At 59.2% G+C, this 461,373-nt stretch carries 374 protein-coding genes, 4 tRNA genes, 6 rRNA genes, 1 other RNA gene, 7 pseudogenes and 1 riboswitch (2 of these 393 cut by a window edge); of the genes and pseudogenes, 182 read left to right on the forward strand and 210 right to left on the reverse strand.

The window, feature by feature from the left end; all coding sequences use genetic code 11:
- The 4 genes from dapB to grpE form a co-directional block, all read right to left on the reverse strand.
- Window positions 1–360, reverse strand: the start of a protein-coding gene (gene dapB / locus JQ848_RS19275; RefSeq protein WP_010656960.1) for a 4-hydroxy-tetrahydrodipicolinate reductase. The gene continues 447 nt to the left of window position 1, outside the view; 360 of the gene's 807 nt are visible here — the first part of the coding sequence; it begins with the start codon at window positions 358–360; its stop codon lies off the left edge, out of view.
- A gap of 10 nt (window positions 361–370) precedes the next feature.
- Entirely contained in the window at window positions 371–1,495 is a 1,125-nt protein-coding gene (dnaJ, locus tag JQ848_RS19280) for a molecular chaperone DnaJ (protein ID WP_003439584.1), read from the reverse strand.
- A gap of 321 nt (window positions 1,496–1,816) precedes the next feature.
- Complete coding sequence (gene dnaK / locus JQ848_RS19285) at window positions 1,817–3,730, reverse strand: molecular chaperone DnaK (protein WP_003439583.1); 1,914 nt, start codon at window positions 3,728–3,730, stop codon at window positions 1,817–1,819.
- A 100-nt stretch (window positions 3,731–3,830) separates the two neighbouring features.
- Window positions 3,831–4,397, reverse strand: a complete 567-nt coding sequence (gene grpE / locus JQ848_RS19290; RefSeq protein WP_003439582.1) for a nucleotide exchange factor GrpE — start codon at window positions 4,395–4,397, stop codon at window positions 3,831–3,833.
- 253 nt (window positions 4,398–4,650) lie between these two features.
- Between grpE and recN the strand changes: the two genes are divergently transcribed.
- Complete coding sequence (gene recN / locus JQ848_RS19295; protein ID WP_003439581.1) at window positions 4,651–6,333, forward strand: DNA repair protein RecN; 1,683 nt, start codon at window positions 4,651–4,653, stop codon at window positions 6,331–6,333.
- A gap of 96 nt (window positions 6,334–6,429) precedes the next feature.
- Here the strand turns inward: recN and fur are convergent, their stop codons facing one another.
- Window positions 6,430–6,843, reverse strand: a complete 414-nt coding sequence (gene fur / locus JQ848_RS19300) for a ferric iron uptake transcriptional regulator (RefSeq protein ID WP_003439580.1) — start codon at window positions 6,841–6,843, stop codon at window positions 6,430–6,432.
- Between the two features lie 97 nt (window positions 6,844–6,940).
- On the opposite strand from fur, the gene JQ848_RS19305 reads away from it, so the two are divergent.
- A complete protein-coding gene (locus tag JQ848_RS19305; protein WP_010656958.1) occupies window positions 6,941–7,474 on the forward strand; it encodes an outer membrane protein assembly factor BamE in 534 nt (177 codons plus the stop codon).
- 56 nt (window positions 7,475–7,530) lie between these two features.
- On the opposite strand, the gene JQ848_RS19310 is transcribed toward JQ848_RS19305, so the two are convergent.
- The 3 genes from JQ848_RS19310 to JQ848_RS19320 are packed head-to-tail and all read right to left on the reverse strand — an operon-like array spanning window position 7,531 to window position 9,687.
- Window positions 7,531–7,836 (reverse strand): RnfH family protein, encoded by a 306-nt coding sequence (locus JQ848_RS19310; protein ID WP_003439578.1) that lies wholly within the window; start codon window positions 7,834–7,836, stop codon window positions 7,531–7,533.
- Window positions 7,837–7,841: 5 nt separating this feature from the next.
- The gene (locus JQ848_RS19315) at window positions 7,842–8,276 is read right to left on the reverse strand and encodes a type II toxin-antitoxin system RatA family toxin (protein ID WP_003439577.1); all 435 of its coding nucleotides are present in this window, start codon (window positions 8,274–8,276) and stop codon (window positions 7,842–7,844) included.
- A 7-nt stretch (window positions 8,277–8,283) separates the two neighbouring features.
- A complete protein-coding gene (locus JQ848_RS19320; protein ID WP_003439573.1) occupies window positions 8,284–9,687 on the reverse strand; it encodes a sodium-dependent transporter in 1,404 nt (467 codons plus the stop codon).
- 140 nt (window positions 9,688–9,827) lie between these two features.
- On the opposite strand from JQ848_RS19320, the gene smpB reads away from it, so the two are divergent.
- Window positions 9,828–10,310 (forward strand): SsrA-binding protein SmpB, encoded by a 483-nt coding sequence (smpB, locus tag JQ848_RS19325; RefSeq protein WP_003439570.1) that lies wholly within the window; start codon window positions 9,828–9,830, stop codon window positions 10,308–10,310.
- Between the two features lie 60 nt (window positions 10,311–10,370).
- Here the strand turns inward: smpB and JQ848_RS19330 are convergent, their stop codons facing one another.
- Window positions 10,371–11,138, reverse strand: coding sequence for a GntR family transcriptional regulator (locus tag JQ848_RS19330; RefSeq protein ID WP_003439567.1), 768 nt, complete (start codon window positions 11,136–11,138; stop codon window positions 10,371–10,373).
- Window positions 11,139–11,390: 252 nt separating this feature from the next.
- Between JQ848_RS19330 and JQ848_RS19335 the strand changes: the two genes are divergently transcribed.
- The 9 genes and pseudogenes from JQ848_RS19335 to JQ848_RS22800 all read left to right on the forward strand — a co-directional run bounded on the left by JQ848_RS19335 (window position 11,391) and on the right by JQ848_RS22800 (window position 20,796).
- A complete protein-coding gene (locus JQ848_RS19335) occupies window positions 11,391–13,085 on the forward strand; it encodes a lactate permease LctP family transporter (RefSeq protein ID WP_010656956.1) in 1,695 nt (564 codons plus the stop codon).
- 139 nt (window positions 13,086–13,224) lie between these two features.
- Window positions 13,225–14,049, forward strand: a complete 825-nt coding sequence (locus JQ848_RS19340) for a (Fe-S)-binding protein (RefSeq protein WP_127196822.1) — start codon at window positions 13,225–13,227, stop codon at window positions 14,047–14,049.
- A complete protein-coding gene (locus JQ848_RS19345) occupies window positions 14,046–15,506 on the forward strand; it encodes a LutB/LldF family L-lactate oxidation iron-sulfur protein (RefSeq protein ID WP_202211034.1) in 1,461 nt (486 codons plus the stop codon). Before JQ848_RS19340 ends, JQ848_RS19345 begins: the two co-directional genes overlap by 4 nt.
- Complete coding sequence (locus JQ848_RS19350; protein WP_010656955.1) at window positions 15,503–16,174, forward strand: LutC/YkgG family protein; 672 nt, start codon at window positions 15,503–15,505, stop codon at window positions 16,172–16,174. The genes JQ848_RS19345 and JQ848_RS19350 overlap by 4 nt, the downstream gene beginning before the upstream one ends.
- Entirely contained in the window at window positions 16,171–18,975 is a 2,805-nt protein-coding gene (locus JQ848_RS19355) for an FAD-binding and (Fe-S)-binding domain-containing protein (RefSeq protein ID WP_202211035.1), read from the forward strand. Before JQ848_RS19350 ends, JQ848_RS19355 begins: the two co-directional genes overlap by 4 nt.
- Window positions 18,976–19,205: 230 nt before the next feature.
- The gene (locus tag JQ848_RS19360; RefSeq protein ID WP_003439557.1) at window positions 19,206–19,505 is read left to right on the forward strand and encodes a hypothetical protein; all 300 of its coding nucleotides are present in this window, start codon (window positions 19,206–19,208) and stop codon (window positions 19,503–19,505) included.
- Between the two features lie 76 nt (window positions 19,506–19,581).
- Window positions 19,582–19,973, forward strand: a transfer-messenger RNA (tmRNA) gene (gene ssrA / locus JQ848_RS19365).
- A gap of 75 nt (window positions 19,974–20,048) precedes the next feature.
- Window positions 20,049–20,489, forward strand: a pseudogene (locus tag JQ848_RS19370) (integrase domain-containing protein); the annotation flags it as partial.
- A pseudogene (locus JQ848_RS22800) lies at window positions 20,486–20,796 on the forward strand (hypothetical protein). The pseudogenes JQ848_RS19370 and JQ848_RS22800, both read left to right, overlap by 4 nt.
- An 81-nt stretch (window positions 20,797–20,877) precedes the next feature.
- Here JQ848_RS22800 and JQ848_RS19375 read toward each other — a convergent pair.
- Window positions 20,878–21,243 (reverse strand): very short patch repair endonuclease, encoded by a 366-nt coding sequence (locus JQ848_RS19375; RefSeq protein ID WP_408003742.1) that lies wholly within the window; start codon window positions 21,241–21,243, stop codon window positions 20,878–20,880.
- A gap of 61 nt (window positions 21,244–21,304) precedes the next feature.
- On the opposite strand from JQ848_RS19375, the gene JQ848_RS19380 reads away from it, so the two are divergent.
- From JQ848_RS19380 to JQ848_RS19400, 5 genes are all read left to right on the forward strand, one after another.
- Window positions 21,305–22,930 (forward strand): DNA cytosine methyltransferase, encoded by a 1,626-nt coding sequence (locus tag JQ848_RS19380; RefSeq protein WP_127196826.1) that lies wholly within the window; start codon window positions 21,305–21,307, stop codon window positions 22,928–22,930.
- Between the two features lie 218 nt (window positions 22,931–23,148).
- The gene (locus JQ848_RS19385) at window positions 23,149–24,615 is read left to right on the forward strand and encodes an ATP-binding protein (protein WP_127196827.1); all 1,467 of its coding nucleotides are present in this window, start codon (window positions 23,149–23,151) and stop codon (window positions 24,613–24,615) included.
- Between the two features lie 107 nt (window positions 24,616–24,722).
- Entirely contained in the window at window positions 24,723–27,341 is a 2,619-nt protein-coding gene (locus JQ848_RS19390) for a Z1 domain-containing protein (RefSeq protein ID WP_202211036.1), read from the forward strand.
- Complete coding sequence (locus tag JQ848_RS19395) at window positions 27,331–28,263, forward strand: PD-(D/E)XK motif protein (RefSeq protein ID WP_202211037.1); 933 nt, start codon at window positions 27,331–27,333, stop codon at window positions 28,261–28,263. Before JQ848_RS19390 ends, JQ848_RS19395 begins: the two co-directional genes overlap by 11 nt.
- Before the next feature lie 17 nt (window positions 28,264–28,280).
- A complete protein-coding gene (locus tag JQ848_RS19400) occupies window positions 28,281–30,368 on the forward strand; it encodes an AIPR family protein (RefSeq protein ID WP_127196830.1) in 2,088 nt (695 codons plus the stop codon).
- A 549-nt stretch (window positions 30,369–30,917) separates the two neighbouring features.
- Here JQ848_RS19400 and JQ848_RS19405 read toward each other — a convergent pair.
- Window positions 30,918–31,691 (reverse strand): AraC family transcriptional regulator, encoded by a 774-nt coding sequence (locus JQ848_RS19405; RefSeq protein WP_003439496.1) that lies wholly within the window; start codon window positions 31,689–31,691, stop codon window positions 30,918–30,920.
- A gap of 373 nt (window positions 31,692–32,064) precedes the next feature.
- On the opposite strand from JQ848_RS19405, the gene JQ848_RS19410 reads away from it, so the two are divergent.
- The 5 genes from JQ848_RS19410 to JQ848_RS19430 all read left to right on the forward strand — a co-directional run bounded on the left by JQ848_RS19410 (window position 32,065) and on the right by JQ848_RS19430 (window position 38,683).
- A complete protein-coding gene (locus JQ848_RS19410; RefSeq protein ID WP_010656950.1) occupies window positions 32,065–33,702 on the forward strand; it encodes an APC family permease in 1,638 nt (545 codons plus the stop codon).
- Window positions 33,703–33,745: 43 nt separating this feature from the next.
- Window positions 33,746–34,672: a 4-hydroxyproline epimerase gene (locus JQ848_RS19415; RefSeq protein ID WP_010656949.1), complete on the forward strand. Its 927-nt coding sequence runs from the start codon at window positions 33,746–33,748 to the stop codon at window positions 34,670–34,672.
- A 77-nt stretch (window positions 34,673–34,749) separates the two neighbouring features.
- Window positions 34,750–35,697, forward strand: a complete 948-nt coding sequence (locus JQ848_RS19420) for a dihydrodipicolinate synthase family protein (protein WP_003439474.1) — start codon at window positions 34,750–34,752, stop codon at window positions 35,695–35,697.
- 118 nt (window positions 35,698–35,815) lie between these two features.
- Window positions 35,816–37,393, forward strand: coding sequence for an aldehyde dehydrogenase (NADP(+)) (locus JQ848_RS19425; RefSeq protein WP_003439471.1), 1,578 nt, complete (start codon window positions 35,816–35,818; stop codon window positions 37,391–37,393).
- Window positions 37,394–37,396: 3 nt separating this feature from the next.
- Complete coding sequence (locus JQ848_RS19430) at window positions 37,397–38,683, forward strand: NAD(P)/FAD-dependent oxidoreductase (RefSeq protein ID WP_003439468.1); 1,287 nt, start codon at window positions 37,397–37,399, stop codon at window positions 38,681–38,683.
- Window positions 38,684–38,872: 189 nt separating this feature from the next.
- Here JQ848_RS19430 and JQ848_RS19435 read toward each other — a convergent pair whose 3' ends face one another.
- From JQ848_RS19435 to JQ848_RS19445, 3 genes are all read right to left on the reverse strand, one after another.
- A complete protein-coding gene (locus tag JQ848_RS19435) occupies window positions 38,873–40,180 on the reverse strand; it encodes an OprD family porin (protein ID WP_003439465.1) in 1,308 nt (435 codons plus the stop codon).
- Between the two features lie 248 nt (window positions 40,181–40,428).
- A complete protein-coding gene (locus JQ848_RS19440) occupies window positions 40,429–41,835 on the reverse strand; it encodes a YfcC family protein (protein ID WP_010656946.1) in 1,407 nt (468 codons plus the stop codon).
- Window positions 41,836–41,863: 28 nt separating this feature from the next.
- Window positions 41,864–42,988 (reverse strand): M20 family metallopeptidase, encoded by a 1,125-nt coding sequence (locus tag JQ848_RS19445; RefSeq protein WP_202211038.1) that lies wholly within the window; start codon window positions 42,986–42,988, stop codon window positions 41,864–41,866.
- Window positions 42,989–43,111: 123 nt separating this feature from the next.
- Here JQ848_RS19445 and JQ848_RS19450 point away from each other — a divergent pair, with 123 nt between their 5' ends.
- Window positions 43,112–44,035, forward strand: coding sequence for a LysR family transcriptional regulator (locus tag JQ848_RS19450; protein WP_003439457.1), 924 nt, complete (start codon window positions 43,112–43,114; stop codon window positions 44,033–44,035).
- A 179-nt stretch (window positions 44,036–44,214) separates the two neighbouring features.
- On the opposite strand, the gene garD is transcribed toward JQ848_RS19450, so the two are convergent.
- The 11 genes from garD to JQ848_RS19505 all read right to left on the reverse strand — a co-directional run bounded on the left by garD (window position 44,215) and on the right by JQ848_RS19505 (window position 59,324).
- Window positions 44,215–45,768 carry a galactarate dehydratase gene (gene garD / locus JQ848_RS19455; protein ID WP_010656944.1) on the reverse strand — a complete coding sequence of 518 codons (1,554 nt, stop codon included), beginning with the start codon at window positions 45,766–45,768 and terminating at the stop codon, window positions 44,215–44,217.
- 11 nt (window positions 45,769–45,779) lie between these two features.
- Window positions 45,780–47,144 carry an MFS transporter gene (locus JQ848_RS19460; RefSeq protein WP_003439453.1) on the reverse strand — a complete coding sequence of 455 codons (1,365 nt, stop codon included), beginning with the start codon at window positions 47,142–47,144 and terminating at the stop codon, window positions 45,780–45,782.
- A 155-nt stretch (window positions 47,145–47,299) separates the two neighbouring features.
- Complete coding sequence (gene kdgD, locus JQ848_RS19465; protein WP_003439451.1) at window positions 47,300–48,211, reverse strand: 5-dehydro-4-deoxyglucarate dehydratase; 912 nt, start codon at window positions 48,209–48,211, stop codon at window positions 47,300–47,302.
- Between the two features lie 374 nt (window positions 48,212–48,585).
- Window positions 48,586–49,332, reverse strand: coding sequence for a FadR/GntR family transcriptional regulator (locus JQ848_RS19470; RefSeq protein WP_003439449.1), 747 nt, complete (start codon window positions 49,330–49,332; stop codon window positions 48,586–48,588).
- A gap of 112 nt (window positions 49,333–49,444) precedes the next feature.
- Window positions 49,445–50,221, reverse strand: a complete 777-nt coding sequence (locus tag JQ848_RS19475) for a TorF family putative porin (RefSeq protein ID WP_003439448.1) — start codon at window positions 50,219–50,221, stop codon at window positions 49,445–49,447.
- Between the two features lie 94 nt (window positions 50,222–50,315).
- Complete coding sequence (locus JQ848_RS19480; RefSeq protein WP_202211039.1) at window positions 50,316–52,058, reverse strand: amidohydrolase; 1,743 nt, start codon at window positions 52,056–52,058, stop codon at window positions 50,316–50,318.
- A gap of 77 nt (window positions 52,059–52,135) precedes the next feature.
- Window positions 52,136–53,434 (reverse strand): NAD(P)/FAD-dependent oxidoreductase, encoded by a 1,299-nt coding sequence (locus JQ848_RS19485; protein WP_202211040.1) that lies wholly within the window; start codon window positions 53,432–53,434, stop codon window positions 52,136–52,138.
- 51 nt (window positions 53,435–53,485) lie between these two features.
- The gene (locus JQ848_RS19490; protein WP_003439441.1) at window positions 53,486–54,574 is read right to left on the reverse strand and encodes a polyamine ABC transporter substrate-binding protein; all 1,089 of its coding nucleotides are present in this window, start codon (window positions 54,572–54,574) and stop codon (window positions 53,486–53,488) included.
- Between the two features lie 53 nt (window positions 54,575–54,627).
- The gene (locus JQ848_RS19495; protein ID WP_010656940.1) at window positions 54,628–55,986 is read right to left on the reverse strand and encodes a glutamine synthetase family protein; all 1,359 of its coding nucleotides are present in this window, start codon (window positions 55,984–55,986) and stop codon (window positions 54,628–54,630) included.
- Window positions 55,987–56,136: 150 nt separating this feature from the next.
- A complete protein-coding gene (locus JQ848_RS19500; protein WP_127196838.1) occupies window positions 56,137–57,015 on the reverse strand; it encodes a helix-turn-helix domain-containing protein in 879 nt (292 codons plus the stop codon).
- A gap of 1,826 nt (window positions 57,016–58,841) precedes the next feature.
- Window positions 58,842–59,324, reverse strand: coding sequence for an Lrp/AsnC family transcriptional regulator (locus tag JQ848_RS19505; RefSeq protein ID WP_010657261.1), 483 nt, complete (start codon window positions 59,322–59,324; stop codon window positions 58,842–58,844).
- Window positions 59,325–59,460: 136 nt separating this feature from the next.
- Here JQ848_RS19505 and JQ848_RS19510 point away from each other — a divergent pair, with 136 nt between their 5' ends.
- Window positions 59,461–60,087, forward strand: a complete 627-nt coding sequence (locus JQ848_RS19510) for a LysE family translocator (protein ID WP_202211041.1) — start codon at window positions 59,461–59,463, stop codon at window positions 60,085–60,087.
- A gap of 22 nt (window positions 60,088–60,109) precedes the next feature.
- Here the strand turns inward: JQ848_RS19510 and JQ848_RS19515 are convergent, their stop codons facing one another.
- From JQ848_RS19515 to JQ848_RS19575, 13 genes are all read right to left on the reverse strand, one after another.
- Window positions 60,110–64,798: an AAA domain-containing protein gene (locus tag JQ848_RS19515; protein ID WP_202211042.1), complete on the reverse strand. Its 4,689-nt coding sequence runs from the start codon at window positions 64,796–64,798 to the stop codon at window positions 60,110–60,112.
- 242 nt (window positions 64,799–65,040) lie between these two features.
- Entirely contained in the window at window positions 65,041–65,619 is a 579-nt protein-coding gene (locus JQ848_RS19520; protein WP_003439429.1) for a TerD family protein, read from the reverse strand.
- A 37-nt stretch (window positions 65,620–65,656) separates the two neighbouring features.
- Window positions 65,657–66,232, reverse strand: a complete 576-nt coding sequence (locus JQ848_RS19525; RefSeq protein ID WP_003439428.1) for a TerD family protein — start codon at window positions 66,230–66,232, stop codon at window positions 65,657–65,659.
- A gap of 26 nt (window positions 66,233–66,258) precedes the next feature.
- Window positions 66,259–67,302, reverse strand: coding sequence for a TerC/Alx family metal homeostasis membrane protein (locus JQ848_RS19530; protein WP_003439426.1), 1,044 nt, complete (start codon window positions 67,300–67,302; stop codon window positions 66,259–66,261).
- 7 nt (window positions 67,303–67,309) lie between these two features.
- Window positions 67,310–67,759, reverse strand: a complete 450-nt coding sequence (locus JQ848_RS19535) for a tellurite resistance TerB family protein (protein ID WP_003439424.1) — start codon at window positions 67,757–67,759, stop codon at window positions 67,310–67,312.
- Window positions 67,760–67,825: 66 nt separating this feature from the next.
- Window positions 67,826–69,034 carry a TerD family protein gene (locus tag JQ848_RS19540; RefSeq protein WP_127196842.1) on the reverse strand — a complete coding sequence of 403 codons (1,209 nt, stop codon included), beginning with the start codon at window positions 69,032–69,034 and terminating at the stop codon, window positions 67,826–67,828.
- Complete coding sequence (locus JQ848_RS19545) at window positions 69,031–69,621, reverse strand: TerD family protein (protein ID WP_003439420.1); 591 nt, start codon at window positions 69,619–69,621, stop codon at window positions 69,031–69,033. Before JQ848_RS19545 ends, JQ848_RS19540 begins: the two co-directional genes overlap by 4 nt.
- A 73-nt stretch (window positions 69,622–69,694) precedes the next feature.
- A complete protein-coding gene (locus JQ848_RS19550) occupies window positions 69,695–70,369 on the reverse strand; it encodes an HAD-IB family hydrolase (RefSeq protein WP_003439418.1) in 675 nt (224 codons plus the stop codon).
- Window positions 70,366–71,325 (reverse strand): HpcH/HpaI aldolase/citrate lyase family protein, encoded by a 960-nt coding sequence (locus JQ848_RS19555; RefSeq protein WP_202211043.1) that lies wholly within the window; start codon window positions 71,323–71,325, stop codon window positions 70,366–70,368. Before JQ848_RS19555 ends, JQ848_RS19550 begins: the two co-directional genes overlap by 4 nt.
- Window positions 71,325–72,419: a cysteine protease StiP domain-containing protein gene (locus JQ848_RS19560; protein WP_202211044.1), complete on the reverse strand. Its 1,095-nt coding sequence runs from the start codon at window positions 72,417–72,419 to the stop codon at window positions 71,325–71,327. Before JQ848_RS19560 ends, JQ848_RS19555 begins: the two co-directional genes overlap by 1 nt.
- The gene (locus JQ848_RS19565) at window positions 72,412–73,170 is read right to left on the reverse strand and encodes an HAD family hydrolase (RefSeq protein WP_003439414.1); all 759 of its coding nucleotides are present in this window, start codon (window positions 73,168–73,170) and stop codon (window positions 72,412–72,414) included. The genes JQ848_RS19560 and JQ848_RS19565 overlap by 8 nt, the downstream gene beginning before the upstream one ends.
- The gene (locus JQ848_RS19570) at window positions 73,160–74,296 is read right to left on the reverse strand and encodes a phosphoribosyltransferase domain-containing protein (RefSeq protein ID WP_010657268.1); all 1,137 of its coding nucleotides are present in this window, start codon (window positions 74,294–74,296) and stop codon (window positions 73,160–73,162) included. Before JQ848_RS19570 ends, JQ848_RS19565 begins: the two co-directional genes overlap by 11 nt.
- Window positions 74,297–74,393: 97 nt before the next feature.
- Window positions 74,394–75,416: an ATP-grasp domain-containing protein gene (locus JQ848_RS19575; protein ID WP_127196845.1), complete on the reverse strand. Its 1,023-nt coding sequence runs from the start codon at window positions 75,414–75,416 to the stop codon at window positions 74,394–74,396.
- Between the two features lie 244 nt (window positions 75,417–75,660).
- On the opposite strand from JQ848_RS19575, the gene JQ848_RS19580 reads away from it, so the two are divergent.
- A complete protein-coding gene (locus JQ848_RS19580; protein WP_202211045.1) occupies window positions 75,661–77,127 on the forward strand; it encodes an ArnT family glycosyltransferase in 1,467 nt (488 codons plus the stop codon).
- 91 nt (window positions 77,128–77,218) lie between these two features.
- Entirely contained in the window at window positions 77,219–77,725 is a 507-nt protein-coding gene (locus tag JQ848_RS19585) for a hypothetical protein (protein WP_003439405.1), read from the forward strand.
- Between the two features lie 119 nt (window positions 77,726–77,844).
- Here the strand turns inward: JQ848_RS19585 and pmrG are convergent, their stop codons facing one another.
- Complete coding sequence (pmrG, locus tag JQ848_RS19590; protein ID WP_003439403.1) at window positions 77,845–78,522, reverse strand: lipopolysaccharide core heptose(II)-phosphate phosphatase PmrG; 678 nt, start codon at window positions 78,520–78,522, stop codon at window positions 77,845–77,847.
- Window positions 78,523–79,066: 544 nt separating this feature from the next.
- On the opposite strand from pmrG, the pseudogene JQ848_RS23010 reads away from it, so the two are divergent.
- Window positions 79,067–79,999 (forward strand): annotated as a pseudogene (locus JQ848_RS23010) (methyl-accepting chemotaxis protein); the annotation flags it as partial.
- Window positions 80,000–80,140: 141 nt separating this feature from the next.
- Window positions 80,141–80,854, forward strand: a complete 714-nt coding sequence (locus JQ848_RS23015) for a methyl-accepting chemotaxis protein (RefSeq protein WP_369826392.1) — start codon at window positions 80,141–80,143, stop codon at window positions 80,852–80,854.
- A 57-nt stretch (window positions 80,855–80,911) separates the two neighbouring features.
- On the opposite strand, the gene JQ848_RS19600 is transcribed toward JQ848_RS23015, so the two are convergent.
- The 9 genes from JQ848_RS19600 to JQ848_RS19640 all read right to left on the reverse strand — a co-directional run bounded on the left by JQ848_RS19600 (window position 80,912) and on the right by JQ848_RS19640 (window position 91,867).
- Window positions 80,912–82,342: an N-acyl-D-amino-acid deacylase family protein gene (locus JQ848_RS19600; protein WP_202211319.1), complete on the reverse strand. Its 1,431-nt coding sequence runs from the start codon at window positions 82,340–82,342 to the stop codon at window positions 80,912–80,914.
- Window position 82,343: 1 nt separating this feature from the next.
- Window positions 82,344–83,204 carry a MurR/RpiR family transcriptional regulator gene (locus JQ848_RS19605; protein ID WP_003439399.1) on the reverse strand — a complete coding sequence of 287 codons (861 nt, stop codon included), beginning with the start codon at window positions 83,202–83,204 and terminating at the stop codon, window positions 82,344–82,346.
- Window positions 83,205–84,554, reverse strand: coding sequence for a GntT/GntP/DsdX family permease (locus tag JQ848_RS19610; protein WP_202211047.1), 1,350 nt, complete (start codon window positions 84,552–84,554; stop codon window positions 83,205–83,207).
- Window positions 84,555–84,819: 265 nt separating this feature from the next.
- The gene (locus JQ848_RS19615; RefSeq protein ID WP_003439397.1) at window positions 84,820–86,265 is read right to left on the reverse strand and encodes a SulP family inorganic anion transporter; all 1,446 of its coding nucleotides are present in this window, start codon (window positions 86,263–86,265) and stop codon (window positions 84,820–84,822) included.
- Between the two features lie 162 nt (window positions 86,266–86,427).
- On the reverse strand, window positions 86,428–88,095 hold the full coding sequence (gene ggt, locus JQ848_RS19620) for a gamma-glutamyltransferase (protein ID WP_003439396.1): 1,668 nt from the start codon (window positions 88,093–88,095) through the stop codon (window positions 86,428–86,430).
- A gap of 176 nt (window positions 88,096–88,271) precedes the next feature.
- Window positions 88,272–89,165, reverse strand: a complete 894-nt coding sequence (locus tag JQ848_RS19625) for an NAD-dependent epimerase/dehydratase family protein (protein ID WP_003439395.1) — start codon at window positions 89,163–89,165, stop codon at window positions 88,272–88,274.
- A 114-nt stretch (window positions 89,166–89,279) separates the two neighbouring features.
- Window positions 89,280–90,191 carry a LysR family transcriptional regulator gene (locus JQ848_RS19630; protein WP_003439394.1) on the reverse strand — a complete coding sequence of 304 codons (912 nt, stop codon included), beginning with the start codon at window positions 90,189–90,191 and terminating at the stop codon, window positions 89,280–89,282.
- A 159-nt stretch (window positions 90,192–90,350) separates the two neighbouring features.
- On the reverse strand, window positions 90,351–90,935 hold the full coding sequence (locus tag JQ848_RS19635) for an NADPH:quinone oxidoreductase MdaB (protein WP_003439393.1): 585 nt from the start codon (window positions 90,933–90,935) through the stop codon (window positions 90,351–90,353).
- Window positions 90,936–91,102: 167 nt separating this feature from the next.
- On the reverse strand, window positions 91,103–91,867 hold the full coding sequence (locus JQ848_RS19640; protein ID WP_202211048.1) for a sulfite exporter TauE/SafE family protein: 765 nt from the start codon (window positions 91,865–91,867) through the stop codon (window positions 91,103–91,105).
- Between the two features lie 106 nt (window positions 91,868–91,973).
- On the opposite strand from JQ848_RS19640, the gene JQ848_RS19645 reads away from it, so the two are divergent.
- The 3 genes from JQ848_RS19645 (at window position 91,974) to JQ848_RS19655 (ending at window position 94,918) form a co-directional block, all read left to right on the forward strand.
- Window positions 91,974–92,867 carry a LysR substrate-binding domain-containing protein gene (locus JQ848_RS19645; RefSeq protein ID WP_060781833.1) on the forward strand — a complete coding sequence of 298 codons (894 nt, stop codon included), beginning with the start codon at window positions 91,974–91,976 and terminating at the stop codon, window positions 92,865–92,867.
- A gap of 137 nt (window positions 92,868–93,004) precedes the next feature.
- A complete protein-coding gene (locus tag JQ848_RS19650) occupies window positions 93,005–94,408 on the forward strand; it encodes an amino acid permease (RefSeq protein WP_003439390.1) in 1,404 nt (467 codons plus the stop codon).
- 165 nt (window positions 94,409–94,573) lie between these two features.
- A complete protein-coding gene (locus JQ848_RS19655) occupies window positions 94,574–94,918 on the forward strand; it encodes a cupin domain-containing protein (protein WP_003439389.1) in 345 nt (114 codons plus the stop codon).
- A gap of 54 nt (window positions 94,919–94,972) precedes the next feature.
- On the opposite strand, the gene mmsB is transcribed toward JQ848_RS19655, so the two are convergent.
- Window positions 94,973–95,860, reverse strand: coding sequence for a 3-hydroxyisobutyrate dehydrogenase (gene mmsB, locus JQ848_RS19660; protein WP_202211049.1), 888 nt, complete (start codon window positions 95,858–95,860; stop codon window positions 94,973–94,975).
- Window positions 95,861–95,871: 11 nt separating this feature from the next.
- On the reverse strand, window positions 95,872–97,386 hold the full coding sequence (locus JQ848_RS19665; protein ID WP_003439386.1) for a CoA-acylating methylmalonate-semialdehyde dehydrogenase: 1,515 nt from the start codon (window positions 97,384–97,386) through the stop codon (window positions 95,872–95,874).
- A 182-nt stretch (window positions 97,387–97,568) separates the two neighbouring features.
- On the opposite strand from JQ848_RS19665, the gene JQ848_RS19670 reads away from it, so the two are divergent.
- From JQ848_RS19670 to JQ848_RS19680, 3 genes are all read left to right on the forward strand, one after another.
- Window positions 97,569–98,516, forward strand: a complete 948-nt coding sequence (locus JQ848_RS19670) for a LysR family transcriptional regulator (RefSeq protein ID WP_003439384.1) — start codon at window positions 97,569–97,571, stop codon at window positions 98,514–98,516.
- A 210-nt stretch (window positions 98,517–98,726) separates the two neighbouring features.
- Window positions 98,727–99,476, forward strand: a complete 750-nt coding sequence (locus JQ848_RS19675) for a carbonic anhydrase (RefSeq protein WP_003439381.1) — start codon at window positions 98,727–98,729, stop codon at window positions 99,474–99,476.
- Window positions 99,477–99,622: 146 nt separating this feature from the next.
- Window positions 99,623–100,813, forward strand: a complete 1,191-nt coding sequence (locus tag JQ848_RS19680) for a glycoside hydrolase family 5 protein (RefSeq protein ID WP_235972492.1) — start codon at window positions 99,623–99,625, stop codon at window positions 100,811–100,813.
- 77 nt (window positions 100,814–100,890) lie between these two features.
- Here the strand turns inward: JQ848_RS19680 and JQ848_RS19685 are convergent, their stop codons facing one another.
- The 16 genes from JQ848_RS19685 to aptA form a co-directional block, all read right to left on the reverse strand.
- Window positions 100,891–101,394: an outer membrane lipoprotein YfiB gene (locus JQ848_RS19685; RefSeq protein WP_003439378.1), complete on the reverse strand. Its 504-nt coding sequence runs from the start codon at window positions 101,392–101,394 to the stop codon at window positions 100,891–100,893.
- A gap of 21 nt (window positions 101,395–101,415) precedes the next feature.
- A complete protein-coding gene (locus JQ848_RS19690) occupies window positions 101,416–102,672 on the reverse strand; it encodes a diguanylate cyclase DgcN/YfiN (RefSeq protein WP_003439376.1) in 1,257 nt (418 codons plus the stop codon).
- Window positions 102,669–103,244 (reverse strand): regulatory sequestration protein YfiR, encoded by a 576-nt coding sequence (locus JQ848_RS19695; RefSeq protein ID WP_003439374.1) that lies wholly within the window; start codon window positions 103,242–103,244, stop codon window positions 102,669–102,671. The genes JQ848_RS19690 and JQ848_RS19695 overlap by 4 nt, the downstream gene beginning before the upstream one ends.
- Window positions 103,245–103,426: 182 nt before the next feature.
- Entirely contained in the window at window positions 103,427–105,511 is a 2,085-nt protein-coding gene (gene recD, locus JQ848_RS19700) for an exodeoxyribonuclease V subunit alpha (protein ID WP_010657280.1), read from the reverse strand.
- Window positions 105,508–109,197 (reverse strand): exodeoxyribonuclease V subunit beta, encoded by a 3,690-nt coding sequence (recB, locus tag JQ848_RS19705; RefSeq protein WP_202211050.1) that lies wholly within the window; start codon window positions 109,195–109,197, stop codon window positions 105,508–105,510. Before recB ends, recD begins: the two co-directional genes overlap by 4 nt.
- Window positions 109,197–112,646, reverse strand: coding sequence for an exodeoxyribonuclease V subunit gamma (gene recC, locus JQ848_RS19710; protein WP_202211051.1), 3,450 nt, complete (start codon window positions 112,644–112,646; stop codon window positions 109,197–109,199). Before recC ends, recB begins: the two co-directional genes overlap by 1 nt.
- A gap of 279 nt (window positions 112,647–112,925) precedes the next feature.
- Window positions 112,926–113,041 (reverse strand): 5S ribosomal RNA (gene rrf, locus JQ848_RS19715).
- 156 nt (window positions 113,042–113,197) lie between these two features.
- Window positions 113,198–116,091: ribosomal RNA gene (locus JQ848_RS19720) — 23S ribosomal RNA — on the reverse strand.
- 246 nt (window positions 116,092–116,337) lie between these two features.
- Window positions 116,338–116,413 (reverse strand) — tRNA-Ala (locus JQ848_RS19725).
- Window positions 116,414–116,443: 30 nt separating this feature from the next.
- Window positions 116,444–116,520, reverse strand: a tRNA-Ile gene (locus tag JQ848_RS19730).
- Window positions 116,521–116,642: 122 nt separating this feature from the next.
- Window positions 116,643–118,179 (reverse strand): 16S ribosomal RNA (locus JQ848_RS19735).
- A 480-nt stretch (window positions 118,180–118,659) separates the two neighbouring features.
- Window positions 118,660–118,775 (reverse strand): 5S ribosomal RNA (gene rrf, locus JQ848_RS19740).
- 156 nt (window positions 118,776–118,931) lie between these two features.
- Window positions 118,932–121,825 (reverse strand): 23S ribosomal RNA (locus JQ848_RS19745).
- A 324-nt stretch (window positions 121,826–122,149) separates the two neighbouring features.
- Window positions 122,150–123,686: ribosomal RNA gene (locus JQ848_RS19750) — 16S ribosomal RNA — on the reverse strand.
- Together the 16S, 23S and 5S rRNA genes with 2 tRNA genes alongside form the textbook arrangement of a ribosomal RNA operon.
- A 567-nt stretch (window positions 123,687–124,253) precedes the next feature.
- A complete protein-coding gene (locus JQ848_RS19755; protein WP_003439341.1) occupies window positions 124,254–125,747 on the reverse strand; it encodes a CoA-acylating methylmalonate-semialdehyde dehydrogenase in 1,494 nt (497 codons plus the stop codon).
- 85 nt (window positions 125,748–125,832) lie between these two features.
- Window positions 125,833–127,182 (reverse strand): omega-aminotransferase AptA, encoded by a 1,350-nt coding sequence (gene aptA / locus JQ848_RS19760; protein ID WP_003439338.1) that lies wholly within the window; start codon window positions 127,180–127,182, stop codon window positions 125,833–125,835.
- 123 nt (window positions 127,183–127,305) lie between these two features.
- Between aptA and JQ848_RS19765 the strand changes: the two genes are divergently transcribed.
- The 4 genes from JQ848_RS19765 to JQ848_RS19780 all read left to right on the forward strand — a co-directional run bounded on the left by JQ848_RS19765 (window position 127,306) and on the right by JQ848_RS19780 (window position 130,708).
- Entirely contained in the window at window positions 127,306–128,226 is a 921-nt protein-coding gene (locus JQ848_RS19765) for a LysR family transcriptional regulator (protein WP_003439335.1), read from the forward strand.
- Between the two features lie 47 nt (window positions 128,227–128,273).
- Entirely contained in the window at window positions 128,274–128,924 is a 651-nt protein-coding gene (locus tag JQ848_RS19770) for a TetR/AcrR family transcriptional regulator (RefSeq protein ID WP_003439332.1), read from the forward strand.
- Between the two features lie 13 nt (window positions 128,925–128,937).
- Window positions 128,938–129,540 carry an IMPACT family protein gene (locus tag JQ848_RS19775; RefSeq protein WP_003439329.1) on the forward strand — a complete coding sequence of 201 codons (603 nt, stop codon included), beginning with the start codon at window positions 128,938–128,940 and terminating at the stop codon, window positions 129,538–129,540.
- Between the two features lie 481 nt (window positions 129,541–130,021).
- Window positions 130,022–130,708, forward strand: a complete 687-nt coding sequence (locus JQ848_RS19780; protein ID WP_003439327.1) for an SDR family oxidoreductase — start codon at window positions 130,022–130,024, stop codon at window positions 130,706–130,708.
- Window positions 130,709–130,751: 43 nt separating this feature from the next.
- On the opposite strand, the gene JQ848_RS19785 is transcribed toward JQ848_RS19780, so the two are convergent.
- A complete protein-coding gene (locus tag JQ848_RS19785; RefSeq protein WP_003439324.1) occupies window positions 130,752–131,837 on the reverse strand; it encodes a calcium:cation antiporter in 1,086 nt (361 codons plus the stop codon).
- Between the two features lie 221 nt (window positions 131,838–132,058).
- On the opposite strand from JQ848_RS19785, the gene JQ848_RS19790 reads away from it, so the two are divergent.
- Complete coding sequence (locus JQ848_RS19790) at window positions 132,059–133,012, forward strand: adenosine deaminase (RefSeq protein ID WP_003439321.1); 954 nt, start codon at window positions 132,059–132,061, stop codon at window positions 133,010–133,012.
- A 34-nt stretch (window positions 133,013–133,046) separates the two neighbouring features.
- Here JQ848_RS19790 and JQ848_RS19795 read toward each other — a convergent pair whose 3' ends face one another.
- A complete protein-coding gene (locus JQ848_RS19795) occupies window positions 133,047–133,964 on the reverse strand; it encodes a LysR family transcriptional regulator (protein ID WP_202211052.1) in 918 nt (305 codons plus the stop codon).
- A 123-nt stretch (window positions 133,965–134,087) separates the two neighbouring features.
- Between JQ848_RS19795 and JQ848_RS19800 the strand changes: the two genes are divergently transcribed.
- Window positions 134,088–135,101 carry a zinc-binding alcohol dehydrogenase family protein gene (locus JQ848_RS19800; protein ID WP_202211053.1) on the forward strand — a complete coding sequence of 338 codons (1,014 nt, stop codon included), beginning with the start codon at window positions 134,088–134,090 and terminating at the stop codon, window positions 135,099–135,101.
- A 123-nt stretch (window positions 135,102–135,224) separates the two neighbouring features.
- The gene (locus JQ848_RS19805) at window positions 135,225–135,395 is read left to right on the forward strand and encodes a hypothetical protein (RefSeq protein WP_003439315.1); all 171 of its coding nucleotides are present in this window, start codon (window positions 135,225–135,227) and stop codon (window positions 135,393–135,395) included.
- Between the two features lies 1 nt (window position 135,396).
- Here the strand turns inward: JQ848_RS19805 and JQ848_RS19810 are convergent, their stop codons facing one another.
- Entirely contained in the window at window positions 135,397–136,593 is a 1,197-nt protein-coding gene (locus JQ848_RS19810) for a multidrug effflux MFS transporter (RefSeq protein ID WP_010656213.1), read from the reverse strand.
- Between the two features lie 145 nt (window positions 136,594–136,738).
- Complete coding sequence (locus JQ848_RS19815; RefSeq protein ID WP_003439311.1) at window positions 136,739–136,939, reverse strand: heavy-metal-associated domain-containing protein; 201 nt, start codon at window positions 136,937–136,939, stop codon at window positions 136,739–136,741.
- 145 nt (window positions 136,940–137,084) lie between these two features.
- Here JQ848_RS19815 and JQ848_RS19820 point away from each other — a divergent pair, with 145 nt between their 5' ends.
- Both JQ848_RS19820 and cueR read left to right on the forward strand, forming a co-directional pair.
- A complete protein-coding gene (locus JQ848_RS19820; protein WP_003439309.1) occupies window positions 137,085–137,465 on the forward strand; it encodes a hypothetical protein in 381 nt (126 codons plus the stop codon).
- A 43-nt stretch (window positions 137,466–137,508) separates the two neighbouring features.
- Window positions 137,509–137,913: a Cu(I)-responsive transcriptional regulator gene (gene cueR, locus JQ848_RS19825; protein ID WP_202211054.1), complete on the forward strand. Its 405-nt coding sequence runs from the start codon at window positions 137,509–137,511 to the stop codon at window positions 137,911–137,913.
- Window positions 137,914–137,986: 73 nt separating this feature from the next.
- Here cueR and JQ848_RS19830 read toward each other — a convergent pair whose 3' ends face one another.
- The 3 genes from JQ848_RS19830 to JQ848_RS19840 are packed head-to-tail and all read right to left on the reverse strand — an operon-like array spanning window position 137,987 to window position 140,745.
- Window positions 137,987–138,790, reverse strand: coding sequence for a sulfite exporter TauE/SafE family protein (locus JQ848_RS19830; RefSeq protein WP_003439305.1), 804 nt, complete (start codon window positions 138,788–138,790; stop codon window positions 137,987–137,989).
- Between the two features lie 8 nt (window positions 138,791–138,798).
- Window positions 138,799–140,364, reverse strand: coding sequence for a bifunctional protein tyrosine phosphatase family protein/NAD(P)/FAD-dependent oxidoreductase (locus JQ848_RS19835; protein ID WP_010656214.1), 1,566 nt, complete (start codon window positions 140,362–140,364; stop codon window positions 138,799–138,801).
- A 51-nt stretch (window positions 140,365–140,415) separates the two neighbouring features.
- On the reverse strand, window positions 140,416–140,745 hold the full coding sequence (locus JQ848_RS19840) for an ArsR/SmtB family transcription factor (RefSeq protein ID WP_003439303.1): 330 nt from the start codon (window positions 140,743–140,745) through the stop codon (window positions 140,416–140,418).
- A 92-nt stretch (window positions 140,746–140,837) separates the two neighbouring features.
- On the opposite strand from JQ848_RS19840, the gene JQ848_RS19845 reads away from it, so the two are divergent.
- The gene (locus JQ848_RS19845; protein WP_003439302.1) at window positions 140,838–141,701 is read left to right on the forward strand and encodes an MBL fold metallo-hydrolase; all 864 of its coding nucleotides are present in this window, start codon (window positions 140,838–140,840) and stop codon (window positions 141,699–141,701) included.
- Window positions 141,702–141,787: 86 nt separating this feature from the next.
- On the opposite strand, the gene JQ848_RS19850 is transcribed toward JQ848_RS19845, so the two are convergent.
- Entirely contained in the window at window positions 141,788–142,681 is an 894-nt protein-coding gene (locus JQ848_RS19850; protein WP_003439301.1) for a PA4780 family RIO1-like protein kinase, read from the reverse strand.
- Window positions 142,682–142,951: 270 nt separating this feature from the next.
- Window positions 142,952–143,743 (reverse strand): AraC family transcriptional regulator, encoded by a 792-nt coding sequence (locus tag JQ848_RS19855; RefSeq protein ID WP_202211055.1) that lies wholly within the window; start codon window positions 143,741–143,743, stop codon window positions 142,952–142,954.
- 82 nt (window positions 143,744–143,825) lie between these two features.
- On the opposite strand from JQ848_RS19855, the gene JQ848_RS19860 reads away from it, so the two are divergent.
- Window positions 143,826–144,854, forward strand: coding sequence for a bile acid:sodium symporter family protein (locus tag JQ848_RS19860; RefSeq protein WP_202211056.1), 1,029 nt, complete (start codon window positions 143,826–143,828; stop codon window positions 144,852–144,854).
- A gap of 48 nt (window positions 144,855–144,902) precedes the next feature.
- On the opposite strand, the gene JQ848_RS19865 is transcribed toward JQ848_RS19860, so the two are convergent.
- On the reverse strand, window positions 144,903–146,177 hold the full coding sequence (locus tag JQ848_RS19865; protein ID WP_003439295.1) for an acetyl-CoA C-acetyltransferase: 1,275 nt from the start codon (window positions 146,175–146,177) through the stop codon (window positions 144,903–144,905).
- A gap of 122 nt (window positions 146,178–146,299) precedes the next feature.
- Between JQ848_RS19865 and JQ848_RS19870 the strand changes: the two genes are divergently transcribed.
- The 7 genes from JQ848_RS19870 (at window position 146,300) to JQ848_RS19900 (ending at window position 153,138) form a co-directional block, all read left to right on the forward strand.
- Complete coding sequence (locus tag JQ848_RS19870) at window positions 146,300–147,652, forward strand: 3-oxoacyl-ACP reductase (protein ID WP_127195760.1); 1,353 nt, start codon at window positions 146,300–146,302, stop codon at window positions 147,650–147,652.
- A gap of 3 nt (window positions 147,653–147,655) precedes the next feature.
- On the forward strand, window positions 147,656–148,510 hold the full coding sequence (locus JQ848_RS19875; RefSeq protein ID WP_003439291.1) for a MaoC family dehydratase: 855 nt from the start codon (window positions 147,656–147,658) through the stop codon (window positions 148,508–148,510).
- Window positions 148,511–148,606: 96 nt separating this feature from the next.
- The gene (locus JQ848_RS19880) at window positions 148,607–148,912 is read left to right on the forward strand and encodes a MazG-like family protein (RefSeq protein WP_003439290.1); all 306 of its coding nucleotides are present in this window, start codon (window positions 148,607–148,609) and stop codon (window positions 148,910–148,912) included.
- Window positions 148,909–149,658: a methyltransferase gene (locus JQ848_RS19885; RefSeq protein WP_003439288.1), complete on the forward strand. Its 750-nt coding sequence runs from the start codon at window positions 148,909–148,911 to the stop codon at window positions 149,656–149,658. The genes JQ848_RS19880 and JQ848_RS19885 overlap by 4 nt, the downstream gene beginning before the upstream one ends.
- Before the next feature lie 22 nt (window positions 149,659–149,680).
- Entirely contained in the window at window positions 149,681–150,295 is a 615-nt protein-coding gene (locus JQ848_RS19890) for a DUF4136 domain-containing protein (RefSeq protein WP_202211057.1), read from the forward strand.
- 28 nt (window positions 150,296–150,323) lie between these two features.
- Window positions 150,324–150,908 (forward strand): DUF4136 domain-containing protein, encoded by a 585-nt coding sequence (locus tag JQ848_RS19895; RefSeq protein ID WP_003439285.1) that lies wholly within the window; start codon window positions 150,324–150,326, stop codon window positions 150,906–150,908.
- A 241-nt stretch (window positions 150,909–151,149) separates the two neighbouring features.
- Window positions 151,150–153,138: a pilus assembly protein TadG-related protein gene (locus tag JQ848_RS19900; protein WP_202211058.1), complete on the forward strand. Its 1,989-nt coding sequence runs from the start codon at window positions 151,150–151,152 to the stop codon at window positions 153,136–153,138.
- Between the two features lie 95 nt (window positions 153,139–153,233).
- Here the strand turns inward: JQ848_RS19900 and JQ848_RS19905 are convergent, their stop codons facing one another.
- Together JQ848_RS19905 and JQ848_RS19910 are read right to left on the reverse strand one after the other, a co-directional pair.
- A complete protein-coding gene (locus JQ848_RS19905) occupies window positions 153,234–155,990 on the reverse strand; it encodes a PAS domain-containing sensor histidine kinase (protein ID WP_202211059.1) in 2,757 nt (918 codons plus the stop codon).
- Window positions 155,987–156,430, reverse strand: coding sequence for a TadE/TadG family type IV pilus assembly protein (locus JQ848_RS19910; protein WP_010656221.1), 444 nt, complete (start codon window positions 156,428–156,430; stop codon window positions 155,987–155,989). Before JQ848_RS19910 ends, JQ848_RS19905 begins: the two co-directional genes overlap by 4 nt.
- Before the next feature lie 70 nt (window positions 156,431–156,500).
- Between JQ848_RS19910 and JQ848_RS19915 the strand changes: the two genes are divergently transcribed.
- Both JQ848_RS19915 and JQ848_RS19920 read left to right on the forward strand, forming a co-directional pair.
- A complete protein-coding gene (locus JQ848_RS19915; protein ID WP_202211060.1) occupies window positions 156,501–156,983 on the forward strand; it encodes a prepilin peptidase in 483 nt (160 codons plus the stop codon).
- A 108-nt stretch (window positions 156,984–157,091) separates the two neighbouring features.
- Complete coding sequence (locus JQ848_RS19920) at window positions 157,092–157,880, forward strand: response regulator transcription factor (RefSeq protein ID WP_202211323.1); 789 nt, start codon at window positions 157,092–157,094, stop codon at window positions 157,878–157,880.
- Window positions 157,881–157,944: 64 nt separating this feature from the next.
- Here JQ848_RS19920 and JQ848_RS19925 read toward each other — a convergent pair whose 3' ends face one another.
- From JQ848_RS19925 to cpaB, 8 genes are read right to left on the reverse strand one after another with little or no spacing between them, the layout of a single operon-like run.
- On the reverse strand, window positions 157,945–158,211 hold the full coding sequence (locus tag JQ848_RS19925) for a DUF3613 domain-containing protein (RefSeq protein ID WP_003439272.1): 267 nt from the start codon (window positions 158,209–158,211) through the stop codon (window positions 157,945–157,947).
- Window positions 158,212–158,228: 17 nt separating this feature from the next.
- Window positions 158,229–158,921, reverse strand: a complete 693-nt coding sequence (locus tag JQ848_RS19930; protein WP_127195757.1) for a tetratricopeptide repeat protein — start codon at window positions 158,919–158,921, stop codon at window positions 158,229–158,231.
- Window positions 158,922–158,935: 14 nt separating this feature from the next.
- Entirely contained in the window at window positions 158,936–159,820 is an 885-nt protein-coding gene (locus tag JQ848_RS19935; RefSeq protein WP_003439262.1) for a type II secretion system F family protein, read from the reverse strand.
- A gap of 1 nt (window position 159,821) precedes the next feature.
- Complete coding sequence (locus JQ848_RS19940) at window positions 159,822–160,706, reverse strand: type II secretion system F family protein (protein WP_161719762.1); 885 nt, start codon at window positions 160,704–160,706, stop codon at window positions 159,822–159,824.
- Window positions 160,707–160,715: 9 nt separating this feature from the next.
- Window positions 160,716–161,990, reverse strand: a complete 1,275-nt coding sequence (locus JQ848_RS19945) for a CpaF family protein (protein WP_003439258.1) — start codon at window positions 161,988–161,990, stop codon at window positions 160,716–160,718.
- Window positions 161,987–163,186 carry a pilus assembly protein CpaE gene (locus JQ848_RS19950; RefSeq protein WP_003439255.1) on the reverse strand — a complete coding sequence of 400 codons (1,200 nt, stop codon included), beginning with the start codon at window positions 163,184–163,186 and terminating at the stop codon, window positions 161,987–161,989. Before JQ848_RS19950 ends, JQ848_RS19945 begins: the two co-directional genes overlap by 4 nt.
- The gene (locus JQ848_RS19955) at window positions 163,183–164,409 is read right to left on the reverse strand and encodes a type II and III secretion system protein family protein (protein ID WP_003439253.1); all 1,227 of its coding nucleotides are present in this window, start codon (window positions 164,407–164,409) and stop codon (window positions 163,183–163,185) included. Before JQ848_RS19955 ends, JQ848_RS19950 begins: the two co-directional genes overlap by 4 nt.
- A gap of 27 nt (window positions 164,410–164,436) precedes the next feature.
- Window positions 164,437–165,372 (reverse strand): Flp pilus assembly protein CpaB, encoded by a 936-nt coding sequence (cpaB, locus tag JQ848_RS19960; protein WP_010656224.1) that lies wholly within the window; start codon window positions 165,370–165,372, stop codon window positions 164,437–164,439.
- 334 nt (window positions 165,373–165,706) lie between these two features.
- Here cpaB and JQ848_RS19965 point away from each other — a divergent pair, with 334 nt between their 5' ends.
- Entirely contained in the window at window positions 165,707–165,931 is a 225-nt protein-coding gene (locus tag JQ848_RS19965) for a Flp family type IVb pilin (protein WP_003439249.1), read from the forward strand.
- 5 nt (window positions 165,932–165,936) lie between these two features.
- Complete coding sequence (locus JQ848_RS19970; RefSeq protein ID WP_177412923.1) at window positions 165,937–166,326, forward strand: response regulator; 390 nt, start codon at window positions 165,937–165,939, stop codon at window positions 166,324–166,326.
- Between the two features lie 497 nt (window positions 166,327–166,823).
- Here the strand turns inward: JQ848_RS19970 and pbpC are convergent, their stop codons facing one another.
- Entirely contained in the window at window positions 166,824–169,139 is a 2,316-nt protein-coding gene (pbpC, locus tag JQ848_RS19975; protein WP_373683711.1) for a peptidoglycan glycosyltransferase PbpC, read from the reverse strand.
- A gap of 113 nt (window positions 169,140–169,252) precedes the next feature.
- Here pbpC and JQ848_RS19980 point away from each other — a divergent pair, with 113 nt between their 5' ends.
- Complete coding sequence (locus tag JQ848_RS19980; protein WP_003439243.1) at window positions 169,253–169,546, forward strand: hypothetical protein; 294 nt, start codon at window positions 169,253–169,255, stop codon at window positions 169,544–169,546.
- 118 nt (window positions 169,547–169,664) lie between these two features.
- Here the strand turns inward: JQ848_RS19980 and JQ848_RS19985 are convergent, their stop codons facing one another.
- Complete coding sequence (locus JQ848_RS19985; protein ID WP_202211061.1) at window positions 169,665–174,548, reverse strand: alpha-2-macroglobulin family protein; 4,884 nt, start codon at window positions 174,546–174,548, stop codon at window positions 169,665–169,667.
- Between the two features lie 288 nt (window positions 174,549–174,836).
- Here JQ848_RS19985 and JQ848_RS19990 point away from each other — a divergent pair, with 288 nt between their 5' ends.
- Window positions 174,837–176,183: an MATE family efflux transporter gene (locus tag JQ848_RS19990; RefSeq protein WP_010656227.1), complete on the forward strand. Its 1,347-nt coding sequence runs from the start codon at window positions 174,837–174,839 to the stop codon at window positions 176,181–176,183.
- Between the two features lie 6 nt (window positions 176,184–176,189).
- On the opposite strand, the gene JQ848_RS19995 is transcribed toward JQ848_RS19990, so the two are convergent.
- The 5 genes from JQ848_RS19995 to JQ848_RS20015 all read right to left on the reverse strand — a co-directional run bounded on the left by JQ848_RS19995 (window position 176,190) and on the right by JQ848_RS20015 (window position 181,501).
- On the reverse strand, window positions 176,190–177,056 hold the full coding sequence (locus JQ848_RS19995) for an alpha/beta hydrolase (RefSeq protein WP_202211062.1): 867 nt from the start codon (window positions 177,054–177,056) through the stop codon (window positions 176,190–176,192).
- 89 nt (window positions 177,057–177,145) lie between these two features.
- Window positions 177,146–179,062 carry an arginine decarboxylase gene (gene speA / locus JQ848_RS20000; protein WP_003439236.1) on the reverse strand — a complete coding sequence of 639 codons (1,917 nt, stop codon included), beginning with the start codon at window positions 179,060–179,062 and terminating at the stop codon, window positions 177,146–177,148.
- A 195-nt stretch (window positions 179,063–179,257) separates the two neighbouring features.
- Window positions 179,258–179,629 (reverse strand): translation initiation factor Sui1, encoded by a 372-nt coding sequence (locus JQ848_RS20005; RefSeq protein WP_003439233.1) that lies wholly within the window; start codon window positions 179,627–179,629, stop codon window positions 179,258–179,260.
- A gap of 258 nt (window positions 179,630–179,887) precedes the next feature.
- Window positions 179,888–180,427 carry an NUDIX hydrolase gene (locus JQ848_RS20010; RefSeq protein ID WP_003439230.1) on the reverse strand — a complete coding sequence of 180 codons (540 nt, stop codon included), beginning with the start codon at window positions 180,425–180,427 and terminating at the stop codon, window positions 179,888–179,890.
- Between the two features lie 3 nt (window positions 180,428–180,430).
- Window positions 180,431–181,501 carry a DUF2333 family protein gene (locus tag JQ848_RS20015; RefSeq protein ID WP_003439227.1) on the reverse strand — a complete coding sequence of 357 codons (1,071 nt, stop codon included), beginning with the start codon at window positions 181,499–181,501 and terminating at the stop codon, window positions 180,431–180,433.
- A 1,286-nt stretch (window positions 181,502–182,787) separates the two neighbouring features.
- On the opposite strand from JQ848_RS20015, the gene JQ848_RS23020 reads away from it, so the two are divergent.
- From JQ848_RS23020 to JQ848_RS20080, 13 genes are all read left to right on the forward strand, one after another.
- Window positions 182,788–183,831 (forward strand): methyl-accepting chemotaxis protein, encoded by a 1,044-nt coding sequence (locus JQ848_RS23020; RefSeq protein WP_408003743.1) that lies wholly within the window; start codon window positions 182,788–182,790, stop codon window positions 183,829–183,831.
- Window positions 183,832–183,923: 92 nt separating this feature from the next.
- Window positions 183,924–185,702 (forward strand): protein-disulfide reductase DsbD, encoded by a 1,779-nt coding sequence (locus JQ848_RS20025; protein WP_161719768.1) that lies wholly within the window; start codon window positions 183,924–183,926, stop codon window positions 185,700–185,702.
- A 130-nt stretch (window positions 185,703–185,832) separates the two neighbouring features.
- On the forward strand, window positions 185,833–186,288 hold the full coding sequence (aroQ, locus tag JQ848_RS20030) for a type II 3-dehydroquinate dehydratase (protein ID WP_003439222.1): 456 nt from the start codon (window positions 185,833–185,835) through the stop codon (window positions 186,286–186,288).
- A 25-nt stretch (window positions 186,289–186,313) separates the two neighbouring features.
- A complete protein-coding gene (gene accB / locus JQ848_RS20035) occupies window positions 186,314–186,772 on the forward strand; it encodes an acetyl-CoA carboxylase biotin carboxyl carrier protein (protein WP_003439221.1) in 459 nt (152 codons plus the stop codon).
- 17 nt (window positions 186,773–186,789) lie between these two features.
- A complete protein-coding gene (gene accC, locus JQ848_RS20040; RefSeq protein ID WP_003439219.1) occupies window positions 186,790–188,148 on the forward strand; it encodes an acetyl-CoA carboxylase biotin carboxylase subunit in 1,359 nt (452 codons plus the stop codon).
- A gap of 251 nt (window positions 188,149–188,399) precedes the next feature.
- A complete protein-coding gene (prmA, locus tag JQ848_RS20045; RefSeq protein ID WP_003439217.1) occupies window positions 188,400–189,278 on the forward strand; it encodes a 50S ribosomal protein L11 methyltransferase in 879 nt (292 codons plus the stop codon).
- A gap of 92 nt (window positions 189,279–189,370) precedes the next feature.
- Window positions 189,371–190,615, forward strand: coding sequence for a DUF3426 domain-containing protein (locus JQ848_RS20050; RefSeq protein WP_202211063.1), 1,245 nt, complete (start codon window positions 189,371–189,373; stop codon window positions 190,613–190,615).
- Window positions 190,616–190,825: 210 nt separating this feature from the next.
- A complete protein-coding gene (gene dusB, locus JQ848_RS20055; RefSeq protein ID WP_003439212.1) occupies window positions 190,826–191,839 on the forward strand; it encodes a tRNA dihydrouridine synthase DusB in 1,014 nt (337 codons plus the stop codon).
- Window positions 191,836–192,156 (forward strand): DNA-binding transcriptional regulator Fis, encoded by a 321-nt coding sequence (gene fis, locus JQ848_RS20060; protein ID WP_003439210.1) that lies wholly within the window; start codon window positions 191,836–191,838, stop codon window positions 192,154–192,156. The genes dusB and fis overlap by 4 nt, the downstream gene beginning before the upstream one ends.
- Before the next feature lie 81 nt (window positions 192,157–192,237).
- The gene (gene purH / locus JQ848_RS20065; protein WP_003439208.1) at window positions 192,238–193,845 is read left to right on the forward strand and encodes a bifunctional phosphoribosylaminoimidazolecarboxamide formyltransferase/IMP cyclohydrolase; all 1,608 of its coding nucleotides are present in this window, start codon (window positions 192,238–192,240) and stop codon (window positions 193,843–193,845) included.
- A 121-nt stretch (window positions 193,846–193,966) separates the two neighbouring features.
- Window positions 193,967–195,265 carry a phosphoribosylamine--glycine ligase gene (gene purD, locus JQ848_RS20070; RefSeq protein ID WP_003439206.1) on the forward strand — a complete coding sequence of 433 codons (1,299 nt, stop codon included), beginning with the start codon at window positions 193,967–193,969 and terminating at the stop codon, window positions 195,263–195,265.
- A gap of 98 nt (window positions 195,266–195,363) precedes the next feature.
- On the forward strand, window positions 195,364–198,141 hold the full coding sequence (locus JQ848_RS20075; protein ID WP_202211064.1) for a hybrid sensor histidine kinase/response regulator: 2,778 nt from the start codon (window positions 195,364–195,366) through the stop codon (window positions 198,139–198,141).
- A 74-nt stretch (window positions 198,142–198,215) separates the two neighbouring features.
- A complete protein-coding gene (locus JQ848_RS20080) occupies window positions 198,216–198,812 on the forward strand; it encodes a MarC family protein (protein WP_003439201.1) in 597 nt (198 codons plus the stop codon).
- Window positions 198,813–198,871: 59 nt separating this feature from the next.
- Here JQ848_RS20080 and cobJ read toward each other — a convergent pair whose 3' ends face one another.
- From cobJ to cobG, 4 genes are read right to left on the reverse strand one after another with little or no spacing between them, the layout of a single operon-like run.
- A complete protein-coding gene (gene cobJ / locus JQ848_RS20085; protein ID WP_202211065.1) occupies window positions 198,872–200,539 on the reverse strand; it encodes a precorrin-3B C(17)-methyltransferase in 1,668 nt (555 codons plus the stop codon).
- Window positions 200,536–201,270, reverse strand: coding sequence for a precorrin-2 C(20)-methyltransferase (locus JQ848_RS20090; RefSeq protein ID WP_177412922.1), 735 nt, complete (start codon window positions 201,268–201,270; stop codon window positions 200,536–200,538). Before JQ848_RS20090 ends, cobJ begins: the two co-directional genes overlap by 4 nt.
- The gene (locus JQ848_RS20095) at window positions 201,267–201,893 is read right to left on the reverse strand and encodes a precorrin-8X methylmutase (protein ID WP_160626272.1); all 627 of its coding nucleotides are present in this window, start codon (window positions 201,891–201,893) and stop codon (window positions 201,267–201,269) included. The genes JQ848_RS20090 and JQ848_RS20095 overlap by 4 nt, the downstream gene beginning before the upstream one ends.
- The gene (cobG, locus tag JQ848_RS20100) at window positions 201,886–203,190 is read right to left on the reverse strand and encodes a precorrin-3B synthase (protein ID WP_328821706.1); all 1,305 of its coding nucleotides are present in this window, start codon (window positions 203,188–203,190) and stop codon (window positions 201,886–201,888) included. Before cobG ends, JQ848_RS20095 begins: the two co-directional genes overlap by 8 nt.
- A 280-nt stretch (window positions 203,191–203,470) precedes the next feature.
- Here cobG and cbiE point away from each other — a divergent pair, with 280 nt between their 5' ends.
- From cbiE to JQ848_RS20220, 24 genes are all read left to right on the forward strand, one after another.
- Window positions 203,471–204,682: a precorrin-6y C5,15-methyltransferase (decarboxylating) subunit CbiE gene (gene cbiE, locus JQ848_RS20105; protein WP_202211067.1), complete on the forward strand. Its 1,212-nt coding sequence runs from the start codon at window positions 203,471–203,473 to the stop codon at window positions 204,680–204,682.
- Window positions 204,675–205,772, forward strand: a complete 1,098-nt coding sequence (locus tag JQ848_RS20110; RefSeq protein WP_202211068.1) for a cobalt-precorrin-5B (C(1))-methyltransferase — start codon at window positions 204,675–204,677, stop codon at window positions 205,770–205,772. The genes cbiE and JQ848_RS20110 overlap by 8 nt, the downstream gene beginning before the upstream one ends.
- Window positions 205,769–206,497 (forward strand): cobalt-precorrin-6A reductase, encoded by a 729-nt coding sequence (locus JQ848_RS20115; protein WP_202211069.1) that lies wholly within the window; start codon window positions 205,769–205,771, stop codon window positions 206,495–206,497. The genes JQ848_RS20110 and JQ848_RS20115 overlap by 4 nt, the downstream gene beginning before the upstream one ends.
- Before the next feature lie 293 nt (window positions 206,498–206,790).
- The gene (locus tag JQ848_RS20120; protein WP_003439179.1) at window positions 206,791–207,189 is read left to right on the forward strand and encodes a DUF2946 domain-containing protein; all 399 of its coding nucleotides are present in this window, start codon (window positions 206,791–206,793) and stop codon (window positions 207,187–207,189) included.
- Window positions 207,190–207,236: 47 nt separating this feature from the next.
- Window positions 207,237–207,731, forward strand: coding sequence for a copper chaperone PCu(A)C (locus JQ848_RS20125; protein ID WP_003439177.1), 495 nt, complete (start codon window positions 207,237–207,239; stop codon window positions 207,729–207,731).
- A gap of 42 nt (window positions 207,732–207,773) precedes the next feature.
- The gene (locus tag JQ848_RS20130; protein ID WP_202211070.1) at window positions 207,774–208,145 is read left to right on the forward strand and encodes a DUF2946 domain-containing protein; all 372 of its coding nucleotides are present in this window, start codon (window positions 207,774–207,776) and stop codon (window positions 208,143–208,145) included.
- A gap of 98 nt (window positions 208,146–208,243) precedes the next feature.
- Window positions 208,244–210,322 (forward strand): TonB-dependent copper receptor, encoded by a 2,079-nt coding sequence (locus JQ848_RS20135; RefSeq protein ID WP_029612517.1) that lies wholly within the window; start codon window positions 208,244–208,246, stop codon window positions 210,320–210,322.
- An 82-nt stretch (window positions 210,323–210,404) separates the two neighbouring features.
- A complete protein-coding gene (locus tag JQ848_RS20140; protein WP_010656238.1) occupies window positions 210,405–211,781 on the forward strand; it encodes a PepSY-associated TM helix domain-containing protein in 1,377 nt (458 codons plus the stop codon).
- A 166-nt stretch (window positions 211,782–211,947) separates the two neighbouring features.
- The gene (locus JQ848_RS20145; RefSeq protein ID WP_202211071.1) at window positions 211,948–214,065 is read left to right on the forward strand and encodes a TonB-dependent receptor; all 2,118 of its coding nucleotides are present in this window, start codon (window positions 211,948–211,950) and stop codon (window positions 214,063–214,065) included.
- A gap of 96 nt (window positions 214,066–214,161) precedes the next feature.
- Window positions 214,162–214,950 carry an ABC transporter ATP-binding protein gene (locus JQ848_RS20150; RefSeq protein ID WP_003439163.1) on the forward strand — a complete coding sequence of 263 codons (789 nt, stop codon included), beginning with the start codon at window positions 214,162–214,164 and terminating at the stop codon, window positions 214,948–214,950.
- Complete coding sequence (locus tag JQ848_RS20155; RefSeq protein ID WP_202211072.1) at window positions 214,947–215,897, forward strand: ABC transporter substrate-binding protein; 951 nt, start codon at window positions 214,947–214,949, stop codon at window positions 215,895–215,897. The genes JQ848_RS20150 and JQ848_RS20155 overlap by 4 nt, the downstream gene beginning before the upstream one ends.
- Entirely contained in the window at window positions 215,894–216,904 is a 1,011-nt protein-coding gene (locus JQ848_RS20160; RefSeq protein ID WP_202211073.1) for a FecCD family ABC transporter permease, read from the forward strand. Before JQ848_RS20155 ends, JQ848_RS20160 begins: the two co-directional genes overlap by 4 nt.
- A 201-nt stretch (window positions 216,905–217,105) precedes the next feature.
- Window positions 217,106–218,371 (forward strand): urea ABC transporter substrate-binding protein, encoded by a 1,266-nt coding sequence (urtA, locus tag JQ848_RS20165; RefSeq protein ID WP_003439155.1) that lies wholly within the window; start codon window positions 217,106–217,108, stop codon window positions 218,369–218,371.
- Window positions 218,372–218,446: 75 nt separating this feature from the next.
- Window positions 218,447–219,949, forward strand: coding sequence for an urea ABC transporter permease subunit UrtB (gene urtB, locus JQ848_RS20170; RefSeq protein WP_202211074.1), 1,503 nt, complete (start codon window positions 218,447–218,449; stop codon window positions 219,947–219,949).
- Window positions 219,949–221,028, forward strand: coding sequence for an urea ABC transporter permease subunit UrtC (urtC, locus tag JQ848_RS20175; RefSeq protein WP_003439149.1), 1,080 nt, complete (start codon window positions 219,949–219,951; stop codon window positions 221,026–221,028). The genes urtB and urtC overlap by 1 nt, the downstream gene beginning before the upstream one ends.
- The gene (gene urtD / locus JQ848_RS20180) at window positions 221,025–221,885 is read left to right on the forward strand and encodes an urea ABC transporter ATP-binding protein UrtD (RefSeq protein ID WP_010656242.1); all 861 of its coding nucleotides are present in this window, start codon (window positions 221,025–221,027) and stop codon (window positions 221,883–221,885) included. The genes urtC and urtD overlap by 4 nt, the downstream gene beginning before the upstream one ends.
- A gap of 55 nt (window positions 221,886–221,940) precedes the next feature.
- Window positions 221,941–222,639 (forward strand): urea ABC transporter ATP-binding subunit UrtE, encoded by a 699-nt coding sequence (gene urtE / locus JQ848_RS20185; RefSeq protein WP_010656243.1) that lies wholly within the window; start codon window positions 221,941–221,943, stop codon window positions 222,637–222,639.
- Window positions 222,640–222,671: 32 nt separating this feature from the next.
- Window positions 222,672–223,511 (forward strand): urease accessory protein UreD, encoded by an 840-nt coding sequence (locus tag JQ848_RS20190; RefSeq protein ID WP_202211075.1) that lies wholly within the window; start codon window positions 222,672–222,674, stop codon window positions 223,509–223,511.
- Between the two features lie 99 nt (window positions 223,512–223,610).
- Window positions 223,611–223,913, forward strand: coding sequence for an urease subunit gamma (gene ureA, locus JQ848_RS20195; RefSeq protein WP_003439136.1), 303 nt, complete (start codon window positions 223,611–223,613; stop codon window positions 223,911–223,913).
- A gap of 9 nt (window positions 223,914–223,922) precedes the next feature.
- Complete coding sequence (locus tag JQ848_RS20200; RefSeq protein WP_003439134.1) at window positions 223,923–224,456, forward strand: GNAT family N-acetyltransferase; 534 nt, start codon at window positions 223,923–223,925, stop codon at window positions 224,454–224,456.
- Complete coding sequence (locus tag JQ848_RS20205; protein WP_202211076.1) at window positions 224,453–224,986, forward strand: GNAT family N-acetyltransferase; 534 nt, start codon at window positions 224,453–224,455, stop codon at window positions 224,984–224,986. The genes JQ848_RS20200 and JQ848_RS20205 overlap by 4 nt, the downstream gene beginning before the upstream one ends.
- Window positions 224,983–225,291 (forward strand): urease subunit beta, encoded by a 309-nt coding sequence (locus tag JQ848_RS20210; RefSeq protein WP_003439131.1) that lies wholly within the window; start codon window positions 224,983–224,985, stop codon window positions 225,289–225,291. The genes JQ848_RS20205 and JQ848_RS20210 overlap by 4 nt, the downstream gene beginning before the upstream one ends.
- 128 nt (window positions 225,292–225,419) lie before the next feature.
- A complete protein-coding gene (gene ureC, locus JQ848_RS20215) occupies window positions 225,420–227,120 on the forward strand; it encodes an urease subunit alpha (RefSeq protein ID WP_003439130.1) in 1,701 nt (566 codons plus the stop codon).
- Between the two features lie 122 nt (window positions 227,121–227,242).
- On the forward strand, window positions 227,243–228,376 hold the full coding sequence (locus JQ848_RS20220; RefSeq protein WP_003439128.1) for a sensor histidine kinase: 1,134 nt from the start codon (window positions 227,243–227,245) through the stop codon (window positions 228,374–228,376).
- Between the two features lie 121 nt (window positions 228,377–228,497).
- Here JQ848_RS20220 and JQ848_RS20225 read toward each other — a convergent pair whose 3' ends face one another.
- Together JQ848_RS20225 and cbpA are read right to left on the reverse strand one after the other, a co-directional pair.
- On the reverse strand, window positions 228,498–228,806 hold the full coding sequence (locus JQ848_RS20225; protein ID WP_003439125.1) for a chaperone modulator CbpM: 309 nt from the start codon (window positions 228,804–228,806) through the stop codon (window positions 228,498–228,500).
- Between the two features lie 2 nt (window positions 228,807–228,808).
- Window positions 228,809–229,720, reverse strand: a complete 912-nt coding sequence (gene cbpA, locus JQ848_RS20230) for a curved DNA-binding protein (protein ID WP_003439123.1) — start codon at window positions 229,718–229,720, stop codon at window positions 228,809–228,811.
- Between the two features lie 281 nt (window positions 229,721–230,001).
- On the opposite strand from cbpA, the gene JQ848_RS20235 reads away from it, so the two are divergent.
- Entirely contained in the window at window positions 230,002–231,267 is a 1,266-nt protein-coding gene (locus tag JQ848_RS20235) for an Hsp70 family protein (protein WP_003439118.1), read from the forward strand.
- A gap of 52 nt (window positions 231,268–231,319) precedes the next feature.
- On the opposite strand, the gene JQ848_RS20240 is transcribed toward JQ848_RS20235, so the two are convergent.
- The 3 genes from JQ848_RS20240 to JQ848_RS20250 all read right to left on the reverse strand — a co-directional run bounded on the left by JQ848_RS20240 (window position 231,320) and on the right by JQ848_RS20250 (window position 233,634).
- Window positions 231,320–232,330 (reverse strand): AI-2E family transporter, encoded by a 1,011-nt coding sequence (locus JQ848_RS20240; protein ID WP_003439115.1) that lies wholly within the window; start codon window positions 232,328–232,330, stop codon window positions 231,320–231,322.
- A gap of 160 nt (window positions 232,331–232,490) precedes the next feature.
- Window positions 232,491–232,781: a PsiF family protein gene (locus JQ848_RS20245; protein ID WP_003439112.1), complete on the reverse strand. Its 291-nt coding sequence runs from the start codon at window positions 232,779–232,781 to the stop codon at window positions 232,491–232,493.
- A 64-nt stretch (window positions 232,782–232,845) separates the two neighbouring features.
- Window positions 232,846–233,634, reverse strand: coding sequence for an AraC family transcriptional regulator (locus tag JQ848_RS20250; RefSeq protein WP_010656246.1), 789 nt, complete (start codon window positions 233,632–233,634; stop codon window positions 232,846–232,848).
- Between the two features lie 97 nt (window positions 233,635–233,731).
- On the opposite strand from JQ848_RS20250, the gene JQ848_RS20255 reads away from it, so the two are divergent.
- Both JQ848_RS20255 and JQ848_RS20260 read left to right on the forward strand, forming a co-directional pair.
- Window positions 233,732–234,619, forward strand: coding sequence for a DMT family transporter (locus tag JQ848_RS20255; protein ID WP_003439107.1), 888 nt, complete (start codon window positions 233,732–233,734; stop codon window positions 234,617–234,619).
- 86 nt (window positions 234,620–234,705) lie between these two features.
- Window positions 234,706–235,236: a ferritin-like domain-containing protein gene (locus JQ848_RS20260; protein WP_003439105.1), complete on the forward strand. Its 531-nt coding sequence runs from the start codon at window positions 234,706–234,708 to the stop codon at window positions 235,234–235,236.
- Between the two features lie 147 nt (window positions 235,237–235,383).
- On the opposite strand, the gene JQ848_RS20265 is transcribed toward JQ848_RS20260, so the two are convergent.
- On the reverse strand, window positions 235,384–237,450 hold the full coding sequence (locus tag JQ848_RS20265) for an AsmA family protein (RefSeq protein ID WP_202211077.1): 2,067 nt from the start codon (window positions 237,448–237,450) through the stop codon (window positions 235,384–235,386).
- A 275-nt stretch (window positions 237,451–237,725) separates the two neighbouring features.
- On the opposite strand from JQ848_RS20265, the gene JQ848_RS20270 reads away from it, so the two are divergent.
- The 6 genes from JQ848_RS20270 to JQ848_RS20295 all read left to right on the forward strand — a co-directional run bounded on the left by JQ848_RS20270 (window position 237,726) and on the right by JQ848_RS20295 (window position 242,080).
- Entirely contained in the window at window positions 237,726–238,091 is a 366-nt protein-coding gene (locus tag JQ848_RS20270) for a hypothetical protein (protein WP_003439095.1), read from the forward strand.
- A gap of 166 nt (window positions 238,092–238,257) precedes the next feature.
- On the forward strand, window positions 238,258–238,890 hold the full coding sequence (locus JQ848_RS20275; RefSeq protein WP_003439093.1) for a TetR family transcriptional regulator: 633 nt from the start codon (window positions 238,258–238,260) through the stop codon (window positions 238,888–238,890).
- Between the two features lie 160 nt (window positions 238,891–239,050).
- Entirely contained in the window at window positions 239,051–239,551 is a 501-nt protein-coding gene (gene ureE, locus JQ848_RS20280; RefSeq protein ID WP_003439091.1) for an urease accessory protein UreE, read from the forward strand.
- The gene (locus tag JQ848_RS20285; protein WP_003439089.1) at window positions 239,548–240,222 is read left to right on the forward strand and encodes an urease accessory protein UreF; all 675 of its coding nucleotides are present in this window, start codon (window positions 239,548–239,550) and stop codon (window positions 240,220–240,222) included. Before ureE ends, JQ848_RS20285 begins: the two co-directional genes overlap by 4 nt.
- Window positions 240,223–240,231: 9 nt before the next feature.
- Window positions 240,232–240,843 (forward strand): urease accessory protein UreG, encoded by a 612-nt coding sequence (ureG, locus tag JQ848_RS20290; protein ID WP_003439087.1) that lies wholly within the window; start codon window positions 240,232–240,234, stop codon window positions 240,841–240,843.
- 106 nt (window positions 240,844–240,949) lie between these two features.
- Window positions 240,950–242,080, forward strand: a complete 1,131-nt coding sequence (locus tag JQ848_RS20295) for an AGE family epimerase/isomerase (protein WP_202211078.1) — start codon at window positions 240,950–240,952, stop codon at window positions 242,078–242,080.
- Window positions 242,081–242,145: 65 nt separating this feature from the next.
- Here the strand turns inward: JQ848_RS20295 and JQ848_RS20300 are convergent, their stop codons facing one another.
- The 9 genes from JQ848_RS20300 to amaB form a co-directional block, all read right to left on the reverse strand.
- A complete protein-coding gene (locus JQ848_RS20300; RefSeq protein ID WP_202211079.1) occupies window positions 242,146–243,051 on the reverse strand; it encodes a cation diffusion facilitator family transporter in 906 nt (301 codons plus the stop codon).
- A gap of 70 nt (window positions 243,052–243,121) precedes the next feature.
- The gene (locus JQ848_RS20305; protein WP_003439076.1) at window positions 243,122–243,889 is read right to left on the reverse strand and encodes an SDR family oxidoreductase; all 768 of its coding nucleotides are present in this window, start codon (window positions 243,887–243,889) and stop codon (window positions 243,122–243,124) included.
- A 774-nt stretch (window positions 243,890–244,663) separates the two neighbouring features.
- A complete protein-coding gene (locus JQ848_RS20310) occupies window positions 244,664–245,380 on the reverse strand; it encodes an ABC transporter ATP-binding protein (protein ID WP_003439073.1) in 717 nt (238 codons plus the stop codon).
- Window positions 245,377–246,267, reverse strand: coding sequence for an ABC transporter ATP-binding protein (locus JQ848_RS20315; RefSeq protein ID WP_003439071.1), 891 nt, complete (start codon window positions 246,265–246,267; stop codon window positions 245,377–245,379). The genes JQ848_RS20310 and JQ848_RS20315 overlap by 4 nt, the downstream gene beginning before the upstream one ends.
- Window positions 246,264–247,547, reverse strand: a complete 1,284-nt coding sequence (livM, locus tag JQ848_RS20320) for a high-affinity branched-chain amino acid ABC transporter permease LivM (protein ID WP_010656249.1) — start codon at window positions 247,545–247,547, stop codon at window positions 246,264–246,266. Before livM ends, JQ848_RS20315 begins: the two co-directional genes overlap by 4 nt.
- A 2-nt stretch (window positions 247,548–247,549) precedes the next feature.
- Window positions 247,550–248,464 (reverse strand): ABC transporter permease subunit, encoded by a 915-nt coding sequence (locus JQ848_RS20325; protein WP_003439067.1) that lies wholly within the window; start codon window positions 248,462–248,464, stop codon window positions 247,550–247,552.
- Between the two features lie 189 nt (window positions 248,465–248,653).
- Entirely contained in the window at window positions 248,654–249,790 is a 1,137-nt protein-coding gene (locus JQ848_RS20330) for a branched-chain amino acid ABC transporter substrate-binding protein (RefSeq protein ID WP_003439065.1), read from the reverse strand.
- 363 nt (window positions 249,791–250,153) lie between these two features.
- Window positions 250,154–251,437 carry an L-pipecolate oxidase gene (gene amaA / locus JQ848_RS20335; protein WP_003439063.1) on the reverse strand — a complete coding sequence of 428 codons (1,284 nt, stop codon included), beginning with the start codon at window positions 251,435–251,437 and terminating at the stop codon, window positions 250,154–250,156.
- Between the two features lie 113 nt (window positions 251,438–251,550).
- Window positions 251,551–253,041, reverse strand: coding sequence for an L-piperidine-6-carboxylate dehydrogenase (gene amaB / locus JQ848_RS20340; protein ID WP_010656251.1), 1,491 nt, complete (start codon window positions 253,039–253,041; stop codon window positions 251,551–251,553).
- A 165-nt stretch (window positions 253,042–253,206) separates the two neighbouring features.
- Between amaB and JQ848_RS20345 the strand changes: the two genes are divergently transcribed.
- From JQ848_RS20345 to JQ848_RS20360, 4 genes are all read left to right on the forward strand, one after another.
- A complete protein-coding gene (locus JQ848_RS20345; protein ID WP_003439059.1) occupies window positions 253,207–254,103 on the forward strand; it encodes a LysR family transcriptional regulator in 897 nt (298 codons plus the stop codon).
- A 175-nt stretch (window positions 254,104–254,278) separates the two neighbouring features.
- Entirely contained in the window at window positions 254,279–255,493 is a 1,215-nt protein-coding gene (pncB, locus tag JQ848_RS20350) for a nicotinate phosphoribosyltransferase (RefSeq protein WP_003439057.1), read from the forward strand.
- Window positions 255,494–255,496: 3 nt separating this feature from the next.
- On the forward strand, window positions 255,497–256,324 hold the full coding sequence (gene nadE, locus JQ848_RS20355) for an ammonia-dependent NAD(+) synthetase (RefSeq protein WP_003439055.1): 828 nt from the start codon (window positions 255,497–255,499) through the stop codon (window positions 256,322–256,324).
- A gap of 162 nt (window positions 256,325–256,486) precedes the next feature.
- Complete coding sequence (locus JQ848_RS20360) at window positions 256,487–257,509, forward strand: DUF1338 domain-containing protein (protein WP_003439053.1); 1,023 nt, start codon at window positions 256,487–256,489, stop codon at window positions 257,507–257,509.
- Between the two features lie 58 nt (window positions 257,510–257,567).
- Here JQ848_RS20360 and azu read toward each other — a convergent pair whose 3' ends face one another.
- Window positions 257,568–258,014 carry an azurin gene (gene azu / locus JQ848_RS20365; RefSeq protein ID WP_003439051.1) on the reverse strand — a complete coding sequence of 149 codons (447 nt, stop codon included), beginning with the start codon at window positions 258,012–258,014 and terminating at the stop codon, window positions 257,568–257,570.
- 367 nt (window positions 258,015–258,381) lie between these two features.
- Here azu and JQ848_RS20370 point away from each other — a divergent pair, with 367 nt between their 5' ends.
- Window positions 258,382–258,588 carry a hypothetical protein gene (locus JQ848_RS20370; protein ID WP_003439050.1) on the forward strand — a complete coding sequence of 69 codons (207 nt, stop codon included), beginning with the start codon at window positions 258,382–258,384 and terminating at the stop codon, window positions 258,586–258,588.
- A gap of 268 nt (window positions 258,589–258,856) precedes the next feature.
- On the opposite strand, the gene JQ848_RS20375 is transcribed toward JQ848_RS20370, so the two are convergent.
- The 8 genes from JQ848_RS20375 to rnr all read right to left on the reverse strand — a co-directional run bounded on the left by JQ848_RS20375 (window position 258,857) and on the right by rnr (window position 268,705).
- The gene (locus JQ848_RS20375) at window positions 258,857–261,163 is read right to left on the reverse strand and encodes a YgiQ family radical SAM protein (protein ID WP_003439049.1); all 2,307 of its coding nucleotides are present in this window, start codon (window positions 261,161–261,163) and stop codon (window positions 258,857–258,859) included.
- 200 nt (window positions 261,164–261,363) lie between these two features.
- Window positions 261,364–262,758, reverse strand: a complete 1,395-nt coding sequence (dnaB, locus tag JQ848_RS20380; RefSeq protein ID WP_003439048.1) for a replicative DNA helicase — start codon at window positions 262,756–262,758, stop codon at window positions 261,364–261,366.
- Window positions 262,759–262,893: 135 nt separating this feature from the next.
- Complete coding sequence (gene rplI, locus JQ848_RS20385) at window positions 262,894–263,340, reverse strand: 50S ribosomal protein L9 (protein WP_003439047.1); 447 nt, start codon at window positions 263,338–263,340, stop codon at window positions 262,894–262,896.
- Window positions 263,341–263,359: 19 nt separating this feature from the next.
- The gene (locus JQ848_RS20390) at window positions 263,360–264,256 is read right to left on the reverse strand and encodes a YybS family protein (RefSeq protein WP_003439046.1); all 897 of its coding nucleotides are present in this window, start codon (window positions 264,254–264,256) and stop codon (window positions 263,360–263,362) included.
- A gap of 36 nt (window positions 264,257–264,292) precedes the next feature.
- Window positions 264,293–264,523 carry a 30S ribosomal protein S18 gene (gene rpsR, locus JQ848_RS20395; protein ID WP_003171373.1) on the reverse strand — a complete coding sequence of 77 codons (231 nt, stop codon included), beginning with the start codon at window positions 264,521–264,523 and terminating at the stop codon, window positions 264,293–264,295.
- Window positions 264,524–264,551: 28 nt separating this feature from the next.
- Complete coding sequence (gene rpsF, locus JQ848_RS20400; RefSeq protein WP_003439045.1) at window positions 264,552–264,977, reverse strand: 30S ribosomal protein S6; 426 nt, start codon at window positions 264,975–264,977, stop codon at window positions 264,552–264,554.
- 306 nt (window positions 264,978–265,283) lie between these two features.
- Window positions 265,284–266,051, reverse strand: a complete 768-nt coding sequence (rlmB, locus tag JQ848_RS20405; protein ID WP_003439044.1) for a 23S rRNA (guanosine(2251)-2'-O)-methyltransferase RlmB — start codon at window positions 266,049–266,051, stop codon at window positions 265,284–265,286.
- On the reverse strand, window positions 266,048–268,705 hold the full coding sequence (gene rnr, locus JQ848_RS20410; RefSeq protein WP_202211080.1) for a ribonuclease R: 2,658 nt from the start codon (window positions 268,703–268,705) through the stop codon (window positions 266,048–266,050). Before rnr ends, rlmB begins: the two co-directional genes overlap by 4 nt.
- 227 nt (window positions 268,706–268,932) lie before the next feature.
- Here rnr and JQ848_RS20415 point away from each other — a divergent pair.
- From JQ848_RS20415 to JQ848_RS20430, 4 genes are all read left to right on the forward strand, one after another.
- Window positions 268,933–269,019: transfer RNA gene (locus tag JQ848_RS20415), tRNA-Leu, on the forward strand.
- A 169-nt stretch (window positions 269,020–269,188) separates the two neighbouring features.
- Window positions 269,189–269,275: transfer RNA gene (locus JQ848_RS20420), tRNA-Leu, on the forward strand.
- A 212-nt stretch (window positions 269,276–269,487) separates the two neighbouring features.
- Window positions 269,488–270,513, forward strand: a complete 1,026-nt coding sequence (locus JQ848_RS20425; protein ID WP_003439042.1) for an iron ABC transporter substrate-binding protein — start codon at window positions 269,488–269,490, stop codon at window positions 270,511–270,513.
- Complete coding sequence (locus JQ848_RS20430) at window positions 270,513–272,066, forward strand: ABC transporter permease (RefSeq protein WP_202211081.1); 1,554 nt, start codon at window positions 270,513–270,515, stop codon at window positions 272,064–272,066. Before JQ848_RS20425 ends, JQ848_RS20430 begins: the two co-directional genes overlap by 1 nt.
- A gap of 40 nt (window positions 272,067–272,106) precedes the next feature.
- Here the strand turns inward: JQ848_RS20430 and JQ848_RS23025 are convergent.
- The 13 genes and pseudogenes from JQ848_RS23025 to JQ848_RS20490 form a co-directional block, all read right to left on the reverse strand.
- Window positions 272,107–272,601 (reverse strand): annotated as a pseudogene (locus JQ848_RS23025) (methyl-accepting chemotaxis protein); the annotation flags it as partial.
- Between the two features lie 411 nt (window positions 272,602–273,012).
- Window positions 273,013–273,756, reverse strand: a pseudogene (locus JQ848_RS23030) (methyl-accepting chemotaxis protein); the annotation flags it as partial.
- Window positions 273,757–274,174: 418 nt separating this feature from the next.
- Window positions 274,175–275,470 (reverse strand): adenylosuccinate synthase, encoded by a 1,296-nt coding sequence (locus tag JQ848_RS20440; protein WP_003439037.1) that lies wholly within the window; start codon window positions 275,468–275,470, stop codon window positions 274,175–274,177.
- Between the two features lie 53 nt (window positions 275,471–275,523).
- Entirely contained in the window at window positions 275,524–276,711 is a 1,188-nt protein-coding gene (locus tag JQ848_RS20445) for an ATP phosphoribosyltransferase regulatory subunit (protein ID WP_003439034.1), read from the reverse strand.
- A 331-nt stretch (window positions 276,712–277,042) separates the two neighbouring features.
- The gene (hflC, locus tag JQ848_RS20450; RefSeq protein WP_003439032.1) at window positions 277,043–277,921 is read right to left on the reverse strand and encodes a protease modulator HflC; all 879 of its coding nucleotides are present in this window, start codon (window positions 277,919–277,921) and stop codon (window positions 277,043–277,045) included.
- Window positions 277,921–279,096, reverse strand: coding sequence for an FtsH protease activity modulator HflK (gene hflK / locus JQ848_RS20455; protein WP_003439030.1), 1,176 nt, complete (start codon window positions 279,094–279,096; stop codon window positions 277,921–277,923). The genes hflC and hflK overlap by 1 nt, the downstream gene beginning before the upstream one ends.
- Window positions 279,097–279,192: 96 nt before the next feature.
- On the reverse strand, window positions 279,193–280,494 hold the full coding sequence (hflX, locus tag JQ848_RS20460) for a ribosome rescue GTPase HflX (protein ID WP_003439028.1): 1,302 nt from the start codon (window positions 280,492–280,494) through the stop codon (window positions 279,193–279,195).
- A 12-nt stretch (window positions 280,495–280,506) separates the two neighbouring features.
- A complete protein-coding gene (hfq, locus tag JQ848_RS20465) occupies window positions 280,507–280,767 on the reverse strand; it encodes an RNA chaperone Hfq (protein WP_003439025.1) in 261 nt (86 codons plus the stop codon).
- Between the two features lie 90 nt (window positions 280,768–280,857).
- Window positions 280,858–281,838 (reverse strand): tRNA (adenosine(37)-N6)-dimethylallyltransferase MiaA, encoded by a 981-nt coding sequence (miaA, locus tag JQ848_RS20470; RefSeq protein ID WP_003439024.1) that lies wholly within the window; start codon window positions 281,836–281,838, stop codon window positions 280,858–280,860.
- Window positions 281,838–283,751 carry a DNA mismatch repair endonuclease MutL gene (gene mutL / locus JQ848_RS20475; protein ID WP_029612523.1) on the reverse strand — a complete coding sequence of 638 codons (1,914 nt, stop codon included), beginning with the start codon at window positions 283,749–283,751 and terminating at the stop codon, window positions 281,838–281,840. Before mutL ends, miaA begins: the two co-directional genes overlap by 1 nt.
- Window positions 283,748–285,172, reverse strand: coding sequence for an N-acetylmuramoyl-L-alanine amidase (locus JQ848_RS20480; protein ID WP_198285235.1), 1,425 nt, complete (start codon window positions 285,170–285,172; stop codon window positions 283,748–283,750). Before JQ848_RS20480 ends, mutL begins: the two co-directional genes overlap by 4 nt.
- Before the next feature lie 2 nt (window positions 285,173–285,174).
- Window positions 285,175–285,645, reverse strand: coding sequence for a tRNA (adenosine(37)-N6)-threonylcarbamoyltransferase complex ATPase subunit type 1 TsaE (gene tsaE, locus JQ848_RS20485; RefSeq protein WP_003439021.1), 471 nt, complete (start codon window positions 285,643–285,645; stop codon window positions 285,175–285,177).
- Entirely contained in the window at window positions 285,633–286,493 is an 861-nt protein-coding gene (locus tag JQ848_RS20490; protein WP_202211082.1) for an NAD(P)H-hydrate dehydratase, read from the reverse strand. The genes tsaE and JQ848_RS20490 overlap by 13 nt, the downstream gene beginning before the upstream one ends.
- A gap of 62 nt (window positions 286,494–286,555) precedes the next feature.
- Here JQ848_RS20490 and queG point away from each other — a divergent pair, with 62 nt between their 5' ends.
- Window positions 286,556–287,623 (forward strand): tRNA epoxyqueuosine(34) reductase QueG, encoded by a 1,068-nt coding sequence (gene queG / locus JQ848_RS20495; protein ID WP_003439019.1) that lies wholly within the window; start codon window positions 286,556–286,558, stop codon window positions 287,621–287,623.
- Between the two features lie 23 nt (window positions 287,624–287,646).
- Here queG and JQ848_RS20500 read toward each other — a convergent pair whose 3' ends face one another.
- Together JQ848_RS20500 and orn are read right to left on the reverse strand one after the other, a co-directional pair.
- A complete protein-coding gene (locus JQ848_RS20500) occupies window positions 287,647–288,258 on the reverse strand; it encodes a trimeric intracellular cation channel family protein (protein ID WP_003439018.1) in 612 nt (203 codons plus the stop codon).
- An 88-nt stretch (window positions 288,259–288,346) separates the two neighbouring features.
- Window positions 288,347–288,889, reverse strand: a complete 543-nt coding sequence (gene orn / locus JQ848_RS20505; RefSeq protein ID WP_003439017.1) for an oligoribonuclease — start codon at window positions 288,887–288,889, stop codon at window positions 288,347–288,349.
- A gap of 106 nt (window positions 288,890–288,995) precedes the next feature.
- Between orn and rsgA the strand changes: the two genes are divergently transcribed.
- Entirely contained in the window at window positions 288,996–290,027 is a 1,032-nt protein-coding gene (gene rsgA, locus JQ848_RS20510) for a small ribosomal subunit biogenesis GTPase RsgA (protein ID WP_127195735.1), read from the forward strand.
- 45 nt (window positions 290,028–290,072) lie between these two features.
- Here the strand turns inward: rsgA and motB are convergent, their stop codons facing one another.
- Both motB and motA read right to left on the reverse strand, forming a co-directional pair.
- Window positions 290,073–291,068, reverse strand: a complete 996-nt coding sequence (motB, locus tag JQ848_RS20515) for a flagellar motor protein MotB (RefSeq protein ID WP_003439010.1) — start codon at window positions 291,066–291,068, stop codon at window positions 290,073–290,075.
- Window positions 291,069–291,071: 3 nt separating this feature from the next.
- Complete coding sequence (motA, locus tag JQ848_RS20520; RefSeq protein ID WP_003438996.1) at window positions 291,072–291,923, reverse strand: flagellar motor stator protein MotA; 852 nt, start codon at window positions 291,921–291,923, stop codon at window positions 291,072–291,074.
- Between the two features lie 164 nt (window positions 291,924–292,087).
- On the opposite strand from motA, the gene JQ848_RS20525 reads away from it, so the two are divergent.
- The 3 genes from JQ848_RS20525 to asd are packed head-to-tail and all read left to right on the forward strand — an operon-like array spanning window position 292,088 to window position 295,371.
- A complete protein-coding gene (locus JQ848_RS20525) occupies window positions 292,088–293,623 on the forward strand; it encodes an HDOD domain-containing protein (RefSeq protein ID WP_010656255.1) in 1,536 nt (511 codons plus the stop codon).
- 44 nt (window positions 293,624–293,667) lie between these two features.
- Window positions 293,668–294,495: a rhodanese-like domain-containing protein gene (locus JQ848_RS20530; RefSeq protein ID WP_202211083.1), complete on the forward strand. Its 828-nt coding sequence runs from the start codon at window positions 293,668–293,670 to the stop codon at window positions 294,493–294,495.
- Window positions 294,496–294,504: 9 nt separating this feature from the next.
- On the forward strand, window positions 294,505–295,371 hold the full coding sequence (gene asd / locus JQ848_RS20535; RefSeq protein ID WP_003438984.1) for an archaetidylserine decarboxylase: 867 nt from the start codon (window positions 294,505–294,507) through the stop codon (window positions 295,369–295,371).
- 67 nt (window positions 295,372–295,438) lie between these two features.
- Here asd and serB read toward each other — a convergent pair whose 3' ends face one another.
- Window positions 295,439–296,653, reverse strand: a complete 1,215-nt coding sequence (gene serB / locus JQ848_RS20540; protein ID WP_161719321.1) for a phosphoserine phosphatase SerB — start codon at window positions 296,651–296,653, stop codon at window positions 295,439–295,441.
- Between the two features lie 132 nt (window positions 296,654–296,785).
- Between serB and JQ848_RS20545 the strand changes: the two genes are divergently transcribed.
- Entirely contained in the window at window positions 296,786–298,324 is a 1,539-nt protein-coding gene (locus JQ848_RS20545) for an AhpA/YtjB family protein (protein WP_003438981.1), read from the forward strand.
- A 133-nt stretch (window positions 298,325–298,457) separates the two neighbouring features.
- Here the strand turns inward: JQ848_RS20545 and JQ848_RS20550 are convergent, their stop codons facing one another.
- The 9 genes from JQ848_RS20550 to JQ848_RS20590 all read right to left on the reverse strand — a co-directional run bounded on the left by JQ848_RS20550 (window position 298,458) and on the right by JQ848_RS20590 (window position 307,733).
- Window positions 298,458–299,162 carry a PqiC family protein gene (locus tag JQ848_RS20550; protein ID WP_003438979.1) on the reverse strand — a complete coding sequence of 235 codons (705 nt, stop codon included), beginning with the start codon at window positions 299,160–299,162 and terminating at the stop codon, window positions 298,458–298,460.
- Window positions 299,163–299,335: 173 nt separating this feature from the next.
- Window positions 299,336–301,600: a DNA topoisomerase IV subunit A gene (parC, locus tag JQ848_RS20555; protein ID WP_003438977.1), complete on the reverse strand. Its 2,265-nt coding sequence runs from the start codon at window positions 301,598–301,600 to the stop codon at window positions 299,336–299,338.
- Window positions 301,601–301,611: 11 nt separating this feature from the next.
- Window positions 301,612–302,133, reverse strand: a complete 522-nt coding sequence (locus tag JQ848_RS20560; RefSeq protein WP_003438976.1) for a retropepsin-like aspartic protease family protein — start codon at window positions 302,131–302,133, stop codon at window positions 301,612–301,614.
- A complete protein-coding gene (locus tag JQ848_RS20565; protein WP_003438975.1) occupies window positions 302,130–303,110 on the reverse strand; it encodes an esterase-like activity of phytase family protein in 981 nt (326 codons plus the stop codon). The genes JQ848_RS20560 and JQ848_RS20565 overlap by 4 nt, the downstream gene beginning before the upstream one ends.
- On the reverse strand, window positions 303,110–305,014 hold the full coding sequence (parE, locus tag JQ848_RS20570) for a DNA topoisomerase IV subunit B (protein WP_010656257.1): 1,905 nt from the start codon (window positions 305,012–305,014) through the stop codon (window positions 303,110–303,112). The genes JQ848_RS20565 and parE overlap by 1 nt, the downstream gene beginning before the upstream one ends.
- A 52-nt stretch (window positions 305,015–305,066) precedes the next feature.
- Entirely contained in the window at window positions 305,067–305,675 is a 609-nt protein-coding gene (locus JQ848_RS20575) for a YqiA/YcfP family alpha/beta fold hydrolase (protein ID WP_003438973.1), read from the reverse strand.
- A gap of 77 nt (window positions 305,676–305,752) precedes the next feature.
- Complete coding sequence (gene cpdA / locus JQ848_RS20580; protein WP_003438971.1) at window positions 305,753–306,568, reverse strand: 3',5'-cyclic-AMP phosphodiesterase; 816 nt, start codon at window positions 306,566–306,568, stop codon at window positions 305,753–305,755.
- A 104-nt stretch (window positions 306,569–306,672) separates the two neighbouring features.
- On the reverse strand, window positions 306,673–307,125 hold the full coding sequence (locus JQ848_RS20585) for a DUF1249 domain-containing protein (RefSeq protein ID WP_003438969.1): 453 nt from the start codon (window positions 307,123–307,125) through the stop codon (window positions 306,673–306,675).
- Window positions 307,116–307,733, reverse strand: a complete 618-nt coding sequence (locus JQ848_RS20590; RefSeq protein ID WP_003438967.1) for an NUDIX domain-containing protein — start codon at window positions 307,731–307,733, stop codon at window positions 307,116–307,118. The genes JQ848_RS20585 and JQ848_RS20590 overlap by 10 nt, the downstream gene beginning before the upstream one ends.
- Before the next feature lie 220 nt (window positions 307,734–307,953).
- On the opposite strand from JQ848_RS20590, the gene JQ848_RS20595 reads away from it, so the two are divergent.
- The gene (locus JQ848_RS20595) at window positions 307,954–308,700 is read left to right on the forward strand and encodes an RsiV family protein (RefSeq protein WP_003438965.1); all 747 of its coding nucleotides are present in this window, start codon (window positions 307,954–307,956) and stop codon (window positions 308,698–308,700) included.
- 64 nt (window positions 308,701–308,764) lie between these two features.
- Here JQ848_RS20595 and cytX read toward each other — a convergent pair whose 3' ends face one another.
- A complete protein-coding gene (gene cytX, locus JQ848_RS20600) occupies window positions 308,765–310,030 on the reverse strand; it encodes a putative hydroxymethylpyrimidine transporter CytX (RefSeq protein WP_037001306.1) in 1,266 nt (421 codons plus the stop codon).
- 116 nt (window positions 310,031–310,146) lie between these two features.
- Window positions 310,147–312,036 (reverse strand): phosphomethylpyrimidine synthase ThiC, encoded by a 1,890-nt coding sequence (thiC, locus tag JQ848_RS20605; RefSeq protein ID WP_202211084.1) that lies wholly within the window; start codon window positions 312,034–312,036, stop codon window positions 310,147–310,149.
- Window positions 312,037–312,190: 154 nt separating this feature from the next.
- Window positions 312,191–312,296, reverse strand: a riboswitch (TPP riboswitch).
- 180 nt (window positions 312,297–312,476) lie between these two features.
- Between thiC and JQ848_RS20610 the strand changes: the two genes are divergently transcribed.
- Window positions 312,477–313,913, forward strand: a complete 1,437-nt coding sequence (locus JQ848_RS20610; protein ID WP_003438959.1) for a TolC family outer membrane protein — start codon at window positions 312,477–312,479, stop codon at window positions 313,911–313,913.
- Window positions 313,914–313,953: 40 nt separating this feature from the next.
- Here the strand turns inward: JQ848_RS20610 and waaA are convergent, their stop codons facing one another.
- Window positions 313,954–315,231, reverse strand: a complete 1,278-nt coding sequence (waaA, locus tag JQ848_RS20615) for a lipid IV(A) 3-deoxy-D-manno-octulosonic acid transferase (RefSeq protein WP_003438958.1) — start codon at window positions 315,229–315,231, stop codon at window positions 313,954–313,956.
- A gap of 164 nt (window positions 315,232–315,395) precedes the next feature.
- Here waaA and JQ848_RS20620 point away from each other — a divergent pair, with 164 nt between their 5' ends.
- From JQ848_RS20620 to JQ848_RS20635, 4 genes are all read left to right on the forward strand, one after another.
- The gene (locus tag JQ848_RS20620) at window positions 315,396–315,728 is read left to right on the forward strand and encodes a DMT family transporter (RefSeq protein ID WP_003438955.1); all 333 of its coding nucleotides are present in this window, start codon (window positions 315,396–315,398) and stop codon (window positions 315,726–315,728) included.
- 130 nt (window positions 315,729–315,858) lie between these two features.
- Window positions 315,859–317,034 (forward strand): NAD(P)/FAD-dependent oxidoreductase, encoded by a 1,176-nt coding sequence (locus JQ848_RS20625; RefSeq protein ID WP_202211085.1) that lies wholly within the window; start codon window positions 315,859–315,861, stop codon window positions 317,032–317,034.
- Window positions 317,031–317,843, forward strand: a complete 813-nt coding sequence (locus tag JQ848_RS20630) for an aldo/keto reductase (RefSeq protein WP_003438950.1) — start codon at window positions 317,031–317,033, stop codon at window positions 317,841–317,843. The genes JQ848_RS20625 and JQ848_RS20630 overlap by 4 nt, the downstream gene beginning before the upstream one ends.
- A 41-nt stretch (window positions 317,844–317,884) precedes the next feature.
- On the forward strand, window positions 317,885–318,844 hold the full coding sequence (locus tag JQ848_RS20635) for a hypothetical protein (RefSeq protein ID WP_003438949.1): 960 nt from the start codon (window positions 317,885–317,887) through the stop codon (window positions 318,842–318,844).
- A 69-nt stretch (window positions 318,845–318,913) separates the two neighbouring features.
- Here JQ848_RS20635 and hldE read toward each other — a convergent pair whose 3' ends face one another.
- Window positions 318,914–320,335: a bifunctional D-glycero-beta-D-manno-heptose-7-phosphate kinase/D-glycero-beta-D-manno-heptose 1-phosphate adenylyltransferase HldE gene (gene hldE, locus JQ848_RS20640; RefSeq protein WP_003438946.1), complete on the reverse strand. Its 1,422-nt coding sequence runs from the start codon at window positions 320,333–320,335 to the stop codon at window positions 318,914–318,916.
- Between the two features lie 171 nt (window positions 320,336–320,506).
- Window positions 320,507–322,315, reverse strand: coding sequence for a lipid A export permease/ATP-binding protein MsbA (msbA, locus tag JQ848_RS20645; RefSeq protein WP_003438945.1), 1,809 nt, complete (start codon window positions 322,313–322,315; stop codon window positions 320,507–320,509).
- Between the two features lie 157 nt (window positions 322,316–322,472).
- Between msbA and JQ848_RS20650 the strand changes: the two genes are divergently transcribed.
- Both JQ848_RS20650 and JQ848_RS20655 read left to right on the forward strand, forming a co-directional pair.
- A complete protein-coding gene (locus JQ848_RS20650; protein WP_178105528.1) occupies window positions 322,473–324,335 on the forward strand; it encodes a bifunctional O-antigen ligase/aminoglycoside phosphotransferase family protein in 1,863 nt (620 codons plus the stop codon).
- Window positions 324,332–325,537: an acyltransferase family protein gene (locus JQ848_RS20655; RefSeq protein WP_202211086.1), complete on the forward strand. Its 1,206-nt coding sequence runs from the start codon at window positions 324,332–324,334 to the stop codon at window positions 325,535–325,537. Before JQ848_RS20650 ends, JQ848_RS20655 begins: the two co-directional genes overlap by 4 nt.
- A 75-nt stretch (window positions 325,538–325,612) precedes the next feature.
- On the opposite strand, the gene JQ848_RS20660 is transcribed toward JQ848_RS20655, so the two are convergent.
- From JQ848_RS20660 to JQ848_RS20690, 7 genes are all read right to left on the reverse strand, one after another.
- The gene (locus JQ848_RS20660) at window positions 325,613–326,497 is read right to left on the reverse strand and encodes a glycosyltransferase (RefSeq protein WP_127195728.1); all 885 of its coding nucleotides are present in this window, start codon (window positions 326,495–326,497) and stop codon (window positions 325,613–325,615) included.
- On the reverse strand, window positions 326,494–327,645 hold the full coding sequence (locus tag JQ848_RS20665; RefSeq protein ID WP_202211087.1) for a glycosyltransferase: 1,152 nt from the start codon (window positions 327,643–327,645) through the stop codon (window positions 326,494–326,496). Before JQ848_RS20665 ends, JQ848_RS20660 begins: the two co-directional genes overlap by 4 nt.
- Window positions 327,642–328,526 (reverse strand): DUF6625 family protein, encoded by an 885-nt coding sequence (locus JQ848_RS20670; RefSeq protein ID WP_029612535.1) that lies wholly within the window; start codon window positions 328,524–328,526, stop codon window positions 327,642–327,644. The genes JQ848_RS20665 and JQ848_RS20670 overlap by 4 nt, the downstream gene beginning before the upstream one ends.
- A gap of 63 nt (window positions 328,527–328,589) precedes the next feature.
- Window positions 328,590–329,996 (reverse strand): PIG-L deacetylase family protein, encoded by a 1,407-nt coding sequence (locus JQ848_RS20675; RefSeq protein WP_202211088.1) that lies wholly within the window; start codon window positions 329,994–329,996, stop codon window positions 328,590–328,592.
- 103 nt (window positions 329,997–330,099) lie between these two features.
- Window positions 330,100–330,996, reverse strand: a complete 897-nt coding sequence (locus JQ848_RS20680; protein ID WP_202211089.1) for an antimicrobial resistance protein Mig-14 — start codon at window positions 330,994–330,996, stop codon at window positions 330,100–330,102.
- Window positions 330,996–332,126 carry a glycosyltransferase gene (locus JQ848_RS20685; protein WP_003438931.1) on the reverse strand — a complete coding sequence of 377 codons (1,131 nt, stop codon included), beginning with the start codon at window positions 332,124–332,126 and terminating at the stop codon, window positions 330,996–330,998. The genes JQ848_RS20680 and JQ848_RS20685 overlap by 1 nt, the downstream gene beginning before the upstream one ends.
- Window positions 332,110–333,867 carry a carbamoyltransferase family protein gene (locus JQ848_RS20690; protein WP_003438928.1) on the reverse strand — a complete coding sequence of 586 codons (1,758 nt, stop codon included), beginning with the start codon at window positions 333,865–333,867 and terminating at the stop codon, window positions 332,110–332,112. Before JQ848_RS20690 ends, JQ848_RS20685 begins: the two co-directional genes overlap by 17 nt.
- Window positions 333,868–334,150: 283 nt before the next feature.
- Between JQ848_RS20690 and JQ848_RS20695 the strand changes: the two genes are divergently transcribed.
- Window positions 334,151–336,253, forward strand: coding sequence for a TonB-dependent receptor family protein (locus tag JQ848_RS20695; protein ID WP_202211090.1), 2,103 nt, complete (start codon window positions 334,151–334,153; stop codon window positions 336,251–336,253).
- Between the two features lie 778 nt (window positions 336,254–337,031).
- On the opposite strand, the gene JQ848_RS20700 is transcribed toward JQ848_RS20695, so the two are convergent.
- The 9 genes from JQ848_RS20700 to glnE form a co-directional block, all read right to left on the reverse strand.
- The gene (locus JQ848_RS20700) at window positions 337,032–338,471 is read right to left on the reverse strand and encodes a lipopolysaccharide kinase InaA family protein (protein ID WP_202211091.1); all 1,440 of its coding nucleotides are present in this window, start codon (window positions 338,469–338,471) and stop codon (window positions 337,032–337,034) included.
- Window positions 338,471–339,223, reverse strand: a complete 753-nt coding sequence (locus JQ848_RS20705; RefSeq protein ID WP_003438921.1) for a lipopolysaccharide kinase InaA family protein — start codon at window positions 339,221–339,223, stop codon at window positions 338,471–338,473. Before JQ848_RS20705 ends, JQ848_RS20700 begins: the two co-directional genes overlap by 1 nt.
- On the reverse strand, window positions 339,220–339,954 hold the full coding sequence (locus tag JQ848_RS20710; protein WP_127195722.1) for a lipopolysaccharide kinase InaA family protein: 735 nt from the start codon (window positions 339,952–339,954) through the stop codon (window positions 339,220–339,222). Before JQ848_RS20710 ends, JQ848_RS20705 begins: the two co-directional genes overlap by 4 nt.
- Window positions 339,954–340,760, reverse strand: coding sequence for a lipopolysaccharide core heptose(I) kinase RfaP (gene rfaP, locus JQ848_RS20715; protein WP_003438916.1), 807 nt, complete (start codon window positions 340,758–340,760; stop codon window positions 339,954–339,956). Before rfaP ends, JQ848_RS20710 begins: the two co-directional genes overlap by 1 nt.
- Window positions 340,757–341,881 carry a glycosyltransferase family 4 protein gene (locus tag JQ848_RS20720; protein ID WP_202211092.1) on the reverse strand — a complete coding sequence of 375 codons (1,125 nt, stop codon included), beginning with the start codon at window positions 341,879–341,881 and terminating at the stop codon, window positions 340,757–340,759. Before JQ848_RS20720 ends, rfaP begins: the two co-directional genes overlap by 4 nt.
- Window positions 341,881–342,942: a lipopolysaccharide heptosyltransferase I gene (gene waaC / locus JQ848_RS20725; RefSeq protein WP_003438909.1), complete on the reverse strand. Its 1,062-nt coding sequence runs from the start codon at window positions 342,940–342,942 to the stop codon at window positions 341,881–341,883. Before waaC ends, JQ848_RS20720 begins: the two co-directional genes overlap by 1 nt.
- Window positions 342,943–343,977: a lipopolysaccharide heptosyltransferase II gene (gene waaF, locus JQ848_RS20730; protein ID WP_003438906.1), complete on the reverse strand. Its 1,035-nt coding sequence runs from the start codon at window positions 343,975–343,977 to the stop codon at window positions 342,943–342,945.
- A gap of 235 nt (window positions 343,978–344,212) precedes the next feature.
- Window positions 344,213–345,136, reverse strand: coding sequence for a branched-chain amino acid transaminase (locus JQ848_RS20735; protein WP_003438904.1), 924 nt, complete (start codon window positions 345,134–345,136; stop codon window positions 344,213–344,215).
- Between the two features lie 85 nt (window positions 345,137–345,221).
- Window positions 345,222–348,164: a bifunctional [glutamate--ammonia ligase]-adenylyl-L-tyrosine phosphorylase/[glutamate--ammonia-ligase] adenylyltransferase gene (gene glnE / locus JQ848_RS20740; protein WP_160626309.1), complete on the reverse strand. Its 2,943-nt coding sequence runs from the start codon at window positions 348,162–348,164 to the stop codon at window positions 345,222–345,224.
- Between the two features lie 384 nt (window positions 348,165–348,548).
- Here glnE and aceE point away from each other — a divergent pair, with 384 nt between their 5' ends.
- The 4 genes from aceE (at window position 348,549) to msrA (ending at window position 356,648) form a co-directional block, all read left to right on the forward strand.
- Window positions 348,549–351,194 (forward strand): pyruvate dehydrogenase (acetyl-transferring), homodimeric type, encoded by a 2,646-nt coding sequence (gene aceE / locus JQ848_RS20745; RefSeq protein WP_003438900.1) that lies wholly within the window; start codon window positions 348,549–348,551, stop codon window positions 351,192–351,194.
- An 11-nt stretch (window positions 351,195–351,205) separates the two neighbouring features.
- Window positions 351,206–352,849 carry a dihydrolipoyllysine-residue acetyltransferase gene (gene aceF, locus JQ848_RS20750; RefSeq protein WP_003438897.1) on the forward strand — a complete coding sequence of 548 codons (1,644 nt, stop codon included), beginning with the start codon at window positions 351,206–351,208 and terminating at the stop codon, window positions 352,847–352,849.
- Window positions 352,850–353,233: 384 nt separating this feature from the next.
- On the forward strand, window positions 353,234–355,930 hold the full coding sequence (locus JQ848_RS20755) for a sensor domain-containing phosphodiesterase (RefSeq protein ID WP_202211093.1): 2,697 nt from the start codon (window positions 353,234–353,236) through the stop codon (window positions 355,928–355,930).
- A gap of 67 nt (window positions 355,931–355,997) precedes the next feature.
- Window positions 355,998–356,648 carry a peptide-methionine (S)-S-oxide reductase MsrA gene (gene msrA, locus JQ848_RS20760; protein ID WP_003438892.1) on the forward strand — a complete coding sequence of 217 codons (651 nt, stop codon included), beginning with the start codon at window positions 355,998–356,000 and terminating at the stop codon, window positions 356,646–356,648.
- 97 nt (window positions 356,649–356,745) lie between these two features.
- On the opposite strand, the gene JQ848_RS20765 is transcribed toward msrA, so the two are convergent.
- Window positions 356,746–357,582: a 23S rRNA (adenine(2030)-N(6))-methyltransferase RlmJ gene (locus tag JQ848_RS20765; protein ID WP_003438881.1), complete on the reverse strand. Its 837-nt coding sequence runs from the start codon at window positions 357,580–357,582 to the stop codon at window positions 356,746–356,748.
- Between the two features lie 188 nt (window positions 357,583–357,770).
- Window positions 357,771–359,258 (reverse strand): sodium/proline symporter PutP, encoded by a 1,488-nt coding sequence (gene putP / locus JQ848_RS20770; RefSeq protein ID WP_003438880.1) that lies wholly within the window; start codon window positions 359,256–359,258, stop codon window positions 357,771–357,773.
- Window positions 359,259–359,768: 510 nt separating this feature from the next.
- Between putP and putA the strand changes: the two genes are divergently transcribed.
- Window positions 359,769–363,722 (forward strand): trifunctional transcriptional regulator/proline dehydrogenase/L-glutamate gamma-semialdehyde dehydrogenase, encoded by a 3,954-nt coding sequence (putA, locus tag JQ848_RS20775; protein WP_160626313.1) that lies wholly within the window; start codon window positions 359,769–359,771, stop codon window positions 363,720–363,722.
- A gap of 80 nt (window positions 363,723–363,802) precedes the next feature.
- On the opposite strand, the gene JQ848_RS20780 is transcribed toward putA, so the two are convergent.
- A complete protein-coding gene (locus JQ848_RS20780) occupies window positions 363,803–364,384 on the reverse strand; it encodes a hypothetical protein (protein ID WP_010656271.1) in 582 nt (193 codons plus the stop codon).
- 266 nt (window positions 364,385–364,650) lie between these two features.
- Between JQ848_RS20780 and JQ848_RS20785 the strand changes: the two genes are divergently transcribed.
- The 4 genes from JQ848_RS20785 to trxC all read left to right on the forward strand — a co-directional run bounded on the left by JQ848_RS20785 (window position 364,651) and on the right by trxC (window position 371,943).
- Window positions 364,651–366,393, forward strand: a complete 1,743-nt coding sequence (locus tag JQ848_RS20785; RefSeq protein WP_003438877.1) for a potassium/proton antiporter — start codon at window positions 364,651–364,653, stop codon at window positions 366,391–366,393.
- A gap of 35 nt (window positions 366,394–366,428) precedes the next feature.
- On the forward strand, window positions 366,429–369,770 hold the full coding sequence (gene mscK, locus JQ848_RS20790; RefSeq protein WP_029612537.1) for a mechanosensitive channel MscK: 3,342 nt from the start codon (window positions 366,429–366,431) through the stop codon (window positions 369,768–369,770).
- 94 nt (window positions 369,771–369,864) lie between these two features.
- Entirely contained in the window at window positions 369,865–371,328 is a 1,464-nt protein-coding gene (gene selO, locus JQ848_RS20795) for a protein adenylyltransferase SelO (protein ID WP_202211094.1), read from the forward strand.
- 174 nt (window positions 371,329–371,502) lie between these two features.
- Window positions 371,503–371,943, forward strand: coding sequence for a thioredoxin TrxC (trxC, locus tag JQ848_RS20800; protein ID WP_003438874.1), 441 nt, complete (start codon window positions 371,503–371,505; stop codon window positions 371,941–371,943).
- On the opposite strand, the gene JQ848_RS20805 is transcribed toward trxC, so the two are convergent.
- On the reverse strand, window positions 371,940–372,713 hold the full coding sequence (locus JQ848_RS20805; RefSeq protein WP_003438872.1) for a ParA family protein: 774 nt from the start codon (window positions 372,711–372,713) through the stop codon (window positions 371,940–371,942). The genes trxC and JQ848_RS20805 overlap by 4 nt on opposite strands.
- 314 nt (window positions 372,714–373,027) lie before the next feature.
- On the opposite strand from JQ848_RS20805, the gene JQ848_RS20810 reads away from it, so the two are divergent.
- The 21 genes from JQ848_RS20810 to JQ848_RS20910 are packed head-to-tail and all read left to right on the forward strand — an operon-like array spanning window position 373,028 to window position 391,535.
- A complete protein-coding gene (locus JQ848_RS20810; protein WP_202211095.1) occupies window positions 373,028–373,747 on the forward strand; it encodes a beta-ketoacyl synthase chain length factor in 720 nt (239 codons plus the stop codon).
- Entirely contained in the window at window positions 373,723–374,529 is an 807-nt protein-coding gene (locus tag JQ848_RS20815; RefSeq protein ID WP_202211325.1) for a lysophospholipid acyltransferase family protein, read from the forward strand. Before JQ848_RS20810 ends, JQ848_RS20815 begins: the two co-directional genes overlap by 25 nt.
- Window positions 374,510–374,770: a phosphopantetheine-binding protein gene (locus JQ848_RS20820; protein WP_003438866.1), complete on the forward strand. Its 261-nt coding sequence runs from the start codon at window positions 374,510–374,512 to the stop codon at window positions 374,768–374,770. Before JQ848_RS20815 ends, JQ848_RS20820 begins: the two co-directional genes overlap by 20 nt.
- Window positions 374,771–374,779: 9 nt before the next feature.
- Window positions 374,780–375,034 (forward strand): acyl carrier protein, encoded by a 255-nt coding sequence (locus tag JQ848_RS20825; protein ID WP_161719299.1) that lies wholly within the window; start codon window positions 374,780–374,782, stop codon window positions 375,032–375,034.
- Window positions 375,031–375,576: a COG4648 family protein gene (locus tag JQ848_RS20830; protein ID WP_202211097.1), complete on the forward strand. Its 546-nt coding sequence runs from the start codon at window positions 375,031–375,033 to the stop codon at window positions 375,574–375,576. Before JQ848_RS20825 ends, JQ848_RS20830 begins: the two co-directional genes overlap by 4 nt.
- The gene (locus JQ848_RS20835; RefSeq protein WP_202211098.1) at window positions 375,573–377,282 is read left to right on the forward strand and encodes an AMP-binding protein; all 1,710 of its coding nucleotides are present in this window, start codon (window positions 375,573–375,575) and stop codon (window positions 377,280–377,282) included. The genes JQ848_RS20830 and JQ848_RS20835 overlap by 4 nt, the downstream gene beginning before the upstream one ends.
- Window positions 377,275–378,009, forward strand: coding sequence for a glycosyltransferase family 2 protein (locus tag JQ848_RS20840; protein WP_202211100.1), 735 nt, complete (start codon window positions 377,275–377,277; stop codon window positions 378,007–378,009). The genes JQ848_RS20835 and JQ848_RS20840 overlap by 8 nt, the downstream gene beginning before the upstream one ends.
- Window positions 378,006–378,944, forward strand: a complete 939-nt coding sequence (locus tag JQ848_RS20845) for an LpxL/LpxP family acyltransferase (RefSeq protein ID WP_161719295.1) — start codon at window positions 378,006–378,008, stop codon at window positions 378,942–378,944. Before JQ848_RS20840 ends, JQ848_RS20845 begins: the two co-directional genes overlap by 4 nt.
- Window positions 378,925–380,469: an HAL/PAL/TAL family ammonia-lyase gene (locus tag JQ848_RS20850; protein WP_003438851.1), complete on the forward strand. Its 1,545-nt coding sequence runs from the start codon at window positions 378,925–378,927 to the stop codon at window positions 380,467–380,469. Before JQ848_RS20845 ends, JQ848_RS20850 begins: the two co-directional genes overlap by 20 nt.
- Window positions 380,462–380,887, forward strand: coding sequence for an acyl-CoA thioesterase (locus tag JQ848_RS20855; RefSeq protein WP_003438849.1), 426 nt, complete (start codon window positions 380,462–380,464; stop codon window positions 380,885–380,887). The genes JQ848_RS20850 and JQ848_RS20855 overlap by 8 nt, the downstream gene beginning before the upstream one ends.
- Window positions 380,884–381,531: an outer membrane lipoprotein carrier protein LolA gene (locus JQ848_RS20860; protein WP_202211102.1), complete on the forward strand. Its 648-nt coding sequence runs from the start codon at window positions 380,884–380,886 to the stop codon at window positions 381,529–381,531. Before JQ848_RS20855 ends, JQ848_RS20860 begins: the two co-directional genes overlap by 4 nt.
- Complete coding sequence (locus tag JQ848_RS20865) at window positions 381,521–383,836, forward strand: MMPL family transporter (RefSeq protein WP_202211103.1); 2,316 nt, start codon at window positions 381,521–381,523, stop codon at window positions 383,834–383,836. The genes JQ848_RS20860 and JQ848_RS20865 overlap by 11 nt, the downstream gene beginning before the upstream one ends.
- Window positions 383,830–384,990 carry a hypothetical protein gene (locus JQ848_RS20870; protein ID WP_003438843.1) on the forward strand — a complete coding sequence of 387 codons (1,161 nt, stop codon included), beginning with the start codon at window positions 383,830–383,832 and terminating at the stop codon, window positions 384,988–384,990. Before JQ848_RS20865 ends, JQ848_RS20870 begins: the two co-directional genes overlap by 7 nt.
- Window positions 384,991–384,995: 5 nt before the next feature.
- A complete protein-coding gene (locus tag JQ848_RS20875) occupies window positions 384,996–386,228 on the forward strand; it encodes an NAD(P)/FAD-dependent oxidoreductase (protein WP_165439537.1) in 1,233 nt (410 codons plus the stop codon).
- Entirely contained in the window at window positions 386,225–386,950 is a 726-nt protein-coding gene (locus tag JQ848_RS20880) for a class I SAM-dependent methyltransferase (protein ID WP_003438837.1), read from the forward strand. The genes JQ848_RS20875 and JQ848_RS20880 overlap by 4 nt, the downstream gene beginning before the upstream one ends.
- Window positions 386,947–387,489, forward strand: coding sequence for a DUF3261 domain-containing protein (locus tag JQ848_RS20885; RefSeq protein ID WP_127195714.1), 543 nt, complete (start codon window positions 386,947–386,949; stop codon window positions 387,487–387,489). Before JQ848_RS20880 ends, JQ848_RS20885 begins: the two co-directional genes overlap by 4 nt.
- Window positions 387,486–388,673, forward strand: coding sequence for a beta-ketoacyl-[acyl-carrier-protein] synthase family protein (locus JQ848_RS20890; protein WP_202211105.1), 1,188 nt, complete (start codon window positions 387,486–387,488; stop codon window positions 388,671–388,673). The genes JQ848_RS20885 and JQ848_RS20890 overlap by 4 nt, the downstream gene beginning before the upstream one ends.
- Window positions 388,670–389,137, forward strand: a complete 468-nt coding sequence (locus JQ848_RS20895) for a hotdog family protein (RefSeq protein ID WP_003438831.1) — start codon at window positions 388,670–388,672, stop codon at window positions 389,135–389,137. Before JQ848_RS20890 ends, JQ848_RS20895 begins: the two co-directional genes overlap by 4 nt.
- Window positions 389,130–389,858 carry a 3-oxoacyl-ACP reductase FabG gene (fabG, locus tag JQ848_RS20900; RefSeq protein WP_003438827.1) on the forward strand — a complete coding sequence of 243 codons (729 nt, stop codon included), beginning with the start codon at window positions 389,130–389,132 and terminating at the stop codon, window positions 389,856–389,858. Before JQ848_RS20895 ends, fabG begins: the two co-directional genes overlap by 8 nt.
- Window positions 389,858–391,084 carry a beta-ketoacyl-ACP synthase gene (locus JQ848_RS20905; RefSeq protein ID WP_010656284.1) on the forward strand — a complete coding sequence of 409 codons (1,227 nt, stop codon included), beginning with the start codon at window positions 389,858–389,860 and terminating at the stop codon, window positions 391,082–391,084. The genes fabG and JQ848_RS20905 overlap by 1 nt, the downstream gene beginning before the upstream one ends.
- 19 nt (window positions 391,085–391,103) lie before the next feature.
- Complete coding sequence (locus JQ848_RS20910) at window positions 391,104–391,535, forward strand: hypothetical protein (protein ID WP_202211107.1); 432 nt, start codon at window positions 391,104–391,106, stop codon at window positions 391,533–391,535.
- A 27-nt stretch (window positions 391,536–391,562) separates the two neighbouring features.
- Here the strand turns inward: JQ848_RS20910 and JQ848_RS20915 are convergent, their stop codons facing one another.
- Window positions 391,563–392,465, reverse strand: coding sequence for a LysR family transcriptional regulator (locus JQ848_RS20915; RefSeq protein ID WP_202211109.1), 903 nt, complete (start codon window positions 392,463–392,465; stop codon window positions 391,563–391,565).
- Between the two features lie 176 nt (window positions 392,466–392,641).
- Between JQ848_RS20915 and JQ848_RS20920 the strand changes: the two genes are divergently transcribed.
- Entirely contained in the window at window positions 392,642–393,865 is a 1,224-nt protein-coding gene (locus JQ848_RS20920; RefSeq protein ID WP_003438820.1) for an MFS transporter, read from the forward strand.
- 64 nt (window positions 393,866–393,929) lie between these two features.
- Here JQ848_RS20920 and hemE read toward each other — a convergent pair whose 3' ends face one another.
- From hemE to pilM, 11 genes and pseudogenes are all read right to left on the reverse strand, one after another.
- Window positions 393,930–394,997: a uroporphyrinogen decarboxylase gene (gene hemE, locus JQ848_RS20925; protein ID WP_060695964.1), complete on the reverse strand. Its 1,068-nt coding sequence runs from the start codon at window positions 394,995–394,997 to the stop codon at window positions 393,930–393,932.
- 266 nt (window positions 394,998–395,263) lie between these two features.
- Window positions 395,264–396,682 carry an FAD-dependent oxidoreductase gene (locus JQ848_RS20930; protein ID WP_003438817.1) on the reverse strand — a complete coding sequence of 473 codons (1,419 nt, stop codon included), beginning with the start codon at window positions 396,680–396,682 and terminating at the stop codon, window positions 395,264–395,266.
- Window positions 396,683–396,803: 121 nt separating this feature from the next.
- A complete protein-coding gene (gltB, locus tag JQ848_RS20935) occupies window positions 396,804–401,252 on the reverse strand; it encodes a glutamate synthase large subunit (RefSeq protein ID WP_010656285.1) in 4,449 nt (1,482 codons plus the stop codon).
- 330 nt (window positions 401,253–401,582) lie between these two features.
- The gene (locus JQ848_RS20940) at window positions 401,583–403,154 is read right to left on the reverse strand and encodes an AAA family ATPase (protein WP_010656286.1); all 1,572 of its coding nucleotides are present in this window, start codon (window positions 403,152–403,154) and stop codon (window positions 401,583–401,585) included.
- Between the two features lie 10 nt (window positions 403,155–403,164).
- On the reverse strand, window positions 403,165–404,265 hold the full coding sequence (aroB, locus tag JQ848_RS20945) for a 3-dehydroquinate synthase (protein ID WP_202211111.1): 1,101 nt from the start codon (window positions 404,263–404,265) through the stop codon (window positions 403,165–403,167).
- Window positions 404,266–404,606: 341 nt separating this feature from the next.
- Window positions 404,607–405,125 carry a shikimate kinase AroK gene (gene aroK, locus JQ848_RS20950; protein ID WP_003438807.1) on the reverse strand — a complete coding sequence of 173 codons (519 nt, stop codon included), beginning with the start codon at window positions 405,123–405,125 and terminating at the stop codon, window positions 404,607–404,609.
- Window positions 405,126–405,129: 4 nt separating this feature from the next.
- A pseudogene (locus JQ848_RS20955) lies at window positions 405,130–406,368 on the reverse strand (type IV pilus secretin PilQ); the annotation flags it as partial.
- A 135-nt stretch (window positions 406,369–406,503) separates the two neighbouring features.
- Window positions 406,504–407,034 (reverse strand): pilus assembly protein PilP, encoded by a 531-nt coding sequence (locus JQ848_RS20960; RefSeq protein ID WP_127195708.1) that lies wholly within the window; start codon window positions 407,032–407,034, stop codon window positions 406,504–406,506.
- Window positions 407,031–407,651, reverse strand: coding sequence for a type IV pilus inner membrane component PilO (locus JQ848_RS20965; RefSeq protein ID WP_202211114.1), 621 nt, complete (start codon window positions 407,649–407,651; stop codon window positions 407,031–407,033). Before JQ848_RS20965 ends, JQ848_RS20960 begins: the two co-directional genes overlap by 4 nt.
- Entirely contained in the window at window positions 407,651–408,214 is a 564-nt protein-coding gene (locus JQ848_RS20970) for a PilN domain-containing protein (protein ID WP_003438796.1), read from the reverse strand. The genes JQ848_RS20965 and JQ848_RS20970 overlap by 1 nt, the downstream gene beginning before the upstream one ends.
- Window positions 408,214–409,185 carry a type IV pilus biogenesis protein PilM gene (gene pilM / locus JQ848_RS20975; RefSeq protein ID WP_202211116.1) on the reverse strand — a complete coding sequence of 324 codons (972 nt, stop codon included), beginning with the start codon at window positions 409,183–409,185 and terminating at the stop codon, window positions 408,214–408,216. The genes JQ848_RS20970 and pilM overlap by 1 nt, the downstream gene beginning before the upstream one ends.
- A gap of 207 nt (window positions 409,186–409,392) precedes the next feature.
- Between pilM and JQ848_RS20980 the strand changes: the two genes are divergently transcribed.
- Window positions 409,393–411,816 (forward strand): penicillin-binding protein 1A, encoded by a 2,424-nt coding sequence (locus JQ848_RS20980; RefSeq protein WP_369826397.1) that lies wholly within the window; start codon window positions 409,393–409,395, stop codon window positions 411,814–411,816.
- A gap of 279 nt (window positions 411,817–412,095) precedes the next feature.
- Here the strand turns inward: JQ848_RS20980 and JQ848_RS20985 are convergent, their stop codons facing one another.
- From JQ848_RS20985 to rpmE, 3 genes are all read right to left on the reverse strand, one after another.
- Entirely contained in the window at window positions 412,096–413,364 is a 1,269-nt protein-coding gene (locus tag JQ848_RS20985) for a malic enzyme-like NAD(P)-binding protein (RefSeq protein ID WP_003438767.1), read from the reverse strand.
- Window positions 413,365–413,545: 181 nt separating this feature from the next.
- Window positions 413,546–414,373 (reverse strand): thermonuclease family protein, encoded by an 828-nt coding sequence (locus JQ848_RS20990; protein ID WP_160626345.1) that lies wholly within the window; start codon window positions 414,371–414,373, stop codon window positions 413,546–413,548.
- A 5-nt stretch (window positions 414,374–414,378) separates the two neighbouring features.
- A complete protein-coding gene (gene rpmE, locus JQ848_RS20995; RefSeq protein ID WP_003438761.1) occupies window positions 414,379–414,627 on the reverse strand; it encodes a 50S ribosomal protein L31 in 249 nt (82 codons plus the stop codon).
- Between the two features lie 219 nt (window positions 414,628–414,846).
- On the opposite strand from rpmE, the gene JQ848_RS21000 reads away from it, so the two are divergent.
- The 6 genes from JQ848_RS21000 to JQ848_RS21025 all read left to right on the forward strand — a co-directional run bounded on the left by JQ848_RS21000 (window position 414,847) and on the right by JQ848_RS21025 (window position 422,285).
- Entirely contained in the window at window positions 414,847–417,066 is a 2,220-nt protein-coding gene (locus tag JQ848_RS21000) for a primosomal protein N' (protein ID WP_003438759.1), read from the forward strand.
- Window positions 417,067–417,200: 134 nt separating this feature from the next.
- Window positions 417,201–418,937 carry an arginine--tRNA ligase gene (gene argS / locus JQ848_RS21005; protein ID WP_202211118.1) on the forward strand — a complete coding sequence of 579 codons (1,737 nt, stop codon included), beginning with the start codon at window positions 417,201–417,203 and terminating at the stop codon, window positions 418,935–418,937.
- 1 nt (window position 418,938) lies between these two features.
- The gene (locus JQ848_RS21010) at window positions 418,939–419,631 is read left to right on the forward strand and encodes an SPOR domain-containing protein (protein WP_010656292.1); all 693 of its coding nucleotides are present in this window, start codon (window positions 418,939–418,941) and stop codon (window positions 419,629–419,631) included.
- 224 nt (window positions 419,632–419,855) lie between these two features.
- Window positions 419,856–420,386 (forward strand): ATP-dependent protease subunit HslV, encoded by a 531-nt coding sequence (hslV, locus tag JQ848_RS21015; RefSeq protein WP_003438754.1) that lies wholly within the window; start codon window positions 419,856–419,858, stop codon window positions 420,384–420,386.
- 63 nt (window positions 420,387–420,449) lie between these two features.
- On the forward strand, window positions 420,450–421,784 hold the full coding sequence (gene hslU, locus JQ848_RS21020; protein ID WP_003438752.1) for an ATP-dependent protease ATPase subunit HslU: 1,335 nt from the start codon (window positions 420,450–420,452) through the stop codon (window positions 421,782–421,784).
- Between the two features lie 111 nt (window positions 421,785–421,895).
- Window positions 421,896–422,285 carry a gamma-butyrobetaine hydroxylase family protein gene (locus tag JQ848_RS21025; RefSeq protein WP_127195703.1) on the forward strand — a complete coding sequence of 130 codons (390 nt, stop codon included), beginning with the start codon at window positions 421,896–421,898 and terminating at the stop codon, window positions 422,283–422,285.
- Window positions 422,286–422,361: 76 nt separating this feature from the next.
- Here JQ848_RS21025 and JQ848_RS21030 read toward each other — a convergent pair whose 3' ends face one another.
- Together JQ848_RS21030 and JQ848_RS21035 are read right to left on the reverse strand one after the other, a co-directional pair.
- Window positions 422,362–423,093, reverse strand: coding sequence for a phasin family protein (locus JQ848_RS21030; protein WP_202211120.1), 732 nt, complete (start codon window positions 423,091–423,093; stop codon window positions 422,362–422,364).
- A gap of 149 nt (window positions 423,094–423,242) precedes the next feature.
- The gene (locus JQ848_RS21035; protein WP_003438745.1) at window positions 423,243–423,518 is read right to left on the reverse strand and encodes a polyhydroxyalkanoic acid system family protein; all 276 of its coding nucleotides are present in this window, start codon (window positions 423,516–423,518) and stop codon (window positions 423,243–423,245) included.
- A 110-nt stretch (window positions 423,519–423,628) separates the two neighbouring features.
- On the opposite strand from JQ848_RS21035, the gene ubiE reads away from it, so the two are divergent.
- From ubiE to JQ848_RS23040, 11 genes and pseudogenes are all read left to right on the forward strand, one after another.
- Entirely contained in the window at window positions 423,629–424,399 is a 771-nt protein-coding gene (gene ubiE, locus JQ848_RS21040) for a bifunctional demethylmenaquinone methyltransferase/2-methoxy-6-polyprenyl-1,4-benzoquinol methylase UbiE (RefSeq protein WP_003438744.1), read from the forward strand.
- Window positions 424,399–425,022 (forward strand): ubiquinone biosynthesis accessory factor UbiJ, encoded by a 624-nt coding sequence (locus JQ848_RS21045; protein WP_202211122.1) that lies wholly within the window; start codon window positions 424,399–424,401, stop codon window positions 425,020–425,022. Before ubiE ends, JQ848_RS21045 begins: the two co-directional genes overlap by 1 nt.
- Window positions 425,019–426,623, forward strand: a complete 1,605-nt coding sequence (ubiB, locus tag JQ848_RS21050; RefSeq protein ID WP_003438740.1) for a ubiquinone biosynthesis regulatory protein kinase UbiB — start codon at window positions 425,019–425,021, stop codon at window positions 426,621–426,623. Before JQ848_RS21045 ends, ubiB begins: the two co-directional genes overlap by 4 nt.
- Window positions 426,624–426,712: 89 nt before the next feature.
- Window positions 426,713–427,114 (forward strand): phosphoribosyl-AMP cyclohydrolase, encoded by a 402-nt coding sequence (gene hisI, locus JQ848_RS21055; RefSeq protein WP_003438738.1) that lies wholly within the window; start codon window positions 426,713–426,715, stop codon window positions 427,112–427,114.
- Entirely contained in the window at window positions 427,107–427,439 is a 333-nt protein-coding gene (locus tag JQ848_RS21060) for a phosphoribosyl-ATP diphosphatase (RefSeq protein WP_003438737.1), read from the forward strand. The genes hisI and JQ848_RS21060 overlap by 8 nt, the downstream gene beginning before the upstream one ends.
- A 22-nt stretch (window positions 427,440–427,461) precedes the next feature.
- Window positions 427,462–427,740, forward strand: a complete 279-nt coding sequence (locus tag JQ848_RS21065) for a twin-arginine translocase TatA/TatE family subunit (RefSeq protein WP_202211124.1) — start codon at window positions 427,462–427,464, stop codon at window positions 427,738–427,740.
- Window positions 427,741–427,750: 10 nt separating this feature from the next.
- On the forward strand, window positions 427,751–428,167 hold the full coding sequence (tatB, locus tag JQ848_RS21070; RefSeq protein WP_202211126.1) for a Sec-independent protein translocase protein TatB: 417 nt from the start codon (window positions 427,751–427,753) through the stop codon (window positions 428,165–428,167).
- A 4-nt stretch (window positions 428,168–428,171) separates the two neighbouring features.
- Complete coding sequence (gene tatC, locus JQ848_RS21075) at window positions 428,172–428,972, forward strand: twin-arginine translocase subunit TatC (RefSeq protein ID WP_161719275.1); 801 nt, start codon at window positions 428,172–428,174, stop codon at window positions 428,970–428,972.
- On the forward strand, window positions 428,969–429,679 hold the full coding sequence (locus JQ848_RS21080; RefSeq protein ID WP_003438729.1) for a 16S rRNA (uracil(1498)-N(3))-methyltransferase: 711 nt from the start codon (window positions 428,969–428,971) through the stop codon (window positions 429,677–429,679). The genes tatC and JQ848_RS21080 overlap by 4 nt, the downstream gene beginning before the upstream one ends.
- Before the next feature lie 242 nt (window positions 429,680–429,921).
- A pseudogene (locus tag JQ848_RS23035) lies at window positions 429,922–430,983 on the forward strand (methyl-accepting chemotaxis protein); the annotation flags it as partial.
- 141 nt (window positions 430,984–431,124) lie between these two features.
- Window positions 431,125–431,838, forward strand: a complete 714-nt coding sequence (locus tag JQ848_RS23040) for a methyl-accepting chemotaxis protein (protein ID WP_408003744.1) — start codon at window positions 431,125–431,127, stop codon at window positions 431,836–431,838.
- Between the two features lie 44 nt (window positions 431,839–431,882).
- On the opposite strand, the gene JQ848_RS21090 is transcribed toward JQ848_RS23040, so the two are convergent.
- The 15 genes from JQ848_RS21090 to hutC form a co-directional block, all read right to left on the reverse strand.
- Window positions 431,883–432,617, reverse strand: coding sequence for an amino acid ABC transporter ATP-binding protein (locus JQ848_RS21090; protein WP_003438721.1), 735 nt, complete (start codon window positions 432,615–432,617; stop codon window positions 431,883–431,885).
- Window positions 432,610–433,569: an amino acid ABC transporter permease gene (locus JQ848_RS21095; RefSeq protein WP_369826398.1), complete on the reverse strand. Its 960-nt coding sequence runs from the start codon at window positions 433,567–433,569 to the stop codon at window positions 432,610–432,612. The genes JQ848_RS21090 and JQ848_RS21095 overlap by 8 nt, the downstream gene beginning before the upstream one ends.
- Window positions 433,570–433,672: 103 nt before the next feature.
- Window positions 433,673–434,470, reverse strand: a complete 798-nt coding sequence (locus tag JQ848_RS21100) for a transporter substrate-binding domain-containing protein (RefSeq protein ID WP_003438717.1) — start codon at window positions 434,468–434,470, stop codon at window positions 433,673–433,675.
- A gap of 273 nt (window positions 434,471–434,743) precedes the next feature.
- On the reverse strand, window positions 434,744–437,296 hold the full coding sequence (gene mdoH / locus JQ848_RS21105; RefSeq protein ID WP_003438715.1) for a glucans biosynthesis glucosyltransferase MdoH: 2,553 nt from the start codon (window positions 437,294–437,296) through the stop codon (window positions 434,744–434,746).
- Complete coding sequence (locus JQ848_RS21110) at window positions 437,289–439,010, reverse strand: glucan biosynthesis protein G (protein ID WP_010656299.1); 1,722 nt, start codon at window positions 439,008–439,010, stop codon at window positions 437,289–437,291. The genes mdoH and JQ848_RS21110 overlap by 8 nt, the downstream gene beginning before the upstream one ends.
- Before the next feature lie 231 nt (window positions 439,011–439,241).
- Entirely contained in the window at window positions 439,242–439,679 is a 438-nt protein-coding gene (dtd, locus tag JQ848_RS21115; protein ID WP_202211128.1) for a D-aminoacyl-tRNA deacylase, read from the reverse strand.
- Window positions 439,676–440,647, reverse strand: coding sequence for a prolyl aminopeptidase (gene pip, locus JQ848_RS21120; protein WP_003438707.1), 972 nt, complete (start codon window positions 440,645–440,647; stop codon window positions 439,676–439,678). The genes dtd and pip overlap by 4 nt, the downstream gene beginning before the upstream one ends.
- A gap of 148 nt (window positions 440,648–440,795) precedes the next feature.
- On the reverse strand, window positions 440,796–441,596 hold the full coding sequence (gene hutG / locus JQ848_RS21125) for an N-formylglutamate deformylase (protein ID WP_003438705.1): 801 nt from the start codon (window positions 441,594–441,596) through the stop codon (window positions 440,796–440,798).
- An 11-nt stretch (window positions 441,597–441,607) separates the two neighbouring features.
- Window positions 441,608–442,813, reverse strand: coding sequence for an imidazolonepropionase (gene hutI, locus JQ848_RS21130; RefSeq protein ID WP_003438703.1), 1,206 nt, complete (start codon window positions 442,811–442,813; stop codon window positions 441,608–441,610).
- A gap of 27 nt (window positions 442,814–442,840) precedes the next feature.
- Window positions 442,841–444,241, reverse strand: a complete 1,401-nt coding sequence (locus JQ848_RS21135; protein ID WP_010656302.1) for an amino acid permease — start codon at window positions 444,239–444,241, stop codon at window positions 442,841–442,843.
- A gap of 74 nt (window positions 444,242–444,315) precedes the next feature.
- Window positions 444,316–445,848: a histidine ammonia-lyase gene (hutH, locus tag JQ848_RS21140; RefSeq protein WP_003438698.1), complete on the reverse strand. Its 1,533-nt coding sequence runs from the start codon at window positions 445,846–445,848 to the stop codon at window positions 444,316–444,318.
- 69 nt (window positions 445,849–445,917) lie between these two features.
- Window positions 445,918–447,387, reverse strand: coding sequence for a purine-cytosine permease family protein (locus tag JQ848_RS21145; RefSeq protein WP_202211129.1), 1,470 nt, complete (start codon window positions 447,385–447,387; stop codon window positions 445,918–445,920).
- Between the two features lie 140 nt (window positions 447,388–447,527).
- On the reverse strand, window positions 447,528–449,225 hold the full coding sequence (gene hutU, locus JQ848_RS21150; RefSeq protein ID WP_060781838.1) for a urocanate hydratase: 1,698 nt from the start codon (window positions 449,223–449,225) through the stop codon (window positions 447,528–447,530).
- Between the two features lie 357 nt (window positions 449,226–449,582).
- Entirely contained in the window at window positions 449,583–450,161 is a 579-nt protein-coding gene (locus JQ848_RS21155; protein ID WP_003438691.1) for a HutD/Ves family protein, read from the reverse strand.
- Window positions 450,158–450,868, reverse strand: coding sequence for a histidine utilization repressor (hutC, locus tag JQ848_RS21160; protein WP_165439545.1), 711 nt, complete (start codon window positions 450,866–450,868; stop codon window positions 450,158–450,160). The genes JQ848_RS21155 and hutC overlap by 4 nt, the downstream gene beginning before the upstream one ends.
- 145 nt (window positions 450,869–451,013) lie before the next feature.
- Between hutC and JQ848_RS21165 the strand changes: the two genes are divergently transcribed.
- Window positions 451,014–452,378 carry a formimidoylglutamate deiminase gene (locus JQ848_RS21165; RefSeq protein WP_127195693.1) on the forward strand — a complete coding sequence of 455 codons (1,365 nt, stop codon included), beginning with the start codon at window positions 451,014–451,016 and terminating at the stop codon, window positions 452,376–452,378.
- Window positions 452,379–452,443: 65 nt separating this feature from the next.
- Here the strand turns inward: JQ848_RS21165 and JQ848_RS21170 are convergent, their stop codons facing one another.
- Window positions 452,444–454,387 (reverse strand): RecQ family ATP-dependent DNA helicase, encoded by a 1,944-nt coding sequence (locus JQ848_RS21170; RefSeq protein ID WP_202211131.1) that lies wholly within the window; start codon window positions 454,385–454,387, stop codon window positions 452,444–452,446.
- A 260-nt stretch (window positions 454,388–454,647) separates the two neighbouring features.
- Between JQ848_RS21170 and JQ848_RS21175 the strand changes: the two genes are divergently transcribed.
- Window positions 454,648–455,685 (forward strand): S8 family peptidase, encoded by a 1,038-nt coding sequence (locus JQ848_RS21175; RefSeq protein ID WP_127195766.1) that lies wholly within the window; start codon window positions 454,648–454,650, stop codon window positions 455,683–455,685.
- 114 nt (window positions 455,686–455,799) lie between these two features.
- Window positions 455,800–456,150: a DUF1493 family protein gene (locus tag JQ848_RS21180; protein WP_003438683.1), complete on the forward strand. Its 351-nt coding sequence runs from the start codon at window positions 455,800–455,802 to the stop codon at window positions 456,148–456,150.
- A gap of 66 nt (window positions 456,151–456,216) precedes the next feature.
- Here the strand turns inward: JQ848_RS21180 and JQ848_RS21185 are convergent, their stop codons facing one another.
- From JQ848_RS21185 to JQ848_RS21195, 3 genes are all read right to left on the reverse strand, one after another.
- A complete protein-coding gene (locus JQ848_RS21185) occupies window positions 456,217–457,758 on the reverse strand; it encodes a phosphoenolpyruvate carboxykinase (RefSeq protein WP_003438681.1) in 1,542 nt (513 codons plus the stop codon).
- A gap of 179 nt (window positions 457,759–457,937) precedes the next feature.
- Complete coding sequence (gene hslO / locus JQ848_RS21190) at window positions 457,938–458,840, reverse strand: Hsp33 family molecular chaperone HslO (RefSeq protein ID WP_003438680.1); 903 nt, start codon at window positions 458,838–458,840, stop codon at window positions 457,938–457,940.
- Window positions 458,841–459,048: 208 nt separating this feature from the next.
- The gene (locus tag JQ848_RS21195) at window positions 459,049–459,456 is read right to left on the reverse strand and encodes an RNA-binding S4 domain-containing protein (RefSeq protein WP_003438678.1); all 408 of its coding nucleotides are present in this window, start codon (window positions 459,454–459,456) and stop codon (window positions 459,049–459,051) included.
- Window positions 459,457–459,712: 256 nt separating this feature from the next.
- Here JQ848_RS21195 and rimB point away from each other — a divergent pair, with 256 nt between their 5' ends.
- Together rimB and rimK are read left to right on the forward strand one after the other, a co-directional pair.
- A complete protein-coding gene (rimB, locus tag JQ848_RS21200) occupies window positions 459,713–460,195 on the forward strand; it encodes a retropepsin-like aspartic endopeptidase RimB (RefSeq protein WP_003438674.1) in 483 nt (160 codons plus the stop codon).
- Complete coding sequence (rimK, locus tag JQ848_RS21205) at window positions 460,192–461,097, forward strand: 30S ribosomal protein S6--L-glutamate ligase (RefSeq protein ID WP_003438671.1); 906 nt, start codon at window positions 460,192–460,194, stop codon at window positions 461,095–461,097. The genes rimB and rimK overlap by 4 nt, the downstream gene beginning before the upstream one ends.
- Window positions 461,098–461,192: 95 nt before the next feature.
- Here rimK and JQ848_RS21210 read toward each other — a convergent pair whose 3' ends face one another.
- A protein-coding gene (locus JQ848_RS21210) for an ATP-binding protein (protein WP_003438670.1) crosses the window boundary here: on the reverse strand, window positions 461,193–461,373 show its 3' portion. 1,133 nt of this gene lie beyond the right edge of the window; the window shows 181 of its 1,314 coding nt (coding positions 1,134–1,314); the start codon falls outside the window, past its right edge — the gene reads right to left on this strand; the stop codon is at window positions 461,193–461,195.

Genomic DNA, 461,373 nt, shown 5'->3' on the forward strand with positions numbered 1-461,373 from the left:
AATCGCAATATCCTGGCCAGCTTCAACCAGCAACTGCTTTTGTTCGGCATTCAACCCCGTAGTACCGATCACCATGGCCTTGCCCAACTGGCGACACACGGCCAGGTTGGCCAGCATTACCTCAGGCAGGGTGAAATCGATCAGTACGTCGAAATCAGCCGCGACCGCTTGCAGGTTTTCCGACAACGGCACACCGATACGCCCGATAGAGGCCAGCTCACCGGCATCCACCCCCACCAGGGAGCTGCCCGGGCGCACGATGGCCGCCGTCAGCCCGCACACTGGTGAGCGCTGCTGCACCGCATCGACCAAGGTCTTACCCATGCGCCCAGCAGCGCCCATCACAGCCATACGTCGCATGTCCCGCTCCTTACAAATCGCCGAAGAAGCGCTTCACGCCTTCGAACCAGCCGGTTGCGTTCGGCGAATGACTACTATCGCCTTCGAGTGTCGAACGGAACTCTTCCATCAGCTCACGCTGACGACGGCTCAGTTTCACCGGCGTCTCGATCACCACACGGCACATCAAGTCACCAGCGCCGCCGCCACGTACCGGAGCAACACCCTTGCCACGCAGACGGAACTGCTTGCCGGTTTGCGTGCCTTCCGGAATCTTCAGCTTGACCCGGCCATCCAGGGTCGGCACTTCAATCTCGGCACCCAGCGAAGCATCGGCAAAGTTGATCGGCACTTCACAGAACAGATGCTTGCCGTCGCGCTGGAAGATCGCGTGCTCACGCACCTCGATCACCACGTACAGATCGCCGGTCGGCCCGCCCTGCACACCCGCCTCGCCTTCGCCCGAAAGACGAATCCGGTCGCCCGTATCTACGCCCGCAGGCACTTTTACGGAAAGGGTTTTGTATTCTTCTACGCGGCCTTCGCCACGGCAGCTGTCGCACGGATCAGAAATGATCTTGCCCTGACCGTGGCAACGCGGACAGGTCTGCTGCACAGCAAAAAAGCCCTGCTGCATGCGCACCTGGCCAATACCGCCACAGGTCGTACAGGTAACCGGCGAAGAACCTTTCTTGGCACCCGAACCATCGCATGGTTTGCAGTTGACCAGCGTCGGCACACGAATATTGACCGTGGTACCGCGTACGGCCTCTTCCAGATCCAGCTCCAGCGTGTAGCGCAAATCGCTGCCCCGCTGAGCGCCGCCCCGGGAGCCACCGCGACCACCGCCGAAGAAATCACTGAACACATCGCCGAAAATATCGGAGAAGTTCTGCCCGCCAAAACCGGCACCGCCGCCACCCATTTGCGGATCAACACCGGCATGGCCGTATTGATCATAGGCGGCACGCTTACTGGAGTCCGACAGAACTTCGTAAGCCTCGTTGGCTTCCTTGAACAACTCTTCGGAAGCCTTGTCATCCGGATTGCGATCCGGGTGATGCTTCATTGCGAGGCGACGATATGCCTTCTTCAACTCCACTTCAGTGGTAGTACGTTCAACACCCAATATTTCGTAATAATCGCGCTTTGCCATAATTCTTTGCACTCTCAAGGACGTTCGGCAAAACCCTCCCGAGCCTCACCAAACCCGCCGGACCCCAGTAAAGACCAAGCCCGACTCACGTCTTTTTCAACGATATTGGTTTCTGATTAACAGCCAATGCATCGGCCAACAGGAGCGGTTACAGCCAAGCGGAAACAAAAAAGATCCGGACCCAACCGCAAGCATTCGACCATGTCGCATGCTGTAAAAATTCCTCTACTCCAGACACGCCAACGCGGGAGCAAGCTCCCGCGCGGCGACATCCTACCAGTCACCGCTAATGCACGGTCAACCGGCCGACCAACAAGCTAATTACTTGTTGTCTTTTACTTCTTCGAACTCGGCGTCGACAACGTCGTCAGCCTTGGCTTCTTCAGCAGGCTTGGCCGCTGCGTCTGCCGGGTTCGCTTGCTCGGCGTACATTTTCTGTGCGACCGGAGCAGACACCTTGGACAGCTCTTCAACCTTGGCTTCGATAGCAGCCTTGTCATCGCCTTTAACAGCGGCTTCAAGTGCAACTACTGCAGCTTCGATTGCAACTTTCTCTTCTGCGGTCACTTTATCGCCAGCATCAGCGATCATTTTACGAGTCGAGTGAACCAGTGCGTCGCCCTGGTTACGTGCAGCTGCCAGCTCTTCGAACTTGCGGTCTTCTTCAGCATTGACTTCAGCGTCACGAACCATCTGAGCAATTTCTTCCTCGGACAGACCCGAGTTAGCCTTGATCACGATGGACTGAGACTTGCCAGTCGCCTTGTCTTTTGCACTTACGTGCAGGATGCCGTTGGCATCGATGTCGAAGGTTACTTCGATCTGAGGCACGCCACGTGGAGCTGGTGGAATGTCAGCCAGGTCGAACTTGCCCAACGACTTGTTCTGAGCGGCTTGCTTGCGCTCGCCTTGCAGCACGTGAATGGTCACTGCGCCCTGGTTATCGTCAGCAGTCGAGAACACTTGCGATTTCTTGGTAGGAATCGTGGTGTTTTTCTCGATCAGGGCAGTCATTACGCCACCCATGGTTTCGATACCCAAAGTCAGCGGGCTCACGTCCAGCAACAGAACGTCTTTCACATCACCGGCCAATACTGCGCCCTGGATAGCAGCACCCATTGCAACAGCTTCGTCCGGGTTCACGTCTTTACGTGCTTCCTTGCCGAAGAACTCGGTTACCAGCTTCTGTACCAGCGGCATGCGAGTCTGACCACCGACCAGGATCACGTCGTTGATCGCGCCAACGTCGATACCGGCGTCTTTCAGTGCAGTGCGGCAAGGCTCGATGGTGCGCTGAACCAGGTCTTCAACCAGCGATTCCAGCTTGGCGCGGGAAATCTTCACGTTCAAGTGCTTAGGACCGGTGGCATCTGCAGTGATGTACGGCAGATTCACGTCAGTCGACTGGCTCGAAGACAGTTCGATCTTGGCTTTTTCAGCAGCTTCTTTCAGACGCTGCATCGCCAGCGGGTCACCTTTGAGGTTCATGCCGCTTTCTTTCTTGAACTCGTCAACCAGGTAGTCGATCAGACGGATGTCAAAGTCTTCACCACCCAGGAACGTGTCACCGTTGGTCGCCAGCACTTCAAACTGGTGCTCGCCATCCACTTCGGCAATTTCAATTACCGACACGTCGAAAGTACCGCCACCCAGGTCATAAACGATGACAGTGTGGTCGCCTTTCGCTTTGTCCATACCGTAAGCCAGAGCAGCAGCGGTTGGTTCGTTGATGATGCGTTTTACGTCCAGACCCGCGATACGGCCGGCGTCTTTGGTCGCCTGACGCTGGCTGTCGTTGAAGTAGGCCGGAACGGTGATAACCGCTTCAGTCACTGGCTCGCCGAGGTAGTCTTCGGCGGTCTTCTTCATTTTCTTCAGAATTTCAGCCGAGATTTGTGGCGGAGCCATTTTCTGGCCGTTCACTTCAACCCAAGCGTCGCCGTTGTCAGCCTTGGCGATCTTGTACGGAACCATCTGAATGTCTTTCTGCACAACTTCTTCGTCAAAACGACGACCGATCAGACGCTTCACCGCGTACAGGGTGTTATGCGGATTGGTCACTGCCTGACGCTTGGCCGACTGGCCAACCAGAATTTCGCCATCGTTGGCATACGCAACGATCGACGGCGTGGTACGCGCGCCTTCAGCGTTTTCGATAACTTTTGCTTTACCGTTTTCCAGAACCGAAACACACGAGTTGGTGGTCCCGAGGTCAATACCGATAATTCTGCCCATGTTAACTCTCCCTAAATTTGAATTTTTTTGCCGCAGCAGTAATGACCAACTGCGGCATTACTTAACGCTTGACTTCTAAATGGGGGCCTTGCGGCCGATTTCAAGCCTGCTCGTCAATCGATGGCGAAACCGGCGCTGGAGCCTTGCTGACTACGACCATAGCCGGGCGCAGCAAGCGACCATTGAGCTGATAACCTTTTTGAAACACCTTGAGCACACTGTTTGGCTCCAGGTCAGCGCTTTCCTGCATTGCCATCGCCTGGTGATGCTCGGCATTGAAGGGCTCGCCGTGTGGATCGATAGCTTCCAGGTGATAACGCTTCAGGGTGTCCTGGAACATTTTCAGGGTCAGCTCGATCCCTTCACGCATTGGACGAATGCTTTCGTCGTCCGGGTTCGACAGCTCAAGGCCGCGTTCCAGACTGTCGATTACCGGCAACAGGTCGCCAGCAAATTTTTCCAGTGCAAATTTGTGTGCTTTTTCAACGTCCTGTTCTGCACGGCGGCGAACGTTCTGTAGATCGGCAGCTACGCGCAAAGCCTGATCATTAGCGGCCGCCAGCTGCTCTTCAAGCACTTGCACGCGGGATACCAGATCTTCGCTTCCTGCATCAGCGGCCTGATTAGCGTCTTGATTCTGCGTATCCATAGTCTGTTCGTCTGCCATAGATTTCTCCTTTCAAACTTTGTCCGCGAGCTCGACTCGCGCTTCTGCCAAGGTATATGGGGTCGCAATTTTCAGGTTCAAGAGCCAAAAAGCAGTAAGTGTGGTCTTTCCCCTCGAGCAAAAGCCCCGGCTGGACAATCGAAACGACCTAAAAAAGCAAAATGACCAAGCAAATCGAACTAAACGAAGGCATTGTCAGCACGAAACAAAACACTGTATAAATAACCAGACATTACGTTTTGGAGCAGCTCCTATGCTGGTGCACCTGTCCGTACATAACTACGCCATCGTTGAACATCTCGATCTTGAACTGGATCGCGGGATGAGTGTAATCACTGGCGAGACCGGTGCCGGTAAATCGATCATGCTCGATGCGCTCGGCCTTACCCTGGGTGACCGCGCCGACAGTGGCGTAGTTCGCCCCGGGGCCGAAAAGGCCGACATCCTGGCCACCTTCGACCTGCAGGATATCCCCGAAGCCCGGGCATGGCTTGCCGCACGCGATCTCGAGGCTGAAGGCCCGTGCATCCTGCGCCGAGTGATCACCGCCGAAGGACGCTCACGCGGCTACATCAATGGCACACCCTGCCCTCAAGGCGACCTGAAAGCCCTGGGCGAGTTGTTGATCGATATCCACAGCCAGCACGAACACCAGTCGCTGCTCAAACCCGACACCCATCGCCGCTTGCTGGACGAGTATGCGGGAGCCACCGATCTGGCCCGCCAGGTCCATCTGGCAGCACAACGCTGGCGCCAGACCCGCCAGGAACTCGAGCACCTGTCCAACTCGGGTGACGAGCAGCGCGCACGCCACCAACTGCTGAGCTACCAGCTCGAAGAACTCGAAACCCTCTCGCTGGGCGAAAACGAACTGGAAGAGCTGGAGCAGGAACACAAGAACCTGACCAACGCCGAAACCCTGCTGACTATCTGCCGCCAGGTGGTTGAACAGTGCAGCGAAAACGATTCCGGCAACGTACTCAACGCGCTGACCGTGAGCCTGAATCGCCTGTCGAGCATCAACAACAACTCCGGCTCGCTGAGCGAAGCAACCGACCTGCTGGCCAGCGCACAAATTCAAGTCGAAGAGGCCGTGGGCGAACTTAACCGTTTCCTCGATCATTTTGATGCTGACCCGGGCCGCCTGCAGTACCTCGAAGAGCGACTGGACACCATCTACACCCTGGCACGCAAACACCGCGTCCAGCCAAATGACGTTGCCGCCCTGCAGCAACGGCTACTGGAAGAGATCGAAACCCTCAACGCCAACGATGAGTCCATTGAGCGCCTGAACAATGAACTGACCGCGTACACCCGTCACTATCAGGAGTGCGCACGCGAACTCAGCGGTTTGCGTGCCCATGCGGCAACACAGCTGAGCAGTGCAGTAGAAGAAGAAATCCAGCGCCTGGGCATGCCTGGTGGCCGCTTCGTCATCGAGTTGCGCCCACAAAACAGCACCGACCCGATGCCCCACGGTCTGGAGCAAGTTGAACTGCTGGTCAGCGCCAACCCCGGCCAGCCTCTTAAAGCCCTGGCCAAGGTGGCCTCTGGCGGCGAACTGTCACGCATCAGCCTGGCCATCCAGGTCATCACCGCACAAACCTCACGCGTACCCACCCTGGTATTCGACGAAGTCGACGTGGGCATCGGCGGTCCAACTGCTGAAATCGTTGGCCAGTTGCTGCGCAGGCTTGGCGAGCGCGGCCAGGTGCTGACGGTCACCCACCTGCCGCAAGTGGCAGCGCAATGCCACCAGCACCTTTTCGTACACAAGGTTCGCGAGAGCGAAACCACACGCACCGCCGTGTCGAAACTCAGTCAAAAAGAGCGAGTAGAAGAAGTCGCGCGCATGCTCGGCGGTATCGATCTGACCAAAGAATCATTGGCTCATGCCAAGAAAATGGTGGTCACAGCAAAAAACCTGGCAGCTTAACGACGAACGGTCAACAAACACCAAGATTCAGACAGCACGAAGGCGACCCTGGGGTCGCCTTCGTTGGTTTCGCGAACCGGGGTTCGCGCGACATGCTTATTTAGTTTTCTTGCGTACGTACAGCACCAGATTGTGATCTACCAGCTCGACGCCATGTTTGGCGGCGATGGCATGTTGCAGTTTTTCGATGTCTTCGTCGAAAAACTCGATCACTTCACCACTGTCCACGTTGACCATGTGGTCGTGGTGTCCGCCGTCGGCATCGGCCAATTCAAAGACTGCATGACCGCCATCAAAATTATGGCGAATCACCAGCCCTGCGGACTCAAACTGCGTCAGTACACGGTAGACCGTGGCCAGACCGACGTCTTCGCCAGCTTGCATCAATGCCTTGTAAACATCCTCGGCACTCATGTGACGCTGCTCGGCAGAGTCAAGCATTTGTAGAATCTTGACTCGTGGCAGAGTCACCTTAAGTCCGGCCTTACGTAGTTCGCTATTTTCAACCATGGTTAGCTTTCTCGCGGAAGCGCTTCGCAGCTTCTCTTAATACGGGTATGATCGGCGTTTACGTTGTCCCAGCCAAGATAGTGGAAGTCGCCCACCGATGCAAAACACCAAGCTCTTGCTAACCAGTTTCACCTTTGTGGGACTGCTCGCACTCGCCGGTTGTTCATTCCCCGGGGTTTACAAAATCGACATCCAGCAGGGCAATGTCGTCACGCAGGACATGATAAACCAGTTACGCCCGGGAATGACCCGCCGGCAAGTGCGGTTTATCATGGGCAACGCCCTGCTGACCGATACATTCCACCCGGATCGTTGGGATTATTTGTATAGCCTGCAACCCGGTGGCGGTGAACGCCAACAAGAACGCGTGAGCGTGTTCTTCAACGAAAACGACCAGCTCATCAGCTTGTCAGGCGATTTCAAGCCTGGCGTGAGCCGCGACGAGGCAATTCTCGGCAAAGACACTGCCCCGGGTGAAACCACCCCGCCAGTGCCTGAGACTGCACCGAGCGAGAATAGCGATGAGCCACCTAAACCTGGCTCGCTGCTCGATCAGATCCAGAAAGACGTCGATGGAGTCAAAGCGGTACCTGTACCGACTCCAGCGCCTTTGGATACAACCGAACAATAAAGGTTCGGCACAAAAAAGCCCGGCATGCCGGGCTTTTTGTTGTCTGTCTAAAGTGCTTACAGCTGGCTCAGGCGCTTGGCTTCAGCCGCTTTGGCTGCACGCTGGCGCCGGATTTCTTTAGGGTCGGCCAGCAAAGGACGATAAATTTCAACCCTATCACCGGCCTGCAATACATGGCTGTCTGGCGCTGCGACCTGCTTGCCGAAAATCCCCACAGGGCAATTCAGCAGATCCAGCTCCGCAAACTCGCTATCCATACCCGACGCCAGCACCGCCGCCCGTACAGTAGTGCCTTGCGGTACCGCCAAAACCAGCAAGCGCTGACGATCGACAGCCGCGTAGACAACCTCAACATCAATCATCAGAATCAGCCATACAACTGCTTGGCGCGCTGGCAAAACGCATCTACCAGCGTATTGGCGGCCTGATTGAACAACGGCCCCAAGGTCGCCTTCACAATCGCCCCGGCGTAATCAAACGTCATATCCAGACTGATCTTGCAGGCTTTCTCGCCCAATGGCTTGAACACCCAGAGGCCGTGCAACTTGGTGAATGGCCCCTCTTCCAGATTCATCTCAATGGATTGCCCCGGCACCAGCGTGTTACGCGTCACAAAGTGCTGGCTCAAACCGCCCTTGGCCACACCCAGGCTGGCGCGCATCAGCACCTCGGTGCTTTCAAGAATTTCGGCCGATGAACACCACGGCAAGAACTCCGGATAACTCGCAACATCGTTAACCAGGTCATAAAGAGCCTGCGCCGGATAAGGCAGCAAGGCAGAGCGTTGGATATGGGTAGTCATGTCAGCGTTACTTCCACAGCTGGGCGGCAAACACAATCAGAATGCCGAGTGGCGCCACATAGCGCATCAAGAAAAGAGTCAGGGTGAACATCGCCGGGCTGCGCATCGACAACTCGTCGCGTACTGCGCCACGCCCCATGATCCAGCCTGCAAAGACCACAAAGCACAGCCCGCCTAAAGGCAGCATGATACGCGAGGTGAAGAAATCAACGACACCAAAGAAGTCCAGACCGCTGGCAGCCCCCCATTGGTACAGGTGAAAACCTGATTCTTCGCTCACGAAAAACTTGGCCTGCTTCCAGATATTGAACGAAAACACCGTACCCAGACCGACGAACCAGCAGGTAAAGGCCAGCCAGAACGTGACCCAAAGGCGCCTGACCCGGGTCCGCTCAACAAGGTAAGCCACCATCGGCTCAAGCAGTGAGATAGCCGAACTCCAGGCTGCCACGGCCACCAGAACAAAGAACACCACCCCCATCAACTGACCGAACGCTACGTTGCCAAAGGCAAACGGCAAGGTCACAAACATCAGCCCTGGGCCTTCGCTCGGGTTCAAACCCGAAGCGAATACAATTGGAAACAATGCCAGTCCGGCCAGCAATGAGACAAAGGTATCGATCAGCGCCACACCGACAACCGTCCCGGAAATCGATGCGTTTTTCGGCATATATGCACCGTAGATCATGATAGAACCCACGCCCACACTGAGCGAAAAGAACGCATGTCCCATTGCCGCCAGCAAGCCGTCGAGCACCCGGTCGGGGTTGAAGTCGAACATGAAATGCACGCCCTCCATGAAGTGCCCCGTGGTCATGCTGTAACCCAGCAGCACCAGCAACAGTACAAACAGAATAGGCATCATGATCCGCAAACTGCGCTCAAGACCCGCTACCACACCCCTGGCGATCACAAACGCTGACAGAAGCATGAACGCTGTATGCCAGAACGTAAGGCGCCATGGGTCGGCAATCACGCCACCGAAGTAAGCACCCACCTGATCAGCCGTCGCGCCCTGAAAATCGCCCTTGCCCATATTGATGATGTAATCCAGCGACCAGCCGCCGACCACACTATAAAAAGACAGGATCAGCAGTGCCGTGATCATCCCGGCAAAAGCACCCCAGGACCAACGCCCGGAATGCCCGGCCTCCACCGCTAATACCTTCAAGGCATTTGCCGGACTCAGTCGCGCCCGCCGACCGATCAGGGTTTCAGCCAGCATCACCGGCACACCAATCAGCGCGATACAGGCCAGAAACACCAATACAAAAGCACCGCCACCGTAGACGCCCACCATGTAAGGGAATTTCCAGATACTGCCCAGACCCACGGCAGAACCGGTCGCAGCGAAAATAAAGACCCAACGGCTTGCCCAACTGCCGTGGACAGAAACCTTGTCTGTCGACATCGTTACTACGCCCAACCACTAAAAAAAGAGGGCGCATTGTCCGGGAATCACCCTACGCGCTCAAGCACGCAGTCCTGCACGCACAAACTCGCAGGTTGGCCGTAGCCGACACGCTAGCAACTGCCTATAATGCCGGCCCTATGGCTAAACAGAAGAAACACCCCACAGGGACCATCGCGCAGAATAAAAAAGCGCGACACGATTACTTCATCGAACATCGGTTCGAGGCTGGTCTGGTCCTGGCCGGCTGGGAAGTAAAAAGTCTGCGTGCAGGCAAGGCACAGCTGGTCGACAGCTATGTGCTACTCAAGGACGGTGAAGCCTGGCTGCTTGGCAGCCATATTGCCCCCCTGACGACAGCCAGCACCCACGTTATTGCCGACCCGACGCGCAGCCGCAAACTGCTGCTTAACCAGCGCGAGCTGGAAAAGCTGTTTGCCGCGGTGCAGCAGAAGGGTTACGCCTGCGTCTGCCTCTCGCTTTACTGGAGCAAGCACTTGATCAAATGCGAAATTGCCCTGGGTAAAGGCAAGAAGGAATACGACAAGCGTCATACCGAGCGTGAGCGCGACTCCGATCGCGAGCTGCAGCGTGCAGTGCGCAACAAGGGCAAGGAAGACTAAACCTCCCTGCCCCTATCATCTGCAGGAGCGAGCTTGCCTCACTCCTGCAGGTTTGGCCCCTTACAACCCGTTACGCCGCTCAGCCCGCGCCATGCGCTGAACTTCCTGACGCACTTCTTCCAGAACTTCCTGCACGTATACCAGGTGCCGGCTCGCCACTTCCCGGGCATCCTCTGCACGCCCCTCGATAATCGCCAGATACAACTCGCGATGCTGACTGATCAGCATGTCGCGCGTTTCACTGCGCTGCTTGTACATACCCCCGATGTTGGTCACCACGTTGCGCTTGAGCAGGTCGAACAAGCCCCGAATGGTGTGCAGCAACACTGCGTTATGACTGGCTTCGGCGATAGCCAGATGGAAGTTGGCATCCGCCTCGCCCTCCTCGGCGCGGCTCACCTCATCGACCCGTGCATAACAATCCTGCAACTGCTCAAAGGCCAGGCGCAGACGCTCGCGATCCATCTCGGTGGCGCGCGATGCCGCGTAAAAGGCACATGAGGCCTCAAGGGTATGGCGAAACTCCAGTAAATCGCGCTGCGCTTCGGGATTGCTCTCCAGCAATTGCAACAACGGATCACTAAACGTCGAACCCAGCGCAGTCGCCACATAATTGCCGCCGCCCTGGCGACTGACCAGCAAACCTTTGGCCGACAGCTTTTGAATGGCCTCGCGCAACGACGGGCGCGACACACCAAACTGCTCCGCCAGCGCACGCTCAGCCGGCAAGCGCTCGCCTGACTTCAACGTTCCCTCAAGGATCATGCCCTCAAGCTGCTCGACAATATCGTCCGACAAACGGCGCTGACGAATTTGATCAAACCCCATAACTGCTCTCCACCCTCCCGACCGAGCGCCGGGGGCCGCTATTCTCGCCGATTGGCGCAATCCGCACACCCATCAGAAGCGCCGCTCCGGCCCCCATCAGATGCACTGAACACGAACATCCCGACAAAAGATTTAAGAGCGGCAAATTGACACATACCGCATAAGGCTTTTACCCTAGCCGGTAGCGGTTGTAAATTGGTAATACCAATTATCCAAGCACGCTCGACCAATAACAATTAGGGGCCACCCCATATGCAAACCTGGCAACAGCTCTATAGCCCGCTCGGCAGCCTCGGCCTGTCCGCTCTCGCGGCTGTCATTCCGATCGTGTTTTTCTTCCTGGCTCTGGCCGTGTTCCGTCTCAAAGGACACGTCGCCGGGAGCATTACCCTTGCCCTGTCCATTGTGGTGGCCATCTTTGCCTTCCAGATGCCTGTCGACATGGCCTTCGCAGCTGCCGGCTATGGATTTGCCTATGGCCTCTGGCCAATTGCCTGGATCATCGTTGCCGCGGTGTTCCTCTACAAACTGACTGTTAAAAGTGGTCAGTTCGAAATCATCCGCAGTTCGGTACTGTCGATCACCGATGACCAGCGCCTGCAAGTGCTGCTGATTGGCTTCTGCTTCGGTGCCTTCCTCGAAGGTGCAGCCGGTTTCGGCGCGCCGGTAGCCATTACTGCCGCACTGCTCGTAGGCCTGGGCTTCAACCCGCTGTACGCGGCGGGCCTGTGCCTGATTGCCAACACCGCCCCCGTAGCGTTCGGCGCACTGGGCATTCCGATCATCGTGGCGGGCCAAGTGACGGGCATCGACTCGTTCAAGATCGGCGCCATGGCTGGCCGTCAGTTGCCATTGCTGTCGCTGTTCGTACCCTTCTGGCTGGTATTCATGATGGACGGCCTGCGCGGCGTGCGTGAAACCTGGCCGGCAGCCCTGGTGGCCGGCTTGAGCTTTGCCGTCACCCAGTACTTCACCTCGAACTTCATTGGCCCTGAGCTGCCGGACATTACCTCTGCCCTCGCCAGCCTGGTCAGCCTGACCTTGTTCCTGAAAGTCTGGCAGCCAAAACGGACTGCAGGCGCACAGATCGCAGGCGTTTCCTCTGACGTAATCGTGACAGCCAGCGCAGGAGGTTTCGGCAAACCGAGCAACCTCATGGCTTCGCCTTACAGCCTGATGCAGATTCTCAAAGCCTGGTCGCCGTTCCTGATCCTCACCGTTCTGGTCACCATCTGGACCCTCAAACCGTTCAAGGCCCTGTTCTCCCCGGGCGGCGAGATGTATGGCTGGGTGTTCAACTTCGCCATTCCGCACCTTGATCAACTAGTGATCAAAACCGCACCCATCGTAAACGCACCGACCGCCATTGCTGCCGTGTTCAAACTGGACCCGATTTCAGCAACCGGCACAGCGATTTTCTTCTCTGCATTGATCTCGATGCTGATCCTGAAAATTGACATCAAGACTGGTCTTACCACTTTCAAAGAGACCCTCTACGAACTGCGCTGGCCGATCCTGTCCATCGGCATGGTGCTGGCCTTTGCCTTCGTCACCAACTACTCGGGCATGTCTTCCACCATGGCTCTGGTGCTGGCGGGGACTGGCGCGGCGTTCCCGTTCTTCTCGCCGTTCCTCGGCTGGCTGGGCGTATTCCTGACCGGTTCCGACACCTCCTCGAACGCGCTGTTCAGCTCGCTGCAAGCCACCACCGCGCACCAGATCGGCGTCAGCGACGTGTTGATGGTTGCGGCCAATACCAGCGGCGGCGTGACCGGCAAAATGATTTCCCCGCAATCAATCGCCGTAGCCTGTGCGGCCACCGGCCTGGTGGGCAAAGAGTCCGACCTGTTCCGCTTCACCCTCAAGCACAGCCTGTTCTTCGCCACCATCGTTGGCCTGATCACACTGGCACAGGCCTACTGGTTCACCGGCATGCTGGTGCACTAATAAGACTATGGTTACTGCACGATAAAAGGCGCCGGCCTGCACGCCGGCGTCATTCATTCCAAACCCGGTCTGCCTGGCGGCTGAAGACGGTTTCAGCTGCTGACGCGGACACATAACCGGGACCACCCGGAGACGCCTGATGAGCGAGCTTTTTTACAACGCCGTGCCGAATGCGACCCGCGTCGCCCCGCCCCTCCCGACACCTCGTCAATACCCCTCGCACAAGCCACGCAAGGTCTATCTGTTTGGCACCTGCGTAGTGGACCTGTTCTTCCCCGAAGCCGGAATGGACGCCATTCACCTGATCGAACGCGAAGGTATCGCAGTCGACTACCCCCAGGGCCAAAGCTGCTGCGGACAACCGGCCTATACCTCCGGCTACACCGATCAGGCCCGCGAAGTCGCACGGTCGCAGTTGGCATTGTTCGCCGAAGACTATCCCGTGGTCGTGCCGTCCGGCTCTTGCGCCGGGATGCTGCGCGAGCACTACGAAGACCTGTTCAAGGACGAGCCCGAAACCCTGCTCAAGGTCCACGCCCTGGCCGATCGCACCTTCGAACTCACCGAATTCCTGCTGTTTGTGTGCAAGGTGCAATTCAAGGACAGCGGTGCTCCGGTCAAAGTAGCGCTGCACACCTCATGCTCCGCACGGCGCGAAATGAACACCCACCTGCATGGCCGCGAAATGCTCGCGCAACTGAGTAATGTCGAACGTATCGACCACAGCCACGAAAGTGAATGCTGCGGTTTTGGTGGGACATTCAGCGTACGCATGCCGGATATTTCCGGGGCCATGGTCGCCGACAAGACCCGCTCCTTGATTGAAACCGGCGCCCATCAGGTACTGACTGCCGACTGCGGCTGCCTGATGAATATCAATGGCTCGCTGGAAAAACAGAAGCAGGCCCTGCGCGGCCAGCATCTTGCCAGCTTCTTGTGGCAGCGCACCGGAGGCCAGCAATGAGCGCCAGCACACTGATCCCCACCGTCGCGATTGAAGAAGACTTTCGCGAGCGCGCCCACGAAGCCTTGGCTGATACGCAACTGCGAAACAACTTTCGCAGTGCCATGGACTCTTTGATGACCAAACGTGCGGCGTCCTTCAGCGACGCCCATGAACGCGAACACTTGCGAGCCCTGGGCAATGCAGTGCGCGCACGCGCCTTGTCCAAACTGCCCGACCTGCTGCAACAACTGGAAGCCAACCTGACTCGCAACGGCGTGCAGGTGCATTGGGCCGAAACCGTCGACCAGGCCAATGAAATCGTGATGTCCATTGCTCGCCGGCGCTCAGCCAGGCAAGTGATCAAAGGCAAGTCCATGGTCAGCGAAGAGATGGAGATGAACCACGTGCTCGGCGCCCAGGGCATTGAATGCCTTGAGTCCGACATGGGCGAGTACATCGTTCAACTCGACAACGAGAAGCCGTCCCACATCATCATGCCGGCGATCCACAAGAATGCCGGGCAAGTGGCTGACTTGTTCCACGAAAAACTCGGTGTGGACTACACCAAAGACGTCGACCATCTGATCCAGATCGGCCGACGCGTGCTGCGCCAGAAATTCTTTGAGGCTGACATCGGCGTGTCCGGCGTCAACTTCGCAGTCGCCGAAACCGGCACCCTGTTACTGGTGGAAAACGAAGGCAATGGCCGCATGTCCACCACAGTGCCGCCGGTGCATATCGCCGTCACCGGTATCGAAAAAGTCGTCGAAAACCTGCGTGATGTGGTGCCACTGCTGTCACTGCTGACCCGCTCGGCCCTCGGCCAGCCGATCACCACCTACGTCAATATGATCTCCGGCCCGCGCAAACCCGGCGAACTGGACGGCCCCGAAGAAGTGCATCTGGTACTGCTCGACAATGGCCGCAGCCAGGCATTTGCCGACAGCGAGTTACGCCAGACTCTTAACTGCATCCGCTGTGGTGCCTGCATGAACCACTGCCCGGTATACACGCGCATCGGCGGCCATGCCTACGGCGAGGTTTACCCGGGGCCGATTGGTGCAATCATCACGCCGCACATGGTGGGCCTGGCCAAAGTTCCGGATCACCCCAGCGCGTCGTCGCTGTGCGGTGCCTGCGGCGAAGTGTGCCCGGTAAAAATTCCGATCCCGGCCCTGCTGCGCCGCCTGCGCGAAGAGAACGTCAAAGCGCCGGATGCTTCGCCCCGAATCATGCGCGGCCAAGGCAGCAAGTACTCGCGCAAAGAGCGCCTGGTCTGGAACATGTGGGCCAGACTCAATAGCTCTCCCACCCTCTACCGCGTGTTCCTCAAGGCTGCCACCCGCCTGCGCGGGCTCACGCCGAGCAATGTCGGGCCGTGGACGCAAAACCACAGTGCCCCCAAACCCGCAGCCCGCTCCCTGCACGATATGGCCCGCGAGCACCTGGCGAAAAAATCGGGAGACCCGCGATGAGCGCTAGACAAAACATCCTCAACAAACTGCGTAACAGTCTGACAGGGACCACACCGGTGCCTGACAACTTCGACGAAGTGCTGGTGACACAACCCTGGACTTATACCCCGGAACAACGCATCCCTCAGCTGCGCAAACTGATGGAAGCGGTGCACACCGAAATCCACCTCAGCACCGAACAGGACTGGCCCGCACTGTTGGCGCAATTGGTCACCGACCGTCAACTGCCGAGCCTGCTGATTGCCCCGACCACGGCCCACGGGCAAAAAGTGACGGCGCACTGGGAGCGAAATCCCGGGTTGGCGCCGCTCAAGGCCTACAACCGTCCGGTGGAAGAATGGAAAGCCGAACTGTTCAATGACACCCCGGCCAGCCTGACCACGACCCTGGGCGCGATTGCCGCCACCGGCAGCCTGATCATGTGGCCAACCCCTGAAGAACCGCGCCTGATGAGCCTGGTACCGCCGGTGCATTTCGCCCTGCTCAAGGCCAGCGAAATCCGCGACAACTTCTATCAGGTGCAGCAAGAGATGAACTGGGCCGCCGGGATGCCAACCAACGCATTACTGGTATCCGGCCCGTCGAAAACCGCCGATATCGAGCAAGTGCTGGCCTACGGCGCCCACGGCCCGAAAGACCTGGTGGTGTTGATCCTGGAGGATGCATGAGCCTGCCCGTTGCCTTTGTGCGTGATGTCGAACAACTGATCGCGCAGGACCGCCGTTTCAGCGACCCGCTGTCCACCCTGGCCTTTGGCACTGACGCCAGCTTCTATCGGCTGATCCCCAAGCTGGTGATCCGCGTCGAGTCCGAAGACGAAGTGGTCGAACTGCTGCGCCTCGCCCGTCGCGATCAGGTGCCGGTGACTTTTCGCGCCGCCGGCACCAGCCTGTCGGGGCAGGCCATCAGCGACTCGGTGCTGATCGTGCCTGGGGATAACTGGAACGCCAAGGAAATACGCGGCCAGGGCACACAAATCCGCCTGCAACCCGGGGTTATCGGCGCCCAGGCCAACGCCTGGCTGGCACCGTTCGGGCGCAAGATCGGCCCCGACCCGGCCTCGATCAACGCCTGCAAAATCGGCGGCATCGTCGCCAACAATGCCAGCGGCATGTGTTGCGGCACCGCGCAAAACACCTACCACACCCTGGCTGGCCTGCGCGTGGTGCTGGCCGACGGTACCCGGGTCGATACCGAAGACGCGAACAACGTCGCCGCCTTCCGCCAAAGCCATGCTCCATTGCTCGAACAGCTGGCGACTTTGGCCCGCGAGACCCGCGCCAATCCCGAACTGGCTGCCAAAATTCGCCATAAATACCGTCTGAAAAATACCACTGGCCTGTCGCTCAACGCCCTGGTGGATTTCGATGACCCGCTGGATATCCTCAGCCACTTGCTGGTGGGCAGCGAAGGCACGCTGGGCTTCATCAGCTCGGTGACCTACGACACGGTAATCGACCATCCGAACAAAGCCTCGGCGCTGATCGTGTTCCCCGACGTTGAAACCTGTTGCAACGCAGTCACCGTACTGAAAAGCCAACCTGTGTCCGCCGTGGAGCTACTGGATCGTCGCAGCCTGCGCTCGGTACAGGACAAGCCCGGCATGCCGGCTTTCGTACAACAGCTGTCGGCCAATGCCTGCGCCCTGTTGATCGAGTCCCGTGCCGCAACCTCGGCCTTACTGCACGAACAACTTGCGCAAATCATGGCGTCGATGGCGGCGTTCCCGGTCGAGAAACAAGTCGACTTCACCGAGGACCCGGTGGAAAACGCAAAACTGTGGGCGATCCGCAAAGACACCTTCCCTGCAGTCGGCGCCGTGCGCAAAACCGGGACCACGGTCATCATCGAAGACGTGACCTTCCCGGTCGAACAACTGGCCATCGGCGTCAATCGCCTGATCGAGCTGTTCGACAAACACCACTACGACGAAGCGATCCTGTTTGGCCATGCCCTGGAGGGCAACCTGCACTTCGTCTTCACCCAGGGTTTCAACAACCCCGAAGAAGTGGCGCGTTACCAGGCATTTATGGATGACGTGGCGCAACTGGTGGCCGTGGAATTTGGCGGCTCGCTCAAAGCCGAGCACGGCACCGGGCGCAACATGGCGCCTTTCGTAGAACTGGAATGGGGCAGCGATGCCTACCAGTTGATGTGGCAGCTCAAGCGTTTGCTGGACCCCCAGGGCATTCTCAACCCGGACGTGGTCCTCAGCGAAGACCAGCACATCCATCTAAAGCATCTGAAACCGATGCCCGCCGCTGACGAGATTGTGGATAAGTGCATCGAGTGCGGCTTCTGCGAGCCGGTATGCCCATCAAAAGGCCTGACCCTCAGCCCGCGCCAGCGGATTGTGATCTGGCGCGACATTCAGGCCAAAAAGCGCGCAGGTATCGACACCCTAGAACTGGAAAAAGCCTACGCCTACCAGGGCATCGACACCTGCGCCGCTACCGGTTTATGCGCACAGCGTTGCCCGGTGGGCATCAACACCGGCGAGCTGGTGAAAAAACTCCGGGCCCGCAGCGCCCACAACGTGAAAACCGCCGACTGGCTGGGAAATCACTTTACAACCACGCTGCAAGGCGCCCGCTTCATGCTGCACGCCGCCAATGGCGCACGCATGCTGCTGGGTGCGCCGCGGCTGGGCAAAATCTCGGCCGCGCTGACCCGGGCAAGCAAAGGCCGGGTACCCTTGTGGACCAACGCCATGCCGCAACCCGAACGGCCGATTCGTTTCAGCCCGCCGGACAATGATGCACGGCCGCGCGTGGTGTATCTGGCCGCGTGCGTTTCACGGGTGATGGGGCCGGCGGCAGGCGACAGCGAGCAAATGTCGCTTCTGGATAAAACCCGCGGCCTGCTGGAAAAAGCCGGTTACCAGGTAGTGTTCCCCGACAACATGGACAGCCTGTGTTGCGGCCAGCCGTTTGCCTCCAAAGGCTATGCCGAACAGGCCGAACACAAACGCCAGGAACTCATCGGCGCCCTGCTGCATGCCAGCCGTGGCGGGCTTGATCCGATCTACTGCGACACCAGCCCTTGTACCTTGCGCCTGGTGCAGGACCTGAACCAGTCGCGCCTGGACCTGTACGACCCGGTGCGTTTTATCCGCACCCACCTTGTGCACAAGTTGAACTTCACCCCGCAGACCGCGCCGATTGCCGTGCATGTCACTTGCAGCACCCAGCACCTTGGCGAAAGCCAGGCGCTGATCGACATTGCACGGCTGTGCAGCACCCAGGTAGTGATTCCCGAAGGGATTCATTGCTGCGGATTTGCCGGCGACAAAGGCTTCACCACACCGGAGTTGAACGCCCACTCGCTGCGCACCCTGAAAGACGCCGTGCAGCATTGCAGTGAAGGGATATCCACCAGTCGCACCTGCGAAATCGGCCTGAGCCAACATGGCGGAATCGATTACCACGGGCTGGTGTATCTGGTGGACCGGGTGACCACCACCCTGTAGGAGCGAGCTTTTTACGTCGACGGCATGCAAGCTGGCTCGCCCCGGACGCCCTGCCGAACACTCAAAAAAACGCCCCACTTTTGGGCATAAAAAAACTCATTCCATGGCGGCCAAATACAGGCAGAACTCCTGAGCACAGCTATAGTCAATTGGCTTAAGGCCCCAATGTTTGGGGCATATAACCGAGTCCGGAGACACCGGGCCTACCCTGTACACAAGGAGTTTTCCCCATGAAGCGTACCGCTCTTGCTGGTCTGTTTATTTCCGCTGTGATGTTGGCCTCTCCGGTGTTTGCGGCTGAAACCGTTCCTGCAAAGGATGATTTGTGCGCCATCAACCTGCAAAGCATTGAAAACGCCATGGCTACTTCTGGCCAGACAAGTGAAAACACCGCCGACGACATCAAGGCTGGTTACGAAAAGGCCAAGAAAGAACAGGCCAGCGGCGATGACAAAGCCTGCATTTCAACCACCACTCAATTGCTCCAGCGCATCCAGGATAACAACAAAGGTGGTGATGACGGCAAGTAAGCCCTTGATGGGGTTGGCCTTCTGCGCCGCAAAGGCGTACACTCCGCTAGCTTGCTGGTAATACACAGCAAGCATCGGGGCCGTTTAGGATTCGACGCCGGTTGCGAAACTCTAGGTGCATGCCGAGTTGGTAACAGAACTCGTAAATCCACTGTTGCAACTACTTATAGTTGCCAATGACGAAACCTACGAGGGTCAAGCTCTCGCAGCGTAAGCTGCCTTAGCCATCCTCCTGGTACCTTCGGGTCCAGCAATCACTAGGGGATGCCTGTAAACCTGAAGTGATTGTCATATAGAACAGGATCGCCGTGCAGTACGTTGTGGACGAATCGGCTAAAACTTACACAACTCGCCCAAAGCACCCTGCCCTTCGGGTCGCTGAGGGTTAACTTAATAGATACGGCTAAGCATGTAGTACCGACAGCGGAGTACTGGCGGACGGGGGTTCAAATCCCCCCGGCTCCACCAACTCAACAAAAAAAGACGTCCTCGGACGTCTTTTTTTGTGCCTGAAATCGAGTGAATACGGGGGTTTCATGGCTGTTGCGCAACGAGGCCAAGCATTTGGGTCGCATCAATATCCAAGACGGCACCAAAGGCGGTCGCTCTGGGGCATCAGAGCCGCGATGGATTACTGCTAACAATGAGGTAAACGAGGCAATCCTCTTCGCAAGAAATGCATCACCGAGGGGCAGCCGTAACCTGCTGGCCCCAGAAGAAATCTACGCCGCGTTCCTGCAATTGACTGTGCGCCCCGCCCGCAAGATTCAGCATAGGCACAAGCTAAAGGGATTTCATGAACTGGGCGCCGCCTACGCTTGCAAACGCTACGAGCATTTCACAGGCTATGCAGCCCCAATCAATGGCGGCCACTGCTATCGCATCGACCCCGACCTAGATAAACAGGCACGCCTACAAATCAGTCTTGAGCTCGGACATAACCGGCTCGATGTGGTTTCGACCTACATCGGTGGCCGCTCATGAGCAAATCCTTTAATATGACGCTGTACCTGATCGGCGTTCAGTGCGGCTCGAAGAGCACGCAGCAAAGACACCTCCGACAAACTCAAATCATGCAAGCGGCGATCCAGCACCGCTGGTAACGAAACCCCCTTGGACCTGGCAGCAAAAGCATATGCGCTGGTTTTTGACTCACTTTCTAAAGGACCACTCAAGCGCAAGCCAGTACTACTACAAACTCATCGCTTTACTAATCAGTAAACGGCTAGGGACTACGTGGTTGCTGACAAATCGATCAATTGACAAGCACCCCTGCCGCAGACGGCCGTAGAAGCCACGATCACCATGTCCAGTCGGCACCAACATTACCTAAAGCGAGGCCTCGCTGAGGCAGCGGACAATTCCCTCACCTTTAGGGCCTCATGTAAATCAGACAAGCGCCCCCCGCCTTGCTTGATCTCGCACTCCCACACAACCATGACCGTCCAGCTTTGGCCTGCAGCGTCTGTACATTTTCGAGGTCTCTTTCAACGTTGCTTGAAAATTTTGCCGCCCAGAATTCGCTCCGAGTCTTAGGTGTAGTAGCGTATGGACAGCCCGCATGTCGATGCCAAAAACATCCGTGTACAAATATACAGGTCAGGAGCTTGGGCATTACAATGTCGGGCTTGCCAGGGAGGTCCTTGCGGTGCAGGCGAAAACGATAACCCAAAGCATAAAGGAAACGGCGCAATGTGAGCTCGGGCTGTGTATTTTTGCCGGTTATCGCAGCCATCATCCGAGATCTGGTCGCTTTATCTACAACATCCACTTTCGTTTACCTTTGGCAGATGTAGCTCATGAATTGTAACAACCCTTTACAGGTCGTGGATCTCTTCGCTGGCCCTGGCGGCCTTGGTGAAGGTTTCTCTTCACTCAATGAGGGCAGAAGCTTTGATGTATTAGTCTCAGCAGAAATGGACCCGTTCGCTCGATCTACGCTAAGACTCCGTGCATTTTATCGCGCGCTTAAAAAAAATAATCCAGCAGCCCTTGACGACTACTATTACTACTGCGAGACGGGTAGGGCATCACAACCTTGGACTTCGAACAGCGCCAAAGAATGGCAGCATGCAGATAAAGAGGCCCGCCAAATTAAACTAGGGAGTGCGGAGGGAAATGCCGAGCTAGACCGCATTCTAGAAACTAGACTAGATACCAGTAAACCTTGGGTATTGATTGGTGGCCCCCCTTGCCAAGCTTATTCAATAGTTGGGCGAGCACGCAACAAGGGAAATGCAGAATACAAAGCGGAAGATGACCAACGCCACTTCCTCTACCGGGAATATCTTCGGATAATTCAGAGCAAGCGCCCTGCAGTATTTGTCATGGAAAATGTCAAAGGGATTCTTTCCTCTAAGGTTAGCGGAACTCAAATATTCCCACAAATACTCCAAGACCTAGCTGACCCTGATGCCGCATTAGGTATCAAAAACGGATGTGGTACAAAATATAAAATCTGCTCCTTGGTCTCTAATGAAATATATGAATCAGGAATGCCGCCAGATTCAATTGACTTTAGTAACTTTGTAATACGCGCTGAAGACTATGGCATCCCACAAGGTCGCCATCGGGTCATTTTGATCGGTGTTTCACAAGATTACATTGGTGAGGTTAACGAGCACAAGCTTGAAACTGCCGAACCAGTTACAGTTGGAGACGTAATCGGAAACCTTCCGCCCCTACGAAGTACGCTATCGAGGGGAAATGACACTCCAGACAAGTGGTGCAGTGAAGTTTTAAATCACTTGGACACCTTATATGCAGACCTGATTTCCTCTGGGAAGCAGGACCCAAACTTAGAGATGAACCTTAAAATCTTCCGAGATTCATTTTCGGGAGGCAGGTTGGATAATGGCGGGCTGAGAGTAAGAAAGACAAGCTCTTGGAGTGGAAGAACAAGATCGGAGGATTTGAACTCGTGGTTTACAGACGACAGGTTAAACGTTTGGCTCAACCATGAAGCTCGAAGTCACATGAGTGCAGATCTCAAGCGATATGTATATGCCTCCGTCTTCGCACAGGCTCATCATATCTCTCCAAAGGGCCATAAAGAATTCAATCTTCCCGGATTGGCACCTGACCATAAAAACTGGGAAAGTGGTAAATTTAGCGATCGCTTTAGAGTACAACTTAACAACCAGTACTCCTCAACGATTACAAGCCATATATCGAAAGATGGCCATTATTTTATTCATTATGACCCCAATCAATGTCGCAGCCTGACTGTTAGGGAAGCAGCCAGATTGCAAACTTTCCCAGATAATTATTTTTTCCTAGGCAATCGCACACAGCAATACCACCAAGTTGGGAATGCAGTCCCACCGCTTCTTGCAAGTAAAATTGCCAAACTAGTAGAGCGTATAATTAAGGGCGGAGCTTCAAGTCCGGAGCATGCAGGAGTAGTGGATTCGATGATCATCTAAATGATGACTAGGCAGGTCCAAAGCAGCGGAGGCTGAAAATGAGGCTTGCATCATAACCATTTTCATGCGAGGAATAGTGGCCAATGGATGTCACACCCTGCCGTGTGCGACTTATGCCCCACGGTAGAGGGACTGTAGGAAATCAACGCGAACCCTTGGGGGATAGAAATGTTGTTGGAGAGAGTCTTGGTTACCTTTTGTACTAGGAGACTGGTGCGATGATAGAGGTTCAGCACCCTCCCCACGCAGCGTCACTGCTCGAATCAATGCGGTCAATTGGCTACACCTTGGATTCGGCGTTGGCGGACTTAATTGATAATAGTATTTCCGCCCACGCCAAAGAGATCCACATCGAGTTCCGTCCTACTGACAACCCGTACATCGCGATAATAGATGACGGAAAAGGAATGTCGCATGAGGTATTGCAGAGCGCAATGCGACACGGTAGCAAAAACCCTCTTTTAGAGAGGGGGGAAGACGATATGGGTCGGTATGGCTTAGGGCTCAAGACAGCATCCATATCACAATGCCGCCGGATGACTGTCATTTCCAAACAAGATGCTGATATCAACGCATTTTGCTGGGATCTCGATGTCGTTATCGAAAAAGGCGCTTGGGTCATGCTTCAGCTTGAAATTTCAGACTACCAAGCCTTACCGCACTTTAGTCAGCTAGAAAGTAAAAAATCAGGAACGATGGTACTGTGGCAAGAACTCGACAAATTGCTTGTTGGGGAAGCCGATCCAGAAAACGCATTGGGAACGAAAATGCTTGCGGCCCGCGAGCATCTATCACTTGTTTTCCATCGTTTCCTAACAAAAGAAGGGAGCAAGCCAAAAATATCAATGGCTCTCAACGGTTCTGCGATTGTTCCATTTGACCCTTTCTTGGCCAATCATAAAGCTACTCAGCCTCTGGATGAGGAGAAGTTTTCCGTCGAAGGCAAAAGGGTAATAGTCAAACCTTTTATTTTGCCACACATGAGCAAACTTAGTAGCAATGATGTACAGCTGATCGGCGGTAACGAAGGCTTTCGAAGCCAGCAAGGATTCTATATATATAGAAATAGAAGACTGATAATTTGGGGAACTTGGTTTCGCCTAGCAAGAAAAGACGAGCTAAGCAAGCTTGCACGAGTACGGGTGGATATCCCCAACACACTTGATCACCTTTGGACTCTAGATATAAAGAAATCTGCCGCTCACCCGCCTGAGTTGGTTCGGCAAAACTTAAAACGCACTGTAGACAGAATCAGATCCGTCAGCGGCAGAACGATCGCTTTTAAGGGTCGCAAAATCTCTGACTCTGATGTCGCCCTTGGCTGGAACGAAGTTCTCGATAGATCAGGCGTTAGATTCGATGTAAATCGGAACCACCCACTAATTTCAGAGTTCTCAAAATCTCTTGACAAAGAAGGAAGAGCACGACTAAACCTGGTTTTAGGGGTTATTGAGAGTTCATTCCCTGCGGACGCCTTGTACAACCGTATGGCAAGCGACGTCCGACCTGATTTCGCAAGTGACAGTGCGGTAGAAAACATCAACGATATGATTTCGACAATTATAGTAAATATGCCCGTAGATTCGCCGACCAGAAGGCAACTGCTAATGTCGCTTCATTTAATAGAACCATTTAATCTATATCCAGAACTGACAAAGAAAATTGTTGAGGAATATAACTTGTGAGTGAGACGTCAAGGATGGTGCTGTCAGCTAATGCTCGTCGCTTGGAATTGGGCGTTATCACAGCCCTAACAGTTGATGGGGTTCCAACCGAAGGAGCCATCTTTGACATGGCGTCCACTCTAAGGAGTATACCGCCCTACACTGTCACGGACGACGAGTTCGAAGTAGTTATTAAGCGACTTCATGAAGCTCTTACAGTTGATATGGGATTGGGAGACTGTGTTTATGATGAGCACAATCCTTGGCTGAGAGCTAAAAAAGCTGCAATCGAACCATTTTATTGGAGTCGCTATCAAACCGATCTTTTGAAGCAGGGTTGGGGTCCAAAGGTTGTCAACTCGCTAGATAAGGTAACGGATGAAATCCTAGATTTGATGGGCGACCCATCAGGTCGTACAGGATGGCCGCGCCGAGGTTTAGTAATGGGCGACGTGCAGTCGGGGAAAACCTCTAACTATACAGGTTTGATTTGCAAGGCGGCAGATGCCGGGTACAAATTAGTAATTCTGTTAACAGGAACGCTGGAAAGTTTGAGAAGACAAACTCAGGAACGTTTAGACTCTGGGTTTGTAGGACTGGATAGCTCGGGCGTCGTAAACAATCGAAAGCGCCACCGCAAAGAAATTGGCGTTGGATTAATCAATGGTGCACGCTCAGCAGGTGTCTTTACGTCTACAGTAGTAGATTTCCGGGCGGCAATGGTAAACCAACTTGGATTTAGGTTAAACGACTACAGAGAGCCTGTTCTTCTTGTAGTTAAGAAAAACAAGCGAATCCTCGAAAACCTTGCCGAGTGGCTGGTTAATTATAATGCTGGCTCCAGCGGAAACATTGACATCCCCCTTCTACTTATTGATGACGAGGCGGACAATGCGTCCATCAATACAAACCCCAAAAAGGCAACTGCTATAAATTCGGGAATACGTGGATTGCTGAAAGTTTTCCCGAGATCGAGTTATGTAGGGTTTACCGCGACTCCGTTTGCCAACGTATTCATCAACCCTGAAACAACGAATAATGTCGAGGGGGACGATCTATTCCCTCGCGATTTTATTTACACATTAGACGCGCCTACAAATTATGTTGGGGCAAGCCGGATTTTCGGCGAAAACTCCGACCTAGAGTGCTTAAACGTTATTGATGATGCCGAAGATTACTTTCCGCGTGGACAGGCCTCTGACAGCGTGGTGGAGGGCGTCCCGTCATCGCTTAAAGATGCGATCACATGCTTCTTCTTAGTTAACACGCTAATGGACATTCGTGTTGGGATGCCAAAGCATAGATCCATGCTAGTAAATGTTAGTCACTTCACCTTGATACAAAATCAAGTCCGAGACATCATCGACCATGAAGTCCGGCTGATGCAGGGAGACATTCGAAATTACGCTTCCTTACCTTTCGATGAAGCTATACGTAACAGCTCCATTAAATCTCTATACAACGTATTTCAGAGAAACTTCTCCAACCTAGAAGTAACGTGGCAGCAGGTTCAAACCCAACTTTCAGCTTCTACGATGCCGATTCAGACTACTGCAGTAAACCAAAAAAGCGGGCCGGCCAGTTTAGATTATACCGCCTACAAGGAGCACGGCTTGAGGGTAGTAGCAGTTGGTGGCAATAGCCTAGCGCGTGGTTTGACGCTTGAAGGGTTGTGTATTAGTTACTTCTACAGAACAACTCAAATGTATGATGCTTTACTTCAAATGGGACGGTGGTTCGGCTATCGATCCGGTTACGAAGATCTATGTAAAATCTGGATGACTGAAGAGACAGCAGATTGGTATGCACATATATCAGAGGCAACTGACGAGCTTCGTAACGAAGTGCGTAGAATGCAGAACTCTCGTCTCAAGCCAATCGATTTCGGGCTTCGCGTAAGATCTCACCCTGAGTCTTTACTCATTACCGCCAGAAACAAAATGAGGGACTCGGATGAAATAGTCCAGATAATATCTATTACTGAAGAGAGCTTGGAGTCGCCCCGTTTACTAAAAGACCCCTCTATAGTTTCCTCAAACTACAAGGAGGCGCAGAATTTTATACGATCAGTAACAAGCAGTCCAGATTCTAAAAAGATAGAAGATGGCGCCTTCCCCGTATGGCGGTCCGTGCCGAAGCAACTGGTCGTAAAATTCCTGAAGGCATTCATCAATCATCCTCTTAGCGTAAAGTTGCAAACATCTAGCTTGGCTGATTTTATTGAAAAATCAACAGACCACAAGCTTGATTTATGGGATGTAGCTTTACCCACGGGTAGCGGCAGCTCGATAAAATTTGCAGAAGAGTTAGAGCTAAAAAGAAGAGTTCGCAAGATATCTATTGATGACAATATAAAAGCCTTGCTTGTTAACGGGACTAAACTGCGGGTGGGATCAGCAGCCGACGAGAAGGCAGGATTGTCAAAGTCTGAAATCGAGGCAGCAGAGATTAGGTATAGAAGCGAAGCCAAAAAGACTATCCAAACAATTCCGGGTAAAGCATACACTGCCGTTAGACAGGCACCGCTATTGCTAATCCATTTGATTGAGCCCAGAAAAGAAAGTAAGTTTCAACTGCCGCCCGATTGCGACGCGCTTGTTGCCATAGGCCTAAGCTTTCCATCCCTTGATATCAGCAGTCATCGTGTAGCTTATCGTATTAACCTTGTCGAACTCCGAAATATGTTGTCGGGGGATAGCTCCTCAATTGATGACAACGATGATGAGGAAGACGATGATGACGAATAAAGTCAAACTTATTTGGGACACAGTGAAAGCAGAAGCGGTCGGATCAGGATTTCGCAGAGTTGATGTAGAGCACATCCTTGATTTCTACGCAGGCGTGGATTCATTGGGTCGACTCACTCTTTTGTTGATTACGCAAGAAAATCCCGGCGTCGACTTGGAACTTCAATCAGTAAAAATACACACTCTGCTCCGGGAGGATGGCCGATGGTCGCTACTATTCATATTGGAAAAGCCAGATCTTTTTGAGCTATTTCGATTGTTCTGTGAAGATTTAATTACATCTTCACGCCAATGCTCGGATAAATCTAATGGCCTTCCGTTCGTTTTAGCGCGTCTTGTTAGCTGGCGCCTACTGTTCGAACGAGGCAACCTAGAAACCTTGAACGAATCTCAAGTCCGGGGGTTGAGCGGCGAACTTCTTCACCTCAAATCACTCATTGAGATGATTAGCGCGCCTGCAGCTATTCAGAGCTGGAAGGGGCCTGATCGGGCTGATCAAGATTTCCAATTCGAGAAGCTGGCTTGGGAAGTAAAAACTGTCTGGCCATCAGTAAACGAGGTGACAATTGCATCTGAAAGACAGCTCGATTATACCCACCGCGAATTGCAGCTTGTTGTTATTCAGCTGGGAAGCGGAGCAGAGAGCACAGCTAATGGATTTACGCTGAATCAGCTGGTTGACGATATCCGAAAATCACTTAAGTCAGACTTCGAAACCTACTCAGCCTTTGAAAACTGCCTATTGAGATGTGGGTACTCCACACATCCGGAATATGACAACCAGGTGATGATATTGTATAGCACCTCCCTTTACAAAGTAGTCACTGGCTTCCCTTGCATCCGACCGCAAGATTTGCCGCCAGGTCTTAGCAATGTAACATACAAGTTAAACCTTAATAATTGCACAGTCTTTCAAATCTAGCGCACGGGTCAATTCATATGAATCTTGATACTTTCCATAAAGATTTTATAGAGGCCGTTCGCTCAAAAGCGGAGTCTTCACGCGACTTTATCCGCACTGCTTTTGTGGAGGACTGCGGAGATAGACTCATAGAGGCTGAAGAGCTTCTATCCTTTGAAGTTTGTAGATTTGAAGGTGTTAACGGAAAACGCAAAAAGCTGCGCATCGACGGCTATGCATTTGATGATGCAGACAATTCGATGGCGCTTCTAGTCGCTGAGTTCTTCAATGAAGATGAAGTTACCTCATTCGTAACTTCCGATGTCAAGGCTGCAATTGGTGACTTACGCGCCTTCCTAGAGGAAGCATTGGACGGGAATTTGACTGACGGTAGCGTGGACGAAAGCCAACCAGGGCATGGCTTTGCATGTGACCTAATGGATTGGCATTCAAAGATAACTAAATATCGCTTCTATTTCGTCAGCGACGCGATGCTTAAAACTCGCCAAAAAGGGTGGCCTGAAGAGCAAGTGAGAGGAACCCCAGTCGAGTTTCATATCTGGGATATTGGAAGATTCCATTCAGCTTATGTATCAGCTACAGGACGGGATGATCTTGTGGTTGATTTTTCCTCAACTGTAAGCAGTGGATTGAAATGTCTTGCGGCAGCCGAGTCCCAAGGGGACTATAGCGCCTATCTCTGCATGATTCCTGGGGACACCTTGGCAGACATATACGACATGTATGGCAGCAGATTGCTTGAAGGGAACGTTCGAACCTTTCTCAGCACTAAAGGAAAAGTTAACGCAGCCATTCAAAACACTATACGCAATCAGCCTGAGATGTTCTTCGCTTTCAATAATGGAATTGCAGCTACTGCTGAAAATGTCGAACTTGAAGAAGATGCAGGCGGGGTGCGTATTCGAAGCGCCGTTAACCTGCAAATCGTGAATGGTGGACAAACCACTGCATCACTAGCGTTTGCGAAGAGAGGCGGTGCAGCCCGCAAAGAATGCTTGGACCTCTCGAAAGTTATGGTTCAAATGAAGCTTTCGGTTTTGCCTCCAGAAAAAGCAGGTGAGTTAACGCCAGAAATTGCACGTTACGCGAATAGCCAAAACAAGGTAAGCGACGCAGACTTTTTCTCCAACCATCCGTTCCACATTCGACTTCAAGAGTTCTCCCGTAGGTTGTTTACCTCACCAAGCGGCGGGGCTCAGTATGGTACACACTGGTTCTATGAGAGAGCTCGTGGCCAATATCTAAATGAGCAAGCAAAACTATCGGCCGCCCAAAAAAATCATTTCTTAACGCAAAGCCCAAAAAGTCAGCTTTTCACAAAGACTGATGTTGCAAAATATGAGAACAGCTGGCGCGAGCAGCCTCACAGAGTAAGCATGGGCGCTCAGAAAAACTTCATATTCTTCGCCGACACTATCTCCAAGTCATGGACATCGGATGGCAAGATCTATAACGAAGAATATTTCCGCAAGGTAGTTGCTTTAGCTATCATCTTCAGAAAAACAGAAGCCTTGGTCAGTCAGCAGCCGTGGTATCAAGGAGGGTACCGAGCGAACATTGTCACGTACTCAATCGCTAAGCTGCACAACTTAATATCTGAAGATGCACTTGGCAAACAGCTTAACTTTAGGGCCATCTGGGACTCACAAGCTGTCCCACAATCGCTATGCGAGCAATTGTCCATAATTTCAGAAAAAGTCTTCCATGTGCTAACCGATCCTGACAGACCTAAAGACAACGTTACTGAATGGGCAAAAATGCAGGCATGTTGGGAGCAGGTAAAAAATACAAAAATAAGCTTAGTTTCAAACGCCGAAGAATTTTTCCAAGAGGTACGCCAATCTGTCGAAGAAGTTAAAAAATCCAAATCTACACAAAAGACTGATGACAGTATTCAAATTCAGATCATGGTAGTTGATCTACCTGGTGCTGAATGGACTCGACTATTGAACTGGGGAGTTAAAAAAGAAAAGCTTTCTCCTCGACAGATAAATCTATTAAAAATCGCCGCGCAAATACCACACAAGCTCCCTACAGAACGCCAATGCATCGAACTTTGGAAACTACGTGGAGAATTAGTCAAAGATGGCTATCTTGCCCTTTAAATAAAGCATAAAGGTAAAAGTGGAGAGCTACTGCTTTTACCTTTTTATCTAAACGCGCTTAAATCCACATTTATCTGAAAATATGTGCTGCTACTTTTTTGATTACCACGTGGCTTCGGCCCTCTAAGAGGGCCGAAGCCACACTGGAGAGCACCGTTCATGTACAGGAGCATAGGGTCGCGCAGTCGCATCATGCATGCAGCAGGTAAATCCGACCAAGCAATTCACTAGCATTCAAGATTAATTTGCGTGCTGCACACCATTTCATACAGCTGGAATAAATTAGACTCAGCGGTTAATCGAGTGGGAAAGCTATACCCTCGGCATTCCAATCAGTATTCCAACAAAATTCGATTACTAAAATCACTATTATTAGTCAATACCTTGCCTGCTCCGTTCAACTTCCCCCGGCCCCACCAATTCAACAAAAAAAGACGTCCTCGGACGTCTTTTTTGTGCCTGGAATTCAGGGCTTTCAGCGCCGCTGACGGGGTGTGTCCATGACATGGCGCAGGAAAACGCCTCAGGTACTGCCTGTCACCTCGGCCCTCAATGCCCGGTAGCCTGCCGATACTGACGCGGGGTAAAGCCGGTCAATGCCTTGAACTGTCGGGTGAAAGCGCTGTGGTCGGTATAGCCGCACTGCAGTGCCACTTCGGTGATGGGCATGTCGGTATGCAGCAGGCGATGGGCGTGCTCCAGGCGAACCTTCTGGATCATCTGCCGCGGCGTCAGGTGGAACACTCGCTTGCAGTATCTTTCCAGCTGCGCCACGGAAATGCCGGCGATTCGCGTCAGTTCGCCCAAGGTGACGCGGCGATTGAAATGCGCGCGTATGTATTCGTCGACCGCGGCCAGGCGCTGGTAGGCCGGGTGCGTGTCGGCGGCCGATTGCAGGTCAACCGAAATCCCCGCCAGGCCGATGATTTCTCCGTTGCGGTTATATAGCGGCCGTTTGTGGGTCAGGCACCAGCCGGGCTCCCGGCTGCCGTATAAATGCAGCTCCAGTTGGTCTTCCAGGACCAGGCCCTGTTCCAGAACCCGGCGGTCCTGTTCGGTGTAACCGGGGCCCAGTTGCGCGGGGAATACTTCGGCACTGGTTTTGCCAAGCAAAGGTTGCAACTGTTTCAACCCGCAGCGCTGAACCAGGGTGCGGTTGGCCATCACGTAGCGCGCGTGGATATCTTTGATAAAGATCGCGGCATTCGGAATCACATCCAGCAGCGGCAACAGCAACGCCACCCCCGCCAGTAGTTCATCGAGGCTGTCAGGGCGACTCCGGTCGCTGCCCTGCCCCAGGATCGCAAACGCGCTTAGCGGCATGACTCTCACTCTCTCAGGGTTCGGACAGGCAAAAGTCTACCCGTGCCGCACCTCGTCGGCAATTTGGAATTGTGCTGATTTCGTCATCGACCCAAGTGAAAAACATCAATCGAGCAACCGCTGAAAAGTCCACTCTAGAGCCATTGCATGCCCCTTGAAAAACTCTGACGGATTGGCAAGCAAGCGTCAGCCCGCATCCAGGAAGGTATAGGCGATTACACGGCACGACCTATGGAAGTGAAGGATTCCTGAACCCGGTTTTTATAAGTGCGCGGTTGTTAGCAGCCGCAACGTTATCTACGGCGATCCCGAGCATAACGTTTTCAAATGACATCACTCCTGCCTATCCAATAACTCACAAGAAGGCACCGCCATGTCAGGCAAAGGTAAGTTCAAAAAGCAACTTTCATTGATAGACCTTACGTTTATCGGGCTGGGAGCCATCTTCGGTTCTGGCTGGCTGTTTGCCGCCAGCCACGTTTCCGCCATTGCGGGCCCCGCAGGCATCTTTTCCTGGCTGCTGGGCGGGTTTGCCGTGCTGCTGCTGGGCATCGTTTACTGTGAACTGGGGGCAGCACTGCCGCGGGCCGGCGGTGTAGTTCGCTACCCGGTGTACTCCCACGGCCCGTTGCTCGGCTACTTGATGGGCTTTATCACCCTGATCGCCTTCTCCAGCCTGGTGGCAATCGAGGTGGTTGCCTCTCGCCAGTATGCTGCCGCCTGGTTCCCCGGGCTGACCCAGGCCGGCTCCAACTCCCCTACGGTGATTGGCTGGCTGATGCAGTTCGGTCTGCTCTGCCTGTTCTTCATGCTCAACTATCGCAGTGTGAAGACTTTCGCCAAGTTCAATAACCTGGTCAGCGTATTCAAGTTCATCGTTCCGCTGCTGGTGATCGGGGTGCTGTTCACCTTCTTCAAACCGGCAAACTTCGAGGTCCATGGCTTCGCGCCATTCGGCATGGCGGGCATCGAGATGGCCGTTTCCGCTGGCGGTGTGATCTTCGCTTTCCTGGGGCTGACCCCCATCATCTCGGTGGCCAGCGAAGTACAGAACCCGCAACGCACCATCCCGATTGCACTGATCCTGTCGGTGCTGCTGTCCACCGCCATTTATGTGCTGTTGCAGACGGCCTTTCTCGGCGGTGTGCCCACCGAGATGCTGGTCAACGGCTGGACCAGTGTGTCCAAGGAACTGGCGCTACCTTATCGCGACATCGCCCTGGCCCTGGGTGTGGGCTGGCTGGCCTACCTGGTGGTGGCTGATGCGGTGATCTCGCCCAGCGGTTGCGGCAACATCTATATGAACGCTACCCCTCGGGTGGTCTACGGCTGGGCAAAGACCGGTACCTTCTTCAAGATCTTCACCCGCATTGACGAAAAGTCCGGCATCCCGCGCCCTGCGCTGTGGCTGACCTTCGCTCTGTCGGTGTTCTGGACCATGCCCTTCCCTTCCTGGGAAGCCCTGATCAACGTCGTCTCCGCAGCACTGGTGCTCAGCTACGCCGTGGCTCCGGTGTCCGTGGCCGCACTGCGCCGCAACGCCCCTGACATGCCGCGCCCGTTCCGGGTCAAGTGGATGGCGGTACTGGGCCCGCTGTCGTTCGTCATCGCGGCACTGATTGTCTACTGGTCAGGCTGGAACACCGTGTCCTGGTTGCTTGGCCTGCAGATCGCGATGTTCGTGGTGTACCTGATGTGTGGTCGCTTTGTACCCACCTGGCACCTGAATCTGGCCCAGCAAGTTCGCTCTTCCATGTGGTTGATCGGCTTCTACGCCGTGACCATCGTGCTCTCCAAGCTCGGCAGTTTCGGTGGCATGGGCGTGCTCACTCACCCCTTCGACAACCTGGTGGTGGCGACCTGCGCTCTGGGCATCTACTACTGGGGCGCGGCCACCGGTGTACCGGCGCATCTGGTGCGCCTGGAAGATGAGGACGAAGACGATGAACAGGTAGTCCATCAGGCAGCAGCCCACTCTGCGCATCCCGCCGGGGCATACGCCGGGGCTTGATCCCGGGATTCCAGGCCTCTTTGCGCGTCTAAAGGACAGGTATATGAAACAAGTACATATCATTGATTCCCACACCGGCGGCGAACCCACGCGCCTGGTCATGAAAGGCTTTCCGCAACTGGCCGGCAACACCATGGCTGAGAAGCTCAATGCCCTGCGCGACCAGCATGACCAATGGCGTCGTGCCTGCCTGCTGGAGCCCCGCGGCAACGATGTGCTGGTAGGCGCCCTGTACTGTGAGCCGGTCTCGCCGGATGCCACCTGTGGCGTGATCTTCTTCAACAATGCCGGTTACCTCGGCATGTGTGGTCACGGCACCATCGGCCTGGTGGCCTCCTTGCATCATCTGGGGCACATCAGCCCGGGCGTGCACAAAATCGATACGCCAGTGGGCCCGGTCAGCGCCACGCTGCATGAAGATGGCGCTGTGACCCTGCGCAACGTACCCGCCTACCGCTACCGCAAACAGGTGCCGGTGGACGTCCCCGGCCACGGCCTTGTGTACGGCGATATCGCCTGGGGTGGCAACTGGTTCTTCCTGGTTTCCGATCACGGCAAAGCATTGCAACTCGACAACGTCGAAGCCCTCACCGAGTACACCTGGGCGATGCTCAAAGCTCTGGAAGCCCAAGGCATCCACGGCGAAGACGGCGCCCTGATCGACCATGTCGAGCTGTTTGCCGAGGACCACCAGGCCAACAGCCGCAACTTCGTCATGTGCCCGGGCAAAGCCTACGACCGCTCACCCTGCGGCACCGGCACCTGCGCCAAGCTGGCTTGCCTGGCAGCCGATGAAAAACTGGCCGCAGGCGAGCGCTGGGTCCAGGCCAGCATCACTGGCAGCCAGTTCATCGGCAGCTACGAATGGGAAGGCGAGCGTATCCGCCCTTCCATTACTGGCCGCGCCTACATGACCGCCGACAGCACGCTGCTGATCGACGAACAGGATCCCTTCGCGTGGGGCATTTGAGCCACCCCGCCGGATGCCGTTCAGACGGCCCCTTATAGCTTCAATAGACAACAATAAATTTTCCAGGAGTTACAGCAATGACCGATAACATTTTCACTGGCTGCATGCCGGCCCTGATGACCCCTTGCACCGCTGACCGCCAGCCGGATTTTGACGCGCTGGTAGCCAAGGGCCAGGAACTGATCGATATCGGCATGAGCGCCGTGGTGTACTGCGGCTCCATGGGCGACTGGCCACTGCTGACCGAAGCCCAGCGCCAGGAAGGCGTCGCGCGCCTGGTGGCCGCAGGCATTCCGACCATCGTCGGTACCGGTGCGGTCAACAGCCGTGAAGCGGTTTCCCACGCAGCCCATGCAGCCAAAGTTGGCGCCCAGGGCCTGATGGTTATCCCGCGCGTGATGTCCCGTGGCGCCTCTGCCGCCGCGCAAAAAGCTCACTTCGCCGCGATCCTGGAAGCCGCTCCGGGTTTGCCGGCAGTCATCTACAACAGCCCTTACTACGGCTTTGCCACCCGCGCCGACCTGTTCTTCGAACTGCGTCGCGAGTACCCGAACCTGATCGGCTTCAAGGAGTTCGGTGGTGCTGCAGACATGCGCTACGCCGCCGAGAACATCACCTCCAAGGACGATGACGTTACCCTGATGGTCGGTGTCGACACCCAGGTGGTGCATGGCTTCGTCAACTGCAACGCCACCGGCGCCATCACCGGCATCGGCAACGCCCTGCCGCGCGAAGTGCTGCAACTGGTAGCCCTGAGCAAAAAAGCCGCCAAAGGCGACGCCAAGGCTCGCCGCCTGGCCCGCGAACTGGAAGCTGCTCTGGCCGTGCTCTCGTCCTTCGACGAAGGCTGCGACCTGGTGCTGTACTACAAGCACCTGATGGTGCTCAACGGTGACAAGGAATACACCCTGCACTTCAACGAGACTGATGTGCTCAGCGATGCCCAGCGCAATTACGCCGAGAACCAGTACACGTTGTTCCGCCAGTGGTACGCCAACTGGTCGGCAGAGCAGAACGTCGCCTGACGTTTCGCCCACCACCTGCCTGCACGGCGGCGCCCCGATGCGCGCCGCCCTCTATTTATGCCCGGCTGCCAAGCCCCGTGTTTGGCAACCGGACTCCCCTACTGCTCCAGGAACCGCCATGACTCTGACAGGCCAAATGCTGATCGGCACCCACGCCATTACCGGCAGCCGCGAAGCGATCCGGGCGATCAATCCCGCCACCGACCAACCGCTCGAACCGGCCTATCCCGGCGGTACCGCTGAGCATGTAGAACAGGCCTGCGCCCTGGCATGGGCAGCCCTGGACCGCTATCGCGAGACATCACTGGCGGCACGCGCCGAATTCCTCGAAACCATTGCCGATGAAATCGAAGCCCTTGGCGATGAACTGATCGACCGCGCCACGGCCGAGAGCGGCCTGCCACGCCCGCGTATCCAGGGTGAACGTGGCCGCACCTGCCACCAGCTGCGCACCTTTGCCCGCACTGTACGTGCCGGCGAATGGCTGGATGTACGGGTCGACCCGGCACTACCGGAACGTCAACCTCTGCCCCGCTCTGACCTGCGCCAGCGTCAGGTGCCGCTGGGTCCGGTGGCCGTGTTCGGCGCCAGCAATTTCCCCCTGGCCTTCTCCGTTGCCGGCGGCGATACCGCCTCGGCCCTGGCTGCCGGTTGCCCGGTCGTCGTCAAGGCCCACAGCGCGCACCCGGGCACCAGCGAACTGGTAGGCCGCGCAATTGGCCGCGCCGTGGAAAAATGCGCTCTGCCTGAAGGCGTGTTCTCGCTGTTGTTCGGCTCGGGTCGCGAAGTGGGGATCGCCCTGGTCAGCGACTGGCGGATCAAGGCCGTCGGCTTCACCGGCTCGCGCAGTGGCGGCATGGCCTTGTGCAAGGCGGCCCAGGCACGCCCGGAGCCGATCCCGGTGTATGCGGAAATGAGCTCGATCAACCCGGTACTGCTTTTCCCGGCGGCCCTGCACAATCGTGGCGAAGCGCTGGCACAAGGCTTTGTCGCTTCCCTGACCCAGGGCGCCGGCCAGTTTTGCACCAACCCGGGCCTGGTAATTGCCCGTCAAGGCCCGGCCCTGGACAGTTTCATCCGCGTGGCAGCGGACTTCGTGCAGCGCAGCCCTGCGCAGACCATGCTCACCCCCGGCATCTTCAGCGCCTATCAAGCCGGTGTCGGCGCTCTGGCCGAAAACCCCCACGCCCGGGCAGCGGCTGCCGGCCTGCAGGGCGAAACTCCTAACCAGTGCCAGGCCCGACTGTTCGTCACCCGGGCAGAAGATTTCCTCGCCGACCCGTCCCTGCAAGGCGAAGTGTTCGGTGCCGCGTCGCTGATCGTGCAATGTGCCAATGACGACGAAATCCGCCAGGTCACCGAGCATCTGGAAGGCCAGCTAACCATCACCCTGCACCTGGATGACGCCGACCTGGAAAGCGCCAGGGCGCTGCTGCCGATCCTGGAGCGCAAGGCCGGTCGCCTGCTGGTCAACGGCTGGCCAACCGGTGTTGAAGTGTGCGATGCCATGGTCCATGGCGGTCCTTTCCCGGCCACCTCCGACACGCGCACAACCTCGGTCGGCACCGCCGCCATCCTGCGTTTCCTGCGGCCGGTCTGCTACCAGGACTTCCCCGATACCTTGTTGCCAGCCGCGCTCAAGCACAGCAACCCGCTGCTGCTGCGCCGCCTGTTCGACGGCCAGAGAGAAGCCTAGGAAATGTCGAACCCCTTCAATTCCAGCAACCCTGACGACAGCGTTGACATTGCCGTGGTCGGCGCCGGGATCATCGGCGTTGCCTGTGCCCTGCAACTGGCACGCCAGGGCCAGCGCGTAGTGGTTATCGACCAGCAGGACCCCGGCCACGGCGCCTCATTCGGCAACGCCGGGCATCTGGCGACCGAGCAGGTGTTTCCCATCGCCGATGTGTCGATCCTCAAGCGCTTGCCCGCCATGCTCATGGACCCCATGGGCCCGCTGCGCCTGGACTGGAAATACCTGCCCCGTGCCATGCCCTGGTTCACGCGCTTGTTGTTGAACCTGCGACCGGCGCCTTACCAGCGCACCGTGGCCGGCATACGTGCGCTCAACGAAAGCAGCCTGGGTGCCTGGCACCGGCTGCTGGAGTCGATCGAACGGCCGAACCTGATGAAGGAAGACGGCTCGTTGCTGGTGTTCGAACGCGCCGAGTCGCGCCAGGCGATCGAAGCGCTACAGGCACGCATGCGTCAACAAGCAGTACCGGTCGATATGTGGCAGGCCCAGGCCATCCGCGACGTCGCCCCGCAATTGAGCGAGCAGATCCAGGGCGGGTTGTTCTTCCCCAGCACAGGGCATTTTCTGGACCCCTACCAGGTGGTCTGTGAACTGGTCGAGGCCGCCAAGGCCTGCGGTGTGCGCTTCATCAAGCAACGGGTGCAGGACGGACACCTGCATCAGAACGGCGTCTCGCTGCACACCGACCAGGGCAGTTTGACTGCCCGCCAGGTACTGATCGCCTGTGGCGCCCACTCAGCCAGGCTCACCGCAAAGCTGACGGGCAAGAAGGTCCCCCTGGATACCGAGCGCGGCTATCACCTGATGCTGCCCCATGAACACGAGCGGCTGCCTTTCGCGGTCACCTCGCTGGAACGCAAGTTCATCATGACCCCCATGACCGATGGGCTACGGTTGGCCGGCACTGTCGAGTTCGCCGGCCTTGAGCGCCCCCCGACCATGGAGCGCGCCTGGCAGTTGCACCGGTTGAGCAAAGGTCTGTTCCGCCAGGACTTGAGCGCCGAGGGTGCCACGCCCTGGATGGGTTTCCGCCCGTCCTTGCCGGACTCTCTGCCGATCATCGACCGGGTATGCAACGGCAAGGTACTGCTTGCCTTCGGCCACCAGCACCTGGGCCTGACACAGGCCGCAGTCACTGCCGAGCTGATTGCGCGGATGGTTGCACCGGCGACCGCGACCCCGTCTCATCCGTTGCCGGGGCTCGAACCGTACCGGCTGGATCGCTTCTGAGGCAATCGCGGGAAATGGCTGGCTGCGGGCCCGACGCCGGCAGGCCATGCCCCTGCGGGAGCAACGATTCACAATAGAAGCTTCAGGCAAAAAAACGGGCTGCCAGGTATCACCTGGCAGCCCGCCGGCCTTGGGAGAAAAGGCTCGATGCGCCTGTTCAGCGCACTTGAGGACTAGTACCCAGCGGCCTTAGAAAAGCGCAATGCTGTAGCTCAGAAACACCCGATTCTGATCTTGATTGCGGGCAGCCTGGCTATGGGACTTACCATTGCGCCAACCCAGCCCCACACCTTTAAGCGCGCCGGATTGCACGACGTAATCCAGGCTGAAATCCCGCTCCCATTCCTTCAGCCTGTCGCCGCTGACAGTCTTGATATTGTCCCCCCGCAGGTACATCACCGAGGCTTTCAGGCCCGGCACGCCGAGGGCAGTAAAGTCATAGGCATATTGGCCAAATGCTGTGCGCTCCCCGGCCCGGGTAAAACTTTGGGTCAGGCGGTCGGTGTACAGGTACAAGCTCGCGCCGCCAGCACCTTTGCCTTCCAGCCCGCCCTGATTGAGCTGAGTGAAATTACTGCCGTCGGAAACACTTTGATAGCCGGCGGTGACCCCATGGCTGCCAATGCTGTAAATAAATGCAGCACTCCAGGTACGGTTGTCGATCTCGCCATCGCCCTCCTTGGTGTAACCACTGATGCGGTAGCCCGCAGCTCCCGAACTGTTTTTACCCGAAGATTCAGTTCGAAAATAACGCAGGTCGGTTTTTAAAGACTGGTCATTCGAAAACTCAAGGGTGTGAACCAATCCAAAAAACTGCTGGCTGTAATAGTCTTCAAGGTGACCGTAGTAATACTGTGCGAGCAGGTCCCTGGAAACTCTCCAGTCAGCCCCGGCAAAATTGAACTGGTTGCTTTCGCGCTGCCCCCCCACAGCGGCCAGACCAGTCCGGTCCGTTGATCCACGGCCAGTTGCATGCTCAATCCGCCCGCCATTGAAGGTCACATTAGCCAACTCCCGTGAGACTACCTGGCCCCCCTCGAAGGTTTGGGGAAGCAGCCGTCCATCGTTGGCAACCAGCACCGGAAGTCTGGGCAGAAGTGTTCCGTAGCGAAGTTCGGTCCTGGAAACTTTGACTTTCCCCGTCAGCCCCAAGCGCCCCCACTGACTGACGGGCCTGTCATCACTGCCGACTGGAATCATGGTGCTACCCACAGACCGCCCCTTGCCGCCATCCAGGGTCACACCCAGCAACCCCAAGGCATCGACCCCAAAGCCGAAAACGCCGTCGGTATAGCCCGACTTGTAATCCAGCATAAAGCCCTGCGCCCACTCTTCGGTTTTTGAAGGCTTCGCGGCGCCCTCACGACTGTCATTGTTGAAGTAGAAGTTCTTCAACCCCAGCGTGGCTTTACCGTCACGCAGAAAATCAGCCTGTGCCTGAGTACTCAGGGCAATACCGCCCAGAAGAAAAGTTGCAGCTATATTGTTTACGGTCACTTACAGCGCTCCGATTTATTATTTTAATTTGCTCAATCCACAGGCAAACCCGCCCGCTGCCCCAAGGCTGTTTACTTGAACCATTGCTATCGCAACTGCAGGCACGAGCTTGTCTCGCGATGACTTAGAGAGCGCCGTGTTTAAACTGTAATCACGGGTTATCGCTAACAAACATCCCAAGACAAGTTCGCGCCTGCTACATCAGGGTTTAATGACTTGATCACTACAGCCAGGGCGGGATGAGAACTTCAAAACGGGCCCCACTTCATTTCTACGCCAACAATCAGTACAACCACACAAATCACCATCCATACGGCAATCAGCGGCGCTACAAACTTCACCCACTTGCCGAAAGGAATACCGGCCACGGCAAGAACGCCCATCAAGACACCGGAGGTCGGGTTAATACAGTTAACGATACCTTCGCCAAACAATACGGCATGCACCACTACTTGCCGTGTCAGCCCGATCATGTCGCCGATAGGCACATAGATGGGTATCAGCAATGCCGATTCACCGGAACCGGAAGAAATAGCAAAGTGCATCAGCGCTGCACTCACGTACATACCGATGGCGGCCATGGCGGGATGCAGCGGCGCCAGCAAGTCAGCCAGATGCCCGACAATCGGATCAAGGATATGACCGTTATCCAGAACGATTGATATTGCCCGGGCCATGCCGACAATCAGTGCCCCGGAGACAATCCGGGAACAACCACCCAGAAAACTGTTGGCAATTTCAGACGCCGACAGTTTGCCAATCATGCCTGCGACTATCGCCATGAACACAAACATGGCGGTCATCTCGAGCTCTCCCCACTTCATGGTCATGGCGCCATAAATGAAGGTCACCAGAGTGCCGGAAGCGAACGCCAGAATCAGCCAGTGGCGGGTTGTTGCCTTTTCGTCTGCCGCGATGGAATCAGTCAGTTCAGGACGTTTTTCACCATTTTTGCGGCATTTGCGCATGTAAATCATCAAAAAAGCGATACAGGCCAATATGAACAGTGCTGAGGTAATGCCGCGCAACCCGAAGCCGGAAAATAATGGCAGTTGGGCCAGTCTCTGAGTAAGCCCGGTAGTCACCGGGTTAGTGAGCGCCACATTGAAACCGGACGCGCACGTCAAATACACCAGCGAGACCCCGAAGAAAGGGTTCAACCCCAGAGACCTGGCAACCAGCAAACCAATCGGAACGAAAGCAACAACCGCATTGACCACAACGCCCGTGGTTCCAAGCACTCCAAAGATCAGACCAAAGATTGCCACGACCACGTAATCATTAAGCTTTGTACTGCGTGCAATGCCATTGAGTGCCTGGTGAATGGCTCCGGTACTTTCCAGTACCGCTAAAGCGCCGCCGGTAAAGAGGATCAGAAAGATGATAGGTGCAGAACTCTGCAACCCGGAAGCAATCGCCGTAAAAACCCCTAGCGGATGCACGCCATTTTGCGGAACGGCATGAAGACTGCCATTCACGACAAATGAGATGCCATCGCGCATTTCACGATCAAACACACCCGCGGGAATAATCCATGTAGCGGCCGCCGCAATCAGCAAGATAATAAAAAGAAAAACATAGGGACTTTTGATTTCTTGCTTTGAAGATTTAGAGGCCGTACTTACGCCCTCAGAAGCCGATTTTATATTTATCATAGCTTTTACCTCAGGTTTCTCAGCCGGTTTAAAGTCTCTGGATCAGTTCAGCCAGAAGTGCGGCCCGTACTGGTAAATCCGAGATAATGATGTGTTCATGGGTAGAGTGCGGCCCTACCCCCGTAGCCCCAAGTCCGTCCAGGGTCGGGATACCGATGGCAGAGGTGAAGTTGCCGTCACTTCCTCCTCCCACCGAGGCACCTTTGATTTGAATGCCCAGTGCCTCTGCAGCCTCTTGGGCTACGGCAAAAAGTTTCTGGTTTAACGGGGTGTATTCAAGGGGAGGACGCACCAGACCACCGCTGACAGCGATCTGCGCGCCAGCCAGGCATGGTTTCATGTCTTTGACGATGGATTCAATCCGCCGGGCCTCTGCCAAACTGCTGACACGCAGGTCAACACTCAACTCTGCACTGTCGGCGATCACATTGGTACGCTGCCCGCCGTTGGCAATCCCGACATTAATGGTTGTGCCCAATTCAGGCGCATTCAGTCCATGGAGGAAAAGAATCTGCTCAGCCATTTCATGTACTGCGCTGATTCCGTCTTCGGGGTTGTTACCTGCGTGAGCTGCCCGACCTTTGATCTTGATATCGAAACGGCCTGTGCCTTTGCGCTCGACCTTCAGTTCATTGCTATGCGAGGTGGCCGGCTCAACCACCAGCACTTGTTCGCACAGACGCGCTTCACTTTCAATCCACTCACGAGAACTCGGGCTACCGATTTCTTCATCACTGGAACATAAAAAGCGGATTTGTCGATCCCCCAGCAAGCCAAGGTCAATCAGGGCCTTGGTAGCCCAAATGGCCTGAATGAGCCCACCCTTCATATCCAGAATGCCCGGGCCGTAAAGTTTGCCTTCTTCGACCCGCAGTGAAAGACGGCCGATGTCCCAAACGGTATCAAAATGCCCGAGCACAGCCGTGCGCTTTGGCCCTTTACCCACCGTGAACATCAGATGATTTCCGTACTCCTCGCGCGCGACAACCTCCACGGTAGCGCCGATGCGCTGCGCCATGATGTCTTGCAGCACTTCACCACAGGCATCAACAGCCCGCTTGTCTGTAGAGGGGGACTCGGCAAGTACCAGTCGCTTTAAATCGGCGAGCAGAACATCGGAGTGCAGGCGAAGGTATTCTTGTACGGCGCTCATATTTTGGGCCTGTCCTGGAGGAGTAGGCCCCGAGTATGGAATGCTCTTGTGGGTTGAAAAATACGAGGGTGAACACTAGATTGTTGCCCACAGAGCAACAGTTGACGACCAGAAGGCTAAGAGATGGAGAACAGTTTCCAGGAAAAGCGCCTTGGCTACCTGCACGAAGTCGGGTTTCAAGGTGGCATTCGCAAAGCAGCCGACGTACTTGACGTAAACCCCTCCGTCATCAGCCGACAGATCGCCCTCCTCGAGCGCAGCCTGCATTTACCCTTGCTTGAACGTCGCGGACGCAATGTAGTGCTGACTGAAGCAGGCAAACTCCTGTCTGATCATTTCAGTGAAACGCAAAAACGTCGGGAAGTCCTGAGCAAACAATTGAATGACCTGCGATATATGCGCGGCGGAACCGTCTCCCTGAGAATCGGGCCGGGGATGGTTGCCGACTTTGTCGCCAACGAATTGCGTGAATTTTCCAAAGTCTATCCCGACGTTTTTGTGGACATCAGTTCCGGGGATATGAGCGCCACACTGATGATGCTGGTACGCGGAGAGGTCGATATGGCGCTGTCATTCGGCCCCATCGACAACGTATCGCTGCAGCGTCGCAGTTTCACCAGAGGCCCTATTTGCGCAATTGTTCCTGAAGATCATCCCTTAAAAGAATTCACTGTCATTGCTGTCAGTGAACTGGCCAACCACAGGTTGATTGGCCTGTCTAACGCCTATGGCGTACAGCGCTATATCAATAAAATATTCGAGTCTGAAAATCAGGTATTCACCCCCGCCTATCGCTGCAACCAACAGTCTGTGGCGATCACCCTGTGCCAGGCAGGTCTTGGCGTAGCGTTCATGACCGCTCAGTCTCTGGGGCAACAGGGCAAAGATTCAAAACTGCTGGCCATCCCCCTGGATCACCCCATAGCAAGGGCCTCGCAGTGTCATATTCTGCGCAGCTCCGATCGACGACTACACCCGGCGTCAGAGCATTTATGGTGGCTGCTGGTGAATTACCTGGAAAGGACCCAGACCGAAGAAACCCTGTAAAGCCCGGGCAGCGCAGGACAATTTATTGATTCAGCACATCTGCGGCGCACTGCCCCTAGATGTGCATGCAGGGATCAGCAAACTGTCACTGCTGACCGCGAACCGGCCGATGCCGGCCTTCGGCGGGCTGCCCAATGGACTTAACTCTTGAGACATGCGCCTGGATTGAACAGGGAACCTCAGGTAATGGGCGCCGGGTTGAACAAGGTAATGTCGTTGTGCAATTTGTGCTGTTCGGCCCAGGTGTGTTTTTTGCCGCTGGCCACATCCAGGTAGTAGTGGAACAGCTCCCAGCCCAGCTCTTCTATGGTCGCGCGGCCGGTGGCAATGCGCCCGGCGTCGATATCGATCAGGTCCGGCCAGCGCTGCGCCAGCTCGGTACGGGTCGAGACCTTGACCACCGGTGCCATGGCCAGACCATAAGGGGTGCCGCGCCCCGTGGTGAACACGTGCAGGTTCATCCCCGCGGCCAGTTGCAAGGTGCCGCAGACAAAATCGCTGGCCGGCGTTGCACAGAAAATCAGCCCTTTGCCCGTGAAACGCTCACCAGGGCCGAGCACAGCATTGATCGCGCTGCTGCCGGACTTGACGATGGAACCCAGGGATTTTTCGACGATGTTCGACAGCCCGCCTTTCTTGTTGCCCGGTGTGGTATTGGCGCTGCGATCAGCTTCGCCTTTGGCCAGATAGCGGTCGTACCAGTCCATTTCCCGCACCAGTTCCTGGGCGACGCTGCGGCTTTCGGCACGGGAGGTCAGCAGGTAGATGGCATCGCGCACTTCAGTGACTTCAGAAAACATCACCGTCGCTCCGGCCCTGAGCAGCAAGTCCGAGGCATAGCCCAGCGCCGGGTTGGCGGTGATCCCGGAAAACGCATCGCTGCCGCCGCACTGCATGCCCAGAATCAGCTCGGACGCGGGTACGGTTTCACGGCGGCGCAGATCGAGTTTCTTCAGACGGGTCTCTGCCAGCGCCATGATCTGTTCGACCATTTCGCCGAAGCCGTGGCTGGAATCCTGCAAGCGGTACAACCACGGTTCGCTGAGGTCCACCGAACTGTCGTTGTCGTGCATCACCTGGCCGGCCTGAAGTTTTTCACAGCCCAGGCTGATGACCAGCGCTTCGCCGCCCAGGTTGGGGTTGCGTGCCAGATTACGCACCGTGCGGATCGGGATGTAGGCATCGGTGGCGCTGATGGCCACGCCGCAGCCGTAGCTGTGGGTTAACGCGACCACATCATCGACATGGGGGTATCGGGGCAACAGTTCATCACGGATACGCTTGACCGCGTGGTTCAACACCCCGGTCACGCACTGCACAGTGGTGGTAATCCCCAGAATGTTACGCGTGCCGACGGTGCCGTCGGCATTGCGATACCCCTCGAAGGTGAAGCCTTCAAGAGGCGCCTGGGCCACCGGCACCTCGGTGGCCAGCGGCAGGCTGTCCAGGGGTGGCGCAGTGGGCATGCGCAGTTGGTCTTCATTGACCCAGCTGCCGCGGGCGATGGCCTGCAAGGCGTAGCCGATGGTCTGGCCGTATCGAATGACTGCGCCGCCCCGGGCAATGTCCACCAGCGTGACCTTGTGGCTCTGCGGCACAAAATCCAGGGTCACCAGGCCATCGGCAAGCTCGGTCCCGGCCGGTACGCCCTGGTCGTTGACCACCACCGCGACGTTGTCCAGTGCATGCAGACGGATAGTGCGCGGCGAGTCGGAGTGTTCAATCAAAGTCATGGCGCCGCCCTTCAAGGATGTGCTGAAACAAGTTTGGTCAGTTGTGGCCCGCTTACCGGTGGCTCTTTGAGCACCACCCGTTTGATCGGGCCAACGATAACCAGATAGCTGAACACCGCCACCAGCGCATTGCAGCCGACAAACACCAGTGCCCACTTGAACGAGCCAGTGGTGCTGATGATGTAGCCGATGACGATCGGCGTGGTGATCGAGGCAATGTTGCCGAACATGTTGAACAGACCGCCACTCAGACCGGCGATTTGTTTCGGCGAGGTGTCAGACACCACCGCCCAACCCAGAGCGCCAACGCCTTTGCCGAAGAAGGCCAGGGCCATGAAGCCCACCACCATCCATTCAATATCGACATAGTTGCAGGCCACGATGCTGGTGGACAGCAACAGGCCGCCAATGATCGGGGCCTTGCGGGCGAAGGTCAGGGAGTGGCCTTTGCGCAGCAGGTAATCGGAAATCACACCGCCCAGCACACCCCCGATAAAGCCGCAGATCGCCGGAAGCGAGGCAATGAAGCCGGCTTTGAGAATGGTCATGCCGCGCTCCTGGACCAGATACACCGGGAACCAGGTCAGGAAGAAATAGGTAATGCCGTTGATGCAGTACTGGCCCAGGTACACGCCGAGCATCATGCGGTTGGTCAGCAACTGGCGGATGTAATCCCACTTCGGACCGTCGACTTTTTTACCTGTGCCCTTGTCCTGATCCATGTCCACCAGCCCGCCGTTGTCGGCGATATGCCTGAACTCGGCCTCGTTGATCATTGGATGCTGGCGCGGGCTGTGGATAACTTTGAGCCAGATCAGCGAGAACACAATGCCGATGCCGCCCATCACGATAAACACGTGCTGCCAGCCGAAGGTGTAAACGATCCAGCCCATCAGCGGAGCAAAAATCACCGTGGCGAAGTACTGCGCCGAATTGAAGATCGCAGACGCGGTGCCGCGTTCGGCGGTGGGAAACCACGCGGCGACAATACGGGCATTACCGGGAAAGGAAGGCGCTTCCGCCAGGCCCACCAGAAAACGCAGCATAAACAGCGCCACCACGGCGGTGGAGATGCCGAATTCCCCGACATAGCCTTGCAGCACGGTGAACAGTGACCAGGTGAAGATGCTCAGGGCATAGACTTTTTTCGAGCCGAAACGGTCGAGCAGCCAGCCGCCAGGGATTTGTCCGGCCACGTAGGCCCAGCCAAAGGCAGAAAAAATGAAACCCAGGGTAACGGCGTCGATACCGAGGTCTTTTTGCAGGCTTGAACCTGCGATAGCGATGGTGGCGCGGTCGGCATAATTGATCGTGGTCACCACAAACAGCATGAGCAGAATCAAATAACGGACATGCGTCGGCTTGGTCGCTGGCATGTAGATGTACTCCCACTGATTATTTTTATGCGCGGGTAACTATTTTTCATCCTGCAGGCGCGGGCTTTTAAACCCGGACAGCTCGCTCCTACAGGGTGGATCGGTGTGTCTACAACGCAAAAGGCCGCTGATTTCTCAGCGGCCTTGATTATGGGTTACTGCGGACCTTGCTTGTCGATCAAGGCGGCCAGTGCTTCGTATTCTTCCGGCAGCAAATCGGTCAGTGGCGTACGCACCGGACCTGCGGTGTAACCGGAAATGGTGGCGCCGGCCTTGACGATGCTCACTGCGTAACCGGCCTTGCGGTTACGGATATCCAGGTACGGCAAGAAGAAGTCATCAATGATCTTGCCCACGGTGGTGTGATCTTCACGGGCGATGGCGTGGTAGAAATCCATCGCGGTCTTGGGAATGAAGTTGAACACTGCCGAGGAGTAAACCGGCACGCCCAGCGCCTTGTAGGCGGCGGCATAGACTTCTGCGGTTGGCAGGCCACCGAGGTAGCTGAAGCGATCGCCCAGACGGCGGCGGATCGAAACCATCAACTCGATATCACCCAGGCCATCTTTGTAACCGATCAGGTTCGGGCAGCGCTCGGCCAGACGCTCCAGCAGCGGCGCGGTCAGGCGGCAGACGTTACGGTTATAAACGATCACCCCGATCTTGACCGACTTGCACACGGCTTCAACGTGGGCGGCAACCCCGTCCTGGCTGGCTTCAGTCAGGTAGTGCGGCAGCAGCAGCAAACCTTTGGCCCCCAGACGCTCGGCTTCTTGTGCGTATTCGATGGCCTGACGGGTCGAGCCGCCGACACCGGCGAGAATCGGCACGCTGTTGGCACAGGTATCGACTGCGGTTTTGATCACTTGCGAATATTCGCTGGCCGCCAGGGAGAAGAACTCACCGGTGCCGCCTGCGGCGAACAAAGCAGAAGCACCATACGGGGCCAGCCATTCCAGACGCTTGATGTAGCCCTCACGGTGGAAATCACCCTGGGCATTGAAATCGGTAATCGGGAAAGACAGCAGACCGGAAGAGAGGATGGACTTCAGTTCTTGTGGATTCATTATTCGAACACCCTGGGAGCTTGTAGTAATGATAAAAACGGCAGCGCTTTCGCCGTGTCGTACGTCATCGTACAACTATAAATATAATCGTCAATCCAAATTCTTCAAATTGCCTGCACAGGGGTTCCGTTGCCGAGCCACAAACCAGAGCAAAGGGCCGTGGCACAAGGGTTTCTGAAGGTTGGCGGATGGATGAAAATTAATTCAAGGACGGATGCAAGTTGTACGAGAAGACGCCACAACCGCAACCGTAGTGCTGACTAGGCACCAGGCTGCGAGCTTTTCGAGGGAAGCCCTGCTTCCAGGCTACGACTGCTTCGCAGCCGATCGCAGCCCCGTGCCTCGTCAGCGACTAGGGGTTCGCGGGGGTTCGATCAACCCCTTGCTTCGGCTTCTTCGTGGGCATGGCGCAGTCGTTCGCGACTGTTGGTCAGGTGCAGGCGCATGGCGGCCCGGGCGGCGTCCGAGTCCTGGCGGGCAATGGCGGTGTAGATTTCTTCGTGCTCCCGGCTCAGGCGATGCATGTACTGCTGCTGGTCATCATGGGCCAGGTGCGCAGAGTTGAGCCGGGTACGGGGAATGATGCTGGTACCCAGGTGGGTCATGATATCGGTGAAGTAGCGGTTGCCCGTCGACAACGCAATCTGTAGATGAAACTGGAAATCCGAAGCCACCGCATCACCGTCACGGGCGGTATTTTCGTTCAACGCATCCAGTGCCGCCCGCATCGCGGCCAGTTGCTCGTCGCTGCGCCGCTGGGCGGCCAGCCCGGCAGACTCGACTTCGAGGCTGATACGCAGTTCCAGAATCGCCAACACATCACGCAAAGTGACCACGGTGGCCGGGTCGATGCGAAAACCGCTCGGGCTCGGTGTGTCCAGCACAAAAGTGCCGATGCCATGCCGGGTCTCGACCTGGCCTGCTGCCTGCAAACGAGAAATCGCCTCACGTACCACCGTGCGGCTGACCCCGTGCGCTTCCATGATCGCGGACTCGGTGGGTAGTTTGTCACCTCGTTTGAGCAAGCCGTCACGAATCTGTTCGGACAGCACCGTCACCAACTCCTGCGCGAGGCTGCGGCGTTTGCGCGGAAGGCGGGGGACGTCGTTTGGGTTTTCCATGGTGAAAATCTTTCTCGGATTCAAGGGCATCGGGGCAAAACATCCACGCATGATAGCTCAAGCGGGTTGTACGATCACATGCTGAGCTTGCCGACACCCTTGCAACCCCGGTTTAGAAGGTTTTGCTGGCGCTGGCCAGCAGGGTCGCACCACACACATCGTCATAACCGGTGTAGCTCTGGCACTCGGCTTTCGACAGGCTGGTGTCGATGTAACTCAAGCCCCAGCTGACGCCGACAAAGTCGCGAGTAAGCTTGATTTCCCAATCGGTGTAGTCCGCCCGCCCCTTGCCGCTGTCGCTGAAAAAAACCTTGTCCTTGTAGTCCACATATTCATAACGCAGCTCTAAACCGAACTCTGCAGGCAACAGCGTGCGGTAGCCGACAAAAAACGTCGACAAGTCCTCGTCTTTTTTACCTTCATGAAATTCGCCGTTTTCGTCCTCGTATTCCGGACCCTGCATGTTGGTGACATATTTGCCCCCCAGTAATACACCGTACACATCCAGCACGGTCTGCACGTCGCTCTGGTTGTAGCCGCTTTCACGGGGATATTCATAACGGGTGTAGAAAGTATCCAGGCTGATGTTGTCGCTGATTTGCCAGGCATAGCCGGCGTAGTACTCGATTTCCTGGCGCGCTTTTGAGCCATAGCCGAAATTGACATTGGAGGTCCAGATACCGGCGTACAAACCACTGGCGTGGCTGAGTGTGACGGCCAGTTGCGCGGCAGGATCGCCCTTGGTTTGTGAAAGCCCGTTGGCCCGGTAATCACTGACCAGCGTGGGGGTGATCAGCAGGGAAAACTGGTCATTGAGTTCCACCGCCTGGGCGCTGAGCAATGGCGACAGGGCGAGACCGGCAAGCATGAAGACTGAGGCTGCGTTCATAGGGTTTCTCTTGTTTTTATAGAGCTGCATGGAAACTCACCCACGGCTGCGCCGGACGCCACGGGGTCGTGGCGCCAGAGGCAGGGTTTTTCAATCAGGCTTCGGGGGCGTTTACCGGCTTACCGGCGAAGTAGGTTTTCAGCACTCTGGTATCGTACAACTCGTGGTCGCCGACGTTGAACACATCACGATCGAGGATGATCAGGTCAGCCTGCTTGCCCGGTGCCAGGGAACCGATCTGTTCAGCCAGCCCCAGGGTTTTGGCAGCGTTGATGGTGTAGGCGTAAAACATGGTCTGGCGATCGACTCGTTCTTTGGCATTGAGCACGCCCATGGGGCCATCGCGAGTAACGGCCTGGCCGATGGCGTTCCACGGGTTAGGGCTCGATACCGGCCAGTCACTGGCACCCGAAATCATCGCACCCGCGTCCTGCAGGGATTTGGCCGGGTACTGATAGCCATAAGCGAAGGCACTGATATAAGGCTTGACCAGGTCAATGGTGTAGCTCTCCTCGATGGCCCACAGCAGTTGCATCGAGGCAATCACACCGAGCTGGGCAAAGCGTGGAAACTCTTTGGGATTGACCAGTTGCAGGTGGCTGATGCTATGGGCCACCGGGGTCGGATTGAGCTTGCGCGCATACTCAAAACCGTTGAGTGACTCACGTACCGCGCGGTCACCGACTGCGTGCATGTGCACGATCCAGCCGCGCTTTTCTGCCGCGACCACCAGCTCACCGAAGTGCGCCGGGTCGATCAACAGCTCGCCATTTTTGTTGCTGTTTTTATACGGCACGATCACCGCTGCGGTTTGCCCCGGGTACTCCAGAATGCCGTCGGCAAACACCTTGATCCCGGGGAATGTGAGGTTGGGCACGCCTTCGAACTGCTTCATGACCCGGGCCAGCACTTCAAGATCGGCAGGCTTGCTTTGGGAGTTGGTGAGCATCAGCGCCGCGACGTGGGCGGTGAGCTCGCCATTTTCTGCAAGCTGGCGATAAAGCGGCAGCACCCCCAGGGTTTGCTCGGTAGCCGTGAAATCAAACAGCGCGTCACCGGGGCCAGCGTTGGAGGCCGCGTCCATCCAGGCCGTCACCCCGTATTGATTATTGACCTTTACCGCTTCGCGGGCAGCTTTGAGCATGACCTCAGGACTTGCCGGAGGAATCTGGCCCCGGACCTGGTCCCAGCGCGACTCGGCAAAAAAACCGGTTGGAGTGAAGTCTGCTTCGTGGCCCACATAGCCCTGCTCGTTGGCTGGCAGGCTTTTGACCAGGGCGGCATCAATTTTCGCACGCTTGAGCATCGCGTTATTGGCCCAGCCGGTGTGCCCGTCGATGCCGCTCAATACCAGCGGCTGATCGGCCCAGCGGCCCTGATTGAAAATTTTCCCCAGCTCCCGCGCCTGCTCCCAATAAGCAGAACTGACCCCGGCAATATTGATCACGTCGCCCGACCGCGCGGTGCCCGACTTGTCCTGCTCGATGATCCATTGCTCAAGTTCGGGCAGCGGTTTTTCTTCGTCGAGCAAATTCGCCCCCAGACTGTTCAGACCGGCGCTCACCGGATGACTGTGGGTATCAATCATCCCGGGCATCAGCACCTTGCCTGCCAGGTCGACACGCTGGGTGCCGCTGTCGGCCAGTGCCTGGATTTCGGCATCACTGCCCACCTTGCTGATTTTGCCGTTTTCCACCGCCACGGCGCTGACCAAGGGCTGACCCGGCACGCCGGTGAATACCTTGCCATTGATGAACACCAGGTCGGCAGCGGCCAGAGCTGGCAAAGACGGCAACGCGAACAGCGCGGCCAGCACACAGGGGGTAAATCGCTTCATGTGAAGGTCCTTTGAGGATTTTCTTGTTGTTGTCAGACACACCCTTCGGGAGCTGGCAACCAGCTCCCGAAGGGTGATTAATGCCCTGCTATTTCCTTGAGCCGGTACCACAACATGCCCAGCGCCAGCAGCGGTGAACGCAGGTGCTTGCCCCCCGGGAATGTCATGTGTGGCACGCGACTGAACAGTTCGAAACCATTGCTCTGTTCAAGGCTGATCGCTTGCGCGACCAGGCGCGCCGCCATATGCGTGGTGTTGATCCCGTGCCCGGCATACGCCTGGGCATAAAACACGTTGGGATGGGCCTGCAACCGGCCGATCTGCGGCAGCCGGTTGGCACCGATGCCGATCATGCCGCTCCACTGGAAGTCGATGCGCTTGCCCGCCAGCTGCGGGAAGACCTCCAGCATTTTCGGGCGCATGTAACCGGCGATGTCCTGCAAGGTGCGCCCCGAGTAATGGCACGCGCCCCCGAACAACAGTCGTCGGTCAGCCGACAACCGATAGTAATCAAGCCCTACCCGCTGATCGCACAAAGCGCGATTGTCCGGAATCAGCGCACTGGCCAGCTCCTCGCTCAAGGGTTCGGTGGCGATGACATAGCTGGCGGCGGCCAGCACCTTGCCACTGAGTGCCGGCTCCAGCTCGCCCAGATGGGCATTGCCGGCGAGTACCAGGGTTTTGGCCCTGACCACGCCGCTGGCGGTATGGACCCGGATCTGCGGGCCATATTCGATACGGGTGGCGGCACTGTTCTGGTACAACCTGACGCCCAGTTGCTGAGCTACCCGGGCTTCGCCCAGTGCCAGATTGAGCGGATGCAAGTGCCCCGAGCCTTCATCAGTCAGCCCGCCGAGGTAGCGATCGGAACCCACCACCCGGTGCATGTCAGCGCGCCCGATCAGCTCGACCTTGTGCCTGTAGCCCAGCCTGTGCAGCGACTCTTGCTCGGCGATCAGGTTTTCAACATGGCGCGGGGTATTGGCCAGCTCGCAGAACCCCCAGCGCAAGTCGCAGTCGATGGCATGTTTTTCGATGCGCTGACGCACCAGATCCACTGCGTCCAGGCCCAGATGTTCCAGCACTCTGACGCCTTCACGGCCGATGGTTTTTTCGTGCGCATCCAGATCGTGACCCACCCCGCGAATCAACTGCCCGCCGTTACGGCCACTGGCACCCCAGGCGATTTGATGCGCCTCGAGCACGATCACCGAATGGCCGCGCTCCGCCAGTTCAATCGCGGTATTCAACCCGGTAAAACCCGCGCCGATGATGCACACGTCCGCCTCGGCCTGCCCCTCAAGTACCGGGCAAGTGAGCTGCTGATTGCGGGTGGCGCTGTAATAGGTATGCGGTAAAGACAGCATGGACGTCATAAAGAATTTGCCTGCTCAGTGACCGGGCACCCCTGGGTGCCCGGCACAGGATTAACGACCGGACTTGAACTTGTTCCACGAGCGCGTCATCCAGCGCATAAGGTCAGGTGGCAGCTCCGATGACACATAGAGCTTGGCCTGCACCGACTCGGGCGGGTAGATCGACGGGTTGTGGGTAATTTCATCACTCATCAGGGCCGTGGCCTGGGTGTTGGCATTGGCATACCCCACGTACTCGCTGATTTTGGCAATCACCTCGGGTTGCAGCAGGTAATTGATAAACGCGTGGGCCTGCTTGGGGTTCTTGGCATCGGCCGGGATGGTCAGCATGTCGAACCACAGGTTGCCCCCCTCTTTGGGCACCACGTAGGCAATGTTCACCCCGTTGCCCGCCTCTTGCGCACGATGGATGGCCTGGTACACGTCTCCGGAATAACCGAAGGCGATACAAATGTCGCCGTTGGCCAGGTCGGTCACGTATTTGGAGGAATGGAAGTAGCTGATGTAAGGCCGCAGTGGCTGCAGTTTTTTCTCGGCGACCTTGTAGTCCTCAGGCTTCAGGCTGCGGGCGTCGAGCCCCAGATAGTTGAGCATCGACGGCATCACTTCGTCGGCGGAGTCCATAAAGGCAACACCGCAGCTTTTGAGTTTCTTCAGGTTTTCAGGCTCGAACAGCACGCTCCAGGAGTCTATTTTGTCGATGCCAAGCACCTGCTTGACCTTGTCGACGTTGTAGCCAATGCCATTGGTGCCCCACAGATAAGGCACCGCGTACTCATTGCCCGGATCGTTGGCTTCCAGGCGCGCCAGCAACACCGGGTCAAGATTCTTCCAGTTGGGAATCTGGGACTTGTCGAGTTTCTGGAACACCCCGGCCTTGATCTGACGCCCCAGGAAGTGGTTGCTCGGCACGACCACGTCGTAGCCGGTGCGCCCGGCCAGCAACTTGCCTTCCAGGGTTTCGTTGGAGTCAAACACGTCATAAACCGGCTTGATCCCGGTCTGATGCTCAAAGTTCACCAACGTGTCTTCGGCAATGTAGTCCGTCCAGTTATAGATATTGACCACGTCTTGCGCCGACGCCTGGCCAGCAAGGCCGCAAAGTGCCGCGAGCGTCAGTTTCAGGGCGATACGTTTCATCCACATGTCCTTTCTCTGAGTACATTTTGCAATGCTTTGGCCGCAGGTACGGCCTACACGCTGAACAGCAGGAACTCGCGTTCCCAGGAACTGATGACCTGTTTGTAGTTCTCGTGCTCGACGCGCTTGACCGCGACAAAGCCCTTGGTGAAACGCTCACCCAGATATTTTTTCGCCATGTCCGACTGCTCCATGCATTCCAGCGCAGCTTCCAGGGTCAGCGGCAGGCGCAGGTTGCGCCGTTCATAGCCGCGGCCGACCACCGGCGCGCTCGGTTCGATACCCTCGACCATACCGGCATAACCGCAGAGCAGACTGGCGGCCAGGGCCAGATAGGGGTTGGCATCGGCACCGGCCAGGCGGTTTTCCACGCGGCGGTTCTGCGGATCGGAGTCCGGCACGCGCAGGCCGACGGTACGGTTTTCTTCGCCCCATTCCACGTTCACCGGGGCCGAGGTATCGGGCAGGAAGCGGCGGAACGAGTTCACGTTGGGAGCGAACAGCGGCAGGGTTTCAGGGATGTATTTTTGCAGGCCGCCAATGTGATGCATGAACAGCTCGCTCATGCTGCCATCGGGATTGGAGAACACCGAAACTCCGGTCTCCAGATCGACCACGCTCTGGTGGACATGCATGGCGCTGCCCGGTTCACCGGTCATCGGCTTGGCCATGAAGGTGGCGCTGACGTCATGTTTGAGCGCCGCTTCACGCATGGTTCTTTTGAAAATAATGATCTGGTCGGCCAGGGACAGCGCGCCACCGTGACGGAAGTTGATTTCCATCTGAGCAGTGCCTTCCTCGTGAATCAGGGTGTCCAGATCCAGCCCCTGGGCTTCGCTCCAGTCATACATGTCTTCAAACAGCGGATCGAATTCGTTGGTAGCCTCGATTGAATATGACTGGCGCCCGGTCTCCTGGCGGCCCGAACGGCCGACCGGGGGTTTCAACGGATAGTCCGGGTCAGGGCTGCGCTGGGTCAGGTAGAACTCCATTTCCGGCGCCACGATCGGCTTCCAGCCACGGGCGGTATAGAGGCTCAGGACTTTTTTCAGCAGGTTGCGCGGCGACAGCTCGATGGCGTTGCCCTGCTTGTCATAGGTGTCGTGAATCACCTGGGCGGTGGGCTCGGAGGCCCAGGGCACAATAAACACGGCGTCCTGATCCGGACGGCAATGCATGTCGATATCTGCGGCATCCAGCAACTCGTAGTAAATATCGTCTTCGACGTAATCCCCGGTAACGGTCTGCAACAGAACGCTCTCCGGCAGGCGCATGCCCTGCTCGTTGAGGAACTTGTTGGTCGGCGATATTTTGCCCCGTGCGATGCCGCTTAAATCAGAGATGAGGCACTCAACTTCGGTGATTTTGTTTTCTTTTAGCCAATGGCTGAGTCGATCCAGATTGCCTTTCATAACGCCTCTTACAGGAATTTGACTGGGCGCCACATGACGACCCGGTTCCATGCTGCAAGGCGATAGTGCAATCGTGGGCAGGAGGGCTTCTATCCGATTTGCGCTTTTATTAACGCCCCATTTTGGGGCGCTAGATGGACTCAGGCGGCATCAGCGAGGGCGCAGCAAGGTCTGGCTGGGCAGTTCGCCAAACAGGCTGCGGTAGGTCTGGGAGAAACGCCCCAGGTGCCAGAATGACCAGCGCATGGCGATTTCCGCCACCCGGGTATCGCCAGGGGTGCAGCGCAGCAAATCCCGGCGGGCGAAATTCAACCGCCGCAAGCGCTGCCACTGGCTCGGCGAAACCCCGGCGAAAGAAGTGAAGCTGTGCTGCAACTGGCGAACGGAAACGCCGACCCCCTTGGCCAGGTGCAATACATCCAGGTGTTCCTGGGGGCTGGCCATGACCAGATCAAATACTCGCTGTATCAGCCGCCGATCATGGGCAAGGTGTTTCTGGCTGGTGCGGTCCGGCGCCTGGCTGGGGCAGTCGAGGATATACAGGCAATCGTCGACCAGTTGCTGCGCCAGGCTTTCCTCGATCAGGGGCGAGTGCTGGGTGGCCAGCTGCTGCAATGTACGGCTCAACCAGCGGCCAAAAACCTGGCTTTGCTGAGACACCAGCTGCGTCAGGAACAGGCCGTCCATGTGGCTCAGGTTATCGAGCTGGCTTAAATAGCGGGGGCCGATCACGACTCCGACTTCCTGATAGTTCTCGGGGGTGATCCAGGTGTTTTGCGTGTCTTCATTGAGCAGATACAGGGAGCCGTTACGCGTATCGAAACTGAAGACCAGTGAGTCTGCCGGCGCTTGAAAATGCTGCTCGATGCGCGTGTTCATGCGTTCTTCATAGGCTTCAATGCCATTGAGCTGCATGTGCACCACTGCACCGTGGAAACAGCCCGCGGACATTTGCTGGTAATGCTCATGCCAGCCCGCGATGACTAATTGCTGATCCACATCCGCCGTGTCATGGGATTGAATCTGCATACGGCTGCCCTTCCTTGTGCCCGGGTCCAAGCCAACGGGACACTGCCAGTAATAATTATTATTGGCGCACCTTAGCCTAATGCCCACCAGTAAAGAAACACCCAAAAGGGTCATGGGCGGGTCTGGCTTGCCCGGGATTGCCTGTGCGGGGCCAAGAGTAAAACCGCGTCGCCTGCATCGCTGGCAAGCCAGCTCCCACAGAGGGACTTGTGAAACTGAAAGCTTCTTGTGGGAGCTGGCTTGCCAGGGATTGGCTGTGTGAGCAAGCCTTCTCCCACAGGGACTTGTGAAACTGAAAGCTTCTTGTGGGAGCTGGCTTGCCAGCGATTGGCTGTGTGGGCATGCCTTCTCCCACAGGGGGCTTGTGAAGCTGAAAGCTTTTTGTAGGAGCTGGCTTGCCAGCGATTGGCTGTGTGGGCATGCCTTCTCCCACAGGGAGACTTGTGAAGCTGAAAGCTTTTTGTGGGAGCTGGCTTGCCAGCGATTGGCTGTGCGGGCATGCCTTCTCCCACAGGGGGCTTGTGAGGCTGAGAGCTTCTTGTGGGAGCTGGCTTGCCAGCGATTGGCTGTGCGGGCAAGCCTTCTCCCACAGGGGGCTTGTGGGGCTGAAAGCTTTTTGTAGGAGCTGGCTTGCCAGCGATTGGCTGTGCGGCATGCCTTCTCCCACAGGGACTTGTGAAACTGAAAGCTTCTTGTGGGAGCTGGCTTGCCAGCGATTGGCTGTGTGGGCATGCCTTATCCCACAGAGGGCTTGTGGAGCTGAAAGCTTTTTGTAGGAGCTGGCTTGCCAGCGATTGGCTGTGCGGGCATGCCTTCTCCCACAGGGGGCTTGTGAAGCTGAAAGCTTTTTGTAGGAGCTGGCTTGCCAGCGATTGGCTGTGTGGGCATGCCTTCTCCCACAGGGGGCTTGTGAAGCTGAAAGCTTTTTGTAGGAGCTGGCTTGCCAGCGATTGGCTGTGTGGGCATGCCTTCTCCCACAGGGAGACTTGTGAAGCTGAGAGCTTTTTGTGGGAGCTGGCTTGCCAGCGATTGGCTGTGTGGGCATGCCTTCTCCCACAGGGGACTTATGAAGCTGAAAGCTTTTTGTGGGAGCTGGCTTGCCAGCGATTGGCTGTGTGAGCAAGCCTTCTCCCACAGTGACTTGTGAAACTGAAAGCTTCTTGTGGGAGCTGGCTTGCCAGGGATTGGCTGTGTGGGCAAGCCTTCTCCCACAGGGGGCTTGTGAGGCTGAGAGCTTCTTGTGGGAGCTGGCTTGCCAGCGATTGGCTGTGCGGGCATGCCTTATCCCACAGGGGGACTTGTGAAGCTGAAAGCTTCTTGTGGGAGCTGGCTTGCCAGCGATTGGCTGTGTGGGCATGCCTTATCCCACAGAGGGCTTGTGGAGCTGAAAGCTTTTTGTAGGAGCTGGCTTGCCAGCGATTGGCTGTGCGGGCATGCCTTCTCCCACAGGGGGCTTGTGGGGCTGAAAGCTTTTTGTGGGAGCTGGCTTGCCAGCGATTGGCTGTGTGGGCATGCCTTCTCCCACAGGGGCTTGTGAGGCTGAGAGCTTCTTGTGGGAGCTGGCTTGCCAGCGATTGGCTGTGCGGCATGCCTTCTCCCACAGGGACTTGTGAAACTGAAAGCTTCTTGTGGGAGCTGGCTTGCCAGCGATTGGCTGTGTGGGCATGCCTTATCCCACAGAGGGCTTGTGGAGCTGAAAGCTTTTTGTAGGAGCTGGCTTGCCAGGGATTGGCTGTGCGGGCATGCCTTCTCCCACAGGGGGCTTGTGGGGCTGAAAGCTTTTTGTGGGAGCTGGCTTGCCAGCGATTGGCTCGCCGGCATTGCGGTCACGCTTTTGGGCCTTTGACCGGCCAGGCCACGAACGGCTTGATTTCCTTGAGTACAAACATGCTCTGCATCTCTTTGATCCCTGTCAGGCGCCGGATCACCGACATGGCAAAGTCGGCAAAGGTGTCCAGGTCCCGCGAGACCACTTGCAACAGAAAGTCCGCGTCGCCACCAATGCTGTAGCAAGCCACCACGTCTTCGAGGGCCATGACTTCCTGCTCGAACTTGCGGGCTTCGACTTCGCTGTGGCGATCAATGGTGACCCGCACAAACACCAGCACCCCCAGCCCGATCTTGCGGCGGTCCAGTACCGCGCGATAACCCTGAATCACTTTGTGCTCTTCAAGCTGACGCACCCGGCGCCAGCAAGGCGAGGCCGACATGCCGATGCCATCGGCCAGGGTCTGGTTGGTCGTGCGCCCATCCTGCTGCAAGGCCGCGAGAATTCTGGCGTCGATTGCGCTTAAAGCCTGCTCGGTCATAAATACCTTCCCATGGTTTGTTCAGGGTAAATCTGACCCAAAATCCAGCAGCCGACAACTTGAATAGACCAATTTATCCTGGGTCCGGGAGATATGCTTATTTGCACAAACTCTCTCCCAAGGATGCCTTCGAATCATGCTGGAATTTTCTCAGGTACTCACGTACACCGCCGCCCTCGCTGTTGCCGCGGCTATCCCCGGGCCCGGCATGGCGGCACTGGTGGCCCGCAGCGTGAGCGGCGGTGCCTTGCCCGGCTTCAGTTTGCTGCTTGGCTTGATTCTGGGGGATTTGATTTATTTATCGTTCGCAGTATTTGGCCTGAGCCTGGTCGCCCAACACTTCGATACCTTGTTTGTACTGGTACGAATATGTGCTGCGCTGTATCTGGCTTATCTGGCCTGGCAGTTCTTGAGGGCGCAACCCCAGCCCGTCAACGTGGGCAAGCCGCTGAACAGACAAGAGCTGTTCAGCGCCTGGCTCTCAGGCCTGACCATCACCCTGGGCAACCCGAAAACCATTGCCTTCTATCTGGCGCTACTGCCGCTGGTGATCAACCTGGAGTCGGTGTCCCTGCAAGTCTGGGGCGTCATGCTGGTGCCGCTGACCATTGCTGTTTTATTTATGGTCGGCGGCCTGTTTGTGCTGGGCGCGGTGCGCATCCGCCATGTGCTTGCCAGCCCCCGGGCCCAACGGGGGCTGTTCAGGGGGGCGGCGATCATCATGCTCGGCGCCGCAGCGGCCATGCTGGTTCAGGCCGCCTGACGCCGGGCGCGCACCGCTTCGCTCAGGCCATCTGCGGGGCAGACAAGTCCGGTTGGGGATCACTGGTTGCCGGGCCATCCGGCACCCAGAACAGGAACGGATCTTTGGCCGGACGATGGTCGTAAGGGCGCACTGCACCCTCCCCGCCGGCGCGCTTGAATCCATACACCTGACGCCGCTCGACATGAATGCTCGGGGCCGCGCCTTCACCACTGCACGGTTCGATATTCATGGCCTTCAAGGTGCTTAGCAGGTCGTCAATAATCAGCTGCCGATTGAGGGTGAAGGCCGATGCAAAACAGCGCCAGAAACGCCACCCGGCACGTTCCAGAATGCGCTGGCGGCGCATGTCGCTGTCCCAGCGGTCGGGGCCGTGGAAGCGGTCGCCGTCACACTCGATTGCCAGGCGACTGTCGTTGTCGCCTTCGACCACCATGTCTATGCGGTAAGCGCCCACGCCGACCTGCGGAATCACCCGGTAGCCGCGCCGGGTCAGTTCATCGTACATGTCACGTTCAAAACCGGACTCGCACAACTCGCGCAAATCGCTGACCTGTTCGGCATCCTGAGTAAAGGGGGTTTCGAAGTGCTCAATCAGACCACGGCGCAAAGTATCGACTGCGCTGAGGTCGGTGAGCTCGACACTGCGCACCAGGTACATGCGGTCCCGCGCCCGGGACGCCGCCACGTTGAAGCGCTGGGCAATCGAGTCGCGGCTGTTGGCAAAGCAGTCGCCGGGGGAAGCGACCAGCGAAAGGAACATCACGTCGCGCTCCTTGCCCTGGAAAGTACGTGCATCGCCACAGCTGATCTGGAACCGGGTGATGACTTCTTCGCCCAGTTCCCGGGTCAGGATTTGCATGATGGTTTGCGCTTGCTCGGCCCCCAGTAGCGAGACCACGCCGATGCTGCGCCCGGCGATCTGCGGCAGTGCGATCAAACGGCGGATCTCCTCGACAATCACATTGGCTTCACCGAGGTTCAACTTGCCCTTTTTCACCCCGTCCATGACCAGCAGATCAATGAGCGGCGGGTCCAGACGCTCGGTCATCAGCGGCAGGCGCAGAGGTTTGAGTTCGTGGTTATAGAACTCGCGCTTGGAGTACTCGATGATCGGCGCCACGCAGCGAAAGTGCTCGCGCAACATGGTGCCGCTCTTGGCAAACACCACTTTGAACAGGTCGTACAATGAGCGCTCGGGTGACATCAACGGTCGGTAGAGCCCGACTTGATTGCCCAGAAAGCGCGTCATCATGTTCTGCACCCGCTCCTCTTCCATGCCGATACCGTCGGGGGAAACCTGCTTGTCGTCGCCCACCACCAGCACTTTCCTGGCCCGCAACAAGGCCGGTAGCGCGCTCAGGTCGGATTGCGAAGCTTCGTCGATAATCACCAGGTCGAACGCGCCATACTGCGCTGGCAGGCTCTCGCAGATCCGGTAGTGCGGCATGATCCAGCAAGGAATCGCCGAAATGGCCACATCGGCAGCCAGTCGCGCATCCTGTCGATAACGTCCGGCCCGGACGCCGGTGCCCTTGCCAATTTTGCGAATTGCCGTGCGGTACAGTTCCAGCGCGGCCCGGACACTCGGGGTAGCGTTTTCTGACAGTCGCAGCCAGGTCCGCTTGACCACCGCATCCTGATACAGGCGCGACAGGCTCAGCTCCAGCTCTGCGCGCAATTTAAACAGCCGCTTGAGATCTTCGCGCCCGTCGATGCTGTCCAGGTAACTGGCCAGCCGGCTCAGGCGCCATATCTCCAGGCAGTTGTCCGGGAGCAAGGCATCCACCGGCCCGGTGCACGGCTCTTCTCGTAACCGGGCCGCCCAGATCAGGCCACCGCTTTGGGCAATAACCGTGGTCACCTGCTGCACCGTATCGAGGGCGTCCGTGAGCGCCAGGACGCCGCGCAACTGATCCATCAATTCCGACCACTGCACCTGTATCTCAGCCACCTGTACGTCCGGCTGGCCGAGGCTCAGGTCCAGGAACCCTTGCAAGCGTTCGCTCACGGCACCGCCACAACCGGCCAGTGCCTTGTTAAAGGTTTCCTTGATTACCCAGGTGGCTGCCAGCCGCTGGCGCATCAGGTGATGACGCAAAATGCTTTCACCCTGACCCAGTACCGCCTCGTCAGTGCGCAGGTTGTTCACCTGTGGCCACTCCGGGAGCAGCTGGCGCAGTTCGGTCTGAGCACGGGTCTCCCAACGTTCGGCGCGCACAATATCGTCAAACTGCTCAATCGCCCGGGCAGCCGCCGGCAGTTGCTCGGCATCGGCCTCGAACAGCGGAAGCGGCATTTCGGCGGCCAGCGCATTCCAGCGCAGCAGCAAGGTGCGACTGTGCTGCTGAAAGTGCACGAACCCTTGCACATGGGCCCAGTCCTGATCGCTTTGCGGCTTGCTGCCGAGCACCACAATGGTGTCCAGCAACTGCTTTTGGCTGCCCTTGCCGATCAGGCCGGACAACCCGAACGGACGGCGCCCCTGGGCCAGGTTATCGATGGCGGCCAGTACCTCAGGCTGCGTGTGCAGCTCGAACGGCAGGCTCACCGGCCGCGCCACAAATGCTTTGCGCCCCGCGAGGGTGTCCTCGATTTCGACCTTCAGGCTGTCGAAAAGCGCCAGCACATCATTGTTGCCGTTGCGCATCAACCAGGCCTGCATGGTTGGCACCCAGCCCTGTTGCGCAGCCGTGATAGTGGTGCGCAAGGCCTGCAAGTGGCCGATGTGTTCGAGCAAGGCCTGCGCCTGCTCCAGGGTCGGCCCACTGCTGTCCAGCAGTCGCGGCACTTCGCCGATGCTTTCCTTGTGTTGCAGCTGGCTTTCCTGCGCCAGATCCTGATGGACCTGAATCAATGTCTGCGCATCCGGGAAATCGGCCAGTTGCGGCACCTTGTGCCCCAGATAAGACAACCCGTCCTTGAGCTCAAGCCGCGCCTCGCGCACGGCGATGATGTCTTGCAGGGTGAACAGCGCACGATGTTCTGCGCCAATGCCGAGCCGGTCAGCAAAGCTGTTTATTTGGTCCTGGGCAGCGGCCACCTGTAACGCGGCGTGGGTGGGGCTCAGCCGTTCACCGTCGATTTCCAGCTCTGAAAGATTACGCTCGGCCCACTGGGTGATCTCACGATCAACGGCGGATATCTGACCGTGGAGCGTGTTGATTTCATCATCAATCTGGCCGATTTCGCGCTTGTACAGCGCGCGGTCAATTCGTTGCACCTCAGCCGAAATCTTCTGGATCGCGAACTCGAACTGCTTCATGCCGTCCGCTTCGCTGCTCAGCAAGCTGATCGCCAGCGGACGAATGTCTTCGGGGAGTTTCTCCTGCAACACGGCCAGCGCCGGATCCTTCATGGACGTCACCAGTACCCGCTTGCCATTGGCCAGGTAATGACTGATGACGTTGGCGATGGTGTGGGTCTTGCCGGTGCCGGGCGGCCCTTGCACCACAACCCCGTCGTGCACCTCCAGCAACTGGATGATTTGCACTTGCTCGTCGTTGTAAGGCTTGGGGAAGTACAGCTCGTGCACTTTTGACGCGCCAGCGTCCGCACCCTGGGTGCCGCTGACATAGGACAAGCCGCGAAACGGCGGCAGAACCACATCCTCAAGCACGTTTGAAGGCTCGGTCAAAATCGCCTGCAATGCCGGCGGCAAATGCTCCAGGTCCTCGATCCCGGCGTCAAAGCGGCCCAGGTCCTCAATAAACATATTGCTGTCGCGGGCGCGGGCAAACAGGGTCCAGGTATCAGTGACGCACAAGTGCTCGGCAGCCTTGGGCACGGAGCGGTCCCCGTCGGCAATCGTCACCGGCAGGAACTGCCCCTGGGCATCGAGCAATGACGATGCCGAACGGATCACCGGGTCGTAGCTGGAAGAATTGAACGGGCTGATTCCCGCCTGATCCTGCTTGAAGAAATCCTTGGCCAGCTTGTCCAGGGCACCGACACCGGCGATATCCGCGGCCACATAGGCGTCCACTTCAAGACGCGGCTCGGCGACCCGCGGGCGCACTTCGAGGGCCATGCTGTCCGGGTTGATATCGATCTCGACCAGTTGACTGATCAGCGGGTAGTGGATGACGCCGATCTCGGGATGCTCCCACGTCGAAACGCCCATACCCCACACCAGTTCCAGCTGTGCGTCTCCCAGGTTGCCCTGCATCTGCTGCACCAGCAAAAACAGCTCGGCGTAGAGCTCGATACTTTTGCGCCGCTGCTTTTCCTCTTGCGCCCACAGTCGCCAGGCAGTCTGGCTGTAGGACTTGAGCTGAGCCTTGATTTCACCGGCATCCAGGCAGTCTTCCAGATTGACCCATTCATCCTCGGCGGACTCCTCACTGCCGGGGGTGGCGGTGAGCGATGCCGGTTCTGTCAGGACGCCACTGGCGCGCAACGCCTCGCGTGCTACCCGCTGCTTGAGCCCGGGCTCGATTTGCGGCGTGCCCTTGAGCTCGATCCACAGCCCCAGCAACGGGCTGAGCGGCACAGGTGGCCGGGTCTCGTGCAAACGCTCGAGCCGAAGCCAGATTTCATCTTCATCGCCCACGTGAACATCCAGGCTGACACCCGGTAGTGAGCGCAGTTTTTCTTCGCTGGCACTGAATGTGTTGTGCTGGCTGACGGTTAACGCGGGGCGCTTTTGCATGAGCGCGGTCTGTTTGACGAACTCAATCAGACTGGCGAGACGTGCACGTACTGTATCCATGTCGGGGCTGAACCACTTCGATAAGAGGGCGCGGTAGTGACTGAAAAAACCTGAAGGCGCCGAAAAAGGTGAAAAACTTACAAGTGCCGACACGATACAGAGGTTCAGGTTGTATTCAGATACATCATTTTGTAAAAACCGGCAGGAGCGAGCTTTGTTAACCAGCTCGCTCCTGCAGGATCAGGCAGGCATAAAAAAGGCCCTCCCCGTTACCGGGGAGGGCCTTTTGTGTAACGCCGGGCTTAGCCCAGGTTAACCCCAAAGTTCGATGCCAACGGTGCCAGACCGCCTGCAAAGCCCTGGCCGATTGCCTTGAACTTCCACTCTTCGCCGTTGCGATACAGCTCGCCGAAGACCATGGCGGTCTCGGTGGATGCGTCTTCGCTCAGGTCAAAACGTGCCAGCTCTTTGTTATCCGCTTTGTTCAGTACGCGGATGTAAGCGTTCGACACCTGGCCGAAGTTCTGCTTGCGGCCATCAGCGTCGTGGATGGTCACGGCGAAAGCCAGTTTCTTGGCTTCTTGTGCCAGACCAGCCAGGTTGACGTTGATTTGCTCATCGTCGCCTTCGCCAGCGCCCGAACGGTTGTCGCCCTGGTGCACGACGTTGCCGTCCGGTGAGGTTTTATTGTTGTAGAACACAAAGCTGCCGTCGTTCAGCACTTTGCCGCTCTCGCCAACAATAAATACCGAGGCGTCCAGGTCGAACTCGGTGCCGTCGGTGACACGTGGATCCCAACCCAGGCCAACAATTACTTCTGTCAGGCCAGGTGCTTCTTTGGTCAGGGAGACGTTGCCGCCCTTGCTCAGACTTACTGCCATGTTCGTGAACCCTTATATAGAAAGATGGATGGGTCGATTAAAACTTCAGACCGAAGCTTTCAGCCAATGGCTTGAGGCCACCGTTGAAGCCCTGGCCTACAGCGCGGAATTTCCATTCGGCGCCATTGCGATACAGCTCGGCAAAGATCATTGCGGTTTCGGTGCTGGCATCTTCCGCGAGGTCATAGCGAACAACTTCGTTGTTGTTGTCCTGGTTGACCAGACGGATGAAAGCATTGCGCACCTGACCGAAGTTCTGCTTGCGGGCGTCAGCTTCGTGGATGGTCACAGTGATCGCGATCTTGTCGATCTCGGCAGGGACTTTGGACAGGTCGATCTTGATCGCCTCGTCGTCGCCGTCGCCTTCACCGGTACGGTTATCGCCGGTGTGCTCAACCGAGCCGTCGGTGCTTTTGAGCTGGTTGTAAAAAATGAAATCGGAGTCAGCGCGTACTTTGCCGTCAGCCTTGAGCAAGAAAGCGCTCGCATCCAGGTCGAAGTCTTGACCATCGGTGGAACGAGCGTCCCAGCCCAGGCCCACGAGGACTTTAGTCATCCCCGGAGCTTCTTTGGACAGGGACAGGTTGCCGCCTTTGGAAAGGGAAAGTGCCATGTGTAATTCTCCTTAGTAATGTGCGATCAAGCGTTCGTATCGTTTTTAACGTCGGACTGCTCTTCTTTACCGGGAAACATGATGCTGGCCACAACACCGATGGCCAGTACCACCAACACCACGATCAGGCTGGTGTTTGGATCAATTTCATAACCATGGCCAAACAGGTGATCGGTTGCGTTCAAGGCCAGCTTGCCGGCGATAAAGAACAACAGCGCGATAACCGATTTCTCCAGGTGAACCAGGTAGCGCTTCAGCGCTTCGAGGACAAAGTACATGGTCCGCAGGCCAAGAATGGCGAACATCATGGCCGAGTACACGATCAACGGTTCACGGCTCACTGCGATCACTGCAGGTACGGAGTCGAAGGCGAACAAAATGTCCGAAACCTCGACCACTACCACACACAGAAACAGCGGTGTCGCGAACAAGGTGCCTTTGGCAGCCAAGGTCATTCCCTTGTTCTGCGGCTTCGTGATCTCTTTTTCAAGTTCTTTGCGCGAAACAAAGAAATTATGTCCGTGCAGCTTCGGCCAGACCGGGAACAGTTTTTGCGCAAAGCGGTAGGCCATGTGCTTGGAGTAATCCTCCTCCTCATCCTCTTCCTTGCTGCGCAGCATCATGATTGCGGTCCAGGCCACAACCACCGCGAACAGCACTTCGACCCAGGGACCGAACGCCAGCAGGCCGGTACCGATTGCCACAAAGATCAGGCGGAAGACGATGGCACCGATGATGCCCCAGTACAGAACGCGGTGACGCAGCGCGTCAGGCACCTTGAACCAGGCAAAGATGGCCATGAACACGAACAGGTTGTCGACGCTGAGCACTTTTTCCAGCGCATAACCGGTAACGAACAGGCTGGCCACGCTCGGACCGTGGGCGTAGTACAGGTAGCCCGCGAACGCGAGCGAGATCAGCACCCAGAACACCGACCAGACGGCGGCGTTGGTCAGCGTGACCGGTTTATCGCTTTTGTGGGTAAACAGGTCGACTGCCAGAGCAATGACCGCTAGCGCCACAAATACAGCGATGGTAGTTGGCGGAAAGCCAATTGCCGTGTTTTCCATGATGTCCTCAGAGATCAAAATCGCCAGGGTTCAACCCCAGCTCATTGCAGATAGTGCGGCAAGCAGCCCGCTCACTTTCATCGAAGTTGCCGTCGGCGCTACCGATTGCGCAGCAAACACGCACCAGCAGACGGGCAGCATCTTCTTTTTTTCGTAACTGACCGATCGACTTCAGGGCTTCTGCGCGACCGATCTGCTGATCGAATTCAAACTTGTCGCAGACCTCGTTGAAGGACTTGATCACGTCTTTAACGTCAAAGGCCTTCAATTCGTTTGAGTTCTGGATGAACCCGACCATCTTCTGCTTTTCGTCGCTGCTGATGTTGCCATCAGCTGCCGCCACCAGTGCGCATCCGGAAACCACGGCTTCCATGAACTCACGGTTTTTAAATTTGCTGACTTCCGCCGAAAGCTTGTCACGGGCGGCGGTTGCGTTGGTTTTCAGCCATTCAAGCATTGGGGTCACCTTGTCAGAAATTGAGTGAATGCCGCCAGCCTCGGCTGGCGGCCAATTACATAACGCTCATTTGGAGCCGGCAGCCCAGCGCATGCCCCAGCCAAATGCTTTGTCCATGTCCGAGTGCCCTTTGAAGAACTCGACCCTGCGGTTGACCTTGACGCTGCCACCGACGTTTTCGAGCAAGGCAATGGCGCACATGCCTTTGGTGCCGCCCTCTTCACTCAGACGCACTTCAATTGGGGGCTCGCCCGGAATATACAAGGTAATCACGCCATCGGTGGCCTGCCAGTTCGGGGCGCCTTCGTAGATGAATGCGTACACCAGTACGCGACGCATCTTGCGCCACTCCTTGCCGTTGATGCGCAGCCACTCGCCGTCGCTCACGGAGCCGGTGCGGTCGTCACCCATCAATTGAATGAACGGCTCGTCACGGAAATCGCCAAACGCGTTGCCCAGGGCCTGAACGGCACCCTTGCGGCCGTTTTCCATTTCGTACAGGCAGCCGACATCAAGGTCGATACCGCCCGACTTGCCGCGCAGCGAGGCAAAGAAACCACCGCCGCCGCTCGGCGTGGCGCGGTTCCAGTTGAGGTTGATTTTGATCTCGCCAAAATCACCGTCCTTTTTGTCCAGGCTGATCGAGGGACGCTGCTTGTCGAGGGTGATTTTCGACAGGTTGACCTTCGATGCCGGGGCTGGTGCAGCCGCCGGAGCAACAACTGGCGCAGGCGCTGCTGGCGGGGCTGCCGGGGTCGGTGCAGGTGCAGGTGCCGCAATATCAACCCCGAAGTGCTGGGCCAAAGGCGCCAGACCACCGGCAAAACCCTGGGCCACGCAACGGAACTTCCACGCGCCCTGGCGGCGGTAAAACTCGCCGAGGATCAATGCGGTTTCCTGCATGCCCACGGTCGGAATCGGCGCTTCAATACCGCCGCTCACAGACACATTGAGCTGCGGGAACGCGTCGAATCTGGCCTTGTTCTCATATATGGTCGCGGTCAGTGCGACTTTATCGATAGCCGCGTCTATGGCGTCCAGATTGAGGCTGAACACGCTGCGACCGGGCGCAGATTCCGCCAGCTTTACCGCGCCATTGTTGACGCTTTGCTGGCCGAAGAAACACATGTCGTTGTCACCGCGAACCTTGCCCGACTCATTGAGCAGGAAGGCCGACACGTCCAGATCAGCCCCCGGCACAGGGCTGTAGCTGATGGTGACACTGAGGGTGCCGGTGGTCACCGCAGTGTTGGCGCCGGGAGTCAGAGTACTCATGGGCGCACCGCCTTGGCGGCCTCGCTGCTCAGGTCCTGTGCCGTACGGCCATTGGCAACGGTACCCACTGCGGTCAGGTCCCAACCCGCCGCAGTACGGCTCAGGTAGGCCATTACTACACCAGTGTGGCGGCCCTTGTCGGACAGGTTGAAGCGCGCCAGTTCCTTACCGCTCAGTTCATCGACGATACGGCAGTAGGCATTCTCTACCGCTTCAAAGTTTTGCCCGGTGAACGAGTTAACGGTAAACACCAGGTGTTTCACGCTGGCGGGCAGTTGCTCAAGATTGACCTGTATCGACTCATCGTCTCCATCGCCTTCACCCGTACGGTTGTCGCCGGAGTGAACGATGGAACCGTCAGTGGATTTGAGCTGGCGGAACCACACCAGATCCTGGGGTTGGCCGGCACTGTCGAGCAGGATGCATGAAGCGTCCAGATCGATGGCGGTATCACTGTTGAGCAATTTGGCAAAAAAACCGCTCGGCTTGACCGGGTCCCATCCCAGGCCCATGCGAATTTTCTTAAGACCGGTTCCGGCTTCTTTCTCGAGAGAAATGGTTTGGTTCTTGGATAGCGAAATGGCCATGAAGCGTCTCCTTGTCTGCACTGAAGCACGATAGGTTGGTGCTGATTATTGACGTGCTTTGCTTACGCCTTGCTTACAACTCTTCGCGCAAGCACACATCAAGTGGCCGCTTGCGGCGCCACAGCGCGTGAAATTCGCGCCAATGTGGCTCCTCGGCGGCTCCGAGCATTTGTTCATCACCCCGGGTGTCACCCCAGGCGCGCAATGTGTAGCGGTCCAGAGGCCCATACTTGGCCTCTAACCGGATGACTTTTTGTTCACAGCGACAGTTGGTACCGTCGATCTCTCCCGTCAGTACGCCGTCGACTGATGCCAGCCGGGTACCGATCAGGCCGATACCAAGCTTTTTGGCGAAAGGCGTGAGCACCAGTTCGGGGGACGCCGAGCAAATGGTGACCGTGGCGCCCTGCTCCAGCTGGTTGGCGACAGATGTTAAGCCCAAAGGGCGCATTAGGCGCTGCCACGAAACGTCACAAAATGCTTCTGCACGTTCCTTGACCCAGGCTTCTTTGGCACCTGTCAGATAGACCGTGATCAGCTTTTCCTTCAAATCATTACGCGATATCTGACCCAGCAGGTAACAAACTGTTGATGGAATCATCCGCATCAAGCGCATGGCGAACAGCCGGTTGCCAAAAGCAAAGCGCAAAAACGGCACAAAGGTATCGTGATAGGTCAGCGTGCCATCGAAATCAAACGCTGACAGAACCTGCTTGCCTTTAACTGGTGTATTCAAAACGTCGTTCAACCCACTAATTCAGCCAATCGCAGGCTGCCTCCAAAAGTGTCCGACGAGCCGCCGGTTTCAGGGCGAACCCCCTGCCAGTGCGCTCGCTCAATAATTGTTTGCGCCCATTTGTAATGGGTCGCAGGCTCGCACATGGCGTCGTTGAACTTGAACACCGCAGGCGCCGCCTCACTCAGTATGTGGCGTGCGCTATTGAGATCTTCAAGGCTGACTTGCAACGCCCTGTGGATAACTGCAATTTGCGACGGATGGATAGCGGTTTTACCCACCAGCCCGTGGGCCATGTCCAGCGCCAGTTCCTGCTCCAGCAACTGCGGGCTATTGAGCTGTTCAAACACCGGGGCCGTAAGGGCGAAACCGGCAGAGCCCATCACGCCGCACAGCATCGGAATAACATAGCTCATGGGCGTGCTGTACAGGGTCATCGCCGGGCTGCGACGCAAGCCCAGGCAACCCATCAAATCGTTGCCGCCGATGCGCAAGGCGATAATCCGCCCCGGCAGTTGCTCGAGCATCGCACTGCGCAATTCAACCATGGCCCCCGGGTCATACACCTCGGGAGTTTCCAGGGTCGGCATCAGCATCAATTCGTTGCGGGTTACCGCCTGCTGCCACTCGCGGATATTGGCAAGACGCAGTTTGGGCACCACAAAACCGTCGACGTGACGCATCAACGACCACTCATTAAGCACCGCTGCCATTGCCGCATCCCGGGGCCGAACAAACAGGATCGGCCCGCCGGACGGTCGACCGCCGCGCGCCTCGATGCCCAGCAACAGATTTTTCAGGTTGCTGAGCCCCTGCTGCACGTCCGTCTCGGCCACTGCGTCTTCAAGGCACACCACCAGCGAACGCAGGCCCTGGATTTTCTCGCCCATGACCACGTCCATAATGTCGGGACGGGTGGCCGGCATATAAAGAGTGGCGCCCAAGGCAAAGGCGGAATGCTTGATCATCAGCGAACACTCCTGATTACAGTCACGGCGCGATACGGCCCCAACTCTTCACCGACTTCTTCGACCTCGATATTCGCCTGCCGGGTAAGGTGCAGCAGCAATTGAACATCCTGATCGTCGCGGTTGCGCACCAGCACGTGGTCCGGCACCCGGCGCATGACTGCGCGCGTGGCCTCGGCGATGCCCGGTTTGACGCGGTTCGGGTTGCTCACTGCAAACCGTGTCGAGATACGTTCGACCGCAGCCACGGCTGAGCGTTGCAATATTTGCGCCTGCTCCGCAGTCCAGGGTTGGGCGGCTGCCTGGGGCGCCAATTGCGCACGCTCGGCTTCGATACTGCGGATAAAGTCTTGTGTCACGTCGTGCCCGGCCAGATGCGAATACACCACGCAACCATGCAGGCCGGGCTCTTGCGGCCAGATCGAACGGGAAACAAGGCCCGACACTGTCGCCCCCAGGATGCCCGAAGGAATCAGCCAGTCTTCTGCCGAAGCCGCCAGCCAGGCCCTTCCGCAGGGGTCGGCCAGCACCACCAGGCGCGGGTCGGCCGGGAAGCGCGAATCGCCGGCCAGGCTGTCGCGGATCTGCCCGCTGATTGCACCTTTGCCGGTCCAGCCATCCACAAACACGATGTTCTCGGCGCCGTGGGTCTTGATGATAGCTTCGAGTGCGACGTTGTCGATTCCACGATCACGAATAATGCTGATCCCGTAATGCCGGGCGTCACGGCCCGATTCGACCAGCGCACGACGCAACAACACACCCAGCGGCAAGCCGGCACGCACGAACGACACCAGCGCAATGGTCGGGCCGTTGTAACGCTGGTCCAGGGCCCGGGCCAGCGCCTGTACATCTGCGGCCATGCGCGCGCCGTTCTGCGCCAGCGCCAGGCGGTACAGGCTTTTATGGGTGTCGGACGGCGGATGCTCCTGGCTGATCATCTCCGAGTAGTGACGCTGACGGGTCTGGATCAGGCGCTCTTTTTCCTGCACATCGGTGACTTCTATCTGCATGGTGCGCAGCAAAAAATGCACATCATCGGTGGCATAACTGCCACTGCCGACGGTTTGCAGGCCTTCGAAAGCATTACTCATGGCTGACGCTCGCCAGCACATGACTGGCCAGCTGACCACGCTTGGGCGTCCCCCACCAATCGCACTCGGTCATGAAGCCCATGTCCGAGACACTGTCGCCAAAGCCCAGCAACGGTCGTTTACCGTTGATCGCCTGATCGCGACGTACCCATTCGCGCACTGCGGCGCGCTTTTGCAGGGCCACCGGCAGGAACGCCAGGTTGTTGCCGTTGCCGTGCACGTACAACCCGTCCAGCAAACCGCGCGCCTTGACCACGGCCAGCACGGTGAGCAGTGCATCGTCAGTTTCGTTGTTGTGCTTGGTGACCACGTAATTGGCCAGGCCTTGCTCTTCAACCACCCAGCCACGCAGGGAGAAACCCAGCTCGGCGCCAATGGCCAGGGTTTGCTCACTCAACTGATGCAGGCGGGTTTGCTCCAGCGCCAGCTCAGTACCCATGTGCGCATGCCAGACCGGGTCCAGCGAACCGTCAGGATTGAGGATCACCCCGCCATGGGCGCACACCGCGCCATGCACGAAAGGCAGTTGCACCCGTTGATAGGCCTCGATGCTGCGGGCGGTCACCGGGACCACATCGGCAGTGGCCAGCAGCCATTCGACGAAGCTTTTCTGCGTCGCGCTCATAAAGCCGTTGGGCTGACCGTCCACATCCAGGGTCGCCGGGAAGCGTGGCTCATCCCCCATTTTGCGGGCGGTCTGAAACAGGGTGTCGTCCAGATCAACGAACACCAGTGGACGATTAACGCTCATCAACGATCACCTGTGCATTCAATGCGCTGACCAGCGCCGGATCCACCGCCGCTGCCGGGGTTTCAGTACAGATCAGCACCCGGTCGAACTGGCCGGGAGCAACGTTGTACAAGAAGTTGGGAATACCCAGACCGTAGTTGTCGCAGAACGACAGCGCATGATCGATGGCATGCCCCAGCGCAATCGGCGAACGGCTGGTGGAGCTGAAGTGCACATCGGCACCGGCTCGCTCCAGGCGCTCGGCCAGCAGGAACGGGCGCCATACATACTCGCTGGTACCAATGACCAACACCCGCTCCCCTGGCAAAACCTGCAAGCCGGGCGCCAGGGTATCGAGGTGTTCACGCACCCCCATACGGGCCCAGTCGCGATTCGGGTCCAGGGGCCAGTCGCCCCGGGCCACACTGCCGACTTCAGGCATGTCGGGCAGTTCTGCGGCGGGGTCTTCGGTGAAGGTGTAGCGACCGTCGAGCAACGACACGCTGCTGACGTGATCGCCCATGGCCTTGCGCACCGCGTCCCCGGACCAGTCGGTCAGGGTTGCCGTGACTATCCGTTGAATGGAATCCAGCCCGGCTTCGGCAAGCGCCTTGCTCAGGTTGATGAAGGTATTGCCGGTCGAGGCTTCGTCGTCCACCAGAACCAGCGAACGGGCAGTCAGCATCATCTCCCGGGTCCTGGCATCTTGCGGCAGGTGCAGCAAATGCGAGCTGGCGTGGCTGTGTTCTTCTTCAAAACGGGTGAACAGTTCGCCGCCGGTGGGGTGGCGACTGCTGCACAGGTACAGGCTGTCATCACGGGTCCGGCTCAGGGCGCGATGCACACCTGCACCCAGGCCCACGGCGGTTTCTGCCATGCCGATCACCAGCACCGGGCCAGGCAGGTCGGCAGGGATTTTCGCCGCCAGCGCGTTAAAGCTTGCGGCCATCAGCGACGGACGAGCCGGGATATGCCGGCCGAGCACACGGGAAACAAACAAAAAAGCGCGCTTGGGATTGCGGCGCTCGGCAAAACTGAAAAGTGCCTGGGGATCAAAGGTCGATGCATTGACCTCAACATCCAGTCGACCGCGCTTAAGGTTTGCGTGCAAAGCCTTGGATCCGGTCATGGGGTTACCGCTGTTCATCAATGTTTTACTACCTGGAAAGACTTAAAAAGTGAGGGACGATCTGGGAGCCCGGGTTTTAGGACAAGTTAAAAATGGTTACCAAAGATGGCCAAAATCAATTCTGCCGATCCAAAAGCGCTTCGCCGCAAACCGGAACCACGACAGTGATCGCCTTTACCTGAACATTCTCGCGCCAGACACTGGCCGGCGCGGGCATTCCCAGGCGACGGGCGGCGAAAATACCGGGCAGGTTAACCCCCGCTTCCCGGGTATAGCCGATACCACCGGAGTAACGCAGATTGATCTCCAGCAGATGCGGATTGCCTTCGGCATCATCGCGGGTTTGCACGTTGACGATGCCGTCGCAGCAAAAATGCCGCGCGGCTCTGAGTGCCAGTTCGACGGCGGCACCGTCGCATTCGAATGACTGCATCAGCCCCTGTTTGCGCCGCCCGACATATGCCACCGCGTTGCCCGCTTCGCACACCATGTCCACCGACACCTCGCTACCGGGCATGTACGGCATGACCAGCAACGGTTTGGGCTCAATGGACTGGCCGTAGGCCCGGGCAAATACCTCGGCATTCACCTCATGGGCATCGGCATTGGCAAAGCTGCGAAACGGATCGACATCATCCCCCAGGCGCCAGAAGCCCTGACCATAAATGCCGCGGGTCGGTTTCACACACACCTGCCCTTCACGGGACAGCCGCGCGTAGGCCTCTTGCAGCTCGGCCTGGTTGTGCACGGTCACCGCCGGAATGCAGGCAAGCCCTGCGGCCAGCGCCTGACGGGTGAATACCGACTTGTCGTCGACCCGTTCAAAGGTGTCCAGGTCCAGGGCGCCCGTGACCAGTTGCAAGCCTGCGGCCTCGAATTGGCCACGATGGGCTTCATAGACCTGCCCCACACGCCCGGCCAGCACCAGCTTGATCTGATGGCTCAAGGCCTGCTCAATGACCCAGGCAATACGCTCTTGATTGTCCAGCGGCTCGCGCCAGGCGACATCCGCCAGTCCGGTTATTTCAGGGCGATTTTGACGGTGCGAGGCGAAAATCCGAACTGCATCGGGCAGCGCCGCGCGCGCGCCGGCAATCACATCGCGCTGGCTGGATTGCCCTTCAAGAAACCAGATCATGAACATCCTTTGCTGCAGAGGGAGGAGACACACGTTGAGCGCGGGAGTCTAGCGGATGGGGCCGGCAGATGCCCCAGTGATTGACCGGTGTGCCTGCCGGAGCTGGCAGGCCGGCGCCCGGATGAGTACCTCCCGCAGCCAGCACACCCTTTGCAGCCCGGAGGTCTCAGGTTTCACATTTAGTTAAGAATTGCCCTCCTATACTCCAGCGCACCATTACTTCCGACTCTGCCCTGGTAGCCAAATGCGCCTGACCCGCCCTGCTCTGCTGTTATTGCTGCTCGGTTGTCTGCTGTTCTTTTTTGCCCTGGGCAACCACCAACTGCAAGGCTCGACCGAGTCCCGGGTGGCGGGCATCGCCATGCAGATGCACCTGAGCAACGATTGGGTGACGCCGTCCCTGCTCAACCAGCCCTTCCTCGAAAAACCGCCGCTAAGCCTGTGGCTGGATACGGGCGCCATTCGCCTGTTCGGGGGTGAACTGTTCGCCGTGCGCTTGGCATCAGCCTTCGCCGGATTATTTTGCGTCATGTTGCTATACGCCATGCTGCGCAAACTTGGACGCCCCACGGCACTGGCCTGGACGGCTGCCGCCATGCTGGCGACCATGGGCAGTTTTTGGGGCAATACCCGTCAAGTGGGGGAAGATGCCCTGCTGACATTGGGCGTGAGCATGGCGCTGCTGGCGTTTTTTCACGCCAGCCGCCAGCCGGGCTTTGCACGGGGCAGCTGGCTGCTGTTTGCTGCCGGGATCGCCATTGCAACCCTGAGCAAAGGAGTATTGGGGCTGGCGCTGCCAGGGGTGGTGATCTTTACATTTCTGCTGTGCGAAAGCCTGATAGAGAAGCGCTTTGTCCTGCGAGACTGGCTACGACCGGCACTGTTGACCCTGCTGGGACTGATTCCGCTGATGATCTGGTTGTGGGTGCTGTATCAGCGCGGCGGGCTTCAGGCTGTGGGCGAAGTACTGTGGACCAACAGCGTCGGACGTTTCAGCGGCTCCTTTGTTGATGCCGGGCATTACGAACCGTTTTACTACTACCTGAGGAAGCTGCCCGAAGCCTTCCTGCCGTGGAACCTGCTGACCTATCTGGGGCTCTGGCACTTTCGCCGGCAACTGCGAAGCAACCCGTATCTGCTGTTCTTTTGTGTCTGGCTACTGGCGCAGTTTCTGCTGCTGAACCTGGCCTCAAGCAAACGTGCGGTGTACCTCATGTCACTGACCCCGGCCGCTGCTGTCATTGCCGCCGAATATGCCCGGGTGGTGCTGGAGTGGCTGTACAAGAAAAGCCGGACCTCGACCCTGGCCAGATTCCTGAGCGAGCATCATCGTGCCCTGGCGGGAGTGGTTTTAGCCTGCATCGTGGCCAGCTACCTGCTGGCGGCGCTGTGGGCGCCACGGGCCGACAAGGAGGAGTCATTCCAACCGGTAGCGGCCCATGCACTCAACCTGCAAGCCGCCGGCAAACACATCGCGTTGATGCAACCGGACGAGCGCCTGGGCGCCCTGGTGTTCTACAGCCAGCGACTGCAGCAGACGCTGGACTCCACAGCCGAACTGCAGGCCTTTCTCCGCGCCTCGCCCGATAACGTCGCCATCGTCGAACAACCGGTTATACCCGGGTTAGCCTTGAACATAGTGGACAAGGTCAGCGTCGGACGTCACCACTATTACTTCATCAGCCTGGCAATGCCCGGGCCCCGGACTTGATCCCGGGCAATACAAAGCCGGTTAGCGTGGCCGATTACCCTGCATTGACTACGCTCCCTGTGCTGGACGATTCCCAGCCAAGGAGCCTGTCATGACCATCAACATCACCAGCAAGACCCTGAGCGACTATGACGCTCATCTGGCGTTCAATACGGCCACCGCGTTTCTGCGCAAGTCCGATCTTGCCAACTATTTGATTGATCAGCTTGAACAGCAAGACGTAAAACTCAGCATTGACGTCAGCAGCGACCCGGCGCTGGCGCAAAAGGATGCTTCAAACAACGGGGTGATTTTATGGAACCTGCACACCGCGACCTCGCCAAGCCCGCAACTGGCCGACGTGGCGGCCCTGCTCAGTCGTATCCCGGCCGGGCAGAAGCAATACATCACCAGCCAGTGGGTGCTGATGCATTTACTCGCACTTGCCTGCCATCAATTAAACGATCAGCTGAATTTTCGCGATGCGGATGCGACGTGGCCATGGCTGGACGAAAAAGTCCTGAGCGCCGGCGATATCGAAAATGTTGTGGCCCGTGAACTCAGCGACCTGCCGTTGCCCGAAGAGCAAAACTGGAACCGCCTGCTTAATCGGGCGTGAGCTGCACACAGGCCCGGAGAGGTTGTCAGTCAGGGCAAACCCTGTGCAAGCATGGCTTGCCCGCGTTAGCACCGGCTTGTCTGCACTGCAGACAAGCCGGCACCTGCAGTGGGATTGGCTCAGAATTGCGAGGCTTCGAACACGTGATGCTCTGGTGCTGCCTCCGGCAGGATGGCCGACCAGTCGTTGGTCTCGACATACCCCAGCATCTGCGGGTCATGGGTGCCATCGTCCTGGATGAACAATGAAGCCCCGTAGCCGAACGTTGTATCCGTTGGCACATGCATGTCCGCTTCCAGCGCGTCCATGCATTCGCTGTGGGTCACCAGCACCAGGTTGCGCCCCGGCACCTTGTGCTTGAGGGCATCACGCAACATCGTGCCGCGGCAGTTGAATAACCAGTCCTGCGCCGGCACCGGGCGAATGAACATGGCATCGGCGGTTTGCCGCGCACGGGTCAACTCACTGCTGTAAATATCGACGTTCTTCAGCCCCAACTGCCTGAAATTGGCGCCCAGCCCCTGAACCACCTCTTCGCCATGCACCGTGATCCCGTCAGGCAGGCCCAGGCATGGGGTCGACGAGCGATCGCAGCGCTCGCCATGGCGCACCAGTGCAATCACATCACCTCTGGCCCAGCTCTGGGTCAGGGTCAGTACCTGTCCGGCATGTTTTGACTGCGCCAGATTGGGCGCCGGCACTGGCGCCAGAAGGTTCCACGTGACCGCACCGGTGAGCAGGCTTGCGGCGACTATCACCAATGCATTTCTGTAACGCGCCAGCACACCGCGCAGCATGGCACGTGTGGCTCCAGCCAGACGAAGACTCAAAATCACGGAAGAAATACCCTCTATGGCAGTCAGTGGACGACACTGGCCGTTACCCTAAAACGCGAATATGACAATGGGTCGATGCGCGCCTCTTTTTGTAAGAGCAAAGATTGCACACGACGGATATCGGTTAGCTGAACCAGATTCTAAAAACCCCCACGTCAGGGACAGGTGAAACGAATGTGAAAAAAAACGTAAAGCCGCCCCTTGCCCACATGCTTGCAAGGGCTTTTCGCCGAATACTCATTGTTATCAAGAAAACATTTCAGCTCTGAGAACTGCCGCCGATACACCCCAACACAAGCATTCTGCTGGGCCAATAACTAAAACCCTCCAGCGAAATTCGATCCTGCGTGCACCGTTCCTGGAGAACTTTATGAACAGCTGGCTGAGCAACATCAGCGTCAACCTGAAACTGACCCTTGGCTTTGGCCTGGTACTGCTCCTCACTTGCGTAATGGCGATCTTTGACTGGCTCAGCCTGGACAAAATGGTTGATCGCAGTAACTGGATGAGCGATATCACCCGGCTCAATACCGCGTTTACCAACCTGCGGGTGACACGCTTGCAGTACATGCTGACTGACGGCGACGAGACCGCCGCGCAAGCAGTGCAAGGCAGTATTGACGCCTTTCAGGAACAGCAGAAAAAGCTGATCGACACCTTCAAGAGCCAGGAAAACCTCGTACTGCTCAAGGAGCAGCAAGCCATCATCGGCGACTACGAGCGCGCACTGGTGACCATGCGCAAGGCATATGTCGAGTCTGCCGAAGCGCGGGCCGCCATGGACCGCAATGCAAAACTGGCCCAGGACGCCATCGCTACGCTGCTGACCAGCACCCTGCAACTGCCTGCCGCTGAAGAGTCCCGTTTCGCGATGTACCAGACCGTGTCTGAAGTCCGCGAACAATTCCTGCTCTCGCGTTATCAGGTCCGTGCCTATATTGCTGCGCCAACGCCGGCGACCGAAAAGGCCGCCAGCCAGCAACTGGAAAAGACCGTCGACAGTCTTGAAAAGCTCAACCCCTATTTCGCGACGAGCGCCGCAGAGACCCTGCGTACCCTGACCCGGACCATGGAGCAGTACCAACAGGCGCTGCAGGTGTACAGCAGCACCGACAACACCATCATCGACGTGCGCAAGAAGATGACCGAGTACGGCGCCAGCGTTCTGAGCCGCAGCGATGAGCTGTACAAACTCCAGTTGCAGCGCCGCGACATCGAAAGTGCCACCGCCAACAGCATGCAAGCGATCACCACCCTGCTGGTGCTGCTGTTCGGTATCGCTGCTGCGGTGATCATCACCCGCCAGATTACCCGCCCGTTGCGTGAAACCCTGGACGTGGTCGAGCGCATTGCCAGTGGCGACCTGAGCCACAACCTGCAGGTGACCCGTCGCGATGAACTGGGTGTGTTGCAGCAAGGTATTGCGCGAATGGGCACCACCCTGCGCGACCTGATCGGCGGTATTCGCGACGGGGTTACGCAAATCGCCAGCGCCGCCGAAGAGCTGTCAGCGGTCACCGAGCAAACCAGTGCCGGGGTCAACAGCCAGAAGATCGAGACCGATCAGGTGGCCACTGCCATGCATGAAATGACGGCGACCGTGCAGGAAGTTGCACGCAATGCCGAGCAGGCTTCGCAAGCCGCCGCAGCCGCCGACGGCGAAGCCCGTGAGGGCGACAAGGTGGTCAATGAAGCCATTGACCAGATCGAGCGTCTGGCAGTTGAAGTCGGTCGCTCGACCGAAGCCATGGCCGTGTTGCAACAGGAAAGCGACAAGATCGGCAGCGTCATGGACGTGATCAAGGCCGTCGCCGAGCAAACCAATTTGCTGGCCCTTAACGCCGCCATCGAAGCCGCCCGTGCCGGTGACGCCGGACGCGGTTTTGCCGTGGTGGCCGACGAAGTGCGTGGCCTGGCCCAGCGTACGCAAAAATCCACCGAAGAGATCCAGACCCTGGTTGCAGCCTTGCAAAGCGGTACCCAGCACGTGGCCAACGTGATGAACAACAGTCGCTCCCTGACTGACAGCAGCGTGACCCTGACCCGCCAGGCGGGCACCTCGCTGCAGGGCATTACCCGTACCGTGTCGAACATTCAGTCAATGAACCAGCAGATTGCCGCCGCCGCCGAACAGCAAAGTGCAGTGGCTGAAGAGATCAGCCGCAGCATCGTCAATGTGCGCGACGTTTCCGAGCAAACCGCAGCCGCCAGCGACGAGACGGCCAAGTCCAGCGTTGAACTGGCGCGTCTGGGCAATCAGCTACAAGAGATGGTGAGCCACTTTAAAGTCTGACCCTCACTGCAGGAGCGAGCCTGCTCGCTCCTGCACCGGGACCATTGAGCCTCCTCTCTATCGGGGCAGAAACACACCGGCGCGGTTACCGTTGGCCACGCCGTTTTCATAACTCAACACCCCGTTGACCCACACCCCGTCAATCCCTTGTGCCGCTTGTTGCGGGGAGTTGAAGTCGGCGACATCACGTACTTTCGCGGCATCGAACAGCACCAGATCCGCCCAGTTGCCTTCGCGTATTTCTCCCCGCCCCCCAAGACCAAAACGAGCCGCCGACAACCCGCTCATTTTGTGCACCGCCGTGTGCAGCGGGAACAACCCCAGGTCACGACTGAAATGCCCCAGCACCCGTGGAAAAGCCCCCCACAAGCGTGGATGCGGAAACGGATCGTCAGGCAGGCCGTCGGAGCCGATCATTGACAGCGGGTGCGCCAGAATCCTGCGAACGTCGCTTTCATCCATCCCGTAATACACCGCGCCCGCCGGTTGCAGGCGCTGCGCTGCATCCATCAGCGATACGCCCCAAAGCCCTGCAATGTCCTGCAAGTCACGCCCGCCCATTTCAGGATGCGGGGTCGACCAGGTAATGGTGATCCGGAACGCGTCAGTCACTTGCTTGAGGTCCAGAGTCGAAGAACTGGCGGCGTAGGGATAACAGTCGCACCCCACAGGATGGGTTTTGGCTGCCTGCTCCAGAGCTGCCAGCAAGTGCGGACTGCGCCCCCAGTTACCCGCCCCGGCACATTTGAGATGGGAAATAATCACCGGCACCCGGGCCTGGCGACCGATCAAAAACGCTTCATCCATGGCCTCCAGCACCGGCTCGAATTCGCTGCGCAAATGCGTGGTGTAGAGCGCGCCGAACGCGGCCAGTTCTGCGGCCAGTTGCAGCACCTCGTCGGTCTCGGCATTAAACGCACTGGCATACGCCAGCCCTGTGGATAACCCCAGCGCCCCCGCTTCCAGGCTTTCCCGCAGCTGCTGACGCATGCCGCGAATTTCGCCGGGGGTGGCGGTGCGCTGCAGATCGTCCATGTGATTGCTGCGCAACGCCGTATGACCGATCAGCGCACCAACGTTCAACGCGGGACCGGCCGCCGCAACGGCGGCGCGGTAGTCGCTGAAACGCGGGTAGGCAAACGCGGCCTTGTTGCCCAGCAGGTTCATCGGGTCCGGTGGCTCATCGCGCAAGGTCACCGGCGACGCGCTGATCCCGCAGTTGCCGACAATCACCGTGGTCACGCCCTGACTGAGTTTGGGCAGCATCTGCGGCTGGCGGATCACCACCGTGTCGTCGTGGGTGTGCACATCAATAAAACCCGGCGCCAGCACCCGGCCCACCGCGTCTATTTCCCAGGTGCCGCGCACATCACCGAGGTTGCCAATACGCTCGATACGCCCTGCGCGTACCGCCACGTCAGCGCTATAGGCCGGCGCGTTGCTGCCATCTATAACCCGGGCATTGCGGATCACTGTGTCGTAGTTCATTTCAATCCCCCAATGGCAGGCAATCATCACCGCCGCGATAGTCATCCAGTGCCAGTTTGATCCGGCGCAAGCGCTCCTGGTTGGCTTCAGGCATCGACAGCGCCAGCTCGGTGGCAAGCACGTCAATGGCCAGCAGCATCCCGTAGCGGGCCGCCGTTGGTTTGTAGATAAAGCTGGTTTCCACCCCTTGCAGCGCCAGTACCACATCGGCCAGTTGCGCCAGCGGCGTAGCGGGCCGGGTGATGGCAATCACTTTGGCGCCATAGTTATGCGCCAGCTTTACCACCTCGATCAGCTCGGGGGTCAGCCCGGTCAGCGAGCACACAATAACGGCATGCTCCGGTCCCAGGGTCGCCGCCGTGACCCGCATCATCACGACGTCGCGACAGGCCGCGACCGGGTACCCCAGGCGCACCAGACGCACCTGCAATTCATCGCTGTAGACACTGGAACAGCCGCCCATCCCGAACGCATGAATCATCTTCGCTTCGCCCAGCAGCTTGACCGCATCGGCGAAATGCACGCCATTGAAGCCGGCCAGATGCTCGTGCAGCGTCGATTCAATATCACTCACAATCTGACGGAAAAAAGCCGACTGCTCAGGCATGCTGCCGGTATCGAGAAAACGACTGCCCACCCCGCTGGCCTGGGCCAGTTGCAGGCGCAAGTCACGCAAGTCACGGCAGCCGACACTGCGCGCAAAGCGCGACAGCGTGGCGCTGCTGACCTCGGCCCGCAGCGCCAGCTCATCGAGGCTGGCACTGGCGGCAAAACCGGTATCGCTGAGTATCAACCGGGCAATGCGGGCCTCGGCAGCGCTGAAGGTGTCCTGGCGAACCCGGATTTGATACAGGATGTCCATTTAAATCAGCTCTGAAAGGATCAGGGTAAAACCGAACGCCACGACTGAAATCAAGGTTTCCAGCACGGTCCAGGTTTTGAAGGTTTGGGCGACAGTCATATTGAAGTATTCCTTCACCAGCCAGAAGCCGCCGTCGTTGACGTGGGAAAAAATCACCGAGCCCGCGCCCGTGGCCAGCACCAGTAATTCCGGGTGCGGATACCCCAGGCCCAGCGCCACTGGCGCCACAATCCCCGAAGCCGTGGTCATGGCGACGGTGGCCGAGCCCGTGGCGATGCGCATCAAGGCCGCAAATACCCAGCCCATGAGCAGCGGTGACAGCTGAAAGTCCTGGGCCAGACCGACAATTTCGGTGGTCACCCCCGAGTCGATCAGAATCCGGTTCAGGCCGCCCCCGGCCCCCACCAGCAGTGTGATGCTGGCCGTAGGCGCGAGACATTCGTTGGTGAATTTGAGGATAGATTCACGGTTGAAGCCCTGAGCCAGCCCCAGGGTCCAGAAGCTGACAACCGTCGCAATCAGCAAAGCCATTACCGAGTTGCCGATAAATTGCAGAAACTGATTAAACCCGCTGCCGGGGGTAGAGATCAGGTCGGCCCAGCCGCCGATCAGCATCAGCACGACCGGCAACAGAATCGTCGCCAGAGTGATGCTGCAACTGGGTAACCGGGCCCGCGGTTCACGGTTGATGAACTGCTGTTCCAGCGGGTTGATGTCGGGCAACTGAATACGCGGCACGATGAATTTGGCAAAAACCGGACCGGCGATGATCGCAGTGGGGATGCCGATCAGAATCGCGTACATCAGGGTTTGCCCGACCGACGCCTGGTAGGCCTGTACTGCCAGCATCGCTGCCGGGTGCGGTGGCACCAGTGCATGCACCACCGACAGCCCGGCCACCATCGGCAAGCCCACCATCAGTACCGACACCCCGACCCGCCGGGCAACGGTAAAGGCGATCGGCACCAGCAGTACAAAACCGACCTCGAAAAACAGCGGCAAGCCCACCAGGAAGGCGATACAGACCATGGCCCAATGCGCGTTGCGCTCACCGAAGCGATCGATCATCGTCCGTGCTACCTGCTCCGCGCCCCCCGACTCGGCCATCATCTTGCCAAGCATGGTGCCCAATGCCACCACCAGCGCAATATGCCCCAGGGTTTTACCGACACCGCCCTCGTACGCCCCGATCACACTGCCCGCAGGCATGCCCGCCATCAGGCCCAGACCGATGGCCACCAGGGTAATGACGATAAACGGATTGATCTTGTAGCGCGCAATCAAAACGATCAGCGCAATGATGGCAATGGCCGCATACAACAGCAGCCCATAGCCCGAAGATGGCGTCATGCGATGTTCCCCCGGCAATATTTTTTGAGTTCTTCTGAAACTTAAAAAGCATTACCGGGGTGAATTAACAATCTTTATGAAAGTAATTTTCGCGCAACGATATGTGTTGTCGCGATCAGGCATGGACGACAGGCCGAAATGAAAATCACGGGGGTGTATTTTCATCGATCGGGGCTGGGGCTGGGGCTGGGTCTGTAGGAGCGGCTTGCTCGCGAGCTGTCTGAAAAGCTCGCGAGCAAGCTCGCTCCTACAAATAGGCGGGAGGTTACTCGTGGTGGACGCGGGCGCGCTTGAGCAGTTTTTTGCTGCGCTCGGACAAATGCAGGACCCGCAGGTGTTTGCCCGCTTTTGTGTAACGCTCGCGCAGGGTGTCCAGCGCGGCAATGGCCGAGTAGTCGACAAAGCTCAGATGGCTGCAATCCAGGGTCACTCTGGCCGGGTCGCCAGCAGGATCGAACTGTTTGAGAAAGGCCGCCGTCGAGGCAAAAAACAAGGTGCCATGGACCCGGTAAAGCTTGCTGCCATCAGTTTCCAGATAGGTGTCGGCGTACAGCTGGCGCGCCTGCTGCCAGGCAAAATTGAGGGCCGCGATGATGACCCCGCACAACACCGCAACGGCCAGATCGGTGAACACGGTGATCACCGTTACCGCGACAATCACCAGAACATCGTTCAACGGCACCTTGTTCAGCACCCGCAATGAGGCCCAGGCAAAGGTTTGTTGCGCGACCACAAACATCACGCCCACCAGCGCCGCCAATGGAATGCGCTCGATAAACGGCGACAGAAACAATACGAACAGCAAGATCATGATCCCGGCCGTTACCCCGGACAGGCGACCGCGTCCGCCAGAGCTGAGGTTGACCACGGTCTGGCCGATCATGGCGCAGCCACCCATGCCGCCAAACACGCCCGATACCATGTTCGCGGCGCCCAGCGCCACGCACTCGCGGTCCGGATAACCACGGCTTTCGGTGATTTCATCGGTCAGGTTCAGGGTCAGCAGGGTTTCCAGCAGGCCCACCAGCGCCATGACGATGGCGTAGGGCGCAATGATGCCCAGGCTTTCCAGGTTCCACGGGATATCGGGCAGGCTGAACGTCGGCAAGCCGCCGGCAATATGCGCCATGTCACCCAGGGTGCGGGTCGGCAAACCCAGCAGATAAACCGCCAGCCCGACCCCGAGGATTGCCACCAGGGCCGGCGGCGCGGCCCGGGTCACCCGGGGCAGCAAATAAACGATGGCCATGGTCAGCGCCACCAGCCCGATCATCAGGTACAACGGCGCGCCGCTCAGCCAGGTTGCACCATCCTTGAAATGATCCAGCTGGGCCATGGCAATGATGATCGCCAGGCCGTTGACGAAGCCCAGCATCACCGGGTGCGGCACCATGCGCACCAGCTTGCCGAGCCTGAGCAGCCCGAACGCCAGCATGATCAGACCGCCCAGCAGCACAGTGGCCAGCAGGTATTGCACGCCGTGTTGCACCACCAGCGCGACAATCACCACGGCCATGGAGCCGGCAGCACCGGAGACCATGCCCGGCCGGCCGCCGAAGAGCGCGGTAAGGGTGCAAATGATGAACGCGCCATACAGCCCCATCAACGGATTGAGGTGGGCTACCAGCGCGAAAGCGATGCACTCGGGCAGCAGGGCAAACGACGTCGTGAGTCCGGCCAGGGCATCAGCGCGCAGACGTGTGAGTTTCATGGCGTACCTAAAATTCGGGGCGGGAAAAGCGGAGGGGGTATCGAAAAAAGAATGGTAACAAATTGCGAAGATGCGGGATAACCGTAGGAGCGAGCTTGCTCGCGAGCTTTTCAGCGCAGAGCTCGCGAGCAAGCTCGCTCCTACAGGTTTTTCAGGGTGTTCTTACTTCACAACCTTGCCAACCCCGCGACCACGGGGGTCAGAGGCGGTTTCCAGCTGGGTGCCGTTAACCCGGATCGCCTGTATATCACCCATGTTCCAGCCCTGATCCTCCAGGGTGTAGCCCATGGCTTTGAGCTCATCGGCAACTTTGCCGGTGAGCGGCGCGTAGGCGTCGTAGTAGATCGTGTCTTTAGGCAGCAACTGGTGATGTACCCGCTGGGCGGCCACGGCTTTTTCCAGCGGCAGGTTGTAGTCGTAGATATTGTTCAGCACCTGGAAGATCGAGGTGAAGATCCGCGAACCGCCCGGCGTACCTAGCACCAGGGTGACCTGACCATCACGGGTCACCAGGCTCGGGCTCATCGACGACAACATGCGCTTGCCCGGCTCGATGGCGTTGGCATTGCCCCCCACCACACCAAAGGCGTTGGCCACGCCCGGCTTGGAGCTGAAGTCGTCCATTTCATCGTTGAGCAGGAAGCCCGCGCCTTTGACCACGACGCCACTGCCGTAATCCCAATTCAGGGTGTAGGTGTTGCTGACGGCGTTGCCGTCTTTATCGACAATGGAGAAGTGCGTGGTCTGATGCGGCTCAAGTCCGGGCTTGATATTGGCCGTCGGCGAAATCGCTTTCGGGTTCACTTCTTTTGCCCGCTTGGCGATGTAGGCCGGGTCGGTCAACTCGGCCACCGGCATCTTGCCGAAGTCCGGATCACCTAGGTAATCGGCACGGTCGGCAAACACGCGCTTTTCAATTTCGGACAACAGGTGGATGTAAGGTGCCGAGTTCAGTTCGACACCTTTGAAGTCCGCGGCGCGGTCTTCCTTGATGCCGATCAGTTGCGCCAGTGCGATACCGCCAGAACTTGGCAGCGGTGCGGTGTACAAGCTGTTGCCGCGGAAATCGACCCGCATCGGCTCACGCCAGTTGACCTTGTAGTCATTCAGATCTTCTTTGGTGATCAGGCCCTTGTCCTGCTGCATCTGGGCAATCAGCAGGTCGGCGGTCTGGCCGTGGTAGAACTCTTTGGCGCCCTGGTCGGCAATACGTTCCAGGGTGGCGGCCAGTTCAGGCTGCTTGAAGGTTTCGCCAGGTTTCATGCTGCCGAAATAGTCGCTGAAATTGGTGGTGCCCTTGAACAGCGCCAACGCATCTTCGCGGTACTGGTATTGCTGATCGGCCACCTTGAAGCCGTTTTTCGCGTAGCCCACGGCGGGGGTCAACAACTCGCTCCATGGCAATTTGCCAAAGCGCTGATGGACTTCCCACAGGCCCATCACCGTACCCGGCACGCCAGCGGCGCGCGAGCCGACCAGGCTCAGGTTCTCGATGATTTCGCCTTTGTCATTGAGGTACATATCGCGGCTGGCAGCCTTGGGCGCCGTTTCGCGATAGTCGAGGAAGTAGGGTTTGCCATCGATAAACAGGGTCATGAAACCACCGCCACCAATGTTACCGGCTTCGGGGTAAGTCACGGCCAGGGTGAAGGCGGTTGCGACTGCGGCATCGACTGCGTTGCCGCCTTTTTTAAGAATTTGCGCCGCGACTTCAGCGCCGTACTGATCCGGGGCGGCGACTGCCCCGCCTTCCAGCGTAACGGCATAGGCTGAACAGCTGGCTGCGATGGCAGCCGTCAAGGCCAGGGTTTTGAACCATACAACACGCATTGGAACTTCCTTTTATTTTTGTATAACGATGCCGAACATTGTCTGATTTCAGAAACGTTTACAAACAACAAAAGTAAAAATGCGGGCCTGTGCACAAACCGAAAAGCTATCCAAGAACAGCAGGAGCGAGCTTGGGCGCAAAAGAGCTCGCTCCTGCGGGGGGCAGAGATCAGGGGTTACAGCATTTGGTTTTTGATCCACTCCACCACGCTGCTGCGTTGCGGCGTCCAGCCCAGCAGTTCGCGGGCGTTTTTGCCGCGTACCCGGCTGTTGGAACCCAGGCCGTAGTTGGCCATTTCATAGCCCCATTCAGCTTCAGCATCGGCCAGCGGCCAGTCGTGGGCTTCACCCAGCCCCAGCACCCGGGCGATGGCGTTGCTCATGTCGGCAAACGCCGCTTCGCCACTTTCAACAAAGTAGAAAGTCCCGGCCGGGGTGTTTTCCAGTGCCAGCAGGTACAGGGCCACGACGTCGTCGATATGCACGTTGGACCAGATGTTTTGCCCGCTGCCGACATGACGCACGACTCCGCTCTTGCGGGCCTGTTTGAGCAGGCGCGGCAGTTGCACGCTGTCGCGTTTTACCCCAAGGCTGTGGCCGTAAATCAGGGTGTTGCAGATGACCGCTGAACGTACATTGTCGTTGGCCGCCGCCAGTACCAGATTGTCGATGGCAACCCGCGCCGCCTTGTCGACGCTCGGCTCGGGCAACTGACCTTCGTAGTAGACAACGTCGCTGGCCTTGCCACCCGAGGCGTCGCCAACAATGCTCGAACCGCTGGTGTGCAAAAACACTTTGCCGCTGCCGCGCAGGGCCTTGAGCAAGGCTTCGACGGCGCCCCGATGGTCGCTGCTGGCCGCGTTGATCACCGCATCCGCCTGGCTGGCCTGCTTGGCGAGCAAGTCGCTGTCATCCAGGGCGCCCAGCACCGGCGTGATGCCAAGGGCGAGCATTTCCTGTTGCTGATCCGTGTTGCGCACCAGACCCGTGACCTGATGCCCGGCCTTGACCAAAGCGCTGGCAATTGAACCGCCGATAAATCCTGCTGCGCCGGTAACGAAAACCTTCATGGAGTGACTCCCGCGTGAAATAAGTGATGCCGCCAGTATCGAAGAGTGAGGGCAGTGGAAAAACCCGCCGCGGACCAATTCAGTCTTGCGTACAGATCACTAATGCGCGGGGATTTACCCTTTGAAGTACGGCACCGCATAGCTGGCGAGCTTGTCCTGGATGAAGTCCAGAAAGCACTGAATGCGTAGCGCCAGCTGCGAGTTGCGGTAGTACACCGCGTGGATCGGCTGGCGGTAGCCGCTGTTGAATTCGCCCAGCAGCACTTGCAGGCGCCCGGTCTTGACGTCTTCATGGGTCATGAAATGCGACAGGCAGGCGATGCCCTGCCCTTGCAGCGCCAGATGGCGGACCGTCTCGCCACTGGAAGCACTGATGTGCGGCTCGATGGCCCAGCGATCGCCTTGTGCATAACGCAACGGCCATTGGTTCAAACCGTCATTTTGGGTAAAACCGATCAGGGTGTGACTGGCCAGATCGGCGACGCTGCCGGGGGCGCCGTGGCGGGCGATGTAGTCGGGGCTGGCGAGAATGCTCAAGGGGCTGCAGCCCAATGAGCGGGCGTGCAAGGTTGAATCGGCCAGGGTACCGATGCGGATCGCGATGTCAGTGCTTTGCTCCAGCAAGTCGATGATCAGATCATTACTGTTGAGCTCCAGCTGGATCTCGGGGTAGAGCTCACGGAACTCGCTGATATACGGCACGATGGCATGCAGCATGAACGGCGAGGCGGCATTGATCCGCAGACGCCCGGAAGGCGTGCGCTGGTGGGAAATCAAACGGTCTTCAAGCTCATCCATTTGCTCCAGGATCAGCTTGGCCCGCTCGAAGAAAAACTTGCCCTCCTCGGTCAGGTCCATGCGCCGCGTGGTGCGGTTGATCAAGGTGGTTTCGAGCTTGGCCTCCAGCCGTGACAAGGTACGGCTGACCGCCGAAGGGGTTTGTCCGGCCTGTTCGGCAGCCGCGGAAATGGAGCCGCACTCAATCACTGAAACAAAGATTTGCAGCTCATCGGATCTGGCTTTCACACGTGCCCCTCATTGGTAACTGCCTGCAGCGTAGTCGCTGACTCGCGAAGCGAGGCTGCGATCAGGGTAGCAATTTCACACTGATAGCAGTCCCGCGGTGCGCAATCAAACGGCTCGCAGCCGCGCTCCGCGAGTCAGCGACTACCGCAATTGCAGGCGTTAGATGGCGAACACTTGTTTCAGGTGTTGCTCGTAACGGGCGGCATCGTCCTGGGGTTGTGGACGTTTCATCACGTCGACACACAGGAAGGTCGGCAAGGCGCTCATGCCAAGGAACTCATTGGCCTTGTGGAACGGGAAGTACACCGCGTCCACGCCTTTGCCTTCGAAGAAGTCGGCCGGATCATCAAAGGCTTGCTGCGGTGCGTTCCAGGTCAGCGACAGCATGTACTTTTTGCCGTGAATCAAACCACCGCTGCCATAGCGCTGCGAAGCGTCGGAACGGGTACGGCCGTCACTGGCGTAGAGTTTTCCGTGACCTTCGGTGAAGACTTCGTCGATGTACTTTTTAACGATCCAGGGGGCGCCCATCCACCAGCCCGGCATTTGATAAATGATCACGTCGGCCCACAGGAATTTCTCGACTTCCTCGGCCACGTCATAGCCTTCATCGATGTGGGTGACTTTGACTTCGAAGCCCTGGCGATCGAAAAAAGCCAGCGCAGTGTCGTGCATGGTCAGGTTGTAGCGACCATCGGAGTGGGCAAATTTTTTGGCACCGTTAAGCAAGAGTATTTTTTTCATCATCAGCCTCATTCGGGATTAACCCTCAGCGCTGTTGAGCGGCCTTCGGGTGTTAAAGATTTAATACCTGGCAGGGTATCGATCACTGCCCTTGGGAAAAACCCGCATCGGAGCAAATCACCTTTGCTTATCAAGCACGAATAGCTTCCATATTGTTGCCAAAACCTTTAACCAGCAATTAGCAGATGCATACCCAATAGCGCCATACCGATAAAAAATACGGATTTGAATAATGCGCCGCTGATGCGCTGACGCAGCCATTGACCCAGCCACATGCCGAGCATGGCGGGCAGCAGCGCCAGCAATGACCCATTGAGCTCGCCGCCACCCAGACTACCGCGCCAGTAAAGCCCGGCAGCCAGGGCCAAGGTGGAGACGCTGAAGGACAATCCCAATGCCTGTACCAGCTGATTTTTGCTTAAGCCCAGGGCCTGCAGATACGGCACGGCAGGGATTACAAACACACCGGTGGCCGAGGTAATGATCCCGGTGATCAACCCGCAGGTTGGCCCCAGCCAGTTCTCCATCCGTGGCGCGACCCGCAGCACGGGCAGAAACAGCCCGCTCAAGGCATACAGCAACAAGGCCATGCCCAAAGCCCGTACCACCCAGCTGCCGCCATCACTGCTGAGCCACAGCATGCCAAGGCCGGTGCCCAGCAAAATCCCCAGTTGCATCGGCCACAGCCGCTTTATCAGCCCGCGTAGCCGGCCGCCCGCAGCCAGTTGCCAGGTATTGGTGACGATGGACGGGATGATCAGCAATGCCGCTGCCTGTGCCGGGGCAATAGCCAGACCCAGCAAGCCCATGGCTACCGTCGGCAAGCCGAGGCCAATCACCCCCTTGACCGTTCCGGCCACCAGAAAAGTCAGCAGCACCAGCAGTGACAGGGACCAGCCAAGGTTTTGGTAGAACTCGAAGAGTGTTTTCATGGCCCTATGCTGGGCCACGGTGCCGGGGTTGGAAATGCGTCATATACTGAGCCAGCCTCTTGCATGACAAGAGGCTTATTTACCAAGGCAGGTGGCATGGAGGCTTATGCACTTCGATCTGGTGGATTTACGGCTGTATCTCAATTGCCTGCAGACCGGCAGCATCACCGCGGGCGCCGGTCTCAGCCATTTGTCCCTGGCCGCCGCCAGTGCGCGCATCAGGGCGATGGAAGCGGCGCTGGGGGTGGCATTCTTGCAACGCAGCCGGCGGGGCATCAGCCCGACACCTGCGGGCCAGGCGCTGGCGCAACATGCCCGGCTGCTGCTGCGACAGGTGGAACGCATGAATCACGATCTGGCCGAATACGCCCAGGGCTTTAAAGGCCAGGTACGGTTGCTGTGCAATACCGCAGCCCTTACCGAATATCTGCCCGAGTTGCTGGCCGATTTTGTACGCCAGCATCCCCATATCAGCGTCGACCAGCACGAATTGACCAGCCTGCGTATCACCCATGCCCTGCGCCAGGACGCCGCCGATATCGGGATAGTTTCCAATGCAGTCGATACCCGGGATCTGCAAACCCGGCCCTTTCGCGATGATCCGCTGGTGCTGGTGCTACCCCAGGAGCATCCGCTCTCCAGTCTGCCGCAGCTCAGGTTCAGCGACACCTTGAGCCATGACTATGTTGGACTGTCAGCCAGCAGTGCACTGGCCGTGTATCTGGAAGAGCAGGCGCTGCACAGCGGTTGCCGCATGCAGGTGCGCATCCGGGCCGAGGGCTTTGATGGGGTCTTGCGCATGGTCGCCCGGGGCGCCGGGCTGGGCATAGTGCCCAAGGCCACCATCGAACGCTGGCAGGCACCGCGCACCTTCAAGGCAGTGCCCCTGAATGAGCCCTGGGCAGACCGCAAACTGCTGCTGTGCGCCCGCTCCTTCGAACAATTACCGGCCTGTGCGCAAACCCTGCTTGGGGCGCTATCGACCCCGGATAACCGATAAGAAACTTCCTAGAGTACTGTTCGCCTGTATGCCTGAATTTTTACCAAGAGTAATATCCGGGGCTTGCTGACCCAACGCGGCGCCTGTCGTCCCGTTGATTTCATCATCATTGAGAATAACCACCCACAAGGCACCCGATGGCTGACGCTAACTCCCCCCCGGTCACACTCAAACGCGGTTTGAAAAATCGTCATATCCAGCTGATTGCCCTGGGCGGCGCTATCGGTACCGGGCTGTTTCTGGGCTCGGCGGGCGTGCTCAAGTCCGCAGGGCCGTCGATGATTCTCGGTTATGCGATTGCCGGCTTTATCGCGTTTCTGATCATGCGCCAGCTCGGCGAGATGATCGTCGAAGAACCCGTGGCCGGCTCGTTCAGCCACTTTGCCCATAAGTACTGGGGCGGCTATGCGGGCTTTCTGTCGGGCTGGAACTATTGGGTGCTGTACGTGCTGGTGGGCATGGCCGAACTGACTGCGGTCGGCAAATACATCCAGTTCTGGTGGCCCGAGGTTCCGACCTGGGTCAGTGCCGTGGTGTTCTTTGTGCTGGTCAACCTGATCAATACCCTGAACGTGAAGGTCTTCGGCGAGATGGAGTTCTGGTTCGCGATCATCAAGGTGGTGGCGATTGTCGGCATGATAGTGCTGGGTTGCTATCTGCTGATCAGCGGCACCGGCGGCTCCCAAGCCTCATTCAGCAACCTGTGGAGCCACGGCGGATTCTTCCCCAATGGCGGCACCGGTTTGCTGATGGCCATGGCCTTTATCATGTTCTCCTTCGGTGGCCTGGAGCTGGTGGGTATCACCGCCGCCGAAGCCAGCGAACCGAAAAAAGTGATCCCAAAAGCCATCAACCAGGTGGTGTACCGGATTCTGATTTTCTACGTCGGCGCCCTGACTGTTCTGTTGGCGCTGTACCCCTGGGACCAGTTGTTGGTGACCCTTGGCGCCGGTGGGGATGCATACGGCAGCAGCCCGTTCGTGCAGATTTTTGCCTTGATCGGCAGCAATACCGCCGCCCAGATCCTCAACTTTGTGGTGCTGACGGCCGCCCTGTCGGTCTATAACAGTGGCGTTTACTGCAACAGCCGCATGCTCTTCGGTCTGGCCGAACAGGGCGATGCGCCCAAGGCGCTGATGAAGCTGACCAAAAATGGTGTGCCATTGCGGGCACTGGGGGTGTCGGCGCTGGTGACCTTGCTGTGTGTAGTGGTCAACTACCTGGCGCCGCACAAGGCACTGGAGTTGCTGTTCGCGCTGGTGGTGGCTTCGTTGATGATCAACTGGGCGCTGATCAGCCTGACCCATATCAAGTTCCGCAAGGCCATGGCGGTACAGGGCGTGAAGCCTTCGTTCAAAGCGTTCTGGTTCCCGTTCAGCAACATCCTGTGCCTGGTGTTCATGGCCACCATCGTCTCGGTGATCTGGATGATCCCCGATGTACGTGCGTCGGTGTATGCGATCCCGGTGTGGCTGCTGATCCTTTACGGGTTCTATCAAGTACGCCTGCGTACGGGCAAAGCATTGGCAAACCCGCGCTGATCCTTGCCTGACACAACAAAGCCCCGGTCCTTGCATCAAGGATCGGGGCTTTTTCGTATCCGCAGGCTGCGTATTCGGGTCACTGGGGGTCGGAACCAGACATCTGCCGGACACCGCCGCCGGTTAGGCTGAAATCCGTGTCTTGATCCATCTACCGGAGTCCTTATGTCTGCGCCAATTACCGTACTTCGCGACACCCACCCCCTGCCCGTGCTTGATGCCTGCAAATGGGAAAAGCTCGAAGGCGATCCGCACACCGTGAACCTCAATGCCTACACCAGCGATGATGGCAGCAAAATCATGGGCACCTGGATTTGCACGCCCGGCAAGTGGTACGTGGAATACGTGAAGTGGGAGTACTGCGATTTCCGCGAGGGCTACTGCATCATCACCCCCGAGGGCAAACAACCGATTCATCTGCGGGCCGGGGATATCTTTATCGTGGAGCCGGGGATGAAAGGCACATGGGAAGTGGTTGAAACAGTGCGCAAGTATTTTGTCTTTGCCTGATTGGCACCACGCAAAAAACCGGGAGTCCGCCCGACGCGGACTCCCGTAAATGCCCTATTCGGGCTTGCGATAGCTATTGATGATGGCCGAGAAGTCTTTACCGCCCTCTCCGCGCAAACTCATTGCCTGGTACAACTGTTGCGCCACTGCGCCCATGACCACGGGCTGATGCGCCTGACGTGCAGCTTCGGTGGCCAGCCCCAGATCCTTGAGCATCAGCTCGGCACCAAAACCGCCGGTGTAGCCGCGCGAAGCGGGTGCCGTTGGCACAATGCCCGGCCACGGGTTGTAGATTTCGGAACTCCAGCAGCGTCCGGTGGAACTGTTGATCACCCCGGCCAGCACTTCGCTGTCGATACCCAATGCCGCCCCCAGAGCCATGGCTTCACTGACCCCGACCATGGAGATACCCAGCAGCAGGTTGTTGCAGATTTTAGCCACCTGGCCGGTGCCCACATCCCCACAATGGACTATGTTGCGGCCCATTTGCGAAAGGACCGGGTGCAGCGTATCGAACAGGGCCTGGCTGGCACCGACCATAAAGGTCAGGGTGCCTGCCTGCGCCCCGCCGGTGCCGCCGGACACCGGGGCATCGGCCACTTGCACGCCTTGTTTGGCCGCCGCGCCCGCTACATCGCGAGCGGTCTGCGGGTCAATGGTGCTGCAATCCACCGCCGGGACACCTTCGCCGATGCCGGCCAGCACCCCGTCTTCACCCAGCCATACGCTGCGCACATGGGCGGCAGCCGGCAGCATGGTGATCACCAGTTCAGTACCTTTGGCCGCCTCACGGGGCGAAGCGCTGACATGGCCGCCCAGGGCCGCCAGTTCAGCCAGAATGTCCTTGTTCAGATCAAAAAGGTTCAACGAGTGCCCGGCCTTGAGCAGGTTGCGCGCCATCGGTGCGCCCATGTTGCCCAAGCCGATAAATGCAATATTCATGGTCTGTGCCCTCAACGAAGATTGATGGTGGTGTTGACGCCATCATTCACGCTGTCATCGTCGAACCAGCGACTGGTGACGGTCTTGGTCTGAGTATAGAACTGCACCACTTGCTTGCCGTACGGCCCCAGATCGCCCAGCTTGGAACCACGGGAACCGGTGAAGCTGAAGAACGGGACCGGCACCGGAATCGGGATGTTGATGCCGACCTGGCCCACGTCGATTTCGTTCTGGAATTTACGCGCCGCCGCACCGCTTTGGGTGAACAGGCCGGTGCCATTGCCGAACGGGTTGGCGTTGACCAGCGCAATGGCCTGGTCAAGGGTATCGACTTCAATCACCACCAGGACCGGGCCGAAGATTTCCTGGGTGTAGATCTGCATGTCGGTGGTGACACCCGAGAACAGGGTTGGCCCCACAAAGTTGCCGTGCTCGAAGCCCGGGACCTTGATATCGCGGCCATCCAGCTCCAGTACCGCGCCTTCCTTGATCCCGCTTTCAATCAGCCCCAGCACGCGCTCTTTCGCACGCTTGGAAATCACCGGGCCGACATCGGTACCCGCCTCGCTGCCGGCATTGACCTTGAGCTTTTGTGCCAGCGCCTTGAGGTCCGGCAACCATTGTTTGGCCGCGCCCACCAGCACCACCACCGAGGTGGCCATGCAGCGTTGCCCGGCAGCACCGAAACCGGCGCCGACCAGAGCATTCAGGGTTTGCTGGCGATTGGCATCGGGCAGTACCACGGCGTGGTTTTTGGCGCCCATCATCGATTGCACGCGCTTGCCGTGGCGGCCTGCCAGGTCATACACGTGGGTGCCCACGGCGGTTGAACCGACGAACGATACAGCCTTGATATCGGCGTGGGTGCACAGAGCATCCACCACGTCCTTGCCGCCATGGACCACGTTAAGCACGCCTGGTGGAACCCCGGCTTCAAGAGCCAGTTCCACCAGCATCAGGGTCGACAGCGGGTCTTGTTCTGACGGTTTGAGGACGAAGGTGTTGCCGCAGGCGATGGCCATCGGGAACATCCACAGCGGAATCATTGCCGGGAAGTTGAAAGGCGTGATGCCTGCACAAACGCCGATAGGTTGACGCAAGGTGTAGGTATCCACCCCGCTCGCAACGTTTTCTGCGAACTCACCCATCTGCAGGGTACCGATAGAGCACGCGTGCTCCACGACTTCCAGGCCGCGAAAAATATCGCCCTCGGCGTCGGCAATGGTTTTGCCCTGCTCGGCACTGAGCACCGTGGCGATACGCTTGGAGTGTTCACGAATCAGCGCCTGCAACTTGAGCATGATGCGCATCCGCGCGCCGATCGGCGTCAGCTTCCAGGTCTGGAAGGCGCGTTGCGCTGCGGCGATAGCGGCGTTGACTTCATCGGGGGTAGCGAAAGGGACTTTGGCCAGTACTTGCTGAGTCGCCGGGTTGACGATGTCGTGCCACTCGGTGGTCTGGGACTCGACCCACTCGCCATCGATCAGCAGTCGGGCATTTTGGTACGGGGTAGTAGAAACGTTCATGGAAGTCTCCGAAATTATTGTTATGTCCGGTCACGCCAATCTGTAGGAGCGAGCTTGCTCGCAAGCAAGCTCGCTTCTACAGATTAAGTCGTGCACCGGTGCGCCCGGATTGGTCGCAGGACTGTTTTTGGAGTATAGGTGTGCGTTCTTCTAATAAGAACGCACATAAAAGCCGGTCTAACATGCAAAAAAACATCACATCGTTAAGCGCACTGAACTGGGACGACCTGAAGTTTTTTCTCGAGGTGGCCCGCACCCGCAAGGCCAGCAGCGCCGCCAAGCGCCTGGCGGTGGACTACACCACCGTGTCACGGCGTATCAGTTCGCTGGAAGCCGCGCTGGGTACCTTGCTATTCGAAAAATCCCGTACCAATGGCTTCACCCTGACCCCTGAAGGCCAGCGTCTGCTGGGCTATGCCGAGTCAATCGAGAGCACGCTGCACATGGCCTGCGAGCAGGTTTCGGGCTCGGGCGTGGCGCTGTCGGGGCATGTGCGAATGGGCTGCACTGAGGGCTTCGGAAGTTTTTTTATCACCCCGCAGCTGAGCCACTTCGTGGATGCCTACCCAGCCATTTCCGTGGACATCTTGCCGTTACCGCACTTCATCAGCCTGTCCAAGCGCGAAGCCGACATCGTGATTGCCCTGGAGCGTCCGGAACACGGGCCGTATGTGTGCTGCAAGCTGTGTGACTACCAGTTGCAGTTATTTGCTACCCAGGAATACCTGGACCAGCACCCGCCGATTCGCCGGGCGGCCGACCTGGTGGATCACCCGTTTATCAGTTATGTCGACGATCTGGCGTTCAGTTCCGAGTTGCTGTACCTGGCCAATGTGCTGCCCGGCGCCAGCGCCAACCTGCGCAGCACCAGCGTGATCGCGCAGTTCGTGGCGGCGCAGCAGGGCCGCTCGTTGGCAATCCTGCCGTGCTTTCTGGCGGCACAGGACCCGCGTTTGCTGCCGGTACTGCCGGACGAGATCAACCTCACACGCCAGTTCTGGATGTACTGCCGGGAGGATTTGAGGAAGCTCAAGCGGATTACCCTGTTGTGGGATTACATCCGCGAAGTGACGGAGCTGAATGCACCGTTGTTGCTGGGGGAAAGTCGCGAGATGCGCTTCGCCGATTAACAGTCCTTAACGCGCAGCCGACACAGGAGAGCCGCACCTGCGTACTGCGCTGCGCGCCGCCGGCCTTAAGAAATTTAGGACAAATCCCATAGGCGCCAATTTTCACCACTCTTACTCTGCGGCTCCGGGCTCCGACTGTCAGCCCCCGACCTCCGATTAGCCGAGGTGCCATGGCTTCCATGCCCTCATCCATCAAGAGTGTTCCCTCCCATGTGCATTTCCTGCGAACCGTCACCTGCACCCACCATCAATCATCGCCGTAATTTCCTCCGCCTCGCGGGGGGCGCTGCCGGCGCTTTGATGCTGGCCGGCGCGCTGCCCGCGCAACTGGCCCAAGCCGCCAGCGACGGCCCGGTCCCCAAACCGCAAAACCGGCTTGACCCGCAACAGGCTTTGACGCGGTTGATGGCAGGCAATGCCCGTTACGCCCAGGGCGTGACCCGGCGCCATGACTTCCTGACCGAGCGTGAGGCCCTGGTCAACGGGCAAAACCCCTATGCCGCCGTGCTGGGTTGCGCCGACTCGAGAATCGCCCCGGAGTATGCATTCGATACCGCGCGCGGCGACCTGTTTGCGGTGCGGGTGGCGGGTAATTTCGTGACGTCCGACGGCCTGGCAAGCCTGGAATATGCCGTGGCCGTACTGGAAACACCTTTGATCATGGTGCTCGGCCACGACAGTTGTGGTGCGGTCTCGGCCGGGGTCAAGGCGCAGAAAGACGGCGCGAAGTTTCCCGGGCAGATTCAGGGGCTGGCGGATGCGATCAAGCCCTCGGTGGCCAAGGTGTTAACCCGGCCCGGAAACCTGCTGGACAACGCCATCGCGCAAAACGTCAAAGACACAGTGGCCCGCCTCAAAAGTGAATCAAGCCTGTTGTCGGATGCGCTGGCCAAGGGAAAGCTGAACATCGTGGGTGGCATCTATAAACTCGACAGTGGCAAAGTCGAGTTGATCGCCTAGAACCCTGAACATGTCCCCGGGCTGCAGCCTTTGCGTGCTTTATGCAGGGGACTGGCGCCCGGGACATGCACCCCGCTGTTAAAAGCCCTGCTTGCTGCTGATGAACAATCCGCTTCCCGTCCCTCAGCATCCGAGGAAAAACCGCCATGAAACTCAGGACGATGCCCGCCCTTTGGTTACTGGGTGTACTGTCTGGCGCAGCTGGTGCCGCAGACATGATTGCCTTCTGGGACAAGCCTGAGCGTGGAGGAAACAGTTTCAATCGACTGCCTCCCGATCAAGCCTATTTCGATGCTCTGCAGGACTATGGCGCGAGCTGGGTGCGCCTGTCCTATGACAAGTGGCAGCCGGCAGAACGGGACTACCTGATTGGCAATGCAGACCAGTACCAGGGACTGGTTGCCAAGGATCTGCAACAGCTGAAAACCACCCTGGACCGGGCACATGCCGCAGGGCTCAAAGTAGTGATCACGCCCCTTTCGCTGCCGGGTATGCGCTGGGCGCAAAACAATGGCGACCGCTTCGATGACCGCTTGTGGCAAGACAAGCAATTCTGGACCCAAAGTGCTGCCTTTTGGCGTGATCTCGCCGCAGTGCTCAAAGAGCACCCCGCGGTTGCCGCTTACAACTTGATCAACGAGCCGGCACCGGAAAAACAGGCGGGGCTGGCCGAGCACGCCGATGCTGCAAAGATGCGGGACTGGTACGAAAAACAGGTCGGCAGCGCACGGGATTTACCCGGGTTTTACCAAACCCTCATCAGCGCCATCCGCGAAGTTGATCCACTCACACCGATCATGGTGGACGCCGGCTGGTACGGTGCGGCCGATGCATTCTCATACTGGCCAGCCCCGTTGGCCGACAGCCGCGTGCTGTACAGCTTTCACATGTACGAGCCCTATGCGGCAACCAGCGCTCCCAATTTGCAACGGGCCAGACCCTATACCTACCCGGGCCTGGTGCCATTTGCTGCGGGCATGCAGAAGTGGGACCCGAACCGGGTTCGCAGCTATCTTCAGCTGCCCCTCGACTGGGCCGCACAGCACGCCATACCGGCCAACCGGATGGTCGCGGGTGAGTTCGGATGCATGCGTAAACTGCCCGGTTGTCAGCAGTATCTGGAGGATGTGCTCAGCGCACTGGAAGCAGCCAGGGTGCACTGGGCGTTTTACAGCTTTCGCGAGGACAGCTGGGACGGTATGGATTACGAGCAGGGAAGCGCCAACGTTCCCTGGGCTTACTGGAAAGCGGCTGAGGACGGGCAGCCGGACCCGGTCAAACGATCTGCCACAGCTGAATTCGAACCCATCAGCAAGCGGCTGAAGAAGAGTGAATAACAGCCCCGGCCCCTCCTGATACTCGCACACTGATTTGATAGCGATGCCAGCAGAGGCCGTAGCCATAACGCGGGCCTTTATTCGGCAATTACCACAATCGCCACCCGCCGATTTTCAGTACGTCCGGAGCGGGTGCTGTTGGACGCTACCGGCACCCGGCTACCCAGCCCGCGGACCTCAACATTTTCAGGCTGCATGCCGACTTTGGTCAGCACTTTGACCACGCTGTTGGCACGCCGCACGGACAGCTGCTCGTTGTAAGCGTTGCTACCGGACGAGTCGGTATGGCCGTCAACCCGTACGCGCTGGATGTCGGCGGCGAGCAATGCTTTACCGATGCGTTCCACGATTTCCTGGCTCTGGGGGTTGAGCACTTCCAGGTCGCTGCCGAACAGCACTTTGCCTGACAAGCCAAATGCCCAGCCTTCATCGGTCAGTTCAAACCCCTGTTGCTTGAGCACGGCAATCTGCGCCGGCGTCAGCCCTTTGGGCGGGGCGGTCTGACAGCCGGTCAATGACAACATGGCCAACAACAAGACAGCACTAAAAAATTGCAGGTAACGCTGGGTCAATACACGCATGGGGGGACAAGCTCCTGATTATCACTGGGCTGCGGGGTACTCCAACTCCGCAACCTGTTGCCCGCCTCGGGCGAGGCGTTTGGCCTGGTACATCGCCGAATCCGCGGCACAGAGCAGCGTATCCGGGGTTGCACCATGTTCGGGGTAAACGGCGATTCCAATACTGAGCGACGTCACGACATGGCTGTCATCCGGTAACCGGATCGGCTCAAGCATGCTGGCGATGATTTTGTCTGCAATACGCTGGGCATCTTCGATGCGGTGCAGCGGGGTCAGGGATATGGCGAATTCGTCGCCGCCCAGACGCGCCACCACATCGTTTTCGCGCAACTGGGCGCGGATCCGCGTTGCCACTGCGACCAGCACCGCGTCTCCTGCGGCATGGCCATGGGTATCGTTGATGTCTTTAAAGCGGTCGCTGTCGAGAAACAGCACGGCAACCTTATCTCCGGGCTTGTTCAGCGTGCGCAAGGTCAGCGCCAGCCGCGCGGCAAAATAGGCACGGTTGGGCAGATTGGTCAGCGAGTCGTGGCTGGCCTGGTGCGCCAGACTCTGATTTTCATTTTGCAAGTGGCTTTGCCATGACTCCAGCTCATCAAGCAAGGCATTGAAGTCGTTGCCCAGGCTGTCCAGCTCGGCGATATGGGCAGGCGGCACGCGACGGTCAAACGCCCGATCGATGCGCGCGGCGTGGGCAACTTCGGCCAACTGCTGCAAGGGGCCGGTGATGCCGCCAAGCAGACGCCGCGACAGGTACAACGCGCTCCAGGCACTGAGCGCCGTACACAGAAGCACGCCAAGCAAGCCGCTGAGTAAAAAGCGCAACATGTTGGCGCCGTGCCCGCTGACCACCACCACCCCGACTTCCCGCCCCTGATGCTCAATCGGGACCTTGATCGGCTGTTGCAGCAAACTGTCGGCCAGCAGCATTTCGACCTTCGACAGCAAGCCGGTTTCCGGGCGCCGCCAATGGGCGAGCAATTCACCATTGGCGGTGTAGACCTCAGCCTCGGCGACGGCTTCGGTGGAAGCGATCATGTCCAGCGCTTCGGTTGCCGCCACCTGATCATCAAACACCACGGCAGCTTCCACGGTGTAGTTGATGGAGCGGGCAATCAAGTGCAGGTTGTGGTCCGCATAAACCTTGAGCGCCAGCACGCCCAGCAGGGTCATGGACGCGCTGGCCAGGATCACTGCTACCAGCGCTACTCCCAGATGCCCGCGCCGCAGCACAGAGCGCAGGCTGCGCCGCTGTTCAGGAGCTTTGAACAGGCTCATGGTTGAACCGCCCGACGCCGTGACAGTTGCAACACGCTGGGGTGAATACGCACACCGCTGCGGGCAACAGAGTCGAGGTTGACCTCAAATGTCACTTGCTCATCGGTCACCCGCAGGCAGAACAGACTGCCGACGGTGCATTGATCACCGTATTCGCTGATGCTCAGGACGGCTTGTCCGCTCAGGGAACTGAACAGGCTGCTGCGCTCTGCGGTGCTTAGCTTGCCCAGATACACCGCGTTGCACTCGCGGGCTATGGCCGGGTTACTCACCAGCATGCGCCGCACTTGCACCTGCCGACCACTGGACTGGGTAGCACCTTGAAGCAAGTCATCGGTGTATTCAGTGGGGCCCACCACGCACAACTGCATTTGAGCCGGCTCGATGGGCCAGCGTGCATAGCTGAGGATGCCCAGGACCACTTGGGTCACAGCCTTCGCTCGCTGATCTGCCAGGTTGCTGGACGCTTCAGGCTGGGCCAGGCAGGGAGTGCTCAACAGTAACAGGCAAAGTGATAGCCGCCGTAGCCGCCATCCAGCCCCTTGTCCTGTCGGTGGGACAGCCACGTCCATGCCTGAAATCTCTGTGTTCATTAGGTGAGTGATGTCGCAACGATAGCACGGCGCGCATCAAAACGTGATGCGCGTCACATTATGCCCGGCCCGCAACGGTTTGCGCAGGACTCATGCCCCGAGGTTCTGCCGCAAGTTGCGGCCAGGGCCATAAGCAGGGGGCAAATCCTCTTTGACCATGGCTACTTCAGCCCCAGCATCAAGCCGCTCAAGCGCTTAACCTTGCGCTGTACCGCTTCTTCGAAGACACCGGCACGCGGTTCGACCAGGCTGAACCAGTGTTTGGCCCGGGTGATACCGGTGTAAATCAGCTCCTTGGTCAATACCGGGTTCAGCGCTTCCGGCAGCACCAGCGCGGTGTGGGAGAACTCCGAGCCCTGGGATTTGTGCACGGTCATGGCGTACACCGTTTCCACATCATTGAGGCGGCTTGGCAGCACAAACCGAATGCCGCCCTGCCCGTCGTTGCGAGCGAAAGCCACGCGCAACACGTACTTTGGTGTCAGTCCGTCACGCTCAGGGAGTTTGAGAGCAATGCCGATATCGCCGTTCATCAACCCCAGGCCGTAATCATTGCGGGTCATCAGCACCGGGCGACCTTCGTACCAGTGCTGGTCGCTGTCAATCAGCTTGTGGCCGAACAGGGCACGGGTGATGCGTTCATTCAGACCTTCGACACCCCAGGGGCCTTTGCGCACCGCACACAGTACTTGAAACGCTTCGAACGCCTCCAGCACCTTGCCGGCCCACGCGCCCCAGCAGGGGTCTTCAAGCCCCGCCTCGGCTGCCGGGCGCTGCTCGCGCAACACCTCGAGATAGTGTCGATAGCCTTTGGCCTGCGCCCCTCGCCCTTCCAGCGCCAGGCGCTCAAAGGCACGGTCCTGTTCACCCTTGAGGGACAGGGCAAAAAGGTCGGCATGGCTGCCGGCCGCCAATAGCGCCCGCGCAGCATCGGATTGCTGACGATTGACCAGGCGCGAGAGCTGGCCGATGCCGCTGCCTTCGCCAAAGCGCCGCGAATGGCGGAGCATGACCACTTGTTGGGCTAACGGATGAGAACCGTCGAGGTCTTGCTGCAATTCACTGGCGGCCAGGCTTTCGCCGCTGACGTGCTCCAGCCACTCCCGGGTTTGCGGGGTGTACCAACCCGCTTCGGCATCGCGACACAAATCCCCCAGCACGGCACCGGCTTCAACCGACGCCAGCTGGTCCTTGTCCCCCAGCAGCACCAGCCGGGCATGGGCGGGCAGTGCATCGAGCAGGTTGGCCATCATTTCCAGGTCGATCATCGAGGCCTCGTCAACCACCAGCACGTCCAGCGGCAAACGGTTGCCCGCGTGATGGCGGAAGTGCCGGGTGCCGGGGCGACTGCCAAGCAGGCGGTGAACGGTGGTCACATCACTGGGGATTTTTTGCCGGACCTTGTCGTCCACTTCCAGTGACTTGACTTGCAGACTGATGGACTCGGTCAAGCGTGCCGCTGCCTTGCCGGTCGGCGCGGCAAGACGGATCCGCAACGGGGTCCCCGCTTCAACGGCCGGGGCTTGAAGCAGTGCCAGCAAACGTACCACCGTGGTGGTTTTACCCGTACCGGGACCGCCGGTGACAATGCTGAACGCGCCCCGGGTGGCCAGGGCGCAGGCCAGCTTCTGCCAGTCAATCGGCGCATTCGCGGCGGGGCTGCCGAACAGGCTGTCGAGGCGCGCAGGCAAATCCGCAGAGGTCACTTGAGTGGCTGCCAGCCGTTGGCGCAATGCGCTGTCGATGCGCCGCTCATACGCCCAGTAACGACGCAGATACAGACGCCGGTCACTCAGCACCAATGGCCGGCTGGCGGCATCGGCCAGCGACTGGCCGGCATGCTCTACCAGCGGGCTGGCTTGCAAAGCCTTGCACCAGGCGTCGCCATCCAGCGCTTCGAGTAATTGTGAGGGCAGCAACATGGCACCGGTCTGCACATCACCCTCAGGCGGCAGGGACAGCGCGAAATCGGGCTCTTTCAGGGTTTCAAACAAGTCCAGGCAGACGTGCCCGTGCCCCAGCTGGTGGCTGGTCAACGCCGCCGCCAGCAGCACCAATGGATCGCCATGGGGGTCGCGCTCATGCAGAAATGCGACAAAGGCTTTATCCAGAGCGCGCAGCCAGCCGCGCTCCACCCAGCGCTCCAGCAATAGCAGCAAATCCTCGGCCCGGTGCAAGGGTTGCAGCCGGGCCAGGCTCTCGGCCGTCAGCGGGGTAGGCAACAGCTCGGCAAATGAACGACTCATAACAACACTCCCTGTTCCCACGCCGGCTCAGCCTGTTGTGCCGCAGGTTTGCCCTGGAACATCAGGTCCAGGCTTTCGATCAATAGTCTGGGCGGACGGGTGAAGAACACGCCCTGCCCCTGGGACCGGGTACCGCGCAAGAACAGGTAGAGCGCGCCGCCCATATGCCGGTCATAGTCGTAATCGGCCAACCTGGCCTTTAGCTGGCGATGCAGGGCCAGCAGGTACAACACGTATTGCAGGTCGTAGCGGTTATCCAGTATGGAGGCCGTCATCGCTTGCTCGGTGTAGGCCGAGTCGTCGGCACCCAGCCAGTTGGATTTGTAGTCTGCCACGTAGTAACGCCCCTGGTGTTCAAACGTCAGGTCAATAAAGCCTTTGAACATGCCATTGAGCAGGCTCGGTTCCGCTGCCGCACGTGCGGCACCGCCATGGGTGTGCTGGCGTACCAGCCTGTCCAGTTGCAGGACATCAACCTTGTGGCTGGCAAACCAGAATTCCATTTCGATCTGATACTGGCTCAGCTCGCTGAGGACCACTGCCGGCTGACCGTTATTGAGGCGCAGCGGCTCATCTTGCAGATGCTGCAACCAGTCGCTCAGGGTCTCGATCCAGCCTTGCCAGCCGCGACGGTTGCAACGCCGGGCCACGGCATCCTGGATGGCCTGCGGGTCCGCCTTGAAGCCTTCGCCGCCCGCCCATTCGAGCAGACCATGGAGGAAGGTTCCGGGATTGGGCCCGCGGGGAAACCGGTGAATGTCGCCGCCACTGAGCAGCACTTCACGCGGCGCATCCGGATCAAGTCGCTCATCGTCCGAGAGTTTTTGCGCCAGGGCGCTTTCAGGGGCTTCGGCGGGGCTGAGGCTGTCACCAATGCGCAAGGCACTGTAGGACGCGATCCACCAGTTTTCCGCTGCCCGACGTGCCGGTAGCAGCGGCTTGAGCAGGGTCGCCTGATTGAGCGGTGGATAAAATTTCGCCTCGCTGGCCGTCGGCACGGGCAAGTAGCGGATCGCCGCGCAGTCTTGTTGCAAGTCAGTCAGCCAACCCTGCAATCCTGCGGACTCGGCCAGCAGCGCACCACCTCCGAGCAAATAGCCCAGTGCTGAAAGATGCAGCACCGAACGATTGTTGTTACCGCGCTTGAGGTCGGCCACCCCCAGCCAGCAAGCATGCTGGGCCCGGGTCAGAGCCACATAGAGCAGGCGCAGGTCTTCGGCCAGACGCTCGTCATCGGCCTGGGTTATCAGCTCTGGCGTGGCCTTTAAACTCACCCGCGGGTTGCCCGCATCATCGTGATAATGCAGCGGCAAACGGCTGCCATCCACAGGTTTGGTGGAGCAAATAAACGGCAGGAATACCAAGGGGTATTCCAGGCCTTTGGACTTGTGAATGGTCACCACTTTGACCAGTTGCTCGTCACTTTCAAGGCGCAGGATTTGCTCTTCTCCGGCCTGCCCGGATAGCGCCAGGTGCTCGGCCAGATGCCGGATCAGCGCCTGTTCGCCATCCAGTTCGGTGGCGGCCTGCTGCAGCAGTTCGGACAGGTGCAGGACGTTGGTCAATATCCGTTCGCCATCGACACGGGCAATCAGCGCCTGAGGCAATTGGAAGTCATGCAGCAGTCGGCGCAACATGGCCAGCACACCCTGCTTGCGCCAGATCTCGCGGTAGCCCCGGAATTGCATGACCCGGGATTCCCAGGCCAATTCGTCCTGATTCAGACGTTCGAGTTCAATCAGCGGCAGGTCGAGGGTGATGCAGGCCAGGGCGGCCCGCAGCGGGCGTTCAACGTCCGGCTCGGCACAGGCTTTGAGCCAGGCCAGTACATCGTGGGCTTCCTGGGCGGCGTAGACCGAATCCTTATCAGACAGGTAAACGCTGCGTACGCCCCGTGTCGACAATTCACGCCTGACCGCCTGAGCTTCCTTACCGTCACGCACCAGAATGGCAATGTCTGCCGGCAATACACCGCGCAGGGCTTTGCCCGGCTGGGCAAAACCGCACCGACCTTGCTGACCGCCATTGAGCAACTCAACAATTTGGCTGGCACAGGCCGCTGCCAGTTGCTGACGATAAATGACACCTGACAGCGGCTGCTCGGAGGGCAGTTGCCAAAGGGTCAATGCAGTGGCGGGCTGGCCATCCAGTTGCAGGACTTCTTTACGGCCCTGGGATTTGACCGACACAAAGGGCACCGGATTCTCCGGACCTTCGCGGAACAAAAATGCCCCCCGCCCGCTGTCCCGCTGCTCGGCCCGGGCAAATACGTGGTTCACCGCTTCGACCATTACATGGCTGGAGCGGAAGTTGGTATCAAGGGTATGCAGTCGGCCACTGGTGGCGTGACGGGCACGCAAATAGGTGTAGATGTCGGCGCCGCGAAAGGCATAGATCGCCTGTTTCGGGTCGCCGATCAGGAACAGGCCGGTATCGGGACTGTTGTCTTCGATACGGTAGATGGTCTCGAAGATGCGGTACTGCACCGGGTCGGTGTCCTGGAATTCGTCAATCAGGGCCACCGGAAACTGCTCGCGAATCAGGGTCGCCAGACGCTCGCCGCCGTCGGCCTGCAACGCCGCGTCGAGCCGCAGCAGCATGTCGTCAAAGCCCATCTCGGCACGCCGACGCTTTTCTTCTTCAAAGCGTTTGCTCACCCAATAAGCGGCGTGCTCAAGAACTGCGGCATCCGGCGTCGGCAAGGCATCAAGCGCGGCTTTCAGGCCGTGCATGGCGTCCAGCGCCGGATGCTGCGGGGGCTCGCCTTTCCAGGCTTCTGCGAAGCCATCGGGGGTCAGGCGGGTGAAACCTGTGCCCAGATCCAGCTGCTCCAGAGATTCGTCAGCCGCCCAGGCACTGAGTTTTTCAAACCAGGGTTCAAAATAACGGGCCTGCATTTTCCTGCCGTCCACCGCTTTGGCGGCCACGGCCTGCAGGCAGATTTCACGCAGCTGCTGGGCCCATTGCAACCAGGGGGTTTTCAGCTGTGCAAGGGCCTGGCGACGTTCCAGCAAACAGGCTTCGATCATCGAGGCCGGTGTTTGCTCCACATTTTCAGGCGCCCTTGAGCTGCCGAACAAGGCTCGAACCCGCGGTAACAAGGCGGCCGGGCCACTCCAGTTGGTGCGCACCCAGTTCAAGGCATCGCCATGCATGGGGTAACAAAACAGTCGCCAGTAATCGCGCAGTACTTCGCCGAGCAAATCGCTGTGGTCGGTTTCCAGGGTCTGGGTAAACAGGCTGCCACTGTCGAAGGCATGTTCACGCAGCATCCGCTGGCACCAACTGTGGATGGTCGAAACGGCAGCTTCGTCCATCCACTGTGCTGCGATATCGAGGCGCCCGGCACAGGCGGCCCATTGCCCGGGCGCGAACTGGTCCCGCAGTTGTGCAACCAGGGCGTCCGGGGCTTCGATCTCGTCACGGAAGAACCGCGCGGCTTCAGCGAGTCGGGTGCGGATACGGTCACGCAGCTCTTTGGTCGCGGCATCGGTGAAGGTCACCACCAGGATTTGCGGGGGTAGCAACTCGCGGCCGAAGCCCGACTCCCCGGCGCCATGCCCCAGAATCAAACGCAAATAGAGTGCCGAGATGGTGAAGGTTTTGCCGGTGCCCGCGCTGGCCTCGATCAGTTGACTGCCGCGCAGGGGAAAGGCCAGGGCCAGAGGTGTTTTTTGCTCGTTCATTAGCGGGACGCCTCGCTGTTCAATGAACGCCATGGCGCATCAAAGAGTGGTCGATAGAGGGCATCGCACCACTCTGCAAATTCTTCACTGGCCATCAGGGCCGGGTAATCAGGGAACTGGCGTGCGAGTGCGGCACTTTCGCGACGCTCGCCATCGCTGGTCTGGCCGTCGCCTTCGTAGGCTTTTTGCGCCGCGGCATCGGCTTTGGCCGGATCGGTCTGGGCCAGCCAGGCGAAGGCTGTTTTGACGGCAATGGGTAACGGGCGGCCCATGCCGACTTTCCAGGCCATCAGCAAGTTGCCAAGAATTTCACTGGCGTGCTTGGCCTCCAGAGGTGCGAGCAGCAAGGTGTCATCGCTGGCTACCAACGCAGTGGACATGTCCAGGCCACTGGCGCAAGCGACCAGGTGGTTGACCCAGGGCCGGGTCAAGCGATGCCATTTACGGGTTTTGATCGCGCCAATACTGTTAGGAATAGTCGTGACGGACAGTAGGCCCTTGTCACTGCGTTGATGCAGATTGCTCAGCCAGCCTTCCAGAATCAGGCCGTTTGACTCAAAGCTGACGGGAAGCGCGCTATTGAGCGGCGTAGGCCAAAGGGCAAGTAATTGCTGATAGCGCTGTAGTACATCTGGAAGTGGCTCTATCAGTTCTTGCTGCAGACTCTCGCCAAAACCGGCCATGGGCAGCAGACCGCTGCCCTGTAAACGCAGGGCCCGGGTATGCAAGGCCTGTTCAGGCTGGTCTGGCTGCGCCAATGCGGCCTCGAGCAAGCTGTCGCTCAGGGTGTAGCGCTGTAACGCGTCGAGTACGAAGGGTTCCTCATCTGCCAGAGGCACTTCGGCCGCCTCAAAGAACACTTTCAAACGTTGGCTAAAGAAGTGCCGTACAGGATTACGCAAGAAGTCCTGCAGTTGGGTCAGGTTCAAAGGTTCTTCTTGTTCGTGTGCGGTCAGGATGCCCGGCGCAACAGGTGCCGGTTGGGGCTCGTGCAAACGCTGCCATTCCCGGGCATAGCTGAACAGGTTGGAATTACCTTCATGGAAGTAGCGGGTACTGAAGGGTTGGAGCGGATGTTCCTGGGTCATGGCTTGCAGCAAGTCGCCCCCGCCCGCCAGTTGCCAGCCGCTGGCCAGGTGGTCGCGCAGTTGCCCGATCAATACGCAGGCAGGACGCTCGCTGTTGTCGCGAATACTGCGCCCGACCCAGCTGATATAGAGCTGATCCCGTGCAGAAAGCAGCGCTTCGAGCAGCAGGTAGCGGTCATCTTCCCGGCGGGATCTGTCACCCGGGCGGTAGTCACTGCCCATCAGGTCGAAATCAAGCAGTGGTTGCGCACGCGGGTAGTCGCCATCGTTCATGCCCAACAGGCATACCAGCTTGAACGGAATGGCCCGCATCGGCATCAGGGTGCAAAAATTCACCGCCCCGGCCAAAAAGCGCTGCGACAGCTTGCCTTGATCAAGCCCGGCCAACCAGGCTTCACGTACTACGGTTAGCGGTAACTCGTCTTGCAGACCGACCAGCTCACAGGTTTCGAGCCAGGTTTCGCGAAGCTCTTCGAGCTGGGCCAGCAGGTAATCGTCATGTTCGGTTTCTGCCTGGAAAAACAGTTGCACCAATGCCTGCAGGCGCTCGCCCCATTGCCCCGGCAAAGCCGGTCGGGACAGCTCCTGGTGGGCAATTTCCAGTGCGTCCAGCAATGCCACGAGGGGACCGATCAGTACCGCATCGAGACCGCCAATTTCATCATAAGGCTCAATTCCATCGCAGGCTTCGGCGCTACCGACGGCATAACCGAGCAACATGCGGCGCAGGCCAAAGCGCCAACTGTTTTGTTCCAGATGAGCCGGCAAACCGAGGCCGGCCCGTTGCTCTGCATTCAGTCCCCAACGAATCCCCGCACCTTCAATCCAGCGATGCAGGGTCGGCAAGTCGCGCTCTTGTACGTTGAAGCGGGCGCGCAGGGCCGGAACATCCAGCAAGTCGAGAATTTCACTGACGGGAAAACGGCTGTCCGGCAGCTTGAGCAGATGCTCGATGGCGATCAGCAGTGGATCACGGCCACGCTGGCCCTGGTCTGCCAGGGTGTAGGGGATGAACCGGCGGTCGTCTCGCTCGATCTGGCCAAATACCGCACGGATATGGGGCGCGTAGCTGTCGATATCCGGCACCATCACGATCACATCCCGCGGCTGCAACTGAGGATATTTTGCGAATCGGGCGAGCAACTGGTCGTGAAGGATCTCGACTTCGCGCTGCGCACTGTGGGCAACCTGGAAGCGGATTGATTGATCCTGATCCAAATCGACGGCGGGCCATAACTCGCGGGTTTCGCTGAGGGGGCGCAGTTCGAGGATGTCATCCTGCAACTGGTTCAGCTGGTTCAGCGGTTGCACCTCACTGAACAGGTCGATACGACCATCACGAAAAGCAGCGCGATAACTATTGGGGTCATCGTAGCTGTCGAGCAAATTGATGTAGTCACGCCCTTGTTTGCCCCAGGCAGCAAGCAACGGGTGGGCGTGTTGATGCAGGATATCCAGGTCCAGGGCTGCAGGCATTCCCGCTTTGCGCGCCTGACGTTTGTACTGGTGACGCAGCAGGTCTTTATCCGCAACGATGTCTGACCAGTGATGGCGACAAGGGTTGTGTACGCACAGCAGCACCTGGCTGAAACGGGAAAGTCCGGCCAGGGCTTCGAGCGCCTGGGCGGGCAGTGAAGATATCCCGAATACAATCACCCTGGCCGGTAAACCGGGCGGCGCTTGCTCAAGGCTGTTGATCTTATCCATGAAGCGCTGGTGAACACCGGCCCGACTCTGGGACATGCCCTCCTCACCCACATCGAGCAATAACGCACGCCAGAGTTCGGCCTGCCAGCAGTTAGCCGGGCTCAGGGCCGGACTTTCACCCCGGGCGTTGCGCAATTGATGGCGGCCTGCGGCCCAATCTTCCAGCCAGTCGGCCCGGTAAACCTGATATTGGTCGAACAGGTCAGCCAGCCGCTCTGACAGCTGATAGCGTTTGCGCAGATCGCTGTCATGGGTAAGGAAGCGCTGCAAGGGTTCGAAGTGCGGCTGATCGATAAGCGCCGGGAGCAAGCGCATCAGGCGCCAGGTCAGCGGGGCCTTATCGAGCAGGGACGTTGCAGGAATTTGTTCACTGCCCAGGACGACTCTATAAAGTTGCCACATGAAACTGCCGGGCAACTGCACGTCTACCGCGGCGGCAATACCACAGCCGCCAAGGTCATCGTCCCGGGCATCTTCCGCCAGAGCCAGCTTCAGCCATTGGGCGATACCGTTGCTCTGCACCAAAGCAATTTCGTTCTCCAAAGGAGCCAGAGGGTAGCGGCGCATCCAGCTCACAACCAGGCTGCGCAACTCATCAAGGCGGTTACCGTGAACCACCATAAAACCCGCATTGAGGGACGTAGCAACCGGCATGACGGCATCCTTAGGAGAGAGCAAATCCAAAGGCGAACCTTATCATTGCCCGGGAGAATTGGTGGAGTATTGCAAGACCGGTCCGGCCCTGCAGTCGCTACCGAAGGCTGCGATAGACAGTAAGTCTTGCGCAAGAGAAGCCCTGTGCCACCTGTTGCCTTGCGCATTCGGCGACTGCAGCAGCGGAAGAGTTGTTGCAGCGTATCGCGGGCTGCAACTTTTCTCGGCACAAAAACAAACCCCCTGTCTGCGTGAGCAGACAGGGGGTTTGGAATTTAATCTTGACGATGACCTACTCTCACATGGGGAAACCCCACACTACCATCGGCGATGCATCGTTTCACTTCTGAGTTCGGGATGGGATCAGGTGGTTCCAATGCTCTATGGTCGTCAAGAAATTCGGTAGCCAGCGCGTTTACCTTACGGTCAACGTTCCAGCGAATGGGTATGTAATAGATTTGTGTGTTGTGCAAACTTTCGGTTTGTATCGTCTTCACACACCGCAACTTGTCTGTTCTTGTCACCAAGAACGCAAATTGCTTGGGTGTTATATGGTCAAGCCTCACGGGCAATTAGTATTGGTTAGCTCAACGCCTCACAGCGCTTACACACCCAACCTATCAACGTCGTAGTCTTCGACGGCCCTTTAGGGAACTCAAGGTTCCAGTGAGATCTCATCTTGAGGCAAGTTTCCCGCTTAGATGCTTTCAGCGGTTATCTTTCCCGAACATAGCTACCCGGCAATGCCACTGGCGTGACAACCGGAACACCAGAGGTTCGTCCACTCCGGTCCTCTCGTACTAGGAGCAGCCCCTCTCAAATCTCAAACGTCCACGGCAGATAGGGACCGAACTGTCTCACGACGTTCTAAACCCAGCTCGCGTACCACTTTAAATGGCGAACAGCCATACCCTTGGGACCGGCTTCAGCCCCAGGATGTGATGAGCCGACATCGAGGTGCCAAACACCGCCGTCGATATGAACTCTTGGGCGGTATCAGCCTGTTATCCCCGGAGTACCTTTTATCCGTTGAGCGATGGCCCTTCCATACAGAACCACCGGATCACTAAGACCTACTTTCGTACCTGCTCGACGTGTCTGTCTCGCAGTCAAGCGCGCTTTTGCCTTTATACTCTACGACCGATTTCCGACCGGTCTGAGCGCACCTTCGTACTCCTCCGTTACTCTTTAGGAGGAGACCGCCCCAGTCAAACTACCCACCATACACTGTCCTCGATCCGGATAACGGACCTGAGTTAGAACCTCAAAGTTGCCAGGGTGGTATTTCAAGGTTGGCTCCATGCAGACTGGCGTCCACACTTCAAAGCCTCCCACCTATCCTACACAAGCAAATTCAAAGTCCAGTGCAAAGCTATAGTAAAGGTTCACGGGGTCTTTCCGTCTAGCCGCGGATACACTGCATCTTCACAGCGATTTCAATTTCACTGAGTCTCGGGTGGAGACAGCGCCGCCATCGTTACGCCATTCGTGCAGGTCGGAACTTACCCGACAAGGAATTTCGCTACCTTAGGACCGTTATAGTTACGGCCGCCGTTTACCGGGGCTTCGATCAAGAGCTTCGCGTTAGCTAACCCCATCAATTAACCTTCCGGCACCGGGCAGGCGTCACACCCTATACGTCCACTTTCGTGTTTGCAGAGTGCTGTGTTTTTAATAAACAGTCGCAGCGGCCTGGTATCTTCGACCGGCGTGGGCTTACGCAGTAAATGCTTCACCCTCACCGGCGCACCTTCTCCCGAAGTTACGGTGCCATTTTGCCTAGTTCCTTCACCCGAGTTCTCTCAAGCGCCTTGGTATTCTCTACCCAACCACCTGTGTCGGTTTGGGGTACGGTTCCTGGTTACCTGAAGCTTAGAAGCTTTTCTTGGAAGCATGGCATCAACCACTTCGTTAACTAAAAGTTAACTCGTCATCAGCTCTCGGCCTTAGAATCCCGGATTTACCTAAGATTCCAGCCTACCACCTTAAACTTGGACAACCAACGCCAAGCTGGCCTAGCCTTCTCCGTCCCTCCATCGCAATAACCAGAAGTACAGGAATATTAACCTGTTTTCCATCGACTACGCTTTTCAGCCTCGCCTTAGGGACCGACTAACCCTGCGTCGATTAACGTTGCGCAGGAAACCTTGGTCTTTCGGCGTGGGTGTTTTTCACACCCATTATCGTTACTCATGTCAGCATTCGCACTTCTGATACCTCCAGCAAGCTTCTCAACTCACCTTCACAGGCTTACAGAACGCTCCTCTACCGCATCATCCTAAGATGATACCCGTAGCTTCGGTGTATGGTTTGAGCCCCGTTAAATCTTCCGCGCAGGCCGACTCGACTAGTGAGCTATTACGCTTTCTTTAAAGGGTGGCTGCTTCTAAGCCAACCTCCTAGCTGTCTAAGCCTTCCCACATCGTTTCCCACTTAACCATAACTTTGGGACCTTAGCTGACGGTCTGGGTTGTTTCCCTTTTCACGACGGACGTTAGCACCCGCCGTGTGTCTCCCATGCTCGGCACTTGTAGGTATTCGGAGTTTGCATCGGTTTGGTAAGTCGGGATGACCCCCTAGCCGAAACAGTGCTCTACCCCCTACAGTGATACATGAGGCGCTACCTAAATAGCTTTCGAGGAGAACCAGCTATCTCCGAGCTTGATTAGCCTTTCACTCCGATCCACAGGTCATCCGCTAACTTTTCAACGGTAGTCGGTTCGGTCCTCCAGTTAGTGTTACCCAACCTTCAACCTGCCCATGGATAGATCGCCCGGTTTCGGGTCTATTCCCAGCGACTAGACGCCCTATTAAGACTCGCTTTCGCTACGCCTCCCCTATTCGGTTAAGCTTGCCACTGAAAATAAGTCGCTGACCCATTATACAAAAGGTACGCAGTCACCCAACAAAGTGGGCTCCCACTGCTTGTACGCATACGGTTTCAGGATCTATTTCACTCCCCTCTCCGGGGTTCTTTTCGCCTTTCCCTCACGGTACTAGTTCACTATCGGTCAGTCAGTAGTATTTAGCCTTGGAGGATGGTCCCCCCATATTCAGACAAAGTTTCTCGTGCTCCGTCCTACTCGATTTCACTGCAAAGATGTTTTCGCGTACAGGGCTATCACCCACTATGGCCGCACTTTCCAGAGCGTTCCGCTAACATCAATACAGCTTAAGGGCTGGTCCCCGTTCGCTCGCCACTACTAAGGGAATCTCGGTTGATTTCTTTTCCTCAGGGTACTTAGATGTTTCAGTTCCCCTGGTTCGCTTCTTAAGCCTATGTATTCAGCTTAAGATACCTAACTTATGTTAGGTGGGTTCCCCCATTCAGACATCTCCGGATCAAAGTCTGTTTGCCGACTCCCCGAAGCTTTTCGCAGGCTACCACGTCTTTCATCGCCTCTGACTGCCAAGGCATCCACCGTATGCGCTTCTTCACTTGACCATATAACCCCAAGCAATCTGGTTATACTATGAAGACGACATTCGCCGAAAATTCGCATGTTCAATTAAGAACGTTCACAAATTTTACCTTAGCCTGAATAAACACCAGTGAAAGTGCTATCCAGTCTAACTTTCTATTACATACCCAAATTTTTAAAGAACGATCTAATCAAAAGATCAGAAATCAACATTCACCATCATTTGATGGAATGCTCATTTCTAAGCTTTACGATACAGAAGCAAGTAATGGTGGAGCCAAACGGGATCGAACCGTTGACCTCCTGCGTGCAAGGCAGGCGCTCTCCCAGCTGAGCTATGGCCCCATATTTCTACAGGCACTTTCCACACAAAATTGGTGGGTCTGGGCAGATTCGAACTGCCGACCTCACCCTTATCAGGGGTGCGCTCTAACCAACTGAGCTACAGACCCAATTTCGAGCTTGTAACTGTTAGCGTGCGCTATCAGCCTGGAGCTTAAATTTGCTTCTATCGTCTTCTTCAATGAATCAAGCAATTCGTGTGGGAACTTATGGAGCAGCTGATGTCGTCGATTAAGGAGGTGATCCAGCCGCAGGTTCCCCTACGGCTACCTTGTTACGACTTCACCCCAGTCATGAATCACACCGTGGTAACCGTCCTCCCGAAGGTTAGACTAGCTACTTCTGGTGCAACCCACTCCCATGGTGTGACGGGCGGTGTGTACAAGGCCCGGGAACGTATTCACCGTGACATTCTGATTCACGATTACTAGCGATTCCGACTTCACGCAGTCGAGTTGCAGACTGCGATCCGGACTACGATCGGTTTTATGGGATTAGCTCCACCTCGCGGCTTGGCAACCCTTTGTACCGACCATTGTAGCACGTGTGTAGCCCAGGCCGTAAGGGCCATGATGACTTGACGTCATCCCCACCTTCCTCCGGTTTGTCACCGGCAGTCTCCTTAGAGTGCCCACCATTACGTGCTGGTAACTAAGGACAAGGGTTGCGCTCGTTACGGGACTTAACCCAACATCTCACGACACGAGCTGACGACAGCCATGCAGCACCTGTCTCAATGTTCCCGAAGGCACCAATCTATCTCTAGAAAGTTCATTGGATGTCAAGGCCTGGTAAGGTTCTTCGCGTTGCTTCGAATTAAACCACATGCTCCACCGCTTGTGCGGGCCCCCGTCAATTCATTTGAGTTTTAACCTTGCGGCCGTACTCCCCAGGCGGTCAACTTAATGCGTTAGCTGCGCCACTAAGAGTTCAAGACTCCCAACGGCTAGTTGACATCGTTTACGGCGTGGACTACCAGGGTATCTAATCCTGTTTGCTCCCCACGCTTTCGCACCTCAGTGTCAGTATCAGTCCAGGTAGTCGCCTTCGCCACTGGTGTTCCTTCCTATATCTACGCATTTCACCGCTACACAGGAAATTCCACTACCCTCTACCATACTCTAGCTTGCCAGTTTTGGATGCAGTTCCCAGGTTGAGCCCGGGGATTTCACATTCAACTTAACAAACCACCTACGCGCGCTTTACGCCCAGTAATTCCGATTAACGCTTGCACCCTCTGTATTACCGCGGCTGCTGGCACAGAGTTAGCCGGTGCTTATTCTGTCGGTAACGTCAAAACACTAACGTATTAGGTTAATGCCCTTCCTCCCAACTTAAAGTGCTTTACAATCCGAAGACCTTCTTCACACACGCGGCATGGCTGGATCAGGCTTTCGCCCATTGTCCAATATTCCCCACTGCTGCCTCCCGTAGGAGTCTGGACCGTGTCTCAGTTCCAGTGTGACTGATCATCCTCTCAGACCAGTTACGGATCGTAGCCTTGGTGAGCCATTACCTCACCAACTAGCTAATCCGACCTAGGCTCATCTGATAGCGCAAGGCCCGAAGGTCCCCTGCTTTCTCCCGTAGGACGTATGCGGTATTAGCGTCCGTTTCCGAACGTTATCCCCCACTACCAGGCAGATTCCTAGGTATTACTCACCCGTCCGCCGCTCTCAAGAGGTGCAAGCACCTCTCTACCGCTCGACTTGCATGTGTTAGGCCTGCCGCCAGCGTTCAATCTGAGCCATGATCAAACTCTTCAGTTCAAACATCTTTGGGTTTTTAAGAAACCCTAAACTTGGCTCAGCAATCGTTGGTTACATCTTTGATTTCTCGCGGAGTAACTTGTGATGCTGATAATCTTGTTGACTATCAGTCTGACTCCACAAGCACCCACACGAATTGCTTGATTCAGTTGTTAAAGAGCGGTTGGTTAAGCTTTCGCTCAACCGAGGCGCGCATTCTACAGCAGCCTCTGTTGCTGTCAAGTGGTTATTTTCAGATGTTTTCAAAGTTTCCTTTGTAACATCAACCACTTGCGCTTTCGATCTCTCGTTAGCGGGAGGCGAATTCTACAGCGTTACACGCTGCTGTCAACACCTTAATTCCTGCTTCTTTCGATTGAGATAACCGAAGTGCTAACCAGGTAAACGACTTGATTAGCAGTACAGGCTTTATACAAAGCTTGTACTTATACAAAAACAAAATCCCCGTCTGCGTGAGCAGACAGGGATTTTGGAATTTAATCTTGACGATGACCTACTCTCACATGGGGAAACCCCACACTACCATCGGCGATGCATCGTTTCACTTCTGAGTTCGGGATGGGATCAGGTGGTTCCAATGCTCTATGGTCGTCAAGAAATTCGGTAGCCAGCGCGTTTACCTTACGGTCAACGTTCCAGCGAATGGGTATGTAATAGATTTGTGTGTTGTGCAAACTTTCGGTTTGTATCGTCTTCACACACCGCAACTTGTCTGTTCTTGTCACCAAGAACGCAAATTGCTTGGGTGTTATATGGTCAAGCCTCACGGGCAATTAGTATTGGTTAGCTCAACGCCTCACAGCGCTTACACACCCAACCTATCAACGTCGTAGTCTTCGACGGCCCTTTAGGGAACTCAAGGTTCCAGTGAGATCTCATCTTGAGGCAAGTTTCCCGCTTAGATGCTTTCAGCGGTTATCTTTCCCGAACATAGCTACCCGGCAATGCCACTGGCGTGACAACCGGAACACCAGAGGTTCGTCCACTCCGGTCCTCTCGTACTAGGAGCAGCCCCTCTCAAATCTCAAACGTCCACGGCAGATAGGGACCGAACTGTCTCACGACGTTCTAAACCCAGCTCGCGTACCACTTTAAATGGCGAACAGCCATACCCTTGGGACCGGCTTCAGCCCCAGGATGTGATGAGCCGACATCGAGGTGCCAAACACCGCCGTCGATATGAACTCTTGGGCGGTATCAGCCTGTTATCCCCGGAGTACCTTTTATCCGTTGAGCGATGGCCCTTCCATACAGAACCACCGGATCACTAAGACCTACTTTCGTACCTGCTCGACGTGTCTGTCTCGCAGTCAAGCGCGCTTTTGCCTTTATACTCTACGACCGATTTCCGACCGGTCTGAGCGCACCTTCGTACTCCTCCGTTACTCTTTAGGAGGAGACCGCCCCAGTCAAACTACCCACCATACACTGTCCTCGATCCGGATAACGGACCTGAGTTAGAACCTCAAAGTTGCCAGGGTGGTATTTCAAGGTTGGCTCCATGCAGACTGGCGTCCACACTTCAAAGCCTCCCACCTATCCTACACAAGCAAATTCAAAGTCCAGTGCAAAGCTATAGTAAAGGTTCACGGGGTCTTTCCGTCTAGCCGCGGATACACTGCATCTTCACAGCGATTTCAATTTCACTGAGTCTCGGGTGGAGACAGCGCCGCCATCGTTACGCCATTCGTGCAGGTCGGAACTTACCCGACAAGGAATTTCGCTACCTTAGGACCGTTATAGTTACGGCCGCCGTTTACCGGGGCTTCGATCAAGAGCTTCGCGTTAGCTAACCCCATCAATTAACCTTCCGGCACCGGGCAGGCGTCACACCCTATACGTCCACTTTCGTGTTTGCAGAGTGCTGTGTTTTTAATAAACAGTCGCAGCGGCCTGGTATCTTCGACCGGCGTGGGCTTACGCAGTAAATGCTTCACCCTCACCGGCGCACCTTCTCCCGAAGTTACGGTGCCATTTTGCCTAGTTCCTTCACCCGAGTTCTCTCAAGCGCCTTGGTATTCTCTACCCAACCACCTGTGTCGGTTTGGGGTACGGTTCCTGGTTACCTGAAGCTTAGAAGCTTTTCTTGGAAGCATGGCATCAACCACTTCGTTAACTAAAAGTTAACTCGTCATCAGCTCTCGGCCTTAGAATCCCGGATTTACCTAAGATTCCAGCCTACCACCTTAAACTTGGACAACCAACGCCAAGCTGGCCTAGCCTTCTCCGTCCCTCCATCGCAATAACCAGAAGTACAGGAATATTAACCTGTTTTCCATCGACTACGCTTTTCAGCCTCGCCTTAGGGACCGACTAACCCTGCGTCGATTAACGTTGCGCAGGAAACCTTGGTCTTTCGGCGTGGGTGTTTTTCACACCCATTATCGTTACTCATGTCAGCATTCGCACTTCTGATACCTCCAGCAAGCTTCTCAACTCACCTTCACAGGCTTACAGAACGCTCCTCTACCGCATCATCCTAAGATGATACCCGTAGCTTCGGTGTATGGTTTGAGCCCCGTTAAATCTTCCGCGCAGGCCGACTCGACTAGTGAGCTATTACGCTTTCTTTAAAGGGTGGCTGCTTCTAAGCCAACCTCCTAGCTGTCTAAGCCTTCCCACATCGTTTCCCACTTAACCATAACTTTGGGACCTTAGCTGACGGTCTGGGTTGTTTCCCTTTTCACGACGGACGTTAGCACCCGCCGTGTGTCTCCCATGCTCGGCACTTGTAGGTATTCGGAGTTTGCATCGGTTTGGTAAGTCGGGATGACCCCCTAGCCGAAACAGTGCTCTACCCCCTACAGTGATACATGAGGCGCTACCTAAATAGCTTTCGAGGAGAACCAGCTATCTCCGAGCTTGATTAGCCTTTCACTCCGATCCACAGGTCATCCGCTAACTTTTCAACGGTAGTCGGTTCGGTCCTCCAGTTAGTGTTACCCAACCTTCAACCTGCCCATGGATAGATCGCCCGGTTTCGGGTCTATTCCCAGCGACTAGACGCCCTATTAAGACTCGCTTTCGCTACGCCTCCCCTATTCGGTTAAGCTTGCCACTGAAAATAAGTCGCTGACCCATTATACAAAAGGTACGCAGTCACCCAACAAAGTGGGCTCCCACTGCTTGTACGCATACGGTTTCAGGATCTATTTCACTCCCCTCTCCGGGGTTCTTTTCGCCTTTCCCTCACGGTACTAGTTCACTATCGGTCAGTCAGTAGTATTTAGCCTTGGAGGATGGTCCCCCCATATTCAGACAAAGTTTCTCGTGCTCCGTCCTACTCGATTTCACTGCAAAGATGTTTTCGCGTACAGGGCTATCACCCACTATGGCCGCACTTTCCAGAGCGTTCCGCTAACATCAATACAGCTTAAGGGCTGGTCCCCGTTCGCTCGCCACTACTAAGGGAATCTCGGTTGATTTCTTTTCCTCAGGGTACTTAGATGTTTCAGTTCCCCTGGTTCGCTTCTTAAGCCTATGTATTCAGCTTAAGATACCTAACTTATGTTAGGTGGGTTCCCCCATTCAGACATCTCCGGATCAAAGTCTGTTTGCCGACTCCCCGAAGCTTTTCGCAGGCTACCACGTCTTTCATCGCCTCTGACTGCCAAGGCATCCACCGTATGCGCTTCTTCACTTGACCATATAACCCCAAGCAATCTGGTTATACTATGAAGACGACATTCGCCGAAAATTCGCATGTTCAATTAAGAACGTTCACAAATTTTACCTTAGCCTGAATAAACACCAGTGAAAGTGCTATCCAGTCTAACTTTCTATTACATACCCAAATTTTTAAAGAACGATCTAATCAAAAGATCAGAAATCAACATTCACCACCATCTGATGGAATGTTCATTTCTAAGCTTTACGATAGAGAAGCCACGATTTAACGTTGCTTCTACCGTCTTCTTCAATGAATCAAGCAATTCGTGTGGGAACTTATGGAGCAGCTGATGTCGTCGATTAAGGAGGTGATCCAGCCGCAGGTTCCCCTACGGCTACCTTGTTACGACTTCACCCCAGTCATGAATCACACCGTGGTAACCGTCCTCCCGAAGGTTAGACTAGCTACTTCTGGTGCAACCCACTCCCATGGTGTGACGGGCGGTGTGTACAAGGCCCGGGAACGTATTCACCGTGACATTCTGATTCACGATTACTAGCGATTCCGACTTCACGCAGTCGAGTTGCAGACTGCGATCCGGACTACGATCGGTTTTATGGGATTAGCTCCACCTCGCGGCTTGGCAACCCTTTGTACCGACCATTGTAGCACGTGTGTAGCCCAGGCCGTAAGGGCCATGATGACTTGACGTCATCCCCACCTTCCTCCGGTTTGTCACCGGCAGTCTCCTTAGAGTGCCCACCATTACGTGCTGGTAACTAAGGACAAGGGTTGCGCTCGTTACGGGACTTAACCCAACATCTCACGACACGAGCTGACGACAGCCATGCAGCACCTGTCTCAATGTTCCCGAAGGCACCAATCTATCTCTAGAAAGTTCATTGGATGTCAAGGCCTGGTAAGGTTCTTCGCGTTGCTTCGAATTAAACCACATGCTCCACCGCTTGTGCGGGCCCCCGTCAATTCATTTGAGTTTTAACCTTGCGGCCGTACTCCCCAGGCGGTCAACTTAATGCGTTAGCTGCGCCACTAAGAGTTCAAGACTCCCAACGGCTAGTTGACATCGTTTACGGCGTGGACTACCAGGGTATCTAATCCTGTTTGCTCCCCACGCTTTCGCACCTCAGTGTCAGTATCAGTCCAGGTAGTCGCCTTCGCCACTGGTGTTCCTTCCTATATCTACGCATTTCACCGCTACACAGGAAATTCCACTACCCTCTACCATACTCTAGCTTGCCAGTTTTGGATGCAGTTCCCAGGTTGAGCCCGGGGATTTCACATTCAACTTAACAAACCACCTACGCGCGCTTTACGCCCAGTAATTCCGATTAACGCTTGCACCCTCTGTATTACCGCGGCTGCTGGCACAGAGTTAGCCGGTGCTTATTCTGTCGGTAACGTCAAAACACTAACGTATTAGGTTAATGCCCTTCCTCCCAACTTAAAGTGCTTTACAATCCGAAGACCTTCTTCACACACGCGGCATGGCTGGATCAGGCTTTCGCCCATTGTCCAATATTCCCCACTGCTGCCTCCCGTAGGAGTCTGGACCGTGTCTCAGTTCCAGTGTGACTGATCATCCTCTCAGACCAGTTACGGATCGTAGCCTTGGTGAGCCATTACCTCACCAACTAGCTAATCCGACCTAGGCTCATCTGATAGCGCAAGGCCCGAAGGTCCCCTGCTTTCTCCCGTAGGACGTATGCGGTATTAGCGTCCGTTTCCGAACGTTATCCCCCACTACCAGGCAGATTCCTAGGTATTACTCACCCGTCCGCCGCTCTCAAGAGGTGCAAGCACCTCTCTACCGCTCGACTTGCATGTGTTAGGCCTGCCGCCAGCGTTCAATCTGAGCCATGATCAAACTCTTCAGTTCAAACATCTTTGGGTTTTTAAGAAACCCTAAACTTGGCTCAGCAATCGTTGGTTACATCTTTGATTTCTCGCGGAGTAACTTGTGATGCTGATAATCTTGTTGACTATCAGTCTGACTCCACAAGCACCCACACGAATTGCTTGATTCAGTTGTTAAAGAGCGGTTGGTTAAGCTTTCGCTCAACCGAGGCGCGCATTCTACAGCAGCCTCTGTTGCTGTCAAGCGGTTATTTTCAGATGTTTTCAAAGTTTCCCTTGTAACATCAACCACTTGCGCTTTCGATCTCTCGTTAGCGGGAGGCGAATTCTACAGCGTTACACGCTGCTGTCAACACCTCATTTCCTGCTTCGATGACTTGAAGCTGACACTGCCGAAGAACCATCCAACTCATTGAAACTCAAGGAGTTTTCCGTTTCGACTGCGCCGGAAGTGGGCGAATTATAGGCCGTTGGAATTCTGGGTCAAGGACTAATTTCACATTAGTGTCATATTGCCTTTAATGCCCCCAAAAGCAGAGGCCAGCCTGGCGGCTGGCCTCTCTTCATCTATATAGGGCTTTCGCGAGTCTTACAGACTCGGAAATGCAAACTGCGATGCCTCATGGCTAGCGCGTTGCGGCCAGCGCTGGGTGATTGCCTTGCGGCGCGTGTAAAAGCGCACACCATCCGGCCCGTACGCATGCAGGTCGCCAAACAGCGAACGTTTCCAGCCGCCAAAGCTGTGGTAAGCCACCGGCACCGGCAGCGGAACGTTAACGCCCACCATCCCCACTTCAATCTCGTCGCAAAACAGACGCGCCGCTTCACCATCACGGGTGAAGATACACGTACCGTTGCCATATTCATGATCGTTGATCAGTTGCATTGCCGCTTCCAGGCTATTAACCCGCACGATGCAAAGTACCGGACCAAAAATCTCTTCTTTATAGATGCGCATCTCGGGGGTCACGCGGTCAAACAGGCAACCACCCAGGAAGAAGCCATCTTCGTGATCCTTGACGCTTAACCCGCGCCCATCAACCACCAGCTCAGCACCTGCCGTCACACCGTCCTGGACATAGCCGCTGACCTTGTCACGGGCCTGACCGGAAACCAGTGGGCCCATATCCAGACCGCACGAAGTACCTGCGCCAATTTTCAACGCCTTGATTTGCGGAACCAACTTGGCCACCAGTGCATCGGCCACCTGATCGCCTACACACACTGCAACCGAAATCGCCATGCAACGCTCGCCGCACGAACCATAGGCAGCGCCCATCAAAGCATTGACCGCGTTATCCAGATCGGCATCCGGCATCAATACCGCATGGTTCTTGGCACCGCCCAAAGCCTGAACACGCTTGCCGCGCTTAGTGCCTTCGGCATAGATGTATTCGGCAATCGGCGTCGACCCGACAAAGCTCAAGGCCTTCACTTCTGGAGCCTCGATCAATGCATCCACAGCGGTCTTGTCACCGTGGACCACGTTCATTACGCCTTTAGGCAAACCGGCTTCCTGCAACAACTGGGCAATCAACAGCGTCGAGCTCGGGTCACGTTCCGACGGCTTCAGAATGAAACAGTTACCGCACACAATGGCCAGCGGATACATCCACAGCGGCACCATGGCCGGGAAGTTGAAAGGCGTAATCCCCGCCACCACACCCAATGGCTGGAAGTCCGACCAGGCATCAATGTTCGGTCCTACGTTACGGCTGTATTCGCCCTTCAGGATTTCAGGAGCAGAACAGGCGTACTCGACGTTCTCGATTCCACGCTTCAACTCACCGGCTGCGTCTTCCAGCGTCTTGCCATGCTCTTCACTGATCAACTGCGAGATGCGTGCTTCGTTCTGTTCCAGAAGTTGCTTGAAACGGAACATCACTTGAGCGCGTTTGGCCGCAGGCGTATTACGCCACACCGGGAATGCTGCTTTGGCGGCATCGATAGCTTGTTGAATAGTCTCGCGACTGGCCAGTGGCACCTGATGAATCACTTTACCGGTCGACGGGTTGTACACATCGGCAGTGCGGCCAGAATCACTTACCATCTCGCCATTGATCAAATGTTGAATCGTGCTCATTGGAGCTCCAAAAAGTTGTCCACAGGCGCGAACAGTGCGCGCCTGTCAAAATTCAAAAAAGTCCCTTCTATATAGATAGAAGAAATCAGTCGATCTGATTCAGCGCTTCGCCGACCGCATCGAACAGGCGATCCAGTTCCTGCGGCTTGCTATTGAAAGTCGGCCCGAATTGCAGAGTGTCACCGCCGTAACGCACGTAGAAGCCAGCCTTCCACAGCTTCATCGCGGCATCGAACGGGCGCACAATCGCATCGCCATCGCGCGGAGCAATCTGAATCGCACCGGCCAGGCCGTAGTTGCGAATATCGATGACGTTCTTCACGCCCTTCAGACCATGCAACGCATTCTCGAAATGCGGTGCAACTTGCGCCACGCTCTGCACTAGGTTTTCTTTTTGCAAAAGATCCAGGGCCGCCAGACCCGCAGCACACGCCACCGGATGAGCCGAATAGGTATACCCGTGCGGGAATTCAACCGCGTACTCAGGCGTCGGTTGATTCATGAAGGTGTGATAGATCTCGCTGGTAGCAATCACTGCGCCCATAGGGATCGCACCGTTAGTGACCTGCTTGGCAATACACATCAAGTCTGGCGTCACACCGAAGCTGTCGGCACCGAACATCGAGCCTGTGCGACCAAACCCGGTAATCACCTCATCAAAGACCAGCAGGATGTTGTGCTGATCACAGATTTCACGCAGACGTTTCAGATAACCCTGTGGCGGCACCAGCACACCGGCAGAGCCTGCCATCGGTTCCACAAACACGGCCGCGATGTTCGAAGCGTCATGCAGTTCGATCAACTTGAGCAGTTCATCGGCCAATGCAATCCCGCCCAACTCGGGCATACCGCGAGAGAACGCGTTGCTGGCCAGCAGTGTGTGCGGCAGATGATCAACATCCATCATCGCCTGACCAAACATCTTACGGTTGCCGTTCACACCGCCCAGACTGGTACCCGCGATGTTCACCCCGTGATAACCACGAGCACGACCAATCATCTTGGTTTTGCTCGACTGGCCTTTCAAGCGCCAGTAAGCGCGGACCATTTTCACTGCGGTATCCGCGCACTCCGAACCCGAGTCAGTGAAGAACACGTGATTCAGGTTGCCCGGCGTCAGCTCAGTGATCTTCTCGGCCAGCTGGAACGACAGTGGATGCCCGTACTGGAACGCCGGCGAGTAATCGAGGGTGCCCAACTGCTTTGAAACAGCTTCCTGAATTTCTTTGCGGGTATGCCCTGCGCCACAGGTCCATAGACCTGACAGTGAATCGTAAATTTGCCGACCCTTATCGTCCGTCAAATAGCTCCCTTTGGCCCCCACGATAAAACGCGGGTCACGATGGAAGTTACGGTTAGCGGTGTAAGGCATCCAGTGGGCATCCAGCTTGAGCTGGCTAGTCACTGTTATTTCGGCGTTTTCAGGCATGTTCATGGGCAAAACCTCGCAGAGCAGAAAGCGGCGTGGGATTGAAAGCGTTGTTGCAGCTAAATTGCCATGGCTATAAAGTCGGTGAAATCCAACTCTTCTAACCTTTAGTCAGGCCTCCACTAAACTATGAGCAGCCGTCGTCCCGATGCACTGGCCCAAGTCAGCGATTTTGATATTCGATTGCTGCGTATTTTCCGCAGCGTGGTGGAATGCGGCGGGTTCTCGGCGGCAGAAACGGTGCTCGGCATTGGCCGCTCGGCCATCAGTCAGCAGATGAGTGACCTGGAACAACGACTGGGTTTACGCCTGTGTCAGCGTGGGCGGGCGGGATTTTCTCTGACAGAAGAAGGCCGCGAGGTTTATCAGTCATCACTCCAGTTGCTGGGGGCACTCGAAAGTTTTCGTACCGAGGTCAACGGCCTGCATCACCACCTGCGCGGTGAACTGACGATTGGGCTAACCGACAACCTGGTCACCCTGCCCCACATGCGTATCACCCATGCCCTGTCCCAACTCAAAGAGCGCGGGCCCGATGTACAAATTCACATTCGAATGATCGCCCCCAATGAAGTAGAGCAAGGGGTTCTCGACGGCCGCTTGCATGTAGGCGTCGTACCCCAGGCCAGTGCGCTGTCCGGTCTTGAGTACCAACCGTTGTACAGCGAGCGCTCACTGCTCTATTGCGCTGTGGGCCACCCGTTGTTTTATGTCGATGATCGGCAACTGGCCGACCAGCGTCTCAACGAACAGGATGCCATTGCCCCGACTTTCCGCCTGCCTTCCGAGATCCAGGCGCACTACCAGGCACTTAATTGCACCGCCAGCGCGTCAGATCGCGAAGGCATGGCCTTTCTGATTCTGACCGGGCGCTACATCGGCTACCTGCCCGATCATTACGCCAGCCTGTGGGTGCAACAAGGCCGCCTGCGGGCCTTGAAAGCCAAAACCCGCTTTTATGACTTGAGTCTGGCCTCGGTCACACGTAAAGGTCGACGTCCGCATCTGGTGCTGGAAAGTTTCCTTGAGAGCCTGGAAGCGACGCGCTAACGTGAAACTGCAGCGAAAGCTCCCACAAAGATTGCTCTGGAAAACCTATGACCTTTGAAATCCCCGCCCACGATGGCAAGCCGGCTGGCCGTATTCGTCAAAAGAACGAAGAGGTCATTCTCAAGGCCGCAGAGGATGAATTTGCCCGTCATGGGTTCAAAGGCACCAGCATGAACACCATCGCGCTCAAGGCCGGCCTGCCAAAAGCCAACCTGCACTACTACTTCACCAACAAGCTGGGGCTCTATATTGCGGTATTGAGCAATATCATCGAATTGTGGGACCGCACCTTCAATACCCTGACCGCCGCAGACGATCCGGCCCAGGCACTCAGCCGTTACATCCGCGCCAAGATGGAGTTCTCACGCCAACAGCCACAGGCCTCCCGTGTATTTGCAATGGAAATCATCAGCGGTGGCGCCTGTCTGACCGAATACTTCACCCAGGACTACCGCATTTGGTTCCAGGGTCGTGCGGCCGTGTTTCAAGCCTGGATAGATGCCGGAAAAATGGACCCGGTCGACCCGGTACACCTGATTTTCCTGTTATGGGGCAGCACCCAGCATTACGCTGACTTCGCGACCCAAATCTGCCGCGTATCGGGGCGCTCGCGTTTGACCAGGCAAGACATGCAAGACGCCAGCGACAACCTGATCCGTATCATCCTCAAAGGCTGCGGCCTGACGCCTACCGTCTAAGTCTGGAACCGACATGCCTTCGACCCTCCTGGGTCTTTGCGAATACCGCGAAGAAATCCGAAAAAGCCGCTTTATCACCCTCGCCGCGCCGATCACCAATGCTCAACAGGCACAGGACTTTATCGAGCAACATAGCGACCTGAATGCCTCGCACAATTGCTGGGCCTGGAAACACGGTGATCAATATCGCAGCAGTGACGACGGCGAACCCGGCGGCACCGCTGGCCGGCCGATACTGTCAGCTATCGAGGCCCAGGACTGCGATCAGGTCGTGGTACTGGTCATTCGCTGGTATGGCGGCATCCAGCTGGGAACCGGCGGGCTGGCACGGGCTTACGGCGGCGGCGCCAACAAATGCCTGCAGGGCGCAGAAAAGCTGAGGTTGATTAGCCGTGTTGCGCTGGACTGCTCGTGCAACTTCAGCGAACTGGCACTGATTAAACTGCGGGTGGCCGAATCAGGAGGTTTGCTGATCAATGAAACCTTCACCGCCAATGGCGTTGACCTGCAACTGGCACTGGCCGAAGAACAGATCGCCCCTCTACAGCAACAACTGGCCAGTATCAGTCGCGGCAGGATTTTGCTGCACCGGCGCGAGCCCGGCACAGAGGAGTAAATACGCCATATCCTTCCCCCGGACTTGCCCACAGTCACTGTGCACCCAACTGTGGATAACCTGAGTACACAAGGCTGCAGCCCTTGTGTCACGGGCATTGCACAGGTTTGTACGTTTTTTGACCTGCTTTCTTCAAAACAAAGAAAATCTATTTAAAAACAGTCATTTAGACAAGGTTATCGCGGTTAGAACAAAGCAGCCCGGTGCTTATACCCCTCAACCGAAGTTGCACACAGTTACTGTGGAACAACCTGTGGATAACCCGTGCAAATACCCCGCGAATTCAATCTGCGTAACGCCTGCTTATCTTTGTACGTTTTTTAACCAAATCGATATTTAAACAACCATAGCCTGACGCGCCCTGAAACTCTCTCCTACCTGAACAAAGGAACAGGCCCACACCTCAAAGCTGGGCACTCGCACAGCGATGGAGTAAAAACCTTTACGGTGAATTCCCTTTAGCTCTAGAAGGACGCTACTCATGACAGCAAAACATGCACTGATTATCGGAGCTTCACGCGGATTGGGACTGGGCCTGGTCAAAGAGTTACTCAAGGACGGCTGGCAAGTCACCGCGACTGTCCGCGATCCCAATAAAGCCGACGCCTTGAAATCACTGGGCCAAGTGAGCATTGAGCAACTGGACATCGACAACCACCAGGCCATCAAGGCATTGAGCAACAGGTTGAACAACCAGGTCTTCGACCTGCTGTTCATCAATGCCGGCATCAAAGGCCCGGATGATCAATGGTCGGGCAACGCAACCCTGGCTGAGGTTGGCCAGTTGTTTTATACCAACAGCGTGGCGCCAATTAATCTGGCGAAAGCGTTTGTCAGTAAAGTCCGAAAAGACAGCGGCGTACTGGCCTTCATGAGTTCGGTGCTGGGCAGCATCACTGTGCCGGACGCGCCTGAAATGGCGCTCTATAAAGCCAGCAAGGCTGCACTCAACTCCATGACCACGACCTTTGTGCATCAGGAACTGGGGGACAACAATCCCACCGTGCTCTCCATGCATCCGGGCTGGGTAAAAACCGACATGGGCGGCGAAGGTGCCGAGATCGATGTCGAAACCAGCACCCGGGGCCTCGTTGAACAAGTCAAAGCCTACGCAGGTAAAGGCGGCCATCACTTTATCGACTACAAAGGCCAGACAATTCCCTGGTAAGCAACCGCTGAGCCCGCTCCCGACGGACCGGGCTCAGCTGTGGTTAAAGCCCCAGCAACGACAACATGATAAAAGTCGCAAACAACACGAAATGGGTCATGCCCTCGATGGCATTGGTTTCGCCGTCATTGAGGTTGATGGCACAGACCACCAGGGTAATCAGCACCATCACTGTCTGCACCGGGGTCATGGCCATCTGAAACGGCTGCCCGGTATACAGTGCCATTGCCTCCATCACCGGCACCGTCAGAATCACCGTGGACAATGAAGCGCCCAACGCCACGTTAACCACCGACTGCATGCGATTGGCCAATGCGGCACGCAGGGCCGTGAGGATTTCCGGCGCGGCCGAAATTGCGGCCACCACAATGGCCGTGATCACCGGCGGTGCGCCCGTGCCCTCAAGACCAAGGTCCAGGGTTTTGGACATCACCTCTGCCAGCGCACCAATCACGATAACCCCCAGTGCCAGCACGGTTACCGACAGTTTGAGGTTCGCCGGCTCTTCTTTGTGCTCACCCTTGCGGCGTTTCTTGTCCGGGTAGCTGTAACTGAAGAAGTAACTGTGCGGCCCGACCTGCATCCGCAAAAACAGGGTGTAGAGCAATACCATCGCGCCGATGGTGAAGGCCGAGTAAATTTTCCAGTCAGCCTCGGGGATAAACTCCGGCACCACCATGGACACCCCCATGGCAGTAAGAATCATCACCGTGTAGGTGCGGGCGGAATCATCGTTGTAGGACTGCTCGCCATGTTTGATCCCGCCCATCAGTGCCGCCAGGCCGAGAATGCCATTGATGTCGAGCATGACCGCAGAGTAAATCGTGTCCCGTACCAGGGTCGGTGATGCTTCGTTGCTCATCATGATGGCCAGGATCACTACCTCGACCAAAACGGCGGACAAGGTAAGGATCATCGTGCCATAGGGATCGCCGACTTTTTCTGCCAGTACCTCGGCGTGATGGGCCACGCGCATCGAGGCACACACAATCGCCGCCACAAGCACAACCCCTGCTGCCAGGGCGGTAATCTGGCCGTTGCTCAGTAGCCAATGCTCCAGCGGGTAAGCCAGCGCCACCATCACGATCGCCAGCAACAGCAGTTTTTCGTCTTTCAATAGAGTCAGCATTGCGGGCCTTTTGCCAGTAAACAAACACAGGTTGATGGGTTACAGACTTCCACAACTTGCTAACGTTTCGTTACATGTTAGTTCACAGGCCCGCCCGTCCAGGCCTCTGTCACCCCTGGCAACCGTAGGCTGCGACAAATAGCTTGGTCGGGTTTTACCAAATGTGTAGCAGCACGCCTGTAGAATGCTGGGATCTGCACCTGATTTAATGAGAATTTTTTATGTACGACTGGCTCAACGCCCTGCCAAAAGCTGAACTGCACATGCATCTTGAGGGATCCCTGGAACCCGAACTGCTGTTCGCTCTGGCTGAGCGCAACAAGATTGCCCTGCCCTGGAACGACGTTGAAACCTTGCGCAAAGCGTATGCCTTCAACAACCTGCAAGAGTTCCTCGACCTGTATTACAAGGGTGCAGACGTATTGCGTACGTCCCAGGATTTCTACGACCTGACCTGGGCCTACCTGCTGCGTTGCAAGGCGCAGAATGTGATTCACACTGAACCCTTCTTCGACCCGCAAACCCACACTGACCGCGGGATTCCCTTCGAAGTGGTGCTCAACGGCATCGCCAGCGCACTCAAGGACGGCGAGCAGCAACTGGGTATCACCAGCGGTCTGATCCTGAGTTTTCTGCGTCACTTGAGTGAAGAAGAAGCGGAAAAAACCCTCGACCAGGCACTGCCATTTCGCGAAGCATTTGTCGCCGTTGGCCTCGACAGCTCAGAAATGGGCCACCCGCCGAGCAAGTTCCAGCGCGTCTTCGATCGCGCCCGTCACGAAGGCTTTCTCACCGTCGCCCACGCCGGCGAAGAGGGCCCGCCGGAGTACATCTGGGAGGCGCTCGATCTGCTCAAAATCCAGCGCATCGACCACGGTGTACGGGCGATTGAAGACGAGCGTCTGATGCAGCGCATTATCGACGAGCAAATCCCGCTGACCGTGTGCCCGCTCTCGAATACCAAACTCTGCGTGTTTGATCACATGTCGCAGCACAACATTCTCGACATGCTCGAGCGCGGCGTGAAGGTGACCGTCAATTCCGATGACCCGGCCTATTTCGGTGGTTACATGACCGAAAACTTCCACGCCCTGTACACCGACCTGGGCATGACCCAGGATCAGGCCAAGCGTCTGGCGCAAAACAGCCTGGATGCACGCTTGATCAAGCCGTAAACCTGTTGTGGGAGCTGGCTGCCGGCTCCCACAGTCAGCCTTGACGGCCTCGGTCGCGGGCCAACCCCGCGCACCGCTCAACCAGCATGTCGTGTAATAACCTCACCGGCTTGCTCAGTTGCGCACGATGGCCGCACAGCAGGTTCAACGGCGCCCGCTCACAGGTCAGCTCGGGCAACAGCACCTTGAGCCGGCCCGAAGTCACATCCCCCACTACATCCAGCCAGGACTTGTAGGCAATCCCGGCCCCGGCCAACGCCCACAAGCGCACCACATCGGCATCGTCACTGAACCGGTCGCCACTGACCGTCAGCCGAAGCTCACGCTTGCCATCATTGAATTGCCAATAGTCGTGGACTCGCGTGCCGAGCATGTACAGCAGGCAATTGTGTTGCAACAGCTGTTCGAGCTGACGCGGCTCGCCCTTGCGCACCAGGTAGTCAGGGGACGCACACAGCACCCGGCGATTGTCTGCCGCCACCGGCAAGGCCACCAGGCTGGAGTCTTCAGGCTCACCGTAGCGCAAGGCGATATCTACCGGCTGACGGAACAGGTCGGCAATTCGGTCCCCCAGCAACAAACGCACCGTGAGCTTCGGGTGCTCACGCTGAAACTGATCCAGCCAGGGCAGCAGTAAATTACGCCCGAAGTCCGAGGGGGCCGACAGCTGCAGCACCCCACTGACCTGATCTTGCCCACGAGCCAGCAAGCGCCGTCCTTCATCCAGACTGCTTAATGCCGTACGCGCATATTCGAGAAAACCTTCACCTTCTGCAGTCAACCGCAAACTCCGGGTGGAGCGGGCCAGCAGCCGGGTATTCAGCTGCGCCTCGATGCGCTTGAGCGCCGCACTGGCCACCGCCGGCGACATGTCCATTACCCGTGCTGCTGCCGACAAACTGCCCAGGTCTGCGGCGCGAACAAACAGTTGCAGGTCATCGAAACGCAGCATTGAAAACACACCCGGGAATTATCAATAAAATATTGAAAGAGACTGCTGTTTTAGCCGGTTTTATCATTCCACGAAATAGCTAATCATGGTTCTACTTTCTTAATCTCCTTCAGGACTTGTCCCATGAAAGCTATCGCCTATTACCAGTCGCTACCGATTCAAGACCCCCAAGCCCTGCAAGACATCGAACTGCCAGAGCCGATTGCCGGCCCCCGCGACCTGCTGGTTGAAGTAAAAGCCATTTCCGTGAACCCGGTGGACACCAAAGTCCGGCAGAACGTACAACCGCAAGACGGCGAAGCCAAAGTGCTGGGATGGGACGTCGCCGGTGTGGTCAAGGCGGTTGGCAGTGAGGCGAGCCTGTTCAAGGTTGGCGACAAGGTGTTCTATGCAGGCTCCATCGCCCGCGCCGGCGCCAACAGCGAACGTCATGTGGTGGATGAGCGGATCGTCGGTCACATGCCCAAGAGCCTCGGTTTCGCCGAAGCCGCGGCGCTGCCACTGACCGCAATCACCGCCTGGGAACTGTTGTTTGAACGGCTTGGCATTAATGAGGGCAAGGTCGACCAGCAACAGAGCCTGTTGATTGTCGGCGCGGCCGGAGGCGTCGGCTCGATCCTGACTCAACTGGCCAGCCAGCTCACGGCACTCAAGGTAATTGGCAGCGCATCGCGCCCCGAGACCCAAGCCTGGGTACGGGAGTTGGGCGCGGACCTCATTGTCGATCATCGTCAGCCCCTGAGCGAAGCGCTCAAACACCAGGGCATCAACAGCGTTACCCACGTCGCCAGCCTGACCCAGACCGATGAGCACCTGGATCAACTGGTCGAAGCACTGGCTCCCCAGGGCAAACTGGCCCTGATCGACGACCCCAAGGCCCTCGACATTACCAAGCTCAAGCGCAAGAGCCTGTCGCTGCACTGGGAGTTCATGTACACCCGTTCGCTGTTCGAAACGCCGGACATGATCGAGCAACATCATCTGCTCAACCGGGTGGCCGAACTGATCGATGCCGGCACTTTGCGCACCACCGTTGGCGAGCACTTCGGCACCATCAACGCGGCCAACCTGCGCCGCGCCCATACGTTGCTGGAAAGCGGCAAGTCCAAAGGCAAGATTGTGCTCGAAGGGTTCTGATCTGGCATGACGCGAGGCTGAAAGCGCCAGTTTCAACCGTCAGTCAGAGACTTGATCCCTGACATATTTCACCGGGGATTCGGTAATACACTGGCCTCCTTTGCGAACCAAGGGAGGCCAGTAATGAAAATCCTGATAAAAGCGTTAGCAAGATCCCGTGACTGCCAATGGCAGGTTCAACTCGACCAGCAAGCCGTCAATTTTCGCAGCGAGGCCGAGGCTCGCGCCTTTGTGGACAAGCTGCAGTCCCGCCTGCAAGCCCCGCATGTACTGCCCGCACCTTTGGCGGGCTGATTCAGACCGGCTCTTGAGCGGCGATCCGGGCGCTATAGACACGCCGGGTCGCCATCCCGATAGCCACCGCCAAGACCCCGCACAAGGTGATCACCATCGCCATTGGCAGCGCCGTGCCATCGTGCAACACGCCGACCAATGAAGCTGCGGCTGCGGCCACACTGAACTGCAAACAGCCGAGCATGGCCGAAGCACTGCCGGCCCGCGCGCCCTGCCCGCTCATGGCGCAGGCAGAAGCGTTGGGGATGATGCAGCCCAGGCTGGCAATACAGATAAACAACGGGATCAGCAACGGCCACAGCTGCTCTGTGTGCAAGGCACTAATGCCCAGCAACACCAGACCGGCCGCCAGATAAACCCACACCGTACGCGCCAGCAAAAAGGCCGGCCCGCGTCTGGCCAGCAACCGGGCATTGACCTGCGCCACCAAAATAAAGCCTGCGGCATTGCTGCCAAACAGCCAGCCGTAATGCTCTGCCGGTACGCCGTAGAGTTTGATAAATACGAAAGGTGAACCCGCAATGTAGGCAAACATCCCGGCCATCGCGATCCCGCCGGTGAGTGCATGCCCCAGGAATTCACGGTCCTTGAGCAGGCGGCCATATTGACGCAAGGCCCCCGACAAAGGCTGGCGCGGCACATTGGCGGGCAGGCTTTCCGGCAGACCCAGCGCCACGGCCAGGGCCGCCAGAGCACTGAACACCGTCAACACGATAAAGATCGACTGCCAGCCATGCAGATTGACCAGCAGACCACCGAGCATCGGCGCCAGAATCGGTGCCAGCCCCATTACCAGCATCAGTTGCGAAAACACCTTGGCCGAACCTACCGCGTCGCATTTATCACTGACAATCGCCCGCGATAGCACCATGCCCGCGCAACCGCCCAGTGCCTGAACGAATCGGGCACCAATCAACCATTCCAGGGTGGGGGCAAATGCACAGGCCAGGGAGGCCGCAGTGAACAGGCCGACACCCACCAGCAGCGGAATGCGTCGACCAAAACGGTCTGCGATCGGCCCATAGGCCAGCTGGCCGATGGACAAGCCCAGGAAGTAAACCGCCAGCGTTAGCTGGATATGTTGTTCATCTGTTGCAAAAGCCTGTGCCATCGCCGGGAAACCCGGCAGATAGAAGTCGATTGCCAAAGGACCGAAGGCGCTCAGGGCGCCTAAAATCAGGATTGTTCTAAAGTTCATCAGGTATCCAAATCGAGCTGCGGTTGGCGCAGCCCGATAGTCTAGCTGTGGTTACAGAACTTGAACATAACGATAGCCAGCTAGCTAATAAACCAGACTGACCCAAGCACTGCAGGCGCCACTGCGCGCCAGCAGAGGGCCTGCATTAATGGGCGGTACGCGCCTCGAATCCGGCATTGGTAATGGCGTCGATGATTTCCAGTGACGGCAGCACGCTCTCGACTTTTACGGTCTTGGTCTCCAGATCGACCTCAACTTTCGAATTCGGATCGATCCGCTGAATGGCGTTGGTTACCCCACGCACACAGCCACCACAGGTCATTCCGTCTACTTTGAATGTTTGCAAGATAATTGCTCCTTGGTTTGAGAGGCCTGCAGCTTTCACCTTCCCACCATGGCAAGGTCAAGCCCCGTGTTGCTATCGCGCGCTGGCAATCTGTCCCCCGCTCGGCCAAGCTGCAGCCATGGGATTTAACACAGGATACTTAGCCATGCGCTGGTCCGCTTTGAGCCTAGTCAGCCTTTTGGGTCTTGTCAGTGTGCCGCTATGGGCACATGCCGATCAGGACTACGGGGTTTTGATCATCTCCCGTGAGCGCCTTGAAGTACCGACCAGCTGCGAAGTCGGGGTGTATATAGATGACCAGTTGGCAGGGCGTTTGTTTCAGGAACAAACCCTGGCGTTCAATCTGCCGCCAGCCACTGTGGGTATCCGCCTCAAGCTTTTACCGGGCCAGGCGCCGGGCTGCTTGCCGGGCATGCTGGTACCGCCGGCCCAGCAATTCTCTTTAAAAGCCGGGGATGTGCGCAAATACCGCATCGCCCTAGGCAAGGACGGCATGTACCTCAAGCCCGCCAGGCTGGAATACTGATTGCGGTGCACACCCGGGAATCTTGAGTAATGAGGCGAGCGTCATGAATATCGGCCAGGCCGCAAGGCACAGTGGCTTGAGTGCCAAGATGATTCGTTATTACGAGTCCATCGGGCTGCTCAAACCCGCGAACCGCAGCGATAGCGGATACCGTCTTTACAGCGACGATGAGCTGCACACACTGGCGTTTATCAAACGCTCCCGTGATCTGGGCTTTTCACTGGATGAGGTCGGCAAACTGCTGGCCCTCTGGCAAGACCGCCAGCGCGCCAGTGGCGATGTTAAAGCCCTGGCCCGTCAGCACATTGATGAGTTGAATCAAAAAATCCGCGAGCTGACCAGCCTGCGCGACACCTTGCATGAGCTGGTCGAAAGCTGCCAGGGTGACCACCGCCCAGACTGCCCGATCCTCAAGGATCTGGAGTCGGGCGCCTGTTGTACTCACTGAAAACAGCCAGCCCCGGTGGGAGACGCCGCTGTTGCTCCCGTCGCCAGTAATCCGGGCACCGAGATAGTACGGCTCAAAACACTGTCATCAGCACTTTGCCGATCATCATGACGCTGACCAGCGCGCAGAGCACTGCAAACCCTTGCTGCATCAGGCGCTCGGAGACCTTCGGCGCAATCATCCGTCCGGCGATCATCCCGCCAAGGGTCGCACCGATAAACAGCGCCGCATCCCCCGAAAGACTGAAGCCCTGATACAACAGATGCCCCACAGTGCCCAGCGACACCAGCGCCACGACCATCAGCGACGTAGCAACAATGCCGTGCATAGGGACATCACTGAATTTCCGGAAGGCCGGGACAATCAAAAAACCGCCGCCCACCCCCAGCAATCCGGTGAGCCAGCCCGACACCGCACCAATGGCGGCCAGGGTGGTGGAGCACTTTACATCCCACTCCAGTCGCCCGGTGGAAGGGTTCACCCGACAGTTCTTGTGAGGCGCAGCCTCAGCCACGTGGGCGCAATCCGTTCTGGCCTGCATGAACATGCGCCCACTGACGAATACCATTACACAACCAAACATCGCCATCAGCGCGGTGCCCGGCAACAGCTTGGCCAGGTGCAGTCCGAACGGGGACGCCAGCCAGCCGGCACTTGCCATCAGCCCGGCCGCCTTGTAACGCACCAGCCCCTTGCGCAGACCGTCCAGCGCGCCCACTGCCGCCGCAATACCCACGGCCAGCAGCGCCACCGGAGTCGCCTCGAGCAGAGACCAGCCCAGGCCCAGCGTCAGCGCCGGGATGGCCAGAATCCCCCCGCCTGCTCCCGTCAGCCCGAGCAACAAGCCCACCAGCACACCCAACACGATGATCAACATAATCTGGCTCAGTCCGCCTTGCAGTCAGTGAACCACTCGCGCCCCTTGAGCATGCCGTTCCAGTAGAACCAGGGGAGCAAGGTTGCCTTCAGCAACCAGGCCGACTTGCGGGCCACCGTCGGGTCCAGCGGGAACGTCGGCAGCAGTTTGCCACCATAACCGAACTCGGCCAGAATCACTTTGCCTTTCTCCACCGTCAGCGGGCAGGAACCGTAGCCATCGTAGCGCTTGGGCAAGACGGCCCCATTGCGCAAGGCGATCAGGTTGTCAGCCACTACCACCACCTGTTTGCGGGCTGCTGCGGCAGTCTTGGCATTGGATGTGCCGCACACATCGCCCAGGGCGAATATGTCTGGATAACGCGGATGCTGCAGGGTCGCCGGGTCGGTCTCAAACCAGCCGGCTTTATCCGCCAGCTCACTGCGCCGGATAACATCGGGGGCCTGTTGCGGTGGCACCACATGCAGCATGTCGAACTTCTTCTCGACCCGCGTCACGTTGCCGTCTGCGCCCGTCACATCAAACCAGGCGGTCCTGTTCGGGCCATCGACCTTGACCAGATTGGACTGAAAGGCCAATTGGGCGTTGTAGGCTTCAACGTATTTCATCAGCGCCGGGACAAACGCCGGGACGCCGAACAGCGCTGCTCCCGCCAGATTGAATTGCACCTCGATCGAATCCAGCACCCCCTGTTTACGCCAATGATCACAGGACAGGTACATGGCTTTTTGCGGAGCACCGGCACACTTGATCGGCATGCCCGGCTGGGTAAACAGCGCTTTGCCGCCACGCAGGGTGCGCACCAGTTCCCAGGTGTAAGGCGCCAGATCGTGGCGATAATTGGAGGTGACCGCGTTTTTGCCCAAAGTCTCTTCCAGGCCCTCGATGTTCTCCCAGGCCAACTGCAACCCGGGGCACACGATCAATTGCTGATAGCCAAGCTCGGAGCCATCACTGAGCAACACCACCTTGCGTTGCGGGGCAAAAGCGCTCAGTGACGCTTTAATCCATACAACCTGTTTGGGCATCACTGTCGCGGTGGGGCGAACCGTGTCCTTGACCTCGTAGGCACCACCGCCGACCAGTGTCCACGCTGGCTGATAATAGTGTTCGGTATTGGGCTCGATCACCGCGATGCGCAGGGACGAGTCGCGCTTCAACAGGCTTGCCGACACCGAGATGCCCGCCGAGCCACCGCCGACCACAACCACGTCGTACTGCTTGATTTCCGGGGTACCCAGAGTGGCCGCTTGATAGAGCTTCGAAGAGCGGTTACCGGTGCGACAGTAGGCCAGAACAGGGGTTGCCAGTTCGCCAAGCAGATGCTGCAACTGCTGCGCTTGCTCCGGTGTTGCGCCAGTGGTCTGTACCGGCAGGTAAACAAAACTCAGGCCCAGGGCTTCGGCGGCTTGCTGCATCGAAGTGTGCCCGGGTTGTTCTGGCCCGCCTTCATGATCCGGCCGGTTGCAGATCACACTGCGAAACCCCAGCGCGGCTAAAGTATGGAGATCAGACTGCTCGATCTGACCCGTCACAGAAAATGACTCGTCGATTCGCTTGATGCTTTGCTCCATTGAGCACTCCAGGCACAACAAAAATGAATGGAATAGGCAGGTGAGTAACCGTCACTTTTTAAGCGCTTGCCCACAGTACAAGCCTGACAGGGTTTGCATCACCGAGACCACTTCGAAGCTGGCGAGCGAGTAGAAAATATACTTCCCCATGCGACGGGTATTGACCATGCCTTCATCACGCAACACCCCGAGTTGTTGCGACAGCGTTGGCTGCCTGATGCCCGTCAGCGCCTCAAGCTCGCCGACATTGCGTTCGCCCTGGGTCAATTGGCAAAGCAGCAGCAGCCGGTCTTCGTTGGCCAGGGCTTTGAGTAGCGTGCAGGCTTTGGACGCAGAGTCGCGCAGAAGTCCGATTTCTTCGCTGGTTAGCTGAGCAGACATGGAAAGCTCCGGGACGTGATGATCGACAGTCTACGACCCGATAATATATGTTTCAATATATTGAGTATTTACTGATCCATGGGAGGACCTTCATGCACACCGAAATTCAAGGTTTCTTCGACGCCGTAACGTCGACCGTGAGCTACGTGGTCTATGAGGCTGACGGTGGCGAGTGCGCAATCATTGACCCGGTACTCGACTACGATGCCGCTGCCGGGCGTATCAGCACGACAGGCGCCGACACGATCGCCGCCTTCGTCCAGGCCCATGACCTGAAGGTGCAGTGGTTGCTGGAGACTCACGCCCATGCCGATCATCTGTCTGCCAGCGCCTACCTCAAGCGTACCCTGGGAGGCCGGATCGGCATCGGCGCGCCGATCACCCAGGTCCAGAGTGTGTTCCGTGACATCTACAACCTTGAGCCGGCATTCAAACTGGACGGTTCGCAGTTCGACCATTTGTTCCAGCCCGATGAGGAGTTCCGCATTGGCCGCCTGCACGTACGGGCACTGCACGTGCCGGGGCACACCCCGGCCGACATGGCCTATCAGGTAGAACACAGCAACCTGTTTGTGGGCGACACCCTGTTCATGCCCGATGTCGGCACCGCCCGCTGCGACTTCCCCGGGGGCGATGCGCAACAGTTGTATCAATCGATCAGGAGGTTGCTGGCCCTGGCGCCAGAGACCCGACTATTCATGTGCCATGACTACCCGCCGGCAGGACGCGAAGCCACATGGTCAACCACCGTCGGCGAACAGCGCGCCAGCAATATCCATGTCAACGACAGCGTTGATCTGGCGGGTTTCGTCGACATGCGTACCGCCCGCGACGCCACGCTCGGGGTTCCGGCACTCTTGATTCCGGCCATTCAGATCAACATTCGGGCCGGTAACCTGCCGCCCGCCGATGACAGCGGTTTGTGCAGTCTGAAGATTCCCCTGAACCGGTTTTAAACCAGCCCGCCCCCTCATCCGCTCCTGCGGGGTTTGGGCCGCGCCCATAAAAAATCCGGCCTGGGCCGGATTTTTTATTCATCGAATTACTGCATCCAGGGGGGAGGCGGCTCTTCGGCTTTGCTCGGTGGCGCATCGTCCGCAGCACGTACGGCCTGACGGAACGCTTCGTCCAGACGCGCAGCTTCAATCTCGCGCATCACACCGCCAACATCGGCCAGCTCGTCCGGTTCGTCAAACTCACCGGTCAGCACGCTGCCCGGGTGCAACGTAGCCGCTTCGTAAAGCGCCCACATTTCCTTGGCGTACTTGGTGGTCTTGAGCTCCGGGGCAAAACGTCCGAAGTAGGAAGCCATGTTGCCCACGTCACGCTCCAGCATGCTGAACGCGTGGTTGTTGCCCGCAGCATCGACCGCTTGCGGCAGGTCGATGATCACCGGCCCGGTAGGCGTCAGCAATACGTTGAATTCCGACAAGTCACCGTGGACCAGACCGGTGCACAACATCAGCACTATCTGTTGAATCAGAAACCCGTGGAACTCGCGGGCCTGATCCGGCTCCAGCACCACGTCATTCAGACGCGGCGCAGCATCACCGTACTCATCGGCCACCAGCTCCATCAACAGCACGCCTTCCAGGAAGTCGTACGGCTTGGGAACCCGGACTCCGGCACCCGCCAAACGGAACAGTGCTGCCACTTCGGCATTCTGCCAGGCATCTTCGGTTTCTTTACGACCGAACTTCGAGCCCTTGGCCATCGCTCGGGCCTGACGGCTGTTGCGAACCTTGCGACCCTCCTGATATTCGGCGGCCTGGCGAAAACTACGTTTGTTAGCCTCCTTATAAACCTTGGCGCATCGCAGCTCATTGCCGCAGCGGACTACGTACACAGCTGCTTCTTTGCCACTCATGAGTGGGCGCAGCACCTCGTCGATCAGACCGTCTTCGATCAGGGGTTCTAAGCGTTTTGGAGTCTTCATCAGCTTTTATTGTGGGTCCTTTATTACCAAACACGCGAATGTCACTCGTTATACGGCAATCCACTCACCACGGGGAGAGGGGGGCCGTGTTAAGAGTCGCTTGTGTGCACTCCATGTGCCAACAAATCCGGAAAGTCGCTTCCTGCGCCAGCCGTCCCGAATGATAGACGAGCGCAAACTTTAGAGCATCGTCTAATCCAACCAGCGGTCATGCCGCCCCCGCCGGGAGCGCTTTTGTCCTTTGCAGGAGCATCCCGCATAACGGGCGAATCAATGCCTGAACAACTCCCCCGGAGTAAAGCCGAACATTTTTTTGAATGCAGCAATAAAGGCCGACGTCGAGTCATAGCCACAGGACAACGCGGCGCCCGTCACACTGCCACCCTCCTCCAGCAGCCTGAGCGAGGACAGCAAACGCATGCGCTGACGCCAACGGCGAAAACTCATCCCGGTTTCACGGGCAAACAAACGCATCAGGGTTTTCTGTGAAGTTCCCAGGCGCTCAGCCCACAGGCTCAGGCTGACCTCGGCATCCGGGCATGCGATCAGCTCATTGCACAGGCCCAGCAACCGCACATGCCGGGGCAATGGCAGCGAGAAGCCGACCTGATTCAAGGCCGCCAGTTGATCAAGCAACACCTGCACCAGGCGCTGCTCGGGGCTGCCGCCTTCGGGGTACTCCACCGGCAATTCGCAGAAGTGCTTGATCAACTCCCGCGCCAGCGGCGTTACCTCCAGGACCCGGCAATGCTCGGGCGCCCACAGGCAATCCTGCCGGCGTATATACAGACTGCGCATTTCAGCCCGGGTCGAGGTGACTACCTCATGCTCCAGCCCTGCCGGTATCCAGATCCCCCACTGCGGCGGGGCAAAGAAACTGCCTTCATCCGTGTGCACCCCCAGCACGCCACTGATCGCGTACGAAAACTGCACCCAGTCATGCCGGTGACGCGGCGTCCACGAACCTGCCCCCAGACTTTCGGCACGGGCATACAGCGGCCGCGGCAAAACATCGAGCACCGGAATGGCACGCTGGGCGCTAGCTTGTCCGTTTGGCGGCATTGGTTGGCCTTATATCGCAAGACGTCAGATAAATCCGACGTTAGGCTAAGTCATCATTTCTTACAATATCGCGGTGCCCGGAATGCCTGTGCTCAAACATCTCAAACGAATGTTCACCGACTGGTTTCTGTGCGGGATGCTGCTAGCGACATTTCTGGCCTATGTATTCCCCCATTTCGGCAGCACCGGCGGCGCCATGCATGCCGAGTGGGTGATCAATATCGGCGTGTTCCTGGTGTTTTTCCTGCACGGGGTCAATCTGTCCAGTGAACAGATCAGCCACGGCCTGAAAAACATTCGCCTGCACTTCATGGTGCAAGGCTTCACCTTTATTGCCTTTCCGCTGATCTGGGTGGTGGCCAACAAACTGTTGGGCGCCCATATCCCGCCCTTGCTGATGCTGGGGTTCTTCTACCTGTGCGCGTTGCCCTCGACCATTTCATCCTCCGTGGCACTCACCGGGAGCGCGGGCGGCAACGTGCCGGCAGCGATTCTCAATGCCAGCCTGTCCAGCGTTCTGGGGATATTCCTGACCCCGTTACTGGTCAGCTTTGTGGTCGGCAGCGGCGCCGGCGGGATCGATCTGGGCTCAACCTTGCTCGATCTGTGCGCCATGCTGTTATTGCCACTGGTATTGGGCCAACTACTGCGCCCGCTGATTGGACGCTTCTTCGCCCGCCACAAGCGCTATACCAACATCGCCGACAAAGTGGTGATTCTGCTGCTGGTGTACGCCGCGTTCTGCAACTCGATGGTCTCCGGCATGTGGCAACAACAGGGTACTTCGGTGATATTCAGCGCCCTGGCCGGCAGTGCGGTATTGCTCGCAGTAATCCTGTGGCTGACCACCCGCACCGCTCGGGCCCTGAAATTCAGCACTGCAGATGAAATTGCCGCCGTGTTCTGCGCCAGCAAAAAATCCCTGGCCGCCGGCGCCCCCATGGCAGCACTGATCTTTGGAGCCAACCCGGGGCTGGGCCTGATTCTGCTGCCAATCATGATCTACCACCCGCTGCAACTGATCGTCTGCTCGGTGATGGCTGAAAGCTACGCCACCCGTAACCGAGAACAAGCCGCCGCTCAAAACCAGGCCATCGCGCCCGCCCGCTAACCTGCACAATGCTCCGGGAGCTGGCTTGCCAGCTCCACTGGGTTCGGCTCAGCGCTCAATAATTGCCGTCACCCCCTGGCCGCCTGCGGCGCAAATCGAGATCAGACCCCGGCCTTTGCCGGCGGTGGCGAGCAGCTTGGACATGTTGGTGAGGATCCGTCCGCCCGTCGCGGCAAACGGATGCCCCGCTGCCAGTGAACTGCCCTTGACGTTGAGCTTGCTGCGATCAATAGAACCCAGCGGGGCATCAAGGCCAAGCCGGGTTTTGCAATAGTCTGCGTCTTCCCAGGCCTTCAGGGTACAGAGCACCTGTGCCGCAAAGGCCTCATGAATTTCGTAGTAGTCAAAGTCCTGCAATGTCAGACCATTGCGCGCCAGCAGTCGTGGGACGGCATACACCGGGGCCATCAGCAAACCCTCCGCGCCATGCACAAAATCCACCGCTGCCGTTTCGCCGTCGCGAAAATACGCCAGAATCGGCAGACCACGTGCCCGGGCCCACTCTTCACTGGCCAATAACACCACAGAAGCGCCGTCGGTCAGCGGTGTTGAGTTGCCGGCCGTCAGCGTGCCCTTGGCGCTTCGCTCGAATACCGGTTTAAGGGCCGCCAGCTTCTCCAGGGTCAGGTCCGGACGCAGATTGTTATCGCGGCTCAAGCCCAGAAACGGCGTAATCAAATCGTCTTCCCAGCCCGCGTGATAGGCCGCCGTCAATGCCTGGTGACTGTGCAGGGCCAGCTCATCCTGCTCGATGCGGGGGATGTTCCAGGTTTGCGCCATCAGCTCGCAGTGCTGGCCCATTGACAGCCCGGTACGCGGTTCACCGTTACGCGGAAACTCGGGCTTCAAAAAGTGCGGCCGTAATTGCAGCAAGGTTTTGAACTTGTCCACAGGTGCCTTGGTGCGATTGAACTGCAGCAGCCATTTACGCAGCCCGTCATTCAGGCCGATCGGCGCGTCAGATGTGGTGTCGACGCCACCGGCAATCGCGCATTCGATCTGCCCCAAGGCAATTTTATTGGCCACCAGCAATGCAGCTTCAAGGCCCGTGCCGCAGGCCTGCTGCACGTCATAGGCCGGGGTTTGCGGCGACAGCCGGGAGCCCAGCACGCACTCGCGGGTCAGGCTGAAGTCGCGGGAATCCTTGAGCACCGCCCCGGCCACCACCTCCCCCATCCGTAGCCCGTGCAAGCTGTACCGCTCGATCAGACCTTCCAGAGCGGCGGTCAGCATGTCCTGATTACTGGCATTCGCATAAGGCCCATTGGAACGGGCAAACGGGATTCGGTTACCGCCAATAATGGCTACACGACGCAGACTCATACGATTCACCCTATTCTCTTACGGTCAATGTTCGTAACAAGCGTAGGTCTTATCGCTGATAACGAACGACCCACCCGTGTTTGTGGTCAACCCTTTGAACCCAATCTGTCGGAGAGTGTTCCATGTCAGACCGTTATATCGACTTCGTCAACTCATCCCTCGGCCAGCGTCTGGTCGGCGCGTTGGGGCTGCCGTCACCGGTGCGACTGGAACGCTGGCAGGCTGGACGGCTACGCCCCATCGAGGGGCCGCTCTTGATTGGCGGCGGTAGCCTGGCCGCAGAGGTCAACAGCTTTGCTTCCAAGCTGACCGACGCTGTATTCAGTTACGGGCCTGACCCCCTGGTCGCCACACCCTGGATTCCAGGTACCGGCCCCAAACTCAAGGCGGTGGTGTTCGACGCCAGCGAGCTCTTGCACACCGACCAACTCAAACAGTTGCGCGAGTTCTTTCAGCCCTTGCTGCGCAGCCTTGAGCACAGTGCCCATCTGCTTATTTTGGGCCGGGCGCCTGAAACATTGAGCGATCCATTCGCTGCCAGTGCCCAGCGCGCCCTTGAAGGCTTCAGTCGCTCACTGGCCAAGGAGTTGCGCAACGGCGGCACCTTGCAGCTGCTGTATGTCGGCCAGGGTGCCGAAGACCAGCTTGAAGGCGCCCTGCGGTTCTTCCTGTCACCCAAAAGTGCTTATGTCAGCGGTCAGGTCATACGCCTTGGCACCTGCGCCACCCGGGTTCAGGACTGGACCCGGCCGCTGGCAGGACGCAAGGCACTGGTCACCGGCGCCGCCCGTGGCATTGGCGCGTCCATTGCCGAAACCCTGGCCAGGGACGGCGCCGAAGTGATCCTGCTGGATGTACCACCGGCCAAGACTGACCTCGACGCCTTGGCTGCACGCCTGGACGGACGCAGTATCACCCTGGATATATGTGCCGCTGACGCCGCCGCCCAACTTATCCAGCAGTTGCCGGACGGCATCGACATCGTGGTGCATAACGCCGGCATCACCCGTGACAAAACCCTGGCCAACATGACCCCCGAATTCTGGGACGCAGTGCTCGCGGTCAACCTCAACGCACCGCAAGTGCTGACCAAAGCCCTGCTCGACAGCGGCACCCTGCGCGATAACGGCCGGGTCATTTTGCTCGCCTCCATCAGCGGCATTGCCGGCAATCGCGGCCAGACCAACTACGCCGCCAGCAAAGCCGGGCTGATTGGCCTGGCGCAGGCCTGGGCGCCGCTGCTGAGTGAGCGCGGCATCAGCATCAATGCCGTGGCGCCGGGGTTTATCGAAACCCAAATGACCGCCCACATTCCGTTTGCCCTGCGCGAAGCAGGCCGGCGCATGAGCTCGCTGGGCCAGGGTGGCCTGCCCCAGGACGTTGCCGAAGCCGTAGCCTGGCTCAGCCAGCCGGGTTCGGGGGCCGTCAGCGGGCAAGCGCTGCGGGTATGCGGTCAAAGTATTCTGGGGGCATAAACCATGAGCGTGAATTGGCTGGATCTCGGTAACCCGCCGCATTTACCCGCGCTGTACGCCCATGCGGCGGCCAAACGTAAAATCACCGGCAACACCCTGCCAGAACAGGGTTTGCGCTGCTGGGTAGAGGTCCAGGCCAAACCGCTGGCCGCGTTCCGTGACATCTGCGCACTGGCGCCAGGGCCGCTGCTGCCGCCGACCTACCCCCATGTTCTGGCGTTCGGTCTGCAAATGCAGTTGCTGACCGACAAGAGCTTTCCCTTCCCCCTGCTGGGCTTGATTCACCTGACCAATCGCATTCGCGTGTTGCGCCCGATGGGCGGGGTAACGCAATTGCGCATCGGGGTATTTGTCCACAACCTGCAAAAACACGCCAAGGGCGCCACCTTCGATGTGGTCACCCAGGTTGACGACTTGATCGGGCCATTGTGGGAGGCCGACAGCACCTTGCTGTGCAAAGGCGTCGAGCTGCCGGGCGACGTAGCTCAACCCGGTGCACAGCAGCCGGTGGCGATGAACGAACTGACCCGCTGGTTCGCCCCGGCCAATATCGGCCGCCGCTATGCCAGGGTCTCGGGCGACTACAACCCCATTCACCTGAGTGCCGCCAGCGCCAGACTGTTCGGCCTTCCCAGCGCCATCGCCCATGGTTTGTGGCTCGAGGCCCGGGCCCTGGCGGCCCTCGACTCGCACCTGCCCAAGGCCAACGTCGAGATCAGCGTGGCCTTCAAAAAACCGGTACGTCTGCCCAGTGAGGTGATCCTGCTCAGTAGCGCGGCGGGCTCCAGCGGCGACTTCCAGCTCAACGGCCACGGCGATCTGCTGCACATGTCCGGCAACTGGCGGCCGATCAGCTAGCGCCCACAGGGTATAGCCACCGGCTAGTAGCGCCTTTCACTTGCGCCAACTTCTGTTCGGCCGCAAGCTTTGCGCCTTCTGGAGAGCACACCCTCGATGAACCTCGACGAACTGACCAAACGCCTGCACCGCATCCGCGATAACAATCACTGGAAACAGTTCCACAGCCCGAAAAACCTGGCCATGGCGGCCAGTGTTGAAATGGCCGAGCTGGTGGAAATTTTTCAGTGGCTGAGCGAAGACCAATCGCGCCAGCTCCCCGCCGACCAATTGGCCCACGCCGGGCAGGAGGTGGGGGACATCGTGCTGTACTTGCTGTTGCTGTGCAGCGAACTCGGACTGGACATGAACGAAGTGGTGCGCAACAAACTGGCCGACAGCGAAAGGCGTTTCAGCAAATGAGTGACCGTCACTTCGATCAACTGGCGACCCGCTTCGCCGAAAAAATCTACGGTGGCGCCAAGGGTGCCATTCGTCTGGCCGTACTTCAGGCCGACCTTACAGAGTCACTGCCCGCCCGCCCCCTGCGCGTGCTGGATATCGGCGCCGGGCTGGGCCATATGTCGCTATGGCTGGCCCAGCAGGGGCACGACGTAACCCTGGCCGAGCCGGCAGCGCCCATGCTCGAAGGTGCGCGCCAGCGCTTTGCCGACGCGGGCCAGAACGGCACGTTCATTCAGGCGCCGTGGCAAGAGCTGCTGGGCCAGCTGACCGAGCCTTACGACCTGGTGTTGTGTCATGCGGTGCTGGAATGGCTGGCCGAACCCCACGCCATTCTGCCCGTACTGCACCAGCTCACGGCCAGGGACGGCTGGCTGTCGCTGGCGTTCTACAACCGCGACGCGCTGATCTATCGCAACCTGCTCAAAGGCCACTTCCGCAAAATGCGCAAGAACGATATGGCCGGCGAAAAACAAAGCCTCACCCCGCAACAACCCCTGGACCCACGGGAACTGGCCACTGCGCTCGAAGGCTTGTGGCAGGTCGAAACCCAAAGCGGTGTGCGGGTATTTCACGACTACATGCCCGTGGAGTTCCAGGCCCGCGCCGAGCTGCAAGCGCTGGTAGAAATGGAGCTGGCCCACCGTCGCCACCCAGCCTTTGCCGGGTTGGGACGTTATCTGCATTGGGTGTGCCGCCCGGTTTGAACCGCCCGTTCGGGAGAACAACATGTATCGCCGTTTCGCCTTAGTTGTCTTGAGCCTCGGGCTGGTGGCTTGCCAGAGCCCGAACCCTTATACCCCGAGCGCACTGCCGATGCCGCCCGCTCCGGCCCAGACAGCCAACACCCTGGACTTGAGCGCCTACCCTGCGCCGCCACGGGATTACGGGCGCTATCAAAGCTGGGCCTGGCTCAATGGCCACCTGCCGGCCGGCACGGCCTGGGCTGACCCGGCACAAATCGCCGAGGCGGTAAATAACGCCCTCGACCAGCGCGGCTTGCGCCCTGCCCAGCCGGGTCGCCCGGCAGACTTGTGGGTGAGCGCTGATTTACATACAGAAAAACGTCTGCGTCAGGTGCAGGACGACTATGGTTATGGAGCCGGTTACGGCAACAGTTATGGCCGTTACGGCAATCAGTACGGGATGTACAACTCGTTCCCCGTGGTACGCACCTACGAAGTTGAAGTCATGGTGGTGCGACTCAATTTCTACGACGGCAAAACCGGTCAACCCGTATGGAGTTCAAGTGCAGAAACCAGCAGCAAAGGCAGCCTGAGCGAACGTAGTGACGCCCTGCGCGAATCACTGAAAAAGGCAGTGCAGGCTTACCCACCTCAGTAAGTTTGAATGTTGAAGCGGAGATATCATCATGCTACGTCGCATTGCACTATTGGGCCTGGCCCTGCTGCTCAGCGCCTGCGAGTCCATGCAGGTCACCAGCGACTACAACCCTTCTGTCGATTTTGCCAGGTTTCAGACCTGGGCCTGGAAAGACCCGGCGCTGCAATACCAGCCCAATAGCCTGATGCTAAAAAGCGACCTGACCGAGCAACGGATCATGCAGGCCGTGAGCAGTGGCCTCGACCAGCGTGGCCTGCGCCCTGTGACGGCGGGCAACAAGCCGGACCTGCTGGTGCAAACCTATCTGATCGTGGCCAACCGCCAGGAACAAATTGTCACCAACTACGGCTATGGCGGCCCATGGGGCGGACCTTGGGGCTATGCTGGTGGCCCGTGGGAAGGTTACTGGGGCGCACCGATGTACAACGAAACCCGTAATGTGGTTTATCAGGTGGGCACCCTGCAAATCGACTTGATCGATGCCAAAGACGGCAGACTGGTATGGCGTGGCAGCGCAGAAAAAATCGTCGACAACAGCCCGACCCCTGCCGAGCGCAGCGCTGCCATCCATGAAGCGGTGAATAAAATTCTCGGCAACTATCCGCCCAAGTAAGGTTTGAGGCGTATCATTAATAACTTGCTCGCGATGTATACAAGTAAGAATGGATTAATACTTTCGCGAGCAAGTTAGCTGCTACACGTTTTATCTCTTCAGATATCAATGACTTTTGCACAGTTGTTCACATCACTCATATAAAACTGGCAACTGGCCAGCGCTTCGTCGACTTTTTGGCTACACTCGGTAAACTTTGGAGAGTTAGCGCTGGACCATGTTCCAGTATCAGGAGTGCTCGATGTCTCCCCGTCTAAGTGGTATCCGTTTTTCTGGCCCCCGACAGCAGCGCGGCGCAATCGGCTTGATGGCCGTAGTCGTCCTCGGCATGGTGCTGATTTTCATGTTGTTGGTGGTCGACAGCGGACGGCTTTACCTGGAGCAACGCAAATTGCAACGGGTGGCGGACATGGCGGTGCTGGAGACAATCAGCCGGGGAGGCTCGTGCGTGACCGGTACCGCACTGACCTACGCCAAGGACAGTGCAACCCGCAACAGCTTCATACCCGGGGCTGTTCAGCAAGTAAGCACCACCTGCGGCACCCTGGTGACGGGAAGCGACAACCTGCGCACTTTCAAGGCAGACAACAGCCAAACCGAGGCCATACGCGTTATCGCCACCACCACCGTCCCCACCAGTGTCGCCGGCGGGTTGTGGAGCATGTTTTCCACGGGCAAGTTTAATTTCGATACCCATTTAACTGCGAGTGCAGTGGGGGCTGCACCAAAGGGGTTACTGGCTCAACTTACGATTCGCAGCACGGCCGTAAACATCGACTCTGCAAAGTCCCAGTTACTTAACGCGCTATGGGGCGGGCTGCTGGGAGGCTCGCTCAATCTAAGCGCTGCGGGCTGGCAAGGTCTGGTCGACAGCAAGATCAACTTGCTGAGTTACCTGGATCAGTTAGCCATTGATTTAAACATCAATGCCGGCAGTTATACCGATGTCTTGAACACTAAAATACAACTCACAAAACTTATCGACACGGCCATTAAAGTGCTGACACTTAATGGCAATACTACCAGCGTGGCCGTTGACGGGCTCCTCGGACTTAAAGCTGCGGTGGGCAGTATTCAGGTCAAACTGGCCGATATATTGAAACTGCAAACGGGTACAAGTGGCGCGGGGCTGGACACCAACTTGAATGTCTTCCAGTTAGTGGAGGCTTTTGTCCAGCTCGCCAACATCAATAATGGCGTAGTGGCTACCGTCCCGCTGAACGTTCCGGGCGTGATCAATGGCGTGGTGAAATTAAAAGTCATAGAGCCACCTCAGCTTTCAGCCATTGGTGATCCGGCAAAGGCCAAGGCCAACCCTACCGATCCTGCGTCCCGGATCTACGTGCGTACTGCACAACTGCGGGCGGGGGTAAGCATCAGCCTGCCAGTGCTCGATACCCCGGCAGTCTCGTTCGTTCTCAATAACCTGGTCGGCCCCCTGACCAATACGCTGAACAGTTTACTAAGCCTCAATCTGGCTGCCACCCTTGAGTCGGTCCTGTGTCTGGTGATACTTCCTTGCAAGCAAACCGATCTCAAAGTACTCCCTGCCCCCAGGATCGACATTATCCTTGAGCTCGCCAGCGCCAACTCCTATGTCACTGATTACTCATGCCCCAGTACGACCACAAAAAGCCTGACTGTCGCGAACAATGCAGCCCTGGTAAAGGTCAAGTTCGGAAGTATTGACAACATGACCAATGCCTTGTCTTCAACCGGCGATGTCACCATCAAGCCATTGCCCATCGTTGATATTGGTTCCGTCACCTGCTCGGGGCTGGTTCTATTCAAAGTATGCGACCCTAAAACCCGGATACCTTTTTATGGTGGCGGGATTGGTCTAATGGTAGACACCAGTATTGGCAGCCTTACCGCTCCCTACCAGACCCATACTTACAATCAACCACCCGAAGTAAAACAGGAGCCGCTTTTTTTCACCGTAGAAGCAAAAGATCTGGTGGGCACGCTTAAAACCACGCTGCAAGGTATAAAGCTGGCGGTCTATAGACCCACAGGCACCAGCGCCCTGGGCAATCTGCTCGAGGGTATCGGCAATATATTGAACGGTTTAATTACGGCCATCAGTAATATCATCGGTACTTTGCTTAGCCCGATTGTCGACCCGCTTTTAAACAACATCCTTAATTTGCTGGGGATAACCATCGACAAGGTCGACATTGGCGCCAACCTCTCCTGCGGCCAGGGCGGACGCGCCCAACTGGTGCTCTGACCCGCAACACCTGTAGCCGCTACGGGAAACAAAGCTGCGATGGGCAACCAAGTCCATCACATCTTCTGTCGCACCTCGTCAGCGGCGGCTGGCCTCTAGCCTTCTGACACCGGCAACTCTACGCAAAACCGGGCCCCGGTTGCGCTGTTGCTCACGCTCAACCGCCCGCCCATGTTGTCGATAATGCCGTAGCTCACCGACAAGCCCAGGCCAGTGCCAATGCCGACGGGCTTGGTGGTAAAGAACGGTTCGAAGATGCGCTCCAGCAAACGCGGGTCGATACCGTCGCCGTTATCCTGGACCCAAAGGCGTACATGGCTGCTGTCTGCTTCGGCGCTCAGGGTTATCAGGGGCTGGAAGTCGTGGTCCGTCTCGCGTTTGCTCAACAAGGCGTCACGCCCATTGACCAGCAGGTTGATCAGCACTTGCTCCAGCTGATCAGCGTGGCCGCGCACCTGCACGCTACACACCAGCTCTTCAGTGCGAACTTCGACCCCTTTGCTACGCAGGCCTTCGCCCAGCAAGGCCAAAGTGCCTTCCAGTGCCTGCACCGGGTTGAATACTTGCTGCTCGATTTCGGAGCGCCGGCCGAACACCCGCATATGGTCCACCACCCGCGCAGCACGCTGGATTTGCGAATCGATACGGGTGAGTTTTTCCGTCAGGTAATCAATCTGCACATCGCCGTTACCCAGGCGCTTGAGCACGTTGACGATCGCCATGCGCATCACATTCAGCGGCTGGTTGATCTCATGGGCCAGGCCGGTGGCCATTTCGCCGAGGGTGGCCATCTTCGCGCCATGGGTCAGTTGCTGTTGCGAGCGCCGTACTTCGGTGTTGTCGCGACCTACCGCCTGGATTTCGAGCAACTGGCCCTGGGCATCGAACACCCCGCGATCCGACCAGACCCACCACGCGTGTTCACGCCCGGGCAGTTGCAGGCTGATTTCAGCCGTGCTGACCGGAAACTCCGGGCTCAAGCTGGCAATCCGCCGGGCAAACAACTGACGCTGCTCCGATGAGAGCCAATCCCCCAGGCTGATCCCCGGCAATTGCTCCGGGGTGCATTCCAGATAAGTGGCCAGTGGCCGGTTGCCGAAAGTCAGGGTCAGGTCCGGCAAGTAGCGGCAAATCATCGCCGGGGAATCTTCGACCAGTATCCGGTAACGCTCCTCGCTGTGCTTGACCCGATCGGCCGCTTCGGTGGTCTCGGTGATATCCAGCCATAAACCCACCGCCTCGACGGGCAGCCCCAGGTCATCGCGTAATAGTTTGGCCTCATCCAGCAACCAGTGATACTCGCCACTGCGGTCGCGCAGGCGATAGCGGCTGCGGCTGCTGCCTTGGCGCAGCAGCTGGCGGGTACGTTCAAAATACTGCTCGCGGTCGTCGGGGTGAATCTTCTCGATCAAGGCGCCGCCTGCGCAGTCGTCCAGACTCCAGCCCAGCAAAGGCTGCAAGCTGTCGCTGAAGAAAGCGGGGAGCAAGGCGCCTTCGTCGTAGCGCTGTACGTAAATCACCGCGGGCGAACTGGCAATCAGGTTGTCCAGTCGCGCATGGGCGGCAGCGGCTTGCAGTTGCTGGTTTTTAATGTCGCTGATATCGAGCATGTAACCCACTATGCGCCGACCTGCGCCAGCCCCCAGCACCTGGCCCTGTATCCGGTACCACCGCGCAGGCTGCCCGCCCTGGGGTTGATGCACCCGCGCGCACAACAGCAATGCTTTGCCGTGCTCCAGCAGCGCATTGAAACCGCTGCTGATTTCATCCCGGTCCGCTGGGTGAAACAGCGCCAGCCACGCCTCGCGGGTCAATGCCGCAGGCTCCAGCTCGGGCAACAGACTGGCGCTCAATTGTGCTGCCAGCTGAATCTGCCGGGAAGGCTGCAACCACTCCCACCAGCCCGTACCCAGCAGTTCTTGCAACGCGACCATGCGCTCCTGTTGCGCAGTGTGCTGCTGATCGCGCAGACGGTCCTGCAAAGGCCCGGCCATCGCCGCACACACCAGCAACCAGTCGCTGTCGCTCATCAACCGGCGCTGCTGCGCCTCCGGGTAAAAACCCAGCAGCAACCAAACAGACTGCCCGCGTTGATCACGGTATGGCACCAACAAACCGTCGGCATTGCCAAACAGGCTGTTGAGCAAAGGGGTACGGCTCCTCTCAAGATCCGCATTTATGTGCCGGGGCGCTGTTGCGTCAAGATCATCGAGAACCTCGCCAACGGTCTGCCCGGACGTCCACAACAGCGGCGCATCAAAAGCGTGATAAGCACTGTAAAGACGCCAGCCGAGGGCGGTATCACTGCGCACGGCCAGCGCCACGCAGGGCACACGCCACTGCTGGGCCACACACCGCAGGGCTTCATGGATCACTTCAGGCAGGCGGGCAGCGCTGCACTGGCGCAGCTGCTGAGTGATGCTGAGGGCCAGTTGCATGCATTGTTCGCGGCTGCCGGCTTGCTGACTGTGGCGCCGTAAATCGCTGATATCCAGCAACTGCAACAGCCAGTGATCGCCCTGGGGCTGCACCCAGCCCCGGGTGTTCAGCACGTTCAGGCCCGGCCCTTGAAAGTCCAGATCAAGGCTGTGCCCGGTCCAGTCTGCCGGCACACCTTCAAGGGCCTGGGTGCTGCCCGGCACCAGATAGTCCAGCAACAGACGCGGCGTTCCTTCACCTGTAGCCAGCCCCAGGCCAAAGCGCTGCAGACCATGGGCGTCAATCACCCGCCCCTGCGGATCGAGCACCAGCTGTATGCCCGCATCGGTTCGCCACTGCAGGCCTGGGGATTCGGGCGCCTGCTCGCCGAAGCCGCCGAGCAGGCGTCCGAAGAATCGTTCACCGTGAATCAAAATTTCATACTCGATGTCACCGTCAAGGAGCTCGGCAGATCAGGTACGGTAATAGTTCCAAATTTAAGTACCGGCATGATGCTGCGCAACGCAACGGACGGCAGACTGACAGTCGCAGTCAGTACCCCTTTGGTGGCGTCATAAGTTGCAGTTTTGACCAGGCTTGTAGCCACGGTTTTAGGGACCCAGCTCAGTTTGTCGTTCAGCACGCTGGTGGCCAATGCCTCAACCGTGGATTTATAAGTCGCCGCCGTCAGCGAAGGATCGACCGCCACACTGCGGCGCACCGCCTCGGCGGTGGCGTTATTGAATGACTGCATCAGCAACAACGGCAAGCTGTAACTTAGTACGCCATAAAGCACCGCAAAAAAAACAACAAATACCAGCGCGAACTCAATGGCAGCGGCGCCTTTTTGTTTTTTAGGAAGGCCTGTTTTCATGACTGCGTCCACCCTGTCAATCTAAAGTAATATCATCATAGAATCATTGGTAAAAAGGGATGTTAATTACGTGATCCATTTATCCGTTGTGTTTGTTTGGTTCTTCGCCTGCGCCACCCAAGACCTTATCCAGCGCCAGATTGCCAATATCCTGACCTTTGGGGGTGCGGCGCTGGCGTTGTTGTATCTGCTCTGGACGGGTAGCACCTGGCTTGGCGCCAGCGCCGGTGAAGGCGGCTGGGCGCTATTGATCGCTTTGTTACTGACACTTCCCGGCTATGCCCTGAACAAGCTGGGCGCCGGTGATGTAAAGCTGCTGATTGCCCTGGCACTGGCAACCGACCGTCTGACAATTTTAGGTACCGTGATCGGCGCCAGTTTATGTACTGCCCTGTGGTGGCTGCTAGCGTCAAAAATTCTGCCTGTTGTGAATCAACGATTTAAGTCAGACGCCAATAACGACCAAACCGCACTGTCAAAAAAACTTCCGTACGCACCCTTCTTGTTAGGTGGTTTCACCCTGACAGTGATGTTACTGCCATCGTCAGTTTGAGGGATTAACACCTTGTACATAGTCGTAAAGTAGGTCTACGTTTAAACCAGACACCTCAAGCGGGTGCCCAAGATGTCGATGCAAGATGTCCATGATTGGTTTACCAGGATGGAGAACCGTGTGAAAACACCAACGTTCAAAATAAAAATACTCGTCGTCGATGATGAACCATTCATTGTCGAAGAGCTATGCGAGTTCCTGGAAAGCAGCGGCTATGGTTGCGTACCTTGCCAATCCAGTCGTGATGCCATAAGTGCTTTCACCGCCGACTCGAATATCAACCTGGTGCTGTGCGACTTGCACATGCCCGACATGGATGGAATCGAACTCACTCAACACTTGCAAAAAGTTGCCGGAAAACAGCGCGCCTTTGAAAGCATTTTATTGACTGGTCGTTCAGATAAAAAAGACGTGATCAAAGCGCTGCGTATTGGCATCGCCGATTACTATCAAAAGCCCGTCGATCTAAGTGAGTTACTTGAAGGTATTCAGCGTCAGGAAGAAATTCTTCGCGAACAGCACAAGAGTTACCAGTTGGGGCATCTGAACCAGAAGTTGCAATATCTGGCCGAGTCCATCGACGACCTCTATCAAGATATGGCAGCAGCTCGCCGCCCCTCCCAAATAACCTCTTCATCTTCGGGCGACAGTTCCGGGCTTCAGATCCCCTCCATTTTCAAACAACTGTCGCCACGCCAACTGGACGTTGCCAAGCTGGTGAGCAAAGGCCAGACCAACTACCAGATCGCCTGTGATCTGGGCATTACCGAAAACACCGTAAAACTCTACGTGTCGCAAGTGCTGCGCCTGACCCACATGAACAACCGCACCCAACTGGCCCTTGCCCTGTCCCCCAACTCCTCCGGCCAACACCATCGGCAGATGGTTGACGGCTGATCAGTTATCCAGGCTATGCCCCCCTGTCCCGCACTGGATGGAACAGGGGCCTGAACCACATTGATCAATCCGACTTGCCGCTACCGCCTTCATCCTGTTTGTAATACTCAGGAATAGGGTGGGTGTAGCTGTCCAGCCAGCGTTGCAGGCTGAGCTCGCGCTCTTGCGGGGTGGCTGTCTGGGGGATCGGTGACTGGGCACGGCCACTGACCTGAAGCTGCAGCCAGTTTTCGGTGTCCTGCTGGGCTCTGGACACAGGTCCCGGCCCGATGGCAAAGGCGCCAAGCGGCAGCACGGCCAACAACACACCGACTCGAATATAAAGACTCATGGCACACCTCCAACGCATTATTTGATCGCAGCCACTTGATTGCTGGCTGTCTTGGCTTGGGTTTTCAGGGCTTGCGCCCTGGCCTGGGCATCACCCACTTGCGCAGGGGTCAATTCGGCACGGTTCGCAAGTTCTGCGGCCTGGTTCCACTGATCCTGATAAATCAGCAAGGTCACCAGGTTCAGCGCCGCCAGCGAATCCGTCTGCTTGAGCTCCAGAGCGGTCAAAAACTCAAAGCGCGCTTCGTCTAGGCGCAGTTGATTGAGATACACCACCCCCAGATCGTTACGCACCTTGTCATCGGTCGGTGCCATGCGTGCCGCACGCTCCAGATAAGTGGTCGCCAGCGCGTTATCACCCCGCCCTGCTGCCAGCTGACCCAGGCCATGCTCACCTTCGGCCGCCAGACAGGAGCCCAGCAACCCGCGATACAAAGGCTCGGCTTCACTGCGACCCAGTTGCCGGTAGATTCTGGCCTTGCGCAGTTGCACCTGGGCGTAACGCTCCGGCAGACCTTGCAGGTTGGCCAGGCTGGCGTGCAGCTTGCCCTCCTTGGCCATGTCGTCGGCCAGGCTCATCGACAGTTCCTGATCATCACTCAACTTGGCGCAACTGCTGCCGGTCAGACTCGACCACGGCGAATTACCCTGCCCCCCTGTCGCACAACCGCCCAACATCAGCAGCGCACACGCGGCAATGACAGCTTTCATACTCATACTCCTGATCAAGAGGTAAAGGCCCTTGCGATAGCCATCAAACTCGGCCCGGCCAATACAATCATCAGCGCCGGAAACAGAAACACCATCATGACCACCGACATCTTGGCCGACATTTTCGAGATGTATTCCTCCAGACTCGTCATGCGCCGGTCATCGAGCAGCTCTTTAAGCGCCTGCAACGATTTCATCGCCCCGCCGCCCTGTTGAATCAATTGCTGCAGGATCACGCAGGTGTCGTTGAATTCGTCCACATCCAGCAAGGCTGCGGTTTTGTTGAGCTCCTGGCTCAACTCCAGGCCCGAGTCCACCCTGGCCAGCATCACCCGCAACTCTGCAGTAAGCACCGGCAGCAATTGCCGCCCCTCCAGGCTCAACACCCGCAGCGCCTGCTCGACTGCCATGCCGGATTCAAACAGGATGCGCAGTAACGGAATGAAGGTTGAAACCTCCACCGCCACTTCTTGCTGCCGCTTTTTCGCCACGTAGGCCAACATTCGCTTGGGAATCAGATACCCCAGGGCAAGCGCAAACAGCAGTACAAGCATCAGATTTCCCGAACCGGGAAAGAACAATTCATGCCCCAGAAAGATCAGCCCGGCAAAGGCAACCGGAGTACCGATCTGGAACGCGGCAAACAATGACCGCTGGCTGGCGGTGCGCCAGCCCACGCGGTTGAGCAGGACCTGGGTTTCGCTGTCCATCGAAACCGAGCGCTGGCCAAATTTGCTGCTGCCCACTGCCCGCATCCACAGGCTGAGTTTGCCGGGACCGGTCCTGTCACCCTCCAGACGCTGCATCACCCGCTGCTGGCTCAGCCGCTCCTGGATCACATGGTTAATTACCAGCCCCAGAGCGCCGATCAATAAAATCAAACAAATCAGCAAGGCCATGTCATACGCTCCGCACCATGCGCCACAGTCCCAGGCTACCGATAGCCTGCATTGCAAAGGCGGTGAGCAGCATGTGCTGACCGCTCGGATCCTGCCACACCTTGGTCAGGTAACTGGGGTTGGTGATCATGAAGTAGCCCCCCACCAACAGTGGCAACACCGCCAGAACCACTGCCGTGATGCGGGTTTCCCCGGTCAGGGCCTTGAGTTTACGGGCACCTTGTTCACGCTCACGAATCAGCACAATCAGGTTTTCCAGCAACTCACTGGCGCTGCCGCCGTAGCGATGGTTGACCTTCAATCCGAGGGCAAACATGCGAAATTCATTGCGTTCATACAGCTCGGCAAAATCCTCCACCGCATCGGGCAGACTCACCCCCAGGTGCACGTTGCGCGCCACCCGGCTGATGGCGCTTTTAAGCGGATCATTCGACGCCTCAATCGCGTGCAGCACCGCATCGGACAAGGTGCGGCCCGCCTTCAGGCTGCGCACACAGTGATCAAGTAACTGCGGCAATTGTTCGACCATGCGCCGCACCCGACGGTGGTATCGCCAGCTGACATAGAGTTTTAAAAGCAACGGCGGCAGCAGCAGCAACAGGAGGAAAAAACCCCAGCCGCCCATCAGCCCGGCCAACACTGCGACAGCGCCCCATATCGCCAACCACAACCCCAGACGTTCCGAAGGACGGCCCATACCGGCCTGCAAAAAGGCCCGGTCCAGCCATGCCACACTCAGAGGTGTTTCCAGCGGTCGCGGCTGACCCTCACCCAAGCGGTCCAGCACCCTGTTGGTTGCCGGGTCTCGCAATGCGCGGTAGACCAGCGCCAATGACATCACGAACATCAAAAAGCTGATCAGAAAAAGTATCAAGGCCGGGATCATGGGCGCGCCTCAGCCGTTTGCATTCAAAATGGGGTCACGACGCAACTTGTCACCTGCCGGGTTCAAGGCTTCGCGCATAAAGCCAAAACCGGTGCGTTTATCCAGCCGGAACAGGGTGTTGGTGACATAAACATCGTCACGTACCCCGACCACTTCCAGTACCTCACTGACGCAGCGCCGGCCATCCGGCATGCGGGTCAGTTGAATGATCACGTCCAGCGCGGCACAGATCATCTGACGCAAGGTTTTTTCCGCCACCGTACGCCCTGTGAGACCCACCAGGGTTTCCAGGCGCAGCAACGCATCTTGTGCAGTGTTGGCGTGCACAGTACTCATGGAACCGTCGTGGCCGGTGTTCATCGCGGTCAGTACGTCGAGCACTTCAACACCCCGGATTTCGCCAAGGATGATGCGGTCCGGGCGCATCCGCAGGGCGTTGCGGATCAGGTCGCTGGATTTGACCTCACCGTGGCCTTCAGCATTTGGCGGCCGGGTTTCAAGACGCACCACATGGGGATGGCCGAGCTGCAATTCCGCCACGTCTTCGATGGTGACCAGACGTTCGTGGGGGTTGATCAACTGGCTCAGAATATTGAGCAGCGTGGTTTTACCGGTGCCGGTACCGCCGCTGATCAAGATGTTGCAGCGCTTGCCTACTGCTTCCTGGAAAAACTCGTAGATCGGCTGATCAATGGTCTGCATCGCCACCAGGTCGCTGCTTTTGAGCATGTCCTTGCGAAATTTCCGGATCGACAGGCAAGGGCCGTCCAAAGCAATGGGCGGAATGATGGCGTTGACCCGGCTGCCGTCAGGCATGCGCGCATCGACCATCGGCGAGGACTCGTCAAGGCGCCGGCCCAGCGGCGCCAGAATGCGCTGCATCACCCGCTCGACGTGATGATCGTCGATAAAGCGCAGATCACTTTGACTGAGCAACCCCTCGCGTTCGACAAACACCCGGTGCGGTCCGTTGACCAGAATCTCGGTCACCGCCGGGTCGCGCAGCAGCACTTCCAGGGGACCGAAACCGGTCAGTTCGTCGACGATTTCTTCAGCCAGGCGTTCCATCTCGTAACGGGAAATGGCCAGATGCAGGCGCAACACGTATTCAGCGACCCGCTCGGTGACAAACTGCGACAGGACCTGGCGTGAATCTTCCAGCAGGTTCTTCCCGGTCTCCTCGATGGCATCAATGATATAGCGATGCAGTACCAGCTTCAGACCGTCATGGTCCGCACGCCCGTCCTTGTACAGGCCCGAGCCGAACAACTGTTCCCCGGTCATTTCGGCCCCCACAGGCGGTTGAGCCAACTAGCGGATTTGGCCGGTGACTTGCCCGGCAGTTGCGAACGCCTGGCCAGCCGCTCACCGAGTTTTTGCAGACCCTGGCTCAGGGCTTCCCGCGGGCCCAGCTCAAACAGAGTGATGCCCTGGTTTTTCGCATTGATCCGTAATTCGGGACTCGCCGGTAATGTGGCCAGTACTGGCAAGCCAAAGCTTTTGGCCAGTGCATCGGCATCGGGAGCCACGCCACGCATATAGCGGTCGACCAGTAACCCCGCGTGTTCGAGCTTCATGCCCTTGGTGCGCCAGACACCCAGTACCTCCAGGTTACGCCGGCAATCGAGTACGTTTTGATCGGTGTAAAACAGCAACTTGTCGCAATGGCTGACAAAGGTGCGCAGTGCTTCGCTATCAGGCTGGCCCGTCAGATTGACCACGATATGCTGGAAGTGCTGCCGCAAGGCGCTGAGCAACATATACAACTCGGCGGCGCTGGTCTGCTCCAGAGGCTCGTCGTTGTCGCTGTGTACCAGGATTCGCAAGCCTTCCGGGGTTTTGGTAAATGCACTGTCGATCAAGGTGCTGTCCAGGCGGCGTAGATGACGCAGGGCATCCCCAAAGAAAAACGAGCTCTCAAGGCTCAGCTGCGTCAGGCCATCGCCACGGGGCACCCCCAGATCGAGGAACAGGGTTTTTTGATCATGCTTTTGCACCACCAGCCCCAGGTGGCAGGCGAGCAATGCACCGTCGGCATTGCATTGGGCACTGAACAGTACGGTCAGCCCCCCAAGCTCCGTGTTCGGAGTGACTGGCGGCAAGCGCTTGCTCAAGCGCCGTACCAGCCCGGCCACTTCACTGGAGCGCGAACCGTAGGCAACAAAGTCCCGCGCCCCGGCACGCATGGCATTGAGCACCAGCTGGTTATCCATGCCATCGCCCAGGGCAACCACGGCCAGCATCGGCTTGGCTTCCAGCAGGCCCTCGATCAAGGCGCACTGAGACACGACTTTCTCGCGGTCCAGTCCTACAAAAACCAGGCCGGCGAAAGTGACATCAATCAATGCCAGCAACTCATCGAGACTGCTGGTGCCTGCGCCCACGACCTGGCCAAGTGGCGCCAGGGCGCCCTGCAGCCATTCAAGATCGGTATTGCTGCGCGTCAGCGCGAGAAAGGTCTGGCTCAGGCTTTGGCTCATTGTGACAACCCGCTACGGGTATTGAATTTACCGTTCTCAAGGAAATACAGGCGGTACCAGTTAGGGTCGTAGTTACGCAGTTTTTCGCCGGGCATGGCTGGCAATTGCGCATTCACGGCAAGCGGCTGGACCAGATGCGGGGTCACAATCATCAACAGTTCCTTTTCTTCACTGCTGGTGTTGGAGTCGCGGAAAAATGCACCCAGGATGGGGATATCCCCCAGCCCCGGGAATTTGTTCACTTGGGCACTGTTACGCGAACTGATCAGGCCGCTGATCACAAAGCTCTCGCCATCGGCCAGGGAAATACTGGTGTCGGTGCGGCGAACGTTAAGACCCGGTACTAATGTGCCGGCGATATTCACCGCATTGGTGTAGTCCAGCTCACTCACTTCGGGGGCGACTTTGAGCATGATGCGGTCACGTCCGACCACGGTCGGGGTCAGCGTCAGGCGAATACCGAATTCCTTGTACTCAATCGACACGTTGTCGCTGCCGCTGCTCGGGACCGGGATAGGCACTTCGCCACCCGCGAGGAAGGTTGCACTCTGACCGCTTAACGCCACCAGGCTCGGACGCGCCAGGGTGTAGGCAAAACCGCTGCCCTCCAGCGCGTTAATCATCGCCTTGACCCGGCCACCGCCGAAGCCGATGTTGAAATACTTGCCGTTAGCCACCGGGCCGCCGGTAATGATGTTTTCCGCACTGGAGATAAACGAACCGGGCGAGCCAAACAAAAAGTCTTTACCCATGCCAAAGATCTGGGTGCTGGCTTCCTGCATTTTGGTGCGATTGACTTCGACAAAGCGAATATCGGTCTGTACCTGGCTGGGCAGGGTCGGATCTGCCGAAGGCGGCAACGAAGCGCTGGTATAGCCGGTGGCGGCTTTGCCCTTGACGAACACCATGCTCTGACGCGGCGCCTTGGAGCAGGCGGTCCAGACCATCAGGCTGGTGGTTCCCGGCGCAACACCGGTGAGCAAAAAGGCGTTGCTGCCATTGGCGAGCACATCAGCCACGGCCGGGTCACCTACCGCAATACGGGTAATACTGACCGGCGAGTCCAGCGCTTGCTGGGCCCCCTGGGCCACTTCCAGTACCGAGGGTAACTGGCCGAGTGCAGCGCAATTATTTGAAGCAGCCAGTGCCATTTCAAATGGCAGGCTGCTTAAGATCAGTGTCCAGAAAGCTCGTTTGTACAGCGGAACGCAACGGTATCTCATGCTGGGCTTCCCTTGCAGATCATATTTTTATTGAGCGGGCCGTTGGGTGTTCTGACTGCCGCGAATGATTTCAATACCGCGCTCGCGCTGGGCCACGGGGTTACCTGCAACAGGTGCTCGCACCGGGCTGGCCATGGCTAACTGGTTAAACCGGTACAGGCTGCGCTTGGCGTTCTCAATATTGCTGGGCGACTCCTGCTGCCCTGCCCAGTACTTGCTCAAGCGCTTTTCCTCGGCGCTGCGTACGGCCAGACGCAAGGTACCTGCCTGAGTGGCAAGCATCAGTTGATTGATCAAGGGTTCTGGAACCGCCAGCACCGCGGTGCGCGCAGTGGCACGGCGTTGCGCTTGCTTGAGGGCTTCTTCGGCATTCAGCGGTGGACTGGCCAGTTGGCCATCGTTGGTCAGGCCCAACTCATCGCCCACGCTCAACACCCGTACGGCTGGCAGGACGATTTGCGCGGACTGTTGCGGATTGGCGGTGTCCTCACGCAAAAAAAGCAGGATATCGACGTAATCACCCGGGGTTAACTGCCCTCCCGCGCCGGTCACTTCATCAATGGCCACGGCCAGTGCACGCTCATCAGGGCGAATCATGCGAGCCAGGGGCCCGCCCACTTCAAAACTCTGCTTGCTCAACCAGGTGCCCGCAGCAAGCGCTCGCCACGGGGTAAGGCCCACAGCCTGATCGATAGACGTCAGGCTGCCAACGGGCGCAGTCTGAAGTTTTTCCAGGGTCAGATCTTCGGCCGTCAAGGCCACATGGGGGGGAACATCACGGGCTAACACCACCACTGGCTGGCGGGTTGTATCCTCAACTGCGGCAACCTTCTGCTCGACCAGCTGGGTCACCGGCACTTCGGCAACCGGCTGCTGACGAGTCAATACCAGCCCCCAATAACCGGCCGCGATGGCACCGATAAACAAAATGGCCGCCAATACCAGACTGCGTCGATTGTTCATTAATAAACTCCCTTTACAACTGCACACCGCAGGTCAAAAATAAATCATTCGCAATCAGGCAGCCGAACCCAATAACGCTGTTTGAACCATTTCGCTATTTGAACGTAGCGCAGGCAAAGCAAAATGCCATTACCGGCTTTAAAAATCTCTATTTAATTGCGAATAGTTTGATTTACCACACATTTTCAGCGTTCTCATTTGGATTAATACTTTATGATTAGTGCTTTTTTACAGTTGCTTGAAAGTTATTTATTGCCAATGCTGTACTGGCAGATGGAAATCACGCAACTTTGAAGTTAAGCGGTGCCCGACCGGTGCACTAAGGAGATATCAGATGTTTTTAAATACTGTTCTGAAAGTGTACGTGCCGACCCAACTTTTCGTGGCGCGCCAGGTCAAATTATTTGCCCAACGCACCGAGGGCGCTTCAGGTATTGAATACGCACTTATCGCGGGCATGGTCGCCGTGGCAATCATCACCTTCGTCACGCCTATCAAAACGGCAGTGACATCGATCTTCCAGGCTATCTCTACTGAACTGACTTCTGTCGCCGGCTAAAGAGTGTGAGTCTTTCTTCTTCCCGCCAACAGCTTCTCCTAGTGGATGACGAAGAAGATGCACTGCTGGAGTTGACCGAACTGCTAGAGGGCGAGGGCTTTTGTTGCTATACCGCAACATCAGTCAAACTCGCCCTTTTGCAGTTGACCCGACATCCGGACATTGCGCTGGTCATCACCGACCTGCGCATGCCGGAAGAGAGCGGTATTGAACTGATCAAACGTCTGCGTGAACACACTTCGCGCCAGCACTTACCGGTGATTGTCATTTCCGGACATGCCGACATGGACGACGTAAGCGACCTGTTACGTTTGCAGGTACTGGATCTGTTCCGTAAACCCATCTACCACGTGCGCCTGCTCGACACCCTCGACAACCTCTTCCCGAAGCTCTAGCCGGCTGCGGCCTGCTGTGGCTCCTTGCCCAAAAATCTGTGGTTGTCTGATTGGCCACGGTTTGTGTATGTCACTCATACCCTTTGCAGCACAGACAATGCAGCTCACTCTAGTGAGCTGCATTGCCCACTGGTCAGCGGGCATTTAATGTCCATGCACCTGGAACGCCTGGATTCGAAAGCGCTCTGCTCTGATGTCAGAGATACATTTCATTGATCCAGACATCACAACCCCACAGGATTTCATAAACAGTCTGTCACTTGGTATTAACGCCTTATATAACAAACTCCACAAAACCAAACACAGGCATGAAAACAAACAAGATATATAAAATAAAAAGCCCCGCGAACAGGGTTTCTCACTAAAGTTATTACACTATTTAATATACTTTAGCTTCTTCCAGGCATTCTCCCGAATCTTGTAACCTCGGGCGTTTTGCATAAACAGCCCCGCCGCCCCTCGTATTTCCCCCATAGCCGCAGCCCTTGTTGCTCGCATCACTGCACCACGCTGAACTCAACGCGCGCGGTTTGTCCGCTTTGGTCAAGCACGCTCAGCTCATAACGGCCCACGTGTTCAAGTGTGGTGTTGAGCGCCGCCTGATGCTCGCTGTCCCCCAAGGGTGCGCCATTGAGGAACCACCAGCGCCGACCGTCGCCACCCAGAGCAGAAACGCTGAGCCGCAGCGCAGCCTGACTTGCTGCTGGACGTCGCAGCCGGTCGCCATCGCGAACCCCTGCAATCGACAGCTCTGTCACCGAGCTCAAGGGCGGCGGCGGGCATTGCGTCGAGGCCATCGGCAGCCGTGCTTCACGCCGCTCAATGCGGGGCAACCAAGGCTCAAGCGGTGCTGGCCAGAGCGCCACTTCGCGCATCTGCGCGGTGCTGCATTGCGGGCCGACCCGCAAGCCCCGGGCATCGACCCAGATTTTCTCCCGCAACCCCACGCCCAACGGCTGATCGGCGGCGAGCAACGTCGGCGGCGTGGTGTGATCCAGGGTCCAGGCAAAGCGCTGACGCCGGCAATCGGGGTCCCTTTTGCTCAATGGCTGGCCCAGCGGCCAGCAAATAGCGGCCACTGCGACTGTATCCGGCACCGGCTCCACGGGGGTAACAATGCCGCGCTGGCTGTCGCGATTGCTCAGCACATCGTGGACTTGCAACATCAACGGCGCCGCCGACGCCAGACCAAACTGTCCGGGCACCGGCGTGCCATCCGGACGCCCGACCCATACCCCGATCAAGTAACGCGGCCCGACCCCAATGGCCAGCGCATCACGAAAGCCATAGCTGGTGCCGGTCTTCCAGGCCAGCGACGGACGCTGTACCAGTTCGGCATGGGGGTCGCGATCCGGTCGCGCTTGCCCGCTGAGAATGCGCCGGATGATCCACGCCGAGCCGGGGGACAGCATGCGCCGCTCGCGCAGTTCATCCTGGGGTTGCAACCGCAGACGGGCGCTTTTGCCGCCACGGGCCAGTGCGCTATAGCCGCTCACCAGGTCCTCCAGGCGGCTCCCGGCGCCACCCAGAATCAGCGCCAGACTGGGCTCGGCCAACGCCGGCAGGCTCAGCGGCACGCCGCCGTTGCGCATGTCTGCGGCAAAGCGTTTGGGCCCATAGGCCTCAAGCAACTGCACCGCCGGCAGGTTCAGCGACAGGGCTAACGCCGAGCTGGCCGATACCGGGCCACTGAACCCCATGGAAAAGTTGCCCGGCCGGTAATCGCCATAACGCCGGGGTACATCCTGCAACAGAGACTCGGAGTGAATCAGCCCGGCGTCCATCGCCATGCCGTACAGGAACGGCTTGAGCGTGGAGCCTGGCGAGCGCATGGCGCTGATCATGTCGACATGGCCAAAGCGTCGCGCATCGTTGATATCGACCGAGCCCAGATAGGCCCGCACGGCCATGTTGCCGGTTTCGACAACCACAATGGCGGCCGAGGTGTGCTCGGGCAAACGGGCGCGCCAGCCCAGGAGCAAGTCTTCAAGGCGACGCTGCAAACTGGCGTCAATGGTGGTACGAATCAGCGGCGGGCTATGGGGCCGGTTTAGCCGTCGCGCCAGCAGCGGGGCCAGACTCGGTTCCAGCCGCGGGGCCAACAACAGAGGTTCTTCAAGCGCCTCGTTGACCGCCGACTGTGGCCACACCTGATACTCGGCCAGACGCCGCAGTACCTTGTCCCGCGCCACTTGCGCCCGCCCCGGGTGACGGTCGGGGCGCAGCCGGCTGGGCGCCTGGGGCAGCACCGCCAGCAGCGCCGCCTCGGAGCGCGTGAGCTGCTGCGGCGATTTGCCAAGGTAAGCCCAACTGGCCGCGGCCACCCCTTGCAGCGTGCCGCCGAAGGGCGCGCGGTTGAGGTACAGATTGAGGATCTGATCCTTGGACAGATGCCATTCCAGCTGTGCCGTGCGCCACAACTGCCGAGACTTGCCAAGCAAGGTGCGCTCATGGGGATCGAGCAGGCGTGCCACTTGCATCGACAGCGTGCTGCCGCCCGACAACACCCGGCCACCGCTGAGGTTCTGCCAGACGGCGCGGCCCAGGGCCAGCGGATTGACCCCAGGATGCTGATAAAACCAGCGGTCTTCGTAGGTCAGCAACGCCTCGAGGTAATACGCCGACACCTCCCCCGTCTGCACCGGGTAACGCCACACCCCATCGGCGTCGGCAAAACGCCACAGGGGCGTGCCGTCTTCGGCCAGCACCACACGGGCCAGGCCATCTTCAGGCAAGGGCAACGGCCAGATCCGGTCTGCCAGCCACAGCAACGCGCACACCAGCACCACACTGGCGATGCTCCAGCCCAGTATTTTTCCAGTTCTAGAACCCACTAACATTCACTCGCTACGCAACTTTGCATCATGACTGGTTGCCCAATGGGTATCTCTGGCACAGTTGCCATCTTATTGATCGGGACATACCCATGCACGTCGAAAGCTTTGTTGGAAACCTGGGCCTGTGGCTAGGTACTTTTGTCCGTTTTATCGTAGAGAGCCTGAACGGCCTGTTCACTGCCATCACCCAGGCTGGCAGTAACTTCATCGACGGCATGGCCCGCGCGCTGGGCATGGACACATCGATCGTGAGCATTGCCGTGCTGGTGATCGGCCTGCTGTTTTTGTACAGCGCCGTGCGCGCGTTCATGCGTGCCTCGATCATTGCCGGGGTGATCTGGTTACTGCTGGGGTTGTGGGTGCTGAGCTGGATTATCAGCTAAGTACCCAACCCTTGCAGGAGCAGCCGGTCGACGCTCGATGGCCTCGCGATCTTTTGATCTTGAAAAGCTCGCGAGGCAATCGAGCGTCGACCGGCTGCTCCTACAGTTCAGGTCAGGGTCAGCGGCCCTTGATCACCATCTCCCCCGGGGTCTCGCCCACGGCTTGCCAGTTGGGGCGATACATCGACTCCACTTGCGGCGGCGGTACCCGGTAGGTGCCCGGGGTCACGGCGCGGGCCAGGTACAACAGGTGCGTGGTGCCGGAACCTTCCAGCTTCAGCGCAGCCACGTAGCGATCATCCCGATACTCCTGATGTTGCACATTGGCGTTCTGCATCGACTCGCGCCATTGCTTGACCTGGGTACTGGCATTTTCAAGACTCGCGGCACTTTGCCCAAGGTTCTGGTTTTCCAGCTCCAGACCCGCAGGCAGCAAATCCACCACCAGCGCGTCCGGTACCTGCTGCCTGGCCGTCACCGCCAGATGCACCAACATCAGATCGCCACTTGCCAGGCTGTCGATATTCAACGGCTCGCCATTCATGCCCAGGTAGTCGCGACGAATGCTCATGTTCTCGCCACCCGCCAGCGGCGCCTGCTGTGGATAACCGGAAATCGTCAGCTGTTGATAAACCGCTTCGCTACCTTCATTGCGCAGGGTCAGCGGCGTGTCCAGCAACGCCCCGTCCAGCTTGAGCCCCGGCTGGCTGTTGTTCAGCTCTCGGGTCTGGCTACCGCTAGCCAGCGTGGCCGTCCAGCTGGCTTCAGGTTTGCCCAGCAAATTACGTCCCGCCAGGAACAGGGAATTACTCTCCTGAGTCGACAACCATTGGCTGGCCGCCAGTTGATCTGACAAATCAAACAAGCGCTGTTCACGCTGGCCGCCGAGCAGATTGTTCTCTTCCAGCAGCGCCAGTATCAGCGCCTGATCACGCAGCGGACTGCCATAATCCCCCAGCCACTGATCGCCCTTACGGGTGGCCGCCAGACCGGCCAGCAACGCCTGATCGGCCCGCGGCTGATCGCCCATCTTCTGCAGGGCAATGGACAGTTGCACCAGCGGCAACCCGGATCGGGCATCGCTGCGCCGTTCAAAGATGCCGCGTAACGCCCCCAATGGCGCCTGTTGGCTGCGGGCCAGAACCAGCGCGGCATAGGCTTGCACCGCAAAGCGGGTGTGATCGAGGTTGTCGCTGTAATCCGCCTCGATCAGGTTGCGCTCCTGCACGTAACGCAGCAGGCGCTCGCTGGCTTTTTTCAAGGCTTCAGCCGGCACCGCGTAGCCCTGGTCCCGGGCACGCAGCAGGAAGTCGGTGACGTAAGCGCTCAGCCAGTACTCTTCTTCACCGTCAGCCCCCCACAAACCAAAGCTGCCGTTAAAACGCTGCATCCCCAGCAGGCGCTCGATACCGAGTTCGATCTTGCGCTTGCGATCGGCATCCGGTTCGCCTTCAAGGCCCAGCCGCTTGAGCAACGCCGCATCTGCATACAGCGCCGGGTACAGGCCGCTGGTGGTTTGCTCCGAGCAGCCATACGGGTACGCCTTGAGTGCGCGGATTTGCTCACCCAGGTTCAGCGGCGGCCGGCTCGACAAACTCAGCAAGGCTTCACGCCCCGCCGGTTCAAAGGCTTGCAGCGCATCTTCCGGCAGGCTCCAGGGCTGATCCTTGAGTACCGCGCGGTAATGCTTGAGCATCGCCGGGTACGCCGGGCGAATACCCAGGGTCCATTCGCGGGTGAACGGCGCCAGTGTTTCCCCTGGCAGTTCGAGGCCATTGACCGTGACCTTGACCGCTCCGGTGCCGAAACCGCCCAGGGCCTTGACCGGGATCTGCAAGGTGCTGCGCTGGCCGGGGCTCAAGGTGACAGGTTGCGCGGCAGTGCCCGACAGGCTCAATTGGCCCCGGGTCTCGAGTTTGACCTCAAGTGTCTGCGGCTTGTCGGTGAGGTTGGACAGGTCCAGCGCTAACCGGGTCTCATCCCCCGGGGCCAGAAAGCGTGGCGCCGCCAGCTCTGCCACCAGGGGTGCGGCGACCACGGTTTTACCTTCGGCCATGCCGTAGCTGTCATCGCTCCAGACTTGCGCCATCAGGCGCAGTTCGCCGTTAAAGTCGGGAATATTGACGCTGACTTCACCTTCACCCTGCTCATTCAAGGTCACGGGTACGCTTTGCAACGCCACGATGTTCACGCTGGTGGCTGGCCGCTTGCCGCCTTTGGCCAGCGCCGCATCACCGCCGAACGCCAGGCTGGCCAGACGGCCCTGCCCGGCCTCGATCAGCTGCCCGTAAATATCCAGCTGATCCGCGCCGTAGGCCTTGCGCCCGAACAGGCTGGTGTAGGGATCAGGGGTCGGGTAGCCGGTGATATTCAGCACCCCCACGTCCACCGCTGCCAGCAGTACATGGGCCCGTTCGGGAATGCTGCCATCGGCGTTTCTGGCGGTAAATTTCACGCTCAACGGCTGCTTGGGACGCATTTTTTCGGGCGCATCAAGGGTCAGCGCCAACTTGCGCGCCGTGCGGTCGAGCGGCAGATGCAGCACGCCCACGGCCCGCTTGGGAGTGATATTGGTCTTGCGCTCGCCCGGGCGGATAACCAGCGCGCTCACGTACAGATCGTGACGGGCCCACTTCGGATCGAGTTTGATATCGAAGGTTTTGCCTTCGGCCGGCACCTCGATTTCTTCCCACCACAACGGGCCATCACTGCCTTCAAGCAGCAGGTAACCCTTACCGGCTGCGGGCGGCGTAACCGTTACCCTGGCGGTGTCACCATCGGCATAGGCGGCCTTGTCCAGCGCCAGCTTGACCTGATCGGGGCGCACGGCGCCGCCTTCGGCATTGTCCTGGGCGCGATAACCGGCCCAGAAACGCAAGCTGCTGATCAGCCCGGTTTGCGGGTCTTCAACTTCAACCCGGTATGGGCCCCACTCCACCGGGAAACTGACCTTAGCCGTTTCTCCGGCTTTAACGCTGACGGTTTCCTCGTTGAGATTGAGAAATTTCTCGTTGTAGTGATAGCTCCAGCCGTCGTTGTCCGAGTAGTTCCAGTAGTAATCGCGGCGCTCACGCACCAGCCTTACCTTGAGGTTTTCAGCGGCCAGTTTGTGCCCTTCGCTGTCAGCCACCAGTAACTCGAACTCCGCCGGGCCATCGCCATCGGTTTCAGTGCCGGCAAACAGACCGCGCACCCCCGGCAAGCGCTCGGCGGGCCACACGGGTTGCACCAGACGCCGGGTAATCGGGCGCCCGCCCGACTCCTGCAAACTGGCTTGCACTATCAACTGCAGCGGCGATTTGGCATCGCTCCACTGGCTTTCCAGGCTGATGGTTTCCTGGCCTTCAGCGTTCAGCACGCTTTCGTCCAGCTCCAGATCCTGGGTCAGTTCCGGCTCTGTCACTGAGCCGAACTGATAACCCGGCAAGGCACTGACCGCATCACGCAATGGACGCACATAAACCTGGCCGCTGAGGCGATTGCCTGACGCCGGGGCGCCGTACAAATAACGACCGCTGACTTGAATTTCTGCGGTCTGATCAGGGCGCAGCGGTGCGTCACTGCCCTTGAGTTCCAGCGCCAGGCGCTCGGGCAGGAAGTCTTCAACCTGAAAGTCATACCACAGCGGCTGGCCGTCCCCCAGATCAAAGATCAGTAGCCAGCGCCCGGTCGGCGCCTCCTCGGCCAGTTGCAACGGATACTGATATAAACCGGAAGCATCGGGCGACCAGACAAACTTGCGGCTGACCTCATTACCCGGACGACGCACCTCGACACTCACCGGCTGCGGCTTGACCGGTCTGCCGTCGCGGTCGCGCAACAAGGCATTGAGCAGCACGGTTTCGCCGGGGCGATACAGATCACGCGGGCCAAACACAAAAAATTGCAGCGGGTGAGCCTGCGGACCGCCAATGTCGAATTCGGCCAGATCCAGCGCCGCGCTGTTCAAACGCAGCAAACTGGTCTGGTCGCCCTGACGCGCCACCAGCACTTCAGCGTCGGACGGCAACGCCAGTTCCGCGTGCCCTTGTTTATCTGTCTTGCCCTGGGCCAGCATCTTGCCCTTGCGGTCAAGCAACTCCAGATCCACATTGGCCAGTGCGCTGCCACCTTCCAGCGCCTGGGTGAACACATCCAGACGCTTCTGATAACGATGTACGGAAAGGCCGATATCGCTGAGGGTGAACAACGTTGCAGGTGTCGAATAGTTGTAACTGCCGGACGCCTTCATCACCGCCAGGTAAACCCCCGGCTGCTGCAAAGGCTTGACCCCGGAAATCGGCAGGATCAACGTCTCACGGGTATTGCGTGCCGGGTTCAGGTCAAAGCGAGCGCTGTAAACCAGATCGGCCATGCTCAGCAGATCCTTGGCGTCGTAGCTTTGCAGGCTGCTGTTGCCGCCCCAGCGGCTAAGAAAGTTCGGTAACGATTCGGGTTTGACCCGGAAGAACTCGACATCCACCTTGTCGACGTTCAACGCGATCACCGGCAAGCCTTCAGCCAGGCGGGTGGGTAACAGGTTGCCACGGCTGGCGAAGCCGACAGTGGGCTGCAAGTCACGGGTTTCCAGGCGGCTGACGTATTCGGCGGCGAGCCTGGTGTCGTTGACACCGCGCAGGCCGGGATCGACGGTAAGGATCAACTTGCGCTGCGGCTCCAGGTGCCGCAAACGCAGTTCCATCAGGTTGTCCGAGAGCTCCCAGGCGCCATCGACCTTGCCGGATTTAGCGTCAACCAGATGCAATTTTTCGGCGAAGTTCTGCTCCGGGTCCAGAGGCACCGAAAAACTCACGGACAAGGTGCTGGCGCCGTCCAGTTGTACTTCGGAAACATCCACCACACTCAACTCGCGTCCGGCATAGCGCTCGGCCAGTACCTTGACGTCCGGTTTGGCCGCCTGGACGCTGACAGCCGGTGGCGCCCCGGGCTTGTCGGTTGACGATGAATCACAGGCGCTCAGCAGTGCCAGCGCACAAGCCAGGAACAGTCCTTTGTTAAGCATGGTGTACTCGTTGACTAGGCATTGAAGGGAATGACTATATATCAGCGCGCCATGAACAACTGACGCACCGGTCAGATTGACCGGTAAACGGGCGATTGGTTGCGCTGCCCCATGAGCAACACAAAAACGCTGGGAGCTGGCTCGCCAGCGATGCAGGCGCCCCGGTTTGCCGGGTGTTGATGCCATCGCCGGCAAGCCGGCTCCCACGGTGGAACTGCCCTGAACTGAAACCCGGCGCCCACACAAATTCTACGGCCCCGCTACAATGCACTCCCCCAAGGAGCCTGCATGTCTTCCCTATTAGCTGACTGGCGTGACCGTCCTACCCATCGCCGGGTGTGGGCGCTGGCAGCACCGATGATTTTGTCGAACATCTCGGTGCCGCTGGTTGCGCTGGTCGACAGCACTGTAATCGGCCATTTGCCCCACGCCCATCAACTGGGTGCCGTGGCCGTAGGCGCCAGCCTGTATATCTTTCTGGCCTGGATGATGGGCTTTTTGCGCATGGGCACCACCGGCTTCGCCGCGCAGGCCGCCGGGCGTGACGATGGCACCGCCCTGCGGCAAATCCTGGTGCAAGGCTTGCTGCTCAGTGTGCTGTTGTCGATGCTGCTGGGGGCGATAGCTGTCCCCTTCAGCGGCCTGGCCTTGAGCGTGATGCAACCGTCCGCCGAGTTGCATGCCCTGACCCTGGATTTCTTCCATACCCGCCTGTTTGGCCTGCCCGCAGCTTTGGCAAGCTATGCGCTGGTGGGCTGGTTTCTGGGCACGCAAAACGCACGGGCGCCGCTGGCCATTCTGCTGACCACCAACCTGGTCAACATAGCCCTTAACCTGTGGTTTGTCCTCGGTCTGGACTGGGGCGTAGTCGGGTCGGCCCGGGCCTCGGTGATCGCCGAGTGGAGCGGCGCGCTGCTCGGCCTGTGGCTGACCCGCGGCGCCCTGGGCAAATTCCCGGGCACGGTCATGTGGGCCGCCTTGCGGGTATGGCACAACTGGAAGCCGCTGCTGGGGGTCAACCGCGACATTTTCATTCGCAGCCTGATGCTTCAACTGGTGTTTTTTTCCATCACCTTGCAGGGCGCCCGGCTGGGGGATGCCACCGTGGCGGCCAATGCGCTGTTGCTCAATGGCTTGCTGCTGGCCGCCCATGCGCTGGATGGCCTGGCCCATGCCGTGGAGGCACTGTGCGGGCATGCCATCGGCGCCCGTGATCGCCTTGCGTTGCGCCGTTCGATGGTGGTTGCATGCGGCTGGTCATTGATGGCCAGTACCGCGTTTGCGCTGCTGTTCCTGTTTGGCGGGCATCTGTTTGTCGAGATGCAAACCGACATTGCCAGCGTGCGGGAAACCGCCTTCCAGTACTTGCCGTATCTGGCGTTGTTGCCGCTGATTGCGGTGTGGAGCTACTTGCTCGACGGGCTGTTTATCGGTGCCACCCGCGCCCGGGAAATGCGCAATGCGATGCTGATCAGCGTCGTTATCGCCTTCCCCGCAGCCTGGGCGCTGCACGGTTATGGCAACCATGGCCTGTGGATAAGTTTTCTGCTGTTTATGGTGCTGCGCAGCCTGACCCTGGGGGTGTATGCGTGGAAGATGCAGCGCAAGGATGAGTGGTTTACTCCAAGAGCGTGATCCGGATCAGTGATCACTGACGAACTCGCCAATGTTATCCAGCACCGGGGCCAACCAACGTAACGGACGTGAAAGCGCCGCCACCAGGGTTACGTGGCTGGTGCGCGTGAAATAGAGTTCCTGGACCGGCACCCCGGCGCCCCGCAACGCAGTCGCCAGCCCCCCGGTATTGCGCGTCGGGTTGACCAGCGTGTCCGTCCTGGCGGCCATCAACAAGGTCGGCGGCGCCTGGCGGCTCACGTGCCGCACAGGCTGCGACTCGGGTGGGGAGTCCGGGTAGAAAAATACTGGTCGCACCGCTTCGTCCTTGATCGGCAAAAAGTCATAGGGCCCGGCCAGGCCAATCCATCCGCGCAAACTGGCAGGACTCATGCCTACAGCCCGTAACCATTGCGGATCAAGGGCAAGCATTGCTGCGTTGTACGCCCCGGCGCTGTGGCCCATCAAAAACAGACGCTGCGGGTTGCCGCCATATTGTGCGATGTGTTGATAAGTCCAGCCTGTGGCCTGAGCGCTATCTTGCAGAAACTGCGGATAACGCACCTGTGGATAAAGTCGGTAATCGGCGATAACCGTGGTTATCCCCCGCGAAGCCAATGCTTCACCGACAAACAGGTAATCGCTGCGCGAGCCGCTGTTCCAGCTGCCGCCATAGAAAAAAATCACCACGGGGGCTCCGGGGGCGGGCTGCCTGGGGCGATAGATATCGAGGGCCTGCCGCGGGTCTGCGCCGTAGGCAATATCACGGGTCATGTCGAAGTTGGAGGTGGGGGTCAGGCCGTTGATGATGCGTACCGGCGAGCAGGCGCTGAGCACCCAGCCCATCAGCCCGGCGCAAGCCAGTCCTGCTGCACCCTTGAAGCTGATCGACATGGGGTACGACCTCCGGGCAAAAAAAAACGCTGACCTGCACACATGGCACAGATCAGCGTAGTTCAGTCACCGGAGACCTGGTCGGGCTATCAGTGGCTCGACAGGTACGACGAACGGGTCAGGCCAAGACGCAGTGCATCGAGGTACTGGGTACGCTCTTTGGCACTGATGTTGGCGCTGGCCACTTTGTCGCGGTAGTGGTTCATCAACTCTTCCGGCGACAAGTGCACGTAGCGCAGCATGTCCTCGATAGTGTCGTGGGTCTCGATCCCGGCGTGGTACACGCTGCCGTCGTCGTTCTGGTAGATGTTCACCGAGTCGGTATCACCGAACAGGTTGTGCATGTCACCCAGGATTTCCTGGTAAGCGCCCACCAGGAAGATACCCAGCAAGTAATCCTCGCCTTCATTCAGCCCGTGAACCGGCAGGCTGGTTTCGATGCTCTGCTCGTCCACGTACTGCTTGATCTTGCCGTCGGAGTCGCAGGTCAGGTCTTGCAGTACGGCGCGGCGCAGCGGTTCTTCATCAAGACGGTGCAACGGCAGAATCGGCAGTACCTGGCCAATCGCCCAGGTGTCCGGCAGGCTCTGGAAAACCGAGAAGTTGCAGATGTACTTGTCGGCCAGCTTGTCGTTGAGTTCGTCGAGCACCTGGCGATGGGAACGCTGACGCGCTTTCAACGAGTTGTGCAAACGACGGCACACGGCGAAGTAGCACTGCTCGGCCAGGGCTTTTTCAGCCAGGGTGATTTTGCCGTCGGCGTACTGGGCAGCGATGTCGCTCATGTAGTGCGTGGCGCGCCAGTAGGTTTCGGTGACCATTTCAATATCGGTCGGGCCCAGCAGGTCCACCAGCCATTGCACGGTCTCGGGCAGGATGTCCTTGTTCTCGATTACCGGTACGTCGTCGTTGTGCTTCTCGACGTCGGTCACCTGCACCACCAGCATGGCGTGGTGCGCGGTCAGGGAACGGCCGCTTTCCGAGAAAATGTTCGGGTGCGGCAGGTTTTGCGCATCGCAGAACTCTTTGAGCATGCCTACGACAACGCCGGCATAGTCGTCCATGTCGTAGTTGATCGAGCTGGCGTTGCGCGAGTGCGTGCCGTCGTAATCCACCCCCAGACCGCCGCCCACGTCGATGTGGTCAACCGGCAGGCCGAGGTTGCGCAGTTCGCCGTAGTAGCGGATCGCTTCCTTGAAACCATGCTGGTAGTCCGCCAGGTTGGCGATCTGCGAGCCCATATGGAAGTGCAACAGACGGATGCCCTGATCCAGACCGGCCACCCGGAAGCGCTCAACCACCGACAGCAACTGCGCGGCAGACAAACCGAACTTGGATTTCTCACCGCCGGTGTCAGCCCACTTGCTCGATGCCAGGGACGACAAGCGCACGCGCAGGCCAACCTGTGGCTTGACCTTGAGCGAGGCCGCTTCTTCGATCACCAGGTCTACTTCGGATTCCTTCTCGATCACGATAAACACGTTGTGACCGAGCTTCTGCCCCATAAGCGCCAGACGAATGAACTCGCGGTCCTTGTAACCGTTGCAAACGATGGTGCCACCCTTGGGGGCCAGCGCCAGCACGGCCAGCAGCTCAGGCTTGGAACCTGCTTCAAGGCCGATCGACACGTCTTTGGTGGCGATGATGTTTTCGATCACGGCTTCTTGCTGGTTAACCTTGATCGGGTACAGCGCGGTGTACTTGCTCTGGTATTCCAGACGCTCGATGTTGGCATCGAAAGCGCCGGTCAGCTGACGTACACGGTCTTGCAAAATATCGGGAAAACGCACCAGCAATGGCAAGGACAAGCCACTTTTGCGCAGTTCGTCGACTTGCTCGTACAGATCGATGGGCGAGCTGTTCGGGCCGTTCGGACGTACTTCTACGCGACCGGCTTCATTGATCGCGAAATACCCGGCCCCCCAATGGCGAATCCCGTAAACACTGCGGCTGTCCGCAACTGTCCATTGGCTGCCATCGTCTTTGCGTGTGCGTCGTACGGACATCGAAGTCCCCTATAAAGAAGTCAAATAGCCCAACCTGAAGGCAGGCTGGCGCAGTCTAAAGAGTAAATATGAAGATTAGTCTGCGCAGGGGTAGACCCTGACAACAGCGCGGAGTTTAGAAACCGGTCAGAACAGGCTCTGTGAAAACCATGGCGAGCGACAAAAAGCACTTGGCGGTGGTCTTCACAGAAGCTGCTAGCCGCCGGACTTCTTGGCTTTGAACCCGTGCTTGAGCAGTTCGGCCAACAGCAATTCGACGTGATCGCCCTGGATCTCGATGATGCCGTCTTTCAACGCACCACCGGTGCCACAGCGTTTTTTCAACGTCGTCGCCAAATCCTTGAGCGCGTCTTCCGCCAGCGGCACTCCGGTCACAGTGGTGACTGTCTTGCCGCCACGGCCCTTGCTTTCGCGACGTACGCGAGCAATGCCATCGCCATCGGGGATACGGGTTTGTTTGCAGGTACAGGCGTCCACCGGCTGACGACAGTCCGGACAGTGACGACCTGCGTCGGTGGAAAATACCAGGCCACCAAGGGCGGCGAAGGATGCGGCTTTTTTGGCCACCGGCAATCCTCATATGGAGGACAAAAAATTGGCCGGTGCCTGACACTGTTGCGCCAAGGAGTACCGACCGCGAAGCCCCACTCTGGCAGGGGCAGCGCAACTCAGGCGGGAAAACCGCTTGAGTCTGAAAAAGGTCGCGCAGTGTAACGACAAATGCGCTGCTGCCCAATAGCCAATCGGCGGCAATTTATAAACCAGTCAACCGTAACTTTGCAGGAGCAAGCTTGCTCGCAAGCTTTTAACCTCAACCGCTCGCCCCTACGGCTTGATCTGCGCCAGATAGCGCTTGAGGGCTGCCAGCGAATCCGGGCAAAAAGGCTGTTGCTGACTCAGGCGCAATGCCTCGGCCACCGACATGAAGCAGGCCTGCTGCACCTCTTCAGGCTGCACCTGCAACGGGCCATCCCACACGGCGGAAAAAACGGCGCACCACAGGTGATTTTGTTCGCCTTCGAAGTAAAAGCGTTCATGGGCCGTCAGCGATACGCCGCTCACCCCCAGCTCTTCTGCAAGTTCACGGGCTGCCGACTCGGCGTAGCTCTCATCAACCCCTACCATGCCACCCGCCGCCACATCCCAGAACCCGGGATACAGCGCTTTGCTCAGGGTGCGCTGATGCACGCACAATTCACCGGCAGAGTTGAACAGCAAAATGAAAGTGCCGCGCCCGATCAAGCCCTGCTCACGCAACTGTTGTCGGGGCAAGCCGCCCAGCAGCCGGTCTTGAGGATCAACCCAGGCCACCATTTCGAGATCAGAGGCCGCACGGTGTGCGGCCTCCAGCGCAGAAATCGGCATCACTCAGCCCTGGGACAGCAATTGTCGAAGGTCCATGACCGCCGCGTTGGCGCGGGAAATATAGTTGGCCATGACCAGCGAGTGGTTGGCCAGAACGCCGTAGCCGCTGCCATTGAGGATCATCGGGCTCCAGACCGGCTCCTGGGCCGCCTCCAGTTCACGAATGATCTGACGCACACTGACCGTGGCATTCTTTTTCGCCAGCACGTCAGCGAAGTCGACTTCAATGGCCCGCAGCAGGTGCGACAGGGCCCATGCCTGGCCACGCGCCTCGTAGAACACGTTGTCGATTTGCATCCATGGGGTTTCTTCTATTTCTTCATCAACCACGGGTACCTGGCCGGGCTTCAGGCTTTCGGTCTTCAGTGCGCCATTGAGCTTGACCCGGCCGACGCTGGCCGACAAACGCTGCGACAGCGATCCCAGACGAGTACCCACATCGCCCAGCCAGTTGTTCAGGTTATCGGCGCGCGCATAGAACAGGGCGTTCTTCTGGTTGGGATCAGACAAGCGCGCCTGGTAGCGGCTCAGGGAATTGATCCCTTCCTGGTACTCCGACTCGCTGGACGGCAGCATCCAGCTCTTGTTGTCGAAGTTGAAACGCGGTTCGGCCTTGGCCAGATCGGCGTCTTCGGCCGACTGCGATTGCGAACGGGCAAAGTCTTTACGCAAGCCGCGGGTCAGGTCACGCACCTGTACCAGCACGCCATATTCCCAGCTCGGGATATTGTCCAGAAACACGCCCGGCGGAAAACGGTCATTGGACAGATAGCCGCCCGGTTTATTGAGCAGGGTGCCGGCCACGGTTTTAAGGGTTTCAACAGTGGTGAACCCCGGAACCATTTGCTTGCCATCCCTCTCGGCAGCCAGCTGGGCGTTTTGCTGCACCGGGAACAAGTCCGGTTCCTGGCTCCAGTACCAGCCCAGACCCAGGCACACCACGACGAAGATCCCCACCAGCACGGCGATTGAGCGGCTAAACAGAATGCTTGTGAAATAGCCACGCGACGGGGCACGGGTCTCCCTGACCGACTCACGGGCACTGCTGCCCTCACGTTTTTTCCAGTCCAGCATGGCTATATCCTTTCAAATTCCAGGTTCAATCGTTCGACCACAACCCTACCTCATAGTGCCTAGGGTCTGTTGGCGTTTCATTGGCTACAGGCTTTTTAATCACGTCCGGGCCGTGCAGCTAGCAGGCCGGGCCAGTCCGCCCGGCACTATAGAACAAGCACGGACGAGCCATGGTAAATATGGCTGCGCGGCTGTCAATTTCAAGCGGGACAGCCTGATTGGAAACCGGGAGACCGCCTCGGGCCGAGAATCCAGCAATCAAGGCAAATAGCCACTATTTATGCGGAATACCCCCGCCCCGTCACATCGATGTCATACAAACGCCATAACTTCAGGCGCTTCTTACTGCGTAGTAGGCAAAACCCCGCATGCGCCTGAAGCTGCTAACCAACTTGAACACCCTGTTACTGGTCGCCGTATGCCTGGCGCTGGGCGCCACTTTATGGTGGTCGCAGCGGGCGCTGGAGCGTCCGTTCCTGTTGATGGAGCGCTACCTGAGCCTGTCGCAGCTGTTTCAGAATCAAGTTTCGCGCAACATTGAAGACTACCTGGCCAGTGGCGATGCCGTGCGCCTGAGCGAGGCCAACAGCGCGCTGGACAGGCTCCAGACAGCGCTCGACTCACTGCCCCCTGCCCTGGCCCAGGCCTGGCGCCCCAGCCTTGAAGAGCTGAGCCACTTCAGCAACAACCAATTGCTGGCTGCCGGCAAACTGGCCGCAGACCCACAAGCCCTGCTGCTGCAGGCTGAACGCGAGCTGGCCGGCAACCTGGAACAGCTCAGCCAGTATGCCCGGCAGGCCAGCACCCCCGAAGCCCGCCTTTATTCTGCGCCGTTGCTGACTGGCGCCCTGCATCTGGCCAGACTGTCCCTGAGCCGGGACAAACTGGTGAGCAGCGCCCGCAGCGAGCTGGCAGGCGAGGTGGAACGCGAACTCGCCAGCATCCGGGCCCAGGCACAGCAGATCGACGCCATGCCCTTACTGGGAGTAAGCGCGCAAAATACTTCCGGCAACGACGATTTCGCCGCGCTGATGGGGCTGCAAACCGAACGCACGACACAGGCCGAAGATGCGGGGATCGGCCTCAAGCGAGAGCTGAACAACCTGCTGAACCGCTACCCCGCCGAACTCAAGCGCACCCAGACCCAAATAGAACAACGGGCCCTGCTCGGCAACAGCACCCACCTGAAACTCAACGCCGTGCAACAGGCAATTGCCGCGCTGGAACCGCAAGTGCGCGCCGAGCACGGGCAGATCCAGAGCGAGGTGAGGCTGATCCAGGGCCTGATGATTGGCCTGATTCTGCTGATCGCACTGCTGATCGACACTCTGCAACGCAGACTGGCCAAGGTCCTGACCCATTTGACCGGGTCGCTGTCGACCTGGGCCGACGGCGACTTCAGCCGCGACATCCAGCTGGGCAAGACCAATCGCGAGCTGCATGACATTGAGGCTTCGCTCAATCGCCTGCGCCAGTACCTGGTGAATCTGGTGGGCACCCTGCGCCTGAATGCCCAACAGGTCGCCGGCAGCAGCCAGACCCTGGCCGAACTCAGCAACGGCCTGCACGGCGGCGCCGAACGCCAGGCTGTTGATACGGCCCAGATCCGTGACGCACTGGGCGAACTGGAGGCCACCATCACCCAGGTCGCAGGGGATGCCAGCCATGCTGCCGATGCCAGTCGCAGCGCCGGCCTGGCCGTTGCCCAGGGGCAGCGCGTAATAGACCAGAGCCTGACCGGGTTGCGCGCGCTGGTCGGGGAAGTACAAGGCAATGCACAGAGCATCGAACGCCTGGCAGAAGAGTCGGCGACCATTGGCGGGGTCTTGACCGTGATCCGCTCCATCGCCGACCAGACCAACCTGCTGGCACTCAATGCGGCCATTGAGGCCGCCCGTGCTGGAGAAATGGGCCGCGGCTTTGCCGTGGTTGCCGAAGAAGTCCGCTCCCTTGCGCAACGGACCGCAGGCGCCACCAGCGAGATCCAGACCCTCATTGGCGGGCTGCAACTGGCCGCCCGGCAATCGGTTGAGGGCATGCGCGCACAAGTGGAACATGCCCGGGCCACCGCCGAAAAAGCCCAGGACGCTGAAGGCGCGCTGGATGAGATTGTCGGTGCGATTACCACCATCTCCGGCACCGCAATGCGCATCGCCGACGTCACCGCACAACAAGGCACGGCTGTGGGGGAGATTCGCAACCACAGTGAGCGCATTCACCAATTGGGCGACGACAACCTGCAACGCATCGCTGTTGCTCGGGACCAGAGCCAGCAATTGCTGGAGCTGGGCGGCAAATTGAACTCAGCCGTGCACAGCTTTCGCCTGTAAAAGCGAGCTTGCTCGCGAGCAAGCTCGCTGCTGCAGGGCATCTCAGCATTCACTCCGCTATCATGCGCCCACGTTTGATTTGCGAGATTCCTATGCGCCGCCTGTTCCTTGTTCTGTGTTTGCTGCTCGCCGTACCGGCCATGGCCGCCGGCCTGCTGGATAACCGGCCCAGCTCTACCCTGGGTGCAATCAATAACAGCAACGACTTTTTACCGGTGCGTGACGCGTTCAGGCTCAACCTGATCGACAGCACGCCCGAGACCATCAAGCTGCGTTTTGTCCCCACCGAAGGCTATTACCTGTATCGCCACAAGTTCGCCTTTAGCACCGAACCCGCCGATATCGCCCTGGCCACGCCACAGTTACCGCCCGGCGAGCAAAAGCACGATGAGTATTTCGGCGACGTCGAGGTCTATCACGGCATTCTTGATGTCGACATCCCGCGCCCGACCGATGATCAGCGTCCGTTCACCCTGGTGGTCACTTACCAGGGCTGCGCCGACAAGGGTTTGTGTTATCCACCGGAAACCGAACGCCTGAGCATCGGCGGCACCCCGGTTTCGACCGCGACCGGCGACAGTGCCGCACCAGCCATCAATAGCTGGACCTGGCGCGAGCTGGCGCTGTTCTTCCTCGCCGGCCTGGGCCTGACCTTTACCCCCTGCGTGCTGCCGATGCTGCCGATTTTGTCGGGCGTGGTATTGCGTGGCCAGGTGGGCGGGCTGCGCGGCTTTAGCCTGTCACTGGCCTACGTGCTGCCAATGGCCGCCTGCTTTGCACTGCTCGGCGCGCTGATGGGGATGTTCGGCGCACAGCTCAACCTTCAGGCACGCCTGCAATCGGTGTGGGTACTGGCGCCCTTTGCCCTGTTCTTCGCGATTTTTGCCCTGGCCATGTTCGGGGTGTTCGAACTGAAGTTGCCGCAAGCCATCAGCAACCGCCTTGATCGCGTCGCCAACCGCACCCAGGGTGGCTCGCTGTGGGGCGCTGCCGTGCTCGGCGTGGTGTCCAGCCTGCTGGTATCGCCCTGCGTCTCGGCCCCGCTGGCGGGAGCATTGCTCTATATCAGTGCCAGTGGTGATGCCCTGGGCGGCGGTTTGAAACTCTTTGCCCTGGGGCTGGGCATGGGCGCGCCCCTGCTGCTGGTCGCAACCGGCGGTGCGGCCTGGTTACCAAAAAGCGGGCCATGGCTGGTCAGCGTCAAAAACGCCATTGGCGTGCTGTTGCTCGGTTTGGCCATCGCCCTGCTCAGCCGCGTGCTGCCGGGCCCCGTTACCCTGCTGTTGATTGGTCTGCTGGCGGCCGGGGTGAGTCTGTTTCTCGGCACTCTGGAGTTCGGCTACAAAACCCCGCGCCAACGTCTGGCGCAGTTGCTTGGGCTATTTCTGCTGGTTTACGCCCTGGCCTGCTGGTACGGCGCCCTCAGCGGTCAAAGCGACCCGTTCAGGCCGCTTGGACACTGGCAGCCTGCGGCATCAGCCGCCGGCCCGGCCCAAAGCAGCAGTGAATGGCAAACCGTCAGCACCGCAGAGGAGCTGGACAAGGTGTTGGCACAAGCCAGTGCCGCCGGCCAGCCGCTGTTGCTGGACTGGTACGCCGACTGGTGTATCAGCTGCAAGGTGATCGAGCACGAGGTCCTGAACAACCCGCAGGTGCTGGACCGGCTCAAAGGCTACCGGCTGGTACGGTTTGACATGACTGCCAGCAATGCCGGGCAGCGCGCCCTGCTCGACCGCTACCAATTGTTCGGCCCTCCGGCACTGATGTTCTTTGGCAAAAACGGCAGTGAAAAAAGTGACTTGCGGGTCATCGGCGAGATCAATGCAGCAGACTTCGCCGAACGTGTCGACAACGCAAATGACCGGATCTAGAGAGCTGGTCACAAACTTTTCGCGAACATCGGTCATCGTGCTGGCTATTGCAGTTAACTGGACAGCGAATCCGCTTTTCGGCATAGTCGCCCGGCATTGATAACTGCACACACATAACAAGGAACAGCAGATGGCGACTTTTCTGGTTCTGCACGGCCCCAACCTGAATTTGCTCGGCACCCGCGAGCCGGGCGTCTACGGCGCTACTACCCTGGCGCAAATCAATCAGGACCTGGAGCAGCGGGCCCGCGATGCCGGTCACCATTTGCTCTATCTGCAAAGTAATGCCGAGTATGAGTTGATCGACCGGATCCACGCTGCCCGCGATGAAGGCGTGGACTTTATCCTGATCAACCCGGCTGCTTTTACCCACACCAGCGTGGCATTACGTGACGCGCTGCTGGCGGTGAGCATCCCATTCATCGAAGTGCATTTATCAAACGTGCACAAACGCGAACCTTTCCGCCATCACTCCTACTTCTCCGACGTTGCGGTAGGTGTGATCTGCGGCCTTGGCGCCAGCGGTTATCGACTGGCCTTGGAGGCCGCCCTGGAACAGCTTGAACTACAAGCTAAACGCCCCTGACCGACCCATTGGGAGTTGACGATTCATGGATATCCGTAAAGTTAAGAAACTGATCGAACTGCTGGAAGAGTCCGGCATCGACGAGCTGGAAATCAAAGAAGGCGAAGAGTCCGTACGCATCAGCCGTCACAGCAAGACTCCTGCTCAACAGTTCTACGCACCAGCGCCAATGCAAGCTCCGGCTGCTGCTCCGGTTGCTGTTGCTCCGGTTGCCACCGTGACCGAAGCACCTGCTGCACCAAAACTGAACGGTTTTGTGGTCAAGTCGCCAATGGTCGGTACTTTCTACCGTACCCCGGCACCTACCTCGCCAGCCTTCGTTGAAGTCGGCCAGACCGTTAAGGTCGGCGACACCATTTGCATCGTTGAAGCGATGAAAATGATGAACCACATCACGGCCGAAAAAGCCGGTGTTATCGAATCCATCCTGGTAGAAAACGGTCAACCGGTTGAGTTCGATCAACCGCTGTTCACCATCGTTTGAACCACGGGGAGCCAACGATGTTGAAGCCTCAGAAGCTGGAAAAAGTCCTGATCGCCAACCGCGGTGAGATCGCCTTGCGCATCCTGCGGGCCTGTAAGGAACTGGGCATCAAGACCGTTGCGGTGTACTCCACCGCCGACAAGGAGCTGATGCACCTGGGCCTGGCAGACGAAACCGTCTGCATCGGTCCGGCACCCGCCAACCTGTCCTACCTGCACATCCCGGCCATCATCGCGGCAGCCGAAGTCACTGGCGCCACGGCGATCCACCCGGGCTACGGCTTTCTGGCTGAAAACGCCGATTTCGCCGAGCAAGTCGAGAAATCCGGCTTCGCCTTTATCGGCCCGAAAGCCGACACCATTCGCCTCATGGGCGACAAGGTATCGGCCAAGCACGCCATGATCGCTGCCGGCGTTCCGACTGTTCCGGGTTCTGACGGCCCGTTGCCGGAAGACGAAGCAACAGCCCTGCGCATCGGCCGCGAAGTCGGCTACCCGGTGATCATCAAAGCCGCTGGCGGCGGTGGTGGTCGCGGCATGCGTGTGGTGCACCGCGAAGAAGACCTGATCGAAGCAGCCAAGCAGACCCGCGAAGAAGCAGGCGCCTGGTTCAGCAACCCGATGGTCTACCTCGAAAAATACCTGACCAACCCGCGTCACGTGGAAGTTCAGGTCCTTTCCGATGGCCAGGGTCACGCGATCCACCTGGGCGACCGCGATTGCTCGCTGCAACGCCGTCACCAGAAAGTTCTGGAAGAAGCACCGGCACCGGGTATCGATGAAACTGCTCGTGCAGAGGTTCTGGCGCGCTGCGTCAAGGCCTGCATCGATATCAACTACCGTGGCGCAGGCACCTTCGAGTTCCTGTACGAGAATGGTCGCTTCTACTTCATCGAGATGAACACTCGTGTGCAAGTGGAGCACCCGGTTTCCGAAATGGTCACCGGCATCGACATCCTGAAAGAGATGTTGAGCATCGCGGCAGGCAACAAGCTGTCCTTCACCCAGGATGACGTGAAAATTCACGGTCACTCCCTGGAGTGCCGGATCAACGCTGAGGACCCGGCGACATTCATGCCGAGCCCTGGTCTGGTCAAGCATTTCCACGCACCGGGCGGCAATGGCGTTCGCGTCGATTCGCACCTGTACAGCGGCTACAAGGTTCCGTCCAACTACGACTCCCTGATCGGCAAACTGATCACCTGGGGCTCGACCCGTGACGAAGCCATGGCCCGCATGCGCAATGCGCTGGACGAAATCGTGGTCGACGGGATTAAAACCAACATCCCGCTGCACCGCGACCTGGTGAATGACGAAGGCTTCTGCAAAGGCGGCGTCAACATTCACTACCTGGAACACAAACTGGCCAAGCAGTAAGTTTGATTCCAGATCAACCAGGCCGCCTTCGGGCGGCCTGGTCGTTTCTGCAACCTACCCACGCTTTGCGGGAGCTGGCTTGCCAGCGATTGTCCCGTCGCCAGCATCGCCGGCAAGCCAGCTCCCAGTGGCGATGTACGACGAGGGCTTTTCATCGTTTTTTGATTACCCGCACCGCCCTCGCTCGCGTAAACTGGCGCGCTTCTCGCAGCCCACCGGTTGCACACTCCTATTTTTCAAAGGTGCCCGCCATGCCTTGGCTGCAAGTACGCCTCGCCATCAGCCCGGAACAAGCCGAAACCTACGAAGACGCGTTCCTCGAAGTCGGCGCCGTATCGGTAACGTTCATGGATGCCGAAGATCAGCCGATCTTCGAACCTGAACTCAACACCACCCCGTTGTGGTCCCACACCCATTTGCTGGCACTGTTCGAAGGCGGCACCGAAGCCGACCTCGTTCTGTCCCATCTGGAACTGCTGACCGGCTCGCCCCTGCCCGAGCACCATGCCGAAGTCATCGAAGACCAGGACTGGGAACGCAGCTGGATGGACAACTTCCATCCGATGCGCTTCGGTCAGCGCCTGTGGATCGTCCCGAGCTGGCACGCCGCGCCGGAACCGGACGCCGTGAACCTGCTGCTGGATCCGGGCCTGGCCTTTGGTACCGGCACCCACCCGACTACCGCACTGTGCCTGGAATGGCTCGACGGTCAGGACCTGAAGGACTGCAGCGTGCTGGACTTCGGTTGCGGCTCGGGGATTCTGGCAATCGCCGCCCTGTTGCTGGGGGCCAGACAGGCCATCGGCACCGACATCGACGTACAGGCGCTGGAAGCCTCGCGCGATAACGCCGGGCGCAACAATGTCGCCGCAGAGCTGTTCCCGCTGTACCTGCCCGAAGACCTGCCACAGGTTCAGGCCGACGTGGTGGTTGCCAACATCCTGGCCGGCCCCCTGGTCTCCCTGGCCCCGCAGCTGTCGAGCCTGGTCAAACCGGGCGGTCGCCTGGCGCTGTCGGGCATCCTCGCCGAACAGGGCGAAGAAGTCGCCGCAGCCTACGCCGCAGACTTTGATCTTGACCCGATCGCCAATCGCGATGGCTGGGTGCGCATCAGTGGCCGTCGCCGCTAGAGCCTGTTGACCTTTGGTTGCGGCCGCGACGCGGCTCGCAATCAAACGGGTACAGCCCCTACAATGCACGCCTGCCCAATCCGGATGGCCACATGAGCGATAGCTTCGTTACCCAGTGTCCACACTGCCAGACCAATTTTCGCGTCAACCACGCCCAACTGAGCGCGGCTCGCGGCGTTGTGCGCTGTGGCGCCTGCCTGCAAGTGTTCAATGCTGCACAGCAACTGCTGAACAAACGCACTGAAAATGAACAACTGCCGACAGTAACGACCCCTGATGTTGCAGAACCCGAGGTCATCGAGCCGCCTGCCGGGCCCAAGCCCGTCAGCCCGGAACACTGGCAAGCAGCCGAACTCGATCTCGACCATCTGGATCTGGATGAAGAACTGGCCCGGCTCGAAGAGCGTGAGATCCAGCCCAGCAAAAGCTTTGGCCAGCCCCACAAGGCAAAAGACAGCTCACTGAGTGCCCGGCGCGACAGCCCGGACGCCGAAGAAAGCCAATGGGCAGACAGTCTGTTCAGCGATTCGGCGGCCGAACGCGCCGAAACCTCAGCGCTCGCCAGCAAAGCCGCAGAGAAGCTCAGCGAACCCGCCTCAACGGGGCGCACCGAGCCGTCATTATCACTGGACCTCGACGAGCCGGATGAAACGCCGCCGCTCAAGCTTTCACTGGACGATGAGCTGGAGCCGGGACTGACCGGCGAACACCTGAGCGCGAGCGATGATGAGGACGACGAGCCCCCTGAGCCGTTGCCCCTGAGCAAGCGCAGGCGCAACGAACCAAGAGTGCGTGAAGACGCACTGCTGGATCTGGTCGACGACCCGCTGCAGCTGGACTGGCAAAAACGCCGTACACCATGGGGCAAACGCCTGCTTTGGGTCTTGCTGATACTGCTGGCCGGCGCGGCACTGGCCGGACAATATATTGCCAATCATTTCGATGAACTGGCCCGACAGGATCAATACCGCCCGATCTTCCAGCAACTGTGCCCGCATCTCGGCTGCACAGTGCCGTCCAGGGTCGATATAGACCGAATCAAAAGCAGCAATCTGGTGGTACGCAGCCATCCCGAGTTCGCCGGAGCGCTGGTGGTAGACGCCATCCTCTACAACCGCGCGCCGTTCTCCCAGCCTTTCCCGCTGCTGGAGCTGCGGTTCGCCGACCTGCACGGCAAAATGATCGCCAGTCGCCGTTTCAAGCCCGGCGAATACCTGATCGGTGATCTGGCCAAGGCCGAAATGCCGCCACAGACACCTATCCACATTGCCCTGGACATTCTCGATCCAGGCCCGAAAGCCGTGAACTACAGCCTGAGCTTTCATTCCCCGGAATGAGCGCGTGGCGCTTTTAGCTGCAAGAGGCAAGTTAGAAGTGAAATGCTGATTTGCTGTGTATTGCAGCTTGTCGCTTGAGGCTTGTGGCCAGCCTTCGGCTCCAATTGTTCAAAATTCATCCAATTGCGTCTTTATCCGGTCATCGAGAGCGGGTATCATGCCAACCCTTTTTCGAACTCCCAAGATCCGGCCCCACAACAGGGAAGTCCTATGTCGGCGGTACGCATCGGCCCATATACATTGCACAACGGTTTGATCCTCGCCCCTATGGCGGGCGTCACCGATCAACCTTTTCGTCAGCTTTGCCGACGGATGGGCGCGGGACTGGTTGTCTCGGAAATGGTCACCAGCGACATGAGTCTCTGGAATAGCCGCAAGTCACGCTTGCGCATGATTCACGACGGTGATCCCGAGCCCCGCTCGGTACAGATTGCCGGCGGTGACGCGCAAATGCTGGCAGATGCCGCCAGGGCCAATGTGGAACTGGGCGCGCAGATTATTGATATCAACATGGGATGCCCGGCAAAAAAGGTCTGCAACAAGGCCGCGGGCTCCGCGCTACTGAAAGACGAAGCATTGGTGACCGAGATCCTGCAGGCCGTCGTGGCTGCGGTTGATGTGCCGGTCACCCTGAAGATCCGCACCGGCTGGGACCGGGACAACAAAAACGGCCTGACCGTGGCGAAAATTGCCGAACAGGCCGGAATTGCTGCTCTGGCGGTGCACGGCAGAACCCGCGCCGACCTGTACACCGGTGAAGCCGAATACGACACCATCGCCGCGATCAAGCAGGCGGTGTCGATACCGGTATTTGCCAACGGCGACATAGATTCACCCCACAAGGCCCGGCACGTGCTGCAAGCGACCGGCGCTGACGGACTATTGATTGGCAGGGCGGCCCAAGGGCGGCCCTGGATTTTCCGCGAAGTTGATCACTTTCTGCGTACCGGGCAACTCCTGCCGGCACCACAGATGAGCGAAGTGGAACGTATTCTGCTAGAGCATTTGGCTGCACTGCACACCTTCTATGGGGAGGTATTGGGGGTACGTATTGCCCGCAAGCATGTCGGCTGGTATCTCGCAACCTTGCCGGGCGCCAAGGAGTTTCGCGCCCACTTCAATCGTTTAGAAGATACGGAAGCACAATGCGCCAACGTTCAGGCGTTTTTCGCCGAACGACACAAGAGCCTGGGGACAGGGGACGAAGGATGGGTGGCCGCATGACGATGATGACCGAGACATTAGTGAGTGGAACAACGCCCGTGAGCGACAACGTCAACCTGAAACAGCACCTCAATACACCGAGCGAAGAAGGTCAGACCCTTCGTGGCAGTGTCGAAAAGGCGCTGCACAATTACTTCGCCCACCTGGAGGGCGCTGAAGTCACGGACGTGTACAACCTGGTACTTTCCGAAGTCGAGGCCCCGCTGCTCGAGTGCGTCATGAACTACGTCAAGGGCAACCAGACCAAGGCCTCAGAGCTGCTGGGACTTAATCGCGGCACCTTGCGCAAAAAACTCAAGCAGTACGATCTGCTGTAAGCATTCAATCAAACCTGAAAGGCGTCCCGGTAAAACGGGTCGCCTTTTTTGCTGACTCCTTTGCTTTTGATGGAAATCGAGATGACCGATCAGACTACCCGCCTGCCGATCCGCCGCGCTTTAATCAGCGTTTCCGATAAAACCGGAATCCTTGATTTCGCCCGTGAACTGGAAGCCCTCGGCGTCGAGATCCTCTCCACCGGCGGTACGTTCAAGCTGCTCCAAGACAACGGCGTAGCCGCTGTCGAAGTTGCGGACTACACCGGCTTTGCGGAAATGATGGACGGGCGGGTGAAAACCCTGCACCCGAAAATCCACGGCGGCATCCTGGGCCGTCGCGGCATCGATGACGACATCATGAACGAGCACGGCATCAAGCCGATCGATCTGGTAGCCGTAAACCTCTACCCCTTCGAAGCAACCATCAACAAGCCGGGCTGCGACCTGCCGACCGCCATCGAGAACATCGATATCGGCGGCCCGACCATGGTCCGTTCGGCAGCAAAAAACCACAAAGACGTAGCGATCGTGGTCAATGCCAGCGATTACGCCAACGTGCTGGAAAACCTCAAGGCCGGTGGCCTGACCTACGCCCAGCGTTTCGACCTGATGCTCAAGGCGTTCGAACACACCGCCGCCTACGACGGCATGATCGCCAACTACCTGGGCACCGTTAACCAGACAGCCGAAACCCTGAGCACCGAAGGCCGCAGCCTGTTCCCGCGCACCTTCAACAGCCAGTTCATCAAGGCCCAGGAAATGCGCTACGGCGAGAACCCGCATCAAAGCGCGGCGTTCTACGTAGAAGCCAAGCCGGCCGAAGTCAGCATCGCAACCGCCACCCAGCTGCAAGGCAAAGAGCTGTCGTTCAACAACGTGGCCGACACCGATGCCGCGCTGGAATGCGTAAAAAGCTTTGTCAAACCGGCCTGCGTGATCGTCAAGCACGCCAACCCGTGCGGCGTCGCAGTCAGCCCGGACGCCGAAGGCGGCATCCGTCAGGCCTATGAGCTGGCTTACGCCACTGATACCGAGTCGGCATTCGGCGGCATCATCGCCTTCAACCGCGAGCTGGACGCCGAAACGGCCAAAGCCATCGTCGAGCGTCAGTTCGTTGAAGTGATCATCGCCCCGTCCGTGAGCGAAGAAGCCCGCGCCATCGTGGCCGCCAAAGCCAACGTACGCCTGCTGGCCTGCGGCGAGTGGAGCGCAGACCGCGCACCGGCCTGGGACTTCAAGCGGGTGAATGGCGGTTTGCTGGTACAAAGCCGCGACATCCAGATGATCGGCAGCGAAGACCTGAAAGTCGTCACCAAGCGCGCACCGACCGAACAAGAGATCCACGACCTGATCTTTGCCTGGAAAGTCGCCAAGTACGTCAAATCCAACGCCATCGTCTACGCCAAGAACCGTCAGACCATCGGTGTCGGCGCTGGCCAGATGAGCCGCGTAAACTCGGCCCGCATTGCTGCGATCAAGGCCGAGCACGCCGGTTTGCAAGTGCAGGGTTCGGTCATGGCATCCGACGCGTTCTTCCCGTTCCGTGACGGTCTGGACAATGCAGCCAAGGCCGGTATCACTGCGGTGATCCAGCCGGGCGGCTCGATGCGTGACAACGAAGTGATTGCTGCAGCCGACGAAGCCGGGATTGCCATGGTGTTCACCGGTATGCGCCACTTCCGTCACTAACTAGACGTCCCTTTCTGTAGGAGCGAGCTTGCTCGCGATCTTTTGACTGCTCGCGAGCAAGCTCGCTCCTACAGAGAAACAAAGCGTTTCCCAGAATTCAGCGTCATCCGAGGTTTTTGAAATGAATGTTTTGATCATTGGCAGCGGTGGCCGCGAACACGCACTGGCCTGGAAAGTAGCTCAGGACCCGCGTGTCGCCAAAGTATTCGTTGCCCCGGGCAACGCCGGCACCGCCATTGAAGCCAAGTGCGAGAACGTTGCTATCGACGTGCTGGCCCTTGAGCAACTTGCAGATTTCGCCGAGAAAAATGTCTCGCTGACCATCGTTGGCCCTGAAGTTCCACTGGTAGCCGGTGTGGTCGATCTGTTCCGCGCCCGCGGCCTGGATTGCTTCGGCCCGACTGCCGGCGCTGCCCAGCTCGAAGGCTCCAAGGCTTTCACCAAGGATTTCCTGGCACGCCACAAGATCCCGACCGCCGACTATCAGAACTTCACTGAAATCGAGCCGGCGCTGGCGTACCTGCAAAAAGTCGGCGCCCCTATCGTGATCAAGGCTGACGGCCTGGCAGCAGGCAAAGGCGTAATCGTCGCCATGACCCTGACTGAAGCCGAAGATGCCGTGCGCGACATGCTCGCGGGCAACGCATTCGGCGAAGCCGGTTCGCGCGTCGTTATCGAGGAGTTCCTCGATGGCGAAGAAGCCAGCTTCATCGTGATGGTCGACGGCAAGAACGTGTTGCCGATGGCCACCAGCCAGGACCACAAACGCGTCGGCGATGCCGATACCGGCCCCAACACCGGCGGTATGGGCGCTTACTCCCCGGCGCCAGTGGTCACTGCGCAAGTGCACCAGCGCGTGATGGATCTGGTTATCTGGCCAACCGTGCGCGGCATGGCCGAAGAAGGCAACGTCTACACCGGGTTCCTGTACGCAGGCCTGATGATCGACAAAGCCGGCAACCCTAAAGTCATCGAGTTCAACTGCCGTTTCGGCGATCCGGAAACCCAACCGGTGATGCTGCGCCTGCAGTCGAGCCTGGTGCTGCTGGTAGAGGCTGCTCTGGCCCAGGCGCTGGACAAGGTAGAAGCACAATGGGACCCGCGCCCGAGCCTGGGCATCGTCCTGGCTGCAGGCGGCTACCCTGGCGACTACGCCAAGGGTGCAGTGATCCATGGTCTGGATGCTGCAGCCAAACTGGAAGGCAAGGTGTTCCACGCCGGCACCGCCCTCAATGCCGCTGGCGAAGTGGTGACGGCCGGTGGCCGTGTACTGTGCGCGACCGCCATGGGTGACACCGTTGCAGCAGCTCAAGAACAGGCTTATGCACTGGCCAAAACCATCGAATGGGATGGTTGCTTCTACCGCAACGACATTGGCTACCGGGCCATTGCACGCGAGCGCGGCGAAACCCAGGAATAGGTAACCCATATGGACAGGCAAGGGATCAAACCCTTGCCTAACTATTCCAGCGCCGCGCATAGTTACCATCAGGCTTCAATATACGAAGGGATTTCAGCGTGCGCTGGCTTAGGATCGCCATAGGTATTACCGTCAGTCTACTGACTGCTTTGCTCTATTTAACGCCGGTGCAGGCGGCCCAAGGCAACCTTTGGTCTGTCCTTCTGGACCATAGTGGCGACCTGCAACTGAGCGATGTCAGTTCCCCCCGCTTAAGCAATCAATTCAGCCCAATCGAGCTCGAAGAGCTGACCGCAGCCAACCCCGATGAGGCGTTATGGTTGCGATTCCGGCTGCAGCCCAACAAGCATGAACAGATTTTGCGAGTCTTCGCCCCGGATCTTGCACGTCTTGACCTGTACGTTCTCGACGGCAAAAAACTGATCAGCGAAACCAGCGCCGGCAGTACATTGCCGACGTCCGACAAACCGCTGTCCAGCAGCGACTACCTGCTGCCCTTGCCCCAAAGCTCTCAAGAGCTGGATGTGTATCTGCGCCTGGTTTCGGAGCATCAACTGCGCCCGCACATTACCCTCGATTCCGCCGTCATACTCGCCGCCAACCAGGGCATGACCCTGCTCTACGGGCTGTTGCTCGGCTGCCTGGCAATGCTGGTGCTGCACAACCTGATCCGCTTTGCTTTCACCCGCTCAGTCAGCAGCCTGTGGCTCGCTGCCTGCGAAGCCTTGCTCCTGATCAGCTCGGCGCTGTTCTTGAATCTGCTGGGGCCCTGGTTTCCCGAGTGGCACAGCGCCCACCCACCCGGGGCCTATCTGGCGCTGATACTGACGGCGCCTTGCGGGTTGATGTTCACCTACAGTTTCTTCGGCGCCCGCAGCGCCCACAGGTTGCAGAAACTGTTGCTGCTCAACACCCTGATTATCTGTATCGGCGGCCTGCTGGTGCTGTTCTTCGACACCCTGCCGTTAAACGTGATGACCTATGGCCTGGTCGGGCTTGCAAGCATGAGCATCCTGCTGGTCTCGGTTCACCACTTGCAGCAAGGCTACCGCCCTGCCCGCCTGTTCGTGGTGGCCATGATTGTGTTCAACATCGGCACCCTGGTCATTCTCCCGACGCTCCTGGGCCTGACCCTGATCGCGCCCCAGGAACTGATCCTGGCCTTGATGGCGGTGGTCTGTATCTGCGGCCTGCTGATGAGCATCGCCCTGAGCGAACGCGCTCGCAGCATCGCCGAGGACCAATTCAGCATCAGCCGTGACCTGGCCGCCAGTAACGCCGAAGTGAATGCCAAAGCCGAATTCCTGGCCAAGATCAGCCATGAAATTCGCACCCCGATGAACGGGGTACTGGGCATGACTGAACTGCTGCTGGGGACACCACTGTCGGTCAAACAACGTGACTACGTACAGACCATCCACAGCGCCGGCAATGAACTGCTGACGCTCATTAATGAAATTCTCGATATTTCCAGGCTCGAGTCGGGCCAGATCGAACTGGACGATGTGCAGTTCGACCTCAATGCCCTGATCGAAGACTGCCTGAATATCTTCCGCACCAAAGCCGAACAGCAAAACGTCGAACTCATCAGTTTCATTCAGCCACAGGTCCCGAGGGTCATCAGCGGTGACCCCACCCGCCTGCGCCAGACCCTGCTGAGCCTGCTCGAAAGCGCGCTGAAGAAAACCGTCGAAGGCGAGATATTGATTGTCGTGGCACTGGAAGAGCGCACTCAGCCGCCACGGTTGCGCATCGCCATCCAGGACTCCGGCCAGCCGATGGATGAACAGGAGCGCGAAGCCCTGCTCAGTGCCGAACTGCACAGCAAGAACTTCCTCGCCGCTACCCGCCTGGGCGGTCACCTGGGGCTGGTCATCGCCCGCCAGCTGATCAGCTTGATGGGCGGTGAGTTCGGCATAAAGCCGGGGCAAACCAGGGGCAGCAATCTATGGCTGACCCTGCCCCTGGACCCGCAACACCTCGAGCACCCGACCTCCGACCTGGACAGCCCGCTCAAGGGTGCACGGGTACTGGTGGTCGATGACAACGACACCTGCCGCAAAGTGCTGGTACAGCAATGCTCGGCCTGGGGTTTGAGTGTCAGCGCGGCGGCCTCGGGCAAAGAAGCCCTGGCCCTGTTACGCACCAAGGCGCATCTGCGCGACTACTTCGACATTGTGCTGCTGGACCAGAACATGCCGGGCATGACGGGCATGCAACTGGCGGCCAAGATCAAAGAAGACCCGAGCCTGAACCACGACATCCTGCTGGTGATGCTGACCGGCATCAGCAACGCCCCGAGCAAGATCATTGCCCGCAACTGCGGGATCAAGCGCATTCTGGCCAAACCGGTGGCGGGCTATACCCTGAAAACCACCCTGGCCGATGAACTGACCCAGCGCAACAAAGGCCAGGTCTCTGCGCAGCTCCCGGCCAATGGCCCGCCAACAGCGGTGACGGTGCCTGGCGACTTCCGCATCCTGGTTGCCGAAGACAACAGTATTTCCACCAAGGTCATTCGCGGCATGCTGGGCAAGCTCAATTTGCAGCCCGACACGGCCTGTAACGGCGAAGAGGCCTTGAAGGCCATGAAAGCGCAGCGTTATGACCTGGTATTGATGGATTGCGAAATGCCGGTAATGGACGGCTTCTCGGCCACTGAGCAATTACGCGCCTGGGAAGTCAGCCATCAACGTATCCGCACCCCGGTGGTGGCGTTGACCGCACACATCCTGGAGGAGCACAAAGAACGGGCGCGCCAGGCCGGCATGGACGGACACATGGCCAAGCCGGTCGAGTTGTCGCAACTGCGCGAGCTGGTGGAATATTGGGTGGCGCAACGGGAGTTGCGTGAATCCCAGGCGCAGCATTCCTAGGGCCCTACGCTGGCCGACAGACTGCCGGCGGCCTGATAGACTTTCGTCGCCTTTCTTCGGTGTGAGCTCAGACCATGCTCCATGTATTGTTCAGTGTGTATTTGAAGATGCTGGTGCTCTACAGCCCGTTCTTCGTGCTCTCATGCTTTATCAGCCTGACCCGTGGCTACTCCAACAAAGAGCGCCGTCGTCTCGCCTGGAAAGTGGCGCTGGCCACCTTGATATCCAGCGTCTTGCTCTACCTGTTCGGGCGGGCGATCTTCAGTGTTTTCGGGATTACCGTCGACGCCTTCCGCATCGGCGCCGGCAGCGTGCTGTTCATCTCGGCACTGGGCATGGCCCAGGGCAAATCGGCCGTGCAAACCGACAACGTGCAGCAGGATGTCACCATAGTGCCGCTGACCATTCCGTTGACGGTCGGACCGGGCACCATCGGTGCCCTGCTGGTCATGGGGGTCAGCCAGCCGCACTGGGATGACAAGCTGATGGCGATAGTCAGCATTACCCTGGCCAGCCTGACCGTCGGCGTAGTGTTGTACCTGTCCAACAGGATCGAGCGGATTCTGGGTGACCAGGGCCTGCAGATCGTCAGCCGCCTGATGGGCCTGTTCGTTTGTGCGCTAGCGGCGCAGATCATCTTCACCGGAATCCGCGGGTATCTAGTGCCCTGACCTCCCGCGCCCCGTCAGCGATTACAGAGCATGGCCCCATTGCGGGGCCATGCTGCCCGTCAGGGCTTTTCGCCGTACCAGCGTGGCGTGTACACCCACTCTGTGCCGTCGGCACGCGGGAAGGTGCAGGTGGTAGACGAGCCAATCAGCACCATGGTGCGCATATCCACCTGATCCGCAGTCAACGCGCCCAAAGTGATAGTCCGCAATGTCTGGCCCGGGCGGCCAATGTCGCGCCCCAGCACCACCGGCGTCTGTGGGCTGCGGTGCCGGGCCACGATTTCCAGCGCAACCCCCAGCTGCCAGGGCCGTGAGCGGGAAATCGGGTTGTAGAACGCCAGCGCCAGATCCGCCTCGCAAGCAAGGTCCAGACGCTTTTCGATGATGCTCCACGGCTTGAGGTTGTCCGACAGCGACATCACGCAGAAGTCATGCCCCAATGGCGCACCGGCCTGCGCGGCGGTAGCCAGCGATGCCGAAACCCCGGGCAGGATTTCCAGGTCGACGTTGTGCCACTGCGCATCACCAGACTCATGCAAGGCTTCAAGCACGGCGGCGGCCATGGCAAAAACCCCCGGATCACCCGAAGACACCACCACCACCGAGCGACCACTGGCCGCCAGTTCAAAGGCATGCCGCGCGCGCTGCATTTCTTCACGATTATCGGTGCAGTGCAGCACTTGATCGTCGCGAAACGGTCCGGCCATCCGCACATAGGTTTCGTAACCCAGCACGTCATTGGCCCGCGCCAGTTCGGCCTTGACCGCAGGCACCATCAATTCTGCAGCGCCGGGGCCAAGGCCGATGACTGCCAACCGCCCCCGGGCCCTGCCGATCTGTTGCGGGTCCAGAGGAACCGAAGCGACCCCCAGGGCCAAACCACTGCCCGACTCGTGCCAGGCCAAAGGTAGCGCCTGCTCCTCGGCACTCACGAAGCGTAGCGGCACAGCCAGCTCAGCCGCCGCCTCACGCAGTTGCGGGCTCGCCATCAAGGTGTCGTCGGCAACGATGCAGGCCAGCGATTGCCAGGCCAGCTTCACTGCATGCAACGCCTCACGGATCCCCTGCGCTGCAACAACGGAGCTGACCCGGGCTACAACATTGCGCGGGTAGATCAGCAGTTCATTGGCCGCGGGTTCACGCTCGGCACTGCTGACGCAGATCGCCAGCCGCGCCTGCGGGTTTTCAGGCAGTTGTGCACCGGCCAGCCAGGGCGCATCGCCTTCGATACGCACTGACTCGCCCGCGAGCAAATCCGAGACAAAGCGTTTGCCCACCTCCAGGTCGCCCAGGGCATAGCCCCTCGGCGGGTTCAGCAGGCAGGTGCCAAAACGCAATTCGCCGCTGGTGGTGATGGCCGGGGCAACCTGCAGACCGGCAGCGATTTCCCGCGCCATGTCATTCACCCCCCCCAGACCTCCCAGCAGCGGAACCACCGCGCTGGCGTCTTCGGCCACGGCCAGCACCGGCGGCTCGGCGCCTTTCTCCAGCAGCAGCGGAGCCAGGGTGCGAATCACAATCCCGGCGGCGCACAGCGCAATAATCGGCGTGTCTTGCTGATACAGCTGGCGCAGGGTCGCGCCAAAATCGCTGTAGCTGCGGTCTGGCGCGTCAACCCGCCCGGCCAGGCCGTAAATCAACGCCTGAGGGTAAAGCTGCTGGATGCGCCGGGCCGTTGCCAGGCTGCCATTGCCCAGAATCACAATGGCCGGGGCCGGGCGACTCAACCTTGCCACCGTTCGCCGGGCACGATGATCAACGAGAAATAAGGCGACGACATCGGCTCCACTTCATTGAGCGGGACGATTTTCTGGTTGCTCATGGTCGCGCGCTCGACGTACAGCGCACGCTCGGCCAGCCCCAGCTCCCCCAGAACCTCGCGCACTTTATGAAAGTTGCGCCCCAGCTTCATGATCACGGCAGCGTCGGCATCGGCCAGACGCCGCTTGAGTTCATCGTGGGGCAGCACCCCCGACAGCACCGACAGGCTCTGATTGCGATACACCAGCGGCACGCCGAGCACCGAAGCGCCGCCCAGCATCGAGCACACCCCCGGCACCACTTGCGCTTCAAAGCGCTCGGCCAGACGGTCATGCAAGTACATGTAGGAGCCATAGAAGAACGGATCGCCTTCGCAGATCACCGCCACATCACGGCCGGCCTGCAAATGCACGGCAACCTCTACGGCCGCCTGATCGTAGAAGTCGCTGATGATTTGTTCATACGACAGCGGTTCGGGCAACACCTCGGTGGTCACCGGGTACACCAGTGGCATCAAGGTTTGCGCGTCTTGCAGGTGCGCTTCGATGATGCCGAACGCGTTGCCTTTTTTGCCTTTGGCCACGAAGTACGCCACCACCGGCGATTCGCGCAGCAGGCGCAAGGCTTTAACGGTAATCAGCTCCGGATCGCCGGGACCGACGCCCAGACCGAGCAAACGTCCAGGTTGAGTCATCATTCGATCTCCGTGGCCAGTGCGTTGACCGCTGCCGCAGCCATCGCGCTACCGCCGCGGCGGCCCTGCATGATCACAAACGGCACGCCACGGCTGTCTGCCGCCAGCATCGCCTTGGATTCTGCTGCCCCGACAAAACCTACCGGGAAGCCCAGAATCAGGGCCGGTTTCGGTGCCCCGGCGTCAATCATCTCCAGCAGGTAAAACAGCGCGGTCGGTGCATTGCCAATCACCACCACGCTGCCTTCCAGATACGGGCGCCACAGTTCCAGGGCCACCGCCGAGCGGGTGTTGCCCTGCTCCAGCGCCATCTCGGCCACGCCTTCTTCCTTGAGCGTGCAAATCACCTGGTTATTGGCAGGTAAACGCGTACGCGTCACACCTTCAAGCACCATGCGTGCATCGCACAGAATCGGCGCGCCGGCGGCCAGCGCATCGCGCCCGGCCTTGCCCGCACCGGGGGAAAAACGCAGGTCTTCGATGGCGTCGACCATGCCGCAGGCGTGAATCACCCGCACTGCGAGTTTTTCCAGGTCTGCCGGGATGCTCTGGAGGTTGGCTTCGGCCCGGATAATGGCGAAGGAGTTGCGATAGATCTCTTGACCATCGCGGATGTAATCAATCATCGGTGTTGCTCCGTTGGCGGGCCTCAAGCCAGGCGCCTGCCGCTTCAATAGTAAGATTGCGCCCATGCAGAACACCGAAACCCGGCTGTTCTGGAGCACGTAAATAGAGGTCGTAATGACCGGGCGCCACGGCCAGCAGAGTGACCGGCGCAATATGGGCTGCCGCACATGAACGCCGGCAACCGGTCAGATGCACATTCAGCGGTTGGCGCAGACCCGCAGCGAGCTGGCGGGCATCCTGTTTGGTGTCCGCCAGGCCTTTCGCGCACGCCTCGGAGCCAGTGCAGGCCACCAGATGGGCCAGCGGCTGCGCCGCCTCACACAACAAACCCAGCGCCTCTAACTGGAGGGTCACAGCTGGTGCATCGCTGGTCTTGATCCCAGGCAGCAACACACTTTGCCAGGGGCTGAACCGCAGGGTGCCGTCACCAGATTCGTCAGCCAGTTGCGCCAGCCCCCGGAGCATGGCGGCATCCAGACGCCCCAGGCCGGGAACCGCGCCGATATACACCCGGCCCTGCTGGCGCTGGGCAAAAGTACCGATATGCCTCACCCCGGGCGCGACACCCCGTGGCCCAATGGCCAGCGGGATCAACCCTACGCTGAGCCGTTGCTGTAACTGCTCGATGAAGTGCTCGACGGCAACTTCCTCAAGCAGATGCCGCATTCTGGTTTGCTCAGGCCGGGCCAGATCGAGAAACAGCAACAGCACCGCCATCACCAGTTCATGGGCCTGTGCCAGCGGCACCGCAGCCAATGCCGGGTTGTGCGCCGGGCAGCCGGCCAGACCGAAAGCCATCACCAACTGACCGTCCAGCTCAATCACCGATAGCCACAGATCGTGCGGGTGCTCCAGCATCACCAGGGCTTCGCCAGCGTCCAGTTGCAGCGCGAACTTGGCTGACAACTCGGCCAGCCGCGGGGTGTTTTGCAGACTGGCAAGCAGCTCTGCGGCCAGCGGCCGGGTATCGATGCGCATCTGCGGGTCGATACCCGCAGCCGGGCTCAGCATCAGGTTGCGCACATCGTCACCCGCTGCCGTCGCAGGCCCCAGACCTGCCGCCAGCAAGGGTTCAACCAGAGCCCGATGTTGCGCCCCGACCCCGCGAATCTGCAGGTTGCCACGGTTGGTCGCTTCAATGACGCCACTGGCATAGCGCTGCGCCACATCCGCCACGGCACGGGCCTGCATCGAGGTGATGCAGCCACCATCGAGCTTGACCCGGCAAATCCCGCCGTCCAGCGCCTGCACGATACGCAGCAACCCCGGGCAAGCCGTAGGGCGCACGGGCGTCATGACAGGGAGTTGAGGTGGCAAGGTCAAAGGTCGATCCAGGCAGGCAATGGGCTGTTGCAGGTGGCGCATTATGCCTGCTTTGGGCGACCGCATGAAAAGCTTGCCGGACGGAATACCCGCTGCGGGCAACCTTAAGCAGCATTACCTGCAACAGAGCCCGCCCGCCCGCTTTATGGGCGAGGCGCCGAGAGCCCAAGGCGCGCTATCATGGGCGCCCTGCCGGCGCGTCTTGCAACAGTGCTGGCGGATGGAAAAATCAGCGTTTACCAAGAGGATCGGCATGTCGCCCTGGCTAACAATTGTGGGAATCGGTGAAGACGGCTTCAGCGGCCTGGGCAAAAACGCCCGGCGCGCCCTGCTCAGTGCCGGCAACGTGTTTGGCGGTCCGCGCCAGCTGGACTTGCTGCCCGCCTGCATCCGCGCCGAACGCCAGGCGTGGCCGAGCCCGTTCTCACTGGCACCGGTCCTGGCCTTGCGCGGTACACCGGTGTGCGTGCTGGCCAGCGGCGACCCCATGTGGTTCGGTGTGGGGGCCAGTCTTGCCCGGGTGGTAGCCAGCGATGAAATGCAGGTGCTGTCTGCCCCGTCATCTTTCTCGCTGGCCGCCGCCCGACTGGGCTGGGCCTTGCAGGATGTACTGACGCTGTCGGTGGTGGCGCGGCCTGTCGCCGCGCTCAATGCTCATCTGCACAGCGGCGTGCGCCTGCTGGTGCTGAGCAACGACGCCAGCAGCCCGGCGGCCGTTGCTGCCCTGCTGCGTGAACGCGGCTTTGGCCCGAGCCGCCTGAGGGTACTTGAGCATCTGGGCGGCCCGGCCGAGCGGCGAGTCGAGGCCAGTGCCGATGACTGGAACGACCCGCCCGTGGCGGCGCTCAACCTGATCGCCATCGACTGCCTGGCCGATACCGACACCCGGCCGCTGTCACGAAGCGGCGGGCTGCCCGACAGCGCGTTCCGCCATGACGGCCAACTGACCAAACGCGATGTACGGGCCGTTACCCTGGCCCGTCTGGCGCCGTTGCCGGGGCAGTTGTTGTGGGACGTGGGCGCCGGCAGCGGCTCGATCGGAATCGAATGGATGCGCACTTACCCCAGTTGCCGCACCCTGGCCATCGAAGCCGATGCCGGGCGCCAGCAATTGATCGAACACAACCGCGATGCTCTGGGCGTACCCGGCCTGCAACTGATCCGCGGCAAGGCTCCGCAAGCCCTTGAAGGGCTGGAGCGCCCGGACGCGGTCTTTATCGGCGGCGGCGTGACCCGCGAAGGGGTGCTCGACACCTGCTGGCAACAGCTCAAACCCGGCGGGCGCCTGGTGGCCAATGCCGTCACCCTGCAAAGCGAAATGCTGCTGATGAGCTGGCGCGAGCGTCACGGTGGCGAACTGACCCGAATCCATATCGCCCAGGCGCAACCGCTGGGGGAATTCGATACCTGGCGTCAGGCCTTGCCGATAACCCTCTTAGACGTGACCAAACCTCTCGATGCGTGACGAAACCGCCGAACAACCCGCGCCGCTGCGCAGCGGCCTGACCACCGGCAGCTGCGCCACAGCCACCAGCCTGGCCGCCGCGCGCCTGCTGCTCAGCGGGGTCAGCCATGACGCCGTCGCCATCACCTTGCCCAAAGGCAAGATCGTCACCATGCGCCTGGAGTTCTGCCGCCTGTGCGATCAGGGGGCCGAAGCCGGCACCATCAAGGATGCCGGGGATGACCCGGATGTAACCCACGGCGCGCTGCTTTACTCCCAAGTGAGTCTCAGGCCGGAACCGGGTATCGGCTTTGTCGCCGGCCTCGGAGTGGGCACCGTGACCCGCCCGGGTCTGGTACTGGCCGTGGGGGAACCGGCGATCAACCCGGTGCCGCGCAAAATGATCACCGAACACCTGCTGCTGCTGGCAGCCGAACTGGGCTACAGCGGCGGCTTTACCGTCACCGTCAACGTCCAGGACGGCGCGGCCCTGGCGTTGAAAACCATGAATCCGCGACTGGGGATCCTGGGTGGTCTGTCGATATTGGGCACCAGCGGCATCGTCCGCCCGTTCTCCTGCGCGGCTTACATAGCCTCGATCCATCAAGGCATCGATGTGGCCAAGACCAACGGCTACCTGCACATCGCCGCCTGCACCGGCAATGCCAGCGAAGACACCATGCGCCGGGTCTACAACCTGCCGGAAATTGCCCTGATCGAAATGGGCGACTTTGTCGGTGCCGTACTCAAGCATCTGCGCAAAGTACCTGTGGATAAGTTGAGCCTCTGCGGCGGCTTCGGAAAAATCACCAAGCTGGCGGCCGGGCATATGGATTTGCACAGCCGCCACTCCAGTATCGACCTGCCGCAGCTGGCCGAATGGGCCGCCGCCAGCGGTGCCGACAGCGAGTTGCAAGAGGCGATCCGCCAGGCCAATACCAGCCAGCAAGCCCTGGCAATGGCCAGTGCTGCGGGCATCGCCCTGGGTGATGCGGTGTGCCAGCACGCCCTCGACTTCGCCCGTAGTGTGGTGCCGGCACAGGTGCAGGTCGAAGTGTTTGCCATCGACCGCCAAGGCGGGATAGTCGGTCACGCCGGAGCCTTTGCATGAAACGAATCCTGTTGCTGGGCGGCGTCACTGAAGCGCTGGCCATGGCCCGCAGCCTGGGGCCGCAACACATTTACAGCCTGGCCGGCGTCGGCCGCGTGCCCGCGGACTTGCCCTGTGAAGTGCGGGTTGGCGGTTATGGCGGCGCCGAAGGGCTGGCACAGTACATACGCCAGCAGCGCATTGATTTGCTGCTCGACGCCACTCACCCCTACGCCGCACAAATCAGCCACAACGCAGTCAGCGCTGCCGCCCTCGCCGGTATCCCGTGCTGGGCCTTGCGCCGCCCGGCCTGGCAGCCCCAGGCCGGAGATAACTGGCGCGAAGTGGCGAACTGGGCCGAACTGGTCGAGGCGCTAAAACCGTTTCAGCGCCCGCTGTTCACCCTGGGCCGCGAGCCGCTTGAGCATTTGCATGAAATCCCCGAAGGACAGTTCTGGACTTTGCGCGCCCTGGACACTTACCCCGGCAATGCCCGTTGCGAAGTGATCGGCGCCCGGGGGCCATTTGTGATCGAAGATGAGCGCACCCTGTTCGCCCAACGCCGCATCGACGTACTGATCAGCAAAAACAGCGGCAGCAGCGCCACTGAGCCCAAGCTCGAAGTCGCCCGCGAACGCGGGACTCCGGTGTTGATTCTCAAACGCCCGCAGTTGCCAGAGGTTGACCGTGCATTTTTGACCGGCGATGAAGTGCTGCAGGCGCTGAAGCGGGAGAGTTATTTGTGAATATGGACCAATGCTGTGCTGTAAAACCCGCATGCTTGCAGCGTTGAAAAAGCTCGCGAGCAAGCTCGCTCCTACAGGGTTTACTGCGCCATTGTGGGAGCCGGCTTGCCGGCGCGCGGCACCTGCATCGCTGGCAAGCCAGCTCCCACAGCGAACGGGTAAGTTTTCAACCCCAGAACCAAGACAGCCTGAACTACACTGACGCGACATTTCGCCACACAGCCTGTGTTTTTACTTACGTCGGTCATTCAGGCTAAATAGCCGCCTTGATGCCATCACTCATGGAATTGTTCATGTCCCGACAACGCTTTGCATTTGCCTGGATCGCCTGCTTCGCAGTGCTGTTCAACATGCTCGCCATGTCGACGGCCGGAGCCATGGGCGGGGCAAGGCAAGAAGCGGGCGAACAGTTCATGTGGAGCAGCTTTTGCACCTCCACCGGCACCAAGATGGTTGCCGTGTCACTGGGCAAGCTTGACGCCGGCGACAGCCGCAAAGACGATCACTCGAACATGCAGCATTGCTGGTGCTGCTCGGGCGCGGCACCGCTGGTGGCTTTGCCGGCGCATATCCCGACTCTGTATTTCGCCGCCATCGAACATGGCCACAGCCAAGTCCCCGATCACCTCAAACGCCCCACCCCGCGCCAGCAATGGCCGAGCCTCAACCCCCGCGCTTCCCCTCTGGCCTGATTCATCCTCGCAACCACTTTGCGTTTGAATCGTTCCGGAGAATTGCCATGTTGAACCTGTCACTGGTCAAGAATGCCCTGATCGCGGCGGCTTTGCTGCTGCCTGCCTGTTTCGCCAACGCCCATGAATACCAAAGCGGCACGCTGCAAATCGCTCATCCGTGGTCCCAGCAGTTACCGCCCAATGCGCCGACCGTGGCCGCGTATTTCGTGATTCACAACACCGGCACCAGCGCCGACCGCCTGGTCAGTGTCGACACCCCCATTGCCGATAAAGCCGAGCTGCATCAGCACGTGATGCAGGGCGACTTGATGAAGATGCAACCGGTGCCCAGCGTCGAGGTTGCCCCCGGCGGCACCGTCACGTTCGCGCCCATGGCGTACCACGTGATGCTGCTCGGCCTCAAAGACCGCAGTCTGCTGCAGGACGGCAAACACTTCCCCATGACCCTGCACTTTGAAAAGGCCGGTGCCATCACGGTTGATGTGAACGTGCAGAAACAGGCGCCGCCCGCCAGCACGGAAGCCATGCACACCCACTAACGGTCACTGATCCCCGTGGGCGCCCCTCGCGCCAGGCACGCCATGTCGCAGATTCGCGGCAGCTGGCTGAGCCTGTTCGCCATGCTGATTATTTTTATCGGCCCGCTGATTTCCCAAGCGGTGCCGATGGATCATCACGCCTCCATGAACATGACGATGCCGATGTCGGCCGGCATGTCGATGCAAGACCACGGCGAGCACGGCAAACCGTCCGCCGATCACCACGCGATTTGGGAAAAGTGCGGCTATTGCACCCTGCTGTTCAGTTGCCCGGCACTGCCCAACGCCCCGACCCTGACCCTCCATAGCGCCCCCCCTCCGGGCAACTATCTGGCGGCGACCACCCTGCTGGGCCATGCCCGGCAACCGGTCTTCCCCGGCGCCCGCTCCCGCGCCCCGCCAGCATTCCTTTAAGCACCGCCCCCACAAATTCACAGGCCCGCCTGCCAGTGCTGCTTTAGACAGCCGCAGGCCGCTGGCCGTGTTGTATTCGCTTGAATATTGGAATGTTTATGTCCCGCTTTACTGTTGCCGCCCGTTTGCCCCACGCCCAAACGGTATTCCCTTTCGCCCTGAGCGCACTGTGCTGCGCATTGTTCGCGCCTGCGGTCATGGCCGACGAACACGCAGAGCACGCCAACGAAATCAGCCCGCTGGTGATCACGGCCATCGCCCCCAGCTCGCCACTGACCATAGTCACCAACCCCAAGGACCCGCGCCAGCCGGTGCCGGCCAGTGACGGTGGCGACTACCTCAAGACCATTCCCGGCTTCGCCCTGGTCCGCAACGGTGGCACCAACGGCGACCCGGTATTGCGCGGCATGTTCGGTTCACGCCTGAACATTCTCACCAACGGCGGCATGATGCTCGGCGCCTGCCCCGGCCGCATGGACGCCCCCACGTCCTACATCTCGCCGGAAACCTACGACCAGCTGACCGTGATCAAGGGCCCGCAAACCGTACTCTGGGGCCCGGGGGCATCGGCCGGCACCATCCTGTTCGAGCGCGAACCGGAGCATTTCGGCGAACTGGGCACCCGGGTCAATGCCAGTGTCCTGGCCGGTTCCAACGGCCGCTTCGACAAGACCGTCGACGCCGCCGCCGGCGGCCCGCTGGGCTACGTGCGGGTGATCGGCAACACCGCGCACGCTGATGACTACAAGGACGGCAACGGCGACACCGTGCCGTCGCGCTATGACAAGTGGAACGGCGATGTAGCACTGGGCTGGACCCCGGACCCGGACACCCTGCTGGAGCTCACTGCCGGCAAGGGCGATGGTCAAGCCCGCTCTGCCGGGCGCGGCATGGACGGCAGCCAGTACCAGCGCGAAAGCCTGGGCCTGCGCTTCGAAAAATCAAATATCGGCGATGTTCTCGACAAGATCGAAGCACAGGTCTACTACAACTATGCCGACCACGTCATGGACAACTACAGCCTGCGTACCCCGTCGGGCACCGGCATGATGAGCGGCCCCATGGCCTCCAACGTCGACCGCCGCACCCTCGGCGCACGGATCAAGGCCACCTGGCACTGGGCCGACTACCAGTTGATCAGCGGTATCGATGCGCAGACCAACGAACACCGCAAACGCTCCGGCATGGGCATCGACACCTATAAGGATCAGAACTGGAGCAAGGACGCCGACTTCCATAACTACGGTGCTTTTGGCGAACTGACCTGGTACGCCGCCGAGCGTGACCGGGTCATTACCGGAGCCCGCCTGGACCGCGCCGCGGCCAAGGATTACCGCGCCCGGATCGGCTCCGGGATGATGAGCAAAGCCAACCCGACCCTGGATAAAACCCGCGCCGATACACTGCCCAGCGGCTTTGTGCGTTACGAACATGATCTGGCCGACAGCCCGGCCACGGTCTATGCCGGCCTGGGTCACGCCGAACGTTTCCCGGATTACTGGGAGCTGTTCTCCCCGACCTCAGGCCCGGCCGGCTCGGTTAACGCTTTCGATGCAATCAAGCCGGAAAAAACCACTCAGCTCGATGTGGGCCTGCAATACAAAACCCGCGATCTCGAAGCCTGGGTCTCGGCCTATGCCGGGGTCGTTCACGATTACATCCTGTTCGACTACGACTCGGGTTCGTCCCGGGCGCAAAACATCAACGCCCGGATCATGGGCGGCGAACTGGGTGCTGCGTATCAGCTGACTGCACACTGGAAAGCCGACGCCACCCTGGCCTACGCCTGGGGCAAGAACACCACGGACGGCAAGGCACTGCCGCAAATGCCACCGCTGGACAGCCGCCTGGGCCTCACTTACAGCCAGGACGACTGGAGTGCCGGGGCCTTGTGGCGGCTGGTGGCACCGCAAGACCGCATCGACCGTAATGCCGGCAATGTGGTCGGCAAGGACTACGACAAGAGTGCCGGTTTTGGCGTGTTCTCGTTGAACGGCGCGTACCGCATCAACAAAAACCTCAAGGTCAGTGCCGGCGTCGACAACCTGCTGGATAAAAACTACAGCGAGCACCTGAACATGGCGGGCAACGCCGGCTACGGCTACCCGGCAAACGACCCGACCCCGATCAACGAGCCGGGGCGCACCTTGTGGACCAAGGTTGATGTGAGCTTCTGACAACAACGGATTGCCCTGTGGGAGCTGGCTTGCCAGCTCCCACAGGGCTCAAGAGAATAATGACCTTGCGGAGCCGCTCCCGATGAGCCGACCAACCCCCTCTTTCTACAACCTGGCCTGGCGCTGGCATTTCTATGCCGGGCTGTTTGTCGCCCCCTTCATGATTCTGCTGGCGCTGACCGGGATCATTTACCTGTTCAAGCCCCAGCTCGATCCCTTGATGTATGACCACCTGCTCAATGTCACCCCCGGCCACCACCGCCTCAGTGCCGACGAGCAACTGCAGCGGGTGCGCCTCGATTATCCACAGGGCCGGATCAGCCAGTACCTGCCTGCGGTCAACCCCGAGCGCAGCGCCCAGTTCGTGGTCAGCAATGACGGGCGCCAGCTCAACGTGTTCATCAACCCGTACAGCGGTGAAGTGCTGGGCGAGCAGGATGCCAGGTTCAACCTGCAAGCCGTGGCCCGGGCGCTACACGGGGAGTTGATGATCGGCACTGTGGGTGACCGGCTGGTGGAACTCGCCGCCGGCTGGGGCGTGGTGCTGGTGGTTTCCGGCCTGTACCTGTGGTGGCCGCGCGGGCAATCGGCCGCCGGAATCTTATGGCCGCGCCTGAGCCGCCGCGGCCGCGTGTTGTGGCGCGACCTGCATGCTGTCACCGGTTTCTGGGGCGCAGCCCTGTTGTTGTTCATGCTGCTCAGCGGCATGACCTGGACCGGCTTGTGGGGCAAGCAATACGCCGACCTGTGGAACCGCTTCCCGGTGGCGATGTGGAATAACGTGCCGCAGTCAGATATCGAGGCCCGCAGCCTCAACACCCCTGCCCGCCAGACCGTACCCTGGGCGATGGAAAACACCCCGCTGCCGGTCTCCGGGGCCCACGCTGAACACATGGCCCATGCCGCCCACGCAAGCGGCCCGGCGGCCCCCGGCATCAGCCTGCAACAGGTGGTTGAAACGGCCACTGCACGCAAGGTCGAACCCGGCTACAGCATCACCTTGCCCACCACCGCCACCGGCGTATTCACCATCGCCGTGTTCGCTGACGACCCGCGCAACGACGCCACCCTGCATATCGATCAATACACCGGCCAGGTACTGGCCGATGTGCGCTGGGAGCAATACGGCAACGTCGCCCGCGCCACCGAAATGAGCGTGATGCTGCATGAAGGCAAGCTGTTCGGCACCTTCAACCAGATCGTGATTTTGCTGGTGTGCCTGATGATCCTGCTGAGTTCGGTCAGCGCTCTGGTGATCTGGTGGAAACGCCGTCCCCAGGGCCGTCTGGGGGTCCCGCCGCTGCGCCACGATTTGCCGACCTGGAAAACCGGGGTGCTGATTATCCTGGCACTGGCCATTGCCTTTCCGTTGGTGGGCGCTTCGCTGATCGCGGTGTGGTTGCTGGATCGCCTGCTGATGATTTTTCGCAAAACGCCACCACTTGAGCTGCGCTCATAAACAACATGAAGCATCCGAGATGCGCGATCTAGAGCCCTGGCTATACTGGCAAGCCAGTATCAAGCAGAAAAACTATTGTTACTGTATAACAAAAGCCTTTAAGCTCCATCACCCGCCGCCAGGAGGCAGCGGGGACACCTCTTGAAATAAGCGACTCACTGCCCCGATGAACAAGTACCTTTTTTCCAGCCTCTGTCTGCTGGCGATCAACAGCGCCCACGCGGATGACTCCGCCCCGTCCCTGATGCTGCCGGCCGCGAACATTACCGCGCCGCAAGTCGATGCCGAACACATCGACCTCAAGACTGCCACCAGCGCCGGCTCACGCCTGAACCTCAACAGCCTTGAAACCCCGGCCAGCGTCGAAAGCCTGAGCGGCGAACGGATTCGTGCCCGCGGCGACCGCAGTGTCCAGGACGCGGTGACTCGTACCACCGGTATCACCAACACGGCTACCCCGGGCAACGGCGGCTCGTCGTACTCGGCCCGGGGTTTTGTCGGCCAGGGCTCGGTGATGCAGTTGTATGACGGGATTCGCATGTACAGCGGCGCCGGCACCGTGACCTTCCCGGTGGACGACTGGTCGGTGGAGCGCATCGATGTGCTGCGCGGCCCGGCATCAGTGCTGTACGGCGAAGGCGCGACCGGCGCGGTGATCAACGTGATCCCGAAAAAACCGTTCAGCGGCGAAATCGAAAATCATCTGCGGGTTGGCTACGGCTCCTACGACAGCCAGCAGCAAGCCCTGGACAGCGGCGGCTCGCTGACCGATACCCTGAGCTACCGGTTGAACCTCAACCACATCCAAAGCAATGGCTGGATCGACCACGGTGACTCCGAAAGCACCTTTATCAGTGCCGCCCTGCGCTGGCAGGCCCGGGATGATCTGGCATTTACCCTGAGCCACGACTACGGCGACCAGGAGCCGCAGAACGACTTCGGCGTCCCCCTGATCAATGGCCGTTATCACAAGAGCCTGCGGGACAAGAACTACAACGTGCGCGACGCCAAGCTGCATTACAACGATCAGTGGACGCGCCTGAACAGCGAGTGGCAGATCAACGACGATCTGGTTGCCAGCAACGAACTGTATTACCTCAAGGCCCAGCGTCGCTGGCAAAACGCTGAAAACCATGCCTGGGACCAGGACCGACAAACCTTGATGCGCAGTGGCTACTACAGCATCAAGCACCAGCAGGAACAGGTCGGTGACCGTCAGACGTTCACCCTCGACCACGATCTGTTCGGCCTTGAAAGCAAAACCCTGGTGGGCGCGGACTACAACCGTATCCACTTCGACCTGCACAGCAATGCGCCTTACAAGGATGTAGTGACTGGCGGTACACCGATTGACATGAACCACCCGGATCGCGGCGAGTTCACAAGCAATTCGCCCTACCGCGACCAGTTCAAGACCACCACCCAGCAAGTGTCGCTGTTTGCCGAAAACCGCACGCAACTGAGCGAGCAGCTGTCGCTGGTCACTGGTGTGCGGCGCGACATCGTGCACCTGGACCGCGACGACTTGATCGAAGACACCCGCAGTGATCGCAGCCTCTCGGCCAACAGCTGGAAAGTCGGCCTGGTGTATGAACTGACGCCGGACATGTCGGTGTATGCGCAACAGGCCACCAGCGTCGATGGCGTAGCCGGGCTGATCAGCCTGTACCCCTCCGAGCAAGGCTTTGACATGGCCCGCGCCCGCCAGACCGAAGTCGGTTTCAAGCAAATGTTCTGGGACCAGCGCGGTGAGTGGACCCTGGCCGCGTATCACATCGTCAAAAAGGACTTGCTGACGCCTGATCCGAACAACCCGGGCAACTCGCTGCAAGTCGGTCAGCAATCATCCAACGGCCTTGAAGCCAGCCTCGATCTGCAACTGCCGGACCGCTGGCAGCTGCAGGCCAATGCCGCGTTCGTGCGGGCCGAATACGACAAGTTCGATGACGAAGGCGTGTCCCGCAAAGGCAACCGCCCCACCGACGTACCGCGGCGCACCGCCAACCTGTGGTTGAGCAAAACCATCAGCGATGACCTGAATGCCGGGGCCGGGGTGCGTTATGTGGACTCGCGTTACGCCGACCTTGCCAACACCGTCGTACTGCCGAGTTACACCGTGGTGGACGCCACTGTCAGCTGGAAAGCGCTGCCAAAAACCACCCTGGGCCTGCGCCTGAATAATTTGTTCAACCGCCAGTACGCTGTAAGCCAATACAATAGCGGCCAGCAATGGATCATGGGCGAACCGCGCTCGTTCTTCGTCACGGCGGATTACACCTTTTAAAGCCCCAACCCCTGCAGGAGCGCGCTTGCTCGCGAGCCGTGAAAAAGCTCGCGAGCAAGCGCGCTCCTGCAGAGATCAGATCAACACCGGAATTTTATGACCCGCCTCACCCTCACTCAACTTGCCTGGACCCCGCTGGGCCACGGCCACTGTCATCACCAGTTCCAGCTGCGTGATGCCAATCTGCACGTGGCCGCAGGCGAGTTCGTGGGGCTGATCGGGCCCAACGGCAGCGGTAAAACCAGCCTGCTGCGTTGCGCTTATCGCTTCAGCAAACCCGAGTCGGGCCAGGTTCACCTCGGTGCGCACAACCTCTGGCAGCAATCGCCACGCTGGTGCGCCCAACGCGTCGCCGTGGTGTTGCAGGAATTTCCGGACGCCTTTGGCCTGACCGTCGATGAAGTGGTCGCCATGGGCCGTACCCCCCATAAAGGCCTGTTCGACGGCGATACCGAGGCCGACCGCGAGCTGGCGAAAAAAGCCCTCGAATCCGTTGGCCTGCAGGGCTTCGAAGACCACGCATTCGCCACCCTGTCCGGCGGTGAAAAGCAGCGGGTGATTCTGGCCCGGGCCCTGGCCCAGCAACCCGAACTGCTGATCCTCGACGAGCCGACCAATCATCTCGATCCGCGCTACCAGCTGGAGCTGCTGCAACTGGTCAAACGCCTGAACATCGGAACCCTGGCCAGCATCCACGACCTCAATCTGGCCGCGGCCTTTTGCGACCGGCTGTACGTGATCGACCACGGCAGGATCATCGCCAGCGGCACCCCGCGCGAGGTGCTGACCGTCGACCTGTTGCGCGACGTGTTTGGCGTCGACGCGCTGATCGACGACCATCCGCTGTCCGGCTACCCGCGCATTACCTGGATAACCCAAGCATGAAACTGATCCGCCTCGCCCTCTGCCTGTGCGCATTGTCCGCTGCCCCATGGGCCCGGGCCGAAGCCAGCAAATACCCGCTGACCATTACCAGCTGCAACCGCGAGGTGACCTTCAACCAGGCACCCGAACACGCAGTCAGCCATGACATCAACATGACGCAAATGATGCTCGCCCTCGGCCTCAAGCCGCGCATGGTCGGCTACAGCGGCATCAGTGGCTGGAAGGCGGTGACGCCCGGGATGAAGGTGATTCTCGATGGCCTGCCGGAGCTGGCGAGCAAGTACCCCTCGGTGGAAACCCTGCTCAACGCCAACGTCGACTTCTTCTTTGCCGGCTGGGATTACGGCATGCGCGTCGGCGGCGACCTCACGCCGCAAACCCTGACCCCGCTGGGCATTAACGTGTACGAGCTGACCGAGTCCTGCGCCTTCGTGATGAAGCGCCCGCCCGCCAGCATGGAAGACACTTACAACGACCTGCGCAACCTGGGCAAAATTTTTGACGTGCAAGACCGCGCCAACACGCTGATCGCTCAGATGCAGGAAAAAATCGCCACCGTGCAAAAGAACCTGCCCGGGGCAAAGCCACGGGTATTCCTGTACGACAGCGGTGAAGACCGTGCCATGACCTCGGGCAAGCTGGGCATTCCCCACGCACTGATCGAAGCCGCAGGCGGCAACGACATCCTCAGTGATATCGACGCCAGCTGGACCCGTATCAACTGGGAGACCGTGGTCGAGCGCAACCCTGAAGTGATCGTCATCGTCGATTACAGCGAAGTCAGCGCCGAACAGAAACAGCGCTTCCTCGAAACCATCCCGGCCCTGCAATCGGTCGACGCGATTCGCAACAAACGCTTCATCGTCATCCCTTACGTGCAAGCCACCCCCGGCATCGACAACGTGCTGGCCATCGAAACCCTGGCCAAAGGTTTCCACCCCCAATGATGACTCGCCGCTACGCCCTGCTGCTGGCCTGTCTCGGCGCCCTGCTGCTGGTGTCGTGCGTGATTTCCCTGGGCTTCGGCCCGGCGCGGGTGCCAGTGGACGTGGTGTGGCACATATTGCTCAACAAACTGTTCGGTATCGGTGAGGTCAGCTGGAGCGCCGGGCAGGAACATATCGTGTGGCTGATCCGCGTGCCGCGCATGCTGCTCGGGGCGCTGGTGGGGGCCGGGCTGGCATTGATCGGCGCGGTGCTGCAAGCCGTGACCCGTAACCCGCTGGCTGACCCGCACCTGCTGGGCGGGACCAGCGGTGCCACACTGGGGGCGGTGATTGTGGTGCTGCACGTGGGCCAGATCGTCGGCCTGCTGACCTTGCCCATCGCGGCCTTTATCGGTGCGTTGCTGAGCATGGTTCTGGTGCTGGCCATCGCCAGCCGCCAGGGCCGCCTGGACAGTGACCGGTTGCTGCTGTGCGGGGTGGCCGTGTCGTTCGTGATGATGGCCATCGCCAATACCCTGCTGTTTCTGGGCGACCATCGCGCCAGCTCCGCCGTACTGTTCTGGATGCTTGGCGGGCTGGGGCTGGCGCGCTGGGAACTGCTGCTGGTGCCCAGCACCGTGGTGCTGCTGGGGCTGGTACTGCTGCTGGGCATGGCCCGCCCGCTCAACGCCTTGATGGCGGGCGAGCAAACCGCCGTCACCCTGGGCCTGAACGCACGCAATGTGCGGCTCAAGGTGTTTTTGATCGCCTCCCTGATGACCGGAGTGCTGGTGGCTATCAGCGGCTCGATCGGCTTTGTCGGGCTGATGATTCCGCACATTGCCCGGCGTCTGGTGGGGGCCGAGCACCGGCGTTTGCTGCCGGTGTCAGCACTGCTGGGCAGCGTGTTCCTGGTTTGGGTGGACGTTGCCGCGCGCACCCTGATCGCCCCTGAAGACCTGCCCATCGGCGTGGCCACGGCGGCGATTGGCGGCCTGTTCTTTATAGGGCTGATGCGCAAGCGCTAACCCCCCTTCCCGTAGCACCAACACGGCGCAGGCCGCGCACCAAAACCGTCTTCAGGCGCCGCACTGGTGCGCCGACACCTCAAAATTCGCCCTTGAGCCCCGTTCCAGAGCCTGCGCACCACTTCGGCACAGCCCTTGCTATAGACCTTCCCAGTGTCCCCGTCGACCCATTAGAAAAATCAGACATCTGGAGATCGCCCCATGAAGCGTCGCAGCTTGCTCAAAGCTTTCACCCTCACGGCATCCATTGCCGCCATGGGCATGACCTGGACGGTGCAAGCCGCCGAGACCATCAAGGTGGGGATTTTGCATTCGTTGTCCGGAACCATGGCGATTTCCGAAACGTCGCTCAAGGACATGGCGCTGATGACCATCGACGAGATCAACGCCAAAGGCGGCGTGAACGGCAAGCTGCTCGAAGCGGTGGTGGTCGATCCGGCGTCCAACTGGCCGCTGTTTGCAGAAAAGGGTCGCCAGTTGCTGACCCAGGACAAGGTCGCCGTGGTCTTCGGCTGCTGGACCTCGGTGTCGCGCAAATCGGTGTTGCCGGTATTTGAAGAGCTCAACGGCCTGCTGTTTTACCCGGTGCAATACGAAGGCGAAGAGATGTCGCCCAACGTCTTCTACACCGGCGCCGCACCTAACCAGCAAGCCATTCCGGCGGTCGAGTATTTGATGAGCGAGGACGGCGGCAGCGCCAGGCGCTTCGTGTTGCTGGGCACCGACTACGTGTACCCGCGCACCACCAACAAGATCCTGCGGGCCTTCCTGCATTCCAAAGGTGTGGCCGACAAGGACATCGAAGAGGTCTACACCCCGTTTGGCCACAGCGATTACCAGACCATAGTGTCCAACATCAAAAAATTCTCCGCCGGGGGCAAGACGGCGGTGATCTCCACGGTCAACGGCGACTCCAACGTGCCGTTCTATAAAGAGCTGGCCAACCAGGGCCTGAAGGCCACCGACGTGCCGGTGATTGCATTCTCGGTGGGCGAAGAAGAACTGCGCGGCATCGACACCAAACCGCTGGTGGGCAACCTCGCGGCCTGGAACTACTTTGAGTCGGTGCACAACCCGGTGAACCAGAAGTTCGTCGCCGACTGGAAAGCCTACGCCAAAGCCCACAACCTGCCGGGTGCGGACAAGGCCGTGACCAACGACCCGATGGAAGCCACCTACGTCGGTATCCACATGTGGGCGCAGGCGGCAGAGCAAGCCAAGTCCACCGATGTCGATAAAGTCCGGGAAGCCATGGCCGGCCAGACATTCGCCGCGCCGTCGGGCTACACCCTGACCATGGACAAGACCAACCACCACCTGCACAAGCCGGTGATGATCGGCGAGATCGAAGATAACGGTCAGTTCAACGTGGTGTGGCAGACCAAGGAGCCGATCCGCGCCCAGCCCTGGAGCCCGTATATCCCGGGCAATGACAAAAAGCCGGATTACGCAGTGAAGAGCAACTAAAGCCAATAACACAACCTCTGCAGGAGCGAGCTTGCTCGCGAGCAAGCTCGCTCCTGCAGGAAAAAGGCCCTGTCTATGCCAACTGCCCTTTACCGTTTTATCTTCGCCTGCCTGCTGTTGCTGCCCCCGGGGGCGTACGCCGACGATGCCGGCGACTTCGCAGCGGCCGACAATTCCCGCCAGGCCCAACTGCTGGAAAGCTGGGCGGCACAACCGACAGCTGAACGCGCAGCGCTGATCAACGACCTGCAACAAGGTCAGATCAGCGTCGACGGGCAAAGCAAAACCCTGCGCCTGAATAACCGTTTGCGCGGTTTGATTGAGACCGCCCAGGCCAGTCAGCAATTGCTCGCTCCAGACCCGAAACTGCGTCTGGCGGCCGCCCTGCAACTGCAAAAATCCGCCAAACCGGCACAACTGGCCTTCCTCGGCCGGCAACTGGCCGGCGAAACCGACAGTACTGCACATAGCGCCCTGAGCCTGGCACTGGCCAACCTGCAACTGGTGGACCCCGACCCGGCAGTGCGTCTGGCAGCCGTGCACCTGCTGGGTGAAACCGGCGAACCCCTGGCCCGCACCCGCCTCGAAACCCTGCTGCAGGACGGGGTCGAAACCGACGCCAAGGTACGCATCGCCGCCGAAACCGGCCTGGCCCAGGTCAAACGCAAACTGCTGATCGGTGACTTGCTGGGCCAGGCCTTCAGCGGCTTGTCCCTGGGCTCGATTCTGTTGCTGGCAGCCCTGGGGCTGGCCATCACCTTCGGCCTGCTCGGGGTGATCAACATGGCCCATGGCGAGATGCTGATGCTCGGCGCCTACTCGACCTACTGCGTGCAGTTGCTGTTTCAGCGCTTCGCCCCCGGCGCCATCGAGTTCTACCCGCTGCTGGCGCTGCCCGTGGCGTTCTTTGTCACGGCCTGCGTGGGCATGCTTGTGGAGCGCACCATCATTCGCCACCTCTATGGCCGGCCGCTGGAAACCCTGCTCGCCACCTGGGGCATCAGCCTGATCCTGATTCAATTGGTGCGGGTGCTGTTCGGCGCGCAAAACGTCGAAGTGGCCAACCCGGCCTGGCTCTCGGGCGGGCTGCAAGTGCTGCCCAACCTGGTGCTGCCGTACAACCGCCTGGTGATTATCGTCTTCGCCCTGGCCGTGGTGTTGCTGACCTGGTTGCTGCTGAACAAAACCCGGCTGGGCCTGAATGTGCGTGCGGTCACCCAGAACCGCAACATGGCGGCTTGCTGCGGCGTACCCACCGGCAGGGTCGACATGCTCGCCTTTGGCCTCGGCTCGGGGATTGCCGGGCTCGGCGGGGTGGCCTTGAGTCAGGTTGGCAACGTCGGCCCTGACCTGGGCCAGGGCTACATCATCGACTCGTTCCTGGTGGTGGTGCTGGGCGGTGTCGGCCAACTGGCGGGCACGGTGTACGCGGCCTTCGGCCTGGGTATCGCAAACAAGATTCTTGAACCGCAGATCGGCGCCGTGCTGGGCAAAATCCTGATCCTGGGGCTGATCATTCTGTTTATCCAGAAGCGTCCGCAAGGCCTCTTCGCGCTCAAAGGACGGGTGATCGACTGATGAATCAGCCTCTGCTGCTTACTGCCACGCAAAAGGCCGGGCCGGCCGTGACCGCCACTGTCGGCGGCCTGGTATTACTGGTGCTGCTGGCCCTGCCGCTGCTGTCGCTGCTGCCTGCCGACAGCCCGTTCCAGGTCTCGGCCTATACCCTGACGCTGACGGGCAAGATCCTCTGTTACGCCATCGTTGCCCTGGCGCTGGATCTGGTCTGGGGCTACGCCGGCCTGCTGTCGCTGGGCCACGGCCTGTTCTTCGCCCTGGGCGGCTACGCCATGGGCATGTACCTGATGCGCCAGGCTTCGGGCGATGAGTTACCGGCCTTTATGACCTTTCTGTCCTGGACCGAATTGCCCTGGTACTGGACCGGCACCGAGCATTTCTGGTGGGCCATGTGCCTGGTGGTGCTGGCCCCCGGTTTGCTGGCGCTGGTGTTCGGCTTTTTTGCCTTCCGTTCGCGGATCAAGGGCGTGTATTTCTCGATCATGACCCAGGCCCTGACCTTCGCCGGGATGCTGCTGTTTTTCCGCAACGAGACCGGTTTTGGCGGCAACAACGGCTTCACCAACTTCCGCAGCATTCTGGGGTTTGGCATCACCGAGCCCGGCACCCGCGCGGCACTGTTCTTCGCCACCGTGATGTTGCTGGTGGCCAGCCTGTTTCTCGGCTGGCGCCTGGCGCGCAGTAAATTCGGGCGGGTGCTGACCGCATTGCGCGACGCCGAAAACCGCCTGATGTTTTGCGGCTATGACCCCCGCGGTTTCAAGCTGTTCGTCTGGGTACTCAGTGCTGTTTTATGCGGCCTGGCCGGAGCGTTGTATGTACCGCAAGTGGGCATTATCAACCCCGGGGAAATGTCGCCCACCAACTCCATAGAAGCTGCCGTGTGGGTAGCCCTCGGCGGGCGTGGCACCCTGATCGGCCCGTTGCTGGGCGCGGGCGTGGTCAACGGCATGAAGAGCTGGTTCACCGTAGCCTTCCCCGAGTACTGGCTGTTCTTCCTCGGCGCGCTGTTTATCGTCGTGACCCTGTACCTGCCCAAAGGCGTGATCGGCCTGCTGAAGAAAAGGGGCGAACAATGAGAATCACTGCAACGGCGGAATTTATGCTCGAACCCGCATTCGATCCAAACAAGGATGCCGGCAGCAGCCGCGACGCCATAGGTCTGGGCCAGGCTGCGGGAACCGGCCTCAATACCCGCCACGGCACCATCCTGACGCTGGAAGACATCAGCGTCAGCTTTGACGGTTTCAAGGCCCTGAACAACCTCAACCTGTACATAGGCGTCGGCGAGTTGCGCTGCATCATCGGCCCCAATGGCGCAGGCAAGACCACCATGATGGACGTGATCACCGGCAAGACCCGCCCCAGCGAAGGTCAGGCCTGGTTCGGCGAAACCCTGGACCTGCAGCAGATGAGCGAAGTACAGATCGCCCAGTCCGGGATTGGCCGCAAGTTCCAGAAACCCACGGTGTTTGAAGCCCTGAGCGTGTTCGAAAACCTGGAGCTGGCGCAAAAAACCGACAAGTCGGTGTGGGCCAGCCTGCGCGCCAGACTCACGGGTGAGCAAAGGGATCGCATAGCTGAAGTACTGGAGACCATTCGCCTGAGCACCTCGGCCCGGCGCCCGGCGGGGTTGCTGTCCCATGGCCAGAAACAGTTTCTGGAGATCGGCATGCTGCTGGTGCAAGACCCGCAACTGTTACTGCTGGATGAACCGGTGGCGGGCATGACCGATGCCGAAACCGAATTCACCGCCGAGCTGTTCAAAAGCCTGGCCGGCAAACACTCGCTGATGGTGGTGGAACACGACATGGGGTTTGTCGGTTCGATTGCCGACCACGTCACCGTGTTGCACCAGGGCAGCGTTCTGGCGCAAGGCTCGCTGGCACAGGTGCAGGCGGATGAACGGGTGATCGAGGTCTATCTGGGCCGCTAACGCCCCGCTGCAATCGCTGGCAAGCCAGCTCCCACAGGGTATTAGGGGATTCACGATGCTACGAATACAAAATCTGCATCAGTTCTACGGTGGCAGCCACATTCTTCGCGGCCTGTCGTTTGAGGTCAAAGTCGGCGAAGTCACTTGCCTGCTGGGCCGTAACGGCGTGGGCAAGACCACATTGCTCAAGTGCCTGATGGGTTTACTGGCCGTCAGGGAAGGCAGCGTGACCTGGGAGGACAAGCCCATTACCACGCTCAAGCCCCACCAGCGGGTTCACGCCGGGATCGCTTATGTGCCCCAGGGCCGGGAGATCTTCGGGCGCCTGACGGTGGAGGAAAACCTGTTGATGGGCCTGTCCCGCTTCCCCGGTTCCCAGGCCCGGGAAGTACCCGGATTTATCTATGAACTGTTCCCGGTGTTGCTGCAAATGAAGCATCGGCGCGGCGGCGATTTGTCCGGCGGCCAGCAGCAACAACTGGCGATCGGCCGCGCGCTTGCCAGCCGCCCGCGCCTGCTGATCCTCGATGAGCCGACCGAAGGGATTCAACCATCGGTGATCAAGGAGATCGGCGCGGTGATCAAGATGCTCGCTGCCCGGGGCGATATGGCCATCCTGCTGGTGGAGCAGTTCTACGACTTTGCCGAAGAACTGGCGGACCAGTATCTGGTGATGTCCAGAGGCGAAATCGTGCAACAGGGCCGTGGTGAAAATATGCAAACAGAGGGTGTGCGTGGACTGGTGACGATTTAGTCTGTAACTCTTTTTGATGAAAAAGCCGACCTATGAACCTGCCTGCCAACCCCGCATTGTTCACCCCCATCTGGCACGCCGAGCTGGAGCTGGGCTATGGCCGTTTTGGCGACAGTACGCGCCCTACCCAGCGCCGCCATGTCGGTCCGTTGCGGGTGCAGAAGCACCTGTATGCCGAAGGCCCCGAGGTGTGCCAGCACATCATTGTTCACCCGCCCGGCGGCATTGCCGGCGGCGACCGGTTGAACATCTGCGCCAGTGTCGGCCCGGATGCCTGGGCGCAACTCACCAGCCCCGGTGCCGCCAAGTGGTATCGCGCGGCCGGCCCGGCGTACCAGAGCCTGACCCTGAACGTGGCCGCCGGTGCGACCCTGGAATGGCTGCCGCAGGAAACCATAGTGTTCAGCGACGCCCGGGCCGAACTGACGACGCGCATTGAGCTTGAAGGCGACGGGCGCCTGTTTTACTGGGACATGGTGGCGCTGGGACGACTGGCCAGTGGTGAGCGTTTTGAGCAAGGGCATTTTCAATCACAGCTGGATATTCGCCGTGACGGCCAGTTGCTCTGGCATGAGCGCCAGCGGGTTATCGGCGGCGACGGCTTGCTGGATTCGCCAATCGGACTGGACGGCAACCCGGTGTTCGCGACATTGCTGGTGACCGGGGAAATCAGTGCCGAGCTGCTGCAAACCTGTCGCGACCTGCCCAACCCGGTACGCGGTGACCTGACCCAGCTGCCGGGGTTAGTGGTCGCACGCTGCCTGGCGGTAGAAGCCTTGCAGGCCCGCGCCTGGCTGATCGAGCTGTGGCGCCTGCTGCGCCCGGCATTGTTGGGCCGTGAGGCACTGGCCCCGAGGATCTGGAGTACCTGAGAGCCGTCGCGATTTTTTTGAGGACCTCTGTGGGAGCTGGCTTGCCAGCCCCCACAGAGGTCCTCGACCAATAATCCTTAATTTAACAACGGACCCACCATGGACCTGACCTCACGCGAAAAAGACAAGATGCTGATCTTTACCGCCGGACTGCTGGCCGAGCGACGGCTGGCACGCGGGGTGATGCTTAACTACCCGGAAACCATCGCCTATATATCAGCCGCCCTGCTCGAAGGCGCCCGAGACGGCCGTACCGTCGCCGAGCTGATGCACTACGGCACCACCCTGCTGACCCGCGAACAAGTGATGCAAGGCATTCCGGAAATGATCCCCGACATCCAGATCGAAGCCACTTTCCCGGATGGCACCAAGCTGGTCACCGTCCACCAACCCATCGCCTGAGGCTGCTGCATGTCTTACCTAATTCGTGATGCCGTCGCGGCTGACCTGCCAGCGATTCTCGATATCTACAACGATGCGGTGCTCAACACCCTCGCAATCTGGAACGAGCAAACCGTCGACCTGGCCAATCGTCAGCAATGGCTCGCTGCCCGCCAGGCCCAGGGCTATCCGGTGCTGGTGATAGTCGATGAGCGCAATCTGACTCTGGGTTACGCCTCGTTTGGCGACTGGCGCCCCTTTGAAGGGTTCCGCCATACCGTCGAACATTCGGTGTACGTGCATCCCGAACAACGGGGCAAACGCCTCGGACCGCAATTGCTGGCAGCGCTGATTGAACGTGCCAGAGCGTGCGGCAAGCACGTGATGGTGGCGGCCATCGAGAGCGGCAATGCGGCCTCGATCCATGTGCATAAACAGCTGGGTTTTGTCACCGGCGGGCGCATGCCCCAAGTCGGGATCAAGTTTGGCCGCTGGCTGGACCTGACCTTTATGCAACTGATGCTCAACCCCGGCGCGCTGCCGCCACAGGAGTGCGGCAAATGAATAATGAACAAGTGCTGCAGCTAACCGCCCGCAGTTTTGCCGAATATCGCGACGGGCTGATTACCTTGCTGCTGGATGCTGTGCGCTACGGCGCCTCCGTGGGATTCATGGACGATCTGGACCTGCCCCAGGCCAGCCACTATTTCAACGAAGTACAGGCCCAGCTGGAGCAAGGCACTCTGCTCCTGTGGGTGTTGATTGAAGACGGCCGGGTGCTGGCCAGCGTGCAACTTGCCCTGTGCCAGAAGCGCAACGGGCTCAACCGTGCCGAGGTCCAGAAACTGCTGGTGCTCAACGAAGCCCGGCGCCGTGGTCTGGGCCAGATAATGATCCACGCCCTGGAGCAAGGGGCGCGGGCAAAAAAGCGCGGCTTGCTGCACCTGGACACCGAGGCCGGCTCGCCCGCAGAAAACTTCTACAGTGCCCTGGGTTACACCCGGGTCGGCGAGCTACCCAACTATTGCCGCAGCCCCGACGGTCACTACAGCCCTACGGCCATCTACTACAAAACCTTGAGTGAGCCGCAATGATTCCCGGCCAATACCGCATTGCAGCCGGTGACATCGAGCTGAATGTCGGCCGTCGGACCCTGAGCCTCAGCGTGTCCAATCGTGGCGACCGCCCGATCCAGGTGGGTTCGCACTATCACTTTTTCGAAACCAACGATGCCCTGATGTTTAACCGTGCTGACAGCCGTGGCATGCGCCTGAATATCCCGGCGGGCACCGCCGTGCGTTTCGAGCCGGGGCAGACCCGCGAAGTGGAACTGGTGGAACTGGCCGGGCTGCGCCGGGTGTTCGGCTTTGCCGGCCGGGTCATGGGCAATCTGGATTAACCCCAATCCCCTAATCCCCTGTAGGAGCGAGCTTGCTCGCGAGCTTTTTCTCAAGAGCGCTCAAGGGCTCGCGAGCAAGCTCGCTCCTACAGGGATTGGGGGATGGTTTATATATTTAGGAACTCACTATGAAAATTTCCCGCCAGGCCTACGCCGACATGTTCGGCCCTACCGTTGGCGACAAGATCCGCTTGGCCGACACCGAGCTGTGGATCGAGGTCGAGCAGGACTTCACCATCTACGGCGAAGAAGTGAAGTTCGGCGGCGGCAAGGTGATCCGCGACGGCATGGGCCAAAGCCAGTTGCTCGCCAGCGAGGTGGTGGACACGCTGATTACCAACGCCCTGATCATCGATCACTGGGGCATCGTCAAAGCCGACGTGGGCCTGAAAAACGGCCGGATCCACGCCATCGGCAAAGCCGGCAACCCGGATATCCAGCCCGGCGTGACCATCGCCATCGGCGCCAGTACTGAAGTGATCGCCGGCGAAGGCATGATCCTCACGGCTGGCGGTATCGACACCCATATCCACTTCATCTGCCCGCAACAGATCGAAGAGGCATTGAACAGCGGGGTCACCACCATGATCGGCGGTGGCACCGGCCCGGCCACCGGGACCAATGCCACCACCTGCACCTCGGGGCCGTGGCACATGGCGCGCATGCTGCAGGCCGCCGATGCATTCCCGATGAACATGGGCTTTACCGGCAAGGGCAACGCCAGCCTGCCGCAACCGCTGATCGAGCAGGTCGAAGCCGGGGCCATCGGTCTCAAGCTGCACGAGGACTGGGGCACTACGCCCGCGGCCATCGACAACTGCCTGAACGTGGCCGATCTGTATGACGTGCAAGTGGCGATTCACAGCGACACGCTGAACGAGTCGGGCTTTGTCGAAACCACCCTGGCCGCATTCAAGGGCCGCACCATCCACACCTATCACACCGAAGGCGCGGGTGGCGGCCATGCCCCGGATATCATCAAGGCCTGCGGCCTGAGCAATGTATTGCCCAGCTCGACCAATCCGACCCGGCCGTTTACCCGCAATACCATCGACGAGCACCTCGACATGCTGATGGTCTGCCATCACCTCGACCCGAGCATCGCCGAGGATGTGGCCTTCGCTGAAAGCCGTATCCGTCGTGAAACCATCGCCGCCGAGGACATCCTGCACGACCTCGGCGCGTTTTCGATGATCAGCTCCGACAGCCAGGCCATGGGCCGGGTCGGCGAGGTCATCACCCGTACCTGGCAAACCGCCGACAAGATGAAGAAACAGCGCGGCCCGCTGCCCGAAGACGCACCGGGCAATGACAATTTTCGCGCCAAACGCTACATCGCCAAATACACCATCAACCCGGCGATCACCCACGGTGTCAGCCATGAAGTGGGCTCGATCGAGGTGGGCAAGTGGGCCGACCTGGTGCTCTGGCGACCGGCGTTCTTCGGGGTCAAGCCGACCCTGATTCTCAAGGGCGGGGCGATTGCCTCGAGCCTGATGGGTGATCCGAATGCGTCGATCCCTACCCCGCAGCCGGTGCACTACCGCCCGATGTTTGCCAGCTACGGCGGCTCGCGGCATGCCACCTGCCTGACCTTTATCAGCCAGGCGGCGGCGGATGCCGGGGTACCCGCGGCACTGGGGCTGAAGAAGCAAATCGCGGTGGTCAAAGGCTGTCGCGAAGTACAGAAAACCGATCTGATTCACAACGGTTACCTGCCCGAAATCGAAGTCGATCCGCAGACCTATCAAGTCAAGGCCGACGGGGTGCTGCTGTGGTGCGAACCCGCTGATGTATTGCCGATGGCACAGCGCTATTTTCTGTTTTGAAGGCTGCGGGCAGTTCCCCTGGCTGGCGGGGACTGTACCGGCAAGCGGTTGTATAGAAAGCTGTCGTTAGGGGCTAAGATGCGACACCTTAATTACTATCGCTCTTGCAGCAGGGTCTGGCTATGCGCCTATCTGAATTCATCGTGCACAACGCTGATCGTATCGTCGATGAATGGGAGCAGTTCGCCGAAACCATCACCCCGGCTGCCGAATCAATGGACAGCGTGGCCCTGCGCGATCATGCCAAGGCCATTCTGCTGGCCGCTGCGCGGGACATGAACACCGCGCAAACCGCCAGCGAACAACAGGCCAAGGCCGAGGGCGAAGGGCCGGAAAAAACCCCGAGCCTGGACGTTGCCGCCGCCAGCCATGGCGAACTGCGCCATACCGTGGGCTTTGATCTGGTGCAGATGACCTCCGAGTTCCGGCACTTGCGCGCCTGCGTGATCCGCTTGTGGGTCGCCAGCCTCGAAACTCTGGAGCTGAGCTACTTGCAGGACATGATCCGGTTCAATGAGGCCATTGATGAGGCGCTGGCCGAATCCACCGAGGCCTACGCCGAGCAGGTCAACCGCTCGCGGGATATCTTCCTGGCGATTCTGGGCCATGACCTGCGCGCGCCGTTGCAAGCGGTGAGCATGTCCACCGAAATGCTGGAACGCAAAATTACCCTGGATGCCAACGCCCTGAATTACGTCAAGGCGATCAAGACCGGGGCGCGCCACATGCAGGCGATGGTCAGTGATCTGCTGGAGTTTGTGCGCAGCCGCCTGGGTACGCAGTTGCCTGTGGAACCCTGCGCCATGAACCTGGCCCAGGCTTGTCAGACCGCACTGGACCAGGCCGGCGCCGGACACCCCAAGTGTGAGCAGAGCTTGCAGGTTAACGGCAATGTTGAAGGCCACTGGGACCCTCGACGCCTCGACCAGTTGCTGCAGAACCTGATCGGCAATGCGTTGCAGCATGGCGCCAGCGAAGGCGCGGTGACCCTGATCCTGAACGGAACTGACGACCACGTGACCCTGCGGGTGCACAACAACGGCACCCCGATTGCAGAGGAGGCGCTGGCCACCCTGTTCGACCCGTTGGTACGCAGCCCGAGCGAAGACATTGGCCACCCGGGCGCGTCCACCAGCCTTGGCCTGGGCTTGTTCATCGTCAAGGAAGTGGTAGACGCGCACCATGGCAGCATCGAAGTGTCCTCGACCGAAGCCGAGGGCACGACGTTTACCGTGGTGTTGCCCAAACAGATCTGACAAATAAAAAACCCGTAGGAGCGAGCTTGCCTCGCGATCTGTATCTGGCGTGCTGCACGCTACTGTGAACAGCTATCTGAAAAGATCGCGAGGCAAGCTCGCTCCTACAGTACGGTCGCGGCTACAGGTCGCCGACAAAGCGGCCCAGTTGCTGCTTGAGCCGCTGGTTCTCGGCCCGCAATTGCTGCACTTCCTCGATCAGGTCCAGCGCCAGTGCGACGCCTTCCCACTCCATCTCCAGGTCGTGGTGCAGCTTGGTCGCACGCTGTGCGATGGCCAGCTCGTAGTCTTCAAAACGCCACACGTCCGGCGTGCGGCCCTGAGGTTCGATAATTCCGTGTTCGACAATCTCTATCACGTAAGTGGCCGGGATGCCGGCCTCTTCGCAGAACCTTTCCATGTCCAGCTGAACGATCAGGGTGCTGCTCATGATCAGTTACTCCATTGGGCTCTCGGATCGAATGCCGATTTGTCGGCCAGGTCTTGCCACAGGGCTTTTGTGGCCTCGTCGCTCTGTTTCGGCATGACCACTTTCAATTGGGCATACAAATCACCACGCTCGCCTTGCTTGTTCGCCAGGCCATGGCCTTTGATGCGCAAGCGTTGACCGCTCTGGCTGTCCGGACGGATGGTCAGGTTGATTTTGCTGGTCAGGGTCGGCACGGCCACTTTGGCCCCCAGAGCAGCTTCCCACGGCGCCACTGGCACCGTGATCACCAGATCATGACCTTCAACATCGAACTTCGGATGCGGAGCAAAGCGGATGATCAGGTATAGATCGCCATTGGCACCGCCACCCACGCCCGGACCGCCCTGCCCTTTAAGGCGGATGCGCTCACCGTCGGTGACACCGGCCGGGATTTTCACGTTAAGGGTCTTGTTGGCGCCGCCAATCTGGAAGCTGATCTGCTTCGATTCGCCGGACAGGGTTTCTTCAAGGAAAATCGGCAGTTCCATTTCTACATCCTGTCCACGACGTCCCGCACTGCGGCCGCTCTGGCCGCCGAAGCCATTACCGCGCGAACCGAAGATCGAGCTGAAAAAGTCTGAAAAATCGCCCTGATCCTCGAAACCACCGCTCGAGTGCCCTTGCCAGCCCGGCGGCCCCTGGAATGGCTGCCCATGTTGACCGTACTTGCGCATTTCGTCGTATTCGGCGCGCTTGTCGGCACTTTTCAGGGCTTCATACGCTTCGTTGACATCCTTGAATTTCTCCTCGGCGTCCTTTTCCTTGCTCACATCCGGGTGATACTTGCGCGCGAGCTTGCGATAAGCGGTCTTGATCGCCTTATCGTCAGCCGTGGGCTCGACACCCAGGATTTTGTAATAGTCTTTGAAGTCCATGTAAGGATCACCATCCGTTATCAATATCGCGCAGCTCGAAGCCACCCAGAATGCTCTGGTTAACCGGCCCGGGGGTTGACCGATCTCAATCCTGTGACTGACCAGCGCTGCAAAAGTTTATCGGCAGCCTTAAGACCGCCAAACCAATGTCTGGAAGTTTGGGGGTGAAGGATAGTCTTTCAAGGGGATTAAAACCTGCGATTTAAAGAATCGTCGCGCTTCGATTCTGCGAGCGTCTGGCATACACTGCGCGGCCGTTTTTTAACCGGAACTCGAAAGACATGAAAAGCGCCACTCCAGCACGTGCCTGCGGCATCGACTTTGGCACGTCCAACTCCACCGTCGGCTGGCTGCGCCCAGGCGTGGAAACCCTCATCGCGCTGGAGGACGACAAGATCACCCTGCCCTCCGTAGTGTTCTTCAACATTGAAGAGCGCCGCCCGGTGTATGGCCGTCTGGCGCTGCATGAGTATCTGGAAGGCTACGAAGGCCGCCTGATGCGCTCGCTCAAGAGCCTGCTGGGTTCCAAGCTGATCAAGCACGACACCAGCGTTTTGGGCACGGCCATGCCGTTCAAGGACCTGTTGGGGCTGTTTATCGCCCAGCTTAAAAAGCGCGCCGAAGCGACCGCGGGCCGTGAATTTGAAGAAGTGGTGCTGGGCCGCCCGGTGTATTTCGTCGATGACGATCCGCTGGCCGACCAGGAAGCCGAGAACACCCTGACCGACGTGGCCCGCGCCATCGGCTTCAAGGAAGTCTCGTTCCAGTACGAGCCCATTGCCGCAGCGTTCGACTATGAGTCGACCATCCAGCGCGAAGAGCTGGTGCTGATTGTCGATATCGGCGGTGGTACCTCCGACTTCTCGCTGGTGCGCCTGTCCCCTGAGCGCCGTGGCATGGACCACCGCCAGGACGACATCCTGGCCACGGGCGGCGTGCACGTGGGCGGTACCGACTTCGACAAGCAACTGAGCCTGCAAGGGGTCATGCCGCTGTTCGGCTACGGTAGCCGGATGAAAAGCGGGGCCTACATGCCCACCAGTCATCACATGAACCTGGCGACCTGGCACACCATCAACTCGGTGTATGCACAGAAAACCCAGATCGCGCTGAACAGCATGCGCTACGACATCGTCGATACCGGCGGGATTGACCGCTTGTTCAAGTTGATCGAACAGCGCGCCGGTCACTGGCTGGCGATGGAAATCGAAGAAACCAAAATCGAACTGACCCACGCCCAGAGCCGCCATGTGCCGCTGGACCGGGTAGAACCGGGGCTAAGTGTCGAACTGAGCCGGGCGCTGTTTGAAGCCTCCATCGACAACCAGCTGGAGCGCATCCGCAACAGCGTGACTGACTTGCTCAGCAGTGCGGGCGTGGGTGTCGAGCAGGTGGATACGGTGTTCTTCACCGGCGGCTCGAGCGGTATTCCGGCGCTGCGCCAGAGCGTCGCGGCCATGCTGCCCAACGCCCATCACGTCGAAGGCAACATCTTCGGCAGCATCGGCAGCGGTTTGGCGATTGAAGCCAAAAAGCGTTACGGCTAAAACCACACCCTTATCGCTGCCGCAGCCTGCGGCAGCGACTAGGGATTGCGGGTTAGACCAGCTCCATCTGCTTGAGCTCACTCTTCAGATACGCATAGTAAATCGGCCCGGCCACCACCCCCGGCAGGCCGAAGGCTGCCTCGAATACCAGCATCGCCAGCAGTAGCTCCCAGGATTTGGCACTGATCTGGCCGCCAACGATCTTGGCATTGAGGAAGTATTCCAGCTTGTGGATAACGATCAGATAGCCCAGAGCCCCTACCGCGACCCAGATCGACAGGGACAAGCCGACGATGGTGATCAGGGTGTTGGAGATCAGGTTACCTATCACTGGCAGCAGCCCCAGCAGGAAGGTCAGCACAATCAGGGTTTTGGTCAGCGGCAAATGCACGCCGAACAGCGGCAGGATCACCGCCAGAAACACCCCGGTGAACACGGTATTGAGCAGCGCGATTTTGATCTGCGCAAACACGATGTTGCGAAACGCCTGCACCAGCAGGTGCAAACGGTCGAACAGCGCGGCTGACAGGGGCTTGCGACGGCTGACATCCGGGATGCGCTGCAACGCGATGATGGCGCCCAGCACCATGCCAATCAGCAACGTCACGAACATGTGCGCGGCGTCTTTGCCCACCAGTTGCAGATCGCTGAGGTGTTTGTTGCCCCATTCGCCGATCGCCACCCTGAACTCGGCCGCGCTGGCCGGCAGATAGCTGTCCAGAAACGGCGGCAATTGACCCCGCGCCCGGTCGACCACGACCATGAATTTATTCAGCGATGCCCCGGGGTTTTCTGCTTCGTGCAGCAAGAAGCTGATGGCGCCGGCAAAAATCAACGCCAGCACGCTGACCACCAGAGTGCCCAGCAATGCCACCGCCAGCCAGCGCGCCCGGCGCCCGGCGATCAGCCGCTGCAGTTGTGGCGTGAGCATGTTGACCAGTTCGTAAACCAGCAACCCGGCCAGCAGGCTGGGCAACAGGCGCAACGGAAAAACCAGCAACAAGCCGCCAGCGATGATGAGGTAACTGGCGAACAAAATGTGACGCTGAGAAAACGATGGCATACAGCCTCAAAACAAGCAGCGCGAAAGGACAGGCAGTCTGCCAGCCTTCAGCGGGCAGCACTAGAAGTTGTGACGTTGCCCTGCTACCTGCAGGCGCGGCTTGCCCGCGATTGCAGCGGATCTGCAGGCGTCGCGAGCAAGCCCGTTGCTGCCGGGGGCTTTATTTCTTCTTCAGGCAATCGCTCATAAAAGCTTTGCGTGCATCGCCTTTGAGGGCCTGGGTGCCGGCAGTGGCGTTACAGGTTTTCATTTTTTCCTGCTGAGTCGCAGGGGCCGCCGGGGCGGCTTTAAGGCAAGTGCTCATAAACGCTTTGCGCTCATCGCCCTTGAGGGCCTTGGCACTCGCATCGGCATTGCAGGTGGTCATTTTGTTTTGCTGGGCCGTGGCCGCAAAACCCTGGGAGCACAGCAACAAGCCCATCATCAGCAGAGGAATACGCAGCTTCGTCATGGAGTTTTCTCCTTATGGCCGCACCGAGTGGCAGCGGACTGCTCTGGAGTGTAGACAAACTCTGTTACATCACGCCCCGGGCCTGACGCCGATATTGCTCCGGCGTGCAGCCGGCCTGACGGGCGAACATGGCGATAAACGCCGATGAGGTGCTGTAGCCCAGATCAAAACCCACGTCCTGCACGCTGCGCGAAGACTCCAGCGCTTCAATCGCCGCCAGAAACCGCAGGCGTTGCCGCCACTCGCCGAAGCTCATGCCCAGTTCCCGGACAAACAGTCGCGCCAGGGTCCGCTCGCTGACATGCACCTGAGCGGCCCACTGCCCAAGCGGCCGATTGTCGCCGGGCTGGCTCTGCAGGGCCTCAAGGACAACCTGCAGGCCGGGATGACGGGCGTAAGGCAAATAGCACTGATGCACAGGTGCCTGGCGCAACTGATCGACCAGAACCTGGGCCAGTCTCTTGTCGGACTCGCTTTGGGGAATGTTGATGTCGCGCCGGGCAAAGTCGCTGAGGATGGCTTTGAGAATGTCGCTGATGGCCAGCGTCACCGGAGTCTTGGGCAGGTGCCGGCAATGGACGACATCCAGGTAGACCGAACGATAGACAATCGCCTGCGGGTTATAGGCGCTGTGCTCGGTATGGGGCGGGACCCAGACCGCGTACTGCGGCGGTGACATGAAGCGCTGGCCGTTGACCTCGTAGCGCATCACCCCGTGGGCCACATAGTCCAGCGAGCCCCAGGCATGGACATGGGGCGCAGCATGGCTGTCGGCATCAAATTCGGCATAACGGAAGTACACCGGGGCCGGCAAGCCGTCGAATTCGGGAACGTTGATCAGATTCTTGCGCATGCTGTCTGGATTCAGGGGGAGATTGGCCGGATCGAAGTATAGGCTTGCAGACAGACAGGCGGATAATCGCTGCTCATTAACCCTGTGGTTGTTCCTGATGCAATACGCTTACCCGCTACTGGCCATTTTTATCTGGGCCGGCAATACCGTAATCAACAAACTCGCGGTCGGCGCCATCTTCCCGTCCGAGATCGGCTTCTATCGCTGGCTGCTGGCCGGCCTGCTGTTCACCCCGTTCATGCTCAAACCGGTGATCGCCAACTGGTCGGTAATCCGCCCCAATCTGGGCAAGATCTTTGTCCTCGGCGTGCTGGGCATGGCGATTTATCAAAGCCTGGCCTACTACGCCGCAGCCCGGACTTCGGCCACCAACATGGGGATCATCCTGTCGTTGATGCCGTTGATGGTGCTGGCCATGTCGATCATCAGCCTGGGGCAGCGTCTTACCGCCGGAGCCCTGGTCGGCGCGATCCTATCCTTTGTCGGCGTGCTGGTGGTGGTATCGAGCGGCAGCTTCAGTGCCCTGCTTGACCACGGCCTCAACCTGGGCGACGCGATGATGCTGATTGCCACCCTGGCCTATGCGATCTACAGCACCTTGCTGAAAAAATGGCAGTTGCGCCTGCCGCCCCTGCAGATGCTGTACATGCAGATCCTGGTGGCGATTGTGGTGTTGCTGCCGTTGTACCTGATGTCACCCAAGACCGGCCTTACGGTGCACAACATCGGGCTGGTGCTGTATGCCTGTATTCTGGCCTCCATGCTGGCACCTTTGGCCTGGATGAAAGCCGTCACCGTGCTGGGCCCGAGCCGTACCACGCTGTTCTTCAACCTGTTGCCGCTGATCACGGCGCTGATTGCCGCGGTGGTGCTCAAAGAGCAACTGCATGCTTACCACCTGATTGGTGGCGCACTGACCCTGGCCGGGGTAATCCTCTCGGAACGCTGGACCACGCCCCTGAGAAAGACACCAAAAATCGGATAAAACTTTCTCCTCGCGCTGAACTCACAACTTGTGAACCGATCTTGCCAGCAGAGCAAGGCGGCAACCTGATGAGTAAGGAGATTGAAATGAGCGACATGCAATTAACCGATAAAAAGACCCTGCGCGAACGTGCCCGCAAGAACGTCGAAGAAGGTGCTGTCACTGAAGGCTACAGCGCCAACCGCGAAGAGATCCTTCGCCTGCTCAACGAATCCCTGGCCACCGAGTGGGTGTGCGTGCTGCGCTACAAGCGCCACTACTTCATGGCTACCGGGATCAAGGCCCACGTTGCCGCGCAAGAGTTCCTGGAGCACGCCACCCAGGAGATGGAGCACGCCGACAAACTGGCCGAGCGCATTGTGCAACTGGGTGGCGAACCTGAATTCAACCCCGACCTGCTGTCGAAAAATTCCCACGCCCAGTACGTCGCGGGCAAAAACCTGAAGGAAATGGTTTACGAAGATTTGGTGGCCGAGCGCATTGCGGTCGACAGCTATCGCGAAATCATTCAGTACATCGGCGACAAGGATCCGACCACACGCCGGATTTTCGAAGAAATCCTCGCCCAAGAGGAAGAGCATGCCGATGACATGGCGGATCTGCTCAAAGGGCTGTAAACAGACCCGCAAATGCAAATGCCCGCCCCCATGTGATGAGGGGCGGGCATTTTTTTGTCTGGATCAAGCCGCCAGCACTGGCCTGCAGGAGCGAGCTTGCTGGCGATCTTTTGATCTTAAAAGCTCGCTCCTGCAGGGTTTGTGGGGCTACTTCACCGTTTTCGGTACCTTGCCCTGCTGCATCTGTTGCAGCAGCGGTGCGCACTGGTTGGGTTCGCCGCCGCTGGGGGCGATCAACGCCAGCAGACCGGCCGCCGGGCCGGCAATCACGCCCAGCGCCACCATGCCGGCACCGCGCAGTAGCAGCGGTACCGCTTCCACACCCGCCGAAGGGTTGCCAAAGGTGCCTTTTACGTACAGCGGTGAACGCAGCGAAAACAAACGCAAGCCCTTGGACTCGGGGGTGATTTTCAGGTCGAGCTGTTCGGTGGCAAAGTTGGCGGTGCCGTCGATGTAGATGATCGCGTTCTCGGTATCAAACACAAACAACTGCGAAGTGGCCAGACCATCCTTGATCCCGAAGTCCGCCGCCGCACAGTTGATCTTCACGTCTTCGTCGCCGAATATTTTGCCCACCACATAGTTACCGACGTTCAGGCCGGCAATTTCCATAAGGCTGCGGCTGATGGCGCCATCATTGATGATCATCTTCAAGCCGCCATTGGCCGTGCCCAGTAACTTGGCCACCGAGTTGCCGGTGCCCGACAGCGTGGCATCGCCATTGAGCTCACCAAAGCTGGTTTTCATCGGTTCAAAGGTCGGGAACAGCTGCTTGAGCTTGAAGTTGCGCGCGGTCAATTTGGCCCGCCCCAGCATCGGCGTACTGCGCCCGTTGAGGTTGATTTGCGCATCCAGCTTGCCGCCCGCCACGCCAAAACGCAGTGGTTCGAGTTTCAGCTCGCCATTGTCCAGCACCACATGGGTGTACAGGTCAGTGAACGGCAGCTCGGCACTCTGGACGATGCGCTTGCCGGTGAATTCCACATCGGCATCCATATCGCGCCAGCGTTCAGTGCGGAACTCTTCAACCGGCAATACTTTGCCCGCCGGTTGTTTGCTGTCGCCGCCACGGGCTTTTTGCTTGGCGTTGGAGTCCGCGCCAATCAACGGGGCCAGGTCAGCCATCAGCAATTGATTGGACACCAGTGCGCCGCTCAGCTTGGGCCGTGGCTGGCTGGCGACGTATTTCAGGTTGCCATGAATATCGCTGCTACCGATTTTGCCGTTGAAGTTTTCGTAAGTGAAAACTGCGCCGTGCGGCTCATGCAGTTTGGCAATCAGGTGGCCATCGGTTGAGTACGGCGGCGAGTCAGGCAGGGTTACGCCGGTCAGTGGATAAAGGTTGGCCAGGCTGCTGCCTGCCAATTTCAGGCGCAGGTCCAGCGCCCCCAGGTTGAGCGGGTCGGTCAGGGTCCCGGCCAGCGCGACTTTGGTGTCGGCAATGCTGACTTGCGCCTGCAACGGGAAGGGTTTGGCCGCGTCCTGCAAGGCCAGCAGGCCGCCAATTTTGCCGGTGCCGTCGAGGTTCTGGCCGTGGTACTGACCTTTGACCTTCAGCGCGAATGCGTAGTCTTGTGGCGCAGAACCTTTCTCCAGCGCTTTTTTCGCCGCGCTCTGGCCGACGATGTCGCTGAACGGGATGGGTTTGCCCAGCGGATCGATCACTACATCCAGACGGGTTTTGAGGGTCTGGTCATTGAGCGTCACATGGCCCTTGTCGAAACCTATGGCGCCAATGTCCACCTTCCAATCCGAGGGTTTTTCGTTCGGGTCTTTGGGGTCTAACTTGAATGTCCAGTTCGCCCGGCCATCGGCCAGACGCTCCAGGCTGGCCGATGGCTCGGTCAGGTCGATACGCGGGATATCCACGGTCTGCGTCAGCAGCGCCAGCGGTGACAGACGCAACTCCACCTTCTTCAGGCCGACCATTTGCGGTTCTTTTGACCACTCGGGATTGCCCAGGCTCAGGTCTTCGGCAATCACATGGGGCCAAGGCACCCAGGCACGCCAGCCAGCCTCGTCCGCTTCGCGCTGCCAGCGCACGGCCAGGTTGCCGTTAATGGCAAATGGGCGATGGAGGATGTCAGACACTTTGGTATTAATTGTTGGCTTGATCCGGTTCCAGTCGAAGGTAGCGAGGATCACCACCAGGACCACCACCAGCAGAAGCAAAATACCGCCAATCCAGGCAAGGACTTTACGGGTGCGTGTCATTTAACGGCTCCTTATTACGGCTGAACGTCCCAACTGCGGCGTTTTACAATGGCTGCGACGCTAATAAAAGTACGACTGTCAAAGACTGCCCAAGGTTTAACCGGAGGCCGACTTTCATGAAAAAAACACCCGAAAGCCGCAAGCCAGAGCACTCGCGCCTGAACAATCAATTGTGTTGATTATCACCATTGGCCGTATGAACTTTGATATCGAAGATCCAAGCGTAGCATTGCTTACCTGACTAACTAATTGCCCTGCTACGGAGCACCGATATCATGAAACGCCCATTACTGCTTGGTCTTGGCCTCTCACTGTTGGCCATCAACGCCTTTGCGATGCCCGCCGACGACGAGCAAACCCCCATGGTGCAGCCTGCTTCCAGCAGCTTGAGCCAACCGCTGAATCCTGTGGCTGAAGACGGTGCCCAACGCACCCTGAACCAGCAGAACCGCGTAGCTGAGGACGGTGCACAACGCACTCTCAACCAGCAGAATCCCGTGGCTGAGGACGGCGCACAACGCACTCTGAACCAGCAGAACCCCGTGGCTGAAGATGGCTACGACCGCACTCAACGCCAGAGCAACCTGGTGGCGGAAGGCGGCGCGGATCGTCTTGCTGAAAGGAATCAACGTGCCAGCTAATCAAGTGATTGCAGGAGCCCGACGGCAACTGATTGCTCGCGATCTGTTTACGCAGTAATAGAGCTCGCGAGCAAGCTCGCTCCTGCAGAGTCTCCATTGCAGTTCGACGTCATCAAAGCCGATTTGCTAGAGTGCGCCGCTGTACTTGTCTGGAATACCAGCTCCGATGCTGCCTCGCGCCGAACAGAAGCAACAAACCCGCCTTGCGCTGATGGATGCCGCCCGCCACTTGATGGAATCGGGTCGCGGCTTTGGCAGCCTGAGCCTGCGCGAAGTCGCAAAAACCGCAGGCATAGTGCCCACCGGCTTTTATCGGCACTTCAGCGACATGGACCAACTGGGCCTGGCGCTGGTCAGTGAAGTCGGTCAGACCTTTCGCGAAACCATTCGTCTGGTGCGACACAACGAACTGTTTATGGGCGGTGTGATCAACGCGTCGGTACGGATCTTTCTCGATGTGGTGCAGGCCAACCGCTCGCAGTTTCTGTTTCTGGCCCGCGAGCAATACGGCGGCTCACAGCCAGTGCGCCAGGCTATCGGGGCGCTGCGCGAAGACATCACCTCGGATCTGGCCGCCGACCTCGGGTCCAAGCCCAAGCTGCAGCACTTGAACCACGCAGGCCTTACGGTAATTGCCGATCTGGTGGTTAAAAGTGTGTTCGCGGCCTTGCCCGATGTCATCGATCCGCCCGCCGAGGCGCTCCCCGACTACCTGCAACCCCAGGCAAAAATCAGCCAGCAGCTGCGCTTTATCTTTATCGGGCTCAAGCACTGGCAAGGCCTGGGCAGTACCGAGTAAAGACGCGCACCTTGTTGGTGCGAAATAAAACTCATAACGCACCATTATCGCTCGCCGCTGCCCCTTTCCCTTCCCAGGATCACTCGCCTTTGTTGTGCAACCCAAGGTTGGCAAGCCCCTTGCTCTGATCAAGGCATTGTCAATTGCAGGAAGCCTACCGATGTTGGTGATTCATCGCAGAGTTCAGCCCCACCCCGTGTGGAGCGCTGAGTTACACCTCAACTTCGAAGCCCGGAGCAAAAGCCGTTTGCGTTGCTTTAGCAGTGACGCCGAGGACGTCGGCCTGTTCCTTGAACGCGGACAACCGCCCCTGCATGACGGCGAATTTCTGCAAGCCCAGGACGGGCGCATCGTGCGGGTGTGTGCCAGCCCCGAAAAGTTGCTGCACGTGACCTGTCTCAATGCCTTTGAGTTGACCCGCGCGGCCTATCATCTGGGCAACCGCCATGTTGCCCTGCAAGTCGGCGATGGCTGGCTGCGCCTGCTCGATGACTACGTGCTCAAAGCCATGCTGGAACAATTGGGCGCGCAGACCGAAGCCATTGAGGCGCCGTTCCAACCGGAGCATGGCGCCTACGGCGGCGGTCATCATCATTCCCGCGCAGGCGAAGAAGACTTCAACTACGCCCCGCGCCTGCATCAGTTTGGTGTGCGTTTGTGAGTCCGGCATGGGCGCTGTTGCGCCTGGCCAGCCCACAGCTGCCGATTGGCGGCTACAGCTATTCCCAGGGCCTGGAAATGGCCGTCGAGAATGGCCGGGTATCCAGCCCGGCAACTGCCAGCCGCTGGATCAGCGATCAATTGCTGCTCAATCTGGCGCGCTTCGAGGCTCCGTTGCTGCTCGCCCATTGCCGGGCGGCGGCCGACGAAGACTGGAGTGCCTTGCAGCAGTTTTGCGACGAACACCGCGCCAGTCGTGAAACCCGCGAATTGCATCAGGAAAGCCGGCAAATGGGCTACTCCCTGCAGCAACTTCTGATGGGGTTGCCCGAGCTGGATGAGCCTGCACGGCTATTTCTCACCCAACAAGCCGAGCCGCACCTGGCACTCGGCTGGGCACTGGCTGCCCGGGCCTGGGGCATCAGTGCGTCAGACGCGCTGGCAGCCTGGCTGTGGAGCTGGCTGGAAAACCAATTGGCGGTGCTGATGAAAACCCTGCCGCTGGGCCAGCAGGCCGCTCAACGCATGACCAGCGAGTTATCCCCGGCGCTGCAGCAGGCGCAACAACACGCCAGCAACCTCGACTTATCCCGTTTGGGCAGTGCCGCTTTCGGCCTGTCATTGGCGAGCATGGCCCACGAGCGCCAGTACAGCCGTCTGTTTCGTTCCTAGGAGAATGCAATGAACACACAACCTTTGCGGGTCGGCATCGGGGGCCCGGTGGGCTCCGGCAAAACTGCCCTGACCCTGGCCCTGTGCCTGGCACTGCGGGACAAATACAACCTGGCGGTGGTCACCAACGATATTTATACCCGCGAAGATGCCGATTTTCTGGTGCGTAACCAGGCGCTGGCACCGGAGCGGATCATCGGTGTAGAAACCGGCGGCTGCCCGCACACCGCCATTCGTGAAGATGCATCGATCAACCTCGAAGCCGTGGATCAGCTGAACCGGCGCTTCCCCGGGCTGGACCTGATTCTGGTGGAATCGGGTGGGGATAACTTGTCGGCCACCTTCAGCCCGGAACTGTCCGACCTGACGATCTACGTGATCGATGTATCCGCAGGGGACAAGTTGCCGCGCAAGGGTGGACCGGGGATTTGCAAATCCGACTTGCTGGTGATCAATAAAATCGACCTCGCACCGCTGGTGGGCGCATCGCTGGAGCTGATGGACAGTGACACCCGGCGCATGCGCGGCGCCAAGCCCTTTGTGTTCAGCAATCAAAAAACCGGCCACGGCCTGGATACCATCGTGAGGTTTATTGAACGGCAGGGGCTGTTGATCTCATAACCCGCGATCTTTTGTGGGCCTGAAGCTTTAAAAGCTCGCGCCTACAGAGTTGGACGTCACGGTGTATCATGTCGCGCAAACGCCCCAGCCGTGACGACGCCTGCCAATGCCCCATGTAGCCAGCTCCGCCTTACCGCTCGAACTGACCGCCCTGTTTGCGGCGGTACAGCAGCATTTTCGCCAGGTCATTGTGCCGCTCTGGCAAGGCCCCGGCTGGAATGCCGAACTGGAACTGCCCTATGAGGCACTCAGCCCCGAGCACCGGCCACTGACGCCCCAGCGCTATCGCGCCATGGCCTGCGCCCGTCAGCTATATCTATTCGCCAGCTTGATCGATGACCCCGCCTTCCCCGGCGCTGCCGAGCGCGCAGGCAGGTTGTTCCGCTCGCTGCAAAGGCACTTTTACGACGCCGTACACGGCGGCTGGTTTTACAGCATCGACCCCGACGGCGCGCCGCTGGATCAGCGTAAAGACCTGTATACCCACGCCTTTATCATCTTTGCCTGCGCCCATTACTGGGGCAAGGTGCGCGAGCCGGCGGTGGAATCAGTGCTCAATGCCGCGCTGAAAGTCGTCGCCGAGCGCTTCAGCGATGGTAATGGCCTGTACGAAGCCAGCCTCGAGCGGGACTGGTCAACGCTGGACACCGGCCCGCTGCAAAACCCGTTGATGCATCTGGCCGAGGCGTTTCTGGCGACTTTGTCGGTGCGCGACGATGCGCCGGTACACAGCGCATTGCTGGCGCTGGCCGATGGCATGCAACAGCGCTTTATCGAGCCTGTGCATAACGCCTTGCTCGAAAAACCGCTGGGGGCTGTGGATAACTGGTTTGAACCCGGGCATCAGTTTGAGTGGTTCTACTTGCTGGAGTCCTCGCCACTGCTGCGTCAAACAGCCCTGCACAACTCGCTTGCGCTCGCCTTCGACTTTGCCGAACAGGTTGGGGTCGACCCGCAGACCGGGGCGGTCTGCGGCATGCTGGCCCCGGATGGCACCTTGCGCGATGGCACCCAGCGCATCTGGGCCCAGGCCGAGTACCTGCGCGCCCTGACCTTGCGTCTGGCGCCCCTGCCCCGCCTGCAACGCCAGTTGCTGGCGTTGCAGCAGAACTTTTTACATGCCGGTGGCTGGTATGAATGCCGGGATGCGGCAGGCAACGTCAGCCGCCTGGACATGCCGTCGACCACGCCGTATCACCTGGCCACCTGCTACAGCGGCCTGGCGCAACTCCTGTAGGAGCGAGCTTGCCTCGCGAATATGTAAAGAGCTCGCGAGGCGAGCTCGCTCCTACAGGGGTAAGGTCAGGCAATCCACTTGCGATCGCCGGTAAAGCTGATGGTCAGCCAGCGCGCACTGTCGGCCGCGCCCAACATGCCTGATATCTCTTCACGAAACCCGTCCAGGGTCTTGATGCTGGTCAGCGGATATCCCGCCGGCAACACGATATGGATCTCGATAAAGCGCGCCCTTCCGTGCTTTTGCACATAGGTTTTGTAGCCCTCAAAGCCATGGCGCGCCGACATTTCCTCGAGCACATCCCGCACCTTGTCATCGAGCTTGTCCGGGGCAATACCCAGGACGTCGCGCAAAGCCGGGCGCAGGATTTTGAACGCCGGAGCCAGCATGCTGAAAGCCAGCAAAATCAGGATCGCCGGGTCTACATAGGCGGCCCACTGGGCATAACCCTGTTGTTTCAGAATCAGCGCCGTGACAAAACTTATCAACAGCCCCACCGACAGCATGGCGTCCACCAGCCAGCTGATGTTGTCGAACTGGATCAGGCTGGACTTGAGCTTGCGGTTTTTACGCCGGACCCAGAAGTAGTAGGCAAACTCGATTACGGTAAACACCGCCGCGTAGATGATCACCAGGCCCAGCTCAATTTCGCGCCCGCCATTGATAATGCCGAACACGCCATTGAGAAAGGCATAGATCGCAATCAAAAACAGGAAACTGCCTTCGATCAGCAGCACCATGGGCTCAAGGTGCCAGAAGCCGAACTGGAAACGTTCGTTGCTTTCCTTGGCGATCAACTGTGCCGTGATCAGCATCAGTACTTTGATAAAGGTCGCGATCAAAGAGAAGAACCCATCGAACAAGATGGATTGCGAACCCGATATAACACCCGTCACGATGCCGGCGATGGCCACCGCGAACATCAGAACGGTCGATTGTTTGAGCAGTTTCTGCTCACCACTGTTACTCACAAAAACTCCTTTTCAGCCCTGTTGAATGCGACCCCCTCAGGAGGTCGCGGGCAGGCTGCCAGGCGTGAGTTTACTCTGTGGCGTGGCGTTCGATGGCAAAACCGCTCCAGGACTGCGTGACGGGCATCAGTTCAAGGCGATTGATGTTGATGTGGGCCGGCGTATTGAGCACCCAGAAAATCGTCTCGGCGATGTCTTGCGGCTGAATCGGCTCAGCACCCTGGTAGGTGGCGTCATAGCGGGCCTTGTCGCCGCCGAAGCGCACCATCGAGAATTCGCTTTCACACAGACCCGGTTCAACGTTGCTGACCCGCACGCCCGTGCCCTGCAAGTCGCAGCGCAGGTTCAGGGAGAACTGCTTGACGAAGGCTTTGGTGCCGCCATAGACATGGCTGCCGGGGTACGGGTAGCTGCCGGCGATAGAGCCCAGGTTAACGATACCGGCACCGCGGCCGTAGGCAATCAGCCGGGGCAGCAGCAGGCGCGTGGTGTAGAGCAGCCCCTTGATGTTGGTATCGACCATGGTTTCCCAATCGTCGAGGTCGCACTTGGGCGCCGGATCGGTGCCCAGCGCCAGCCCGGCATTGTTGATAAGTCCGCGCAGCTTGCTGAACGACGGTGGCAGATTGGCAATTGCCTCTTCCATCGCCTTGCGATCACGTACATCTACTACCAGGCCGTGAACTTCGGTCTGGCTGGACAGTTCTTCGCACAGGGCATCCAGACGCTCTTTACGGCGGCCGGTCAGTACCAGTTTCCAGCCTGCTTGCGCAAACTTGCGAGCGCAGGCCTCACCAAATCCGGAAGTGGCGCCCGTAATAAACAGGGTGGAAGTCATAGCGTTCTCCTTGGCTGGCGGGCATCGGCCGCCGTTGAATAAGACGGGAAGCAGCATGCCCCGGCTGCGATTTGGCGGCAACCCGGCACATGATCCCGGACAAAACCTGTACGAAAAACAACCAACTCCCTGCAGGCCATGCCAGACAAGGGCTGGAGCCATATGCACTCACGTTATCCACAGGCCCGTCCACAGTCTTTGGGGGCAACTTCAAAATGGCCAAAGCCTCTGGCCACAAGGGGTTGAGCGCTGATTGAAGAGTTTTTAGCTTGACCTGGACGCAGGCAACATGCAGACGCCCCAAAAAGGTGCAACCCGGTAAAACCTCTGAGATAGCCAGAGGCCAGTAATTCCGCCGCTCAGGGCATTCCTTCCAGAGTTTAACCACAGACTTATCCACAGGTTGGTTATCGACTAATGACTATGTTTATAACTGAACAAATCTGTTGACAAATCCTGCAGGAAGCCAGGTAAAAACCGCTGATCAAAAAACAACCACACCCATGCAAGCCACGTAAACAAAGGCCTGCAGCCAACTACTCCCACGTTACCCACAGCCACCTCCACAGCAAACGGGGACAAGTCAAAATGATGTTAAAACAGGTATTTAGAGCGGCTTTATGTCGCGCTTTCGCGGGTCTGGAATATTGTTTTCCACAATTTCAAAAGTGCGCTGTTGAAAAACAAAAAGCCCCTAGAAAGGGGCTGCGAAAATTGCAGGAGCGAGCTGGCTCGCGAGATTTGCAAAGCGCTCGCTCCTGCAGGGTGAACCCTTTAGTGCCCGCCTAAATACGCGTTGCGTACTTCTTCGTTGCTCAACAGTTCCTTGCCGGTTCCGGTCAGGCGGATTTCACCGTTGACCATCACGTAGGCCCGGTCCGACAGGCGCAGGGCGTGGTTGGCGTTTTGCTCGACCAGAAAAATGGTCATGCCGGTGGTAGCCAGTTCACGCAAGGTCGCAAAAATCTGCTTCACCACGATCGGCGCCAGCCCCAGGCTGGGTTCGTCCAGCAACAGCAACTTGGGACGGCTCATCAGGGCGCGGGCGATGGCGAGCATTTGCTGCTCTCCGCCCGACATGGTCATTGCCCGCTGATTACGCCGTTCCTTGAGCCTGGGGAAGAGTTCGAACATGCGCTGCATGTCTTCGTCGACATGCTTGTCGCCGATGGGGATGGTGCCCATCAACAGGTTTTCTTCCACCGTCATGTCCGGAAATACGCGACGGCCTTCCGGCGACTGGGCGATGCCATGGGAGGCAATGTAGTGCGAGGACTTCTGAGTGATGTCCACGCCCTGGTAGAAGATCTGCCCGCCACTGGCTCTGGGCTGGCCGAAGATCGACATCAGCAACGTGGACTTGCCCGCACCGTTGGAGCCGATCAGGCTCACGGTTTCGCCTTCCTCGATGTGCATCGAGACTTTTTTCAGGGCCTGGATCGGCCCGTAGTGAACGTCCAGTTCCTTGAGTTCGAGGATAGTGCCCGTCATATCAGCTCCTCTTCGTCGGCGCCAAGGTAGGCCGCGATCACTTTCGGGTCGTTGCGAATGGCTTCCGGCCCGCCCTGTGCGATCACGTTGCCGTGGTCGAGCACCACTATGTGATCGGAAATACTCATGACCATCCCCATGTCGTGTTCGATCAATACCACGGTCAAGTCGTGGTCGTCCCGCAGCAGGCGAATCATCGCACTGAGCGCTTCGGTTTCCTGCGGGTTAAGCCCGGCCGCCGGCTCGTCCAGACAGATGATTTGCGGCCGCGTGCACATGGCCCGGGCAATTTCCAGGCGCCGCTGCTGGCCGTAAGACAACTCCCCGGCCAGGCGGTTGGCACAGTTCACCAGGTCGACGACTTCCAGCCAGTAAAACGCATGGTCCAGCGCATCGCTTTCGGCCTTGCGGTAGCCCTTGGTGTTGAGGATGCCCGCCAGCATGTTGCGGTTGACCCACATGTGCTGCGCCACCAGCAGGTTTTCCAGCACCGACATTTCCTTGAACAGACGAATGTTCTGAAACGTGCGCGCCAGCCCTGCGCGGTTAACCAGATGGGTGCCGCCGAACATTTTGTAGTACAGGCGGCTGGCAAAGGCTTTGGGAGAGACAAAGTCCGTCAGCCTGAATGGCTCCCCCAGCAGCTTGATGACATTGGTCCGCGCACCACGGGCATTGAGTTCGATTCTGCCGCCACTGGCTTTGTAAAACCCGGTCAGGCAGTTGAACACGGTGGTTTTCCCCGCCCCGTTAGGCCCGATCAGGGCAAAGATTGAATTGCGTTTGACCTTGAGACTGACATCGCTCAGAGCCTTGATCCCGCCAAAGTGCATCATCAGCTTGTCGACCGAGAGCACTACTTCGTCGTTGCTGGAGAGGTCTTTCATGGCGCGACTCCCTTACGTGGCGTGACCCCGACACGGCTGACCCGGATCAGGCCCCGTGGGCGCCAGATCATCATCAGCACCATCAATACGCCAAACAGCAGCACCCGGTACTCGGCAAAACTGCGCAACAGTTCCGGCGCCACGGTCAGGACAAATGCAGCAATCACTACCCCCACGGTCGAGCCCATACCACCGAGCACCACAATGGCGAGGATCAGCGCCGACTCGAAGAAGGTGAACGACGACGGGTTGACGAACCCTTGGTAGCTGGCAAAAAACACACCGGCCAGACCTGCCGTAGAAGCGCCGAGGGTGAAGGCTGAAAGTTTGACCAGAACGTGATTCAGGCCCATGGCGCGGCAGGCGATTTCGTCTTCACGCAACGCTTCCCAGGCCCGGCCAATCGGCATGCGAGTCAGGCGGTGCTTGATATACAGCACCAGCAGCACCACCAGAAACAGCACGATGTAGATAAACAGGAATTTGATATTGGGGTTGTAGTCCAGACCGAAGAACTGATGGAACGGTACCCCGCCGTCCTTGGCCACGCGACCGAACTCCAGGCCGAAAAACGTCGGCGATGGTACCGGCATGCCGTTGGGGCCGCCGGTAAATGACAGCCAGTTGTTGAGCACCAGGCGAATGATTTCACCAAAGCCCAGGGTCACGATGGCCAGATAGTCACCGTGCATTCGCAACACCGGGAACCCGAGAATGCATCCGGCCATCGCTGCCGCAATCGCCGCCAGCGGCAGCACCGACCAGAAACCCAGCCCCAGATACTGATAACCCAGTGCCAGCCCATAAGCGCCGATGGCATAGAAGGCCACGTAGCCCAGGTCGAGCAGCCCCGCCAGGCCCACCACTATGTTCAGCCCCAGACCGAGCAACACGTAGATCAGGCCGAGAATGACCACCGTCAGAATGTATTTGTTGGCGAAAAACGGAAACACGATGGCAATCACGATCAGCAACGGCACGATCCAGCGCAGCCGCGATTTGTAATCCGGGGGCAGTACGTGCACGCCGGAGCCGGTGGACTCGAACCCCTGAAGGATTTTCAGGCCCCTGGCCGTTTGCAGGAACAGGCTCAGAACAAAGCGCCCCACCATCACAATCGCAACCAGCCAGCCGACGCGCGCCGGTTGCAGGTTAAAGCTGTAGCCGTCGAGCACCACCCCCACGATAGGTCCGAACACAATCAATGAAATCAACCCGGCAAGGATCGAATCAACGACGCTTTTTTTGATATCAATCGGTTTGTTAATGGCTGCAGACATACTTACACCTTCGCCACGAGAGGACGACCCAGCAGGCCCTGGGGACGGAAAATCAGGATCAGCACCAGCAATGAGAAACTGAACACGTCCTTGTAATCCGAGTTAACCAGGCCGGCAAATAGTGATTCGGAAATGCCCAGGATGATTCCGCCGAGCATGGCCCCGGGCAGGGATCCGATCCCGCCGAGTACCGCAGCCGTGAACGCCTTGATCCCGATAATGAAGCCGGCGTAAAAGTCGAACGTGCCGTAGTTCATGGTAATCAGCACCCCGGCCAACGCGGCCATGGCGGCACCTATTACAAACACGTAGGAGATCACCCGGTCGGTGTTGATGCCCAGGATCGACGCCATCTTGCGGTCTTGCTGGGTAGCACGACACATGCGCCCCAGCTTGGTGTACTTGATGATGTAGGTCAGCAGGCCCATGCCTGCAAAGGCCGCGATCAGAATGAAGACTTTGGTGTAGGTCAGTTGTACAAAACCGGTGCCGATATCGACGCGCCAGGAACCACTGAGCAGTGTCGGGACGCCTTGTTGCCGCGAGCCCTGGGCAATTTGCACATAGTTTTGCAGGATCAGGGAAATACCAATGGCGCTGATCAGTGGCGCCAGCCGTGTGGAATTTCGCAGAGGTTTGTAAGCCACACGTTCAATCACCCAGCCATACACGCCAGTGACGATGACGGTGAAGACCAGGGTGCCCAACATCAGCAGCGGGAAGGATTCAACGCCGAAGTATGCCAACAGAGCCAGACTGATAGCCGCGAGGTAAGCGGAGATCATGTACACCTCGCCGTGGGCGAAGTTGATCATGCCGATGATGCCGTAGACCATTGTGTAGCCGATGGCAATCAGGCCGTAAACAGACCCGAGGGTCAGGCCGTTCAGCAGTTGCTGTAGGAATATACCGTCCATAACGCAATCTCACGCACTTGAGCCATTGCGCAAACCCGCCCGCAGGGCAAGGTTTGCGCCGCTCATGGAAAAGAAGACAGGTGATGCAGACATGCCTGATGCCCTTTCTCCGTAGGACCGAGCTTGCTCGCGATCTTTAACAGCTCGCGAGCAAGCTCGCTCCTACAGGAGAAGGCAGAGCGGCTTATCTCACTTCTGTTTTTCCAGCTGGTGATATTTGCCGTCCTTGTCCCACTGGTAAACCACGTAGTCAGAGACTTTGAGATCGCCTTTGGCGTCCCATTCCTTCTTGCCCATTACGGTTTCAACCGGGTTGGCCTTGAGCCACTTGGCAGCGTCTTCGCCCTTGTTGGACTTGGCGCCATTGAAAGCGTCAGCCAGGGCCTGAACCGAGGCGTAGGCATACAGGGTGTAGCCTTCCGGTTCGGTGCCGGCTTTACGGAACTGCTCAACCACCGCTTTGCTGTCCGGCAGCAGGCGCGGGTCGGCGCCGAAAGTCATGTACACGCCATCGACGTACTGCGGGCCGCCAGCAGTGGCGACCAGTTCGTCGGTTACAACACCATCATCGGACATGAACTTCACATCCTTGAGGCCAGCCTCACGCAGTTGACGCACCAGCGGGCCCGCCTCTGGGTGCAAGCCGCCGAAGTACACCACATCGGCGCCCAGCGAGCGGATTTTGGTGACCAGGGCACTGAAGTCCTTTTCACCACGGGTAAGGCCTTCTTCCAGGACCGGTTTGACTCCGCGCTTGGTCAGTTGCGCACTGGTGGCATCGGCAAGACCTTTACCGTAGGTGTCCTTGTCGTTGATAACCGCGACTTTCTTGCCTTTGAGCACGTCGACAATGTAGTCACCCGCCACGATGCCCTGCTGGTCATCACGCCCGCACATACGGAACACCGCGTCCAGCTTGCGCTCGGTAACCTGCGGATTGGTCGAGCCCGGCGTAATCATGATCACACCCGCATCGGCATACACATCCGACGCCGGAATGGTGTTCGAAGAGCAGAAGTGACCTACAACCCCGATTACTTTGTCCTGATCCACCAGGCGGTTGGCAACGGCTACAGCCTGCTTCGGCTCACAGGCATCGTCGCCCGCCACCAGCTTGATCTGCTCACCGTTAATTCCGCCCGCCTTGTTGATTGCATCCGCAGCCGCCTGCGCGCCCTTCATGTACTGCTCGCCAAATGCCGCGTTGGCACCGGTCATCGGGCCCGCCACACCGATTTTCACATCAGCCTGAACAAACGAAGAAACACCCAACGCTGTTGCTACCGCGAGGGCCAGAAAACCTTTCTTGTAGAACGTCTGCGACATGAGGTGGTGCTCCTGAGGTTTTGTTAGATGGCACTTCGACTTCAGGTGAAGCTCAGAGCAAGCCGCGTGCCATTGGTTTTTTATTCTTAAAAAAGCCGCTGTCTTGTTGTTATATCGGCTGTTTCGAGTCCATTTTCATTGGACGTGCAACCGTCTAGACCAAGGAAGGTAAAACTGTTTTTGATGGGTTGGTGTTACCTGAAACGACAAGGGTTGCAACCGGGTTGCCCGGCTCCGGGCAACCACTCTGTAACCACTTACGTCACCTAACTGCACACTCCCGGTGCGCGACTGCTACAGGCCGCACCATTTGAGGCTAGTCGATGCCGGGGCAGATGCGTCCGGGAGCCTACAAAAGCTTTGTCAGATGACAATCCGCAAGCATTGACCGGCGTGGTACAGCGAAAAACCGGCTTCGTACAGACAGCTGCGCAGCCCCGTGCCAGACAGTGGCCGCATCGGCGCAAAGGGTATCGGCAGGGCTTTGGCATCGCCGTTACACAGGTAATCGGCGAATGCTTTGCCCACCACAGTGCCCGTTGTCACGCCCCGGCCGTTGTAACCGGTGACTGCCACCAAACCGGGCGCGGGCTCGAACAGACGCATCAAATGATCGGGGGTGAAGGCGATGCAGCCGGTCCAGGTGCATTCCCATTCCACCCCTTTGAGGTACGGGAAGTAGTGCTGCTGCACGCGATCGGCCCAGGCTTTGAGAAACCAGGCCGGTTTTTGATTGCCGTTGCCCAGGCTGCCCAACAGCAAACGGCCTTCGGCATCACGGCGAATACTGCTCAACACCTGGCGGGTGTCCCATGAGCCCTGCCCGCCGGGCAAGATGCGGCTGGCGCTGTCATCGGTCAGCGGCTTTGAGGCAACCTGGTAGTAATAACCGGGGAAAAAGTTACGTCGCAAGTCAGTCCATTCGCCTTCGGTGTAGGCATTGGACGCCAGCACCACTTGCTCTGCACTCACCGCGCCCTGAGCGGTTTGCACCGACCAGCGCTGGCCTTGACGCTCCAGGCCGGTCACTGCGCTGTGATCAAACAAACGCCCGCCCAAGTCACTGGCGGCTTTGGCCAGGCCCGAGGTATAGGCCATTGGATTGAGGGTTCCGGCACGCCTGTCGAGCAGGGCGGCGGCAATTTTCGGGGTTCCGGTCGCTTCGGTGCAGGCAGCGCCGGTGAGCAGTTCCACAGGGGCGCCCCGACGCTTCCATTGTTGCTCGCGACTGCGCAGGTCAGCTTCGCCCCGGGCATTGTGAGCCATGTGCAAGGTGCCTTCGCGGCGCAGCTGGCAGTCGATGCGGTACTTGTCGACAAGGCTGAACACCAGTGCCGGGGCAGCACCCAGCATGCGATTGAGCTGGCTGCCCACTGCTTCGCCGAAACCGGCTTCGATCTCGTCCGGGGCAATCCACATCCCGGCATTGACCAGCCCCACATTGCGCCCCGAACCGCCGTGCCCGGTGCGATGGGCTTCGAGCACACAGACGCTTTTACCCTGTTCCAGCAAGTGAATGGCGGCAGACAAACCGGTGATGCCAGCACCAATCACACACACATCAACGCTCAGTTCGCCCTGTAAGGCAGACGATTGCGGACGTTGAGGCGTCAGGTTTTCCCACAAACATTGTTCGAGTAAAGGCATTGCCAAGCTCCAGAGATGAAACCCAACGGTGATGCGTTTTTATCCACAAACAGTGGGAGCCGGGTTGACCCGGCTTCCACAGTGGCCCTTCACATGAGCTCCGGGGGGTTGCCTCAATCGAACGTAATACCCTGCGCCAGCGGCAGTTCCAGCGAGTAGTTGACGGTATTGGTCTGGCGCCGCATGTAGCCGCGCCAGGCATCGGAGCCGGACTCACGGCCGCCACCGGTTTCTTTTTCACCGCCAAAGGCGCCGCCAATTTCTGCACCGCTGGGCCCGATGTTGACGTTGGCGATACCGCAGTCACTGCCGGTGGCCGACATGAACTGCTCGGCCTCACGTACATCGGTGGTGAAGATGCACGACGACAGGCCCTGGGGTACGGCATTGTTCAGGCGCAGGGCCTCGCTGAAGTCGCTGTAACCCACCACGTACAGGATCGGGGCGAAGGTTTCGCTGCACACCACATCGCTCTGCTCGGGCATTTCAACGATGGCCGGGGCCACGTAGTACGCATTCGGGTACTGCCCGGCCAGCTGGCGTTCACCGCCAAACACCCGGCCGCCTTCGCTCAGGGCTTGCTCAAGGGCGTCCTGCATGTTTTCAAAACTGTGTTTGTCGATCAGCGGGCCAACCAGATTGCCTTCCAGCGGGTGACCGATGCGCACCCGGGAATAGGCCGCCTTGAGCCGGGTGACGATTTCTTCCTTGACCGAGTCATGGGCGATCAGGCGACGCAGGCTGGTACAGCGCTGGCCTGCTGTACCGACGGCGCTGAACAGGATGGCGCGCACGGCCATATCCAGATCGGCGCTCGGAGCCAGGATCATCGCGTTGTTGCCACCCAGTTCCAGAATGCTGCGGGCAAAGCGCGCGGCAATCTTTGGTGCCACTTCGCGCCCCATGCGGGTGCTGCCGGTGGCGCTGATCAGGGCGACGCGCGGATCATCGACCAGGGCTTCGCCGGCGTCCCGGCCACCGATAATCACTTGGGCCAGGTACTTGGGGGCATCGCTGAACGTGCTCAGCACCCGATCGAACAGCGCCTGACAGGCCAGTGCCGTGAGCGGGGTTTTCTCCGAGGGTTTCCAGATCACCGCGTTGCCGCAGACCAGTGCCAGGGTGGTGTTCCAGGCCCAGACGGCCACCGGAAAGTTGAACGCGCTGATCACCCCCACCACGCCCAGCGGGTGCCAGGTTTCACGCATGTGGTGGCCCGGGCGCTCGGAAGCAATGGTCAGGCCGTAAAGCTGACGCGACAGGCCGACGGCGAAGTCGCAGATGTCGATCATTTCCTGGACTTCGCCCAGACCTTCCTGGGTGATCTTGCCCGCTTCCCAGGACACCAGTTCGCCCAGATCCGCCTTGTACTCACGCAGCAGGTCGCCAAACTGACGCACCAGTTCGCCGCGGCGCGGCGCCGGAACCTTGCGCCAGGCTTCAAATGCATGTTCGGCGCGGGTCACGTGCTGCTCGACCTCGGCAGCCCCTTCCCAATGCACGGCACCGATCCGGCTGCCATCAATGGGCGTATGTACCGGTTGCCGGCCCTGCTGGTACAGCGCGGGGTCAACACCAAGACGATCCAGTAATGCAGCAAGCATGGGACACTCCTTCAGCTCAAAAAACGGGTTTTCAGGCCATTAGTTGTAGCTGGCCCGCATCGCGGCAACAAACGACCTTTAAGCGAGATATCATTCCGAAAATTCATGCTGCGCTGGTAACGTTGCCTGACAACAAGAATGAGGGGCTTTTTATGCTCAGCGCTGATGCTAAATAAACGCCATCTGCCATCGATCACTGCACTCCAGTGTTTTGAGGCTGTGACCCGCCACCTGAGCTTCACCCGCGCCGCCGAAGAGCTGAACCTGACCCAAAGCGCGGTCAGCAAGCAGGTCGCGCAGCTGGAGGAACTGTTACAGCACTTGCTGTTTCGCCGCGTGCGTCGGCGCCTGCAATTGACCCCGGCGGGTGATTTGTACCTGGTAGAAGTCCGAAAAATCCTGACCCAGGTCGAGATGTCGACCCACACCCTGCGCTCCTACGGCGGCGAAACAGAAGTGTTACGCGTATCTACGCCGTCGACCTTCGGTGCCCGCTGGCTGGTGCCGCGCCTCAAGGGCTGGCGCCTGCAGCACCCGCATATCCATCTGGACCTGTGCAATGAACAGCAGGCCGATGACTTGCTGCAAGGCCGCAGCGATCTGGCGTTCTATTTCGGCCAGGGCTCACGCCCCGGTACCGAATGCCTGAAACTGTTTGGCGAAGAGTTGGTGGCGGTGTGTGCGCCAGCGAGCTTGCCTGACACGCCCTATACCGATCCTACGCAACTGACCGATTTGGTCCTGCTGCAAAACGCCTCCCGTCCACAAGCCTGGCATGACTGGTTTGAAAGCCAGGGGCATCGCACCGATCACAGTTATCACGGCCCGCGCTTCGATACGTTTTATATGTGCATCCGGGCGGCACAAGTGGGCTGTGGTGTGGCACTGCTGCCCAGGTTTCTGGTGGCAGAAGAATTGGCTGACGGCAAACTGGTCGTTGCCTGGCCGCACTCCATGCCCAGTCCCGACGCCTATTACCTGGCCTACCCTGAACATTCGGCGGGGGTGCCCAAGGTGCAGGCATTTGTGACGTGGATAATGGAACACATTGAGGACCTGTAGGCGCGAGCTTGCTCGCGATCTTTTGATCTTTAAAAAGGTCCCCAGGCTTGCTCGCCCCTGCAGACAAGAGAAAAACCGCTGGCAAAACCGCCCGCGGATATGCGCCACTAGCGCCATTCATTGAAAGAGCTGAACGTCGTGATTATCTGGCACGGCCAGCATGGAGATTGCCGCTATGAGCGAGAGTGTGTTTGCCGATCGCATCGTGCAGAACTTGCTCGACACCGACTTCTACAAATTGACCATGATGCAGGCGGTGCTGCACAACTATCCCAACGTTGAAGTCGAGTGGGAGTTCCGCTGCCGTAACAGCGAGGACTTGCGCCCGTACCTGAATGAAATTCGCCACCAGATCGAGCGTCTGGGCGAGCTGAGCATGACTCAGGATCAACTGGGGTTTCTGGAACGAATCACCTTTATGAAGCCTGATTTCATACGCTTCCTGGGGCTGTTTCGCTTCAACTTGCGCTATGTGCACACCGGCATCGAAAACGGCGAGCTGTTTATCCGCCTGCGCGGGCCGTGGCTGCACGTCATTCTGTTTGAAGTACCGTTACTGGCGATCGTCAGTGAAGTACGCAACCGCTCGCGCTATGCCGACACGGTGCTGTCCCAGGCCCGCGAGCAGCTGTACCGCAAGTTTGACTGGCTGCAGGCCAACGCCAGCGCAGATGAACTGGCCGATTTGCAGGTGGCCGATTTCGGTACACGCCGACGCTTTTCGTACCGGGTACAGGAAGAAGTGGTCAGTGTGCTCAAGCACGACTTCCCGGGGCGCTTCGTCGGTACCAGTAACGTCAACCTGTCCCGCGAACTGGACATGAAGCCTCTGGGCACCATGGCCCATGAATGGATCATGGCCCATCAGCAACTGGGCCCGCGATTGATCGACAGCCAGAGTGCCGCGCTCGATTGTTGGGTGCGCGAATACCGCGGGCTGCTGGGGATTGCCCTGACTGACTGCATCACCACCGATGCGTTTCTGGCCGATTTCGATCTGTACTTTGCCAAGCTGTTCGACGGTTTGCGCCACGATTCGGGGGATCCGGTGGTATGGGCCGAAAAATGCATCGCGCACTACCACAAGCTGGGCATTGACCCGATGAGCAAGACCCTGGTGTTCTCCGACAGCCTGACCCTGCCCCGCTCCCTGGAGATTTTCCGGGCACTGCGCGGGCGGATCAACGTCAGCTTCGGCATCGGCACCAACCTGACCTGCGACATTCCGGGTGTCGAGCCAATGAGCATCGTGCTTAAAATGACCGCCTGTAATGGCTCACCCGTGGCCAAGATTTCGGATGAGCCGGGCAAGACCCATTGCTCGGACCCGAACTTTGCCGCCTACTTGCGCCATGTTTTCCATGTTCCTGAACTACCTCCAAAGGAGTGAATCATGCAGGCCGTACAGCGTCAGATTGCTGAAGAGCTCAAGGTCCAACCGCCGTTTAGCGACACTGCAGCCCTTGAGGCCGAAGTGGCACGACGCATTACCTTTATCCAGTGCTGCCTGCACAACTCCGGGCTCAAGACCCTGGTGCTGGGCATCAGCGGCGGGGTCGATTCGCTGACTGCTGGCTTGATGGCCCAGCGCGCAGTCAAGCAACTGCGCGAGCAGAGCGGCGATCAGGCCTACCGTTTTATTGCCGTGCGCCTGCCATACGGCGTGCAGCACGACGAAGTCGACGCCACTGCGGCCGTCGACTTTATTGACCCGGACCAACGTCAAACCGTGAATATCGGCCCGGCGGTCAAAGCGCTGGCCGCTGAGGTGTCGGCTTTTGAAGGCAAGCCCCACGCCACGGTGGATTTTGTCCTCGGCAATACCAAGGCGCGGATGCGCATGGTGGCGCAATACACCATCGCCGGAGCCACCGGTGGCCTAGTGATCGGCACTGACCACGCTGCCGAAGCGGTGATGGGCTTTTTCACCAAGTTCGGTGACGGTTCCTGCGACCTGGCCCCCCTCAGCGGCCTGGTGAAGAATCAGGTGCGGGCGATTGCACGGCACTTTGGTGCGCCAGAATCCCTGGTGGAGAAAGTCCCGACTGCCGACCTTGAAGATCTGGAGCCCGGCAAACCTGATGAAGCCTCCCATGGCGTGACCTACGCCGAGATTGATGCGTTCTTGCATGGCGAGCCGGTGAGTCAGGAAGCGTTCGGGATCATCTGCCGCACCTATGAAAAGACCCAGCACAAGCGTGAAATGCCGCTGGCGCCTTGAAGCAAGCCCGGCACCTGGGGGAGCTGGCTGCCAGCTCCCCCAGGCCTGGCAAAGACTGGGCATGTACGAAAAAACGGAATGAACCCCACGTTTTTTTTCGCTTGCCGCCTCTGCATTCAAAGGCTTTGATAGGCGTCTATTTGGTCGCCAGAGCCCTGCCCCATGTCTTCTTTCGATGGTTTGTTCTCTCTTGTCGAGTCTGTGCTCGGTCAATCTGCAGCCCATTGGCTGCGCGAGCATGTCGAGGTGCCCCGGGGGCTGCTGGCTTTCAGCTGGAATCAACAGGCCGTGCACCGGGCCTGGCTGGCCGAAGGGTTGAACCTGTGCCTGCTGCACAAGCTGGTAGACGCCGTGCCGGATGGCCGACGCTACGTTGAGGAGCAGGCGCAGCAAGGGCGCAAAGTGGTGTTTGACCACGGCGCGATCCGCACCGTCGACTGGCCCGCCAACGGCGAACTGCCCCGCGGCCGCCAGGCCTTTGCGCGGCTGCTGGAGCCACTGGGCTTTACCGATGTACGAACCTATCCGCTGACCAAGCTGAACATGACCGGCTGGGGCTATCGGCAGATGGACCTGCCTGAAGACATTGCGCAGTTTTTTGTCTCGGAATTACATCCGGGGCGTTTTAGCCAGACGTTTCAGCAGGCGGTTACCAGGGTTGTCAGCTCCAGTCTCGATCCGCTGCAAGCCGAACACACCAGCATTCTCGAGCGCCTGAGCCTCACCCGTCATTGCAGCCTCGGCGAGGCGCGCACCCTGCTGCCGGCGCTGTACCGGGCATTCGGCCGTCAACACGGCGTGGTGCTCGAGGCCGATTACCAATCTCTGCTCGATGAAAGTGCAGAGATGGCCTGGATTGCCACCGAGGGCAACAGCTTCAACCATCTGACCGATCGCGTGCAGGATCTCAACGCCTGCGTGGCCCAACAGCGAGACTTGCAGCGGCCGATGAAGGACAGCATCGAGGTCTCTGCCTCAGGCCGGGTGATGCAGACTGCCTATCGTGCCTGCACGGTGACCCGGGGGCTGATCGATGCCGCCGGTCATTATCGCGAGCATCAGGTGCCGGGCTCGTTTGTCGAATTTATTCAGCGCAAGGTCGACCCGGAAAACGGGCGGATCGATCTGAATTTCGACAGCAGCAATGCCCAGGGCATTTTCAAGATGACCGATTCAAAAGCCTGAATGCAAACAGCCCTGAGCGCACAAGGCGCGTCAGGGCTGTTGATTGGCAGGCCGGGGCTTATTTGAGGACCACGGCGCCTTTCATCATCGAGTTGTGGCCAGGGAATGTGCAGAAGAACTCGTACGATTCAGCCGGGTTCAATTTCGACACGTCGAAGGTCACCGAGTCTTTCTCACCGGCACCAATGATCTTGGTGTGGGCAATGATGCGGGTGTCACCGTCTTTCAGGTAGTTTTTATCCAGCCCGGCGGCCATGCCGTCAGTCGCTACACCTGCCATGTCTGCAGTTTTGCTCAACACCCAGTTATGACCCATGACGTTTTTCGGCAAGCTGCCGGAGTGCGTCAGGTTAACGGTGAAGGTCTTGCAGGACTTGTCGATGACGATCTCTTTGGTGTTGTAAGACATTTGGTCAGTCGAATCGACAGTCACAGCGCATTCAGCCGCCAGCAAATGGCCGCTGGCCAGGGTCAAAAGGGATACCGCAAGAACTTTGGCAAACATGGTGTATCTCCAAGGCAGGGTATGAAAAAAATCTGTATACAGATTGCCCGAAAATTGTCTCGATTCCAATGATCTGAATCATGGTCCTGGCATTGTTCGAAACAATTCGCCCACCAGAGGAACGCCGGGCTTATCACCTTAGGTCATCAACAGGGTATTCGGAGGAATAAGTGACGGGACTTTCCGCGCTGATCAGCCGCTGCTCTCAGCTTCGTTCAGAGATTTAATCCACAACCGGCTTTTTCGGCAGTGTAGAGTCGTGTTTTCAGCGCAAAATAGCGACTTGCTAAAACCCAGCTAACGGCTAAGCACTAATACAGGGCAGAATACGCGCCGCTCAACCCCTTCGACCCCCAGAGGATCGCCCATGGCCAAACCAAATTACAACTTCGCTAAGCGTCAAAGAGACTTGGCTAAAGAGCAGAAGAAAGAAGAAAAGCTTGCCCGCAAGAAAGCGGCTGCTGAGGAAGGTACTGTAGAGCTGGACCCGAATGCCGACGTTGACGTCGATGCAGAAGCTGAGGTTGTTGCTGAAAACACCGACGCCGTAGAACAAAAAGCACCCGACGCGTAATACCCTCGGCCCGGTTATCCACAACCCGGCCCACAGGATCTGTGATCAGGATCAGCAGCCCGGCTGTTGATCCTCGCAGTCCACCTGATTGCCTGTGCTGCATCCTCAGACGCTCCAGACCACCCGCCCTCGCATCCCTTGCACCAATCAGTCGATTCACGCCTGACGGGCTTGTGCGCGCGCAGAATGCACAACGCCAGCCCGAAGGCTGGCGTTGTGTTTGGCCAAAGCGCTTTTGCAGGAGCCGGCTAACCGGCTCCAACAGACGTTAGCGCGGTACCACCGGCTTACGGGTCGGCTTCTGGCTCTTGCCGCCCTTGGCCGCTTCATGGCGCTCTTTGGCAGCCTGCTTGTTACGGGCAAATGCAGCGGCCTTGGCCTGCTCGCGCTTGTCCCACGGGTTACCACCATCGCTGGCACGCGGCGGCAGGCCGGTGTGCTGGGTGAGGATCTTGGTGGTTTTTTCGCCGGCGACCTTGTGGCTGCCTGCAGGCGTCGAGTTTTTGCGACGGGCACTCTGGTAGCTGTCAGTGGCTGGCTGATGCAATGGAATCAGCTGGTCTTTACCCGAACCAATCAGGTCGGCACGGCCCATGCGGGTCAGGGCCTCACGCAGCATTGGCCAGCCCTTGGGGTCGTGGTAGCGCAAGAACGCCTTGTGCAGCCGACGCTGTTCTTCGCTCTTGACGATAACCACCGAGTCGCTTTTGTATGTGACCTTGCGCAGCGGGTTCTTGCCCGAGTGGTACATCGCGGTGGCAGTGGCCATCGGCGACGGGTAGAACGCCTGCACCTGGTCAGCACGGAAGCCATTGCCCTTGAGCCATAGCGCAAGGTTCATCATGTCTTCATCTTTGGTGCCGGGGTGAGCGGCGATGAAGTACGGGATCAGGTACTGCTCTTTGCCTGCTTCCTTGGTGTACTTCTCGAACATGCGCTTGAACTTGTCATAGCTGCCAATGCCCGGCTTCATCATCTGGTTGAGCGGACCTTCCTCGGTGTGTTCCGGGGCGATCTTCAGGTAACCACCTACGTGGTGCGTCACCAGCTCTTTAACGTATTCCGGCGACTCGACCGCGAGGTCGTAGCGCAGACCGGAAGCAATCAGGATTTTTTTCACCCCCGGCAAGGCACGGGCGCTGCGATACAGCTGAATCAACGACGAGTGGTCGGTGTTCAGGTTCGGGCAAATACCCGGAAACACGCAGGATGGCTTGCGGCACGCGGATTCGATTTCCGGCGTTTTGCAGGCGATGCGGTACATGTTCGCGGTCGGGCCACCGAGGTCGGAAATGACGCCGGTAAAGCCTGGCACCTTGTCACGGATCTCTTCGATTTCGCGAATGATCGACTCTTCGGAACGGTTCTGGATGATCCGGCCTTCGTGCTCGGTAATGGAGCAGAAGGTGCAGCCGCCAAAGCAGCCACGCATGATGTTCACCGAGAAGCGGATCATGTCGTAGGCCGGGATTTTTTCCTTGCCGTACGCAGGATGCGGAACACGTGCGTAAGGCATGCCAAACACGTAGTCCATTTCTTCGGTGGTCATAGGGATCGGCGGCGGGTTGAACCACACATCCACTTCGCCATGCTTCTGCACCAGCGCACGGGCGTTACCCGGGTTGGTTTCAAGGTGCAGCACGCGGTTGGCGTGGGCGTACAGAATCGAGTCGCCACGCACTTTCTCTACCGATGGCAGACGGATTACCGTCTTGTCACGGGTCATGCGCGGGCTGGCCAGAAGTTGCACGACCTTGGCTTCGTTCGGGTCTTCAACCGGACCTTTTTCCTGCTCGATGGCGCAGGCCTGGGTGTCCTGGGTGTTCACGTACGGGTTGATGATCTTGTCGATCTTGCCCGGACGGTCGATACGCGTGGAGTCGACTTCGTACCAGTCTTTGGGCGTATCGCGACGAATGAACGCGGTGCCGCGAACATCGGTAATGTCTTCGATCTTGTGGCCATACGACAAACGCTGGGCAACTTCGACAATGGCACGTTCGGCGTTGCCGTACAGCAGGATGTCAGCGCAGGCGTCGATCAGGATCGAGTTGCGCACGCGGTCCTGCCAGTAGTCGTAATGGGCGATACGGCGCAGAGATGCCTCGATGCCACCGAGTACGATCGGTACATTTTTATAGGCTTCCTTGCAGCGCTGGCTATACACCAGGCTCGCGCGATCCGGACGTTTGCCAGCCATGCCACCGGGGGTGTAGGCGTCATCGGAACGGATTTTTTTGTCGGCGGTGTAGCGGTTGATCATCGAGTCCATGTTGCCGGCCGCGACGCCAAAGAACAGGTTCGGCTCGCCCAGCTTCATGAAGTCGTCTTTGGACTGCCAGTTCGGCTGCGCAATGATGCCCACACGGAAGCCCTGGGACTCCAGCAAGCGACCGATGATGGCCATGCCGAACGACGGGTGGTCGACATAGGCATCACCGGTGACGATGATGATGTCGCATGAATCCCAGCCAAGCTGATCCATCTCCTCCCTGCTCATTGGCAGGAATGGCGCTGGACCGAAACATTCGGCCCAGTACTTGGGATAGTCAAATAGAGGCTTGGCTGATTGCATGTCGATGACCGGTGTTGAGTACAGAAAATTGGGCGCGTCATTTACGAAGAAATTCGCGGGCGCGGAATATAGCACAAAAAATGATCAATTCCGACGGTAATGGTCGGAATTGATTGGAGCCTGTGATTGCGATCCCTCACATGCCCGCCTTGCCGGCAATAACCTCGGCGTGATCGCCAGGGCAACCACGCAGCGGGCGGTTAATCGTCGTCGAAGTTGTAGCTGCCCGGCGCCAGGTTTTCGAAGCGCGTGTATTTGCCGATAAACGCCAGGCGCGTGGTACCGATAGGGCCGTTACGCTGCTTGCCGATGATGATTTCGGCAATGCCCTTGTGCTCGGTTTCGGGGTGATAAACCTCGTCCCGGTACACGAACATGATGACGTCGGCATCCTGCTCGATGGCTCCGGATTCACGCAAGTCAGAGTTGATCGGGCGCTTGTTGGGCCGCTGCTCAAGAGAACGGTTGAGCTGTGACAGCGCCACCACAGGGCAATTGAATTCTTTGGCCAGGGCTTTCAGGGAGCGGGAAATCTCGGAGATTTCGTTGGTGCGGTTGTCACCGCCCGAACCGGGGATCTGCATCAGTTGCAGGTAGTCGATCATGATCAGACCGATCTCACCGTGTTCACGTACCAGGCGCCGGGTACGGGCGCGCATTTCCGACGGGCTGATACCGGCCGTGTCATCGATGAACAGCTTGCGGTCGTTGAGCAGGTTGACCGCCGAGGTCAGGCGCGGCCAGTCATCGTCTTCCAGTCGACCGGCACGGACCTTGGTCTGGTCGATGCGCCCCAGAGACGACAGCATACGCATGATCAGCGATTCGCCTGGCATCTCGAGGGAGTACACCAGTACCGCTTTTTCGCTGCGCAATACCGCGTTTTCCACCAGGTTCATCGCAAAGGTGGTTTTACCCATCGATGGACGACCGGCCACGATGATCAGGTCAGACGGCTGCAAGCCACTGGTCATGCCATCGAGGTCGGTGTAGCCGGTGGACAGGCCGGTAATGGCGTTGTCGGTGTTGAACAGTGTATCGATCCGGTCGATGGCTTTGGTCAACAGATCATTGACGCTGACCGGGCCGCCGGTTTTTGGCCGGGCCTCGGCAATTGCAAAGATCTGCCGCTCGGCTTCGTCAAGAATCTCGGCGGCATTGCGCCCTTCAGGATTGAACGCGCTATCGGCGATTTCGGTGCTGATACCGATCAGCTGGCGCAGCGTGGCGCGCTCGCGAACGATCTGCGCATAGGCCTTGATGTTGGCGACCGACGGCGTGTTTTTTGCCAGTTCGCCCAGGTAGCCCAGGCCACCGACTTGCGACGTCTGACCTTCCTTGTCCAGTTGCTCGGCAAGGGTCACGACGTCAATCGGGGAGTTCTGGTCCGCCAGCTTGGCAATTGCGCGGAAGATCAGGCGATGGTCATGTCGATAGAAGTCGCCGTCCGAGACTTGATCCAGCACGCGTTCCCAGGCGTTGTTGTCCAGCATCAAACCACCGAGCACGGCCTGTTCGGCCTCGATGGAATGCGGCGGCACCTTCAGGGATGCGGTTTGCAGGTCGTATTGCTCAGGAGCGGAGATATCGTTCATGGCCACTTGGTTAATTTGTAAAAGCTGGGGGTTTTAAAATCAGGAACAGCAGAAAGACAAAGGGCACGACCTGTAAACAGGATCGTGCCCGATGTTAACCGCCTGACACACAAGGTGCCAGTCAGTTAAGACTGCTTAAGCAGCTACCACAACAACGCGTACGGTTGCTTCAACTTCGGCGTGCAAGTGCACAGCCACGTCGAATTCGCCAACGTTGCGGATAGTGCCGTTCGGCAGACGAACTTCGCTTTTAGCAACTTCAACGCCAGAGGCGGTCAGTGCATCAGCGATGTCGTGGGTGCCGATCGAACCGAACAGCTTGCCTTCGTCGCCAGCGGTGGCAGTGATAGTCACTTCCAGCTCAGCCAGTTGGGCAGCGCGTGTTTCAGCCGAAGCTTTCTTGTCTGCTGCTGCTTGTTCCAGCTCAGCACGACGCTCTTCAAACGCAGCCAGGTTGGCAGCGGTTGCAGCGGTAGCTTTGCCGTACGGCAGCAGGTAGTTACGACCGTAACCGGCCTTAACATTTACTTTGTCGCCCAGGTTGCCCAGGTTCGCGACTTTTTCCAGAAGGATCAGTTGCATGTGAAAATCCTCTTAACTTTTAACCTTCACCGTCCGCAGAGTCTTTATCAGCGTCTTTCGGCGCCAGACGTCCACGGAAATCAATCAGGCTGTCGACAATGGCCAAGACCACGAGCAACGGATAGATCAGCTGCATAAACAGCAACAGCGTGACGTACAACCCCACCAGCCAAAACTTGGCCAGTCGCTTTTGCGCCACCAGCCCATGGATCAGGGCCAGCCCGGCGAAGAACAACGCTACGCTGCACAACGGCGTAAGCATGGCCATTTGAGGACCGAAGTTCGGTCCTACAAGCATGCACGCCAGCAACAGTAACGCTGGACCCAGCGGTAGGCGGATGCTGCGAAATTCGCTGGCAAAACCGCCCGGGTTGTACAACAACGCCTGCCAGTAACGCCCGATAATCAGGCTAAGCAAGCTGACGACCTGCATCAAAGCTGCAATCAAACCGGTAAGAACAGGGGCAATCAATGCTCCTAGGCGCGCTCGCTCTACGTCAGATAACTTGTCGTAGAGACCATTGAGGACCTGCGGCAGAAGTTTTTCCAACTCCTGCGCCATCGCACCAATGGGTTCGCGGAAAACCGTACCCAGGATCACGCCATACACTACACCCAACGCCACGCTGACCAGCAGCACGCGATGCCAGGGCTGACCGGCGCGTAACATCATCGCCAATCCCAGAGATCCCAGCAGCACCATCAAGGTGCGAGGTTCTCCGATAAACCACCAGACCAAGGCCGGCAGTAGAGCCCATGAGAGAATGCTCAAGGCATCTCTCGGACCGCGCCGCAGGAGCACAAGGCAACCCGCAGCAGCACTCAACCAGAACAAAAACGGCAATGCCGCACATCCGGCCACGATTAACGCGGCCTGCACACGGCCTCGCATGATGAACTCAGCTAAGGCGCGCATGCTTTCAATCCTTTACTACTTGTCGACTGCCCGGTCTCAGCGGCCGTGGCTGTCGGTGTAGGCCAGCAGGGCCAGGAAGCGGGCGCGCTTGATAGCGGTGGCCAGCTGACGCTGATAACGAGCTTTAGTACCGGTGATACGGCTTGGAACAATTTTGCCGGTTTCGGATACGTAAGCTTTCAGAGTGTTGAGATCCTTGTAATCGATCTCTTTCACTTCTTCTGCGGTGAAGCGGCAGAATTTACGACGACGGAAGAAACGTGCCATGTAATTGGCTCCTCAAAAGGTCCGTGGATTACTCGTCAGCGTTATCGCTGGCGTCGCTGTTATCGCTGTCATCGCCATCGGCGCTGTCAGAATGCTCAGGACGGTCACGACGCTCACGGCGCTCACTGCGGTTCTCTTCAGCCTTGAGCATCTCGGACTGGCCAGTTACGGCTTCGTCGCGACGGATGACCAGGTTACGGATCACAGCATCGTTGTAACGGAAGTTGTCTTCCAGCTCAGCCAGGGCTTTGCCAGTGCATTCAACGTTCAGCATCACGTAGTGAGCCTTGTGAACATTGTTGATTGCGTAGGCCAGTTGACGACGGCCCCAATCTTCCAGACGGTGGATTTTGCCGCCGTCTTCTTCGATCAGCTTGGTGTAACGCTCTACCATGCCGCCGACTTGTTCGCTTTGATCCGGGTGGACCAAAAAGATGATTTCGTAATGACGCATGAATGCTCCTTACGGGTTGTAGCCTGCCGCTAACTAAAAAGCGGTCAGACAAGGAGTGAATGACACTTGTGTGTCTTGCCTAGAGAGGCACATATGCGCCCGCCATGACGGCAAGGGGCGCAATTGTAGAGAAGGGACAAGAGAGGTGCAAGGCAATTGGTGATTATTTGAACAATCTAGACCTTCACCCACCACAAGCGACTGTGGGAGCCTGCTTGCTGGCGATGATTACAACGCGATGGGTCTGACAGACCGCGCTGATGCCATCGCCGGCAAGCCGGCTCCCACAGTGATGTAGCGTGCTGCTTACTTCTTCTTCGAAGAAGTCTTGGCCTTGACGCTGCGCTGGCGCAGGGCTTCGAACAGGCAAACCCCCGTCGCTACCGATACGTTCAGGCTGCTGACGCTACCGGCCATCGGCAGGCGCACCAGGTAATCGCAGTGCTCGCGAGTCAGGCGGCGCATGCCTTTGCCTTCCGCACCCATGATCAGGATGGTCGGGCCAGTCATGTCCTGGTCGTACAGTTCCTGCTCGGCTTCGCCAGCAGTACCCACGATCCACAGTCCGCGCTGTTGAAGCTTTTTCAGCGTGGCCGCAAGGTTGGTAACCGCAACCAACGGAATCACTTCCGCCGCGCCGCAGGCTACTTTTCGTACAGTCGGGGTCAAGGTTGCAGACTTGTCTTTAGGTACGATGACGGCCAGAGCACCCGCCGCATCCGCCGTGCGCAAACAGGCACCCAGGTTGTGCGGATCAGTCACGCCGTCCAGCACCAGAATCAGCGGAGCACCTTCGGTACGATCCAGCAATTCGTTGAGCATGGCCTCGCCCCACACCTGGCTCGGGCTTACATCAGCCACAACACCCTGGTGCACGCCTTCAACCCAAACGTCCATCTCGCGACGTTCAGCGTTGCCGACATCGATCCGGTTTTCAGCGGCCAGCGCGATCAGGGTCTGAACCCGCGGATCGTTGCGGCTTTCAGCCAGCCACACTTGCTTGACGCGTTTCGGGTGGTGACGAAGCAACGCTTCTACAGCGTGAATACCGTAGATTTTTTCCAACTGGCTCATGACTTGACCTTAGGTTTACGCGCCCCACCACTTTTGGTGGCAGGAGCGGTGCCCGATTTTGGCGGGCCTTTACGATGTTTGCTCGGCTTGGAAGGCTTGCCTGCGTCTTTAGCAGGTGCCCCCCTACCCGACTTTCCCGACTCAACTGCACGACCGCCGTTTTTCGCGTCGGCCAGCAGCGCCTGTTTCAATTCACGACTTTTGCGCAGCTCGGCATTTTTGGCCGCAGCATCGCCAGGACGATAGGTCTCGTCGGATTTCTTGGCAGTTTTGGGCGCGCTACGACGAGCGGCCGGAGCCGGTTCGACGGGCTTCTCTGTGGCTTTGGTGCCGGATTTCCCAGCATTTTTGCCAGCAGGTGCGTCAGTACCACGATTTTTACGACCAATCGGCGCGCTGAGGGTTTTCTCAGCCATTTCGAAGTCGATTTTGCGTTCGTCGAGATCGACGCGCATTACTCGAACTTCAACGGTGTCGCCCAGACGGAAGCTGCGACCGGTGCGCTCGCCCGCCAGGCGGTGATGCACAGGATCGAAGTGGTAGTAGTCACCCGGCAAGGCGGTCACGTGGACCAGACCCTCTACATAAATGTCGGTCAGTTCGACAAACAGGCCAAAGCCCGTTACTGCCGTCACTACACCCGGGAACGACTCGCCAACACGATCCTTCATGAACTCGCACTTGAGCCAGTTGGTCACGTCACGCGTGGCTTCGTCGGCACGGCGCTCGCTCATCGAGCATTGTTCGCCGAGCTGTTCTAGGATCGCTTCGTCGTACGGATAGATACGCGCTTTCGGAATCGTCATCGCGCCGGCACGACGAACGTGCGGGGTATCCATTTTGGAATGGATAACGCTGCGAATCGCCCGGTGCGTGAGCAAGTCCGGGTAGCGACGAATCGGCGAAGTGAAGTGGGTATAGGCTTCATAATTCAGGCCGAAGTGGCCCTGGTTATCAGCGCTGTACACCGCCTGGCTCAACGAACGCAGCATCACGGTCTGGATCAGGTGGAAATCCGGACGATCCTTGATGCTGGCCAGCAACGCCTGGTAATCCTTCGGCGACGGGCCGTCCTTGCCTTTGTGCAGGCTCAGACCCAGCTCACCGAGGAATGCACGGAGTTTTTCCAGACGCTCAGGTGGCGGACCATCGTGAACGCGATACAGAGCTGGAATTTCGTGCTTTTTGAGGAACTCGGCGGTGGCCACGTTTGCCGCCAGCATGCATTCTTCGATCAGCTTGTGCGCGTCATTACGGGTGGTCGGGCGAATCTCGGCAATTTTGCGCTCGGAGCCGAAGATAATCCGGGTTTCCTGGGTTTCAAAATCAATCGCACCACGCACATGACGAGCGGCCAGCAGCACTTTATACAGCGAGTAAAGCTGCTTGAGGTGCGGCACTACATCAGCGTATTCGCTGCGCAGTTGCTTGGCTTCGCTGGTTTTCGGCTGTTCCAGAATGGTGCTGACCTTGTTGTAGGTCAGGCGTGCCTGGGAGTGAATCACCGCCTCGTAGAACTTGTAGTCGGTCATTTCGCCGGATTTGGAGATGGTCATCTCGCAAACCATCGCCAAACGGTCAACTTTCGGGTTCAGGGAGCACAGACCGTTGGACAGCTGCTCAGGCAGCATCGGAATCACGCGCTCAGGGAAGTACACCGAGTTGCCACGAACCTGAGACTCGGCATCCAGTGCCGAACCGATTTTCACGTAGCTGGATACGTCGGCAATGGCCACGTACAAGGTCCAGCCACCCGAGAACAGGCGCAGCTTGCCAGGCCTGGCTTCGCAGTAAACAGCGTCATCGAAGTCACGGGCATCTTCGCCGTCAATGGTGACGAACGGCAGATGGCGCAGATCGATGCGCTTCTCTTTGTCTTTCTCTTCGACTTCAGGCTTGAGCTTGGCGGCTTCTTTAAGCACCGCTTCCGGCCAGACGTGAGGAATGTCGTAGGTGCGCAGGGCAATGTCGATTTCCATGCCGGGCGCCATGTAGTTGCCCACCACTTCAAGCACATCACCTTGCGGCTGGAAGCGCGGCGTCGGCCAGTGGGTAATCTTCACTTCGACAAACTGACCCACCTTGGCGCCTGCATTGCGACCCGGGGTAACCAGCACTTCTTGCTGGATCTTCGGATTGTCGGCAACTACAAAGCCAATGCCGCCTTCTTCGAAGTAACGACCCACGATGGTTTCGTGAGCACGCGAAACCACTTCGACGATTACGCCTTCACGACGACCACGGCGATCCAGCCCCGAAACACGGGCCAGCGCACGGTCGCCATCGAACACCAGGCGCATTTGCGACGGGCTCATGAACAGGTCGTCACTGCCATCATCGGGGATCAGAAAGCCGAAGCCATCGCGATGGCCACTGATGCGGCCGAGAATCAGGTCGAGCTTGTCCACCGGCGCATAAGTGCCACGGCGGGTATAAATGAGCTGGGCATCACGCTCCATCGCACGCAGGCGACGACGCAAGGCCTCGATTTGGTCTTCTGTAGTCAGACCGAACTCTTCTACCAACTGCTCGCGAGCAGCCGGCGAACCACGCTCGGCCAGATGCTGAAGGATCAGCTCGCGGCTAGGGATAGGGTTTTCGTATTTTTCCGCTTCACGTGCGGCCTCGGGATCGAGGGTCTGCCAATCGGCCATTAGATAGTTTTCACCTTGTCTATATGCGGGTTAGTTTGGCATACGCGTATTGAAACGGGAAATTTCGGACTCATACAGAGCCGTAATAGCCCGTTCTGGCACACATTCATGTCGCGGACTAACCGTTCGCGAATTTTTTTCACTATTTTTATGCACAACGCTTTACAGGTCAAAGGGTCGTCCGTATAGTGCGCGCCATCGACAACGGCAACAGCGTTGAAGATGATGCCCAGATGGTGAAATTGGTAGACACGCCAGCTTCAGGTGCTGGTGACCGCAAGGTCGTGGAAGTTCGAGTCTTCTTCTGGGCACCAATTCAGAGATGCAGATTAGTACAATCTGCAGACTCACACAAAAACCCGCGAAAGCGGGTTTTTGCATTCTAAGCCGCTGATTTATTAAAACTAAATAAAACAGGGCTTTACAGAATTAAAAGCGCTCCGTATAGTGCGCCACATCAACAGCGGCAACGTTGCTGATAATGCCCAGATGGTGAAATTGGTAGACACGCCAGCTTCAGGTGCTGGTGACCGCAAGGTCGTGGAAGTTCGAGTCTTCTTCTGGGCACCAATTCAAGCTTCAAGTGTTTTCACTGAAAACATTCGAAGCCTCACAAAAACCCGCGAAAGCGGGTTTTTGCGTTTCTGTGGCTGGCAATCGCCTCCCACCCTGCACTTGCCCCCTCTCCTACGACCATCGCCCTATCCTTGTGGCGCACTTGAGAAGCAATATCGTTTATTATTGTTACAAGTTTTGTAGTACCCAAGCGAGGAACCCAGCGAATGATGCTCCGAAATACCCAGCTTGCAACATTTCTACTGCGTAGTTTGTCCATCGCAACTCTTGGTCTGACTCTGATCACTCCCGCCGCTCACGCTGCCGATCCTGTAACCCTGACCCTGTATAACGGCCAGCACAAAGAAGTCGGCGACAACCTCGCCGCTGCCTTTGAAGCCAAGACCGGCATTCACGTCAATGTGCGCAAAGGTAGCAGCAACCAGCTGGCCAGCCAGATCGTCGAAGAAGGCGATCGCTCGCCTGCCGACGTGTTCTACGCCGAGGAGTCGCCGCCACTGAACAGTCTTGGCGAACAGGGCTTCCTGGCCAAGGTCGACGACAGCACCTTGCAAGTACTGCCCAAGGAATACGTGGCCGCCAACGATACCTGGATCGGCGTGACTGCACGCACCCGCGTCGTGGCGTTCAACCCGGACAAGGTCAAGGAAGAAGAACTGCCCAAGTCAGTTCTGGATTTCGCCGGCCCCGAATGGCAGGGCAAGATCGGTTTTGTACCCACCAGCGGCGCATTCCAGGAACAGGCTGTGGCCATCATCAAACTGCATGGCCGCGAAGCTGCAGAAGAATGGCTGACCGGTCTGCGCGCCTTCGGCAAGACCTACACCAACAACATGGTTGCCCTCAAAGCGGTCGAGAATGGTGAAGTGGCCGCCGTACTGGTCAACAATTACTACTGGTTCGCCTTGCAGCGCGAGAAAGGCAAGCTGAACTCCAAACTGCACTACTTCACCGATGGCGATGCGGGCGGCCTGATCACCGTATCCAGCGCCGGCGTTTTGAAGGCCAGCAAACACCCCAAAGAAGCCCAGCAACTCCTGGCTTACATGGCCAGCGAAGAAGGTCAGCGGGTGATCACCAACACCACCGCTGAATACCCGATGCGCAAAGGCATGGTGTCGGAACGCGGCCTCAAGCCGTTCGATGAACTGCAACCGCCAAAAATCACCCCGGCCGACCTTGGCAACGCTGATGAAGCGCTGGAGCTTGAACAAGATGTAGGCCTGCTCTGATGCTGTCTGCCGCCCAACCTGCACGCTTTAACGTGAAACGCAAAAAGGCCTCTGTCTGGCTGTTATTACCGGTGCTGTTACTGGTGGGCCTGAGCCTGTTGCCGCTGCTGTATGTCGGCACCAAGGCCTGGCAGGCCGGATGGGCACAAGCGGTGCACTTGTTGTGGCGGCCCTTCGTATTTGACCTGATGCGCAACACGCTGCTGTTGATGGTTGGTGTAACGGTAACCTGCGCCCTGATCGGTTTGTCGCTGGCCTGGTTACTGGAGCGCAGCAGCTTGCCGGGGCGGCGCCTCTGGGGCGTGATCCTGTGCCTGCCGTTTGCCGTACCTGCATTCGTCAGCAGCTTCACCTGGGTATCGCTCAGCTCCAGCTTCGAGGGCCTGGGCGGCGCCATCCTGGTGATGAGCCTGTCCAAATATCCGCTGATCTTCCTGCCGGTCGCGGCCACGCTGCGCAATCTCGATCCGGCACTTGAAGAGTCGGCCCGCACCCTGGGCCAGAATCGCTGGGGGGTGTTTTTCAAAATCACCCTGCCGCTGCTCTGGCCTTCGTTGCTGGCGGGCTCGCTGCTGATTGCCCTGCACATGCTGGTGGAATTCGGCGCGCTGTCGATCATCGGCCTGCAGACCTTCACCACCGCCATCTACCAACAATTCGAGCTGTCGTTCAGCAACGCCAATGCGGCCATGCTTTCGGCGGTACTGCTGGTGATGTGCTTGAGCCTGCTGTGGCTGGAACTGAAAGTGCGCGGCAAAGGCCGGCACATTCGGATCGGCCAGGGTGCGGCACGGCGCGCCGAGCAGGTGCAACTGGGCAAGTGGTCATTTTTTGGCCAGCTGTATTGCCTGACACTGGCCATCATTGGCAGCGGGATTCCGCTGGGCATGCTGGTGTACTGGCTGGTCAAAGGCAGCTCGGCGGCATTCCCGATGGCAGCCATTGGCGAGGCGCTGTTCGCCTCCCTGTCACTGGCGCTAGGCGGTGCTGCACTGTGCCTGGTACTGGCAGTACCTGTCGGCCTGCTGGTGGTGCGCTACAAAGGCCAACTGGCGATCTGGGCCGAGCGCCTGCCGTATCTGCTGCATGCACTGCCCGGCCTGGTGATCGCCCTGGCGCTGGTGTACTTCTCGCTGCATTACGTGCCTGCGCTGTACCAGACCTCGGCCCTGCTGCTGATCGCCTATGCCTTGCTGTTTTTGCCTCTGGCGCAGGCGCCGATTCGCACGGCGCTGAACAAGGCAGCTCCGCAGCTCGAAGAAGCAGCACGCACCTTGGGCGCATCGTCGTTTTCGGCGTTTTGCCGGGTGACATTGCCAATCATTTTCCCGGCACTGGGGGCGGCATTTGCCCTGGTGTTCCTGGACGCCATGAAAGAACTGACCGCCACGCTACTGCTGAGCCCCACCGGACTCAATACATTGGCAACACAGGTCTGGGCTCACACCTCGAACATCGAGTTCGCGGCGGCGGCACCCTATGCGGCTCTGTTGATAGTGGTCTCGGGACTGCCGGTGTACCTGCTGACCACCAAGATGTACCTGAGCCGCTAACAACCCGCCGGGTAACTCGCTCCTGCAGGTTGCTCGCGGCCTATGCCCTGAACTGCCCCAGGCTCGCTTTCAGCTGCGCCGCCAGGCCATCCAGCACCTGCCCGCTGGCGGTCGTTTCGTTGACCGCCTGCGCCGCACGCTCGGCCTGGGCATGGATCACCTCAACCCGCCCACGTACCGCATGCGCGCCCCGGGCCTGATGCTCAGCAGCTTTGGTGGCGTCACCAATCGCGGCGTGCACCTGCTCAACAGAAGCCTGCACGGTTTTTTGCAACTGCACGCTGCCACGCAGTACTGCCAACCCCTCATTGGCTTGACGCCCTGCCAGCCCGATCGCCGCCACCGCCTCCTTGGCACCCTGCTGCAAGGCCACGATATGGGCCTGGATATCACCGGTGGAGCTTTGCGTCTTGCTGGCCAGCGCCCGCACTTCATCCGCCACCACGGCAAAGCCGCGGCCCGTCTCCCCTGCCCGCGCAGCCTCAATAGCCGCATTGAGGGCCAGAAGATTGGTCTGCTCGGCAATGCCGTGAATGACCGTCAGCACCACTTCGATTTGCTCACTTTGCTGTGCCAGGCGCTCGATGACCCTGGCTCCAGCGCCGACCTGCCCGGCCAGCGCCTCGATCAGGCCGCCCACTTGCGCCGAGGTGCGGGTATTTTCATCGGTCGCCTGACGAATATCCTGCACCTGCTTGAGCGCCGCCTGCATCGCCTGACTTTCAGACTGCGCCGCATCGGCCATGGTCGACAGTGCCTCCAGGCTCTGCGCCACCTCATCGCGCTGCAACTGGGCCGCAGCATTGGCCCCGGCATTGCGCTCCGTCATGGCCCCAATTTCGACCCCGGTACGCTGCGCCACATCCCCCGCCTCCCGCACAATTGGCTGCAACTTGTCGATAAAGCGGTTCACCGCCGCCGCCATATCGCCAATCTCATCCTTGCTGTCCAGGCCCACGCGCTTGGTCAGATCACCCTCGCCTGCGGCCAGATCATTCAACGCGGCAATCATCAGCAGCAGCTTGTTGACCACCCGCCGCCCCAGCACCACCGCCAGCAACAGCAAGACACCCAGACCGACAATCGCCAATCCCATACCAATGCGCCAGCGCAAGGTGTCAGCCGCATCACGGACAGTCTGTGCGGTATTGGCCTGCATCTGTGCCGCCGCTGCCTGAGCCGACTCCAGACGCGCCCCCAGGGCTGCCGAGCTGTCGTTGGCGGCGCCCTGCAGGCTTTCATCCACCAGATGCTCACTGTTGACTATCAGTTGCGCAAAACGCTTATCGAGAGCCGCCAGGTCCTTCTCGACCGAGGCCGTGGAAACCCCCATCAACACCTTGCCAATCTCCACGCCATTGGGGCTGATGGGGGCTTCGAGGTAATACACCGCCGGATCGTGCCGCGCTGCGTCCAGCACTTTATCCAGCGCCCGCTCTCCCTTGCCCTTCTCCAAAAGGGCTTTGTTGATCGGGTTTTCACGATTGAGGTAGCGCGTCAGATGTTGCCCGGCAACGTCGTCATAGACCACGAACAGCACATTGGGATTGCGCTGGGCGCGCCGGGCGAACTCGGACAGCGTGGGCACGTCATTATCCCAGATGGCCCGCGGCGCCACAGCCGCTAACAGTTGCGCCATATCATTGGCCGAATCCATCAGATTCTTTTCCAGTGCATTGCGCAATTGCATCTGCTCTTCTTTCAAACGCGGCGCCAGCCCGGCCGTCAGACGCTCACGGGTGCTGGCAGACAGCCCTTCAAGGCTGCTCTTGACCTCTCGTCCGGCCTGCTCCAGCTCAGCCGAAAGCTTTTGACTGTCCGCCCCCAGCCCCGCATCCAGATCAGACTCCAGTGCCGTCACTGTGCTCCGGGTCAGTGCAACAGCCACCAGCACCTGCACCAAAAGTGCGATACCAAGGGTAACGAATACAGGTCGCAGCAGACGACTTCGTAACAGTGAGAGAACGGCAGACACAGGAAACCCCTCCACAGCGGTGCCATTATATTGATGGCACCTTAATGGCAACTCTCACAGCAAGGGTCGTGCCGCATGGCAGGCAGAAACAACAAAGGGCCCCGAAGGGCCCTTTGCTTTACATCAAAACGTCTTAAGCGAACGGGTGACGCAGAACGATAGTCTCGTTGCGATCCGGGCCAGTCGAAATGATGTCGATCGGAGCGCCGATCAGCTCTTCTACGCGCTTGATGTAAGCACGCGCAGCAGCAGGCAGCTCTTCCAGGGTTTTGGCACCCACGGTCGACTCGGTCCAGCCCGGTACAGCTTCGTAAACCGGCTGCAGACCTTCGTAGCTGTCAGCATCGGTCGGCGCATCAACCAGCACATTGCCGTTTGCATCTTTGTAGCCGACGCAAATGTTGATGGTTTCCAGACCGTCGAGTACGTCCAGCTTGGTCAGGCAGATGCCCGAGATGCTGTTCACATCGATAGCGCGACGCAGGATAACGGCGTCGAACCAGCCACAACGACGGGCACGGCCGGTGGTTGCACCGAACTCGTGACCCTGCTTGGCCAGGTGAGCGCCCACTTCGTCGAACAGCTCGGTCGGGAATGGACCCGAACCAACGCGAGTGGTGTAAGCCTTGGTGATGCCCAGGATGTAATCCAGGAACATCGGGCCAACGCCCGAACCGGTGGCAACACCGCCAGCGGTAGTATTGGAGCTGGTCACGTACGGGTAGGTACCGTGGTCGATGTCCAGCAACGAGCCCTGAGCGCCTTCGAACATGATGTCTTTGCCAGCGCGGCGCAGGCCGTGCAGCTCGGCAGTCACGTCCAGCATCAGCGGCTTGAGCAGCTCGGCGTATTCCTTGCACTCGGCCAGGGTCTTGTCGAAGTCGATGGCGGCTTCTTTGTAGTAACCCACCAGCATGAAGTTGTGGTATTCCACCAATTCACGCAGCTTGGCTTCAAAGCGCGGCATGTTGAGCAGATCGCCCACACGCAGGCCACGACGAGCAACCTTGTCTTCGTATGCCGGGCCAATGCCGCGACCGGTAGTACCGATCTTCAGCTCGCCACGGGCCTTTTCACGAGCCTGGTCCAGCGCTACGTGGAACGACAGGATCAGCGGGCAGGACGGGCTGATACGCAGGCGCTCGCGCACCGGTACGCCTTTCTCTTCCAGCTTGATGATTTCACGCAACAGGGCGTCGGGAGCAACCACCACACCGTTGCCGATCAGGCACTGCACGCCTTCGCGCAATACGCCCGACGGGATCAGGTGCAGAACGGTTTTTTCACCGTCGATTACCAAGGTGTGGCCAGCATTGTGGCCACCCTGGTAGCGCACTACAGCGGCAGCATGTTCGGTCAGCAGATCAACGATCTTGCCTTTGCCCTCATCACCCCATTGGGTGCCCAGGACTACGACATTCTTACCCATAACACTTGTCCTCTTCGCGCAAACTTGGTGCCGGCAGCCGCCGGCAGGAAAACTCAAGAAGCCAGCGGCACTACTTGCCACAAGCCGTTCTGCTGAATCAATTGGCGGTCGCAGTCCGCCTCACTGGCGGCAGCCTGTGACTGCCCAGGCAACGCCTGAACCACACGCTGACCTTCACTGCGAAGCTGGCAAACCTGCTGCCAGAGTGCCGCATCCGTACTGTCAGGCATCCAGATACCGCCAGACGGTAGCTCGACTTCAGCACGCCCCAGGGTGACCAGGGTTTTCAAATCAGTCGAAAAACCGGTCGCCGGACGGGCACGCCCGAAAACAGCACCGATATCGTCATAACGACCGCCCTGGGCGATGGAATCCCCAACGCCCGGAACAAATACCGCAAAGACCACACCTGTGTGGTAGTGATACCCACGCAACTCACCCAGGTCAAAATACAGCGGCAGCTGCGGGAAACGCACAGACAACCGCTCGGCAATCGCCAGCAAATCGTCCAGAGCAGCCAGAACCGGGGCCGGAGCCCGGGCCAGACGCTCGCGCGCAGCAACCAGCACCTCACGGCCGCCGCACAAACCAACCAATGCCTGCAGCATGCCTGCCAAATCAGCCGGCAAACCTTCGGTCAAGGCCGTTACTTCGTCGATCGCCTTGCGTTGCAGAGCGTCGAACAATTGTTGTTCCACTTCAACCGACAGGTTGGCCGCACGGGCCAGACCGCGGTAAATGCCAACGTGACCCAGGTCCATATGGACATCCGGCACATCGGCCAATTGCAACATGGCCAGCATCAAGCTGATGACTTCCACGTCGCTGCTCGGGCTGGCATCGCCATACAACTCGGCACCCAGCTGGATCGGGCTGCGCGAGGATGACAACCCGCGCGGCTGAGCATGCAGCACGCTGCCGGCGTAGCACAGACGGCTCGGGCCTTCACGACGCAAGGTATGCGCATCGATGCGCGCCACTTGCGGAGTGATGTCGGCACGAAAACCCATCTGGCGACCCGTCTGCGGGTCAATAACCTTAAAGGTCCGCAAATCGAGATCCTGGCCAGCCCCTGTCAGCAAGGACTCCAGGTATTCGATATGCGGGGTGACGACGAACTCATAGCCCCAGCCCTGGAACAGATCCAACACCTGACGGCGCGCCACTTCAATGCGGGCTGCCTCAGGTGGAAGTACTTCTTCGATGCCATCTGGCAGAAGCCAGCGGTCTACCGTTGCCATTACGCCATTCCCCTATGATCCGGGCGGCCAGCCAGCAGGCAAGCCTTGAGTAAAGCAGAACGTGGCTGCGTCTTGAACGCGCACAGCAAAAAAGCCCAAAGTGACAGGCTTGCACATCCCTCGAAAAATCTGCCGACGTTGTAACAGTCGGTCAATCAAACATGCAGACGCAAAAAAGCCGGGAATTTCCCGGCTGCCGCATCATACACACGTTTTCTAAAAGGATCACCCCGCCAGGCAATTTGCCCGCCAGGCGGAGTGAATGCATGCGCCAGTTACTCATGTGCAGGAGCGCGTTTCCCCGCTCCTGCAGTGACCGGCGACGCTCCCTTTACTGCTGTGCCGGCTTGGATTTTTCCAGGTAGCGGAAGAAATCGCTGCTCGGGTCCAGAACCAGTACATCGCTCTTGTTCGCAAAGCTTTCGCGGTAAGCGCGCAGGCTGCGATAGAACTTGTAGAACTCCTGATCCTGGCCGTAAGCCTTGGAGTAGATTGCGGAAGCCTGCGCATCACCGTCACCACGAGCCTCTTCAGACTGGCGATACGCTTCAGCCAACAGCACGCGGGCTTGACGATCAGCGTCAGCACGAATGCCTTCTGCCAGCTCGTTACCCTTGGCGCGGTGCTCACGGGCTTCACGCTCACGCTCACTGCTCATACGTTCGAAAACGCTGCGGTTGACTTCTTTCGGCAGGTCGATGGCCTTGACCCGGACATCAACCACTTCGATGCCCAGCTCTTTTTCCGCCATTTTGTTCAGCGACGCCGTCAGGTCAGCCATCAGCGCATCGCGCTCACCGGACACAACCTCGTGCAGCGTGCGCTTGCCGAACTGGTCACGCAGACCCGATTCGAGACGACGCGACAAGCGCTCGTCAGCAACTTGCTTAAGACCCGAAGTCGCTGCGTAGAAGCGACCGGCATCTTTCACACGCCACTTGGCGAAGGCATCAACCATTACCGCTTTCTTTTCCAGCGTCAGAAAACGCTGAGTCGGAGCATCCAGCGTCATCAGGCGGCCGTCGAACTTGCGCACCTGGTTGACGTAAGGAATCTTCACATGCAGGCCCGGCGGAACATCGTCCTGCACCACACGACCGAAGCGCAGCATCACGGCACGTTCGGTTTGCGAAACGATGTAGAAGCTGTTCCAGGCAACAATCGCCACGACAACGGCAACAATAAGGGCGATCAGCGATTTATTGCTCATCAGCGACTCTCCCTGGTACGCGGTGGTGTCGGCATATCCGATTTGGCATGGGATGCCGAATCGTTATTGCCCGCCGCAGCTGCCGAGCCCGTTGCCGGGTTGCTGCCATTACGGCCTTCGATCATTTTGTCCAATGGCAAGTACAGCAGGTTGCTCTGGCCGTTTTTGTTGCCGGTCACGAGTACTTTGCTGGTGTTGCTGAAGACTTCCTGCATGGTGTCCAGGTACAGACGGTCACGCGTAACATCCGGAGCCTTGCGATATTCGCTCACCAGTTTGGTAAAGCGGTCTGCCTCACCCTTGGCGCGGGAAATCACTTCATCACGATAGCCATTGGCGTTTTCGATGATGCGCTGGGCCTGACCGCGCGCTTCCGGCACCACGCCATTGGCGTAGCTTTCTGCCTGGTTGCGGGCACGCTGCTCGTCTTCACGGGCGCGGATCACGTCATCAAAGGCTTCCTGCACTTCACGCGGTGCCGCTGCGTTCTGTACGTTGACCTGGGTCACAGTGATACCGGTCTTGTAGGTATCGAGGAAACGCTGCAAGCGTTCCTTGATGTCTACAGCCATCTGTTCACGGCCTTCGGTCAGCACCTGATCCATCGCAGTGGAGCCCACTACGTGACGCAAGGCACTGTCAGTGGCCTGTTGCAGGCTGACTTCCGGCTGATCGACGTTCAACACGAAGTCGCGCAGGTTGCTGATCTTGTACTGCACGGTCAGCGGCACTTCGACGATGTTTTCGTCTTCAGTGAGCATCTGGCCCTGCTTGGTGTACGCACGCTCACGCGTCACGTTCTCCAGGTACTTTTTATCGAACGGCGGGAAGTAGATGTTCAGACCCGGCCCTACGGTGTCGTAGTACTTGCCCAGGCGCAGCACTACGGCTTGCTCCTGCTCGTCGACCACGTAAACCGCGCTATACAGCCAGGCTGCAGCCAGCACCACCAGACCGATACCCAGCAGGCCATAACCAGCACCTTTGCCGCCGTTCGATCCGCCGTCGCCGCTACCACGTTTTTTCCCACCACCGAACAACCCATTCAGGCTTTCCTGCAGCTTTCGGAAGGCCTCGTCGAGATCTGGTGGTCCCTTGCGGCCGCCGTTATTCGGGCGTTTGCCACCCCAAGGATCTTGATTATTCGAGTTGCCACCCGGCTCATTCCAAGCCATAGCGCTCTCCATCTGATAAAGCAAAGACGCGCCCACGGCGCGCCGACCAATGCTACAGAATGCCTACCATAGCGGCACAGCCGCTTTGCGAGGCTTTTATTGCAAAGTGTGTTGTTCGATAAATTCCAGCGGCTGCATCCCTTCGCGGCTGACCAAGCGGTTTAACTCGGATCGCGGTAGGCGCACATCCAGCAGACAGGCACCTTCTTCATCATGTTGTTCTTTTTGCACCACGCCCAATTCAAAGAACTGGGCACGCAGTCGAGCAAAACGCTGAGGCAAGCGCAAGGTGCCAACGAACAAATCATTACCCAGCAACTCGGCGATGGCCTGTTCAAGCAACTCCAGCCCGACCCCTTCACGCGCCGACAACCAGACCCGCTGCGGTTTGCCGTCGGCATCACGCTGGATCTGCGGCTCGACACCTTCAAGCAAATCGATTTTGTTGTAGACCTCGAGGATCGGCAAGTCCTGGGCACCAATTTCGCCCAGCACCACCATCACCTGCTCAATCTGCGCCATGCGCTCAGGTTCGTGCGCATCGATAACGTGCAGCAGCAAATCGGAATTGCTCGACTCTTCGAGCGTAGACCGGAAAGCCTCAACAAGCTTGTGCGGAAGGTGACGAATAAAGCCCACGGTGTCAGCCAGCACGATCGGCCCCAGATCGGCCAGATCAAGACGGCGCAAGGTAGGGTCAAGTGTGGCGAACAACTGGTCAGCGGCGAACACGTCAGAGCCGGTGACCGCATTGAACAGCGTGGATTTGCCGGCGTTGGTATAGCCCACCAGCGACACCGTAGGAATGTCGGCGCGCTGGCGCCCTCTACGGGACTGCTCGCGTTGACTGCGGACTTTTTTCAGACGGGCCTTGATCTGACTGATGCGTACGCGCAACAGACGACGGTCGGTTTCGAGCTGGGTTTCACCCGGCCCGCGCATACCAATGCCACCGCCCTGACGCTCAAGGTGAGTCCAGCCGCGCACAAGACGCGTACTCATGTGATCAAGCTGGGCCAGTTCGACCTGCAACTTGCCTTCATGGGTACGGGCACGCTGAGCGAAGATATCGAGAATCAGCCCGGTACGGTCAAGCACGCGACACTCGAATACACGCTCGAGATTACGCTCCTGACTGGGGGTGAGGACGTGATTGAAAATCACGATGTCGACCTTCTCGGCCTTGACCAGGTCGCGTAACTCCTCGACCTTGCCACTGCCAATCAGGTACTTGGCCGATGGCCGATGACGCGGCACGTTAAAAAACGCGACCGTCTCGGCGCCGGCCGATACAGCTAACTCCTGGAACTCCTGCGGATCTTCGCGCGCCTCAGGGTCCTGTCCTTCCAAGTGAACGAGGATCGCTCGCTCACCACCACCGTGGCGCTCAAAGAACAAAGCAGACTCCTATCAGGCGTTACCTGGTTCAGCGTCTGCCAGTTCCGATTCAGCTGCGCTTGGCAGACGAATAGGACGTACTGGTACGACTGTCGAGATAGCGTGTTTGTAAACCATTTGGCTCACGGTGTTTTTCAGCAGAATCACGAACTGGTCGAAAGACTCGATAGTCCCCTGCAGCTTGATCCCGTTGACCAGGTAGATGGAAACGCCAACCTTCTCTTTACGCAAAGTATTCAAGTAAGGGTCTTGTAGCGAATGCCCTTTTGACATATGCCGCACTCCTGTAAGGATAAAAAATAGAAACAAAAATTAGATGGCTGATGACGCCATACCCATAGGATAGACGGCATTTCCTGAGACTCAGCTCAATATGGAGACCGATTCCAGGTATTTCAAGGCTCGTGGCAGATTGTCGCAGTCCAGGCTGTCCAGCCAATGCAGATCATTCCAGCTGCGTAACCAGGTGAACTGACGCTTGGCCAACTGGCGCGTGGCAATAATGCCGCGCTCCTGCATCTCGGCTGCTGTCAGCTTGCCGTCCAGGTAATCCCAGACTTGGCGATAGCCCACTGCACGTATAGACGGCAACCCGGCATGCAGGTCACTTCTATTACGCAGGGCTAGGACCTCATCAATGAATCCCTGTTCCAGCATTTGCCCGAATCTTTGTGCAATTCGTTCATGCAGCACCTGACGATTCGCCGGAGCAATGCCCAGGTTCGCGACAGTATAGGGCAATTGACTGCAGCCAGAAGCCGCTGCTTGACTAGATTGTTCAGATTGTTTTTGGCGGTGGGCGGTCATGCTCAGGCCGCTGACCCGATAAACCTCTAACGCACGGGTCAGACGCTGCGGATCGTTGGGGTGAATACGTGCCGCCGACTCCGGGTCGATGGCTGCCAACTGATCGTGCAACGCTTGCCAGCCAAGGCGCTGAGCTTCGTCTTCGAGCTGCGCACGCACTTGCGGATCTGCCGCCGGCATGTCGGCCAGGCCTTCGCTCAGCGCTTTGTAATAGAGCATGGTGCCGCCCACCAGCAGCGGAATATTGCCCCGTGCGGTGATCTCTGCCATGGCCTTGAGCGCATCACGACGGAAATCGGCAGCCGAGTAGCTTTCAGCCGGGTCGAGAATATCGATCAACTGGTGCGGGTGTGCGGCCAGAATCTCTTTCGAGGGTTTGGCCGTGCCGATATCCATGCCGCGATAGACCAGCGCCGAGTCGACACTGACCAGCTCGCACGGCAGTACCTTGCTCAGCTCGATGGCCAGATCGGTTTTGCCTGCAGCGGTCGGCCCCATCAAAAAGATGGCCGGTGGTAAAGCGTTGGAACCTGTCATCAGCGACCGCGCAAAAAGAGTTTGTCCAAGTCGTCCAGGCCCATTTGGGTCCAGGTCGGACGACCATGATTGCACTGACCACTGCGCTCGGTATTTTCCATGTCGCGCAGCAGGCCGTTCATTTCCGGCAGGGCCAGGCGCCGGTTGGCGCGGATCGCGCCGTGACAGGCCATGGTGCCGAGCAATTCATTGAGGTGTGCCTGAATCCGGTCACTGGTGCCGTACTCCATCAAGTCGGCCAGTACATCGTGCACCAGGCGCTGCGCCTCGGCCTGTTTGAGCAGGGCCGGGATCTGGCGGATGGCCAGAGTTTCCGGCCCCAGACGTTGCAGCTCGAAGCCCAGACGCTGAAACCACTCGCCATGTTCTTCGGCACAATCGGCTTCACGCTGGCTGACGGCAATCGACTCCGGCACCAGCAGCGGCTGACCGCTCAGCCCTTCACTGGCCATGGCGATTTTCAGGCGCTCATACATGATCCGCTCGTGGGCCGCATGCATGTCCACCAGCACCAGGCCGTGAGCGTTTTCCGCGAGGATATAGATACCCTTGAGCTGAGCCAGCGCATAACCCAGAGGAGGAATATCGCCCTGCCCTTCAGGCATCGGCGCGGCCCCCGCTTCAGGCAATGGCGCGAAAAACTCCCGGTAGGCATTGCGGGCCTCGGCTGCCGGAACAGACGGCGTGGCAGAGGGTGGTCGATAGAACGACTGATAGCCCGCCCCGGCGCCGGAGCCCGGCACATGCGGTGCAGGCGCAGCCTGAGGCTGCTCAAGCAAATGCGCCGCCAGACGCATTTCGCCTTGCGGACCAAACTCACCGGCGTCGATCCCGGTAGGTCGCTCGGCGCCAGGCACCGGTGCAGGAGCCGCCAGTTGATCCTCGGGGCGCACATCGCCCAGGGCGCGGTGCAAGGTGCCATACAAGAAGTCATGCACCATGCGCCCGTCCCGGAAACGGACTTCGTGTTTGGTCGGGTGCACGTTAACGTCAACCACGGACGGGTCGACCTCAAAAAACAGCACGAAGGTCGGGTGCCGGCCGTTGAACAGTACGTCGCGATAAGCCTGACGCACCGCGTGCGCCACCAGTTTGTCGCGCACCGCACGGCCGTTGACATAGAAGTACTGCAAGTCGGCCTGGCTGCGCGAAAAGGTCGGCAAGCCAACCCAGCCCCACAAATGCAGGCCATTGCGCTCGATCTCGATCGGCAGTGCCTGCTCCAGAAATGCAGCGCCGCACACTGCCGCCACACGGCGGGCGCGGGCGGTGTCGTCGTGGGCTTCATGCAAATTAAGGATGGTTTTACCGTTGTGCCGCAGATTGAACGCCACATCAAAACGCGCCAGCGCCAAACGCTTGATCACTTCTTGCAGGTGATCAAATTCGGTTTTTTCGGTCTTGAGAAACTTGCGCCGCGCAGGGGTGTTGAAAAACAGGTCCCGCACTTCAACCGAAGTACCGACCGGATGCGCGGCCGGCTGGACCCGGGGCGCCATGTCGCGGCCTTCGGTTTCAACTTGCCAGGCCTGATCGGCGCCACGGGTACGCGATGTCAGGGTCAGGCGGGCCACCGAACTGATGGATGCCAGCGCCTCACCGCGGAACCCCAGGCTCATCACCCGCTCAAGGTCTTCCAGGTCGCGGATTTTACTGGTGGCGTGCCGCGCCAGGGCCAGCGGCAAGTCGTCACTGGAGATCCCGCTGCCATCGTCACGCACCCGCAACAGCTTGATGCCGGCCTGCTCCACGTCCACATCGATACGCTTGGCGCCCGAGTCGAGACTGTTTTCCAGCAACTCCTTGATCACCGACGCCGGGCGCTCAACAACCTCGCCTGCGGCAATCTGGTTAGCCAGACGCGGACTGAGCAGCTCGATACGCGCACTGCTGTTCAATACCCCGTCACTCATTGCTTGGATACCAGTTCGGTGGCGGGGATATTCAGGCTCTGGCCTATTTTCAACTCGTCGGTTTTCAAGTTGTTGCTGGAACGCAATGTCGCAACGCCCACTTGATAGCGCACGGCAATCATCGCCAGGGTTTCGCCAGGGCGAACCGTGTGTTCACGGGCTCCCTGGGCGATCTTCCCGGTATCCCGCAGCCAGGCAATGTAAGAACCCGGTGGCGGGTTTTGCTGGAAGAACTGACGCACACCGCTGCTGATAGAGCGAGCCAGCGCTTGCTGATGGCTGGCCGAAGACAGTTTATTGGCTTCATTGGCGTTGGAAATAAACCCGGTTTCTACGAGGATCGATGGAATATCCGGCGATTTGAGCACCATAAATCCGGCTTGCTCTACACGCTGCTTGTGCAGCGGCGTCACCCGGCCGATGTTGCTCAAGACTTTTTGCCCCACGTTCAGGCTGGAAGTCAGTGATGCCGTCATCGACAAATCAAGCAACACCCCCGCCAGCATCCGGTCCTTGTCATCGAGACTCACGCTGCCTGCACCGCCAATCAAGTCAGAACGGTTTTCACTGTCTGCCAGCCAACGCGCGGTTTCGGACGTTGCGCCGCGTTCAGACAACGCAAACACCGATGCACCAAAGGCCGCCCTGGAAGGTGCCGCGTCGGCGTGGATCGAGACAAACAGGTCGGCGCCCTTCTTGCGGGCAATTTCGGTGCGTCCCCGTAGCGGGATGAAATAGTCGCCACTGCGGGTGAGCTCGGCCCTGAAGCCCTTCATGCCGTTGATCTGGCGCTGCAACTCTTTGGCGATCGCCAGCACCACGTGTTTTTCGCGCTGTCCGCCGGCACCCGAAGCACCCGGATCCTCGCCACCGTGGCCGGGGTCGATCATCACAATCACGTCACGTTTGCCAGTGGGCACAGGCGCCAGCTTGATCTCGGGCTGGGTCGGCGTCACCGGTACCACTGGCAGCTTGGCCACATTGGTCGGCGGCAAGCTCGGGGCAATATCAGCGCCCTGATCATAAAGATCGACCACCAGACGGTTGCCGTATTGCGCATTCGGCGCCAGTACGAAGCTCTTCGGGGTGACGGCTTTTTTCAGATCGATCACCACCCGCAGATCGGTGGGCGTGCGTTGCGCCGAGCGCATGCTGGTGATCGGCGTATTGGCAGTGGCCACGTTCAAACTTCCGCCGAGGGTCGCGCCATTGATATCGATCACCAGGCGATCTGGCGCTGTCAGCGTAAACACGCTGTGTTGCACCGGCCCCGTGAGGTCAAACACCAGCCGTGTGTTGTCCGGAGCACGCCATAAACGAACGCTTTTTACCTGAGTCGCAGCCACGGCATTCACCGCCATGACACTGAGCAACAGACCAACGACACTCACTAACGCGCGAAAGCGCATACCAGACCCCATCATTATTTGTTTTCCGGTGCCAAGGCGGCACACCAAGACTCGCCACGTGAACCTTGGGGCGTCAGCTTCAGCAAACGCCCGGTGTTATGCGGACTAATGGTAATGGTCAGGTCAGGCTTTGGCAAAAAGCCTGCACCTTTATCGGGCCACTCGATCAAGCATAGGGCGTCTTCGTCGAAGTAATCGCGAATCCCCATATATTCCAGCTCTTCGGGGTCGACCAGGCGATACAGGTCAAAGTGAAAGGCGCGTATATCGCCAATCTCGTAAGGCTCCACCAGAGTAAAGGTCGGACTTTTAACCGAACCGGTGTGCCCAAGGCCACGAATCAGGCCGCGGGACAAAGTGGTTTTGCCCATCCCCAGGTCGCCGTCGAGAAAGATCAGGCCGTGGCCCCCGGTGACGCTCGCCAGGCGTGCGCCAAACGCGGTCATGGCCTCTTCATCGGCCAATTGCAGTGTTATTTCGTGCACGGTGCGTGTTCCTCCAACAACTGACGAATGGCTGGAATCAAATCACTGGCCGCCAGCCCACGGCCCAATATTCCTTGTTGTTCACCGGCGCGGGCATGCAGCCACACCGCCAGACACGCCGCCTCATATGCAGTCATGCCTTGAGCCAGCAAAGCACCGATCACGCCTGCCAGCACATCACCCAGGCCTGCTGTCGCCATGGCCGGGTGGCCGTGATCGCACACGGCCAGTTCATCATTCAGGCCTGCGATCAAGGTGCCTGCACCTTTGAGAACGCACACTACTGAGTATTTTTTAACCAGCGCCCGGACTGCAGCAGGCCGGTCGGCCTGCACCTGCGCAGTACTTAGCCCCAGCAAACGCGCTGCCTCGCCGGGGTGCGGAGTAATAACCGAGCCTGACGCCAGTTTAAAGTCTGCGTTGGACAACAGATTCAGCGCATCGGCATCCCACACTTGAGGCATTTTTGCCTGGGCCGCCGCCGATAACAGACTGCGCCCCCATGGTGCCAGCCCCAACCCCGGCCCCACCACCAAAACCGAGGCCCGGGCCAGCCCCCCCATCAACTGATTGGCCGATGACACGCCCAGGGTCATGACCTCGGGCAGGCGCACCAGAGCGGCGGCCACATGCTCGGGCCGGGTAGCCAGCGACACCAGCCCCGCGCCGCAGCGCAACGCAGCCTGTGCGCCAAGCGTAATGGAGCCGCCAAAACCGCGGTCTCCGCCAATCAGCAGTACATGCCCGAACAGGCCCTTATGGGCGTCCATAGCCCGTGCAGGCAGGCGCGACAGGCTATCGGCAACAAGGGCTTGCGGTCTGGCAATCAGGCGTTTGGTCTGTGGCATGGGTATCGGACTCCGATGTCTGGCAGAATTATACGCATCTCAGCCCCGGTTTCTCTTGCCTCATGCCTGCTATTACTGTCGACCTCCCCGCTCTCGCTCAATCCATCAAGGAATGGGGCCGCGAGCTGGGCTTTCAACAAGTCGCCATTGCCGGCCTCGACCTGGGAGAACACGAGCAACATCTGGAACGCTGGCTGGCCGCCGGGTATCACGGCGACATGGAATACATGGGCGCCCACGGCAGTAAACGCTCTCATCCTGAAGAACTGGTACCCGGCACCTTGCGCGTGGTGTCGCTGCGCATGGACTACCTGCCCGGCGATACCCACATGGCGCAATTGCTGGCCCAGCCCGAAAAAGCCTACATCTCGCGCTACGCACTGGGCCGCGACTACCACAAACTGATCCGCAAACGCGTGCAGCAACTGGCTGACCGGATCCAGGCGGACATTGGCCCGTTCGGCTTCCGCGCCTTTGTCGACAGCGCCCCGGTGCTGGAAAAAGCCATCGCGCAAAAGGCCGGCCTGGGCTGGATCGGCAAAAACACCCTGGTGCTCAACCGCAAGGCTGGCAGCTACTTCTTCTTGAGCGAGCTGTTTGTCGACCTGCCCCTGCCGGTGGATGCGCCCCACGAGACCGAGCACTGCGGACGCTGCACCGCATGCCTGGACATCTGCCCGACCAACGCCTTCATCGGACCTTATGTGCTGGATGCCCGGCGCTGTATTTCCTACCTGACCATCGAACTGAAAACCGCGATCCCCGAAGACTTGCGCCCGCTGATCGGTAACCGGGTGTTCGGATGTGACGACTGCCAGATCGTCTGCCCTTGGAACCGCTTTGCCCGCACCACGGCTGAAGGCGACTTCAAACCCCGGCACAACCTCGACAATGCCGAGCTGGCCGAACTGTTCATGTGGGACGAAGACAAGTTCCTCAGCAGCACCGAAGGCTCGCCGTTACGCCGGGCCGGCTACGAACGCTGGCTGCGCAACCTGGCGGTTGGACTGGGTAATGCACCATCGAGCATTCCGGTGCTGGAAGCGCTCAAGGCCAGGCTTGAGTACCCGTCCGAACTGGTGCAGGAGCATGTGACGTGGGCGCTGGCCCAGCACGCACAGCGCGCCTGACCAGAGCCTGCGGCAACACTGACTCAGTGCTCGTCGTTGTACACGAACTTGGGCATTTCCCAGTTGAAGCGAATCGCCAGCAAGCGCAGCAACAGCCCACCGAACAAGGTGACGAAAATCGCCTGATCGTTGGGCATCTGCAGATAGGTACAGAGCAAGAAACACCATGCCGCCGCAAACGACACGCTGGCATACAGCTCACGGCGGAAGATCAACGGAATATCGTTACAGAAAATATCCCGCAGGATCCCGCCGAACACCCCGGTAATCACACCGCTCACCGAAGCGACCAGCATGCCCTGGCCCATTTCCAGCGCAGTCATGCAGCCGATCAGGGTGAACGCCACCAGCCCCAGCGCGTCGAGCACCAAAAACAATGAGCGCAAATGGCGCATCAACGGCGCGATAAAAATCGTCACCAGCGCGGCAAAGGTGGTGAGCACCAGGTATTCCGGATGCTTGACCCAGGTTAACGGGTAATGTCCCAGTAGCACGTCGCGTACCGACCCGCCGCCCAGGGCGGTGACGCAGGCAATCAGCACCACCCCGAACCAGTCCATGCCGCGGCGGCCTGCAGACAGCGCGCCGGTCATGGCCTCGGCAGTAATGGCAACTAAATAGAGCATCAGCAACATGGCAGCGATCCTTGCAATAAGGCGCGCAGTCTACTCATTTGCTTCAAGCACCAATAGAGGGCAGCAAACACCCCCTGCAGTCGCGGGCTTAGAACTTGATGAAGTGCTTGCGGTAGTGCTGCAGCTCGGCAATCGACTCGCGAATGTCGTCCAGTGCCAGGTGCGTGCCTTTTTTCACCAGGCTGTCACGCACTTCCGGAGCCCAGCGGGCAACCAGCTCTTTAAGGGTCGAGACGTCGAGATTGCGGTAGTGGAAGTAGCTTTCGAGGGTTTTCATATGGGTGTACAAAAAGCGCCGGTCCTGACAGATGCTATTGCCACAGATCGGTGATTTGCCTTTAGGCACCCACTGCTCCAGAAAGGCGATGGTCTGCGCTTCGGCCTGGGCCATGGTGGTGGTACTGTCCTTGACCCGCTGGGTCAGGCCGCTGCCACCGTGGGTGCGAGTGTTCCATTCGTCCATGCGCGCCAGCACTGCATCGCTGTGATGGATCGCGATAACCGGACCTTCAGCCAGGGTGTTGAGATTGCTGTCGGTAACAATGGTGGCCATTTCAATAATGACGTCGTTATCAGGATCCAGACCGGTCATTTCCAGGTCGATCCAGATCAGGTTCTGCGCGTTGTTCATAAATGGCTCCTGGGCTTAGTCGCGCAGTTTAGCTTAGGCATGCAGCCCACGTGCTAAACTCGCCAGCGTTTTACCCTCCTTATCGTTTTATCAACACGGAACACCCATGGCCAAACGCCAGCTCAATCGTCGCCAAAACTGGCGCATCGAAAAGATCCAAGGCGAGCGCGCTGCACGCGCCGCCAAACGTGAATCCAGTGCCGTCGAAGCGCTTGAAGGCGGCGACCTTGGCGCCGAACAACTCGGCCTGGTGATCGCGCACTTTGGTGTGCAGGTCGAAGTCGAAGCCCAGGAAGGCGAGCTGAAAGGCCAGATGTTCCGTTGCCACTTGCGCGCCAACCTGCCCGCACTGGTCACCGGTGACACAGTCGTATGGCGTGCAGGCAACCAGGGGATCGGCGTTATCGTCGCCCAACTGCCGCGCAAAACCGAACTGTGCCGCCCTGACAGCCGTGGCCAGCTCAAGCCGGTGGCTGCCAACGTCGACATGATCGTCATCGTGTTCGCCCCGATGCCCGAGCCACACGCCAACCTGATCGACCGCTACCTGGTAGCCGCCGAGCACGCCGGCATTCGTCCGCTGTTGCTGCTCAACAAAGCCGACCTGATCGACGATCAAAATGCTCCGGCACTGAATGCCTTGCTGGCGGTGTATCGCCAGCTGGGCTACCCGGTACTGGAAGTATCGGCCCATCACGGCGACGGCATGGAGCAGTTGCAAGCGCAACTGGACGGCCATATCAGCGTGTTTGTGGGTCAGTCGGGCGTGGGCAAGTCGTCCTTGGTCAACAGCCTGCTGCCTGAGGTCAACCTGCGGGTCGGGCCATTGTCCGAAGTGTCGGGCCAGGGTACGCACACCACCACCACCGCGCGCCTGTTCCACTTTCCCGGCGGCGGCGATCTGATCGACTCCCCGGGCATTCGCGAATTCGGTCTGGGCCACGTGAGCCGGGCTGATGTTGAAGCGGGCTTTATCGAGTTCAACGACCTGATCGGCCGCTGCCGCTTCCGCGACTGCAAGCACGACCGCGAGCCGGGCTGTGCATTGCTGATGGCACTGGAAGATGGCCGCGTACAGCAGCAACGCATGAACAGCTATCGCTCGATCATTGCCAGCCTGCCCGAGTCAAGCTACTAACCCCCCCAACCCTGCAGGCGCGAGCTGCAAGCACGCTCCTGCAGGTCAGGGTCTGGCTGGATCCGGCACTTTATCGTCGAAGAGGTTGAGCTTCTGGCGCGGCTCATGGGCCGGCATCGGCTGCTGATCCGCTGGCAAGGCCGTCGGATCTATCGGCGCCTTGGGCAGCTCTTGTGCCTTGACCGGCTCAATGCCCTGCTCACCCTCAATCGCTTGTTGCGCCTTCCTGGTCAGAACCACGATGTCGATACGGCGGTTGACCGGATTGGTCGGGTTGGCCTTGTCAAACAGCACCGATGAGGCATAGCCCACTACCCGCGCCACCTGGTTCTGCGGGTAGCTACCGACCACAAGTGCGCGCCGGGCCGCATTGGCACGGTTGGACGACAGCTCCCAATTGCCGAAATCACCACTGCCGGCATAAGGCGTGGCGTCCGTATGACCGCTGATACTGATCTTGTTGGGCACTGCTTTGATGGTGTCAGCCAGGGCCAGCAAGATATCTTCGAAGTACGGCTTGAGCCGCGCACTGCCAACATCGAACATCGGCCTGTTTTCGGCATCCATGATCTGGATCCGCAGGCCGTCCGGGGTGATTTCAAACAGCAGCTGGTCCTTGAACTTGCGCAATTGCGGGTTTTCTTCGACCTTGTTCTGCAACTCCTGAAGCAGCAGCTCAAGACGCTCTTTCTCTATTTGCTCCGCCACGCTTTCAGCCTGATCGGAATCGACCTCAACCTTGTCGGGCTGGGGCTGCATCTGTTCTTCGGGGTTGAGTGTTTTGTCCGGCGCCAGCGCTGGGGTGCCGCCCAGGTCGATGGTGTAGGGCGTGCCGCTGTCACTGAACCCGATCGGGTCCTTGAAGTAGCCGCCGATGGCGATTTTTTGTTCCGGCGTGGCGGCTGTCATCAGCCACATCACCAGAAAGAACGCCATCATTGCCGTAGCGAAGTCCGCGAAGGCAATTTTCCAGGCGCCGCCGTGATGACCCGAAGCGTAGCGCTTGACGCGCTTGATGATGATCGGCTGATTGTTTTCCATAAATCAGCGACCGCGAACCACTTGTTCCAGCTCGGCAAAGCTCGGCCGGTGTTTGGGATACAACACTTTGCGCCCGAACTCGACCGCCAGCGACGGCGGCATGCCGGAGGCCGATGCCACCAGTGAGGCCTTGATCGACTCGTAAATGTTGAGCTCCTCTTTGGCATCGTGCGCCAGCGCTGTAGCCAGCGGGCCAAAGAAACCATAGGCCGCCAGAATACCGAAGAATGTGCCCACCAACGCCGCACCTACGTGCTGGCCAATGGCGGCCTGATCACCCTCCCCCAAGGAAGCCATGGTCACCACGATCCCCAGAACCGCCGCCACGATACCGAAACCCGGCATACCGTCGGCAATCCCGTTGACGGCGTGGGAGGGATGCTCCAGCTCTTCCTTGAGGTTGAACAACTCCATGTCGAACAGCCCTTCAAGCTCGTGGGGCGCCATGTTGCCCGACGACATGATGCGCAGGTAATCACAGACAAAGGCTGTCATGCGCTCGTCTTTGAGCACGGTGGGGTACTTGGCGAAGATAGGACTGGCCGCCGCATCCTCAATATCGGCCTCAATGGCCATCATGCCTTCGCGACGGCTTTTATTGAGAATCTCGTAAATCAGGCCCAGCACTTCCAGATAAAAAGTGTGGGTAAAACGCGAGCCGAACATACCCAGTGATTTTTTGATCACATGCATGGTCATGTAACCGGGATTGGCCTGCAGGAATGCACCGAACGCCGCCCCGCCAATAATCAGGACCTCGAACGGCTGAATCAGCGCCCCGATCTTGCCGTGGGAAAGCACGTACCCGCCGAGTACGCTCGCGAATACAACGATGATGCCGATAATTTTAGCCATAGATATAAAAGTACTTATTGAGTCGGGTTCAAGGTCATATTCAAGCGCGGTGAAACTCTACTTCTCCTTATCGGCAAATCTGCGCCAGACTATAGCCGGTAAAGGCGAAAAGCCGTTCAGCCCTTTTGGCGCGAGTAACAAATTGATGATGACCAGCTCCCATCATGACCAGTGAAACCACCAGCCCGACCTCAACACCTGCAACCCTGGATGCCTGGGTCGAGCGGCTCAACGCCGCCCGCTTGCCAATCCCGCAGCATAGCCATGGGCTGGTGTGCAAAGCCCTCAACGACAATCGCCGCTCATTGCGCGAGATTGCCGAGCTGATACAAGACAGCCCGGCACTGGCCCTGACCCTGATTCGCGAAGCCAACCAGCACCTGCAAAGCAGCCTGAGCGAACCGGCCGAGAGCCTGGAAGTGGCCATCAACCGACTGGGCCTGCAACGTACCCAGAGATTGCTTGAGCACATGAACACTCTGAGCCAGGAAGAAATCCCCCCGGGGTTCCGGCAAATCCAGCTCATCAGCCAGCACGCGGCGCAACAGGCCGTCGGCCTGTTCGGCAATCGTCTGGCGCGGCTGTGGCCAGAAATCTACTGGGGCAGCCTGCTGTTTCTCTCACCCTTGTGGGCTTTGGCGCTGACCCATCCAGAACTGCTCGAAGAATGGGAACAGCGGGTCATCCACAAAGGCGAGCGCGCCAGTGACGTCGAGCAAGAGCTGTTCGGTGTACGGCTGTTCGATATCTGCCGGGCGCTGGCGCAATTGTGGCGCCTGCCGGCATGGGTGCTACAGGGTTATACGGTCATCATTGAAGAGCAGCGCACCCTGGTCAGCGTGCTGCACATCGCCCGCAACAACCATGACGGGTTACGCCAGCAACAACGACTGGACGCCGATCCGGCACTGCGGCGCTGGCTCAATCACCCCGCCAATAGCGTGCTGCTGGCCAATGCTCTGGCGCTGTCGGCGCAATCGGGCTGGGATACCCCGCACAATGTGCGCTGGCAGTTGCTCACCGCGCTGTACCTGCAGACAACCCTGGATGAAGTGCAGCAGCTGGTTCACCAAAACGCCGCAAGCAGCGCCCGCTATCACTCGGTGCCCGACCTCTGGCACCCGGCCCAAGCGCTGCTATGGCCGTGGGACAGCCGCCGCAGCAGTCCCGGCCAGCCTGCCGCGCCACCCTCTGCCGAGGCGCTGGCCACATGGCGCAAACTGTGCGGGCAATTGCTGGCAGAGCCGAGCACCTTCGCCAACGCAATGCACCTGACCACCTGCGCTCGCGATGCCCTGCTGGCATGCGGCATGCGCCGGGTGATGCTGCTGATGGCCGACAAGAGCGCAACCACACTGCGAGTTTTCCAGATATCCGGACTGCCGAAAGCAGCCTTCGACATGAGCTTTACCGTCAGTGAAAGCACCGCCTTGCAACGTTTGATGACGCAACCGGCGCAAGTTCGCCTGACGCCGGAAAACAACGCGACAATTTCTGCGGTCATGCCCGCCAATCTGCGCCAGCTGTTCCCCGGCGAGCATCTGCTGCTACGCTCGCTGGGCAACAGTGGCCGCGTCGTGATGCTGATACTGGCGGACCAGGGTGGCGGCCCGTTTTCCGAGACCAGCGTGCAAGCATTTGGCAAAACCGCGCAATGCATCGAGAAAGCCCTGAATAGCTTTAGCACGCGCGGGCGCTAGCCCTTGCGCTACAATCCCTCCTTTTTTCGCTCTGGAGACCTCACATGCCTGACTTCTCTGGTTTGCCGTTGGTCATTGAGCCCGGCGACCTGCTCGCACGGCTCGATAACCCCGAACTGATTGTGGTCGACCTGACCAGCGTCGCACGCTACGAGTCCGGGCATATTCCGGGCGCCCGTTTCGTCGACCCCAAACGCACCCAGCTGGGCCAGCCCCCGGCACCCGGCCTGCTGCCGGGCCAGGCTTCTCTGGAGGCGCTGTTCGGCGAACTGGGGCACAACCCCGACGCGGTCTACGTGGTGTATGACGACGAAGGCGGCGGTTGGGCCGGCCGTTTTATCTGGTTGCTCGACGTGATCGGACACAAGGCTTACCACTATCTGGATGGCGGCATTCACGCCTGGGTCGCGGAAGGTTGCTCGGTGTCCGGCGCTGTGCCGCCTGCAGTCGGTGGCCCGTTGCCGCTGACGTTGCACGACGCCCCCACTGCCACCCGCGAGTACCTGCAAAGCCGCCTGGGCGCGGCTGACTTGGCAATTTGGGATGCGCGCAGCCCCGCCGAATACGCCGGTGAAAAAGTGCTGGCGGCCAAAGGCGGGCACATCCCGGGCGCGAAAAACTTCGAATGGACCGCCGGCATGGATAAAAGCCGCAGCCTGCGCATTCGTACCGACATGGCGCAGATCCTCAAGGACCTGGGCATCACCCCGGACAAAGAAGTGATTACCCACTGCCAGACCCACCACCGCTCTGGCTTTACCTATCTCGTCGCCAAATCGCTCGGTTATCCGCGCGTCAAAGGCTACGCCGGCTCCTGGGGCGAATGGGGCAACCACCCCGACACCCCCGTCGAGCTGCCTGTCAAAAACTAAGGACCTGCAATGAAAAAGCGTCTGTTTCTCCTGAGCCAGTACCTGTTGCCGCATCACCTGCTGTCGCGCCTGGCCGGCTGCATTGCCGAGTGCCGCGTGCGCTGGTTCAAGAATGCGTTCACCACCTGGTTCGCCAAGCGTTATCAAGTGGACATGTCCCAGGCACTGGTTGAAGACGTTACTGCTTACGAGCACTTCAACGCCTTCTTCACCCGCGCCCTGAAAGACGGTGCCCGCCCGCTGGATCAAACGCCGGGCGCAGTGCTGAGCCCGGCCGATGGTGCAGTCAGCCAGCTGGGCCCCATCGAGCACGGCCGGGTGTTCCAGGCCAAAGGTCATAGCTACAGCGTGCTGGAACTGGTCGGCGGTGATGCTGCGGTTGCGGCTCAATTCATGGGCGGCGAGTTTGCCACCATTTACCTGTCGCCCAAGGACTACCACCGTGTGCACATGCCACTGGCCGGTACTCTGCGCGAAATGATCTACGTTCCGGGCCGCCTGTTTTCGGTTAACCAGACCACGGCCGAAAACGTGCCGGAGCTGTTTGCCCGCAACGAGCGCGCGGTGTGTATTTTTGATACCGAGCGCGGCCCGATGGCCGTGGTATTGGTGGGTGCCATGATCGTGGCATCGATTGAAACCGTGTTTGCCGGTCTGGTGACGCCGCCTAAACGCGAGCTGAAAACTTTCCGCTACGACGAAGCTGCTCGTGCGCCGATCCATCTGGAGAAAGGTGCCGAACTGGGGCGCTTCAAGCTGGGTTCTACTGCGATCGTGCTGTTCGGGCCAGAACAGATCAAATGGGCTGAAAGCCTGACGGCGGGTTCGCCGGTGATGATGGGGCAGGCCATTGGTGGCCCGGCCAACGCCGAATAACACCTGAGCCCCGCCCTTGCTCGCGATCTTGAAAGCTCGCGAGCAAGGGCGCTGCTGCAGGGTCTGGCTAGCCCTGGCTGTTACGGTCGCGCTGACCCAGCAGGTACAGCACGGCATCCAGACCCAGGGTCGAAATGGCATGTCTGGCTGACTGTTTAACCAGCGGCTTGGCACGGAATGCCACACCCAGCCCGGCAATTGCCAGCATTGGCAAGTCGTTGGCGCCATCACCGACCGCAATGGTCTGCTCCAGTACCAACCCTTCCTTTATTGTCAGCTCTCGCAGCAAATCGGCTTTGCGCTGTGCATCGACAATCGGCTCAACCGCCACCCCGGTGACTTTTCCATCCACTACTTGCAGCTCGTTGGCGAACACGTAGTCGATACCCAGCTTTTCCTGCAATTGCTTGGCGAAGTAGGTAAAGCCGCCGGACAGAATGGCGGTTTTGTAGCCCAGGCGCTTGAGCTCCGCGAACAGCACTTCGGTGCCCTCGGTCAACCGCAGCGAGGCGCCGATGGCGTCCAGCACGCTGACGTCCAGACCTTTAAGCAGCGCCATGCGCTCCTTGAAACTGGCCTTGAAATCCAGCTCACCGGCCATGGCCCGCTCGGTAATGGCCGATACCTGCTCGCCCACACCCGCAGCCTTTGCCAGCTCGTCGATGACTTCGGCCTGGATCAGGGTCGAGTCCATATCAAATACGGCAAGGCGGCGATGGCGACGGAACAGGGTGTCCTCCTGCAAGGCAATGTCGACATTGAGTTCTTGCGCCAGGTTAAAGAATGCTTCACGCAACGCCTGGAGGTCGGTCGGCTCACCGCAGACGCGCAACTCGATGCAGCTCTTGCTCAACTGCGTCGGCGCATCCAGCGGCACACGACCGGACAGACGATCCGTCTGCTCGATATTCAGCCCGTGCTGGCTGATTACCGATGTCACCTGTTGCAGTTCATGGGCCGTGACCTGGCGGCTCATCAATGTCACCACATGACGCTGGCGGCTCTGCTCGTTGACCCAGCGCTGGTAGTGCTCCTCGGAGATCGGGTCGAAGCGCAGTTGCAGGCCTTCTTTGGCGATCAGGGGCTGCAGGTCTTTAAGTACCGCCGACACCTGCTCCGCTTGCGGAATTTCAACCAGAAAACCCAACGACAAAACGCCATGAATGACGGCCTGACCGATGTCGAGAATGTTCACCCCATTGCTGGCCAGTACGCCGGTAATGGCCGCAGTGAGACCCGGACGGTCCTCACCCGTGATGTTTATCAGGACGATTTCGCGCAAGGCACACCCCCATTCACTAAAAAAACCGCATTCTACCTACTTTCAGTGACCATCGGGCATCGCCAAGGCTTTGCCGCCTCGAGGCCGCTCGTTATACTGCGCTCCAACTTAACGGACTAAGAGCCGCGCTCAGTGAACCGGCCATTGCCTGTCAAAAACGATAATTTCTTCCTGCTGATCTTCCGGGCCTTGCGCGATCGTCGCGTGCCGATTGCTCTGCGTATCGCCACCCACAACGTGATTCTGGTCGCGCTGGCGCTGGTCATATATGCCGTGGTGATGGGCCTGCAATTCAAACAGGCCATGCACGAACAAGCCGATGCACTGGGTCAGAGCCTGACCACCCAAACAGCCACCTCGGCCACCGAGTTGCTGGTGTCCAACGACATTCTCAGCCTCAACGTGCTGCTCAATAACCTGACCAAAAACCCCCTGGTTGCGCACGCCGCTATTTATAGCGTCGATAACCGCATCCTCGCCGAAGCCGGGCAACGTCCAAAAAACAGCCTGCTGGGCGAAACCGAGGGCGTGTACCAGACCAAAATCACCTTTCAGGATGTAACGGCCGGGCATCTGCGCATTAGCCTGGACATGAACCAGTTCGAGCAGCCGATGACCATCAGCCTGCAGAGCATGGGCATCTTGAGTGCAATTCTGCTCGCACTGGCGCTGGCTTTGAGCCTGCGTCTGGGCCGCCATATCACCACCCCCCTGTTGCAGCTGCGGGTCTGGCTGCGCGAACCGGACCCTTACACCCCGGCAACTACCCGCCAGGATGAAATCGGTGATCTGGCGCGCCAGCTTCACAGCCGACTGGCCCCCCCGGCTCCAGAGCCGGAACCAGAGCCAGAACCGGAAGACGACTACGACGACAGCGATTACGAAGCCGCCGAAGACAACGAACCGACCTTCGAAGTACGCAACCTGAGCGATCCGGCTTTCGATGAAGCACCGGCTGCGCCTGCCCCTAAAGCGGCACCCCGGCAAGTGATCAGCACCGAAGAAGACGAGGGTGAAGAAGACCCGTTCGCGGACCTGCGCGACACCGGCACAACCGCGGTTGCTCCCAAAGCCGTGGCCAAAGCCGTGCCGACCTCACCGCAACCGAGCGCGGTACTGGCAGTCCAGCTGGGGGCGCAAGAACAACTGCGGCGCCTGCCCCGTGCCCGTCTGATGGAATTGCTTGAACGCTATCGCGACTGCCTGAACCAGGCGGCGTCGCTGTACCAGAGCGAGCTGCACACGTTGAACGATGGCAGCACCCTGATGCTGTTCCATAGCGAAGACAGCGGCGACGACTACCTGACCAACGCCATCTGCTGTGGCGAATTGCTGCGGGCCCTGGGCCACGCTCTGCAGATCGAAGTTGCCGACAGCGGCATCACCCTGCAATTGCAGCTGGGTCTGGTGCTGGGCGAAGGGCTGAACGGCCTGAGCCAGATTGATCTGCTGCTGACCGAAACCGCCCAGGACGCCCTGGCATTGTCGCAACACAGCCGCAACCTGCTGCTGGTGGAGCGCAAAATCAGCGATGACCCGCTGATTCGTCAACGCGCCCGCATCCGCCCTATCGCCAGCCCCGAAGGCGCTTGCTGCGTTGAGCGGCTGATGGAGCCCTACCCGTCCATGCTCGAACGCCAGCTGGCCCGGATGCATGAGAACCGCGGCTAAAGGCCATACCCTGCAGGAGCGAGCCGGGCGCTGAAACAGCTCGCTAGCAAGCCGGCTCCTGCAAAGGCCGGGCAATAAAAAACGCCGCTTTCCCAGTGCTGGGCAAGCGGCGTTTTTTATTGTGTGAACTGACTCAGAAGCGGAACACTTCCATGTCCGTGCGTATCGGTGAAGCCATCGGAATTCTCGGCTTCTCCGTTTGCTTGGGGGCCGGCCTGGCTTCGGGCTTGCGCAACTCAACCAGCGGCGGCTGGTTGGCCAGCGGTTCCAGGGCCGCCGCCAATTGTTTGCTCAACTGTTGCAACAACTCGCCCTGAGCCTTGACCTGAGCGGCCGTGCTGCCGTCGTGCTGCTGTTCCAGATGAACCATGCGATTGTCCCGTACCTGGCCGCGCCGGTCGATCAAGCGCCATTGCGCGTCGAGAATTGCCGGCTGGCTCTCTCCGGAGTCCAGGCGGGTGATCGACAGCAGCACTTGCACGTCCGGACTGAAGCCCGAAGGGGCCGGTGCCAGCACTACTCGCTGACTGTCCAGACGCCAGGCCACCTGACGCAACAGCAACTGATCGATGTCTGACGACAGGCTGCCGGCCCAACGACCATCGGTGGCCGCGCTCAGGCTGCCATCCGGCTGACGTTGCAGCAACGTTTCGCGTTGCAGGTAATCGGCCACAGTCACCGGGCCAAGTACCACAGCCATGCCCGCACTTTGCTTGGGCTGGCCGGGGGTGCCACTGTCCAGTTGGTACAAAGCCGCTGGCTGGTGCGTGCTGCACCCCGCCAGGCCGAGCACACCGGTCAGTAGCGCAATTAAAGGAAGACGTAGAACGTTCATCATTCCATCCAGGTGGCCGCCGTTTGGCGCGCCGCAGTGTGATTCTGAAGATTTCCAGGAAAAATCATACGCGCTATGTCGTAAGAGGCGCATATCATCCGCGAATATACGGCGTGACTCCAGCGCCGTTGCGCCGATCTACGCGATAAATCGCAGATCGGACGCACTAAACGGGCTTAATTGGGCACTTCTACCAGCAAAGCATCCACACGCTGGAAGCCTCGCGGCAATTTGTTCCCGCGCCGACCCCGTTCGCCTTTGTAATGTTCCAGGTCATCAGCCTTGAGCGACAGGGTGCGTTTGCCGGCCTGCAGCACCAATGTGGCGTTGTCCGGCAGCACGGCGATGTCCGTCACGTACTCTTCGCGATTGGCCACGCGATCACCGGGAATGCCGATAATCTTGTTGCCCTTGCCTTTACCCAGTTGCGGCAGGTCGCTGACTTTGAATATCAGCAGCCGGCCTTCGGTGGTAACGGCCGCCAGCCAATTGTGCTCGCGATCCGCCACAGGTCGCGGCAGCATCACTTGCGCGCCTTTAGGCAGGCTGAGCAACGCCTTGCCGGCCTTATTCTTGGCCTGCAGGTCTTCACCCTTGACCACAAACCCGTAACCGGCATCGGAGGCAATCACGTACAGCGAGTCGTCTTCGGGCAACAACACGCACTCGAAAGTCGCGCCCGGTGGCGGCGTGAGGCGGCCGGTCAACGGCTCGCCCTGGCCACGTGCCGACGGCAACGTGTGGGCGGGCACCGAGTAACTGCGCCCAGTGGAGTCAATAAATACCGCGAACTGGTTGGAGCGTCCGGCAGCAGCGGTTTTATAGCCGTCCCCTGCTTTATAGGACAGCCCGGTCGCATCCAGGTCGTGACCTTTACCGCAACGTACCCAGCCTTTTTCGGACAGAACCACCGTGACCGCTTCAGTGGGCACCAGTTCGTTTTCCGACAAGGCTTTGGCTTCAGCGCGGGACACAATCGGCGAGCGACGGTCATCGCCATAGGTTTCGGCGTCAGCCAGCAATTCGCTGCGTACCAGTTTTTTCAGCTTGGCTTCGCTGCCCAGCAAGGTTTGCAGCTTGGCCTGCTCTTTGCGCAACGCATCTTGCTCGGTGCGCAGCTTCATCTCTTCGAGGCGGGCCAATTGGCGCAGGCGCGTGTCGAGGATGTAGTCGGCCTGGGTTTCGCTCAGGGCAAAGCGCGCAATCAGCTCGGCCTTGGGATGTTCCTCGGTACGAATGATATGAATCACTTCGTCGAGGTTCAGATAAGCAGTGAGCAAACCGTCCAACAGGTGCAGGCGGCGCTCGACTTTATCAAGGCGGAACTGCAAGCGGCGGCGCACCGTGTGAACCCGGAACTCCAGCCACTCCACCAGCAGGGCCCGCAGATTTTTCAGCTGCGGCTTGCCGTCCAGGCCGATGATGTTGATGTTGACGCGAAAAGTGGACTCAAGATCGGTCACAGCAAACAGATGCTGCATCAATTCGTCGAGATCGACCTTGTTGTTGCGCGGAATGATCACGATGCGGCACGGGTTTTCGTGGTCCGATTCGTCGCGCAAGTCAGTAACCATCGCCAGCTTGGTCGGCTTGGCCTGCATCAGCGCAGCGATCTGCTCCAGCACCTTGGCGCCCGATACCTGGTGCGGCAATGCCGTGACCACGATGTCGCCATCTTCGATGTGGTACACCGCCCGCATGCGCACCGAACCACGACCGGTCTGGTAGATCTTCAGCAGATCGGCACGGGGGGTGATGATTTCGGCTTCGGTCGGGTAGTCCGGGCCCTGAATGTGTTCGCACAGTTGCTCTATCGTGGCCTTGGGCTCGTCGAGCAGCCGCACGCAGGCGGTCGCGACTTCACGCAGGTTGTGCGGCGGCACGTCAGTGGCCATGCCCACGGCAATGCCGGTGGTGCCATTGAGCAGGATATTCGGCAAACGGGCCGGTAACACCGCAGGTTCGTCGAGGGTGCCGTCAAAGTTCGGGACCCAGTCCGCCGTGCCCTGGCCCAGTTCGCTGAGCAGCACTTCGGAGTAACGCGACAGGCGGGCTTCGGTGTAACGCATGGCGGCGAATGACTTGGGATCATCCGGCGCACCCCAGTTACCTTGCCCGTCGACCAGGGTGTAGCGATAGCTGAATGGCTGCGCCATCAGCACCATGGCTTCGTAGCACGCCGAATCACCGTGGGGGTGAAACTTGCCGAGTACGTCACCGACGGTACGCGCCGATTTCTTGTGCTTGGAATCTGCGTCCAGCCCCAACTCGCTCATGGCGTAGATAATGCGCCGCTGTACAGGCTTGAGGCCGTCGCCGATATGCGGCAGGGCCCGGTCCATGATTACGTACATGGAGTAGTTGAGGTAGGCCTGTTCTGTGAAGTCGGCCAGTGACCGGCGTTCTACGCCGTCCAGGCTGAGATCAAGGGAATCGCTCATGCGGACCTCATTCAGTTCGTTGTCTGGCGCAGCAGCATGGTGCCGCCGCGCTGGGTAAATTCAAGTTTTTTCAGCGCACTCATGCCCAATAGCACTTGTTCGCCTTCAAGCCCGGGAGCCGCCACCGCGCGTACGTCGCGCAGCACAATGGCGCCCAGTTGCAGGCGGTCGATGCGGGTCTGATAGCCCTGGGTACGGCCATTGGCGGTATTCAGGGTCACGGCCATGCCCTTGGGCAATGCCAACTGCCTGGCCAGCTCCAGCGGGACCGCGACATCGGTGGCCCCGGTATCCAGTAAAAATTCCACCGGCACGTTGTTGATACGGCCGCTGGCGACGAAGTGGCCCTGGGAATTGGCGAGCAGTTTGACTTCGATGTAGCCCGCGCCCTGCAGCGAGGCGACCTCAGTATTGGGGTTTTCCTGACGCTGTTCCCAGCGCCCGAAAAATTGCGTGGCCAGATACAGCCCCGCGCACCAGGCCACAATCATGAAGACCCGGCCCACACCCTTGCCCGGCGGTTGCTGGCTCATGATGCGGCACTCCAGCCACCTTGCGGTGCCGCAAAACGCCAGACCACGGGACGCTTCTCGCCATCGGCGCGCACGTGATTGCCGTTGTCCACACCGATCCAGGCGCCTTCGGCATCCACACTCAGGGCCTCGGCATTGCCATAGGCGCTGTTGTAACGCCGGGGAGCGATCAACCCATCATCGGCAAATGACCAGCAGCGCTCAACGTCGCCCGTGCCCGGGGTGCGACGACAAATGCGATAGGCCATGCGTTCGAGGGTGAACAGCTTGCCCTCGAACAGCGCCAGGTCGGCGAAGTCCTTTTGTTGTGCCTTGACCTTGAGTTGAGGTGGGGCCGACTCGAGGCCACCCTCACTCATCAACACGCAACCGCCTTCGCAGTCCCACACGCTCTGTTTTTTGCCGATGGTCAGCAAACCGCGGCGCTCGCGCTCGGCCGCCAGCCAGATCTGGTTGCCCTGCGGGTTGACGGCGATACCTTCAAACAGCGCATTGAAATGCAGCAGCATGCCGCTGGCGCGCGCCTGGCGGACCAGTGACGGATCGATTTTCAACCATGCCGGCGCGCCCGTCTGCGGAATTTGCAGCACCGCGGCGTGGGTCTCGCTGACCACGAAGCGGTTGCCCGCCTCGTCGCAACTGATGCCTTCGAAATCCAGCTCACCACCACGCAACGGGCTGACAGCCTTGCTCATCATGCGCACGCCCCACGGCAAGCCGCTTTCAGGGGGCGGCGGGACATCAATATGCAGTGCCTCGGCGTGCCATTCGGGAGAGTGCTGATCCAGGCGGTAAATCTGATCATCATCGCGATCAGACACCGCCCACAGCTCACCCAGACACAGCGCCAGCCCGGACAGGTTGGCGCCGCGCATGCCTTCTACGGGATGCTCGGACTGCAGCACCAGCTCCGGCCAGGTATCGGCCATTACCGGTGCTGCAGTCACACAAAGCAACGCCATCAAGGCACTGCGCATCAGGCCAGCACCTGCGCCAGGTTGCCTTTGGATTCGAGCCAGGACTTGCGGTCACCGGCGCGTTTTTTCGCCAGCAGCATGTCCATCATTTCCGACGTGGCGGCGTAATCTTCAAGCGTCAGCTGCACCAGACGCCGGGTGTTCGGGTCCATGGTGGTTTCACGCAGCTGCGGCGGGTTCATTTCACCCAGACCTTTGAATCGCGTGACCTGCGGTTTGCCGCGCTTCTTCTCGGCCACCAGACGGTCGATGATGCCATCACGCTCGGCTTCGTCCAGGGCGTAGAAAATCTCTTTGCCCAGGTCGATCCGGTACAGCGGCGGCATGGCCACATACACGTGACCGGCATCCACCAGCGGGCGGAAGTGCTGCACGAACAATGCACAGAGCAAGGTGGCAATGTGCAGACCGTCCGAGTCGGCGTCGGCGAGGATGCAGATCTTGCCGTAGCGCAGCTGGCTGATGTCGGCCGCGCCCGGATCAACCCCGATGGCTACCGCGATGTTGTGCACTTCCTGGCTGGCCAGCACTTCGCTGCCGTCGACTTCCCAGGTGTTAAGGATCTTGCCGCGCAACGGCAGGATGGCCTGGAACTCTTTGTCCCGGGCCTGCTTGGCTGAACCGCCGGCGGAGTCACCCTCCACCAGAAACAGCTCGGAGCGCATCGGGTCCTGCCCGGCACAGTCCGCAAGCTTGCCCGGCAGGGCCGGCCCCTGGGTGATGCGTTTGCGCTCGACCTTTTTACTGGCCTTGAGCCTGCGCCCGGCGTTGTTGATTGCCAGTTCTGCCAGCTGCATGCCCAACTCGGGGTTGGCATTGAGCCACAGACTGAAGGAGTCCTTGATCACACCCGAGACGAAAGCGGCCGCCTCACGGGACGACAGACGCTCTTTGGTCTGGCCCGAGAATTGCGGTTCCTGCATTTTCATCGACAGCACGAACGCAATGCGTTCCCACACATCTTCGGGGGCCAGCTTGACGCCACGGGGCAGCAGGCTGCGGAATTCACAGAACTCGCGCATGGCATCGAGCAAGCCCTGGCGCAGTCCGTTGACGTGGGTCCCGCCCTGGGCCGTCGGGATCAGGTTGACGTAGCTTTCCTGAACACTGTCGCCGCCTTCGGGCAGCCACAACAGCGCCCAGTCGATGGCTTCTTTATTGCCCGCCAGGCTGCCACAGAACGGCTCGTCAGGCAGGCGCTCGAATTCGCTGACCGCATCCACCAGATAGGAGCGCAGGCCGTCTTCGTAGTGCCACTCGATCTTTTCGCCGGTGCCCTTGTCCTCGAAACTGACCAGCAGCCCCGGGCACAATACGGCCTTGGCCTTGAGCACGTGCTTGAGACGGCTGACCGAAAACTTGGGTGAATCGAAGTATTTAGGGTCCGGCGCAAAGAACACGCTGGTACCGGTATTGCGCTTGCCGACAGTGCCGACAACTTCCAGGTCGGTGGCTTTGTAGCCATCGGCAAAGGTCATCTGGTACTCGTTGCCGTCACGCTTGACCTTGACCCGCACCAGGGTCGACAGCGCGTTGACCACCGAAATCCCCACGCCGTGCAGGCCGCCGGAGAACTGGTAGTTCTTGTTGGAAAACTTGCCGCCGGCATGGAGCTTGGTGAGGATCAGTTCGACCCCAGACACCCCTTCTTCGGGGTGAATGTCCACCGGCATGCCGCGCCCGTCATCACTGACTTCCAGCGAGTGATCGGCGTGCAGAATGACCTGCACCGATTTGGCGTGACCGGCCAGGGCTTCGTCGACACTGTTATCGATGACTTCCTGGGCCAGGTGGTTGGGCCGGCTGGTATCGGTGTACATGCCGGGACGTTTGCGCACCGGGTCGAGGCCCGAGAGGACTTCGATGGCGTCGGCGTTATAAGAGCTAGCGCTGGGAGTGGCCATAGGGTCTCGTCGTTAGTCGTAAATGAAAAATAAGGGCCATTCGACCGGCGCCTTAAAGGGCCGCAAAATCGATGGTTTGATACTGTTGGGCGCCAATCCCGGCAAAATTCAGCAGCGCGGGCAGTTGCTGCGCGAACCCCTGGTAACTGTGATCGCCACCGGCCTGAATCCGCAAGACACATGCCTTGTAGTACTTTTCGGCATTACGGTAGTCCAGGGTTTCATCGCCTGTTTGCAGCCACACCTGATACCGCTGCGGGTCCTGGGGTGCCGCCACTTCAAGCTCGGCCAGGGCCTGCACATGATCCAGGGTCAGCTCCCAGGTTTCGCCACTGTAAAGATTGGTTTGGGTGCCCAGATAACCGTCGAACATCCGATGCGGGCTGACGGCCGGGTTGACCAGTAGTGCCTTGAGGCCATGCTGTTCGGCCAACCAGGTCGCATAGTAGCCGCCGAGTGAGCTGCCGACCAGCAACGGACGGTCCATCTCGCTGATTGCCGCGGTCAACTGCGCCATCGCTTCACGGGGGTGATGATGCAAGGCTGGCACCCGGAGCTGATCGCCAAGGCCCATGCCTTGCATTACCGAGATCAACTGCGTGGCCTTTTTGGACTCAGGGGCACTGTTGAAGCCATGGATATACAAGATGGAACCGGACATGCAATCACTCCCGAGTACAGATAAGGCTGAACACAACATCAATAAAGACGCGCAGTTTAGCCTGACTCAGGGGCAACTCAGTAATTGTTGGCGCTGTAATCGGGTTCAAAGACGAAGTCAGTGACGCGTGACACCCCGGTTTGCAAAGTGCCATCAGGCTGCAGGCGCAACCAGCGATAACCCGGCGCCTCACTGCTGACCTTGAAATCCGCGCTGCCGGGGGCGAACTGGATGCAGGTCGAGGGTGAGGCCAGCAACCTGACGCCGTTGCGCTGCTGATCGAACGCCTGATGCACGTGCCCCCAAAGTACGCCACGGACCTGTGGATAACGATCGATGACCTTCCAGAACTCACCGGCGTTGCACAGCCCGATCGGTTCAATCCATTCACAGCCCACCGGCACCGGATGGTGGTGCAGGCAGATCAGATGATGACGGTCCGGCGCTTCGCTCAAGGATTGCGCCAGCAACTGCAGCTGACTGTCTTGCAGATAACCCTGGCTCTTTTGCTCCACGTTCGAATGCAGCAATGTGATGCGCCAATTGCCCAGATCAACCACCGGGTCCAGCAAACGGCTTTGCACGGCGGCTTCGCGCATATGGGGCAGATTGTCATGATTGCCGGGAATCCAGCGCGCTTTGGCGCACAGCGACCCGGTCAATTGCCGAAAACGCTGGTAAGCCGCAATGCTGCCGTCCTGGGCCAGATCACCGGTGCCCAACAGTAAATCGACCTGCGGCTGTTCGCCGCGAACCAGATCGATGACCTGCTGCAGGCTGTCTGCGGTCCTGAGCCCCAGCAGTGAACCCTCGGCATCGGCAAACAAATGGCTGTCGGTCAACTGCACCAGCAGCACCGGGTCTTCGGTGGTCAGCGTGGATACACTCGGCAAGGTGAATCTCCCGGGAGAAAGGGTTGTGTGGCAGGAGCGCGCTTGCTCGCCAGCTGTCGTGGGGCAAAGATCGCGAGCCAGCCCGCTTCTACAAATTAGTACGTCTAACGGACTTCCGCGTATTCATGCCCGCATGCCAGACAATGGCTCAGCCACTCACCCAAAAATATATTGAGCTGGGCTTTCTCGTCGGGCTGGTGCATGGCCACGTTGGGGTACGGGTAAATACTGCGAAAACGCCGCGCATGCTCGGCCGCAATCACCTCAGCCATGCGCGCATCGTGGTACACCTGAACCTGCAGTTCGGGTACCGGCAGCCACGGCAGGCTGTGTTCCTGCCGTACCCGCAACGTGCTGGTGTAGGGGCAGTCCTGAATCACCTCAAGGGTCAGCACCCCGAGCATCTGGTCACCCTGGGTCACGGCGATCCGCCGTGCAACCGGTTGCTCACGCATATCGGGCAGCAACCGCATCAAACGTGCGTAGTTGGCTTCGCAGGCAGCCTGCAAGCCAATCAGGTCGACCCGGTATCGTTCACGACGCGCAATTACAACCATAACCCCCTCACTTCAGCGCGGTTAAGCGCCAGCCATTGCAGGGCAATAATGCTCGCTGCATTGGAAATACGGCCATCGCGTACGGCTTGCAAGGCATCTTCATAGGCCCAGACCGTTACCCGAATATCTTCAGCTTCTTCTTCCAGCCCGTGCAATCCGCCAACCCCTTCGGAGCTGCAACGGCCCAGATACAAATGCACAAACTCGGTACTGCCGCCCGGGGACGGAAAGTAACGGGTGATCGGCCACAAAGACGAGAACTTCAGCCCCGCTTCTTCTTCACCTTCGCGATGGGCGACTTCTTCAGGCACTTCGGCCTTGTCGATGAGCCCGGCGACCAGTTCGATCAGCCAGGGAGTCTCGGCCTTGCCCATGGCCCCGACCCGGAACTGCTCGATCAGCACCACTTCATCGCGCTGCGGATCATAGGGCAGCACACACACGGCATCGTGCCGGACAAATACTTCGCGACTGATCTCAGGGCTCATGCCGCCAGCAAACAATTCATGGCGCAGGTGTACGCGGTCAAGCTGGTAGAAACCCTTAAAACACTCTTCGCGTTTTATGATCTCTGTGGCGCTTGGCGTAGCCTTGGTGATATCAGTCATGGAAAACCTCTGCTGGCGAATTTCTCCGGGGTTGCCCCACGGCATCGGGCATCCTAACGCGCCTGCGGTCAAGGATGCAGCCCCTTTTATGACGCGGGGATAGACGGATCGCCTGCAAACCCTCTCTAATTGACACTGTTGAGCTTAGTGGCGAACCGACTCCCTTGTTGGCAGTCGAACCACCATAATTCCACCTTTCTTTCGTTGATGAAGGACGACCATGTCGCTTTTGAAATTTGCCTCCATGACTTGTATCGCCCTGACCCTGGGTGCCTGCCAGAGCGTATTCCAGCCGTCCGCGCCAAAACCGCTGGCCTTTACTGTGGACGCTTCCGAGCAAGTCAAGGCCGGATGCAGCGGCGATGAGTGCCCACTGGTAAACATCGAGACCGCGCACTTTGCAGACGCCCCGAAACTCGATGCCCTGATCGAAAACCGCTTGTTGAAAATGACTGTGGATTCGCCCGATGCAAAACTGGCGCCTTCGCTCAATGCCTACCGCGAGCAGTTCTTGCGCACCGCGGACAGCCGCAACAGCACCTACTTGCAGGCAAAAGTACGCGAGCAGCATGACGGTCTGGTGATAGTTGAACTGTCCAGTTATCTGGACACCGGCGGCGCCCATGGCATGCCGGGACGCGGCTTTATCAACTACTCCACCAAACAGCAGAAGGAAGTCACCCTGCAGGACATGCTGCTGCCGGGACAGGAGCAAGCCTTTTGGGGCGCCGCCAAAGTGGCGCACAACAACTGGCTGATCAGCAGCCATTTCGGCAACGACCCGGAATACGTGAAGAACTGGCCGTTCCAGACAACGCCGAACGTGGCACTGCTCAAGGACAACGTCGTCCTCAAGTACGACGTGTACAGCATTGCGCCGTACTCCGAAGGGCATGTCGAGTTGAAGATCCCCTACTCGCGCCTGAACGGCATTCTGAAACCTGAGTGGTTCCCGGCTCGCGGCTAACCCCCGTCCACTGCAGGAGCTAGCTTGCTCGCAAGCTGCAGCTTATGGCTTGCAGCTTGCTGCTTCAGACTCTGTTACGTCCCAGCACCCACTGCAGCAGCCCGGCCAGCAACAAGGCCGGCAAGGTCGCCCCCACATCCGCAAACAGATTCGCCAGCAGATGATAGGTCAGCACCCCGCCGCCCCAGGCCAGCAAAGTCGACCAGCGAAATAATGAGACCGAAACCCGGGCACTGCGTTTGCGCAAAATGAAGTGATCCACCAGCACCACGCCAAACAGCGGCGCGAACACCGAGCCGATCAGCAGCAAGAAGTTCTGGTACTGCGCCAACGGCGCGAAACAGGCGATCAGGGTGCAGATCACACCAATGGTCAGCGCCAGATGCTCAACTTTGACCTGCGACAAAATCCCGCCGGAGACTGCCGCCGAATGAATGTCGGCAAAGGCGTTTTCGGACTCGTCGAGCAAGATCAGCAACAACGGAATCCCCAGCCCCGCACCCGCCAGCGCCAATAGCAACGCATTGACTTCGCCACTCGGAGCGAACGCCAGCGTGTAGGCCACCCCCAGACTCATCAACCAGAAGTTGCCAATAAAAAAGCCCAGCGCGGTGCCGCCGAACACATTTCTGGCGCGCTTGCCAAAGCGCGAATAGTCGGCGATCAACGGCAGCCACGACAGCGGCATGGCGATGGCAATGTCAAAGCCCAGTGCGAACGGCAGCGACCCGTCACCCTTTTGCGCCCACAGGGCAGGCAGATCAGCTTTGGCGAACAGGTTCCAGGTCAGCCACAGACACGCCGCCAGCAGCAGCCAGATGCCCCACTTACGCAGCACCTTGCGCACAAAAGTCAGCGGTCCGCTAACCGCGAGCAAGGTGGCCAGGGCACCAAATAACAGGGTCCACAGCATCGGGCTGGTCAACAGGCTGCCTTCGCCGAAAGCGCGGGCGCCCAGCAAGCTTGCGGCATCACGCATCACGATGATTTCAAACGAGCCCCAGCCGATCAGTTGCAACACGTTGAGCATGGCCGGGAGCATGGCACCCCGGGTGCCGAGGCTGAGTTTGAGGGCAGCCATGGAGGACAGTCCGGTATCGCTGCCGATCACCCCGACCGAAGCCAGCAGGGCCACGCCCACCAGGGTGCCGAGGAAAATCGCCAGCAATGACCCTGAAAGACCCAGGCCCGGCGCCAGTAACGCGCCGGTCTGCAACACCATCAGGCCAATGCCGAGGGAGAACCACAGGGAGAACAGATCACGGGCGCCGAACACGCGCTTGTCACCGGGTACCGCAATGTCAGGGGAATAGGTGCTGGGTGTGTTCAAGGAATGAATCTCGAAGGGACGTTGGTTTTTTACGCTCGCAATCGCCGGCAAACCGGCTCGCACAATATCGGCGCAATCATTGTGGGAGCCGGCTTGCCGGCGACTCGGGGTTTAGATCAGACTTTTTTGTACAGCTGGCTGCCTTTCTGCTTGAAGCGCTCGGCCTGCTCCGCCAGGCCCTGGGCGACTTCTGCATCCACCGTTTCAATGCGCTGATTGGCGGCGTAGATGCGCACTTCCTGGGTGATTTTCATCGAGCAGAATTTTGGCCCGCACATGGAACAGAAATGCGCGACCTTGGCCGAATCCTTGGGCAGGGTTTCGTCGTGGTAAGAACGGGCCGTGTCCGGGTCCAGACCAAGGTTGAACTGATCCTCCCAACGGAATTCAAAGCGCGCCTTGCTCAAGGCGTTGTCGCGGATTTGCGCCCCCGGATGACCCTTGGCCAGGTCGGCAGCGTGGGCCGCGATCTTATAAGTGATGATCCCGGTCTTCACGTCATCCTTGTTCGGCAACCCCAGGTGTTCCTTGGGTGTGACGTAACAAAGCATGGCGCAACCGAACCAGCCGATCATGGCTGCGCCGATGCCCGAAGTGATGTGGTCGTAACCCGGCGCAATATCGGTGGTCAGCGGGCCCAGAGTGTAGAACGGCGCCTCGTCACAGCACTCCAGCTGCTTGTCCATGTTCTCCTTGATCAGTTGCATCGGCACGTGGCCCGGCCCTTCGATCATGCACTGCACGTCGTGTTTCCAGGCGATTTTGGTCAGTTCACCGAGGGTTTCCAGCTCACCGAACTGTGCTGCATCGTTGGCGTCGGCGATCGAGCCCGGACGCAGGCCATCGCCCAGCGAGAAGCTGACGTCGTAGGCCTTCATGATTTCGCAGATTTCGTCGAAATGGGTATAGAGGAAGTTTTCTTTGTGGTGCGCCAGGCACCACTTGGCCATGATCGAACCACCGCGCGAGACAATCCCGGTCACGCGCTTGGCGGTCAACGGCACATAGCGCAACAACACGCCGGCGTGAATGGTGAAGTAGTCGACACCCTGCTCGGCCTGTTCGATCAGGGTGTCGCGGAACAACTCCCAGGTCAGGTCTTCGGCCGCGCCGTTGACCTTCTCCAGCGCCTGATAAATCGGCACGGTACCGATCGGCACCGGCGAGTTGCGGATGATCCACTCGCGGGTTTCGTGAATATGTTTGCCGGTGGACAGGTCCATGACCGTGTCCGAACCCCAGCGAATGCCCCAGGTCAGCTTGGCCACTTCTTCTTCAATGGAGGAGCCCAGCGCACTGTTGCCGATGTTGCCGTTGATTTTCACCAGGAAATTACGCCCGATAATCATCGGTTCCAGCTCAACGTGGTTAATGTTGGCCGGGATGATGGCGCGCCCGCGGGCGATCTCTTCGCGCACGAACTCGGCAGTGATTTCTTTCGGGATGCTGGCGCCAAAACTGTGGCCCGGGTGCTGCTGATCCAGCAGACCGGCAGCCCGGGCTTCTTGCAACTTCATGTTTTCGCGGATGGCGACGTATTCCATCTCGGCGGTAATGATGCCCCGACGCGCATAGTGCATCTGGCTGACGTTGGCCCCGGCCCTGGCCCGACGCGGATTTTTCACGTGGGCAAAACGCAGCTTGGTCAGTTCTGCATCGTCGAGACGCATCTGCCCGAAATTGGAGCTCAGGCCCGCCAGGCGTTCAGTGTCGCCACGGTCATCGATCCACGCCGAGCGCACGTCGCCCAGGCCTTTGCGCACGTCGATCTGCACAGACGGATCGGTATACGGGCCCGAGGTGTCGTAGATCAATACCGGCGCGTTGATTTCGCCGCCAAAATCAGTGGGCGTGACATCCAGGCTGACTTCACGCATCGGCACCAGAATGTCCGGGCGCGAGCCCTGTACGTAGACTTTTTGTGATCGGGTAAACGGCTTGACCGATTGTTCATCGACCTTGGCCGAATCACTGAGATTGATCGCGTTTTTTGGTTTTGTACTCATCACGGCTCTCCAGACTGCATCCAGGCGGATTGTCGGAGGTAGAACCTGAAAAAAGCACGGATGCACCCAAGGACTGGATGCTGAGTGGCGACCTCGAACGATTGATCATTTATTGAACAATCGATCCCGGACGGCACTCAAGAGGACTCGCCGGGAGACGAGAAATCTTGTTCCCTACGCAGGCGTTAACCTGATCAGGTTCAACGGGATCCGAAATTATTCGATCTCAGCCTCATAGCAAGGCACCCCGACAAGAACCCGGCCAGTCTATTGAAGAGTGACGCAGAACGCCAACCCGATATGAACCGCGTGATGAAAGGCGCTATAACGGCATTGTTGCAAGATGCCACCACCACTACACTCGCTACGTCTTGAAACCACGAGCGTCGGAGCACGGCCTCGGGCCTTTATTTTTCGCATTATTGAACTAGGGATCGCTCATGCTGCGCAAACTTTCACTGGCTATCGCCGTGTCCTGGGCGACCAACGCAATGGCGCTGGATACACAAGCCCCGCTATCCAGTCAGAACGGGCTGGTCAGCGTCTACCACGAAGCGGTCGACAACAACGCCGATCTGGCAGCTGCCCGCGCCGATTACGATGCCCGCAAGGAAGTCGTACCCCAGGCCCGTGCCGGCTTGCTGCCCAACCTGTCGGGGGGTGCCGAGTCGAGCAACGTGCGCACTTCCATTGACCAGCCATCGCTGACCACCACCCGCAGTGCCGTGGTGTATCAGGCCACACTGGCGCAGCCGATTTTTCGCGCTGACCGCTGGTTCCAGTTAAAAGCCGCCGAATCCGTCAACGAACAGGCTGCCCTGCAACTGTCGGCCACCGAGCAGAACCTGATCCTGCAAACCGCCGAGTCGTACTTCTCGGTACTGCGCGCCCAGGACACGCTGGCCTCGACCAAGGCTGAAGAAGCCGCGTTCAAGCGCCAGCTGGATCAATCGCGCGAGCGCTTTGACGTGGGCCTGTCGGACAAGACCGACGTGCTGCAATCCCAGGCCAGCTATGACACGGCACGGGCCAACCGGCTCCTGGCACAGCGCCAGGTGGCGGATGCGTTTGAAGCCTTGATCACCCTGACCAACCGCCAGTACAACTCGATTGAAGGCATGCGTCACACCCTGCCGATCCTGCCGCCGACGCCAAATGACGCCAAGGCCTGGGTCGATACCGCAGCCCAGCAAAACCTCAATCTGCTGGCCAGCAACTTCGCGGTGGCAGCTGCCGAAGAAACCCTCAAGCAGCGCAAGGCCGGTCACGCGCCGACCCTGGATGCGGTAGCGCAATACAAAACCGGCGACAACGACGGTTTTGGCCTGAGCAACCCGAATGCGCTGCAGCAGCGCTACAGCGGGGATGTGTCGCAACGCAGCATCGGCTTGCAGCTCAACATCCCGATCTACAGCGGCGGCCTGACCAGCTCGCAAGTGCGCGAATCCTATTCGCGCTTGAACCAGACCGAACAGCAGCGTGAATCGATGCGCCGCCAGGTGGTCGAAAACACCCGCAACCTGCACCGCGCGGTCAATACCGATGTCGAGCAGGTACAAGCGCGCAAACAGTCGATCATCTCCAACCAGAGTGCGCTGGAAGCCACAGAAATCGGTTATCAGGTAGGCACGCGCAACATCGTCGACGTGCTCGATGCCCAGCGCCAGCTCTATACCTCGGTGCGCGATTACAACAATTCGCGCTATGACTACATCCTCGACAACCTGCGGCTCAAACAGGCTGCGGGCACCTTGAACCCGGGGGATCTCGAAGCGCTGTCGCGCTATCTGAAGCCTGACTACAACCCGGACAAGGACTTCCTGCCACCGGACCTGGCCCAGGCCGCCGAAGCCAATATGCGCTCACCGGGCAATTGAACAACCGCCTGCAACCGCAAGGTTGCAGGCCAGCCCCGGATCAAATCTTGAGAAGTCGTCCCAGGCCATCCAGCAGGCGCTGCAGCGCGCCCTGATTGGCCTGCATCACCTTCAATCCGGCTTCGCCCATGCGCTGCGCGTCCTGGGGCAGTTCAAACAGGCGCTGTAACGCAACCGCCAGTCCTTGCGCGTCATCCACCTCTTCCAGTGCCCCGGCCTCGCGCAACAGCACGGCGATTTCGAGGAAGTTGAACAGATGCGGACCGCTCAATACCGGTTTGGCCAGGGCCGCCGGCTCCAGCAGGTTGTGCCCGCCATTGGCGACCAGACTGCCGCCGACAAACGCACTGTCGGCCAGCGCATACAAAAACAGCAACTCGCCCATGGTGTCGCCCAACAGCACCTGCACCCCGGCACCCACCTGCTCGCCACTTGAGCGGCGCACGGTGGCGAAACCCTCGCGCCGGCACAGTTCGAACACCGAGTTGAAGCGCTCCGGGTGACGCGGTACCAGAATCAGCAGGGCATCGGGATGGCTGGACAGCAATTGACGATGGGCCGCGAGCACAATCGCGTCTTCGCCTTCATGGGTGCTGGCAGCAATCCACACCGGGCGGCTTTGTGCTTGCCAGTGTTCACGCAGTTCGCCGGCCTTGATCAGCAATTGCGGATCGATGCTCAGGTCAAACTTGATTGAACCTGTCACTTCCACACATTCAGGGCGGGCGCCCAATGCACGGAAACGCTCGGCTTCGGTCGCTGTCTGGACCGCGATCAGGCTCATTTCCTCGAGCATTGGCCGGGTCAGTTTGGCAAACCGTGCATAGCCCTTGGCCGAACGGGCTGAGAGCCGGGCATTGGCCAGCGCCACCGGAATGCCGCGCCGGGCGCACTGGTGTATGTGGTTGGGCCACAGTTCGGTTTCCATGATCACCGCCAGTACCGGCTGTACCCGATCCAGAAAGCGCGCCGCCGCCCAGGGCAAATCGTAAGGCAGGTAGCAATGCTGGATCCGCGGTTCGTCGGCGAACAAGGCTTTGATCCGCTCGGACCCGGTGGGGGTCATGCACGTTACGGTAATGGGCAACTGTGGATAACGCTTGAGCAACGCCCGGATCATCGGTGCGGCAGCGATACTCTCGCCCACAGACACGGCGTGCACCCAAATCCCGCCCGGCTGCAGCAGCGGAAAGTTCAGCGCGAAGCGCTCGCCCACACGCTTGGCATAGGCCGGCGCCTTGCGCGCCCGCAGCCACAAGCGAATCGCCACCAGAGGCAGCCCCAGATGAAACAGCAAGGTGTAGAGAGTTCTATTCATGGGCACAGAGTTTACTTGAAAAAGTATTACCCATGATGGCACCCGCGGACCCGGTCATGTCGAGATGTCTGGCGGATCTGTCGTAATCAAAACGCAATACACTTTTACACTCTCTAGAATGGCTTACTGTTAAATTGCCCCGCATTACTCCTCAGGACTCCACCATGAACGCCTACTACTACCTGGCCATCGCCATCTGCGCCGAAGTGATCGCCACCGTTTCCATGAAGGCGATCAAAGGTTTCAGCACGCCGTTGCCACTGATTCTGGTGATTGCCGGTTACGCCACCGCATTCTGGATGCTGACCCTGGTGGTGCGTACTATCCCGGTGGGTGTGGCCTATGCCGTATGGGCAGGCCTGGGAATCGTGCTGGTGAGCATCGCCGCGCTGTTTATCTATGGCCAGAAACTCGACGTGCCGGCCATGCTCGGCATGGGTCTGATCGTGCTCGGGGTGGTGGTGATCCAGCTGTTTTCGAAAACAGCGGGGCACTAATCCGCCCGTTACCCTGTAGTCGCTCGACAAGTCAGACCCAAGCCCCCATAAATCCTCAACGCCCACTAAAAGTCAGAGTGCGGATCAGCCTGTATACTCCCGGCCTTGTCTTTGAACGCTGAGGTCGACCATGCCATCCGTTATTTCCACCGACGTACTGATTGTCGGCGCTGGTGTTGCTGGCCTCTGGCTCAATGCCCGCCTGCGCCGCCAGGGCTTTTCTACGGTACTGGTCGAGAGCCGGACCCTGGGCGGCGCACAGACCGTAAAGTCCCAGGGCATCATCCACGGCGGTGCCAAGTACGCGTTACATGGCGCGCTGACCGGCGCCTCTGAAGCCATTGCCGATATGCCCCGCCGCTGGCGCGAAGCCCTTGCCGGTACCGGCGAGCTGGATTTGACCGGGGTACGCTTGCTCTCCGAAGCCCACTACCTGTGGTCACCCGGCACCCTGGCCGGCAATCTCACCAGCTTCTTTGCCAGCAAAGCCGTGCGCGGTCGTGTTGATCAAGTCAAAGGCGATCAACTGCCGCCGGCCCTGCAAGACCCGCGATTCAAGGGCAAGGTGTACCGGTTGGCCGAACTGGTGGTCGATGTCCCCAGCCTGATTGAACGCCTGGCCGAACTGGGCGGCGACGGTTTGCTGTCTGGCCAGAATATTGAGCCTGTGTTTGCCAACGAAGAACTGATCGGACTACGGATCGACGGGCGCGAGATCCATGCCCAACGCATCGTTTTCAGTGCCGGAGCCGGCAATGCCGAACTACTGGCCAGTGCCGGGATCAGCGTACCCGCGCAACAATTGCGGCCGCTGCACATGGTGCTGGTCAAAGGCCCGAGCCTCAAACCGCTGTACGCCCACTGTCTGGGCGGCGGCCCCAAGCCACGGATTACCGTGACCACCCATCCGGCAGCCAATGGCGAGTGGGTCTGGTACCTGGGCGGTGACATTGCCGAGGCCGATGGAGTGGCCCGCACACCGGCCGAACAAATCGCCGTGGCGCAAAAAGAACTGGGCAATTTGCTGCCGTGGGTCGATCTGAGCCAGGCGCAATGGGCCACGCTGCGGGTCAACCGGGCAGAGCCTGCACAGTCCGGACTGGTACGTCCGGACAACGCCTTCCTCGCCGACCAGGGTCGCTTGCTGGTTGGCTGGCCGACCAAGCTGGCACTGGCACCCGACTTCTCGGACCGGGTCATCACCGCACTGCACAACGACGGTATCCAGCCAGGCAATGCCCCTGTACTTCCCGAATTTGTGCGCCCGCCATTGGCTCAAACCCCATGGGAGCAACTGTTGCCATGAGCCAGCCAACCCTGCACCCGTTCCACCGCCCGCTGGGCAGTACCGGCCTGATGGTTTCACCGCTGGGGCTCGGCACTGTCAAACTGGGACGTGACCAAGGGGTGAAATACCCCAGCGGTTTCAAGATCCCGGATGATGGCGAAGCGAAAATGCTGCTCAAGCTGAGTCAGGACCTGGGTATCAACCTGATCGACACCGCCCCCGCCTATGGCCGCAGTGAAGAGCGTCTGGGCCCGTTGTTGCGGGGTCAGCGTCAAGACTGGGTGATTGTCAGCAAGGTCGGCGAAGAGTTCGATAACGGCGTATCACATCACGACTTCAGTGCCGCACATACCCGGCGCTCGGTTGAACGCAGCCTGCAACGTCTGGAAACGGATTTTATCGATCTGGTCCTCGTGCATTCGGATGGCAATGACCTTGCTATCCTCAACGAAGCCCAGGTCTACGAGACCCTGGCCGAGTTGAAGCGCGAAGGTAAGATCCGCGGTTTCGGCCTGTCGGGAAAAACCGTCGAGGGCGGGCTCAAAGCCCTGGAAACCGGCGACTGCGCGATGGTCACCTACAACCTCAACGAACAGGCCGAACGCCCGGTCATCGATTACGCGGCAGCCCACGGCAAAGCGATTCTGGTTAAAAAAGCCCTGGCCAGCGGTCATGTTTGCCTCAGTCCCGGGGTTGATCCGGTACGCGCCAGCTTCGAACTGGTATTTGGCCATCCCGGGGTTGCCAGTGCTATTGTCGGCACCATCAATCCGCTGCACTTGGCCCATAACGTGGCAACCGTTGCCCAGGTTCTGCGTAACCTCTAAAGCCGCCGACGCGGCCGACCCCGACGCAAGAAGGAGCCGACATGCCGCGTTCGCTGATTCGCAAAAACCCCAGCGACTTTAAAACCCTGCCGTTGTTTGTCGAAGCCACGCCCGAAGGCTTGAGCTACCAGACCATCGGCAGACCCCTGAACTTTGCGCAAACCTTGCAAAAACGCCGCCCGGTGAACGTCGCCGACAATCAGCGATTTTCCCTGGAACTGGCCAACCTCGGGGTCTCCGTCCGCCTGACGCTGAACTGGCAAGGCCGCGATTACTGGGTGCTGGTGCGCCAGCGGCGCCAGGATCGTGGCGACGTAGTGCTCAAACTGATCTCGGGCTACGTGCCTGCCCACGAGGTCAGCCTGCCCCTGCACACAGCCATCCAGGAGATTGCCGAAGAGTGCTTGCTGGAAACCCCGGAAGGCTGGCTCAGCGGGCGCTTCAACGAAACATGGCTGCCCGCGCCTTACGCCAGCGCCCTGCATTACCGAGAGGCCCTGCCCTTTCGTCTCACGCCCTTGTCCGGCGCGGCTCGCCCGGTTCGCTGTGGCAGTCAGCCATTGATCGAGCGCCCCAGGGCCTACGTGCACTTGCCGACGGCATCGCTGCAGCTGATTTACGACCTGCGCCTGGAAGTGCCCAAGGAAGCCAAGTCACTGAGCCTGTTCCACGTCGACGAACGGTTGGAGGGCGACCAGCTAGTGGCGCGACTCGACCGCAAACGTGCAGACCTGTACCTGATGCCGCTGACTGACGGCCAGCCCTGTGCCGAGCTCTACACCCTGCACAAGGATCGTCTGCACAGCGCCAGCACCCGCGGCCTGTATCTGGCCGAGAGTTTTGCCCGTCAAGAAGGCTGGGTGGTGAGTGATGAGCGCATTCGCTGGAAGGACTGGCTCGTGCAGCAAGGTTTGAGCGTGCCGGGCAAGGAGTCGAGACTAAAAAGCCTGACCGGCAAGGCACGGCAGATATTCAGGAAGGTGGTGAAGAGCAAGGCATGACACTGCAGGAGCAAGCTTTTTCAAGATCAAAAGATCGCGAGCAAGCTCACTCTTGCAGAGACGGGATCATTACTGACCGCGGATTTTATCGACAATCGCCGTGGTCGAACTGTTTTCAACCAGCCCCAGCACTTTCACGGTGCCGCCATAAGACGTCACGATATCGGCACCCACGACCTGGTCGATCCCGTAGTCACCGCCTTTTACCAGCACGTCCGGCTTGACCTGAGCCAGCAGGTTTTCAGGGGTCGCTTCAGGAAAGCTGATCACCCAGTCCACCGCGCCCAGACCGGCCAGTACCGCCATGCGCCGGTCAACGCTGTTGATCGGACGCCCCGGGCCTTTCAGGCGGCTCACCGAAGCATCGTCGTTGACTGCAACGATCAGACGATCGCCCTGCGCCCGCGCCTGCTCCAGATAAGTCACGTGGCCGGCATGCAAAATGTCGAAGCAGCCGTTGGTGAACACTATTTTCTCGTTGTGGGCCCGGGCATCGTCGATGGCCAGCAGCAGCTGATCGAGTTTCAGCACACCGCGCTCGGAACCCTCTTCGCGCTGGATCGCGCGCCGCAACTCCGGAGCACTGATGGCAGCCGTCCCCAGCTTGCCAACCACAATCCCGGCAGCCAGATTGGCCAGCGCCACAGCGTGGGGCAGTTCTTCACCCGCGGCAATGGCCGCCGCCAGGGTAGAGATAACCGTGTCACCGGCTCCCGTCACGTCGAACACTTCGCGGGCGCGGGCCGGCAGGTGCATGGCCGCAAAGCCCGGACGCAACAGGGTCATGCCGTGTTCGCCGCGGGTTACCAGCAAGGCGCCGAGGTCCAGGTCAGCCATCAATTTGGCGCCTTTGGCCACCAGATCGGCCTCATCGGCGCAACCGCCAACGATGGTTTCAAACTCGCTGAGGTTGGGCGTGATCAGGCTCGCACCCCGGTAGATCGAGAAGTCCTTGCCCTTGGGATCGGCCAGCACCGGGATGCCCCGGGCACGCGCGGCCTGGATCAATACCTGGTGGTTTTTCAATGCGCCTTTGCCGTAGTCGGACAGCACCAGCACCTTGATGCCTTCAAGGAGATTTTCCACCTCGGCCCCCAACGCCTGCGCGTCGGTGGCGAACGGTTCTTCGAAGTCGATACGCAGCAGTTGCTGGTGGCGGCTCATGACCCGCAGCTTGACGATGGTCGGCTGGTGCGCGATGCGCTGGAACAGTGCGCGTACGCCTGCGCCCTTGAGGCTATTGGCCAGGCTGTCGGCAGCTTCGTCATCGCCGGTCACACCGACCAGAGATGCCGGCGCGCCCAGAGCGGCAATGTTCAAGGCAACGTTGGCAGCACCGCCCGGACGGTCTTCGATTTGCTCAACCTTGACCACCGGCACTGGCGCCTCAGGGGAAATCCGCGAGGTTCCGCCATGCCAATAACGGTCGAGCATGACATCGCCTACCACCAAGACAGGGGCTTGATCGAATCGCGGCATGGACAACTTCATGGAGAACCCACATACAAAATGAACAGAGGCGCGATATTAACACAGGGTGAACCCAGGTCAGTTCACGGTATTAATGCAGCGAATGAGAATCAGGCGAGGGCTACAAACCCTGATCGCCCTTAGGCATATTTATGGGCGCCGGCTGGCCGGCGCCCATAAATCAGGATGACCCTAGGCGATATCGCCGGAGGTCTGCGGGGCATCGAGCCCCATCGAGTGCAGTCGGGCGTAGTAACCGTTTTGCGCCAGCAACTGTGTATGGGTACCACGTTCGACGATTTCGCCCTGATCCATGACCAGGATCATGTCGGCTTTTTCAATCGTTGACAGACGATGGGCAATCACCAGCGTGGTGCGGCCCTTCATGACGTGATCCAGTGCCGCCTGAATATGGCGCTCGGACTCGGTATCGAGAGCCGAGGTCGCTTCATCGAGAATCAGCACCGGGGCGTTTTTGAGCAGTGCCCGGGCAATTGCCAGACGCTGACGCTGACCGCCGGAAAGCAGCACGCCGTTTTCACCGACCTGGGTGTCCAGGCCTTGCGGCAGCTGCTCGATGAAGTCCATCGCGTAAGCATCGCGCGCGGCCTTTTCGATATCGGCCCGGGGTGCACCGGCCAGGTCGCCATAGGCAATATTGTTGGCAACGGTGTCGCTGAACAGGGTCACGTGCTGGGTTACCTGGGCGATATGGCGGCGCAGGTTGAGCAAGCGATATTGTTCAATCTCTACCCCGTCGAGCAGAATTTCGCCCGAGGAGTGGTGATAGAAGCGCGGAATCAGGTTCGCCAGTGTCGACTTGCCGCTACCGGAACGCCCGACCAGAGCCACCATCTGCCCGGGTTCGGCGATGAACGATACATTCTTGAGCACTTGGCGGTCAGTGTCCGGGTAAGTGAAGTTGAGGTTACGCACCTCTACACGCCCCGTAATCTGGTCACGCTCAACGGTTCCGGTGTCCACTTCCGGTTTTTCATCCAGCTGCTCGAAAATGCTTTCAGCCCCGGCCACGCCTTTCTGGATGGTGGAGCTGACTTCCGACAACTGACGAATCGGCTTGGGCAACAAGCCGGCCAGGGTGATGTAGGCAATCATGTCGCCCGCGGAGGCATCGCCACGCAGGTAGAGCACCAGGAACATCAGGATGCCCATGGCGATATAAATGACCAGTTGCAGCATCGGCGTGTAAATCGCGCCGGTGCGGGTCATGCGCAGTTGCTTGTCCGTGTTGCTCTGGCTGGCTTGCAGAAAGCGCTTCTGCTCGTAGGTCTCGCCGCCGAAGCTGCGTACGACGCGATAACCCTGGATGGTCTCGGACGCTACGTGGGTTACATCACCCATTGCCACCTGGATTTTCTTGCTCTGTTTACGGAATTTTTTACTGGCGGTACTCACCATCACCGCAATCAGCGGCAAAATTGCGATCATCACCAGGGTCAGGCGCCAGTTCATCCACAGCAACGAGGCGAACAGGAACACCACCGTCATGCCTTCGCGGATAACCACCTTGATTGCATCAGTGGCGGCCCCGGTCACCATCGTCACGTTGAAGGTAATGCGCGAGATCAGATGGCCGGAGTTGTGCTTGTCGAAATAGCGGTTGGGCAGTACCAGCAGGTTGTTGAACAACTGGACCCGCAAGTCATGCACCAGGCCGAGGGACACCTTGGCCAGAAAGTAGTTACCCAGAAACGAGCCCAGGCCTTGCCATGCTGCAATCAACACAATCAGTATCGGCACGGCCTGCAGCAGACGTAAATCACGCAGGTAAGGGACGCTGGGAAACAACACCGCATCCGGGTTCGACAGGCCGTCAACGAAATACTTGAGGATGTAACCAAGCATGGGTTGAGTCGAAGCGAAAATAAGGAACCCGACAATACTCAGCAGGAAAAGGCCGATGTAGGGTCGGACATAGCCTAAAAGACGCAGATAGATTCTTACGCTCGATTGGCTTTCGCTGGGGCTGGATTCAGTCATATCACGCGGCGGTTAGTAAAAAAGGATGCTGACTTTATCACAGCTTCTCTGGTGTACTGCGTGCCGGTTGGGGTGATGCCCCAAGGGGTAGCAAAAACGACATTAAATGGCCACTACGCTAGTATGGCTGTCCAAAATCTGGAATGAATTTTACCGCATGCAATTCAGCTACTTAAGTTATTCAAAACAACGGTTATTTGACTTTATTTGCCTATGGCTCCTGCCCATCGGCTTGTTATTGCTGTTATCCGACCTTTATTTTTTGCCTGGACGCAGCCTTCATCACAAACTTTATTACGCTTTTTTCAGTATCCCTACCCTGATCGCGATCGTTTTACGCCCCCGGGAACTGAAAGAAATCCTGCGCGAGCCCATCATTCTCGGTTTCATTGTGTTTTCAGCATGGGCACTGGTCAGCCTGATCTGGAGTGACACCAGCGACAGCTTCCTCGACGAGCTCAGGCCCCCCTTGCATCTGCTGATGCTGTTTCTGGGCTGCTCACTGCTGATCAAATACCGCAGTGAAAGCCTGCAGCCGGTGTTCTTCGGCGCCGCGCTGATTGCCTTGATCGCCACTGTTTATAACCTGTACATGTTTGCCCAGGCTTACGTCCCGCAAGCCCGGATGGTCGGCGCTGGTGCATTCGACAATCCACTGCTCAGCTCCCATGCCTTCGGGTTCTTTTGTATTTACTGGCTCTCGCTGGCCATGACCTGCAAACGCCCGCATGTCCTGTTAATCGCAATACCTGCCTTTGCCATCATGTTCGTGTCCCTGCTCGCTACGGGCTCAAGAACGCCTCTGGCAGCCATAGTCCTGGGCATGATCTGGCTGAGCTTCATTTGCTGGAACCGTCGCTCGCTGGCGCTGATCAGCATGCTGGCCGCGGGCGGCATTGTGGTTATGACACTGTTCTCCGAAATGATGCTAAGCCGCGGCAGCTCGTTTCGCTTTGATCTGTGGCAATTGACCCTGGAGCAAATCAAGTTGAAGCCCTGGACCGGCCATGGCTTTGACGCCTCCCTGGCCCTGCAACTGCCAGACATCGGCTACGCCTTTAGCGAGCCGCACAACTTCGCTCTGGGGGTGATTTACTACGTGGGCATTCTGGGCTTCGTGCCCTGGCTGCTCATCCAGGCATGGGCGCTGTACAGCAGCTGGCGTCATCGCGTGCAACCGCTGTTCATCCTGGCTTCCGCCTGGCTGGTGTACGGCATTGGTGCCGGCCTGACCGAGGGCGGCGGCATTCTTTCAAGACCTAAAGAGCACTGGTATCTGCTGTGGATCCCTCTGGCCCTGATCGCTGCCCTGAGCATCAATCGGCGCCTGAAAACCCTGCGTGACCGGCCTGTCCACCGGCTACCTGACGCAGCTTTCAACACCTTGAAAGCCCATGCACAGGTCATTGAGGAAGACGGTCTGGGGCCTAAAGTTCTGCGCCTGGACAACGGCAACTTCCTCAAGCTGTTCCGCGAGCGTCGCTGCTACACCTCTGGCAGCTTCAATCCGTACTCGGAACGCTTTGCCGTAAACAGCGAGCGTTTGCAGGCTATGGGCATTCCGGCGCCAACAATTCTCGACCTGTACCAACTCAACGACGGCAGCACAGCCGTGCTGTATCAGCCTTTGCCAGGCCAAACACTGCGCCAGGTCATGCAGTCCATGGGCTCACCCGCCGTGCGGCAAGCGCTGGTCGAACGTTTTGGCAAATTCCTGGCCCTGTTGCATGACAAGGGGGTGTACTTCCGGTCCTTGCACCTGGGCAATGTGTTGCTGATGGACGATGGCGAGTTCGCGCTGATCGATATCGCAGACATGCGTATTTTCCCCTCCCCCCTGAGAAATGCCTTGCGCCAAAGAAATCTGCGCCACATGCAACGTTACCCTGAAGACCGCCGCTGGCTGTTCGAGGAGCAACTCCCTGAGCTGCTGCAAGGCTACGCCACACTGGCATCCCCGAGCGCTGTGGAAGGTTTGCGCGTACAGGTTGCCGCGCTTTCCCGGGCGGTCAAAACTTGAGCCTGGCTAACGACAGCGTTCTCTGGGCGCTGATGGCGTATGCCCTGGCGATAGCCACCTCCGGGCTACTGCTGCGGTATTTCCCGGCACTCCAGCGCCTCCTCAGCCATCCAGGCCAAAGCCGCTATGCCAGCGTCGATGGCTTGCGCGGTTATCTGGCGTTCGGGGTGTTCGTTCACCACATGGCGATCATCTGGGTATTTCTGCATACCGGGGTGTTCGATGTGCCCAAGAGCAAGTTCTACGCCCAGATCGGACTGGCAAGTGTGGCCTTGTTCTTTATGATCACCGGCTTTCTGTTCTGGGGGCGCCTCATGGAAAAGAGGCGCGACTTCGACTGGCTGGCCTTCGCCGTGTCGCGGGTGTTTCGTCTCTACCCGCTGTACTTGCCATTGCTGGTGCTGGTGATTTTCAGCGTGTTTTATATCCAGGACTGGACGTTCAAGGACGCCCCGCTGCAAGTGGCCGGCCAGATCATGAGCTGGCTGATCTTCGACCGGCCCGACATCAACCAGTACCCGCAGACCGGCATTCTGATTTCGAACGTGACCTGGACCCTGAACTACGAAGTGTTCTTCTATATGTCACTGCCGCTGTTCGGGATGGTGTTTCTGTACCGCCGTAACTGGAGGCAGACCGTTTTATGCCTGCTGGGTATCTACGCCCTGTATCAGCTGGTCGGCTGGGAACACTCGCTGAAGAAGCACTTCCTCATGAGTTTCCTGGGAGGTGTAGCAGCAGCCTATTGGGTACGTCAGCCCAGGCTGGCGGCCTGGAGCAAGACGCCTCTTGCGGGGGGCATTGCGCTGATTGTGCTGCTGCTGGTGATTACCCAGTTTCAGAAAAGCTTCGCCTTCCTGCCTCTGGTGCTGCTGACACTGGTGTTCTCGATTATCGCCTCGGGCCACACGCTGTTCGGCGCACTGACCCTGCGCAGCATTCGCTGGATGGGCGAAATCAGCTACAGCACCTATCTGCTGCACGGTTTCCTGATTTGGCTGATGATCCAGCGTACGCCACTGATATTGCCGTTCGATACCACAGAACCACTGACCTTCGTGATGCTGGGGGCGCTGTGTTGTTGCCTGCTGATCATCGTCAGCAGCCTGACCTTCCTGTACATCGAGAAGCCCGGCATGAATGCCGGCAAAAAGGTCGTGGACTGGTTACGCCAGCGCGCGCAGGTCAGGGCCAAGGCCTGACCTGCTGAGCGAGCTTGTTCGCAAGATCCGGTCGTTGAAAAGGCTCGCGAGCCAGCTCATTCCTGCAGGCAGGTCCTAGTCTTTTTCCAGCGGCGAAAAATACAGCCGCCCCAGGCCCCGCCAGGTCTTGCCCGTCCAGTGCCGGAACGGGATTTGAGCCAGCAGCTCCCGGGCCAGGGCCCGGTTGCGATTGGCGGTTTTCAGGAACATGGAATTGAGAAACTTGTACCGCACCTGGTCATACAGCGGGTGATCGCTGAATAACGCGTAGGTTTTCAGAATGCTGTCGATCATGAACCGGTGGTTTTTGTACGAGTTGGTGGCGTGCTTGCGATAGCGCGCCATCACCACGTTCAAGCCATCAATGAAGTACCCGGCATGGGTGACCTTCAGCTCGATATACAGGTCTTCCAGGCGGATCTGCGGATCGAACCCCCCCACTTTGTCCAGCGCCTCACGACGAATCATCAGGGTCGGGGCCGGCGGATAAGGCTTGCGCTCAAGAAACATGTCTTCGAAATCGAGACGGCGAAACGGTACGTCCCGGCGCTGGCGCTTTTCCGGGAACAGATTGCCCTCGGCATCAATCAGCTCGATGTTACCCGCGCAAATACCGACTTCGGGCTTGCCGTCCATGTAGGCGACCTGAACTGCAATGCGGTCCGGCATCATGATGTCATCCGAACCGAACGGCACAATCAGGCTGCCTTTGGCGCGGGCAATCGCGCCGTTGAGGGTGTTGGTCAGGCCCTGATTCTGCTGTACCCGAAAGTCGAAACCATGGGCTTGCTGCAGGCGCTGAATGCGCTCCACGCTGTCATCCGGCGAACCATCATCGATAACCAGCAACTCGATATTGGGATAGGTCTGATCCAGAACGCTCTGGATGCTTTGCTCGATATACGGAGCATGGTTGTAGGAAGCGATGATCACCGTTACCAGTGGCTGCGAGTCTGTCATGGGTGATCCTTACGTGCCTGGCTCAAGCCAGAGTCAATCAAGTCCAGATACTCCTGACGGAACACCTCAATGTCATGGTGCTCCTGCAGGTAACGATACGCCTGCTCGCCCTTGGCCTGCAGTGCTGCATCCGGCAATGCCAGGTATTCATCCAGCGCAGCGGTCAGTGTCACCACGTCACTGGGTTTGACTGCCAGACCGCCTGCCCCCTCAATCAACGGCAACATGGCCGGGACATTGGTAGCGATGACCGGCAAATGCCCGCTCATGCCTTCCAGCAGCGCCAGCCCCAGGCCTTCAGCGAGCGAAGGCATGGTCCAGATATCGAAGGCGCGAACGTACTGCAGTGCGTTCTCCTGAAAGCCCAGCAGGTGTGCCCGCCCCTCAAGCCCCAACTGCCCGATCTGCTCGCGCAAATGCGCCTCTTCGCGGCCAGCACCAATAATTGCCAGTTGCGCCTGGGGGTATTTGTCTTTCAGGGCGGCGAAAGCCTGCAGCAAAAAACGATGGCCCTTGATCGGCACCAGGCGACCCAGCGCGCCAATCATCCGCACATCCTGATCCAGGCCGAGCTTTTCGCGCGCCTGCTGGCGTGGCAGCTGCAAAGCCTCGGCCTGCTCGATGTCGATGGCATTGGTAATGGCGTAGGTATTCTGCTCAGTGAAACCGCATTGGCAGTCGAGCAAGTACTGTTTGACCGCAGGCGATACGCCGACAAAACGCCAGGCTTTATCGATCAGGCGTTTGGCCTGACTGCGCCGGTAAAAGCGGTCGTACTCGCCAAAACCGTGGGAAATCCCCACACACAACGGGATTTTCAGCCAGCGGTTGAGTTGCAGCATCATGTTCACCGGCTTGAAGCGGTTGCAAATCACTACATCGAACTGCTCTTTACGACAGAACTTGTATAACGCCCACATGGCACGGATACGCATGCCCTTGAGCGACTTGTCGCTGAACTCGAAATACACCGAATGATCGGCCTTGCTCACTGGTTCGCCCGGCCCCGGACGACCACGCAAAAATGCCGCCGTGATTTCATAGCGCTCGCTGGGCAGCGCGCGCACGATCTGCTCGGCAAGGTCGGCAAAGTCATGGGATTTGACGTTGTAATCGGGCTGCAACTGCAAAACCTTTGAACGCTTCATAACTCTCCCCGGTGGAATCCGGTGGCATCAATAACCCAGGAGGGCTCTGCAGCCAGACACTGGATTGAAGCTGGATCGGGCGTTGGCAACTTCGCCCACTCATTACGCTTCCAGCACACGAAGTGAAAGTACGGAAAGGTATGATCGCCGTCACGATCATTCTTCAATATGCCATTCTTCCAGAACCACTTGGCCGGGAAGTTTTCAGTGCCGTCATGCCACTTTATGCAGCCACCCGGCGTGCTGAAGGCCTCGGTAAAGTCACTGGTACGACGAAGCGGATTGAACTTGCCCACCAGTTCAAATAGTGGTTTGGGGAAATTCTTGCGCCACAGGAAGATACGACTGAAAGCCCCTTCGTCCAGCGCATGATGCTGATCGTCGGTAAACCGCTGCTGCCAGCCCTCTATTTTCTTGAACAGTTCGAGCTTGCAGCGTGTATTGCGCATCAAGCACAGATGCCCCGCCACTCGTCGCTCGTGGGTCGAAAACAGATCAAACCTGGCCAGACGCTCCGCCGTGAAATAACTGCGCAAATCGCCGTAGATCAGATCGATATCGCCAAAAGCCCAGAAGTCATAGCCTTCCAGGCAGTCTTCATGGATATAGCCCAGAGCGGGCTTGATATCGCACAATTTGTAGGCATTTTTGGGCGCGAAATTGATCTCCAGGCGCTGCGAGACCTTGCGGCAATAATCAGCAAAACTGATGGTCTGGACTGTCACGTTGGCAGGCAGGTTTTCAGGTACCCCACAGTCACTGAAAAACTGCCAGTCAATATCAGGGTTGTGCCGACAACTTTGCAAAAAAAACGGCATCCAGAACGGCCATTGGCCGAAGTACGGGATGATAAATAAAATACGTGGCGTTGGTTTTATCACTGGGAACTCAATGTAAAGGTCGAGATTAGAGCCAATGCTATGGCCCTGCTTACTGTGCTTTTATTATTGGAGCAGCCAGAAAAGCTCATGACGCCTGACTGCTTTGCGGAAAAACTCATTCTCACCATAAGGTGATGGCTTTCTGCCTGCAAGGAGCTGTTGTATAGAGCGACGCACCCGCCGCTTGAGCGCGGCACGGGGTTGCAGGTCGTGCATCATGCCCAGTGCCATGGCCTTGTCGTGCTGCTGCGCAAGGGTCAGCGACAAACTGCAAGGCTGCAACACCAGGGCCGGGTCGAACACAGGTGGCAATGCAATGCCATCACCGCTATCGCCCATTGGCCAGCGATCGTTATCGTGCAGATGGTTGGCATACCCCAGAATCGTCGTCGGTTGCCACTCCAGCCCTTGCAGCGCCTCAAGAACAGCGGCGTGGGCACAGATGTGGTCCGGGTGCGGGTCGATTGCAGGATGCGGCAGCACCATGACTTCGGGGCGCGCCCGCAGGATCAAGGCGCGCAAGTCCGCCAGCAGGTTGTTCCAGGTCGGGGCGCCATCCAGATCACCGGGCAGCGCAAACGGATTGAGCTGACGAAACAGGCGGATATCGCTCAGGTCAGCTTCGCGAGAGGCAACGGGCTGATCGGGGGCCGCCTGCATCGCAGGGAGCTGCAGGCAAAAATACCCCAGCTGCGCGCAATGGGCTTCGGGTACGCCCGCCCAACGCGGTACCACCAGGCTGTCCCAGGCCCGCAGACGGCCCTTGAGTCGCGCCGCTTCGGCGCGTCCAAGGCCCATCTGCTGATAATGCCCGGCTTCAATTTCGCCAGCGGTCAGGGTCACGATCCAGGCCTCTGCGGCCTGACTGTACAACCCGAAAGCGGCCAGCTCGGCATCGTCGGCATGGGGAGCGATCACCATGACCCGCTGATCCCGGTAGTCGGGCTGGCGGAACACCCACAGTACGGGCTCGCCCGCCACTCGGCAAAAACGTCCTTGCAGGCGCAACGTGCCGCTGGCCAGCGATGACGCAAAGCCGCTCAGATTCAGATAGCGCAGGCCGTTAACCCCGCGCTCGAAGGTCTGTTTATCCGTCGTCTGGGCGGCGAACAGTTGCACGAACGGATCGACAAAACGTCCGAGTATCCCGGCCTTGATCCTGACCGCCAGAATCAGGGTTTCGTCGCCGGTCAGGCTCGGAGGCTGATCGACTACCAGCCTTTCGCCCTCAAGACGTACCGCCACACGCTCGGTGTCCGGCGCAAAGCTGTACTGATAATCATCTTTTGGTGAATAGAACAGGTGGTCGGCAAACCAGGCTTCATGGGCCACCCAGCCCAGAACCGCCAACACCGGCGGCAGCCACCAGGCCAGCAGCACACCGCTGGCAATCAACAGCAGCAGGCCAATCAGCAGACCCACGCGTTTGTTGCGCCGATGGCGCTTGAGGAGTTGTTGTTTGCGGCTCATGGCTTTTGCTCTAAGGCTTTTATTTCCTGTAGGAGCGAGCTTGCTCGCGATCTTTTCACGCAATAACGGAAAGCTCGCGAGCAAGCTCGCGCCTACAAGACCTTTACACTTTGAAGACCGGCACCGGGTTGCACCACCGCTCTTTGTACTCGCGGTCGGCGCGACCGAACGAAAAGCGCAAAGGTTTGTTCAGGCTACGGGCCTGCTCCCAGGCCGACTGGGTGTTGAGGAAGCTCAACACACTGCCAGGACTGAAGGCCCGGGTTTCGGGATCGACACCGCCATTGACATACTCAACGCTGATCCAGTGCGGCGATTCAACGCGATACACCAACTGAATAGCAATCGGCAAATTGTTAAGGAAAATCACCGAGCCGATCAACAGCTCGCGCAACAGCTCGATCACCTCTGCCATGCGCTCGGCACCGGTGGCGACAAAACCCCAGCGGCGCAAAAACAGATCGCAGTAAATCGAGGCCAGTTCAACACTGGAAAACTCCGCCACCGGACGTACCACACCGCCCGCCTCTTCCAGCAAGCGCAGTTCGCGGCGCTGGTTATAGCGGAACTTCTTCGAGAGTTCTTCAGGGGTACGGGCCATGGCCAACTGCTCGGGCTGCAGCACCAGGTTGCTGAAACGACCTTCGTTGAGCTGCGACAGATAACGTGCACGATGGCGCAACGGCGCATTGGCGTCGGCGGCCGCGGGCAGGATCAACTCGGCATTGCCCAGATCAAACAGACCTTTTTTGCCGTGCCGCTTGAGCACGTCCTTGGACAGGGCCACATCACGGCCCCAGGCAGGAATCGCCGCTTTGAGCTCGCCATTTTGCTCCCACGCCAGATAGCGCACCGGGATCCCGGCCAGTGCGGCCAGGCGCTCGACCACCAGCGGATGGGTCGCGACACTGCCGCCAAAACGCTGCCAGGCCTCAGCATAAGCGGGAGCATCGACAACGCTCCAGCCACGCTCGCGCCAGCCTTGAAATCGATTGAGCATCAGGACTCCGCAGTCAGGTCGGTAACTTGCGGCAAATGCCAGAAAGTGTCGCGCACGGCCTGATCACTAAAGCGCTCCTGCAAGCGCGCCAGCATCAGCTCGGCACAGGCCAGACGCTGTTCGTCATCCAGCACGGCCAGATGTTGCAGGCCCTGGGCCAAATGCTCGGCATCACCCAGCGGGAACAGGATCCCGACGCCTTCGACCACTTCCCTGGCGCCGCCACAGGCCGTGGCCAGCAGCGGAACTCCGGCAGCCATGGCTTCGAGCAGCACCATGCCGAACGGTTCATGATCGGAACTGAGGGCAAACACATCAAACCCGCGGAAATAGCGACGGGCATCAGGCACCTGACCCAAAAACTTCACGTGCTCGGCAATTCCCAGCTCTGTCGCCAGCTCTTTGAGGTCCTGCTCCAGGCGGCCCTTGCCCAGAATTGCCAGCTGACTGTCGGCAGGCAAGCCCGGCAACGCCCTGGCAAAACCCCGGATCAACGTGGCCTGGTCTTTGTCCGGATGCAGGCGCCCGACGTTACCGACAATAAAGCCATCAACCGACAACCCCAGCGCTTCACGCGCCTGGGTGCCCGGCAACTGCCCGGCTTGTACGCCCGCAACATCGATGCGGTTGTACAGCGTGCTGATGCGCCCGGTCGGCCACTTGGGCAGGCACTGACGCATGTCATCACGCACCGCATCCGAAACACCGAGCAGGCTCAGGCGTTTACGGAACAGGTTGGCGAAAAGTTTACGACTGCGACGCTGATAATCGCCAAAGGCGTGATGCACGCCAATCACCGGCAAACCGGTGGCCAGCAAGGCCACATAAATCGGCTTGAAGCGATGGGCGATGCAAAAGCTGAAATTGCGCGACGCTGCGATTTTACGCAGCTCGCGGATGGCTCCCAGCTTCAGGCCACGAATGGCCTTTGAGCTGAATTCCATAAACAGCACTTCATCAGACGCACAACCTGCAGCCACCTCGGGATCGGCCGCCCCGGTCAAAAAGACCGTGGTAACGCGATAGCCAGTGCCGGCAAACAGGCTGGCGTACTGACGCGCGCAGTCCAGAAACGGCCCGTCATAGCCATGGCAGAACTGCAGTACATGGCGCTCAGTCGAGCGATTCATACGTTTGCGCACCTTCTTTAACAACCAGAATGTCTTCCATGATCAGGTACTGCAGGTCAGAGCCGAAGAACATGTTCAGCGCATCGGTCGGCGAGCAAACCATCGGTTCGCCACGACGGTTGAGCGAGGTGTTCAGCGACACACCGTTACCGGTCAGGACTTCGAGTGCTTTCATCATGTCGTAGTAGCGCGGGTTGTATTCGCGCTTGAGCACCTGGGCGCGGGAGGTGCCATCTTCATGGACAACCTCAGGCACACGGGACTTCCACTCATCCGACACTTCAAAGGTGAAGGTCATGAATGGCGCAGGGTGATCGACCTTGATCATCTGCGGGCCCACGGTATCGAGCATCGACGGGCAGAAAGGCCTCCAGCGCTCGCGGAACTTGATTTGTTCGTTGATGCGGTCAGCCACGCCTTCGCTGCTCGGGCAACCGATGATCGAACGACCGCCCAGGGCACGCGGGCCAAACTCCATGCGGCCCTGGAACCAGGCCACCGGGTTGCCGTCGACCATGATCTTGGCGATGCGCTCAGGGGTGTTGTCGATTTTACGATACGCCGGCTTGCCCGGGTGACGGGCACAGGCCGCAATCACGTCTTCGTTGCTGTACGCAGGGCCGAGATAGACGTGTTCCATCTTCTCCACCGGCACGCCGCGAGCGTGGGACACATAGGCTGCTGCGCCCACCGCCGTACCGGCATCGCCGGACGCAGGTTGCACAAACAGCTCTTTGACTTCAGGGCGGGCAATGATCTTCTGGTTCAGCTTCACGTTCAACGCGCAGCCGCCCGCGAAGGCCATCTTGCCGGTCTCCTTGAGGATGTCGCCCAGGTAGTAATCGATCATTTGCAGCGACAGTTTTTCAAACAGCGCCTGCATGCTGGCCGCATAGTGGATGTAAGGTTCGTCGGCGATATCGCCTTCACGCTTGGGCCCCAGCCACTCGATCAGTTTTGGCGAGAAGTAGAAACCCTTGCCGTTTTCTTTGTAGCGACGCAGACCGATGACGTTGGCGTATTCGGTGTTGATCACCAGTTCGCCGTTTTCAAACGAGGCCAGACGCGAGAAATCGTATTTGCTGGCGTCGCCATACGGCGCCATGCCCATTACCTTGAACTCGCCGTCGAGCATCTCGAAACCGAGGAACTCGGTAATCGCGCCGTACAGGCCGCCCAGGGAGTCCGGATCGAAGAATTCCTTGATCTTGGTGATCTTGCCGTTTTCGCCATAACCGAAGAAAGTCGTGGCGTACTCACCCTTGCCGTCGATGCCGAGGATCGCGGTTTTCTCTTTGAAACCCGAGCAGTGATAAGCGCTGGAGGCGTGGGCCAGGTGGTGCTCAACCGGTTCGATCTTGATTTTTTTCGGATCGAAGCCCAGTTGCTCAAGACAGAACACAATCTTGTTGCGATAGCGCTTGTAGCGACGGTTGCCCATCAGGATCGCGTCAAGGGCGCGGTCCGGGGCGTACCAGTAACGCTTGGCATAATGCCAGCGCGCCTTACCGAACAAGCTGATCGGTGCGAAAGGGATCGCAACCACGTCAACGTCGCCAGGCTTGATACCGGCCTGTTCTAGACAGAATTTCGCCGATTCGTAGGGCATGCGGTTCTTGGCATGCTTATCACGTACAAATCGCTCTTCTTCCGCCGCTGCGACCAGCTTGCCGTCGATATACAGGGCTGCGGAGGGGTCATGGCTCAGGGCGCCGGACAGGCCAAGAATCGTCAATGCCACAGGTTGTGCCTCTTTGGAATGCAGGCAGGCGGCAGGCGCCTGAAAAAATGGTGTGCTGCGCCCAAGGCGCAGAAACAACTAAAGGGCGGGATTATAGCGTAAAGCGCGAGGGAATGACCCAGCGCGATTTGCCGCGCTCCCCGGCCCTGGAACAGGCCTCCCGAGTCGCCACCCATGCCCTGGCCAAGCAATCCGGCGCGGCACCCGCTAAACTGCGCGCCCTCTGCTAGCCTGATACCCGTCGCCCAGACAGGTCGCTTCACACGGAATCCCTGAACCGCCCATGAAATTTTTTGCACCTGCACGCCTTGCCATGCTGCTGCCCGGCCTGAGCCTGGCCTCCACCGGTTTCGCCGCCCAAACCCTGGAACTGGACCCGAGCGTCATCACCGGCTCGCGCAGCGCCAGCCCGAGTTTTGATCTGCCGTACTCGGTAGACAGCATCAGCCAACAGCAAATCAGCGACGGCCAACTGGGGATTAATGCCTCGGAGGTTTTATCCCGGGTGCCGGGCCTGGTGGTGCAAAACCGTCAGAACTACGCCCAGGACCTGCAAATTTCCTCCCGTGGCTTTGGCGCGCGCTCGGCATTCGGCGTGCGTGGCATCAAGTTGATTGCAGACGGTATCCCGGCCAGCACTCCCGACGGTCAGGGGCAAGCCGCCACCTTCAACCTCGATACCGCCGAGCGCATTGAAGTGTTGCGTGGCCCGGCGGCCACCTTGTACGGCAGCAACGCCGGCGGGGTTATTCAAATGTTCTCCCGTGATGGCGAAGGCCCGCCGCGCATTGGTGCCGAAACCCTGATCGGCAGCGACGGCATGAGCAAAAACCACCTCACTGCCGAAGGCGCCACCGATGATGTCGGCTTTGTACTCGATGCCTCGCGCATGGACACCGACGGCTACCGCGACCACAGCGCTGCACGTCGTGACCAGACCTTTGCCAAGCTCAACCTGCACCCCGATGAAGACAGCAAGCTGGCGCTGATTTACAGCAGCCTTGAGCAAAACGGTACCCAGGACCCGCTGGGACAAAGCTGGGATGCCTACAAGGCCGACCCGCGCTCGGTGACCCCCGCAGCCCTGACCTACAACACCCGCAAGAGCATCGACCACCAGCAACTGGGGATGAACTACGAGCGTTATATCGGCGACGCCACCCTGCAGGTCAATGCCTACACCGGCACCCGCAGCGTTATTCAGTACCTGGCGATTCCCAAATATGTAGGAAAGCCACCAGTTCTCAACCCCTCCAACAACCAGGGCGGCGGTGTGGTTCAGTTCGACCGCAAGTTCTACGGTGGCAGCCTGCGCTGGCTGCAACCTGTGGCTGGCGTGCCGGGCGAACTGACCCTGATTGGTGGTCTGGACTTTGACCAGAGCCAGGACAGTCGCCACGGTTACAACAACTACATAGGCGACCAACTGGGGGTCAAAGGCGCGCTGGTACGCGACGAGGTCGATACCGCCCGCAGTCTCGATCCGTATGTACAGGCCAACTGGGCCATCGACGACTGGACCCTGCAGGCCGGCTTGCGCTACAGCACCATGGAAATGGACGTCGATGATCAATTTTTGAGCAATGGCGACGACAGCGGCACCAAGCGCTATGAAAAAGCCACGCCGTCGGTCAGCGTGATGTATGCCTTCACCCCTGAGCTGCATGGTTATGTCAGCGCAGGCAAAGGCTTTGAAACGCCGACCCAGGCCGAGCTGGCCTATTCACCCAGCGGCACTGGCTTTAACTTCGGCCTCAAGCCTTCCGAAAGCACGCAGTACGAAATGGGCCTCAAGGCGCAGATCGACAACACCCGGATCAACGCGGCCGTGTTCCAGATCACCACCGAAGATGAGCTGGTGGTTTTGGGCAATAGCGGCGGGCGCACGACCTACCAGAACGCCGGCCGCACCCTGCGCCGCGGGTTTGAACTGGGGATCGAAAGCCAGCTCAGCGAGCACTGGACCACTACCCTGGCCTACACCCGCCTGCAAGCGACCTACGACAGCGACTTCGCCAGCACCAAAGGTACTGTCGACAAAGGCAACTACCTGCCTGGCGTACCGCAGACCACCTTGTTTGCCGAAGTGAACTGGAAGCCGGCCGACTGGGTCAGCACCGCCATCGAAGGCATGTACCGCAGCAAGGTCTACGTTGAAGACACCAACACCGCAAAAGCTGCACCGGCTTACAGCGTATTCAACTGGCGGGCCAGGTTTGAACAGAAGGTCGAGCACTGGACCTTCCACCAGACCTTGCGCCTGGACAACCTGCTGGACCGTCAGTACGTGGGCTCGGTGATTGTGGCCGACGGCAATAGCCGCTTCTACGAAGCCGCGCCGGGCCGTTCATGGTATGCCGGCGCCGGAGCCGAATACCGCTTTTAAACGCCCCCCCGCCCCTGTAGGAGCGAGCTTGTCTCGCGAGCTCTTCCAACGCCGCAATGAAACGCTCGCGAGCAAGCTCGCTCCTACAGAGGGTTGGGGGATCAGGGCTACCGGGGGCCGCCGGGGTCAGATACAAACAGCGAATCCCCCCGTAGGAGCGAGCTTGTCTCGCGAGCTCTTCCAGCGCCGCAACGAAACGCTCGCGAGCAAGCTCGCTCCTACAGAGGGTTGGGGGATCAGGGCTACCGGGGGCCGCCGGGGCCAGATACAAACAGCGAATCCCCCCCTGCAGGAGCGAGCTTGTCTCGCGAGCTCTTCCAACGCCGCAACGAAACGCTCGCGAGCAAGCTCGCTCCTACAGAGGGTTGGGGGATCAGGGCTACCGGGGGCCGCCGGGGCCAGATACAAACAGCGAATCCCCCCGTAGAGCGAGCTTGTCTCGCGAGCTCTTCCAGCGCCGCAACGAAACGCTCGCGAGCAAGCTCGCTCCTACAGAGGGTTGGGGGATCAGGGCTACCGGGGGCCGCCGGGGCCAGATACAAACAGCGAATCCCCCCCTGCAGGAGCGAGCTTGTCTCGCGAGCTCTTCCAGCGCCGCAACGAAACGCTCGCGAGCAAGCTCGCTCCTACAGAGGGTTGGGGGATCAGGGCTACCGGGGGCTACCGGGGCCAGATACAAACAGCGCATCCCCCCCGTAGGAGCGAGCTTGTCTCGCGAGCTCTTCCAGCGCCGCAACGAAACGCTCGCGAGCAAGCTCGCTCCTACAGAGGGTTGGGGTCAGGGCTGTCTGGGCAGGCGGCCGTCGATCACTTGATACAAGGCACTGTCCACCGGCCAGTTACGCATGAAGCGTGCACGGTCGCGGACATAGGCCGGGGCGAAACTACTCAGGGAGCGGTGCTGACACATTGAATCCAGATCAATCAGTGCCCAGCGCCCTTCGTCCCAGAACACGTTGTGACCCTTGAGGTCTCCGTGGCTGATGCGCTCGCGGATCAAATCGGCAAACAGGCCATCCAGCGCCTGCAACTCGACTTCTGGCGCATCACCCTGCTCAACATAGGGCGCAAAGCGCTCGATGATGTCCGCACCCGGCAAGTACTCGGTCACCAGATACGCTTTACCGCGCAGCCAGCAAAAACGTGTTTCCAGCAGCGCCAGCGGCCTGGGCGTAGCAATGCCGAGAAACCCCAGGCGGTTGCCCTCGCGCCACGAATGCCAGGCCCGGCTCGGACGCCAGAAGCGCTTGAGCCAGTGGGTAAAGCCCTTGATGTTGTAGCGCTTGACCACCAGCGTGCGGCCCGCCACTTCGACCTTGCCAACACTCGCCGCGCCACCGGTCTTGTACAGGTGCCCCCGATCGAGCAAGGCATCGGCTTGAGCCAGTACCGGCAGCATCGCCGCCTCCTGGTCGCGGCGAATGGCGCGCAGGGCAAAAGCCCCGCGCTGCACGCTAAACAAGGTGCAGTCGCGCCCGACCTTGGTCAAAAAGTCGTTCAGCCGCCAGGCACGGACTTTCTCCACCTGCTTGAGCAGCGCTTCCAGCGGCAGTGCGTGTTCACCATTGCTGAGCAGGTAATGCACCAGCAATTCTTCGATAAAAGGCTCCAGGCTTTTCGGCAACTGGGCGAAGAACACGCCGAGATTCTCCAGTACTTTTTGTCGCGACAGCGGCTTGCCCGCCTCTTCGACGCAAATCCCCGCACCGTCGATCAAATACAGTTTGCCGTTGTGACGCAGCAGGTTGTCCAGGTGCAGGTCTTGCTGCCAGAGCCCCTTGAGGTGCATCTGCCCGATCGCACCCAGGGCCTCTGCCAGAACAGCTTGCTGCTCATCGGCCAGTACCGGCAGAGCCTGCACGGCTTTCCAGGCCATATCGAGGCTTTGGGCGTCTTCCAGAAATTCGAACAACAACCAGCCGCCCTCGCCTTCCTGCAAACCGTCGGCCAGCAGCAAAGGGGTGGTCAGGCCTTGATCGGCCAGCAGACGCACGCCATTGAGTTCACGCTGAAAATTGCGCGCGGCTTTAGGGCCGACCATCAACTTGGCCAGTACCGCACGCCCGCGCCAGACACCGGCGCCGACATAGCGCTGGCCCGGCAATACACGCAGCAAGGTCAATAGTTGCAACCGCGCCGGCCCGGCGGCGTCCGCCAGTTCAATGCTGAGCGGCAAACCCGGCGCACGCCCGGCTTTTTGCAATTCGGACAGGCGCATCAACGTTCCCCTTTGCGGCTACGGCGCAGGTTAAGGCGCTGATACCACGCATCCACCAGGCCGCTGTCAGCCGGTTGCTCCAGATAGGCGGCGAGCAAGGCGCGCACCCCGGCTTCAGTCCAGGCATCTGCCCGGCGCAGCAACGGCTCGATGTCCTTGACCCGATCACGCTGCCCCAGCAGCAACGGGCGGGTTTTCTCCAGATCGATCAGTTGCGCGCGATAGGCCGCACCGTCAGGCTGCAGGAATATGTGTTTGGGATAAAAGCAGCCGTGAACCTGGCGCACCGCGTGCAGCCGGCGGGCCAGTTGACCGCATGCCTGCAAGATCGCCTGCTGTTGCCCGGCTGTCAGCTGCGGCCACTGTTCGAGCAAAGAATCCAGGTCATTCCAGCCATCCAGAGCGCGGGTCATCAGGATCGCCCGACGTTCGCCCGGCACTTTGCGCTCGCCGAAGAACACGGCCTCCAGCGCCGGAATACCCAGCGTTTTGTAGCGCTCGATATTGCGAAACTCGCGGGCAAAACTCGGCTCGCCCAGGGGGCTATGCAGGGTGCGGGTCAGGTAATTACTCTGGCGCTTGAGGTAAAAGCCCTGGCCTTCCAGATCCATACGAAACACGCTGCTCCAGCCACCACCACTGGTGTTGGGTTCGTCCACCGCGTCCAGTTGCACGGCCCACAATGCATCAAAGTCGGCCAGCCCGTTACGCTCAAGCAAGGCGCGGTCAGTGCCTGCAATAAAATCAGTCATTCCCGGCCCTCAAAGAAACGCACGATATGACGAACCCGCTCTTTGTCCGCCGCATTGAGTGTATTACGCCCCGTGTACTGGAAATAAAAACGCAGACGCTGGGTGGCAGACAGGTGGTATTTGGCCACTTTGTCGAGGCAGGCCAGGTCTTTGGTGATGCGGTACTTGAGCCAGAAACCGCGCCAGAAGTCGCCATTGGGGCAGTCGATCAAATACAGTTTTGCCTGATCGTCGATCAGCAAGTTGCGCCACTTGAGGTCGTTATGGGTGAAGCGGTGGTCGTGCATGATCCGCGTATAGCGAGCCAGTTGACGACTCACGCCGTCGACCCAGAGCCGATCCTTGAGCAACGGATCGTGGTTGTCGGCCAGTTCTGACAAGTCGCGGGTATTGGGCAATTCGCGAGTAATCAGGGCGCCACGGGCATAGGCCGCACCGCTGCGCTCAAGGCCCCAGGCCACGACCTCTGCCGTGGGAATGCCCCACTTGGCGAAACGCTTGAGGTTTTGCCATTCGGATTTGACCCGCGGCCGCCCCAGATAACGGCGCAAGCCTTTACCGGCTCCGGTGTAGCGCTTGACGTAATAATTGACCCCGGCGCGCTCGACGCGAATCACTTCGGACAGCGGGTCGCGGGTCAGGTGCTCTCCCTGCAAGGCGAAGACCGCGTCCAGAGTGCCAAAATCCGCTGCCAGAGCGCTGTAAGCCGGTTCCAGATTCCAACCCGCCATTACAGTGCATCCCCATAACGCAGTTTGCGTTCATAGAGTTTGCTTGCCTTGCCTTCCAGCCACGCCAGCAGGCGGGCTTCTTCGCGCAGGATCTGGCGTAGCGGCAACTGGAAATAACCGCGCAGGAAGCGCAGTTTGTCGCGTTGGGTCAGACCGATGTCCAGCGCCGAGAAGTACAGCGCCGCCAGGTCTTTATTGCGCCAGCGCTTGCTGATCACAGTGCGGGTCTGGGCACGGTGCAGGTCGATGATGGACAGGCGGAAATTGTCCGCCGTGACCGGCTTGTCGGTGTGCAGCAGGAAGTGGCAGATGTAGCAGTCGCGATGGTTGACCCCGGCGCGGTGCATCATGCCGGTCATGCGTGCCACTTCGGCGATCAGCGCGTGCTTGAGTTTGGGCTGCGGCGGCTGTTTGACCCAGTTGAGGCTGAAGTCTTCGAGGCTGACGGTGGGCGCCAGCTCTTCAGTGATGATGAACGAGTGCTGCGCGGCCGGGTTGCTGCCCTTTTCGCCATAGGCGACGGCCGTCATGGTCGGTACGCCGACTTCATGCAGGCGCTTGATCGCACGCCATTCCTGGCCCGCCCCGAGTACTGGCAGCTTGGCGGTCAGCAGGTTTTTGAAGACTTCACCCCAGCCAATGCCACGGTGAATTTTCACAAAGAAACCACGCCCGTCGAGTTCAGTACGCAAGGTACGTCGACCTTCCAGCTCGCGGTATACCTCGCCTTCCAGACGCTCGACTTCGGTGAACGCATCGCGTCCGGCCCACAAGCTTTTGAACGGTTCGGCAAGAATCAGTTTCATCGGTGTTGCTCCGCCAGAATCACATCCGCAGCGTGCTGCGGCATGCTATAGAGGTCGGCCGTCTGCGCGTAGGCCAGGCCGTTTCGGCTCCAGGCCGCACGCGCAGCATCGTCGGACAACATGTGTGTCAGGTATTCATTGAGCTGGTTCTGCTCGAACGGCTCGTCCAGCACCCGCCCGCAATCGGCGTCGCTGATGTAGTGGGCATAGCCGCACACTGCGCTGACCAGCACCGGCAGCCCGGCCACCAGTGCTTCCAGCAGTACCGTGCCGGTGTTTTCGTTGTAGGCCGGGTGGATCAGCAAATCGGCGCCCAGCAGGAAACGCGGGATATCACTGCGCCCTTTAAGGAACTGCACATGGTCGCCCAGCCCCAGGGTGGCGCTTTGCAGCTGGAAGACCTTGGGGTCGTCCTGGCCGATCACGAACAGTCTGGTGCGCTTTTTAAGCTCAGGGGGCAAAGCGGCCAGAGCTTTCAAGCTGCGGTCCACACCCTTGGTCTTGAACCCGGAGCCAATCTGCACCAGCAACAGGTCGTCATCGGCCAGATGGAATTCGCGGCGGAACTCGGCGCGGATCTCGGCCGCGTTGGCCGGTGCCCGGCGGTCCAGCGCGATACCCGGTGGCAGCAAATGGAAGCGCTGCAACGGGGTCTGGTAATGCTTGATAAACAGCGGTTGCTGGACCTCGGAAATCATCAGGATTTCGGTCGCAGCATCCTTGTCGAATACCGCACGCTCATATTCGGCAAAGTGCTTGTAGCGCTTGAAATGGCGATACATCGCGTGCCGCAGGTTCTGCGCCTTGTCTTCAAAACAGCCGTCCGCCGCGTAGTACACGTCCAGACCCGGCATTTTGTTGAAGCCAATCACCCGATCGACCGGGCGCTTGGCCAGATCGGCCTGCATCCAGGCGAGCATTTTTTCATTACGGGTGTGGTTGAAGAACGCCTTGACCGGCGCCACCAGCACTTCGAAGCCCGGCGGAATATCGCCTTCCCAAATCATGGTATAGACCCGGATCTGGTGCCCGCGCTTCTGGCACTCCAGGGCAATGCGCATGAAATCGCGTTGCAGGCCGCCAAACGGGAAGTATTTGTACAACACAAAAGCCAGTTGCATCAGCGCAGTTCCTCAGCCAGTAACAACGTGCTTAATCGACTTGCGACACGCTCGGGGTTCAGGCGAGTGAAGCACAAAGGCCACTCGCTCTTCAGATCAAACCGCTGCTGGTCCTGTGCAGTCGGCTGGTAAGTACATTTTTTCTGCAGGCACGGGGCACACGGAAAATCGCTGGCCAGGTGAATCTGCACCTTGCCATAGGCACCCGTGAGGCCGGGATTGGTCGGGCCGAACAGGGAGATGGTGGGCACATCCAGTGCCGCTGCCAGATGCCCAAGGCCGGTATCGACCGCCACACAGGCACTGGCGCTGGCCAACACCCTGGCAACACCCGCCAGGTTCAGCCTGGGCAGTACCACGGCGTTGCCCAAGCCACTGGCAATGCGCTCTGCCCTGGCCTTTTCCGCCGGGTTGCCCCAGGGCAAGCGGACTTCAATGCCCTTGTGTCCCATGCGTAGCGCCAGATCGCGCCAGTACACTTCAGGCCAGTGTTTGGTGTCCCAGGTGGTGCCATGCAAAAACAGTACGTATGGCTTGTTGCGCGGTAATTCAATCAGCCGCTCAACATCGAGCCCGTAATCGCCCAGCCCCTTGGGCAGGTCGTAGCCCAAGGCAACGGCAAACAACTGGCGCAGGCGCTCAACTGCATGCTGCCCCCTGGCTACGGCCAGGCGGCGTTGATAAAAGCGGCTGGCCAGCGGTTCGCGGGCAGAGTTCTGGTCCAGGCCGGCCACCGGAGCTTTGACATAGCGCGTCAGCCAGGCACTTTTGAGCAGGCCCTGGGCATCGAGCACCAGGTCGTATTTCTCGGCGCGCAGACTTTGCTTGAAGCGCCGCCATTCACCGCTCTTGATGGTTTGCCAGATATTCTTGCGCCAGCGGCGAATGGCCACCGGAATGACTTTTCCCACTGCCGGGTGCCAGGTCGGAATCTCGGCAAAACCTTCTTCCACTACCCAGTCGAAGGTGATCCCCGGAATGGCCCGCGCCGCATCGGTCAATGCCGGCAGGGCATGAATGATATCCCCCAGGGATGAGGTTTTTACCAACAGGACGCGCACCTATTTGACCTCGACCACAGAGCCGTGCAAACGCTGCAAGGCTTCAACCACCGGCTGCGGCATCAACTCACGCAGACAGTTGTAGTGGCCGAAACGGCAGGTACGATCAAAGCAGGGGCTGCAATCGAGACCCAGGCGCACGATCTCGACCTTGTCGGCCAGGGGCGGGGTGAAGCCCGGCGACGTGGAGCCATACACCGCCACCAACGGGCGATTAAGCGCCGCTGCCACATGCATCAGCCCGGAATCGTTGGACACCACCGCATCGGCGCACGACAGCAGGTCAATGGCTTCCGCCAGGGAAGTCTCGCCGCTGAGGTTGACCGACTCTTCGCGCAGCCCCGGAATCAGCCGCGCGCGGATGTCTTCGCCCACCCCGTGATCGTTTTTGGAACCGAACAGCCAGACTTGCCAGCCTTCGCGAATTTTTTGCTCGGCCACCGCCGCGTAGTGCTCCGACGGCCAGCGTTTGGACTCGCCAAACTCGGCACCCGGGCACAGCGCCAGCACCGGACGGTCCAGCGCCAGACCGAATTTGCCCAGTGCCGCAGCGCGACTCACCGGGTCGATTTGCAACGCAGGACGCGGGTACGGCCGAGGCAGGTCTGCCCCGGGCTCATAGGCCAGGGCCATAAAGCGCTCGATCATCAACGGATAGCGGTCTTTATCGAGCTTGCGCACATCGTTGAGCAGGCCGTAGCGGAACTCGCCGCGCCAGCCGGTGCGTTTGGGGATACCGGCGAAAAACGGCACCAGTGCCGATTTCAGCGAGTTGGGCAGCAGGATTGCCTGATCGTATTGACCCTTGAGGGACTTGCCGATCTTGCGTCGCGTGGCCAGCTCGAGTGCGCCGTGGCCGAGCGGAAAGCTCAAGGCCTGACGAACTTCAGGCATGCGCTCAAGGATGGGCCGGCTCCACTCGGGGGCCAGCACATCGATTGCGCAATCCGGATGACGCTGTTTCAGGCACTGGAACAGTGTCTGTGCCATCACCATGTCACCGACCCAGCTGGGCCCAACGATCAAAATATTCATAAGTTTCCATAAACGAGCAAGGGAGGCATTCGCCTGATACCTGTCTGTTAAAAGCCCTGTTACCTCAACCGCAGGAGCGGGCTTGTCTCGCGATGATCTCGATAGCGCCGCGTTTATCCAGTAAACACGCGTTAGCGTTAACGACCATCGCGAGCAAGCTCGCTCCTACAGAAACAGCGTTCATTTAACTGACGGGAATCAGGCATTCGCCTCCCCGCTGTAGTGCCATATCGCTTTATTTGACCAGTGTACGCCACTCTGGGTGAGCAGTAGTCTTGCCGGTTACCAGATCAAAGTAGGCTTTTTGCAGTTTTTCGGTAATCGGACCGCGACGGCCAATACCGATCAGTCGCCCGTCAACTTCGCGAATCGGCGTCACTTCAGCGGCAGTGCCGGTAAAGAAGGCTTCGTCGGCGATGTAAACCTCGTCCCGGGTAATGCGTTTTTCTACAAATTTGTACCCAAGCTCGGTGGCCAGGGTCAGGATCGTGCTGCGGGTGATGCCGTTCAGGCAAGCCGTCACGTCCGGGGTGTAAATCACGCCGTCCTTGATCAGGAATACGTTTTCGCCCGAGCCTTCAGCCACGAAGCCTTCCGGGTCCAGCAGCAACGCTTCGTCAGCACCGCCGGAAATCGCTTCCTGCAGGGCCAGCATCGAGTTGATGTAGTGACCGTTGGCCTTGGCCCGGGTCATGGAGATGTTCACGTGGTGACGGGTGAAGGAGCTGGTACGCACCTTGATCCCGACTTCCAGGGCTTCGGCGCCCATATAGGCACCCCAGCTCCACGGGGCGATGATCACATGGACTTTAAGGCCGGTGGCACGCAGGCCCATGGCTTCAGATCCGTAGAACACCATCGGCCGGATGTAGGCGCTGTCGAGGTTGTTTTCACGCACCGCCAGGCGGGTCGCTTCGTTGATTTCGTCTTTGCTGAACGGGATCTTCATGCCCATGATGTGGGCCGAATCGAACAGGCGGTCAGTGTGCGCCTGCAGGCGGAAAATCGCCGGGCCTTGCGGGGTTTCATACGCGCGCACACCTTCAAACACGCCCATGCCGTAGTGCAGGGTATGGGTCAGCACGTGGGTTGTCGCATCGCGCCACGGCACCAGCTTGCCGTCATACCAGATCACACCATCACGATCAGCCATCGACATCATTACGCTCCTCAAAGAATCCAGCACCTGCGCATGACACGTCAGGCAAATTGGACGGGCCTTATGAACCCGCCGGATACGTTTTCTAGCTCAATCCTAGCTCAGACCAAATGCGCCGTACGTGTTGACGTTCGACCACAAATTGATCCCCCGTGACCACCCCGGCCTCCTTCTGCAAGGCTTGCCGGTGGGCTACGGCGCGAAAGGCCTTGTAAGCCTCGCGCAACAGGGCAGCATCAGCGGCGGGTATCAGCCCGTCCTGCTCCAGCCCTTCCAGAATGCGGATGTTATCGGTGTAGCGCAGTACCGCAGGGTGTTCCCTGGACCAGGCCAGAGCCGCGTATTGCACCATAAATTCAATATCGACGATACCACCGGCGTCCTGCTTGAGGTCGAACGGCACCGTGGCCTGGAAGGCATTTTCCGCGGTGCCTGCAGCAGTGATCCGGGTACCGAGGTTGCCACGCATTTTGGCCCGCATCTCGCTGACTTCCTGGCGCAGGGTCGGCAAATCGCGCTCCCGGCACAGAATGCTCGCACGCACTTGCTCGAATGCTGCGCCCACTTGCTTGCAACCGACCAGGACCCTGGCCCGCACCAGCGCCTGGTGTTCCCAGGTCCAGGCTTCGCTTTGCTGGTAGCGCTCGAAAGCGCCGAGCGAGCTGACCAACAGCCCTGAAGCGCCTGACGGGCGCAAGCGCATGTCAACTTCATACAGCTGCCCGGAGTTGGTCTGGGCCGTCAGCAAGTGGATGATGCGCTGGCCCAGACGGGTGAAAAACTGCGCGCTGTCAATGGGCTTGGGACCATCGGTGTCAGCGTTGGGGTCGCCATCGTGAATAAACACCAGATCCAGATCCGAGCCGTGCCCCAGCTCGATCCCGCCCACTTTGCCATAGCCCACGATAATGAAACCGGGATCGCACAGACTGCCGTCGGCCCGCTGCGGCGTGCCGTACTTGGCCACTGTCTGGCGCCAGGCCAGCGCCAGCACTTGCTGCAGAATGGCTTCGGCCAGCCAGGTGAGGTAATCGCTGACCTTCATTAAAGGCAGGCTGCCGGCAATTTCCGAGGCCGCAACCCGCAGGCGGTGGGCCAGTTTGAAGTTACGCAAGGCCTCCATTTGCTGCTCAAGGTCGTCCTCGGGGATCCGCGTCAGGCGTTCGCGCAGTTCAGCGGCCAGCTCCGGGGCCAGGGGCGGCTTGAACAGACGACTTTCATTGAGCAACTCATCGAGCAACAGCGGGAAGCGGGTGATCTGTTCGGCAATCCATGGACTGGCCGCACACAGGGTCAGCAGGCGCCGCAGGGCGTCAGGGTTTTCGGTCAGCAACACTAGATACGCGGAACGCCGGGCCACCGCCTCCACCAGCGGCAACACCCGTTCCAGCACCAGATCGGGGTTGGCATGTTCGACCGCCTGAGCCAGCAAACGCGGAATAAAGGCATCCAGCCGCTCGCGGCCCAAACGCTGCATGGCACGCAGTTGCGGGCTGGAGCGCAGGCTGGCCAGTTGCTTCAAGGCATTGGGGGCATCGACAAACCCGGCTTCCTGCAGTTGCGCGCAGGCCGCGGCGTCATCCTGGACTTCTTCCCACAACGGCAACCACTCACCGCCGACGATCAGCTCACCTTCGTCGATGTCCTCTTCTTCGTCCGGATCGGCAATCACCTGACGGAAATGCCAGTCGATACGGCCGCGCCACATCATCAACTGTTCATGGAACGCGGCCCAGCTGTCGAACCCCATCATGAATGCGATACGCGCCTGATCCTGCTCGGTGTCCGGCAGCATTTGGGTCTGGCGATCGGCAATGGCCTGAATGGCGTGTTCGGTGTAACGCAGAAATTCGTAACCTTCACGCAACTCGCTGACCACCTGCGCGGGCAGGTAGCCCTGGCCTTCGAGAATGCCCAGCACTGTCAGCAGCGGACGCTGCTGCAGGCTGAGGTCGCGGCCGCCGTGGATCAGCTGGAAGGCCTGGGCGATAAACTCGACTTCACGAATCCCGCCGGCACCCAGCTTGATGTTGTCGGCCATGCCCTTGCGCCGCACTTCCTGCTGGATCAGCTGTTTCATGGTGCGCAGGGCTTCTATCGCCGAAAAATCGAGGTAGCGCCGGTACACGAACGGGCGCAGCAAACTGAGCAACTGTGCCCCCATCGCCTGATCACCGGCCACGACCCGGGCCTTGATCATGGCGTAGCGCTCCCAGTCGCGCCCCTGGTCCTGGTAGTACTGCTCCAGAGCGTTGAAACTCAGCACCAGGGCCCCCGAGGAACCGTAAGGGCGCAGGCGCATGTCGACACGGAATACAAAACCGTCAACGGTCATCGGGTCCAGGGCCTTGATCAGACGCTGGCCCAGACGGATAAAGAACTCCTGATTGTCCAGCGCACGCTTTGCCCCGACGGTTTCGCCGCCCTCGGGGTAGGCGAAAATCAGGTCGATGTCCGATGACAGGTTGAGCTCCACGGCGCCCAGCTTGCCCATCCCCAGAATCACCATTGGCTGCGGTTCGCCACTGCGATGCCCGGTAGGCGTACCGAATTGCTGGCAATGGCGCTGATACAACCAGCGATAGGCCTGATCGATGCTGGCATCGGCCATGTCCGACAGGTCGCGGCAGGTTTCAACCAGATCGGCCTGGCGGTTGAGGTCACGCCAGATAATCCGGATTTGCTGACGGGTGCGCTGACGCCGCAGCACGCGCCCCAATTCGTCATCGGTGGCGGCCGTCTCGACAGCTTCTGCGATTTGCCCGCACAACTCACCAGGTTTGAAACTGCGGTCCAGCTCCCCACTGCGCACCAGATCAAGCAACATCACAGGATCACGTAATGACTGTTCAATAAAGAAGTCGCTCGCCGCACTCACCCGCTCAAAGGCAGCCCAGCGCTCTGGCGACCAGTCATCAAGCCCGTGCTCGCCGGCAAGTTGCGCAACAGCAGCGCGCCATGACTGCTCGCTACGGCTGACAAGTGGCAATAAAAGGCTCGGAATTGCGGCAAGCGAGGGAAGGCTCATGGTCTATCCTTGATCGGCGAAGGTGTTGCCGAGTACGGTGACAGGAAGAAACAGCGGTTAAATCCGACTGTCGAACAAAGGTTACAAATAGCTGAAATTTCTATTTAATTGGCAGCCAACCTGCAATCTGAAGATCAAATTGCAAATCAAGCACTAACAATATCGATTTTTCACACAACGCAACAGGCAAGCACCCTATGCTTTCCTGTAGTTTTACTACTGAGCAACATACTCGAAAGGCTGAAATGGCCGACGATTTGTAGTAAAACTACACAACGCCGGAATCAACCCTCCGGTCATCCAAGAATTTATGTCGTCTGCCCACAAGGCCAGTCGCAAACTCAGGCAACCGATTCTGGAAGCCTTTCCGCCCTGGAGCAAGCCATGCAAGACCTCGATCCCGTCGAAACCCAGGAATGGCTGGACGCCCTGGAATCGGTTCTCGACAAAGAAGGCGAAGAACGCGCTCACTATCTGATGACCCGTATGGGTGAGCTCGCTACACGCACCGGTTCGCAACTGCCGTACGCCATCACCACGCCATACCGCAACACGATTCCCGTTACCCACGAAGCACGCATGCCTGGCGACCTGTTCATGGAACGCCGCATTCGCTCGCTGGTACGCTGGAACGCGATGGCGATGGTCATGCGCACGAACTTGAAAGATTCTGACCTGGGCGGTCACATCTCCAGTTTCGCTTCCAGCGCAACGCTGTATGACATCGGTTTCAACTACTTCTTCCAGGCTCCGACCGAAGAACATGGCGGCGACCTGATCTACTTCCAGGGTCACACCTCGCCAGGCGTTTACGCCCGCGCGTTCATGGAAGGCCGCATCACCGAAGATCAAATGAACAACTTCCGCCAGGAAGTCGACGGTCAGGGCCTGTCGTCCTACCCGCACCCTTGGCTGATGCCCGACTTCTGGCAGTTCCCGACTGTATCCATGGGCCTTGGCCCGATCCAGGCGATCTACCAGGCACGCTTCATGAAGTACCTGGAAGCCCGTGGCTACATTCCTGCCGGCAAGCAAAAAGTCTGGTGCTTCCTGGGTGACGGCGAGTGTGACGAGCCGGAATCCCTGGGCGCCATCTCCCTGGCAGGCCGCGAAAACCTCGACAACCTGATCTTCGTCATCAACTGCAACCTGCAGCGCCTTGATGGCCCGGTTCGCGGCAACGGCAAGATCATCCAGGAACTCGAAGGCGTGTTCCGCGGCGCTCACTGGAACGTGACCAAAGTCATCTGGGGCCGTTTCTGGGACCCGCTGCTGGCCAAGGACGTCGACGGTATCCTGCAACGTCGCATGGACGAAGTCATCGACGGCGAGTACCAGAACTACAAAGCCAAAGACGGCGCGTTCGTGCGCGAGCACTTCTTCAACACGCCAGAACTCAAGGCGATGGTTGCCGATCTGTCCGACGACGAGATCTGGAAGCTCAACCGTGGCGGCCACGACCCGTACAAGGTCTATGCGGCGTACCACGAAGCGGTCAACCACAAAAACCAGCCAACCGTCATCCTGGCCAAGACCATCAAGGGTTATGGCACCGGTGCCGGCGAAGCGAAGAACACTGCGCACAACACCAAGAAAGTTGATGTTGAAAGCCTGAAGCTGTTCCGCGACCGTTTCGACATTCCGGTCAAAGACGACGAAATCGAAAGCCTGCCATTCTTCAAACCCGAAGAAGGCAGCGCCGAAGCCCGCTACCTGAGCGAACGTCGCACTGCACTGGGCGGCTTCGTCCCTCAGCGCCGCGCCAAGAGCCTGAGCATCCCTACCCCGCCACTGGACACGCTCAAGGCCATCCTTGACGGTTCCGGCGACCGTGAAATTTCCACCACCATGGCGTTCGTGCGCATCCTGGCACAGCTGGTGAAGGACAAGGACATCGGTCAGCGCATCGTTCCGATCATCCCGGACGAAGCCCGTACCTTCGGTATGGAAGGCATGTTCCGCCAGCTGGGCATCTACTCGTCCGTCGGCCAGCTCTACGAGCCGGTTGATAAAGACCAGGTGATGTTCTACCGCGAAGACAAGAAAGGTCAGATTCTCGAAGAAGGCATCAACGAAGCAGGCGCTATGAGCTCCTTCATCGCCGCCGGTACTTCGTACTCCAACCACAACCAGCCAATGCTGCCGTTCTACATCTTCTACTCGATGTTCGGTTTCCAGCGTATTGGCGACCTGGCCTGGGCCGCCGGCGACAGCCGCACCCGTGGCTTCCTGATCGGCGGCACCGCCGGGCGTACCACGCTCAACGGTGAAGGCCTGCAGCACGAAGACGGTCACAGCCACATCCTGGCCAGCACTATCCCGAACTGCCGCACCTTTGATCCGACCTACGGCTACGAGCTGGCGGTGATCATTCAGGACGGCATGAAGAAGATGACCGAAGAGCAACAGGACGTCTTCTACTACATCACCGTGATGAACGAGTCGTACCAGCAGCCAGCCATGCCGGCCGGTGTTGAGGAAGGCATCGTCAAGGGCATGTACCTGCTTGAAGAAGACACCAAGGAAGCAGCTCACCACGTTCAGCTGATGGGCTCCGGCACCATCCTGCGCGAAGTGCGTGAAGCGGCGAAAATCCTGCGTGAAGACTTCAACATCGGTGCTGACGTATGGAGCGTTACCAGCTTCAACGAACTGCGTCGCGACGGCCTGGCCGTTGAGCGCAGCAACCGTCTGCACCCGGGCCAGAAGCCTCAGCTGAGCTATGTCGAAGAGTGCCTGACTGGCCGTAAAGGTCCGGTCATTGCCTCCACCGACTACATGAAGCTGTTCGCCGAGCAGATTCGCCAGTGGGTACCGGTCAAGGAATTCAAAGTGCTGGGCACTGATGGTTTCGGCCGCAGCGACAGCCGCAAAAAACTGCGTCACTTCTTTGAAGTAGACCGTCACTTCGTGGTGTTGGCAGCCCTTGAAGCATTGGCTGACCGTGGCGATATCGAACCGAAAGTGGTGGCTGAAGCCATCGTCAAGTTCGGCATCAACCCGGAAAAACGCAACCCACTGGACTGCTGAGGAGAATTTTTGTGAGCGAACTCATTCGAGTACCTGACATCGGCAGCGGTGACGGCGAAGTCATCGAACTGTTTGTAAAGGTCGGCGACCGTATCGAAGCCGATCAAAGCATCCTGACCCTGGAGTCGGACAAGGCGAGCATGGAAATCCCTGCTCCCAAGGCCGGCGTCGTCAAGAGCCTGAAGGTCAAGCTGGGCGACCGCCTGAAAGAAGGCGACGAACTGCTGGAGCTGGAAGTTGAAGGTGGCGCTGCAGCCCCTGAAGCACCAGCCCCTGCAGCGGCACCTGCCGCTGCAGAAAAACCGGCTGCCGCCCCTGCTGCCGAGGCCCCTGCGGCCCCGGCTGCAGCACCTGCACAATCCACCGTCCAGGACATTCACGTCCCGGACATCGGCTCGTCGGGCAAAGCCAAGATCATCGAGATCCTGGTCAAGGCCGGCGATACCGTTGAGGCTGATCAATCGCTGATCACCCTCGAATCCGACAAAGCCAGCATGGAAATTCCATCGCCGGCCGCCGGTGTGGTTGAAAGCATTTCGGTCAAGCTGGATGACGAAGTCGGCACTGGCGACTTCATCCTCAAGCTCAAGGTCGCGGGCGCTGCTGCGCCAGCGGCACCGGCCCAGGCTGCAGCTCCTGCTGCGGCCAAAGCTGAAGCGCCTGCTGCGGCACCTGCTGCACCGGCTGCCAAAGCTGCGGCACCAGCCCCAGCCCCGGCCGCTGCACCAGCAGCAAGCGGTGCCAAAGTTCACGCCGGCCCCGCCGTGCGTCAACTGGCCCGCGAGTTCGGCGTCGAGCTGAGCGCGGTCAGCCCAAGCGGCCCCCATGGTCGTGTGATCAAAGAAGACGTGCAGGCTTACGTCAAAACCATGATGCAGAAGGCCAAGGAAGCTCCGGCAGCCGGTGCAACCGGCGGCGCGGGCATTCCTCCGATCCCGGTAGTGGACTTCAGCCGCTTCGGCGAAGTTGAAGAAGTGGCCATGACCCGCCTGATGCAAATCGGCGCGTCGAGCCTGCACCGCAGCTGGCTGAACATCCCGCACGTGACCCAGTTCGACCAGGCTGACATCACCGAGCTGGAAGCCTTCCGCGTCGCGCAAAAAGCCGTCGCAGAAAAAGCCGGCGTCAAGCTGACCGTACTGCCTCTGCTGCTCAAGTCCTGCGCCCACCTGCTCAAGGAAATGCCGGACTTCAACAGCTCGCTGGCGCCAAGCGGCAAAGCGATCATCCGCAAGAAGTACGTCAACATCGGCTTTGCCGTAGACACCCCGGATGGCCTGCTGGTCCCTGTGATCAAAAACGTCGACCAGAAAAGCCTGTTGCAGCTTGCTGCCGAGGCCGCCGCACTGGCTGCCAAGGCCCGCGACAAGAAGCTCACCGCTGACGACATGCAGGGCGCCTGCTTCACCATTTCCAGCCTCGGGCACATTGGCGGCACCGGCTTCACGCCGATCGTCAACGCACCGGAAGTGGCGATCCTCGGCGTTTCCAAGGCAACCATCCAGCCAGTCTGGGACGGCAAAGCCTTCCAGCCGAAACTGATGCTGCCGCTGTCGCTGTCCTACGATCACCGTGTGATCAACGGCGCAGCGGCTGCACGCTTCACCAAGCGCCTGAGCGACTTGCTGGGCGACATCCGCACCATCCTGTTGTAAGCCACGCCCCGGCCTTCCCCAGGGAAGGCCGGAGTAGCGCACAGTTTTCCGAGCGCCACGCTCGTACCTCAACCCCGCCCGTTTGGCGGGGCTTTTTTTGCCCGCATTTTTTGCTGGCCAGCCGCTTCCCCCATAACCCTGCGGGAGCCGGCTTGCCAGGGATGATTACAGCCTGCCGGCCCCTGAAGCCGGCGAGTCATAAAAGCGTAACAGCCGACGGACAACCTGCAGCTATCGGCAAGCCTGCCGATAGCGACCTGAGCCTGCATGCTCACTTGTCAGCGTCGTGAGCTTGATGCAACCTTGCCGCAGACCACAGACCACAGACCGCAGGAACAGGGCGCCAGCCCGTGTGCAATCAGCATTTGTAAAGCGAGTGTCTTAATGAAAAGCCAACCCGATGCTGCCCTGCGTATGGCAGCCGAGGTCGTGACCCAGTTACCCGTGCCCTCCCGGCTCGGCATGCTGCGTTTCGAACGGCTTAATGAAGCCAGCTGGGCACTGCTCTACCTGGACCCCCACTGCGAACGCCAGTTTGGCCTGCCAGCGGCAGAGCTGTGCGCGCTCACCGGCTCGCCCTATGCCAGCCTGATGGAGCCCAAGGCCCGCTACCAGCTGCATGACGCGATTGAACTGCAACTCAGGACCAGCCCCCACTACGTGGTGCATTACACCCTGCACACCCCCCAGGGCGCGCTGAACCTGATGGAGCTGGGCGAAGCTTACAAACAGCACAATCGGCACTTGCTGCGCGGCTACCTGCTGGTGGTCGAAAGCGCGGTCAACAGCGCACTGCCTGCTGCGCCGCCAGCCGGGCCCGAAACCCAGCACAGCCGCCTGCACATCGCCCTGGAGCTCAACCAGCGGGCCCAGCAAGAGCAACTCCAGCATCTGGAGCGGGTGCGGGCGCAACAGGATCTGATCCTGCTGCTGGCCCGCCACCGGTATAGCCAGCACAACTCGCTGCAAGAGGCAGCGGAACTGATTACCCGTAGCGCCTGCGAGATTTATCAAGTGGACGGCGCCAGCCTGTGGAACCTTGAAGGCAACCAGCTGCTGCCTATCTCTGCGTATCAGCGCGAAAGCCAGGCCTTTGTCGAGCAGGGAATTTTCGACGCCAGCGCGTTTCCGGACTATCTCGAAGCCCTGCACACCAGCCGCTCCATCGATGCCCAGAATGCCAACCATGACCCGCGCACCCGCGAGCTGATGGCGAGCCCGGGTCGAAGCGATGCCAACGCCATGCTCGATGCCAGTATCCGCATCGACGGCCAGGTGGTCGGCGTGCTGTGCCTGGAGCAAACCGGCAAAACCCGGGTCTGGCAGGCGGATGAAATTGCCTTTGCCGGCGAACTGGCTGACCAGTTCGCCCAAGTCATCAACAACCACAACCGGCGTACCGCCACCAACGCCCTGCACCTGTTCCAGCGGGCGGTCGAACAAAGCGCCAACGCTTTCCTGCTGGTCAACTGCATGGGAGTGGTCGAATACGTCAACCCCAGCTTTACCGCCATCACCCAGTACAGTTCCGACGAAGTGCAGGGGCACAAGCTGTCGGAACTGCCCGCACTGGAGAACCTCAGCGATCTGCTGTTTGATGCGCACTCAAGCCTGAGCAAAGGCAATAGCTGGCAAGGCGAATTCAAAAGCCGGCGCAAAAACCTGGAGCCCTACTGGGGCCAGATGTCGATCTCCAAGGTCTATGGCGACAACCGTGAACTGACCCATTACATCGGCATTTACGAAGACATCACCGACTCCAAACTGGCACAGCAGCGCATCGAGCGTCTGGCCTACACCGACAACCTGACCAATCTGGGCAACCGCCCGGCGTTCATTCGCAACCTCGATGAGCGCTTCGCCCGCAACAGCACCACCCAGGTATGCCTGCTGCTGGTAGACATCGACAACTTCAAGCGCATCAATGACAGCCTCGGCCACCAGACTGGCGACAAACTGCTGATCAGCCTGGCCAGACGGTTGCGCAACAGCCTCAACCCCAGCGACAACCTGGCGCGCTTCGCCAGTAACGAATTCGCCGTACTGCTCGATGATACGGGCCTGGAGACCGGGCAGAAAATCGCCAGCCAGCTGCTGATGACCCTCGACAAGCCGATGTTCGTCGACAACCAGCTAATCAGCGTTACAGGCTCGGTCGGCGTCGCCTGCTCGCCCTTGCACGGGCGCGACCCGCAAACCCTGATGCGCAACGCCGGGCTGGCACTGCACAAGGCCAAAGCCAACGGCAAACACCAGGTGCAAGTGTTCACCGAAGCCCTGAACGCCGAAGCCAGCTACAAACTCTTCGTCGAAAACAATCTGCGCCGAGCCCTGACGCAAAATGAACTCGACGTGTTCTACCAGCCCAAACTCTGCCTGCGCAGCGGCCGGCTGCTGGGCATGGAAGCCCTACTGCGCTGGAACCACCCGGAAAAAGGCATGATCCGCCCTGACCAGTTCATCAGCGTGGCCGAGGAAACCGGGTTGATCATTCCGATTGGCAAATGGGTCGCGCGCCAGGCCTGCCGCATGAGCAAACAGCTGGCCGGAGAAGGCCTGGGCAACCTGCAGGTGGCAATCAATTTGTCGCCCAAGCAGTTTTCCGACCCGGATCTGGTGGCCTCGATTGCCAGCATCCTCAAGGAAGAACGGCTGCCCGCCTCGCTGCTGGAGCTCGAACTGACCGAAGGCCTGCTGCTGGAAGCCACCGATGACACGCGCCTGCAACTCGACCAGCTCAAAAAGCTCGGCCTGACCCTGGCCATGGACGATTTTGGCACCGGTTATTCATCGCTCAGCTACCTGAAAAAATTCCCGATCGACATCCTCAAGATCGACCGCAGCTTTATCAATGACATCCCGGACAACCAGAACGACATGGAGATCACCTCTGCCGTGATCGCCATGGCCCATAACCTCAAACTCAAAGTGGTTGCCGAAGGCATCGAAACCGCTGCACAGTTGGCGTTCCTGCGCCGCCATCGTTGCGATGTGGGCCAGGGTTACCTGTTCGACCGCCCGATCCCCGGCAGCGAACTGGTGACCAGACTCAAACGCTATCCGCGTGGCCCCCTGGCCTGACAACGACGTAACACTGGGGCAAACTGCAGATCTTAATTCCTACAATCTGACTGAGAGGACTTGCAACATGGTCTTGCGCTCGGAAATCCTGGTGAATAAAAACGTGCTACCTACTCAAGAACAGGCCCTGCCGGGCCGCGAAACGCCAATGGTGTTGCCGGACTACCACTTCGTACACAAAGACACCCCGCTGCTGGGCCCCTTTATCGGCAATGTCGGCTTTGCCATTTTCGGCCTGGGTTGTTTCTGGGGCGCAGAACGCAAGTTCTGGCAGCGTGAAGGCGTAGTCAGCACCGTCGTGGGCTACGCCGGCGGCTTCACCCCGAACCCGACCTACGAAGAAGTCTGCTCGGGCCTGACCGGCCATACCGAAGTGGTTCTGGTGGTCTACGACCAGGACAAAGTCAGCTACGCAGAACTGTTGAAAATGTTCTGGGAGCTGCACAACCCGACCCAGGGCATGCGCCAGGGCAACGACATCGGTACCCAGTACCGGTCGGTTATCTACTGCACCACACCGGAACAGCTGGATGAGGCACTGGCCAGCAAAGCCGCATTCCAGGCCGAGCTGACCAAAGCTGGCCTGGGCACCATCACCACCGAAATCGACCAGGCCCCTACGGTCTACTTCGCCGAGGCCTATCACCAGCAATACCTGGCGAAAAACCCGGAAGGCTACTGCGGTATCGGTGGCACCGGCGTGACCTGCCCGATTTGAGGTGACACAAACAACATCGCGAGCAAGCTCGCTCCTACAGGTTTAGTTGATACCTGTAGGAGCGAGCTTGCTCGCGATTGGTTTTGCCTGATGCCAATTACTCTGCGATCAACCATTCCATCTGAAAGCCGCCCTGGGTCTGCCCCAGATGCTTGGCCAGCCACGGCATCAACTCACGCAGCTCTTCTTCCAGCCCCCACGGCGGATTGGCAATGGCCAGGCCGGAGCCATTGAGGCTGCCAGGGGTGTCCAGAGGGTGCACGAACAACTCGACCTGAAGCAATTTCGGCGCACCTGAACCTGCCAGGTCCTGATAGAAGCGACGCAACTGGCGCTTGTCCTTGATCGGGTACCAGATCGCCACCACGGTTTGACGCATACGGCTGATCGCATCTTTCAGCGATTCGGCGCAGCGCTTCATCTCATCGAGCTTTTCAAACGGCGGGTCGATCAGCATCAGTCCGCGCTTCTCGGCCACTGGCAGCAGTGCCCGCGGCACATGCCAGCCTTCACCCAGATGCACCGCCACCCGCCGATCGCCTTTCATGTTGTCTTTGAGCAACACACCGTCTTCCGGGTGCTTCTCGTTCAGCAACACGCGATCCTGGGAACGAGTCAAACACCGCGCCAGCTCAGGCGAACCCGGGTAGTAGCGCAACTCGCCATCCGGGTTCATTTTGTTCAGCACCTGCATGTAATCGGCAGTCACCGCCGGCAAATTCTTCTTGCCCCACAACCGCGCAATCCCTTCCAGGTACTCACCCGTGCGATTGGCCTGGTCGCCCTTGAGGTCGTACAAGCCGATCCCGGCGTGGGTATCGAGGTAGGCAAAAGGTTGATCTTTACGCGACATCAGGGCGATGAGGCGGGTCAAGACAATGTGTTTAAAGACGTCGGCGTGGTTGCCGGCGTGGAAGGCGTGACGATAGTTCATGGTTGCTCCTGCGCAGGGGGCGAAGTTTACCCTGTGCAGCGAATAACGTCAGGGGTTAAGCCCGTGGCCGCGCCAAACGGTGCAGCCAGGCAGGGCCAGCGGTGCCGCGCAAAGCAAAAAAAAGGCCCGCCTCCAAAGGAGACGGGCCTTTTCTCAAGGCCGGCAGAGCTGGCCCTGGCTCAAAACACTTAGCTGTTTTGCTGGAAATCTTTCTCGGCAGCGTCGAAGCGCTCGATCATCTTCTTGCTTGGGCCTTTGCCCATGGAGCTGACCAGCACAATGGCAATGCTGGCAAAGATGAAGCCCGGGATGATTTCGTACAGACCGAACAGGGAGAACTGCTTCCACACGATCACAGTGACTGCACCCACCAGAATACCGGCCAGCGCGCCATTGCGAGTCATGCCTTTCCACAGTACCGAGATCAGTACCACTGGACCGAAAGCAGCACCGAAGCCTGCCCAGGCATAGCTAACCAGGCCCAGAACGCGGTTCTCGGGGTTGGCAGCCAGCGCGATTGCGATCAACGCAACGGCCAGCACCATCAGACGACCGACCCACACCAGCTCTTTCTGGGAAGCATTCTTGCGCAGGAAAGATTTGTAGAAGTCCTCGGTCAGGGCGCTGGAGCACACCAGCAGCTGGCAGCTCAAGGTACTCATCACGGCCGCCAGAATGGCCGACAGCAGGACACCGGCAATCCAGGGGTTGAACAGCAGCTTGGCCAGTTCGATGAACACACGCTCAGGGTTTTCATTCACAGGACCTGCCACTTCCGGGTGTGCCGAGAAGTAAGCAATACCAAAGAAGCCCACGGCGACGGTACCGGCCAGGCACAGGATCATCCAGGTCATGGAAATGCGACGCGCCTTGGCGATCGACTTCACCGAATCGGCGGCCATGAAACGCGCCAGAATGTGCGGTTGACCGAAGTAACCCAGACCCCAGCCCATCAGCGAGATGATGCCGATGAAGGAAGTGCCCTTGAGCATGTCGAAGTTGCTTGGATCGTTGGCTTCGATTGCCAGGAAGGTGGTATCAACACCACCCGTGGCCAGCAGCACGATGATCGGCGTCAGGATCAGCGCGAAGATCATCAGGGTTGCTTGTACGGTGTCGGTCCAGCTGACCGCCAGAAAACCACCGACGAAGGTGTAAGCGATGGTCGCTGCAGCACCGGCCCACAGCGCAGTCTCGTAAGACATGCCGAAGGTGCTTTCAAACAGGCGGGCACCGGCCACGATGCCGGACGCGCAGTAGATGGTGAAGAACACCAGAATCACGATTGCCGAGATAATCCGCAACAGTCCGCTTTGGTCTTCAAAACGGCTGGAGAAGTAATCCGGCAGGGTCAGCGCATCACCGTTGTGCTCGGTCTGCACCCGCAGACGGCCGGCAACAAACAGCCAGTTCAGGTAGGCACCGGTCACCAGACCGATGGCAATCCAGCTTTCCGACAGCCCGGACATATAGATCGCGCCCGGCAAACCCATCAACAACCAGCCGCTCATGTCGGAGGCGCCAGCGGACAATGCAGTCACTACGCTGCCCAGGCTACGGCCACCGAGAATATAGTCAGAAAGGTTGTTGGTGGAGCGATAGGCCATAAAGCCGATCAGCACCATTGCCGAGATATAGATCACGAACGTGATCAGGGTTGGGTTACTTACAATCATTGAGTTAAGCCCTGGCATTGTTTTTATGTTTAGCGGCGGTCTGGCCGTACGCTCACAAACGTCCTGTCTGAGACGATTAACCTGGCCGCGCATTTATGACTGATGTTTCCCCAGAAAATCCACCAGCCGATGAACCAATCTGTATTTCGAGGTTGCACCTTAACCGCGGATGCTATGCAACAAAGCAAATAAGGTGCAACCAGTTTTTGCCGTCCTAGTTGCACCTTGTCGCATTTTCAACTCAATTGAGCTTTTTTGCTCCTTTTCGGAGCAAGAAGTCCCTGTTACTGCCTAAATACAACCCACCCGGTAGGAGCGAGCTTGCTCGCGAGTTTTTCCTCACAAGCCCTCAAGATCTCGCGAGCAAGCTCGCTCCTACATTCGGGTTAGACACACCGCCGATTTTTTCCGACAGAAAACGGGTTGCACTAGGTTGCACCTGCTTCAGCGCAGCGCTAATCTTGCCGCCAGCTGCTGCCACGCAAATGTGGCACCCATGAGGATAAAAATATGGCTACCACCACCCTTGGGGTCAAACTCGACGACCCAACCCGCGAGCGCCTCAAAGCCGCCGCGACCTCGATTGATCGCACGCCACACTGGCTGATCAAGCAGGCAATCTTCAATTACCTGGAAAAACTCGAGGGTGGTGCAACCCTGAATGAGTTGAGCGGCATCCCTGGCATTACCAGCGATGACGCCGACGACGCGCACGCCGATCACGCGCATCAGTGCTTCCTGGAGTTCGCAGAAAGCATCCTGCCGCAATCCGTGTTGCGCGCAGCCATCACCTCGGCCTACCGCCGTCCGGAACCGGAAGTGGTTCCCATGCTGCTGGAGCAGGCCCGCCTGCCCGCGCCAATGGCTGAAGCGACCCAGACCCTGGCGGCCTCGATTGCCGAAAAACTGCGCAATCAGAAGAGCGCCGGTGGCCGTGCCGGGATCGTCCAGGGCCTGCTGCAAGAGTTTTCCCTGTCGTCCCAGGAAGGCGTGGCACTGATGTGTCTGGCCGAAGCGCTGCTGCGGATCCCGGACAAAGGCACCCGTGACGCCCTGATCCGCGACAAGATCAGCACCGGCAACTGGCACCCGCACCTGGGCAACAGCCCGTCGCTGTTCGTTAACGCCGCGACCTGGGGCTTGCTGCTGACCGGCAAGCTGGTCTCGACCCATAACGAAGCAGGCCTGACCTCCTCCCTGAGCCGCATCATTGGCAAAAGCGGCGAGCCGATGATCCGCAAGGGCGTCGACATGGCCATGCGCCTGATGGGCGAACAGTTTGTAACCGGCGAAACCATCGCCGAAGCCCTGGCCAACGCCACGCGCTTTGAAGCCAAAGGCTTCCGCTATTCCTACGACATGCTCGGCGAAGCGGCCCTGACCGCCCATGACGCGCAAAAGTACCTCGCGTCTTACGAGCAGGCCATCCACTCGATCGGCAAAGCCTCCAACGGTCGCGGCATTTACGAAGGCCCGGGCATTTCGATCAAGCTGTCGGCCCTGCACCCGCGCTACAGCCGCGCCCAGTACGAACGCGTAATGGACGAGCTGTACCCGATCCTGCTGTCGCTGACCCTGCTGGCCAAACAATATGACATCGGCCTCAACATCGACGCCGAAGAAGCCGACCGTCTTGAACTGTCGCTCGACCTGCTGGAGCGTCTGTGCTTCGAGCCACAACTGAGCGGCTGGAACGGTATCGGGTTCGTGATCCAGGCTTACCAGAAGCGTTGCCCGTACGTGATCGACTACGTGATCGACCTGGCACGCCGCAGCCGTCACCGCCTGATGATCCGCCTGGTAAAAGGCGCGTACTGGGACAGCGAAATCAAGCGCGCCCAGGTCGAAGGCCTGGAAGGCTATCCGGTCTACACCCGCAAGGTGTACACCGACGTTTCCTACATTGCTTGCGCGAAAAAACTGCTGGCCGTACCTGAGGCCATCTACCCGCAGTTCGCCACGCACAACGCCCACACCCTGTCGGCCATCTACCACCTCGCCGGTCAGAACTACTACCCGGGTCAGTACGAGTTCCAGTGCCTGCACGGCATGGGCGAACCTCTGTACGAGCAAGTGGTAGGCAAGGTTTCCGAAGGCAAGCTGAACCGTCCGTGCCGCGTGTACGCACCGGTCGGCACCCACGAAACCCTGCTGGCGTACCTGGTACGTCGCCTGCTGGAAAACGGCGCGAACACCTCGTTCGTCAACCGCATCGCCGACCACTCGATTTCGATCCACCAGTTGGTGGCCGATCCAGTGAGCCAGATCGAGCAGATGGCGACCGCGGAAGGCGGCTTCGGCTTGCCGCACCCGCGCATCCCGCTGCCGCGTGACCTGTACGGTAGCGAACGCGCCAACTCCAGCGGCATCGACATGGCCAACGAACACCGTCTGGCGTCGCTGTCCTGCGCCCTGCTGGCCTCGGCCCATAACGACTGGAAAGCCGCGCCAATGCTCGGCTGCCCGTCGAGCAACGAAGTGGCTGCAGCGGTACTCAACCCGTCCGACCTGCGTGACATCGTCGGTTACGTGCAAGAAGCCACGATTGAAGACGCCGACAACGCCATCCAGTGTGCCCTGAGCACAGCCCCGATCTGGCAGGCCACCCCGCCCGCCGAGCGCGCGGCGATTCTGGAGCGTGCTGCCGACCTGATGGAAGCCGAGATCCAGCCACTGATGGGCCTGCTGGCCCGTGAAGCCGGCAAGACCTTCGCCAACGCCATCGCCGAAGTCCGTGAAGCGGTCGACTTCCTGCGTTACTACGCAGTGCAGGCACGCAACGATCTGACCAACGACGCCCACCGCCCGCTGGGCCCGGTGGTCTGCATCAGCCCGTGGAACTTCCCGCTGGCCATCTTCAGCGGCCAGGTGGCTGCAGCGCTGGCTGCCGGCAACCCGGTACTGGCCAAGCCTGCGGAACAAACGCCGCTGGTGGCTGCCCAGGCGGTACGCATTCTGCTCGAAGCCGGTATTCCCGAGGGCGTGCTGCAATTGCTGCCGGGCCGTGGCGAAACCGTAGGTGCCCGTCTGGTCGGTGACGATCGGGTCAAGGGTGTGATGTTCACCGGCTCCACCGAAGTCGCACGCTTGCTGCAACGCAACGTGGCCGGCCGCCTGGATGCCCAGGGCCGTCCAATCCCGCTGATCGCCGAAACCGGCGGCCAGAACGCCATGATCGTCGACTCCTCGGCACTCACCGAACAAGTGGTCATCGACGTGGTGTCCTCGGCCTTCGACAGCGCCGGTCAGCGTTGCTCTGCCCTGCGCGTACTGTGCCTGCAGGAAGACTCGGCAGACCGCGTCATCGAAATGCTCAAAGGTGCCATGGCCGAATCGCGCATGGGCAACCCGGAACGTCTGAACGTGGACATTGGCCCGGTGATCGACGCCGAAGCCAAGGCCGGAATCGAACAGCACATCCAGGGCATGCGTGATAAAGGGCGCAATGTCTACCAGATGGCCATTGCCGACATCGAAGAGTGCAAACGCGGCACCTTCGTGATGCCGACCCTGATTGAGCTGGAAAGCTTTGACGAGCTGGAACGCGAAATCTTCGGCCCGGTCCTGCACGTGGTGCGCTACAAGCGCAAAGACATCGACCAGCTGATCGCACAGATCAACGCTTCGGGTTACGGCCTGACGCTGGGCGTGCACACCCGTATCGACGAAACCATCGCCAAGGTGGTCAACAACGTCAATGCCGGTAACGTCTACGTCAACCGCAACATCGTAGGCGCCGTGGTCGGCGTGCAACCCTTTGGCGGTGAAGGCCTGTCCGGCACCGGCCCGAAAGCCGGCGGCCCGCTGTACCTGTACCGCCTGCTGTCGACCCGTCCGGCCAACGCGATCGAACAATCGTTCGCCAAAGTCGACGCCATCACCGTACCGGACACCCAGGCCCGCGAAGCGCTGAGCAAACCGCTGCACGCCCTGCAAGCCTGGGCCAGCAGCAACCAGCAAGCGGCGCTGGCTGAACTGTGCGCCGAGTACGAGGCTCACTCGCAAAGCGGCATCACCCGCCTGCTCAACGGCCCGACCGGCGAACGCAACAGCTACGCCATCCTGCCGCGCGAGCACGTACTGTGCCTGGCCGAAGTTGAAACTGACCTGCTGACCCAGCTGGCTGCGGTCCTGGCCGTAGGCAGCTCGGCAGTCCTGCCGGAAAGCGAACTGGCCAAAGCACTGGTTGCACGCCTGCCAAAAGAAGTGAAGGCGCGCATTACCCTGGTGCCTGACTGGACCAAGGACGATGTCATCTTCGACGCCGTTGTCCATCACGGCGACTGCGATCAGCTGCGTGACGTCTGCCAGCAAGTGGCAAAACGTCCGGGCGCCATCGTTGGCGTACAGGGTCTGTCCCAAGGCGAAACCAGCATCGCCCTGGAACGCCTGGTGATCGAGCGCGCACTGAGCGTCAACACCGCTGCCGCTGGCGGTAACGCAAGCTTGATGACAATCGGCTGATAGCAGGCTGAAACGCGAAAACCGGACGCCCTCACAGGGGTCCGGTTTTTTTATGTCTGCATAAACCTGCGGGTGGCCGTTCAGGCCCGGACGGCGAACACGATATAAACCACCAGCGCCATGCACATCCCGCCCAAGAGCGTCCACAGCACATCGCCGCTGCTGAAACCGTGATTACCCAGGCCCTGCGGGTCATCGGCCAATATATTGATTGCGCGCTGGGCGCCGATGAACAGGAACAGGCTACCTGCCATCAGCACGGCATCCACCACCAACACAAAAACCGTGTCCGAAGGACGATCAAAGAATAAAGACAGCAGAATGCAAATCATGACCACCAGCATGATCAGCAACCCTCTGGCCTCGCAATACCAGAAATACCCCCGCCCCCTGATATCCAGGCTTCGCTGGATGTTGTCAAACAGCTCGAGAATGAAAAAGGGCCAGAACAGGCCGCGCATGAGCGGCATGATAGGGGCCCCGCCAATACCTTTGAAGCACGCCCAGTTGCGGTAAGACCAATAGAAAATGTACCCGCCACCGGTCAGAAGATATAACAGTACAAACTTGGTAACTGACACGACGTACAGCGGGTACGGGCCGTCAAACAGTGCCCGCTTTCCATCCGGCGCACACGTGTTATGCGCAGTGGTGGGTTTCATGACTGTGCCACTCCTTAATAAAAAGAGATGTACAGATACAACCCGCCCAGCCAAAAAAATGCAGGACTTTTCCATTTCTTCCGTATGCAAGTTCCTCTGAGCCGGATGTAAAAGATTTATCAGGTCCTGCCCGCCTCAACCCCTGGCGCAATCATGCCCGGCAAAACCTTTTTGACAGCCCGCCAAGAACGCAGGTTAGAATCGCTGGCACGCAGACTGCATAAGCCGTTTGCGCCCTGTCTTGTAGGTTTCCTGGAGTACTGCCTTTGAATGCGACGACCATCAACAGCCTGTTCTTGATCGGCGCGTTGCTGGTAGGTGCAAGCATTCTGGTGAGCTCACTGTCCTCGCGTCTGGGCATCCCGATTCTGGTCATCATCCTTGCGGTGGGCATGACAGCGGGGGTCGATGGCGGCGGGATTATTTTCGACAATTACCCCACTGCGTATCTGGTAGGCAACCTCGCCCTGGCGGTGATCCTGCTCGACGGCGGCCTGCGCACCCGGGTCTCGAGTTTCCGGGTGGCGTTATGGCCCGCACTCTCGCTGGCCACGGTCGGGGTAATGATCACCACCGGCCTGACCGGCATGATGGCGGCCTGGCTGTTCAACCTGAACATGATTCAAGGCCTGTTGATCGGCGCCATTGTCGGCTCCACCGATGCGGCTGCAGTGTTCTCGCTACTGGGCGGCAAAGGCCTGAACGAACGGGTCTCGGCCAGTCTCGAAATCGAGTCCGGCAGCAACGACCCGATGGCGGTGTTCCTCACCGTGACCCTGATCGACATGCTCGCCAGCGGCGAAACCAGCCTGCACTGGAGCCTGCTGCTCAACTTGCTGCGCGAATTCGCCATCGGCGGCGCGGTGGGCCTGGCGGGTGGCTGGCTGCTGCTGCAAATGGTCAACCGCATCCATCTGGCCAACGGCCTGTACCCGATTCTGGTGGTAGCGGGCGGGCTGGTGGTCTTCGCCCTGACCAACGCCCTGCATGGCAGCGGCTTCCTCGCGGTTTACCTGTGCGGTCTGGTGATCGGCAACAGCCCGATTCGCAGCCGCCACGGCATTTTGCACATGCTCGACGGCATGGCCTGGCTGGCCCAGATCGGCATGTTCCTGGTACTGGGTTTGCTGGTCACCCCCCACGACTTGCTGCCCATCGCGGTACCGGCCCTGGCCCTGGCATTGTGGATGATTCTGTTCGCACGCCCGCTGTCGGTGATGGTCGGCCTGCTGCCCTTCAAGGCCTTCCACGGGCGCGAAAAAGCCTTTATCTCCTGGGTTGGCCTGCGCGGCGCGGTACCCATCATTCTGGCGGTGTTCCCGCTGATGGCCGGCTTGCCCAATGCACAGCTGTATTTCAACCTGGCGTTCTTTATCGTACTGGTGTCCCTTCTGGTGCAAGGCACCAGCCTGCCCTGGGTCGCCAAACTGCTGAAGGTCACGGTTCCGCCGGATCTGGCTCCCGTGTCCCGCGCAGCGCTTGAGGTCCACCCCACCAGTGAGTGGGAACTGTTCGTTTACCGGCTCGACGCACAAAACTGGTGCATCGGTGCCGCCCTGCGGGAACTGAAAATGCCGGAGGGCACCCGTATCGCTGCCCTGTTCCGCGATCAGAAACTGCTCCATCCGTCGGGCAGTACCACCCTCGAAATCGGCGATCTGCTCTGTGTGATCGGTCACGAACACAACTTGCCGGCCCTGGGCAAGCTGTTCAGCCTGCCGCCGACCCGAGGCCTGGATCTGCGTTTCTTCGGCGACTTTGTGCTCGAAGGCGACGCCCGGCTGGGTGCGGTATCGGCGCTGTACGGTCTCAAGCTCGACGGCATCGATCCCGACCTGCCTCTCAGCAGCTTCATTGCCCAGAAAGTCGGCGGCGCTCCGGTGGTCGGCGACCAGGTGGAGTGGAACAACACCATTTGGACAGTGGCCGTCATGGACGGGAACAAGATAGGCAAAGTAGGCGTCAGATTCCCCGAAGGAAGTGCCCCGGGACCGGGGTTGTTCCTCTAAACTCCAACTTTTCGCCCCTTGTCTGACCGGTATCTATGCCAACTCTGCGCACGTTTTTCGCAACAGTCCTGCTCGGCCTGAGCCTTAGTGTCGGGATGCTCCAGGCCGCCGAGCCGCCCTCCGCCGAGGCGGTACAGCAAAGCCTGGACAAAATAGCTGATCGCAAACTGCCAGAGGCCGACCAGAAAGCCTTGCAGACGGTGCTGCAGCAGACCCTCAGTCTGCTGGCCAACAAAGCCGATTACGAACAGCGCCTGAACGATGTCAAAGAACTGCTGGCCAATGCACCGCGCCAAACCACTGAAAACCAGCGGGAACTGGCGCGGCTCAAGGCCACCAAACCCCTGCCGGTAGCCCAGCGCTACAGTGGCCTGAGCGTGCCGCAGCTGGAGCAGATGCTGGCGGACCGCACCACACAACAGGGCGAGCTGCAAAAGGCCCTGGCCAGCGCCAACAGCCAGAGCATCGCGGCGCAAACCCGGCCGGAGCGGGCCCAGGCTGAAATCAGCAACAGCCAGACCCGCATCCAGGAAATCAGTAACATCCTTAAACTCGGTCGCGACAATGGTAAATTGCTCAACGCCGACCAGCGCAACCAGCTCAACGCCGAATCCGCTTCGCTCACCGCATTGATTGCCCTGCGCCGTCAGGAACTGGCGGGCAACAGCCAGCTGCAAGACCTGAGCGGTAGCCAGCATGATCTGTTGCTGGAAAAAACCACGCGTCAGGATCAGGAAATCCAGGAGCTGCAAACCCTGATCAACCAGAAGCGTCTGGCCTACTCCCAGCAGACCGTGACCGAACAGTCCATCGAAGCGCAAAAATCAGGCAGCAGCAGCCTGCTGGCGACCGAAAGCGCGATCAACCTCAAGCTCTCGGACTACCTGTTACGCAGCACCGACCGTCTCAACGAAGTCACCCAACAGAACCTCGAAACCAAGCAACTGCTCGATAGCGTCACCCAGAGCGATCAGGCGCTGGATGAACAGATCAGCGTGCTCAAAGGCAGCCTGTTGCTGTCCAAGATTCTCTACAAACAAAAGCAGGCCCTGCCCCGCCTGCAGAAAATGGACAAAAACCTGGCGGATGAAATTGCCGATATTCGCCTGTATCAGTTCGAGATCAATCAGCAGCGCGAGATGATCAGCAACCCGACGACCTACGTCGACAACCTGCTGTCGACTCAACCTGCCGATCAGGTAACCCCGCAACTGCGTAAAACCCTGCTGGAGCTGGTCAACACCCGCGGCGACCTGCTGGACCGCCTTAACCGCGAATTGAGCTCGCTGCTCAACGAGTCGATCACCCTGCAACTCAACCAGAAGCAACTGCTCAGCACCTCCCAGAGCCTGCGCGCCACACTCGATGAGCAGATGTTCTGGATCCCCAGCAATAAACCGCTGGACCTGGAATGGCTGCAAGGTGCGCCACGGCAACTGGAGCGGCAGGTCATTACCCTGCCCTGGACTTCAAGCTTCAGCGAAGTCGCCGAGGGTTTGTCCAAGCGCCCGCTGCTGTTCCTGCCATTTTTGCTGCTGATGGTGGCCTTGCTGTGGAAGCGCAGATACCTGTACGGCAAGCTGAATAAAATCCACCAGGACATCGGTCACTTCAAACGCGACAGTCAATGGCACACGCCACTGGCGATCCTGATCAACATCCTGCTGGCGATGCCGGTCTCCCTGGCGCTGGCCCTGTGCGGTTATGCCCTGCAGATTGATGCCCGGGGAATGAACAGCAACACCGGCGCGGCCCTGATTCAAATGGCCGAAGCCTGGTTGGTGTTCTACACCGCGTACCGCATCCTGGCCCCCGGCGGCGTGGCCGAGCTGCATTTCCGCTGGGACAAACCGCTGGTTGAATTCCTCCAGAACTGGATCCGCAAGCTCGGCTTTGTGGTGCTGGCACTGGTGGCCGTGGTCGCCTTTGCCGAACAACAACCGGCCGCACTGGCCGAAGACGTGCTGGGCATTCTCGTGGTCCTGAGCTGCTACGCCGCCATGGCCTGGCTGCTGATGCGCCTGCTACTCAACGACAAGACCGAGAAAAAAGCCTATCGGCTGCGCAAATTCCTCGGTTTTCTGTTTGCCATCCTGCCCATCGCCCTGTTTGTGGCCGTGTGCTTTGGCTATTACTACACCGCCCTCAAACTCAGCGACCGCCTGATCAACACCCTGTACCTGCTGATGCTGTGGATGGTGGTCGAGGCCGCCTTCGTTCGCGGTCTGGCCGTGGCGGCGCGACGCCTGGCCTATCAGCGTGCGCTGGCAAAACGCCAGGCCGCCAAGGAAGCCGGCGAAGGCAATGACATCATCATTGAAGAACCGACCCTGGACATCGAACAGGTCAATCAGCAGTCGCTACGCCTGATTCGCCTGGCCTTGCTCGCGGCCTTTATCGGCGTGCTGTATTGGGTGTGGGCCGACCTGATCTCGGTCTTTTCCTACCTCGACAACATCACCCTCTACGAGTACACCAGCGGCACCGGTGCCAACATGAGCATGGTGCCCATCAGTATTGGCGATATGGTCGGTGCGCTGATCATCATCGGCATCAGCATTGCACTGGCGCGCAACCTGCCCGGCCTGCTTGAAGTACTGGTGCTGTCGCGGCTCGATCTGGGCCAGGGTAGCGCCTATGCCACCACCACCTTGCTGACCTACGTGATCATCGGCATCGGCTTTGTGTCGACCCTGTCGACCCTCGGCGTGAGCTGGGACAAGTTGCAATGGCTGGTGGCCGCACTCTCGGTGGGCCTGGGGTTCGGCATGCAGGAAATCTTCGCCAACTTTATCTCCGGCATCATGATCCTGTTCGAGCGCCCGGTGCGCATTGGCGACACCATCACCATCGGCAACCTGTCGGGCACCGTGAGCAAGATCCGCATCCGTGCGACCACCATCACCGACTTCGACCGCAAGGACATCATCGTCCCGAACAAGACCTTCATCACCGGGCAACTGATCAACTGGTCGCTGACCGACACCATCACCCGCGTCACCCTCAAGCTCGGTGTCGACTACGGCTCAGACCTGGATCTGGTGAAACACCTGCTGCTCAAGGCCGCCCAGGAAAACCCGCGAGTGCTCAAAGAGCCGGAGCCTCACGTGTACTTCCTCAATTTCGGCGCCAGCACCCTGGACCACGAACTGCGCATGCACGTGCGGGACCTGGGTGACCGCAACCCGGTAATCGACGAAGTGAACCGCTTTATCAACCGCGAGTTCAAGAACCATCACATCAACATCTCGTTCCAGCAGATGGAGGTGTACCTGAAAAACCTCCAGGGCCAGGAGTACAAACTGGTACCGGTCGGGCCGGAAGCACCGCCCGAGCCGCCACCGCCGCAAAAGCCGCAACTGGGCAAGCTGGACTGATCACTGCCCCCTGCAGGAGCGAGCTTTTCCATATAGCCGCACAGAGCTCGCTCCTACAGACGACACGCCCCCCATTTCTCACTGGAGACGGTCATTGAAAGCCCTCGACGAACTGACCTTCGATAACCGTTTCGCCCGCCTGGGTGACGCCTTTTCGACCCATGTGCTGCCAGAACCCATCGACGCGCCACGCCTGGTAGTTGCCAGCGATGCGGCCATGGCCCTGCTCGACCTTGATCCGGCTGTCGCCCAGGACCCGGTATTCGCCCGGCTGTTTGGCGGCCACACCCTGTGGGTCGACGCCGAACCCCGTGCCATGGTCTATTCCGGCCACCAGTTCGGTTCCTACAACCCGCGCCTGGGTGACGGTCGCGGGCTGCTGCTGGGCGAGGTATACAACCAGGCCGGCGAGCATTGGGACTTGCACCTCAAAGGCGCCGGCATGACACCCTGGTCGCGTATGGGCGATGGCCGCGCCGTGCTGCGTTCATCGATCCGCGAATTCCTCGCCAGCGAAGCGCTGCATGCACTGGGCATCCCGAGCAGCCGTGCCCTGTGCGTGATCGGTTCCGACACCCCGGTGTGGCGCGAGAAACAGGAGCGCGCGGCCATGGTCCTGCGTCTGGCGCAGAGCCACATACGCTTCGGGCATTTCGAGTATTTCTACTACACCAAGCAACCCGAGCAGCAGAAGCAGCTAGGCGAACACGTCCTGGCGCTGCACTTCCCCGAGTGCCTGGAGCAGCCGGAGCCGTATCTGGCGATGTTCCGCGAGATTGTCGAGCGCAACGCCGAACTGATTGCCAAATGGCAGGCCTACGGCTTTTGCCACGGGGTGATGAACACCGACAACATGTCGATTCTGGGCATCACCTTCGACTTCGGCCCGTTCGCCTTCCTCGACGACTTCGACGCCAACTTCATCTGCAACCATTCCGACCATGAAGGGCGTTACTCCTTCAGCAACCAGGTGCCCATCGGCCAATGGAACCTCAGTGCACTGGCCCAGGCGCTGACGCCGTTCATCAGTGTCGAAGCACTGCGAGAAACCCTGGGCCTGTTCCTGCCGCTGTACCAGGCCCATTACACCGACCTGATGCGCCGCCGCCTGGGTCTGACCAGCGCTGAAGAGGGTGATCAAAAGCTGATCGAAACCCTGCTGCAGCGCATGCAAGGCAGCGCCATCGACTACAGCTTGTTCTTCCGTCGTCTGGGCGATGAACCCGCTGCACAGGCCGTAGCCCGGCTGCGTGACGAGTTTGTCGACCTCAAGGGCTTTGACGAGTGGGCGGCGCAGTATGTTGACCGGGTGGCGCGTGACGGCGTGAACGATCAACACGTCCGGCGTGAGCGCATGCACGGGGTGAATCCGCTGTACATCCTGCGCAACTATCTGGCGCAAAAGGCCATCGATGCGGCTGAAGCGGGGGACTACAGCGAAGTACGGCGCCTGCACCAGGTGCTGACCCAACCGTTCACCGAACAACCGGGCATGCAGGGTTATGCCGAACGCCCGCCCGAATGGGGCAAGCATCTGGAGATCAGTTGTTCGTCATGAAATCCATGGGAATGCCCCTGCCCCCGGATTGTGTGCAGATAGATCATGGCCAGTGGCGTGCCAGACCATCATCTGCTGAACTGCACCTTCCAAAGACATGCACATGACCTGTGGCAGCTGGCTTGCCAGCGATTGGTTGGCACCTGCAACCATCCCGATTCCGGAGTATTTGAAATGACAGACCCGCTACTCATCCCCTGCCCCCACTGCAACGGCCTGAACCGCATTCCCGCTGCGCGCGTGGGCGAACAGCCAAAGTGCGGACGCTGCAAAAACGAGATTCTGCTCACCCGGCCTTTCGACTTGAAGCAAGCCGACTACAGCAGTCAGATCAAGGGCGATCTGCCGTTATTGGTGGATGTGTGGGCTGAGTGGTGCGGGCCGTGCAAGGCGTTTGCGCCCGTATTTGAACAGGCCGCCAGCCAGTTGCTGGGGAAATGCCGTCTGGCCAAACTCGACAGCGAAGCCAATCAGCAATTGGCCACGCAACTGGGGATTCGCTCGATCCCCAGTCTGATCCTGTACAAAAACGGCCAGGAGGTTGCCCGTCAAAGCGGCGCCTTCCCCTTGCAGCAACTCAAGGCTTGGCTGCAAAGCCACGGCATCAGCGCTTAAGCGTTCTGGTCCAGGTAGTCATGCAACTCGACAAATTGCTGGGTCAGCTTGTGTCGCGGATCAAAGTAGACCAGCGGTTGACTGGCCTGATGGGATTCGCGCATACGCACTGAGTTGCTCAGGTACACCGGCAGCACGGGCAGGCCTTCAGCAATCAGCTCATCGAGCATTTGCTGGGGCAGGCTGGCACGGGCCTGGAACTGGTTGACCACTATGCCTTCGACCAGCAAGTCTGGATTGTGGTCTTCTTTCAACTCTTCGATTTCCGCCAGCAGGCCGTACAGGGCCTGACGCGAAAAGCTGTCACAGTCGAAAGGGATCAGTACCCGATCGCAGGCGATCAGCGCCGATACGGCATAGAAATTCAAGGCTGGCGGAGTATCGACATAAATCCGGTCATAGTCTTCGGCCAGTTCATCGAGCAACTTTCGCAACTTGTTGATCTTGTGCTTGGCTTCCAGCTTTGGTTGCAGGTCAGCCAGTTCGCAAGTGGCGGTAATGACATGCAAGTTGTCGAACGGGGTTTCGTAAATATCGACCCGGTTTTTCTTGCTGCCCACCCCGGCTGACAAACTGTGCTTAAAGAAGTCGGCGATCCCCATGGGGATGTCCTCGCCCGTGAGCCCGGTAAGGTATTGAGTGGAGTTGGCCTGAGCATCCAGGTCCACCAATAGTGTGCGATAGCCCTCACTGGCGCTGACTGCAGCCAGGTTGCAGGCGATGCTGGACTTGCCCACACCACCCTTTTGATTGAACACCACGCGACGCATTTCAAAACCTCCGTGTATCAATAAGTGCCCGAGTGTAGATGTCATTTGTGACGCTTCGCTACCTTGCAGCGAAATGAGCTACGACTCCAGCGAACATATCTCTGTTTTGGAAGTCATAAACACTATCCCTGGCTCAATAATGGCAAAAAGACAGCTTCTCTCCCGAACTGCGGAAAAAACCCTGCCCAAACTGCAAGGGATGTTTGCTACGAGCCAACTGCACCGGGATAATGCTGCCACTCTGTAATAGGTGCCGCATTGATCGCTGCCTACCTTCGCATCAAGGAAGCCCGCAAGGGCGGGATAGACCTCCAGTGATTAATTTCAATATTGCCGCATGGCGCGCCTGGGCTCCGGGCCTCGACAGCGTGGCCGATTGGCAGGCCTGGAGCCAGCAACCCCGCCTGCTCGACGCCAGCAATAGCGCCCCCGACGTCTCGTTTCTACCCGCCATGCAGCGCCGTCGCCTCAGCCGTCTGGCACGCATGGCGTTCAGCGTCGGCTGGCCCCTGGCAGAAGGTCTCGAAGCCTTGCCACTGGTGTTTGTCTCGCGTCACGGCGAAACCCCGCGCACCTTCGACATTCTCAGCGACCTTGGCGCGGGGCAGCCGCTGTCGCCCACTCAGTTCAGCCTCTCGGTGCACAACGCCGTGATTGGCCTGTGGTCGATCATGCGTGGCGAGACCAGCGAAATGACAGCCGTCGCCGCTGCCGGCGACGGCCTGGAACACGGCCTGATCGAAGCCTGCGCACTGCTGCATGAGGGCGCCCCCGCCGTATTGCTGGTGATCACCGAAGAGCAGCCTCCCGAGGCCTATGCCCGCTGGATCGACGATGTACCCTTTCCCTATGCCGTGGGCCTGCTGCTGACGCCGGGCGAACAATGGCAGGTGTCACTCAGCGCCGCCCCTCCCGGCGCCCCCCGAACCCGCTGGCCCCACGCCCTGGAACTGTTGCGTCACCTGCTCGCCGGGCACACCTCGTTCCAACACGCCTGGAAAAGCCGTGTCTGGAACTGGCATCGCACTCCGTGAGCCCGCGCAGCGACGGATATTACTGGCGCCTGTTTGCCACCGCGGTGAGCTTCACGCTGTTCGGGCTCGGCGGCCTGAGCCTGCGCCTGGTGGTATTCCCGCTTCTGAGTTGCCTGCCCGGCGATGCCGTGCGCCACCGGCAACGTGCGCGTTACACCGTCAGCCGACTGTTCTGGCTGTTTATCCGCTTTATGACGCGCACCGGCGTGCTGAGCTATGAAGTCCATGGCGCAGAGCGCCTGGGCCGGCCCGGGCAGATGATCATTGCCAACCATCCGTCGCTTATTGACGTGGTGTTTTTGATCGGCCTTATGCGCGACACCAACTGCGTGGTCAAACAAAGCCTGTGGCAAAACCCGTTCACCCGCAGCCCGGTGCGGGCCACGCAATACATCAGCAATGACGGCAGTGTCGACATGCTCGACAACGCCGCCGGGGCGCTCAAAGAAGGCCAGACCCTGATTATTTTCCCGGAAGGGACGCGCACCCGGCCCGGCCACGCACCTGCCTTTCATCGCGGCGCCGCCGCCATTGCGCTGCGGGGTGCGAAGATCCTCACCCCGGTGGTGATAACGGTCAATCCAACCTCGCTGACCAAGGCTGAACCCTGGTATCGGATCCCCAAGCGACGCATGCACTTCAGCTTTCGGGTCGGGGCCGATATAGATCCACAAACCTTTGCCGCACTTGGCCCGCCGCCCAAAGCGTCGCGCCTGCTAAACGACTTCGTGCATAACTATTTCATTAAGGAGCTCGCCATAGATGAGCGATCTGAACCGTGACATCAAACAGCTGATCATTGACGCCCTGGGTCTGGAAGACATCAGCGTCAGCGATATTGGCGACGAGCAAACCCTGTTTGGCGAAGGCCTGGGGCTGGACTCGGTCGACGCCCTGGAACTGGGCCTGGCGATTCAAAAAACCTACGGCATCAAAATAGACGCCGACGCCAAAGACACGCGCAATCACTTTTCCAACGTGGCCAGCCTTGCGGCTTTTGTCACCGCCAAACAGGCTGCCTGAGACCGAACCATGCAAACCCGTGAAGACATTTTCAATACCCTGCGCGACTCCCTGGTCGAACTCTTTGAACTCGAGCCCGAGCGCGTCACCCTGGACGCCAACCTGTACCAGGACCTGGAAATCGACAGCATCGACGCCGTTGACCTGATCGACCATATCAAGCGCAAAACCGGCAAAAAGATCGCGGCCGAGGAATTCAAATCGGTGCGTACCGTCAACGACGTGGTTGAAGCGGTTTACCGTCTGGTTCACCCGGACGCATGAGGCGACTGATTGCCCCGGCACTGCTGCTGGCCGGCCTGCTGTACCCCTTTGCGGTGTATTTCGGCATGGCCCGTTTCGCCCCGTGGCAGTTTGCGCTGCTGCTCGGCGGCCTGTGGCTGGCACGCGCTCTGACCGGCGGACGACGCCCGGCCGATCTGTGGATGGCCGCTCTGGCACTGGTGTTCTGCGGGTTGCTGGCGCTGTTCAACAGCCCGCTTCTGCTGCGCTGGTACCCGGTACTGATCAGCACGTTCATGCTCAGCCTGTTCGGCCTGAGCCTGAAGTTCGGCCCGCCGGTGATCGAGCGTCTGGCGCGACTGCGCGAACCGGAACTGCCCGCCATCGCAATTCATTACACACGACAGGTGACCAAAGTCTGGTGCCTGTTTTTTCTGTTCAACGGGTTAGTCGCAGCCGGCCTGACCCTGTGGGCACCGCTGAGCTGGTGGACGTTGTACAACGGCCTGATCGCCTACGGGTTGATGGGCCTGTTGTTTGCCATTGAATGGCTGGTACGACAAAAAGTAAGAGGCAGGGCATGAACTGGATAAAACTTGAGCAGCTATTGCTCAAGGGGCACAGCGGCCGAGCGGTCAGTTTCGACCCGGCACTGGATCACGACACCCTGCGCGGGCAGGCATTGAGCCTGGCGGGCGGGCTGCAACAGCGCGGCGTGCAACGTATTGCGCTGCACCTGGAAGATGCCGCCGAGCTGGCGGTCGCCTTGCTCGGTGCCTGGCGGGCCGGCGTCAGCGTACTGCTGCCCGCCGACCTGCAAGCGCAAACCCGGCAACGCTGGGATCCGCAGGTTGACCTGTGGATAACCCAAAGCAGCGAACTGCAGGCCCTTTATGCAAACCCCCTGCCCGGCGCCGGGCTCGATCTCGATGCCTGCCGGCTGAGCCTGTGTACTTCGGGCTCCAGCGGTGAACCCAAGCGCATCGACAAAACCCTGCGCCAGATGGCCAATGAAGTTGAGGCCCTGGAGCAACTGTGGGGCAACGAGCTGGGCGAGGCCTGCATCATCGCCAGCGTCGCTGCCCAGCATATCTATGGCCTGTTGTTCCGGGTGCTCTGGCCGCTGTGTGCCGGCCGCAGCTTTGTGCGCCAGCAACTGGCGTTCCCCGAAGACATGCAGCGCGTCAGCCGCGAGTACCCGGCATTTGCCTGGATTGCCAGCCCTGCGCTGCTCAAGCGCATGGGCGACAACCTCGACTGGCCGGCGCTGAGCCCGGTGCGCCGGGTATTTTCCTCTGGCGGTGCCTTGCCGGCCGAAGCCGCCCAAGCCTTGCACCAGCGCCTGGGCCAATGGCCTACGGAAATTTTCGGCAGCTCCGAAACCGGCGGCATTGCCTGGCGTCAGGGCCCGGGCCTGTGGCAACCCTTTGCCGATGTACAACTCAGCCAGGGCGAAGACGGGGCCCTGTGCATTGCCTCGGCTTACTTGCCCCCAGGCCATGTCGAACATAGCGCCGATGCGGTACGCATCGAAGCCGACGGGCGCTTTGAATTGCTCGCACGCCTGGACCGCATCGTCAAACTCGAAGAAAAACGCATCTCCCTGCCAATGCTGGAACAGGCACTGGAGGCACACGACTGGGTGCTTGAAGCTCGCTTGGGTGTAGTGCGGGAAAACCGGGCGTCACTCGGCGCCTTGCTGGTCCTGAGCGACAGCGGCCTGTTTGCCTTGCGTGAACATGGCCGGCGCACGCTGACCCAGACCCTGCGCCAGCACCTGAGCCAGCACTGCGAAGCCCTGGCCTTGCCGCGCCGCTGGCGCTTGCTGCGCCAGTTGCCGCTCACCAGCCAGGGCAAACTGCCCCAGGCGCAGGTCGATGCACTGTTATTGGCACCACGGCCCAAACAGCCTGAAGTCCTGAGTCAGAACCAGCTCGATGGTGTTTGGACCCTGAGACTGGCGGTGCCCCCGGACCTGGCATTCTTTAGCGGTCACTTCCCCACAACCCCGGTGCTGCCGGGCGTGGTGCAAATAGACTGGGCCATCAGTCTGGGCCAGCAACTGCTCGACCTGCCACCGCGGTTTGGCGGGATGGAAGTCCTCAAGTTCCAGCAACTGGTGCGCCCCGGCGACGAGATTGAGCTGACCCTGGGTTTCGACCCGCAGCGCAGCAAATTGCACTTTGCCTATCGCCATGGCGACGCCGCCTGCTCCAGCGGGCGCATTGTCTGGGCCGCCAATGACAACCTCGGTGGGAGCAGCGACATCAAGGAGCCTCCCCATGCATAACCCCTGCGCCGTGATCCCGGTTTACAACCACGAAACTGCCGTGCCTGACGTGGTCCAAGCGCTGCTCGCTGCCGGCTTGCCCTGCGTACTGGTGGACGATGCCTGCAGCCCCGCGTGCAGTGCCGTCCTGGAACAACTGGCGCAAGGCCCAGGCATCCATCTGATCCGCCTGGCGATCAACCAGGGCAAGGGCGGCGCAGTCATGGCCGGCCTGCGCGAAGCCGAGCGCCTGGGCTTTAGCCACGCCCTGCAGGTGGACGCCGATGGCCAGCACGACCTGCGTGATGTGGCGACCTTTATCCAGGTCTCGCAACTCAATCCCGAAGCGCTGATTTGCGGGTATCCGCAATATGACGCCAGCGTGCCCAAAGGCCGTTTGTACGCGCGTTACCTGACCCATGTCTGGGTGTGGATCAACAGCCTGTCGCTGCAAATTCCCGACTCGATGTGCGGTTTCCGGGTCTACCCGCTGACCCCGACCCTGGCCCTGATCAACTCGGCCAGACTGGGCAGGCGCATGGACTTCGACCCAGAAATCCTGGTGCGTCTGGCGTGGCGCAATCAACCGATGCGCTGGCTGCCGACCAAGGTTCATTACCCGCAAGACGGCCTGTCGCACTTTCGCCTGTTCCATGACAACGCATTGATCAGCGCCATGCACACCCGGCTGTTCTTCGGAATGCTCCTGCGTTTTCCGGTCATTCTCTGGAGGCGCTGGCAGGCATGAGCGAAGCACAACAGCATTGGGCCGAGCACAAGGAGCGCGGCAGTTTCTGGCTGATGAAACTCACCGCCTTCGGCATCAAATTGCTCGGCCGCCGCCTGCTGGCCCCGGTGCTGTACGGCATCGTGCTGTACTTCTTTGTCTTCGGCCGCAGCGCCCGCCGCAGCATCTGGTGCTACCAGCAGCGGCTGGCCGACTGGAGCGGCCAGACCGCCCCGGGCCCTTCCCACAGGCGGGTATTCGGGCAATTCATGGCCTTCGCCGACGCCCTGCTGGACAAGCTCGACATGTGGAATGGCCGCCTGAATATTGCCGACATCGAAATCGTCGACCCGGCCGGCCTGCGCGATCAACTGCGCGGCGAACGCGGGCAAATGCTGGTGGGGGCGCATCTGGGCAACCTTGAGGTCTGCCGCGCGCTCGCCGAGCTGGGCGAAAAGGTCACCATGAACGTGCTGGTGCACACCAAGCATGCCGAGCAATTCAACCGCCTGCTGGGGGAAGCCGGGGCCACCAACCTGCGACTGATCCAGGTCAGCGAACTCAACCCGGCGGTCATGCTGCAACTGAGTCAGCGTCTGGAAAACGGCGAGTGGCTGGCGATCGCCGGTGACCGCGTACCGCTGCATGGCGGGCGCAATGTGCGGGTCGATTTTCTCGGCCACCCGGCGCCCTTCCCCCAGGGCCCATGGCTACTGGCCGGACTGCTCAAGTGCCCGGTCAATTTACTGTTTTGCCTGAAACGCGAAGGCCGTTACCGGGTCATCCTCGAACCCTTCGCCGACGCCGTGCAGTGGCGGCGCAGCGACCGCGAGCAGGTCATCGCCGAATGGACGACACGCTACGCCGAACGCCTGGGCCATTACTGCCTGGAAGCGCCACAACAGTGGTTCAACTTTTACCCTTTCTGGAAAACCGATGACGACGCAACCCCATGAGCCAGTAACCTTCGGCCAAACCCCGTTGCGCATTGAAGACGTGCTGGCGCTGGCCAATCGTCAGGTGCCGACCCGCCTGCAAGACGACGCCGAGTATCGCGAGCGCATCGCCAAAGGCGCGCGTTTTCTCGATTCGTTGCTGGACAAGGAAGGCGTGATCTACGGCGTGACCACCGGTTACGGCGACTCATGCGTGGTGGCGGTGCCGCTGGAGCATGTCGAAGCGCTGCCCCGTCATCTCTATACCTTCCATGGCTGCGGGCTGGGCAAACTGCTCGATGCCCAGGCCACCCGCGCCGTGCTGGCGGCGCGTTTGCAGTCGCTGTGCCATGGCGTCTCCGGGGTACGGGTCGAGCTGCTGGAGCGGCTGCAGGCCTTCATCGCCCACGACATCCTGCCGCTGATCCCGGAAGAGGGCTCGGTCGGCGCCAGCGGTGATCTGACCCCGCTGTCCTACGTCGCCGCGACCCTGTCCGGCGAGCGCGAAGTGCTGTTCAACGGTGAACGCCGCCTGGCCGCTGACGTCCACCGCGAACTGGGCTGGACCCCGCTGGTACTGCGACCCAAGGAAGCGCTGGCGCTGATGAACGGCACCGCGGTGATGACCGGCCTGGCGTGCCTGGCCTATGCCCGCGCCGATTACCTGCTCAAACTGGCGACCCGCATCACCGCTCTCAACGTGGTCGCGCTGCAGGGCAACCCCGAGCATTTCGACGAACGCCTGTTCGCTGCCAAGCCGCATCCGGGGCAAATGCAGGTCGCCGCATGGATTCGCCAGGACCTGGCCATCGACGCCCCGACCGCGCCCTTGCATCGCCTGCAAGACCGCTACTCGCTGCGTTGTGCGCCCCACGTCCTGGGGGTGCTGGCCGACAGCCTGAACTGGCTGCGCGGGTTTATCGAGATCGAACTCAACAGTGCCAACGACAACCCCATCATCGACGCCGAAGAAGAGCGCGTGCTCCACGGCGGTCACTTCTACGGCGGTCATATTGCCTTCGCCATGGACAGCCTCAAGACCCTGGTCGCCAACGTCGCCGACCTGCTGGACCGCCAGCTCGCGCTGCTGGTGGACGTGCGCTACAACCACGGCCTGCCGAGCAACCTGTCGGGTGCGACAGCGCAACGGGCGATGCTCAACCATGGTTTCAAGGCCGTACAGATCGGCACCAGCGCCTGGACCGCCGAGGCCTTGAAAAACACCATGCCGGCCAGCGTGTTCTCGCGCTCCACCGAGTGCCACAACCAGGACAAAGTGAGCATGGGCACCATCGCCGCCCGCGATGCGATCCGCGTGCTGGAGCTGACCGAACAAGTGGCCGCCGCAACCTTGCTCGCCGCCAATCAGGGCGTGTGGCTGCGCAGTCGTGCCGAAGATGCCCGCCCGCTGCCGCCTGCGCTGGCCGCGATGCACACCGAACTGAGCAAGGACTTCCCGCCCGTGGTTGAAGACCGCGCCCTCGAAGCCGAACTGCGCCTGTGCCTGGCCCGGATCGCCCAACAACACTGGAGGCTGCATGCGTAGCAAAGGCGTTCTGCACGTTGACACTGAAATTCTGGTGCCGTTTTTCGACATCGATACCATGCACGTGGTGTGGCACGGGCATTACGTCAAATACCTGGAAGTGGCGCGCTGCGCGCTGCTGGACCACATCGGCCACAACTACACCCACATGCTCGCCGCGGGCTACGCCTGGCCGGTGATCGACATGCAGCTGCGTTATGTGCGCGGCGCCACCTTTGGCCAGCGGATCAATGTACGCGCCAGCCTGGTGGAGTGGGAGAACCGCTTGAAGATCAACTATCTGATCAGCGACCTGGCCAGCGGCGAACGCCTGACCCGCGCCAGCACCGTGCAAGTGGCGGTGGAAATTGCCAGCCGCGAAATGCAACTGGCGTCGCCCGCCTGCTTTACCGAAGCCGTCGCCAGGGTGCTGCCATGAGCCCGAAATCCTGTAGCAGCGAGCTGGCTCGCGAGATGTCTGACCGCTTTAAAAAGCTCGCTGCTACAGGGTTTGTGCTGATGTTTTTATGTTCATCAGCCCAGGCCTTCGACCTGCAACAACTCAGCACACAGCTGGCCAGGCCACAGGTTATCCACGGCGATTTCATCCAGGAAAAACACCTGCGCGCCCTGCCCAAACCACTGATCAGCACCGGTACTTTTGTACTGGCCAAGGACCACGGCCTGCTCTGGCAACTCAAGACCCCGTTGCAACAGGACTACCGCATCACCGCCCAGGGCATAGCCCGGCGCAACGCTTCTGAATGGCAAATGCTCCCCGGCAAGAGCGCCGGAGCCGAGCAGAACCGGCTGTTCCTCGCCGTCCTGCAGGGCGACAGCAGCGGCCTGCAGCGCGACTTCGAGCTGCAACTGCAAGGCGAAGCCAGCCACTGGCAACTGACCCTGACCCCGCGTTCAGTGCTGCTCAAACAGATCTTCACCCGGATCAATATCGACGGCGGCGAACTGGTGCAACGCATCGAGCTGCAAGAAACCCAGGGCGACAGCACCTTGCTCAAGCTGCAAAACAGCGTCAGCAATCAACCCTTGAGCGATGCGGAGCAGCACGACTTTGCCCAGTGAACGCTGGTTGCCCCGTGGCTTTCTGATCCTGCTGCTGGCCGTGCTCGCACTGGCCGCCTGGCAATGGCGTCACGGCGCTCCGCTGTCGGCCAACCTGATGGAACTGGTGCCCGGTGAATCGCCGGACGCCCTGGAACTGAGCGCCGAACAGCGCATGCAAGAACCGCTGAACCGCGAGATGCTGGTACTGGTGGGCAGCGCCGATCGCCAGCAGGCAATCGCCACTGCCCGGCAACTGGGCGAAGCCTGGCAAGCCAGCGGCCTGTTCGAGAAGGTGCAGTGGAACCTGCAAGCCGACCTGCCGGCCCTGCGCCAACAACTGCTGCGCGGACGTCTGGCGATGCTGGCCGAAGCTGATCGTACGCAACTGATCCAGCATCCCGATGCGTTCATCCAGCAGCGGGTGCAGTCGCTGTTCGACCCCTTTACCGGGTTCAGCCTGGTGCCGAGCCAGGACGACTGGCTGGGCCTGACCGGACGCATTCAGAACAGTCAGCCGGCCCGTGGCAGCGTGCAGCTGGATATTGGTAGCGGAGCCCTGATCGCCGATGCCGACGGTAAAAGCTGGGTGCTGCTGCGGGCGCGCACCCTGGGCAATGCCTTTGACATGCAGCTGCCGCTGCAAGTGGCCGGGCTGCTCGAACAAAGCCGCCAGCAAGCGGCCAGCCACGATGTGCAATTACTGGCCGCCAGCGGCCTGCTGTATGCGGCCAGCGGGCAACAGCAAGCGAGCCGCGAAATCACCTGGGTCGGCGGCGGTGCCACCCTGGGCATTCTTCTGCTGTTGCTGTTGGCCTTTCGCCGCTGGCGAGTATTGCTGGCCTTTGTCCCGGTGTTGGTGGGCATGCTGTTTGGCGCCGTGGCCTGCGTCGCCTGGTTTGGCAGCATGCACGTGATGACGCTGGTGCTGGGCTCCAGCCTGATCGGGGTGGCAGTGGATTACCCGCTGCACTACCTGTCCAAAAGCTGGAGCCTGAAACCCTGGCGCAGCTGGCCCGCCTTGCGCCTGACCTTGCCCGGGTTGAGCCTGAGCCTGGCCACCAGCTGCATCGGTTATCTGGCCCTGGCCTTTACCCCGTTCCCGGCCCTCACCCAAATCGCCATTTTCTCCGCCGCCGGCCTGGTCGGGGCTTACCTGAGCGCCGTGTGCTTGCTGCCCGCCTTGCTCAAGGGTGTCGAGCTGCGCCCGGCGCAATGGCCGCTGAGCATTGCGCAAACCCTGCTGGATATCCGTGAAGCCTTGCTCAAAAAGATTCCCACCCCGGCATTGCTGGCCCTGTTGCTGGCGTTTTGCGCCGCCGGGTTGTGGCAACTGACCAGCAAGAACGACATCCGCCAATGGGTCGGCGCACCGCCGCAGTTAATGGCCGAAGCCCAGGCCATTGCGCGAATCACCGGCTACCAGCCCACCAGTCAGTTTTTTCTGGTGTGCGCCGACAATCAACAGCAGTTGCTGGAGCGCCAGGCCGCCCTCAGTGAGCGCCTCGATCAGTTGGTCAACATGGGCAAACTGCAGGGCTATCTGGCGCTCAACCAACTGGTCAACCAGCCTGGCGCGCAACAGCAACTGCGGGCCGCCCTGGATCAACTGCCACACCACTGGCAGCCGCTGCTGGAACTCGGCGTCAGCGAGGCCGCCCTGCAAAATGAGTTGGCCCAACTCCAGGCCTTGCCCGAGCAGCAGATTGACGATGCCTTGAGCGGGCCGCTGGCCGAACCGTGGCGCCCGCTGTGGCTGGGTAAAAACCCCGAGGGCGTGGCCGCGATGGTCAGCCTGCAAGGGTTGAACAATGCCAGTCTGCTGCGGGTGCAGGCGCAGGACCTGCCCGGTGTGCAACTGGTGGACCGGCTGGGGGATTTGAACCGGGTGTTCGCCGCCACCCAAATCAGCGCCGCCGAATTGAAGCTGCTGTCCTGCGTCCTGATCGTGCTGCTGTTGATCGCGCCATTCGGTTTTCGCGGCGCGCTGCGCATCGTCGCCCTGCCGTTGCTGGCCGCGCTGTGCAGCCTGGCCAGCCTTGGCTGGCTGGGTCAGCCGCTGACCCTGTTCAGCCTGTTCGGTTTATTGCTGGTGACGGCCATCAGCGTCGATTACGCCATTCTGATGCGCGAGCAGATTGGTGGCGCTGCGGTCAGTTTGCTTGGCACCTTGCTGGCGGCACTGACTACCTGGCTGTCATTCGGCCTGCTGGCCGTCTCCAGCACCCCGGCGGTGAGCAACTTCGGGCTGTCGGTGAGCCTGGGGCTGGCGTTCAGCTTCATCCTCGCGCCATGGGCCGGGAAGCAGGAGCACAAGCCATGCTGACCCTGCTGTTCTGGCTGATGGCCCTGGCCCTGTTTGCCGGGGCCACCCGGCTGGGCCGCCACTTCGGGGTGATCCCGATTGTCAGCCAGTTATTGTTGGCGTCCATCGGTTTGCCGCTGCTGATGCTGCTGTGGGTCGAACCCCACTGGCAGCTAAGCGGCGCGCAGCTGGTCACGCCAGGGTGGCTAAAAACTCTGTACAGCCTGAGTTTCGCCCTGTTGCTGGGGCATATCCTGAGTGATGTGATTGACCTGCGCATCGACCGCCAGAGCCTGAAAATCGCCCTGCCCAGTTTTGCCATTCCCTTTGTCTGCGGGCTGGCCTGCGCGGTGTGGCTGCTGCCCGCACAACCCTGGCTGAGCTCGCTGGCGGTGGGCCTGGTGTTTGCGATCACCGCCATCCCGGTGCTGTATCTGTATCTGCGCCATATCGACTACCCGCCCGCCGCTGCCCGCCGCCTGGTACAAAGCGCGATCCTGATCGACCTGACCTGCTGGAGCCTGTTCGGCCTGGCCCAGGGCAGCCTCAACCTCAGCAGCCTGCTCCTGCCGCTGGCGGGCGCCCTGCTGCCGTTGTTGCTGCGCGGACTGCGGATTCGCCAACCCCTGTGTTACAGCCTGGGTTTTCTCGCCCTGCTGGTGGTAGCCGAGCATTACCGGCTCAATGCGCTGGTTTTCGGCGTCGGTTACCTGTTGTGCATGGCGTGGCTCAAAGTCCCGCTGGTGATGCCGTTGAAAGCCGCCTGGCTGGAAAGCCTGCAAACCCGCCTGGCGGTGCCGTTGATCCTCACCTTCGGCATTGTGCAGATCAACCTGCACAGCGCCCTGAACAGCATCAGCGCCTTGCAGATAGCGGCACTGTTGCTGCTGCCGATGGCCAGCAAGCTGCTGGGCAACTGGCTGGGTTTGAGCTGGGCCACGCCTTCGTTTACCGGCGCCAGCAAGTGGCGTGAAAGCCTGCTGCTGAATATTCGCGGCTTGAGTGAAATCGTCTTTCTCAACCTGCTGCTGCAACAACAGCTCATCAGCCCCGCACTGTACTTCGCGCTGATGCTGATGGGCCTGATCGCCACGCTGTTACCGGCGCTGGCGGGCATCAACAAACCCCCTGTGAAGTCTGCCGTCCCCCCCGGCAAGGAGCCCGTGTGTCAGTAATAGATATGGAACGTCGTCAGGTCGTGGTGATTGGTGCCGGGCCGTCCGGTGCAATCGCGGCGGCCTTGCTCAAACGCAAAGGGCACGATGTATTGATCGTCGAGCGCCAGCACTTCCCGCGCTTTTCCATTGGTGAAAGCCTGCTGTCGCACTGCCTGGATTTCATCGAGGAAGCCGGCATGCTCGAGGCGGTGCAAGCCGCCGGTTTTCAACTGAAGAACGGCGCCGCCTTCGCCTGGGGCGAGCAGTACAGCGCCTTCGATTTTGGCGACACCTTCAGCAACGGCAAGCCGACCACGTTCCAGGTCCAGCGGGCCGATTTCGACAAGCTGCTGGCTGACCAGGCTGCACTGCAAGGCGTCGAAATCCGCTATGGCGAAACCGTGACCGCAGTGGATATCGAGCGCAGCAAGCCGCTGCTGGATGTGGTGCGCGAAGACGCCAGCAGCTACCGGATCGAGGCCGACTTTATCCTCGACGCCAGCGGTTACGGACGAGTTCTGCCGCGCCTGCTCGATCTCGAAGCGCCCTCCGGTTTCCCGGTGCGCCAGGCGGTGTTCACCCATGTCGAGGACCGTATTGACTGCACGGGTTTCGAGCGCGAAAAAATCCTCATCACCACCCACCCGACCCAGCGCGATATCTGGTTCTGGACCATCCCCTTCAGCAATGGCCGAAGTTCGGTGGGCGTGGTGGCGGCGGCGGAACACTTTGTGGGACGCAGCCAGAACCCCGACCAGTGCCTGCGAAGTTTTATCGAGCAAACCCCAAGCCTGGGCCGGGTACTGGCCAATGCCGTGTGGGACACCCCGGCACGCACCCTCGGCGGTTACTCGGCCAACGTCAAAACCCTGCACGGGCCGGGTTTTGCCTTGCTGGGCAATGCCGCCGAGTTCCTCGACCCGGTGTTCTCTTCGGGCGTGACCATTGCCATGCGCTCGGCCAGCATGGCCGCCGCAGTGCTGCACCGCCAGCTACAAGGCGAAGCCGTAGACTGGCAAACCGAGTTTGCCGAACCGCTCAAACGTGGAGTCGACACCTTCCGCTGCTACGTCGAAGGCTGGTACGCCGGCACTTTCCAGGACGTGATCTTCCACCCCGACAGCTCGCCACAAATACGGCGCATGATCAGCGCGATTCTGGCCGGCTATGCCTGGGATGAAAGCAACCCCTTTGTCAGCGAACCCCGGCGCCGCCTGCGCATGCTGTCGGACATCTGCGCCACGGAGACCCCATGAAACCTCTGAGCGATACCTACGTCGAAGAAACCCGTTTCGGGTTCTGGTTTTTACGCAGTCACACCTGGCAGCATCACGTACTGCGCGTGGCCATCAACGACCTGCGCAGTCTGTTCAGCGCTGAGCTGCCAACGGCGCCGGTCATCCTCGATGCCGGTTGCGGGCAGGGCAAGTCGTTCCAGTACCTGCAACAAACCTTCGCCCCCAGGCGCCTGATCGGCCTCGACGCCGACCCGCTGAGCCTGACCCTGAGCCGCGAAGAAGCGCGGCGTCAGGGCATCGACATTGAACTGATCGGCAGCGACTGCGCCGAACTTGAAATCGCGGACGCCAGCGTCGACATCCTGTTTTGCCATCAGACTTTCCATCACCTGGTGCAACAGGACCGCGCACTGGCCGAGTTTTATCGGGTGCTCAAGCCAGGCGGCTATTTGCTGTTTGCCGAATCTACCGAGGCTTACATCGATACCTGGGTGATTCGCTGGCTGTTCCGCCACCCGATGCACGTGCAGAAAAGTGCCGCGCAGTATCTGGAGATGATCCGCGATCAGGGCTTCGAGTTTACAGCGCAGAACGTGTCATACCCGTATCTGTGGTGGAGCCGCTCCAAAGACTTCGGGCTGCTGGAACGCCTGGGCCTGCGTCGCGCGAAACCGGTGGGCGAGCGCGAGGAAACCCTGGTCAACCTGGTGGCCCGTAAACCTGCAGGCCCGGCGCAGTGAGCCTGGCGATGCACAAAACCTGCAGGAGCGAGCCTGCTCGCGAGATTTTTAAAAAGATCAAACAGCTCGCTCCTGCAGGTTTGCTGGCGTGCCTGCTATTGGGCGGCTGCGCGAGCCTGCCACTGCCCGAACAGACCCCGACCCTGGCGCTGCCGATGCAATTGCACATTCAGCGCGAACAGGCCGACCAGCGCCAGGACTGGCTGCTGGTGATTCAACAGCAAGGCGCAGGCTTGCGCTGGTCGTTGATGGACCCGCTGGGGATTCCCCTGGCGCGTCAGGTGTTGCAGGACGGAAGCTGGCATGCCGACGGTTTGCTGCCTCCCAACCCCGAGGCCCGGGAGCTGTTTGCCGCCCTGCTGTTTGCACTTACGCCCCAGGCCGAACTGGCGGCCAATTATCCACAGGCAGAATCGGCGGCCGACGCGCGGTTTCTGAAACCACGCTGGCAAGTCCATTATCGACAGCCACAGGTATTGCGCATTGATATCAAGGGCGATGTGCATTACGCCATCAGCCCGCTGGAGGCGGCACCATGACCGCGTATCTGAATGCCTTGGGCATCATCTGTTCCCTGGGCCGCAGCCCCGATGAAGTGGCGCGCCGGCTGTTTGCCGGTGACTGCTCGGGCATACAGCGCGCCAGCGGCCTGGTACCCGGACGCAAGGTGTCGGTGGCCGGTGTGCAGGGCGAACTGGCGGCGATCCCGGCGCAATTGAGTGCGCACGCCAGCCGCAATAACCAGTTGCTGCTCGAAGCGGCATTGCAGATTCGCGAGCCCATTGAACAGGCAATCCGCACCTGGGGCCGTGACCGCATCGCCATTGTGCTGGGCACCAGCACCTCGGGGATCGATGAAGCCAGCCGCGGTATTGCCCACTACTTGCAGCATCGGCAGTTCCCCGAAGATTACGACTATCAGCAACAAGAGCTGGGGGCGCCGGCCAGTTTCCTGGCTGACTGGCTGAATGTCAGCGGCCCGGCCTATGTCATTTCTACCGCCTGCACCTCCAGCGCCCGGGCCCTGATGAGCGCCCAGCGCCTGCTGGACATGAACCTGTGTGACGCGGTGCTGTGCGGCGGTGTGGACAGTTTGTGCAAGCTGACCCTCAATGGTTTTTCGGCCCTTGAAGCGGTGTCCGATGAACGCTGCAACCCGTTCTCGGCAAACCGCTGCGGAATCAATATTGGCGAAGCCGGCGTACTGTTCTTGATGAGCCGTCAGCCCGCCGCAGAACATTCGATTGCCCTGCTCGGTGCCGGCGCCAGCTCGGACGCGCACCATATCTCGGCCCCCGAGCCCACTGGCCGGGGTGCGGTGCAGGCCATGCACAAGGCTTTGCACCGGGCCAGTCTGCAAGCCGGTCAGATCGGTTACCTGAACCTGCATGGCACTGCCACCCGGCACAATGACGCCATGGAAAGCCACGCCGTGGCCCAGGTGTTCCCCCAGGCGGTGCCATGCTCGTCGACCAAGCCCATGACCGGCCATACGCTGGGTGCAGCAGGCGCACTGGAAGCTGCGTTTTGCTGGTTGAGCCTGACCCGCGGCAACCTGCTGCCACCCCATGTCTGGGACGGCCAGGGTGATCCGCAACTTCCTGTACTGAATTGGGTGACGCCCGGCCAGACCCTGGCATCTACACAACAGCGCTGCCTGATGAGCAACTCGTTTGCTTTCGGTGGCAATAACGTCAGCCTGATTATCGGAGACGCCCCATGATTGCTTGGCCGCTCGCCGAATTGCTGCCCCACGCCGGCGACATGATCCTGATCGATCAGGTGCTGGAGTTTGACCAGGAACAGATTCATACCCGTCTCACCGTGCGCCCCGGCGGCTTGTTCAACCGTGAAGACGGCAGCCTCCCGGCATGGGTGGGCATCGAGTTGATGGCGCAAAGCGTGGCGGCCTATGCCGGTTGCCGCGCCCGCAGTGAAGGCAACCCCGTCGAGCTGGGCTTTTTGCTCGGCACGCGCAAATTTGAATGCAATGTCGAACACTTTCCGGCGGGCGCCGAGTTGCAGATTCACGCCCTGCGCTCACTGGAAGACGACAACGGCATGGGGGTTTTCGAGTGTCATCTCACCGCCCCCGGCATTCATGCCAGCGCCCGCCTGAACGTGTTCCGTCCACCCCAGGCACAAAACTATCTTGCTCAAGCCTCCCGGGAGACCCGCCATGACTGAGTCCATTCTGGTTACCGGTTCCAGCCGTGGCATCGGCCGCGCCATCGCCCTGCGCCTGGCCCGGGCCGGTTTCGATCTGGTGCTGCACTGCCGCAGTGGCCGCAGCGAAGCCGACGCCGTGATGGCCGAGGTCCAGGCCCTGGGGCGCACTGCCCGGGTACTGCAATTTGACGTCTCGGATCGCGCCCGCTGCCGGGAAATTCTTGAAGCCGACGTAGAAGCCTTTGGCGCCTATTACGGCGTGGTGCTCAATGCCGGCCTGACCCGCGATGGTGCCTTCCCGGCGTTGAGTGAAGACGACTGGGACGAGGTGATGCGCACCAACCTGGACGGTTTTTACAACGTGCTGCACCCGGTGATGATGCCGATGATTCGCCGCCGCAAGGCCGGGCGCATTGTGTGCATTACCTCGGTGTCGGGCCTGATCGGCAATCGCGGGCAGGTCAATTACAGCGCCTCCAAGGCCGGTCTGATCGGTGCCGCCAAAGCGCTGGCCATCGAACTGGGCAAACGCAAGATCACCGTTAACTGCGTCGCTCCGGGCCTGATCGACACCGCCATGCTCGACGAAAACGTCCCCGTGGAAGAACTGATGAAAATGATCCCCGCACAACGCATGGGCACCCCGGAAGAAGTGGCGGGCGCGGTCAACTTTTTGATGTCCGGCGAAGCCGGCTACATCACCCGCCAGGTCCTGGCGGTCAATGGAGGCCTGTGCTGATGAAGCGCGTTGTCGTCACCGGCATGGCCGGCATCACCTCGCTGGGCAGTGACTGGGCCAGTATCGAAGCCAATTTTTTAGCCGGTCGCAGCGGCATCCGGCGTATGGACGAGTGGGACCGGTTCACCGAGCTCAACACCCGTCTGGCCGGCCCCATCGATGACTTTGTGGTGCCAAAGCACTGGACCCGCAAACAACTGCGCAGCATGGGCCGGGTCTCGCGCCTGGCGGTTGGCGCCGCCGAACTGGCCTTGCAGGACGCCGGCTTGCTGGGCAACCCGATCATTCGTGACGGACGCATGGGCGTGGCCTGCGGCTCGTCCACCGGCAGCACCGACGAGATCAAGGCCTTTGGCAACATGCTGCTCAACTCGGTGGCCGACGGTCTGAACGCCAACAGCTACGTGCGCATGATGCCCCACACCACCGCGGCCAATATCAGCATCTTTTTTGGTCTCACCGGGCGCCTGATCCCCACCTCCAGCGCCTGCACCAGTGGCAGCCAGGGCATCGGCTATGCCTACGAATCGATCAAGTTCGGACGCTTGCCCCTGATGCTCGCCGGCGGTGCCGAAGAACTCTGCCCCACCGAAGCCATGGTGTTTGACGCGCTGTACGCCACCAGCCTGAAAAACGACGCACCGCACACCAGCCCGCGCCCCTACGACCAGGACCGGGACGGCCTGGTGATCGGCGAAGGCGGCGGCATGCTGGTGCTCGAAGAGCTGGAACACGCCCTGGCCCGTGGCGCCCATATCCATGCCGAGATCGTCGGTTTCGGCAGCAATGCCGACGGCCAGCACACCACCCGCCCGGAAGTCAGCACCATGCGCCGGGCCATGGAGCTGGCGCTGGAAGACGCAGGCATCGCCGCGCAGGCCATCGGCTATGTCAACGGACACGGCACCGCCACCGAACAGGGCGACATTGCCGAAACCCTGGCCACCAGTGAATTGTTCGGCAAGCACATGCCCATCAGCTCGCAGAAGAGTTTTCTGGGCCACACCCTGGGTGCCTGCGGGGCGCTGGAATCGTGGTTCTGTATCGAAATGATGAACCGCGACCGCTATGTACCGACGCTCAACCTGGACCAGGTCGACCCGCGCTGCGGCGAGCTGGATTATCTGCGGGGCGGGTTTCGCGAGATGCACAACGATTACGTGATGAACAACAACTTTGCCTTTGGCGGGGTCAACACATCGTTGATCTTGCGCCGCTGGTCGTAACGCTTCTGGAGCCAATGGAATGTCTTACCTGCTACGCGTAACCCTGATCGCCCTTGCCCTGCTGAGCACCGTGTCGTGCAGCAGCAAACCCATGCAGACCCCCGACCGCACACTGCACGATTCGATTCATGCCGACCGGGCGCAGATGCAGCAGGCGATCGTCAAATCCCTGGTGGGCCGTGGCTGGACAGTGCAAAAAATCACCCCTGACCTGGTGCAGGCGCAAATCACCGTGCGCGAGCAATACCACGCCGAAATCGATATCCCCTACAGCGCCAGCCACTACCAGATCATTTACCGCAACAGCAGCGGTCTGGACTACAAGGACGGCAAGATCCACAAAAACTACATCCGCTGGGTGCGCCTGCTGGACCGCGACATCGTGCGCGATCTCAAGGACAAGCAGAACGAGCGTACGGCGCAACAGCTGTCGGAAGCGGCTGCAAAGTGACAATCAACCCCCTGTAGGAGCTCGCTCCTACAGGGGTTGATTAACGGTTTTACGCGTCAGCAGTTCGGCAAATGCCGCGGCCATCGGCGAGCTTTGGCCCTTGCGCTGCACCAGCCACACGGCTGTATGGGCGTCGGCATCCAGCAGCGGTCGATACACCACCCCCTTGATCCGCATGTGCTGGAACGACGCAGGTAGCACCGATACGCCCAGCCCTGCCGAGACCAGGCCAATGATGGTCATGGCCTCACCCGCTTCCTGGGAAAAATGCGGGCTGAAACCCGCCTGGCGGGCCAGGCTCATCAGCTGTGCATACAACCCGCTGCCGTAACTGCGCGGGAAAAATACAAAAGGCTCTTCGGCCAGGGCCGCCAGCTGCAAACCTTCTTCGCTGCCTGCAGCCAGCGGGTGATCGGCCTGGATCACAGCCACCAGAGGCTCGCTGAACAGTTCCACCACCGTCAATGACTCCGGCAACGCCAGCGGGCGGATCATCCCGACCTCGATGGACTCGTCCACCAACCCTTCGGCCACTTCGCGGCTGCTCATTTCCTTGAGGTTTAAATGCACCGCCGGGAACGCCTGGCGAAAGGCAAATATGGCCTGGGGAATGCTCGAGCTGAATGGCGCCGATGAGGTAAAGCCGATCTTCAGTTCCCCCAGCTCCCCCAGCTGTGCGCGCCGGGCCACGTCGGCTGCCTTGTCGACCTGGGCCAGCACCAGTCGCGCCTCCTCCAGAAACAACCGGCCCGCTTCACTGAGCTCGACCCGACGGTTGGTCCGGTCGAACAGGCGAGCCCCCAGTTCTTGCTCCAGGGCCTGTATTTGCTGGCTCAGGGGCGGCTGGGAAATACCCAGCAACTGGGCCGCGCGACCAAAGTGCAGTTCTTCGGCAACAGCGATGAAGTAACGTAAATGACGCAATTCCATAGGAACCCCATTGAGTCGTAAAACCTATCAAACAGGTCGAACAATATATTGGAAAGAATCGTTAGCCACCTATATTCTTTTGCCATTGCCGCTCGGCTTTATGTTTGTCTGAGGTCCCCGTGAAAACTGCTGTCGCCCCTCTCGCCCACGAAATCCCGCCGCCCGCGCAGGATGATATGGGCACGCAACTGAATGACATTTTCATCGAGAAAGGCACACCGCTGTTTATGCGCACGGTGCTGGCACTGTTCTCCGGGGGCTTCGCCACCTTTGCCTTGCTGTATTGCGTGCAGCCGATGATGCCGGTGCTGTCCCATGAATACGGGATCAACGCGGCGCAGAGCAGTCTGATCCTGTCGGTAGCCACAGGGATGCTGGCCATAGGTTTGCTGATCACCGGGCCCATTTCCGATACGTTCGGGCGTAAACCGGTGATGGTGTTTGCATTGTTTTCGGCGGCTGCGTTTACCCTCCTCAGCGCGCTGATGCCCACCTGGGAAGGTGTCCTGATCACCCGGGCGCTGGTGGGTTTGTCACTGAGCGGACTGGCCGCCGTGGCCATGACCTATTTGAGTGAAGAAATTCACCCGCAGCACATCGGTCTGGCGATGGGTCTGTACATTGGCGGCAATGCCATTGGTGGCATGAGCGGACGCCTGATCAGCGGCGTGTTGATCGACTTTGTGAGCTGGCATACGGCGATGCTGGTGATCGGCGGCCTGGCACTGGTGGCCGCCCTGGTGTTTGTGAAGATCCTGCCCGAGTCGCGCAACTTCCGCCCCCGCACCATGAACCCGCGCAGCCTGCTGGACGGGTTCACCATGCACTTTCGCGATGCCGGCCTGCCATGGCTGTTTCTTGAGGCGTTCTTGCTGATGGGCAGCTTCGTGACGCTGTTCAACTACATCGGTTATCGCTTGCTGGCAGAGCCGTACAACATGAATCAGGCGCTGGTGGGCTTGCTGTCAGTGGTGTACCTGTCCGGTATTTACAGCTCGGCGCAAATTGGCGCGCTGGCTGACAAGCTGGGGCGGCGCAGGGTGTTGTGGGCCGTGATCGTGCTGATGCTGGCCGGGATCGCACTGACCATGTTCGAGCCTGTGGCGCTGGTGATCATCGGCATGTTGCTGTTCACCTTCGGCTTCTTCGGCGCGCATTCGGTGGCCAGCAGCTGGATCGGCCGGCGCGCCACCAAAGCCAAGGGCCAGGCGTCGTCGTTGTACCTGTTCAGTTACTACGCCGGATCGAGCATCGCCGGGACCGCCGGCGGTTTCTTCTGGCATTACGCCGGGTGGAACGGCATTGGTTCGTTTATCGTCGCGCTGCTGGTGATTGCATTGTTGGTGGCGTTGCACCTGGCCCGATTGCCGGTGCTGCCGAGGAACGTGAAGAGCATTTGATCCAGGGCCTCGCGCAAGCCAAAAAAAACCCGGCACTGGCCGGGTTTTTTTATAAGGCTTGAGCTTACTCGTGATACTGGCCCGAGAACTCGTGCACGGCGCTGATAAAGGCACCCGCATGTTCCGGTTTCACTTCCGGGGTAATGCCATGCCCCAGGTTGAATACATGGCCCGAACCCTTGCCGTAGCTGGCCAGGATGCGCTTGACCTCGGTGCGGATTGCCTCGGGGTTGGCGTAAAGCACAGTCGGGTCCATGTTGCCTTGCAGCGCAACCTTGTTACCGACGCGCTGACGGGCTTCACCCAGGTCGCAGGTCCAGTCCAGGCCCAGGGCATCAGCGCCGGCATCGGCAATGCTTTCGAGCCACAGGCCGCCATTTTTGGTGAACAGGATCACCGGTACTTTGCGCCCTTCATGCTCGCGGATAAGACCGCTGACGATTTTGCGCATGTAGGCCAGGGAAAATTCCTGATAAGCCGCAGACGACAGGTTACCGCCCCAGGTATCGAAGATTTGTACGGCCTGTGCGCCGGCCAGAATCTGACCGTTGAGGTAGGACGTTACCGACTGCGCGAGCTTGTCGAGCAACAGGTGCATGGCATGGGGGGTGTCGTAGAGCATGGCCTTGGTTTTGCGGAAGTCTTTCGACGAGCCGCCTTCTACCATGTAGGTGGCCAGGGTCCACGGGCTGCCGGAGAAGCCGATCAGCGGCACACGACCGTTAAGCTCGCGGCGGATGGTGCTGACCGCGTTCATCACGTAGCCGAGGTCTTTTTGCGGGTCCGGGATCGGCAGGGCTTCGATGTCAGCCAGGGTGCTGACCACCTTTTTGAAGCGCGGACCTTCGCCGGTTTCAAAGTACAGGCCCTGGCCCATGGCGTCAGGGATGGTCAGGATATCGGAGAAAAGGATGGCCGCATCCAGCTGAGGGAAGCGGTCCAGAGGCTGCATGGTGACTTCACAGGCGAACTCGGCGTTCTTGCACAGGCTCATGAAATCGCCGGCCTTGGCACGGCTCGCGCGGTACTCCGGCAGATAGCGACCGGCCTGACGCATCATCCAGACAGGCGTGACATCTACGGGTTGCTTGAGCAAAGCGCGAAGGAAACGGTCATTCTTGAGATCAGTCATGTCTGCATCCGGAAAAAAAGTGGGGGCATTTTCTCAGAGACGGACGCAAAAGGCACGGCAAGAGCCGTGCCTTTTATCTATCGGGGCGATTTGTCGCGGGGATTTTGATTTGGCGCAGCCCACAAACCTCATTCTGGAATGAGGTTTGTGTGGGAGCTGGCTTGCCGGCGATGCTGACAACTCGGTCTTTGATCAAGACCGAGGTGATGCTATCGCTGGCAAGCCAGCTCCTACATTTTGATCATGTTTCAAAAATTACAACCGCATCACACGCCCAGGTAATCCATGATCCCTTCAGCCGCGGTGCGGCCTTCGAAGATCGCGGTGACCACCAGGTCGGAGCCGCGCACCATGTCACCACCGGCAAAGATCTTCGGGTGGCTGGTCTGGTGCTTGAACTGCGACTGCTCGGGCGCAATGACACGGCCCTGACTGTCGGTCTGGATCTCGAACTGCTCAAACCATGACGCCGGGCTCGGACGGAAACCAAAGGCGATGATCACGGCGTCCGCCGGGATGATCTCTTCAGAACCCGGGATCGGCTCCGGGCTGCGACGGCCGCGGGCATCGGGCTCGCCGAGACGGGTCTCGACCACCTTCACGCCTTCAACCCGGCCTTCGCCGACAATGGCAATCGGCTGGCGGTTGTAGAGGAATTTCACGCCTTCTTCCTTGGCGTTCTTCACCTCTTTGCGCGAGCCGGGCATGTTGGCTTCGTCACGACGATAGGCACAGGTCACCGACTTGGCACCCTGACGGATCGAAGTACGGTTGCAGTCCATGGCCGTGTCGCCACCACCGAGCACCACAATCTTTTTGCCTTTCATGTCGACGAAGTCTTCCGGCGACTTTTCAAAGCCCAGGTTGCGGTTGACGTTGGCAATCAGGAAGTCCAGCGCGTCATGCACACCCGGCAAGTCCTCACCGGCAAAGCCGCCCTTCATGTAGGTGTAAGTGCCCATGCCCATGAATACCGCGTCGTACTCGGCCAGCAGCTGCTCCATGCTGATGTCCTTGCCGATTTCGGTATTGAGACGGAACTCGATACCCATGCCGGTGAAAACTTCGCGACGGTGGCTCAGCACGGTTTTTTCGAGCTTGAACTCCGGGATGCCGAAGGTCAGCAGACCGCCGATTTCCGGGTTTTTATCGAAGACCACCGGGGTCACGCCACCACGCACCAGCACGTCGGCACAGCCCAGGCCCGCAGGCCCGGCACCGATGATCGCCACACGCTTGCCGGTCGGCACCACCCGCGACATGTCCGGGCGCCAGCCCATGGCAAAGGCGGTATCGGTGATGTACTTCTCCACCGAGCCGATGGTGACCGCGCCAAAACCGTCGTTGAGGGTGCAGGCACCCTCGCACAGACGGTCTTGCGGGCACACCCGGCCGCACACTTCGGGCAGGGTGTTGGTCTGGTGCGACAGCTCGGCGGCGGCGAGGATGTTGCCCTCGGCCACCAGCTTGAGCCAGTTGGGAATGAAGTTATGCACCGGGCATTTCCATTCACAGTACGGGTTACCGCAACCCAGGCAGCGGTGGGCCTGCTCGGCCGACTGCTGGGGTTTGAAAGGTTCGTAGATTTCCACGAACTCTTTTTTGCGTTGACGTAACAGTTTCTTCTTCGGATCTTTGCGCCCGACATCGATAAATTGGAAGTCGTTACTCAGACGTTCAGCCATCTTCAAAACCTCTTTACGACAGCTGCAAGCTTCAAGCTTACAGCTGCAAGAACACGTTTACCGGAACACCCCTGACTGCTTCGAGCTTGCGGCCTGAAGCTTGCCGCCTGCCGCTGCGTCGTCACTGCGGACTACCCAAAGTACTGGCCAGCAGAGACTTCAGGCTCGCCGCCTTGGGTTTGACGAGCCAGAAACGACGCAGGTAATCATCGAGGTTTTCCGAGAGGTTGCGGCCCCACTCGCTGTTGGTTTCCTGAACGTATTCGTCCAGCACGTGTTGCAGATGGTTGCGGTAGGCCTCCATCGCTTCGCCACTGATACGCTGGATTTCCACCAGTTCGTGGTTAACCCGGTCGACAAAGCTGTTGTCCTGATCCAGCACGTAGGCGAAACCGCCGGTCATGCCCGAGCCGAAGTTGTAACCGGTTTTGCCCAGTACGCAGACGAAACCGCCAGTCATGTATTCGCAGCAGTGATCGCCCGTGCCTTCAACCACGGTGTGGGCACCGGAGTTACGCACGGCGAAACGCTCGCCCGCCGTGCCCGCCGCAAACAGCTTGCCGCCGGTGGCGCCGTACAGGCAGGTGTTGCCGATAATCGCGCTGTCCTGGGTTTTGTAGACGCTGCCCGCAGGCGGCACTATCACCAGCTTGCCGCCGGTCATGCCCTTGCCCACGTAGTCGTTGGCATCGCCTTCGAGGTACAGGTTCAGGCCGCCGGCGTTCCACACACCAAAGCTCTGGCCTGCAGTGCCTTTGAAGCGGAACGTGATCGGCGCCTTGGCCATGCCCTGGTTGCCGTGGGCACGGGCGATTTCACCCGAGATCCGGGCACCGATCGAGCGGTCACAGTTACAGATGTCCAGGGCGAACTCTGCGCCGCTCAGGTCGTTGATGGCCGAAGTGGCCATGTCGACCATCTTCTCGGCCAGCAGGCCTTTGTCGAACGGCGGGTTGCGCTCTACCTGACAGAACTGCGGCTTGTCGGCCGGGATATGGTCGCTGCCCAGCAGTGGCGTCAGGTCGAGGTGGTGCTGCTTGGCGGTTTCGCCCTGCAGGATTTCCAGCAGGTCAGTACGCCCGATCAGCTCTTCGAGGGTGCGCACACCGAGTCTGGCCAGCCACTCGCGGGTTTCTTCAGCCACGTAGGTGAAGAAGTTGACCACCATGTCGACCGTGCCGATGTAGTGGTTTTTACGCAGCGATTCGTTCTGGGTCGCCACGCCGGTGGCGCAGTTGTTGAGGTGGCAAATACGCAGGTATTTGCAGCCCAGGGCGATCATTGGCGCGGTGCCGAAGCCGAAGCTTTCAGCGCCGAGGATCGCGGCCTTGATCACGTCGAGGCCGGTTTTCAGGCCGCCGTCGGTTTGTACCCGCACCTTGCCGCGCAGGTCGTTGCCGCGCAGGGTCTGGTGGGTTTCAGCCAGGCCCAGCTCCCACGGCGCGCCCGCGTATTTGATCGAAGTCAGGGGCGATGCACCGGTGCCGCCGTCATAACCGGAGATCGTAATCAGGTCGGCATAGGCCTTGGCCACGCCTGCGGCGATGGTGCCGACGCCCGCTTCCGCCACCAGCTTGACCGAAACCAGCGCCTTTGGATTGACCTGTTTGAGGTCAAAAATCAGCTGCGACAAGTCTTCGATGGAGTAGATGTCGTGGTGCGGCGGTGGCGAGATCAGGGTCACGCCGGGTACTGCGTAACGCAGTTTGGCGATCAGACCGTTGACCTTGCCGCCCGGCAGTTGCCCGCCCTCGCCCGGCTTGGCGCCCTGGGCCACCTTGATCTGCAGCACTTCGGCGTTGACCAGGTATTCCGGGGTCACACCGAAACGGCCGGTGGCCACCTGTTTGATTTTCGAGCTTTTGATGGTGCCGTAACGCGCCGGGTCTTCGCCGCCTTCACCGGAGTTGGAGCGTGCGCCCAAACGGTTCATGGCTTCGGCCAGGGCTTCGTGGGCCTCCGGCGACAGTGCGCCAAGGGAGATGCCCGCCGAGTCGAAACGCTTGAGGATCGACTCCAGGGGTTCGATCTGGTCAATGGACAGCGGCGTGTCGAGGGTTTTGACCTTGAACAGATCGCGGATCATCGACACCGGGCGTTTGTCGACCAGTGCCGTGTATTCCTTGAACTTGCTGTAGTCGCCCTGCTGTACAGCCGCCTGCAGGGTGGCAACCACGTCCGGGTTGTAGGCGTGGTATTCGCCACCGTGCACGTACTTGAGCAAACCGCCTTGCTGAATCGGCTTGCGTGCGCTCCAGGCTTCGGCAGCCAGCAATTTTTGCTCGGCTTCAAGGTCAACGAAACGTGCGCCCTTGATCCGGCTTGGTACGCCGCGGAAGCTCAGGTCGCAGATTTCTTCAGACAAGCCAATGGCCTCGAACAGCTGCGCTCCGCGGTACGAGGCAATGGTCGAGATGCCCATCTTCGAGAGGATCTTGAGCAGGCCCTTGGTGATGCCCTTACGGTAGTTTTTGAAGACTTCGTAAAGGTCACCCAGCACTTCGCCGGTGCGGATCAGATCACCCAGCACTTCGTAGGCCAGGAACGGGTAGACCGCCGAAGCGCCGAAGCCGATCAGCACCGCGAAGTGATGCGGGTCGCGGGCAGTAGCGGTTTCTACCAGGATGTTGCTGTCGCAGCGCAGACCTTTTTCGGTCAGGCGGTGGTGCACGGCGCCCACAGCCAGCGAGGCGTGAACCGGCAGCTTGCCCGGCGCGATATGGCGGTCGGTCAGGACAATTTGCGTACGGCCGGCACGGGCGGCTTCTTCAGCCTGATCGGCAATGTTGCGCACCGCCGCTTCCAGGCCAACCGACTGGTCGTAGTTGAGGTCGATGATCTGACGCTCAAAGCCCGGCAGGTCGAGGTTCATCAGCGAGCGCCATTTGGCAGGCGAGATAACCGGTGAACTGAGGATCACGCGCGAAGCGTGCTCTGGCGATTCCTGGAAGATGTTGCGCTCGGCACCGAGGCAGATTTCCAGCGACATGACGATGGCTTCACGCAGCGGATCGATCGGCGGGTTGGTGACCTGCGCGAACTGCTGACGGAAGTAGTCGTATGGCGTGCGCACTCGTTGGGACAGCACCGCCATTGGCGTGTCGTCCCCCATCGAGCCCACGGCTTCGTAGCCCTGTTCGCCCAATGGACGCAGCACCTGATCGCGCTCTTCGAACGTGACCTGGTACATCTTCATGTATTGCTTGAGCTGGTCAACGTCGTAAAACGCCGAACCATGGTCATTGTCGTCGATGGTGGCCTGAATGCGCAGGGCATTCTTGCGCAGCCACTGCTTGTACGGGTGGCGCGACTTCAAGCGGTTGTCGATGGAGTCGGTGTCCAGCACCTGGCCAGTTTCGGTGTCAACGGCGAGGATCTGCCCAGGGCCTACACGGCCTTTGGCAATCACGTCCTGTGGCTGGTAGTTCCACACGCCGATTTCCGAGGCGATGGTGATATAGCCGTTGGTGGTGGTGACCCAGCGCGCCGGGCGCAGGCCGTTGCGGTCGAGCAGGCAGACAGCGTAACGACCATCGGTCATTACCACGCCCGCCGGGCCGTCCCACGGTTCCATGTGCATCGAGTTGTACTCATAGAACGCCCGCAGGTCGGGGTCCATGGTTTCAACGTTCTGCCACGCCGGTGGAATCAGCATGCGCACGCCACGGAACAGGTCGATGCCACCGGTGACCATCAGCTCCAGCATGTTGTCCATGCTGGAGGAGTCAGAACCCACGCGGTTGACCAGCGGGCCGAGCTCGTCGAGGTCGCCGATCAGGTCGTTGGCGAACTTGGTGCGACGGGCCAGGGCCCAGTTGCGGTTGCCGGTGATGGTGTTGATCTCGCCGTTGTGGGCGAGAAAGCGGAATGGCTGGGCCAGTGGCCATTTCGGCAAGGTGTTGGTCGAAAAGCGCTGGTGGAACACGCAGATCGCGGTTTGCAGGCGCTCATCGCTCAGGTCCGGATAGAAGGCGGTGAGATCCGCCGGCATCATCAGGCCTTTATAAATGATGGTCTTGTGGGAAAAGCTGCAGATGTAATGGTCGGTATCAGCGGCGTTGGCCACCGACGATCGACGACGGGCGCTGAACAGCTTGATCGCCATGTCCTGATCGCTCAGGCCGGCACCGGCAATGAACACTTGCTCGATCTGCGGCAGACGATCCAGGGCCAGACGGCCCAGCACGCTGGTATCGATCGGCACTTTGCGCCAGCCCACCAGTTGCAGGCCCGCCGCGAGGATTTCGCGGTTCATGTTGTTACGGGCCGCTTCAGCCTTGATCGGGTCCTGGTTGAAAAACACCATGCCGACCGCGTACTGCTTGGGCAAATCACTGCCGAACTGTTCTTTGGCCACGGCACGCAAGAACAGATCAGGTTTTTGAATCAGCAGGCCACAACCGTCACCGGTCTTGCCGTCTGCGTTGATCCCACCGCGGTGGGTCATGCAGGTCAGGGCCTCAATGGCGGTTTGCAGAAGGGTATGACTGGGCTCGCCCTGCATATGGGCAATCAGGCCGAAACCACAGTTATCCTTGAATTCATCGGGGTGGTACAGACCTGCTTTCATAGACACTTTCTCACCAGGCTGCCCCATAAAGGGGCAAATTTCTTTTAATTCAACCACTTGGTCCCCGCGCTGAACGTACGCCAGCTTGGCAGGGCAAAAGGGTGGTCATTCTACACACCGACGTAAGAGCTCACAAATTAAGCGGCGAAATGCCGTAAATTCATGTCGCATTTATGAAGGTTTAAAGCGATTACCTGTGCTAGTCAAAACATTTTTGATGTTGACCGCCACACGGCGCAGACACCACAAGGCATACGGCCTATTTAGCCGCATGCTCAAGCTGGAATTTTGATGTACGAGAACGGCGGCCTGGGTAAGGCCGCCGGAGCATCAGCGAGCTGCTGCCAGTTCTTGTTGGACGCTGGCGACAGTGCGAGGCCAAGGTTTACCAGCCTGAATCTTCGCTGGCAAGTTCTTGATTGCCGCAGTTGCTGCGGCATGGTTCGGGAAATTGCCGTAGGTGACGACAAACAGGGGCTTGCCGTTGAGCGATTTCTTGAAGTAGCGGGCTTGGCCACCTACTTCCTTGACGACGTTTTGTGCAGAGGCTTCGGAGCTGGTGCCGACAATCTGCACCACGTAGTTAGTTGCTGGCTGGCTGGAATACCAGCTACCGCCCGGTGCCGCCTTGGCCAGTGTGACCGGCTTCTCGGCCGGTTTCACCACAGGCTTTGGAGCCGGGGCCGGAGCAGGTTTGGCAACCGGAGCAGGTGCAGGTTTGGCTGCTGCCACGGCCGGTGCCGGCGCAGGACGCGGTGCTGCCACTGGTGCCGGGCCCGATGCCACGCCTGGAGGCGGCGCAGTGGTGGTTACGGTTGGCGGCTGGGCCACGCCACCGTCGACTGCAGGTACGCCGCCGTCATCGCCTTCAGCAATGCCGCCAGCGGCTTCAGCCAGAGGCCCGCGCATGACCGGCTGCGATTGGCCCACCAGCGGCAATGGCATTGGCTGCGAAGAACCGGCGAAATCTATCGACGGATTGGCGCCGCCATTCGGCGTGGCCTGGCCCAATTGTGTCTGCTCAGCAGCGGGTGCGGTTGGTGCTTTGCTGCGACCCGGAATCAGAATGGCAGCGGCTACTGCCACCACCACTACGGCACCAATGGCCAATACGTGTTTCTTAGGCATGTTGAACCCCATACTTGGACGTTTGACCGCAGAACGGCTAGCAATCATGGCTTCGATCATTGCATCGCGGGCGACCTGATTGATGATGCCAGGCCAGCCTTCGGAGCTCTCGTGTATATCTGAGATCTGTTGTGCGCTAAAGAGTTCGATTCCACGCCCGGCACCTTCAAGGCGTTGCGCCAGGTACTCGCGGGTTTCTTCCTCGGTATAGGGCTGCAGCTCGATCACATGGAAGCGCTCTTCATCAGCGCTCAACTGCTCAAGCCCGTCAATCATTGACGGCTCGCCAAACAGGAAGACATGCGGCCGGCCTTCCGGCGCACCCGCCGCCAGGGCCAGCAGGGCCTCAAGAGCAGACTCGTCGAGCTGCTCAGCGTCGTCGACCAGCAGGTAGACTTCCTGCCCGGTCAGCGCCAGCTGTACCACTTGCGCCAGAATCGCGCCCACATCGGCCCGGGCAGCGTTCAGGGTCTGCGCCACCTGGCGCAAGATGCCAGCAGCGTCACCGGCACCCCGTGCCGACACCACCACGCTCTGTACTGACTGCTTGTTGGTGCTGGCGACCAGTGCCTGACGCAGCAAGGTCTTGCCGCTGCCCTCAGGCCCGGTCACCACCAACAGCAACTGGCTGTAGCGGGCAAGGTGGTGCAATTGCCCCAGCACCGGCTTGCGCTGGGCAGGGAAAAACTTGAACCCCGGCACCCGTGGTGCAAAGGGGTCATGGTTCAGCTGGAAGTGACCGAGGAACGCCTCGTCGGCATGCAAACTAGTCATCAGGATCTTATTAACCTTTAAGCTGAGCCAGTGCGCGGTAATCCGCACCCAGCGTGGCTTGTAGAACCTCTTGTGGATAATCGTCAGTCACTGTGGCTTCGCCAAGACGGCGCAACAGCACCAGTCGCATACGACCGTCGATCACTTTTTTATCAACTGCCATGTGTTGCATGAAGTCGGCTTCGCTCATGTCGGCAGGCGGCACAACCGGCAAACCTGCACGCTGGAACAAACGGATACCGCGATCACGCTCTGCCTGGTCGATCCAGCCTAGACGGAAAGACATTTCCAGCGCCATCACCGTACCTGTCGCAACCGCCTCGCCATGCAGCCACACGCCATAGCCCATATGGGTTTCGATGGCGTGGCCAAAGGTGTGTCCAAGATTGAGGGTGGCACGCACACCCGACTCGCGTTCATCGGAGCCGACCACTTCGGCCTTGGCCGAGCACGAACGCTGAATGGCGGCAGTCAGGGCAACCTGATCGAGGCCACGCAGGGCGTCCATGTTGTCTTCCAGCCAGGTCAGGAAAGGCTCGTCGCAAATCAGCCCGTACTTGATGACTTCCGCCAGCCCTGCGGACAATTCGCGGGGCGCAAGGGTATTGAGGGTTTGCGTATCGATCAGCACCAGATTGGGCTGATAGAAGGCACCGACCATGTTCTTGCCCAGCGGATGGTTGATCCCGGTTTTGCCGCCCACGGACGAATCAACCTGCGAGAGCAAGGTGGTTGGCACCTGGATAAAGTCGACACCGCGCTGATAGCAAGCGGCGGCAAACCCGGCCATGTCACCAATCACGCCACCACCAAGGGCAATCACCGTGGTGCGCCGGTCATGGCGGGCTGTGAGCAGGCCATCGAAAATCAGCTGCAGGGTTTCCCAGTTTTTGAACGATTCGCCATCGGGCAGGATGATCGGCAGCACCGAATACCCCGCCAGGCTGCGGGTCAGGCGCTCAAGATAGAGGGGAGCCACGGTGGTGTTGGTCACAATCGCCACCTGGCGACCGGCGATGTGCGGAGCCAGCAGCAGCGGCTGATCCAACAAACCTTCGCCAATGTGAATCGGGTAGCTACGCTCGCCTAGATCAACCTTCAGTGTTTGCATGAATCCCCGCATTGAAAAAGGACAGCCGGCGCCCTGTCTCACAATTATCAAGTGTGGGTCGCGCCGGGAAGTGACACAACCCTATAGCCTTTGGCCATACCGCTGAAGCAAAACAAGCTTTGTCGGAGCGGGCCTGGCGGCGGCTGCATGAACCTGGTCAAACCTTGTGACCGCGGCACCTGCATCGCTGGCAAGCCAGTTCCCTCAATACCTTTGACTGCCTGACAGCACGCCATGGCCGGCGCCGAGGATAGCGCATTTCGCAACGCACTTTAATGGCCCGGACATGGATACACCGTCAAGGGTGCGATGGTTTTTTGTAACCGCTGTCGAAGCAGCGACTACCGTGGGGCAAGTTGAGCCAGACGTTCGAGAATATTCAGAACCACCATCCGCGGCGGTCGCTCATCGGTTTCGACCACCAGATCGGCGATTTCCCGATAGAGCGGGTCGCGAACAGCCAGCAGGTCCCGCAGAATTTTCTCCGGGTTGGCATTGCGCAGCAGAGGTCGGTTGCGGTCACGCGCGGTACGTGCAACCTGCTGCTCGATGGAGGCATGCAAGTACACCACCCGCCCGCCATTACGCAGCGCAAGCCGGTTTTCCGGGCGCATGACCGCGCCACCACCGGTTGCCAGTACCACGCCATCGGCTTCGCAAAGCTCGGCAATCATCGCCGCTTCACGATCACGAAAGCCCGGTTCGCCTTCTTTATCGAAGATCCACGGGATATTGGCACCGGTGCGCAATTCAATTTCCTTGTCGGAATCTTTGAACGGCAGGTGCAGCTCTTTGGCCAGCAAACGTCCGATGGTGCTTTTTCCAGCCCCCATTGGCCCAACAAGAATCAAATTTCGCACAGAATCAATGACTCACAGCAATCGCCTGGTTGTTCATGATACGCGGAGTCAGGAACACCAGCAGTTCGGATTTTTTTTCCTGGACAACGTCTCTCCGGAAAAGTCGGCCAACATACGGCAGATCGCCAAAAAATGGCACTTTATCTATTACTTTGCTTTGAGTATTTGAGAACACGCCCCCAATCACAATGGTTTCTCCGTCTCTAACCAGCACCTTGGCCTTGACCTCGTTCTTTTTGATCGGCGGCACATCGTTGACCATATTGATGTAATCAGGCTCGTCCTTGGTCACCACAACTTCCATCAGGACGCTGTTGTCCGGGGTGATTTGCGGCGTCACCTGGAGAGACAAGGAGGCCTCCTTGAATGACACCGAGGTTGCCCCGCTGCCGCTGGTCTGCTGATAGGGAATTTCGGAGCCCTTGAGGATTTTGGCGGTTTCCTTGTCTGAGGTAACGACCTTGGGTTGAGAGATGATTTCACCGTTTCCGGTCTTTTCCATGGCACTGAGTTCCAGATCAAGCAACAGGTTGTTGCTGATGAAGGCGACACCCAACCCCGAGGTATTGCCCCTGACACCGAGATCGACGAAGGGTGAATTCAAGTTTGCAGCCCCGCCTGCTGCATCAATACCTCCTGCGCTCAACCTGCCACCCTGATTGACCGCCCCGCCCCAGCGCACCCCAAGATTCCTTTCAAAGTCCACCCCGGCCTCAACAATACGGGCCTCGATCATGACCTGGCGCACCGGCACATCCAGCTGAGCCACGATGCGCCGCAACTCTTGCAGTTGCTCGCCGGTCTGCAAGGCAATGATGTGATTGGTGCGCTCATCAACCGTGAGCGAGCCTCGCCCCTGGGCGCCGGGCTGAGCAGCGGTCACTGACTGAAACAGGCTGGCAATGTCTGCCGCCCGGGCATGCTTGATCTGCACCAGCTCCCGACGCAACGGTGCATGTTCGGCCAGTTGAGTGCGCAGATCCTGCTCATACTGCTGGCGGGCAGCCATTTCTTCGGCAGGCGCTACCAACAGCACATTGCCTTCAAGGCGTTTGTCGAGATCCTTGCTTTTAAGCACCAGGTCCAGTGCCTGGTCCCAGGGCACGTCCTGCAAATTGAGGGTCACACTGCCTTGCACGGCATCACTGACCACCAGATTGAACCCGGTAAAATCTGCCAGCAACTGCAGCACCGTGCGCACTTCGACGCCCTGGAAGTTAAGGGATATGGTTTCGCCCACATAGACCGCCCCGGGCGCTTTTGAGCCTGGGGACTCAAGAGGGCCGGCTGGCACGACCGCCAGTAACTGCTGCGAATTCAGCGCGCTGCATAGCGCCAGTACACACACCGGGAAAGTCCTTTTCATGGCGTAGTTCCGTCAAGACTGCTGTTTTAAAGGGATCGTCAGGGACCGCTCCAGCCAACCGCCCCGACCATCGGAAATAACCTCAAACACCTCAACCCGGGCGTTATTGATCGAGGCAATCTGACCGTTGTTGCGACCCAGGTAATCGCCGATTTTCAACCGATGGACAACACCCTTGGCTCGCAACAAGGCATTGATTTGCAGAGCACTGGAAAGCGTGCCGACCATTTCGAATTGTTCAAGGTCAATGCCTTCCAGAAACTGCCGGGGCCGGTTGCCGTCAAGTTCATCATCGCGCAGAAGACTTGTTTGCCAACTACCGGCGCCAGCTTCTCCTGCAGCCTGAAAAGGGCTGCGCAGAGCCTGGGCCGTGTAGACAAACGGCGGCCGGTCACCAGCCTGCGCAACCGTTACAACCGCATCCCCCCCACGCATCCGGACTTCCTGAAGCCAGGCCTGCAACTGCACAGGGCTTTGCCCGTTGTCGCATCCCGCCAGGGCCACCGCCCACCCCATGACCCATAACCGGGCCAGAACACTCACGGGGCAGATTCCTGATCGTGGGTGCGGTAAGTACTGGCCAGCAGGGTCATGCGCAATTGGCCGTTACCCGCACCACTGAGCGGGGCAAGGGTAAAATCCTGCACCGTCACAATGCGCGGCAAGCCAGCAAGGCCGCTGACAAAAAGACCAAAGTCGTGATAAGCCCCGACCAGCGACAACTGCAATGGCAGCTCGCTATAAAAAGGTTGAAGAACTTCGGGCCACCACTGGATGCGTTCGATCATCAGGCCGCTGGTCAGGCCCAGTAGTGAGATCTGGTCAAGCAGCGCGGGGACTTCTGCCTTGCGGGGCAGTTGCGCCATCAAGTGCCTGAATGAGCTTTCCAGCACCTGCACTTGCTGCAGGTGAGCATCAAACCCCGAAACATGCGCGGCCATGGACTCAAAACCGGTCTTGAGCACAGTCTCTGTCGCACGTTCCTGCTCGAGCCTGGTGAGCGCAGACTGAATCTGCAGCAGATACCCCGCCAGCAACACAAAACCCACCAACGCCAGCGCCACCAGCGATTTTCGCCGCAGTGACCAGTCACCCGACTGAGCCGGGTTCAACTCGTGCAGCTCAAGGACGCGCAGGCTCTGCAGCCAGTGCGCAGCCATCAGAGCACCCCACCGGCGGGCGCATGCCGGCTGCGTACGGTCATCTGAAATAACCGCTCATTGCCCCCGGTGTGCACCGGCCCCGCTTTCACATCGATCAGTACGGGGGTTTCCAGCCAGTGCGACGCATCCAGGTTGCGCATCAACTCGGCGACCAGTTTATTGGACAGGGCAACCCCCGTGATGACGATGGTGCGCTCGGTCATTTTCACGTCGGTGAAATACACCCCCACCGGCAAGCTGCGGGCCAGTTGCTCGAGGATAATCCCGCTGTCCGAGCGATTGCCTTGGAGCGTCTCGATCGTTTGCATGCGCTCAAGCAATTGCTCACGGCGCACCTTCAACTGATCGATTTGCCGGGCTCGCCCGTCCAGCTGCACCGTCGCGCTGCGGATCAAGTCATTGCGCGCCAGCTGCCGCTCTACGGCGCGGTCGATGAAGCGATCGATCACCAGCAGGCCGCCTGCTGCTGCCACAGCCAGGGCGAGCAGTACAATCAAAAAAACCCGGCTGCGCTTTTCACGCAGCAATGCGCGCCAGGGCAGCAAGTTGATTCTCGCCATTAATCAAACCCCCTCAAGGCCAGACCACAGGCAGTCAACAACAGCGGAGCATCGCAGAACAAGGCTTCAGGCGCGAGTGCAGGATTGAGATCCATGAGCGCAAACGGGTTGGCCACCCGCGTCGGTATACCCGTTTGCGCCTCAACCCGCTGATCCAGCCCCGGGCGCGACGCCCCAGCACCCGCCAACAGGATCGCGACCACCCCAGGGCCACTGCCGGACTCGGCAAACTGCGCAAACCCGCGCTGCAGATGCTCAGCCCCAGCGGTGCTCAAGGCTTCATTGCAAAAATCAGCGGAGCCAAACGGCAGCTCTGCGCAGTGGATCACAAGGCCTTGCCGGACGATGCTTAACCCCGTCGTTGCCGCGGCGAAGTCCAGCACGGCCACTGTGCCCGTCACGTCCAAGGGCTGAGGCGGACCAGGGGCCCAGACCGCTCCACGGGCCAGGGCATGGGCCTGAACATCAACCACTCGCGCCTTCAGTCCGGCACCGCTCAACAGTGCCTGGTACCAGGCCAGGGTCTCTTGCCGGCAGGCCACCAGCAATACGCTGACCTGACCCGGGCTGCTGGATACATGCTCTTGAACCTCGAAGTCCAGTGCCGCATCTTCAAGGGCATAGGGCAGATATTGCTCGGCCTCCAACCAGACATGAAGCTCCAGATCTTCCCGGCTCAGCCCCGCTTGCACCTCAAAGGTTTTACCTATGACCAGCGCATCAGGCACCGCCACGACAGCATCACGGGCCTCTACCCCCGCCCTGCCCAATGCCCCGAGCAGCGCTTGTGCGACACTTTTCGGATCCGCGCCGGTCTGATCATCTGCACCCGGGATCGCCAGCGGTTGAACGGCATATGCCTGCAACCTGAACCTGCCGTGCGCACGGCTCAGTTCGACGATTTTTATCCCGTGCGAACCGATGTCGATTCCCACATATCGCTGGCCGGACTTGTTGAATAATCCGCTCACTGATGTTTTCCCTAATGCAATCCGTGACTTACGGAGGGGTAAAAAATGAGATCCGCTCAAAACCCGTTCTGACATGTGGCCCATGACGCCCATGAGCGAAAAATGCTTATAATGCCGGGCGTTTTTTTCCGTATCGTCGACCCGGCGCACTTGCGCATTACCCTGACGTGCAAACCCATTTCTCAATCTGGAAATCCAAAAGCCTTGATTCGTCTGCTGAAGTTTTTCGGGTGGTCTTTCGTTGCTGTGTTCTGCGGGCTCCTGCTCGTGCTGAGCGGCGCGTTTCTCTATCTTAGTCCTGGCTTGCCGTCCGTAGAGTCGTTGAGAAGCATCCAGTTGCAGATTCCTTTGCGGGTCTTCACCAGCGACGGCAAATTAATCGCAGAGTTCGGCGAAATGCGCCGCTCCCCGATCAAGTTCGCCGACATTCCACCCAATTTCATCAATGCCTTGTTGTCTGCAGAAGATGACAACTTCGCCAATCATTACGGGGTTGATCCCAGCAGCCTGATGCGTGCCGCCACCCAGTTGGTAAAAAGCGGACACATTCAATCGGGTGGCAGCACCATCACGATGCAGGTGGCGAAGAACTATTTCCTCTCCAGCGAGCGCAGCTTTTCGCGCAAAACCAATGAAATCCTGTTGGCTCTGGAGATCGAGCGCGAACTGACCAAGGACGAAATCCTTGAGCTGTACGTGAACAAAATCTACCTGGGCAACCGCGCTTACGGCATCGAGGCCGCGGCGCAGGTGTACTACGGCAAGTCGATCCGCGACCTGAGCCTGGCGCAGATGGCCATGATTGCCGGTCTGCCCAAAGCCCCTTCGCGCTTTAACCCGCTGGCCAACCCGGTGCGCAGTAAAGAGCGACGCGACTGGATTCTGGGCCGCATGTACAAGCTCGGGAAAATCGACCAGGCCAGCTACGAAGCCGCAATTGCCGAGCCGGTCAACGCCAGCTACCACGTACCCACTCCGGAAGTCAGCGCACCGTATATCGCCGAGATGGCCCGCGCCGAAATGGTCGGGCGCTATGGCAGCGCTGCCTACACCGAGGGCTACCGCGTCACCACCACCGTGCCGAGCAATCTTCAGGAACTGGCCAACACCGCCGTACATGAAGGCCTGATCGCCTATGACCAGCGCCACGGCTATCGCGGTCCGGAATCCCGCTTGCCGGGCAAAACCCCGGCGGCCTGGGCTCAAGAGCTGGCCAAGCAACGCCCGTTCAGCGGTCTGGAGCCGGCCATCGTGACCCAGGTCGACAAAAACGGCCTGCAAGTGCTGACCCGCACCGGAGAAGGCCACGTGGCCTGGGACAGCATGAAATGGGCGCGCAAGTTCCTCAATACCAACAGCATGGGCCCCATGCCCAAGCAGCCTTCCGATGTGGCGCAAGTCGGCGACCTGATTCGCGTACAGCCACAAGCCGATGGCAGCCTCAAGTTCAGCCAGGTGCCAAACGTACAAGGCGCTCTGGTTTCTCTTGATCCGGACAACGGCGCCATTCGTGCCCTGGTCGGTGGTTTTGCGTTCGAGCAGAGCAACTACAACCGCGCGATGCAGGCCAAGCGCCAACCGGGTTCAAGCTTCAAACCTTTCATCTATAGCGCCGCGCTGGATAACGGCTACACCGCCGCCACCCTGGTCAACGACGCGCCGATCGTGTTTGTCGACGAGTACCTGGACAAAGTCTGGCGCCCGAAGAACGACACCAATACCTTCCTCGGCCCGATCCGTGTGCGTGAGGCGCTGTACAAGTCGCGCAACCTGGTCTCGATCCGCTTGCTGCAAAGCCTGGGCATCGACCGCACCATCGACTACATCAGCAAGTTCGGCTTCAACAAACAGGACCTGCCGCGCAACCTGTCGCTGGCCCTGGGCACGGCAACCCTGACCCCGATGGAGATTGCCACCGGCTGGAGCACCTTCGCCAACGGCGGTTACAAGATCACGCCGTACCTGATCGACAAGATCGAAAGCCGCAACAGCGAAACCCTGTTCGTGGCCAACCCGCCAAGCGTGCCGAAAGACGCCAGCAAAGATGTGCCGAAAGAAGCCGCAGCGCTGACCATCGACACCATCAACGCCGCACCGGGCTTGCCGACGACTGAAACCCAGGCGGTCGCCGAGCGCATCGTTGACGGGCGTACCACTTACATCCTCACCAGCATGCTGCAGGACGTGATCAAGCTCGGCACCGGGCGCCGCGCCCTGGCGCTGGGCCGTACCGATCTGTCGGGCAAAACCGGTACTACCAACGAATCCAAGGATGCGTGGTTCTCCGGGTACAACGCCGATTACGTGACGACCGTGTGGACCGGTTTCGACCAGCCGGAAAGCCTCGGACGTCGCGAGTACGGTGGCACCGTCGCCCTGCCGATCTGGATCACCTACATGGGCGGCGCACTCAAAGGCAAGCCTGCTCACAGCCAGGCCGAACCCGAAGGCATCCTCAGCCTGCGCATAGACCCGGCAAGCGGCCGTATCGCTTCCCCCGGCACCCCTGGCGCCTACTTTGAGCTGTTCAAGAGCGAAGACACACCACCTACCAACAGCGAACTGGGCAATGGCGTAGCGCCGGGCAGTCCGCTGCCGGCAGATGATGGCGCGCCGATCGATCTCTTCTAACGAGGTCGCCAGCCGCAAGCGCCCCGTAACAGGCGCTTGCGGCCAGCCCAGAGTGGCATTGATCCAGGCCAGCGTTCAAAAAGTCATAAACCTGCATGGCTGCTTGCCTGAAGCCAGGTCAAACGGGCAATTGCCCAACGTCGCCAGCTGATAGTGGTCCAGTGCGCAAGATTGCGGGCTGCCTGAGCGCATCGGACCCAACGCCCCCCAAGCACCCCGAAAACCAAAAAGCCCCGATGCTTCGCAGCATCGGGGCTTCAGGTTTGACGCTAAACGGAATTAGCCGTTAAACACGTCATCCACGCTTTTGAGCGGGTAGTTTTTCGGGTATGGCAGGGTAGCAACACCGGTCTCGATCGCAGCTTTGGCCACGGCATCGGAGATCAGGGTGATCAGGCGGGCATCCATTGGTTTCGGGATGATGTACTCACGACCGAACTCCAGCTTGATACCGCCGTAGGCGTCGCACACTTCCTGTGGCACTGGCAGTTTGGCCAGTTCACGCAAGGCGTTGGCCGCTGCGATTTTCATTTCTTCGTTGATACGCTTGGCACGGACGTCCAGAGCACCACGGAAGATGAAAGGGAAACCCAGTACGTTGTTGACCTGGTTCGGGTAGTCCGAACGACCTGTGGCCATGATCACGTCGTTACGAGTGGCGTGGGCCAGCTCCGGAGAAATTTCCGGATCCGGGTTGGAGCACGCGAACACGATCGGGTTAGGCGCCATGCGCAGCAGGTTTTCAGCGCTCAGCAGGTTCGGACCCGACAGGCCAACGAACACGTCTGCGCCTTCCATGGCGTCAGCCAGGGTGCGCTTCTCGGTGGCGTGGGCAAATACCGCCTTGTACTGGTTCAGGTCGTCACGGCCGGAGTGAATCACGCCGGTACGGTCGATCATGTAGATGTTCTCGATGGCCGCGCCCATGCTCACCAGCAATTTCATGCAGGAGATGGCTGCAGCACCGGCGCCCAGGCAAACGATTTTGGCATCGGCCAGGGTTTTACCGGCGATTTCCAGGGCGTTGATCATGCCGGCCGCAGTCACGATGGCGGTACCGTGCTGGTCATCGTGGAATACCGGAATATCGCACTGCTCGATCAGGGCACGTTCGATCTCAAAGCACTCAGGTGCCTTGATGTCTTCGAGGTTGATGCCGCCGAAGGTGATGGAAATGCGTTTAACGGTGTCGATGAAGGCTTGCGGGCTTTCGGAGTCAACTTCGATGTCAAAAACATCGATACCGGCAAAGCGCTTGAACAACACGCCTTTGCCTTCCATAACAGGTTTGGAGGCCAATGGGCCGAGGTTACCCAGGCCCAGAATCGCGGTACCGTCAGAAATTACGGCTACCAGGTTGCCCTTGCCGGTGTACTTGTAGGCAAGTTCAGGGTCGCGGGCGATTTCGCGCACTGGTTCGGCTACACCCGGGCTGTAAGCCAGCGCTAGATCGCGGGCAGTAGCGGTAGGTTTGGTGAGCTCGACACTCAGTTTCCCTGGACGGGGCTGGGCATGGTATTCGAGAGCGGCGGTTTTCAAATCAGACATGTGGGCAATCCGCTTTTATGCTGTTGGACAGACGGATCGCCGAGCATACGCGTGTCGCAAAGTCCCGACAAGACTGACCAGTCAGCAGTGTCAAGGGCTTTACCTTAAGACTTTGGGCCAAGAGCCGCGCCCTGCAAGGGTTAGAGTGTTCACAATCAATATTAAAAATTGTCTACAATTTTTAATGCGCAATGACTTTAAACATCCCCGGATCAGTCAAAGGCAGCATCCAGCGCGCCTGCCCACCTTGCAAACCGCCACGCCTGGCGCGGTCCAGAACCCAGCCACGGGCCTCAATCTGCGCGCCCTGCAGCCTGAGGAGGGCCTTGTGATCAAAGCCGCCCAGCTGATTGGGTGCAATATGCAATACCAGACCGCCCTGCAGATCGATCCAGAGTCCACCGCGATTGCGCTGCACCTTACTGACCGTTGCGCTGACCAGAACGAAACCCGAGCGGGTGATTTGCTGCGGCGTCAGCACCGGCGACTGCCGCCATAGCCCCAGCCCGGATGCCCGGGCGCTTTGCTCGGCCGCTTGCTGGCAATCGAGTAACCGGGTATTCGGGGCGATTGCCACCTGATAGGCCAGGCCATCGGCCAGCAACCGGGCTTCAAGATTACTGCCATCGGCGCCAAACACATGGGCAAGGGTGCGCCCGTAACGGTCCTGAGCCTGCTTGCCCGCGAGCAATCCGACCCGGCCATCGCTTTGCGCCACCAAGTCTTGCAGGCGCTTACGCGCAGCGTCGGCAAAAGGCTCGGCGGACTGGCCTTGCTTCCCCGTCTCCGGGGCATTGAGGCCGATCATGCGCACGCTGCGGCCGTCCTTGAGGCGCAGGGTGTCGCCATCGACCACCCGCTGCACCTGTGCGTATGACAAGGCTGCCGGTGCAGGGCACAGAGGCTCGGCAGAAACGTCAGCCAGCCAAATCCCGGACACAAAAAAGGCGCCCGCAAGGGACGCCTTTTTCAATAACCCGGCCAGACCAGAAAGCCTGCCCAAGGTCATCAGCCTTACTCGGCTGCTTTGTCTGCTTCTGCTGCTGGAGCTGCTTTAGCGCCGAAAGCACCAAAACGAGTCTTGAAGCGATCAACACGACCGCCAATGTCCAGAGTTTTCTGCTTACCGGTGTAGAACGGGTGGCACTCGTTGCATACGTCAGTGCCCAGTGGCTTGCACAGGTTCGAACGGGTTTCGAACTTGTTGCCGCAGCTGCAAGTTACCAGGATTGTTTCGTACGCTGGATGGATATCGGCTTTCATGGGGTATTCCTCAGGCTAGCGTGCCGCCACTCAACACCATTGTTGAATACCGCACGTAAATTTAGGGCGCCGATAATACCAGACCTTTGCATTGACGCAAGTGACCAATCATGCTCTCCCCAAATTCTTTCACCATTCATTGACCTGCCTTTTAGTCCCGGACCGCGTTGTCTGCTAGGCTCCGGGCCATCTTTGCCGTTCATCACTTGAGAGCCCCGCGTGCCCGACGCCATTTTGCGCCTTGCCCTGCCTTCCCCCTTGCGCCGCCTGTTTGATTACCGGGCGCCTGCGGGCGTGCTGCGCAGTCAATTACAGCCTGGGATGCGCCTGCGGGTACCGTTCGGGCGGCGGGAAATGATCGGGATTCTGGTGGAAGTGGTCGACCACAGCGAAGTGCCGGCCGACAAGCTGAAACCGGCAATCGCACTGCTCGATGCCACACCCCCGCTGCCGGCCTCCCTGTTCAAGCTCTGTTTATGGACCTCGCAGTATTACCAGCACAGCCTGGGCGACACCCTGAGCTGGGCGCTGCCGGTGTTGTTGCGTCAGGGCGAGCTGGCCGAAACCCGCCAGGAGCGGTTCTGGCAGATCGCCCCCGGGGCCAGGCTTGACGACCCGCGTGTCGCCCGGGCCCCGCGCCAGCGCGAGGCGCTGGCCACCCTCGCCCAGCACCCCCACGGCGTGGCCCATCAACTGCTCAGTAAATTGATGTTGAGCAAAGACAGTCTCGACCTGCTGCTGGCCAAAGAACTGGTCACCGTGGAAATCCGCCGTCACGCGCCGAGTGAGCGCCACGAACACTGGCTGGCCCAGCCCGAACTGCCACTCAACAGCGAACAACGGGCCGCCTACGAGGCGATCCGGGCAGGATTCGACCACTTTCATGCCTTTTTGCTGGCTGGGGTGACGGGCAGCGGCAAGACCGAAGTGTATTTGCAACTGATCCGAGAGACGCTCCAGGCAGGTAAACAGGCGCTGGTGCTGATCCCCGAGATCAACCTGGGCCCGCAAACCCTGGCCCGTTTCGAGCAGCGCTTCAACGCGCGCATCGCTCTGGTGCACTCGGCGGTCAACGATCGGGAACGCCTCGAAAGCTGGCTGGCAGCCCGGGATGGCGAAGCCGACATTATTATTGGCACCCGCTCGGCATTGTTCACCCCGATGAAAAACCCCGGGCTGATCATCATCGACGAAGAGCACGACGGCTCTTATAAACAGCAGGAAGGTTTGCGCTATCACGCCCGGGACTTGGCACTGGTACGCGCCCGCCAGGAAAACATCCCGATTGTGCTGGGCTCTGCCACCCCGTCCCTCGAAAGCCTGCACAACGCCTATACCGGTCGCTACGGCCTGCTGCGCCTGAATGAACGCGCCGGCGGGGCCAAACAGCCACGCTTCCTGCGCCTGGATGTGAAAAGCCGTCCACTGGACAGCGGCATTTCCGGGCCGATGCAACAGGCCATCGGCCAGACCCTCGCCGCGGGCCAGCAAGTGCTGGTGTTTCTCAACCGCCGGGGCTTCGCGCCGACCCTGTTGTGCCATGACTGCGGCTGGATGTCGGAATGCCAGCGCTGTGATGCGCGCATGACCGTTCATCAGCGATCCGGCGAACTGCGCTGCCATCACTGCGGCTACGTCGAACCTGTACCGCGCAATTGCCCGCAATGCGGCAAAGTCGATTTACGGCCCGTGGGCGCCGGCACCGAGCGCGCCGAAGAGCGGCTGGGGATTCTGTTTCCGGACTACCCGGTGCTCAGGGTCGATCGCGACAGCACCTCGCGCAAAGACGCGATGAACCAGCTGTTTGCCACGATTCAAAAGGGCCAGCCGTGTATTTTGATCGGCACCCAGATGCTTGCCAAAGGCCATCACTTTCCCCGGGTGACGCTGGTCTCGATCCTCGACGCCGATGGCGGTTTGTTCTCCGGTGACTTCCGCGCCAGTGAGCGCATGGCCCAGCTTATCGTTCAGGTCGCGGGTCGGGCCGGGCGCGCCGAAGAGCCGGGCAAGGTGATAATCCAGACTCACCTGGCCGACCATCCGCTGCTGATCCAACTGACCGAGCAGGGTTACTTCGCCTTCGCCGAACAGGCCCTGAGCGAGCGTCGGGCCGCCGGGCTGCCGCCCTTCGCCCACCTGGCCCTGCTGCGTGCCGAGGCCCACAAGCCGGGACAGGCCGAAGGTTTCCTGGATGAGGCGTGCAGCGAGGCCGAACGTTTACTGGCCGAGCTGAACCTGGGCGGCATCGAACTGCTCGGCCCGGTACCGGCACCCATGGAGCGCCGTGCCGGGCGCTATCGTGCTCAGCTATTATTGCAAGCCAATGCCCGCGGCCCCTTGCATCGACTGCTCAGCCAATGGCTGCTGGTGCTGGAGCAAATGCCCAGCGGCCGTCAGGTGCGCTGGTCGCTGGATGTAGACCCGGTGGATTTGTATTGAGCCACCGGCAATTTGCATAAACCCTGAACTACCCGGCCGCCAAGGTTGGCAAGGCTGCTTTCGCAACGGATAATACCCAGTTTTTCCACCTGCGCACTGAGGCGCTACCGCGCTTGCGGTCGACAGAGAAGACCATGAAAGACACCATTCGCCAGCTGATTCAAAAAGCCCTAGCTCAACTCGTCACAGAAGGTGTGTTGCCTGAAGGCCTGACGCCAGCGATTCAGGTGGAAAACGCCCGTGACAAGACCCACGGCGACTTCGCCAGCAACATCGCCATGATGCTGGCCAAACCTGCCGGCATGAAGCCCCGGGATCTGGCTGAAAAAATCATCGCGGCCCTGCCTGCCGATGAGCAAATCAGCAAGACCGAGATCGCCGGCCCCGGCTTCCTGAACTTCTTTCAGAACACCCAGGCCCTGGCTTCGCGCCTGGACACAGCCCTGGCTGACCCGAAAATCGGCGTGCACAAGGCCACCAGGCCAATGCGCACCGTCGTGGACATGTCCGCCCCCAACCTGGCCAAAGAGATGCATGTGGGCCACTTGCGCTCAACCATCATCGGCGACGGCGTGGCACGGGTCCTGGAATTCCTCGGCGACGAGGTGATTCGCCAGAACCACGTGGGCGACTGGGGCACCCAGTTCGGCATGTTGATGGCGTACCTGGAAGAAAACCCGATCACCAGCGACGAGCTGTCCGATCTCGAGAACTTCTACCGCGCCGCTAAAAAACGCTTCGACGAGTCTCCTGAATTTGCCGACCGCGCCCGCGGCCTGGTGGTCAAGCTGCAAGCCGGCGACCCGGATTGCCTGGCGCTGTGGACCAAGTTCAAAGATATCTCGCTGTCCCACTGCCAGAAAATTTACGAGCAGTTGAACGTCAAACTGACCATGGCTGACGTTATGGGCGAAAGCGCCTACAACGACGACCTGATCAACGTGGTCAACGACCTCAAGGCCAAGGGCATGCTGGTGGAGAGCAACGGCGCCCAGTGCGTGTTCCTCGACGAGTTCAAGAACGCTGAAGGCGAACCGCTGCCGGTGATCATCGTCAAAGCCGATGGCGGCTATCTGTATGCCACCACTGACTTGGCAGCCATTCGCTATCGCAGCGGCGTGTTGAAAGCCGATCGGGCCTTGTACTTCGTCGATCAGCGCCAGGCATTGCACTTCCAGCAAGTGTTTGCAGTTGCCCGCAAGGCCGGCTTTGTGACCCATCCGATGGAAATGGAGCACATGGGCTTCGGCACCATGAACGGGGCCGACGGTCGTCCGTTCAAGACCCGCGATGGCGGTACGGTGAAGCTGGTCGACCTGCTGACCGAAGCCAAGGAACGCGCCTACACCCTGGTCAAAGAGAAAAACCCGGAACTGGCGGAAGACGAGCTGCGCGCAATCGCCAAGGTCGTCGGCATTGGCGCGGTGAAATACGCGGATCTGTCCAAACACCGCACCAGCGACTACAGCTTCAACTTCGACCTGATGCTGAACTTTGAAGGCAATACCGCACCTTATCTGCTGTATGCCTACACCCGGGTCGCGGGCGTGTTCCGCAAACTGGGCAAGAACTTCGACGAAGTTGAAGGTCAAATCGTCCTGGAGGCACCGCAAGAACAAGACCTGGCCGCCAAATTGGCGCAGTTCGGTGAAGTGCTGAACAACGTTGCCGAAAAAGGCACCCCGCACACCCTGTGTACCTATCTGTACGAAGTGGCCGGGTTGTTCTCCAGCTTCTACGAAAACTGCCCGATCCTGACGGCCGAAGACGAAGCGCAAAAACACAGCCGTCTGCGCCTGGCAGCTCTGGCGGGTCGTACCCTCAAGCAAGGCCTGGAACTGCTGGGCCTGGAAACTCTGGAGCGCATGTAAGTTGGCCGCCAAGAAAAAACCTGCACCCAAGCGAGGCGCCAGCCGCTATCAGGCGCCTGCAAAGAAGCCGATCCCGGGCTGGCTATGGATGGCCATCGGCCTCACCGTGGGTGCGTTTATCGTGTTTCTGATGAAACTCGAGCCCGGCAAGGGCGACGATGTAAAACGGGTCAAGCAGGAGCAGCAGAAAGCGGCGCAAGTCGCCGAGGCCAACAAAACTGCGCCTAGCCCGACCCAGCCGGTCAAGCCCAAGTACGACTTCTACACCTTGCTGCCGGAGTCGGAAGTGATAGTGCCGCCGGAGGCCGTACCGGAGAAAACTCCGCCTACGCCGCAAACGGCGCCACTGGCACCGGTGACGCCTGCCGAAGCTGCAAAAATCGATACTGCCCGCGCCCAGGCGGCCTTGAGCGGCATTACCCCGCCTCCTGCGCCACCCGTCGCCAAAGCTGCACCTGTTACCAGATTTTTCCTGCAAGCCGGTTCGTTCCGCAAACAGGCCGATGCTGAACGGGTGCGCGCGCAAATCATTTTGCTGGGCCAGACCGCCACGGTTGAAGCCGGCACGGTGAAAGATGAAACCTGGTATCGGGTACTGGTCGGCCCGTTCAGCAACCGCGAACAGCTGACCGTCGCCCAGAAACAACTGGCCGGTAGCGGCTTCAACAACCTGTTGTTGCAACAACGCCGCTGACCAAAGGCGGCTCCCACAGAAACTGCAAACAATCTGTGGGAGCCGGCTTGCCGGCGATGGCAGCACCCCATCATCCAATTCGCTGGCAAGCCGGCGCCCGCCCAATTCCCCCTCGTATCCGCGTTCCATTCATCTGCATTCCCTCTGCGCTGTTGAAAAACCGTCTACAACCCCCATATGTATTTCCATCAGGCATTTTCGCCCCGCTGCGTGGAGACTCTCCCTTGACCACCATCGTTTCAGTACGCCGTCACGGCAAAGTCGTTATGGCTGGCGACGGCCAGGTTTCTCTTGGCAATACCGTGATGAAAGGCAACGCGAAAAAAGTCCGCCGTCTCTATCACGGCCAGGTCATTGCCGGTTTTGCCGGTGCTACCGCTGATGCATTTACCCTGTTTGAACGCTTCGAAGGCCAGCTGGAAAAACACCAGGGCCATCTGGTTCGTGCAGCTGTCGAGTTGGCCAAAGAATGGCGTACCGACCGCTCGCTGAGCCGCCTTGAGGCAATGCTGGCTGTCGCCAACAAAGACGCGTCCCTGATCATCACCGGTAACGGTGACGTGGTTGAGCCGGAAGACGGCTTGATCGCCATGGGCTCCGGTGGTGCATTCGCCCAGGCTGCAGCCCGCGCCTTGCTGATGAAAACCGATCTGTCGGCCCGCGAAATCGCCGAAACCGCCCTCGGTATCGCCGGCGACATCTGCGTATTCACCAACCACAACATCACTATTGAGGAGCAGGACCTCGCTGAATAAGCCAACTGCCGGGCCGGCTCACCGGCCCGTTTGCTTGATTCTGCTAGAGGAACGCCAATTACTATGTCCATGACTCCCCGCGAAATTGTCCACGAACTCAATCGCCACATCATCGGCCAGGACGACGCCAAGCGCGCCGTTGCCATCGCCCTGCGTAACCGCTGGCGCCGGATGCAACTGCCTGAAGAACTGCGAGTTGAAGTCACCCCGAAAAACATTCTGATGATCGGTCCGACCGGCGTCGGTAAAACCGAAATCGCCCGCCGCCTGGCCAAACTGGCCAACGCGCCGTTCATCAAGGTTGAAGCGACCAAGTTCACCGAAGTGGGCTATGTCGGCCGCGACGTTGAATCGATCATTCGTGATCTGGCTGATGCGGCGATCAAGCTGCTGCGCGAGCAGGAAATCGTCAAGGTTCGCCATCGCGCCGAAGATGCAGCCGAAGAGCGCATCCTCGATGCCCTGTTGCCGCCTGCCCGTACGTTTGGCGAAGAAGCCGCCACGCCGCAGGACTCCAACACCCGTCAGCTGTTCCGCAAGCGCCTGCGTGAAGGCCAGCTGGACGACAAGGAAATCGAAATCGAAGTCGCAGACATTGCCGGCGTCGATATTTCCGCGCCGCCAGGCATGGAAGAAATGACCAACCAGCTGCAAAGCCTGTTTGCCAACATGGGCAAAGGCAAGCGCAAGAACCGCAAGCTGAAAGTCAAAGAAGCACTGAAAATGGTGCGTGACGAAGAAGCCGGTCGCCTGGTCAATGACGAAGAACTCAAGGCCAAAGCCCTTGAAGCCGTTGAGCAACACGGCATCGTGTTCATCGACGAAATCGACAAGGTTGCCAAGCGCGGCAATGTCGGCGGCGCCGATGTGTCCCGTGAAGGTGTACAGCGTGACCTGCTGCCGCTGATCGAAGGCTGCACCGTGAACACCAAGCTGGGCATGGTCAAAACAGACCACATCCTGTTTATCGCTTCGGGGGCATTCCACCTGAGCAAGCCAAGCGATCTGGTGCCGGAGCTACAAGGCCGCCTGCCAATCCGGGTCGAGCTCAAGGCACTGACGCCGCAAGACTTCGAGCGCATCCTCAGCGAGCCGCATGCATCCCTGACCGAGCAATATCGCGAGTTGCTGAAAACCGAAGGCCTGAACATCGAGTTCATGCCCGAAGGCATCAAACGCCTGGCCGAAATTGCCTGGCAGGTGAACGAAAAAACCGAGAACATCGGTGCTCGCCGCCTGCACACACTGCTTGAGCGCTTGCTGGAAGAGGTGTCTTTCAGCGCCGGCGATATCGCCAGCGCACAAAAAGACGAGCCTATCCGGATTGATGCTGAATACGTGAACAGCCACCTGGGCGAACTGGCCGAGAACGAAGACCTCTCGCGCTATATCTTGTAAACCCTCACACAACCTGTAGCCGCTGGCGCAGGCAGCGATCGCCGACTCCGTTGCCGATCGCTGCCCGTGGCAGCGGCTACGGTGTGTGTGATGAGAAAAAGGTTTTGTCCCATGAGCTCTACTCCAGCGCCAATCCCCAGCGCCATCAACCTGCACAAAGCCTCAAAAACCCTCACCCTCAAATATCCCTCTGGCGAGCAATACCACCTGCCTGCGGAATTTCTGCGCGTGCACTCCCCGTCCGCCGAAGTCCAGGGTCATGGCAACCCCATTCTGCAATTCGGGAAAATCAACGTAGGTCTGAGCAAGGTAGAACCGGCGGGGCAATATGCGCTGAAAATAACCTTTGATGATGGCCACGACAGCGGCCTGTTCACCTGGGAATACCTCTATCAGCTCGGGGTTCGCCAGGAAGAGCTGTGGGCTGATTATCTGCAGCAACTGAAGGAAGCCGGCAAGTCCCGCGACCCGTCAGAATCCATCGTCAAGTTGATGCTGTAACGCCAGCCCCGGTGGGAGCCGGCTTGCCAGCGATGGCATTGGCATCGCTGGCAAGCAAGCCCAGAGTTGCTATGGACTAAAGCGCTGCGTCAGGTTTTGGCTCTGGAGTAACCACAGAAGACTTGGCGGCGGCCGGCTTTTTGGCTGCGGCCGGTTTTTTAACCGCCGGTTTGGCTGCTGCAGGTTTAGCTGCGGGCTTGCTCGCAGCAGTTGCTGGCTTGGTTGCCGGCTTGGCCGCTGGTTTTGCCTTTGGCTTGGCGGCTGACTTGGCGACTGCTTTAACAGCCGGTTTTGCCACTGGCTTGGCCGCTGCGGGTTTCGCAGCGGGTTTGGCTGCAGCTTTGGCAGCTGCCGGCTTGCTGGCAGACGAAGCCTTGGTGGCAGCAACTTTGGCTGCCGCCGCGGTGAGCTTCTCGATATGTTTGGTCAGGGTCTCGACCTTGGTGTGTAAGGTTTTGACCTCTTCACGGCTCGGAACACCCAAACGTGAAATCGCGCTGTTCAGGCGTTTATCAAACGCCTCTTCGAACTCGCTCCACTTGCCCATGGCCAGGTCTTTAACATCCTCGACCCGGGTACGGGCAGAAGAGCTGGTCGATTTGGCGCTGTCAGCCAGTTTACCGACTGCGGCCTTGGACAGTTTTTCGGCCTTCTCCCCATCTTTGACTAACGAATCAAATAGCTTGCTGCCGTCTGTATCGATCTTCGAGTACACACCCAAACCTGCCAGCCAGATTTTGCGCGAGTACTCTTCGACCTTGCCTACCCATGAATTGCTGTCTTTGGCAGTCGGTTTTTTAGCAGCCATCGTGTTCCCCTCAATGTTAAGTCGCGACGTCAGTGAGCAAGATCGTCGAATCATCAAGATGAACAGAGTGCTCACCTGCATCAGGTTTAGACGCTAAGTGGCCTTGCTGCCAGTCAGAAGCCCATCGGGGCAGGCACAACAGTGCTACTTCACGACAACGCCTTGTCCAGCGAGCGCTCGATTTCCGATTGAATCATGCCGCTCATCGCAGACATCAGCATGCCCAGCTCAACGTCGACCCGAATGGTTTTCTCGCCGATTGCCAGGGTGCCGTTAACCCCCGAACGCTTGAGCTTTACTGTATCTCCGGACCAGTCAGGGGTCAGCCCATACTGCCCCGCCAGCTTCTCAACCAGGGGTAGAGCTTTTTCACGTGCTGCCTCAAGGCCCAGGGTATGGGTCCGTTCAACGCTGATACGAGCCATTGGTTCACTCCGAGTAAATAAGGCCGACACTATACTTACCTTCAGCCTCGCCAAGACAAAGCCGGCCACCGGGATTAGAATGGCCAGCATTCTCTTTTGGTGACAGCGATATGACTGATCAGCGCAAAGGCAGCGATGCCGAACCCACCACCCACTTCGGCTTCAAAAATGTGCCGGAAAGCCAAAAGGCGGAAAAAGTCGCCGAGGTTTTTCACTCTGTAGCCGCTAAATACGACCTGATGAACGACGTACTGTCGGGCGGCATGCACCGCCTGTGGAAGCGTTTCACCATCGAACTGTCCGGCGTTCGCCCTGGCAACAAGGTGCTGGACATCGCAGGCGGCACCGGTGACCTGGCCCGCAAGTTTTCCCATCTGGTTGGCCCGACCGGCCAGGTAGTGCTGGCAGATATCAACGCCTCCATGCTCAAGGTTGGCCGTGACCGCCTGCTGGACAAAGGTGTGGCCGGCAATATCGAGTTCGTTCAGGCCGACGCTGAAAAGCTGCCGTTCCCGGACAACCACTTCGATTGCGTGACCATCGCCTTCGGCCTGCGCAACGTGACCCACAAGGAAGACGCATTGCGCTCCATGCTGCGGGTACTCAAGCCGGGCGGGCGCTTGCTGGTGCTGGAGTTCTCCAAACCGACCAACCCATTGATGTCCAAGGTTTACGATGCTTATTCGTTCGCCTTCATGCCGATGGTGGGCAAGCTGATCCTCAATGACCCGGAGAGCTATCGCTACCTGGCCGAGTCGATCCGCATGCACCCGAACCAGGAAACACTGAAGTCGATGATGGTCGAGGCCGGGTTTGACCGGGTGACCTATCACAACATGACTTCAGGCATCGTTGCGCTGCACCGCGGCATCAAGCCCTGATGTTGCTCCGCGGCCTTCTCGCCAGCGTCGAAAACGGCGTCAATCGCATTTTGCGGCTGGACAGCACGGCCATGGCGCGCTTGCAGCCTTTGACCGGCAAAGTGATTGCTGTCGAATGCGCGGCTCCGGCATTGCAGCTGTTTATCCTGCCCAGCGATGAAGGCCTGCTGCTGGCCACCCAATGGGCTGCAGATGCCGATTGCACCCTGCGTGCACCTGCTGCCAGCTTGATGCGTCTGGTCCTGAGCAAAGACAAGACCGCCGTGCTGCACAGCCCTGAAGTAGACCTTGAGGGCGACAGCCACGTGTTGATGGCGCTTGCCCAGGTGCTGCAAGACCTGGATCTGGACTGGGAGTATGAACTCTCGCGCTGGCTCGGACCGGTTGCCACGGCACTGATCGGCGGTCATTTGCGCAGCCGCGCCAACTGGTATCAGCAAGGGTTCGCCAGCCTTAATCAGAATCTGGCCGAATACCTCAGCGAAGAAGCCCGCACCTTGGTCGGAGAACGTGAAGCGCAAGCGCGTTTTGACGAACTCGACCAACTCAAACTCGACCTGGACCGCCTTGAGGCGCGCTTTGAGCGCCTTGGCCGATCCCTCAATTCCAGCGATAACGCATGAAGCTGCTTGCCATACGCCGTTTGTTCCGCATCCAGCGCGTCGTCATTCGCTACCGCCTTGATGACTTGCTGTTCGCCCTGCCCTTGCCATGGTGGATGCTCTCGCTGCGCTACGCGCTGCCGTGGCGCTGGTTCCCGCGCAAGAAGCTGGAGCTGAGCCGGGGCGCTGCGCTGCGCCTGGCGCTGCAGGATCTGGGACCGATCTTTATCAAGTTCGGGCAAATTCTCTCGACCCGTCGCGACTTGCTGCCCGAAGACATCGCCGACGAACTGATGCTGTTGCAGGATCGCGTACCGCCGTTCGACCCGCAGGTAGCGGTCAAGCTGATCGAAGAGCAACTTGGCGCCACCATCGGCGAAGTGTTCAGCCGTTTTGACATCGAACCCCTGGCCTCGGCCTCGGTGGCCCAGGTGCACTCGGCCAAGCTCAAGACCGGCGAAGAAGTTGTGGTCAAGGTCGTACGCCCGGGCCTCAAGCCAATCATCGGTTCAGACCTGGCCTGGCTGTTCATTCTGGCCAGGGTTGCCGAACGCCTGAGCGCTGACGCCCGCCTGCTGCACCCGGTGGATGTAGTCAGCGATTACGAAAAAACCATTTACGACGAGCTCGACCTGTTACGTGAAGCGGCCAACGCCAGCCAGCTCAAGCGCAACTTCGAAGGCTCGCCGATGCTTTACGTGCCGCAGATCTACTGGGACTGGTGCCGGCCCAAGGTTCTGGTCATGGAGCGCATCTACGGGGTTCAGGTCACTGACCTGAAAACCCTCGCCGATCAGCGCACCGACATGAAGATGCTGGCCGAACGCGGGGTCGAGATTTTCTTCACCCAGGTTTTTCGTGACAGTTTCTTTCACGCCGACATGCACCCCGGCAATATTTTTGTCAGCACAGTCAGCCCGTGGAGCCCGCAATACATCGCCATCGACTGCGGCATTGTCGGCAGCCTGACCCCCGAGGACCAGGACTACCTGGCGCGCAACCTGTTTGCCTTCTTCAAGCGTGATTACCGGCGGGTGGCGCAGTTGCACATTGATTCGGGCTGGGTACCGGCGCACACCAAGCTCAACGAGTTTGAGGCGGCGATCCGTACCGTATGCGAGCCGATTTTTGAAAAACCGCTGAAAGAAATTTCCTTTGGCCAGGTGCTGATGCGCCTGTTCCAGACCGCGCGGCGCTTCAACATGGAAGTCCAGCCACAGCTGGTGCTGCTGCAAAAAACCCTGCTCAACATTGAAGGGCTGGGGCGTCAGCTGTACCCCGACCTCGACCTGTGGAGCACCGCGCAGCCGTTCCTTGAACGCTGGATGCGTGAACGGGTGAGCCCGAAAACCCTGTTGCGCAACCTGCACAGCCAGGTCGAGCAGATCCCGCATCTGGCGGGCATGACCCGCGACCTGCTGGAACGCATGTCGCAGCCCCATAGCAAAAATCAGCGGCTGGTGGTCAGCGAACCCCGGGACAGCTGGTTCCTGCGTCTGCTGGGTGCCGGGCATCTGGCCGCCGGGGCCCTGCTGGCCAGTGTCGGGCCGCTGCACACCCTCAGCTACTGGCCGGCCGGTATCTTGCTGGCAGTGGGCCTGTATCTGATCGTACGCAGATAACCTGCAGGAGCTAGCTCTGTCCTGCAGGAGTTCTAGCCACTCTCTGGCGAGGCTGGCAAACTGTTAAATCGCTACGCGCGGAGTCGAACATGAACAACTGGCTGGACGAGATCAAATGGGACAGCGACGGCTTGGTGCCGGCGATTGCCCAGGACCATAAAACCGGGCGCGTTTTGATGATGGCCTGGATGAACCGCGAAGCCCTGAGCCTGACCGCCACCGAGAACCGTGCCATTTACTGGTCACGTTCCCGTGGCAAGCTGTGGCGCAAGGGTGAAGAGTCGGGCCACGTACAAAAGCTGCATGAAATGCGCCTGGACTGCGACGCTGACGTCATTATCCTGATGGTCGAACAAATCGGTGACATCGCCTGCCATACAGGTCGTCAGAGCTGCTTCTACCGCGTGTACGAAAACTCCGGATGGAAGACCGTCGATCCGGTGCTTAAAGACCCGCACGCCATTTATCACGCAGGACACTCCAATGACTGACACCTTGAGCCGCGTAGCCCGGGTACTCGAAGAGCGCAAAGGCGCCTCGCCGGACAGTTCGTATGTCGCCAGCCTGTACCACAAGGGTCTGAACAAGATTCTGGAGAAGGTCGGCGAAGAGTCGGTCGAAACCATCATCGCAGCCAAAGATGCGGCCATCAGCGGAGATTGCAGCGATGTCATCTACGAAACCGCCGATCTATGGTTCCACAGCATGATCATGCTCGCCCAGCTGGGTCAGCATCCTCAGGCCGTACTGGATGAACTGGAGCGTCGCATCGGTACCTCCGGCCACGTGGAAAAAGCCTCACGGCCATCCGCTTAAACTTTTTTGCAAGGAACTCATCATGGGCATTTTTGACTGGAAACACTGGGTCGTCATTCTGGTAGTTGTGGTCCTGGTCTTCGGCACCAAAAAACTGAAAAACCTGGGCTCTGACGTGGGCGAATCGATCAAGGGCTTTCGCAAGGCCATGAACGACGACGAGAAGCCTGCCGAACCGGTAGTGCCGCCTGCACAGCCAACGGCCGCACCGCAGCCACACACCACTTCGACCCTCAACGAGCCGCACACCATTGACGTGCAGGCCCAGAAAGTCGAAGAGCCGACCCGCAAAGACGTGTGAGCCAAAAATAATGTTCGGTATCAGCTTCAGTGAACTGCTGCTCGTCGGCCTGGTGGCCCTGTTGGTGCTCGGCCCCGAGCGCCTGCCGGGAGCAGCACGCACGGCGGGGCTGTGGATCGGCCGCTTGAAACGCAGCTTCAATGCGATCAAACAGGAAGTTGAGCGTGAAATCGGCGCCGACGAAATTCGTCGGCAACTGCACAACGAGCACATCATGTCGATGGAAGAAGAAGCCAAGAAGATTCTGGCCCCGCTCCAGCCGCCTGTGCCGCCTGTGATGCCGACCCAGCCTTTGGCCGCACCTGCGCAGCCGGAGCCCGCAGAGCCGCCGGCCCCTGCTCCGGTCAGCCTGAGCAAGACCGAGTCCGGGCCTGCACCTCAACCGGCAGTGCCACACGACCCTACCCTGCCACCGCGAGCCCCCTAAGCGCATGAGCGATAAGCCTGAACACGACCAGCCAATGCCGCTGGTTTCGCATCTGACCGAGCTGCGCACCCGCCTGCTGCGCTGCATCGCCGCGATTTTTCTGATCTTCATCGGGTTGTTCGCCTTCACCCAGCAGATCTACACCCTGGTTTCCACGCCATTGCGTGAATACCTGCCGGTGGGCGCCACGATGATCGCCACCGACGTGGCATCGCCGTTCCTCACACCGCTCAAGCTGACCATGATGGTGTCGCTGTTTATAGCGATCCCGGTGATCCTGCATCAGATCTGGGGCTTTATCGCCCCCGGCCTGTACAAGCACGAAAAGCGCATTGCCGTGCCGCTGCTGATCTCCAGCATCTTCCTGTTCTACGCCGGCATGGCGTTCGCCTATTTCCTGGTGTTCCCGCTGGTGTTCAAGTTCTTCGCCTCCGCGACACCGGAAGGCGTGGCCATGATGACCGACATCAGTAGCTACCTTGATTTCGTCATGACCCTGTTTTTTGCCTTTGGCGTAGCCTTTGAAATCCCGGTGGCAGTGGTGCTGCTGGTATGGATCGGTATTGTCGACGTCAAATACCTGCGCAAAATCCGTCCGTACGTGATTATCGGCTGCTTTGTAGTCGGCATGATCCTGACCCCGCCGGACATCTTCTCCCAGACCCTGCTGGCGATTCCGATGTGGATGCTGTTTGAAATCGGCATTCTGTTCGGCAGCCTGATCAGCAAAAACAAGCGTGACGATCACCCGGACGAACAGCCCGAGAACGACAGCAACGCCCAGCCGCCAGCACCGCAAGCGTGAACCTGCTGCTCCTCGAAGAGGCTGATTTCATTGCCGCCGATCGCGTGATCCTGCGCGATCGGCGCCTGACTCACATGCAGGAAGTGCACCGTGCGGCAGTGGGCGACAACCTGCGGGTCGGACGCATCGGCGGTTTAATGGGCAGCGCCGAACTGGTGCGCCTGGAGGCCAAAGAAGCCGAACTGGTCATCCACAACCTCGACCAGCCGCCGCCCGACAAACTGCCCCTGACCCTGTTACTGGCCCTGCCGCGCCCGAAGATGTTGCGCCGGGTCCTGCAGACAGTTGCCTCGATGGGCGTGCCCAGGGTGGTTCTGATGAACAGTTACCGGGTCGAAAAAAGCTTTTGGCAGACCCCGTTTCTGGAGCCCGAAGCAATTCGCGAACAGCTGATTCTGGGGCTGGAGCAGTCCCGCGACAGCGTGCTGCCTGAAATCATCATCGAAAAACGTTTCAAGCCGTTTGTCGAAGACCGCCTGCCACAGCTGGTCGAAGGCACACTGGGCCTGGTTGGCCACCCCGGTGATTACCCCGCGTGCCCACGCGGCCTGGATCAAGCCGTGACCCTGGCTATCGGCCCGGAAGGCGGCTGGATTCCGTACGAAATCGACCTGCTGGCCAAAGCCGGCCTGCAACCGGTGCAACTCGGCGCGCGCATCCTGCGGGTCGAAACCGCCGTCACCGCCCTTCTCGCCCGGCTGTTCTGAGCCCTGCCACCTAGTCGCTGACTATGAGCGAGGCTGCGCCCCCCGGGGCCAGCTTCGCAGCCATCGCAGCCTCGTTCCTCGGCGACTACGAAGTTGCGCTGCGGGTTTGAGGCCTCGGTCACACATTCAACACCCCCCGCTTCAGTTCCCCTGCGCCACGCCGATGCCCTGATACCCGTGAAGAACGCAAAGCAATGGACGGCTTCCCGTCAGGCTGCTCGCGTCATAAAAGGAGTTTCATCATGTACCGTCAACTGGCCAGACTACTGGGCAATATCGGTGTTAATCGCAAGCTGGGCCTGGGATTTGGTCTGGTGCTGGTTTTAACAGTGCTGATAAGCGCAATCGGTTGGAAGGGTCTGGTTTCTGTGATCGACCGCGGTGACAAGCTGGCCAACATATCAAAGACCATCGAGCTGACCAAAGACTTGCGCATTGCACGTCTGGACTACGAGCGGGACAAGGGTGAAAAAGGCAACGCCGAGGTAAATGGCCAGTTGACCGCCCTGGACCAGACGCTGGACCTGTCGCGCCGCCAGCTCACCGATCCTGCGGAGCTGGCCCTGGTCGAGCAACAGCTCGCCGCGGTGGCCGAATACAAAAGCGCATTCGCCGACTCCGGGCTGGCCACTCAAGCACGTGAAGCCAACCGCGTACTGCTCGGCAGTACCGCCGACAGCGCCGTCGCCAGCGTTGCAGACATTGAGCAGACCTTGCTGCAAAGCGACAGCCTGGCGCAGTACAAGAGCGTCATCGAACTGCAAAAACTGCTTCAGCAAGCCAGGTTCCAGGTGCGTGGCTACACCTATAGCGCCAGCCCCGAGGCCGAGCAGCCCGCCCTGGATGCCATCGACCATGCGCTCAAAGAACTCGACAGCCTGCCCGCCAGGCTCCCCGACGAACATCTGAGCCACTTGCAGCAAGCCACGCTGGCCATGCAAAACTATCGGGCCGCCGTGACCGGCTTTCGCGATGCTCAAGTCGCCAGTGCCCGGGCGCTGACGCGCATGCAGCAGCAAGGCAGCACCCTGATCGATCTGAGCCAGAAGCTTTCGACCCTGCAAACCGAAAAACGCGATCACGACAGCCAGCAGGCCGAGAACCTGCTCATAGGTTGTACATTACTGGCGCTGGTACTGGGCATCATTGCTGCCTGGGTTATTACCCGGCAGATCGTCATCCCGCTGCAGCGCACGCTCAAGACCGTTGAATGGATCGCCGCAGGCGACCTGAGCCATGACAACCCCACCGCTCGCCGCGACGAGCTGGGGCAATTGCAGCAAGCCGTGCAACGGATGACCGAAGGTCTGCGCGAACTGATCGGGGGCATCAGCGATGGCGTGACCCAGATTGCCAGCGCGGCCGAAGAACTCTCAGCCGTGACCGAACAGACCAGTGCCGGGGTCAACAGCCAGAAAGTCGAAACCGATCAAGTCGCTACCGCCATGCACGAAATGGCGGCAACGGTGCAGGAAGTGGCGCGCAATGCCGAAGAGGCCTCAGAAGCCGCTGTTGTTGCCGACCAGCAGTCCCGTGAAGGCGACAAAGTGGTCGGTGAAGCCATTGCCCAGATCGAGAAACTGGCGATTGAAGTGGGCCACTCCACCGAAGCCATGGACCATCTCAAGCGCGAAAGTGACAAGATCGGCAGCGTGCTCGATGTGATCAAGTCGGTGGCCCAGCAAACCAACCTGCTGGCACTCAATGCCGCCATCGAGGCCGCCCGCGCCGGTGAGGCAGGCCGTGGCTTTGCGGTGGTAGCCGACGAGGTACGCAGCCTGGCGCAGCGCACGCAAAAATCCACCGAAGAGATCGAAGAGCTCATTGAAGGCCTGCAAAGCGGTACCCGGCAGGCCTCCAGCAGCATGGACAGCAGCCGTATCCTGACCGACAGCAGCGTTGAACTCACCCGTCGTGCAGGCGAAGCGCTGGGCAGCATCACCCGCACGGTGTCGACCATTCAGGGCATGAACCAACAGATTGCGGCGGCCGCCGAACAACAAAGCGCCGTAGCTGAAGAGATCAACCGCAGCGTGCTGAATGTGCGTGACGTGTCAGAGCAGACGGCAGCGGCAAGCGAAGAGACCGCGGCGTCCAGCGTTGAGCTGGCGCGCCTGGGTGCGCACCTGCAGGCGCTGGTGGCACGCTTCAAGGTCTGAAGTCTGATAACCCTGCAGGAGCGAGCCCCTGCAGGGTTGGGGTTTTACAGCACCTGACGCAGGAACGCCTGGGCCCGCAGGTCTTTGGGCGAGTTGAAGAAGTCTTCCGGGGCGGAATCCTCCAGCAGCTTGCCGTGATCAAAGAACAGCACGCGATTGGCCACTTCACGGGCAAAGCCCATCTCGTGGGTCACACAGACCATGGTCATGCCTTCACGGGCCAGGGTCTTCATCACGTCCAGCACTTCGCCGACCATTTCCGGGTCAAGCGCCGAAGTCGGCTCGTCGAACAGCATCACCTTGGGTTCCATCGCCAGGGCACGGGCAATCGCCACCCGTTGCTGCTGGCCGCCCGATAGCCGCGACGGGTACTCGTCAGCCTTCTGCCCGATCCCGACCTTCTCCAGCAGAGCCCGGGCCTTGGCCTCGCGCTCGGCCTTGCCGCGCTTGCGCACGACCTTCTGCGCCAGACACAGGTTTTCGAGCACGGTCATGTGCGGGAACAGGTTGAAATGCTGGAACACCATGCCGACTTCACGGCGATAGGCGTTGACGTCAGTTTTCGGGTCGGCCAGGTCCAGACCGTCGATGCTGACCGAACCGGAGTCGAACTCTTCCAGGCCGTTGAGGCAGCGTAGAAAGGTCGATTTACCTGAGCCCGAAGGCCCAATCACCACCAGCACTTCGCCTTTGGCCACTGTGGTGCTGACATTGTCTACCGCACGGACGACCTGCCCGCGGGTATCGAAGACTTTTACCAGTTCGCGAACTTCAATCACTTTGCGCAAGCCTCCGCTCAAGCCGGCTGGCCAAATGCGACAGCGGCAGGTTGATCAACAGGTACAGGCCCGCCACGCAGAACAGAATCTCGAACGGCGAAAACGAAGTGGTGATGACTTCACGGCCACTTTTAAGCAACTCGGTAATCGCAATCACCGACACCAGAGAGGTGTCTTTTACCAGACTGATAAATTGCCCGGCCAAGGGTGGCAGCACGCGCTTGAAGGCTTGTGGCAGAACCACGTGACGCATCGACTGGCTGGCATTGAGACCCAGCGAGCGCGCCGCTTCGTCTTGCCCGCGGGCTATGGATTGCACGCCCGAGCGGATGATTTCGGCCACATAGGCACCGGTAAACAGCGACAACGCGGCAATACCGGCAAACTCGCGGGACAGGTTGAGCACGGTGCCGATAAAGAAGTAAAAGATAAAAATCTGTACCAGCAGCGGCGTGCCACGAACCAGTTCCACGTACAGGGTCGACAGATCGCGCAGGGTCGGGTTTTTCGACAACCGGCAGAGCCCGGTGGCCAGGCCGATCAGCAACCCCAGCACACCGGATACCAGTGACAGCCAGACGGTGGTCCACAAGCCCCAGAGCAGCGGGCCTGCCGCCCAATGACGATTGACCCCCACCACATCGCCTTCGGCAACATCGTCACCTTCGGCCAGTTGCAGGCTGTTGTCGGCCACGGTCAGACGCTGTTCGGCGCCATCGTCACCTTTCAGCACCACTTCGGTATTGTCGCCCTTGCGCACCAGCTCAATCACGGTGGAGGTTTCGGCTGCCCGCTGGGCTTCTTCAGCCTGGTAGGCGAAGTACTGCGGGACTCGATTCCAGCGCCATTCGTAGGACATCAGCGAGGTGGCGTAGTACAGACCGCCCGCCAGACCGATGAGCACCAGCACGGTCAATACGTGCCAGGGCCACTGGGGTTTTTTTTGTTTGATCACTTTCAGGTTCCACGTTTTGTGTCGCTAGGGAGGCCGTCAATCGCGGGCAGGCTCGCTCCTGCAGGAGTTAACGCAAATGCTCGCGATTGAAGAGTCGGCCTTATTCCATGTCTTTGAGCCAGGCAGTGTCTTTGAACCACTTGTCATGGATGCGATCGTAGGTGCCGTCTTCGTGGATCTGGTGCAGGAAGTTGTTGATGTAGTTGATGCTGTCGTAGTCGCCTTTCTTCAGACCGAAGGCCAGCGGCTCGTAGGTGAATGGCTTGTCGAGGAACACCAGCTTGCCGTTACCGAACTTGTTGACGGCCACAACGTTGTACGGGGCGTCATAGATAAACGCATCGGCCTTGCCGTTTACCACGTCCAGTACCGCTTCCGGTTCGTTGTCATAGCCGTGGTACTGGGCTTTTGACATCAGTTTGCGGGCGACGATTTCACCCGTGGTGCCGATCTTCGAAGTCAGGCGGTATTGCGGGTCGTTGAGGTCTTTGTAGGACTTGACCTTGTCTTCCAGTTCTTTGCGAATCAGCAGGGTCTGGCCCACAACAATGAAGGGTTCGCTGAAATTGAGGCGCAGGTTGCGCTCCTGGGTCAGGGTCATGCCGCTGCCGATCATGTCGAACTTGTTGGTCATCAGGGCCGGGATGATGCCGTCATAGCCGGTGGACACCAGTTCCAGTTTGACGCCCATGGACTTGGCCATGGCTTTGAGCAGATCGACTTCGAAGCCAATGATCTGACCGCGTTTGTTAGTCATTTCGAACGGCATGTAGGTCGGGTCCATGCCCACTTTCAACGTACCGCGCTTGACCGCGTCCTCGATTGCGCCTGCATGAGCGGCGCTCACCGCCAGCAGTGCAGTGACACCGCACAGCAGTTTTGACAGAAACTTCTTCATCATCAACTCCCCTCGACCTGCTTATAAAGGTGTTGGCCAGCGGCGGGCTCGATTCAAAAAGCCAATAAAGCCGGGCACTCACCCATTCGGAGACGGATGCTAACTCACAGAAGGGTTATGAGACGAGTTTTGCGATAGAAAAGCGCGACAGGCGGGGGGGGTGCAGGCAGGTGTGATTTATAGCGGGTGATCTGTGTGGCAGCCGGCTTGCCGGCGATGCTATCGCGGACAAGCCTGCTCCCACAAAAGCAGGAGCAGGTTGCTCGCGTTAGATCATGCTGCCGGTTGCAGGGGCAGCAACGGCGCGTGAGGATCGGCCGCAACCGATTCACGCCAGGCGTTCAGCCAGTCTTCGTGGCCTTCGCTCCATACCAGCGCATGCAGGCGGCCCAGTGCAACCGGGTCGCTCAACAACGCCATGCGCTCGTTATTGTTCAGACCCTGAGGCCCGACCTTGAGAGCATGACGCACGCGCTCGGCCCGCAGCCATTCAATCGGCTCGGCGGCACGGTGACGCGAGGTCGCCAGGCCACAGGCCAGGGCGTTCTGCTGCGGATCAACCACGGCCCGGACAAAGCCGTCATGCAGCGCGCGGTAGCGGTTCTCGTGGGTGTACTCGGCGGTAGCCGACAACTCACGGGGCGGCGCGTATTCCTCAGGAATCAGGAACAGGCTTTCGTCACGGGACTTGAGGCCCAGCTTGACCCGGCTGGAAATCACCGACACCGGAATCGACAGCATCAGCGAACCGACAATCGGCACCAGCCACCACAGAAAGCTCGGGTTCAACCACAGTACCAACCCGGCCCAGGCCGCACCCAGCAGGGTTTGCGGGCCATGCCGGCGAACGGCTTCGCTCCATGGGGTGGAGTCGTCGTCGCGTTGTGGCGAGTTCCAGGTCGCAGCCCAGCCAAGGAACGCAGCCAGTACAAAGCGGGTGTGGAAGATCATGCGCACCGGTGCCAGCAGCATCGAGAACAGCATTTCCAGCAACATCGACAACGTGACCTTGAACTTGCCACCGAACTCTTTGGCGCCCTTGGCCCAGATCAGAATGATGCTAAGCAATTTAGGCAGGAACAGCAGCACGATGGTGGTCGAAAACAGCGCCACGGCCTTGTCCGGGTGCCATTGTGGCCACAGCGGATACAACTGGCGCGGTTCCATGAAGTACTGCGGCTCCATCAGCGTGTTGACCGCCAGCAAGGCCGTCGACAGCAACAGGAAGAAGAACCACAACGGTGCTGACAGATACGACATCACACCCGTCAGGAACACCGCGCGATGCACCGGGTGCATACCCTTGACCAGGAACAGGCGGAAGTTCATCAGGTTACCGTGGCACCAGCGACGGTCACGCTTGAGTTCGTCCAGCAGGTTTGGCGGCAGTTCTTCATAGCTGCCCGGCAAGTCGTAGGCAATCCATACGCCCCAACCGGCACGACGCATCAACGCGGCTTCAACGAAGTCGTGGGACAGGATCGCCCCCGCAAAAGCCCCTTTACCCGGCAGTGGCGCCAGGGCGCAGTGCTCGATAAAAGGTTTCATGCGGATGATTGCGTTGTGGCCCCAGTAGTGGGATTCACCCAGCTGCCAGAAGTGCAAACCGGCGGTAAACAGCGGCCCGTATACCCGCGTCGCAAATTGCTGCATGCGTGCATACAGGGTATCCATACCCGACGCCCGTGGCGCGGTCTGGATGATGCCGGCGTCTGGCGTGGCTTCCATCAAGCGCACCAGGCTGGTCAGGCATTCGCCGCTCATGACGCTGTCGGCGTCGAGCACCACCATGTACTTGTAATCGCCGCCCCAGCGACGGCAGAAGTCGTCGAGGTTGCCGCTTTTACGTTTCACACGACGGCGCCGACGGCGATAGAAAATCCGCCCGAAGCCTTCTGTTTCGCGGCACACATCCAGCCAGGCCTGTTGTTCGGCAACACAGATATCAGGATCGTTACTGTCGCTGAGCACGAAGAAGTCGAAGCGATCCAGATCACCGGTGGCGGCGACCGACTCGTACGTAGCCCGCAGGCCCGCAAACACGCGGGTCACGTCTTCGTTACAGATCGGCATCACCAGCGCCGTACGCGCCTGCTCCGGGATCGGCTCATTGCCGGCACTTTTACCGGAAATGCGGTATTTGTCATGCCCGGTCAGCAATTCCAGAAAGCCCATCAAGGCCGTCCAGAAACCCGCCGAAACCCAGCAGAACAGAATCCCGAACAAGATCAGGATGCTGGTCTGCAAGGCATACGGCAGCACTTGCTGCGCGGTCTGCATCAATGGCTGATGCAGCACTTCATCAAGGTCTACGAAGGCCCAGCCCTGATACGGCATGATCCCTTTCATGTACCAGCCGGCGACGATGGTCTGACCCAGCATCAGGACCAGCAGGATGTAACGGCGGATCGAACCCACCGTACGCCAGCGGGCCTTGGGCAGCACCCGCTCGTCGATTACCGGCTTGGGCGGATTGCTGCGCCCGGTCAAACGACGCCAGCCACGCACCAGAATATTGGTCCGCCACGGCTCGGGCACCACTTTGGTACGGCGAATCGGCGGTGTGGCCTTGAGCATCACCCGGCCGCTGGCGTCGAGGGCGAGCATTTCTGCTTCCTCGAGCTCAGCTGCCGAACTCAGGTTAAGCCGCGTGCCCACCGAAGCCTGGGCGGCCTCGGCAGCATCGATGTCCGATTGCGCCGACAAACGCGCGTGCAACTCGGCGAACGAGGTGCAGCTCGCCAGTTCGGCGCGCTGCTCATCGTTCAGTGGCAAGTGCGCCAGATACTCGCCGAGCGAGTCTGGCCGGGCTTGAGCGTTACTCATCGGCGGGCAACTGGTAGCTCCAGGTCTCGGTCAACACTTTCTCAGTCTTGACCGGTTCTGGCGTGGCCGGTGCAGCTTCGGCTTCAGGCGCCTTGGCGTTGTGCTCTTGCTTGTCCTTGACCTTGGCCGCAGCTTTTTCGGCTTTGGTGACAGGCGCTGCAGGTTTGGCCGCCGGGGTTTCTACATCCTGGACCAGTGCCGCACGCATTTCCGTGGCCTTGCTCGGGTCTTTGATTTTCATCCGCAGGGTCAGGCGCCAGCCTTTGGTCTCAGGGTTGTAACGTACGTTGTTTTCAACCAGGTCGGCATTGTCGCCGACACTGACCTGGCTACGCACAGGGGTATTTTCAGGCAGTTTTGCAAGCGACGGGCCTTCGAAATCGACCAGGTACGCCACGCTGCCGTCCGGCTGACGGATCAGGTTGGACTGCTTGACGTCACCAGTGGAACGCAAGGTCTGCTTGACCCACGCGCTGTCCGTCGGGTGCAGGGCAGCCTCATCCAGGGTCCAGTGCATGCGGTAGGCGAAATCAAACGGCTTGAGCGGCTCTGGCTGTGTTTCCGGGCTCCAGAACGCAACGATGTTGTCGTTGGTTTCGTCGGCAGTCGGAATTTCCACCAGGTTTACAGTGCCCTTGCCCCAATCACCCTGTGGCTCGATCCAGGCGCTCGGGCGCTTGTCGTAGCGGTCATCAAGGTCTTCGTAGTGGCTGAAGTCGCGACCACGTTGCAGCAAGCCAAAGCCCAGCGGGTTTTCAACCGAGAAGTTGCTCACCGACAGGTGTTTCGGGTTGTTCAGTGGACGCCAGATCCACTCGCCATTGCCGGCATGGATCGCCAGGCCCGACGAATCGTGCAGTTCGCGACGATAGTTGAGGACCTTGGACGGCTGGTTGGCGCCGAACAGGTACATGCTGGTCAGCGGAGCGATGCCCAGCTTGCCCACTTTGTCACGCAGGAACATTTGCGCCTTGACGTCCACCACTGTGTCCATGCCCGGACGCAGGGTAAAGCGGTAAGCACCGGTCGCACGCGGCGAGTCAAGCAAGGCGAAGATCACCAGATGCTTGTCGTTCGGCTTGGGCTTCTCGATCCAGAATTCGGTGAAACGCGGGAACTCTTCGCCCGATGGCAATGCAGTGTCGATTGCCATGCCACGCGCCGACAGACCATAGATCTGGTCTTTGCCCACTACGCGAAAGTAGCTCGCGCCGAGCATGGTCATGATTTCGTCCTGCTTGTCCGCCTTGTTGATCGGATACAGCACGCGGAAACCGGCCCAGCCGAGATTTTCGGTGGCCTTGGGGTCGAACTTGACGTCACCGAAGGAGAAACGGCTCGGGTCGTACTTGATCTCTTCGACCTTGGTGGCAGTCACTTCATTGATTTTCACCGGCGTGTCGAAATGCATGCCCTGGTGATAGAAGGACAACTTGAACGGGGTTTTATCCCCGGCCCACTGGGCTTTGTCGCGGTTGAACTGAATTTTTTGGTAGTCCGCGAACTTCATGTCACGGAACTCATTAGGCAAATTGCTGCGTGGCGCTTGGTATTTCTGTTCAGCCAGGGTCTTCGCCTCGGCCGCCACGTCATCCAGACTGAATGCCCACAGTTGACCCGCACCGAACAAGCAAAAGAGCGCAGAGCCCGTCACCAGTGCGTTGCGTAACCGCTTGGCAGACATTTTTGGTGCATTAATTGGACTAACAATCACGAGCAAACCTCGCCGAAAACAGATGATGAAACCAACGGCCAGCGATCTAAATGCCAGGTTGGCGAGCACTCTTCCGACAGCCAAAGGGATGAATGATTCCCCAAGACAGTAGGACAAGACTCTATGTAGCGCAGGATTATCTAGTAGGCCGCGTTACAACGCATCTAGTCTCAGCAAGTATTTATCGCTAAAACCCCCTGTTTTCGGACGAAAACGAGGTTTTTCGGGTTTTTATGTATGTAACAAAAATGTAACCGGGCCGTCGTTGACCAAATGCACCTGCATATCGGCTCCAAAGCGGCCCGATTCGACATTTGGATGCAGACGTTTGGCATCGTTTAACAGGTGATTGAACAGCGCCTCGGCCTGCGCAGGGGGCGCTGCCGTGGAGAAGCTCGGGCGCAGGCCGCTTTTGGTATCGGCCGCCAGGGTGAACTGCGAAACCAGCAGCAAACCGCCGCCTATATCGGCCAGCGACAGGTTCATTTTGCCCTCGGCATCACTGAACACCCGATAGTTGAGCAATTTGTGCAGCAACTTGGCGGCATTGGCTTCGGTGTCATCCGGCTCGACGGCGACCAGCACCAGCAAGCCCTGATCGATGGCACCGACAGTTTCTCCGCCAACCTCTACCCGTGCGCTGCTGACCCGCTGTAACAGCCCCTTCATGCTTCGTCGGGCTGCAAGCGCAGCAGACGGCGGGCCATTTGCTCGGTGGCACGCACCAGCGCGTCAGTAATACCGGGTTCGGAGGCCACATGCCCGGCCTCCCGAATCACTTGCAGCTCGCTGTCGGGCCAGTTCTTGTGCAGCTCCCAGGCATTGTCCAGCGGGCAGATCATGTCGTAACGACCGTGCACTATTACACCCGGCAGGTGGGCAATCTTGTGCATGTCGCGGATCAGCTGGTTGGACTCCAGAAACGCATTGTTCATGAAGTAATGGCACTCGATCCGGGCAATCGACAGGGCCCGGTGCGGATCGCAGAAGCGGTCGACCACTTGCGGGTTGGGGCGCAAGGTAGCAGCACGCCCCTCCCAGGCCGCCCACGCCTTGGCCGCATGCATCTGGGCAATCTGGTCATTACCGGTCAGGCGCTTATGGAAAGCCGTCAGCAGGTCATGACGCTCTTCTTCGGGGATCGGCGCGACATACTCTTCCCAGTAATCCGGGAAAATCCGGCTGGCACCCGACTGATAGAACCATTCGATTTCTTGTGGGCGGGCCAGAAATATTCCGCGCAGGATCAGGCCCTGTACGCGTTCGGGATGGGTCTGCGCGTACGCCAGCGACAGGGTCGAGCCCCATGAGCCGCCAAACACCACCCACTGCTCGATACCCAGGTACAGACGGATGCGCTCCATATCTGTGACCAGATCCCAGGTGGTGTTGTTTTCGAGGCTGGCGTGAGGGGTCGAACGCCCGCAACCGCGCTGATCGAAGGTAATGATGCGGTACAGGTTGGGATCGAAATAGGAGCGGCTATTGGCATCGCAGCCCGACCCTGGCCCGCCGTGGACAAACAGCACCGGCAAGCCGTCCGGGGAGCCACTTTCATCAATGTAGAGCACATGCGGCTCGTCCACCGCCAGTTCATGCCGGGCGTAGGGTTTGATCTGCGGGAACAAGGTCTGCATTACGCACTCCATGTGGGGCTGAAAAAATGTTGCCGTCTGGCATCATAAACCCGATTGCTGGAATGAGCATGCGCAGATGAATACGCCGAAAAACTCGCAGCAGCGAGCTTTTCCATCCATTGGCAAGCTCGCTCCTGCAGGGTTCAGGTCAAGCGTAGCGCTGCTGGCCCCACTGGATAATCCGCGCCAGCAATTGCTTGAGCACTTCCTGAGTCGGCGCTGCCAGATCCTGGCGATATTTGAACGGCTCGAACTCTTCCATGTAGGTGCTCTGCGCCAGCTCCAGCTGCACGGCGTGGATGTTATCCACAGGGCTACCGTAATGACGGGTGATGTGGCCGCCCTTGAAGCGCCCGTTCAGCACGTGACTGTAGGCCGGATGCTCGGCGCAGATCGCTTGCAGATCGCTGGCCAGGGCCGGGTCGCAACTGGCGCCATTGAAGGTCCCCAGGTTGAAGTCCGGCAGGCGACCGTCAAACAGGTGCGGCACCTGGGAGCGGATCGAGTGCGCGTCGAACAGCAGCGCATAGCCAAACTCATCCTTGAGGCGCTTGAGCTCCTGCTGCAAGGTCTGGTGGTAAGGCTTCCAGATGTGCTCCAGATAGGTCGCCCGTTCTGCCGCCGACGGCACCTGCCCCTCGCGAAACAAGGGTACTCCGTCGAACAGCGTGGCCGGGAACAGACCGGTGGTTGCCCCCACGTACATCGGCGCATCGTCTTCGGGGCGATTGAGGTCAATCACAAAGCGCGAATACTCGGCCGCCAGGGTGCTGGCCCCCAGATCGGCAGCAAAGTCGTAAAGCTGCGGGATATGCCAGTCGGTATCCGGCAGGCTTTGTGCTTCGGGAATCAGACCGGCTTTAACGGCCGGGGTCAGCTTCAGGCCGGCGTGGGGCATGCTGATCAGCAATGGCACGCGACCCTGTTTGAATGTCAGAACCTTATCCACAAGCGTTTCTCCTAAAGCTCAACGTCGGCGCCATTGCGCACGACGCGTTTATCCAGATCACCACCCAGCCAATAGGCCAGGTCTGCCGGCCGATCGATGTTCCAGGCCACAAAATCGGCCACTTTGCCCGGTTCCAGCGAACCGTGGGTCTGGCCCATGCCCAATGCCGTTGCAGCGTGCTGTGTAACCCCGGCCAGAGCTTCTTCAGGGGTCATGCGGAACAGTGTGCAGGCCATGTTCAGCATCAGGCGCAGCGACAGACCTGGCGACGTGCCGGGGTTGAGGTCGCTGGCGATGGCGATTTTAACCCCGTGTTTGCGCAAGGCATCCATGGGCGGCAGTTGAGTTTCGCGCAGGAAATAGAACGCACCCGGCAACAGCACCGCCACAGTGCCCGATTTGGCCATGGCGATGGCGTCGTCTTCGGTCATGAACTCCAGATGATCCGCCGACAGCGCCTGATAGCGTGCCGCCAGACTGGAACCGTGCAAGGACGACAGTTGCTCGGCATGCAGCTTGACCGGCAACTCCAGCGCCTGCGCCACCTTGAACACCCGCTCCACCTGTTCAGGGGAAAACGCCAGGTATTCGCAGAACGCATCCACCGCATCCACCAGCCCTTCAGCTGCCAGCGCCGGGAGCATTTCGCTGCAGATATGCTCGATGTAGTCATCAGCCCGGTCTTTGTATTCCGGCGGCAAGGCGTGGGCCGCCAGACAGGTGCTGCGCACCGTCACCGGCAACTCCTGGCCGAGGCGACGAATCACCCGCAGGATTTTGCGTTCGCTCTCAAGGCTCAGGCCGTAACCGGACTTGATCTCGACGCTGGTCACACCGTCTCGCAACAGACAGGTCAGACGCTGACGGGCACTGGCAAACAACTCATCTTCACTGGCAGCACGGGTCGCCCGCACGGTACTGGCAATGCCACCACCGGCGGCGGCGATTTCGGCATAGCTCACACCTTGCAGGCGCTGCTCGAACTCGCCGCTGCGGTTACCGCCAAAGACCGTATGCGTGTGGCAATCGATCAGCCCCGGGGTGACCCAGGCGCCTTGCAGTTCTTCGGTCCGGGCGTACTCGCCCACTGGCAATTGCAGACGCGGGCCGATCCACTCAATGAAACCCTCACGGGTCACGATGGCCGCATCCTCGATGATTGAGTACGTGCCATTGGCCATGGTCGCGACATTGCAGTGTTGCCACAGGGTTTTCATTCGCTCACTCCGTCAATGATCAAAAACTCAGGAAAGCTCGGGAGCTTCTTCAACCGCAGCGCCGGCAGCCGGTTTTACCCACAGCAGGTAAGCCACCACCAACAGCACAATCCAGACCGCACCCACCATCAACGCCGCCTGAGTTTCAGGGAAGTAGCCCAGCACGCCGAAGATAAACACCATGAACACGATGGCGGCAATGGGTGCATAGGGCCAGAACGGCACCGGAAACTTGAGCTCGGCCACTTGTTCACGGGTCATGGAGCGGCGCATGGCTACCTGGGTCACCAGAATCATCAACCATACCCACACGGTGGCGAAGGTCGCAATCGAGGCGATAACCAGGAAGATGTTTTCCGGGATCAGGTAGTTAAGCAGCACCCCGGCCAAAAGTGTGACCCCCATGACCAGAACGGTCATCCACGGCACACCGTGACGGGAGATTTTGGCAAAGCCTTTAGGCGCCTGCCCCTGCTGGGCCAGACCGAACATCATGCGGCCTGCGCCGAAGATGTCGCTGTTGATTGCCGACACGGCTGCCGAAATCACCACGATGTTGAGGATGGTAGCCGCCGAGCTGATGCCCAGGCTGTCGAAAATCTGCACAAACGGACTGCCCTGGCTGCCAATCTGGGTCCATGGGTAAATGGCCATCAGCACAAACAGGGTCAGCACGTAGAACAGCAAAATCCGCAACGGGACTGCGTTGATTGCCTTGGGAATGACGCGCTGCGGGTCTTTGGCTTCGCCGGCAGTGATGCCGATAATTTCAATGCCGCCAAACGCAAACATCACCACTGCAAACGAAGCGATCAAACCGCCGATGCCGTTGGGCATAAAGCCGCCATAGGCCCAGAGATTGCTGATCCCGGTTGCGGCTGCGTCCGTGCTGGAGGTTCCGATGCCAAACAGCATGATGCCGAAACCGCCCAGAATCATTGCCACAATGGCGGCAACTTTGAGCAGCGACAGCCAGAACTCCATTTCACCGAAGACTTTGACGCTGCACAAATTCAACCCGCCGATCAGCAGCACGATGCCCAGCACCCAGATCCAGCGCGCCACTTCGGGAAACCAGAAGCCCATATAGATACCGAAGGCGGTGATATCGGCCAGACACACGATGATCATCTCGAAGGCATAGGTCCAGCCGAGGATAAAGCCGGACATCGGCCCCAGGTAGGTACTGGCGTAATGACCGAACGAGCCGGACACCGGATCGCGCACGGCCATTTCCCCCAGTGCGCGCATCACCATGAAGACCGCGGCGCCACCAATCAGGTACGCCAGCAGCACAGCAGGTCCAGCCATTTGGATGGCAGCGGCTGAACCATAAAAAAGACCCGTTCCGATCGCTGAACCCAGCGCCATAAAACGGATGTGACGGGCCGATAGCCCGCGCTTCAAACCTTGAGTTTGACTTTGCATTTCGCGTCCCTAGTTATTTTTGTCGGCGAAAACAGATACGCAGAGCGCTCAACGAGCGCTCTGCGTTTTTTGGGTTACAGGCTTGGAAGAACGTTGGCAGGCACCAGCTCATTCAGACAGCGCGAGGCCAGCAACTGCATGGCGGCTTCGATATCCGGGGCGAAGAAGCGGTCTTTTTCGTAGAATGCGACCTTGCTACGCAAAGTGGTACGGGCAATTTCAAGCTTGACCGAGGTTTTCAGGCCATCACGCAGATCAAGCCCCTGGCACGCCGCCAGCCACTCGACCGCCAGCACGCCACGGGTGTTCTCGGCCATTTCCCACAGACGCTTGCCTGCAGCCGGAGCCATCGAGACGTGGTCTTCCTGGTTGGCCGAGGTGGGAATGCTGTCGACGCTATGGGGATGGGCCAGTGCCTTGTTCTCGCTGGCCAGGGCCGCAGCCGTCACCTGAGCGATCATGAAGCCGGAGTTGACGCCGCCATTGGCCACCAGGAACGGCGGCAGTTGCGACATGTGCTTGTCCATCATCAACGAGATACGGCGCTCGCTCAGCGAACCGATTTCTGCAATGGCCAGGGCCATGTTGTCGGCCGCCATGGCAACCGGCTCGGCGTGGAAGTTGCCGCCCGAGATCACGTCGCCCTGCTCGGCAAACACCAGCGGGTTGTCCGATACGGCGTTGGCCTCAATGCCCAGCACTTCGGCGGCCTGGCGGAACTGGGTCAGGCAGGCACCCATCACTTGTGGCTGGCAACGCAGGGAGTACGGGTCTTGCACCTTGTCGCAGTTTTTGTGCGACTCGGACACTTCGCTGCTGGTGCCCAGCAGATCACGGTAGATCGCAGCGGCGTCGATTTGCCCGCGCTGGCCACGTGCGGCATGAATGCGCGGGTCGAACGGCGAGCGCGAACCCAGTACTGCTTCCACCGTCAGGCCGCCGCAGGCCATGGCGGCGGCAAACAGGTCTTCACCTTCAAACAGGCCGCGCAGCGCGTAGGCAGTCGACACCTGAGTGCCGTTGAGCAAGGCCAGCCCTTCCTTGGCCGCCAGGGTCAGCGGCTCAAGGCCGGCCTGCTTCAAGGCCGCAACGGCATCCAGCCATTGACCTTTGTAGCGCGCCTTGCCTTCGCCCAGCAGCACCAGGGACATATGGGCCAAAGGCGCCAGATCGCCCGATGCACCCACCGAGCCTTTTAGCGGGATGTGCGGATAAACCTGGGCATTGATCAAGGCGATCAAGGCGTCGATCACTACGCGGCGAATACCGGAGAAACCACGGCTCAGGCTGTTGACCTTGAGCACCATGATCAGGCGCACCATGTCATCGCTCAACGGCTCGCCGATACCGGCCGCATGGGACAGCACCAGCGAACGCTGGAGGTTTTCCAGGTCTTCGCTGGCAATTTTTGTCGAAGCCAACAAACCAAAACCGGTATTGATGCCATAGGTGGTGCGGTTCTCGGCAAGGATTTGCTCGACGCAGGCCACGCTGGCATCAATCTGCGCCGAAGCGCTTTCGTCCAGACTGAGGGTTACCGGCTGCTGATAAATGTCACGCAGTTGGGCAAGGCTCAGTTGACCGGGGATCAGGTTTAAACGGTTCACATTAATGCTCCTTTGAAATTCTTGTTGGCTGCCAGTCACTGCGGGCTTTTTCAAATTGATGTTTGCAGGCTAAATCGTCGCCGGCACTACGGGCAGCACAGCTGCCGTATGGGCGGGCGCATGGGTTTGGGCCGGTAAAATCAGGTGCTCGGGAACCGGCCGCGCCCACTTCCTTGCAGCCCAGTAATACAGGGCTGCAGGCACGACCAGACCGATGATCCAGGAGATATCGGTGCCGCCCAGGCTATCCACCAGCGGGCCGGTATAAAAATGGGTCGACATAAAAGGCATTTGAATCAGCACGCCAAACACATAGACGCTCAAGCCAACCCGGTTCCAGCGGCCATATCGACCCTCGGGGTTGGACAGCGCCGGGATGTCGTAGCGTTCTTTGGTAATGCAGTAGAAATCCACCAGGTTGATCGCGCTCCAGGGCGTAAAAAACGCCAGCAGGAACAGGATAAAAGCGGAGAAATCCTTGAGGAACGAGTCTTTGCCCAACAGAGCCAGGGTGGTGGCCATGGCGACCATCACCAGGATGTAGAGCAGGCGCACGCCACCGGGAATCCGCCGGCTGCCGCGAAAGCCGCTGACGATGGTGGCGATGGACATGAAACTGCCGTAGGCATTGAGCGTGGTGATCGTCACCTTGCCGAAGGCCACGGCGAAATACAGCAACGCCGCCACAATGCCGGTGCCGCCCAGTCCGACAATGAACGACACTTCGTGGTGGGCGAATTGCGAGCCCGCCAGAGCGGCAGCCAGAACGCCGAACACCATGGCAATCTGGGCACCAATGACGGAACCCAGACTGATCGCCCAAAAGGTTTTGACCGGTGAAGTTTTGCTCGGCAGGTAGCGCGAGTAATCCGCCACATAGGGGCCAAACGCAATTTGCCACGAGGCGGACAGCGAGATCGCCAGCAAAAAGCTGCTGATGGAGAAATGCTTGTTGGCCAACAGCGCGCCAATGTCATTGCCGGCCAGCAGTTTGTAGAACAGATAGATGAAGGCAATCACCCCCAGCACACTGGCGATCCGGCCAATGCCGTGAATCACCCGGTAACCGAAGATGGTCAGGATCACGATAAAACCGGCAAAGGCGACAATGCCGATCCAGTCTTCAACATGCAGCAACTGGGCAATCGCTTGACCGGCCAGCAGCGAGCCGCTGGCCGAAAACCCGATATACATCAGGCACACCAGCACCAGCGGCACCACCGCGCCATACACCCCGAACTGCACACGGCTGGAGATCATCTGCGGCAAACCCAGTTGCGGACCCTGGGCACCGTGCAGCGCCATTACCGCGCCACCGAGCAATTGCCCGACAAACAGGCCGATCAGCGACCAGAACACCTCGCCGCCCAGCACCACGGCCAGCGCGCCCGTCACAATCGCCGTGATCTGCAGGTTGGCTCCCAGCCACAAAGTGAATTGACTGATGAGCCGACCATGACGCTCGGACTCGGGAATGTAGTCGATCGAGCGTTTTTCGATCAGCGGTGTTGCGCCTGCACGATCATCATTAACAGCCATGTGCCCCACCTCAAATAAAGGAAAACGGGATGTGCTCTGAATTTGGCTCGCCAGCGATGCAAACACCTCACTGCATCAGTCATTGCGAGGTGCTCTGATCGCTGGCAAGCCAGCGCCCACATTTTTTGCTGCCAGCCGGATCAGCCGTTGATCATCGGCAGGTTCAGGCCCTGTTCGTTGGCGCAGTCGATGGCGATGTCGTAGCCGGCATCGGCATGGCGCATCACGCCGGTGGCCGGGTCGTTGTGCAACACGCGGGCAATGCGCTCAGCGGCTTCGTCGGTGCCATCACACACAATCACCATGCCCGAGTGCTGCGAGAAGCCCATGCCTACGCCGCCGCCGTGGTGCAAGGACACCCAGGTCGCGCCACTGGCGGTGTTGAGCAAGGCGTTGAGCAGTGGCCAGTCGGATACGGCATCCGAGCCATCTTTCATCGATTCGGTTTCGCGGTTCGGGCTCGACACCGAACCGGAGTCCAGGTGATCGCGGCCGATCACGATCGGCGCTTTCAGCTCGCCGCTACGCACCATTTCGTTGAACGCCAGGCCCAGCTTGGCGCGCTGGCCCAGGCCAACCCAGCAGATACGCGCCGGCAGACCCTGGAAGCTGATGCGTTCGCGTGCCATGTCCAGCCAGTTATGCAGATGCGCGTCGTCGGCGATCAGCTCTTTGACCTTGGCATCGGTCTTGTAGATGTCTTCTGCATCGCCAGACAGAGCAACCCAACGGAACGGGCCTACACCGCGGCAGAACAGTGGACGTATATAGGCCGGTACGAATCCCGGGAAGTCGAAGGCGTTTTCAACGCCGACTTCTTTGGCCATTTGACGAATGTTGTTGCCGTAGTCGAAGGTTGGAATGCCGGCCTTCTGGAACGCCAGCATGGCTTCAACGTGTTCGCCCATCGAAGCCTTGGCGGCTTTGACCACGGCAGCCGGATCGGTCACGGCGCGGTCGCGGTACTGTTCCCAGGTCCAGCCTTTTGGCAGGTAGCCATTGAGCGGATCGTGGGCGCTGGTCTGGTCGGTGACCATGTCCGGGCGCACACCACGACGGACCATTTCGGGCAGCAGTTCGGCAGCATTCCCGCACAGGGCTATGGAGATGGCCTTGCCTTCAGCGGTGTATTTCGCGATACGGACCAAGGCGTCGTCCAGGTCGACGGCTTGCTCGTCGACATAGCGGGTGGCCAGACGGAAGTCGATGCGGCTCTGCTGGCATTCGATGTTCAACGAGCAGGCACCCGCCAGGGTCGCGGCCAGTGGCTGCGCACCACCCATGCCGCCCAGGCCTGCGGTCAGTACCCACTTGCCTTTAAGGCTGCCGTTGTAATGCTGACGGCCGGCTTCGACGAAGGTTTCGTAGGTGCCTTGCACGATGCCCTGGCTGCCGATGTAGATCCAGCTGCCGGCGGTCATCTGGCCGTACATGGCCAGGCCTTTGGCGTCGAGTTCGTTGAAGTGTTCCCAGGTGGCCCAGTGCGGTACCAGATTGGAGTTGGCGATCAGTACCCGCGGCGCGTTGCTGTGGGTCTTGAACACGCCGACCGGCTTGCCCGACTGCACCAGCAGGGTTTCGTCGTCGTTGAGGTTGGTCAGGCTTTCGACGATTTTGTCGTAGCACTCCCAGTTACGCGCTGCACGCCCAATACCGCCATATACCACCAGTTCGGTCGGGTTCTCGGCCACTTGCGGGTCGAGGTTGTTCATCAACATCCGCAGCGGAGCTTCGGTCATCCAGCTTTTGGCAGTGAGCTGGGTACCGCGGGCGGCGCGGATTTCACCATCACGATGACGGGTAAACGCAGCTGGCGATTTAGGGGTAGTTGAAGTCACGGGTAACTCCTCAGCGATGGGCAGATGCGTCGGGGACAAGAGGATCGACGCACACTTATGTACTTGTACATACAAGCATATGCAAGTAAGCGGCCAAGGTGCGATATCAGCCCGTGAAATTTAAGTATTCGAAGCTGCAAGGCACGAAAATCAAGGCGATGAGGGATGAAGGATTTTTTGCAGGGAGTAAAGGGCAAAGCGCAGGGATGTTACTGAAGCGGGGGTTTTGCGTCTTTTTGGGGCGTTCGGTAACAAGATGGGGCGCAGCAATGACTCAAACCTTGCAGGAGCGAGCTCTTGGTGGCCGCATTCAAGAGCTCGCGAGCAAGCTCGCTCCTACAGAGGCGTATGTGCGGCTTAGATCCCGCTCAACTCAATCACACAACAGCGGCCGGTTACCGTGATTTCCAGCAGTTCACTGTTGTCGTTCAGCTGCAGGCAGTCATAACGCCCCAGATGTTGCTGCTGAGTGTTACCCGGGCAGACATGGACTTGCTCATCGACAGCGAAAACCAGCAGGGTCCGGGCCGAGCTGAAGAAACGCTGCGGTGTTACCGCGTCCAGCCACTGCAGGCGCGCACTGTAACGATCCGGGGCGTAGATCAGGTTGAAGTCGCGGATTGGTCCGTCAATCAAGGTGCAACTGACCGCGCTGTCACCTTTGAATGCATAGGCATCGAACGGCAGCAGGGCCCGGGTGCTGGCGCCATCGACCTGCAGGTTCATGCCCGCGCCTTGCAGCACGCTGATAATTCGCTGATAGCCATCGAAGCGGGAAAATCCGCCCGACTCACCAATATCGGCAATCGACAGGCGCCAGCCGAAACCTTCAAGGCCTTCCCCGGCGTCACGGGTAATTTCTTCGGTGCTGCCGCCGCCGTTTTTCCACGGCATGCGCGGGTAATCAACAGCGCGTAAAACTTTCAATTCATTCATTTACTGAAGCGTCCTTCCAGGCGATGGCGGGAACCGGGGTGGATCAACCGGGCGGCGGTAACAGGCTGACGCCCGGACCAGGTGCGACGGCGGATCAGCAAGCAGGGTTCGCCGGGTTCGATTTGCAGCAGTTTGCACTCTTGGGAGTCAGCCAGAATCGCTTCGACAATGTGCTCACCCTCGGTCAGGGGTGCGACCTGGGACAGGTAGGCGTAGGGCGTTTGCAAAGTGAAGTCTTGCTTCAAGTAGTCCGGCGCCACCTGGGCATTGACGAAACGGTCCTCAATTTGCACGGCAATTTCGTTTTCGTAATGCACGATCAATGAGTGAAACACCTTCTGCCCTTCGCGCATGTCGAGTACGGCCGCGCGCTCTGAACCGGCAAGCTCTTCACCCAGGCTGATCACCTTGCAGGAGTGCCGGTGCCCGCGAGCGGCGATTTCATCGGCAATGTTATTCACTTCAAACAAGGCCGACTGGGTTTTGGGCTCGGCGACAAAGGTGCCGACACCTTGCATACGCACCAGCAGGCCGTCGGCGGTCATTTCACGCAGCGCACGGTTGATGGTCATGCGGCTGAAGCCCAACTGGCTGACCAGTTCGCTTTCAGAGGGCACGCGGTAATGCGGAGGCCAGTTCCCGCTCTGGATTTGCTGGGTGATCATCTGCTTTACACGGGCGTATAGCGGGGCCGGGCTATCGCCCATGTGGGCGGCCAGCGGGGACACGACAGGCGGAGTCGACACAGGCAATCCTTGTTTATGAGTTAGGGGCTTAGATTGCCGGAGTTTACCGAGCAGGCAAACGTCTGTATATGTATATACAAATAACAAGCCATGGGATGCCGAACCAATGTCCGTCTTCTTTGCCGAGCGTGCGCTGTTACCTACAGGCTGGGCGACCAATGTCCGAATCGAGGTGGGTGCCGATGGCCGCCTGACCCGCATCCAGGCCAATGCCGACGCCCACGGCGCCGAACGCTTGAGTGGCCCGCTGCTGCCGGGCATGCCGAACCTGCACTCGCACGCGTTCCAGCGCGCCATGGCCGGGCTGGCCGAAGTCGCGGGCAATCCCGATGACAGTTTCTGGACCTGGCGCGACCTGATGTATCGGCTGGTCGGCAAAATCAGCCCCGAACAGCTCGGCGTCATTGCCCGGCAGCTGTATATAGAAATGCTCAAGGCCGGCTACACCTCGGTTGCCGAGTTTCATTACGTTCACCATGACCTCACGGGCCAGCCCTATGCCAACCCGGCAGAGCTGGCACTACGCATCAGCGAAGCGGCCCGTTCGAGCGGGATTGGCCTGACCCTGCTCCCTGTGCTGTACAGCCACGCCGGTTTCGGCGGCCAGGCGCCCAATGAGGGTCAGCGACGCTTTATCAACAGCACCGAGCAATACCTGCAACTTCAGCAACAGTTAAAGCCGCTGCTGGCACAACAACCGGCCCAGAACCTGGGCCTGTGTTTCCACTCGTTGCGCGCCGTGACCCCGCAACAGATCCACGATGTACTGGCTGCCAGCGACACCACCTGCCCGGTGCATATCCATATCGCCGAGCAGCAAAAGGAAGTCGACGACTGCCTGGTCTGGAGCGGCAAGCGCCCTATCCAGTGGCTGTATGACAACGTCGAGGTTGACCAGCGCTGGTGCCTGGTACACGCCACCCATGCCGATGCGGATGAAGTACGTCTGATGGCACAAAGCAAAGCGGTGGCTGGTTTGTGCCTGACCACTGAAGCCAACCTGGGTGACGGGATCTTTCCGGCGGTGGATTACCTGGCCCGGGGCGGTCGCCTGGGGATTGGCTCGGACAGCCACGTGTCATTGAGTGTGGTCGAAGAGTTGCGCTGGCTGGAATACGGCCAGCGCTTGCGTGACCAACGCCGCAACCGGCTGTATCGCAGCGATCAGCCCATGGTCGGGCGCACACTGTACGACGCGGCCCTGGCTGGCGGCGCCCAGGCGATGGGCCAGCCGGTAGCAGGTCTGGCCGTAGGCCAGCGCGCAGACTGGCTGGTGCTCGACGGCAAAGACCCGTACCTGGCCACTGCCCAGGACGACGCCATTCTCAATCGCTGGTTGTTTGCCGGTGGCGACCGCCAGGTGCGCGACGTACTGGTGAATGGCCAGTGGGTGGTCCGCGACGGCCATCACGCCGATGAAGAAGCCAGCTGCCGCGACTTCACCCGGGTATTGCGCGAGCTGTTGGGCTGACGGAGCGAGGTTGCCTGTAGGAGCGAGCTTGCTCGCGAGCTCTTTCAACCGCCGACAGCTCGCTCCTACAATGACTCTGGGCCTTGATGTTGTGCGGCCCATTCCCGCACCTCGGCATAGGGGTAGTTTTCCAATGCCGCAAACCCGGTAATCCCCCGGGCTTTCATTTTGGTAAACAACGGCACGCTGATCCCGCATAAAAACCGGGTCAGGCGTTCCGGCGGGGGATAACTTGCGGTGAATTCCTGATGCCTGTGGATAAAAGCAGCGCACAGCGCTTCAAAGTTTTTATCCACAAGCGGCGCCAGCGCGGGGGGTTCAGGCAAGTGCGCGACCTGCCCGGCACACACCGAGCAATGCCCGCATTGTTGCGGTGCCCGCCCGTCACCGAAGTAGTGCGCCAGGCGATAGCTCAGGCAGGTGTCACTGGCGAACAATGCCAACATGGCGTGAATGCGCACAATCTCGCCACGCTCATGGGCTGTGAAGTACTCATGCAGCTCCAGGCTCAGCGCCTCGACGTCAAACTCTGTCAGCAACAGGCTGTAAACCTCGGTCATCTGTTTGCTTTCAAGCTCGATCCAGCCCTTTTCCTGGAAATAATCCAGCGCTTTGACCACCCGGTTACGGTCGGCCTGATGCTGGCTGTACAGGGTGTCGAAATTGACCGTGGCCCAGGTCCGGGCACGGCTGGAGGTCTGGATAATGGCCGAGACAAACTGCTGGCGCTCACCCTCGAATCTGGCCAGCAGTGCATCGGGCTCAATCAGGAACTTGAAACGGTACTCGGCAAAATACGCATAGCGCGGAGCAATCAGGCCACGCAATTCCAGCTGCACCAGCAGGGTCTTGAGCGGAAGCTGACGAATATTGCTCTGATCGGCCAAGGGCCCCAGCAAGAATTCCCACTGCCCTTCGGGGATGGCTGCACGCAGTTCTTCAAGCACACAGCGGATGCCCTGCAATTCGGGGGTGTCGCCGTACACAAAATTTTCCAGCACGTTGAGACTGTCACGATTGGCCAGAACCAGGCAGTCCGATGGCTGGCCATCACGCCCGGCGCGACCGATTTCCTGACTGTAGTTTTCGATCGACTTGGGCAAGTCGAAATGCACTACGTTGCGGATGTCGCTTTTATCGATGCCCATGCCAAAGGCGATGGTGGCCACGATGCAATTCAATTGCCCGCCCATGAACTGACGTTGAATGCCCTCGCGCTGATCGTGGGGCAAACCGGCGTGATAAGCGTTGGCGCTGATGCCGTTCTGGTTCAGATGCGCGGCGATCTGCTCCGCAGTCTTTTGCAGGGTGACGTAGACAATGCTCGGCTGGCCGCTGCGCTCGCCCATCCATTGCACCAGGCGCTGGCGCTTGGCGGCCCCGGTGACCGGCTCGACCCACAGGTTGAGGTTGGCGCGATAGAAACCGGTGGTGATCACATCCGCCTCGGCGATCGCGAATTTGCTCTGCATGTCGGCAATCACGTTGGGCGTGGCCGTTGCCGTGAGCAGCAAGGCTTGCGGGATGTTGAACTGACGCTGGTAGTCCGGCAGCTTCAAGTAGTCCGGGCGAAAGTTATGCCCCCACTCGGATATACAGTGGGCCTCGTCCACAACCAGTAACGAAATCGGCACCTGCTGCAAAAAATTGCGAAAACGCTCGTTCTTCAGGCGCTCAACCGAAATCATCAGGATCTTCAATTCGCCCGCTTTGGCCCGGGCCATGACCGCACTGGCGTCATCACGGCTTTGCGCCGAATCAATGCTGGCGGCGGCAATGCCATGGCGCTGTAAAAACGCCAACTGGTCCTGCATCAGCGCCAGCAGCGGCGACACCACCAGCGTCAGGTGCGGCAGCAGCAAGGCCGGCAGCTGGTAGCACAGCGACTTGCCCGAGCCCGTCGGAAAAATCGCGGCCGCCGAACGCCCGGCCAGCACGGCACTGATCGCCGCCTCTTGCCCGTCACGAAACTGTGGATAACCGAAAACCTGTTCCAGGGTGTTGTGCATAACTGTCACTCCATTGACCGCTGCAAAGCGCAAAACTCTAACCCGAGCCGTGCAGTCGATCGAGAAAAGGCAGCAGGCTTGACGCCACAAATTGATACAGAGAAAACCTGCACGCCTGGACAAAACCACAGACATTAACACGCCTGACCCGACCTGCCGCACGCAGCGACACCACGGGTATTAACCATGGAATTTATCTACAAAAGGACCCACCCATGCCTGAGGCGTTACCCCATCACCGGAATAAAGCATCGATTTCCATGCTGCAGCGCACCACTCTGCTCGTCCTGCCCGTGCTCCTTCTGGGCTGCGTCACACCAGCGCCCGCGCCGCCGGAACTGGACACAAGTGTCTTTGAAACAACTGAATACCTCGCACAGAAAGCCCTGCCGGTGGTCAAGGCCTCGACGCTCTATGCCCGGGGCGGCACCGGCCAGAACGTCAAGGTTGCCTTGATTGACTCGGGCATGAACGACACCCTTTCCGAGTTCCGGGGGCGTATTGCCGACCCCGGCCATGACTTTGTGCGCAAGCAACCGGGCACCGTCGACATCAAGGGCCACGGGACACAAATGGCCGGCATTATCGCCGCCAACAAAGACGACAAAGGCATGCATGGCATTGCCTTCAACGCCCAACTGATCCCCATGCGCTTTGGCGACGACAAGGAGCCGTTCTATTTCGACACTGAAATTGCCCGGGCGTGGCAACTCAGCCATGACAAGGGCGCACAAATCATCAGCAACTCATGGGCCAACCCGATTGAAGCCAACACCAATGAAGCCATTATTTATGAACGCCTGATGGGCGACTCCCTGGCGGCTGCCAAAAAGCTGGTGGCGGACGGCGCCGTCTTGGTGTTTTCCACCGGTAATGAAGTCAAGCGCGAACCCCTCGCCGAACCGGGCCTGCCCGCGCTGTACCCCGAACTGGAACCCGGCTGGATTGCGGTCATGGCCCTCAAGAGCGACGGCACTGCCATCAACCAGAAATCCAACTACTGCGGTCTGGCAGCACGCTGGTGTATTGCAGTACCCGGGGGCGACAGCGGGGATGGCTTGCTCACCACACGCGAGGACGGCAGCTATGGACCGACTATCGGAACCTCTCCTGCCGCGGCGCTGGTCAGCGGCGCCCTGGCAGCCCTGCAAAGCCGTTACCCGCAGATGACCCCGCAACAGTTGCGCGAGCGCTTGCTCAGCACGGCCAATCGCAGCGGCATCTATGCCAACAGCGAAGCTTACGGGCAAGGCTTGATGGATCTGGAGGCCGCTTCGCGCCCCGCCCCCGGCCAGTAAAGTGAGGACGCCGTCCCACTGGCTAAAGACCCATGGGCCTGCGTACCGTCTTGAGGTATTTTGCTGCTCACCCAAAGCCGATCTCGCCCAAACTGCCATACGGAGACTGCCGCCATGAAACTCGCCGCCGACCTGCCAGATAACCCGACCTTGCGCGAGCTGGTGCAACTGCTGCATGAAGAAATCGGCCTGCCGGAACACAAGACTGTCAGCCTGAAGACATCGATCAACCTTGACCTGGGCTGTAACGGCAGCGACGCCCTGCATTTGATGGAAGTCCTCGAGGAGCACTTCGGTCTGGACCTGGCGGACTACGATGCCTACCGCTATTTCCAGCCGGCAGGCAACGATCCGCATTTCAAGCGCGATGCCAAGGGCCGGGGCAATAAAGTGCCCCTGACCATCGGCATGCTGTACGCGGCGATAAACAGCGGGCAGTGGGACACGCACACCCTGGAAGGCTAAATTCCAGGCAGAAAAAAGCCGCCCTTGCAGGCGGCTTTTTCGTGGATCAAACAGCTGACCGCAAGCTTACAGCTTAGGGCCGGCAGCCTTGATCGCGTCGCTGACGTCGAACTTCTTGAAGTTCTCTACGAACAGGCCGGCCAGGGCTTTGGCAGCTTCGTCGTAGGCAGCTTTGTCAGCCCAGGTGTTACGCGGGTTGAGCAGCTCGGTGTCAACGCCCGGTACGGTCAATGGCACGTCGAGGTTGATGGTGTCCAGGTGCTCGGTTTCTGCACCGATCAGAGCGCCGCTCTGGATCGCTGCAATCACGCCGCGGGTAGTCGGAATGTTGAAACGCTTGCCAACGCCGTAGCCGCCGCCGGTCCAGCCGGTGTTAACCAGGTAAACCTTGGAGCCGAAGCCACGGATGCGCTTGATCAGCAGCTCTGCGTATTCGCCAGCCGGACGCGGGAAGAACGGTGCGCCGAAGCAGGTGGAGAAAGTCGACTTGATGCCGCTGCCCGAACCCATTTCAGTCGAGCCCACCAGCGCGGTGTAGCCGGACAGGAAGTGGTAAGCCGCCTGCTCTTCGCTGAGGATCGAAACCGGAGGCAGTACGCCAGTCAGGTCGCAGGTCAGGAAGATCACAGCGTTTGGCTCGCCGCCCAGGTTCTTCTCGGAACGCTTGGCAACGTGCTCCAGCGGGTAGGCTGCGCGGCTGTTCTGGGTCAGGCTGACGTCGGCATAGTCAGGGTGCTTGGCGTCGTCGATGACAACGTTTTCCAGCACCGCACCGTGCTTGATGGCTTTCCAGATAACCGGCTCGTTCTTCTCGGACAGGTCGATGCACTTGGCATAGCAACCGCCTTCGATGTTGAACACCACGCCTTCGCCCCAGCCGTGTTCGTCGTCACCGATCAGGTAACGGCTTTCATCGGCGGACAGGGTGGTTTTACCGGTGCCGGACAGGCCGAAGAACAGAGTCACGTCGCCTGCTTCACCGATGTTGGCGGCGCAGTGCATCGGCAGCACGTCAGCAGCCGGCAACAGGAAGTTCTGTACCGAGAACATGGCTTTCTTCATTTCACCGGCGTAACGCATACCGGCGATCAGCACTTTTTTCTGGGCGAAGTTGAGGATCACGCAACCGTCGGAGTTGGTGCCGTCACGCTCTGGCACGCATTCGAAGTTGGCCACATTGAGCACTTGCCATTCTTCACGACCGGCCGGGTTGTACTGAGCCGGGTTGATGAACAGGCAACGACCGAACAGGTTCTGCCAGGCAGTCTGGGTGGTCATCTTCACGGCCAGGTAGTGGTCTTCGGAAGCACCTACATGAACGTGGGAAACGAAGTGTTCCTGCGCATTGTTGAACGCCTCGACGCGGTCCCACAGAGCATCGAACTTGTCAGCCGGGAACTTGCGGTTGATCGCGCCCCAGGCAATGGCAGCCTGAGTAGTCGGCTCTTCAACAATGAAGCGGTCAGCTGGCGAACGGCCTGTACGGTGGCCTGTTTTAACTACCAGTGCGCCATTGTCGGCAAGCTCGCCTTCACCACGGCTCAGGGCTTCTTTGACCAGATCGTCGATGCTCAGATCGGTGTACACGGCGTTATTAGCTTGCGTCATGAGGTTCCCCGTCGGCCATTGGCCGAGTGCGCCAAACGTTTTGTAGTAGAAAAGTTTGCACTACTACCGCGAAAAAAGTGGGGCGGATTATGCCAGAAATGCCCAAAAAAAGTAGGGCCCACCTGTCAGAACCGCGCAAGAACGGGGTTTGACAGGTGTTTCACCTGGGCTGAAACGTTTTAGTGATGAGTGTCGGAAGGCGACTTTACACCGGCACCGGAGAACAATTGGTCCACATCGGCAGCATCGAACAGGTAGCGCTCATTGCAGAACTGGCAGTCGATTTCGATATGGCCGCCATGTTCGGTGACCAGATTCTGCGCATCTTCAAGACCCAAGCTGGTCAATGCAGTGCCCGAGCGCTCACGGGAGCAGCTGCATTTGAAAACAACGGTTTCGTCGTCAAACAGGCGCACGGTTTCTTCGTGGTACAGGCGATGCAGGATGGTTTCGTTGTCCAGACTCAACAATTCTTCAGCCTTGAGGGTATCGCCCAGCGCCAGCAATGTGTTCCAGCTGTCTACGCGCTCATCTTCATCTTTGGTTTTGTCGGCCGGCAGTTGCTGCAGGAACATGCCGCGGGCACGTTTGCCATCCGCGACCAGCCAGAAGCGGGTCGGCACTTGCTCGGACATGACAAAGTAGTTGGTGAAACAATCCGCCAGGGTTTCGCCGTTCAGATCCACAATGCCCTGGTAACGCTTGCCAACGGTCGGATCGATAGTAATGGCCAGTACGCCGTTGGGCAGCAGGTCTGCAAGGGTCGCATCCGGCGCAATCCGCTCGGCGTCGAAACGGGCAATACCGCGAATTTCACGGTCGCTGGTGCACTCGATCATCAGCAGCGGTACCGGACCTTCAGAGCGCGCCTGCAGGCTCAGAAGACCATCGATTTTCTGGTTGCCCACCAGCAACGCAGCCGCTGCCATCAGCTCACCCAGCAACTGCTGGACCGGCAGCGGGTAATTATGTTTGGCCAGCACTTCAGCGTAACTGTGCTCCAGCGAAGCCAGCTCGCCGCGGGCATCACAGGTGTCGAACATGAAGCGTTGGGTGGCATCGGTTTTGTTTAAGTCGGACATAGGAATAAGATTCTAAAAGTGGTTACTAAATGTGTTCGAGCCTGTAAACAGACTGCAGATATTAAGGCTAATAGCCCTATATGGCGTCACACATGAATGGTTACAAGCCCCCGGCTAGCCAGACACGACGCACGGTCGGTGAGCCATTGACGGCCAGGCAGCCCTTGGGGGAGCAGGGCTCCCACAAGGATTGATATAGGGCACAGAGCTAATCCGCGGCGCCAGAATCATGAAACTGATGCAACTGGCGGCGTTGTTTCTTGGTTGGTTTACCATCGCTGATAATGCCCATCGCCCCCGATTTTCGCATCGCTGCCAGGCTTTCGCGCTTGGCAATGCTCTGCCCGGTTTCGGCGTACAGCAGTTGCGCTTCAGGAGCGCCGCGGCGCACCACCGACAAGGCTTTGACCTCTACAGTACGCTCTTCGAGCCCTACACGGATTTGCAGCTCGTCGCCAATCCGTGGCTCTTTGCTCGGTTTGCAGCGCTCACCACGGCAGTGCACCTTGCCGCTCTCAATGGCGGTCTTGGCCAATGCACGGGTCTTGTAAAAACGTGCAGCCCATAGCCACTTGTCCAGACGGACCTTGTCGTCCTCTTCCTGTTTCTGCGCCATTGGAACCCCCTTCACCAGATATTCGGAACTGTACTACGTCTTTTGATGATCCAAAGAAGGAACCCGCTCGATAGAATTCCGTCTGCTGCAATACCTGTGCTGAAAACACAGCACAGCGTACGCGCAGATAACTGTCGCCATTTACCGGATATTCTGCGTGAATACCGACTTTATGCTTTCGAATCGGCGTTCGCCGATTGTTTTACCTGCAGGGTCTGCCCTGCGGCCTGGATACGTTAATCGCCGGTTACTTATATTGAAGACTTTTGACCATTTGACCGTTGTCGGTCTGCGCGAGTGGGTGGCGCTTCCCGATCTGGGAGTCGCGGGCCTGCGGGCGAAAATCGACACCGGTGCCAGTACCTCCAGCCTGCACGCCACTGAAATCGAGCCGTTTGTGCGTGATGGTGTCGAGTGGGTACGTTTCAATGCCCATTTGGGAACGCTGGTACAACTACGCCACCGCCGGTGCGAAGCGCCGCTGGTGGCGATAAAAACCATTAAAAGCTCCAACGGCCATACCCAGGTGCGTTATGTGATCCGCACCGGTCTGGCACTGGGTGATCGGGTGTGGTCGGTGGAGTTCACCCTCGCCTGCCGCAAATCCATGCGTTACCGCTTGCTGCTGGGCTCAAAAGCGCTGATCGACGGCCAGTTGGTGGTCAATCCAGAGCTTAAATACGTACAAGACAAGCCGGTGTTTCCGGTCACTACTACCTCTGCCACAGGTGTTGCATGAAGATCGCTGTGCTGTCGCGTAACCCGCGTCTGTATTCCACTCGTCGTCTGGTTGAAGCCGGTATCGCACGAGGCCATGAAATGGTAGTGATCGATACCCTGCGCGCCTATATGAACATTGCCAGTCATAAGCCGCAGATCCATTACCGCGGCAAGCCGCTGGAAGGCTTTGATGCGGTGATCCCGCGCATTGGTGCGTCAGTCACGTTTTATGGCTGCGCGGTATTGCGCCAGTTCGAAATGATGGGGGTTTTCCCGCTCAACGAATCGGTGGCAATCGCCCGCTCGCGAGACAAGTTGCGCTCGCTGCAACTGTTGTCGCGCCGCGGCCTGGGCTTGCCCGTGACAGGCTTTGCCCACTCGCCGGATGATATTCCGGACCTGATCGAGATGGTCAATGGTGCACCGCTGGTGATCAAGGTACTGGAAGGCACCCAGGGTATCGGCGTGGTGTTGTGTGAAACCGCCACCGCGGCCGAGTCTGTGATCGAGGCTTTCATGGGCCTCAAACAGAACATCATGGTGCAGGAGTACATCAAGGAAGCCGGCGGTGCGGATATCCGCTGCTTCGTGGTGGGTGACAAGGTGATTGCGGCCATGAAGCGCCAGGCCAAGCCCGGTGAATTCCGCTCCAACCTGCACCGCGGAGGCAGTGCCAGCCTGATCAAGATCACCCCGCAAGAACGCATGACCGCCATTCGTGCGGCCAAGGTCATGGGGTTGAGTGTGGCCGGGGTCGATATCCTGCGCTCCAACCACGGCCCGCTGGTGCTGGAGGTGAATTCCTCGCCCGGGCTGGAGGGGATCGAAACCACCACTGGCAAGGATGTGGCCGGGCTCATCATTGAGCATCTGGAAAAAAACAGCACGCCGCACATGACCCGGACCAAAGGGAAAGGTTGAAAGCAGCCACCCCTGACAACTCTGCAGGAGCGAGCTTGCTCGCGAGCGGTTAGAAGCTCGCGAGCAAGCTCACTCCTGCAGACAGGTCGAAGGCTTTAAACCGCCCCTCTGGGCAACATCAGGCCCAGCGGCAATCGCACCCGGGCCTCAAGGCCTCCGCCGGCACGGTTACGCAGTTCAACATTGCCGCCGTGCATGGAGGCGATGCGCTTGACGATGGCAAGGCCCAAACCTGTCCCCTTGCCGCCACGCGCACGGTCACCGCGGATAAACGGA

Origin of the sequence: Pseudomonas paraversuta (assembly GCF_904067025.1) — a bacterium.
Classification (GTDB): Bacteria; Pseudomonadota; Gammaproteobacteria; order Pseudomonadales; family Pseudomonadaceae; genus Aquipseudomonas; species Aquipseudomonas paraversuta.

Excerpts from the sequence above, each read along its gene's own strand:
- dnaJ (WP_003439584.1), bottom strand. The coding sequence starts at position 1,495 with ATGGCAAAGCGCGATTATTACGAAATATTGGGTGTTGAACGTACTACC.
- dnaK (WP_003439583.1), bottom strand. The coding sequence starts at position 3,730 with ATGGGCAGAATTATCGGTATTGACCTCGGGACCACCAACTCGTGTGTT.
- grpE (WP_003439582.1), bottom strand. The coding sequence starts at position 4,397 with ATGGCAGACGAACAGACTATGGATACGCAGAATCAAGACGCTAATCAG.
- recN (WP_003439581.1), top strand. The coding sequence starts at position 4,651 with ATGCTGGTGCACCTGTCCGTACATAACTACGCCATCGTTGAACATCTC.
- fur (WP_003439580.1), bottom strand. The coding sequence starts at position 6,843 with ATGGTTGAAAATAGCGAACTACGTAAGGCCGGACTTAAGGTGACTCTG.
- JQ848_RS19305 (WP_010656958.1), top strand. The coding sequence starts at position 6,941 with ATGCAAAACACCAAGCTCTTGCTAACCAGTTTCACCTTTGTGGGACTG.
- JQ848_RS19310 (WP_003439578.1), bottom strand. The coding sequence starts at position 7,836 with ATGATTGATGTTGAGGTTGTCTACGCGGCTGTCGATCGTCAGCGCTTG.
- JQ848_RS19315 (WP_003439577.1), bottom strand. The coding sequence starts at position 8,276 with ATGACTACCCATATCCAACGCTCTGCCTTGCTGCCTTATCCGGCGCAG.
- JQ848_RS19320 (WP_003439573.1), bottom strand. The coding sequence starts at position 9,687 with ATGTCGACAGACAAGGTTTCTGTCCACGGCAGTTGGGCAAGCCGTTGG.
- smpB (WP_003439570.1), top strand. The coding sequence starts at position 9,828 with ATGGCTAAACAGAAGAAACACCCCACAGGGACCATCGCGCAGAATAAA.
- JQ848_RS19330 (WP_003439567.1), bottom strand. The coding sequence starts at position 11,138 with ATGGGGTTTGATCAAATTCGTCAGCGCCGTTTGTCGGACGATATTGTC.
- JQ848_RS19335 (WP_010656956.1), top strand. The coding sequence starts at position 11,391 with ATGCAAACCTGGCAACAGCTCTATAGCCCGCTCGGCAGCCTCGGCCTG.
- JQ848_RS19340 (WP_127196822.1), top strand. The coding sequence starts at position 13,225 with ATGAGCGAGCTTTTTTACAACGCCGTGCCGAATGCGACCCGCGTCGCC.
- JQ848_RS19345 (WP_202211034.1), top strand. The coding sequence starts at position 14,046 with ATGAGCGCCAGCACACTGATCCCCACCGTCGCGATTGAAGAAGACTTT.
- JQ848_RS19350 (WP_010656955.1), top strand. The coding sequence starts at position 15,503 with ATGAGCGCTAGACAAAACATCCTCAACAAACTGCGTAACAGTCTGACA.
- JQ848_RS19355 (WP_202211035.1), top strand. The coding sequence starts at position 16,171 with ATGAGCCTGCCCGTTGCCTTTGTGCGTGATGTCGAACAACTGATCGCG.
- JQ848_RS19360 (WP_003439557.1), top strand. The coding sequence starts at position 19,206 with ATGAAGCGTACCGCTCTTGCTGGTCTGTTTATTTCCGCTGTGATGTTG.
- JQ848_RS19375 (WP_408003742.1), bottom strand. The coding sequence starts at position 21,243 with ATGATGGCTGCGATAACCGGCAAAAATACACAGCCCGAGCTCACATTG.
- JQ848_RS19380 (WP_127196826.1), top strand. The coding sequence starts at position 21,305 with ATGAATTGTAACAACCCTTTACAGGTCGTGGATCTCTTCGCTGGCCCT.
- JQ848_RS19385 (WP_127196827.1), top strand. The coding sequence starts at position 23,149 with ATGATAGAGGTTCAGCACCCTCCCCACGCAGCGTCACTGCTCGAATCA.
- JQ848_RS19390 (WP_202211036.1), top strand. The coding sequence starts at position 24,723 with ATGGCGTCCACTCTAAGGAGTATACCGCCCTACACTGTCACGGACGAC.
- JQ848_RS19395 (WP_202211037.1), top strand. The coding sequence starts at position 27,331 with ATGACGAATAAAGTCAAACTTATTTGGGACACAGTGAAAGCAGAAGCG.
- JQ848_RS19400 (WP_127196830.1), top strand. The coding sequence starts at position 28,281 with ATGAATCTTGATACTTTCCATAAAGATTTTATAGAGGCCGTTCGCTCA.
- JQ848_RS19405 (WP_003439496.1), bottom strand. The coding sequence starts at position 31,691 with ATGCCGCTAAGCGCGTTTGCGATCCTGGGGCAGGGCAGCGACCGGAGT.
- JQ848_RS19410 (WP_010656950.1), top strand. The coding sequence starts at position 32,065 with ATGTCAGGCAAAGGTAAGTTCAAAAAGCAACTTTCATTGATAGACCTT.
- JQ848_RS19415 (WP_010656949.1), top strand. The coding sequence starts at position 33,746 with ATGAAACAAGTACATATCATTGATTCCCACACCGGCGGCGAACCCACG.
- JQ848_RS19420 (WP_003439474.1), top strand. The coding sequence starts at position 34,750 with ATGACCGATAACATTTTCACTGGCTGCATGCCGGCCCTGATGACCCCT.
- JQ848_RS19425 (WP_003439471.1), top strand. The coding sequence starts at position 35,816 with ATGACTCTGACAGGCCAAATGCTGATCGGCACCCACGCCATTACCGGC.
- JQ848_RS19430 (WP_003439468.1), top strand. The coding sequence starts at position 37,397 with ATGTCGAACCCCTTCAATTCCAGCAACCCTGACGACAGCGTTGACATT.
- JQ848_RS19440 (WP_010656946.1), bottom strand. The coding sequence starts at position 41,835 with ATGATAAATATAAAATCGGCTTCTGAGGGCGTAAGTACGGCCTCTAAA.
- JQ848_RS19445 (WP_202211038.1), bottom strand. The coding sequence starts at position 42,988 with ATGAGCGCCGTACAAGAATACCTTCGCCTGCACTCCGATGTTCTGCTC.
- JQ848_RS19450 (WP_003439457.1), top strand. The coding sequence starts at position 43,112 with ATGGAGAACAGTTTCCAGGAAAAGCGCCTTGGCTACCTGCACGAAGTC.
- garD (WP_010656944.1), bottom strand. The coding sequence starts at position 45,768 with ATGACTTTGATTGAACACTCCGACTCGCCGCGCACTATCCGTCTGCAT.
- JQ848_RS19460 (WP_003439453.1), bottom strand. The coding sequence starts at position 47,144 with ATGCCAGCGACCAAGCCGACGCATGTCCGTTATTTGATTCTGCTCATG.
- kdgD (WP_003439451.1), bottom strand. The coding sequence starts at position 48,211 with ATGAATCCACAAGAACTGAAGTCCATCCTCTCTTCCGGTCTGCTGTCT.
- JQ848_RS19470 (WP_003439449.1), bottom strand. The coding sequence starts at position 49,332 with ATGGAAAACCCAAACGACGTCCCCCGCCTTCCGCGCAAACGCCGCAGC.
- JQ848_RS19475 (WP_003439448.1), bottom strand. The coding sequence starts at position 50,221 with ATGAACGCAGCCTCAGTCTTCATGCTTGCCGGTCTCGCCCTGTCGCCA.
- JQ848_RS19480 (WP_202211039.1), bottom strand. The coding sequence starts at position 52,058 with ATGAAGCGATTTACCCCCTGTGTGCTGGCCGCGCTGTTCGCGTTGCCG.
- JQ848_RS19485 (WP_202211040.1), bottom strand. The coding sequence starts at position 53,434 with ATGACGTCCATGCTGTCTTTACCGCATACCTATTACAGCGCCACCCGC.
- JQ848_RS19490 (WP_003439441.1), bottom strand. The coding sequence starts at position 54,574 with ATGAAACGTATCGCCCTGAAACTGACGCTCGCGGCACTTTGCGGCCTT.
- JQ848_RS19495 (WP_010656940.1), bottom strand. The coding sequence starts at position 55,986 with ATGAAAGGCAATCTGGATCGACTCAGCCATTGGCTAAAAGAAAACAAA.
- JQ848_RS19500 (WP_127196838.1), bottom strand. The coding sequence starts at position 57,015 with ATGCAGATTCAATCCCATGACACGGCGGATGTGGATCAGCAATTAGTC.
- JQ848_RS19505 (WP_010657261.1), bottom strand. The coding sequence starts at position 59,324 with ATGACCGAGCAGGCTTTAAGCGCAATCGACGCCAGAATTCTCGCGGCC.
- JQ848_RS19510 (WP_202211041.1), top strand. The coding sequence starts at position 59,461 with ATGCTGGAATTTTCTCAGGTACTCACGTACACCGCCGCCCTCGCTGTT.
- JQ848_RS19515 (WP_202211042.1), bottom strand. The coding sequence starts at position 64,798 with ATGGATACAGTACGTGCACGTCTCGCCAGTCTGATTGAGTTCGTCAAA.
- JQ848_RS19520 (WP_003439429.1), bottom strand. The coding sequence starts at position 65,619 with ATGGCAGTAAGTCTGAGCAAGGGCGGCAACGTCTCCCTGACCAAAGAA.
- JQ848_RS19525 (WP_003439428.1), bottom strand. The coding sequence starts at position 66,232 with ATGGCACTTTCCCTTTCCAAAGGCGGCAACCTGTCCCTGTCCAAAGAA.
- JQ848_RS19530 (WP_003439426.1), bottom strand. The coding sequence starts at position 67,302 with ATGGAAAACACGGCAATTGGCTTTCCGCCAACTACCATCGCTGTATTT.
- JQ848_RS19535 (WP_003439424.1), bottom strand. The coding sequence starts at position 67,759 with ATGCTTGAATGGCTGAAAACCAACGCAACCGCCGCCCGTGACAAGCTT.
- JQ848_RS19540 (WP_127196842.1), bottom strand. The coding sequence starts at position 69,034 with ATGAGTACTCTGACTCCCGGCGCCAACACTGCGGTGACCACCGGCACC.
- JQ848_RS19545 (WP_003439420.1), bottom strand. The coding sequence starts at position 69,621 with ATGGCCATTTCGCTATCCAAGAACCAAACCATTTCTCTCGAGAAAGAA.
- JQ848_RS19555 (WP_202211043.1), bottom strand. The coding sequence starts at position 71,325 with ATGATCAAGCATTCCGCCTTTGCCTTGGGCGCCACTCTTTATATGCCG.
- JQ848_RS19560 (WP_202211044.1), bottom strand. The coding sequence starts at position 72,419 with ATGAGTAATGCTTTCGAAGGCCTGCAAACCGTCGGCAGTGGCAGTTAT.
- JQ848_RS19565 (WP_003439414.1), bottom strand. The coding sequence starts at position 73,170 with ATGAGCGTTAATCGTCCACTGGTGTTCGTTGATCTGGACGACACCCTG.
- JQ848_RS19570 (WP_010657268.1), bottom strand. The coding sequence starts at position 74,296 with ATGAACAGCGGTAACCCCATGACCGGATCCAAGGCTTTGCACGCAAAC.
- JQ848_RS19575 (WP_127196845.1), bottom strand. The coding sequence starts at position 75,416 with ATGATCTGGTTTCTTGAAGGGCAATCCAGCCAGCGCGATGTGATTGCC.
- JQ848_RS19580 (WP_202211045.1), top strand. The coding sequence starts at position 75,661 with ATGCGCCTGACCCGCCCTGCTCTGCTGTTATTGCTGCTCGGTTGTCTG.
- JQ848_RS19585 (WP_003439405.1), top strand. The coding sequence starts at position 77,219 with ATGACCATCAACATCACCAGCAAGACCCTGAGCGACTATGACGCTCAT.
- pmrG (WP_003439403.1), bottom strand. The coding sequence starts at position 78,522 with ATGCTGCGCGGTGTGCTGGCGCGTTACAGAAATGCATTGGTGATAGTC.
- JQ848_RS23015 (WP_369826392.1), top strand. The coding sequence starts at position 80,141 with ATGCATGAAATGACGGCGACCGTGCAGGAAGTTGCACGCAATGCCGAG.
- JQ848_RS19600 (WP_202211319.1), bottom strand. The coding sequence starts at position 82,342 with ATGAACTACGACACAGTGATCCGCAATGCCCGGGTTATAGATGGCAGC.
- JQ848_RS19605 (WP_003439399.1), bottom strand. The coding sequence starts at position 83,204 with ATGGACATCCTGTATCAAATCCGGGTTCGCCAGGACACCTTCAGCGCT.
- JQ848_RS19610 (WP_202211047.1), bottom strand. The coding sequence starts at position 84,554 with ATGACGCCATCTTCGGGCTATGGGCTGCTGTTGTATGCGGCCATTGCC.
- JQ848_RS19615 (WP_003439397.1), bottom strand. The coding sequence starts at position 86,265 with ATGAAACTCACACGTCTGCGCGCTGATGCCCTGGCCGGACTCACGACG.
- ggt (WP_003439396.1), bottom strand. The coding sequence starts at position 88,095 with ATGCGTGTTGTATGGTTCAAAACCCTGGCCTTGACGGCTGCCATCGCA.
- JQ848_RS19625 (WP_003439395.1), bottom strand. The coding sequence starts at position 89,165 with ATGAAGGTTTTCGTTACCGGCGCAGCAGGATTTATCGGCGGTTCAATT.
- JQ848_RS19635 (WP_003439393.1), bottom strand. The coding sequence starts at position 90,935 with ATGAAAAAAATACTCTTGCTTAACGGTGCCAAAAAATTTGCCCACTCC.
- JQ848_RS19640 (WP_202211048.1), bottom strand. The coding sequence starts at position 91,867 with ATGAAAACACTCTTCGAGTTCTACCAAAACCTTGGCTGGTCCCTGTCA.
- JQ848_RS19645 (WP_060781833.1), top strand. The coding sequence starts at position 91,974 with ATGCACTTCGATCTGGTGGATTTACGGCTGTATCTCAATTGCCTGCAG.
- JQ848_RS19650 (WP_003439390.1), top strand. The coding sequence starts at position 93,005 with ATGGCTGACGCTAACTCCCCCCCGGTCACACTCAAACGCGGTTTGAAA.
- JQ848_RS19655 (WP_003439389.1), top strand. The coding sequence starts at position 94,574 with ATGTCTGCGCCAATTACCGTACTTCGCGACACCCACCCCCTGCCCGTG.
- mmsB (WP_202211049.1), bottom strand. The coding sequence starts at position 95,860 with ATGAATATTGCATTTATCGGCTTGGGCAACATGGGCGCACCGATGGCG.
- JQ848_RS19665 (WP_003439386.1), bottom strand. The coding sequence starts at position 97,386 with ATGAACGTTTCTACTACCCCGTACCAAAATGCCCGACTGCTGATCGAT.
- JQ848_RS19670 (WP_003439384.1), top strand. The coding sequence starts at position 97,569 with ATGCAAAAAAACATCACATCGTTAAGCGCACTGAACTGGGACGACCTG.
- JQ848_RS19675 (WP_003439381.1), top strand. The coding sequence starts at position 98,727 with ATGTGCATTTCCTGCGAACCGTCACCTGCACCCACCATCAATCATCGC.
- JQ848_RS19680 (WP_235972492.1), top strand. The coding sequence starts at position 99,623 with ATGAAACTCAGGACGATGCCCGCCCTTTGGTTACTGGGTGTACTGTCT.
- JQ848_RS19685 (WP_003439378.1), bottom strand. The coding sequence starts at position 101,394 with ATGCGTGTATTGACCCAGCGTTACCTGCAATTTTTTAGTGCTGTCTTG.
- JQ848_RS19690 (WP_003439376.1), bottom strand. The coding sequence starts at position 102,672 with ATGAGCCTGTTCAAAGCTCCTGAACAGCGGCGCAGCCTGCGCTCTGTG.
- JQ848_RS19695 (WP_003439374.1), bottom strand. The coding sequence starts at position 103,244 with ATGGACGTGGCTGTCCCACCGACAGGACAAGGGGCTGGATGGCGGCTA.
- recD (WP_010657280.1), bottom strand. The coding sequence starts at position 105,511 with ATGAGTCGTTCATTTGCCGAGCTGTTGCCTACCCCGCTGACGGCCGAG.
- recB (WP_202211050.1), bottom strand. The coding sequence starts at position 109,197 with ATGAACGAGCAAAAAACACCTCTGGCCCTGGCCTTTCCCCTGCGCGGC.
- recC (WP_202211051.1), bottom strand. The coding sequence starts at position 112,646 with ATGCCGGTTGCTACGTCCCTCAATGCGGGTTTTATGGTGGTTCACGGT.
- JQ848_RS19755 (WP_003439341.1), bottom strand. The coding sequence starts at position 125,747 with ATGAGCACGATTCAACATTTGATCAATGGCGAGATGGTAAGTGATTCT.
- aptA (WP_003439338.1), bottom strand. The coding sequence starts at position 127,182 with ATGAACATGCCTGAAAACGCCGAAATAACAGTGACTAGCCAGCTCAAG.
- JQ848_RS19765 (WP_003439335.1), top strand. The coding sequence starts at position 127,306 with ATGAGCAGCCGTCGTCCCGATGCACTGGCCCAAGTCAGCGATTTTGAT.
- JQ848_RS19770 (WP_003439332.1), top strand. The coding sequence starts at position 128,274 with ATGACCTTTGAAATCCCCGCCCACGATGGCAAGCCGGCTGGCCGTATT.
- JQ848_RS19775 (WP_003439329.1), top strand. The coding sequence starts at position 128,938 with ATGCCTTCGACCCTCCTGGGTCTTTGCGAATACCGCGAAGAAATCCGA.
- JQ848_RS19780 (WP_003439327.1), top strand. The coding sequence starts at position 130,022 with ATGACAGCAAAACATGCACTGATTATCGGAGCTTCACGCGGATTGGGA.
- JQ848_RS19785 (WP_003439324.1), bottom strand. The coding sequence starts at position 131,837 with ATGCTGACTCTATTGAAAGACGAAAAACTGCTGTTGCTGGCGATCGTG.
- JQ848_RS19790 (WP_003439321.1), top strand. The coding sequence starts at position 132,059 with ATGTACGACTGGCTCAACGCCCTGCCAAAAGCTGAACTGCACATGCAT.
- JQ848_RS19795 (WP_202211052.1), bottom strand. The coding sequence starts at position 133,964 with ATGCTGCGTTTCGATGACCTGCAACTGTTTGTTCGCGCCGCAGACCTG.
- JQ848_RS19800 (WP_202211053.1), top strand. The coding sequence starts at position 134,088 with ATGAAAGCTATCGCCTATTACCAGTCGCTACCGATTCAAGACCCCCAA.
- JQ848_RS19805 (WP_003439315.1), top strand. The coding sequence starts at position 135,225 with ATGAAAATCCTGATAAAAGCGTTAGCAAGATCCCGTGACTGCCAATGG.
- JQ848_RS19810 (WP_010656213.1), bottom strand. The coding sequence starts at position 136,593 with ATGAACTTTAGAACAATCCTGATTTTAGGCGCCCTGAGCGCCTTCGGT.
- JQ848_RS19820 (WP_003439309.1), top strand. The coding sequence starts at position 137,085 with ATGCGCTGGTCCGCTTTGAGCCTAGTCAGCCTTTTGGGTCTTGTCAGT.
- cueR (WP_202211054.1), top strand. The coding sequence starts at position 137,509 with ATGAATATCGGCCAGGCCGCAAGGCACAGTGGCTTGAGTGCCAAGATG.
- JQ848_RS19830 (WP_003439305.1), bottom strand. The coding sequence starts at position 138,790 with ATGTTGATCATCGTGTTGGGTGTGCTGGTGGGCTTGTTGCTCGGGCTG.
- JQ848_RS19835 (WP_010656214.1), bottom strand. The coding sequence starts at position 140,364 with ATGGAGCAAAGCATCAAGCGAATCGACGAGTCATTTTCTGTGACGGGT.
- JQ848_RS19840 (WP_003439303.1), bottom strand. The coding sequence starts at position 140,745 with ATGTCTGCTCAGCTAACCAGCGAAGAAATCGGACTTCTGCGCGACTCT.
- JQ848_RS19845 (WP_003439302.1), top strand. The coding sequence starts at position 140,838 with ATGCACACCGAAATTCAAGGTTTCTTCGACGCCGTAACGTCGACCGTG.
- JQ848_RS19850 (WP_003439301.1), bottom strand. The coding sequence starts at position 142,681 with ATGAAGACTCCAAAACGCTTAGAACCCCTGATCGAAGACGGTCTGATC.
- JQ848_RS19855 (WP_202211055.1), bottom strand. The coding sequence starts at position 143,743 with ATGCCGCCAAACGGACAAGCTAGCGCCCAGCGTGCCATTCCGGTGCTC.
- JQ848_RS19860 (WP_202211056.1), top strand. The coding sequence starts at position 143,826 with ATGCCTGTGCTCAAACATCTCAAACGAATGTTCACCGACTGGTTTCTG.
- JQ848_RS19865 (WP_003439295.1), bottom strand. The coding sequence starts at position 146,177 with ATGAGTCTGCGTCGTGTAGCCATTATTGGCGGTAACCGAATCCCGTTT.
- JQ848_RS19870 (WP_127195760.1), top strand. The coding sequence starts at position 146,300 with ATGTCAGACCGTTATATCGACTTCGTCAACTCATCCCTCGGCCAGCGT.
- JQ848_RS19875 (WP_003439291.1), top strand. The coding sequence starts at position 147,656 with ATGAGCGTGAATTGGCTGGATCTCGGTAACCCGCCGCATTTACCCGCG.
- JQ848_RS19880 (WP_003439290.1), top strand. The coding sequence starts at position 148,607 with ATGAACCTCGACGAACTGACCAAACGCCTGCACCGCATCCGCGATAAC.
- JQ848_RS19885 (WP_003439288.1), top strand. The coding sequence starts at position 148,909 with ATGAGTGACCGTCACTTCGATCAACTGGCGACCCGCTTCGCCGAAAAA.
- JQ848_RS19890 (WP_202211057.1), top strand. The coding sequence starts at position 149,681 with ATGTATCGCCGTTTCGCCTTAGTTGTCTTGAGCCTCGGGCTGGTGGCT.
- JQ848_RS19895 (WP_003439285.1), top strand. The coding sequence starts at position 150,324 with ATGCTACGTCGCATTGCACTATTGGGCCTGGCCCTGCTGCTCAGCGCC.
- JQ848_RS19900 (WP_202211058.1), top strand. The coding sequence starts at position 151,150 with ATGTCTCCCCGTCTAAGTGGTATCCGTTTTTCTGGCCCCCGACAGCAG.
- JQ848_RS19910 (WP_010656221.1), bottom strand. The coding sequence starts at position 156,430 with ATGAAAACAGGCCTTCCTAAAAAACAAAAAGGCGCCGCTGCCATTGAG.
- JQ848_RS19920 (WP_202211323.1), top strand. The coding sequence starts at position 157,092 with ATGGAGAACCGTGTGAAAACACCAACGTTCAAAATAAAAATACTCGTC.
- JQ848_RS19925 (WP_003439272.1), bottom strand. The coding sequence starts at position 158,211 with ATGAGTCTTTATATTCGAGTCGGTGTGTTGTTGGCCGTGCTGCCGCTT.
- JQ848_RS19930 (WP_127195757.1), bottom strand. The coding sequence starts at position 158,921 with ATGAAAGCTGTCATTGCCGCGTGTGCGCTGCTGATGTTGGGCGGTTGT.
- JQ848_RS19935 (WP_003439262.1), bottom strand. The coding sequence starts at position 159,820 with ATGGCCTTGCTGATTTGTTTGATTTTATTGATCGGCGCTCTGGGGCTG.
- JQ848_RS19940 (WP_161719762.1), bottom strand. The coding sequence starts at position 160,706 with ATGATCCCGGCCTTGATACTTTTTCTGATCAGCTTTTTGATGTTCGTG.
- JQ848_RS19945 (WP_003439258.1), bottom strand. The coding sequence starts at position 161,990 with ATGACCGGGGAACAGTTGTTCGGCTCGGGCCTGTACAAGGACGGGCGT.
- JQ848_RS19950 (WP_003439255.1), bottom strand. The coding sequence starts at position 163,186 with ATGAGCCAAAGCCTGAGCCAGACCTTTCTCGCGCTGACGCGCAGCAAT.
- JQ848_RS19955 (WP_003439253.1), bottom strand. The coding sequence starts at position 164,409 with ATGAGATACCGTTGCGTTCCGCTGTACAAACGAGCTTTCTGGACACTG.
- cpaB (WP_010656224.1), bottom strand. The coding sequence starts at position 165,372 with ATGAACAATCGACGCAGTCTGGTATTGGCGGCCATTTTGTTTATCGGT.
- JQ848_RS19965 (WP_003439249.1), top strand. The coding sequence starts at position 165,707 with ATGTTTTTAAATACTGTTCTGAAAGTGTACGTGCCGACCCAACTTTTC.
- JQ848_RS19980 (WP_003439243.1), top strand. The coding sequence starts at position 169,253 with ATGCACGTCGAAAGCTTTGTTGGAAACCTGGGCCTGTGGCTAGGTACT.
- JQ848_RS19985 (WP_202211061.1), bottom strand. The coding sequence starts at position 174,548 with ATGCTTAACAAAGGACTGTTCCTGGCTTGTGCGCTGGCACTGCTGAGC.
- JQ848_RS19990 (WP_010656227.1), top strand. The coding sequence starts at position 174,837 with ATGTCTTCCCTATTAGCTGACTGGCGTGACCGTCCTACCCATCGCCGG.
- JQ848_RS19995 (WP_202211062.1), bottom strand. The coding sequence starts at position 177,056 with ATGTCGATCAGCTTCAAGGGTGCAGCAGGACTGGCTTGCGCCGGGCTG.
- speA (WP_003439236.1), bottom strand. The coding sequence starts at position 179,062 with ATGTCCGTACGACGCACACGCAAAGACGATGGCAGCCAATGGACAGTT.
- JQ848_RS20010 (WP_003439230.1), bottom strand. The coding sequence starts at position 180,427 with ATGCCGATTTCTGCGCTGGAGGCCGCACACCGTGCGGCCTCTGATCTC.
- JQ848_RS20015 (WP_003439227.1), bottom strand. The coding sequence starts at position 181,501 with ATGCTGGACTGGAAAAAACGTGAGGGCAGCAGTGCCCGTGAGTCGGTC.
- JQ848_RS23020 (WP_408003743.1), top strand. The coding sequence starts at position 182,788 with ATGATTGGCCTGATTCTGCTGATCGCACTGCTGATCGACACTCTGCAA.
- JQ848_RS20025 (WP_161719768.1), top strand. The coding sequence starts at position 183,924 with ATGCGCCGCCTGTTCCTTGTTCTGTGTTTGCTGCTCGCCGTACCGGCC.
- aroQ (WP_003439222.1), top strand. The coding sequence starts at position 185,833 with ATGGCGACTTTTCTGGTTCTGCACGGCCCCAACCTGAATTTGCTCGGC.
- accB (WP_003439221.1), top strand. The coding sequence starts at position 186,314 with ATGGATATCCGTAAAGTTAAGAAACTGATCGAACTGCTGGAAGAGTCC.
- accC (WP_003439219.1), top strand. The coding sequence starts at position 186,790 with ATGTTGAAGCCTCAGAAGCTGGAAAAAGTCCTGATCGCCAACCGCGGT.
- prmA (WP_003439217.1), top strand. The coding sequence starts at position 188,400 with ATGCCTTGGCTGCAAGTACGCCTCGCCATCAGCCCGGAACAAGCCGAA.
- JQ848_RS20050 (WP_202211063.1), top strand. The coding sequence starts at position 189,371 with ATGAGCGATAGCTTCGTTACCCAGTGTCCACACTGCCAGACCAATTTT.
- dusB (WP_003439212.1), top strand. The coding sequence starts at position 190,826 with ATGTCGGCGGTACGCATCGGCCCATATACATTGCACAACGGTTTGATC.
- fis (WP_003439210.1), top strand. The coding sequence starts at position 191,836 with ATGACGATGATGACCGAGACATTAGTGAGTGGAACAACGCCCGTGAGC.
- purH (WP_003439208.1), top strand. The coding sequence starts at position 192,238 with ATGACCGATCAGACTACCCGCCTGCCGATCCGCCGCGCTTTAATCAGC.
- purD (WP_003439206.1), top strand. The coding sequence starts at position 193,967 with ATGAATGTTTTGATCATTGGCAGCGGTGGCCGCGAACACGCACTGGCC.
- JQ848_RS20080 (WP_003439201.1), top strand. The coding sequence starts at position 198,216 with ATGCTCCATGTATTGTTCAGTGTGTATTTGAAGATGCTGGTGCTCTAC.
- JQ848_RS20090 (WP_177412922.1), bottom strand. The coding sequence starts at position 201,270 with ATGATGACTCAACCTGGACGTTTGCTCGGTCTGGGCGTCGGTCCCGGC.
- JQ848_RS20095 (WP_160626272.1), bottom strand. The coding sequence starts at position 201,893 with ATGATTGATTACATCCGCGATGGTCAAGAGATCTATCGCAACTCCTTC.
- cobG (WP_328821706.1), bottom strand. The coding sequence starts at position 203,190 with ATGACGCCCGTGCGCCCTACGGCTTGCCCGGGGTTGCTGCGTATCGTG.
- cbiE (WP_202211067.1), top strand. The coding sequence starts at position 203,471 with ATGTCGCCCTGGCTAACAATTGTGGGAATCGGTGAAGACGGCTTCAGC.
- JQ848_RS20110 (WP_202211068.1), top strand. The coding sequence starts at position 204,675 with ATGCGTGACGAAACCGCCGAACAACCCGCGCCGCTGCGCAGCGGCCTG.
- JQ848_RS20115 (WP_202211069.1), top strand. The coding sequence starts at position 205,769 with ATGAAACGAATCCTGTTGCTGGGCGGCGTCACTGAAGCGCTGGCCATG.
- JQ848_RS20120 (WP_003439179.1), top strand. The coding sequence starts at position 206,791 with ATGTCCCGACAACGCTTTGCATTTGCCTGGATCGCCTGCTTCGCAGTG.
- JQ848_RS20125 (WP_003439177.1), top strand. The coding sequence starts at position 207,237 with ATGTTGAACCTGTCACTGGTCAAGAATGCCCTGATCGCGGCGGCTTTG.
- JQ848_RS20130 (WP_202211070.1), top strand. The coding sequence starts at position 207,774 with ATGTCGCAGATTCGCGGCAGCTGGCTGAGCCTGTTCGCCATGCTGATT.
- JQ848_RS20135 (WP_029612517.1), top strand. The coding sequence starts at position 208,244 with ATGTCCCGCTTTACTGTTGCCGCCCGTTTGCCCCACGCCCAAACGGTA.
- JQ848_RS20140 (WP_010656238.1), top strand. The coding sequence starts at position 210,405 with ATGAGCCGACCAACCCCCTCTTTCTACAACCTGGCCTGGCGCTGGCAT.
- JQ848_RS20145 (WP_202211071.1), top strand. The coding sequence starts at position 211,948 with ATGAACAAGTACCTTTTTTCCAGCCTCTGTCTGCTGGCGATCAACAGC.
- JQ848_RS20150 (WP_003439163.1), top strand. The coding sequence starts at position 214,162 with ATGACCCGCCTCACCCTCACTCAACTTGCCTGGACCCCGCTGGGCCAC.
- JQ848_RS20155 (WP_202211072.1), top strand. The coding sequence starts at position 214,947 with ATGAAACTGATCCGCCTCGCCCTCTGCCTGTGCGCATTGTCCGCTGCC.
- JQ848_RS20160 (WP_202211073.1), top strand. The coding sequence starts at position 215,894 with ATGATGACTCGCCGCTACGCCCTGCTGCTGGCCTGTCTCGGCGCCCTG.
- urtA (WP_003439155.1), top strand. The coding sequence starts at position 217,106 with ATGAAGCGTCGCAGCTTGCTCAAAGCTTTCACCCTCACGGCATCCATT.
- urtB (WP_202211074.1), top strand. The coding sequence starts at position 218,447 with ATGCCAACTGCCCTTTACCGTTTTATCTTCGCCTGCCTGCTGTTGCTG.
- urtC (WP_003439149.1), top strand. The coding sequence starts at position 219,949 with ATGAATCAGCCTCTGCTGCTTACTGCCACGCAAAAGGCCGGGCCGGCC.
- urtD (WP_010656242.1), top strand. The coding sequence starts at position 221,025 with ATGAGAATCACTGCAACGGCGGAATTTATGCTCGAACCCGCATTCGAT.
- urtE (WP_010656243.1), top strand. The coding sequence starts at position 221,941 with ATGCTACGAATACAAAATCTGCATCAGTTCTACGGTGGCAGCCACATT.
- JQ848_RS20190 (WP_202211075.1), top strand. The coding sequence starts at position 222,672 with ATGAACCTGCCTGCCAACCCCGCATTGTTCACCCCCATCTGGCACGCC.
- ureA (WP_003439136.1), top strand. The coding sequence starts at position 223,611 with ATGGACCTGACCTCACGCGAAAAAGACAAGATGCTGATCTTTACCGCC.
- JQ848_RS20200 (WP_003439134.1), top strand. The coding sequence starts at position 223,923 with ATGTCTTACCTAATTCGTGATGCCGTCGCGGCTGACCTGCCAGCGATT.
- JQ848_RS20205 (WP_202211076.1), top strand. The coding sequence starts at position 224,453 with ATGAATAATGAACAAGTGCTGCAGCTAACCGCCCGCAGTTTTGCCGAA.
- JQ848_RS20210 (WP_003439131.1), top strand. The coding sequence starts at position 224,983 with ATGATTCCCGGCCAATACCGCATTGCAGCCGGTGACATCGAGCTGAAT.
- ureC (WP_003439130.1), top strand. The coding sequence starts at position 225,420 with ATGAAAATTTCCCGCCAGGCCTACGCCGACATGTTCGGCCCTACCGTT.
- JQ848_RS20220 (WP_003439128.1), top strand. The coding sequence starts at position 227,243 with ATGCGCCTATCTGAATTCATCGTGCACAACGCTGATCGTATCGTCGAT.
- JQ848_RS20225 (WP_003439125.1), bottom strand. The coding sequence starts at position 228,806 with ATGAGCAGCACCCTGATCGTTCAGCTGGACATGGAAAGGTTCTGCGAA.
- cbpA (WP_003439123.1), bottom strand. The coding sequence starts at position 229,720 with ATGGACTTCAAAGACTATTACAAAATCCTGGGTGTCGAGCCCACGGCT.
- JQ848_RS20235 (WP_003439118.1), top strand. The coding sequence starts at position 230,002 with ATGAAAAGCGCCACTCCAGCACGTGCCTGCGGCATCGACTTTGGCACG.
- JQ848_RS20240 (WP_003439115.1), bottom strand. The coding sequence starts at position 232,330 with ATGCCATCGTTTTCTCAGCGTCACATTTTGTTCGCCAGTTACCTCATC.
- JQ848_RS20245 (WP_003439112.1), bottom strand. The coding sequence starts at position 232,781 with ATGACGAAGCTGCGTATTCCTCTGCTGATGATGGGCTTGTTGCTGTGC.
- JQ848_RS20250 (WP_010656246.1), bottom strand. The coding sequence starts at position 233,634 with ATGCGCAAGAATCTGATCAACGTTCCCGAATTCGACGGCTTGCCGGCC.
- JQ848_RS20255 (WP_003439107.1), top strand. The coding sequence starts at position 233,732 with ATGCAATACGCTTACCCGCTACTGGCCATTTTTATCTGGGCCGGCAAT.
- JQ848_RS20260 (WP_003439105.1), top strand. The coding sequence starts at position 234,706 with ATGAGCGACATGCAATTAACCGATAAAAAGACCCTGCGCGAACGTGCC.
- JQ848_RS20265 (WP_202211077.1), bottom strand. The coding sequence starts at position 237,450 with ATGACACGCACCCGTAAAGTCCTTGCCTGGATTGGCGGTATTTTGCTT.
- JQ848_RS20270 (WP_003439095.1), top strand. The coding sequence starts at position 237,726 with ATGAAACGCCCATTACTGCTTGGTCTTGGCCTCTCACTGTTGGCCATC.
- JQ848_RS20275 (WP_003439093.1), top strand. The coding sequence starts at position 238,258 with ATGCTGCCTCGCGCCGAACAGAAGCAACAAACCCGCCTTGCGCTGATG.
- ureE (WP_003439091.1), top strand. The coding sequence starts at position 239,051 with ATGTTGGTGATTCATCGCAGAGTTCAGCCCCACCCCGTGTGGAGCGCT.
- ureG (WP_003439087.1), top strand. The coding sequence starts at position 240,232 with ATGAACACACAACCTTTGCGGGTCGGCATCGGGGGCCCGGTGGGCTCC.
- JQ848_RS20295 (WP_202211078.1), top strand. The coding sequence starts at position 240,950 with ATGCCCCATGTAGCCAGCTCCGCCTTACCGCTCGAACTGACCGCCCTG.
- JQ848_RS20305 (WP_003439076.1), bottom strand. The coding sequence starts at position 243,889 with ATGACTTCCACCCTGTTTATTACGGGCGCCACTTCCGGATTTGGTGAG.
- JQ848_RS20310 (WP_003439073.1), bottom strand. The coding sequence starts at position 245,380 with ATGACGGGCACTATCCTCGAACTCAAGGAACTGGACGTTCACTACGGG.
- JQ848_RS20315 (WP_003439071.1), bottom strand. The coding sequence starts at position 246,267 with ATGAAAGACCTCTCCAGCAACGACGAAGTAGTGCTCTCGGTCGACAAG.
- livM (WP_010656249.1), bottom strand. The coding sequence starts at position 247,547 with ATGTCTGCAGCCATTAACAAACCGATTGATATCAAAAAAAGCGTCGTT.
- JQ848_RS20325 (WP_003439067.1), bottom strand. The coding sequence starts at position 248,464 with ATGGACGGTATATTCCTACAGCAACTGCTGAACGGCCTGACCCTCGGG.
- JQ848_RS20330 (WP_003439065.1), bottom strand. The coding sequence starts at position 249,790 with ATGTCGCAGACGTTCTACAAGAAAGGTTTTCTGGCCCTCGCGGTAGCA.
- amaA (WP_003439063.1), bottom strand. The coding sequence starts at position 251,437 with ATGCCTTTACTCGAACAATGTTTGTGGGAAAACCTGACGCCTCAACGT.
- amaB (WP_010656251.1), bottom strand. The coding sequence starts at position 253,041 with ATGCTTGCTGCATTACTGGATCGTCTTGGTGTTGACCCCGCGCTGTAC.
- JQ848_RS20345 (WP_003439059.1), top strand. The coding sequence starts at position 253,207 with ATGCTAAATAAACGCCATCTGCCATCGATCACTGCACTCCAGTGTTTT.
- pncB (WP_003439057.1), top strand. The coding sequence starts at position 254,279 with ATGAGCGAGAGTGTGTTTGCCGATCGCATCGTGCAGAACTTGCTCGAC.
- nadE (WP_003439055.1), top strand. The coding sequence starts at position 255,497 with ATGCAGGCCGTACAGCGTCAGATTGCTGAAGAGCTCAAGGTCCAACCG.
- JQ848_RS20360 (WP_003439053.1), top strand. The coding sequence starts at position 256,487 with ATGTCTTCTTTCGATGGTTTGTTCTCTCTTGTCGAGTCTGTGCTCGGT.
- azu (WP_003439051.1), bottom strand. The coding sequence starts at position 258,014 with ATGTTTGCCAAAGTTCTTGCGGTATCCCTTTTGACCCTGGCCAGCGGC.
- JQ848_RS20370 (WP_003439050.1), top strand. The coding sequence starts at position 258,382 with ATGGCCAAACCAAATTACAACTTCGCTAAGCGTCAAAGAGACTTGGCT.
- JQ848_RS20375 (WP_003439049.1), bottom strand. The coding sequence starts at position 261,163 with ATGCAATCAGCCAAGCCTCTATTTGACTATCCCAAGTACTGGGCCGAA.
- dnaB (WP_003439048.1), bottom strand. The coding sequence starts at position 262,758 with ATGAACGATATCTCCGCTCCTGAGCAATACGACCTGCAAACCGCATCC.
- rplI (WP_003439047.1), bottom strand. The coding sequence starts at position 263,340 with ATGCAACTGATCCTTCTGGAAAAAGTCGCGAACCTGGGCAACCTGGGC.
- JQ848_RS20390 (WP_003439046.1), bottom strand. The coding sequence starts at position 264,256 with ATGCGCGCCTTAGCTGAGTTCATCATGCGAGGCCGTGTGCAGGCCGCG.
- rpsR (WP_003171373.1), bottom strand. The coding sequence starts at position 264,523 with ATGGCACGTTTCTTCCGTCGTCGTAAATTCTGCCGCTTCACCGCAGAA.
- rpsF (WP_003439045.1), bottom strand. The coding sequence starts at position 264,977 with ATGCGTCATTACGAAATCATCTTTTTGGTCCACCCGGATCAAAGCGAA.
- rlmB (WP_003439044.1), bottom strand. The coding sequence starts at position 266,051 with ATGAGCCAGTTGGAAAAAATCTACGGTATTCACGCTGTAGAAGCGTTG.
- rnr (WP_202211080.1), bottom strand. The coding sequence starts at position 268,705 with ATGGCCGATTGGCAGACCCTCGATCCCGAGGCCGCACGTGAAGCGGAA.
- JQ848_RS20425 (WP_003439042.1), top strand. The coding sequence starts at position 269,488 with ATGATGCTCCGAAATACCCAGCTTGCAACATTTCTACTGCGTAGTTTG.
- JQ848_RS20430 (WP_202211081.1), top strand. The coding sequence starts at position 270,513 with ATGCTGTCTGCCGCCCAACCTGCACGCTTTAACGTGAAACGCAAAAAG.
- JQ848_RS20440 (WP_003439037.1), bottom strand. The coding sequence starts at position 275,470 with ATGGGTAAGAATGTCGTAGTCCTGGGCACCCAATGGGGTGATGAGGGC.
- JQ848_RS20445 (WP_003439034.1), bottom strand. The coding sequence starts at position 276,711 with ATGGCAACGGTAGACCGCTGGCTTCTGCCAGATGGCATCGAAGAAGTA.
- hflC (WP_003439032.1), bottom strand. The coding sequence starts at position 277,921 with ATGAGCAATAAATCGCTGATCGCCCTTATTGTTGCCGTTGTCGTGGCG.
- hflK (WP_003439030.1), bottom strand. The coding sequence starts at position 279,096 with ATGGCTTGGAATGAGCCGGGTGGCAACTCGAATAATCAAGATCCTTGG.
- hfq (WP_003439025.1), bottom strand. The coding sequence starts at position 280,767 with ATGTCAAAAGGGCATTCGCTACAAGACCCTTACTTGAATACTTTGCGT.
- miaA (WP_003439024.1), bottom strand. The coding sequence starts at position 281,838 with ATGACAGGTTCCAACGCTTTACCACCGGCCATCTTTTTGATGGGGCCG.
- mutL (WP_029612523.1), bottom strand. The coding sequence starts at position 283,751 with ATGAGTGACGGGGTATTGAACAGCAGTGCGCGTATCGAGCTGCTCAGT.
- JQ848_RS20480 (WP_198285235.1), bottom strand. The coding sequence starts at position 285,172 with ATGGGGTCTGGTATGCGCTTTCGCGCGTTAGTGAGTGTCGTTGGTCTG.
- JQ848_RS20490 (WP_202211082.1), bottom strand. The coding sequence starts at position 286,493 with ATGCCACAGACCAAACGCCTGATTGCCAGACCGCAAGCCCTTGTTGCC.
- queG (WP_003439019.1), top strand. The coding sequence starts at position 286,556 with ATGCCTGCTATTACTGTCGACCTCCCCGCTCTCGCTCAATCCATCAAG.
- JQ848_RS20500 (WP_003439018.1), bottom strand. The coding sequence starts at position 288,258 with ATGTTGCTGATGCTCTATTTAGTTGCCATTACTGCCGAGGCCATGACC.
- orn (WP_003439017.1), bottom strand. The coding sequence starts at position 288,889 with ATGAACAACGCGCAGAACCTGATCTGGATCGACCTGGAAATGACCGGT.
- rsgA (WP_127195735.1), top strand. The coding sequence starts at position 288,996 with ATGGCCAAACGCCAGCTCAATCGTCGCCAAAACTGGCGCATCGAAAAG.
- motB (WP_003439010.1), bottom strand. The coding sequence starts at position 291,068 with ATGGAAAACAATCAGCCGATCATCATCAAGCGCGTCAAGCGCTACGCT.
- motA (WP_003438996.1), bottom strand. The coding sequence starts at position 291,923 with ATGGCTAAAATTATCGGCATCATCGTTGTATTCGCGAGCGTACTCGGC.
- JQ848_RS20525 (WP_010656255.1), top strand. The coding sequence starts at position 292,088 with ATGACCAGTGAAACCACCAGCCCGACCTCAACACCTGCAACCCTGGAT.
- JQ848_RS20530 (WP_202211083.1), top strand. The coding sequence starts at position 293,668 with ATGCCTGACTTCTCTGGTTTGCCGTTGGTCATTGAGCCCGGCGACCTG.
- asd (WP_003438984.1), top strand. The coding sequence starts at position 294,505 with ATGAAAAAGCGTCTGTTTCTCCTGAGCCAGTACCTGTTGCCGCATCAC.
- JQ848_RS20550 (WP_003438979.1), bottom strand. The coding sequence starts at position 299,162 with ATGATGAACGTTCTACGTCTTCCTTTAATTGCGCTACTGACCGGTGTG.
- parC (WP_003438977.1), bottom strand. The coding sequence starts at position 301,600 with ATGAGCGATTCCCTTGATCTCAGCCTGGACGGCGTAGAACGCCGGTCA.
- JQ848_RS20560 (WP_003438976.1), bottom strand. The coding sequence starts at position 302,133 with ATGAGCCAGCAACCGCCGGGCAAGGGTGTGGGCCGGGTCTTCATGATT.
- JQ848_RS20565 (WP_003438975.1), bottom strand. The coding sequence starts at position 303,110 with ATGCGCAGTGCCTTGATGGCGTTGCTTTGTGTGACTGCAGCACCGGTA.
- parE (WP_010656257.1), bottom strand. The coding sequence starts at position 305,014 with ATGGCCACTCCCAGCGCTAGCTCTTATAACGCCGACGCCATCGAAGTC.
- JQ848_RS20575 (WP_003438973.1), bottom strand. The coding sequence starts at position 305,675 with ATGTCCGGTTCCATCTTGTATATCCATGGCTTCAACAGTGCCCCTGAG.
- JQ848_RS20585 (WP_003438969.1), bottom strand. The coding sequence starts at position 307,125 with ATGGTTGTAATTGCGCGTCGTGAACGATACCGGGTCGACCTGATTGGC.
- JQ848_RS20590 (WP_003438967.1), bottom strand. The coding sequence starts at position 307,733 with ATGACTGATATCACCAAGGCTACGCCAAGCGCCACAGAGATCATAAAA.
- JQ848_RS20595 (WP_003438965.1), top strand. The coding sequence starts at position 307,954 with ATGTCGCTTTTGAAATTTGCCTCCATGACTTGTATCGCCCTGACCCTG.
- thiC (WP_202211084.1), bottom strand. The coding sequence starts at position 312,036 with ATGAGTACAAAACCAAAAAACGCGATCAATCTCAGTGATTCGGCCAAG.
- JQ848_RS20610 (WP_003438959.1), top strand. The coding sequence starts at position 312,477 with ATGCTGCGCAAACTTTCACTGGCTATCGCCGTGTCCTGGGCGACCAAC.
- waaA (WP_003438958.1), bottom strand. The coding sequence starts at position 315,231 with ATGAATAGAACTCTCTACACCTTGCTGTTTCATCTGGGGCTGCCTCTG.
- JQ848_RS20620 (WP_003438955.1), top strand. The coding sequence starts at position 315,396 with ATGAACGCCTACTACTACCTGGCCATCGCCATCTGCGCCGAAGTGATC.
- JQ848_RS20625 (WP_202211085.1), top strand. The coding sequence starts at position 315,859 with ATGCCATCCGTTATTTCCACCGACGTACTGATTGTCGGCGCTGGTGTT.
- JQ848_RS20630 (WP_003438950.1), top strand. The coding sequence starts at position 317,031 with ATGAGCCAGCCAACCCTGCACCCGTTCCACCGCCCGCTGGGCAGTACC.
- JQ848_RS20635 (WP_003438949.1), top strand. The coding sequence starts at position 317,885 with ATGCCGCGTTCGCTGATTCGCAAAAACCCCAGCGACTTTAAAACCCTG.
- hldE (WP_003438946.1), bottom strand. The coding sequence starts at position 320,335 with ATGAAGTTGTCCATGCCGCGATTCGATCAAGCCCCTGTCTTGGTGGTA.
- msbA (WP_003438945.1), bottom strand. The coding sequence starts at position 322,315 with ATGACTGAATCCAGCCCCAGCGAAAGCCAATCGAGCGTAAGAATCTAT.
- JQ848_RS20650 (WP_178105528.1), top strand. The coding sequence starts at position 322,473 with ATGCAATTCAGCTACTTAAGTTATTCAAAACAACGGTTATTTGACTTT.
- JQ848_RS20660 (WP_127195728.1), bottom strand. The coding sequence starts at position 326,497 with ATGACAGACTCGCAGCCACTGGTAACGGTGATCATCGCTTCCTACAAC.
- JQ848_RS20665 (WP_202211087.1), bottom strand. The coding sequence starts at position 327,645 with ATGAAGCGTTCAAAGGTTTTGCAGTTGCAGCCCGATTACAACGTCAAA.
- JQ848_RS20675 (WP_202211088.1), bottom strand. The coding sequence starts at position 329,996 with ATGAGCCGCAAACAACAACTCCTCAAGCGCCATCGGCGCAACAAACGC.
- JQ848_RS20680 (WP_202211089.1), bottom strand. The coding sequence starts at position 330,996 with ATGCTCAATCGATTTCAAGGCTGGCGCGAGCGTGGCTGGAGCGTTGTC.
- JQ848_RS20685 (WP_003438931.1), bottom strand. The coding sequence starts at position 332,126 with ATGAATCGCTCGACTGAGCGCCATGTACTGCAGTTCTGCCATGGCTAT.
- JQ848_RS20695 (WP_202211090.1), top strand. The coding sequence starts at position 334,151 with ATGAAATTTTTTGCACCTGCACGCCTTGCCATGCTGCTGCCCGGCCTG.
- JQ848_RS20700 (WP_202211091.1), bottom strand. The coding sequence starts at position 338,471 with ATGCGCCTGTCCGAATTGCAAAAAGCCGGGCGTGCGCCGGGTTTGCCG.
- JQ848_RS20705 (WP_003438921.1), bottom strand. The coding sequence starts at position 339,223 with ATGACTGATTTTATTGCAGGCACTGACCGCGCCTTGCTTGAGCGTAAC.
- JQ848_RS20710 (WP_127195722.1), bottom strand. The coding sequence starts at position 339,954 with ATGGCGGGTTGGAATCTGGAACCGGCTTACAGCGCTCTGGCAGCGGAT.
- rfaP (WP_003438916.1), bottom strand. The coding sequence starts at position 340,760 with ATGAAACTGATTCTTGCCGAACCGTTCAAAAGCTTGTGGGCCGGACGC.
- JQ848_RS20720 (WP_202211092.1), bottom strand. The coding sequence starts at position 341,881 with ATGCAACTGGCTTTTGTGTTGTACAAATACTTCCCGTTTGGCGGCCTG.
- waaF (WP_003438906.1), bottom strand. The coding sequence starts at position 343,977 with ATGAATATTTTGATCGTTGGGCCCAGCTGGGTCGGTGACATGGTGATG.
- JQ848_RS20735 (WP_003438904.1), bottom strand. The coding sequence starts at position 345,136 with ATGTCGATGGCTGATCGTGATGGTGTGATCTGGTATGACGGCAAGCTG.
- glnE (WP_160626309.1), bottom strand. The coding sequence starts at position 348,164 with ATGAGCCTTCCCTCGCTTGCCGCAATTCCGAGCCTTTTATTGCCACTT.
- aceE (WP_003438900.1), top strand. The coding sequence starts at position 348,549 with ATGCAAGACCTCGATCCCGTCGAAACCCAGGAATGGCTGGACGCCCTG.
- JQ848_RS20755 (WP_202211093.1), top strand. The coding sequence starts at position 353,234 with ATGAAAAGCCAACCCGATGCTGCCCTGCGTATGGCAGCCGAGGTCGTG.
- msrA (WP_003438892.1), top strand. The coding sequence starts at position 355,998 with ATGGTCTTGCGCTCGGAAATCCTGGTGAATAAAAACGTGCTACCTACT.
- JQ848_RS20765 (WP_003438881.1), bottom strand. The coding sequence starts at position 357,582 with ATGAACTATCGTCACGCCTTCCACGCCGGCAACCACGCCGACGTCTTT.
- putP (WP_003438880.1), bottom strand. The coding sequence starts at position 359,258 with ATGATTGTAAGTAACCCAACCCTGATCACGTTCGTGATCTATATCTCG.
- putA (WP_160626313.1), top strand. The coding sequence starts at position 359,769 with ATGGCTACCACCACCCTTGGGGTCAAACTCGACGACCCAACCCGCGAG.
- JQ848_RS20780 (WP_010656271.1), bottom strand. The coding sequence starts at position 364,384 with ATGAAACCCACCACTGCGCATAACACGTGTGCGCCGGATGGAAAGCGG.
- mscK (WP_029612537.1), top strand. The coding sequence starts at position 366,429 with ATGCCAACTCTGCGCACGTTTTTCGCAACAGTCCTGCTCGGCCTGAGC.
- trxC (WP_003438874.1), top strand. The coding sequence starts at position 371,503 with ATGACAGACCCGCTACTCATCCCCTGCCCCCACTGCAACGGCCTGAAC.
- JQ848_RS20805 (WP_003438872.1), bottom strand. The coding sequence starts at position 372,713 with ATGCGTCGCGTGGTGTTCAATCAAAAGGGTGGTGTGGGCAAGTCCAGC.
- JQ848_RS20820 (WP_003438866.1), top strand. The coding sequence starts at position 374,510 with ATGAGCGATCTGAACCGTGACATCAAACAGCTGATCATTGACGCCCTG.
- JQ848_RS20825 (WP_161719299.1), top strand. The coding sequence starts at position 374,780 with ATGCAAACCCGTGAAGACATTTTCAATACCCTGCGCGACTCCCTGGTC.
- JQ848_RS20830 (WP_202211097.1), top strand. The coding sequence starts at position 375,031 with ATGAGGCGACTGATTGCCCCGGCACTGCTGCTGGCCGGCCTGCTGTAC.
- JQ848_RS20835 (WP_202211098.1), top strand. The coding sequence starts at position 375,573 with ATGAACTGGATAAAACTTGAGCAGCTATTGCTCAAGGGGCACAGCGGC.
- JQ848_RS20840 (WP_202211100.1), top strand. The coding sequence starts at position 377,275 with ATGCATAACCCCTGCGCCGTGATCCCGGTTTACAACCACGAAACTGCC.
- JQ848_RS20845 (WP_161719295.1), top strand. The coding sequence starts at position 378,006 with ATGAGCGAAGCACAACAGCATTGGGCCGAGCACAAGGAGCGCGGCAGT.
- JQ848_RS20850 (WP_003438851.1), top strand. The coding sequence starts at position 378,925 with ATGACGACGCAACCCCATGAGCCAGTAACCTTCGGCCAAACCCCGTTG.
- JQ848_RS20855 (WP_003438849.1), top strand. The coding sequence starts at position 380,462 with ATGCGTAGCAAAGGCGTTCTGCACGTTGACACTGAAATTCTGGTGCCG.
- JQ848_RS20860 (WP_202211102.1), top strand. The coding sequence starts at position 380,884 with ATGAGCCCGAAATCCTGTAGCAGCGAGCTGGCTCGCGAGATGTCTGAC.
- JQ848_RS20870 (WP_003438843.1), top strand. The coding sequence starts at position 383,830 with ATGCTGACCCTGCTGTTCTGGCTGATGGCCCTGGCCCTGTTTGCCGGG.
- JQ848_RS20875 (WP_165439537.1), top strand. The coding sequence starts at position 384,996 with ATGGAACGTCGTCAGGTCGTGGTGATTGGTGCCGGGCCGTCCGGTGCA.
- JQ848_RS20880 (WP_003438837.1), top strand. The coding sequence starts at position 386,225 with ATGAAACCTCTGAGCGATACCTACGTCGAAGAAACCCGTTTCGGGTTC.
- JQ848_RS20890 (WP_202211105.1), top strand. The coding sequence starts at position 387,486 with ATGACCGCGTATCTGAATGCCTTGGGCATCATCTGTTCCCTGGGCCGC.
- JQ848_RS20895 (WP_003438831.1), top strand. The coding sequence starts at position 388,670 with ATGATTGCTTGGCCGCTCGCCGAATTGCTGCCCCACGCCGGCGACATG.
- fabG (WP_003438827.1), top strand. The coding sequence starts at position 389,130 with ATGACTGAGTCCATTCTGGTTACCGGTTCCAGCCGTGGCATCGGCCGC.
- JQ848_RS20905 (WP_010656284.1), top strand. The coding sequence starts at position 389,858 with ATGAAGCGCGTTGTCGTCACCGGCATGGCCGGCATCACCTCGCTGGGC.
- JQ848_RS20910 (WP_202211107.1), top strand. The coding sequence starts at position 391,104 with ATGTCTTACCTGCTACGCGTAACCCTGATCGCCCTTGCCCTGCTGAGC.
- JQ848_RS20915 (WP_202211109.1), bottom strand. The coding sequence starts at position 392,465 with ATGGAATTGCGTCATTTACGTTACTTCATCGCTGTTGCCGAAGAACTG.
- JQ848_RS20920 (WP_003438820.1), top strand. The coding sequence starts at position 392,642 with ATGGGCACGCAACTGAATGACATTTTCATCGAGAAAGGCACACCGCTG.
- hemE (WP_060695964.1), bottom strand. The coding sequence starts at position 394,997 with ATGACTGATCTCAAGAATGACCGTTTCCTTCGCGCTTTGCTCAAGCAA.
- JQ848_RS20930 (WP_003438817.1), bottom strand. The coding sequence starts at position 396,682 with ATGGCTGAACGTCTGAGTAACGACTTCCAATTTATCGATGTCGGGCGC.
- gltB (WP_010656285.1), bottom strand. The coding sequence starts at position 401,252 with ATGAAAGCAGGTCTGTACCACCCCGATGAATTCAAGGATAACTGTGGT.
- JQ848_RS20940 (WP_010656286.1), bottom strand. The coding sequence starts at position 403,154 with ATGACTAGTTTGCATGCCGACGAGGCGTTCCTCGGTCACTTCCAGCTG.
- aroB (WP_202211111.1), bottom strand. The coding sequence starts at position 404,265 with ATGCAAACACTGAAGGTTGATCTAGGCGAGCGTAGCTACCCGATTCAC.
- JQ848_RS20965 (WP_202211114.1), bottom strand. The coding sequence starts at position 407,651 with ATGGCTGCGCACTGGCTGCAGAGCCTGCGCGTCCTTGAGCTGCACGAG.
- JQ848_RS20970 (WP_003438796.1), bottom strand. The coding sequence starts at position 408,214 with ATGGCGAGAATCAACTTGCTGCCCTGGCGCGCATTGCTGCGTGAAAAG.
- JQ848_RS20985 (WP_003438767.1), bottom strand. The coding sequence starts at position 413,364 with ATGTCTGATTTGAAAACCGCCGCTCTCGAATACCATGCCCAGCCCCGT.
- JQ848_RS20990 (WP_160626345.1), bottom strand. The coding sequence starts at position 414,373 with ATGACCTTGGGCAGGCTTTCTGGTCTGGCCGGGTTATTGAAAAAGGCG.
- rpmE (WP_003438761.1), bottom strand. The coding sequence starts at position 414,627 with ATGAAAGCCGATATCCATCCAGCGTACGAAACAATCCTGGTAACTTGC.
- argS (WP_202211118.1), top strand. The coding sequence starts at position 417,201 with ATGAAAGACACCATTCGCCAGCTGATTCAAAAAGCCCTAGCTCAACTC.
- hslU (WP_003438752.1), top strand. The coding sequence starts at position 420,450 with ATGTCCATGACTCCCCGCGAAATTGTCCACGAACTCAATCGCCACATC.
- JQ848_RS21025 (WP_127195703.1), top strand. The coding sequence starts at position 421,896 with ATGAGCTCTACTCCAGCGCCAATCCCCAGCGCCATCAACCTGCACAAA.
- JQ848_RS21030 (WP_202211120.1), bottom strand. The coding sequence starts at position 423,093 with ATGGCTGCTAAAAAACCGACTGCCAAAGACAGCAATTCATGGGTAGGC.
- JQ848_RS21035 (WP_003438745.1), bottom strand. The coding sequence starts at position 423,518 with ATGGCTCGTATCAGCGTTGAACGGACCCATACCCTGGGCCTTGAGGCA.
- ubiE (WP_003438744.1), top strand. The coding sequence starts at position 423,629 with ATGACTGATCAGCGCAAAGGCAGCGATGCCGAACCCACCACCCACTTC.
- JQ848_RS21045 (WP_202211122.1), top strand. The coding sequence starts at position 424,399 with ATGTTGCTCCGCGGCCTTCTCGCCAGCGTCGAAAACGGCGTCAATCGC.
- ubiB (WP_003438740.1), top strand. The coding sequence starts at position 425,019 with ATGAAGCTGCTTGCCATACGCCGTTTGTTCCGCATCCAGCGCGTCGTC.
- hisI (WP_003438738.1), top strand. The coding sequence starts at position 426,713 with ATGAACAACTGGCTGGACGAGATCAAATGGGACAGCGACGGCTTGGTG.
- JQ848_RS21060 (WP_003438737.1), top strand. The coding sequence starts at position 427,107 with ATGACTGACACCTTGAGCCGCGTAGCCCGGGTACTCGAAGAGCGCAAA.
- JQ848_RS21065 (WP_202211124.1), top strand. The coding sequence starts at position 427,462 with ATGGGCATTTTTGACTGGAAACACTGGGTCGTCATTCTGGTAGTTGTG.
- tatB (WP_202211126.1), top strand. The coding sequence starts at position 427,751 with ATGTTCGGTATCAGCTTCAGTGAACTGCTGCTCGTCGGCCTGGTGGCC.
- tatC (WP_161719275.1), top strand. The coding sequence starts at position 428,172 with ATGAGCGATAAGCCTGAACACGACCAGCCAATGCCGCTGGTTTCGCAT.
- JQ848_RS23040 (WP_408003744.1), top strand. The coding sequence starts at position 431,125 with ATGCACGAAATGGCGGCAACGGTGCAGGAAGTGGCGCGCAATGCCGAA.
- JQ848_RS21100 (WP_003438717.1), bottom strand. The coding sequence starts at position 434,470 with ATGAAGAAGTTTCTGTCAAAACTGCTGTGCGGTGTCACTGCACTGCTG.
- mdoH (WP_003438715.1), bottom strand. The coding sequence starts at position 437,296 with ATGAGTAACGCTCAAGCCCGGCCAGACTCGCTCGGCGAGTATCTGGCG.
- dtd (WP_202211128.1), bottom strand. The coding sequence starts at position 439,679 with ATGAAGGGGCTGTTACAGCGGGTCAGCAGCGCACGGGTAGAGGTTGGC.
- pip (WP_003438707.1), bottom strand. The coding sequence starts at position 440,647 with ATGCAGACCTTGTTCCCGCAGATCAAACCCTACGCCCGGCATGAACTG.
- hutI (WP_003438703.1), bottom strand. The coding sequence starts at position 442,813 with ATGAAAACCCTGTGGCAACACTGCAATGTCGCGACCATGGCCAATGGC.
- JQ848_RS21135 (WP_010656302.1), bottom strand. The coding sequence starts at position 444,241 with ATGCAAAGTCAAACTCAAGGTTTGAAGCGCGGGCTATCGGCCCGTCAC.
- JQ848_RS21145 (WP_202211129.1), bottom strand. The coding sequence starts at position 447,387 with ATGGCTGTTAATGATGATCGTGCAGGCGCAACACCGCTGATCGAAAAA.
- JQ848_RS21155 (WP_003438691.1), bottom strand. The coding sequence starts at position 450,161 with ATGAATGAATTGAAAGTTTTACGCGCTGTTGATTACCCGCGCATGCCG.
- hutC (WP_165439545.1), bottom strand. The coding sequence starts at position 450,868 with ATGGGCGATAGCCCGGCCCCGCTATACGCCCGTGTAAAGCAGATGATC.
- JQ848_RS21165 (WP_127195693.1), top strand. The coding sequence starts at position 451,014 with ATGTCCGTCTTCTTTGCCGAGCGTGCGCTGTTACCTACAGGCTGGGCG.
- JQ848_RS21170 (WP_202211131.1), bottom strand. The coding sequence starts at position 454,387 with ATGCACAACACCCTGGAACAGGTTTTCGGTTATCCACAGTTTCGTGAC.
- JQ848_RS21175 (WP_127195766.1), top strand. The coding sequence starts at position 454,648 with ATGCTGCAGCGCACCACTCTGCTCGTCCTGCCCGTGCTCCTTCTGGGC.
- JQ848_RS21180 (WP_003438683.1), top strand. The coding sequence starts at position 455,800 with ATGAAACTCGCCGCCGACCTGCCAGATAACCCGACCTTGCGCGAGCTG.
- JQ848_RS21185 (WP_003438681.1), bottom strand. The coding sequence starts at position 457,758 with ATGACGCAAGCTAATAACGCCGTGTACACCGATCTGAGCATCGACGAT.
- hslO (WP_003438680.1), bottom strand. The coding sequence starts at position 458,840 with ATGTCCGACTTAAACAAAACCGATGCCACCCAACGCTTCATGTTCGAC.
- JQ848_RS21195 (WP_003438678.1), bottom strand. The coding sequence starts at position 459,456 with ATGGCGCAGAAACAGGAAGAGGACGACAAGGTCCGTCTGGACAAGTGG.
- rimK (WP_003438671.1), top strand. The coding sequence starts at position 460,192 with ATGAAGATCGCTGTGCTGTCGCGTAACCCGCGTCTGTATTCCACTCGT.